The sequence below is a fragment of the Oryzihumus sp. JJN4-3R genome, from assembly GCF_057747915.1.
The window spans coordinates 283,983-739,649 of the sequence record NZ_CM173229.1; the positions used below are offsets into that span (position 1 = coordinate 283,983).

A 455,667-nucleotide genomic window follows, 5' to 3' on the forward strand; every position below is an offset into this window, starting at 1 on the left:
CCGTGTGCACGCTGCTCGGGCTGGCCGGCGGCACCCGGGTCTACGGGTTCGCCCCGCCCGGGCGGGTCGACCCGGACGTGCTCGTCGAGCGGTATGGCGGGCTGGTCCAGTCGCTGCTCGACACCCCCCTCTCCGGCGGCTGACCGCCCGCAGCGGGGCTCGTCAGCCGCCGGAGGTCTGCCCTGGCCGGACCTGCTGCCGGGCGACCTCCTCGACGAGCTGGTGGACCCGCTCGCGGGGGATCCCCAGCCCGAACGACGCCAGCTTGAGCAGCGGCATCGCACCGAGGATGGCCCGCTCGTGCTCGTCCACCTCGTCGACCGGGCGCCCTCCGCCCTCGGCGAGGGCCTGCCGCAGCAGCGGGCCGCCGACGGGGTGCGCGAACCACTCGTCCAGCGTCGAGGTCTGGTCCAGCACGGGCGGCACGCCGTCCCCGTCGATCCCGACCACCCCGCGGAGCGCGATGTCGTGGCAGGAGGTCCCGACACGGACCTCCACCTCGCCGGCGTCGACGCACCACCGTTGCCGGCCGGGCGACCAGTAGCGGAACGCCTCCTCGTCCAGGGCCACCCGCACCGCCTGCGTCTCCCCGGGGGCCAGGTGCACCTTGGCGAACCCCTTGAGCTCGTGCTCGGGACGGTCGACCGGCGCCTCGCAGTCGTGGACGTAGACCTGGACGACCTCGCTGCCGGCGACCCCGCCGGTGTTGGTGACCGACGCGCTCACCTGGACCGCGTTGGGCCCGGTGCGCTCGATCGCGAGGTCCGCGAGCGCGAACGTCGTGTAGGACAGGCCGAACCCGAACGGGTAGGCCACCGGCGTGCCCAGCGTCTCGTGGTGGCGGTAGCCGACGTAGACGCCCTCCCCGTAGCGGACGTGCTGCTCGCCGCCGGGGAAGTACAGGTGCGAGGGCGTGTCCTCCAGCCGCAGCGGGATGGTCTCGGTCAGCCGCCCGGAGGGGTTGGCCCGGCCCAGCAGCAGGTCGGCGGTCGCCCGGCCCCCGGCCTGGCCGCCCAGCCATCCCTCCAGGACCGCCCTGGCCTGGTCCTGCCAGCCGGTCACCGAGACCAGCCCTCCGTTGGCGAGCACGACGACCACCCGCTCGTTGACCTCGTGGACGGCTCGCAGAAGGGCCAGCTGGTCGGCGGGCAGGCCGATGTCGGACCGGTCGAACCCCTCGGACTCGGCCGACGGGGGCAGGCCCAGGAAGGCCACGACGACGTCGGCCTCGCGGGCCACCTCCAGGGCCTCGGTCACCAGCGCGGCGTCGGGGGTCCCGTCCAGCCGGTAGCCGGGGGCGAAGCCGACCCGCTCGTCGCCGACCACCTGCCGGAGGCCGTCAAGGGCGGTGTCGAGGTGGGTGGGCACCACCTGGGAGCTGCCGGCCCCCTGGTAGCGCGGGGTGCGGGCGAGCTCGCCGACGACGCCGAGCACCTCGGTGCCGTCGGCGGTCAGGGGCAGGATCCCGTCCTCGTTGCGCAGCAGCACCGCCCCCGCGGCGGCCACCTCCCGGGCCAGCGCGTGGTGGGCGTCGACGTCCACGGCCGGGCCCTGCGACGGCTGGGACCCGGCGCGGGCCACGAGGGTGAGCACGCGGCGTACGGCCCGGTCCAGGTCCTCCTCGGGGAGCCGGCCCGAGCGCACCGCGTCGACCACCTCCTGGTCGGTGCCCGACGGGGGCATCTCCAGGTCCAGGCCGGCCGCGAGCGCCGCGACCCGGTCGTTGACCGCGCCCCAGTCGGAGACGACCAGTCCCTCGAAGCCCCACTCCCGGCGCAGCACCTGCGTGAGCAGCCACGGGTCCTGGCTGGCGTGGGTGCCGTTGACCCGGTTGTAGGCGCACATCACCGTGGTCGGCCGGGCGGTGCGGACGACGTGCTCGAAGGCGGGCAGGTAGACCTCGCGCAGGGTGCGCTCGTCGACGTCGGCGCTGACGCGCATCCGGTCCGTCTCCTGGTTGTTGGCGGCGTAGTGCTTCAGCGAGGTGCCCACGCCGCGGGACTGGACCCCGGACACCCAGGCGGCACCCATCCGGCCGGAGAGGAACGGGTCCTCGGAGAAGTACTCGAAGTTGCGCCCGCACAGAGGCGAGCGCTTGATGTTGACCCCCGGGCCGAGCACGACTGCCACGTCGGTCGCGAGCGCCTCGGCGCCGATCGCCTCACCCACCCGGCGGGCCAGGGCCGTGTCCCAGGTGGACCCCAGCGTCACGGCCGGCGGGAAGCACGTGGCGGGGTCGCTGCCGCCCAGGGCCATCGCGTCGGAGTCGTCGGACTGCTTGCGCAGGCCGTGCGGGCCGTCGGTGACCATCACCGCCGGGACGCCGGCCTCCGGCACAGCCTGGGTGTGCCAGAAGTCGCCGCCGGAGGTCAGGGACGCCTTCTGCTCCAGGGTGAGGGCCGCGAGCGTGGTCTCGACCCAGCCGGCGTCCGTGGCGTCCATCTCGGCTCCTTGCGTCAGGCGGTCAGGCGGGGCTGGTGTCCCGAGTCTGCTCCCGGACGGTCGCCGGGTGAAGGTGGCGGCGCAGCTCGCCGGCGAGCTCTTCCCGGGCGGGCGCGCCGACCCTGGTCGCCCCTGGGAAGCTGGCGAACCCGTGCGGGGCGCCGAGGTAGTTCGTCAGCCGCACCTCCACCCCGGCCGCCCGGAGGGCCTCGGCGTAGCGCGCCCCCTCGTCGCGCAGCGGGTCCAGGTCGGCGGTCTGCACCAGGGCCGGGGGCAGGCCGGACAGGTCGGCCCCCCACAGCGGCGAGACCAGCGGGTGGTCGGGGGCCAGGCCGCCCTCGCCGAGGTAGTGGCCGCGGAAGACGACCATCTTCTCCCGGGTCAGCACCGGCGCGTGGGCGTGCTCGGTGACCGACGGCTGGCTCATCGTCGCGTCGGTGGCCGGGTAGACCAGCGCCTGGTGGGCGATCCCGGGGCCGCCCTCGTCGCGGACCAGCTGGCACACGACGGCGGCCAGGTTGCCGCCGGCGCTGTCGCCGCAGACGGCCAGCCGCGAGGCGTCCACCGCGGTCCCGACGCCGCCGGACCCCACCCAGCGCAGCGCGTCGAGGCAGTCGTGGACCGCCTGCGGCGCCCGGTGCTCGGGCGCCTTGCGGTAGTCCACGCTGACGACCACCGCCCCGACGGTCTCGGCCAGGAAGGTGCACAGCGGGTCGTACATGCGGGGGCTGCCCAGCACCCACCCACCGCCGTGGAGGAAGACGATGACCGGCGGCTTCGGCCCGGCGGAGGCGGGACGGTAGAGCCGCAGCGGCACCCGGTGCCCGTCCCGCGCGGCGAACGCCGCGTCATGGACGGCGACGGAGCGCGATACCGGGCCGGTCACCCAGGTGAACGGCGGCACGGTGGGCGCGACGCTCGCGCGGCTGCGGCGGATGGCCGCGAGGTCCATCCCGGTGATCGACTCCCGGCCGAACCGGTCCAGCAGCGTGGTGAAGACCTTGGTGCGCAGTGGCATCCGCGACATGGGGGCCACTATGCCCGACGGATCCGGGACCGGCTCGCCTAGGCTGGCCGCATGAGCGTCCGTCGCGTCATGGGCATCGAGACCGAGTACGGCATCTCCGTCCCCGGTGACCCCACCGCCAACCCGATGCTGCTCTCGGGCTACGTCGTCAACGCCTACGCCAGCGGCGGGGGGATGCGGGCGACCAAGGCCAGCTGGGACTACGAGGACGAGGCGCCGCTGCGCGACGCGCGCGGGTTCGAGATGAGCCGTCAGCTCGCCGACGCCAGCCAGCTCACCGACGAGGAGGACCCCACCCTCGCCAACGTGGTGCTCACCAACGGCGCCCGCCTGTATGTCGACCACGCCCACCCGGAGTACTCCTCCCCGGAGGTGACCAGCCCTCGCGACGCGCTGCGCTGGGACCGGGCGGGGGAGCGGATCATGCTCGAGGCGGTGCGCCGCCTGGCCCCGGTCCGCGGCACGGCCGGGGTCAACCTCTACAAGAACAACACCGACGGCAAGGGCGCCTCCTACGGCACGCACGAGAACTACCTCATGCGCCGGGAGACCCCCTTCGCCGAGATCGTCAAGCACCTCGTGCCGTTCTTCGTCGCCCGGCAGGTCATGTGCGGCGCCGGCCGGGTCGGCATCGGCCAGGACTCCTCCACCGCGGGCTTCCAGATCGCCCAGCGCGCCGACTTCTTCGAGGTCGAGGTGGGCCTGGAGACGACGCTGAAGCGCCCGATCATCAACACCCGCGACGAACCGCACGCCGTGGCCGACCTCTACCGCCGCCTCCACGTCATCATCGGCGACGCCAACCTGTGCGACGTGGCCAACCTGCTCAAGCTCGGCACCACGAGCCTGGTCCTGGCGATGATCGAGGACCACGCGATGACCCAGGACCTGGTGGTCAACAAGCCGGTGGCCACCTTGCACGCCGTCTCCCACGACCCCACGCTCAAGACCCTCGTCGAGCTGCGCGACGGCCGGCACGTCACCGCCGTCGAGCTGCTGTGGATGTACCACGAGCAGGCCAGCCGGTGGCTGGACTCCCGCTACGGCGCCGACGTCGACGAGGACACCACCGAGGTCATGCAGCGCTGGGAGTCGGTCCTGACCCGCCTGGGCCGGGACCCGATGGAGTGCGCCCGCGAGATCGACTGGGTGGCCAAGCTGGCCCTGATGCAGGGCTACCGCGACCGCGACGGCCTGGAGTGGTCCGACCACCGGCTGCGCGCGATCGACATCCAGTGGTCGGACGTGCGCCCCGAGAAGGGCCTCTACCACCGGCTGCGCCAGCGCGGCCTGATCGAGTCCCTCATCCCGGAGGAGGCCGTGACCCACGCCGTCGACAGCCCGCCGGAGGACACGCGGGCCTACTTCCGCGGCCGCTGCCTGGAGAAGTACGCCGGGCAGATCGCCGCCGCCTCGTGGGACTCCCTCATCTTCGACCTGCCCGGGCACGCCTCGCTGCAGCGCGTCCCGATGCTCGAGCCGCTGCGCGGCACCAAGGCAGCCGTCGGGGCGTTGATCGACCGCAGCCCCGACGCCACAACACTGTTGCGGGAGTTGGCAGCCGCCTCCGGATAGGTGTGACTAGGCTGACGAACGACCGGCAGGACCAGCGGTAGCGCAAGGAGGATCCATGCCCAGCCAGGAGCAGAGTCGGCCTCAACGCCGCGATGACGAGCCCGAGGTCCCGGAGCCCACTCCCGCGGCACCGGAGGCGAGCGCCCGCAAGGACGCCCTCGACGACGACATCGACAGCGTGCTCGACGAGATCGACGACGTGCTGGAGTCCAACGCGGAGGAGTTCGTGCGCGGCTTCGTCCAGAAGGGCGGCCAGTGAGCTTCCCGCACCGCCAGGACGCGGGCCGGTTGCCCGCAGCCTTCACCGCCGCGGGATCGAGCTCGTTCACCGAGTTCATCGGGGCCCACGCCCCCCACCTGCTGCCCTCGGGCCGGGTGCTGCCTGCCGGGTCCTCGATCGACGCGCCGCACGGCACGACGATCGTGTCGCTGACCTACGACGGCGGCGTGATCATGGCCGGTGACCGGCGAGCGACCATGGGCAACCTCATCGCCAACCGCGACATGCAGAAGGTCTTCGGTGCCGACGACTACTCCGCCGTCGGCATCGCCGGCACCGCGGGCGTCGCCATCGAGCTGGTCAAGCTGTTCCAGGTCGAGCTCGAGCACTACGAGAAGATCGAGGGCGCGCTGCTCTCCCTGGAGGGCAAGGCCAACCGCCTCGCCACGATGATCCGCGGCAACCTGGCGCTGGCCATGCAGGGCTTGGCCGTCGTGCCGCTCTTCGCCGGCTTCGACCTCGACGCCAACGGCGGCCGGATCTTCTCCTACGACGTGACCGGCGGCTGCTACGAGGAGCACGACCACCACTCGGTGGGCTCGGGCTCGCTCTTCGCCCGCGGGGCGATGAAGAAGCTCTGGCGCGAGGGCCTGTCCGTCGACGACGCGGTCCGGGTCGGCGTGGAGGCGCTCTACGACGCCGCCGACGACGACTCCGCCACCGGCGGCCCCGACCTCGGCCGTCGCATCTGGCCCAGCGTGGCCGTCATCGACCACGACGGGCTGCGCTTCCTCGACGACGACACGCTGGCGGGCGTGGTCGAGCAGATCGTCGCCGACCGCCGAGGCAACCCCGGAGGCGCCCGATGACCATGCCGTTCTACGTCTCGCCCGAGCAGCTGATGAAGGACCGGGCGGACTACGCCCGCAAGGGCATCGCCCGCGGCCGGTCCGTCATCGTCCTGGCCTACGACCGGGGCATCGCCTTCGTCGGGGAGAACCCCTCCCGCGCGCTGCACAAGATCTCCGAGATCTACGACCGCATCGCCTTCGCGGCGGTCGGCAAGTACAACGAGTTCGAGAACCTGCGCGTGGCGGGCGTGCGCTACGCCGACCTGCGCGGCTACTCCTACGACCGCGGTGACGTCACCGCCCGTGGCCTGGCCAACGCCTACGCCCAGACCCTGGGGACGGTCTTCACCCAGGAGTCCAAGCCCTACGAGGTCGAGATCGTCGTGGCCGAGGTCGGCACCGGCCCCGACCAGGACCAGATCTACCGGCTCACCTACGACGGTTCCGTCGCCGACGAGCACGGCTTCGTCGCCATGGGCGGCGCCGCCGAGCCGATCAGCGCCGGACTGCAGGAGCGCTGGCAGCCGGGCATGACCCTCTCGGCGGCCCTGCGCCTGGCCGTGGAGCTGCTCGCCCAGGACCCCTCCGGCGGCCCGGCCCGCACCCTGGGGCCCAACCAGCTCGAGGTCGCGGTCATCGACCGGGAGCGGCCCCGCCGGACCTTCCGCCGGATCACCGGCCCGCTGCTGGAGGCGCTGCTGTCCAGCACCGACCCCACCACCGGGGTGCCCGCCGAGGACGACCCCGCCCCCTCGGCCTGAGCCCGCGAGCCGCAGGCGGTGAGGCCCAGATGGTGAGGCCCAGATGGTGAGCCGCGACGTGACCATCGCCGTCTCCGGGGCCACCGGGGTCCTCGGGGCGCTGGTGGCCCGCGGGCTCGCCGAGGCGGGGAACCCGCCGCGCCTGGTCGTGCGCGACCCGGCGCGCGCCCCGCAGCTGCCCGGCGCCCAGGTCGCGCAGGCGACATACGAGGACGTCGAGGCCATGGCCCGCGCCCTGGACGGGGTGGAGACCTTCTTCCTCGTCTCCGGCCACGAGGACCCCGACCGCGTGGGGCTGCACCGCTCGGCCATCGAGGGTGCGCGCCGCGCGGGGGTGGGCCGCATCGTCTACACCTCCTTCATGGGCGCGGCGCCGCACGCGACGTTCACCTACGCCCGCGACCACAGCCTCACCGAGCAGGCGGTGCGCGAGGCAGGCATCACCCTCACCTCCCTGCGCGACAGCCTGTATGCCGACGTCGCGCCCTGGTTCGTCGGCGACGACGGGGTGATCCGGGCCCCCGCCGGGGACGGGCGCGTCGCGTGGGTGGCGCGCCGGGACGTCGCCCGGCTGGCGGTGGCGGTGCTGACCCAGGCCGGCCACGAGGACCAGGTCTACGACGTGTCCGGCCCGCGCTCGCTCGACCTGCACGAGACCGCCCGCGAGCTGGCCCGGGTGACCGGCCGGCCGATCCGCTACCACCCCGAGACGCTGGAGGAGGCCCGCGCCTCCCGCGCCGGCAACCCCGCCTGGATGGTCGAGGGCTGGATCGGCTCCTACGTCGCGCTGGCCACGGGGGAGGCGGCCGTCACCAGCCACACGATCGAGCACGTCACGGGCGTGCCGCCGCTGGAGTTCGGGGCGTTCCTGGATGCCGAGCCCAACGCCTGGGCGCATCTGGTCTAGCGTCTGCCCCATGGCTGCTCATTTTGATCTCGTTGTCCTCGGTGCCGGACCCGGTGGGTACGTCGCCGCGATCCGTGCCTCCCAGCTCGGCCTCAAGGTGGCCGTCGTGGAGGAGAAGTACTGGGGCGGTGTCTGCCTCAACGTCGGGTGCATCCCGAGCAAGGCCCTGCTGCGCAACGCCGAGCTGGCGCACATCCTGACCCACGAGAAGGACAAGTTCGGCATCACCGGTGACGCGTCGATGGACTTCAAGCCGACGCACGCCCGCAGCCGCCAGGTCTCGGACGGCATCGTCAAGGGCGTCCACTTCCTGATGAAGAAGAACAAGATCCAGGAGGTCCACGGCTGGGGCACGCTGACCAGCCCGACGTCCATGGACGTCAAGACCCCGGACGGCTCCACCGAGCAGCTCACGTTCGACAACCTGATCATCGCCACCGGCGCCACGACCCGGCTGATCCCGGGCACGTCCCTGTCCGAGCGCGTCGTGACCTACGAGGAGCAGATCCTCACCGACCAGCTGCCCGGCAGCATCGTCATCGCCGGCTCCGGCGCGATCGGCGTCGAGTTCGCCTACGTGATGAAGAACTTCGGCGTCGACGTGACGATCGTGGAGTTCCTCGACCGGATGGTCCCGACCGAGGACGTCGAGGTCTCCAAGGAGCTGCTGAAGCACTACAAGAAGCTCGGCATCACCGTCCTGCTCTCGACCAAGGTCGAGTCCATCGACGACTCCGGCGACAAGGTCAAGGTCACCGTCTCGCCGGCAGGCGGCGGCGAGCAGCAGGTCCTCGAGACCGACAAGGTGCTCCAGGCCATCGGCTTCGCCCCGCGGGTGGAGGGCTTCGGCCTCGACGCGATCGGCGTGCAGCTCACCGAGCGTGGCGCCATCGCCATCGACGAGGTCGGCCGCACCAACGTCCCGAACGTCTACGCCATCGGCGACTGCACCGGCAAGCTCATGCTGGCCCACACCGCCGAGGCGATGGGCGTCGTCGCCGCCGAGACCATGGCCGGCGCGGAGACCATGCCGGTGGAGTTCGACTTCATCCCGCGCGCGACGTACTGCCAGCCCCAGATCGCCTCCTTCGGCTACTCCGAGGCGCAGGCCAAGGAGAAGGGCTTCGACGTCAAGGTCGCCAAGTTCCCGTTCTCCGCCAACGGCAAGGCCCAGGGCCTCGGCGACGCGGTCGGCTTCGTCAAGATCGTCGCCGACGCCACGCACAACGAGATCCTCGGCGCGCACATGATCGGCCCGGACGTTACCGAGCTGCTGCCGGCGCTGACCCTCGCCCAGCGCTGGGACCTCACCGCTGACGAGGTCGCGCGCAACGTCTTCGCCCACCCGACGCTGTCCGAGGCCGTCAAGGAGGCCGTCGAGGGCATCGCCGGCCACATGATCAACCTCTGAGCACGCCGCGCGGGGCCCCGGTCAGCTGCTGGCCGGGGCCTCTCGCGTCTGCGCCCCCGTCGAGGAGGCGCCCATCTCCACCCGGATCGCCAGGATCGCCATGTCGTCGCGCTGCGGGGTGTCGCTGAAGTCGACCGCGAGCCGCCGGATCCGCTCGGCGACGGCCTGGGCCGGCAGGTCGACCATGGCGGCCAGCTCGGCGTCGAGCCCCTGCTCCCCGAGCATGGTGGCGCCGTCGCGGCGCTCGAGGACCCCGTCGGTCAGGGCGACCAGCAGGTCGCCCCGGTCGAGCTCGTAGCTCTCGGGCGCGTAGGCGGCGGTCTCGACCACCCCGAGCAGGGGCTGGGGGGTGCCGATCTCCCGGACCCGGCCGCGGGCGTCCACCAGGAACGGCTGGGGGTGACCGGCGTTGACCAGCGTCAGCTGCACCCGCCCGCGCTCCAGGCGCAGCGTGCCGCACACCAGGGTCAGGAAGCGGGCCCGCTCGCCCTCGTCGAGGATCGCGGTGTTGAGCCGCTCCAGGGTGCCCGCGACGCCGAAGCCGGCGCGGGCCAGCGCCTGGATGGTGTGCCGGGCCAGCCCGGTGACCGCCGCGGCCTCCGCGCCCGTGCCGCAGACGTCGCCAACCACGAACCACCAGGTCCCCTTCCCGGCGGGGAACACGTCGTAGAAGTCCCCGCCGGCGACCGTGTCCTCCCCGGCGGCCTCGTAGACCACCCCGATGTCGAGCCCGGGCGCCGAGGGCGTCGACGCCGGCAGCAGGCTCTCCTGCAGCGCCCGGCCGACCGCCTGGAGGTTGCCGTGGGTCCGGGCGTTGTCGATGGCCAGCGCGGCGCGGCGGGCGATGGACTCGGCCACGAGGTAGAACTCGCTGCGCACCATCTCGGCCCGGCTGCGGCCGACGACGAGGAAGCCGATCGTGCGCCCCCGGGCGACCAGGGGGATGGCGGTGCTGGGCTGGCCGAGAATGGTCACGTCGTCGCCCGCGCCCTTCCCGGCCGCGGCCTTCGTGAGCGCCCGGCGCACGGTCTCGACCTGCTCCTCGTCCTCGTGCCAGACCTGCTGCAGGACGGCCCTGCCACGCACGTCGAGGAGCTGGATCGCGCACCAGCGGGCGATGCGGGGCACGACGACCTGTCCGGTGATCGCCATGGTCATGTCCTGGTCCAGCGAGCCGGCGAGCAGGTCGCCGGCGTCGGCGATGAAGCTGAGCCAGTCACGGCGCTGCCGCTCGGAGGCCTGCAGCCGTGCCCGGTCGGCCGCGAGAGCGATGGAGTCGGCGAACCGCTGGAGCAGGACGGCCTGCTCGTCGGTGAAGGCATCCGGGCGGACCGAGGCGGCGCCCAGCCCGCCGACGACCCTGCCCTCGACGACCAGGGGCACGACGAGCAGCGAGCGCAGCTCGGTGCCGGCCAGGACGGGGACGTCCACCTCGGTGAGGTCGGGCACCAGCACGGGCAGGCGGGGCCGGTGGGCGTCGGGGGCACCGGGTGAGCCGGTGACCAGCCGGGTGCCCACAAGGGTCTCCGGCAGTCCGCTGACGGCCACGAGCTCCAGCTCCCCGGTCACGTCGTGGGACAGCAGCAGGTAGGTCGCGTCGGCGGAGACGGGGTCGCGCACGTGCTCGACGGCGAGCGCGAGGTAGTCGTCGGCGCCCAGCCGCAGGATGGCGTCGGGGCGCATCCCCAAGGGGGCCGGGTCGCCCCGGGTGCCGTTCGGCGGTGCCGGTGCGGCCCGCTCCAGCAGCGCCCGGTGGTCCGCCGGAACGAGCAGGACGGCCGTGCGCTCCCCGTTGCGCAGGTGGGAGGCGAAGACCTCGACGGTCGCGCCGTCCCGGTGCAGCACGGCATACCCGCCCTGCCACGGTGCCCCGACCGAGGGGTCGGCCGGGTCGCCGGGCAGTCCCTCGCCCAGGGGCGTCTCGACCAGGTCCGCCCACGGGCGCCCGACCACCTCGCCGGAGCGCCAGCCGAAGAGGACGGTGGCGTCCTCGTTCCAGCGGAGCACGCCTCCGTCGTGGCCCACCTCGACGACGGCCACCCGCACGGTGGCGTGGTCAGCGGGGTGCTCGGTCAGGTGCTCGGTCACGTGATCGGCGGCCTGCTCGGGTGTGGCGAGACCGTCCGCGGGAACGTGCGCCCCGGCTGCCGTGGGGTCGCCGGCACACAGGGCCCACACGCGCTTGCTCGTGGCGGTGTACTCCACGCCCCACGCGGTGGACAGCGAGGTCGTGATGAGCAGTCCACGCCCTCGCTCGGCCTCGTCGGAGGGGCGCTCGGTCACCAGGGGCACCGAGCGCCCCGGGTGGTGGTCCTCCACCTCCACGCGCAGGTCCCGGCCCTGCAGGCGCAGCCCGAGCCGTGCCGAGGTGCCCGCGTGGACCACGGCGTTGGTCACCAGCTCGCTGACGACCAGGGCCGCGCAGTCCATCAGCTCACCTGCCCCCCACTCCTCCAGCCGGGCGCGGGTGAAGCGTCGCGCGTCGGCGACGGAGCGGGCGTCCGCGGCGAAGGAACGGTGCGCGCGGAGGGGGGCTGGGGGCATCAGCTGAAGAGTCGGCTCACGGGAGACGTTGGCTGGGTCACCTCATGGTGACAGACTCGCCCGCGACGGAGTATGGCCGTGGCCGAGGAGGTCCGCATGCCTGGCGGCACGACGAAGGGGGCGCAGGAGAGGAGTCCGGAGGGACTCCTCAGCAACGACAGCGAGCTGGACCGAGCCCAGCTCAGGCGGCTCCTGGGCGCTCTCAACGCCATGCGGGACGGCAACTTCCGCAAGCGCCTGCCGGTGGCCGGGGACGGCCTGGCGGCCGAGGTCGCCATCGTCTACAACGAGATCGCCGACCGGCAGCAGCACATGCTTGCCGAGCTGACCCGCGTGCAGCGCCTGGCCGGCCGCGAGGGCCGGCACAGCGAGCGCCTGCAGCCCGGGCTCGGCGAGGGGGGCTGGGCGCGCTGCGTCGAGGCCGCCAACAGCCTGGTCACCGACCTGGTCCGCCCCACCGGGGAGTTCGCCCGGGTCGTCGCGGCGGTCTCCGAGGGTGACCTGACCCAGCGGATGGACCTGCGCCTGGACGGCCAGTCGCTGCGCGGGGACCCGCTGCGGGCGGCGCGCAGCGTCAACGGCCTGGTGGACCAGCTCTCCACGATCGCCGACGAGATCACGCGGGTCACCCGCGAGGTCGGCACCGAGGGCAAGCTCGGCGGCCAGGCGCGGGTGCGCGACGCCAACGGCAGCTGGCGCGACCTCATCGACGCGGTGAACACGATGTCCTCCCGGATCACCGACCAGGTCCGCGACATCGCCCTGGTGACCACGTCCGTGGCCGACGGGGACCTCTCCCGCACCGTCACCGTCGAGGTGAGCGGGGAGATGGCCCAGCTCAAGGACACCGTCGACCGCATGGTCGACCAGCTCTCCTCCTTCGCCTCCGAGGTCACCCGCGTGGCCCGCGAGGTCGGCACCGAGGGGCGCCTGGGCGGCCAGGCCGACGTCCGCGGCGTCTCCGGGACGTGGAAGGACCTCACCGACTCGGTGAACACGATGGCGTCCAACCTCACCAGCCAGGTGCGCGGCATCTCCTCGGTGGCCCAGGCGGTCGCGCGGGGCGACCTGAGCCAGCAGATCACGGTCACCGCGCGGGGCGAGATGGCCGAGCTGGCCGAGACGCTGAACTGGATGACGGCGACCCTGCAGACCTTCGCCGACGAGGTCACCAGGGTGGCCCGCGAGGTCGGCACCGAGGGCATCCTCGGCGGCCAGGCCGACGTGCCCGGGGTGGCCGGGCGGTGGAAGGACCTCACCGAGTCGGTCAACTACATGGCCGACAACCTCACCGCCCAGGTGCGTGACATCGCCCAGGTGACCACGGCGGTGGCCCGGGGCGACCTGAGCCAGAAGATCACCGTCGACGTCAAGGGCGAGCTGGCCCAGCTCAAGAGCACCGTGAACACCATGGTCGACCAGCTCTCCTCCTTCGCCGCCCAGGTGACCCGGGTGGCCCGCGAGGTGGGCAGCGAGGGCATCCTCGGCGGCCAGGCCGACGTGCCCGGGGTGGCCGGGACGTGGAAGGACCTCACCGACTCGGTGAACTCCATGGCCTCCAACCTGACCAACCAGGTCCGCAACATCGCCCAGGTCACGACCGCGGTGGCCCGGGGCGACCTGAGCCAGAAGATCACCGTCGACGTGCGCGGCGAGCTCGCCGAGCTGAAGAACACCGTGAACACCATGGTCGACCAGCTCTCCTCCTTCGCCGACGAGGTCACCCGCGTGGCCCGCGAGGTGGGTGGCGAGGGACGCCTGGGTGGCCAGGCGGCCGTCCCGGGTGTCTCGGGCACCTGGCGGGACCTGACCGACTCGGTGAACTTCATGGCCGGCACGCTCACGGCGCAGGTCCGCAACATCGCCGAGGTCACCACGGCCGTGGCCCGCGGCGACCTGACCCGCACCATCACGGTCGAGGCGCGCGGGGAGATCCTCGAGCTGAAGAACACCGTGAACACGATGGTCGACCAGCTCTCCTCGTTCGCCGACGAGGTCACCCGCGTGGCCCGTGAGGTCGGCACCGAGGGACGCCTGGGCGGCCAGGCCGACGTCCACGACGTCTCGGGCACCTGGAAGGACCTCACCGAGAACGTCAACATGATGGCGGCCAACCTCACCAGCCAGGTCCGCAACATCGCCGAGGTCACCACCGCCGTCGCCAGTGGCGACCTGACCCGCAAGATCACGGTCGACGCCCGGGGCGAGATCCTCGAGCTCAAGAGCACCGTCAACACGATGGTCGACCAGCTCTCCTCGTTCGCCGACGAGGTCACCCGTGTGGCCCGTGAGGTCGGCACCGAGGGGATGCTCGGTGGCCAGGCGCGGGTGCCCGGCGTCGCCGGCACGTGGCGTGACCTGACCGACTCGGTGAACTCGATGGCCTCCAACCTGACCAACCAGGTCCGCAACATCGCCGCCGTGTCCACCGCCGTCGCCCGCGGCGACCTCAGCCAGAAGATCTCGATCGAGGCCCGCGGCGAGGTCGCGGCCCTGGCCGGCACCATCAACGCGATGGTGGACACCCTGCGTGCGTTCGCCGACGAGGTCACCCGTGTGGCCCGTGAGGTCGGCACCGAGGGCATCCTCGGCGGCCAGGCCCACGTGCGCGGCGTCGCCGGCACGTGGAAGGACCTCACCGACTCGGTGAACTCGATGGCTGGCAACCTCACCAGCCAGGTGCGCAGTATCGCGCTGGTCACCACCGCAGTCGCCCACGGCGACCTGACCCAGAAGACCTACGTCGATGCCCGCGGGGAGATCCTCGAGCTGAAGACGACGGTCAACCGGATGGTCGACCAGCTCTCCTCCTTCGCCGACGAGGTCACCCGCGTGGCCCGTGAGGTCGGCACCGAGGGCAAGCTCGGCGGCCAGGCCGAGGTTGCGGACGTCTCCGGCACCTGGCGCAAGCTGACCGAGAACGTCAACCAGCTCGCCGGGACCCTGACCACCCAGCTGCGCGCGATCGCGGAGGTCTCCACCGCGGTCACCCAGGGTGACCTCAGCCAGGAGATCACGGTCGAGGCCGAGGGGGAGGTGGCCGAGCTCAAGGACAACCTCAACCAGATGATCGACAACCTGCGCGAGACCACCCGCGCCAACCAGGAGCAGGACTGGCTCAAGACCAACCTGGCCCGCTTCACCGGTCACATGCAGGGCGGCCGGGACCTGCTCGACGTCATCCAGCTGATCGTCACCGAGCTGACCCCGCTGGTCGGCGCCCGGCAGGGCTCGTTCTTCCTCAGCGAGGCGGCCCCGGACGGCGCCGAGCAGCTGCGCCGGATCGCCTCCTACGGCTACCGCCGGCGCGCCGACGTGCCGGACACGTTCGCCATCGGCGAGGGGCTGGTCGGCCAGGCCGCCGCGCAGCGCGCCCCGGTGCTGCTGACCGACCCGCCGCCGACCTACCTGCGCATCTCCTCCGGGCTGGGGGAGGCACCCCCGCCCACCATCGTGATCCTGCCGGTGGTCTTCGAGGAGCGGGTCCTCGGCGTCGTCGAGCTGGCCTCGTTCACCCCGTTCAGCGTCGTGCACATGCAGTTCCTCGGCCAGCTGATGGACATCATCGGCGTCTCCCTGAACGCGATCATCGCCAGCTCGCGCACCCAGGCCCTGCTGGTGGAGTCCCAGCGCCTGGCGGCCGAGCTGCAGAGCAAGTCCGGGGAGCTGCAGACCCAGCAGCGCGAGCTGCAGCAGTCCAATGCCGAGCTGGAGGAGAAGGCCAGCCTGCTGGCCAAGCAGAACCGCGCCATCGAGATCAAGAACCTCGAGATCGAGGAGGCCCGTCGGGCGCTGGAGGACCGGGCCGAGCAGCTGTCGCTGTCCTCGCGCTACAAGTCCGAGTTCCTCGCCAACATGTCGCACGAGCTGCGCACCCCGCTGAACTCGCTGCTCATCCTGGCCAAGCTGCTCGCCGACAACCCCGACGGCAACCTCGACCGGCGGCAGGTGGAGTTCGCGCAGACGATCCACAGCGCCGGCACCGACCTGCTCCAGCTGATCAACGACATCCTCGACCTGTCCAAGGTGGAGGCCGGCAAGATGGACGTCCACCCGGCCGACGTCGCCATCGCCGGGATCGTCGAGTACGTCGAGGCGACCTTCCGGCCCCTGACCGCGGAGAAGGACCTGCGGTTCACGGTCTGGGTGGCCGAGGACGTGCCCCGCACGATCGTCTCCGACCAGCACCGGCTCCAGCAGGTGCTGCGCAACCTGCTCTCCAACGCCGTGAAGTTCACCTCCTCCGGCGAGGTCCGTATGGCGATCCGCAGCAGCTCGGGGGAACGGTTCACCACCCCCCAGCTGGCCGAGGCGTCGACGGTGCTGGCGTTCGAGGTCACCGACACCGGCATCGGCATCGCCGCCGAGCAGCTGCGCACGATCTTCGAGGCGTTCCAGCAGGCGGACGGCACGATCAGCCGCAAGTTCGGCGGGACCGGCCTGGGCCTGTCGATCAGCCGGGAGATCGCCCGCCTGATCGGCGGGGAGATCCACGTGGAGAGCCAGCCGGGGCACGGCAGCCGCTTCACCCTCTACCTGCCCACCCGGATGGACGCCGGCCCGAAGCAGACGGCGCTGACGTCCCCCGACGGCGAGGCCGTGCCCGCGGCCGGCACGACCCCCGTGGCCCTGGAGCAGGTCGAGGACGACGACGGCGCGATCCTGCCCTCGGACCGGGTCCTGCTCGTGGCGATGCCCGACGCCGAGCTGTGCCGGGCGGCGGTGGAGGCCGGGCGCGCCCGCGGGTTCAAGGTCCTGGCCACGATGTACGCCGACCACGCGGTCACCACCGCCGTGGAGCGGCGGCCGGACGCGATGGTCGTGGGCATGGACATGGCGGCCCATGACGGGACCTCGCTGTTCCAGCGCCTCAAGCGGCTCCCGGACACGCGCCCGATCCCCATGGTGGCCACGCACCCGGCCGGCGCCGCCGCGACGGTGCAGCAGGCCCGGCTGGCCGGTGCCTTGGACGTCGTCGAGGCACCCTTCGTCCGGGTCCGCCTCGACGCCGCCCTGGAGCGGCTGGAGGCCTTCCTGGAGCGACCCAAGCGCTGTCTGCTCGTGGTCACCGACGACTCCGGTGGGGAGGCGGCCACCCTGGCCGAGCACCTGTCGACCTTCGACGAGCTGGAGGTCGAGGTGGTGGGGACACCCGGCGAGGCCGCGACGGCCCTCGGCGACCACCCCTGGGACTGCGTCGTGGTCGACCTCGCGACCGAGGGGCACGGGGGCTTCGAGGTCCTCAAGACGGTTCGCGCCCGCAAGGACCTGCGCCAGCTGCCGGTCGTGGTCACCGGCAGCGCCGGCCTTTCCCGCCGTGACGAGGCCCGGCTGGAGCGCTACGCCGCGGCCCTGACGCTCACCCGGCCCCCGTCCTGGGCGGGTCTGCTGGACCAGACGGCGGTGCACCTGCACCGCTCCGATGTCGACTCCGGGGAGGAGGGCACCAGCGCCGTCGAGCAGAGCCGTGACCTGCAGCAGGCGGTCGCCGGCCGCCGCGTCCTGATCGTCGACGACGACGTCCGCAACGTGTTCGCCCTGACCAGCGCCCTCGAGCAGCACGGCCTCGACGTCCTCTACGCCGAGAACGGCGAGGAGGGCCTGGCCACGCTGCGGCGCGAGGCCGAGGTCGACCTGGTCCTCATGGACGTGATGATGCCCGGGATGGACGGTTACACGGCCATGCGCGAGATCCGCCGGATGCCGCGGTTCAAGGACCTGCCGGTCATCGCCCTCACGGCCAAGGCGATGCCCGGGGACCGCGACAACAGCCTCACCGCGGGCGCCTCGGACTACGTCACCAAGCCGGTGGACGTGGAGCAGCTGATGTCCGTCATCCGCTCGTGGCTGTCGTGAGGCGGTCGTGCGACGACGATGGCCGTCGTCGTCAGGGTCGTCGTGAGGGTGGTCGTGGTGAGGATCGTCGCGAGGGTGGTCGCCGTCAGGTGGCCGTCGTGAGGTGGTGGGCATGACCGAACGGGCACGGATCCTGCTGGTCGACGACCGTCCGGAGAACCTCCTGGCGCTCGAGGCCATCCTGGGCTCGCTGGACCAGGAGCTGGTGCGGGCCGGGTCGGGGGAGGAGGCCCTGCGCGAGCTGCTCAAGGCCGACTACGCCCTGATCCTGCTCGATGCCCAGATGCCCGGGATGGACGGCTTCGAGACCGCCGCGCGGATCAAGCGCCGGGCGCGGACCCGGGACGTGCCGATCATCTTCCTGACCGCGGTCGACAAGGACAGCAACAGCTCCTACCGCGGCTACGCCGCCGGGGGCGCCGACTACATCGCCAAGCCGTTCGACCCGTGGATCCTGCGGGCCAAGGTCCAGGTGTTCGTCGACCTCTGGGTCGCCGGTCGCCGGCTGGCCACCCAGGCCGCGCTGCTGCGCGGGCGGGTCGGCGAGCGCGAGGGCGACCCCGACGTGCTCGGGGCGCTCGCGGCCCGGGTCTCCGGTGTCGAGGACGCCGTCGCCCAGCTCGCCACCGTGCTGCCGCCCACGCCGGAGAACGGCGGCGGCCCGGCCCGGGAGGCGCTGGAGGAGGTGGAGCGGTCCCTGGCCTCGCTGCGCGACGTCCTGGTGGTCCTGAGACTGCGGGACGGTGCCGCCGGGGTCACCCGGCGCGAGCGCGGCTGAACCCGCCTCCTGCCCGGGCCCTCGCCCGCTTCTGAGGCCGTCGCCCGCTGCCCAGGGACTCGCCGGCTGCTCAGGCCCTCGCCTCGGCGACCAGCGCCCGCTCGTCCTCCGGCGAGAGGCCGGCCTTGCGGGGGCGCCCCGGCCCGGCCTGCAGCTCCCACGCCAGCGTGTCCCGCAGGGTGTCGGCCAGGGGCCGCAGCACCAGCCCGGCCTCGCGGGCGGCGGCGTTGCTGCGGTGGCCGAACCCCTCCCATCCGGGAGTGGCCAGCCACAGCGGCAGCGAGCGCTCGCCGGCCCACTCCTGCACGCCGTGCTCGACCAGCCAGGGGGTCGAGACGGCCACCAGCGGCCCTTCGTGTCCGGCGACGCGCCGGGCCGTCGCGAGGTGCTCCCCGAGCGGGGTCACGTCGCCGGACAGGTTGAAGACCCCGGCTCGCTCCTGCTCCACCGACTCCACCAGCCAGCGCGCCAGGTCGCGCACGTCGATCACCTGGGTGCCCAGGTCCGGCTCGTCCGGCACGAGCACCGCGCCGTCCTCCGTCGCCGGGTGGGCGAAGCGCAACGGCCAGTAGCCGGTGCGGTCGCTGTGGTCGCCCGGCCCCCCGATCAGTCCCGCCCGGGCGACCACGGCGCGCTCGCCGGCCGCCTCCAGGACGAGGCCTTCGCACGCGACCTTCGCCTCGCCATACGTCTCCCGGTCGGCGACGTCCCCCTCCAGGGCGGGCAGCAACGGGGTGGACTCGTCGGCACCCGGGGTGCCGTGCGCGGCATACACGCTGCCGGAGGAGACGTAGACCCACGTGGCGGCCCGGTCCGCGAGCGCGGCAAGCGCGGAGCGGACGAAGCCGGGCTGCCAGGAGACGTCCACGACCCCGTCCCAGTCCTGGTCGGCCACCTGGTCGTAGGCGCGCGCGGAGCCGCGGTCGGCGGCGACCATGTGCACTCCCGGCGGCGCCTGGCCGGACTCCCCGCGCGCCAGGCAGGTGACGTCGTGCCCCCGTTCCAGCGCCGTTCGTGCGACCTCACCGCCGAGCCAGGCGGTGCCTCCCAGGACCAGAATCCGCATGCGGCAACCCAACACGCCGTCCCGGGTGTTGTCATCGCGCGTTCGCTGCGGGCTGATCGCGCCTAGAGTGAGTTCATGGAGCGCCGAATCTTCGGGATCGAGAACGAGTACGGCGTCACGTGCACGTTCGACGGCCAGCGGCGGCTCACCCCGGACGAGGTGGCCCGTTACCTGTTCCGCAAGGTCGTGTCGTGGGGCCGGTCCAGCAACGTCTTCCTCTCCAACGGCTCACGGCTGTACCTCGATGTGGGCAGCCACCCGGAGTACGCCACCCCCGAGTGCGACGACGTGCGCCAGCTGGTCACCCACGACAAGGCGGGGGAGCGGATCGTCGAGGGGCTGGTGGCCGACGCCCAGCAGCGGATCACCGACGAGGGCATCGCCGGGGAGATCTACGTCTTCAAGAACAACACCGACTCGGCCGGCAACTCCTACGGCTGCCACGAGAACTACCTCGTCGGCCGGCACGGGGAGTTCCAGAAGCTCTCGGACGTGCTCATCCCGTTCCTCGTGAGCCGGCAGATCACCTGCGGCGCCGGCAAGGTCACGACGACCTCGCGCGGCGCGACGTACTGCGTCAGCCAGCGCGCCGACCACATCTGGGAGGGCGTCTCCAGCGCCACGACCCGCTCGCGGCCGATCATCAACACCCGCGACGAGCCGCACGCCGACGCCGAGAAGTACCGCCGGCTGCACGTCATCGTCGGCGACTCCAACATGAGCGAGACCACGACGATGCTCAAGGTCGGCTCGGCGGACCTGGTGCTGCGGATGATCGAGGCGGGCGTGGTCATGCGCGACCTCACCCTGGAGAACCCCATCCGGGCGATCCGTGAGATCAGCCACGACATGACCGGTCGCCGCCAGGTGCGCCTGGCCAACGGCCGGGAGCTGTCGGCGCTGCAGATCCAGAGCGAGTACTACGAGCGGGCGCTGGCGTTCGCCGACCGGGAGGGCCTGGACGACCCCACCCACAAGAACGTGCTCGACCTGTGGGAGCGGACGCTCACCGCGGTCGGCACCGGGGACCTGTCCCAGGTCGAGACCGAGATCGACTGGGTGATCAAGTACCAGATGATCCAGCGCTACGCCGCCAAGCACGACCTGCCCATGTCCAGCCCCCGGGTGGCCCAGCTCGACCTCGCCTACCACGACATCAACCGCCAGCGCGGGCTGTTCTACCTGCTGCAGCGGCACGGCCGGGCGGCACGGGTGTGCTCCGACGTGGAGATCTTCGAGGCCAAGAACCGGCCACCGCAGACCACGCGGGCCAAGCTGCGCGGGGACTTCATCCGGGCCGCCCAGGAGCACCGTCGCGACTTCACCGTGGACTGGGTGCACCTCAAGCTCAACGACCAGGCCCAGCGCACGGTGCTGTGCAAGGACCCCTTCGCCGCGGTGGACACCCGGGTGGAGCGGCTCATCGAGAGCATGTGACCCCGACCACCCGAGGTGGGCCCGGAGGAAGGCCCCGCCGAGGGGTGCGACGAGGGGCGCGTCGAGGGCCCTGAGGGGGACACCCCGTCCGGGCCGGCTCACGGCGCGGTCGGCGCGTGCAGGGCAGGGCGTTATGGTGAGGGCGATCCCGCCATACGACCAAAGGTTTTCGCGTGCGTTTGAACCGTCACAAGCTCGTGGCCGCCGCCGCGGTCCCGCTGCTCCTGCTCGTCGGGGCCTGCGGCTCCGAGAAGGCTGCCGACCCCGAGGCCAAGGCCCTGGACGCGGTGACCGTCGCCGGCAGCTCGGCGTCCCCGACCGTCACCCTGAAGTCCAAGCCGGTCTCGGTGAAGAAGACCGTCACCAAGGTCGTCACCCCCGGCACGGGCCCGGCGGTGACCAAGACCGACGCCGTCACCGCCAACTACCTGCTGGTCAACGGCAAGGACGGCAAGCAGCTCGACACGAGCTTCGGCAAGTCCCCGGCCAAGATGGACCTGTCCTCGGGTCGGCTGCTGAACGGCCTGACCAAGGGCCTGCTCGGCCAGAAAGTCGGCTCCCGCGTGCTGGTCGCCATCCCGCCGGCCGACGGCTTCGCCGGCCAGGGCAACAGCCAGATCGGCGTCGGCCCGACCGACACCATGATCTTCCTGCTCGACATCACCAAGGCCTACAAGCCGCTGACGCAGGCCACCGGCACCGCCGTGGCCCCGAAGGCCGGCCTGCCCACCGTCAAGATGGGCAAGGACAACCACACCGCGGCGGAGATCTCGGTCCCCAAGACCAGCCCGCCGAAGAAGACGGTCGTCCAGCCGCTGGTCCAGGGCAAGGGTGACGTCATCAAGGCCGGCCAGATCCTGCGCTTCAGCTACACCGGCGTGGTCTGGCGCAACGGCAAGATGTTCGACACCTCCGCCAAGACCAAGGAGGGCTACATCGAGTTCCCGATCGGCAAGGGTCAGCTGATCCCGGCCTGGGACAAGAACCTCGTGGGCCAGCACGTCGGCAGCCGGGTGCTCATGGTGATCCCGCCGGCCGACGGCTACGGCGCCAAGGGCAACCCGAGCGCGGGCATCAAGGGCACCGACACGCTGGTCTTCGTCGTCGACCTGCTCGACGCCAGCTGACCTCCACCCCCGACGAAAGGCGGTCCACCATGGGCTTCGACCCCAACACCACCAAGCCGGAGATCGAGTTCCCCGGCGACACCCCGCCGGCCGAGCTGGTCATCGAGGACATCACCGTCGGTGACGGCACCGAGGCCAAGGCGGGCAACACGATCAGCGCCCACTACGTCGGCGTGGCCCACTCCAGCGGCGAGGAGTTCGACGCCTCGTGGAACCGCGGCGCGCCGCTGGACTTCCGCCTCGGCGTCGGTCAGGTCATCGCCGGCTGGGACGAGGGCATCGTGGGCATGAAGGAGGGTGGCCGCCGCAAGCTGGTCATCCCCGCGCACAAGGCCTACGGCGACCGTGGCGCCGGCGCCGTCATCAAGCCGGGCGAGACGCTGATCTTCGTCGTCGACCTGGTCGCCGTCCGCTAGGACCCCGACCGGACGCCGCAAACGGCCCGAACCGGCCCCGTCACGGGGCTGGTTCGGGCCGTTTCGTGCGTTCGGTGGAGGCTAGAGCAGGGTGGCGGCGAAGCGGCCAGCGGCGGCCGCCGCGACGAACGACGCCCGGTCGGCGTCCAGGCCACGGCCCATGGTCGACAGGCGCACCGGGCTGGCGGCGAGCGCCTCGTCCAGCCCGGCGACGTCGACCTCGTGCAGCCGCAGCCGCCCCTGCGAGCCTTGGGTGAGCTCCCGCACCTGACGCAGCACCTGCGCGCCGACCGCCCCCTCCAGCAGCGGCACGGGCACGTCCGCGGGAGCCATGGCCACCCGCCCGTATGCCGTGAGGCTGTGGTGGGAGACCCCGCGGTGCCGTTCGCGCTGGTCGGCCTCCGAGACGCGCAGCGAGGCCACCGCCCGGCCCCCGAGGGCGTGGGTGGCGTTGACGGCCTCCCCGGCGCTGGTGCCCGAGAAGCCCCACCGGGTGCCGGTGCCGAGGTTGCCCGGGCCCTGGGCGACGACGGCCACGTCGGCGTGCAGGACGTGCGCCGCCGCCAGCAGACCGGTGTGGACGTTGACCGCCTCGAGGTCGCCACCGAAGGCCTGCCCGACGGTGATGCCCGCCGCGAGCCACCCGGCCTCGCGCAGGCCGGCCACGGCGCGGGAGAAGGCGATCGGCAGGGCGCCGCCGTCGGTCATGACGTAGGCCACCCGGGCGTCGGGGCGCTCGGCCCGCAGCCCGGCCAGGACCGCCGGCAGCGCCGAGTGCAGATCGGCGACGACGACGGGCATCCCGTCCAGAGAGTCGGCCTCGCGCAACAGGTCGTGGTGGGGGCTCTCCTGCTCGTCGACCCCGAGCACCATGGCCTGGAGAGGGGTGTAGCGCGCCTTGACGACGTGGCCCGGCCCGGCCGGCGGGTCCGCCGGGAGCCGGTCGGGGACGGCCACGACCAGGGCCAGGCCGCCGGTGCCCAGGCCGCGCTGGAGCGCGCTGGTGTTGAGCAGCACCCGGTCGCCGACCTGCGCCTCCCCGACGAGGTCGGGGTAGGCCAGCGCCCGCACCAGTGCCTCGCTGCCACTGCCCCCGCCGGCGGTGCCGTCGAGGAGGGGTCCACCGTTGGTGGCGTCGGTGGGGTGCCCGCCGTGGTGCGGGTCCCGGGGAGCCAGCTCCACGGCATACTCCACCGCCCCCGACCACCGGGAGCGGACCTCGCGGACGGTTGCGGCGCGCCAGTGGATCACGATCGGCAAGACTATCCGCGCTGGCGGCGCCGGTCGGGTAGCGTCCCGTGGGGCGCCCGGTGGGGACGGACACGGCGACGACGAAGGAGGCCGGCACCCGTGGCAGCATCGACCGCAGCAGCGGCCAAGACCGAACGACTGCTCAACCTGGTGATCTGCCTGCTCTACACGCGGATGCCCCTGACCAAGGCACGCATCCGCAGTGCCGTGCCGCAGTACGGCGAGACCGCCTCGGTCGAGGCGTTCGACCGCATGTTCGAGCGCGACAAGGACGAGCTGCGCGACCTGGGCATCCCCCTGGTCACCGAGGCCGTCGACCCGCTCTTCGACGACGAGCCCGGCTACCGGATCGACCGGCGCGAGTACGCCCTGCCCGAGATCGCGTTCGCCGCCGACGAGCTGGCCGTCCTCGGCCTGGCCAGCCGCGCCTGGCAGCAGGCGAGCCTGGCCGGCCCCGCCGCGCAGGCGCTGCGCAAGCTCGAGGCCGCCGGGGTGGAGCGCGACGACGCCTCGCTGATCGGCATCGAGCCGCGGCTGCGCACCGCCGAGCCCGCGTTCGACGCGATCAAGGACGCGGTCGTGGCGCGACAGCCGGTGACCTTCACCTACCGCAAGGCGCGCGACGGCGAGGTGCTCACGCGTCACCTGCAGCCGTGGGCCATGGCCTCCTGGCACGGACGGTGGTACGTCACCGGCTTCGACACCGACCGCGGCGCGCCACGGGTGTTCCGGCTCAGCCGGATCGAGGGCAGCGTCGCCGCGGACGGCCGGCCCGGCTCCTACGAGGTCCCCGAGGACCACGAGCCGACGACGATGATCCGCACCATGGCGGTCGAGCGCGACCCGCAGCCGGCGGTGCTGCGGGTGCGGGTCGGCGCGGGCAACTCGCTGCGCCGGCGGGCCCGCACCATCGGCGACATCGACGACACCTGGTCGCTGGTCGACGTCGACTTCACCGACACCGAGACCTTCGCCGACGAGCTGGCCGGCTTCGGCCCCGACGTCCTGGTCGAGCAGCCACCGGACCTGGCCGACGCCGTCATCCGCCGGCTCAAGGCCGCCATGGCCGCGCACGAAGGGAACCAGCGCGAGGGGGAGCCCCGATGAGCACCCAGGAGTCCGCGACGACGCGGCTGTCCCGGCTGCTGACGATGGTGCCGTGGCTGCTCCGCCGTCAGGGCGTCGACATCGACGAGGCCGCCCGCGAGTTCGGGGTGTCCCGCGAGCAGGTCGAGGCCGACCTCATGCTGCTGTTCGTCTGCGGCACGCCCGGGCACATGCCCGACGACCTCATCGAGGCCGAGTGGGAGGGCGGCAAGGTCTACCTCGGCAACGCCGACACGATCGACCGCCCGCTGCGCCTCGGCGTGGACGAGGCCCTGGCCCTCATCGTCGGGCTGCGGGCGCTGGCCGCGGTGCCCGGCATCGGCGAGCGCGACGCCGTCGACCGTGCCCTGGCCAAGCTGGAGGCGGCCACCGGGGCCGTGGCCCAGAGCGCCGCGCACATCCGGGTCGCCATCGACGACGGCGTCGCCGCGCAGACCCTGGCCGAGGCCCAGCGCGCCCTCACCGCAAGGCGACGCGTGCACCTGCGCTACCTCGTGGCCGGCCGCGACGAGGCCACCGAGCGTGACGTGGACCCGATGCGCGTGGTCAACATCGACGGCACGTGGTACCTCGAGGGCTGGTGCCACCGCGCCGAGGACGTGCGGATGTTCCGCCTCGACCGGGTGGAGACCCTGGCCGTCCTCGACGTCGACGGCACCCCGCCGGCCGACGCACGCCCGCGCGACCTCGACGCCGGGGTGTTCACCCCGCACGCCACCGACCTGCTGGTGCGCCTGCACCTGGGTCCCGGCGCCGCCTGGGTGGCCGACTACTACCCGGTGGAGTCCGCCGAGCCCGACGGCGAGGACGGCCAGGTCATCGCCCTGCGCACGGCCGACACGGCCTGGCTGCGCCGGCTCATGTGGCGCCTCGGCGGCCACGCCACCGTGCTGGAGCCCGCCTCCCTGGCGGCCGAGGTCGCGGCCGGCGCACGCGCCGCGCTGGAGGCGTATGCCGGGCCCGTGCACCCGGGCGGGTAGGGTCGCCTCCCATGTGGTGGTGGGTCCTGATCTGGGCGCTGTTGCTCGTGTGCGCTGCCGTCTACCTCGGCTCCCGGCTCTGGGAGCTGTGGGGGCAGAGCAAGGACTTCGGCCGCGAGGTCATGATCGCCCAGGAGCGCCTGGAGCAGGTGCAGGGCCGGCTCGACGAGCTGGGGGAGCGGATGTCCGCGCCCGAGCAGCTCGCGGTCTTCGGTGACCCGCGGGCCCTGCGCCGCGAGCGCGAGCACGCCCTGGCCCGCCAGCGTCACGAGCGGGCGCGGCGACGGGCTGGGCGACGCCCGACATGGGCCCGCCACGTAGACTGACGACCTAGGCACGACACCCCGACCGGAGGACCAGACCGCCATGTTCCGCAACTTCTTCGACGGACCGCACCTGCTGGTGATCGCCGTCCTGGTCATCCTCCTCTTCGGCTGGAAGCGCCTGCCCGACGCCGCCCGCAGCGTGGGCCGCTCGATGCGCATCCTCAAGTCCGAGGTCAACGAGATGAAGCAGGAGGGCAAGTCGACACCCAGCGCGGCCAGCTCCGACACGGTCCGCGGCGAGACGGTGCCCCAGCCCGCGCATGATGCTCCGCGCCCCAGCGCCGACCCCACGCAGCAGCCTGGACCCGCTGCCCCGCAGCAGCCGGCCCAGCAGGCGCCAGTCCAGCAGCCCCACAACCAGCCGCCCGCCTGAGGCGCGGGGCGCGGCACACCTGACCCCTGAGCACTCCCATGGCAACGCTGCGCCGACGGCGCAACCCCGAGGGACGGATGTCCCTCGGCGACCACCTGCGTGAGCTGCGTCGTCGTGTCCTCATCGCGGCTGTCGCCATCGCGCTCGGCAGCGTCATCGGCTGGCTGCAGTACGACTGGCTGCTGACCCAGCTGACCGCTCCGTTGCGCGCCGTCAGCCACCAGCGGGCCGGCAGCCTCGTCGGGATCAACTTCGGCGGCATCACCTCGGCGTTCTCGATCAAGCTCAAGGTGTCGCTCTTCGTCGGCGTCCTCGTCGCCAGCCCGGTCTGGCTCTACGAGCTGTGGGCGTTCATCGTCCCCGGGCTGACCCGCCGGGAGAAGCGCACCGCGGCCGGCTTCATCGCCGCCGCCGTGCCGTTGTTCCTCGGCGGGTGCTACCTCGCCCACTGGGCGCTGCCCAAGGCGGTGGAGGTCCTGCTCGGCTTCACCCCCAGCGGCGCGGTCAACCTCACCAACGCCTCGGACTACCTCACCTTCGTCATCCGGTTCATCCTGGCCTTCGGGCTGGCGTTCCTCATGCCCGTCCTGCTCGTGGGGCTCAACGCCGCCCACGTCCTGCCGGCCCGCACCATGCTCAAGGGCTGGCGCCCTGCGGTGATGATCATCTTCGTCTTCGCGGCGATGATGACGCCCACGCCGGACGCGTGGACGATGATCGCGCTGGCCATGCCCATGGTCGGGCTGTACTTCGCCGCCTACGGCGTCGCGTTCGTGCTGGACCGCCGTCGCGCCCGCCACGAGCCGGCCTGGGCCCACGTCTCCGACGACGAGGCCAGCCCCCTGTAGCGTGCGCCCGTGCACAAGCGGATCGGGCTGGTCGTCAACCCCACCTCCGGCAAGGGGCGCGGTGCCCGCCTCGGCGCCGAGGTGGCCGCGAGGCTGCTCGCCGACGGTCACGAGGTCCTCGACTGCTCCGACGACTCCGCCGAGGCCGCCCGTGACCGCGGCCTGGCCGCCGTGGCCTCCGGGGACCTGGACGTCCTCGCGGTCGTGGGCGGTGACGGCATCGTCAACCTCGGCGTCAACCTCTGCGCGGCCAGCGACACCGCCCTGGCCATCGTGGCCGCCGGCACCGGCAACGACATCGCCCGCGGGCTGGGCCTGCCGGTGCACGACGCGCAGGCGGCCGCCGCCGTCATCAGCCACGGCGCGGTCCGCACCATCGACGCGGCCCGCTGCACCGACGGCTTCGCCGGGCCGCGCTGGTTCGCCGGGGTCCTCGGCGCCGGCTTCGACTCCATCGTCAACGAGCGCGCCAACCGGTGGAACTGGCCGCGCGGGCGAATGCGCTACAACCTGGCCATCGCCCGGGAGCTGCCGGTCTTCAAGCCGATTCCCTACGTCATCGAGGTCGACGGCAGCCGGCAGGAGACCGAGGCGATGCTCGTCGCGGTCGGCAACGGCCCGTCATACGGCGGGGGCATGATGGTCTGCCCGGACGCGCGCTTCGACGACGGCGAGCTGGACGTGCTCGTCCTGCACAAGCTGTCCATCCCCGAGTTCCTGCGGGTGTTCCCCACGGTGTTCAGCGGCGCCCACGTCAGGCACCCCGCGGTGGAGATCCTGCGCGGCCGCCGGGTCTCGCTGCAGGCCGCGGGCATCATGGGCTACGCCGACGGCGAGCGGTTCGCCCCCCTGCCGCTGACCGCCGAGGCCGTGCCCGGCGCGCTGCGCGTCATGGTGCCGGGCCCCTGACGTAGCCTGAGCCGCATGTCCACCCCCGCGCAGCGGTACGCCGCCGCCAGGAAGGCCCAGGCCGACCGGGTGGCGCACCCGCACCTCGAGGCGTTCACCGCCCTCCACGAGTTCCCCCTCGACGACTTCCAGGTCCGCTCCTGCGAGGCGGTCGAGGAGGGGCAGGGCGTCCTCGTCGCCGCCCCGACCGGCGCGGGCAAGACCATCGTCGGCGAGTTCGCCGTGCACCTGGCCCTGGCCACCGGCCGCAAGGCGTTCTACACGACGCCGATCAAGGCGCTGTCGAACCAGAAGTACACCGACCTCGTGCGCCGCCACGGCGCCGACAAGGTCGGCCTGCTCACCGGCGACTCCTCGATCAACGGCGAGGCACCCGTGGTCGTCATGACCACCGAGGTGCTGCGCAACATGATGTATGCGCGGTCGCACACCCTGCGCGGGCTCGGCTACGTGGTCATGGACGAGGTGCACTACCTCGCCGACCGGTTCCGCGGGGCGGTGTGGGAGGAGGTCATCATCCACCTGCCCGACGACGTGCAGGTGGTGTCGCTGTCCGCGACGGTGAGCAACGCCGAGGAGTTCGGCGCGTGGCTGGGGGAGGTCCGCGGGGACACCGCCGTCATCGTCGAGGAGCACCGCCCGGTGCCGCTGTGGCAGCACATGATGGTCGGGCCCTCGATGTACGACCTGTTCGTCGACGAGACCGCCACCCCCGGCGAGCGGGTCGAGACCGCTCACGTCAACACCGAGCTGCTCGACGCGATCCGCTCCTCGGAGCGCCGGGGCCGGCTCGACGACGACGGTGGCCCGCGGGGCCGGCGGGGCAAGGAACGCTACCGCGGCGGCTCCGGCGGCCGCGGCCCGGGAGGCGGCGGTGGCGGCCGCCCGGCCCGCCCTGGTGGCGGACCCAGCCGGGCCGAGGTCATCGACCGGCTCGACCGGGAGGGTCTGCTCCCGGCGATCACGTTCATCTTCAGCCGGGTCGGCTGCAACGCCGCCGTCAGCCAGCTGCTGGCCTGGGGCACCCGGCTCATCCCCGAGTCCGAGGGCGAGAAGATCCGGCGCACCGTCGAGGAGCGGATCCAGTCCCTGGCCGACGAGGACCTGACGGTGCTGGGCTACTGGGACTTCGTCGAGGGGCTGACCCGCGGCTTCGCCGCCCACCACGCCGGCATGCTGCCCACCTTCCGCGAGATCGTGGAGGAGCTGTTCACGGCCGGGCGGATCAAGGCTGTCTTTGCCACCGAGACCCTGGCGCTGGGCATCAACATGCCCGCGCGCACGGTGGTCCTGGAGCGGCTGGTCAAGTTCAACGGTGAGGTCCACGCCGACATCACCCCGGCGGAGTACACCCAGCTCACCGGCCGGGCCGGCCGCCGCGGCATCGACGTCGAGGGCCACGCGGTCGTGCTGTGGAACCGTGGCCTGGACCCGCTGGCCGTCGGCGGCCTGGCCTCGACGCGGACCTACCCGCTGCGCTCGAGCTTCCGCCCGACCTACAACATGGCGGTCAACCTCGTCGCCCAGGTCGGCCGGGAGACGGCGCGGGAGATCCTGGAGACCTCCTTCGCGCAGTTCCAGGCCGACCGCGCGGTCGTCGGCCTCGCCCGCACGCTGCGGCGCAACGAGGAGGCGCTCGACGGCTACGCCGAGTCGATGACCTGCCACCTCGGCGACTTCACCGAGTACGCCGCGATCCGCAACGAGATCCGCGACGTGGAGAAGGACGCCGCGCGGGCCCGCTCGGCCAGCCGCCGCGCCGAGGCCGTGCTCAGCCTGGAGAAGCTGCGTGCCGGCGACGTCATCCGCATCCCGGCGGGCCGGCGCGCAGGCTGGGCCGTGGTGATCCAGCCCAACCGCGGCGGCAAGAACGACCCGGCCTCGCCGACCGTGCTGACCGCCGACCGGCAGGTGCGCAAGCTCACCGACATCGACGTCCCTACCGCGGTCGAGCCGGTGACCCACATCCGCATCCCGGCGAGCTTCAACGCCAAGAACCCCAAGTCCCGCCGTGACCTGGCCGCCTCGTTGCGGGTGGCCGTGCCGCACGACCCGCCCCCGGGCCGGCATACCCGCAAGGGTGGCAGCGCGGCGGAGGAGGACGAGCGGATCGCGCACCTGCGCCGCCGGATGAAGGCCCACCCGTGCCACCAGTGCCCCGAGCGCGAGGACCACGCCCGCTGGGCCGAGCGCTGGTGGCGGCTGCGCCGCGAGACCGACGTGCTGCAGCGCAAGGTGGAAGGACGCACCAACTCCGTCGCGCGCACCTTCGACCGGATCTGCGACCTGCTCGACGAGATGGGCTACCTCACCGGCGGCGGCACCCAGGTCTCGCCGCAGGGGGAGAACCTGCGCCGGCTCTACACCGAGAAGGACCTGCTGGCCGCCGAGTGCCTGCGCCACGGGGTCTGGAAGCGCCTCGACGCCGCCGGGCTCGCCGCGATCGTCTCGACCCTGGTGCACGAGCCGCGCCGCGACGAGGGCGAGCTGTCACCGCGGATGCCCACCGAGGACGTGCACGAGGCGTTCGACGTCATGGTCCGGCTGTGGAGCGAGCTCGAGGACCGCGAGCGCCTGCACACCCTGCCCACGACCGGGGACCCGGACGCGGGCATGGCGTGGATGATGCACCGCTGGGCCAGCGGGCAACGGCTCGAGACCGTGCTGCGCGACAGCGACATGGCCGCCGGCGACTTCGTGCGCCGGTGCAAGCAGGTGGTCGACCTGCTCGGCCAGATCGCCGACGCCGCGCCGGAGCCGGCCCTGGCGACGACGGCCCGCAAGGCGGTCGACGCCGTGCTGCGCGGTGTGGTCGCGGCGGACCGGCTGGACTGACGGCGGCGGGCCGCGCGGGCCCGGGGGAGTGCGGGGAAGCGATGGCGCTACGGACCCAGGACATCACCCGGGTGCTGCACGGCACCTTCACCCGCCCGCGGGCGGAGACCGGCACCGCGCACCCCCGGGCCGAGGTCGTCCTGGGGTATGCCGTGCGGCACCCCGACGGGCTGGTCCTGTTCGACACCGGCATCGGCGAGGCCGACGCCGAGACCGATGCGTGGTACGAGCCGCGGCGGGTGCCGCTGCCGGCAGCGCTCGCCCGGGTCGGGCTCGGGACCGCCGACGTCGACCTCGTCGTCAACTGCCATCTGCACTTCGACCACTGCGGCGGCAACCCGCAGCTGGCCGGACGGCCGGTGTTCGTCCAGCGGGGCGAGCTGGAGACGGCTCGGGGCGGGGACTACACGCTGCCCGACCTCGTCGACTTCGCCGGCGCGCGCTACGAGGAGCTCGACGGCGAGGCCGAGATCGCTGCCGGGGTGCTCCTCATCCCCACGCCAGGGCATGTCGACGGGCACCAGGCGATGGCGGTGCGGTGCACCGACGGCACCGTGGTGCTGGCCGGGCAGTCGACCGAGACGACCTCCGAGCTGGCCACGGCGTTCCGCCAGGTCGGCGCCGCGCGACAGACCGGTCGGCACGACCTGGCGCCGGCCCCGTCGTGGGTGGCCCGCCTGCTCGACCTGGACCCGCGCCGGGTCGTCCTCGCCCACGACGAGGCCGTCTGGGAGCCGGCGCTCTGATCCCCGCCGCCCTCAACCATCCGTGGTCGCCGCGGTCAAGACGGCGTGGAGCGCGGTCGGCGTCAACTGACCCGTGGCGCCCGGATGGCCCGCCCCTCCTCGGGGGCGGGCAGTCCGCATGCCCGAGGGACCAGGGCGGCTGGCGTTATACAGGTGAAACTGTACAACTCAACCTGCGGGTCCTACGGTGGGCGGCATGAGTGACCGACCTCGCCTGTCGCCCTCAGCGGTCCGGGCCTCGCAGGAGGTCCGCAGCATCATCAGCCGCCTGCGGCGCCGCATCCTCAACGCCGCCGAGGCCGAGGACCTCACCCTCGGACAGGCGTCGGTGCTGGCGCGGCTCTCCGGCAGGGAGGGCGTCACGGCCAGCGAGCTCGCCTCGATCGAGGGGGTGCGCCACCAGTCGATGACGGCGACGGTGGCGGCGCTGGCCGCGCTGGGCCTGGTGCAGCGCCGGCCCGACCCCGCCGACGGGCGCCGTCTGCTGATCGCGCTGACCGGGGAGGGGCAGCGGCGGGTGGAGGCAGGCAGGGCGGCCCGCCAGGAGTGGCTCGCCGGCCAGCTGCAGGAGAGGTGCACGGAGGAGGAACGGCGCACCGTGATCGCCGCCATGGCGGTCCTGGACCGCCTCACCCATGACTGAGCAGGAGGCGCAGCGGCGGGGCGGGACGACGGAGGCGCGCTTCGACCGGCGGCTGCTGCCGCCGATGGTGCTGGGCTCGATCCTGAACCCGATCAACTCGACGATCATCGCCGTCACGCTCGTGCCCATCGGCACGGCGCTGGGAGCGCCACCCTCGCAGACCGCGTGGCTGGTCTCGGCCCTCTACCTGGCCACCGCCCTCGGGCAGCCCGTCGTGGGCCGGCTGATCGACGTCTTCGGTCCGCGCCGGCTCTTCCTCCTCAGCACCAGCCTGGTCGGGGTCGCCGGTGTCGTCGGCACCCTGGCGCCGAACCTGGGGGTGCTGGTGGCGGCGCGGGTCCTGCTCGGGTTCGGCACCTGCGCCGGGTACCCCGCCGCGATGGCCCTGGTGCGCAGCGAAGCGAGGCGGACCGGGCAGCACTGTCCCGGCGGGGTGCTGACCGTCCTGGCCGTCAGCAACCAGACCATCGCCGTGATCGGCCCCCTGCTGGGCGGACTGCTCATCGGCCTGGGCGGCTGGCGGGCCACCGTGGCGCTCAACGTGCCGCTGGCCGTCGTGGCCGTGGTGCTGGGCCTGCTCCGGCTGCCGCGGGGCGCCGGGACGGCCGCCGGCAGCAGGACCGGGCAGGCCGCAGAGCGGGGTCGCCTCGCCGCCCGGCTGGACCTGCCCGGCATGGCGCTGTTCGCCGTGATGCTCATCGCGTTGCTGCTGTTCCTCATGAACCTGCACCTGCGCGACGGGTACCTCCTGGTGGTCGCCGCGGTGGCGGGCGTCGCGTTCGCGGTGTGCGAGCTGCGGACCCCGGCCCCGTTCATCGACCTGCGGGTGCTGGGCGGCAACACGCCGCTGCTGGTCACCTACGGGCGCGCGCTGGTCGCCTACGTCGTCGCCTACTCCTTCCTCTACGGGTTCACGCAGTGGACGGAGGAGGGCTTCGGGTTCTCGCCCCTGCACGCCGGCCTGGTGCAGATCCCGATGTTCCTCGTGGCCATCGGCGTCTCGATCCTCTCCGGGCGGCACCGGGGCGTGCGCGGCAAGCTGCTCGTCGGCGCCCTCGGGCAGGTGGGCGCGTGCCTGGTGATGCTGACCCTCACCGCCGGCAGCCCCGTGTGGATGCTGGTGCTGGTCGCACTGGTCTTCGGCATCCCGCAGGGACTGAACAACCTGGCGCTGCAGAACTCCGTCTACGTCCAGGCCGATCCCGAGCGCATCGCCTCCTCGGCCGGGCTGCTGCGCACCTTCGCCTACGTCGGCTCGATGGTCGCCTCCGCGACGGCGGCCGCCGCCTTCGGGCAGCGCGCGGACACCGCCGGCATGCACGACCTCGCCTGGGTCATGCTCGGCGCAGCCGTCCTCTACCTCCTGCTGACCGTCTTCGACCGCACCCTCGGACGCGTGGCGGAGGGGATCAGCCCGGCGGTCGCGCCGCCCGCGCGGTAGGGCCGCCTGACCCGCGCCCACGACGAGGCGCTCGCCACCGCCCGGCGAGCTCCCACCACGGAGCCACCCTGAGCCACCCCGGAGTCACGCCGGAGTCACGCCGGAGTCACGCCGGAGCCACGCCCGAGCCGCGGCGGGCGCGACCCGGTCGGTCAGTCGATGCCGAGCGCGGACAGCACGCGGTTGAACGCGCCGGCGAGGCCGTAGTCCGCGGCCAGGCGCGAGAGGAGCACCGGGTCGGCGACCTCGCGCGGCAGGACCCCGTCCACGTCGCCGACGGGGGCGTCACGGGCCACCTGCACGACCCGGGGTGCCGCGTCGAGGTAGTCCCCGGCCGCCTCCAGCCGCGCCCGCTGGGCGCCCTTGAGCTGGGGGTCACCCTCGGCGAGGGCGCGCCGCAGACCCGCCAGGTCGCCATACCGGTTGATGAGGGTGGCGGCCGTCTTCTCCCCGATGCCGGCGACGCCGGGCAGGCCGTCGCTGGTGTCCCCGCGCAGGGTGGCCATGTCGGCGTACGCCTGACCGGTGGGCACGGCGTACTTACCCTGGAGGAAGTCCTGGGTGACAACGTCGGCGTCGCGCACCCCGCCGCGCGCGGTGTAGAGCACGCGCACCGGGGCGGCGTCGTCGACGAGCTGGAACAGGTCGCGGTCGCCGGTGACCACGTCGACCGGCATCCGCCCGGAGCTCAGGTGGGTCAGCGTGCCGATGACGTCGTCGGCCTCGTAGCCGTCGGCGCCCACGCGCGCGATGCCGAGGGCCGCCAGCGCGTCGACGATGACCGGCACCTGCGGGGTGAGGTCCTCGGGGCTCTCCTCGGCGACGTCGCTGCCGCTGGCCAGGCGGTGCGTCTTGTAGGTGGGGATCGCCTCGACCCGGAACGCCGGGCGCCAGTCGTTGTCCCAGCAGGCCACGAGGTGGGTGGGGCGATGGGTGCTGACCAGCGTCGCGATCATGTCCAGGAAGCCCCGCACGGCGTTGGTCGGCGGCTCCTGCGGCGTGCGCCGCCGGTCCGGCACGCCGTAGAACGCCCGGAAGTACAGCGAGGCGGAGTCCAGCAGCATGAGGCGCTCGGTCATGGCGCACATCGTCGCACCTGGGGGAAGCGGCGTTCCGGCACCCCGCGGGTGCGTACTCTGGCGGCGTGGAGGACCTCGACCGCCAGATCATCACCCTGCTCAGTGCCGACGGCCGGATGAGCTACACCGACCTGGGCAAGGCGACGGGGCTGTCCACCTCCGCCGTGCATCAGCGGGTGCGCCGGCTGGAGGAGCGCGGGGTGATCCGCGGCTACCGCGCCGTCGTCGACCACGACGCCCTCGGCCTGCCGCTCACGGCGTTCATCTCCATCTCGCCGCTGGACCCCGCCGCCCCCGACGACGTGCCCGAGCGGCTGAGCGGTCTCGGCGACCTGGAGGCGTGCCACTCGGTGGCCGGCGTGGAGAGCTACATCCTCAAGGTGCGGGTCGGCTCGCCCGGGGACCTCGAGGACCTGCTGGCCCGCGTCCGGGCGGCCGCCAACGTCTCGACGCGCACGACCGTGGTGCTCTCCACCCCCTGGGAGGGCCGGCCGGTGCCTCCGGAGAAGTCCGCGACCTGACGGGTCGCGTCAGGCCACGTCCGGGCAGCCGGGGGCCAGCAGCTCCTGCGGCCCGGGAGGAGTGGTCGCCTCGGCCGGTGCGCAGCGCCACCCGCACTCCAGGACGTCCCACCAGCAGCCCTGCGCGTGCTGGTGCGCCTGCCCGTCCACGCCGTATGCCGTGTGGTGCGGCAGCCGGTCCGGCACCGGTGCGAGCGGGGGAGTCGCGGGGAGGCTCATGGGCGGGCTCCATCCTGTGAGGCAGGTCACAGTGGACCTCTGTCGACGGTAGGGCCGGGGCGGGGGAGCGTCAACGCACCGCCGGCCGATGCCGGGGTCGGTCAGGCGGCCGATGGCGTGGACCGGCTCGGGGAGGCCGTGAGCTCACCGCCCGGCCAGCCGCAGCAGCATCGCCCCGGCCCGGCTGATCGGGATGGCGAAGCCGATGTTCTGCGCGGCGGTGCTCGAGGCGGTCGCGGTGTTGATGCCGATGACCGCACCGGAGGCGGTCAGCAGCGGGCCGCCGGAGTCGCCGGGGCTGATCGCGGCGTCGGTCTGGAGCAGGTGGGACAGGCTGCGGCCGTCGGTGAGCGTGATCGAGCGGTTGAGCGCCGAGATGATGCCGACGGTGACGGTGGGGCTGCCCTCCAGGGCCAGCGCGTTGCCCGTGGCGACGACGAACTCCCCGACTTTGACGTCGTGGTCCGCCGCCAGGGGCAGCGGCGTCAGCCCGGTGCGTGCGACCCGCAGCACCGCGAGGTCCTCGACCGTGTCGGCTCCAGCGACGGTCGCCGGGCTGCGCCGGCCGTCAGCGAAGGTGACGGTGATCCGGGCGGCGCCGTTGATGACGTGGGCCGTCGTGGCGATGAGCCCGTCCGCCTCCAGGACGAACCCGGTGCCGCTGGCCCGCTCCGGCGCCGAACCCGCCGTGCCGCTGGAGCCACCCACCATGTCGAGGGCCACGACCGACCCGGTCACCCGCGCGACGAGCGCCGGCAGCGCGGCCCCGGGGTCCTGGCTCCCCACACCTCCGGCCGGCTGCTGGATGACCGTCCGCACCGCGGCGGGGTGCGCCTCGCCGCCGACCAGCCACGTCGCGCCGAGGCCACCGGCGGTGCCGGCCAGCAGGGACGCGAGGACCACGAAGACCGGGGTCCGGTCCCGGCGCCGGCCCGGCCGGACGGGGCTCGTCATCCCCTCACGATCGGGCGCGGATCCCGTGCGCCACAGTGCCGGTGGTCCTAGGACAGCCGGGGGTTCCCACCGTGCGCCCGGCGTGCCTCCGGCCGACCGGCCGACCGGCCAACCGGCCGACCGACCGGCCGCCGGCTCAGGGCACCTCACCCAGGCCGACCGCGGCCATCGCGGCGCGCAGCCGCGGCTCGGCGTGCTCGCGGGCCCGCTCCGCCCCGAGCCGCAACGCCTCCCGGACGTGCCCCGGCTCCGCGACCAGCGCGGCATACCGCTGCTGGAGCGGTTCCAGCAGCGCTACGACCGCCTCGGCGACATCGCGCTTGAGCGTGCCGTAGGAGTCGTATCCCGGCGCGAGGGCCGCCGGGTCGGCCCCGGTGCAGGCGGCGAGCAGGTCCAGCAGGTTGCTCACCCCCGGCTGCGCGACCGGGTCGTGGCGCACGTCGGCGCCGGAGTCGGTGACCGCCCGCATCACCTTGCGCCGCACCAGCTCCGGCGGGTCGAGCAGGCGGATCACGCCCATCGCGTCATCGGGGTCGGACTTGCTCATCTTGCGGGTGGGGTGGGCCAGGTCCGCCACCCGGGCCGCGAGCGCCGCCCGGTGCAGCTCGGGCACGACGAACACCTCGCCGTACTCCCGGTTGAACCGCAGGGCCAGGTCGCGGGTCAGCTCGACGTGCTGGTCCTGGTCCCCGCCGACCGGCACCGTGCGCGCGCCGTGGAGCAGGATGTCCGCGGCCATCAGGCACGGGTAGGTGAACAGCGAGGCCCGCACCGACCGGTCCCCGCCACGGGCGCTCTTCTCCTTGAACTGGATCATCCGGGACAGCTCGCCGACGGTGGCCGTGCACTCCAGCAGGTAGGCCAGCTGGGCGTGCGCCGCGACCTCGGACTGGAGGAACACCTGCCCCGGACGCAGCCCCGCGGCCAGCATCAGCACGGCGGTCTCGCGGGTCAGCTCGCGCAGCCGGCGCCCGTCGTGGGGCATGGTCATGGCGTGCAGGTCGGCGACGAAGTAGAACCCCTCGGGGTCGTCGGCGAAGCGGCGCAGCGCCCCGAGGTGGTTGCCCAGGGTGAGCCGGCCCGAGGGGGTGATGCCGGAGACGGCGGTCATGGTGGTGGCCTTTCGACGGAGGTGGCGGCGTCGACGGGTGGCCGGGGACACGAGAAGGGCCGCCTCGTCGAGGCGGCCCGGTGGTGTGTGTGCGCGTGCGCTGGAAGGGTCCGCCCTCAGGCGGCCCACCAGGTCTGGCGCACGGATGTCATGGGGCGAGGCTAGCGGGCGATCGGCGCGGTTGTCGCGCGTGTCGCCGCCACGAGGTCGGCGGGGGCGAGCTCGAGGTCCAGGCCCCGGCGGCCACCGGAGACCAGCACCGTCGGGTGGGCCAGGGCGCTGTCGTCCAGGACGGTGGGCAGGGCGCGCTTCTGCCCGATCGGGCTGATCCCGCCCACGACGTAGCCGGTGCTGCGCTCCGCGGCCGCCGGGTCGGCCATGACGGCCTTCTTCGACCCCAGCGCGGCCGCGACCGCCTTGAGGTCGAGCTGCCGGTCGACCGGGACGATGCCGACGGCCAGGCCCGCGTCGGTCTGCACCAGCAGGGTCTTGAACACCCGGGCGGGCTCGACCGCGAGCGCCGTGGCGGCCTCCAGGCCGTAGGACGCCGCGGACGGGTCGTGCTCGTAGGCGCGCGCCTCGAACGTGATGCCGGCCCGCGTCAGCGCCACGGTCGCCGGCGTGCCGGTGCTGCCCTGCTTCGCCCTGCCCATGCGCCCGACCCTACCCACGCGCCCGTGCCCCCCTGCGGATGCAGGTATGCCGTGCCCCTCACCGTCGCAGGTGAGGGGCACGGCATACCGGGGTGGCCGCGCTTTCGCGGTTCGGCTGGTGCGGTTCGACTGGTGCGGCTCAGGCGTGGACCGAGTGGCTGGGCACCGGGTCCAGGGCCTGCGCCTCGGCGGCCTCACGGGAGGCGCGCGCCTGCTCGACGGCCGCGGCGTGGGCCTCCTCGTGGCCGCCGTGGTCGTGCCACCACTGCTGGCCGGCCTCGGGGAGGGTGTAGATCGGGTCGTAGTAGACGAACTCGCGCGAGAGCGCCTCGGTGTCGGCGCCCTCGATCGAGGTGCGGTAGTTCTTGCGCCAGTAGGACATGCCGCGCTCGGTGTCGTAGGAGTCGACCTGGTGCACCCAGCGCTTCCCGACGAACGGCACGTCGCAGACGATGCGCGGGGTGGCGAAGCCGGGCAGGTAGCCCATGATCGAGTGCTGCAGGTGCTGGGCCTCGGCCAGCGACATCCGCCAGTGCTCGCTGAACGGGATCATGTCGCACATGTAGAAGTAGTACGGCGTGATCGAGGCGCCGTCGAGCAGGGCGAAGCACAGGTCCAGCAGCTTCTCCGGGGAGTCGTTGACCCCGCGCATGAGCACACCCTGGTTGCGCACGTCGCGCACCCCGGCGTCGAGCATCGCCTTCGTCGCCGCCGCGACGGCCGGCGTCACGGACTGGGCGCTGTTGACGTGGGTGTGGATCGCCAGGGACACCCCGCGCTCGCGGGCCTTGCGGGCCACCCGGCCCACGCCCTCGACGACGTCGTCGGCCAGCCAGTGCTGCGGCAGACCCATGAGCGCCTTGGTGGCCAGGCGGATGTCGCGGATGTTGTCGATCTCGAGCAGCCGGTCCAGGAAGGACTCGAGGTTCTTCCACGGCATGTTGGCCACGTCGCCGCCGGAGACGACCACGTCGCGCACCGAGGGGGTGTTGCCGAGGTAGGCCAGCATCGCGGCGTAGCGGTCGACCGGCTTGAGGTCGAACTTCAGCTTGGCCACGGTGGGCGTGGAGTTGCCGACGAGGTCCATCCGGGTGCAGTGGCCGCAGTACTGCGGGCAGGTCGGCAGCAGCTCGGCGAGCACCTTGGTCGGGTAGCGGTGGGTCAGCCCCTCGGCCACCCACATGTCGTGCTCGTGCAGGGAGTCGCGCGAGGAGTAGGGGTGCGAGGGCCAGTCGGTGCGCCGGTCGCTGAAGACGGGGAGCATGTAGCGCCGGACCGGGTCGGCGTAGAACGCGGCGGTGAACTCGGCGCCCGCGGCCGGCATGGCCCCGTCGGTCGAGGGGACCATCGTGTTCATCATCTGCGGCGGCACGAGCATCGACATCGTGGCCCGCTCGGCCTGGTCGCGCTCGAGGTCGAGGTAGAACGCCTCGGTGAGCAGGTCACCCATGAGCTCGCGCAGCTGCTTGATGTTCTTGACGCAGTGGGCGCGCTGCCACTGGGCACTGGCCCAGTCGGCGGCCGTGACGTCCTTCCAGCCGGGCAGGCGGGTCCAGTCGGGCTCCACCAGCTCACGACGGCGGTAGGCGTAGGGCTGCTCGATCTTCGCGCTCATGACTGGCAGGATACGGGAGAACTTGCGGTAAACCGCAATGCTCACCGCAAGATCTGTTCCCTGACCCCGCCGATGGAGGACCCACCGTGAACGACGTGCACACCACCCCCGGCTCGCCGGTCGGCCTGCACCGGGTGCTCGAGCCGGCGGGGGAGCGGATCACCCTGCCGCAGGCGGCCCAGCGCCTGGACGCCTCGCCGCAGCTGTGGCCCGATGAGGTGCGCATCGCCGTGGAGACCCTCAACCTCGATGCCGCTTCCTACCGCCAGCTCGCCGGGGCACACCGCACCGCCGCCGGTGAGGTCGACGGCGAGGCGCTCAAGGCGGCCGTCCTGGAGATCGTCGCCAGCCGCGGCAAGATGCAGAACCCGGTGACCGGATCCGGCGGCATGCTCATCGGCACCGTGGAGGAGGTCGGCCCGGACAGCCCGCTCGGCCTCGTGCCCGGCGACCGCGTCGCCACGCTGGTCTCCCTGTCGCTGACCCCGCTGGCCCTCACCGACGGCCTCGCCCGCTGGGACGGCCGCTCCGAGCGGGTGCCCGCCGAGGGCCACGCGATCCTGTTCGGCCGCTCCATCGCCGCCAAGCTGCCCGAGGACCTCGACCCCGAGCTCGCGCTGATGGTCATGGACGTCTGCGGCGCCCCGGCGCTGGTCGCCCGCGTGGTGCGGGAGTACACCGACCGCGGCACGATCCCCTCCGTCCTCGTCCTCGGCGGCGCCGGCAAGTCCGGCTCGCTGTCCCTGGCCGCGGCCGCCGACGCCGGGGCAGGCCGGCGCCTCGCCGTGGTGCCGTTCGAGGCCGAGGCGGCGATGCTGCGCGGCACCGGACTGGCCGACGAGGTCGTCATCGCCGACGCTCGCTCGCCGCTGGGCCTCTCCGGCGCCGTCGAGGCCGCCGGAGGCCCGGCCGACATCACGGTCGTCTGCGTGGACGTGCCCGGCTGCGAGCAGCCGGCGATCCTGTCCACCGCCCAGGGCGGCACGGTCATCTTCTTCTCCATGGCCACGAGCTTCGCCGCCGCCGCGCTCGGCGCCGAGGGGCTGGCCGCCGACGTGCGGATGCTGGTCGGCAACGGCTACGTCCCGGGGCACGCCGACTACGCGCTCTCCCTGCTGCGCGGCAACGCCGCGGTGCGGGGGCTGTTCGAGTCCCGCCTGGCCCACGAGCAGACTGTGACCTCGTGAGCACTCTCTACCGTGGGGGCTTCGTCTACAGCCCCGTCGACCCGTTCGCCACAGCCATGGTCGTCACCGGCCACGAGATCGCGTGGATCGGCGGTGAGGAGGCGGCCGCCGGCCACGCCGACGGCGTCGACGAGGTCGTCGACCTCGACGGCGCCCTGGTGACGCCCACCTTCGTCGACGCCCACGTGCACACGTCGATGACCGGCCTCTCACTGGAGGGCGTCGACCTGTCCGACGCGCTCTCCCTGGCCGAGGCGCTCTCCCGCATCGAGACCGCAGCCCGCGCCCGCCGGGGTCGTCCGGTCTACGCCCACTCCTGGGACGAGCGCGCCTGGCCCGAGGGCCGCGCCGCCACCAGCGCCGAGCTGGACCGCGCCTCCTACGGCGGCGTGGTCTACATGCCGCGCATCGACGCCCACTCCGCCGTGGTCTCCTCGGCCCTGGCCGCGGCCGGCGACGCTCGCGGGCGCGACGGCTGGCAAGAGTCCGGCCTGGTCCTGCGCGAGGCGCACCACGTCGTCCGGGAGGCATTCCACGCCGCCCTCACCCCCGGCGACCGGCGTCGCCACATCGACCTGGCCCTGCGCGCCGCCGCGGAGGCCGGCATCGGGCTGCTCCACGAGCACGGTGCGCCCCACCTGAGCAGCGCGGAGGACCTGGCCGACGTCATGGCCGCCGGCGACCGCGGCGACGGCCCGCAGGTGATGGCCTACTGGGGCGAGCTGGTCAGCGACGAGCAGGCCGCGCGCGAGCTGCTCGCCCGCGTGGGCGCCCGCGGCCTGGCCGGCGACCTGTGCGCGGACGGCTCGGTCGGCTCCCGGACCTCCCGGGTCCGCCGTCCCTACGTCGACGAGGACACCCACGGCAGTGCCTACCTCACCGTCGAGGAGGTCCGCGACCACATCGCCGCGTGCAGCCTGGCCGGCATCCAGGGCGGCTTCCACGTCATCGGCGACGCGGCCGTCGACACGGTCGTCGCCGGACTGCGCGCCGCAGCCGAGCAGGTCGGCCCCGAGGTCGTCCGCCGCGCCCGGCACCGCCTGGAGCACCTGGAGATGCCCGACGTGGACGCCATCGCCGCCCTCGTCGACCTGGGGGTGCACGCCAGCGTCCAGCCCGCGTTCGACGCCGCCTGGGGCGGCACCAGCGGGATGTATGCCGCGCGGCTGGGTCCCGAGCGCGCGCTCGCGATGAACCCGGTCGCCTCGATGGCCGCCGCGGGGATGTCCCTGGCGCTCGGGTCGGACACCCCGGTCACGCCGTTCGCCCCGTGGGAGGCGATCCGCGCTTGCGTCAACCACCACAACCCCGAGCAGCGCATCTCCGCCCGCTCGGCGTTCCTGGCCCACACCCGTGGCGGGTGGCGTGCCGGCGGGATCGACGACCGGGGCTACCTCGACCTGGGGCAGCCGGCCAGCTTCGCGGTCTGGCAGGTGGGCGACCTGGTCGTCCAGGCGCCGGACGACCGCATCCAGACGTGGAGCACCGACCCGCGCTCCGGCACGCCGGGCCTGCCGGACCTCAGCCCCGGCGCCGAGCTGCCCGTCGCCCTGCGGACCGTGGTCCGCGGCCGCACCGCCTTCGACGCCGGGGCGCTCACCCCGGCCTGAGCCGGTGCCCGGGCGTGCCGCAGGGGCGACCTCGTGCCCGCGGCACGCCCGCGCCTTCCGCGCCTTCCGCGCCTCCCGGGCGTTCCTCGGGGCAGAATCCGATGCCGTGGGCGTGATCGGGGGACCGTGGCGGACATATCAGGGTGTGACCACACCACCTGACCCGCCACCCGTCCGACCACCGGAGAGCACCGAGCGCCTTACCGAGCTGTTCCACGAGCACTCGAGCCGGGTCTACGCCTACGCCCGACGTCACGTCGAGGAGTCCCACTGCGACGACGTGGTGTCCGAGACGTTCCTCGTCGCCTGGCGCCGCCCCGACCGCGTGCCGGACCCGCCGCTGCCTTGGCTGCTCGTCGTGGCGCGCAACGTCATCGCCAACCAGCGCCGCACCTCGCGGCGGGCCGACCAGCTCTGGTTCGCCGCGGTCCGGGAGGGGTGGACCGCGACGTCCCCGGATGCGGCCGAGGCCGTGCACGAGCGTGACGTGATGCTGCACGCGCTGGAGCAGTGCACCCGCGCCGAGCGCGAGGCGCTCCTGCTCACCGCCTGGGACGGCCTCACGCCCGCGGAGGCGGCCCTGGTCGCGGGCTGCTCGGTCCGGGCGTTCACCGTGCGCCTGCACCGCGGGCGGGCCCGCCTGAGGGCAGCCGCCACCACCGGAGACCACCAGCCCAGCACGCCGGCGGGGGAGCCGGCCGCCCGTGCCCGACTCGTCCAGGAGCTCTCATGAAGACCATCGACCAGACCCGTGACCCGCTCGACCTGCTCACCGCCGCCCGCCCGGGCACCGACGCCCTCGAGGCGACCTGGACCCCCGCCCGGGCCGGGGCCGCGCTCGCCGCCACGCTGCGTTCCCCGGACCAGGCGCTCGCGGGACGCGCGCCGTCCCTGGCCCCGCGCCGCCCGGGCCTCCCGCGCCGTCGCTGGGTGGCCCTCGGCGCCGCGGCCTCCGTCCTCGCCGTGGCGGGACTGGCAGCCACGACCACGCTGGCCCCCACCGCGGTGCTCACGCCTGCGAGTGCCCTGGAGCGCACCGTGCAGGTCGCGGCACAGGCCCCGGTGGGCGTCCCGGACCGCGGCTACTGGCACTCGGTCATGACGACCACGTCGACCGGCGCCGGCGCGCCCGAGGTCGCCTCGATCGAGACCTGGTCTGCCGCCGACGGCACGGAGGTGGGGCTGACGCGGACCGACGGCCACGCGCTGCCCTTCCGGGCCGGGGACGGCGTCCCCGGCTCCATGGGCAGCATCGCCTTCATCCGGGGCCTGCCGGCCGATCCCGCCGCCCTGGTCCACGCCCTCGACCACGCGGTCGGGGAGGACCAGCACACCGACCTGTCCAGGTTCGACGCGCTGACCTCGCTGCTCTACAGGGGCACGGCCCGGCCGGCGGTGCGCGCCGCGGCCATCCGCGCCCTGGCCACGCTGCACGGGATCAGGGTCCGCACCGACACCCTCCAGGGCCGCCAGCTCCTGCGCATCGACCTGCACGGGGTCCAGACGGCCAGTGGCAGCGAGGCCCCGGCCGACGCCACCTACTCCTACACCTCGACGACGTGGCTGGACCCGCGGACCTCCCTGGTCGTCGAGAGCCAGGTCCGCACCGACGCCGGCCGGACCTTCCGCACGGTGCTCAGCGATCAGGAGGTGCGCCGGTCGCTGCCCGACGGCCTGCTCGACCGGGCCACCGGGCGGTAGGAGCCCCACGCGCCGCCAGAGGATTTCCGGCACCAGACGACCGACACCGGAAATCTTCTGGCGGCCTTGCTACCCTCGCGGAGTGTCTTCCCGCGTGAACCCCGTCCTCGAGCTCGACCCGACCGTCGTCCGCAAGGCCCGGTCGCTGGCCCGCAAGGCCGGTGCGCCCGTGGTCAAGCTCGCCCGCACCCACACCACCGTCTCCGTCGAGCGGGCCGCGCTGCGCCTTGCCGGGCTGGCCGGCGCCGACCACGAGCGCGTGCCGTGGGTGAACCACCTCGTCTCCCGCGTGCGCGACGAGGTCGGCCTCGAGCACGGCGTCACCACGCCGGTCTTCGACGCGCTGCGCCGCGGCGAGGCCCCCGACCTGCTGACCCTGGCCCAGAAGGCCGCGGCCGGCTCGGTCTCCTTCCGGCTGCCGGAGGGACGCGACCTCACCGCCGCCCGGTCGCTGGCGATGCGCTCGGTCAAGCCGGGCATGACCCGCATCGACCGCAACCGCGCGACCCGTGACCGGCTCGTCAAGCGTCACGGCGACCCGCAGCAGCGGCCGTGGATCTACCTCATCGTGGCCACCGGCGACATCTACGAGGACATCCCGCAGGCCCAGGCCGCCGCGCGCGAGGGCGCCGACGTCATCGCCGTCATCCGCTCCACCGGGCAGTCGCTGCTGGACTACGTGCCCGAGGGCGCCACCCGCGAGGGGTATGCCGGCACGTACGCCACCCAGGAGAACTTCCGGCTCATGCGGGCGGCCCTGGACGAGACGAGCAAGGAGCTCGGCCGCTACATCCGGCTGACCAACTACGCCTCCGGGCTGTGCATGCCCGAGATCGCCACCCTGGCCGGGCTCGAGCGTCTCGACATGATGCTCAACGACTCGATGTACGGGATCCTCTTCCGCGACATCAACCCGATCCGCACCTTCGTCGACCAGCGCTTCTCGCGGCAGATCCACGCCCGCGCCGGGATCATCATCAACACCGGCGAGGACAACTACCTGACCACGGCCGACGCGGTCGAGGCCGCGCACACGGTCACCGTCAGCCAGCTGCTCAACGAGTACTTCGCCAAGGAGGCGGGGCTGGCCGACTGGCAGCTCGGCCTGGGCCACGCCTTCGAGATCAACCCCGACCTGCCGGACAGCTTCCGGATGGAGCTGGCGCACGCACTGCTCGCCCGCCAGCTGTTCCCCGAGGCGCCGCTGAAGTGGATGCCGCCGACCAAGCACATGACCGGCGACATCTTCCGGGGCTACCTGCTCGACGGGTTCTTCAACCTCGTCGGCGCGATGACCGGCCAGGGCATCCTCCTGGTCGGCATGATGACCGAGGCCGTGGTCACCCCGTTCCTGTCCGACCGCGACCTGGCCCTGCAGAACGTCCGCTACGTCATGAACGCCGCCGGCGGCCTCACCGAGGACTTCCACCCGCCGCGGGACGGGTTCATCCAGACCCGCGCCCGGCAGGTGCTCTCCGAGGCGATCGAGCTGCTCGAGCGGATCGTCCACGACTCCGACGCGGCCGGCGACCCGCCGCTGCTGTCCGCCATCGCCGACGGCACGTTCGGCCTGATGAAGCGCCCCGCCGACGCCGGCAAGGGCCTCGACGGTGTCGTCCAGCGCGCCGACGGCTACGACAACCCCGCGATCACCCTGCTGGAGCAGAAGGAGACAGCGAAGTGAGCACGGCAGTGAGTCCCGCAGCAGGCACCGCAGCAGGCACCGCGGTGAGCGGCGCCGCGGAGGCGACCACCCGCGATACCCAGGCCTCCGCGGGCACGGCCCCGGACCTGATCCGCCCCTATGGCGACACCACCGGCGACGGCATGGTGCAGGTGTCCTTCACCCTGCCGATCCCGCACGACAAGCGGGCCGAGGGGGCCGCGCTGCAGCTGGCGAAGAAGATGGGCATCGAGCCCGCGCTGCTGGTGCACGCCAAGGCGATGGGGCCGGACTTCACGTTCTTCGTGGTCTACGGCAGCGTCAACCACCTCGTCGACCTGCGCGAGGTCAAGGTCGTCGAGCGGGAGTACCCGCTGCTGTCGGCCAAGGAGGTCAACGCGGCGATCAAGTCCCGGCTGCGGCGCAAGCTCGTCGTCGTCGGCGCGTGCATCGGCACCGACGCCCACACCGTGGGCATCGACGCGATCCTCAACATCAAGGGGTTCGCGGGGGAGAAGGGCCTGGAGTACTACCGGGAGATCAAGGTCGTGAACCTCGGCGCCCAGGTGCTCGTGCCCGACCTCGTCGCCCGGGCGAAGGCGGAGAAGGCCGACGCCGTCCTCGTCAGCCAGGTGGTCACCCAGCGCGACGCCCACATCCACAACACCACGACGATGTCGGCGGCGTTCCGTGAGTCCTACCCGGCCGGCAAGGTGCCGCTGCTCGTCGCCGGCGGCCCGCGGTTCGAGGAGGGATCGGCCGGCAAGCTCGGCGTCGACCACATCTTCGGCAAGGGCACCACGCCCGGCGACGTCGCCTCCTACCTCGTGCACACCCTGGCCCGGAGGGCCGCCCCGAAGGCCCAGCACGCCGCCCAGTCGGCCCCCACGAAGGAGCACGCCCGATGAGCCCGCGCGCCACGCCCGAGCAGGTCGGCACGACCGTCACCCACCGGCGCTATGTGCCCTACAGCCACGCGCACTACGCCGGCAACCTCGTCGACGGGGCCTACTCCCTGGCCGCGTTCGGCGACGTGGCCACCGAGATGTGCATCCGAACCGACGGCGACGAGGGCCTGTTCGCCTCCTACAGCGACGTGCAGTTCCTCGCCCCCGTGCGCGCCGGTGACGTCATCGAGATCGAGGCCCGGCTGGAGCGGGTCGGCTCGCGCAGCCGGGAGATGAGCTTCGCCGTGCGGGTCATCGCGCGGGGCAACCCCGAGCGCGGCGAGTCCGCTGCCGACGTCTTCGCCGAGCCGGTCGTGGCGACGACCGCACGCGGCGTCGTCGTGGTCCCGCCCGCCGGCTGACCCGTTCCTCCACCCACCGGGTGGACCCACCATGACCCTGGGCCGTGCGGCCGTCCCGCACGGCCCACGGCGTGTCCCGCGCGACACGCCGCGAGTAGCACAAAGAGACTGTCAACACAGGGAATTGGACCAAATCCCTAACCTGCGACAACGCGCTTTCGTGCAGGTGAACAGGGGGTTGACAGCACCCCTGAACGGGGTATGTTCAGGGCCGTTGTCCGACGTGAATCTGCGTGACCAGGGGGACGGGGTAAGGGACAGCTTCCGGGGTCCAGGGCGGCTTGCGCGCGCAGCCGCCGTGGCATCCAGACCCACGGAGCTGTGCACGCCCGAGGCCCACCCGGTCGGGGTGGAGGCGGACGACGGATGGACCCGCGTGCTTAGTAGACAACAGCCCGTCCCGGCAGCCTGTCGGGCCGGCGCTGGTCCCAACGGCAACGCGGGTCCTTCCGTGTCCCCACCCGACGATCACGCGGGCCACCCACTCCGGGCCGCCCGCACGTCGCGATCCACCCTCGGCCACCGCCGCACCGACGCAGCCGTCCCCGCGCCCGGCCGGACAGGCAGGTGACCTACGGTTGCGGCGTGCACCGGTATGCTCTCGCCCTGCTGTCCGGCCTGGCGCTGTGGCTGGCCTTCCCCTCGCACGACCTGTGGCCGCTGGCCCCGGTCGGCGTGGCCCTGCTGGCGCTCGCCACCCGTGACGCCGGGCCCGGCCACGGCGCCCTGCTCGGGCTCGTCGCCGGCCTCGCCTGCTTCCTGCCGCTGCTGTCCTGGTCGGGCATCTACGTGGGCGCCCTCCCGTGGGTGGCCCTGTCCGTCCTGGAGTCCCTGTATGTCGCGGCGCTGGGTGCCGCCTCCGGCCTCCTCCAGCGAGCGCCCTCCCTGGCCGACCGCGAGCGCGTCCGGCCCGTCGTCGTGGCGCTGCTGTGGGTGGCGGCGGAGGCGCTGCGCTCGGCGACCCCGTTCGGCGGGTTCCCCTGGGGGCGCCTGGCGTTCAGCCAGGCCGACTCCCCGCTGCTGCACCTGGCGGCGCTCGGCGGCGCCCCGGCGGTGACCTTCGGCACCGCGCTCGCCGGCGGTGTCCTCGCCGCCGGCCTGGCCCGGCTGCGCTGGCGGGGGAGGGGAGACGGCATACCGGTGGGTGGCCTCCTGTGGGCGCTGCCGGCCCTGGTGACCTCCGCCCTGCTCGTGGTGCTCCCGGCGCTGGTGCCCACGCCCACGGACGGGCGCCGCGCGCATCTGATGGCAGTGCAGGGCAACGTCCCCCGGGCCGGGCTGGACTTCAACGCCGAGCGGCGCGCGGTCCTGGACGACCACGCCACCGTCACCCACGCGGCCGCCGCCGCGGTGCACGCCGGCACCAAGCCCCACCCGGACCTGGTGCTGTGGCCGGAGAACTCCTCCGACATCGACCCGCTGCGCAACGGCGACGCGGCGGCCGTCATCAACGCCGCCGTCACCGACATCGACGCCCCCGTCGTCGTCGGCGCGGTGCTGGAGGAGCCCAGCCCGCGGATCTCCAACGCCAGCCTGCTCTACAGGCCCGGGCAGGGCGTCACCCAGCGCTACGTCAAGCAGCACCCGGTGCCGTTCGCGGAGTACATCCCCTTCCGCTCCTTCTTCCGGCAGTTCAGCGACAAGGTCGACCTGGTCCGCAGCGACATGGCACCGGGGACCCGGCCCGAGGTGTTCCGGGTGCCCTCGGCGAGCGCCGGCACCGTTGCCGCCGGGCCGGTGATCTGCTTCGAGGTCGCCTACGACGCCCTGGTCCGCGAGACGGTCGACCGGGGGGCGAACCTGCTCGTGATCCAGACCAACAACGCGACCTTCGGCTACACCGACGAGTCCGAGCAGCAGCTGGCCATCTCCCGCGTCCGCGCCGTCGAGCACGGCCGGTCCGTGGTCCACGTGTCCACGGTCGGCGTGAGCGCGATGATCACCCCCGACGGAGTCGCCCACCAGCGCACGGCACTGTTCACCGCGGCGCTGCTGTCGGCCGACCTGCCGCTGCGCTCGGCCACCACCGTCGCCGACCGGGTGGGCTCCTGGCCGGAGCTGGCCGCGTGCGCGGTGGTGGTGCTGTTGCTGATGGTGCACGGACGGCCCAGACGGCGCCGGTACAGTCGGGGCGACTCGCACCACCAGTGAAGGACGGACATGACCCACCCTGCGCCCACCCCGGCGGACGCTGACGTCGACCGCGCCCCGATCGGCCGCGTCGTCGTGCTCATCCCGACGTACAACGAGCGCGAGAACCTGCCGCGCATCGTCACCCGGGTGCGCGCCGCGGTCCCGCAGGCCGACGTGCTGGTGCTGGACGACAACTCCCCGGACGGCACCGGCGAGGTCGCCGACGCGCTCGCGGCCGAGGACGCCCAGGTCCGCGTGCTGCACCGCCAGGGCAAGGAGGGCCTCGGCGCCGCCTACCTCGCCGGGTTCGCCTGGGCCCTCGAGCAGGGCTACGACGCGCTGGTGGAGATGGACGCCGACGGCTCGCACCAGCCCGAGCAGCTCCCGGCCCTGCTGGAGCAGCTGGTCACCGCCGACGTGGTCCTCGGCTCGCGCTGGGTCCCCGGCGGCCGCGTCGTCAACTGGCCGCTGACCCGCAAGGCGCTCAGTGTCGGCGGCAACCTCTACGTCAAGGCCCTGCTCGGCATGCCGGTCGGCGACGCCACGGGTGGCTACCGGGTCTACCGCGCCTCCGCGCTGCGCCTGATGGACCTGCACGACGTCGCCTCCCAGGGCTACTGCTTCCAGGTCGACCTCGTATGGCGCGCCGTGCGTCGCGGGCTCGTCGTGCGGGAGGTGCCGATCACCTTCGTCGAGCGCGAGATCGGCGACTCCAAGATGAGCGGCGACATCGTGCGCGAGTCCCTGCTGCGCATCACCTCGTGGGGGGCCAGCTACCGCGCCAACCAGCTGCGCACCCTCGGCCGCCGCGAGCCCCGGTGGCACCGGCTGCCGCAATGAGCACCCACCCGCCCCGGCGCCGGCGTCCTCGCTGGCTGACCCTGGTGTTCGTCCTGCTGCTCGTCGTGCCGATCGCGGAGATCGCCGTCATCGTGGCGCTGGGCAGGGCCATCGGCGGGTGGCAGACGTTCTTCCTGCTCCTGCTCGAGTCGGCGCTGGGCGCCTACCTGGTGCGGCGCGAGGGCGCCAAGGCGTGGCAGGCGCTGCGGGTGGCCCTGCAGACCGGCCGGATGCCCTCGCGTGAGCTGTCCGACGCCGCGCTCGTCCTGGTGGGCGGCACGCTGCTGCTGGCGCCGGGGTTCCTCACCGACGTGGTCGGCTTCTTCTTCGTCCTGCCGTTCACCCGGCCGCTGGCCCGCCGGCTGCTCGAGCGTGCGGTGGCCGCCCGCCTCCTGCGCGGCTGGGGCAACGGCCCGGGTGGCGGTCCCTGGGGTGGGCCGGGGAGCGGGCCTGGCGGACCCGGGAGTGGACCCGGCCAGGACGGTCCGGGCGGGGACACCATCCAGGGCGAGGTGCTCTGAACGACCTCCCTGCGGGGATGAGCTCGACCCGCGGTGTGCCCGATGGCCCGGCAAAGGGATCGTCGACCCGCTGCGCGCCCGCGGGGTTCGCGCACCATCTCCCGGGTCGCCGGGCGAAACAGGGGCCGGCGGGCGAACCGGGCGGCACGGCATACCGCCGCCCGCGGCTGGCTCGCGTGCCTGCCTGGGGTCGGCGGGCGGACCCGGCCTCACGGCATACCGCGGCCTGGCTCGCTCCCGGGCGCGCCGTCGCCCTCCGGGCATGACACGGGCCCCACACCGGAGGGGGAAGGTGTGGGGCCCGGGTCAGCGCCGCGGGTGCGGCTGGTGCGCTCAGGCGCTGCGCTTGCGTCGCGGCTTCTCGCCGCGGGACTCCCGCAGCAGGGCGAGCCGCTCCTGGAGCAGCTCCTCGAGCTCGGGGATGGAGCGGCGCTCGAGCAGCATGTCCCAGTGGGTGCGGGCCGGCTTGACAGCCTTGGCCTCGGGCTCGGGCCCGTCAACCAGCCGGGCGTCGAGCCCGCAGCGGCACTCCCACAGCGGAGGCACGTCGGCCTCGATGGAGAAGGGCAGCTCGCTGACGTGGCCCTGAGGGCAGACGTACTTCACGAGCTGACGCTCGCTCGGCACGACGTTCTCGTCGGTCTCCATGCTCAGGGCGCCCAGACGGGTGCCGCGCAGTGATCGTTCGGCCATGTCGGAGGTCTCCCAACGTGTTGCTCACCCGCACAGAGCGTGCGTGGGCATTCACAGGGGTGAACGCACGTCAGACCGGCAATGTTCCTGCTCACGGCCGACGATGTGCCCCTGAGCGAGGACTGTGACCGAGCACACCGCGAGAACGGCGGCGGATGTGGCTCAGACCACGCTCGGCACCTCGTTGCCGGCCGCCTGGATGCCCTCGCGCATGCGCACGCGGGAGAGCAGGACGCCGCCCACGGCGAAGAAGACGATCAGGGCGACCACGGCCCAGCGGTAGGAGCTGGTCAGCTGGTGCACCAGGCCGAACAGGAGGGTGCCGAACCAGCTCGTGCCACGCTCCATCGCCTGGTAGAGGCTGAAGAACTCGGCCTCGCGGCCGCGGGGGATGAGCTGGCTGAACAGCGAGCGGGACAGTGCCTGACTGCCGCCCAGGACGATCCCGATGAGGACCGCGAGCGCCACGAACACGCCCAGGGCACCCGCCGGGACGAAGAACGCGATGGTCACCACGAGGGTCCAGACCCCCAGGCTGGTCAGCACCACGCGCCACGCGCCGAAGGAGGCCGCGAGCCGGCCGAAGAGCAGCGCGCCGCCGAAGGCGACGAACTGCACGAGCAGGAAGATCCCGAGGACGGTGCTCTGGGAGAACCGCAGCTCCTCGATGCCGTAGAGGCTGGAGGTGCCGATGACCGTCTGGATGCCGTCGTTGAAGAACAGGTAGGCGAGCAGGAACAGCATGGTCTGCGGGTAGAGCCGCAGCTCGGCGAACGTGCGCCCCAGCTGGCGCAGGCTGCCGCCGACGACCCCCGCCTGCCGGGCCACCGGCGCGGCCGTGGTGCCGCGCACGTCCCGCAGCCCCAGCACGGGGATCAGGGTGAACGCGCCCCACCACAGGCCCGCCGACAGCAGGCTCACCCGGACGGCCATGCCCTGGCTGAGTCCGATGGCGTCATGCACGTTGAGCAGCACGAAGTTCAGGGCCAGCAGCACCCCGCCACCGGCGTAGCCCAGCGCCCACCCCCGGCTGGAGACCCGGTCGCGGTCCTCGGGAGGGGCGATCCGGCACAGCAGGGAGTCGTAGATCACCAGCGAGGAGCCGAGGCACAGGTTGGCCACGAGCAGCAGCACCACGCCCAGTGCCCAGTCGGTGCCGGCCACGAGGAACAGGGCGCTCGCGGCCAGGGCCCCGACCCACGCGAACGCCGCGAACAGACGGGTCGGTCGCGGGGACCGGTCGGCCACCGCGCCGACGAAGATGAGCAGCACCGCCGAGATGAGCGTGGAGGCGGTGATCGTGTAGAGCGCCAGCGAGCCGGGGGAGACCGGGACGCTCAGCACGTCCAGGTCGGTCGTGCAGGCCGCGCCGTCGGGCAGTCCCGGGCACGCGGCGGCCTTGGCCACCGACGTCAGGTAGGGCGTGATCAGCACGGTCGCCGTGGTGGTCACGTAGGCCGAGTTGGCCCAGTCGTACCAGTACCAGGACCGCTGGTGAGGGGTGTCCCGTCGGGCCCGCCGGCCGGGGCCGGCGTCGAGCGCGCTCGTCATGGGCGCAGGTTCTCACGCGACGGGGGCGTGTGCCCCGCATTGGGCCCGTGTCCGGCCCGGCAAGCCGCGCTCAGTCGGCGAACTCCCAGTGCCACGGCTCGGGCAGCACCCCGCCGGGCTCGGCCCACGCAGGGTGGAACCATCCGTACAACGGCGCGTGCTGGTCCATCCACAGGTGGGCCGCCGTGCCGAAGCTCTGCACCCCACCGCACAGGTCCAGAGCCATGCCCAGGCCGTGGTTGCTCGTCCCCGGTTCGGCGGCGAACCCCTTGCGGGTGATCGCGACGGCCACCTGCTGGGCGTAGGAGCGGTAGGAGTCGGTCACGCACAACGGGCTGCCGGTGTCGTGCTGGTAGGCCCGGCTCATCGCGTTGAATGCCCGGGCCGGGTCCGGGCGCAGGCGCTGCCCGGGCGCGGCGTAGAGCGGGCACAGCCCGGACGCGGGGATCGCGCCGTTGGGGTAGGTCCGGCTGTCCGCCCGGCACGGCGCACCGGTGTCGGTGAACACCCCCAGGTCCTGCCGTCGCAGCGCCTGGCTCAGCCGCTGGTCCGCGGCACGGGCCTCCGGGTCGTGCGAGCGCAGCAGCGCCCCGCGCAGGGAGCCGGCCGAGAGCAGCTGGTCGGCCTGGGCCTGCTTGAGCGCCGCCAGGGCTGCGCGCTGGTCGGCGAGCAACCGGTCGAGTCGCGCCTTCGCCGCGGCGATCCGGGCCGCAGCGGCGATGGCCTCGCGGCTGGCTCGTTCGGCCCGGTCGGCCGCGTCCTGCTGCTCGGCGGTGAGTCCCTGGAGGCGGTCCAGCGCCCGACCGCGCGCGGCCGCGACGTACTGCAGGATCGCCAGGGGGTCGGCCGCCTGGTCGGCGTCCCGCGTGGTCAGCACCTCGAACAGCGACATGTAGTCGGCCAGCGGGCCACCGTGGACGTAGGCGTCGTGCGCCCACCGGCCGACGCTGTCCTGGTCGGCCCGCATCGCCTCGTCCAGCGCGCGGAAGCGCTGCAGCTGGCGGACCGCCTCGGCGCGAGCACTCGACTCGGCCGTGCGCGCTGCCGAGAGCTGGGCGAGGACGGTGGCGGACTGCCGGGAGAGGCGGGTGATCCGGGCGGTCGCGGTGGCCACCTTGGCGCTGGAGTCGATCAGGCCGGCCCGCAACCGGTCAGCGGCGGCGACCTGGGCCGACAGCTGGGAAGGGGTGAGCGCGGGCTGCTCGCCAGCACCCCGGGGGAGCACGCCGTCCACCCCAACCGCCGGGGACTTCGTCGGGGTCGGGGCGGGCGAGGCTGAGGCGCTCGCGGTGGGGCCCGGCGTCGGCGCCCCGGAGGGGGGCGATGCCTGGGCGGTGGGGCCGACCACGAGCAGCAGGGGAGCCAGGGTGGCCAGGGCCGCGACACGGCATACCCACCGCATGGGACCACCACCTTCCTCCGCCGGCCCCTGCCACCTCGAGCCTAGGCAGACGGGGCGCGCGAACCCGGGTCCTCCACAGCCCTTCGGCCCGAACGGACGAGGGGGGTCGAGCCGTCCGGTGTCGCGCGGATCAGCCGAGCGTGCGAGGGTGGGCCGTGTCCCGTTCCTCCACGAGAAGGGGTGACTCGCATGGGTCTCCAGGACAAGGTCAACAACGCCGCCGAGCAGGCCAAGGGCAAGACCAAGCAGGCCGTTGGTGACGCCACCGACAACGAGCAGCTGCAGGCCGAGGGGCAGGTCGATGAGTCCAAGGCCGACCTGAAGCAGGCCGGCGAGAAGGTCAAGGACGCGTTCCGCGACTGACGGCACCGCAGCCACACACTGAGGGCGGCACCCCGATCGGGTGCCGCCCTCAGTGCTGTCCGGGCGGCCGAGGGCCGGCCCGGGGCAGCAGCGATCCGTCGGACCGTGTCGTGGATGGGGGAGGGGAGCGGCGGGAACAGGCTGGTGGCGCGGGCGACGCTCCCAAGGCGTACACCTGTTCGACCACTCGCATGACAGTCAGAGGGGACTGCGACGGCAGGGCGATGTCCGGGCCGGCGGGCCGTCGACGGCGCACGGACAGGAAGACCGACGCAGCATGGTGCAGACCGGACCGTCGCCTCGGTGGACGTGCGCGGAGCCGGTGGGGGCACGAGGTCGGCGGCAGTGGAGGGAACCACGGGCGCCGCGGGCGCGGAGCGGACCAGCCGGCCGCAGACACGGTTGCCAGGCAAGGCGGAGTCGTCGTCCGCCTCGTCACGCGGTGCGGCGGAGGAGTGCTTCCACCAGGCGTAATGACATAATGTCGATTATCGGCGTTCTGTGATGAGCGGGCCCGGTGGCCGGGAGGGGCCTGGCGGCGGGCACTGGAAACCATGCGTACATGCAGTCGCCGTGCACGACTGGTTGCGTGTGGGATCCGGTTACCACAGCGCCGCGCGCGGATGAGCGACCAGCCGGACAGTTCGAGCCGACCGGCCGAACCTGACGGACGGTTCACGACGCGCCCGGACGGGTACCCGGCGAACGCGCCGGACGAGCAGGTATGACGGGATGCTGCGGCCGAACGACCCGGGCGCCGACGACGGGTCGTCGAGGCAAGGCGTGGCGACGTGGCGACGTGGCGACGTGGCGGATGCTCGCGCACGACGACGAGGACGTCGACACAGCGGTGAGCGAGTGCGTTCGCGCACGGTGACCGGTTCACCCAGGCCCGAGTCGGCCGGCTGAGCCGTCAGCGCCACCGGGCTCCTCCGCGCGTCGGTCCATGCACCGTCGGTGCGTCATGTGATGATTCGGACACTTGTCCAACCCGGGGGTCCGGGCCTCCGGATCGGGGCCGCGACACGGGAGTGTCTGCACTTCTGCGTGTAATGTGTCATACACGAAGAAATGGTACATTCCGGGCATGGCCTCCCCTCCCGCCCCGACGCGCATCACGGTCCAGGACGCCGTCCTGCACTACCAGGAGTCCCTCGAGCGCCGGGTCATGCGCTCGGAGATGAGCCCCGTCTCCCTCGCGGCCTACACCCGTGACCTCGGCGAGTTCGTCACTCTCCTGGGCCCCGACACCGTGCTCGACGACGTTGAGGGCGACGACATCGAGATCGCCCTCACCCGCCTGGCCAAGGCCCCCGACCGCCGCTACACCAAGGGCGTGAAGATGAGCCGCGACGGCAGTCGCCCGGAGGGGCGCGGCCCCCACGCACGGGCCCGCTGGTTCACCGCGGTGCGGGGCCTGTTCCGCTGGGCGGCCGACCGCGGATACGTGCAGGTCGACCCCACGGTGAAGCTCACCCCGCCGCGGACTCCCAAGCGCGCCAAGGGGGCCCGGCTCGGGCTGCAGGTCAACGACGCGCGCACACTGCGCGCGGCGCCCTCGACCAAGGCCGTCGACCAGCCCCGGGCCAACCAGTCGCTGAGCCTGCGGGACGAGGCGATCCTGCGACTGCTCATCGAGTCCGGTCCGCGCGTCTCCGAGCTGTGCGGGGCCAACCGCACCGACATCCGGATGCACGAGGAGACCGACCGCCCGGTGCTGCGCGTGCACGGCAAGGGCGGCAAGGACCGCGACCTGCCGCTGACCGGTCACACGGTCAACGCGATCACCGCCTACCTGGCCAACGGGCGCCCCTCTCCCCCGGCGGTCGGCGAGCCCTCCGACACGGCGCGGGCCGCCAAGGTCGCCGATGCCGAGCGCGCCCTGTTCGTCACGGTCCGTGGCTGGCGGATGAGCCCGCGCGACGTGCAGTACCTCATCGAGCGCTACACCAAGGCCAAGCTCGATCGCCGGGCCACGCCGCACGCCCTGCGGCACACCGCCCTGACGATCCTGGCCCGCTCCGGGGTCGACATCGCCACGGTCGCCCAGATCGCCGGCCACGCGAACCTGTCCACGACCTCGGTCTACATGGACGAGTCGATGTCGGCGGCGGCCGACGCGGTCGACCACTCCCCCCTCGCCGGCGACTGACACCGCAGGGCGCGGGGCGAACCTGGCGGGCAGCGTCCCCCTTGTCCCGATTCGTCCGCCCTTTAACACCACGAAAGGCAGGCGTGGGTCGGGGAAGGGTCAAGTCTTGGTCAGGTCGGGCGCCCCCTGCCGCCGTTGCGACCTACCTTCGTTGAGCCCGGAGCACACGCCGCCGCCACGTGGTGGGTGACGCTCCAGGCCCGACGGTGGGCGGTCCAGCAGCGGCGCCGCCCGCGCCCCCGCAGGAACAGGAACCCCACCCATGATGTCCAGGCCCCTACTTCGTCGTGCCCTCAACCGGTCCCGGCTGCTCCGCATCACCGCCGCGACCGTCGCGACGGTGGGCCTGGCGGCGCCGGCCGTGGCACACGCCCAGCCGACCGGCCCCGACGTCGCGAGCTACCAGCACCCCAGCGGCTACAGCATCAACTGGGGAGCCGCCAAGGCCACCGGCGGGGCATCCTTCGCCTTCGTCAAGGCCACGGAGGGCACGGGATACACCAACCCCTACTTCCGGGGCGACTTCGCCGCGCTGCACTCCCAGGGCATGGCCCGGGGCGCCTACCACTACGCCCGGCCGAGCCTGGCGGCCGGCTCAGGCGTCGCGCAGGCCGACTACTTCGTGCGCGTCGCGGGAACGCTCGGCGCTCGCGGCGACCTGCCGCCCGTGCTCGACCTGGAGACCACCGGAGGCCTGAAGCCCGCCCAGCTCACCGCGTGGGTCTCGAGCTTCCTCAAGCGGGTGAAGGTCAGGACAGGCCGAACCCCGATGGTCTACGTCTCGCCGTACTTCTGGACCCACTCTATGGGCAACTCCACGGCGTTCCGGTCCTACTACCTGTGGTTGGCCAGCTGGTCCAGCAAGGCGCCGACCTCGCTGCCCGGTGGGTGGAGCCGCTACACGTTCTGGCAGTACACCGACGCCGGCAAGCTGGCCGGCATCAGCGGCCGCGTGGACATGAGCGTCTTCAACGGGACCACCGCGGCCCTGTGGGCCCTGGCCAAGGGCGCCCCCGCTCCGGCCCCCGCACCGAAGCCCGTGCCGGCACCGACGCCCAAGCCGGTCCCCAGCCCGGTCCCGACGCCGGCCCCGAGCCCGGTCCCGACGCCGGCCCCGAGCCCGGTCCCGAGCCCCGTGCCCACCCCGGTCCCCACCGCCGGCTACCCCCAGCTCACCCGTCACGACCTGGTCGGCACGCTGTTCCGGCAGTCGCGCTCCACGCTGCGCCCTGGCGCCACGGGCACGGCGGTGGCCGCGGCGCAGCAGGTCCTGCACCTGCCCCGCACCGGCCGGTTCACCAACGCCATGGCGGCCACGCTGCGCACCTGGCAGCAGGCCCACCACCTGCCCGTCACGGGGGTCCTCGACCAGCGGACGTGGTGGATGATGATCGCGGTCACGCACGGCCACCACCACAACCACCACCGTTACGACGACTAGGCGCGCGACCCCGTCTCAGCCGCCCCAGCGGCGCACGAGCTCGTCGACGACCTTGACGTCACGGGTGGTCGCCGACGCCTTGCCCAGCCGCTCGAGCCGGGCGTTGGTCAGCTTGGCCTCGTGGGCGGCGACGTTCAGCCAGAGGACCGCCTCGCGGCCGAGCACCGTGACGCGCTCGTGCTCCTGGTCCCACGCCTGCAGCGCCTCGACGACGCTGCGGTCGGGCTGGTCCTTGAGGAAGGCGACATAGCGGCGCGGCTCGCCGGGCAGCGGCTGGTCCAGGCCCGCGAGCGCGGTGCCGAGGGCAGTCAGCTCCGCGGGGGTGCGCACCATGGTGGCCACCTCGAGCTTCCACCCCTCGCGCAGGACGTCCTCGATGGCCTGCTCCACCTTGGCCCGCGAGCGCAGCGAGGTGCTGACCCGCACGTTGCCGCTCTGGATGTAGGTCTCGACGTCGCGGAACCCGTTGTCCTCCAACGCCTCCCGCAGCTCGGCCATCTTGACCCAGCGCCCACCGACGTTGACGGCCCGCAGGAACGCCGCATAGGTCGGCACCGTCCTCAGACCCCCGCCGGCGCGAGGAAGTCACCGACGGCCTGGCGGAACTGCTCCGGCCGCTCCACCCACGGGTAGTGGCCGGCACCCTCGATGACGACCGCCTCACCGCGCGGGAAGAGGTCGGCGACGGCGAGCACCGGCTTGAGCCCGGTCAGCGCGTCCCGCTCTCCCGCCACCACGAGCACCTGGGCACCGCACGCCGCGAGGTCGTGCACCAGGGTCGGCGGTGCGGGAGCGGAGAAGAAGGCGCCGCCCGCCTCGAGGTGGAACTCTCCCAGGCGCTCGTGCTCCTGCGCCCGCTCGTCCCACGTCCCCCAACCCAGCGGGGCGATGAGGTGGGCGAGGGCACGGTGCTCCTCGGGGGTGCTCGCCGCCTGCAGCGCCGGGACCGCCTCCTCGAACGCGGGGTACCACGCCTCGGCGTTGCGCTGGACCACCATGGCCACGCTGTCGTCCTCGGCGTCGACGAGGTCCTTCGCCGGAGGGGTCACCAGGCAGAGGCGACGCAGATGCTGGGGGTGCGTCGCGGCATACGCCAGGGCCACCCGGGTACCGGCGCTGTGGGCGAGCAGGTCGAGCTGTCCGCCGCCGAGGTGGGTGCGCAGGGCCTCCACGTCGTGGGCGAGGTCCGTCCAGGCCTGGAGCGGCCGCCCGGACTCGGCCGACTCCCCCACCCCGCGCTGGTGCAGCACGGCGAGGGGCCGCACCCGTGACAGGCCGGCAAGGTCGGAGAGGTACTCCGGGTGGCGGGCCGGTCCTCCGGCCAGGACGACGAGGGGCTCCCCGGTGGCCCCGTCGTCGAGCAGGTCGTAGTGCAGGACGGCCCCGTCGTGGGCGGAGAAGGTCGGCATGCGGCCGAACCTACCTCCGGCGAGCGCCTCAGAGGTGGAAGGAACCGGTGGCAACCTGGCGGACGGTGCCGGAGACCAGGATCTGCCCGTTCGGGTCCACCTCGAGGTCGAGCAGGGAGGGGCGGCCGATGGCGGCGCCCTGCCGGATCCGCCGGTGGGTCCCCCGCTCCCCGTGGTGGTGCAGCCAGCCCCCGAGGTTGGCGCAGGCCGATCCGGTGGCGGGGTCCTCGATCGCCGAGGCCCCCTGGGTGAAGAACAGGCGGGCCTCGATCTCCCCGTCGCCCGACTCGGCCCACACGTAGACGAGGGCCTCGTCGCCCAGGCTGGCGGCGTGCTCGCGCAGCAGTCGCGGGTCGGCGGCGGCCGCGCGGACGTCGGCCACCCCGCGCAGCGGCAGGATGAGCTGGGTGACTCCGGTGTTGACGAGCAGGGGCTCCGCCCCCAGGGACTCCGGCCCCAGGCCCACCATCGCGGCGAGGTCCTCGCGCGTCGCCTCGACCGGCTGGACGACCGGTGGCTTGGCGCGCAGCGTCCAGCGGTTGCCGGCCGCGTGGACGGGGATGTCGCCGGCGGGCATCCGCAGGACGACCCGGTCACCGGCGCCGGTCAGCTCCCGCACCACGTGGGCGGTGCCCAGGGTGGGGTGACCGGCGAAGGGCATCTCGTAGGTCGGGGTGAAGATCCGCACGCGAGCCGTCACCGTCGCGTCGGTCCCGTCCCCGACGGGCAGGACGAACGTGGTCTCGCTGAGGTTGAGCTGACGGGCCAGGGCCTGCATCTGCTCACCGGTCAGCGCGCGGGCGTCCTCGAAGACGCACAGCGGGTTGCCCGAGAACGGGTCCTCCCCGTCGGTGAAGACGTTGAGGATGCGGTAGTCCAGCACGAGCGGAGAGGTCACGCCGCGATCCTGCCACGACGCGACCTCCCCCGGCTCGCTGCTACCCGAGGGCGTCGAGCAAGGCCCCCGAGAACGCCTTGAGGTCGTCGGGGTTGCGGCTGGTGATGAGGTTGCCGTCGACGACGACCTCGCGGTCCACCCACGTGCCCCCGGCGTTGCTGATGTCGGTACGTAGGCTCGGCCACGAGGTCAGGGTGCGCCCCGTGAGCACGTCCGCCTCCACGAGGGTCCACGGCGCGTGGCAGATCGCCGCCACCGGCTTGCCGGAGTCCACGAAGTGCCGCACGAAGCCGACCGCGTCGGCGTCCATGCGCAGTGCGTCGGGGTTGGCCACCCCTCCGGGCAGCACCAGGGCGTCGAAGTCGGCGACCGAGGCGTCCGCGACCTCCTGGTCGACCGGGAAGGTGTCCGCCGCGTCGAGGTGGTTGAACGCCTGCACCGACCCGGACTCGGGACTGAGCAGCACCGGCGTGGCGCCGGCGTCCTTCACCGCCTCCCACGGGTGGGTCAGCTCGACCTGCTCGATGCCCTCCTTGGCGACCAGGAAGGCGACTCTCCTGCCGTTGAGATCAGTCATGCTCTCGAGCCTGCGCCGGCCCGGACCGTCCCGCAAGCGGGAGGCGGGCCACCGCCCATACCGCGGTCAGGTCACCACCGGGTGACCCCCGGTGGCTGCCCGGTGTCCGGGCATCGCGCACCAGAGCCGGTATCGCGCTCAGCTCACCAGGCGCCGTCCGGCGGCGCCTCGAAGACGCGTGAGAGCGACCCCATCGCCTCGGGACGGACGCGGTAGCAGACCCAGACGCCGCGTCGGCTGCGCTCCAGGACCCCTGCCTCGTGCAGCACCTTCAGGTGGTGGGACACCGTGGGCTGGGTCAGGTCGAACTCGGACGTGAGCTCGGCGACGGTGGCCTGACGGCCCTCACGCCGCAGCAGGATGCTCACCATCCGCAGCCGGATCGGGTCGGCGATGGCCTTGAGCACGAACGCGATGGCCCCGGCGTGGTCACGGTCGAGGGAGTCGTGGTGCAGGGGACGACAGGCGGCCAGCGGCGTCGTCGGTGCGGACAGGAGCGGTTCTGGCAGCGACACGCGCCACATCGTGACAGAACGGACAATCCGCCGCTCGGTCAGGCGGGGTCCGCCAGCTGCCACGACACCGCGGTCCCGCGCTCGACGGTCCGGGAGACGGTGCACAGCCGGTCGTGCGAGCGCGCGGCCGCGTCGGGCAGCCGGTGGCGCGCTGCGTCTCCGTCCGGGCCCTCAGGGAAGGCGACCGTGAAGGTGAGGGTGATGTCCTGCAGGTGGTTGCCCTCGTCGTCGCGGACCTTCTCCGCCCCGACGCGCACCTCGAAGCGCTCGGGCTCGGCCAGGCGCGAGGTCAGCGCGTCGACGTCCAGGGCCGTGCAGCCCCCGATGGCCGCCAGCAGCAGCTCGACCGGGGTGAACCGTGCGCCCTCCCCGGTGCCGAAGGTGAGCTCTCCCCCGCGCACGTTCGTCGCGACGTACTCGCCGGCGCCGGCGCGTCGCAGGGAGACGGACCGGTGCTGATCCTGGGAGGCCATGACCTCTAGCCTGCCAGAGTGACCCAGCCACCCGCCCCCTCCACGGGCCGTCTCCTCCTCGTCCGCCATGGTCAGACCGAGTGGGCACGCGCGGGTCGGCACACCGGACTGACCGACGTGCCGTTGACCGCCGAGGGTGAGGCCGGGGCACGCGCCCTGGGTGGGTTGCTCGGCGGGCGCCGGTTCGCCCTCGTGGTCACCTCCCCGCTGCAGCGGGCCCGGCGCACCGCCGCGCTCGCCGGCCTGGCCGACACCGTGGTCGACGACGACCTCGTCGAGTGGGACTACGGCGGCTACGAGGGCCTGACCACGCCCGAGATCCGCGAGCGCCTGGGCCATCGGTGGAGCGTCTTCGACGACGGGGTGCCCCCCGGCGCCACGCCCGGGGAGACGCTGGAGGCGGTGGCCGCCCGGACCCGGGCCGTCCTGGACCGCGTCCGGCCCGCGCTGGAGCACGGCGACGTCGCCCTGGTCCGGCACGGTCACTGCCTGCGCATCCTCACGACCGTGTGGCTGCGCCAGGAGCCGCGGCTGGGGGCCCAGCTGACGTTGGACGCCGGGTCCCTCAGCGTCCTGGGCTGGGAGCGGGAGACCCCGGCGATCGTCTCGTGGAACCGGACGCCGCAGTCCTGAGGCGCCCCTGACGCGGACGACTCCCCCAGGGCCTTCCAGGGACGGGCGGGGTGAGGGCGAACCGCCTGGGCCTCAACCCTTCTGACCCTTGGTGCGCGTGCCGGGCGGCCGCACGACGTTGAGGTCCGCCCGGTGCGGCACGGGCATCGGGCGTGGCGCACCGGGCACGTCGACCGCCGGGACCGGACCGGGGTCGCCCGGCCAGTCGCGGGCCCCCGCCTCGTCGAACAGCGCCACGGAGGACGCCGGCCCGGGCGTGAAGCGCGGGCCGTAGCGCACTCCCTCCAGGCCCGCGTCGGCGAGGGCGCGCGCCCAGGCCTGCGGCACGGCATACGGCACCATCACCTCCAGCTCACGGGTGACCCCGAAGTCGGCCGCGCGGGCGACCCGCAGGTTGGCCAGCCGGCGGGGTGTCGGCACGCCGAGGCGCGAGACGACGACCCCCTCCAGCAGCGACAGCGGCACGAACGGCGCGCCCCCGAGGACCGCTCCGAGGCGCTCGCGGACGGCGACGGCCGGGTCGGTGGCCAGGTAGCAGGTGCCGCGGGGCGCCAGAAGGTCGAAGCGGCCCCCGCCGTCGCTGCTGAACCACCACGGCCCGTTGGTCGCCAGGTGCGCGCGGCACAGCACGGTGCGGGTCTCCAGCCGGTATGCCGGGAAGCCCGCGAGCGCCGTCCGCGGACGCTGCTGGGCGACCACCTCGCGTGAGGACGGCCCGGGTGCCTCCGGCGTCATGCCGACCAGGACTGGGCGTCGGCGGTCGAGACCTCCACGACCCGCTGGACAGCCGCGGCCGAGGACCGGTGCAGCACCAGGTAGTCGACGGCACTGTGGCCCTCGAAGGCCGGCGAGGGCGTCGTCAGCCACAGCGCGACGGTCCAGCCGTCGACCCCGCGGCGGGTCAGCTCACCCACGACCTCGAACACCCCGGGACGCACCTGGCCGTCGCGCCCGAACTGCAGGGAGGGGTAGAGCAGGTGGCCGTCGGCGGTGCGGCAGGCCAGCAGGGTGCCACGACGCACCCGGTCGGCGACGGCCTGGCGGCTGATCCCCAGCCACGAGACCAGGCCACCCGTGTCGTAGAACGGCCCGAGGGTCTCGTCGTAGGCGTGACGCGTCGGCAGGGCCGCGACCATCCGCTCGGCGAACTCCTCGACGTCGCCGAGGTCGGCCAGCGAGCGCCCCTGGGCGGCCAGGACCGAGCCACGCTCGGCGATGAGCCGCTCGACCCGGTCCAGCAGCCTGCGCTCGAAGACGGGGTCGCGGCCGTGCTCGGGGGTGGCCGTGTGGTGGCGGCCGGTGTGGGTGTCCATGACTCCTCCTGTCCCTCACCACTCTCCTCCGTCGCGTCAAGGGCGTCAAGGGGAGGTGATGTCCGGAGGATACGACGCGCCCCCGACAGGCCACGAGCGGCGTTGTCCCCCATGGGATGACGCCGCTCGTGAGCGCTGTCTCGCCGCAGGGGCACGGCACTGACAGGTGCTGACTGATGGCGACTGGTGGCGAGCTGGTCCGGCTCAGTCGGGGAGCTTCCAGGTGTGGACCGGCTCGTTGCTGTGCATCCCGGCCACGTAGAGCTCGAGCATCCCCCGCAGGGCCGAGGCGCGGTCGGCGCCGCGGGCCTCGAGCCGCTGCACGCACGCCACCTGCCAGGACGCCCCGTTGATGCCGGAGGTGCACCGCCCCTCGATGACCCCGAGGAACCGGTCGCGGACCGCCTGCGAGACACCCCAGCGCTCCAGGCCGGCGTGGGCCATCGGCAGCAGGTGGCGCAGCACCAGCTCGTCGGCCTGGACCTCACCGAAGCCGGGCCAGTAGAGCCGGGCCTCCAGGCCGCGCTGGGCGCAGGAGCGGAAGTTCTCCTCGGCGGCGGCGAAGCTCATCTTGGTCCAGACCGGGCGGTCCTCCTCGGCGAGCATCTTGACCACGCCGTAGTAGAAGGCGGCGTTGGCGAGGACGTCGACCATGGACGGCCCGGCCGGCAGCACGCGGTTCTCGACCCTCAGGTGAGGCATCCCGTTGACCAGGTCGTAGACCGGACGGTTCCAGCGGTAGACGGTGCCGTTGTGCAGGCGCAGCTCCGAGAGCGCCGGTGCCTCGCCCGCCTCCAGCTTGGCGACCGGGTCCTCGTCGGAGCACTCCGGCAGCAGTGCCGGGTAGTAGCGCACGTTCTCCTCGAACAGGTCGAAGATCGAGGTGATCCAGCGCTCGCCGAAGAAGACACGAGGACGCACGCCCTGGTTCTTCAGCTCGATCGAGCGGGTGTCGGTCGCCTGGGCGAAGAGCTCGACGCGGGTCTCGGCCCACAGCTGCTTGCCGAAGAAGTACGGCGAGTTGGCGCCGACCGCCACCTGCGGGGCGACCAGGGCCTGCGCGGCGTTCCAGTGCGCGGCGAAGTCGTGGGGGGCGACCTGCAGGTGCAGCTGCACGGAGGTGCACGCCGACTCCGGGGCGATCGAGTCGGCGTAGGTCGCCAGGCGCTCGCCGCTCGGGCCCTCGATGTCGATGAACATGTCCTCGCCGCGGGCGTTGAAGATGGCCTCGTTGAGGGCGGTGTAGCGCGGGTTGATGCTCATCCACTCGGTGGTGAAGTGCTGCGGCGTCAACGTCGGCAGGATCCCGATCGCCACGGTGTGCGCGCCGACCTCGTTGGCCTTGGACTCCGCGCGGTTGAGGCTCTGGCGCAGGTGCTCCTCGAGCTCCAGCGCCGCGTCGCCGGGCAGCGGCCGGGGGCTGACGTTGAACTCGATGTTGTACTGCCCCAGCTCGGTCTGGTAGCCGGGGTCGGCGATCCGCTCCAGGACGTCGGCGTTGCCCATGCGGGGCAGGTAGTCGGAGTCGACCAGGTTCAGCTCGATCTCCATGCCGGTCATCGGCCGGTCGAACTCGAAGCTGCTGGTGGCGAGCATCCGCTCGAACACGTCGAGGTTCTGCCGGACCTTCTCGCGATAGCGCTGCCGCTGCTCGCGGCTGTACGACGTGCCGGTGACCTCAGCTCCCATGGTGTCCTCCCTGAGCCTTGTCCTCCCTGATCGTGACCCAACCACACCCGCGAGCGCCCTGCCAGATGGTGGAGGGGAGCCGCGCGGGCGAGGTGAGCCACGGCATACCGGGATGGAGGTAGCACAGGGTGATCCGGGGCGCGCCGGGGCGGGTGCGAGGTGGTGTCGGCGCCTCGCCCTAGCCTTCTCGTCGTGCGCCTGATCCACACCTCCGACTGGCACCTGGGGCGGTCCTTCCACCGGGTGGGGTTGCTCGATGCCCAGGCCGCGTTCCTGGACCACCTCGTCGAGGTGGTGCGCTCCGAGCGGGTCGACGCGGTGCTCGTCAGTGGCGACGTCTATGACCGGGCGCTGCCGGCCCCCGACACGGTGGGGCTGCTGTCCGAGACGGTGACGCGCCTCATCGACGCCGGGGCGCAGGTGGTGCTCTCCAGCGGCAACCACGACTCGGCGATCCGGCTCGGCTTCGCCAGCGAGCTGCTCGCTCGGGCCGGGCTGCACATCCGCACCAGCCTCGCCACGATCGGCCAGCCGGTGATGGTCGGTGACGTGGCGGTGCACCCCCTCCCCTACCTCGAGCCGTCGGTGGCTGCCGACCGGCTCGGCGCCCCCGAGCGCACCCACGCCGCCGTCCTCGGCTCCGCGATGGACCGGGTCCGCGCCGACCTGGCCGGTCGCGGCGGGCCCTCGGTGGTCATGGCCCACGCCTTCGTCACCGGCGGGGCCACGAGCGAGTCCGAGCGCGACATCAGCGTCGGCGGGGTCAGCGCCGTGCACCCCCGCACTTTCGAGGGGGTCGACTACGTCGCCCTCGGGCACCTGCACGGACGCCAGGAGGTCGCCGAGGGGCAGCGCTACTCCGGCTCCCCGGTCGCGCTGTCGTTCTCGGAGGTCAACCACACCAAGGGCTCCTGGCTGGTCGACCTCGACTCGGGCGGCGTGGACGTGACCGCCGTCGAGGCGCCGGTGCACAAGCCCCTGGCGGTGCTGCGCGGTGAGCTCGAGGACCTGCTGGCCGACCCGCGGCACGCCGGCGCCGAGGCCGCCTGGTGCCAGGTGACCCTGACCGACGCCGTGCGGCCGATGGCGGCGATGGAGCGGCTGCGCCAGCGCTTCCCCGACACCCTCGTGGTCCAGTTCGACCCCCAGGGCGTCCGGGAGCTGCCCATGTCCCGGGCGGCGGCGGTCCGGCAGCGGGGCGACCTCGACGTCTGCTGCGACTTCCTCAGCCACGTCCGCGGGGGCAACGCCGCCACCGACGAGGAGCGCGCCCTGCTGGCCACCGCCGTCGAGGGGGCCCGGCACGACCGGGCGGCCCACGACGACGAGGGGCAGGCCGGCGCGGGCGAGGGCCGCGAGAGCGGTGCCGCATGAGGCTGCACCAGCTGGGCATCACGGCGTTCGGGCCGTTCGCCGGTGAGTGCGAGGTCGACCTGGAGGAGCTGTCCCGCTCCGGCCTGTTCCTCATCCAGGGCCCGACCGGCGCCGGCAAGACGAGCATCCTGGACGCGATCTGCTTCGCCCTGTATGCCGCGCTGCCGGGTGCGCGCTCCGGTGCCCGTGCCAGCCTGCGCAGCGACCACGCCGCCGAGGGAGCCGTGCCCCAGGTGCGGCTGGAGTTCACGGCGTCGGGGCGCCGGTTCGAGGTCGTGCGCTCGCCGGAGTTCCAGCGCCCCAAGAAGCGCGGCACCGGCACCACCAAGGTGCAGGCCTCGGTCGTCCTCGAGGAGCTGGTCGAGGGCAGCTGGGTCAACCGCGGCACGCGCAACGACGAGGTGGCCCAGGTCATCCAGGACGTCGTGGGCATGGGCCTGGAGCAGTTCATCAAGGTGGTGCTGCTGCCGCAGGGCGACTTCGCGGCGTTCCTGCGGGCCAACCCCGAGGACCGGCGCGCGGTGCTCGCCAAGCTCTTCGACACCTCCCGGTTCACCGACATCGAGGCGTGGCTGACCGAGCGGCGTCGTGACCTGGCCGCCGGCCTGGCGGAGGCCAGGGCCGACCTGGCGCGTCACCTCGCCCAGGTCGACACGGCCGTGGAGCTGCTCGACCTCGGCGAGGCCCAGGACGACGCCGACGGTGACGCTGATGCTGATGCTGACGTCACGCCGGACGAAGCCGCAGCCTCGGCCGATGGAGCCGCGGCAGACGCCGACCCGCTGGTGCTGCCGGACTGGTCCGAGCTGCCGCGCACCGAGGTGGGCCCGGCCCTGACGGCGTTGCAGGCCGCGGTGAGCCAGCACGCGGGGGCCGCGCTCGCCGCCCGCTCCCTGGCCGAGGGCCGCCACGAGGCCGCCGACGCAGCCCTCCACGCCGGCCGGCGCACCGCCGAGCTCCAGGAGGCTGCCGCCAGGGCCGTCACCGAGCTCGAGGCGCTCGCGTCCGCCGGGCCCGCCTACGAGGCCGCGACCACGACGATCGCCGCGGCTCGGAGGGCGGCTGCGGTCACCGGGCACCTCAGCGCCGCGGATGACGCCGCGGCCAGCCGGGCCGCCGCCGAGGAAGAGGTCGTCGCCCGGGCCACCCCGCTGGCGGCCGACCTCGGGTGGGAGCCGGCGGGCGACGCTCTCCCTGCACTGGAGGCGGTCGAGGCCCTTGCCGGGCGACTCGAGGCCGCGTCGGCCCCCCTCGACCGCGCTGTCGCCCTGGCCGACTCGCTCTCCGACCTGGCCGCGGAGGTCGAGCGGCACACCCGTGACGCCGACACCCGTGAGCAGGGCGCCGCAGACGTGGCCGGCGAGCTGACGACCGCCACCCAGCGCGCCGAGGAGGCCGCGGCCCGGCTGGTGACCCTGCGCCAGCGAGCGGCGACGGCCGGCACGCTGGAGTCACGCGTCGAGCGCGTGACGCGGTGCCACCGCCTGCAGGCCGAGCAGGACCGCGCGCGGCCCCGTCTGGCCGAGCTCGAGAGCGCGCTGGCCCAGGCCCGGGCCGCGACCCTCGACGCCCGCGAGGTGGCCGTCTCCCTGCGGGAGCGTCGACTCACGGGCATGGCCGGCGAGCTGGCCGCGGGGCTGCACGAGGGTGACCCGTGCCCGGTGTGCGGGGCGTGCGAGCACCCCAGCCCGGCCCGGCACACCGACGTCGTCACCGCTGCGGAGGTCGACGCGGCCGAGGGTGTGGTCGCCGAGGCCGCCGCGGCGGAGACGGCACTGGCCGGCGAGGTCGCCGCCCTCAGCGCTGCCATCGCCGCGCGGGCCGAGGAGCTCACCGGCGTCGACCAGAGCACGGACGAGCTGGCCACCGAGCTGGAGGACGCCCGACGCGAGTGGGAGCAGGCTCGCACGGCCGGCGCGGCGCTCGCCGCGGCCGAGGTGCAGGCCGCAGAGCTCGCCGCCGGGGTGGAGGCGCTGCGTACCCACCAGGGCGAGCTCCTCTCCGGGCGGGACACGGCACGAGCGCTCGCCGCCGCGTCCCGGACACGGCTGGAGGACTCCACCGCCTTGTCGCGGACCCTCCTGGCCGAGCATGACGCCGACTGCCCCTGCGCGGTCGGCGTCGGCGGCCATGACGAGCCCGACCTCGACCGCGCCGACCGGGTCGACGCCAACCCCGATGGCGTCGGCACTGATGGTGACGGCCCCGATGGCACCGGTCGTGATAGCACCGGTCGTGACGGCACCGGTCGTGACGGCGACAGGCCCGATGACCACGGCGATCCCGGCTCCAGCCCGCTACTGCGTGCCGAGGCGCACGGGGCGTTCGCGGACGAGGTGCGCGAGCTGGCACAGGCCGTCCGCACCCTGGCCACCGCGGCCTCGACCGCCGAGGCCACCGCGGCCCGCCTCCGGGAGTCGTTGCAGCAGGGCGGATTCCCCGACGTCGATGCCGTCCGCGCGGCCGCGGTGCCCGAGGCCCAGGTCCGTGAGCTCGAGGCCCAGGTCCGCGAGGTGGATCGTCGTCGCGACCAGGCCACGGCGCGGCTCGCCGAGCCCGAGGTCGTGGCTGCCCGTCGGGCCCCGGCACCGGACCTGCAGCACCTCGCCGGGGAGCGGGACTCCACCGCCCGGTCGCTCGGCGCTGCCCGCGACCGCCACACCCTCGCAGAGCGAGCCAGCTCCCAGCTGCGCCAGCTGGGCGCCGCCGTCACCGCGGTCCTCGACCGGCTCGGTCCCGCCGAGGACGAGGCGGCCCTGGTCCAGGAGGTCGCTGACTGCGTTGCTGGCACGAGCGCCAACAACGCCCTGCGGATGCGGTTGTCCTCCTACGTCCTCGCGGCCCGCCTCGAGGAGGTGACCCTCCTGGCCAACGAGCGGCTGCGGACGATGAGCGACGGCCGCTATGCCCTGGAGTACACCGACGCCCTCGCAGCCCGCGGAGCCCGCAGCGGACTGGGGCTCCGGGTGCGGGACGCCTGGACCGGCCTGCCGCGTGACACTTCCACGCTCTCCGGCGGCGAGGCGTTCATGGCCTCGCTGGCCCTGGCCCTCGGGCTCGGCGACGCGGTCAAGGCGGAGGCCGGAGGACTCGACCTGCAGACCCTGTTCGTCGACGAAGGGTTCGGAACCCTTGACGAGGAGAGCCTGGAGCAGGTGATGGCCGTGCTCGACGGGCTCCGCGAGGGAGGTCGTGCCGTCGGCATCGTCAGCCACGTCGCCGAGCTGCGGCAACGGATCCCCGTCCAGCTGCGTGTGTCCAAGACCCAGCGCGGCTCCGAGGTCAGCGTCACACTTGAAGACGAGTCCGCCGCCTGACCCACCCCCAACCACCAGTGAGAGGCGTCCCCATGTCGCGCGTACGGGTCCACAACTTCGCCATCTCCCTCGACGGCTTCGGCACCGGTGAGGGGCAGAGCTTGGAGTCCCCGTTCGGCCACGCCGGCGGCCGGCTGCACGACTGGTTCTTCCAGACCAGCGCGTTCCGCGCCATGCAAGGCAAGGACGGCGGGAGCACCGGCGTCGACGACGCGATGGCACAGGCCTGGGACCCCGGCATCGGCGCCGAGATCATGGGGCGCAACAAGTTCGGGCCCCAACGAGGGCCGTGGGAGGACCACGACTGGACCGGCTGGTGGGGACCGAACCCGCCCTTCCACACGCCGGTCTTCGTCCTGACCCACCATCCCCGCCCGTCCGTGCAGATGGAAGGCGGGACGACCTTCCACTTCATCGACGCCACACCGCACGAGGCGCTGGCCCAGGCGCGCGAGGCCGCCGGCGGACGCGACGTGCGGATCGGTGGGGGCCCGGCCACGGTGCGCGCCTTCCTGGACGCCGACCTGGTCGACCACCTGCACGTCGTCGTCGTCCCGATCCTGCTGGGCCGGGGCGAGCGGTTGTGGGACGGTCTGGAGGGGATGGAGCAGCGCTTCGACGTCGAGACCGTCTCAACCCCCAGCGGGGTCACCCACCTGACCTTCACCAGGCCGTAACCCCGGGCATCAGGACACGCCGAGGGGCCGGGGTCGCCGCGTACGGCGTCCCCGGCCCCTCGGTCGCGGGCCTTCGATCGTGGGCCCTCGGTCAAGGGCCCCGGTCAAGGGCCTTCGATCGTGGGTGCCCTCGGCCCTCCGGGATCAGTCCTCGAAGGCCTCCGGCGGCGGGCAGGAGCAGACGAGGTTGCGGTCGCCGAACGCCCCGTCGATGCGGCGCACCGGCGGCCAGTACTTCGCGCCCGGGTCGACCCCGTGCGGGTAGGCGGCGGCGTGCCGGTCGTAGGGGTGCTCCCACTCCCCGACCAGGGACAGCGCGGTGTGCGGGGCGTGGCGCAGCACGCTGTCGGCCGCGGCCACCTCGCCCCGGGCCACCTGCTCGACCTCCGCGCGGATCGCGATCATCGCGTCACAGAAGCGGTCGAGCTCGGCGAGGTCCTCGCTCTCGGTCGGCTCCACCATCAACGTGCCGGCGACCGGGAACGACATGGTCGGCGCGTGGAAGCCGTAGTCGATCAGCCGCTTGGCGACGTCGTCCACGGTCACGCCGGTCGTCCGGGTGATCTCGCGCAGGTCGAGAATGCACTCGTGGGCGACGATCCCGCCGTGGCCGGAGTAGAGCACCGGGTAGTGCTCGCGCAACCGGGCCGCGACGTAGTTGGCCGACAGGATGGCCGTCTGCGTGGCCTTGGTCAGCCCCGCGCCCCCCATGAGCCGCACGTAGGCCCACGAGATCGGCAGGATGCTGGCCGACCCGAACGGTGCCGCCGAGATCGGGCCCACCCCGGTCTCCGGCCCGGCCTCGGCCGACAGCGGGTGGTTGGGCAGGTAGGGCGCCAGGTGGGCGCGCACGCCGACCGGGCCCACACCGGGGCCGCCACCACCGTGCGGGATGCAGAACGTCTTGTGCAGGTTCAGGTGGGAGACGTCCGCCCCGAACTTGCCCGGTCGGGCCACGCCCACGAGGGCGTTGAGGTTGGCCCCGTCGACGTAGACCTGCCCGCCGGCGTCGTGCACCAGGGCGCACAGCTCGCTGATCGTGTCCTCGAACACCCCGTGCGTGGAGGGGTAGGTGACCATGATCGCGGCGAGCTGGTCGCGGTGCTGCTCCACCTTGGCCCGCAGGTCGTCCATGTCGATGTCGCCGCCCTCGGCGGTCTTGACGACGACGACCTTCATGCCGGCCATCACGGCGCTGGCGGCGTTGGTGCCGTGGGCGCTCGCGGGGATGAGGCAGACTGTGCGGGCGGTGTCACCGCGGGCCTCGTGGTAGGCGTGGATCGCCAGCAGTCCGGCCAGCTCACCCTGGGAGCCGGCGTTGGGCTGCAGCGACACCGCGTCGTAGCCGGTGATCTCGCACAGCCACGAGCTGAGGTCGGTGATCAGCTCGCGGATGCCCGCTGTCTGGCTGGCCGGCGCGAACGGGTGCAGCCCGGCGAACTCCGGCCAGGTGACCGCCTCCATCTCGGTGGTGGCGTTGAGCTTCATCGTGCACGAGCCCAGCGGGATCATGCCGCGGTCCAGCGCGTAGTCCTTGTCGGCCAGGCGCCGCAGGTAGCGCAGCATGGCGGTCTCGCTGTGGTGGGTGTGGAAGACGGGGTGGGTCAGGTATGCCGAGTCCCGCACCAGCCCTGCCGGCCAGGACGGCTCCACGTCGGCGACCTCGGTCAGGCCGGTGACGCCGAACGCGGCCCACACCGCCTGCAGGTCCGCCAGGTGGGTCGTCTCGTCGGTGCTGACCGAGACGCGGTCGGCGTCGACCTGCCACAGGTTCACCCCGCGGGCCGCCGCCGCGGCCACGACCTCGCCGGCCCGGCCGGGGACGACCGCCGTGATGGTGTCGAAGAAGTCGGTCGTCTCGACGTTGACCCCACCGGCGCGCAGCCCCTCGACCAGGGCGGCGGCGTGGGCGTGGGCCCGGCGCGCGATCCGGGCCAGGCCCTGCGGGCCGTGCCACACGGCATACATGCTGGCCATCACGGCCAGCAGCACCTGTGCGGTGCAGATGTTGGAGGTGGCCTTCTCGCGGCGGATGTGCTGCTCGCGGGTCTGGAGGGCCAGGCGGTAGGCCCGGTGGCCGTCGGCGTCGACGCTGACCCCGACGAGGCGGCCTGGCAGGGACCGCTCGAGGCCGGCGCGCACGCTCATGTAGCCGGCGTGCGGGCCGCCGAAGCCCATCGGGACGCCGAAGCGCTGGCTATTGCCGACGGCGACGTCGGCGCCCCACTCCCCGGGCGGGGTGAGCAAGGTCAGGGCGAGCAGGTCGGCGGCCGCGGTGACGAGCGCCCCCGCCTCGTGGGCCGCGGAGGTCAGGGCCCGCCAGTCGCGGACCGCGCCGTCGGCGCCGGGGTACTGCACGAGGACGCCGAAGACCGGGCGGCCGCCGGCCGCGGCGGTGAGGGACTCGGGGTCGGTGACCGCGGTCAGGTCGGCCACGACCACGCCCAGGCCCAGCGGCTTGGCCCGGGTCTGGATGACCGCGACGGTCTGCGGCAGGGCGTGCTCGTCGATGAGGAGCACGGCGTCCTGGCTGACCTTGCTGGAGCGGCGCATCAGGGTCATCGCCTCGGCCGCGGCGGTGCCCTCGTCGAGCAGCGACGCCCCGGCGGTGGCCAGCCCGGTCAGGTCGGTGACCACGGTCTGGAAGTTGAGCAGCGCCTCGAGCCGGCCCTGGGAGATCTCGGGCTGGTAGGGGGTGTAGGCGGTGTACCAGGCGGGGTTCTCCAGCACGTTGCGGCGCACGACCGGCGGGGTGAGCGTGCCGTAGTAGCCGAGCCCGATCATCGAGGTCAGCACGGTGTTGCGGGAGGCGAGGTGGCGCAGCTCCTCGATCACCGCCTCCTCGCTGGGGGCGGCCTCCACCCGCAGCGGACGCTCGGCGCGGATGCCCCCGGGCACGGCGGCGTCGACGAGGGCGTCGAGGCTGGCCTGGCCCACGGCCTTGAGCATCTCGGTGACGTCGGCGTCGGTGGGGCCGATGTGCCGCGAGACGAAGTCCGGCTCGGCGTGCTGGGGGGTGCGGGCGGCGTGGGACATGAGGCTCCTGTCGCGGGACCAGCGGAGCTGGCCGTTGGTTGAGGTGTCGCCTCCCCCTCTGTCACCCCAGACCGGGTATGCCGGTCGGTGAGTTCCAGAGTTGCCTCACCCGTGCGGTCCTGGCGCCTGAGAGGTTCCGGGGAGTTTGCCCCTTCGGCGCCCCGCGCCCCGGACGAGCCGGCCACGGGGTCTCTCCCACACAGGGTTGTCAGCACCGGAAATCTACCACCGGGCGGACATGGCTCGACCCGGGCGCCGGGCCCGGGTCGAGTTGGTGCAGCGTGTGCGTCAGGTGTGGGTCAGCTGATGAGCCTGGCGCTGCGTCGGGCGTGGAGCTCGTCGCCGGGGTGCGCGGCCGGGGCCTCGTCCTCGGGTCGCTCGCTGGGCAGCTGCGCGAGCTCGCCCTCCACCTCGCGCCAGACCCGGCCGACCGCGATACCGAAGACGCCCTGGCCGCCCTGGACGAGGTCGATGACCTCGTCGGCGGACGTGCACTCGTAGACGCTGGCGCCGTCGCTCATGAGGGTGATCTGGGCGAGGTCCTCCACGCCCCGCTCGCGCAGGTGGGTCACCGCGACGCGGATCTGCTGGAGCGAGACGCCGGTGTCGAGAAGGCGCTTGACGACCTTCAGCACGAGGATGTCGCGGAAGCTGTAGAGCCGCTGGGTGCCCGAGCCGGTGGCGCCGCGCACCGACGGCTCGACGAGGCCGGTCCGGGCCCAGTAGTCGAGCTGGCGGTAGGTGATGCCGGCCGCCTTGCAGGCCGTGGGGCCGCGGTAGCCGGTGTCCTCGCTCAGCTGGGGGAGGTCGTCGGTGAAGAGCAACCCCTGGGCAGCCGGGGGCACCGGCGGGTTGCCGTGCTGCGCATCTCCGGTGGGGCTCACGCCTGCCTCCCGTGTAACTACATAGCCGTGGTTTGACTTTGACGGTACGGCCACCCCCGGGGCTCGTCAATCACCCCTCGAGGTCAGGGTCCCGGCGTGTCGCGGCGCCGAGCACAACACTCGACCTCAACTGGAGACTGAGGTGAGGTGGACGTCGCGCTCCCGGCGGGTTCGTGCAGGTCACGACGTCGAGCCCAGCTCGACGCCCTGGCACTCGTCGCCTGACTCGCGCGTCACTCGAGCGTCACTCCGCGCGGGGACCGTCCCCCTCGTCGGACTCCGGCTCCACCTCGCCGGGCTGGCCACCCTCGCCGCTCTGGAAGTCCTCGGCCGAGACGTGGTCGAGGAACTCCCGGAACCGCTCCACCTCGTCGTCCTCGTCCTGGGCGATCGCCACCCCGGCCTCGTCCAGCAGCGACTCCTCGGCCATGATCGCGGTGCCGGTGCGCAGCGCCAGGGCGATCGCGTCGGAGGAGCGTGCGCTCACCTCGAGGCTGCCGTCGAAGATGAGGCTGGCGTAGAAGACGCCCTCCTTGAGGGCGACGATCCGCACCTCGGAGAGCGTGTGGCCGAGGTCGCTGATGACGTTCTTGAGCAGGTCATGGGTCAGCGGCCGGGGCGGCACGACGCCCTGCTGGGCGTAGGCGATGGCCGTGGCCTCGGCTGCACCGATCCAGATCGGCAGGTAGCGCTCGCCGTCCCGTTCCCTCAGCAAGACGATCGGCTGGTTGGTGGGCATCTCGACACGGACGCCGAGGACGTCGAGCTCTCTCACACCCGCAACGGTACTCGCTCGATCTGGGCGCAGTGACGCGCTCAGGCGCGACGCAGCCCCGCGCGGACCAGAGCCGTGTGCAGGGCGATGCAGTGGGCAAGCAGCTCCCCGGCCGAATCGGTGCCGTTGGGGTCGGTGCCATTCGCGTCCCGGTCCCGGCCCCGGCCGCGCACCGGCCGGGTCACCTGCTGCACCAGGCCGATCTCGCGGTCGGCCGCGGTCCGGAAGGGGCGCAGGTGCCGCGCCTCGAGGCCGTAGGAGGCCAGGGCACCAGCGGCCTTGGCGACCTCCAGCTCGGGCTCGCCGAAGTAGCCCTCCTCGTCGGGACGCACCAGCCCGAAGGTCTGCAGCGCCTCGAGCGTGTCGGGCTCCAGCCCCGCGGAGGTGCACAGCTCGGAGGCCGTGAGGCGCAGCCGGCGCGAGCCGGTCAGGTCGGCCGGCTGCGGCAGGCGCCGGTCGCGGCGCAGCTCCGGCACCCGCGCCGCGGAGCCGCCGTTGGCCGTGGGCTCCGGCGGCTCCAGACCGCGGTCCATCGCGTCCAGGGCCTCGCGGATGACCTTCAACGGCCAGAACCGGTCGCGCTGGGCGGTCAGCACGTAGCGCAGCCGCTCGACATCGGCCTCGGCGTAGGTGCGGTAGCCGGAGCCGGTGCGCTGCGGGCTGACCAGACCCTCGGACTCGAGGAACCGGATCTTGGAGATGGTGACGTCGGGGAAGTCCTCGCGCAGCGCCGACAGGACCGCACCGATGGTCATCCGCCGAGGCGGTTGCTCGGGCGACACGGCACTCAGGTCAGGCGACGGGCGAGCCCGTGCCGGCGTAGAACACGAGCCGGAACTTGCCGATCTGCACCTCGTCACCGGTGTGCAGGACCGCCTCGTCGATGCGCTGCTTGTTGACGTAGGTGCCGTTGAGCGAGCCGACGTCGCGGACCACGAAGCTGTCGGCCTCACGGCGGAACGTCGCGTGCTTGCGCGAGACGGTCACGTCGTCGAGGAAGATGTCCGAGTCGGGATGACGGCCCGAGCTGACCTCGTCGGCGTCGAGCAGGAAGCGGGCCCCGGTGTTCGGGCCCCGCAGCACCACGAGGAGGGCGGTGCCCTCACGCAGCGCGTCGACGGTCGCCTGGTCGGCCGCGGAGAGCCCCTCCTCGAACTCGCCGGTCTCGACGTGCTCGATCTCCCCGATGCCCTGGAAGCGCATCGTGGTGGGTTCGCCGGAGCGGATCGGACGCTCCTGCTCGCTCTCGGTCATGGTGGGCAACCTCGCTTCTCGGGGCGGTTGGGCCTCAGGGAGCCTCAACCCTAGACCACTACTTGAGGATGAGGGAGGGGTTTGGACAATCGACCCAAACCCCTCCCCCGTGATCCTCCACTCAGCCGACCGCGCAGGGTCGACCGGGGCGCTCAGGAGAGCTGGGAGCGGTAGGACTCGACGTCGAGGAGCGCGTCCAGGGCGCCGGCGTCGGCGAGCCGCACGGCATACATCCAGCCCTGGCCGTAGGGGTCGGTGTTGACCAGCTCGGGCGAGGCGTCGAGCGCCTCGTTGACCTCGACGACCTCACCGGCGAGGGGGGCGTAGATGTCGCTGACGGACTTGGTCGACTCGACCTCGCCGCACGCCGAGCCGGCCTCGAGGGTGTCACCGACGGCCGGGAGGCTGACGTAGACGACGTCGCCGAGCGCGTCCTGGGCGTAGGAGGTGATGCCGATGCGGACCACGCCGTCGGCCTCCGGCCCGACCCACTCGTGCTCCGCCGTGTAGCGAAGATCGGTCGGGTAGTCCAGGTCGCTCATGGTGCTCCTTGAAGGCGTAGGCACAGCAGGGGAATCCGGCCGCGGATGGTCCAGGTGGTCCTCACGACGACGGGGTCGGCGTGGACACCGGGCGAGCGTAACGAGGCGTGCGCAGCGTCTGCAACGCATCGATCCGCAGGTTCTCCGACTGGGTCACGCGGGGCACGGCCCCGAGCCCGCGGACCGTCTCGGCGATGCCTCCGGGGATGTCCATGGCGGCCGCCATCGTCGGCGGGTCGCCGATGGCCGTGATGGTGAAGGGCGCCTGGAGCTTGGTGCCGTCGACCTGGATGCCGTCACCGGCGTCGGTGAACGAGGTGCTGGCGACCACGCGCACCGACCCGATCTGCACCGCCTCGGCGCCGGCGTCGCGCAGCTCCTCCAGGGTGTCCAGCAGGACCGGGGCGGTGACCTTGCGCTGCGGGTCGCCGATGGTCAGCGTGATACCCGGGCCGGAGGCGGGCAGGGTGCCGGCCAGGACCCCGAGGGCGTCCCGGCGCTCGCGGGCGGCGTCGAGGGCCGCGGCGCCGGAGCCGTTGACCAGCTGGTCGCGGGTCGTCTGCAGGGTCCGCGCCTCGGCGTCCAGCCGCGCCTGGCTCTGGCTGATGTTGTCGAGGATGCCGACCAGGTCGCTCTGCCGCAGCGACTCCAGGCCCTGCTCCTGGGTCTGGCGCACCTGCGTCGCGATGGCGAAGCCCAGCACCAGCGCGAGGAGGGCGGCGAAGGCCTGCGCCTTGGTGGCCGTGGGCCGGGCCACGTCGCGCAGCCGCCGCCACGCCGACTCGGTGGGGGCGGGCAGCTCGGTCGCCGGCGTGGCCTCGTGCCGGCCTGGCTGGTCGCTCATGCCCGGAACAGGTGACGCCGGATGGACGCCACGTTGGAGAAGATCCGCAGGCCGAGGACGACCACCACGCCGGTGGACAGCTGGGACCCCACGCCCAGCTGGTCGCCGAGGAAGACGATGAGGGCGGCCACGACCACGTTGGACAGGAACGACACAACGAACACCTTGTCGTTGAAGATGCCGTCCATCACCGCCCGGACGCCGCCGAAGACGGCGTCGAGGGCGGCGATCACCGCGATGGGCAGGTAGGGCTGGAGCCACAGCGGGACGGTCGGGTGCAGCAGCAGGCCGGCCAGGATGCCGGCGAGCAGGCCGAGTGCGGGGATCACGGTGCGGTCTCCGTTGTCGTCGGGGGCGAGGTCGCGGACGACCCGGCGCCCTCGGGCCGGGCCACGCGGGTGTTCAGGGACGAGTCTCCCGGCAGCCTCAGGCTGTCGCTGCTCTTGAGGTCGGCGCGGATGCCGTAGTTGTCCGTCAGGGACTGCAGGTAGGCCCCGCCATCGGTGGCGGCGAACTCCGCGGGCAGGGAGTTGGGGTCGCCGATCGCCGTGATGACGTAGGGCCGTGTCAGTGGGCGGTAGTCCACGAGGATCGCCTGACCGGCGAAGCGGATCGCGGCCCGGGAGGTGAGTCGCTCCCCGTTGATGGCGATGGCCTCCGCGCCGGCGGCCCACAGCCCGTTGACGACGATCTGCAGGTCGCGGGCGATGACCCGGCCCTGATCGGCCTGCTGGCTCGCCCGGGGGTCCACCGCGGTGCCGCCGGCACCCTTGTCGGTCTTGGCGTCGTCGATCGTCAGGGTCAGCCCCGGCCCGGTGACCGGGATGGCACCGGTGGCCAGCTCCTCGGCGCGCAGCTGGGTGAGCAGCTCCCCCTGGCTCTGCAGCTGGAGCTGCTGGGCCTGGGCGGAGTCGATGTCACCCCGCAGCCGGGCGACACGGGCGTTCTGGTTGTCGATCGCCTTGCGGCGGGAGTCGATCTCGGCGATCAGCTGCTGCTTGGCCTTGCTGGCGGCGGTGGCGGGGACCCGCAGCGACAACGCGCCGACGACCAGGAGCACCCCGATCAGCGCGGCACCGACGACGAGCAGGGGCGTGCGCAGGCCGGTGGAGGCAGGCAGGCCGGCCCGCGCCCGCGTGTCGGCGGCGGCCGCGTAGCCCGGGTCGAGCGGTTGTCGCATCAGCTCGTTGATCAGCGACATGGAGGCGTCGACGCGGCGAGCCGGAGGGGTGCCCGGGTCCGGACCAGCCCCTGACCGTGGTGCCGACGAAGCCCCGCCGCTCATGCCTGCTCCGCCCCCGCCTGCTCCGCCCCGGCCTGCTGGTGGCCGACCGGACCGGCCCCGGGCTGCGACCCCGGCAACGGCTGGTGCATCGGCCTCGGCGACGCCTGCTCCCGCGCCGCCTGAGCCGCGTGGACCTGCCCCGCCTGTCCCCCCTCCTGTGCCTGCTCCTGCTTGAGGGAACGCAACAGGTCGCGCACCTGCACGGCGTACATGACGGCGGCCACCCAGTAGAGGGCTACGCCCCACCACGCGAAGGCCCAGCCGACCGGCAGCGCCACCGCGGCGAAGGAGCTGCTGCCCTCGCCGAGCAGCATGAGCGGGAACGCATAGAGGAGGTTGAACGTGGCGGCCTTGCCGACGAAGTGCACCGGCAGTCCCACGACGCCCTTGCGGCGCACCATCAGCAGCAGGACGGTGCCGAACACCTCGCGCGCGAGGAGGATGGCCACGAGCCACCACGGGATGATCTCGCGCCACGCCAGGCCCAGCAGGGTCGAGAGGATGTAGAGGCGGTCGGCCAGCGGGTCCAGCAGCTGCCCCACCCGGGAGATGAGCCCGAAGTGCCGGGCGATCTTGCCGTCGAGGTAGTCGCTGATGCCGGACAGGGCCAGGACGGTCAGGGCCCAGCCGTCGTGGTGGGTGAGGATGAGCCAGAGGAAGAGCGGGACGCCCACCAGCCGGAGCATGGACAGGACGTTGGGGAGCGTGAAGACCCGGTCGCTGACCACGACCAGGGAGCGCTGCGAGTGCGCCAGATCCACCTTTTCCTCCACGTCACGAGCCTATGCGAGTCCTCGGGTACCGCGTCATGCGGCTCGCCACCAACGACGAAGGCCGCCACCGGGGTGATCCGGCGACGGCCTTCGTCGTTGTGCGTTCCGTCGGGACGACAGGATTTGAACCTGCGACCCCTTGACCCCCAGTCAAGTGCGCTACCAAGCTGCGCCACGTCCCGGAACCGCTCGGGTGAGCGAGACGAAACCTTAGCGCACGCGCGCCCCAGCCTCCGAATCGCCCTGCCCTCGGGGGTATCGCGGGTGGTCACCGGGGTGCCCACCCTCCCCAAGCGGCTACTTGCGGCGCTTCTCGCGCACCCGGACCGACACCTCGATCGGGGTGCCCTCGAAGCCGAACTCCTCGCGCAGGCGGCGCTCGAGGAAGCGGCGGTAGCCGGCCTCGATGAAGCCGCTGGCGAACAGCACGAACCGCGGCGGGCGCGTCGAGGCCTGCGTGGCGAACAGCACACGGGGCTGCTTGCCGCCGCGGACCGGGTGCGGGTGCGCGGCGACGACCTCACCGAGGAAGGCGTTCAGGCGGCCGGTGGGGACGCGGGTGTCCCACGACTCCAGGGCCGTCTCCAGGGCGGGGACGAGCTTGTCGAGGTGGCGCCCGGTGCGGGCCGAGACGTTGACGCGCGGGGCCCAGGGGACCTGCACGAGCTCCTTCTCGATCTCCCGCTCGAGGTAGTACCGGCGCTCCTCATCGAGGGTGTCCCACTTGTTGTAGGCGATGACGAGCGCCCGGCCGGCGTCGATGACCTGCTGCACCACGCGGATGTCCTGCTCGGCGATCGACTGCTCGGCGTCGATGAGGACGACGGCCACCTCGGCCTTCTCCAGGGCCGTCTGCGTGCGCAGCGAGGCGTAGAAGTCGGCGCCGCGGGTCTGGTGCACCCGGCGGCGGATGCCGGCGGTGTCGACGAAGCGCCACGTCTTGCCACCCAGCTCGATGAACTCGTCGACCGGGTCGCGGGTGGTGCCGGCGACGTTGTCGACGACGACGCGCTCCTCACCGGCGAGCTTGTTCAGCATGCTCGACTTGCCGACGTTGGGGCGGCCGATGAGGGCCACCCGGCGCGGGCCGCCGCGCTGGTAGGCGCCACCGGCGGCGGAGAACTCGGGCAGGACGTCGAGCACGGCGTCGAGCACGTCACCACTGCCGCGCCCGTGCAGGGCCGAGACCGGCCAGGGCTGGCCCAGGCCGAAGGACCACAGCATCGCCGCGTCGGCCTCGGCGCGGATGTCGTCGACCTTGTTGGCCACGAGGATGACCGGCTTGCCCGAGCGGCGCAGCAGCTTGACCACGGCCTCGTCGGTGTCGGTGGCGCCCACGGTGGCGTCGACGACGAACATCACGACGTCGGCGAGCTCGACGGCGACCTCGGCCTGCTCGGCCACGCGCAGGTGGATGCCGGTGGCGTCGACCTCCCAGCCGCCGGTGTCGACCAGGGTGAACCGGCGACCGGACCACTCGGCGTCGTAGGCGACGCGGTCACGGGTGACGCCGGGGACGTCCTCCACGACGGCCTCGCGCCGGCCGAGGATGCGGTTGACGAGGGTGGACTTGCCCACGTTGGGCCGGCCGATGATGGCCACGACCGGCAGCGGGCCGGTCTCGGCGTCACCGCCGACCTGGGAGCCGTCGCGCTCCAGGAGCGCACGGTCCTCCTCACTCAGGTCGAAGTCGTCCAGCCCGGCGCGCAGGGCACGTTCGACCGAGGCGTCATCGCTCTCGATGGCGTCGATGGTCTCGGGGTGCTCACTCACGGCAGGGTCCTCTTCGGGGTCGTTCGGTCGGGTGGGGATCATCCATTGTCCCGCATGGACAGGGGTGCTTCGTCCGGCAGCGCGATGCCGGTGCTGGCGCTGACCGTGGTGACGTGCTCGGCGAGCCGGGCCCGCAGCTGCTCGGTGGCCGCACGCAGGCGGTCCCGACCCGGCATACCGGCAGGGGTCTCGAGCCGGAACGGCTCACCGAAGACCACGGCGACCTGCGACCGCAGCTGCGGCAGGGCCCCGGTCCCGCGGCCGTGCGGTCGGGTCCCCAGGCAGGCGACGGGGATGACGCGTGCCCCGGACTGCAGCGCCAGCCAGGTGGCACCCTGCTGGACCGTGGCGACGTCGCCGCGCCCGCGGGTCCCCTCGGGGAAGACGCCCACCGCTCCCCCGCGCCGCAGCACGGCCAGGGCGCTGCCGAGGGCCTCGCGGTCGCCGGTCGTGCGGTCGACCGGGATCTGGGCGACGGTGCGCAGGGCCCAGCCGAGCGGCCCGGCGAACATCTCGCGCTTGACCATGAAGTGCGCCGGCCGGGGCGCGACGCCGAAGACCAGCGGACCGTCGAGGAAGCCGAGGTGGTTGGAGACCAGGACCACGGCCTCGTCGTGCGGGACCCGCTCGGCGCCGACCACCTGCACCCGCCACAGCGAGTGCATCAGGGCGCGACCGAACCGCCAGCCGGCCCGGGCGCCCCGCGCGGAGGGAGCCTCAGGCACGCGACCCGACGGTGGCCGCGACGACCTCGAGCACCGCCTCGATCGACTGCTCGAAGTCGAGGTCGGAGGTGTCGACGGTGGTCACGCCCTCGGCGGCCTCCATGAAGGAGGACACCGCAGAGTCCTTCTTGTCGCGCTGCACGACCTGGGCGTGCGTGGCGGCGACGGCCTCGGCCTCGGCGTGGCCGTGCAGCTCCTTGGCGCGGCGGCGCAGGCGGGCCTCCTCGCTGGCCCACAGCAGCACGCGCACGTCGGCGTCGGGGGCGACCACCGTGGTGATGTCTCGGCCCTCGGCCACGACACCGCCGAGGCGCTCGCGGCAGTCGGCGATGATCTCGCGCTGGCGGCGGCGCAGCTCGGCCCGCACCTCCAGGTTGGTGGCCACGGTGGAGACCTGCTCGGAGATGCGCGTCTCCCGGATGGCCTGGCCGACGTCGGTGCCCGCCACCTGCACGCCGGGGGCCTGCGGGTCGGTGACCATCGTCAGGGGCAGCTCGCGGGCGGCGCGGGCGACGGCGGCCTCGTCGTGCAGGTCGACGCCCTGGTCGAGGCACCACCAGGTGAGCGCCCGGAACATCGCGCCGGTGTCCAGGAAGGCCAGGCCGAGCCGGTCGGCCACCGAGCGGGACACGCTGGACTTGCCGGAGCCAGAGGGGCCGTCGATCGCGATGACGAGGGGGTGCGAGGTCGTGCTCATTGCCCGGAGCCTATCGGTCGTACCGTGGCAGTCATGGCCCTGGCTGTGTGCCTCCTGCTCGACCCGGCCGCCGAACGCGCGGTCCGGCGGCTGTGGGAGCGGGTCGAGGCCGCCGGGGTGCCGAGCATGGCCAGCCACACCCACGGGCACCACCTGCCGCACCTGTCCTATGCAGTGCTGCGCCGGGGCGACCCCGAGCAGGTGTGCCGGGTGGTCGCCTCCCTGCCCGCCGGCCCTGCCGTGACCTTGCGGTTCGACGCGCTGGGGACGTTCCGGCGGGGGCGGGTCTGGCTGGCGCCGGCGGTGACCAGCGACGTGCTGCGCCGCCAGGAGCAGGTGGCCACGGCGCTCGGGGGCTTCGACCTGCACCGCAGCTACGTGCCGGGGTCGTGGGTGCCGCACTGCACGCTGGCGCCGCGCGTCCGGCTGGACCAGGTCGGGGCGGTGGCGGCCGTGGTCTTCGAGGTGCTGCCCCTGGTGGCGCAGGCCTCGCGGGCGGCCCTGGTGGACAGCGGCACCGGCCAGGTCTGGCCCCTGCCCCACCTCCCCTGACGCCCACCGCGCCCGCGGGGTGGGTCAGTCGTGGACGCGCCAGCCGAGAGCGGACAGGGCGGTGACCAGGGGCTCCTGCGCGGCGGGCAGCACCGACAGCTCGGCGAGGCCGACCGGCTGGCCGAGGCCGTGCTCGAGGTGCAGGTCCTCGAGGTTGATGCTGGCCTCCCCCACGTCGTGCAGCAGCCGGGCCAGCGCGCCGGGCTCGTCCGGCACGACGACGACCACGGCTGCATACGTGGTCGGGGCCGCGCCGTGCTTGCCGGGGATGCGTGCGTGGCCGACGTTGCCCTCGGCCACCGCGCGGGCCAGGACCGCCCGGGCTCCCACGGCCCGGCCTGTGTCGGGAGCCACCGGCTCGGGAGCGATGTCCCCGGCCTCGGCCGCACTCCCGCCCGGGGTGAGCCGGCCGAGCGCGGCGAGCACGCCGTCCAGGTCGTCGCGCAGCGCCTCCAGCACCGCGCGCACCGCCGGGGCGTTGGCGGCCAGGATCTGGGTCCACATCGCCGGGTCGCTCGCGGCGATCCGGGTGACGTCCCGGATGCCCTGACCGGCCAGGGCCACGGCGCTCGCGGGCAGGTCACGCAGCCGGCCGGCGACCAGCGAGGCGGCCACCTGCGGCACGTGGGACACGGCGGCCACGGCCGCGTCGTGCTCCTCGGGGGACATCTGCGTCACCGCTGCCCCGACCGTCTCGCCGAGCCGGCGCACCAGGGCGACGGCGCCAGGGCTTGCCAGCGGCCCCGGTGCCACGACCCAGGCCCGCCCGTCGAAAAGGTCGGCCTGGGCCGCGATCGCCCCCGACCGCTCCCGCCCGGCCATGGGGTGGGCCCCGACGTAACGACTGAGGTCGACCCCCATCCCCTCCAGCTCCCGGAGCACCGAGCTCTTGACCGAGGCGACGTCGGTGACGACGGCCTCCGGCCAGCGGCCCAGCTCCTCGGCCACGACGCGGGCGACGACGTCCGGCGGCGCCGCCACGACGACGAGCTCCGGCGCGTCGGGGACCTCACCCTCCAGCACGCCGGCCCCGAGGTCGCGGGCCAGGGCCGCGGCCGTCGGGGAGGCGTCGGTGAGGGAGACCCGGAAGCCGCGGTTGGTCAGGGCCAGGCCGAGGCTGGCCCCGATGAGCCCGGTCCCGACCACCCGGACGTGCCGCCCGCCGCCCGGTTCCTCGCCCGGCGCGCCCCCCGCCCGGTCCGGCACCGACCCGGAGGTCACTGGGCCAGGTCCCGCCGCAGGGCCGCGGCCCCGCGCAGGTAGACGTGGGTGATCTCCGAGCGCTGCAGCCCGGTCGTGACGTGGGCCATCAGCCGGATCACCCGCGGCATCGAGCCCTCGATGTCGAGCTCCTGCGCGCACATCAACGGCACGTCGCCCATCCCGAGCTCGCGGGCGGCGACCGCCGGGAACTCGCTGCGCAGGTCCGGCGTGGCCGTGAACACGATCGAGATGACGTCGTCGGTGCTGAGGTCGTTGGCCTCCATCACCGCGCTGACCAGCTCGCGCGTCGAGGCCAGCACGTGCTCGCGCTCGTCGACGTCGAGCTGGGTCGCGCCGCGGACCGCGCGGACCGCGCGGACCGGGCCGGACGGCATACCGGTGGAAGTCACGCAGGAAACCGTATCGACCCCCGGCCCGGCGCCGTCGTCAGAGTCCAGCTGCTGAGTAGAGCTTGCCGACCTCGTCGCGCGAGAGCGCCCGCAGGCGCCCCGGCTTGAGGTCGCCGAGGTGGATCGGGCCCACGTCGGTGCGCACCAGCGTGATGACCGGGTAGCCGACGGCCTCCAGCAGGCGGCGCACCACGTGCTTGCGCCCCTCGTGCAGGATCACCTCGACCAGCGCCTTGCCCGGCGCGGAGTCGACCAGCTTGAACGAGTCGACCTTGACCGGCCCGTCCTCGAGCTCGATGCCCGCGCGCAGCCGCTTGCCCACGTCGCGCGCGACCGGTCCGGGGACCTGCGCGAGATAGGTCTTGGGCACGCCGTATGCCGGGTGCTGGAGTCGGTGGGCCAGGTCGCCGTCGTTGGTCAGCAGGAGCAGGCCCTCGGTGTCGGCGTCCAGGCGGCCGACGTGGAAGAGGCGCTCCTTGCGGTTCATCACGTAGTCGCCGACCGAGGGCCGGCCCAGGTCGTCGCTCATCGTGGAGACGACGCCCAGCGGCTTGTTGAACGCCAGGTAGAGCCGGGACTCGTCGAGGTTCACGCGCTCGCCGTCGACGTGCACGGTCTGCCGGATCGGGTCCACCCTGACACCGAGCTCGGTGACGACCTGGCCGTCGACCTCGACCCGGCCCGCGGCGATGAGGTTCTCGCAGGTGCGGCGGCTGCCGACCCCCGCCGCGGCGAGCAGCTTCTGCAGGCGCACGCCGTCGGGGTCGTGGACGTCGACCTGGACGACCGGCTCGCGCCGCTGCGGCAGGCGGGTCGGCTGGCTCGGCTTGGTCGTGCCCGAGCTGCCGCGACGCGGGGCGCCGCCCTTGCCGGCCGGCTTGCCGCGACCGCCGGCCTTGCCGGCGCCTGCCTTGGCCGCGCCGGGCTTGCCGCTGCCGGGACGACCCCGCCCCGCTCCCCCGCGGCTGCCGCCGCCTGAGGCCCCGCCTCCGCGGGGTGCCTGCGGGCTCATGCCCGGCCCTGCTCTGCCAGCTCGTCGAGCACATCAACCTCGGGTAGGTAGGGGGCCAGGGCCGGCAGCTCGTCGAGGGAGCGCAGCCCGAGCCGCTGAAGGAAGTAGTCGGTGGTGCCGTAGAGGGTCGCGCCGGACTCGCCCTCGGCGCCGACCTCCTGGATCAGGCCACGGGTGAGCAGGGTGCGGACCACACCGTCGACGTTGACGCCGCGCACGGCGCTGACCCGGGAGCGGGAGATCGGCTGGCGGTAGGCGATGACCGCCAACGTCTCCAGCGAGGCCTGGGTGAGCTTGGCCTGCTGGCCGTCGAGGAGGAACTTCTCGACGACCGGGGCGTACTCCGGCCGGCTGTAGACCCGCCATCCCCCGGCCACGTTGCGCACCGTGAACCCGCGGTTGTCCAGCTCGTAGTCGTCGGCGAGGGCCTGCAGGTGGCCGACGACGTCCTCGACCGGCAGCTCCAGCGCGGAGGCCAGAGCCACCTCGCTGACCGGCTCGTCGACGACCATCAGCACGGCTTCGATGGCGCCGCGGGCGCCGGCCGGGAAGTCGTTGATGTCGAACGCGATCTGCTCCTCGGCAGACTCCGCCTCAGACTCCTCGACGTCGGCGACGGCGACATCGGCGGCCTCCGCCGAGTCGGCCCTCGTCTCACTCACTGGTGCTCTCCTTGGTCATGCTGCGATCGTCCTGCCGCCACGGCTCGGCGGCCGCGGGTCCGTGCTCAGTCTGACGTGCCGGGGGTGGGGTCGTCACCGGCGGGGTCCTGCCCGGCCTCGTCACCCTCGTCGAACTCGTCGCTGACCCCGATGTCGCCCACGTCCGTGCCGGTCCACCGCACGGTCAGCTCGCCGAGCGCCTCGACCTGGTCGAAGGCGATCGCCGACTCCCGGAACAGCTCCAGCAGGGCCAGGAACCGGGCCACGATGACCAGGGTGGCGTCGGCGTCGGAGACCAGCGAGCGGAAGGAGACGGTGCGGTCGCGGCGGAGCCGCTCGACGACCAGGGCCGCCTGCTCGCGGACGCTGACGGCCGGGGCGTGCAGGTGCTCCAGGCCGACGGTCGGGACGACCTTGGGGGTCATCGCCCGGGCCGCGATCATGGCCAGCTGCTCGGGGGTGATGCCGATGACCAGCTCGGGCAGCAGCGCGGCGAACTCCGGCTCCAGCCCCGCCTGGCGTGGCGTCATCCGACCGGCGCGGGCCATCTCCTCGGCGAAGGCCGCCGCGATGTCCTTGAACGCGCGGTACTGCAGCAGCCGGGCGAAGAGCAGGTCCCGCGCCTCGATGAGGGCGAGGTCCTCCTCGTCCTGGGCGCTGAGCTGGGGCAGCAGCCGGGCCGCCTTGAGGTCGAGCAGGGTCGCGGCGATGAGCAGGAACTCCGAGGCCTGGGACAGGTCCCAGTCCTGGTCGGAGGCCTGGTGTGCGCGGATGTGGGCGATGAACTCGTCGGTGACCTTGGCCAGCGCGATCTCGGTGATGTCGAGCTTGTGCTTGCTGATCAGGCCGAGGAGCAGGTCGAACGGGCCTTGGAAGACGTCGAGGTTGACCTGGAACGGGGTGCTGGCCCCGCGCCGGGTGATCACGCCGCCGGGGGTCAGGTCCGGTGCCTGCCGCGAAGACTGCTGCTGCTGCGACGCCTCCTGAGGGGCCGCGTCGGCGGCACCGGGTGCTGCGTCGGCCGCCGGCGCGGGGTCGAGCGTGCCGGGGGCGGTCGTCATCGGGGTCAGGCCGCCCCGCCCCGGGCGATGAGCTCGCGGGCGAGCTGGCGGTAGGACTCGGCCCCGGAGTGCGCAGAGGCGTAGGAGGTGATCGGCTCGGCGGCCAGCGTCGCGTCGGGGAACTTCACCGTGCGGCTGATGACCGTGTGGAACACCTGGTCGCCGAAGTGGTCGACGACGCTGCGCACGACCTCGCGGCTGTGCAGGGTGCGCCCGTCGTACATCGTGGCCAGGATGCCGTCGACCTTCAGGCGCGGGTTGAGCCGGTCGCAGATCTTGTCGATGGTCTCCACGAGCAGGGCCACGCCACGCATCGCGAAGAACTCGCACTCCAGTGGGATGACCACGCCGTGCGCCGCGGTGAGGGCGTTGACCGTGAGCAGGCCCAGCGAGGGCTGGCAGTCGATGAGGATGACGTCGTACTCGTCGACGACCCCGCGCAGGACGCGGGCCAGGATCTGCTCGCGGGCGACCTCACCGACGAGCTGGACCTCGGCGGCGGACAGGTCGATGTTGGCCGGAAGGATGTCGAGGTTGTCGGTGCGCGTCTGCTGGATGACGTCGTGGACGTCGTGACCTCGGGAGATCAGCAGGTCGTAGACGGTGGTGTCGAGCTCGTGGGTGCGGATGCCCAGGCCGACCGACAGCGCGCCCTGCGGGTCGAAGTCGACCAGCAGCACCTTGCGGCCGTACTCCGCCAGCGCCGCACCCAGGTTGATCGTGGTCGTCGTCTTGCCGACGCCACCCTTCTGGTTGCACATCGCGATGATGCGGGCCGGGCCGTGGGCCGACAGTGGCCCCGGCTCGGGGAACTCCGGCATGGGGCGGCCCGTGGCGTCGATCTGGCCCGTGCCGACGCTCTCGGCGCCCGGCAGCGGACGTGGCGAACGGTCGGTCGCGGTGTCGGTGGCGTCCATCACCTCGGAAGTCACAGGTGCTCCACTCCCAGCGCCGTTGTCTCGTCGGTCAGCATCTCGCTGATCGCGACGACCCTAGTCGCGACGCCGCAGGCGCTTCAAGGCAGGTCCCCCGCGTGTCGCGCGTCATCGTGCGCGCGGGTGGGCCTGCGCGTAGACCTCGCGCAGCTTCTGCACCGTGACCAGCGTGTAGACCTGGGTGGTCGTCACCGAGGCGTGCCCGAGCAGCTCCTGGACCACCCGGACGTCGGCGCCGCCGTCGAGCAGGTGCGTCGCGAAGGAGTGCCGCAGGGTGTGCGGGCTGACGTGGGCGGTGAGGCCGGCCCGGCCCGCGGCGGCGCTGATGGCCGCCCATGCGCTCTGCCGGGAGAGCCGGCTGCCGCGCTGGTTGAGGAAGACGGCGGGCGTCCCCTTCCCGGAGGTCGCCAGCGCGGGCCGGGCCCGCACGAGGTATGCCGTGACGGCCTCGCGCGCGTAGGTGCCCAACGGGACGACGCGCTCCTTGCTGCCCTTGCCGAGCAGGCGCACCGCGCCCACCTCGAGGTCGAGGTCGTCCAGGTCGAGGCCGACCGCCTCGCTGATCCGGGCCCCGGCGCCATACAGGACCTCCAGCAGCGCCCGGTCACGCAGGGACACCGGGGTGTCACCGAGGCTGGCGGCCTGGAGCAGGGCCTCGACCTCGTCGACCCGGATGGCCTTGGGCAGCCGCTTGGGCGGGCGCGGGGGGCTGACCGCGCTGGCCGGGTCGGCGGCCACGACCCCCTCGAGGGCCAGGAAGCGGTGGAACCCGCGCACCGCGACGAGCGTGCGCGCGGCCGAGGAGGCGGACAGCGCCGACCGCTCCGGGGTGCCCTCGCGCAGGGCGGCGAGGAAGTCGGCGACGTCGGCCTCACGGACGGCCGCGGCGTCGCTGACCCCACGGCCGGCGAGGAACTCGCGGTAGCGCCCCAGGTCCCGCCGGTAGGAGGCCAGGGTGTTGTCGGCCACCCCCCGCTCGATCCGCAGGTGGTCCAGCCATCCGCGGATCGAGCGGTCCAGCGCCGTCAGGGGCGCCGCAGGGGTGGTCGGCTGCGTCGTCGCAGCGCTCAGCTGAGCACCTCGTCCAGCGACACGGACTCCATGCCGTGCGCCTCGGCGACCGGGCCGTAGGTGACCCCGCCGTCGTGGGTGTTCAGGCCCAGCGCCAGGGAGTGGTCGGCCTTGAGCGCGTCGCGCCAGCCACGGTTGGCCAGCTCGACGGCGTAGGGCATCGTCACGTTGGTCAGCGCGTAGGTCGAGGTGTGCGGCACCGCACCGGGCATGTTCGCCACGCAGTAGAACATCGAGTTGTGGACCTGGTAGGTCGGGTCCGCGTGCGTGGTGGGACGGGAGTCCTCGAAGCAGCCACCCTGGTCGATCGAGATGTCGACGAGGACCGAGCCCGGCTTCATGCGCGACACCTGCTCGTTGGTGATCAGCGTCGGGGCCTTGGCGCCGGGCACGAGGACCGCACCGATGACCATGTCGGCGTCCATGATCGCGCGCTCCACCTCGTAGGCGTTGGACGCGACGGTCTGGCAGTGGCCCTGGTAGATGGCGTCGGCCTGGCGCAGGCGGGCGACGTTGCGGTCCAGCAGCAGCACCTCGGCCTGCATGCCCAGGGCGATCGCGGCGGCGTTCATGCCGGAGACACCGGCGCCGATGACGACGACCTTCGCGGCGTAGACGCCGGAGACGCCCCCCATGAGGATGCCGCGGCCACCCTGGGCGCGCATCATCGTGTGGGCGCCGACCTGCGGGGCCAGGCGACCGGCGACCTCGGACATCGGGGCCAGCAGCGGCAGCGAACGGTCGGGCATCTCGACGGTCTCGTAGGCGATGCCGGTGACCTTGCGCTTGGCCAGCTCCTCGGTCAGCGGGCGGTCCGCCGCGAGGTGCAGGTAGGTGAAGAGCGTCTGCCCCTCACGCATGCGGTGGTACTCCGAGGAGATCGGCTCCTTGACCTTCAGGATCAGGTCACCGGTCCCCCACACGTCATCGGCGGTGTCGAGGATCGTGGCGCCCGCCGCGACGTAGTCCTCGTTGAGGATGGAGGAGCCGACACCGGCGTCGGTCTCGATGTAGACGTCGTGCCCGTGCTTCACCAGCTCGTGGACACCGGACGGCGTGATCGCCACGCGGTACTCGTTGTTCTTGACCTCGCGAGGGATTCCGACCTTCACCGGATATCAGTTCCTTTGCCTGTTGTTGCGTCGCGAACCGGCGAGGCCCCATTGCCACGCCGATCGGCCGCCCGAGGGCAGCGGCTGCGAGTCTAGACCCGCGCACCGTGCCATGAAGTCGTCCTGGAGGCTGACCCCGATGAAGCTGTATGCCGACCTGCCGGGCCGCCGGACCGCCCAGGTCCTCGCCGACGTGGCCGTCCTGACCTGGGTGGTCGTGTGGGTCTGGCTCGCCAGACAGGTCCACGACGCGGTGCAGGCGCTCGCCGCGCCGGCCGTGCGGCTGGAGTCCGCGGGCGGGAGCTTCGGCAGCTCGATGGGCGACGCGTCACGGACGCTGCGCCAGGTCCCGCTGGTGGGCGATCAGCTGCACGGCCCGTTCGACCGGGCGGCCGCCACCGGCCAGGGCATCGCCGGGGCGGGCCACGACCTCGCCGCAGGCATCACCAGGCTCGCCACTGTGCTGGGCCTGGCGACCGCCCTGATTCCGATCGGCGTGGTCGGCGGGGTGTGGCTCGTGCGCCGGGCGCGTTTCGCCCGGCGGGCCTCGGCCGCCCGGCGACTCGTCGACGCCGAGGCCGACCTCGAGCTCTTCGCCCTGCGGGCCATGAGCCGTCAGCCACTCCCCCGCGTGGCCCGGGCCAGCGCCGACCCGGTGGGGGCGCTGCGCAGCGGCGACCGCCGCGCGATACACGCCCTGGCGGCCCTGGAGCTGCAGGCGGCCGGGCTGCGGCCGCCTGCGCTCCCGGTCACTCCGCCGGTGTCGTGAGGACGCGCGGCGTGAGGTCCTCCGCCGGCGGCGCCCAGGTGGCGGCGTCGGCGTCGACCTGCTCGCCGCTGCGGATGTCCTTGACCTGGTCGCCGTGCTCACCGGTCGCGGCGAACCACACGAACGGGATGCCACGGCGCTCGGCGAAGCGGATCTGCTTGCCGAACTTCGCCGCGGCCGGGGCGACCTCGCAGGCGATGCCCCGGCTGCGCAGGGCGGCGGCGACCCGCATCGCCCCGGAGCGGCTGTCCTCGTCGGCCAGGGCCACGAGCACCGCGGAGGGGCTGGTGCGGCTGGCGCGCAACGTGCCCTGGGCGAGGAGCTTGCCCAGCAGGCGCGAGACGCCGATCGAGATGCCCACGCCCGGGTAGGTGGTCCTGCCGTCGGAGGCCAGCGCGTCATAGCGGCCCCCCGAGCAGATCGAGCCGAAGTGCTCCTGCCCGACCAGCTGGGTCTCGTAGACGGTGCCGGTGTAGTAGTCCAGGCCGCGGGCGATCTTCAGGTCGGCCACGAGCAGCCCCGGCGCGTGCTCGGCGGCGGCCCGCATGACGGCGGCCAGCTGCTCGAGGCCCTCGTCCAGCACCGGGTGCTCGACGCCGAGGGCGCGGACCCGCTCGACGAAGGAGTCGTCGGGCGTGGCGATCTCGGCCAGCTGCAGGCAGGCCTTGGCCTGCGCCTCGGTGGCGCCGAGGCCCACGAGCAGCTCGGCCACCTTGTCCGGGCCGATCTTGTCGAGCTTGTCGACCGCCCGCAGCACGCCGGTGACGTCCTCCAGGCCGAGGCCGCGGTAGAACCCCTCGGGGATCTTGCGGTTGTTGACCTGGATGCGGAACTCCGGCACCGGCAGGCGCGAGAACGCGTCGGCGATCACCAGCGGCAGCTCCACCTCGTAGTGGAAGGGCAGCTCGCCCACGTCGACGATGTCGATGTCGGCCTGGGTGAACTCCCGGTAGCGGCCCTCCTGGGGGCGCTCGCCGCGCCATACGCGCTGGATCTGGTAGCGGCGGAACGGGAAGGTGAGCTTGCCGGCGTTCTCCAGGACGTAGCGGGAGAACGGCACCGTCAGGTCGAAGTGCAGGCCCAGACCCGGGCCCTCCTCCTCGGCGTCGGCGCCGAGGCGGCGGATCCCGTAGATCTCCTTGTCGGCGTCCTCGCCCTGGCTGGAGAGGCGCTCGATCGGCTCGACCGCGCGGGTCTCGATCGAGGCGAAGCCGTGGCGCTCGAAGGTCTCGCGGATGACGTCGAGGAAGTGCTGCTCGACGATCCGGTCGCCGGGGAGGTACTCCGGGAAGCCGCTGATCGGCGTGACCTTGGTCTGGCTCACTGGGTCAGTCCTTGCAGGTAGGGGTTGGTCGCCCGCTCCCGGGCGATGGTCGTCGCCGGGCCGTGGCCGGGCAGGACGAGGGTCTCGTCGGCCAGCGGCAGCACGACGTCGCGCAGGGAGCGCGTCATCGCCTCGCCGCTGCCGCCGGGCAGGTCGGTGCGCCCGATCGAGCCGGCGAAGAGCACGTCGCCGGAGAGCATGGTGGTGCGCACGCCGGCCTCGGCGGGGGTGCCGTCGGGCACGTCGGGGACGCCGAACATCACGGAGCCCTCGGTGTGGCCGGGCGCGTGCAGCACGTCGACGTCGAGCCCGGCCAGCGTGAGCCGCTGCCCACCGGTGAGGTCGACGACGTCGGTCGGCTCCTGCCACGTCGCCGCCGGCCCGAACTGCTGCTGCAGCATGGCCAGCAGCTCGGGGGCGAGCAGGCCCAGCGGGTCCTTGAGCCGGTAGCGGTCCTCACCGTGGATGTATGCCGCGACGCCTGCGGCGCCGCAGACGGGGGTCACCGAGCTGACGTGGTCGATGTGGCCGTGGGTCAGCAGCACCGCGGCCGGGCGCAACCGGTGCTGGCGCAGCACCTCGGCGAGCTGGTCCTCGACGCCGATCCCGGGGTCGACGATGAGGCACTCCTCGCCCGCCGCGGGGGCCAGGACGTAGCAGTTGGTGGCGAAAGCCGCTGCGGGGAATCCGACGGTCAGCACGCACCCGAGCCTAACCGTCACGCAGTCGTGACCACGCACCGCGGCCCGCACAGGACACGGTGCCTAGACTGACCGACGCCTCGGCGCGCCCGGGGCCACACTGCTGGCTGCCCACCCGCCAGCCCACCCCGGCAGAAGGAGCCCACCCGTGTCGCCCAACGCCCGCGACCGCGCCCGCGCCAAGCGACGCGCCGAGAAGCGTCAGGCCACCTTCGAGCGGCGCGCGGCCGAGCGTCACCGCAACCGTCAGGTCGCCGCCGTCGTCGCCGCCGTCCTGGTCGTGGTCGGCGGGCTCGTCGGCGCGAGCTACGCCGTCAACGGGAACAAGACCACGCCCGCCGCGAGCCCCTCTGCGAGCCCGTCTGCCACCCCGAGCGTGACGCGCACCCTGCCGCCGAAGTCCCTCGCCGCGGGCAAGACCTTCACCGCAACGATCACCACCAACCGCGGGCCGATCACCGTCGAGCTCGACGGCAGGAAGGCCCCGCAGACGGTGGCCTCGTTCCTGCAGCTGGCCGGGGACGGCTACTGGGCCAACAGCGCCTGCCACCGCCTGACCACCGCGGGCATCTTCGTGCTCCAGTGCGGCGACCCGACCGGCACCGGCAACGGCACCCCCGGCTACGGCTACGGCATCGAGAACGCCCCCAAGGACGGCAAGTACCCCACGGGCACGCTGGCCATGGCGCGGACCTCCGATCCCAACAGCAACGGCGGCCAGTTCTTCATCGTCTACAAGGACACCGACCTGCCCACCGAGGGCGGCGGCTACACGATCTTCGGCCACGTGACCGCCGGACTCGATATCGTCGACAAGACCGCCGCTGCCGGCGTCGCGGGCGGCTCCTCCGACGGGGCCCCCGCGCAGCCGATCAGCATCCAGAAGGTTGTCGTCACCGAGAAGAAGGCCTGAGACCGTGTCGCAGCAGTCCGACCACTCCGAGCGCCCCACCGCCCCCGGCGGGGCGCCCAGTCCTGCCAGCCTCGCCGGGCACCGCCGTCCCGCCGCCGCGGCCACCTTCGGCCGGGTCGACGACTCCGGCACGGTGTTCGTGCGCACCGCCGACGGTGAGCGCGCCGTGGGCTCCTACCCCGGCGCCACGCCGGAGGAGGCGCTGGCCTACTTCACCCGCAAGTACGACGAGCTGGTCGCCTCCGCGGACCTGCTGCTGCAGCGCATCACGCACACCGACCTCGGCGCCAAGGAGGCCAGCGACGGCCTCGCCCGCCTGCGCGAGCAGGTCACCGAGGCCAACGTCGTCGGCGACCTGAGCGTGCTCGAGGCCAAGCTCGCGCAGGTCACCGAGGCCACCGAGGCCAAGAAGCAGGTCGAGGGCGCCCAGCGCAGCGCGGCCCGCGAGAAGAGCCGCGCCCGCCGCGAGGAGATCGTCGCCGAGGCTGAGCGGATCGCCGCGCAGCCGACCGCGTCGGTGCAGTGGAAGGCCAGCGGCGCGCGGATGCGTGAGCTGCTCGAGGAGTGGAAGACCGAGCAGCGCGGCGGCGCCCGCCTCGACCGCGAGACCGAGACGGCGCTGTGGCAGCGCTTCAGCGCCGCCCGCAACGGCTTCGACAAGGCCCGCCGGGTCCACTTCGCCCAGCTCGACGCCACCCAGGGCGAGGCCAAGGCGGCCAAGGAGGCGCTGGTCAAGGAGGCGGAGGCCCTCTCGACCAGCACCGACTGGGGCCCCACGGCCACGGCCTACAAGCGCCTCATGGACCGCTGGCGCCAGGCCGGTCGCGCCTCGCGTCAGGACGACGACGCCCTGTGGGCCCGCTTCAAGGCCGCCCAGGACACGTTCTTCCGCGCCAAGGACGAGGTCTCCGCCGCCGAGAACGAGGAGTTCAAGGCCAACCTCGTGGTCAAGGAGGGCCTGCTCGCCGAGGCCGAGACGATCCTGCCGATCACCGACATCGACGCCGCCAAGGCCGCCCTGCGCACCATCCAGGACAAGTGGGACCAGGCCGGCAAGGTGCCGCGCGGCGACATCGAGCGGATCGAGAAGGGGCTGCGCCGCATCGAGCAGGCTGTCCGCGAGGCCGACGAGAAGCGCTGGCGCGCCACGAACCCCGAGGTCGCTGCCCGCGCGCAGAGCCTCGTCGACCAGCTCGAGGCCGCCGTGCAGGGCCTGCGCGATGACCTGGCCAAGGCCCAGGCCTCCGGCAACGCCCGCAAGATCGCCGACGCCGAGGCGGCGCTCGCAGCGCGCGAGCAGTGGCTGGCCCAGGCCCGCGCCGGGGTCGAGGAGTTCAGCGGCTGAGCCGCTCCCCCCCGCCGCCGGTATGCCGTGCCCCTCACCTGAGGGGCACGGCATACCTGTCTCTGCCCGTCTGTCTCGGCCCGATTGTCTCGGGCCCGTCACCGACCCGACGCACCGAAATCCCGGGCGCCGCAGACGTTCGAGCCGTCAGGATGTGCCCCGTGGACGAGACGATGACCCAGCCCCTGACCCTTCCCGAGCGCGCGGCGGCGGCCCGGCCGGGGATCACCCGATGGCTGCCCCTGCGGATGCCGCTCACGCCGGCGCAGGAGCTGCGTGACCTGGCCGACCACGTGGAGGCGCTCGGGGAGGACGGCACCTGGGACCGCTATGGCACCCGCGGCCCGGTCGCGCTGCTCGAGGAACGGCTCGCCGCGCTCCTGGGCAAGCCTGCGGCGGCCGTCTTCCCCAGCGGGGTGATGGCCCAGCAGTCGATGCTGCGGGTCTGGTGCGACGCCAGGCGGTCGCGCCGGGTGGCGCTGCCCGAGCTGTCGCACCTGCTGCACCACGAGGACGACGGCCCGCGGCTGCTGCACGACTTCGCGCTCGAGCCGCTGAGCGTGGGCGCCACGGTGCCGACGGTCGACCACCTGGCGGCGGTCCCGGGACGCCTCGGTGCCGTGCTGCTGGAGCTGCCCCTGCGTGACGGCGGCTACCTGCTGCCGACCTGGGATGAGCTCGTGGCGTTCTCGGCGGCCTGCCGCGACCGCGGCGTGCCCCTGCACCTCGACGGCGCCCGGCTGTGGGAGTCCACGCCGCACCTCGGCCACTCCCTTGCCGAGGTCGCCGGGCTGGCCGACAGCGTCTACGTCTCGTTCTACAAGGGGCTGGGCGGCATGGCGGGGGCCGCGCTGGCCGGTCCGGAGGAGGAGATCGAGGAGGCGCGACGCTGGCGCACCCGGATGGGCGGCACGCTCTTCAGCCTGCTGCCGTACGCCGTCGCCGCCCTGCGCGGGCTCGAGCAGGAGCTGCCCCGGATGGCCGAGCTCCACGAACGGGCGCAGGAGATGGCCAAGCTGCTGCCGGAACGGGGCATCCGGGTCCTGCCGCAGGAGCCGCACACCAACGCCTTCCGGATCTTCGTCGAGGCAACGCCGGAATCCCTCAACGAGCGCCTGGTGACGGCGATGGAGCAGGACCACGTGATGGCGTCGGCGACGTGGGACGCCAGCGAGGTGCCGGGCTGGTCCTGGACCGAGTTCACCGTCGGCCCGTCGACGCTGGAGTGGACCGCCGCGGAGGCTGCCGACGAGCTGGCGCGAATCTTCGTGAACTGAGGAGGCTGGGACAGGGGCTCGCCGGGCCGTCAGGCTTGCTTGGCCGGTGCCTTGCCGCCGGTGATGCGGTAGACGTCGAAGACGCCGTCGATCTTGCGGACCGCCTTGATCACGTGGTCGAGGTGCCCGGGGTCGCCCATCTCGAAGGTGAACTTGCTCATCGCCACGCGGTCGCGGGTGGTCTGCACGCTGGCCGACAGGATGTTGACGTGGTGGTCGGAGAGCACCCGGGTCACGTCCGAGAGCAGGCGGTTGCGGTCGAGCGCCTCGACCTGCAGCTGCACGAGGAAGACGCTGCCGGCGGACGGGGCCCACTCGACGTCGATGAGCCGATCCGGTTGTGCCAGAAGGGACTCGGCGTTGGTGCAGTCGGCCCGGTGGACCGAGACACCGCTGCCGCGGGTGACGAAGCCGATGATCGGGTCGCCGGGCACCGGGGTGCAGCAGCGGGCCAGCTTGACCCACACGTCGGCGGTGCCGACGACCACGACGCCGGGGTCGCCGCTGCGGCGGCGCACCCCGCGGGTGGGCATGGTCGCCTCGGCGAGGTCCTCGCTGGCCCCCTCCTCGCCCCCCAGGGACGCCACGAGGCGACCCACCACGTGCTGGGCGCTGACATGGCCCTCGCCCACCGCGGCATACAGGGCGGAGATGTCGGGGTAGCGCAGCTCGCCGGCCAGGCCGGCCAGGGACTCGTGGGACATGAGGCGCTGCAGCGGCAGGCCCTGCTTGCGCATCGCCTTGGCGATGGCGTCCTTGCCCTGCTCGATGGCCTCCTCGCGGCGCTCCTTGGAGAACCACTGGCGGATCTTGTTGCGCGCCCGCGGGCTCTTGACGAAGGTCAGCCAGTCACGGGAGGGCCCGGCGCCGTCGGCCTTGGAGGTGAGCACCTCCACGACGTCGCCGTTCTCCAGCGGGCTCTCCAGCGGCACCAGCCGGCCGTTGACCCGCCCGCCGATGCAGTGGTGGCCCACCTCGGTGTGCACGGCGTAGGCGAAGTCGACCGGGGTCGACCCCGCGGGCAGGGCGATGACCTCACCCTTGGGCGTGAAGACGTAGACCTCGCGGGCGTTAATCTCGAAGCGCAGCGAGTCGAGGAACTCCCCGGGGTCGGAGGTCTCGCGCTGCCACTCCAGCAGCTGGCGCAGCCAGGCCATGTCGCTGATCGGCCCGGTCTCGCCGCCCTGGGGCTGGGCCTGGGCGCCGCCCGGGGCGTCCTCCTTGTACTTCCAGTGCGCCGCGACGCCGTACTCCGCGCGCCGGTGCATGGTGTGCGTGCGGATCTGGATCTCGACCGGCTTGCCCTCGGGCCCGATGACCGTCGTGTGCAACGACTGGTACATGTTGAACTTGGGCATCGCGATGTAGTCCTTGAACCGCCCCGGCACCGGGTTCCACCGGGCGTGCAGGGCGCCCAGCGCGGCGTAGCAGTCGCGGACCGAGTCCACCAGCACGCGCACCGCGACGAGGTCGTAGATCTCCTCGAAGTCGCGGCCGCGCACGATCATCTTCTGGTAGACGGAGTAGTAGTGCTTGGGCCGGCCGGTGACGGTGGCCTTGATCTTGGCGGCCCGCAGGTCGTTGGTCACCTGCTCGCGGACCCCGGCGAGGTACTCCTCGCGGGCCGGGGCGCGCTCGGCCACCAGGCGCACGATCTCGTCGTAGACCTTGGGGTAGAGGGTCGCGAAGGACAGGTCCTCCAGCTCCCACTTGATGGTGTTCATGCCCAGGCGGTGGGCCAGCGGCGCGTAGATCTCCAGCGTCTCGCGCGCCTTGCGCTGGGCCGACTCCTGGGAGACGTAGCGCCACGTGCGAGCGTTGTGCAGCCGGTCGGCCAGCTTGATGACCAGCACGCGGATGTCGCGGGCCATCGCCACGACCATCTTGCGCACCGTCTCGGCCTGCGCCGCGTCGCCGTAGGTGACCTTGTCGAGCTTGGTCACCCCATCGACGAGCATCGCGACCTCGCTGCCGAAGTCGCGGGTCAGGTCCTCCAGGCTGTATGCCGTGTCCTCCACCGTGTCGTGCAGCAGGGCTGCCGCAAGGGTCGGCGGCGTCATGCCCAGCTCGGCGAGGATGGTCGCCACGGCCAGCGGGTGCGTGATGTAGGGGTCGCCGCTCTTGCGCAGCTGGCCCCGGTGGGCCTGCTCGGCCACGGCGTAGGCCTGCTCGATGATCGACAGGTCGGCCTTGGGGTGCGTGGCCCGCACTGTGCGCAGCAGCGGCTCGAGGACGCGGTAGGTGCCCTGGCGGGGACCGCCGAAGCGGGCGAACCGGGCACGGACGCGCGGGATCGGCCCGGTCATGGGCTCGACCTGTGTGGGGGCGGAGGTTCCCGTGGAGCCGCCCGCGACGTCCTCGTTCATGACAGGAGTCTATGTGCCGTCACACGGTGAGGATGGTGTGGACCTCGCGACCCGCCAGCTTCGACCGGCCATCGAGGAAGCCGAGCTCGATGACCGCCTCGAAGGCGACCACATCGGCACCCGCGCGCTCCAGCAGCGCGCAGGTGGCCTCGGCGGTGCCGCCGGTGGCGAGCACGTCGTCGATCACCAGCACGTGGGCGCCGGCGACGAACGCGTCGGCGTGCACCTCGATGTGGGCGCTGCCGTACTCCAGGTCGTACTCCACCCCCAGGGTCTCCCCCGGCAGCTTGCCGGCCTTGCGCACCGGCACGAAGCCGATGCCGAGCTCGTAGGCCACCGCCGCGCCCAGGATGAAGCCGCGCGCCTCGATGCCGACCACGTGGTCGACCCGGCCGCGGTAGCGCTCCGCGATGTCGCGCACGACCGCAGCCAGGGCCGGCCCGGAGGACAGCAGCGGGGTGAAGTCCTTGAACGCCACCCCCGGCTCGGGGAAGTCGGGGATGTCGCGCAGGTGGTCGGAGACCACCTGCGCGATGGACTGCTCGTTGATGCTCATGCTCTCCTTCAGCGCTTGCTCTTGGGCGGGCGCTTGGGCTGGTTGCGCGGGCCACCGGTGACGTAGGGGTGCACCGGTCGCTGGGCGCGCCCGGCACCGGCCGCGGCCGGCTCCCGGCGCGAGACGCCGGACTCGTCCACGGTGTCACCGTCCTGCAGCGGCTCGCCGGCCTCCTCGGCCACGGCCGCGTCCTTGGCCCGGGCGGCCTGGAAGCGCCGGGCCCGCTTGGCGAGGTCCTTCATGGCCGGCTCACGCTCGCGCAGGTCGGCGAGCAGCGGGGTGGCGATGAAGATCGAGGAGTAGGTGCCGGCGGCGATGCCGACGAACAGCGCGAGGCTGAGGTCCACCAGGACGCCGGGGCCGAGCAGCACCGACCCGATCACCAGGATCGCCGCGACCGGCAGGAGGGCGACCACCGAGGTGTTGATCGAGCGGACCAGGGTCTGGTTCACCGCGCGGTTGGCGGCCTGGGAGTAGCTCATCCGGCCGTTGGCGATCGCCTGGCCGGTGTTCTCGCGCACCTTGTCGAAGACGACCACGGTGTCGTACAGGGAGTAGCCCAGGATCGTCAGGAAGCCGATCATCGACGCCGGCGTGATCTCGAAGCCGAACAGCGCGTAGATGCCGACGGTGATCACGAGGTCGTGGGCCAGGGCGATGAGGCCGGCCGCCGACATCTTCCACGTGCGGAAGTACAACGCCATGGTCAGCGCGACGAGCACGAGGAACCAGACGAGGGCGGTGATGGCCTTCTGGCTGACCGAGGCACCCCAGGAGGCGCCGATGAAGGACGCCGAGACGTTGTTCTCGCTGACGCCGAACGTCTTGGCGAGGTTGGCGCGCGCGTCCTCCGTCTGGGTGTCGCTGAGCTTCTCGGTCTGCACCCGCACCGAGTCGGTGCCGAGCTTGGTGACCACGACGTCCGCGCCCTGGTTCAGGCCGCCGAGGGCGTCCTTGGCCTTGGCCTCGTAGCCCTGCGTGGAGCTGACACCGGAGATGCGCAGCTCGGAGCCGCCGCGGAACTCCAGGCCGAGGTTGAGCCCGCGGGCGAAGATGCCGACGAGGGCGAGGACGAGGATGACGCCGGAGAGGGCGTACCAGGTCTTCTGCCGGCCGACGAAGTCGATCGACCGCTTGCCGGAGTAGAGGTCGTTGCCGAACTGGGCGAAGCTCGTCATGACTGCGCGCTCCCCTCTGCCGCGCGGCGCGCGGCGATCGTGACCCGGCCGCGACCGGCATACAGCGGTTGCTTGGCCCCCAGGCGCTCCGGGTCGAAGCCGGACCACTTGTGGCCCTCCCCGAAGAACCTCGTGTTCGCGAGGATCGCGACGATCGGGTGGGTGAACAGGAACACGACGGCCACGTCGATGAGCGTGGTCAGCATCAGCGTGAACGCGAAGCCGCGCACGTTGCTGGTCGCGAGGATGTAGAGCACCAGCGCCGCGAGCATGTTCACGCCGTCGGCCACCAGGATGGTGCGGCGGGCGCGGGACCAACCGGTCTCCACGGCCTGGCGCAGGTGGCGCCCCTCACGCACCTCGTCCCGGACGCGTTCGAAGAACACGATGAACGAGTCCGCGGTGATACCGATCGAGACGATCAGGCCGGTGACGCCGGCGAGGGTCAGCCGGAAGCCGTGCGACCACCCGAGCAGGACCACCGTCACGTAGGTCAGCAGCGAGGCGATGACCAGCGAGGCGATCGTGACGAAGCCGAGCGCGCGGTACTGGAACAGCGAGTAGATGACGACGAGCAGCAGGCCGATGAGGCCGGCGAGCAGGCCCTTCTGCAGCTGGTCGGTGCCCAGCGTGGGGCTGACCTGCTCCTCGGTCTGCGGCGTGAACGACATCGGCAGCGCACCGAACTTCAGCTGGTCGGCCAGGGTCTTGGCGCTGGCCTCGGTGAAGTTGCCGGTGATGCTGGCGGTGCCGGCGGTGATCGCGCTCTGCGTCACCGGCGCGGAGAGCACCTGGCTGTCGAGCACGATCGCGAACTGGTTGCGCGGCTGCGGCAGCGAGACCAGGCGCGAGGTGACGTCACCGAACTTCTTGGTGCCGTTGGCGTCGAACTTCAGCTGGATCTCGACCTGGTTGGTCTGGGCACCGGTCTGCGTCGTCTGGAAGCCGGAGGTGGCGTCCGCGATGTCGGTGCCGACCACCTCGGCCGGGCCGAGGATGTACTTGGCCTGACGGTCCTGGGAGCAGGTCACCAGCGGCTTGGCCGGGTCGTCGACCAGCGTGGCCAGCTTGGCCTCGGTGGCCTTGTCGGCGCAGTTGAGGGCCTGGAACTGCTGGGCGATGGCGGGGGTGATCCACGCCGGGTCGCTGGCGTTCTTGGGCGTGCCGCTCGCGCCGGTGGCCGGGGCGCTCGGCGTCGCCGTCGGCGTCGCGCCGGACAGCGGCGTGGCCGCGCCGGTGGGCTTGGGCGTCGGGGTCGTGGCCGAGCTCAGCGCCGGCGGGAAGCCGGACTTCGCCGAGGTGGTGGCGGTGCCGGCGGGGGCAGTGGCCTTCGAGGCCGGCGTCGTCGCCTTGCCCGTCGCGGTGCCCGACGGCTTCGGCGTGGCGGTGCCGGTGCCGGTGCTCGTGGGGGTGGGCTGCGGGGCGCCGGCGGCCTCGACCAGCACGGCGCGGAAGCGCAGCTGGGAGGAGCGCTTGAGCGAGTCGATCGTCGCCTTGTCCGGGGTGCCGGGCAGGGAGACCACGACGTTCGCGCCACCCTGGGTGGTCACCTCTGCCTCGGAGACGCCGGTGCTGTCGACGCGCTGGCGCATGATGTCGACGGCCTGGTTGATCTGCTCCTGGCTGATGTTGCCGCCGTTGGTGATCACCGGCTTGAGGATCAGCTGCGTGCCGCCCTCGAGGTCCAGGCCGAGCTTGGGCGTGGCCTGGGCGGTGCCCCAGGTCACGACCGCCGCCAGGAGGCCGTAGAGGCCGACGATCAGGACGACCAGCCCGGCCAGGGTGCGTAGCGGCTTGCGGTTGCGGGGGTTGATGGCCACGGTCAGTCCTGCTCCCCCGGGGTGACCGGACCACCGGTGGAGCCAGCAGCCGGGCCCTCGCCTGCGGTCGTGCTGCCCTGCGTCGTGCTGCCCTGCGTCGTGCTGCCGGGGGTCGTGCCGCCCGGGGTCGCCTCGGCCGGCGTGCTCGCGGCCGGGGCCTCCGGCTCCTCCGTGACAGCCGCAGCCGTCGGGGCGGGGCCGCCGATGGCGCGACGGTCGAAGCGGACCATGACGCCCGGGCTGACCTCCAGGGTGACCACCGTGTCGTCGATGGCGCTGACCCGGCCGAGCAGGCCTGAGGTGGTGGAGACCTCGTCGCCGACGGACAGCTTGCTCTGCAGGTCCTGCACGGCGCGCTGACGGCGACGCTGCGACATGAACATGAAGACGATCAGCAGGACCGGCAGGGCGAAGATGAGCAGGTTACCGATACCGGCCCCCGATGAGGAGGTCGCGGTGGCCAGAGACGACATGAGTCAGTCCTTCACGATGGTTTGGTTGACGCGCACCACAGGAGCACAACGTCCCCGGACGCGCGGAAGTCCCGGACGGAGCCGGTACGTCCGCGTGAGTCTAGGTGAGCGCCGCCACAGCGGCCAAGGAACCCCTCCGAGCGCGGCCATTTCGTGATGAACGGCCACGCATGCGTCATACCGGACGTATGCCGTGTGCCCGCCACCGCGGCCGGCCCACCACCCCTGCGCGCCGGGGTCGCCGCACGGGACACGTCCCGGGCGTGGTGCCGCTCTCGTCGACCTCGACGGTGTGGGGAGCAGTCTGGGGGCGGGTGCGAGCCGGTCAGCCGCCGAAGCGGCCGTCGGTGTCGCCGAAGGGCAGCGGCTGGGCGACCCCGAGGTCCGCGGCGGCCGGCGGGGTGAGCCCGAGGTGCTCCCACGCCAGCGGGGCGGCGGCCCTCCCCCGCGGGGTGCGGATCATGAACCCCTCGCGCACGAGGTAGGGCTCGGCGACGGTCTCGACCGTGTCGGACTCCTCCCCGACGGCGACCGCCAGGGTGCTCAGGCCGACCGGTCCCCCGCCGAAGCGGCGGCACAGGGCCTCCAGCACCGCGCGGTCGAGCCGGTCCAGGCCTCGGTCGTCCACGTCGAAGAGGGCCAGCGCGGCGTGCGCGGCCTTCTCGTCGACGACGCCCCGGCCGTGCACCTGGGCCCAGTCGCGGACCCGGCGCAGCAGCCGGTTGGCGATGCGGGGCGTGCCGCGGGAGCGCCCGGCGATCTCGGCGATGCCGCGCGGGTGGGCCTTGACGTCCAGCAACCGGGCGGAGCGCATGAGGATCTGCTCGAGGTCCTCGGCGGCGTAGTAGTCGAGGTGGCCGGTGAAGCCGAACCGGTCACGCAGCGGCGCCGGCAGCAGGCCGGCGCGGGTGGTGGCGCCGACCACGGTGAACGGGGGCAGCTCCAGCGGGATCGCGGTGGCGCCGGGGCCCTTGCCGACGATGACGTCGACCCGGAAGTCCTCCATCGCCAGGTAGAGCATCTCCTCGGCGGTGCGGGACATGCGGTGGATCTCGTCGAGGAAGAGCACCTCGCCCTCCGCCAGGGAGGACAGGATCGCGGCGAGGTCGCCGGCGTGCTGGATCGCCGGGCCGCTGGTGATCCGGATCGGCTGCTCGAGCTCGGCGGCGATGATCATGGCCAGCGTGGTCTTGCCCAGGCCGGGCGGGCCGGAGAGCAGCACGTGGTCCGGCGGGGCGGAGCGACGCTTGGCCGCCTCGAGCACGAGCGAGAGCTGGTCGCGCACGCGGGACTGGCCGGGGAAGTCCACCAGCCGCTTGGGCCGCAGGGCGGCCTCGACCCGGCGCTCGTCGTCATCGCCGCCGGCGTCGACGATGCGGGCCGTGGCCTCGAACGAGCCGTCGGAGTAGACCTCGTAGGTGCCGGCCGGCAGGTCGCGGCTCACCGGCCCAGCTCCCGCAGCGCGGCCCGCAGCAGGGTGGCGACGTCGGCACCCTCGGCGGCATCGGCAGCGACGGTGTCGACGGCGTCGTCGGCCTGCTTGGCCGACCAGCCCAGGCCGACGAGGGCCTCGTGCACCTGCCCGCGCCACGGCGCTCCGGCGCCGGTGCCGGCCAGCGAGGTCGGGGCGGCACCGGTGGGCAGGCCGATCTTGTCGCGCAGCTCGAGCACGATCCGCTCGGCGCCCTTCTTGCCGATGCCCGGCACCTTGGTCAGGGCGTGGATGTCACCGTCGGACACGGCGTGGCGCAGGGCGTCCGGGGCGTGCACCGCGAGCATCGCCAGGGCCAGCCGGGGCCCGACGCCGGAGACGGTCTGGACCAGCTCGAAGACCCGCCGCTCGTCCTCGTCGGGGAAGCCGTAGAGGGTCAGCGACTCCTCGCGCACCACGAGGGTCGTCGCCAGGCTGGCCGGGTTGCCCGGGCGCAGCCCCGCGGCGGTGGCCGGCGTGGTGTGCACCAGCAGGCCCACTCCCCCGACCTCCACGACGGCGGAGTCGAGGCCGACCGAGAGCACCGGGCCGCGGACGGAGGCGATCACCGGGCACCTGCCCGGGCCGCCGCGGCGGCGCGCTGCAGGCGGTCCTGGGCCGCGCCACGCCATACGTGGCAGATGGCCAGGGCGAGGGCGTCGGCGGCGTCCGCGGGCTCGGGCCGCGTCTCCAGTCGCAGGATGCGGGTCACCATGGTGGTCACCTGGGCCTTGTCCGCGCGGCCGCTACCGGTCACGGCAGCCTTGACCTCGCTCGGGGTGTGCATGGCAAGGGGCAGGCCGCGCTCGGCCGCGGCGAGCATCGCCACGGCGGACGCCTGGGCGGTGCCCATGACGCTGCGCAGGTTGGCCTGGGCGAACACGCGCTCGACGGCGATCGCGTCGGGCTCGTAGCGGTGGATCCACTGCTCCATCTCGGCGCGCAGCGCGTGCAGGCGCAGGTGGGTCTCCTCCTTGGCCGGCGTGCGGATGACGCCGACGGCGACCATGCGCAGCGGCTGGCCGAGGCCGCCGTCGACCACGCCGAGACCGCAGCGGGTCAGGCCGGGGTCGACACCAAGCACGCGCACAACCGGCTCCTCGCCACGACGATCAACGCAGACGTCCTGCCCGAACACCTGTTCGGAGGACAAACGTACCCTGCCGGCGGCGCGTCAGGACAGCGACGCGCCGCCCACCGCTCACTCCTCGTCGAGCTCGGCGAGGATGTCGTCGCTGACGTCGCCGTTGGCCCAGACGTTCTGCACGTCGTCGCTGTCCTCGAGGGCGTCGATGACGCGGAACATCTTGCGCGCGCCGTCGGCGTCGAGCTCGACCTGCAGGGTCGGCACGAACGAGGCCTCGGCCGAGTCGTAGTCGATGCCCGCGCCCTGGAGGGCGGTGCGCACGGCGACGAAGTCACCGGCCTCGCTGATGATCTCGAAGGACTCCCCGAGGTCGTTGACCTCCTCGGCGCCGGCGTCGAGGACCACCTCGAGCAGGTCGTCCTCGGTCAGGTCGCCCTTGGGCACGATCACGACGCCCTTGCGGGTGAAGACGTAGGAGACGCTGCCCGGGTCGGCGAGCTGGCCGCCGTTGCGGGTCAGCGCGGTGCGCACCTCGGCCGCCGCACGGTTGCGGTTGTCGGTGAGGCACTCGATCAGGACGGCCACGCCGTTCGGGGCGTAGCCCTCGTACATGATCGTCTGCCAGTCGGCGCCGCCCGCCTCGGCACCGGAGCCGCGCTTGACGGCGCGGTCGATGTTGTCGTTGGGGACCGAGGTCTTCTTCGCCTTCTGGATGGCGTCGTAGAGCGTCGGGTTGCCCGCGGGGTCACCGCCGCCGGTGCGGGCCGCGACCTCGATGTTCTTGATCAGCTTGGCGAAGAGCTTGCCCCGCTTGGCGTCGATCGCAGCCTTCTTGTGCTTGGTCGTCGCCCATTTGGAGTGGCCGCTCATCGAATCTCCCTATCCCTGCCGAGTGTCCGTGAAATCCGCACGATCCTACTGAGTGCGCGTGCGCCGGGTGCGTGACGGGGTCCGGCACGAAGGTCAGGCCCGAAGGTCAGGCGCGGTGGTCAGGGGCACCAATGGTCAGGCCCGGGCCGACCGCACCATCTGCACGAAGTAGTCGTGGACCCGGTGGTCGCCGGTCACCTCGGGGTGGAAGGACGTGGCGAGCAGGTTGCCCTGGCGCACCGCGACCACGTGACCCTGAGCCGGGCCGGACTCGACCTCGGCGAGCACCTGCACCCCGTCGCCGACCTGCTCCACCCAGGGCGCGCGGATGAACACCGCGCGCACCGGCTCTCCGTCGGCGCCGACGACCTGGGGCATGTGCAGGTCCTCCTCGAAGGAGTCCACCTGCCGGCCGAAGGCGTTGCGCCGCACGGTCATGTCGATCCCGCCGAGGGTCTGCTGGTCGGGGCGCGCGTCGGCGATCCGGTCGGCCAGCATGATCATGCCCGCGCAGGAGCCGTAGACGGGCATCCCGTCGGCGATCCGCTTGCGGATCGGGTCGAAGAGCTCGAAGGCCCGCACCAGCTTGTCCATCGTCGTCGACTCCCCGCCGGGGATGACAAGCGCGTCGACCTCGTCGAGCTCGCGCGGGCGGCGGACCCCCGACGCCTGCGCGCCGAGGGAGGACAGGACGTGGACGTGCTCGCGGACGTCACCCTGGACGGCCAGCACGCCGATGCGAAGGGGGGAGGAGCTCACGGCGCCAGCGTATGCCGTGCCCGTGGCACTACGTTGCGGGGTATGTCCCAGCACGCTGACCTGTCCGCCCGCGCCGCGGACCTCGACGCCTCCTCCCCCCTGGCCGGCACCCGCGACCGGTTCCTCATCCCCGAGGGGGTCATCTACCTCGATGGCAACTCCCTGGGGGCGCTGCCGGCCGCGGTGCCCGGCGTCGTCGAGGACGTCGTGCGGCAGCAGTGGGGTGAACGCTTGATCCGGTCGTGGAACGAGCACGACTGGTGGGGCGCCCCGGAGCGGGCCGGCGACCGGGTCGGCACCCTCGTCGGGGCCGGTCGCGGCCAGGTCGTGGTCACCGACTCCACCTCGGTCAACCTGTTCAAGGTGTTCGTCGCCGCGGCACGGATGCGTCCCGGGCGGCCGGTCGTCCTCACCGACGGGGGCTCCTTCCCCACCGACCTCTACATCGCGGCCGCGGCGGCACGCCTGGTGGACCTGCAGGTGGTCACCGTGACCCACGAGCAGGCGGCCGCGGCGATCGCCGAGCACGGTGACCGGCTGGCGTTCATCGCCTTCTCCCAGGTCGACTACCGCTCCGGCGAGCTGTGGGACCTGCCGGGGCTGACCCGCGCGGCCCACGACGTCGGGGCGCTCGCATGCTGGGACCTGTGCCACTCGGCCGGCATCCACCCCGTCGGGCTCGACGAGCACGAGGTCGACCTGGCCGTCGGGTGCAGCTACAAGTACCTCAACGGCGGTCCTGGTGCCCCCGCGTTCATCTACGTCGCCGCGCGCCACCAGGCCGCGTTCGACCACCCGCTGACCGGCTGGCAGGGCCACGCCGCCCCGTTCGAGATGCGCGGCGACTACGCCCCGGCCGCCGGGATCACGCGGGCCCGGGTGGGCACCGCCCCCCTGCTGTCCCTGCTGGCCATGGAGGCCGCGCTCACGGCATACGACGGGTTGTCCATGGCGGACGTGCGCGCCCACAGCCAGTCGCTGACCGGGTTCTTCCTGGACTGCCTGGACCGCCTCGGGGTGGACCTGCCGGTGGTCACCCCGCGCGACGCGGAGCGGCGCGGCTCCCAGGTCTCGCTACGCCACCCCGAGGCGTACGCCGTGGTGCAGGCGCTCATCGCGCGCGGGGTCATCGGGGACTTCCGCGAGCCCGACGTGATCCGGCTCGGCTTCGCCCCGCTCTACCTCTCCCACGCCGACGTGCTGGCCTCGGCGCAGCACCTGCTGGAGGTGCTGGAGGACAAGGAGTACGAGCGACCCGAGTTCGCCGCCCGCGCGGCGGTCACCTGAGGATCAGAGCAGCATCGGCGGCAGGGCGCCCTCGTGGGTCAGCAGCCACTGCTTGACCGGCAGCCCCCACAGGAAGCCGCCGAGGTTGCCGTCGGTGCGCAGCACCCGGTGGCACGGCACGAACAGCGCGACCCGGTTGTCGGCACAGGCGGCACCCGCCGCCCGCACCGCCTCGACGTTGCCCGCCTGCCCGGCCAGCCCGGTGTAGGTCAGGGTGCTCCCGGCGGGGATGGCCCGCATCGCCCGCCACGCGGCGGCGGTGAACGCGCCGCCGTCCTGGACCACGGGGATCGCGTCGATGGCGTCGAGCTCGCCGGTGAGGTAGCGCTGCACCGCCCGCGTGGCCTCCCCCGCCTCGGGCGCCTCACGCACCGCCCGCGCCTGCTCCAGCGCCGGCAGCCGGGCCAGCAGCAGCTCGACGTCGCCGGTGAAGCCCGCGGCGTGCACGCCGTCGTCGGAGGTCACCATGGTGAAGGGCCCGGCGCCGGTGTCGAGGGTCGTGACGGCCAGGGCGCGGTTCATGCCGGTGCCTGCCCGGGCTCGTCGGCCGGGGAGGACCACAGGTGCAGCGCGGCGTACGCCCGCCACGGGCGCCACGCCTCCGCCCGGGCGGTCAGTGCCCTGGCGTCCATGGGGTCACCCAGCCGTTCCAGGGCCTGTCGCAGGCCGAGGTCCGCGGCCGGGAAGGCGTCGGGGTCACCCAGCGCCCGCATGGCCACGTAGTCAGCGGTCCACGGCCCGATGCCGCGCAGGCGGAGCAGCCCGCGACGGGTCTCCTCGCGGTCGGCGCCCGGGTCGAGGACCACCCGCCCCTCGGCCACGGCGCTCGCGAGGGCACGAAGGGTGTCGCGCCGGCCGGTGGTCAGGCCGAGGCCGTCGAGGTCGCCCCCGGCCACCGCGTCCGCGGTCGGGAACAGGTGCGTCAGCGACCCGGCAGGGGTGTCCAGCGGCTTGCCGAGCCGGGCCACCAGCCGTCCGGCCAGGGTGCGCGCCCCCTTGACGGTGACCTGCTGCCCGAGGACGGCCCGCACGGCGAGCTCGAAGCCGTCGACGTGGCCGGGCACCCGCAGCCCGGGGCGCGCCGCCACGAGCGGGGCCAACAGCGGGTCACGCCCCAGCGCCTCGCGCACGGCCTCGGGGTCGGCATCGAGGTCGAACAGCCGCCGGGTGCGCTGCACGGCCGGGGTGAGGTCGCGCAGGTCCGCCAGCCGCAGCCGCGCGGTGAGGTGCCCCTCCCCGGCGTGCGGGGTGACCGTGACGACGCCGCTGGAGTGCGGCAGGCGCATCGCCCGCCGGTAGGAGACCCGGTCACCCTCCTCCACCCCGGCCACCGCCCGCGCGGCCAGGAAGTCCAGCAACGGTCCGTGGTCCAGCGGGGTGCGGTGGGTCAGGCGCAGGACGATCTCGCCGGTGCCGTCGGGCATGGTGCCCCGCTGCCCGCGCCGCAGCTCGCTGGGCGTGGCCCCGAACGCCTCCCGGATGCTGTCGTTGAACTGCCGCACGCTGGCGTAGCCCGCGGCGAACGCGACCTGGGTGACCGGCAGCCCGGTCGCATCCAGCAGCAGCCGCGCGGTCTGCGCCCGACGGGTGCGGGCCAGGGCCAGCGGGCCGACCCCGACCTCCTCGACCATCACCCGGTTCAGGTGGCGCTCGCTGACGGACAGGCGCCGCGCCAGGCCCGCGACACCCCCCTCGTCGACGGCGCCGTCGGTGACCAGTCGCAGCGCCCGCGCCACGAGGTCCGCGCGCACGTCCCACTCGGCCGAGCCCGGCGCCGCCTCGGGGCGGCACCGCTTGCAGGCCCGGAAGCCGGCCGCCTGCGCCGCCGCGGCGGTGGTGTAGAACGTGACGTTCTCCGGGTACGGGGTGCGGGCCGGGCAGCTGGGCCGGCAGTAGATGCCGGTCGTGCGCACCGCGGTGAAGAAGCGCCCGTCATGGCGCCGGTCGCGGCTGGCGATGGCCGCGTAACGGGCCTCGAAGCTGTCGTTCACCCGCCCATCATGGACCGCACCAGCCCCGCGCACTGGCGGGTTTCGGACGCGACCGTGGCACCCGGCATACCGGGTGGGCATAGAACGGCCCCGGCACCCTCAGGGGTGCCGGGGCCGTTCACCGACGAGGCGGTATGCCGTGCGGCCGGGTCACCAGCCCCGCTCGGACAGGCGGTGCGGCTGGGGCAGCTCGTCGACGTTGATGCCGACCATGGCCTCGCCCAGGCCGCGGGAGACCTTGGCGATGACGTCGGGGTCGTCGAAGAACGTCGTGGCCTTGACGATGGCCTCGGCGCGCTGGGCCGGGTTGCCGGACTTGAAGATGCCGGAGCCGACGAAGACACCCTCGGCGCCGAGCTGCATCATCATCGCGGCGTCGGCGGGCGTGGCGATGCCGCCGGCGGTGAACAGCACCACCGGGAGCTTGCCGGCCTGCGCGACCTCCTTGACGAGCTCGTAGGGGGCCTGGAGCTCCTTGGCGGCGACGTAGAGCTCGTCGGGGCTCATCGAGCGCAGGCGGTTGATCTCGGCGCGCAGGGTGCGCATGTGGGTGGTGGCGTTGGAGACGTCACCGGTGCCGGCCTCACCCTTGGAGCGGATCATGGCCGCGCCCTCGGTGATGCGGCGCAGGGCCTCGCCGAGGTTGGTCGCACCGCAGACGAAGGGGACCGTGAAGGCCCACTTGTCGATGTGGTTGGCGTAGTCGGCCGGGGTGAGGACCTCGGATTCGTCGATGTAGTCGACGCCGAGGGACTGCAGGACCTGGGCCTCCACGAAGTGGCCGATGCGGGCCTTGGCCATGACCGGGATGGAGACGGCCTCGATGATGCCGTCGATCATGTCGGGGTCGCTCATCCGGGAGACGCCACCCTGGGCGCGGATGTCGGCGGGGACCCGCTCGAGGGCCATGACGGCCACGGCGCCGGCGTCCTCGGCGATCTTGGCCTGCTCGGGCGTGACGACGTCCATGATGACGCCACCCTTGAGCATCTCGGCCATGCCGCGCTTGACGCGCGAGGTGCCGGTGGTGGGTGCGGTGGCGGTGGTGCTCTCTTGCGCAGACACGGCTGAGCCTCTTCTTCGCTGTCTCAGGGTGGTACGGACTACGCCCATCGTAGGGCGTGGGTACGGATGGGCGGTGCGGGGTCAGCCCTCGCGCAGTGCCGCCGGGAGGGCGTCGTCGAACTCGAACGTCTGCGGCAGCGGGGTGTGCCCGGCCAGGCGGAACCACGCGACGACCGGCTTGCGCCGCACGCGCCGGACGTCGATGACGGCGTCGTTGAGGAAGCGCCGGGCCAGCTGGACGCGCTGGGCGGCGGCGACCAGGCGCTTGACCGTCACGGCCCCGACCGCCTCGTCGGCCCGCAGCGTGGCCACCACCTCCGGGCCCATCGCCAGGTCCAGGGCCTCGCTCAGGCCGCTCTCGATGACCTCCCGCCCGAGCAGCGCCGCATCGGTGGCCTCCAGCGACTCCGAGGCCACGCCGGCCAGGAGCAGGGCGCTCGCGGGGTCGAGGAGGCCGGAGTTGGCCAGCTCCAGGGTGGTCTCGGCCCGCCGGACCAGCTGGGCGTCCAAGGCACTGAGCGCGCCCTCGACCCGCACGTGCAGCCGGTCGAGGCGGGCGGCGGTGTAGGAGAGGTACCACGCCACGAGGGCGCAGACGGCGAAGACGACGACCACCCAGAACAGCACCGTCGACATCACGACGCCTCACCCCCGCGTCCGCGCATCCACCGGCTCCACATCGAGGCCGGCTCGCTGGCCTGGCGCACCTGCGGCGCCCCGGCCGTGACCGTCTCGTAGACCGCCATGACGTCGGCGGCCACGATCGACCAGTCGAACAGGTCGGCCCGCTTGCGCCCCCGCGCCGCGAGGTCCGCGCGCGTGACGGGGTCGCGCAGCAGCGCCACCGCCTGCCGCGCCAGGTCCTCGGGGTCCTCGTTGCGGAAGGACGCACCGGCGACCCCGTTGTCCAGCACGCGCAGGAACGCCGGCAGGTCGCTGGCCAGGACGGCCGCCCCGGCGCTCATCGCCTCGATCAGGACGATGCCGAAGCTCTCGCCGCCGGTGTGCGGCGCCAGGTAGAGGTCGACCGAGGCCAGGAGGCTGGCCTTGTCCGCGTCGCTGACCCCGCCCAGGAACGTGCACGCCTTGGCCGCCTCGGGGCTGAGGCGCTCGCGGGCGGCGTCGACGTCGCCGTGGCCGGCCACCAGGACGCGCGCGCCCGGCACCTCCGCCAGGATCCCCGGCAGCGCCCGGCTGAGCACGGGCAGGCCCTTGCGTGACTCGTCGATACGACCAAGGAACGCGATGGTCGGCGCCTCGGGCGTGCCGAGCCACTCCGGGCGCACCGGGGCCTCGCTGAACCGGGAGACGTAGACCCCGTTGGGGATGACCACGGCGTCCCCGCCCAGGTGCGTGGTGACGGTGCGCCGGGCGTCCTCGGACACGGCGATCCGCCCCGAGATCTTCTCCAGGCTCGGCCGCAGCAGCGGGTATGCCGCCTGCATGGCTCTCGAGCGCAGGTTGGAGGTGTGGAAGGTGGCCACCACGGGACCCTCCACGGCCCAGAGCGCGAGGAGGGACGTGCTGGGGGTCACCGGCTCGTGGATGTGCACGACGTCGAACTTGCCCCGCTCGATCCAGCGGCCGACGCGGGCGGAAGTCAGCGGCCCGAAGGCCAGCCGGGCCACGGACCCGTTGTACCGGACCGGGATCGCCCCGCCGGTGCCGACCACGTAGTCCGGCAGCGGCGTGCCCTCGTCGGCGGGAGCCAGGACACTCACCTCGTGGCCCTCGCCGATGAAGTGCTCGGCCAGGTCGCGCACGTGGAACTGCACTCCCCCGGGGACGTCGAAGGAGTACGGGCAGACGATGCCGATCCTCACGAGGCCTCCTGCGCCGGGACGGTCGCGACCCGCGGGGCCAGGTCCTCGACGAACACCCGCTGCATCATGTGCCAGTCCTCGGTGTGCTCGCGCACCGCGCCGGTCAGGGCGTCGGCGCAGACCTGGGTCATCGCGGCGATCTTCTCCCGCGTGCTGCCGGTGGCGGGCACCTCGACCCGGTCGTGGAAGACGATGACCAGCTCGTGGCCCCGCCCGGTGGGGCGCGGCTCGTAGTGCACCGAGACCGGGTGCAGCGCGGCCCCGGTGGACAGCGCCAGCGCGGCGGGCCCGACCGCCATCCGCGCGCGGTGCCCGCAGAAGTCGACCTCCACTCCCCCCTCGGTCAGGTCACGGTCGGCCAGCAGCGCGACGAAGGCGTTGTGCCGCAACGCCCGGGTCAGCTCACGGAAGACGTCCGAGCCGCCGGTCAGCGGCAGGATGCGCATCCCCAAGCGCTCGCGGAAGGCGAGGAACTCGGCATACAGCTCCTCGGGCTTGAGCCGCTCGGCGACCGTGGTGACCGGCGCGAGCTGGGTGGTGGACCAGGCCCCGGCGAGGTCCCAGTTGCCCATGTGCCCCAGGAACATCACCGCGGGCTGCCCCGACCCGAGGTGAGCGCGCACCGGGGCGTCGCCGACCGTGCGGATCCGGGCGACGAGGTCGGCCTCGGTCAGGTCGGGCAGGCGGAAGGCCTCGCACCAGTAGCGGAAGTAGGAGCGCATGCCCGCCCGGACCAGGGCGTCGAGCTCGGCGGGGGCGAGCTCGGGCCGGACCCGGGCGTAGTTGCTGCGCATCCGCGCGACCCCGGAGCCGCCGCGACGGCAGACCAGGTCGGCGATGAGGTCGAAGGCGGCGTAGGCGACCCGCTCCGGCAGGCGGCGCACCAGCCCCCAACCCGCACGGTAGGCCAGCAGCGCGGCCCGGTCGGTCAGCCGGCTCACGCGGCTTCGAACGCCTGGCGGCGCACCGTGAGCATCCGCTGGAGCACCGTCACGAGGCTGGCGACGGCCAGCAGGCCCAGCACGACGGTCAGCACGACCTCCGGCAGGCCGAGCCCGACCAGGCCGGTGGCGAGCAGGACCGCGACGAGGCGGTCGGCCCGCTCGGCGATGCCGACGTTGGCGGTCATGCCCAGGCCCTCGGCGCGCGCCTTGGCGTAGCTGACGACGCTGCCGAGGATGAGGCAGGCCAGGGCAAGGGCGGCCATGACGGCGTTGTGCCCGGCGCCGGCGTAGTAGACGACCAGGCCACCGAAGATGGCGCTGTCACCCACCCGGTCCAGCGTCGAGTCGAGGTAGGCGCCCCAGCGGCTCGACCGGCCCGACAGGCGCGCCATGACGCCGTCGATCGTGTCGGAGAAGACGAAGACCGCGATGACGACGGTGCCCCAGAAGAACTCGTGGCGGGGGTAGAAGACCAGGGCCCCTACGCAGACGCCCAGGGTGCCGACGATGGTGACCACGTCGGGGCTGATGCCCCAGGACAGGAACAGCCTCGCCACCGGCGTGAAGATGCGGGTGAAGAGCGCGCGTGCGAATCGGTTCAGCATGGTGGCCTCAGCCTACTGATCGGCTCCTCAGGGGTTGTGCGGGCGCGACGCCTCCGGAATCGTGTCGCCATGAGCACGAAGCCCGCACAGACCGCACCCGGACCTTCGGCTCGCACGCCGGGGGAGCTGCGCAACGTCGTCCTCGTCGGCAACAGCGGGGGCGGCAAGACGGCGTTGTTCGAGCGACTCCTCGCCGCGACGACACCCGAGTACCGGCCCAAGGCCACCGACGAGCGCTCCATCCAGCTCGCCGTCGCCTCCCTCTCCTCCGACGCCGCCGGCTCCCCGGTCGTCGTCAACCTCATCGACACCCCCGGCTACCCCGACTTCGTCGGCGAGCTGCGCGCCGGGCTGCGCGCCGCCGACGCCGCGGTCTTCGTCGTCTCGGCCACCGACGGGGTGGACGGGGCCACGATGCTGCTGTGGGAGGAGTGCGCGGCCGTCGGCATGCCGAGAGCCATCGCCGTCTCCCGGCTCGACGCCAACCGGGCGGACTTCGAGGACACGCTGGCCGAGTGCCAGCGTGTCCTCGGTGAGGGGGTGATGCCGCTCTACCTGCCGCTGGTCGGTGACGGCGGCGCCGTCACCGGCAACATCGGCCTGCTCTCCCAGCAGGTGCACGACTACGGCTCCGGCGCTCGCGAGGTGCGAGAGGCCACCGACGCCGAGCGCACGGCCATCGACACGCGCCGCTCGGAGCTGATCGAGGCGATCATCCAAGAGTCCGAGGACGACACGCTGCTCGACCGGTACCTCGCCGGGGAGCAGGTTGAGCTCGAGACGGTGATCGCCGACCTGCTCACCGCGGTGTCTCGCGGCTCGTTCTACCCCGTGGTGCCCCTGTCGAGCCTCGCCGGCGTGGGGGTGCACGAGCTGCTCCACCTCGTCGCGGCCGCGTTCCCGCCGCCGACCCTGCACCCGCTGCCGACCGCCACCACGCCCGAGGGCGCGCTGCTGCCGCCGCTGAAGTGCGACCCCTCCGGTCCGCTGGTCGCCGAGGTCGTGCGCACCACCAGCGACCCGTATGTCGGCCGCGTCAGTGTCGTGCGCGTGTTCAGCGGGACGCTGCACCCGGATGCCACCCTGCACGTCTCGGGTCACCTGGAGCGGTTCGCCGGCCACGACATCGAGGGTCACCCCGACCACGACGCCGACGAGAAGGTCGGCCTGCTGTCCTCACCCCTGGGCGAGGCGCTGCGACCGAAGGGGCCGGCCATCGCCGGGGACATCTGCGTCGTCGCCAAGCTCACCCGCGCCGAGACCGCGGACACCCTGAGCGACAAGGACTCCCCCGCGCTCGTCGAGCCGTGGGTGCTGCCGGACCCGCTGCTGCCCGTGGCGATCCACCCCGTGAGCAAGTCCGACGAGGACAAGCTCGCCGCCGCGCTCCAGAGGCTGGTCGCCGAGGACCCCACGATGCGGATGGAGCACAACGCCGAGACCCACCAGGTGGTGCTGTGGACCATGGGGCAGGCCCACGTCGACGTCCTCCTCGAGCGGCTGCGGGAGCGCTATGGCGTCAACGTCGAGGCAGAGCCGCTGCGGGTGGCGCTGCGGGAGACGTTCGTGGCGCGCTCCAGCGGGCACGGCCGGCACGTCAAGCAGAGCGGCGGCCACGGGCAGTACGCCATCTGCGACATCACCGTCGAGCCGCTCGAGCGCGGTGCCGGCTTCGAGTTCGTCGACAAGGTCGTCGGTGGCGCGGTGCCGCGCCAGTTCATCCCCAGCGTGGAGAAGGGCGTGCGAGCCCAGCTCGAGAAGGGCTGCATCGCCGGCTACCCCCTCGTCGACGTGCGGATCACCCTCACCGACGGCAAGGCCCACTCGGTCGACTCCAGCGACATGGCCTTCCAGACCGCCGGGGCGCTCGCGCTCAAGGACGCGGCCACCCCGGACACGGTGGTGCTGCTCGAGCCGGTGGACGCCGTCGACGTGGTGGTGGCCGACGAGCACGTCGGGCCGGTCATGACCGACCTGCAGACCCGACGCGGCCGGGTGGTCGGCACCGAGCCCGGCACCAGCGGACGCACGACCATCCACGCCGAGGTCCCGCAGACCGAGATCACCCGCTACGCCATCGACCTGCGCTCGGTCTCCCACGGCACGGGGGTCTTCACCCGGGAGATGGTCCGCTACGAGCCGATGCCCCCGGCGCTCGCGAAGGCCCACCTCGAGGGCTGAGGCGCTCGCGGACGGCCTCACCCCTGCGCTCACACGCCTTCTCTGAGGTCAGTCAGACGGGCCAGGCCTCGACGAGGCGCTGGCGCACGTCCTCGAGCAGCATCGGCAGGGCCTTGGTCTGGCCGATGACCGGCAGGAAGTTGGAGTCCCCGCCCCATCGCGGGACGATGTGCTGGTGCAGGTGGGCGCGTACCCCGGCCCCGGCGACCGAGCCCTGGTTCATGCCGATGTTGTAGCCGGCCGGTCCCGACGAGGCGTCGAGGGCGGCGATGGCGGCCTTGGTCAAGGCGGTGAACTCCGCCGTCTCCTCGTCGGTGAGGTCGACGTAGAGGCTGACGTGGCGGTACGGGCAGACCAGGACGTGGCCGGGGTTGTACGGGAAGAGGTTCATCACGACGTAGCAGCTCTCGCCGCGGTGGACGATCAGCCCCTCGGCGTCGTCCTTGGTGGGCGCAGCGCAGAACGGGCAGCCGTCGCCGGCGTGGTCGGTCGGGCGCTCGCCCTTGATGTAGGCCATGCGGTGCGGCGTCCAGAGCCGCTCGAATCCGTCCGTGACGCCGGCGAACTCCCCCGCGGGCTCGGTCGCTCCACCCTCTGCGCGGGCCTGCTCGTCCACGTCCTGCGTCATGCGCCCGATCCTATGCAGGCCGCCCCGGCACCGGCGGCCCGGGGGAAGACCTCACCGGGCCGGCCGGCGGGGCCACCCCCGGTCTTGGCCTTTTGGCTGTTGCTGGTGTCATTGGAACGGCTCGGGCCCGTTATCTTGTAGGGTGGGTGACGCCAGCGTCTACTTGCCCGGCGATGCCCAGGGTTCTGCCACCCTGCTGCTGAGCTGCGTTGTCGCGGTCCGCTGTGGCCTGCCGCCCCGCCGTGCGCACGATCGACCGTGTGCGAGCCCGGCCGGCGGTGGCTGCGCTCCCGGTGCGCAGCCGTCAGCGGCTGCCGGCGGCCCCCGTGCCGTCGCGGGCCGCCGGCTCGACCCCGCTCCCCTGCTCCCGTTCCCCTGGCTCATTTGGGCCGTCAGGTCGACGCCTCCACGCGGCGTCCCCCCACGCGCCCCCACGCTCCCGCGACCTCAGCCTCTGGCTCTGGCTCTGGCTCAACGTGCCAGGCGCACCCGGCTTGGGCCCGTTATCTGAACCCCATGGTGCGTCTGCTCCGCCCCGGAACCCGCGCCCCCTTCCCCGGGCCGATCTCGTCCAAAAGGGTGAAGACGCGGGGACACCGGGCTGCGAGCCTGCCGGACGTGACGTCCATCGTGGGGCACCTGGGACGGCCTCGGCGGGGGCTCGGAGCCTTCCGGGTCGCCGCCCGCCCGCGACCGTCGACCCGACGTCTCCCGGGAACCCACGCGCGGCCCCTGACCGCGGCCGGGCTCGCCACCCCCGCCGCGGTCCTCCTCTGGATCGTGGCCCTGCTCCAGCTGGACCGCCACGCCACGCTGACCGCCCAGGGGCTGCTCGGCGCCACGACGTGGCTCGTCCTGGTCCTGCTGGTCCGCCGCGAACCGGTGCCGGTGCGGATCCAGGTCGCCGTCGTGGTCCTGTTCGCCACCGCCGTGGAGTACACGTTCTCCGGCTGGCTGGGGGTCTACACCTACCGGCTCGGCAACGTCCCCTCCTTCGTGCCACCCGGGCACGGGCTCGTCTACCTCAGCGCGCTGGCCCTGGGCCGCTCCGCCCTGTTCGCCCGGCACCCTCGACCGCTCGTGACGGCCACGGTCGTGGCCGGAGCCGGGTATGCCGTGTGGGGCCTGTTCCTCTCACCCCGCCACGACGTGCTCGGTGCCTTCTGGTTCCTGTGCCTGCTGGGGTTCCTGCGGTGGGGCCGCTCGGCGCTGCTGTTCGTCGGGGCGTTCGTCGTGGTGACCTTCCTGGAGCTCTACGGCACCTCGGTCGGCACGTGGACGTGGCAGCACTGGGACCCCACCGGCCACATCCCCATCGGCAACCCGCCCAGCGGGGCGGCGGGCGGCTACGGCTGGTTCGACCTGGCCGCCGTCGTGGTGACGCCGTCGATCCAGCGGTGGCTGCAGCAGCTGCGCCACGGCGCCGGGTCGCTCCCCCGGCTGACGCAGGAGGCCGGGCGGGCCGGCGTCGGGGCCGTGCGCCGGCCGGTCGCCGCGACGCGGCGGTGGCTGCACGGCATACAGGTGTGGCGGGAGCGGTGCGCTGCGGACATGCACGCCTGGGGCATCCGGGCCCACGACCACGCCCCCGAGCACACCTTGCGACCGCCCCCACCACCGCCCGGCGGTCCCCTCCCCTCCGGCACCGCCGGCGACTCCCCCCTGCCGGCGCGTATCGCTGGCTAGGGTGCAGGGATGGCGCTCGCACGATTCCGCAAGCTCTGCCTCGACGCCCGGGACCCGCAACGGGTCGGCACCTTCTGGGCCGCCGCACTGCACCGCCCGTGGGAGCCGGACGGGCACGGCGAGGGGGGCGTCACCGGGCCGACGCGCCAGCACACCCTGTGGGTCAACCGCGTCCCCCAAGGCAGGACGGTCAAGCACCGGGTCCACCTGGACATCTACTCCCAGGACCTGGCCGGCCTCGAGGCGATGGGCGCCCGGGTCCTCCTGCCCGAGGGCGAGGACCGGCGCTGGACCGTCATGGCCGACCCGGAGGGCGGGGAGTTCTGCGCGTTCCTGCGCGAGGAGGTCCCCACCGAGCGGCTGCACGGCCTGGTCGTCGACAGCGTCGACCCGGCCGCCCAGGCGCGGTGGTGGGCCGGCGTCTACGGGGGCGACGTCGTCGACGACGAGCGCGGGTTCTCCACCGTCGAGCACGTCCCCCACATGCCGATCCTGACCATGGACTTCGTGCCGGTCCCCGAGGCCAAGGTCGGGCCGAACCGGATCCACTGGGACGTATCCGCAGCCGCGGTCGAGCCGCTCGTGCAGGCCGGTGCCACCGTGCTGCGGCAGCCAGGCGGCGACATCGACTGGTACGTCCTGGCCGACCCTGAGGGCAACGAGTTCTGCGTGGTGCCCGACACCCGGTCCTGACGCATCGGAGGAAGTGGATGACCCCTCGACGCGCGACCTCCGACGAGGTCGGACGCGTCTTCCGCGAGGAGCACGGGCGCGCGGTGGCCGTCCTGACGCGCGTGTTCGGCAGCATCGACGTCGCCGAGGAGGCCGTCCAGGACGCCTTCACCGAGGCCCTGGCCCGTTGGCCGGACACCGGCCTGCCCCCGAGCCCGGCGGGGTGGATCATCACCACCGCGCGCCGCAAGGCGATCGACCGCCTCCGGCGCGAGGCGACCCGGGCGGACCGGCATGCCCAGGCCGCGCTGCTGCACGCCCGCGACGAGCCGGTCGAGGAGGGGGCCGTGCGCGACGACCGGCTGCGGCTGGTGTTCACCTGCTGCCACCCCGCCCTGTCGACCCCCGCGCAGGTCGCCCTGACGCTGCGCCTGCTCGGTGGCCTGACCACGGCCGAGATCGCGCGGGCGTTCCTCGTGTCCGAGGCGACCATGGCCCAGCGGCTCGTCCGCGCCAAGGGCAAGATCCGCGACGCCCGGATCCCCTACCGCGTCCCCCGCGAGGCCGACCTGCCCGACCGGCTCCGGTCGGTCCTGGCCGTGGTCTACCTCGTCTTCAACGAGGGCTGGTCGGCCACCTCGGGCGAGGAGCTGGTCCGGGAGGACCTGTGCGCCGAGGCGATCCGGCTGGGCCGGCTGCTCGCCGAGCTCCTGCCCGACGAGCCTGAGGTGACCGGGCTGCTGGCGCTGATGCTGCTGCTGGAGGCCCGGCGGCCCGCGCGCACCGCACCCGACGGCACCGTCGTGCCGTTGGGCGAGCAGGACCGCGCGCGCTGGGACCGTGCGCTCATCGACGAGGGGCAGGCCCTGGTCCGGGAGTGCCTCCGCCGCGGCCGGCCCGGCCCCTACCAGCTGCAGGCGGCGGTCAACGCCGTGCACAGCGACGCACCCGACGCGGACTCGACCGACTGGAAGCAGGTGCTGGCCCTCTACGACCAGCTGCTGGACCTCTCCCCCACCCCGGTCGTCGCCCTGAACCGCGCTGTCGCCCTCGCCGAGGTGGCCGGCCCGGAGGCCGGGCTGGCCGTCGTGGACCAGCTCGACCTGCCCGACTACCACGTGCTCCACGCGGTGCGGGCCGACCTGCTGCGCCGGCTGGGCCGGCCCGAGGCCGCCGTCGAGGCCTATGACCGGGCCATCGCCACCACCGGCAACGCCCGGGAGCGGGAGCTCCTCCGCGGCCGCAGGCAGGCCCTCAGCGGTTGACTCCGGGCCGCCGGCCCTAGGCCAGGATCCAGCGCCCACCCAGGATGAGGGCCCCGGCCGTGACGGCGAGGAAGAACCCCACCCACACCAGCCCGGGCAGGGGCGTGAGCCGGGCCAGCTGGTCCGCATCCGACCCGGCCCCCGCACCGCGCGAACGCTGCACCTGCAGCTCCAGCACCGCCTTGGGCGCGGCCAGCAGCAGGAACCACGTCACCAGGTAGGCGAACGCCGACTGTGTCTGGGCGGGGAGGAACCACGAGACCCCGAAGACCACCGCGGCGCTGACGAGGACCGACCACAGGCCGAAGAAGTTGCGGATCTGCAGCAAGAGCAAGGCCAGCAGCAGCAGGACCGCCCACAGCAGGCCCACCGCGTGCCCCGCCGCGAGGAGGGCGGCCGCGCCCAGCCCGAGCAGCCCCGGGCCGATGTAGCCCGCGGCCAGCGTCAGCACCATGCCCGGACCGCGCGGGCGCCCCCGCGAGACGGTCAGGCCGGAGGTGTCCGAGTGCAGGCGGATGCCGGTGAGCCGGCGGCCGGAGGCCAGCGCCACGACACCGTGCGCCCCCTCGTGGGCGATCGTGACGGCGTGCCGGGTCAGCGACCAGGCCGCCGGCCAGGCGACCAGCACGAGTGCCACCACGGCGGCGCCGAGGACCACCGTCCCCGACGGGGCGGGCTGCACGGCATACATCCGCTGCCACACCTCGCTGACGACGTCCACGATCGGTCCCTCTCTGCTGGGAAGCATGGCGGCCCCGGACACCACCGGTGTCCGGGGCCGACCCCTGTATGCCGTGTGGCCGGGTCTCAGACCTGGGCGCGGGTCTGCACGGCGGTGACGATCTCGGCGACCGCGTCCTCGATGGGCACGCCGTTCTTCTGCGAGCCGTCGCGGTAGCGGAACGACACCGCACCGGCGGCGCGGTCGTCCTCGCCGGCGATGAGCACGTAGGGCACCTTGGACTTGCTGGCGTTGCGGATCTTCTTCGGGAAGCGGTCGTCGGAGGCGTCGAGCTCGACGCGGATCCCCTTCTCCTTCAAGCGATCCAGGACCGACTGGACGTAGTCGTCATACTCGTCGGCCACGGGCACGCCCAGCACCTGCACCGGCGCCAGCCACGCCGGGAAGGACCCGGCGTAGTGCTCGGTGAGGACGCCGAAGAACCGCTCGATCGAGCCGAACAGTGCCCGGTGGATCATGATCGGCCGCTGGCGCGAGCCGTCAGCGGCCTGGTACTCCAGGCCGAACCGCTCGGGCAGCATGAAGTCGAGCTGGATCGTCGACATCTGCCAGGTGCGCCCGATCGCGTCGCGCGCCTGGACCGAGATCTTGGGGCCGTAGAACGCGGCGCCGCCGGGGTCGGCCACGAGCTCGAGGCCGGACTCGACCGCCACCTTGCGCAGCGTCTCGGTGGCCTGCTCCCAGACCTCGTCGGCGCCGATGTACTTCTCCGGGTCCTTGGTGGACAGCTCGAGGTAGAAGTCGTCGAGGCCGTAGTCCTTGAGCAGGTCCAGGACGAAGGTCAGCAGCTTCTTCAGCTCGTCCTCGACCTGGTCGGCGGTGACGTAGATGTGCGCGTCGTCCTGCGTCATGCCCCGGACCCGGGTCAGGCCGTGCACCACGCCGGACTTCTCGTAGCGGTAGACCGAGCCGAACTCGAACAGCCGCAGCGGCAGCTCGCGGTAGGACCGCCCGCGCGAGCGGAAGATCAGGCAGTGGAACGGGCAGTTCATGGGCTTGAGGTAGTAGTCCTGGCCCGGCTTGCGGACGTTGCCCTCGGCGTCCCGCTCCTCATCCAGGTGCATGGGCGGGTACATGCCCTCGGAGTACCAGTCCAGGTGCCCGGAGGTCTCGAACAGGTTGGCCTTGGTGATGTGGGGGCTGTAGACGAACTCGTAGCCGGCCTCCTCGTGACGCCGGCGCGAGTAGTCCTCCATGGCCATGCGGATGACCCCGCCCTTGGGGTGGAAGACGGGCAGGCCGGAGCCGATCTCCTCGGGGAAGGAGAACAGGTCGAGCTCGCTGCCCAGCTTGCGGTGGTCACGGCGCTCCGCCTCGGCGAGCCGCTCGAGGTAGGCCTTGAGGTCGTCCTTGGTCGGCCACGCGGTGCCGTAGACGCGCTGCAGCTGCGGGTTCTTCTCCGAGCCGCGCCAGTAGGCGGCCGAGGAGCGCATCAGCTTGAACGCGTTGCCCAGGATCTTGGTGTTGGGCAGGTGCGGGCCTCGGCACAGGTCGCGCCAGGCCAGCGCCCCGTCGCGGCGGTGGTTGTCGTAGATGGTCAGCTCGCCCGCGCCGACCTCGGCCGAGGCACCCTCGGCGGCCTCCGCCGCGCCGCCCTTGAGCCCGATCAGCTCGAGCTTGTAGGGCTCGTCGGCCAGCTCGGCGCGCGCGTCGTCGTCCGAGACCGGCCGGCGGGAGAAGGTCTGGCCCTCGTTGATGATCCGCTGCATGGCCTTCTCGAGGGCCTTGAGGTCCTCGGGGGTGAACGGCTCCTCGACGTCGAAGTCGTAGTAGAAGCCGTCGCGGATGGGCGGGCCGATCCCCAGCTTGGCCTTGGGGTTGACCTCCTGCACGGCCTGGGCCAGCACGTGGGCCGCGGAGTGGCGCAGGACGGCGAGGCCGTCCTCGGAGTCGATGGTCACCGGCTCGACGGCGTCGCCGTCGGCCAGGGCGTGGGCCAGGTCGCGCAGCTCGCCGTTGACGCGGGCGACGACCACCTGCTTGTCACCTTCGAACAGCTGCGCGGCCGTCGTGCCCGCCGCGACCGATCGCTCGCTTCCAGCGATGACCACGGTGATGTCGGCAGACACGATGAGCTCCTCAGGGTGTGCGGGGTATGCCGTCCGGTCGGGCGGCGGGGCACGTCACCGACGGTGACGTGTGGTCGATGCTATCGGCCCGTTCAGGCAGGCGGCGCAGCAGTTTCGGTGGCGGCGGTCTCGGTGGCGCCGACTTCCAGCAGGACGTCGCCGACGCGCAGCCCCCCGGGCTCCACGACGTCGGCGTAGACGCCCGGGCACCCCGACGGCTTGCCTGTGACGACGATCTCGGCAGCACCGATGCGCAGGCGACGCCCGACGGCGGCTTCGAGCAGCGCCGTGTCCGCGGCCACGACGAGGTTGGCGCGCGGGTGGGTGGCCACGTCCTCGGCGACGGACACCAGGTGCAGCGCGGCCTTCTTGCGCCGGTCGCCGGCCAGTCCCTCGGCTTCGACGTCGACGTGCTCCAGCGCCTGCCCCGGCTCCCCCTTGACCGGGTAGATCCGGATCTCGGTGACGTGCGGCGGCAGCTCGGCGCTCATGGGGCTCAGGCTAGTCCCGAACCGGGCCGCAGAGGGCCTGGGACGACGAAGGCCACGACCGGGGTGGTCGTGGCCTTGGGGGTGATGGTGATGGTGGTGGACGTGAAGGGACTCGAACCCCTGACCTCTCGCGTGTGAAGCGAGCGCTCTAACCAACTGAGCTACACGTCCGGGCGATCCGGCCGGGGCCGTCTCGACGGAGTGGAACAATAGCCGCTCCCGGTGCCGCGGCACCAATCGCCCCACCGGGAGCCGGATCTCGGCGTCGGAGCACGACCGCAGGCACCACCGTGAAGACCACGGTGAGCACCGGGACGAGCACCGGGCCGGCGGTCACAGCGAGAGGGTGCTGCTCAGCCACTGCTCCCAGCTGTCCGGCAGCAGGCCGGGCGGCCCCTGCCAGCGCAGGTAGCCGTAGGCCAGGCCGAGCAGCAGGGCCAGGGTCGCGAGGGAGACCAGCACCTTGACCCACCACGACTGGGCCTTGAGCCAGTCGGTCCAGGCGTCGAGCTGGCGGCGCGCGAAGTGCAGCAGGCGTTGGGCCCAGGCGAACTCCGAGGCCAGGACGGCCAGGCCGAGCAGCACGATGAGCCACCCCGGGCCGGGGGCCGGGACCAGGATGAGGCCGCCGACGGTGATGACCAGGCCGATGAGCGCGACGACGACGCGGTAGATGCGGTGCGTGTGCGGGTTGGACCGGATCCGCCGGCGCCACTCCCAGTCGCGTTCCTCGGTCTGTGCCGGCACGTCCTGGTCCTCACGGGTCGGGTCCTCCGTCACGGCACCAGCTTCTTCGTCATGGTGATCGCCGCCTCCTGGTAGCCGAGGGAGGTGTAGAGCCGGCGGGCCACGGAGTTGCCGCCGAAGACGTTGAGCCCCACCTCGGCGGCGCCGCGCTCGGCGGCCCACGCCCCGGCGAGAGTCATCAGCTCACGCCCGAGGCCGCGGCCGCGGTGCGTCTCTGCCACCTCAACGTCGAAGATCCACACGGCGGTTCCGGCGGCGTGCGGGCGCTCGTGCACCCAGAGGTGGCCGACGACCTCGTCGGTGCCCTCGTCGCGGGCCAGGAAGAGGTGGTGCCCCTCCCCCGGGTGCCCGCCCGGGAAGTAGGCGGCCATCTGCTCGGCCGCGACGCGCCGCGCGTCCCGCTCGTCCTCGCCGCCGAGGTCGACGCGCTGGCGCACGTAGCCCTCCTCGGAGCGGACGCGGTAGTCGTCGACCTCCGCGCCAGTCATCGGGTCCAGGCGCAGGCTCACGGGTCGACCCGCTCACGGGAGAGGCGGGTGAAGACCTCGGCCGCCGCCGTCGTGACCGGACCGACCGCCAGCTCGCGGTCGTCGACGGCGTGGACCGGCAGGACGTCCTTGGTCGAGGAGGTGATGAAGACCTCGTCGGCCTCGGCGAGCACCGACATCGGCAGGGTGGCCTCGCGCACCGGGATGCCCGCCTCCCGGCACCACTCGATGACCAGGCCCCGGGTGATCCCCGGCAGCAGGCCGGAGTCCACCGGCGGGGTGAGGACCTCGCCGCCGACCACGACGAAGATGTTGGACCCGGTGCCCTCGCACAGCTCGCCGCGGGTGTTGGCGAAGATCGCCTCCAGGCCGCCACGCTCCTTGGCGTAGGCCAAGGCCACGACGTTCTCCGCGTAGGAGGTCGTCTTCAGCCCCACCGTGGCGCTGCGCTCGTTGCGGGTCCACGGCACCGTGACGACCTTGCAGCTCGCCGGCGGCAGGGGCTGCGGCCCGGCGGTGACGATGTAGGTGAGCGCGGACTCGTCCCGGTCCGAGCCCAGCGGCCCCGCTCCCCCGGTGACGCTCCAGCGCAGCCGGCCGAAGGCGATCGGCTCACCGGTGAGCACGTCCTCGATGCCCTTGGCGATAAAGGCGTGGTCGGCCGGCGGCAGGCCCAGACCCGCCAGCGACCGGTCGAGCCGGGCGGAGTGGCGGGTCAGGGCGAAGACGGCGCCGTCGGCGACCTTGGCCGTCTCGAACACCCCGTCACCGACGGTCACGCCGTGGTCGAGGGCGGCGATGGAGGGCGCGTCGGGGGCCACCCGGCGCCCGTCCACCCACACGCGTACGTCGTTGCTCATGCTGTGACCCTTCCAGATGCCAGTCCGATGAGGCGAGCGGCTTTGAGCCGCGTCTCCTGCCACTCGTGCTCGGGGTCGGACCCCCAGGTGATCCCGGCCCCCGTGCCGAACCGTAGCCACCGCCGCCCGTCCGGATCGCGCTCGGCCCAGAAGGTGCGGATCCCCACGGCCAGCTCCGCCTCGCCGCGGTCGGCGTCGACCCAGCCGATGGCCCCGCAGTAGGGCCCGCGCGGCACCGGCTCGAGGGCGTCGATGGCCGCGAGCGCCGAGGACTTTGGGGCCCCCGAGACCGAGCCCGGCGGCAGGGTCGCCGCGGCGATGTCCACCCAGGTCGTGCCCGGACGCAGCTGCCCGGACACGGTGGTGACCAGGTGGGTCAGGCCGGGGTGCTCCTCGGGGGCGCACAGGGCGTCCACGCACACCGTCCCCTCGCGGCACACGTGGGAGAGGTCGTTGCGGACCAGGTCGGCGATCATGACGTTCTCGGCGTAGTCCTTGGCCAGCATCTGCCGCAGGGCCGGCGCCGTCCCCTTGATCGGCCGCGACTCCAGCCGGTCCCCGCGGCGGCGCAGGAACAGCTCGGGGCTGGCGCAGGCCACCTCCAGCCCCGCCGAGGGCACGCGCAGGAGCGCGGCGTGCGGGGCCGGGTTCCCGGCGGCGAGCAGGGCCGCCAGCGCCTCGAGGTCGGCCTCCTCCGGCAGCGGGTGGCTCATCACCCGGCAGAGGTTGACCTGGTAGACCTCGCCGGCGGCGACGTGCCGCCGGATCGAACGGACCCCGGCCCGGTATGCCGCGCCGTCCAGGGAGCTGTGCCACTCACCCTCCAGCGGCGCCCAGGGTGCCGGCGGACAGGGGGCAGGCGGACAGGGCGCAGGCAGGCAGGTCGCACCCGGGGTGCCCGGGTCTGTGGGGCGCGTCGGCGAGGGGGACGCGGGTGAGGGGCGCGTTGGTGAGCCGCCCACGGGCGGCGCGGCCCACGGCATACCGGTGGTGGGGCGGACCTCGGCGAAGCGCACGCAGGTGGCCTCCCCCTCGAAGGTCACGACCACGGCCCAGAAGCCGCCCTCGTCGAGGCAGGCGAGGTCGTGACGCACCTCGAGGACTCCCCTAGCCTCCCGGTCGGCGAAACGGGCGAGGTCCACGCGGCGAATCATAGGCACGGGCCGGGGTGGCGGATTTGTCGCCGGTGGTGCGGTGGCCGAGGATGAGGCCCTGTGAGCGAGAGCGTCCTGGTGCAGCAGCGCCCAGCCACCACCGCCGTCGAGCCGCGTCGGCGGCGGGTGGACCGGGCCGCGCTCCTGCTCGGCCTGCTCGTGCTCGTCGCGGGGAGCCTCTTCGCGGTCGCGGTCCCCAAGATGTGGGGTCCGGACGAGCCGCAGCACTTCTACCGGGCCTACCAGGTCGCGCACGGGCAGCTCGAGCCGCTGAAGGTGACCGACGTGAACGGTGCACCGGTCTACGGCGGGCAGATGCCCAGCAGCGTGGTCGCCATCCAGGCGCTGGGCCCCCACCGGCTGGCCCGTGACCCTCAGCGGGCTCCGCTGTTCACGCAGCCGGAGGCACACGCCCGGGCCGAGGCCCTGCCGCTGGACACGGGGCGCACGGTGACCAAGTGGTTCACCAACACGGCGGCCTACGCCCCGCCGACCTACCTGCCGGCCGCGGGTGCCCTGCTGGTGGTCGAGGCCGCCCACGGCACGATCGGGCAGGCGATCCTCGCGATGCGTCTCGCCGGCGTCCTGACGTACGCGGCCCTGGTGACGCTGGCCGCGCTCGTCCTGCGCCGTCACCGGCTCAAGTGGCTCGTGGTCGTCGTGGCGGCGCTGCCGTCGGCGATCTTCCAGGCCTCGGTCATCTCGGCCGACACGGTCACCAACGGCGTCTGCATCCTCTTCCTGGCGGTGGTCGCCAAGGGGGTCTTCCTGCGACGACCGCTGATGGCGTGGGAGACCTGGACGCTGCTGGCCGCGGCCGTGGTGCTGCCCCTGCTCAAGCCCACCTACGTGACCCTGCTGCCGCTGCTCTTCCTCGTGCCGCCGGCCGCGCTGGCCCTGACCCGTCGCCGCGACCCCGACCGCGACGGGACCGACACCGCGCGCGGGCTCGAAAGCCACCGCGGTGGGCCGAAGTCCGGCGACCCGGGTCCGGTGGACGCCGGCAGCGGGGATCCGGCCGCCACAACGGGCCACCCGGGCGCGACTGCTCAGGCCGGAGCCGGCACGGCGGAGGCTGCACCGGCCGCCGGAGCCCGCGGACGACGGGTCGTCGCAGTGGTGGCGGCCGTGGTGACCACCGTGGTTTCGCTGGCGCTCACGGCCCTGTGGGCGGGGCTGTCCTCGGGCACGGGCAACGGGATGGGACTGGTCCGCGGGCGGGGCCAGGAGAACTCCGTGCGTCCCGGCGACCAGGTGCAGTACCTCCTCGGGCACCCGGGGCAGCTTGCCAGGATCCTGGTGCGGACGGCGGCCGACTACGGCTGGCGCCTCATCGAGGAGCTGTTCTCGCAGACCGGCTACAACGTGCAGGGGTCCGCCCTGGCCGCCGTGCTCAGCGTGGTCGCACTCCTGCTCGCCACGGGCCTGGTGGGCCGGCTTCGGCCAGGGCGGCTGCGCCTGGCCGTCAGCACGGTCGTCCTCGTCGCCGCGGTCGGCGCCGTGTTCGGCGCCCTCTACGTGGCCTTCGACCCGGTGGGCCTGTTCGAGATCCAGGGCGTCCAGGGCCGCTACTTCGTCCCGCTGGCCCTCCTCGCGGCGCTCGTGGCGTTGGCCTACGTGCCTCTCCGCCTCGACGTCAGCGTGCCCGGGACGCGGCGCCGGGTGGTCGCCACCATCGCCGTGGCCGTGACGCTCGCGCCGGTGGTGGCCCTGGTCAAGTTCGTGCTGCTGACCTACGTCACGGTCTCCTGACGCCCTCACCGGCCCCCTGACGCACCGCCCGGCGCTGGGCGCTCGGATCGGGCGCTTCCAACGCACCATGACCACTGGGTGAGACAAGCCGGCCTCCTCGGGAATCCGCGGCCCGACCTGCGCCGAAGTGCCTCTGGACCGGTCGCCCCCGGACCGGTCACCGGACCAGAGAGGACTTTCCTGATGAAGCTCCGCCGAATCAGCAGCATCCTGGCGGCCACGGCCCTGGCCAGCGCCGCCGCCGTCCCCCTCGCCAACGCGGCCTCGGCCGACGGCAACCACGGCACCCCCACGGGCACCCGGAGCCTGGCCGCGGTGCTGACGTCCGACGGGAACACCTTCGACCACAACTGGCACGACTACGACATCGTCACCGAGGCGGTGCTCGCCGTCCTCAAGGCCAACCCGAAGAGCCCGGTCGGCGTCCTGACCGACGGCAACACGGCGCTGACGGCGTTCGTGCCCGACGACCAGGCCTTCCGCATCCTCGCCAAGGACCTCACCGGTCAATGGCAGGACAGCGAGCGGAAGGTCTTCCAAACGCTCGCTTCCACGGTGGGCGTCGGCACGATCGAGAAGGTGCTCCTGTACCACGTCGTCCCGGGCAAGACCATCGACTCCCGGGCCGCGAGCAAGGCCGACGGTGCCCGTCTGGCCACAGCCCTGCCCGGGGCCAGCATCGTCGTCGACGTCGATGGCAAGGTCATCCGGCTGCAGGACAACGACCCGAACGACCGCAACCCCCGGGTCGTGGCCCCCGACATCAACAAGGGCAACAAGCAGATCGCCCACGGCATCAGCCTGGTGCTTCGCCCGGCCGACCTCTGACGCCCGCCTGACACCTGCCTTTCGCCTGGTCGTCGGCCGGCTCGTGTCAACCGGCTGGTGTCCACCGGGCGGCCCGGTTCAGGGGTGACGGGCCGCCCACGCAAGGGACCCCCGGGCCGCTTCGCGGTCCGGGGGCGCCCGTGCGTGGCCAGGCCACGGCACACCCCCGGGCCTCGGTCGCCATGCGTGCTCACGGGCGTGGCCGCACTGCGTCATCGCTCGCCCCTTTGGCCGATTCGCCCGCCCCTGCCACGGGGACACGATCGGGCCGGATGACCCTCGCCGGCAGCCTCCGTCCCCGAGCGGCCGCTGACCCGGGACACGCCGCGAGTCCGCTGGCGGGAGCCTCCTCCCCCCGGCCCGTCCGCCGGACGGGCGAATCGTCGATCCTGGGAGGCACCACCATCATGAGCGACCACCGCTCCTTCAAGCGCCTGCGACTGTTGATCGCCGCAGCGTGCGCCGTCATCCTCGCCCTGGCGTTCACCGCGCCGGCGAGCGCCAGCTCGTCGTCCACGGCACGCACGTGGCGGGTCAACGTCGCGGCCGAGACCCCCGACGACGCCATCCAGACGATGGCGTTCATGCCCGGCACCGTCTGGATCAACGCGGGTGACAGCATCCTGTGGACCGTGCGGGCCGGCGAGATCCACACCGTCACGTTCCTCAAGTCGGGCACGAGCCTGCCTGAGTTCGACCCGTTCAACCCCATGCACCTGCTGCCCCAGGGCGGCACGAGCTACGACGGCCACTCGTACTACAACTCGGGGCTCCTGTCCGACGAGGGCGCAGCCGCCGGCTTCCCCGTGCACATGACCTACACGCTGAAGTTCCCCAAGACCGGCAACTTCACCTACTGGTGCCTCGTGCACGGAAAGATGATGAAGGGCACCGTCCACGTCCGCGCGGCGGGCACGAAGTACCCGTTCACCCAGGCCGACTACAACCGGCAGGCAGCCAAGAAGAAGGCTGCGGACATCAGTGACGGCATGCACCTGTGGCAGAAGACCGCGCAGAAGGCCAACAACCACAACGTCTACGCCGGGGCCGACGACGGCATCGCCATGGTGATGCGGTTCATCGACCAGCGCGTCACGGTCCACGTCGGGCAGCGAGTGACGTTCAGGAACACCGGCATGGCCGCACCGCACACGGTGACCTTCGGCACCGAGCCGGCGAACATCTTCGCCCCGCTGGGCGACCCGACGCACTTCGCCGGGGGCCAGCTCAGCTCCGGGATCCTGCTGCCGGGCCACACCTTCACGGTGACCTTCACCAAGGCAGGTCGCTACCCCTACATCTGCGCCCTGCACGACTTCCTGGGCATGGTCGGCACCGTCACGGTGACCAAGTAGGCACTCGATGACCCACGGCACCACGACCCGGAGGTGATGCAGGACAAGGCGTCCCCCTCGCCGCCGGCATGGAGCCGGCTGCATCCGCGGGGTCCCGGTCCATCAGGACCGGGACCCCGTCCTGCGTCCTCCGGCGATGGCGTGGGGACCCTCGCGGGGCCGCGGTAGGCCGTTCGCGCCGCGCGGTCGGTGACGCTCAGTGGGTGACGCTCAGTCGTCCGCGACAGCCATCTCGCCCAGCTCGGACCATTCCGTGCCGGGGGTGGTGACGTTGACGATCCGGGGCGTGCTCACCAGGTAGGCGGGCAGCTCCGCGGTCGCCCGGGTGAAGTGCTCGCTCTGCACGTGCGCCGCCCCGGCGGCGTCGTCCCGGAAGGCCTCGACGAGGACGTACTCGGTGGGGTCGTCCAGGCTGCGGGACCAGTCAAACCAGAGGCAGCCCTCCTCGCCGCGGGTCGCCTCCGTGAAGGCCCGGGAGATCTGCGGCCAGGCTTCGGCGTGCTCGGGCCTGACCTGGAACTTGGCCGTGATGAAGATCAACGCTCCTCCTGGGGCTCGGGGGGTCGGACCCGGCGACAGCCGGGCCGTCACGTCCGGATGGCCGAGACGGCCGGGAAGGCCGGGAAGGCCGCCGCCGAGGACCGCATCCTCCTGCGGATCCCGGCACCCAGCCACCCCAAGGACCGTGGGCATCCCTTCCCCGACGGAACACGCCACTCGACCTCGGGACCTCGGCCGAGGGCTGGCCCAGGACCAACCCGGTGGATCCCGGCGCGGCGCCACAGCGGGGACCCCGGTCCTTGGCGGACCGGGGTCCCGGGGTCCCCCTGTCGGTGCGCCGGATGGCGCGTGCCGTCACCGAAGGGCGTGCAGCAGGCCGAGCAGGCCGTGGGCCTCACCGCCCGGTCCCGCGCTGAACCACACGTCACCGGTGGGACCGGCGGTCCCGTTGGCGGGCAACAGCCCCCAGAGGCCGTCGATGCTCAGCGGAGCGCCCGACGCCGCGCGCAGCGTGGCCATCAGGTGCCCTGTGCCCGGGTCGACGGCGTGGATGCGCCCGTCGCCGAAGTTGCCGATGAGCAGGTCCCCGGCCAGCGAGCCGAAGCCGTGCGGTGCAAGGGTCATCCCCCACGGGGAGTCCAGCACCCCGCCGCGGACGAGCTGGCGCACGAACCGACCGGAGCGGTCGAAGACGTTGACGAAACCGTGACCGGCACCGGCGACGTCGTCGTGGCGGGCGCTGTCCTGCTTGGCGTAGCTGACGTAGACCCAGCCACCGATGACGGCGACGTTGAACGGTGCGTACCCGGCCGGCACGCGGGTGGACGTGAACCCCTGACCCGCGCCGAGGCGGTGGAAGGAGCTATTGAACACGTCGATGCGGTTGTCGTGGAAGTCCGCCAGGAGCAGCACCGGGCCGCTGCTGCGCTGCAGCAGGGCGATCCCCTTGTACACAGCGCCGCCGGTGTGGGCCACCCGGACCGCCTGGGCGGTGTTGCCGGTGAGGTTCCACGCACTCACGTCACCGTTCTCCCCGGCGAAGATGAACCGGGCCGCGCCGGTCTTCCCGCCGCTGGAGAGCACGAAGCCGGTGGTGGGGTTGAACAGGTTGCCGGTCGGCGCACCCCCGGGGATCGACACCACCAGCGGGACCTTGGCCAGCGGGTGTCCCGGCAGCGCGCCGGTGTAGACCGTGGCCTTGTCGGCGCCGTTGTCGGACACCCACAGGGGCGTGGTCGGCCCGGCCGACAGGCCCCACGCGTTGACCAGGTTCCGGTCGGTGATCCGGGCCATCCCGGGGATGTCGGAGACCAGGTTGACCTGGCGGACCCGCGGTGACGCGGACTGGCCCGTGGCGGCTCCGGCGGGCGCGGCTGCCACGGAGAGGGCCAGCGCGGACGAGCCGACAACAGCCAGCAGGCGGGTGATCGGGACGGGCCCTCGCCGGGTCCGGTGCTGCTCAGACATGAGGCCTCCCTCGAGACCGGGAGGTGCGCGCCACCCTTCTGGCGACGCGACGCCATACAAGGGTCCACGGGGCCGGCGCGCCTCAGGTTCACCGCTGGGCCAGCGTGGACCCGCTCGCTCCTCACACGGCTGCCGACCCGGCTGAGAGCCAGGCGTTACAGACCCTTCACGGCAGTCGCGCACTGCGGAAACACCGGCCCACGAGCCTTCTGGCACCACCAGCCCATGGCACGTGGGCCCAGTCCCGCGCCGAGTCATGACCTCTGAAGGAGCCCCCATGTCCGCTCCCGTCCGCGAGCCGGCCACCGCCCCCACGGCCACAACGCCAACGGCCACGACGACAACCGCCACGACGACAACGGCCACGGCGCCACCTCCCGACCCGCCGCGGCACCGCACCGGCCGGTGGATCGACCACTGGGACCCCGAGGACCGCACCTTCTGGCGCGGCGGCGGCCGCCGGGTCGCCCACCGCAACCTGGCGCTGTCGGTGTATGCCGAGCTGCTCGGCTTCTGCGTCTGGGCGCTGTGGAGCGTCGTCGTGCCCCAGCTGCCCGCGGCCGGGTTCGCCCTCACCCTCGACCAGCAGTTCTGGCTGATCGCGGTGCCCAGCCTCGTCGGGGCCACGCTGCGGATCCCGTACACCTTCGCGGTGCCCCGGTTCGGCGGCCGCAACTGGACGGTCTTCTCCGCGCTGCTGCTGGTCCTGCCCGCCGCCGCGCTGGCCGTGGCGGTCACCCGGCCGCAGACCTCCTTCGGGGTGCTCCTGCTGCTCGCCGCCCTGGCCGGCGTGGGCGGCGGCAACTTCGCCTCGTCGATGACCAACATCTCGTTCTTCTTCCCGGAGGCGGAGAAGGGCCGCGCGCTGGGCCTCAACGCCGCCGGTGGCAACCTCGGCACCGGCCTGGTCCAGCTGGCGGTCCCCGCGATCGTCACGGCCGGCGCCGGGGTCCACCTCGAGCGAGCGGGGCTGGTGTTCATCCCGCTGGCGCTGCTGGCCGCTGCCCTGGCGTGGCGCTTCATGGACAACCTCACCAGCGTGCGCGCCGACTACCGCAGCTTCGCCGTCGCGGCCCGCAGCCGGCACACCTGGGTCATCTCCCTCCTCTACATCGGCACCTTCGGCTCGTTCATCGGCTACTCGGGCGCGTTCCCGACGCTGCTCAGGAGCCAGTTCCCCGAGGTGACTACGTCCATCGCGTTCCTCGGGGCACTCGTCGGCGCGCTGACGCGGCCGCTCGGGGGCATCCTCGCCGATCGCTGGGGCGGCGCGCGGATCACCCTCGGGTCGCTGGCCGTCCTGGCCGGCGGCGCCGTGGCGGCCGTGGCCGGTCTCCACCAGCACAGCTTCGTGCTGTTCTTCACCGCGTTCATGGTGCTGTTCACCGGCTCCGGCCTGGGCAACGGCGCCACGTATCGCATGATCCCGGCGGTCTTCCGCGCCGGCGTCTCCGACCCGGACGGCCTGGCCGCGGCCCGCAAGGCCGCGGCGGGATGCCTCGGGATCGCCGGCGCGGTCGGGGCCTTCGGTGGCTTCCTCATCCCCCGGGGGTTCGCCACGGCCACCGCGTCCTTCGGCTCGCTCGTACCGGCCCTGTGGGTCTTCGTGGCCGCCTACGTGGTGCTGGCCGTGACGACGTATGCCGTGTACGCCCGCCGCGGCTCGCGGCTCGCCGAGCAGGGCGTCTGAGCATCATGGCCGCAGCGACGCACTGCCCGTACTGCGCCCTGCAGTGCGCCATGGCACTGGACCCCACCCCCTCTGGCATGGGTGGGGTCGAGGTGCAGGGCCGGGACTTCCCGACGAACCGGGGTGGCCTGTGCCAGAAGGGCTGGACGTCGGCCTCCCTGCTCACCACCCCGGACCGGCTGACGGAACCGCTGGTGCGGGACGCTCGCGGCGACCTGGTGCCGACCTCCTGGGACGCGGCCCTCGACCTCGTGGCCGACCGGCTGCGCAGCATCCGCCGGTGCGACGGGGCGGACGCCGTCGCGGTCTTCGGCGGCGGTGGGCTGACCAACGAGAAGGCCTACCAGCTGGGGAAGTTCGCGCGGGTGGCACTGGGCACCGCCAACATCGACTACAACGGCCGGTTCTGCATGTCGAGCGCGGCAGCCGCGGCCAACCGCTCCCTCGGGGTGGACCGGGGGCTGCCGTTCCCCCTCACCGACCTCCGCGGCGCGCAGGCCGTGCTGCTGCTCGGCAGCAACCTCGCCGAGACGATGCCGCCCGCGGTCGTCCACCTCGCTGGGGTCCGCTCACGCGGAGGCCTCCTCGTGGTCGACCCCCGGCGCAGCGCCACGGTCGAGCTCGCCGGCGACGGCGAGGGGATGCACCTGCAACCCGTCCCCGGCACCGACCTCGTCGTCCTCCTGGCCCTGCTCCACGTCCTGCTGGCCGAGCGCCTCACGGACACGGCATACCTGACGGCGCGGACCACCGGGCTCGAGCAGGTGCGCCGGGCGGTGGCCGCATGGTGGCCGGAGCGGGCAGAGCAGGTGTGCGGCATCCCCGCAGAGCTCCTCCGGCGCGCCGCACGGGTCCTGGCCGCTGCGAGCCCGTCCCAGGGCGGCGCGGGAGCGTTCGTCCTCACCGGTCGCGGGGTCGAGCAGTCCCGGCAGGGCACCGCCACGGTGAGCGCGGCGATCAACCTCGCCCTGGCCCTCGGGCTGCCCGGGCGCAGGGGAAACGGCTACGGCGCCCTGACCGGCCAGGGCAACGGGCAGGGTGGCCGGGAGCACGGCCAGAAGGCCGACCAGCTGCCCGGCTACCGCATGATCGACGACCCGGCCGGGCGGGCCCATGTCGCCGGCGTCTGGGGTGTGGCCCCGGAGTCGCTGCCCGGCAAGGGCAAGCCGGCCGTCGAGCTGCTGGGCACCCTCGGCATGCCCGGCGGGCCCAGGGCGCTGCTGGTGCACGGTGCCAACCCGGTCGTCAGTGCACCGAACGCGACGGCCGTCCGCGAGCGCCTGGCCGCGCTGGACCTGCTGGTCGTGTGCGACCTCGTCCCCTCCGAGACGGCCCGGCTCGCCGACGTCGTGCTGCCCGTGACCCAGTGGGCCGAGGAGGAGGGCACGATGACCTCGCTGGAAGGGCGGGTCATCCGGCGTCGCCGAGCGGTCCAGCCACCGGCGGGCGTCCGTTCCGAGCTGTGGGTCTGGGCCGAGCTCGCCGCGCGCCTGGGCTCCCCCGGCACCTGGAGCACTGACCCCGCGGAGGTCTTCGACGAGCTCGCGGCGGCGAGCGCCGGCGGCCGGGCCGACTACAGCGGCTTGAGCCATGCCCGTCTCGACCGTGAGGACGACCTGTTCTGGCCGTGTCCTGCCATCCCGGGGCCTGACCAGGCGCACCCCGGCACGCCGAGGCTCTTCCTCGACGGCTTCCCCACCCAGGACGGCCGGGCTCGTCTCGTGCCGGTGGACCACCTCGGCCCCGCGGACGACGTCCGCGCGGATGCGCCCACCTACCTCGTCACGGGCCGGGTGCTGCAGCAGTACCAGTCCGGGGCCCAGACCCGGCGGGTGCCCGAGCTGGCCTCCGCCGCCCCCGGGCCCCACGTGCAGGTGCACCCGCTCCTGGCCGAGCGCCTCGGGGTCTGCGACGGCGACGCCCTGCGCCTGGTGAGCCGTCGTGGCGCCGTCACGGCCCCGGCGCGTGTCACCGACCGGGTCCGGCCCGACACGGTCTTCATGCCCTTCCACTGGGGCGGTGAAGGCAGCGTGAACCGGGTCACCAGCGACGCCACCGACCCCGTCTCGGGGATGCCCGAGTTCAAGGTCTGCGCGGTGCAGGTGATCCCGCTGCGTGCCCCCCAAGAGGTGGGCGTCCCCGGACGGATCGAGCAGAGCGCATGACCCGGCTGGTCGTCGTCGGCAACGGGATGGTCGGCGCCCGTTTCGTGGAGGACCTGCTGGCCGCTGACTCGGGCGGCCGCTTCCGGGTCACGGTGCTCGGAGCCGAGGGCTGCGAGCCCTACAACCGTGTGCTGCTCAGCGAGGTGGTCTCGGGCGGCTACGACCTCGCGTCACTGACCTTGCCGACCCCGGTGGACCCTCGGCTGTCGGTGCGCCGCGGTGCCGCGGCAGTGCGGCTGGACCGGGCGGACCGCGTCGTGGAGTGCTCCGACGGCACACGGCACCGCTACGACTTCGTGGTGCTGGCGACGGGAGCCTCGGCCCGTCTGCCGGCGCTGCCGGGGCTGGGCACGGACCCCGGCGCCCTGCCCGGTGGCGTCCACACCCTGCGCAGCATCGACGATGCCCGGGAGATCGTCGCGGCCACGCTGAACGCCCGGCGGGCGGTGGTGCTCGGCGCCGGGGTGCTCGGGCTGGAGGCCGCCTGTGGTCTGGCCCGGCGCGGCGTGGCGGTCACGGTCGTGCACCCGGGGGCGGCCCTCATGGACCGCCAGCTCGACGGGGCCGCCAGCCGCGTGGTCGAGCAGGCGATGGCCCGGATGGGCATCGCGCACCGGGTGGGCGTCGGCGCCGCGGCCGTGCTGGTGCGCGACGGCCGGATCACCGGCCTGCGCCTTGCCGACGGCGAGGTGCTCGACACCGATCTCCTGGTGCTGACGACGGGCACCGTCCCCGAGACCGCCCTCGCCGTGGGCGCCGGCCTCCGCACGGACCGGGGCGTCGTGGTGGACGAGCGGCTCGCGAGCCCCGACGACCGGAGGGTGTTCGCGCTCGGTGACTGCGCCCAGCCGCCGGAGGGCGGCACCGGCCTCGTGGCACAGGGCTGGGACCAGTCCCGTCGGCTGGCTGCGACCCTGACCGGCAGCGAGACCCCGCCGGAGCAGAACCCGCCCGCCGTCACTGCCGACCGAGTCACGCGGCGGGGCAAGGCCGGCGTGCCGGGCACCGCTCAGGACAGCGCTCCGGGCAACTCTCGGAGCCATGACGTCGTCCGGCTGAAGGCCCGGGGCATCGACGTCGTGACCATGGGCGTCTGCGGCACCGTGCGGGCCGACGACCCCGCCCAGCGCGTGGTGCGGCTCAGCGATGCGGATCGCGGCCGCCACGTGGAGGTCGTCGTCGCCGGCGGCCTCCTGGTCGGCGCAACCTGCGTCGGCGCCCCCGACGTGGGCGCCGACCTCGTCTCGGCGTACACCCGACGCATCCCCGTCCCCGCCGACCCGGCATACCTGCTGCTGCCGGCCCTGGCCGGCGCGACCCCGACTGCTCCCACCGACCCGGCGGCGCTGCCGGATGACGCCACCGTGTGCCGGTGCAACGGCGTGAGCAAGGCTGACCTCGTCGCCCACCACGCCCGGGGTGCCACCACCGTCGAGGCGCTCGCCCGCGCCACGCGGGCGACCACGGGTTGCGGTGGCTGTGCCGACGACCTCTGCCGCCTGCTCGACCGTCTGGGCCACGAGCCCGGCGAGGCCACCCCCGACACCGACCCGACAGTCGGCGGACAGGGGGACGTGACGGCCTCACACGGAGGGGACGAGAGTGGTGAATCCCGTTTTACGAGCGGGAAACACGACCCGCACACCCAGGAAATCCGGGCTTCCTAGGTTCAGCGCCATGGCCCAGACGTCCCAGAATCCACGCCACCTCCTCGTCGTCGGCGGCGGCATGGTGGCCCACCGCCTCGTCGAGGCCCTGCGCCAGCGCGACACCTCCGGGACGTGGCGGGTGACCGTCCTCTGCGACGAGGCGCACCCGCCCTACGACCGGGTCGCCCTGACCAGCTTCTTCTCCGGGCGCGACGCCCGGGGCCTCGCCCTCGGCGACCCGGCGCTGTGGGAGGACCCGCTGGTCGAGCTCGCCCTCGGCGAGGCCGCCGTGGCCGTCGACCGGGCGGCCCGGACGGTGCGCACCAGCACCGGGCGCCTGCTCGACTACGACGAGCTCGTGCTCGCCACCGGGTCGTCGGCCTTCGTGCCGCCCGTCCCCGGGGCCGACCTGCCGGGCGTGTTCGTCTACCGGACCCTCGAGGACGTCGACACCCTCCGCGCGTGGGTCCGCGGGTGCGCGGCCCGCTCGGGCCGGCAGGTCCGCGGCGCGGTCGTCGGCGGGGGCCTGCTCGGGCTCGAGGCCGCGGGGGCCTTGCAGTCCATGGGCGCCCACAGCACGGTCGTCGAGTTCGCGCCACGGCTCATGGCCGTCCAGGTGGACGACGGGGGTGGCCAGGCGCTGCGCCGCATCATCGAGAGCCTGGGCATCGACGTGCGAACGGCCACGGCCACGGAGGCGATCACCGCCGGCGCGGATGGCCGGGTGGCGCGGATGACGTTTGCCGAGGGTGAGCCGATCGAGGTCGACGTCGTGGTCCTCGCGGCCGGGGTGCGCCCGCGGGACGAGCTCGCCCGCGAAGCGGGCCTGGCGGTCGGCGAGCGCGGTGGCGTCGTCGTGGACACGGGCTGCCGGACCGCCGACCCGGCCGTCTCCGCCGTGGGCGAGGTCGCCTGCATCGAGGGCCGCACCCTGGGGCTGGTCGCCCCCGGCTACGCGATGGCCGAGGTGGTGGCCGACCGGCTGCTCGGCGGCTGGGCGACGTTCCCCGGGGCGGACACCTCCACCAAGCTCAAGCTGCTCGGCGTCGACGTCGCGTCCTTCGGCGACGCGTTCGCCACCACGCCAGGGGCGCTCGAGGTCGTCTACGCCGGCCCGTTGGCCTCGGTCTACAAGAAGCTGGTCGTCAGCGACGACGCCCGCGTCCTGCTCGGCGGGGTCCTCGTCGGGGACGCGAGCGCCTACGCCGCGTTGCGCCCGATGCTGGGCCGGCCCCTGGGAGCCGACCCCGCGGCATACCTGCTGCCCGAGGGAGCAGCCCCGGAGTCGGGCGGCGACCTGCCCGACGAGGCGACGGTGTGCTCGTGCAACAACGTCAGCGCTGGCCAGGTCCGTGGTGCCGTCACCGACTCCGGCTGCACGGACGTCGCGGCCGTCAAGGCCTGCACGCGGGCCGGGTCCAGCTGCGGCTCGTGCCTGCCCCTGGTCAAGCGGCTCGTCACCGCCGAGCTGGAGAGCGCCGGCGTGACCGTCAGCAACGCCCTGTGCGAGCACTTCGACCTCTCCCGCGCGCAGCTGTTCGACGCCGTGCGGGTCACGGGCCTGCGCACGTTCAGCGAGATCATCGCGCGGCACGGCCGCGGCCGGGGCTGCGACATCTGCAAGCCCGTCATCGGCTCGATCCTCGCCTCACTCGGCACCGGGCACATCCTCGAGGGCGAGCGCGCCGCGCTGCAGGACACCAACGACCACGTGATGGCCAACCTGCAGAAGGACGGCTCCTACTCGGTCGTGCCACGCATCCCCGGGGGCGAGATCACCCCCGAGGGGCTCATCACCATCGGGCAGGTCGCCCAGGAGTTCGGCCTCTACACCAAGATCACCGGCGGCCAGCGGATCGACCTGTTCGGCGTGCGGATCGAGCAGCTGCCCTTGGTGTGGAAACGGCTGGTCGACGCCGGGTTCGAGTCCGGCCACGCCTACGGCAAGTCGTTGCGCACCGTGAAGTCCTGCGTCGGCTCGACGTGGTGCCGCTACGGCGTGCAGGACTCGGTCGGCCTGGCCATCGCCCTGGAGCTGCGCTACCGCGGGCTCCGGTCACCGCACAAGCTCAAGCTCGGCGTCTCCGGCTGCGCGCGGGAGTGCGCCGAGGCCCGGGGCAAGGACGTCGGCGTGATCGCCACGGACAACGGGTGGAACCTGTATGTCGGGGGCAACGGCGGCTTCACGCCCCGGCACGCCGTGCTGCTCGCCGAGGACCTGGACACGCAGACCCTGGTGCGCACCATCGACCGGTTCCTCATGTACTACATCCGCACCGCCGACAGGCTGCAGCGCACGGCCGCGTGGCTGGAGGAGGTCGACGGTGGTCTGGCTGCGGTGCGGTCTGTGGTGCTGGAGGACAGCCTCGGCATCGCCGCGGACCTCGACGCCGCCATGGCCACCCACGTCGACTCCTACGAGGACGAGTGGGCCGGGGTGCTGGCCGACCCCGAGAAGCTGCGCCGCTTCGGTTCGTTCGTCAACGCCCCGGGGCAGCCCGACACCTCGCTCGCCTACGTGAGCGAGCGCGGCCAGGCCCGGCCCGCCACCGCCGAGGAGCGGCGCAGCGGGACCCTCATCGCCGGCACGACACTGGAGGTTCGCCGATGACCACCGAGATGCCCACCGAGCTCGCCGCCGGGCTCACCACCGGGATCGAGGCGGAGCTGCGCGCCGAGCTCGCCCGCGCGGTGCACGACCGCGCCGGAGCCGGCCTCCGGTGGGAGCGGGTGTGCCACCTGCACGACCTGCCGGTGGAGCGCGGCGCCGCGGCCCTGGTCGGCGGGGAGCAGGTGGCGCTGTTCCGCACCCACGACGACCGGGTCCACGCCGTGCAGCAGTGCGACCCCTACTGCGGGGCCCACGTGATGTCGCGCGGCATCGTCGGCTCCCGTGGCGAGACGCCGACGGTGGCTTCGCCGATGTACAAGCAGGTGTTCGACCTGCGCACCGGCCGCTGCCTGGACCCGGTGGGCCGCGAGCCGGTCGCGCTGCGGACCTGGCCGGTGATGGTGTGGTCCGGTGTGGTTCTCGTCGGCCTCACGCAGGCCGACCCGACGAGGGCGGCATGACGACGTCGCCCCGCGCGACGGCATGAGCACCCACCTGGGGCAGGTGATGGCCGGCTGCGTCGTCCTCGTCACCGCGGACCGGCGCAGCAGCGAGCTCGCCTCCGCCCTGTCCCGTCGGGGTGCGAGCGTGCGCCACGCGCCGGCGCTGAGCATCGTGCCGCACCAGCACGACGAGGAGCTGCTGCGCGACACCCGGCTCCTGCTGCGCCACCCCCCGGACACGGTGGTGGTCACCACGGGTATCGGTCTGCGCGGCTGGGTCGAGGCGGCCGACGCGGCCGGCCTTGCCGACGAGCTGCTGGCCGTGCTCGCGGGCTGTCGAGTCGTCGCCCGCGGCCCCAAGGCCTGCGGCGCGATCCAGGCGGCCGGCCTGCAGGCTGACTGGGTCGCGGAGTCGGAGACCTCCGCCGAGATCCTGCAGACCCTGCTCACCGACGGGGTCGCCGGTCAGCGCATCGCCGTCCAGCACCACGGCGCGGGGGCGGACGGGCTGGACGCCGAGCTCGCCGCCGCCGGGGCCGACGTGGTGAGCCTGGTGGTCTATCGCTGGGGACCTCCACCGGACCCGGCCGCGCTGGCGGCCTCGGTGACCGCAGCCGCCGCCGGCGAGATCGACGCGGTGGTCTTCACCTCGGCGCCCGGCGCCCGGGCCTGGCTCGAGGCCGCCGAGGCCGCCGGCGTGGCCGGGGCGCTCGTGCGCCGGTTCGGCGCCGGCACGATGGTCGCCGCCGCCGTCGGCCCCATCACCGCGCGGCCGCTGGTGGCGCACGGCATACAGCCTCTCGTGCCCGAGCGGGGGCGGCTCGGGGCGTTGGTGCGCACCCTCGTCGGGCACTTCGAGGCGGCCCAGAGCCAGGCGATGTGCACCACCTCGGGGATGCTGCAGGTGCGCAGCACCGTGGCCCTGCTCGACGGTCACGTGCTGCCGGTCTCGCCCAGCGGGCTGGCCGTGCTGCGACTGCTGGCGACCGCGCACGGCGGGGTGGTGACCCGCGACCAGGTGCTCGACGTGCTGCCCGGCGACTCCCGCGACCCGCACACGGCGGAGGTCGCGATCGCCCGGCTGCGCGAGGCCTGCGGTGACCGCTCCCTGGTGCAGACGGTGGTCAAACGCGGCTACCGGCTCGCGGTGGCGCACCCGGGCGGCGACTGAGCTGCGGCGAGCCGCGCCGGCGGGTGCAGCGCCCGTCCCGCAAGGCTCCCGGCGGGCCGAGAGACCACCGATGACCACCCGGGGGAGCCGCGCCGACGTAGCCGGCCCTGCGTCCCCTCCCCCAGCGTGCCTAGCCAGATCGCATGATCCCTCAGCGCGCCCACAGGCGTACCACAGGCTTCAGGGGTGATCCGGCTTCGCGCCAGGGAGGGTGTCATGTCGACTCAGACCCACGAACCACAGGCCGGGGACCCGGCGGAGATCCTCTCCGCCGAGGGGATCCGTAAGACCTACGGCACCCGGGCGGCGCTGAAGGACCTCTCCTTCTCCTTGAAGGCGGGTCGGGTCCTGGGGTTCCTGGGCCCGAACGGTGCCGGCAAGACGACATCGATCCGCATCCTGACCACGATCCTCGCGCCGACCTCGGGGCGTTTCGTCGTCGACGGCATCACCTCCGACCACCCCGAGCTGATCCGGCGCAGGATCGGTGTGCTGCCCGAGGGGCTGGGCTTCCCCCGCCAGCTGACCGGGGCGCGCTACCTGACGTACTACGGCCAGCTCTTCGGACGATCCGCCCACGACGCCCGGTCTGTCGCGGACCAGCTGCTCGACGAGGTGGGCCTGAAGCACCGCGGGCAGTCGGTGATCGGGTCGTACAGCCACGGGATGCGGCAGCGGCTGGGCATCGCGCGGGCCCTCGTCAACGACCCCGCCGTGGTCTTCTTCGACGAGCCCACCCTCGGCCTCGACCCGCGCGGGCAGCGCGAGCTGCTCAGCCTGGTCCAGGCGATCGCCCGCGGCCGGAACAAGGGGGTCGTGCTGTCCAGCCACCTGCTCGCCGAGATCGAGGGTGTCTGCGACGACGTGGTCATCATGAACGCCGGCGAGGTCGTGGCCAAGGGCTCGGTGGCCGAGGTCATCGGCCGGGCCGCCCACGACGGGGACCACGCCATCCGGGTCCGCGTCCCCCTCGCCGACATCGGCACGGCGCAGGGGCTCATCGCCTCCCTGCCCGGGGTCCAGTCGGCGACACCCGCCCCTGACGCCTCCGGGTGGCTGGGGGTCCGGTTCCGGCCGAACGGGTCCCCGGAGCCGGAGCCGGCGGTCGTCAACCACGTGCTCGAGGCGCTGATCAGGGCGGACGTCCCCATCGCCGGCATGGACGCGGGCGGTGGGCGGCTGGAGGACGTGTTCCTGCAGCTCACCGCGGAGTCGATCCAGTGACCGCGCCCGTGTTCGAGGCTCCCGCCCGGGTGGAGGCGGCGCGCGCCGGGTCACCCGTGTGGTGGCTGGTCCTCAAGCAGGAGCTGGTCGAGCTGTGGCTCGGCGGACGTGCCCTCGTCTTCCTGGTCCTGTTCAGCCTGCTGATGTCGCTGACGGCGTTCCTGCTGGCCACCAACACCGACCTGCACCTCCTGCCGCTGGAGCAGACCATCGTCATCGCCCTGACCTCGGCGCTGACGTTCGGGCTGTTCATCGGGCTGGCCATCGGGGCCGAGAGCATCAGCGGCGAGCGCGAACGCGCCACGCTCGAGCCGCTCCTGCTCACCCCCGCCGGTCACCGCCAGATCGTGCTGGGCAAGTTCCTCGCCGCCCTCTCCCCCTGGCCGGCGGCCCTCCTCCTGACCCTGCCGTATCTCGCGACCCTCGCGCGCGGGAACGCCCTCCTGGGCTCCGGGCTGGCCTGGGGGGCGGTCGCGGGCACGCTGCTCGCGGGGGCTTTCGTCGCCCTCGCCATGGTCATCAGCATCTGGTCCGACTCCAGCCGGGTCAGCCTCTTCATCAGCCTGCTGGTCTACGCCGCGTCGCTGATCCCGGCCCAGCTCCCCACGGAGTTCCTCGTCTCCCCGGCCGGCGTGGTCCTCACGCTCCTGGACCCGGTGGAGTCGGCAGCCCAGCTGCTCACGAAGGTCATCGGCTCCGGTGAGCCGCTGTCCCAGGCGTGGCCCTTCCTCGCCTCACCGGTGGTGGCCCTGGTCGTCGCGCTCGTCGCGCTCTTCGGCTTCGCCGCCCCCCGGCTGCGCCTGACGGCCCGCGCATGACCACCCCGCAGAACCCACGTCGCAAGGAGGCCATCCGATGAGTGCTACCCGCGAGCTCTCCGTCGACTACGGGACCAGTCGGCGCTCGGCCACCCCGGTGTGGTGGCTCGTCTGCAAGCGCGAGTTCGTGGACCTGTGGACCGGGGGGCGCGTCCTCGTGCTGCTGATCCTGTTCGCGCTGGTCATGTCCGTCACCTCGGTGCTGCGCCAGCTCGAGAGCCAGCTGAGCCTCATCCCGCCGGTGGAGATGGTGTTCCTGACGATCCTCAGCAGCATCACGTTCGGGCTCTTCGTGGGTCTGGTGATCGCCGCCGACAGCTTCAGCGGCGAACGCGAGCGCGCGACGCTAGAGCCGCTGCTGCTCACCCCGGCACGGCCCCGCCAGATCGTCCTCGGCAAGTTCCTGGCCGCGCTCTCCCCCTGGCCGGTCACCCTGCTGCTGTCGATCCCCTACGTCTGGGTCCTCGGCCAGGGGGACGACAGCATCGTGGAGGGTCTGCTGCTCGGCACGCTGCTGGGCGGCCTGCTCTCCATCGCCTTCACGGGGATGGCCATGGTGGTGAGCATCTGGTCCAGGTCCAACCGGGTGAGCCTGTTCGCCAGCCTGCTGGTCTACCTCATCTTCCTGATCCCGACGCAGTTCCCCGGCAGCGCCCAGAAGGGCGACCTGGGGTACCTGGTCCAGCAGCTCAACCCGCTGCAGGCCTCCAGCGAGTTCCTGGAGAAGGTGCTGGTCAACAACCGCACGGTGGCCGAGAAGATGCCCTACCTGATGGCGGCCATCTACGCGGCCGGCGGCGTGCTGGTCGTGCTCTTCCTCATCTCCGCGCCCCGGTTGCGCCTGGACGTCGAGGCCTCTCGGGGGGCACGCGCCGGCTGGGGGCGGCCCCGGGAGGTTGGGGTGCTGGCCGGGCCGGCGCTGGCGCTGGCGTTCCTCGCCCCCACGGCGATGCTGGCGACCCCGGCTGCGCTGGCAGCCCCGGCGGCCGCGACGAGTGGCAACACCGTGCAGATCACGACCGACCTCGCCTACAAGACCGTCAACGCCGGCGACACGGTGAAGTTCTCGACGGTGGTCAAGAACACCGGGACGAGTGCCTCGGCCCCCGCGAACGTGGCCATGAACATCATCAAGACCGGCGAGGGCGAGCCCGTGGATCCCGAGGACTGGTCGCCCGAGCGGACCCAGGGCGTCGACCCCCTCGACCCCGGGGAGTCCGACAAGCAGCCGTGGACGGTCAACGCCATCCTCGAGGGCGACTACATGATCTACCTGACCGTCATCCCCGACCCGACCGGACCGGACGCGACCTCCAACCCGGTTTCCAGCCCCGGCATCCACCTGACGGTCAAGGCCTTCGCCGAGAGCAACCCCGGCAACGTGCTGCCCGTCGCGATCGTCACGCCGCTGGCCATGGGTGTCATCGCGCTGATCCCGACCTGGCGTCGCCGGTCACGCACCCGCGCCGGCTCGGCCACGAACGGGGACTGAGTCTCACCGTCGCGTGATCGTCCGTCCGGCGGCGGCCATGAGTCGCTCGGTGTCGGTGGCGTCGACGGGCGGCACCGTCGGCGGCTTCACCAGGCCGAGCTCGATGGCCTGGTCGTTGCAGGTGAGCGTGACGACGTCCGTCATCGCCGGAATCGTCTCCGGGGGGAACTCGATCGCGCGCCGCAGGCTCTCGGACAGGTCCCACGCATGCGCAGCGGCATCGATGACCGCGAAGTCCAGGACGACGGCACCGGGCAGGACACCGAAGGGCGTGCCGTGGTGCGCGGTCATCACCCCGTCGCTGCTCCACAGCCGCAGGGCCAGCGCCGTGACCTCGGCGGCGATGGGAGCCAGGTCGCCCTCGTAGGGCACGGCGGCCATCGCCTCGTCCAGAGCCATGAGGGGCTGGCCGGTGACGCTGCCGGCCCAGAACAGCTGGTTCTTGATGGCGTGGCTCGCCAGGCGGCGGACCGTCCACGGCGGACAGTTCGTGGCGACGTCCATCTCGGCCTCGTCGAGCCCGGCAACGACCCGGTTCAGCTCGTCCTCGGCGTATGCCAACAGCGTCAGGTGGTCCATCGCGGCCTCCGGGATCGGCGTGGCCACGCTACCGGGACACCGAACCCCGGCGAACCCCCCGGAACAGGGGATCCGCGCACGCGCAGGCGCAGCACGCCCGACGGCGCCGGTGTCAGACTGGCCGGGTGAGCCCGGAGGCGCGGCGCGGCAACCTGCCGAACACCACGACCACCCTCGTCGGGCGTGCCGCGATCCTCCCCGAGCTGGCCGCGTTGGTCCGCTCCCGCCAGCTGGTCACCCTCAGCGGCATGGCCGGCGTCGGCAAGACCCGGCTCGCCCTCGCGGTCGGCGCCGAGCTCGCCGAGGACTTCCCTGACGGCACATGGCTGGTCGAGCTGGCTCCCGTGGCCAGCCCCGACGCTGTCCCCGACGCCATCGCCAGCGCCTTGGGCATCACTCCGCAGGGTGATGCCCGGGTCATCGACACGGTCGCCGAGGCGGTTGCCGGACGCCGGCTGCTGATTCTGCTCGACAACTGCGAGCACGTCCTGGCGGCGGCCGCGGCGGCGACCATGGAGATCCTCGGCCGCTCCGACGTCCCCCGGATCCTGGCGACGTCGCGCGAGCACCTGCTGGTGCCGGCTGAAGCGCTCGTACCCGTGTCCCCGCTGACCGTGGAGGGCGGCGTCACCTCCGAGGCGGTGACGCTGTTCGTGGAGCGGGCCCGTGCCGCACGGCCGGGGTTCGGGATCTTCGACGAGCAGACCGCGGACGCGGTGATCGAGATCTGCGAGACGCTCGACGGGCTGCCACTGGGCATCGAGCTGGCCGCGGCGCGAATGGCGGCGATGAGCGCCGTCGAGGTGCAGGAACGGCTCGGGAACCGGTTCCGGCTGCTGACCGGACACGAGCTCGCCCCCGATCGCCAGGCCACCCTGCGGCACGCCATGGCTTGGTCCTACGACCTGTTGACCGACGGCGAGCGCGCGGCCCTGCGGACCGCGTCGGTGTTCGCCGGGGGGTTCGACCTGGGCGCACTGTGCGCTGTCGCGGGGACGAGCGACGACATCGAGGTGCTGCGGCTCCTGGACTCGTTGGTGCGCAAGTCCTTGGTGACCACCCACCACGCCTCCGCCCGGACCCGGTACAGCCTGTACGAGACGATCCGCGCCTTCGCCGGCGACCGACTGGCGGAGGCGGGCGGAGCCGAAGTGGCGCGGGACCGGCATGCCGAGTTCTTCGCCGGCGAGGCGGCTCGTCGGTGGGAGCAGTGGAACGGACCCGCATGGCGCACGGAGGTCGACTGGGTGCGCACGGAGCTGGCGAACCTCAGAACGGCGCTCCAGTGGAGCATCGACCGGGCCCACGCCGAGGTGGCCACCGACATCGCGGCACACGCCGCCCTCATGGGGTTCTCGGTGGAGCTGTTCGAAACCATCGGGTGGGCCGAGTCCCTGCTCGAGATGGCGACACGGGCCGACGTCCGGCGGCTCCCCCGGCTCTATGCCGCCGCGGGGTACGCCTGCTTCGTGGGACGCGCCGCCGTCGCGACCGCGAACGCCCATCGTGCGGTCGAGCTGGAGGGCCGACCGGGCTACGACTCCTGCGAGGCCGGCTACGCGACGTTCATCGAGGCGCTCGGTCGGGTCTACGCCGGGGACCTGGACCGCTACCTCGAGCTGACCCGGGACGTCGCCGCACTGCCCGGAGCCGGGCGGGCGTACGGGATCGCGGCGTATGTCGACGGCCTGCAGTCGGCCGGACGGTTCGAGGAGGCGCTCGAGCTCACCGAGTCCGCGGTGTCGGCGGCTCGCCAGGTGGGCAACCCCTTCTGGCTTGTCTACACGCTGTGGATCGTCGGGCTGGCCTGGTCGTCGTCCGACCCCCAGCGCGCGCTCGAGACCTGGGACGAGGGCGTGGCCCAGCTCGATGAGCACGAGGTCCGGTTCTTCGAGGGCTTCCTGGCTCGTGACGCCGCCCTCCTGCACACCTCGGACGGTCAGCTGGAGACGGCTCTGACCCTGTTCGAGACATCCGTCGGGGCGTTCGTGCGTTCCGGCGCCGTGGCGCAGCTGGTCATCACGCTGGCCAGCCTGCCGGCCCTGTTCGAGCGGCTCGACCTTCCCGGCGTCGCCCGCACCCTGATCGGCGCGATGGCCAACGAGCCGGCCAGCCTCCACCACGTGCCCACCCTCGCCGTCCTCGGCGGGCGACTCGACGCCCGGCTGGGCGAGGAGACCTCGGCACGCCTCGCCTCCGTCGGCGGCGCGATGGACCTGCGCGACGCCGCCGCGTACGCCCTTCACCAGATCGACCTCGCCCGGCGGGCGCTCACCGCGACCGCCCGGCACCCCGAAGCAGTCGGCGGCCTGACGACCCGCGAGACACAGGTGCTGCGCCTCATCGCCGACGGGGCGAGCACCCGGGAGATCTCCGAGCAGCTGTTCATCTCGGCGAAGACCGCCGACAACCACATCCAGCACATCTACACCAAGCTCGGCGTCACCAACCGTGCTGCGGCCACCCGCTGGGCCCTCGACCGTGAGGTGGTCGCTCGGGCCACGGAGACCGGCCCGGGTTGAGACGGAAGGAGACCGGTCCCGGCGAAGACTGCGGGATGGGGACCTGAAATGAGGAGATCTCCTCACGCGCCGAACGCCCAAGCGGCAGAGGCTTTCCTTCAGGCCAGCCGAAAAGCGCTGGAAGAGCTGGGGATCCGAGGGACCCCCACCGACGAAGGAGAACGACATGATCTTGGCGACGACGAAGGTGAAGGACCTGGACCACTTCCTGGAGGTCTACGGCACCAAGGGCGCCGAGAAGCGCGGATCGCACGGCTCGAAGGGCTCGACCGTCTACCGCGACCCGATCGAGGAGGACCGGGTCTGGGCCATCTTCGACTGGGACGAGGAGGGTTGGACGGCGTTCGCCACGGACCCGGAGACCCCGGGCATCATGCAGGAGGCCGGGCACCTGGGCCGGCCCTCCCTCGGCCACTACCTCGGCAGCTTCAACGCCTGAGCTCCCACCGGTGCCGGTCCGCGCCGGGCCGGCACCGGCCTCAGGGGCCTCGGGCCACGCTTCGGCGCTGTTAGCCTCCGCGCATGACTGGGCAGGCTCCCGCCGATTGGCATCCAGACCCCTTCGGCCGCCACGAACGGCGCTACTGGGACGGCAGCAAGTGGACCCACCACGTCGCCTCGCGTGGCATTCAGGCAATCGATGCCCCCGTCGACCGGGCGCCGGTCCAGACCGTCAGTCCTGAGCAGGCTCCGGCGTCGTGGTACCCCGACCCTTTCGGCCGCCACGAACGCCGTTACTGGGACGGCAGCCAGTGGACCCACCACGTCGCCTCGCGTGGCGGTCAGGGGATCGATCCCCCTGTCGCTGGTGCGCCGGTGCCGACCGATGAGCGGGCACGCAACAACGTGCAGCGTCAGGTGCGCAGATCCGGTGTCCCCGTCGCCGCCCAGGTCGGCGATACAGCGCTCTTCACCGAGCCGGTGCTGGTCGTCAACCAGAAGGCCAGGCTCTTCGGGTCCAACGCCGAGTACGCCGTCCATGACCAGCAGGGCCAGCAGATCGGCGTGGTCCGGGAAGTCGACCAGCGCCTCCTGAGGAAGGCCATGGGAGGAGGCGGCCAGCACGGGACGCATCGGTTCCAGGTCGTCGACATGAACGACCGCGTGCTCATCGCGCTGACCCGGCCGGCCAACTTCGCCAGGTCCAGGATGATCGTCTCGGGTGCCAACGGCACCCACGGTGAGATCCTCCAGAAGAACATCGGCTTCTTCGGCAACGTCCGCTTCAGCCTCGAGTCCGGCGGTCAACGGTTGGGCTCCATCAACGCCGAGAGCTGGAACGCGTGGGACTTCAACATCCAGGACGCCACCGGGACCGAGATCGCTCGGATCACCAAGACGTGGGCGGGGTGGGCCAAGGAGAGGTTCACGAAGGCCGACAACTACGTCGTGCAGATCCACCGGCCGCTGGCGGAGCCCTTGCGCACCCTCGTGACCGCAGCCGCGCTGGCCGTCGACACCGCGCTCAAGCAGGGCAACCCGACGAGCGGCTCAGGGCGCACGCGTCGGTACAGGTAGGCCCCACGCCCCAGGGCTCGGATGGCGAGGACCCCCGCATCCCGCAGCCGCGATCCGGGGCGGCTCGGCCGGATCTGCCTGCGCCGGCGTCATCGGGACGTCACATGGGGCCTTGGGGCGTCCAGCTCGGCCCACCGCTGAGCTTGAACGTGTCCGGCTCGACGTCACTGTGCTCGTCGGCCCTTCGCTCCTCGCGGGTGCGGGGGTGATGGTGCCGGTAGATCGCCCCCCGCACCGCGAGCGTCACGACCAATGCGGTCGCCAGGATGAAGACCGCGATCAAGAACGTGGCAATCACGACATCTGCCATGAGCCCTCCCCGACTCCCGCCGGCCAGTACCGTTGTCGTTGGGACGTATCCACGGCCTCGCCAGTTCCCGGGCACGCCGATGGTGCGTGCTCCCCCACCCGGGCAACGGGCAGTGACGCCACGGCGGAAAGCAGGCAACGGCCCCGTCCGCCTCACGACGGGTCGGGGCCGTTCAGGCTGCGCCGGTTGGGGCCGCCGCCGGCCGCTGGTTCACTGGTGCCGTCTCGGTCGGCAGCGGCTGGTTCGGGTACCTGTTGGCGTTGCCCCGGAAGCCGTCGACGCAGCCGTTCATGAAGAACGGACGCTCGTTCTGCCAGTTGCCCGCAGGGATGCTGCTGTCGTTGCCGATCCTGTCGGCGACGTCCGTGCAGTGCGTCTGCGCGTCCTGGTCGCGATACTGGGCGACGAGCCGCAGACCGATCTTGTACCCCACCGCATAGAACGGGGCCTCAGGCGGATCGCCGTTGGCCGAGGGTGAAACGGCAGTGGCGATCAGGCCCAGCAGGGCGAGGACCGCCCAACCTCCCATGGCCAGACCGAAGATGAGTCGTCGGGCCTTGCCGCTGGTCTTCCGGAGCAGCTTGATCGCCAGGACGATGCAGACGACGGGGATCAACGCGGAAGCGAAGAGCAGCAGCGCGGCACCGATGGGGTCCCGCTGCGCCCAGTAGGGCGGTGGTGCCGGCGGAGCGTGGAAGACGGGGGCAGGTTCGGCGGTCAGCAGCGGCCCGGGCGTTGCCGACTGAGGAGGTGCGCCAGCGTCTGGCCCGGGCTCAGGGATCTCGTCGTCGCCATGCGTGTGGGTGCTCAACGCCCCTCCTGCCTTCGTGTCAAGGGAAGCGACCTGGCCCGCGTACGTCATCGAGCATCGGCAGGGGAATGGGCTACAGCGATGGTGCGACCGGCTGACTGACGCGATGTGCCTCCTCCCCCACCAATCCCGCCCCGGCGGGCTCGCCGCGGAGTAGCGTCCGCTGATGTGTCCGATGCGCAGCGACAGCGGTGGGAAGGCTGGACCGATGAGCCGCTGATCGTCGCGGCAGTGCTCTTCCTCGGCGCGTACGCCTGGCCGATCCTGCAGCCCGGCCTCCCCACCTGGGCCGCCCGCCTGTGCACGGTCGTCAGCTGGGCCGTGTGGGTCCTCTTCGCCGTCGACTTCCTGGTCAGGCTCGGGCTCGCCCAGCGCCGGTGGCTCTTCATCCGCCGCAACTGGATGGACGTCCTCACGCTGGCTGTGCCCATGCTGCGTCCACTCCGTGCCCTTCGCGTGGTGGTGGCCCTCAACATCATCGGGCGCAGAGGCGGCGCGTTCGCCCGCGGCAAGGTGGTGGCCTACGTCGCTGCTGCTGTAGCTCTCGTGGGGTTCGTCGCGGCACTCGCGGTGCTCGAGGCCGAGCGCCACAACCCAGACGCCAACATCAAGACGTTCGGCGACGCGGCCTGGTGGGCCGCCACCACGGTCACCACCGTCGGCTACGGGGACCGGTACCCCACCACCACCGAGGGCCGGTTGGTTGCGGCTGGCCTCATGGTCACGGGCATCGCGCTGCTCGGCGTGATCACCGCAGCACTGGCCTCGTGGTTCGTGGAGAAGCTGGCAGAAGTCCAGGCAGCCGAGGAACGCACCGAGGAGGAGGTCTCGGACCTCGCCTCCGAGGTCCATGCCCTCCGTCGCGAGATCGCAGCCCTGCGGCGCGCCGAAGACCGGGAAAGGGTCCGGTAGACCGGTTCGTGCTCGCCGCGTGGGCGCCCGGCTGGGTCGCGAGGTGCCGCACGCAGACCGTAGGCCACCGAACATGCGAACGGCCCCTGGCTGCGTTTCCGCAGATCAGGGGCCGTTTCGTGCTGGTGGGCGATACTGGGTTTGAACCAGTGACCTCTTCCGTGTCAAGGAAGCGCGCTACCACTGCGCCAATCGCCCGAGGTGGAGACGGGATTTGAACCCGTGTACACGGCTTTGCAGGCCGTTGCCTCGCCTCTCGGCCACTCCACCGTGAAAGGCCTGCCGGCCCTCCTTGGAAGGCGCTGGGCCTCCGAGCGGACGACGGGACTCGAACCCGCGACCCTCACCTTGGCAAGGTGATGCTCTACCAACTGAGCCACGTCCGCGTGAACGCCAGCGGTGTAACTACCCGCCGTGCGTGCGGTCAGACAGTAGCCGATTCGAGCGATCAGAGTCCAACTGGCGGTCGGGGTCGGGCGCGGCCCCCTCCTGGGGCATCGGGGTGAGGGGTCGCTCGTGCGCCGGACCCCGGCGCGGCGGTCCGACCTGGCGGGCAGTGGCGCTGAGCAGCGCGACCTCGGCGGCGTCGGCGGCCTGCTCGCGCTCCGCGCGCCGACGACTCCCCTCGTCGCGGGCCCACGCGATCAGCCGGGCCCGCGAGCTGAGCCGCTCCTGCACCGGCCACAGCTGGCGCGCGGCGGCGTTGAGCGCGGCGCCGATGAGGACGGCGATCGCGAGGAAGTAGAGCCAGATGAGCACGACGATCGGCGCGGCCAGCGGCCCGTAGATGGAGGTGCCCCCGACGGAGGCCCCCAGCCAGATCCGCAGGACGAAGGAGCTGAGCAGCCAGATCGCCAGGGTCAGGACCGCCCCGGGGACATCACGCTTCCACGGCGCGCGCCGTGGCGTGCTGACGTGGAACAACGTGGTCAGGCTGGCCACGGTGAGGAAGACGACCGTGGGCCAGTAGAGCCCCATGAGGAACTCCACCCGCGCCGGCAGCAGCCGGGCCATCACGCTGGGGCCGACCAGCACCAGCGGCATCACGACGACCCCCACGACGAGGGCGACGATGTAGAGGGTGAAGCTCAGCGCTCGGGTCCGGACGATGCCGCGCACGCCGCTCTGGCCGTACATGATCGAGATGGTGTCGACGAAGACGTTGAGCGCGCGCGACCCCGACCACAGCGAGAGCAGGAAGCCGATCGAGATGACGTCGATGCGCCCGTTGCGCAGGACGTCGTCGACGGTGGGGACGATCACCTTCCGGACGCTGTCGTCGGTGAGGAAGCGCGCGGCATACGTCTGGATCGCGACGCTGGCCTGGTGAGTGGTGTCCGGCCCGAGCCACCGCCCGACGTAGCCGACCCCGCCGAAGAGCCCCAGCACCAGCGGCGGCAGCGACAGCAGCGCGAAAAAGCCGGCCTCCGAGGCGAGCCCCGTCACGCGGTAGCGCAGGCAGACCCGCCAGGTGGCGGCGACGAGGCGCCCGAGCGCCACACCCCCCGGCACGCGGGCCAGCCGGTGGCGGACGTGGTCCTTCGGGCTCATCGCCCGGGCCGCCGGTCCACGGGTCCGGCCTGCGCCCCTCGGAAGCTCCTCACCGCTCCACGGTAACCGCCCGGGGCACGCGTGACCGACGTGACACCCTCCGGTCGTGCTCAGGTGTACCCACGGGTAACAATCCGCCCTAGCCTGCCCGGGGTGAGCACACACGAGGTCACCAACCAGGTCCCCCCGCTGCTCGGCCACAACGTGGTCGACGCCGACACTGCCCTCACCGAGGCACTGGAGCGCTGGGGTGACCCGGCCGACCGGGCCGAGCTCAGCCGCCTCGGCGCCCTCGCCGGGACCGAGCGCGCGCAGGCCTGGGGCGACCAGGCCGACCGGTGCACCCCCGTCCTGCGCACCCACTCCCCCCGCGGCGAGCGCGTGGACGAGGTGGAGTTCCACCCGGCCTGGCACGAGCTGCTCGGCACCGCGGTCTCCTTCGGGCTGACCGCCGAGCCGTGGACCAAGCCGGCCGGAAGCGGCGCCCACGTGCGCCGCGCGGCCGGGTTCGTCGCCTGGTCGCAGGTCGAGGCAGGCCACGGCTGCCCGGTGTCCATGACGTATGCCGCGGTGCCGGCTCTCGCGGCCAACCCCGAGCTGGGTGCCCTGTGGGCACCCAGGCTGGCCTCCCGCGCATACGACGTCGGCCTGCGGCCCGTGGCCGACAAGGCCGGCTGCATCGCCGGCATGGGGATGACCGAGAAGCAGGGTGGCTCCGACGTGCGGGCCAACACCACGGTGGCGATGCCTGTCGCCGGAGGGCCCCTGGCGGGCGGGGAGACGTACCGGCTCACCGGGCACAAGTGGTTCTGCTCCGCGCCGATGAGCGACGTGTTCCTCGTCCTGGCCCAGGCGCCCGGTGGCCTGACCTGCTTCGTCGTGCCGCGGGTGCTCCAGGACGGCACGCGCAACGCCTTCGCGATCCAGCGGCTGAAGGACAAGCTGGGCAACCGCTCGAACGCCTCCTCCGAGATCGAGCTCGACGGCACGTGGGCGGTGCGTCTCGGCGAGGAAGGCCGCGGCGTGCGGACCATCCTGGACATGGTGGCCGCCACCCGCCTGGACTGCGTCCTGGGCTCCGCCTCGACGATGCGGGCCGCCCTGGTCCGCGCGGTGCACCACACCCGTCACCGCCACGCGTTCGGGGCCGCGCTCGTGGACCAGCCGCTGATGCGCAATGTGCTCACGGACCTGGCCCTGGAGTCCGAGGCGGCCACCACGCTCGGGATGCGCCTGGCGGCGGCCGTCGACGCCGGCGACACCGCGTTCTCGCGCCTGGCCGTCGCCGTCGGGAAGTACTGGGTGTGCAAGCGGACCTCCCCGATGGTGGCCGAGGCCCTGGAGTGCCTGGGCGGCAACGGCTACGTCGAGGAGAACGGGCTGGCGCGGCTCTACCGCGAGGCCCCGCTGAACTCGATCTGGGAGGGCTCGGGCAACGTCAACGCCCTCGACGTGATCCGGGCGGTCAGCCGCGAGCCCAGGGCCGTCGAGGCCCTGCACCAGGAGCTGAGCCTGGCCCGTGGCGCCGACCAGCGGCTCGACGCCGCCATCGACCGCGCCGTCGTGGCGGCGCACGACCTCTCCGCCACGGAGCCCGCGCAGGCGCAGGCCTCCGCGCGCGGGGTCGTGGAGCTGCTCGCCACGACCCTCCAGGCGAGCCTGCTCGTCCGCTTCGCACCGGCATACGTCGCCGAGCCGTTCGTCGCGAGCCGCCTCGGCGGCGAGCACGGGCACACCTTCGGCACCCTCTCCCCCGAGGCCGTCCGGGCCGCCGGGACGCAGGTCATCGACCGGGCGTTCGCCGGCTGAGCCATCCGCCGCGACACCCCCCGCCCCACCGTCGGAGGTCCCGCGGGCAGGGGGGTGTCATCGGGGCCCTCCGGGATGGGCTAATGTCTGACATCGCAACGACAGCGGGGCACGAACCCGGTGGAGTTGAATGCGGACGTGGCTCAGTTGGTAGAGCATCACCTTGCCAAGGTGAGGGTCGCGGGTTCGAGTCCCGTCGTCCGCTCGGGAACAGCCCTCTCGGGGGCTGCCGGGGCGATTGGCGCAGCGGTAGCGCGCTTCCTTGACACGGAAGAGGTCACTGGTTCAAACCCAGTATCGCCCACCACCTGGAACGGCCCCTGAGCTGCGCAAGCGCAGCGCAGGGGCCGTTCTGCTGCCCGGTCGGCGTCAAGGGTCCATCATCGGGGTGAGGACCGTCCCTGGGTCGTGGGCCGAGGCGAGGAGCGCGTATGCCGGCCAGACGGGCGAGCACCCACCTCTCCCTGAAGTCGGCGGCGGCGTTCCGGCCACTTCTGGAAGCCACCCCGGGCGCACGGCGACGTCATCGAGGGCCGGGAGGTGAGCTTCCTCGAGCTCTTCTACGACCTCGTCTACGTCGTCGTCATCTCCCAGGCAGCCCACCACCTCGCCGGTGACGTGACGTGGGCAGGGGCGGGCCGGTTCGCCGTGGTCTTCGGGCTGATCTGGCTGGCCTGGGTCAACGGAGCCGTCTACCACGACCTCCACGGCCGGGCCGAGGGACGCACCCGCACCTACGTCTTCCTCCAGATGGGCCTGCTGGCCCTCCTCGCCGTGTTCACCGGCGAGGCGACCGCGGGCGACGGGCCGCCCTTCGCCGTCGTCTACAGCGCGTTCCTGTTCCTGCTGGGCTGGCTGTGGTTTTCCGTGCGCCTGAGGGACGACCCGGCGTTCCGCCCGGCGACGACGCCCTACATCGCCGGCGTCCTCGTCTCGGCCACGGTCGTCGGGGCCAGCGCGCTCCTGCCCGGCAGCGCACGCCTGGCCGTCTGGGCGCTGGTCGTCCTCGGGTGGCTGGCCGGCATCATCGTCCTGGACTGGCGCAGCGGCGCGACACGGGACACCAGCCTCAACGCCAGCGAGTCCATGGTGGAACGGTTCGACCTGTTCACCATCATCGTGCTGGGCGAGGTCGTCGTCGGGGTCGTGAACGGCATCGCCGAGGACGGTCGCACGCCGATGGCCGTCGTCACCGGCATCCTGGGGCTGGGCATCGGGTTCGCGTACTGGTGGAGCTACTTCGACCTGGTGGGTGGCCGCCGGGTGCGTTCGGCCCGCGGAGCGCTGTCTCGCTGGCTCGTCGGCCACCTGCCGGTGACCCTGACGATCGCCGCGACGGGCGCGGTCATGGTCAGCATGGTCGAGCACGCGTCGCAGGGCCACGCCCCGGCACCCGCCCCCATGGTGCTGTCGCTGTCGGTGGCGGTCGGTGTCCTGGCCCTGGTCCTCATCGCGACGTCGCTGGCCGACTGGCGCGACCTCGCACCGGTCTACCGCTCGGTGTCGTTGGCGCTGGCGGCCGCCGCCGTGGTCGCCCTCCTGGTCGGCTGGCTCGCGCCTCCGCCGTGGCTGCACATCCTGGTGCTGATCCTCCTGCTCGGCGCCGTCTGGCTCTTCGGCATCCTCACGTGGTTCGCGTTCACCCACCCCGATGACACAGGCCCGGACGCAGGCTGACCCGGCACCTCACCTGGCCAGCGGCCCGCCGCGACGGACCGCCGAGACGACGTCGAGGATCGCGTGGGTGGTGACGGCGGCATACCTCTCCTCCGCGACCAGGTCCTCGTGGGTGGCGCCGTCGACGACGCGATGGACGCTGTTGGTCGACAAGGAGGCCAGGCGGTTCTGCACCTCGGCCCAGCCGGCGGCGCTTCCGCTGCCGGCCGTCAGCACCGCCAGAGGCTTGTCACCGAAGTCACGCAGGGAGGCGGCCTGCCGCACCGAGGCGCCCGCCGCGACGTACTCATCGACGGTGCTGCGGACGGTGCCTGCGGTCGCGACGCTGGCGGCGACCTCGCCCCGGGACTGCGGCGGCAGGCTGTCGAACGCGAGCTGCGCGTACAGGCGTGCCAGCCCGAGGCGAGCCGTGGTCGAGACCAGTGCGGCGACCCGGCCCATGAGGTCGTAGGAACCAGCGCCGGCCGGCTCCGGTGCCGCCGATGTCGCCGACGACGCCGGAGCGGTGGAGTCCACCAGCACCATCCCGGCGACCTCCCCCGGATAGCGGGCGGCGAACGTGAGCGTGTAGAGGCCGCCGAAGGAGTGGCCCGCCAGCACGTAGGGCCCGGGGACGTTGCCCCGATGCAGCAGGGTGTGGAGGTCGGTCGCGATCCGGGTGCCGTCCTGGACGGTGTCGGCGGGCTCGCTCCACCCCCGACCTGCCCGGTCGTAGACGCACACGCGGGTGCCACGAGCCACGGCCGGGGCGATCCACCCCAGGCTCGAGCCCATCTCGCCCGCGCCCGGCTGGAGCACGACCGTCGGCCTGCCTGAGCCGGTGCAGTGCAGGTGCAGGCGGTGTCCGCCGACGTCGACCAGCTGCCCAGGCATCGGGTAGGCGTTGGCGTCCGTAGCCTCCCCCAGGACCTGGTAGGCGCCGCCGATCGAGGCAAGTGCCATCACAGCGAGCACCGGGTAGAGGACCCACCGCCGGCTCCGGCTCCGCAGCTGAGGACGGGCGCGAACGACCATCCAGACCACCAAGGCCAGGAGCGCCGGCGGCCACACCCAGTTGAGCACCCCGTGCACCGAGGGGCCGGCGAGGACCAGGAGAAGGCCACCGAGCCCGAGGAACACTGCCGGCGCCGCGGCCCATCGCTGTGGTTGATCGGTGAACCGCACCGAGAGCACGGCCAGCATCGCCCAGCCGAGTGCGAACCCGCACAGCACCGCGCCCGTGATGCTGTCCTCCTCCGCCGGGATGAACGGAGCCGCGGCGAGGAGCAGGGCGGCGACGAGTCCGGTGACCAACGAACCGACCACGACCCAGCCGATGCGTCCGCTCCGAGCACCATCCGGGGCACCAGCCGGGGCGCCGGCCGGGGCACCCTCCGGACCGGACGGGCGATCCGGGCGCTGGTCCCCGGGGACGGAGCTCGTGGGGTGGTCGGTCACGGTGGACTCGCTTCCATGCACGGTGGGCGTCGCGCGAGTGCAGCCCTCTGCACTGGGAGCACGTGCCGTCATCACGACGCTAGGCCGCGGTCGTCGATCCCGAACCGCCCGGAGGGAGGGATGTGCTCCGCCCGGAGCGAGGGATGTGCTCTGCCCGGAACCGGGACCAGGGCCCCTTGTCCGGCCCGGTTCCGGCGACGGAGGCTGGTGGGCCGGGTGGGGCCCGCGGCTCTCGGCGGCCTCCAACCCGAGGACGAAGGAGCCGACATGAGCGCGACCGCGGGACCGCACGGGACGGCCGGCCGGCTGTACCCGCTCAGGCGGTGGCTCTACCGGGGCGGACGCCCCAGCGCGTTCGCACGGCCGATGAACCGGGTCTCGGCGTGGCTGTTCTCGGCCGGGATCCTCTCCCCGCCCCAGGCCGTCACCATGGAGGTCCCCGGCCGCCGCACCGGCAAGGTGGTCTCGTTCCCCGTGGCGGTCGCCGACCTCGACGGCGAGCGCTACGTCGTGTCCATGCTCGGCGAGGACGTGAACTGGGTGCGCAACGTCCGGGCCGCCGAGGGACGCGTCGTCCTGCGGCGGCGGGGTCGCTGGGCCGTCCGTCTGGTGGAGGTCGAGCCCGCCGACCGGGCGCCCGTCCTCAAGCGCTACCTCGAGGTCGCCCCGGGGGCCCGACCGCACATCCCGGTCGACCGGAGCGCCCCGCTGGAGGAGTTCGCGAGGATCGCCGACCGGTACCCCGTCTTCCGGATCACCTCCGCCACCGGACGGTCAGGCCCAGCGCGGTGATGCTTCCCACACGGATTCCGGGAAGACGGCGGCCGCCTCGCACGGCGTCGCGATCCGCGGCGTGATTGCGGCATTTGAGGCGTTTCGGGTGACTTGGGGGGGCACCCCCGCTGCGTGCCATACTCACGCGGTTGTCCCCTAGCGTCACGGAGGAACCCATGACCCCCAACGCCGCCGAGCTGAACGGCGAGTGGGAGTTCGATCCCAGCCACACCCGGGTCGGCTTCTCGGCCCGGCACGCCATGGTGGCCACCGTCCGCGGGGCCTTCAACGAGGTCGAGGGCAGCTTCCATGCCGACCTCGACGACATGACCAAGTCCTCGGTGCTCGTGACCCTGAAGGTCGCCAGCATCGACACCCGCAACGGCCAGCGTGACGACCACCTGCGCAGCGGCGACTTCTTCGACGTGGAGAAGTGGCCGGACATCACCTTCGTCAGCACGAACGTCGAGGAGGTGGAGGACAACGCCTACATGATCAGCGGCGACCTCACCATCCGCGACATCACCCGGCAGGTCGTCATCCCGCTCGAGCTCATCGGCATCGACACCGACCCCACGGGCCTGGTCCGCGCCGGGTTCGAGGGCAGCCGCCGGATCAACCGGCGCGACTTCGGCCTGGAGTGGAACGTCCCGCTCGACTCCGGCGGCATGCTGATCTCCGAGCGCATCTCCCTGGAGTTCGAGATCGGCGCGATCAAGAAGACGGGCGACCAGGCGTCCTGACGCCCGTCAGCTGACACCGGACCACAGGATCGGGGCTCCCCACGCGGGGAGCCCCGTCCTGTCTCCCGGCGGTGTCCCCGGCCCTGGTGCGCCACCACCCGGCATACCGGTCGGCCTGGGCCGTCCACGAAACGGCACCGTCACCCACGAACCGGGCGGACAGGACACAATGGGCCCGACCACATCACCGTGGCGCCGCCTGACGCGAAGGACCCCATGGACATCTGGCCGGGCAAGCCCTACCCCCTCGGGGCCACCTTCGACGGCAGCGGGGTCAACTTCGCCGTCTTCTCCGAGGTGGCCGACCGTGTCGAGCTGTGCCTCGTCGACGAGGCCGACGTCGAGACCCGGGTCGACCTGAAGGAGGTCGACGGCTACGTCTGGCACGGCTACGTGCCGGCGCTCCAGCCGGGCCACCGCTACGGGTTCCGCGTCCACGGGCCCTACGAGCCGGAGAACGGGCACCGGTGCAACCCGGCCAAGCTGCTGCTCGACCCCTACGCCAAGGCGATCGACGGGCAGATCGACGGCGACGAGTCGCTGTTCTCCTACCGCTTCGGCAAGCCCGAGGTCTTCAACGAGGACGACTCCCTGGGCCACACGATGCTCTCGGTCGTCACGAACCCGTGGTTCGACTGGGGCCACGACCGGCCGCCGGCGCACGAGTACCACGACAGCGTCATCTACGAGGCCCACGTCAAGGGCCTGACGATGACCCACCCGGACGTGCCGGAGGCGCTGCGCGGGACCTACGCCGGCATCGGCCACCCTGCGGTGATCGAGCACCTCAAGGGCCTCGGCGTCACGGCCATCGAGCTGATGCCGGTGCACCAGTTCGTCCAGGACACGACGCTGGCCGACAAGGGCCTGTCCAACTACTGGGGCTACAACACGATCGGCTTCCTCGCCCCGCACAACGGGTATGCCGGCACCGGCACCCGCGGGCAGCAGGTCACCGAGTTCAAGTCCATGGTCAAGGCGCTGCACGAGGCGGACATCGAGGTCATCCTCGACGTGGTCTACAACCACACCGCCGAGGGCAACGAGCAGGGCCCGACGATCGCCTTCCGCGGCCTGGACAACGCGTCGTACTACCGGCTGGTCGACGACGCCAAGGAGCACTACTACGACACCACGGGCACCGGCAACAGCCTGCTCATGCGCAACCCCCACGTCCTGCAGCTGATCATGGACTCGCTGCGCTACTGGGTGCTCGAGATGCACGTCGACGGCTTCCGCTTCGACCTCGCGGCGACGCTGGCCCGCCAGTTCCACGAGGTGGACCGCCTGTCGGCCTTCTTCGACCTCGTCCAGCAGGACCCGGTGGTCAGCCAGGTCAAGCTCATCGCCGAGCCGTGGGACGTCGGCGACGGCGGATACCAGGTCGGCAACTTCCCGCCGCTGTGGACCGAGTGGAACGGCAAGTACCGCGACACGGTCCGCGACTTCTGGCGCGGCGAGCCGGCCACCCTGGGCGAGTTCGCCTCCCGCATCACGGGATCCAGCGACCTCTACGAGCAGTCGGCGCGCAAGCCGATCGCCTCGATCAACTTCGTCACCGCCCACGACGGGTTCACCCTGCGCGACCTGGTCTCCTACAACGAGAAGCACAACGAGGCCAACGGCGAGGGCAACAACGACGGCGAGAGCCACAACCGCTCGTGGAACTGCGGCGCCGAGGGCGAGACCGGCGACGCCGGCATCAACGCCCTGCGGGCCCAGCAGCAGCGCAACTTCCTGGCCACCTTGCTGCTCAGCCAGGGCGTGCCGATGATCGCCCACGGCGACGAGGTCGGACGCACCCAGCACGGCAACAACAACGCCTACTGCCAGGACAGCGAGCTGGCCTGGATCGACTGGGACCTCGACGCCGAGCGCAACGACCTGCTGGCGTTCACCTCGCGCCTGGTGCAGCTGCGCAAGGACCACCCGGTCTTCCGCCGGCGCCGCTTCTTCGCCGGTGACGCCGCCCACGGCGGCCGCAGCGAGCTCGGCGACATCGAGTGGTTCGCCCCGCAGGGCACCGAGATGGACGAGCTGGACTGGCGCAACGGCTACGCCCGCAGCCTGATGGTCTTCCTCAACGGCGAGGCGATCCCCGAGCCCGACCGGCTGGGCCGCACGATCATCGACCAGCACTTCCTGCTGCTGTTCAACGCCCACAGCGAGCCGGTCGAGTTCACCCTGCCGCCGGCGGACTACGGCTCGACCTGGGAGGTCGTCCTCGACACGACGGCCGCCGTGGAGCCGGAGGTGCAGACCTGGGAGGCCAAGTCGGTCCACCCCGTCGCCGGCCGGGCCATCGTGGTGCTGCGCACGCCGCAGGAGGACCTCAAGGCCTGACCCGCCGCACGCCCCAGCCCCTGACGCAGGTATGCCGTGCCCCTCACCGTGAGGGGCACGGCACTGCCATGCTGCGGGGATGGCCACCACGCACTCCTCCCCTGACCGGCCCCCACCGCCGCTCCCGCCCACGATGCGCGCCGCGGTCATCACGCACCACGGCGACCTCGAGGCCATCGAGCTGCGCCAGGTGCCCGTGCCACAGCCGCGCCCCGGCGAGGTGGCGGTGCGCGTCGCCGCGGCCGGGTGCAACAACACCGACCTGTGGACCCGGGAGGGCTCCTACGGCACGGCCGAGGACCCCGAAGCCCGCGCCGGATGGCTCGGGCCACTGGACTTCCCGCGCATCCAGGGCGCGGACGTGGCCGGCACGGTCGTGGCCGCGGGCGACCGGTCGGGAGCCGACCTGGTGGGGTCGCGGGTGCTGGTCGACCCTGCCCTGTATGCCGGGCCGGGACGTGACGAAGCCGTGGTCGACGTGCTGGGCAGCGAGCGCGACGGCGGGTTCGCCGAGTACGTCGTCGTCCCGCACGAGCGCGCGCACCGCGTCGACGGCACGCCCCTCACCGACGTCGAGCTGGCCGCCCTGCCCATCGCCTACGGCACGGCCCTGGGCATGCTCGAGCGCGGTGCGGTCGCGGACGGCCAGACGGTCCTGGTCACCGGCGCCTCCGGCGGGGTGGGACTGGCCGCGGTGCAGCTGGCGCGCTCCCGGGGCGCCCGGGTTGTCGCCGTGAGCAGCGCCGCCAAGGCGGAACCGGTCCGCGACGCCGGCGCCGACGCCGTCGTGGACCGGCAGCGCGGGCACCTGCTGGCCGATGCGGCCGCCGCCGCGCCCGCCGGGTACGACGCCGTCATCGACGTCGTCGCGGGGGCCGCCCTGGGACCGGGCCTGGGGCTCCTGCGGCCGGGCGGTCGCTGGGTGGTGGCCGGCGCGCTGGACGGATGGGCGGTGGAGCTGGACGTGCGCCGCCTCTACCTGGCCAACCTCTCCCTCGTGGGCTCGACCATGCACACCCCCCGGATCTTCGAGCAGCTGGTCGAGGTCGCCCGCCGCGGCGAGGTCCGGCCGGTCATCGCCGCGACGTTCGGCCTGGAGGAGGTGGCGGAGGCGCAGCGGCAGCTGGCAACGCGCCGCCACGTCGGCAAGCTGGTGATCCGGCCGTGACCGGGCTCTCCCCCGGTGCCGGGCGCGACGGTCCGCACGGCGCACGCCCGACCCTCGCCCCGGGCCGAGCCGTGGCACCCGAGGTCTTGCGCGTCAGTCGATCCGCTCGGCCAGGGAGACGATGATTCCCTCCGGTCCGCGCACATAGGCCATGCGCCAGGTGTTCTCGTGCTGCCCGATGCCGCCGACCAGCGCGTAGCCGTCCGCAGCCAGGCCGTCCACCGTCGCCTGAAGGTCGTCGACCTCGAAGCAGACGCTGCGCAGGCCCAGCTCATGGGCCATGGCCCCGGACGATCCGGGCTCGTGGTCAGGCCGCACGAAGCTCGAGAGCTCGATCCCGCACCCTCCGCCGGGCGGTCGCAGCACGACGATCTCCGTGCGCGACCCCGGGATGCCGATGACCGTGTCCAGGAACTCGCCCTCCAGGAAGGCGCGCCCCTCGACCTCGAGACCCAGCGCGACGAAGAACGCCGTGGCGGAGTCGAGGTCGGCGACGGTGATGCCGACGTGGTCGAAGCGCGGTATCTGTGACATGGCGTCCATCCTGCACCGCCGGCCGGCCGGCTGCCGACAGATCAGGTGGCGGCGAGGCGCTCCTTCTGGGCCTCGACGTCGAAGGTCGCCTTCGGCCACTCCGGGCCCATCGCCCGCAGGTGCTCGAGCAGGAGCTGCTGCACGGCGAGGCGGGCGTACCACTTGCGGTCGGCCGGGACGACGTACCACGGCGCCACGTCGGTGGAGCAGCGCTCGAGGGCGACCTGGTAGGCATCCATGTAGGCATCCCAGTGCTGGCGCTCGTCGACGTCGCCGGGGTTGAACTTCCAGTGCTTGTCCGGCCGGTCCAGCCGCGACATCAGCCGGGTCCGCTGCTCCTCCGGGGAGATGGCGAGCATGACCTTGACGATCCTGGTCCCCCCGGCGTCGACCTGCGCCTCGAAGGCGTTGATCTGGTCGTAGCGGGCCGACCACACGGGCTCGGGCACGAGGTTGTGCACCCGCACGATGAGCACGTCCTCGTAGTGCGAGCGGTCGAAGACCCCGATCTGCCCGGCGTGTGGCAGCGCCTTGTGGATCCGCCACAGGAAGTCGTGGGCCCGCTCCTCCTCGGTCGGGGCCTTGAACGCCGTGTGCTGCACGCCCTGCGGGTCGACCGACCCGACGACGTGCCGCATGATGCCGCCCTTGCCCGCGGTGTCCATGCCCTGCACCACGAGCAGCAGCGCGCGGGTCCCGCCGGCGGTGCCGTCGGCGTAGAGCCGCTCCTGCAGGTCGTCGAGCTCGTCGTCGGTCTCGGTCATCAGCTCCGCGGCATTGCGGCGCTTGCCGTCGAAGCCGGGCGTCGACCCGGGGTCCACGTCCGCCAGGCGGAAGCCCTCCCCGACCCGCAGCACCTCACGGAACGCGGCGCCGCCATTGCGGCTGCCGTTGCGGCCAGGGCCGCCGTCGCCGTCCCCGCCCTTGTGTGCCATGGGCTGATGGTCGCACTAGCCCTCGCCGTGCGCGACCTGCCCGGAGGCCTCCCGGGCGAGGGCGGTCAACCGGGACACGGCGCGGAAGTACTTCTTGCGGTAGCCGCCCTTGAGCAGCGCCGGCGTGAAGACCTCGCCCAACGGGGCGCCGCTGGCGAACACCGGCACGTCCCGGTCGTAGAGCCGGTCGGCCAGGACGACGAGGCGCAGCGCCACCATCTGGTCGTCGATGCTGTGCACGCCCTGCCAGCCCACGGATCCCACGCCGTCGAGCAGAGCTCCGTAGCGGCTCGGGTGCACCTGGGCGAGGTGGGCCAGCAGGTCGTCGAAGCCGTCGAGCGCACCCCCGGTCGCGGCCACCTTGTCGGCCACCTCGGCGTCGGTCAGCGGCGCGGGGCTGTCGGCGAGGCCACGGTGGCGGAAGTCCGGGCCGTCGACGGTGAGCACCTCGAAGCGGCGCGAGAGCGCCGCGATCTCGCGCAGGAAGTCGTCCGCGGCGAAGCGCCCCTCCCCCAGCGCCTCCGGCAGGGTGTTGGACGTCGCGGCCAGCGACACCCCGGCCTCGGCCAGCCGGGCCAGCAGGGTGGACATGAGCACCGTGTCGCCGGGGTCGTCGAGCTCGAACTCGTCGATGCAGACGAGGCGGTGACCGCTCAGGGCCTCCACCGTCCGGGCGAAGCCGAGGGCACCGACGAGGTTGGTCAGCTCGACGAAGGTCCCGAACGCCTTCGGCCCCGGCGCCGCGTGCCACAGGCTGGCCAGCAGGTGCGTCTTGCCGACGCCGAACCCGCCGTCGAGGTAGACCCCGCGACCGTCCTGCGGCTTGCGGCGACCGAACGACCACCGGGAGCCGCCCGCGGGAGCCAGCGACGCGGCATACGCCTCGAGCCGCTCGACCGCGGCGACCTGGCTGGGCTGCGCCGGATCCGGGCGGTAGGTGGCGAAGCGGACCCCGTCGAAGCGCGGCGGCGGCACGAGCTCGCCGACGAGCCGCTCGGGGTCCACGGTGGGGCGTCTGGTGCTCAGGGGGGCCTGCGTTGCGGTGTCCGACACGAGCCCCAGCCTAGGCAGCCACCACACGCCACCACTGGCAGGATGGCTCTGATGCGACTGCTGCTGCCCCACCCCGGCGCCCCTTCGGACGATGCGACCGACGGCCGGCTCGATGCTGCCGCCCTGGCCGAGCTCTACGAGTACCCCCGTCGCGCGACGCGGGGCGAGCCATGGGTGCGGGCCAACTTCGTCACGACGCTCGACGGCGCAGCCACCGGCTCCGACGGCCGCTCCGGGTCGATCAACACCGGTGCCGACCGCGAGGTGTTCGGGCTGCTGCGCGCGCTGTCCGACGTCGTCCTCGTCGGGGCCGGCACCGCCCGCATCGAGGGCTACCGGCCGATCGCGGCCCGAGCCCAGTGGCACGACATGCGCGCCGCCACCGGCCGGCGGGACAACCCGGTGCTCGCCGTCGTCAGCCGCTCGGCCCAGCTGCCGCCGCTGCTGCGCGAGCCGGTGGAGGGCGCGGGCGAGGTCCTGCTGCTGACCTGCGAACGGGCACCCGAGCAGGCGCTGGAGCAGGCCCGGCGGGCGCTCGGCGACGACAACGTCATCGTGCGTGGCGGCGACGGGGTCGACCTGGACGCGGTCGTCAAGGAGCTCGCCGCGCGGGGCCTGACGCGGATCCTGTGCGAGGGCGGCCCGCACCTCATGCACGACCTGGTCTCCGCCGGGCACCTCGACGAGCTGTGCCTGACGATCGCCCCGACCATCGTGGCCGGCGACCACACCCGCATCACCGCCGGACCCTCGATCGTGGAGCACCTCGTGCCGCGCGTCCTCATCGAGTCCGAGGGCACCGTGCTCGGGCGCTGGGTCCGCGCCGACGCCGCCATCGACTGAGCCACACCGGCCCGCGCCAGAAGCGGGCCCACCCCACGGATCGGACCACGCCAGGGACCGGCCCACGCCACGGGCCGGTCCCCACGGGACTCACGAGCGCAGGAAGCCGGTCACCACCTCGTCCCAGCGCGCCGGGTCGACGTTCCACTCTTTGGTATGCCGTGCCCCCTGCCACCGCTCGAACCGCACCAGGTCCGGCCGCTTCGCGGCCAGCGCCGCGGAGGGGCCGACCGGCACGAACTCGTCGTCCTCGGAGTGGATGACCAGGAGGGGGTGGCGCAGCTCCGCGGCCCGGGTGACCCAGTCGGTCTCGGCGACGTCCAGCGGCGTGTGGACACCGACCAGCCGCCGCGCCCGCCGGTGGCCGATCAGGCCCCGGCTCAGCGCCTCCACCGGCACCGGGACGCGGTTGAGGGCAGCCTGGTGGCGCAGGACGTCGGCCCAGTCGATGACGGGCGCGTCCAGGACCACCTTGCTGACCCGGTCGGCCAGGAAGGAACGGGCCAGCGTCTGGAGGATGATCGCGCCGCCCATGGACCAGCCCACGAGCACGATCTCCTCGGCCCCGGCGTCGGCGGCGTGGACCATCGCGGCCTCGACGTCGCGCCACTCCGAGAGCCCGAGGTTGTAGCGACCGTCGGGACTCGGCGGCGCCCCGATGTCGTTGCGGTACATGGGAACCAGACAGTCGTAGCCGGCCCGGTGCAGGGCGGGGACGCCCCGCAGGCACTCCTCGCGCCGGGCGCCGCGACCGTGCACCAGCACCGCCCAGCGCCGGGACGGGGGCGCCCCCTCGGAGGTGTCGACCGGCACGTGCCATGCCGGGAGGTCCCCGACGTCGGAGCGCAGGTGCACGTCGCGCGTGGGCAGGCCGAGGGAGTCCTGCGGGGGCAGGCCGTAGTAGTACTGGTTCCAGCGGGCGAAGCCGACCTCGAGCCGGCCACGGTCGACGGCCTCGAGGTGGCGGCGGACCACCCCGGCGCCATGGTCGACGTCCAGGACGTCACCGAGCCGGGCATGCCCCTCCCCACCGTCGAGCCAGAGGCCGTAGCGCCCCGGGGCGAGCGTGTTGTCGGTCAGCCCGAGGCTCACGACCGCGTCGGAGACCGCGAGCACCTCGGTGTCGTCGGGGCGTCGCGGGTCGGGGGTGAGCACCCGGCGGGCGAAGTAGGTGGCGGCGCCGAGGGTCCCGGCGGCCGACACACCGGCCACCACCGCCCCGGCGGCTCCGGCCACGGCGGCGCCGCGGCGCAGGATGGGGTGTCTGGTCGGCACGCCCGCATCGTCTCAGGCGGGGCCGACCGATGCCGCCCGGACCCGCGGGTGGGGGTGAGGGCCCGGTCTCAGCGCGCTCCCAGGACGTCGGCGAGGTCGATGCTCACCGGCTCCTCGAGCTGGGCGTAGGTGCACGAGCGCGGGTCCCGGTCCGGGCGCCAGCGCACGAACTGCGCGGTGTGCCGGAAGCGCACCCCCTCCATGTGGTCGTAGCGCACCTCGACCACCCGCTCGGGGCGCAGCGGGGTGAAGGACAGGTCCTTGCCGGCGGCCCAGCGGCTGCCCTCGGCGTTGCGTGGCGTGCGGGTGCCCTCCTCCTGCCGCCCCCAGGCCCACGGGTGGCCCTCGAAGTCCGTCACGAGGGGCTGCAGCTCCGCGAACAGCTCCCTCCGGCGGGCCATCGGGAAGGCGCCGATGACGCCCACGCTGGCCAGGACGCCCTCGTCGTCGTACAGGCCGAGCAGGAGCGAGCCGATCGCGTCCGGCCCGCTCTTGTGCAGCCGGTAGCCGGCCACGACGCAGTCCGCCGTGCGCTCGTGCTTGACCTTGAACATCACCCGCTTGTCCGGCTCGTAGACACCGTCGAGCGGCTTGGCCACCACCCCGTCGAGCCCGGCGCCCTCGAACTGGTGGAACCACCCCCGGGCGGTATCGCGGTCGGTCGTCGCCGGGGTCAGGTGCACCGGCTCACGGGCGTCCGCGAGCGCCGCCACGAGGGCGGCCCGCCGCTCGCGGAACGGCCGGCCGGTCAGGTCCTCGTCGCCGAGGGCGAGCAGGTCGAAGGCCACGAACCGTGCAGGGGTCTTCTCGGCGAGCATGGCCACGCGGCTCGCCGCCGGGTGGATCCGCTGCTGCAGCTGCTCGAAGTCGAGCCGGTCCCCGGTCGCGCCGACGAGGACGATCTCGCCGTCCACGACGCATCGCGGCGGGAGGGACTCCAGGACCGCCTGCACCACCTCCGGGAAGTAGCGCGTCATCGGCTTCTCGTTGCGGCTGCCGATCTCCACCTCGTCGCCGTCGCGGAAGATGACCGAGCGGAAGCCATCCCACTTGGGCTCGAAGGACATCTCCCCCTCGGGCAGGTCCTTGACCGCCTTGGCCAGCATCGGCGCGACGGGGGGCATGACGGGCAGGTCCATGGGCCCATTCTGGCCAGTGTGGGCTCCCCGCGCCCGGCGACCGGCCGCATGTGCGGTGGCGTGCCGGGCCCGTGCCGGTGGCGTGCCGGGCCCGTGCCGGTGGCGTGCCGGGCCCGTGCCGGTGGCGTGCCGGGCCCGTGCCAGGTCCGTGCCGGGCCGCGTCTCCACGCCGTCGGCACCCGTCTCCACCCCGTCTCCACCCCGTCTCCCTCACCTGACGTGCCCGGGCTACTCGCGGGTACGCCATGACCCCCGTTCGTGCTAGTGCACCTGTGGGATTGCTGTGCACGGGCCGGCGACCAGCATGAATCAGGGGTCGCGCCTGGAGAGCGGGTGGTCACATGAGCTGGGTGCTGGCATCGGGACTGAAGATGGGACGGCTGGTCATCGCCGCCGCCGTCGCACTGCTCGTCCTCGCCCTGGTCCAGCTGCCCTCGGCGGCGGTCGACGTCTACCCCGAGTTCACCCCGCCCTCGGTGCAGGTGCAGACCGAGGCCCTCGGCCTGTCCGCCCAGGAGGTCGAGAACCTCATCACCGTGCCCCTGGAGCAGGACCTGCTCAACGGCGTGCCCTTCCTGGCCGACCTGCACTCCGAGTCGATGCCCGGTGCGTCGGTGATCGACCTGACCTTCGAGCCCGGGACCGACCTCTACACCGCGCGCCAGATGGTGCAGGAGCGGATGACCCAGGCGCACGCCCTGCCCAACGTCGGCAGCCCGCCGCTGATGATCCAGCCGCTCGCGGCGACCAGCCGGGTCGCCATGATCGCGCTGTCGTCGAAGTCGGTCTCGCTGATCGACCAGTCGATCCTCGCGCGGTGGAAGATCCGCCCGCGCCTCATGGGCGTGCCCGGCGTCGCGAACGTGTCCATCTGGGGTCAGCGCGACCGTCAGCTGCAGGTCCAGGTGGACCCCAGGACGCTCAACGCCAAGGGCCTGACCCTCACCCGGCTCCTCGAGACCGCCGGCAACGCGCTCTGGGTCTCCCCCCTGACCTTCGTCGAGGCCTCGACCCCCGGGACGGGCGGGTTCATCGAGAGCCCGACCCAGCGGCTCGCGGTCCAGCACATGCTCCCGATCACCACGCCCGGCGACCTGGCCAACGTGGCCGTCGAGGGCACGGGCGTGCGCCTGGGCGACGTAGCCAAGGTGGAGGAGGACCACCAGCCGCTCATCGGTGACGCGATCGTCGACGGCGGTGCCGGACTCGTGATGGTGCTGGAGAAGTTCCCCGAGGCCAACACCGAGCAGGTCACCCGCGCGGTCGAGAAGGCCATGGCCGACATGGCTCCGGGGCTGAAGGGGATCACGGTGGACACCCACCTGTACCGCCCGGCGACCTTCATCGAGTCGGCCACCCACAACCTCGGCGTCAGCGCCCTGGCCTCGCTGGCGCTGATGGTGCTCGTGCTCGCGCTGGTGCTCTGGTCCTGGCGCGCCCTGCTGATCACCGTGCTGAGCGTCTCCCTCTCACTGGTGCTCGCGGCATACGTGCTGTTCCTGCTGCACACCACGATGACGTCGATGACGCTGCTCGGACTGGCGGTCGCCGTCGGGGCCGTGGTGGAGGAGGCCATCAGCAGCGTGACCGGCCTGCGCCAGCGCCTCCGCGCCCGACGCGGACCCACCGACCGCGTGGGGGCGACGGAGACCGTCGCCGCGGCCATGGCGACGACACGGGCTCCCCTGGTGACGGCCACGCTGATCAGCCTGCTGGTGATCGTGCCGACGCTCTTCCTGAGCGAGTCGGTGGTGCCCTTCACCCGGACGGCCGCCGCGGCATACGCGCTGGCGCTGGTGGTCTCCCTCGTGGTGACCCTGACGGTCACGCCGGCGCTGACGGTCATCCTGCTCGGGGAGCACGAGCGGGACCGCGCCGCGAGCCCGGTCACGCGGTGGGTCCAGGACCGCGCCGACCGCGCGCTTCGCCGGGCCCCCACCTCCCGCGCCGTGCCGCTGGCCGCGCTCGGCCTGCTGGCCGTGCTCGCCCTCGCGCTGATGCCGCGGGTCGACCTGTCGCCCACGCTCCCCGTGCTGCACGAGCGCAACCTGCTGGTCCAGCTGCGCACGACCTCCGGCACGTCCCTGGGCGAGATGCAGCGTGTCGCCGGGCTGGAGACCACGGCCCTGCGGACCCTGCCCGGCGTCACGGACGTCGGCGTGCACATCGGGCGCGCGATCACCTCCGACCAGGAGGTCAACGTCAACTCCGCCGAGATCTGGCTCACCCTGGACGGCACGACCGACGAGCAAGCCACCATCGCCAGCGTGCGCCGCGAGCTGGCGGCCTACCCCGGTGTCCGGGGGGACGTGGTCAGCTACGCGCAGCAGGTCGTGGACACGGCCTCCCGGACCCCGAGCGACATCACGGTGCGGCTGTTCGGCATCGACCTCAACACCATGCGCGCCAAGGCGCAGCAGCTGCAGGAGATGATGCGCCAGGTCCCCGGCGTGGTCGGCCCCAAGGTGGAGCAGCAGCTGACCCAGCCCACGGTGAACATCGAGGTCAAGCTCGACGCGGCGCGACGCCTGGGGCTCGCCCCCGGTGACGTGCGCCGTGACGCCACGACCCTCGTGTCCGGCCTGACGGTCGGCAGCATCTACGAGGAGCAGAAGATCTTCGACGTCGTCGTCCTCGGGCAGGCGCCGACGCGGGCCAGCCTGCCCGGCCTCGAGGCCCTGCGGCTCGACACCCCCTCGGGCAAGCAGGTGCCGCTCGGCCAGATCGCCAACGTCCGGCTCGTCAGCGAGCCCGCCGCCATCGAGCACAACGGCGTCTCGCGCACGGTCGACGTCACGGCCCAGGTGAACGGCCGCGACCCCGGCGCCGTCGTCGCCGACCTGCGGGCCAGGGTCGCCGGGATGCCGATGCCGCTGGAGTACCACGCCGAGGTGATCGGCACCGCCGCGGACGACCAGGCGCTCAACCGTCGCACGCTGGCCTACGTGCTCGCGGTGGTCATCGGGGCATTCCTCCTCCTGCAAGCCGCCACGTCGAGCTGGCGCCGTGCGGCGCTGCTGGCGGTGACCACCGTCGTGGCGTGCGCCGGAGCCCTCGTCACCGGCCTCGCCTTCGGTTACAACGGGTCGGTCGGGATGGTGGCCGGGCTGCTGGCCGTGCTCGGTATCGCGGTCCGCGGGCTGCTGGTCCAGGTGCGCCTCTTCCAGCAGGCCGAGCTCGAGCGCGGCGGCCCCCTCGGGGCCGAGGACGTGCGCCGCGCCACCAGCGCGCGCGTCGTGCCGGTGCTGCTCACCAGCGCCGCCGTGGCCGCGGCCTTCCTGCCCCCGCTCGTGCTCGACGGGGCCGGGCTCGAGCTGCTGCGGCCGATGGCCGCGACCCTGCTCGGCGGCCTGGTCAGCTACGTCATCACGGCCCTGGTCGTGCTCCCAGCCCTCTACCTGATGTCGATGGCCGGCCGCGGCCCGGCCCGCCCGGACGAGCCGGGTGCCACCGGCCCGGCGAGCGCCGCCCCGGCACCAACCGACGCTCGATGAAGTGGAGATGGTCATCATGAGGCGCAGCATGGCGATGGTGGCCGCCGCCCTGGTGGTCACGGCGACGGCGGCCTGCTCCGGAGCGGGCGCGGTCGAGCCCGCCGCGGCTCCCCCGGCGTCCGTGGCAGCCGTGGTCGGCTCACCGGTCCCGGCCGTCCACCTGACCTCCGAGGCCGCGACCCGCATCGGGATCGCCACGGCCCCGGCACGCCTGGCGGACGCCACCTCCCCCGACGGTGTCAGGTCGGCCCACCGGTTGACCATCCCCTACTCCGCGGTGGTCTACGACCGGGACGGCAGCTCGTGGACCTACACGGAGACGGCCCCGCTGACCTACCTGCGCAAACCGATCACCGTCGACTTCATCACCGGGGACGTGGCCGTCCTGACCAAGGGCCCGGCTGTGGGCACCAAGGTGGTCACGGTGGGGTCACCCGAGCTGCTGGGCGTCGAGTACGACATCAGCGGTGAGGAATGAGCGCCGGGGGGCGCGGCGGTCTGATGCGCCGCATCGTCGGCGGGAGCCTGCGCTTCCGCTACATCGTGGTGGCCGCCGCGGTGGCGATGATGACGGTGGGTATCTCCTCCCTGTCCTCGATGCGGGTGGACGTCTTCCCCGAGTTCGCCCCACCCCGGGTGGTCATCCAGACGGCCTGCCTGGGCCTGTCGACCTCGGACGTCGAGCAGCTGGTCGCCGTCCCCCTGGAGCAGGCCCTCTACGGCCTGCAGGGGCTGGACGACCTGCGCTCGAAGTCGGTGCCGCAGCTGAACTCGATCGAGCTGGTCTTCAAGCCTGACACGGACCTGTTCCGTGACCGGGAGCTGGTGCAGGAACGGCTGAGCACCGTCATCCCCAACCTGCCCACCTGGGCCGCTCCCCCGGTGATGCTCGCCCCCGTCTCGGCCACCGGACGGGCCATGCAGATCGGCATGACGTCCAAGACCCACTCCCTCATCGAGATGTCGATGATGTCGTACTGGACCATCCGGGCACGGCTGCTGCAGGTCCCCGGCGTCGCCAACGTCGCCATCTGGAACGAGCGGCTGCAGCTGATGACCGTCCAGGTCGACCCGCCGAAGCTGCAGAACCACGACGTCACCCTCGACCAGGTCATGCAGGTGACCTCCGACGCCGTCGACTCGGGCCTGCTGAAGTTCTCCAGCGGCGCGGTCATCGGCACCGGGGGGAACATCGAGACCCCCAACCAGCGGCTCAACGTCCACAACGTCCTGCCCATCACGACAGCCGCCGACATGGCCCAGGTGCCGGTGCGCTCCGGCGGCAAGGACCCCGTCAAGCTCGGCGACGTCGCCGCCGTCGCGGAGACGAACCAGCCGCTGTTCGGCGACGCGATCATCAACGACAACCCGGGCATCCTGCTCGTGGTGGAGAAGCTCCCCTGGGCCAACACGCTGAAGATGACCCAGGGGGTCGAGGACGCGATCAAGCAGCTGCAGCCGGGCCTGCCCGACGTCCAGTTCCAGACGACGATCTTCCAGCAGGCCAACTTCATCAAGCTGGCCATCTCCAACCTCACGCAGGCGCTGGTCCTGGGCTTCCTGCTCGTCGTGGTGATCCTCGGGCTCTTCCTGTTCGAGTGGCGGGTCGCCCTGATCAGCCTCATCACCATCCCGTTGTCCCTCGTCGCCACGATGCTGGTGCTCTACCTGAGAGGGGACACGGTCAACACGATGACGCTCGCCGGCATCGTGATAGCCCTCGGGGCCGTGGTCGACGACGCCATCATCGACGTCGAGAACATCGTCAGACGGTTGAGACAGCATCGTCGGGCGGGAAGCGACCGGTCGACGGCCTCCATCATCCTCGAGGCATCCCTCGAGGTCCGGAGCCCGATCGTCTACGCCACCTTGATCATCGTGGCGGCGAGCATCCCGGTGTTCCTGCTCCAGGGGCTGACCGGCGCGTTCTTCCGGCCGCTGGCCTGGTCCTACACCCTGGCCATCATGGCCTCGATGGTCGTCGCGCTGACCGTCACGCCGGCACTGACCTTGATCCTGCTGCGCAAGGCCCCCATCGAGCGGCACGAGTCGCCGGTCGTGAAGTGGCTGCAGCGTGGCTACACCTGGGTCCTGGCCCGCGTGATCCGCCGGCCCCGACGCGTCTACGCCGCCTTCGGCGTGCTCACCATCGCCGCGGTGGTCGCGGTGCCCCACCTGGGCCAGTCGCTGTTCCCCGCCTTCAAGGAACGCGACCTGCTGATGCACTGGGTCACCGCGCCGGGCACGTCCGACGCGGAGATGGCACGGAGCACGGCGACCGTCAGCAAGGAGCTGCGCACGATTCCGGGGGTGCGGTCCTTCGGCGCCCACATCGGGCAGGCGCTGCTGGGCGAGGAGGTGGCCGGGGTCAACCTCGGCGAGAACTGGATCAGCCTGGACCCCTCGGTGGACTACGAGGCGACCCTCGCCAAGGTCAACGCCGTGGCCGACCAGCACCCCGGCCTGTTCCGGGAGGTGCAGACCTACCTCGACGAACGCATCCAGGAGGTCCTGACCGGCGGCAAGGAACCGATCATCGTCCGGGTGTTCGGGGAGAACCTCGACGTCCTGCGCGAGAAGGCCGCCGAGATCCAGAAGCTCGTCGCCAAGGTGCCGGGGACCGTCGACGCCCACGTCGACATCTCGACCGACGTCCCCCAGATCCAGGTCACCGTCAACCTGGCCAAGGCCCAGCAGTACGGGATCAAGCCCGGCGACGTGCGCCGGGCGGCCTCGACCCTCGTCGCCGGGGAGGAGGTCGGTGACATCTTCCGCGGCGGCAAGGCCTACGACACGGTGGTGTGGAGCACGCCGACGACGCGCAACAGCGTCACCGCGATCCAGAACATCGTCCTCGACACCTCCTCGGGCAAGCGCGTCCACCTCAAGGACGTCGCCGCGGTGGAGCTCCGCCCGAACCCCAACAGCATCGAGCGCGAGGGCGGCTCGCGCCGGCTGGACGTCGGGGCCAGCTTCACCGGAGGCGACCTGGGCTCGATCGTGCAGCAGATCCAGGCCAAGGTGAAGACGGTCAGCTTCCCCGAGGGCTACCACGCCGAGGTGATCGGCGAGTACGAGGAGCGGCAGTCGGCGCAGAACACCCTGTTCGGGTCCGCAGCCCTGGCAGGCTTCGCCATCCTGATGCTGCTGCAGGCCTCGTTCGGCCGGTGGCGGCTGGCGTTGCTCATCTTCGCCACGCTGCCCATGGCCCTCGTCGGCGGCGTGCTGTCGGCCTACTTCACCGGCGGCGTCCTCTCCCTGGGTTCGCTGGTCGGCTTCTTCACCGTCTTCGGCATCGCCGCCCGCAACGGAATCCTGCTCATCAACCACTTCCAGACCCTGGAGCGGGACGAGGGCGAGCCGGTCGGCCCCGGGCTGGTGCTGCGCGGCGCGAAGGAGCGGCTGTCACCGATCCTGATGACCACGTTGGCCACCGGACTGGCCCTGGTGCCGCTGGTGATCTTCGGCGACCGTCCCGGCCACGAGATCGAGCACCCGCTGGCCATCGTCGTCCTCGGCGGCCTGGTCACCTCGACCCTGCTCAACCTCCTGGTCGTGCCCTCGCTCTACCTGCGGTCGCGCATGCGCGAGCAGCGTCGGTCCGAGCGGGCCGGGCAGTCCCGCCCGTCCGGACAGGACGGGCAGGCCGGTCAGGTCGCGAACGCCTGAGTCCCCCTTCCCCGTGAGGAGATCGCCATGACCCACCAGGAGATCGCCGTGAGCATGCGCCGACGCCGCCGCCTCGGTACGGCCCTGGCCGCCCTCACCTCCCCGCTGCTGGCACTGCCCCTGCTGGCGGCGCCGGCCCACGCGGGGACCGCGGCCTCGCCCGTGCCTCCCCCACCGATGGGCACCTTCAGCCACCCCACCCGGGTCGACAACCGGCTGTTCCCGCTGGTGCCGGGCACCGAGTGGACCTGGACCGGAACGGTCACCGATGCGGATGGCAGCGTCCCGCACGAGATCGTGTTCACGGTGAGCAACCTGACCAAGGTGGTCAACGGGGTGCGCACCCGCGTCGTCTGGGACCGTGACCTGTCCCTCGGGGAGCTGCAGGAGGCCGAGCTGGCGCTCTTCGCCCAGGACGACTCCGGCACCGTCTGGAACATGGCCGAGTACCCCGAGGAGTACGAGAACGGCAAGCTCACCGGAGCCCCGGACACGTGGGTGACCGGCCTGGACGGGGCGAAGGGCGGCATCCACATGCTGGCCCACCCCAAGGACGGCCGCACCTACACCGAGGGACTGATCCCGAAGATCGACTTCTACGACGTGTCCACGGTCGCCGACACGGACGCGACCGCCTGCTCCGACCTGCGGTGCTACGACCACGTCCTGCTGGTCGACGAGACCAGCCCCCTGGACCCCACCAGCGGGACGCAGACGAAGTACTACGCCCCCGGCGTCGGACTGGTGCGCATCGGTGCCATCGGCGGGGACTCCCGCGAGCGCGAGCGGCTGTCGCGCCTGCGCCACCTCGGGCCGGCAGAGCTGCAGGCCGTCGACAAGGCCGTCATGGAGATGGACCGCCGCGGGCACCACGTGAGCCCGGTCTGGTCGCGCACCGCCCCCGTCCAGTGACGCCAACGCCGGGTCAGATCGCGGCGTCGTCGACCTCTCCGGTGCGCACCCGCAGGACGGACTCCACCGGCACGACCCAGACCTTGCCGTCACCGATCCGGCCGGTGCGGCCCGCCTCGGCGATCGCCCGGACGACGTCGGCGGCCTCGCGGTCGTCGGCCAGTACCTCCAGCCGCAGTTTGGGCACCAGGTCGACCTCGTACTCGGCGCCACGGTAGACCTCGGTGTGGCCGCGCTGACGGCCGTGGCCACTCACCTCGGCCACCGTCATCCCGCTGATGCCCAACGACTCGAGCGCGTCGCGCACCTCCTGGAACATGTGCGGCTTGATGACCGCGGTGACGAGCTTCATCGGTTCTCCCCTGGGTGAGTGAGCGCGCGCACGGCCCCGTGGCCGACGGTGCGGCCGGTGACGAGGGCGTGCAGGTCGTAGGCGGTCTCGGCGTGGACCGCGAGGTCGATGCCACCGACCTCGTCGTCGCGATGCACCCGGAAGTCCATCAGCTTGTCGACGACCAGCCCAAGGATGCCTGACACGACGAACGCGTAGACCATCACGGTGACCACCCCGACCGCCTGCTTGCCCAGCTGACCCGGCCCACCGCCATACAGGAGGCCGTCGACCCCCGTGGGGGCCTTGGCCGTTGCCAGGAGGCCGATGCCGAGGGTGCCGACGATGCCGCCCACCATGTGCACGCCCACGACGTCGAGCGAATCGTCATAGCCGAGCCGGTGCTTCAGCCCCACGGCGTAGGCGCAGACCACGCCGGCGGCGGCCCCGAGCACGATCGCGCCGAGCGGCGACACCGACGCGCACGACGGCGTGATCGCCACGAGGCCGGCGACCATGCCCGATGCGGCGCCGAGCGACGTGGCGTGGCCGTCGCGGAACCGTTCGACGGCAAGCCAGCCGAGGGTGCCCGCCGCGCCGGCGAGCAGCGTCGTCGTGAAGACGATGACCGCGCTCTGGTTGGCGGCCAGTGCCGAGCCGGCGTTGAACCCGAACCAGCCGAACCACAGCAGTCCGGCGCCCAGCATGACGAGGGTGAGGTTGTGCGGACGCATCGGCTCCTTGCCGAAGCCGATGCGCCGGCCGAGCACCAGGGCCAGGGCAAGGGCCGAGGCGCCGGAGCCGACCTCGACCACGGTGCCGCCCGCGAAGTCGATGACGCCCACCTGGTGGACCAGCCAGCCGCCGACGTGCCCGGGCGAGCCCGCGTCGAAGACCCAGTGCGCCACGGGCGCGTAGACGACCACGGTCCACACCGACACGAACACCATCCAGGCCCCGAACCTCGCGCGGTCGGCGATCGCCCCCGACACCAGCGCCCCGGTGATCACGGCGAACAGGCCCTGGAACACGGCGTACAGGAGGACGGGGACGTGCCCGGACCCGGCGGCCGACGCCGCCATCAGGTCACCGAGCCCGAGGTGCTGCAGCGGGTTCCCGAGCAGGCCACCGCCGATGTCGTCACCGAAGGCGATCGAGTAGCCCACCACCGTCCACAGCACCAGGACGGCCGCGAGGGCCCCGAAGGTCATCATCATCATGTTCAGCACGCTCTTGGCGCGGACCATGCCGCCGTAGAACAGCGCAAGGCCGGGAGCCATCAGCAGCACCAGGGCCGCGGACGTCAACAGCCACGCGGTGTCACCGGAGTCGAGGGCCTGGGGGGCGGTGGTGAGGACGGTCATGGCGCAGACACCTTCGGCGCGGCGCTCCGGGCGCAGCCGCGACTGGTCGGGGGACGGTCAGCTCGGCGGTCGGGGCAGCCGCCGCGGGGACGATCCCACATCCGGCCCGCTCCGCGCCGTGATGACCGTTACGTGGCCGGCTGACGGCCGACACGACCGGGTTGACGTGGCCGCCATAGGACGGGGTGTCCGAGGACCGGCTCCCTGCAGACGAGCTGCCTGGTCGGGCGAGGCAGAGCTCGACGTACTCGGCGGCGTCCTCATCGAGGGTGTGCCGGTCTAACTCGGTGAACTCTCGCCGCCGGGCGAGCAGGAGTCCGTCCTCGTTGGCCGCCACGACGACGGTCTCGATGCGCTCGGGGGCCAGTTCCGCTGCCTGCCCGATGATCCAGTCCGCGCCGCCGGGTTCGGACGGCTACCCCGTCTCCGCCGTCAGCGTCGCCAGACCCCACAAAGTCGCAGGTCAGCCGGTGGAGGGGGGACCACTGCCCTTGTCGGGACGCGGCGTCCGGGTCTACCATCCGGAACTTCTCGCGAGCCGCCCTCACAGGCGGCTCCCGGGGCAGGGGACTGGCTGACCCCTACCGGTTGGACGACGCGTGACACGAAGGCTGATTGGCCCCACGGCGGCGATCCTCTACCTCGCCTTGGTGTTCGTCCCCCTCGGTCTGGCACTGCACGGGGACCCGCCCAGGACGGCCAACCCGGCATACGAGGTATCCGTGGCCTCCGGCCTGGTCGCCCTGTCACTGCTCGCGGTCACGTTCATCCTGCCCAAACGGATCCGGAGCCTGTCCTCCGGGCTGGGCATCGACGTCGTCATGGGCGTGCACCGGCTGCTGGGCGCCTCGGCCGTGGGGTTCGTCCTGGTGCACGTCACCGGCGCCGTCCTCGGCGACCCGGCCCACCGGGCTGTGGTCGACCCGTTCCTCGGCCGTCCCGCCACGCGCGCCGGGGCGATCGGGACGGCGGCGCTGCTCGTGCTCGTCCTCACCTCCCGATGGCGGCGGCGTGCCCCGGGGCGCGCCCACGAGGTATGGCGAGCCATGCACGTCCTGGTCTCCATGGTCGTGGTCGTGCTCTGCGGGCTGCACGTCTACCTCCTGCGGCACCTGATCGCACAGTCCGCGTTCGCGCGGTGGTTCACGTTCCTGCTCGCCCTGATGCTCTTCGTCTGGCTCCGGCGGTGGGTGTGGCGACCCCTCCGGGCGCTCGTCCACCCCTACCTCGTGCGGGAGGTGCGCGCCGAGAGCCCCAGGGTGACCACTCTGGTGGTCGAGCCGTGGGGCCACCGCGGGCTGACGCGGTTCCGGCCGGGGCAGTTCGCCTGGGTGCGCATCGGGCGCACGCCGCTGGGCTTCGAGGAGCACCCGCTCACCATCTCCTCCCCGCCGCGCCGCAATGGAGAGCTCGAGTTCACCGTCGAGGACACCGATGCCTACGGCCCCGCCGCGCGCCGGGTGGCGCCCGGGGACCGGGTCTGGGTGGACGGTCCGCACGGCGCCTTCACTCCCGAGGCCCGCCGGGCGCGCGGGCTCGTGCTGATCGCCGGCGGTGTCGGTATCACGCCGATGATAAGCACCCTTCGTGCCCTCGCGGCCGACGGGGACGAGCGCGAGCACGTGCTGTTCAACTGCGCCAGCCGTGTCGACGAGCTGCTGTTCCGCCGCGAGATCGCCCACATCGCCTCCCGACTGCGACTGCGAGTCGTCGAGCTGCTCGAGAACCCGCCGCCCGGCTGGCCCGGGGCCACTGGCCGGCTCACCGCGAACATGCTGGCGGCACACCTGCCCCGTCGCCGGACCGACCTCGACTACTTCGTGAGCGGGCCGCCGGCGATGGTCGCGACGGCGCACGCAGCCCTACAAGGCCTGGGCATCCCTCAGGCGCAGGTCCACACCGAACGTCTCGACCTCGTCTGAGGGCGACACCCCAACCAGGAACCACCGCGAGAGGAATCGCCCGTGCGTCTCACCCACAGGTCCTTCACCAGGACCTCTGTCATCGTCTTCGGCGCTGCAGTGGTGGCGTACGCGATCATCCGGATCGGCATGGTTGTCGTGCCTCACCTCCACCTGCCGGGCCTGTCCGAGCCGACACCACCCAGTGCGCTCAAGGCCTCAGAGCGGACGAGCCACGAGCGGCCTTCGGTCTCGCGTCAGCTCGAGCGGCAGCCGGTCGGCGGGTCCGGCGCGACGTCACTCCCGGGCACCGTCGGCGTGCCGAGCCTTCCGGCGCCCGGGCCTACGCCTACGCCTACGGGCGGCGCGACTGGTGCGCTTGGGTCGGTCGGCCCGGGCGGGTCGGGCAGCCGGGCGGGATCGCCTGCGGCCGGAGGTGCCTCGCCAGTCGGGAGCACCAGCTCGGGCAGTACCGGTTCGGGCAGTACCGGTTCGGGCAGTACCGGCGCCCCGGGGCTGTCCTCCATACCGTCCGCTCCCCCGGCACCCACACCCACACCCACACTCCCCAGCGTGACCATCGCCCCGGCACCCACTCTCCCCAGCCTGACCATCGCCCCGGCACCGACACTCCCCAGCGTGACCGTCGCCCCGGCACCCACACTCCCCAGCGTGACCATCGCCCCGGCACCCACATCCTCACTCCCCAGCCTGACTGTCGCGCCGGCACCGACACTCCCCAGCCTGACTGTCGCGCCGGCACCCACACTCCCCAGCGTGACCATCGCCCCGGCACCCGCACCCACACTCCCCAGCGAGACCGTCCCCCCGGCACCCGCACCCACACTCCCCAGCGTGACCGTCCCCCCGGCACCGACCCACACGCTGCCCACGCTGACCCTGCCGACAGCGCAGGCAACCCCGACAGTCCCGATCGTCCTGCCCTGACGGAGCTCAGGGGACACGAGTCCGTCGCACGTGGACGGGCACCCGGTCCTCGGCGGGTGACGGGACCCGTGCGGCCCCACTCCCAAGCCGATACCCGGTCACCTGACGTCGCGCGGTGCGGAGCCGGCCGCGTGAAGTCTCACCTGGCCAATGTCAGGTGAGGCGCATGGAAGAAGCGCTCCGTTGGCGCATCAGTCGGTGTCTCCACTGGCCACGCGGTTCGCACGGGAGGGCTGGACCCTCATCGGCTCGCCCGGCATCTTCGGGGTGCCTACCTGATATGCGCTGTGCGTCGGTGCTCAGCGAGCGTGCTCAGACTGAGCGCTGTGGCCGAAGTCATCGGGCGAGATTGTTGGTCCCACAACGGGTAAGACTGTGACCGAATGCTGCCACGGGTCGGCCGCCGGGGTGGGCGCGACGAGACCATCGACGGCTTGGTCGATGGGGGCGACGCGCTTCCATCGACCGGCAGATGTCAGGGCGTCAGCCCCCGTGCGTCACTCCGCCCAGAGTGACGCAGGCGCCACGTCAGCCCATTGACGACTGAGCGATAGTCGAAGTCACCTGCCGCGATCGCCGCGCGCGCAGCGTCCGCCCATGCCGCGACGAGGATGAGGCCGTCCACTCTTCCGGCGGCTGGCGAAAGCTCGGGGCGGCACGCCGCCAACCTAGGCCGGTCATTCCTCGATCGCACCGCCGACGGTCCGCAGGTGCTCACGGAAGGTCAGGTTGGCGTTCCGCTTTCTGTTATCGAGGAACGACGCGAACTCGACCTGCTGCCGAAGGATGTTCCCGCTCCGGATTCGCTCCGCTTGCCGCCGCTCGGCGTCGCGGATGCCCTCGGCAACGTCGAGGATCCCGGCAACACGGTCATCGGGGAGGAAGACGGCTCCATCGTCGTCTGCGAGGACAACGTCGCCGGTGCTGACCGTGTGCTCGCCGACGCGGGCAGACGTCAGCGCCTGCGAGTCCCGCGGCGCCAGCTCCAGCGGTCCGGTCGGGATCGCGCCCAAGCTGAACACTGGCAGGCCGATCGCAAGGATGTCCGCGGTGTCCCGGTGTAAGCCCCACACGAGGAGCCCTGCGACACCCGCAGCTTTCGCTTCGGCGACGACAAGATCACCGATGCACGCTTGGTCGGTGCGTCCACCGTCGTCGACGACGAGCACGTCTCCTTCGCGAGCGTGCTCGAACGCTTCGAGGAACACGTCGACGCTGCCGGCGTGTCGAGCGGGCAGCACGCGGCCTGCGACGCGAGCCCCTGCAGCAAGCGGACGCGTCCCGGCCGGTGCGCATCGCACCGGTATGTCGACGCGGATGCAAGCGTCCGCGATATGCGCGGTCGTCAACGACACAAGCCGTGCGGCGTAGTCGGCGTTCATGCGCTGACCGTCACCTCACATCCAGCTTCGTGAGCGAATCTGCGCAGTGAGCCACCGTCATCCGGCAATCCTCGCATCGGCTGCCCTCGGCTTTCCCATTCCCTGTCACCTGTGTAGACACCCACGTCCTCGAGAACTGGGCGGTTCGGGAGCGCCCAGTTCCGCGTGCTCGTGGTGTCAGTCTTTTCGAGACGGACTTTCCACGAAGGGGATGCGCACATGAACACCGAGGCGACGAAGGAGAAGACGGGTTGGGGCCTGTGAGCCGCCGCGTCTCCCGCCTCATCGGGGGTTGGCGTACCGGGCTCTCTCGACCCGTGCTCATCCTTCAGGCGGCCAACGCGGTCAACGCTTTCGGCTACGGGCTCGTGCTTCCGTTTGAGATCATCTATCTGCACCAGGCACGTGGCTTCTCGACGTCGACCGCCGGACTGGTTCTCGCGGCGACCATGGGGATCTCCGCCATCGCGACCCCGCCGACGGGATCGCTCCTCGACCGGTACTCCGCCAAAGCGTTGGTGGTCGCAGGAAGCCTGGCGAGCGCGCTCGGTTACGCCGGGTTTGCCTTCGTAGAACATCCCTGGCAGGGCTTTGCTTGCTCCATTGTCAGCGGAGCCGGGCTCGGCGTCGCAGGGACGGCCAATCGGACACTGGTTGTCAGGTTGATCAGGCCGGAGCAGCGAGCGGCCGCCTTTGCGCTGAACCGCGTCGCCGGCAACTTCGGTATCGGTGCCGGCGCGACCGTCGGCGGCTTCATCGTCGCAGCCACCCCGCAGCTCGGCACATTCCAGCGTCTCTATTTCTTCGACGCTGTCACCTACGCCGGGTTCGCGCTGATCGTGCTGGCTGCCGTGCCGAGCCCGCGAGCCGACATCGCCGCGGCGCCGACACACGGCAACGGGACCGGCTATCGTGCGGTCGCTCGAGATCGGCCTTTCCTCATCGTGATCGCAGCCAACGTCGTGCTCGTCGTCGTCGGTCACACGTTCTTCTCCAACATCCTGCCGCCGTTCGCCAAGGCACACACGCCAGTCGGGCCAGCTGAGATCGGGATCATCATTCTCGTCAACACCGCCTTCGTCGTCATCGCGCAGATCCCGGCGGTGCGCCTGGTGGCACGGATGCGTCGCACACACGCGTTCGCGGCGACGAGCGCCCTGTTTGCTGTCGCCCTGCTTGCCGTCGTGCCGGCGACAGTCACCCACTCGGAGCTCGCTGCGACCAGCGTCCTCGCCGGGGTTGCGATCGTGTTGGCAATCGGCGAGATCGCGCACATTCTCGTTCTCGGGCCGCTGGTCGCGGACATGGCCCCAGAACATCTGCTCGGCCGCTACCTCTCTCTCTACACCCTCACCTTCACCGGCTCCCTGGCGCTCGGCCCGGCGACCGGCGGCGTTCTCCTCCAGACCTCGCCGGACGCCATCTGGTGGGGCGGCGCGCTCGCCGCGCTGCTGGCCGGAGCCGTCCTGCTGAAGCTCGGCGACCGCATCCCCGACCCGCTCCGCCAAGCCCCAGCACCGTCGACTGTTGGGACAGCGCCGGAGGCCGCGTGAAATGCCCGCCCAGTTCGCGCGGCGCGCGGTGTATATATCGGCGGAGGCACGAGCCGGTGCGGAAGGAAGGAGCGCACGATGGTGACAGCCGATCTGCTCTCCCGGGCGCGGGCAGGGGATGGCGAGGCGTTCCGGGAGCTGGCTGAGTCCCACCGGCGGGAACTGCAGGTGCACTGCTACCGGATGCTCGGGTCCCTGGCCGACGCCGAGGACGCCGTCCAGGAGACGATGCTGGCTGCTTGGCGGGGCTTGAGCGGGTTCGCTGAGGAACGCGCGTCGCTGCGCACCTGGCTGTACACGATCGCCACCAACCGGTGCCTCAACGCGCGCCGCGCGGCGAGCCGTCGCCCGGTCAGGGAGTGGGACATGTCCAGGTTTGAATCGCCCCTGCCGACACCGCGTGACGAGCCCGTCTGGCTGCAGCCGTTTCCTGACGCGCTGCTCGAAGGTGCCGCCGACCAGCCGCTCGGCCCGGAAGCCCGCTACGAGCAGACCGAAGCGATCTCGCTGGCCTTCGTGACCGCCCTGCAGCTGCTGCCGCGGCGCCAGGTGGCCGTCCTCATCTTGCGTGACGTCCTTGGATTCCACGCCAGCGACGTAGCCGGCATGCTGGAAGTGACCGTCGAATCGGTCAACAGCGCCCTCAAACGAGCTCGCGCGAGCCTGAAGCGCCGGGAGCGGTCGGTCGCCGGCCACGAGTCTCCGCCCGCTGCTGGCTCGCCCGCTGAGGACGCGATCGTTGCCACGTTTGCGAGGGCGTGGGAATCCGCCGATGTCGACGCGCTGGTGGCCTTGCTGACCGATGACGTCTTCATCGCCATGCCTCCGGAGCCGTTCGGATACGAGGGCCGTGAACTCGTAGCCCGCTACTGCGCTCGCCAGTTGGGGGCGGGCCGCAGATTCGACCTCGTGCCGGCCCGAGCCAACGGGCAGCCCGCATTCGGGGCATACCTGCGCGGCCCGGACGGCGTCCGGCACGCGACCGGCTTCTATGTGCTCACCCTTGCCGGCGGCCGGATCTGCGGCATCACCCGCTTCGAGGCCAGCGTGCTGCCGTGGTTCGGGCTACCGCGATCGCTCCCGAGCCGATAGCCAGAACCCAGCACCGGGCCACGGGTGTTGGCTGGGCTCAGCCCACTTCCACGTGCATCTCCACTGCCGCGCCTAGCGGCAGCGCGGCCACGGCGATCGCGGTGCGCGCCGGGTAGGGCTCGGCGAAGTGGCTGTACGCCTGGTCAATGGGCCCTTTCACTTACGAGATGTCTGCGTCGAGGGCGACCCCGGTGATGTCGAGAATCGGTTCGAGTTCGTTCGCTGGCTCGTGCGGGTGGTCGGTGGTGCATTAACACCGCGAGACCGGGGAACTGGGCGCCGGAGAGCCGCCCACTTCGCGTCGTCGGCGGTGTACATACCGCGTGGAAGGGTCACGTGATCTGACTTCATCACCAGCAACGGAGTCCGTGATGAAGCAGATCCACATAATCCGTCGGGCGCCGGTCCGTTTAGCTACGCCTGGGCGCACGCCAACGCCCCCGCATCTCCTCCTCCGCTACATGTCGGTCCTCAGCCTGACGGTGACCGGCGGCTTCGCGATCGGCCCCGCCATCGGCGGCGCAGTGCTCGCGTACTCACCGGACGCGGTCTGGTGGGGCGGCGCCCTCGTCACGGGCGCGATAGGCGCGGGCTTTCTCCTCGCCAGCGGTCGCATCCCGGACAAGCCGCAAACCGCGACCGGCAGGTCATCAGGCGAATGAGCGTTGTGCCCACACCGGTGACGACGTCTCAGTCGGCATCTTCATTGGCCACGCGCTTCGCACGGGAGGGCTGGACCCTCATCGGCTCGCCCGGCATCTTCGGGTAGTCCGGAGGGAACGGCATCTCGCCCAGCCCTCGCTCCTGGATGTCCTTGTCCCACAACGCGATCGCGGTAGTCACGTCGCCCACCGCGTCGCCGATACCCGCCCAGGCGTCGCCATCCGAGGCGACGATCTCCGGCACCGTGCGGACGGTGAAGTCGCCCGGCTTGACCGTGCCCAGCGCCTCCCATGTCACCGGCATGGACACCGGCGCGCCGGCCAGCGGCCGCGGGCTCCAGGCCGAAGCGATGGTGCGGTCGCGGCAGGCCTGGTTGAAGTCGACGAAGACCTTCTCGCCGCGTTCCTCCTTCCACCATGCGGTGGTGACCAGGTCCGGCATCCGTCGCTCCAGCTCGCGGGCGATGCCGATGACGCCGTGGCGCACGTCGAGGAACTCGTGGGTAGGGCGGACGCGGGCGAACACGTGCACGCCCCGGTTGCCCGAGGTCTTCACCCAGGGCGTCAGCCCGAGCTCCTGCATCAGCTCGCGCAGCCCCATCGCCGCCTCGACCGCGTCGGCGAAGTCGCGCCCGGGCTGGGGGTCGAGGTCGATCCGCAGCTCGTCCGGGTTGTCGTTGTCGCCGGTGCGCACCGGCCAGGGGTGGAAGGTGACCGTGTTCATCTGCACCGCCCACACCGCGGTGGCGGCCTCGTCCACGACCAGCTGCGGGTGGCGCCTCCCCGACGGGTAGGTGCACATCGTCGTCCGGGCCCAGTCGGGCACGCCCCGGGGTGGGTTCTTGGAGTAGAACGCCTCATCCTCGATCCCTCCGGGGTAGCGCTGCAGCGTCACCGGCCGGTCGCCGAGCGCCCCCAGGAGCCCCTCCCGGACAGCCACGACGTAGCGGGCCAGCTCGACCTTGGTGACCCCGCAGTCCGGCCACATCACGCGGTCCGGGCTGGACACCCGCACGTCCCGGACCGAGCCGTCGGGGGCGGGGACCTCCAGAACCGTCGCGTCAGCCATGGCCCAACCCTAGGTCCGCGTCCCGAACTTTGCGTGAAATATGCCATCCCGCAACGGAATACGGACATTTCGGGCCCTAGTCTCGCCCATGGCCCCCGACCGCACCCCTCCCCTTCTGGAGCTCCCCCATGCCCATCACCACCGCCACACCCGGCTCCCCGTGGCGTGTCCTGGCCACGTCTGCCTGCCTCGCGCTGGCCGGGCTGATGCTCATCGACCTGCCGGCGGACTCCTCCGCCCGCGCCGACGACGTCAAGGCGATCTTCGCCGACGTCGCCACGCATCAGCCCGCCCACCGGGCCATGCCGCAGCACCCCTGAGTGCGGGGAGCCCGAGGCGGGCACCCGGCACACGGACCCGGTATGCCGGGTGCTCACCCGGGCGGGAACGTTCCGTCCGCGGCTGGGGTTGACCTGACCGTGAGCTGGTTCCGACGACTCGCCAGGAGGACCCCCATGACCGACGGCCGCACCTACCCGATGACCAGGACCGAGGAGCAGTGGCGGGCCGAGCTCAGCCCAGCGGAGTACGAGGTGCTGCGCCAGGCCGGCACCGAACGGCCGTGGACCGGGGAGTACACCGACACCAAGACCCAGGGCGTGTACTCCTGCCGCGCCTGCGGCACCGAGCTGTTCCGCAGTGACACCAAGTTCGACAGCCACTGCGGGTGGCCCTCGTTCTACTCGCCGCTGGCCGAGGACCGGGTCGAGTACATCGAGGACCGAAGCCTGGGCATGAAGCGGGTCGAGGTGCGCTGCGCGAACTGCGGCTCGCACCTGGGCCACGTCTTCGAGGGCGAGGGCTATGACGTGCCGACCGACCAGCGCTACTGCATCAACTCGATCAGCCTGCGACTGGAGCCCAGCGAGGGCTGAGGCGCTCCGGGGAGGTCGCGGGGTTCACGCCGGTCGCGCCGTTCACGACTCCGGGGCGACCGGACCCTCTCGGGGCAGGCGCAGGTCGGCCACTCTGCGTCGCCGGCGGAGCAGACCGCTGCCCTTGTCCGCATCCACGGCCCGGCCGATCGCGGTCATGCTGACCACCGCCCATCCCGGCGGGACCCGAAGGTCGTGGGTCAGACCCTCCAGGTCGAACGCCCGGAACTGACGACAGGACAGTCCCATCGCGGTCGCCTGGACGGTCATGTGGGCGACGGCCTGGCCGAGGTCGTAGTCGGCGAACTCGGAGAACTGCCAGTCCGTGCCCTCCACGGTGCGGTGCGCGAGGTTGACCACGAGCGCACTGGCGGCAGGAGCCCAGCGCGCCGAGCTCGGAGCGAGTCTCGCCACGAGGCCCTCGTGCCCGGGCTCGCCGCGACGCCGGACGTGGAACATCCATGGCTGGGAGTTGCCGGCCGACGGAGCCCATCGCGCGGCCTGCAACAGCACGTCCTCCTCAGCCTCGGTCAGCTGGTGCGTGGGGTCGAAGACCAGCGCACTGAACCGCGTTGCGAGCAGCGGGTGCAGCTGCGGGGGCCGCCCACGGTGATCGTCCTCGCCGGCGCCGCTCATCGTGGCCCGGTCACACCGGTCGACGACCTTGCCGGCCGTGAGCCGCACTGCCGGCAGCGCAACGGGGACACCCCGGTCAGAGGGCGTTGATGAGGGCCGGGGCTCGCTCGGCGCGGGCCAGGGCACGCAGCACCGCCGTCTGGCCGTGACGACGAATGGCCAGGCGGGCCAGCAGGTCCAGCACCGGCCCGAAGACCGCCTCGGGCAGGTCATCGACCTCGACGCCGACGCTCACGGAAAGGTCGTCGCGGTGCACCGCGATCTCCATCATCCGGGTCGTGAGGTAGTCGTCGAGGGTCAGCGACCAGCCCACCCACGGCAGCATCACGACGCGGTCGGCTGCCTCCGCGGACAGCAATGTCGACAGCTTCGCGGTCACGTCCGCGACCTGCCCTGCGAGGATCTGGGCGCCGTCGCCTGCGAGGGCCTCTCCGGTGTCCCGGATCCCGACGTTGACGTCGGACTCGAGGTCGGCGCCGATCCAGGCGACGCTCGAGTAGTGCCCGAGCAGCGTCTTCGGCGCATCCTCGCCGGACGCTCCGGCCAGGACTTCGGGAACCTTGAGCACCTGGGTCGCCAGGTGGGCAGCGAGGCCCCCGACGGTGAACCCCTCGCAGGCGCTCGGCTCGGACCAGCGCGCCGCGACGGCAGGGTGCGCCAGCAGGGAGTGAGCGGCCCGGGCTGCACCGACGAACGCATCACGATGTGTCATGGCGCCAGATCCTAGGCGGCACAGGGGACATCGACCGGCCGGCGCATGCCTCTCACCCGGTCGTCTCCGGCCGGGTGCGGGGCGGGGTCGTCATAGGTGCCAGGTGACGCCGGCGTCGGTGACCGTGGCGGTCAGCCCTCGCTGGTGCACGATCGTGTGGTGCCGCCCGCAGAGCAGGGCGGCGTTGAGCCGGTCGGTGGGGCCGCCGTCGGCCCAGTGGGTGACGTGGTGCCCGTCGCACCACCACGGCGGCGCCGTGCAGCCGGGGATGGTGCAGCCGCCGTCGCGCAGCCACAGGTACTTCAGCTGCGCGGGGGTGAAGAGCCGCCTGGTGCGGCCCATGTCCAGGATCTCCCCGTCGGTGCCGAGCACCACCGGGATGACGCCGGCGTCGCAGGCGATCCGGCGGACCGTCTCCGGGGCCAGCAGCGCCCCGTTCCCGAGCACAGTCCCGGCCCCGCACGCGTCCCTGAGGTCGTCGAAGCTCATCGTCAGGTACAGCAACGACTTGGGCTGGGCCGGCAGATCCTGGCCCGCGGCCGCCGAACGCCGGCACACCTCCACCAGCGCATCACCCCGCCGCTGGTCCGAGCTCCTGAGGTCGCTGACCCCGTCCGCCGGCTGCGGGGCGGACAGCGGCCCGATCGCCGCCTCCAGCACACTCGCCCCCTCGGGGTCCAGGCGCAGCAGCTACTCCACCATCCCGTCATCGGCCCGCCCCGGCGACAGGGACACCCCGTGCTTCAAGCGGTCCTGCCGCACCTGGAACTCACCGTCCCGGCCGTAGGTCGCGATGATCCGCTCCCGCAGCCCCCGCACCCCCGACGGGCCTTCGGTCGCCGCCAAGTGGAGGAACCCCTCCCACACCGTCGGCACCGCCTCACGCGTCAACCGGGGCGCGAGCTTGTGCATCTCGGCCAGCGCCACCGCCGCCCCACGCACCCCGACCCGCCCGGACAGCACGCACGAGCGCAGCCGCCGCACGCTGCCGTGGTCGAGCACCTGCCCAGCAGCCACCGGGCGACCAGTGGCGGCCTGCGCCACGGTCACCAGGTCCTTCGCACCACCGCACCGGTACGACGGCGCCCACTCCAGCACCCACGCCGTGGCCGACGCGCACGACGAGGTCACCTCGCCCCGCTCCAGCGCCTCACCCAGCACCGCGACCTTGGCGGCCTCAACGCGGCGAGCCAGAGCGTCCAGCCGGGCCATTGCAGGCCCCAGGTTGGAGCCCTGGCACTGGTGCAGCACTTCCTCCAAGTCGACCAGCGACCCCTCCGCCACATCCACCACAGCCAACCGGTCCATGAAGGAGCCGGTTGGCGCACCGACCGGCGCCGCCGCGCGCACGCCACCGGAACCGCTGGCCGCGGGCCCCTGGCGACGATCCCCCTGATGCATGATTCGAACATAAATTCGAGCACTGACAGGCCCCCCGAAGCCCGGCCGCCCAAACACGAGCGGACAGTTCGCCGCGGGCAGCGACCGGCCAATCCGGCGTACCCCGCAGACAGCGGCGCCCACCGTCCCGAGGGAACGGTGGGCGCAGCGAGCGGCGCGGCCTTAGGGCAGCCACGCGGGGCTCAGGGCGGCCCCGCGGGGCTCAGGGCAGACGGATCACACGTCAGGGCAGTCGCTCGAGCAGGTCCGCGACCTCGACGCGCGGGCCGGTGTAGAACGGCACCTCCTCGCGCACGTGCAGCCGCGCCTTGGCGGCCCGCAGCTCACGCATGAGGTCCACGATCCGGTGCAGCTCGTCGGCCTCGAACGCCAGCACCCACTCGTAGTCGTTCAGCGCGAACGAGGCGATGGTGTTGGCCCGCACGTCGGGGTACTCCCGGGCCATCATCCCGTGCTCGACGAGCATGTCGCGGCGCTCCTTGTCGTCGATGAGGTACCAGTCGTAGGAGCGCACGAACGGGTAGACGCAGACGTAGCGCTTCGGGTCCTCGCCAGCCATGAACGCCGGGATGTGGCCCTTGTTGAACTCCGCCGGGCGGTGCAGCGCCGCCACCGACCACACGGAGTCGAGGTGCCGGCCGAGCTCGGTGCGCCGGAGCCGGTGGTAGGCCGACTGCACAGCCTCGATGGTCTCGGCGTGCCACCACACCATGAAGTCGGCGTCGGCCCGCAGGCCGGCCACGTCGTAGACGCCGCGGACCGCCACCCCCTGGGCCTCGACGTCCGCGAACAGCGCCTCGACCTCGGCGGCGAGCTTGGCCCGGTCCTCCGGCAGCGGGCTGGTCACCTTGAAGACCGACCACATCGCGTACCGGATGCTGTCGTTGATCTCGCGGATCTGGCTGGCGCTGGGCTTCGGGCTCATGGCCTCATTCTCCCCCGGCCGGCGCACGCTCGCGCAGGTGGGTGACCACGGCCGCCGCCGCGCGGCGACCGGACGCGATACAGGCAGGGATGCCCACCCCCTCGTATGCCGCTCCCGCGACTTCCAGCCCGGGCAGCCCGGCGACGCCGGCCCGGATGCGGGCGACCCGGTCCAGGTGCCCCACGGCGTACTGCGGCAGCGCCCCACCCCACCGCTGCACGTGGGCGTCCACCGGCGTCGGGAGCGGTCCGCCGAGCACCTGCCCGACCTCGCGCGCGGCCACCGCGACGAGCTCGCGGTCGGAGCGCTGGAGGTCTGCCTCATCGCCCTGCCGCCCGATCGAGGCCCGCAGGACGACCAGGTCCCCCGCCGCCTCGGCGGTCCACCCCCACTTGGCGCTGCTGAACGTCGAGGCCTTGATCGTCAGCCCCTCCACCGGTGGCACGAGGAAGCCCGAGCCGGGCAGGGCGGGCATCCCGGCGCGGGGCAGGACCAGGCTGACGATCGCCATCGAGGCGTAGTCGATGCCGGCCAGCTCCGCGGCCGCGCCGGCGCTGTGCGGGGACAGCAGCCGGGCCGCCGCCGCAGCCGGCACGGCCAGGACCACGGCGTCGACCTCGGTCGCCACCGGCGCGGGCACCGGGCCCGAGACCAGCCGCCAGCCTCCGAGGGTGCGCTCCAGGGAGCGCACGATCGTGTCGCTGACGACCCTGACGCCGCCGGCCACGAGGGCCCGGTGCAGCGCGTCGGCCAGGGTGGACATGCCGCCGGTCAGCCCGGCGAACACCGGGGAAGGGTTGCCGACCGCGGCGGACGCGGCACGCTCGGCGGCCACCGTCAGGGACTCCCCCCGCGCGGCCGCCGCCCAGAGCGCGGGCACGGTCGCCTGCAACGAGAGCCGGCGCGCGTGGCCGGCGTAGACCCCGCCGAGCAGCGGCTCGACGATCCGGTCGACGACGGCCGCACCGGCCCGGCGCTCGACGTGCTCGCCGACCGAAACGTCCTCGGTCAGCGGCTCGGCGGGCAGGTCGCGCTCCTGCTCGTCGCGGGCGATCTCCTCGGCGTCGAGCAGCCCCAGCGCGGCGGCGGGGTTGGCCGGCACCCCCATCAGCGTGCCGCTGGGCATCGGGTGCAGCAGCCCGCGCGACCAGACCGACGCCCGGGTCGTCAACGGATGCTCCAGCCGCTCGTCGAGGCCGAGCTCGGACACGAGCTCGAGGCCCTCGGGGCGGCGGGCGAGCATCGACTCCGCCCCGACGTCGATCCGCACCCCCGCGACGACCTCCGCGCGCAGCTTGCCCCCCGGCCGGTCCGAGGCATCCAGCAGCAGGACCTCGGCGTCGGGCACGGCGCACATGACCGCGTACGCCGCGCTCAGCCCGCTGATGCCTCCACCGACCACAGCCACCCGGGTGCTCGCCATGGCGGCAGCCTCTCAAAGGCCGTGACCGGATCGAAACCGCAGGGTGGGAACCACGCTTCCTCGCCGCGGCCTCCAACCCCCGAGCAGGGCGGACCGCCCGCCCGATGACCGGGAGGAACCACCATGAGCCGACAACCCGTCATGGCCAGCCCTGACCGCCCCTCCAGTCACCACCCCACGAGCCCCCGAGCGCACGGCCGGCCCACGGCCAGTCCCCGCAGGGCGGTTCGCCTTCTCGGCGCCCTCGCGGCAGGGCTCCTCCTCGCCGGTCTGGCCGCGGGGTGCTCCAGCTCCGGCACGACCTCCTCCTCCGCCAGTGACTCCGGCGCCCGGGCCGCCGGCGGCTCCGCTGCCCAGCCGGAGACGGGCAAGGTCGCCCCATCCGGTGCCTCCGGTGGTAGCGACGCGGTCAACCAGGTCGTCGCCGCCGAGCGCAAGATCACCCGCAACGCCAGCCTGTCGGTCCAGGTCAAGGACGTCGCGAGCGCGGCCGCCACGGTCCGGGGCATCGCCGCCGGCGCCGACGGCTTCGTGCTCAACGAGCAGCTGGGCAACGCAGGTGGGTCCCAGCCGGCGCCCGACACCCCTTCCAGCACCCCCTCCGGCGCCGCCTTCGGCGGCTTCGGCACGATCAGCCTGTCGGTGCCGAGCGACCGGCTCGACGCCGTCATGGACCAGCTCTCCCGGGTGGGCCGGGTGCTCTCGCGCACGACCAGCAGCCAGGACGTCACCGACCAGTACGTCGACACGGCGAGCCGGGTCAAGACGATGACCGCCAGTCTGGACCGGGTGCGGGCGCTGCTGGCCCGGGCCACGACCATCGGCCAGGTCGTCTCACTGGAGTCCGAGCTCACCCGCCGCGAGGCCGACCTGGAGTCCCTGCAGGCCCAGCTCGCTGCCCTCAAGGGCAGCGTCGAGCGGTCCACGGTGACGGTCACCCTCAGCACCCCGGCCGTCGTCGCGGCCCAGGTGTCGGACACCGGCTTCCTCGCCGGGCTCAGGCACGGCTGGAACGCCTTCCAGGCCTCGGTGACCGCCGTGCTCACCGTCCTGGGCGCCGTCCTGCCGTTCGCCGTCCTCCTGGCCCTCGTGGGTTGGCCGACGTGGCGGTGGCTGCGCCGTCGTCAGGCGGGGCTCGCCACACCCGGGGCTACTGCGTCGCCTGCGCCAAGCGCTCCCGCAGCTCCGTGACGACCGCCTCGTCGCCGTCGACCGTCGGACCTGGGCCGCGGCCCCACAGCCACAGGAGCACCTCCGACGGTTCGCCGGCGACGGTGGCCGACGCCTGACCCGAGGACGCGCGCGCGACGTCGACCCGATCCGGGCGCAGGGTTACCTCCCAGTCATGACCACCGCTGGACACCACGACCCGGGCCCCGCTGGCGCTCTCGACGGGGTAGTTGCCCCAGTCGCCCTCGAGGAAGAGCGTCAGCACCTCGTCGATGCCGTCGACGGCAAGGTCAGCGGCCACCGGCGTCGGCTGACCCGCGGCACGCTCGACGTCGTGGCGGTGCACCGACGTCTCGTGCGCCATGCGCCGCACCCAGAACCCGACGGTCTGGTCCTCCGGCCACCAGGTCCGCGCCGGGCCCTCCGGGTCCCGGGCGTCGAAGGCCTCGACCAGCTGGCGCCACGCGTCGTCGTACAGCGCCAGCGGCTCGGCGGCCTCGATGCCCTCCGGCGGCCAGGGGTCGGGCCAGTCGCCCTGGCGCATCGTCTCGACCTTGTGCAGGTAGACCTGCGCGGTGTGCCGCACCGCGTCGGCACCGGTCCAGCCGGGGCAGTCCGGCACCGGCCGGTCCAGGGCGACAGGAGCCATGGCCCGCAGGCGCGCGGCGTCCAGGGCGAGCAGCTCGCGATAGCGGTCGGCACCCGGCGCGTAGGGGTAGAGGTCGCTCATGGTCGCGACCCTAGGACCGCCCGCCGACAGCGGCCACCACCGCAGCCGGTCGCGCCGCCCGGGCCTGTCGTGCGACCCCCGCTCGCGGGGTCACCCGCGCGTCCGCCCCGCCGCCCTCAGGGCGCGGCGACCCCACCGGTATGCCGGGTGCCCGCCTCAGCGGGCCGAGACCTCGTGGACCAGCCCGACGACCCGCGTGAGCACGTCCGGGTCGGTCGAGGGCAGCACGCCGTGGCCGAGGTTGAAGATGTGGCCCGGCGCCGCCCGGCCCTCTTCGACGATCGAGCGCACCTTGGCCTCCAGCGCCTCCCACGGGGCGAACAGGAGCGCCGGGTCGAGGTTGCCCTGCACGGCATACCGGTCGCCGAGGCGGGCCACCGCGTCGGTGAGCGAGGTGCGGAAGTCGACCCCGACGACGTCGGCCCCGGCGGCGCCCATCGAGGCCAGCAGCTCGCCGGTGCCGACGCCGAAGTGGATCCGGGGCACGTCCAGGTCCGCCACGGCCGCGAGCGCCGCGGCCGAGTGCGGCTGGACGAAGCGCTCGTAGTCGGCCCGCGGCAGCGCGCCCACCCAGGAGTCGAACAGCTGGATGGCCGACGCACCGGCCTGCGCCTGCACCCGCAGGAACGCCCCGGAGATCTGCGCCAGCCGGGCACACAGGTCGTGCCACAGCTGCGGGTCGCCGTACATCAGGGCCTTGGTGTGCTCGTGGTTCTTCGACGGGCCGCCCTCGACGAGGTAGGACGCCAGCGTGAACGGCGCCCCGGCGAAGCCGATCAGCGGCGTCGGGCCCAGCTCGGCGACGAGCAGCCGCACCGACTCGGTGATGTCGGGGACGTGCTCGGGGGTGAGCTCGGGCAGCCGATCCAGGTCGGCGCGGGTGCGGATCGGCTTGTCGACGACCGGGCCGACGCCGGCCACGATGTCCAGGTCGACGCCCACGGCGGCCAGCGGCACGACGATGTCGCTGAAGAAGATGGCCGCGTCGACCTTGTGCCGGCGCACGGGCTGCAGGGTGATCTCGGTGACCAGCTCCGGCCGGCGGCACGACTCCAGCATCGGCACGCCCTCGCGGACCTTGCGGTACTCCGGCAGCGACCGGCCGGCCTGGCGCATGAACCACACCGGCGTGTGCGGCACGTCCTGCCGGCGGGCGGCGCGGACCAGGGGGCTGTCGTGCAGGGGCGTGGGGGCGTCAGTCACGCACGAATCCTCGCACGCAGGCTCGCCCCCTCCGAAACCACGAGCGCCCGCCGCGACCATCCGCACCGACGGCACCGCGCGCGCCTCGGCAGCGCGGGCGTGCCCGGCGGGCTGTGCGAGCATCACCGCCATGTCGGAGGAGCGACGCATCAGGACCCGCACGCCCGAGTGGCGGGCGATCCACGCGCGGATCCAGGTCGCGATGGAGCTGACCTCCCGCCTCAACGTCCTGCCGTTCGGCGACGTCGACGGGCGCAAGGCCCTGCTCGGCGAGCTCCTGGGTGAGCCGCTGCCCGACACCGTGACCGTCCACCCGCCGTTCTACAGCACCCACGGGCTCGGGACCGTGCTCGGCGACCGGGTCTTCGTGGGACAGGCGTGCTCGTTCCTCGACCTCGGTGGCATCACCGTCGGCGACCGGACGATGATCGGCCCGAAGGTCACCCTCGTCACGGAAGGACACCCGGTCGAGCTGGCCGAGCGGTACGACTTCATCACCGTGGCACCGATCGTCATCGAGGCGGACGTCTGGGTCGGCGCGGCGGCCACCGTCCTCCCGGGGGTCCGGATCGGCCATGGCTCGGTCGTGGGAGCCGGTGCTGTCGTCACCAGGGACGTGCCCCCGCTGACCGTCGTCACCGGTTCGGGGCACCTGGAGCGGCGACTCCTCGAGCCCCCGCCCCGCGCAGAGGCCTGAGCCCGGCGCGCCGCCGCGGCCCCGGGACACCCCGGTCACCACCGGTGAACCTGGGAGCGCGCGTCAGACCGGGACGGTCATCCCGACGACACCGAGGACGGTCAGGGCGACCCCGAGCTGCTGCACCCGTCGCAGCCGCTCTCCGAGCAGGAAGCGGGCCCACACCACCGTCACGACCGGGTAGAGCGAGCCCAGCACGCTGGCGATGCTGACCAGCCCGCGGGAGGAGGCGAAGGCGAACAGACCGTTGGCCGAGACGTCGCCCAGGCCGATGGCTGCGAGCGCCGGCACGTCCCTGCCACGGGTCCCCCCGACGGTGCGCCGGGCCAGTGCCGCGGCGCCGAACAGCACCACGCTGACCAGCCGCATCCCCCACAGGGTGTCCAGCATCGAGACCCGGGCGCCGCGGTCCAGGCAGTAGAGCGCGAGCCCGAAGCCGACCGCGGCCACGCACGCCAGCGCCACCGGGCGCGGCGGGACGGCACCGGAGAGCTCGGGCCCGGAGGCCAGGGCCGCCCCGAGGACGGCCACCGCCATCCCGACCCACGCCAGCGCCGGCGGCTGCTCCCCACCGAGCAGGCCGAGCACGACGGGCACCACGGCGCCGAGCGAGGAGATCGGGGCGACGACGCCCATCGTCCCGCCGGCGAGCGCGGCGTAGAAGGAGACCAGCCCGAGGGTGCCGGACAGCCCCGCGGCGAGCGCCCACCCGGGCCAGCCCCGGGCGGAGAAGTCACCCAGGCGGGTCAGGAGGATCAGGCTCAACGCCACGAACGCGCACGCCTGGGACACCGCCACCACGGTCGGGGCCGGCAGCGAGCGCGCCCTCAGGCCCGCGAAGAAGTCGGACGTGCCCCACACCGCACTCGAGGCCAGGGCCACCAACGCCAGCATCGCCGCACCGTACCCCGGCGTGCCGGGGGTCCCAATGGTCGCCACCCGGCATACCCTCGTGCTGTGGGTGGTCGAGGTCTTCCGGGTGACAGCCCGGCCGAGTTCGCGTCAGCGCTGCGCGAGCTGCGGGAGGCGCGGCTGCGCCCTGAGGTGCACCTCACGGAGGTGCCCGCTCCCCAGCGCATCGCCCCGTATGCCGTGGCCCTCACCGCCGAGGTGCTCTCGCCGCACAGCGGCGAGGAGCTGGCGTCCGGCCGGTTCGTCCTGCTGCACGACCCGGCGGCGCCGGAGCCGTGGGGTGGGGTCTGGCGCGCGGTGACGTTCGCCCGGGCCGAGCTCGAGGCCGAGCTGGCCAACGATCCGATGCTCGGGGCCGTCGGCTGGTCCTGGCTCGTCGACGCCCTCGCCGGTCGTGGCGCCCACGTCACGGCCGAGGCGGGCACGGTCACCCGGGTCGTCTCGGAGAGCTTCGCCGGCCTGGCCGACCGCCCGGCGAGCGTGGAGATGGAGGTGCGGGCGTCCTGGACCCCCCTCGAGGAACGGCTCGGCACGCACCTGCAGGCGTGGGCCGACCTGCTGTGCACGGTGGCCGGGCTGCCACCGCTGCCCGAGGGTGTCGTGTCGCTGCCTGCGCAGCGCCGGTGAGGCCATCACCTAGGTTGGGCGCGTGAACACCGGACCCACCCAGCCCGATGAGGACGTCGTCGCCCTCGAGGAAGCCGCCCCGCTGACCCCGCTCGAGGAGCCCGCCGACGGCATCCCCGACGTGGTCGTCGAGGAGCGGCAGCTGATGGAGGCTGCACGCGCCCTCGCCGCCGGGACCGGCCCCCTGGCGATCGACGCCGAGCGCGCCAGCGGCTACCGCTACGGCCAGCGGGCCTACCTGGTCCAGCTGCGGCGCGAGGGGTCGGGCACCTGGCTGATCGACCCCATCGCGTGCCCCGACCTGTCCCCCGTCGCCGAGGCCGTCGCGGACGCGGAGTGGGTGCTGCACGCCGCCACCCAGGACCTGCCCTGCCTGGCCGAGGTCGGCCTGCGACCCACGAGGCTCTTCGACACCGAGCTCGGCGCCCGCCTGGTCGGGCTGCCGCGCGTCGGCCTGGCCGCCGTCGTCGAGCACTACCTCGGGCTGAGCCTGGCCAAGGAGCACTCCGCGGTCGACTGGTCCACCCGACCGCTGCCGGAGCCGTGGCTGCGCTACGCCGCCCTCGACGTGGAGGTGCTGGTGCAGGTCCGCGACCACGTCGCCGCCGACCTCGAGGCCCAGGGCAAGACCGAGTGGGCACGCCAGGAGTTCGACGCCCTGACCCGGTTCACCGGGCCGCCGCCGCGGGTGGACCCCTGGCGGCGCACCTCCGGGATGCACCGCGTCCGCAACCGGCGAACCGCGGCCATCGTGCGAGAGCTCTGGCAGGAGCGCGACGCCCTGGCCGTGGAGCGCGACGTCTCCCCCGGCCGGGTGCTGCCCGACGCCGCCCTCATCGAGCTGGCGGTCACCGCGCCGCGGACCGCCGACGAGCTGCCGAACGGGCACCCGGGCCGGATGGCCCGCCGCAACTCGCGCACCTGGCTGACGGCCATCGCACGGGCCAAGCGGATCGAGGAGCACGACCTTCCGGTGCTGACCCTCAAGGCCGACGGCCCGCCGCCCGCGCGCTCGTGGGGCGACCGTGACCCCGTCGCCGCGGCCCGGCTCGCCGACGCCCGCGCCGCACTGGCGACCTTCGCGCACGAGCGCACCATCCCGGTGGAGAACGTCCTCTCCCCCGACCACCTGCGGCGGGTGCTGTGGTCCCCGCCCGAGCCGGCCACGACGGAGTCGCTGGCCGCGGCGTTCACCGCGCTCGGGGCCCGGCCGTGGCAGGTCGACATCGCCGTGCCGGTCGTCGAGGCCGTGATCGCCGCCCACCCGGGCGAGGACGCCCCCGGCCGGCCCGACTGAGGCCACGGGAGCCCCTCGGCGCGTGACGGCTCTCACGCGCCGGGGGCGGTGTGGGCCGTTGTTACCCGCGAGTAGCATCCTCGGTGACCGGGGAGCTTCCCCGGAGGACCTGACCCCGCTCCCAGGGAGGCACCCGTGCCCCGCACTCTGCGTGAGGTCGTCTTCGTCGATGGCGTCCGTACGCCGTTCGGCAAGGCCGGCGAGAAGGGCATCTACGCCCAGACGCGCGCCGACGACCTCGTCATCCACTGCATCCGCGAGCTCCTGCGCCGCAACCCCGACCTCCCGCCGGAGCGCGTGGAGGAGGTGGCCATCGCCGCCACCACGCAGATCGGTGACCAGGGCCTGACCATCGGGCGCGTCGCCGCCCTGCTGTCCGGCCTGCCCAAGACCACCCCCGGCTACTCCGTCGACCGCATGTGCGCCGGCGCCATGACGGCGGTGACCAACACGGCCTCGAGCATCGCGTTCGGCTCCTACGAGGTCGCCATCGCCGGCGGTGTCGAGCACATGGGCCGCCACCCGATGGGCGAGGGCGTCGACCCCAACCCGCGCATCGTCGCCGAGAAGATCGTCGACCCCTCGGCGCTGGTCATGGGCTCCACCGCGGAGAACCTGCACGACCGGTTCCCCACGCTGACCAAGGAGCGCTCGGACGCGTTCGCCGTGGGCAGCCAGAACAAGCTGGAGAAGGCCTACGCCAACAACCAGATCCAGCCCGACCTGGTCCCCGTCGCCACGCGCCACGAGGAGCTGGGCTGGGGCCTGGCCACCCAGGACGAGCCGCTGCGCCCCGGCACGACGATCGACAACCTCACCGGCCTGAAGACGCCGTTCCGCCCGCACGGGCGGGTCACCGCCGGCAACAGCGCCGGCCTCAACGACGGCGCGACCGCGTGCATCCTGGCCTCCGAGCAGGCGGCCCAGGAGCTCGGCCTGCCGGTGCGGATGCGTCTGGTCGGCTACTCCTTCGTCGGCGTCGACCCCGAGGTCATGGGCATCGGCCCGGTCCCGGCCACCGAGAAGGCCCTCAAGCAGGCCGGCCTGACCATCGAGGACATCGGCCTGTTCGAGCTCAACGAGGCGTTCGCCGTGCAGGTGCTCGCCTTCCTCGAGCACTTCGGCATCGCCGACGACGACCCGCGCGTCAACCAGTACGGCGGCGCCATCGCCACCGGCCACCCGCTCGCCAGCTCCGGCGTGCGCCTGATGACCCAGCTGGCCCGCCAGTTCGAGCAGCACCCCGAGGTCCGCTACGGCCTGACCGCCATGTGCATCGGCATCGGCATGGGCGGCTCCGTCATCTGGGAGAACCCGCACCACGCCGACTACGGCAAGGAGGACGCAGCCTGATGACTGCCACCGAGACCGACTTCTCCGCGATCTTCCCCGACGAGGTCATCACCCACACGCGGGTCCGGGACGTCGAACTGCCCGGCGGCGCCGGCACGTTCGCCCTGATCACCCTCGACAACGGCTTCGACCACACCAAGCCCAGCACCCTCGGCCCGGCCACCCTGGTCGGCCTGTCGAAGGCCCTGGACACGCTGAAGGTGCGCGCCGAGGCCGGCGAGATCGTCGGCGTGGGCGTCACCGGCAAGCCGTTCATCTTCGCCGTCGGCGCCGACCTCAAGGGCGTCAGCCACCTCACCGACCGCGAGCAGGCGCTGCTCATCGGCCGCCTCGGCCACGAGACCCTCGCCAAGCTCGAGGACCTGCCGGTGCCCTCGTTCGCGTTCACCAACGGCGCGGCGCTCGGCGGCGGCGTGGAGATCGGCCTGGCCTGCACCTACCGGACGATCTCCTCCGGCGTGCCGATCTTCGCCCTGCCCGAGTGCTTCCTGGGCCTCGTGCCCGGCTGGGGCGGCTGCTTCAAGCTGCCCAACCTCATCGGCGTGCAGAAGGCCCTCAAGGTCATCGTCGAGAACTCCCTGAACATGAACCGCATGCTCAAGGGCCCGCAGGCCTTCGAGCTCGGGGTCGCCGACGCGATGTTCGAGCCGGTCACCTTCCTCGAGGACTCCCTCGCATGGGCCGCCGACGTCATCACCGGCAAGCTCACGGTGCAGCGGGCCGAGATCGACCGCGACGAGCAGGCGTGGGCCGCGGCCGTCGCCGGCGCCAAGGGCTTTGCCGACCTCAAGACCGGCGGCGCCGCCCCGGCGCCGTACCGCGCCCTCGAGCTGGTCTCGCAGGCCCGCACCGCCACCCGTGACCAGGCCTTCGCCGCCGAGGACGAGGCACTGGCCGACCTGATCATGGGGGAGGAGCTGCGCGCCGGGCTGTACTCCTTCGACCTGACCCAGCGCCGCGCCAAGCGTCCGGCCGGAGCCCCCGACAAGTCCCTGGCCCGCAAGGTCACCAAGGTCGGCATCGTCGGCGCCGGCCTGATGGCCAGCCAGCTGGCGCTGCTGTTCATCCAGCGCCTCGAGGTGCCGGTCGTCATGACCGACCTGGACCAGGAGCGGGTCGACAAGGGCGTGGGCTACGTGCACGCCGAGGTCGACAAGCTGCTCGCCAAGGGCCGCATCGGCCAGGACAAGGCCAACCGGCTCAAGGCGCTCATCACCGGCGCGACGAGCAAGGAGGGCTTCGCCGACGCCGAGTTCGTCATCGAGGCCGTCTTCGAGGAGATCTCGGTCAAGAAGCAGGTGTTCGCCGAGGTGGAGGCCGTCGTCTCCCCCGAGGCCGTCCTCGCGACCAACACCTCCTCGCTGTCGATCACCGAGATGGCCGCGGACCTCAAGCACCCCGAGCGCGTCGTCGGCTTCCACTTCTTCAACCCGGTGGCGGTCATGCCGCTGCTGGAGATCGTCAAGGGCGAGGCCACCGACGAGGCGACCCTGGCCACGGCGTTCGCGACCGGCAAGGCGCTGAAGAAGACGACGATCCTGGTCAAGGACTCCCCGTCCTTCATCGTCAACCGTCTCCTGGGCCGCTTCATGGGCGAGGTCGCCAAGGTCGTCGACGAGGGCACCCCGATCGAGGTCGCCGACCGCGCCTTCGCCGGCCTGGCCCCGATGCCGCCGTTCATCCTGCTGGGCCTGGTCGGCCCGGCGATCGCGTTGCACAACAACGAGACGCTGGCCCGGGCGTTCCCCGACCGCTTCTACGTCTCAGAGAACCTGCGCCGCGTCGTCGCGGCGAAGAAGCCGGCGATCTACATCTGGCCCGAGGGCAAGCCGGTCGTCGACCCCGAGGTCGAGGCGCTCTTCGAGAAGCCGGCCGACCCGGTCGTGCTCACCACCGAGGAGGTCCGCGAGCGCGTCCTGGGCGTCCTCGCCGACGAGGCCCGCCGGATGCTCGACGAGGGCGTGGCCTCCGCGCCGCAGGACATCGACCTGGCCATGATCACCGGCGCCGGGTTCTCGTTCTGGAACGGCGGGCTGACCCCGCTGCTGGACCGCAGCGGCGTCGCCGAGTCGGTCACCGGGCAGCGGTTCCTGCCCGCGGGAGTGGCCAGCGTCCCGGCCTGACCCCCGCACCACCCGCGTGGCCGGCATACCGAGCAGGTATGCCGGCCACGCGGCTGTCCGGACGGCCTCCGCACCCCGGGGGGCCGGCATCAGCCGAACGGCTGGACCTGCCGCGAGTGCCCACCGGACCTGGCCCCCGCGTGGCAGCGTGCCCGCATGCCCGCCCATCGCGCCCGCCGCGCCGCGCCGCTCGCCCTCGCGCTGCTGACGGCCGCCTGCGGCCACGTGGCGCTGACCGGGCCGGGGGCGCCCACCGCGCCGGGCGGCCCCGTGACGTCGAGCGGCACCCCCACACCGGGCACCCGCACGATCACCGTGACGGGCACGTCGACGGGCACGGCGACGGTGACACCGGCCCCCGCAACCGACCGCCCGGCTCACGGCGCGGCGGCCGACCCGTGGGCACCGGTCAGCGCCCCGGCGCAGGCGTGGTCGGCGTGGCACCCCGTGCTCACCGGCATCCGCCGGGCGAGCACAGGCGTCGTGGCCACGATGAGCCGGCGGACCCGGACCGTGCTGGGCCGTGACTGGACGATGGAGCTCGGGACGGGGGTCACCCTGGCCCACCACCGCGGACAGACACGGCTGCGGGTGGGTCAACGGGGTGCGTGGGACCTGGAGGTGCATCTGCCGCCCGTTCCCGTGGCCCAGCAGGGTTTGGGCGTGGTCGACCGCCGACCCGCCACCATCTGCTCCCGCAGGGCCGGCTCCTGCCTGCGGCTCCCCCTCGCCAACGGGCCCGACTCACCCGGCCTCGAGATCACGACCCAGCTGGCCTGGATGGAGGCGGTCACCCGCATGGCGCTGCAGGAATCCGGGCCGGAGGCGATGCCGCCCGCGAGGGCCGGCGCCCCGCTGGGGGTGGCACAAACCGACTCCCCGGTCGGCCGGCTCGACTGCCTCGTGGTGGCCCGCGACGAGCGGCACCTGATGTCCCTCGAGGGCAGGACGGCTCGGCTCTGGGGGGCCGACCTGGACGCCGCGGCGCTGTGCATCGACGTCCGGGGCATGGTCGTCGTCGCCCCGCCGGGCTTGGCACCGCTCACGTCCTTCTACACCGCCCTCCGCTCCGGGGCGGACCCCACCGCGGGCACCCTGCCCCTCCCCGCGCGAGGCTGAGGGCGGCCCCCACCACACGGCCGGCACAGCGCCGCCGAGGCGGGGCGCCACCTGCCCCCGGCGTTGACGTGGGCGCACTCGGGTGGTTTGCTCGCCGGAGTCACGAGAGCACTGGCCACTCGTCCGTATCTCACATGTGATCTACACTCGGTTCATGACCGAGGACTACCTGGCCCGGATCGGCACTCTCATTCGAGACGCCCGTCGCCACAAGAGCATGACGCAGAACGAGCTTGCTCTCGCGCTCGGCACCAGCCAGAGCGCCGTGGCCCGGATCGAACAGGGCAAGCAGAATCTCAGTCTTGAGATGCTTGCCCGCATCGGCGAGTGTCTGGACTCCGAGTTCGTGTCCCTGGGGCACTCCGGGGCACAGCACCTGCGCATCGTCGGCGGCACCAAGCTGTCCGGCGCCATCGACGTCAAGACCAGCAAGAACGCCGCCGTCGCGCTGCTGTGCGCGTCGCTGCTCAACCGCGGCCGCACGACCCTGCGCAACCTCGCCCGCATCGAGGAGGTCAACCGCATCCTCGAGGTGCTCACCAGCATCGGCGTCAAGGCGCGATGGCTGCCCGAGAGCAACGACCTCGAGCTCGTGCCGCCGGCCCAGCTCGACCTGGCCGGCATCGACGTGGACGCCGCCCGCCGCACCCGCACCGTGATCATGTTCCTCGGGCCGCTGCTGCACGAGCACCCCGAGTTCCAGCTGCCGTATGCCGGCGGCTGCGACCTCGGCACGCGCACGGTCGAGCCGCACATGAGCGCGCTGCGCCCGTTCGGCCTGAACGTCACCGCCCACAGCGGCTACTACGACGCCAGGGTCGACACCGACGTCGCGCCGACCAAGCCCATCGTGCTCACCGAGCGCGGCGACACGGTCACCGAGAACGCCCTGCTGGCGGCCGCGCGCCACGAGGGCGTGACGGTCATCCGCAACGCGTCCCCCAACTACATGGTCCAGGACCTGTGCTTCTTCCTCGAGAAGCTCGGCGTGCGGATCGAGGGCATCGGCAGCACCACGCTGACCGTCCACGGCCGCCGCGAGATCGACGTCGACGTCGAGTACTCCCCCTCGGAGGACCCGATCGAGGCGATGAGCCTGCTGGCCGCCGCCGTGGTGACCGAGTCCGAGATCACCATCAAGCGGGTGCCGATCGAGTTCCTCGAGATCGAGCTCGCCCAGCTCGAGCTGATGGGGATGAAGTACGACATCAGCGAGGAGTACCGCTCGGCCAACGGGCACACCCGCCTGGTCGACCTCACCACGATCCCCGGCCCGCTGGTCGCGCCGACGGACAAGATCCACCCGATGCCGTTCCCGGGCCTGAACATCGACAACCTGCCGTTCTTCGCGATCATCGCGGCGTGCGCGCAGGGCACGACGATGATCCACGACTGGGTCTACGAGAACCGCGCCATCTACCTCACCGAGCTGACCAAGGTCGGCGCGAAGGTGCAGCTGCTCGACCCGCACCGCGTGATGATCGAGGGCCCGACCCGCTGGCGCGCCACCGAGGTCATCTGCCCGCCGGCTCTGCGCCCGGCCGTGGTCATCCTGCTGGCCATGCTGGCCGCCCCGGGCACCTCGGTGCTGCGCAACGTCTACGTCATCAACCGCGGCTACGAGGAGCTCGCCGAGCGCCTCAACGCCCTCGGCGCGACGATCGAGACCTTCCGCGACATCTGAGGCGGCCCTGGCCGCCGAGCCGTGATGTGCCGGCCACACAGCCCCCGGGAGAACTGTGTGGCCGGCACACACCACATGCCCGGGGTGCGTGGTCCTAGCCTCGGGCCTCATGTCGCACGACCTCCCGTCCTCCACCCCCGCTGACCGCCCGCTGACCGGGCGCAAGGCCCTCGTGACCGGCGCCGCCAGCGGCATCGGCGCGGCCTGCGTCGAGCGTCTCGCCGCCGCCGGGGCCTCCGTCGTCGCCGTCGACCTCGACGAAGCCGGCCTGAAGCGCTTCGCCGGGCTGTCCGCGGTCGAGCCGGTGGCCTGCGACCTGTCCGACCTCGACGGCCTCACCGCGGCCCTGCCGGCCGACGTGGACATCCTCGTCAACAACGCCGGGGTGCAGCACGTCGCGCCGATCGAGGACTTCCCCACCGATCGCTTCGACCTCATCCTGCGGCTGATGCTGCAGTCCCCCTTCCGCCTCATCCGGCACGTGCTCCCCCACATGTATGCCGGCGGCTGGGGTCGCGTCGTCAACGTCTCCAGCGCGCACGGCCTGCGCGCCAGCGCATACAAGTCGGCCTACGTCAGCGCCAAGCACGGCCTCGAGGGCCTGTCCAAGGTCGTCGCCCTCGAGGGCGCCGAGCACGGCGTCACCAGCAACTGCGTCAACCCTGCCTACGTCCGGACCCCCTTGGTGGAGAAGCAGATCGCCGACCAGGCGGCCGCCCACGGGATCCCGGAGTCGGAGGTCGTGAACGAGGTCATGCTCGCCCCCGTCGCGGTGAAGCGGCTGATCGAGCCCGAGGAGGTCGCCGACCTCGTGGCCTTCCTCTGCGGTCCCTCGTCCGCCTCGATCACCGGCGCCGCCTACACGATGGACGGCGGCTGGACCGCGCACTGACAGACCCCGTGTGGCCGGCATCCCCCGCGGACCCGGCCACACGGCATACCCGCACCACCGCACCAACAGCACCACCCTGCATCACTGCACCAACCACCCCACCCCACACCAGGAGCCAGCATGGCGAGCACCCTCGCACCGGAGCAGTCGACGGGGCGCAGATCCCCGATCGCGCGCATCGTCGGAGCCAGCCTCATTGGGACCACCGTCGAGTGGTACGACTTCTTCCTCTACGGCGTCGCCGCGGCCGCGGTCTTCCCGCACGTGTTCTTCCCCGACACCAAGGACCCGCTGCAGGCCACGCTGCTGAGCTTCGCGACCTACTGGATCGGCTTCGTCTTCCGGCCCCTCGGTGGCCTCGTCTTCGGCCACTTCGGTGACAAGCTCGGGCGCAAGAAGCTGCTCGTCTTCTCCCTGCTGATGATGGGCGTCGCGACCTTCGCGATCGGCCTGCTGCCCAGCCACGCCCAGGTCGGCGCCCTCGCGCCGGTGCTGCTGACCGTGCTGCGCTGCATCCAGGGCTTCGCCCTCGGCGGCGAGTGGGGTGGCGCGGTGCTCATCGTCTCCGAGCACGGCGAGCCCCGCAGCCGCGGCTTCTGGGCCTCGTGGCCGCAGGCCGGCGCCCCCGCCGGTCAGCTGATCGCCAATGGCGTCCTGGCCTTCCTGGCCGTCTTCCAGAGCGACGCCGACTTCCTCTCGTGGGGCTGGCGCATCCCGTTCCTGCTCTCGGCCGTCCTGGTCGTCGTCGGCCTGTGGGTCCGGCTGCAGGTCGAGGAGTCCCCGCTGTTCAAGGCTGCTCGCGACCGGGCCGAGGCCCGCGCGACCGAGGGTGTCGCCGACAAGCTGCCGCTTCTGGACGTCGTGCGCCGCTACCCCCGCGAGATCCTCACCGCGATGGGCGCCCGCATGGCCGAGAACGTCGCGTACTACATCTTCACCATCGTCATCACGACCTACGTCGTGGAGCAGCTCAAGCTGCCGAAGACGTTCGCGCTCAACGCCGTCCTCATCGCGGCGGCGATCCACTTCGTCACCATCCCGATGTGGGGCGCGCTCTCGGACCGGATCGGGCGCCGCCCGGTCTACCTCATCGGCGCCGTCGGCGTCGGCGTGTGGGCCTTCGCGTTCTTCGCCCTGCTCAACACGAAGAACTTCGCCCTGGCCCTGGTCGCGGTCGTCGTCGGCCTGCTCTTCCACGGCGCGATGTACGGCCCGCAGTCGGCGTTCTTCGCCGAGCTGTTCGGCACCAAGGTCCGCTACTCCGGCGTGTCCATCGGCTACCAGCTGGCCTCGATCATCGCCGGTGGCCTGGCCCCGATCATCGCCGTGAACCTGCTGCAGCGCTACCACTCCGGCAGCGCGATCGCGGTCTACGTCGCGATCTGCGCCGCCATCTCGGTCATCGCGGTGCTCAGCTACCGCGAGACCCGGGAGCGCGACCTCGCCACCATCACCAAGGGCGAGATCGCCTGACCGGCACCTGACCCGGAGCCTCCCCTGTGGCTCCTCCCCCTGCGGACCGAGCAGCGGCGCCTGGCGTCGCTGCTCGGTGCGTGTCAGGGGCCTGCCTAGGATCGTGACGATGTCCCCTGCCCCCGACCCCGCCCTCACCCTGCTGCGGCTGCTCGCCGCGGGGGCGAGCTCCGCCGAGCTCTCGGCCGTCGAGGCCCCCGAGGCCCGGGCCCTGGCGCTGCGCATCCGGGCCGCGTTCGACGACCGGCGCCGTCGCGAGGCCGAGCTGTCCGCCCTCGTCGACACCGCGCGGGACCTGGCCTCGCTGCGCGACCCGGCCCTCGTGCTCGAGGCCATCGTGCGCCGGGCCCGCGCGCTCCTGCAGACCGACGTCGCCTACCTGACCCTGTATGACGCGGAGCTCGGCGACACCTACATGCGGGCGACCGACGGCTCGGTCTCGGCCGAGTTCCAGACCGTCCGGCTCAGCCTGGGCGCCGGCCTCGGCGGGCTCGTGGCCTCCACCCACATGCCCTACTGGACCGCGGACTACCCCGCCGACCAGCGCTTCCACCACACCCGCACGATCGACAGCGCCGTCGGCGACGAGGGCCTGGTCGCGATCTGCGGCACCCCGCTGCTGGTGGAGGACGAGTTCGTGGGCGTGCTGTTCGCCGCCAACCGCTCGCCCCGGCCGTTCAGCCACGACGAGGTCGCGCTGCTCGGCTCGCTGGCGGCGCTGGCGGCCGTGTCCATCGTCAAGACCCGTGCCGCGGCGGAGACCGCCGAGGCGCTGGCCGCGCTCTCCGAGGCGCACCGCACCGCCGGGCGCCACGTCGCCGGCGTCGAGCGGGCCGCGGCGGCGCACGACCGGTTCGCCGAGCTGGTGCTCCAGGGCGGCGGAGTCGACGACATCACCGCCTCGCTGGTGGAGCTGCTCGGCGGGTGGGCGGTCCTGCTCGACGCCGAGGGCACCCGCATCGGCGCGGCGGGCGCGGGCGTCCCCGCCGGGGCGGACCCAGGCTGCCCCGACCCGCTGACCCTTCGCCCGGCTGTCCGCGCGACGCACGCCTCCGGCCGGCTCGCCGAGCAGGACGGCACGTGGGCGGTCAGCGTGGCCGCGGCCCACGAACGGCTCGGGACGCTCGTGGTCGGCGGGGTGGGCGACGTCCTCGACGACGCCGACCAGCGCACCCTCGAGCGCGCCGGGGTGGTGACCGCGCTCGTCCAGCTGTTCGCCCGCGCCGCGGTCGACGCCGAGCTGCGCGTGGTCACCGACCTGGTCTCGGACCTCGTGAGCGGGCGCGGCGAGGCCGCCACGCGGCACACCCGGGCCCGGGCGCACGGCCTGGACCTGACCCGGCCGCACTGCGTCCTGGTGCTCAAGGGGCGGGAGGGCGAGTCCCGCCGTGCCCTGGTCCTGTCGGCCCAGGGCGCCGCAGGGTCGGGCAGCATCGTCGGCGAGCACGACGGCGACGTCGTCGCGGTGGTGCCGGGCCGCGACCCCGACCAGGCCGCCGAGCAGCTGGCCTCCCGGCTCTCGCGGGGCGCACCCGTCACGGTCGGCGCGGCCGGGCCGGCGCACGCGGCCACGGACCTGCCCGTCGCGCACGCGGAGGCGCAGCGCACCGCCGGCGCCCTGCTCGCCCTCGGGCGGCGCGGCACCGGTGCGTCCGCCGCCGCCCTCGGGTTCGCCGGGCTCGTGGTCGGGTCGGAGCCCGACGTGGCGTCCTACGTCCAGCGGGTGCTGGGACCGGTCACCGACTACGACGAGCAGCGGGGCACCGAGCTGGTCCGGACCCTGGAGTCCTACTTCGCCGCCGGCGCGAGCCCGCGGCACGCCGCGGGCTCGCTGCACGTCCACGTCAACACGGTGGCGCAGCGCCTGGAGCGGGTGGCCTCGCTGCTCGGGCCCGACTGGCAGCAGCCCGAGAACGTGCTCGAGCTGCAGCTGGCGCTGCGCCTGCGCCGGCTCATGCGGGCTGGCTGACCACCTGCCGCTGCACGGCATCCACGACGGCCGTGACACCGCGGTCGCCGAGGATGACCGAGTAGTGGTTGACGTCCGCCACCTTGCTGACCCGCACCGCGTCCGGCACCTGCATGGCCGCGAGGCGCGCCTCGTCATACAGGCCCTGAGGCTCGTCCATGAGGCCCCGCTCGGCCCAGAGCAGCTCGGTGCTGACGCCGGCGCCGACGGCGGAGCGCACCGCGTCCTGGACCTCCGGGTCGCTGAGCAGGTCGCGCCCGTCCGCACGGATCGCGTCGACCATGCAGGAGCTGATGACCTCGCCACCGTCGGCGACCAGGTCGTGGCGCAGGTAGGCCCGCAGCGTCGCGGCCGCCGCCGGGTCCGCCAGGACCGAGGCCATGGCCGGGTGCGGCGCCCAGAAGTCGAGGTAGGCCTGCTCGTCGGCGAAGCGCATCGAGAGCCGCTGCATCGCCGGGCCGATGACGGCGGTCAGCGCCGCGTCGATGTCGGTCTCGGCGGGCACCGGCAGGGACAGGCCTCCGTCGACCAGGACCATGGCCGAGACGCGGTCGGGGTGGCGGGCCGCGGTGAGCGCGGAGACGAACGCCCCCATCGAGTGGCCCAGCAGCACCACCCGGCGAGCCCCGAAGGCATCGGCGACGGCCACGACGTCCGCGACGTGCGCCGACATCCCCCAGGGCCCGGACACCTCACGGCTGCAGGCACGGCCGCGCAGGTCCGGCGCCACGACGCGCACGCCGCCGGGGCCGAGCCGGGCGTCGAGGGCGTCGGCGACCAGGCGCCAGGAGAGCGCGTTGGCGGTGATGCCGTGCAGCGCCACCACCAGTGGCGCATCCGGCCCCAGCTCGCCCGGGGACAGGGTCAGGTCGTGGACCCCGAGCGAGCCTCCCGGCCGGTCGATGCGGAACTGCGGTGTGTCCTCAGGCATGTTGCTCCCTTCCTCGCCGGAGGCCGGTCAGGCCACCCGGTGCGTAGTAGACCACCAGGACGAACAGCACACCGAGGATGAACAGCGGCTGGGAGAGCGGGGTGCGCAGCACCGACGGCAGCTGCTGCACCATCGGCAGGCCGGACACGTCGACCAGGCGTGCGTCGGCCCAGGTGTAGAGGAACCCGCCGAGCACGGCACCCCACCGGCTGCCGGCGCCCCCGAGGACGACCATGACCAGCAGCGACAGGGTGAACTCGGTCGTGGTCAGGTGCGCCGTCGCCCCGCCGAGCACCACCAGGTGCACGATGCCGCCGAGGGTGCCGAGCACCGAGCCGGCGACCAGCGCCTGCAGCCGCACGCGGTAGGTCGACACCCCCAGGACGCCGGTGCGCAGCTCGTTCTCGCGCACGGCCGCCCACAGGTGGCCGGCCCGGGTGTGGGACAGCCACGTCACCGCGCCCCACGCCACGGCCAGGAACGCCAGCGCGAGCCAGTAGCGGTAGGGCGCGTTGGCCACGCCGGTGAACAGCGCGGGGGTGCCGGCGCGGTCCAGCGGCAGCCCCTCCTCTCCCCCGGTGACCGAGCCCGGGTCGCGCAGGATGAGGATCGAGGCCGCCTGGGCGAAGGCGAGGGTGACCATGGCGAACGCGATGCCGTTGACCCGCAACGCGATCGAGCCGGTGAGCAGGGCCAGCACGAGCCCGGTCAGCAGCGCGAGTGCGGCCGCGGGCAGGAGGGCAAGCCCCCACGCTTGCATGCCGATCGCGGTGACGTAGCTGCCCGTCGCCACGAACAGCGCGTGCCCGAAGGAGAGCAGCCCGGCGCGGCCGAAGAGCACGTCGTAGCTGAGCGCGATCCCGGCCATGACAAGGCACAGGGCCAGCAGCTGCATCGACCCCGGACCGTTGACCCGGCCCGGCAGCAGCCCGGGCAGGTCGGCGGGCACGTAGGGCAGCCAGGCCAGGACGAGCAGGACCAGCAGCGGTATGCCGTGTCGCAGGCGCCTCATGCCGGCGCTCCTTCCAGCGTGCGGGGGCGGGCGAGCAGCACGACCGCGAGGACGAGCACGACCGACAGGTCACCGACTCCTGAGGCCGCGTAGTAGTTGGCCAGCTGCTGCACCAGCCCGACCGCCACTGCCGCGACCGCGGTGCCGGTCAGCGAGCCCATGCCGCCGATGAACGCGAAGATCAGCAGCGAGGCGCCCTGGCCCGGCGCGACGCTGCCGGCGTAGAGCCCGTTGACCACGCCTGCCAGAGCGGCTGCGGCCCCGCCGATGGCGAAGACGACGGTGAAGGTGCGGCGCACCTCGATGCCGAGGGCCTCGACCATGGACCGGTTCTCCACCCCGGCGCGGATGACCAGGCCCAGCCGGGTCAAGCGCAGCAGGGCCTTCAGGGCGAGGAAGAGCGCCAGCGCCAGGCCGGTCACGAGGAACCGGTCGTGCGGCACGCGGGCGCCGAGCAGGCTGGTGGTGCCGGACAGCCACGACGTGCGGGCCAGCGGCCGGGCGTCGGCCCCCCAGACCCCCTCGACCAGGGCGATGGCGGCCAGGCTGAGCCCGACGGTGACGAGCACCTGCTGGATGTGCCGGCGATAGAGGGGGCGGATCAGCACCGTCTCGACCAGCACCCCGATGAGGGCCCCGGCCAGCGACGCGACGACCGTGGCGAGCACCAGCCGCCAGCCGAGAGGTATCCCGGAGGGCAGGTGGCTGCCCACCCACCACGCGGTGTAGGCCCCGGCCACCATGAAGGCGCCGTGGGCGAAGTTGAGCACTCCCATGAGACCGTAGATCAGGCTCAGCCCCGAGGCGGCGAGGAAGTACAGCGCCCCCAGCCCCAGACCGGTGGCGAGCAGCAGGATCGCCGTGCTCATGCTCGGTCCCCTCCGGTCGTGGCCGGCTGCCGCAGCGCGACGCCGAGCAGCTCGGTGGTCCTGGCGGTGTCGGCGACGAGCCCGGCCGCCGTCCCGCGGTGCACGACCGTGCCGGCATCGAGGACCACGACCGTGTCGGCGATGCGCCGCACCAGCGGCAGGTTCTGCTCGACGAGCAGGATCGGCACGGTCCGCGCGATGCGTGCCAGCACGTCGGCGACCTCGGTCACCAGCTTGGGCGCCAGGCCCTTGGTCGGCTCGTCGATGAGCAGCAACCTGTTGTCGCGCAACAGGACCCGCGCCAGGGCGACCATCTGCTGCTGCCCGCCGGAGAGCGTGCCGGCGCGCTGGGCGCGGCGCGTGACGAGGTCGGGGAAGAGCTCCTGGACGATCGGCGCGTCGGTGCCCGTGTCGCCGCCGACGAGGCGCAGGTTCTCCTCGACGGTCAGGCCGGCGAACACCTCGCGGTTCTCCGGCACGTAGCCCACCCCGGAGCGGACCGTGCGCGCCGTGGACCAGCCCGTGACGTCGGCACCCTCGAGCTCGATGGCGCCCTGCCGCGGGACGAGCCCGATGAGCGCCTTGAGCGTCGTGGTCTTGCCGACCCCGTTGCGGCCCAGGACGGCCGTGACGCCGGTGGGCGGCACGTCGAACGTCACCCCCTGCAGGATGTGCGACCCGCCCAGGCGCACGTGCAGGTCCTGGACCCGCAGCACCGGCGCCGCGCTCACAGCGCCTCCCCGAGGTAGGCCTCCTGGACGCGGGGGTCGGCGGTGACCTCCGCGGGGCCGCCGGTGGCCAGCACCTGGCCGTGGTGCACGACGGCCACCCGGTCGGCGAGGCCGAGCACCACGTGCATGTGGTGCTCGACCATCACCACGGCCACGCCGCTGTCGCGGACGGCGCCGATGATCTCGCTGAGGCCGTCGACGTCCTCGGCGGAGACCCCGGCCATCGGCTCGTCGAGCAGGAGCGCCGCGGGGCGGCCGGCCAGGGCGACGGCGAGCTCGAGCTTGCGCCGGTCGCCGTGGGAGAGGTCTCGGGCCCGCGTGTCGTGACGGCCCGTCATACCGACGCGGTCCAGGGCCTCCGTCGCCGCGGAGGCGGCGTCGGCCGAGCGCGCGCGGCGCCACGGGCTGAGCGGTGCGGACCCGCGGGCCTGCACCGCCAGCCGCACGTTCTCGACGGCGCTCAGCCCGTCGAAGAGCGCCGAGGTCTGGAACGTGCGCGCCAGGCCCTTGCGGGCGCGGGCCGCCGGGCGGCTGCGCGTCACGTCGTCGCCGTCCAGCAGGACCCGCCCCGCGGTGGGCCGCCGCACCCCGGAGAGGACGTTGACCAGGCTGGACTTCCCGGCGCCGTTGGGGCCGATGACCCCGAGCAGCTCACCGGGGGCGACCTCCAGGCTGACGTCGTCGAGGATGCGCGCGCCGCCGACCTGCCACGAGACGCCCTGCGCCGCGATGGCCGTCACTTGGCCGCGACCGGCGGCGCCACCTTGTCGGCGGCCACGGTGCTGACCAGCTGGGGCTTCCACCCGGTGCCGTCCTTGACCAGCTTGGCCGTGAACATCGGCTGGAGCACCGCATGGTCCGCGGCGCGGATGGTCAGGTCGCCCTTGGGCCCCTGGAAGGACCAGCCCTCGAGCGCGCCGACCATCTTGTCGACGTCGCCGCCGCCCTGGCCGAGCGCACGCACCACCATCTGGGCGGCCACGAAGCCGTCGTTGGTGAACAGGTCCACCGTCTGCCCCTGCTTCTTCAGCCCCGCGTCCAGCGCCTGGTAGGCCGGGGTGGACGTGGCGCCGTCGAAGAAGTGCGACAGGAAGCTGATCTTGTCGGCGACGGGCCCGAAGGTCGCGAAGCTCGGCTTGACGTCCAGGCCGGTGACGACCTTCGTGCTGTCGAACACGCCCTGCTGGGCGAGGGTCTGCCACATCTGGGTGGCGTTGGCGCCGGCCCAGGCGACGAAGAGCAGGTCGGGCTTGTGCGCCTTGACGCTCGTGGCGAAGGGCGTGAAGTCGGTCGCCGCGGCCGGCACCGCCACGGAGGTCACGGTGGCCCCCTCCTTGCCGAGGATGGCCGTGACACCGGCGATGTTGGCCTTGCCGAAGGCGCTGTCCTGGGCGAGCACCGTGACCTTCTTGCCCTTGACGTCGCCGATCATCGTCCCCGCGGTCATCACGTCCTGGTAGGTCTCGCGCCCGGAGCGGAAGGTGTACTTGTTGACCCCGGTGATGGCGTCGGTCGCGGCCGGCCCGGAGATGAACAGCACCTTGTTGTCCGCCGCCAGCGGCGCCACCTGCAGGGCCACTCCGGAGGAGGTCGACCCGGCAATCACCTTGGTGCCCTTGCCGATCAGGTCGGTCGCGGCCGAGACGGCCTTGGCCGGGTCGCCGGCGTCGTCGCTCTGGCTGACCTCGATGGTGTGCCCGTTGACCTTGTCGGTCCCCTTGGTCGCGTAGTCCAGCCCCGCGTTGAACCCCGCGAGGTACTGCGCGCCGTAGGTCGCCAGGGGCCCGGTCTTGGAGTAGACCAGCCCGACCTTGTATGCCGCGCCGGCGCCACCGCTGCTCGCGTCACCACCGGCGGCGCCGGGCGCTCCGGGCGCCCCGCAGGCCCCGACGCTCACGCCCACGAGGGCACCAGCCAGGGCGAGAGCCCATCGCTTCGACATGCGTTCCTCCCCACCGCGGGCCGGTGCTCCGCGGCACCCTTGCCGCGGCCGTCAGCCGGCCACCTGAGCGGCGAAACTACGGGAGGGGCGGCGGGCCCGTGATGGTGTGGCGGGCCACACCTGGGGCGGTGTGAGTGTGGTCACACACCAGACGCAGGCAGCACGCCTGGTGTGTGACCGGAGGCCGTCAGGCCGGCTGCGGGACCGTCGAGCGCTCCAACGCATCGGACAGCGCCCGGACGCCGGGGGCGGTCAGGGTGAGCGACACGTGGGTCGCTCCCGGAACGGCTGTGAGCCGGACCCCCTCGGGAAGGCCCTGCGCCGAAAGGCGTTCTGCGTCATACAGATCCGACACGCCGGCCAGGCCCTGGGAGTCCGCCCAGACCAGCTCCACGGGCACGCCCGCCCCGGCGGCGGCGCCCACCGCACCACGGACCTCCAGGCTGGTGACGATGTCCCGGCCGTCGGCGAGCACGGCGTCGTGCACGCAGGAGGTGACCCACGCGTCCTCGTGCACGACCAGGTCGTGGCGCATGTAGCGCTCGAGCACCGCACGGCCGGCCTGGTCCACCGCGGCCGGGCGCACCTCGGCCTGGGCGTACCAGTGGGACAGGTAGGACTCCACGTCGGGGAAGCGCAGCGACAGGCGCTCCAGGGACGGCCCGACGAAGGTGCGCAGCACCGCCTCCGGGTCGAGCTGCTCGGGCACCGGCACCGCGACGCCGCCGTCGGCAAGCACCAGGCGGTCGACGCGCCCGGGGTGCCGGCTCGCCACGAGGGCCGCGACGAACGCGCCCATCGACCAGCCGAGCAGGGTGAACGAGGTGGCGCCGACGCTGTCGGCCAGCGCCAGGACGTCGGTGACGTGCGCGTCCAGGCCCCAGGGGCCGGCGAGCGCACGGCTGCCCGCGCGGCCGCGCAGGTCGGGGGCGAGCACGCGAGGGGCGTCGGGGCCCAGTCGCCGGGTCAGCGACTCGGCAACGCCGGACCAGCACATGCCGTTGCCCGTGAGTCCGTGCAGCGCGATCACCACCGGCCGCTGGTCGTCGGGGTGTCCCCCGCCGGTCAGGTCGTGCACCTCGAGCTCGCCGCCTGGGCGCTCGAGGTGGAACACCCGTTGGTTGAACCGCACTGTTCACCCCTCACTGGTCGCCCGGGTGGCGACACGCACCAGCGTGTTCTACACCACACGCACGGGGGCGGCCATCGGAAACGGCAGGTCCAGGGAGGCCAGGCCCGAGGTCGACGAGACGCACACCGCCCGCGTCGGGAGGTGTGCGTCTCGTCGACGTCGGTGGGTGGGCCGGGGTCAGCCGGTGGCCCCCAGGCGGGCGGCCAGGTCCGCGGCGATGGCGTCGGTGGTCAGCCCGACCTCCTCGAGCAGCTGCGAGCGCGAGGCGTGGTCGAGGAACCGCTTGGGGATGCCGTGGCAGTGCACCGGCTGCTCGAGCCCGGCCACCCGCAGCGCGCGCGTGACCGCCGAGCCGATCCCTCCCTCGACCAGGTTGTCCTCGAGGACGGCGACGGCGCCGCTGACGCGAGCCGCCTCGACCAGGTGGGCACTGACCGGGAGCACCCACCGCGGGTCGACGACGCGGACCGTGCGCCCGAGCGCCTCGAGCTTGCCGGCGACCGCCAGGGCGGTGGTGGCCAGCGAGCCCACCGAGACCAGGAGCAGGTCCACCGGCTCGTGACCGGCGGGGCCGTGCAGCACGTCGACGTCGCCCCACTGCTCCAGGGCGGGGACTGGGTCGGCCACGTCGCCCTTGGGGAAGCGGATCACCGACGGGGCGTCGGCGATGTCGACGGCCTCGCGCAGCTGGCGGCGCACCTGGTCGCCGTCGCGCGGCGCGGCGAGATGCAGCCCGGGCACGATGTTGCCCAGCGTCATGTCCCACATGCCGTTGTGCGAGGCGCCGTCGCTGCCGGTGATCCCGGCCCGGTCGAGCACGAAGGTCACGCCGGCCCTGTGCAGCGCGCAGTCCATGAGCAGCTGGTCGAAGGCCCGGTTGAGGAAGGTGGCGTAGACCGCCACGACGGGGTGCATCCCGCCGAAGGCCAGGCCCGCGGCCATCGTCACGGCGTGCTGCTCGGCGATGCCGACGTCGAAGACCCGGTCGGGGAACCTCGCGGCGAACCCGTCGAGCCCGACCGGGATGAGCATCGCCGCCGTGATGGCCACGACGTCGGGTCGCCGGGCGCCGATCACGCACATCTCGTCGTTGAACTCATCGGTCCAGATCCGGCCGCCGGCCTCGAACGGGAGGCCGGTCTCGGGGTTGATCACGCCGACCGCGTGGAACTGGTCGGCCTCGTCGTCGATCGCCGGCTGGTAGCCGCGACCCTTCTGCGTGATGACGTGCACCAGCACGGGGCCGCCGTAGGCGCGGGCGCGCCGCAGCGCGTGCTCCACGGCCTGCTCGTCGTGGCCGTCGACCGGCCCGAGGTACTTCAGCCCGAGGTCCTCGAACATGCCCTGCGGCGCGACGATGTCCTTCAGGCCCTTCTTGACCCCGTGCAGCGTCTCGTACATCGCCGAGCCGACCACGGGCGTGCGCGAGAGGGTGCTCTTGCCCCAGTCGAGGAAGCGCTCGTAGCCCTTGGTCGTGCGCAGCGTGGCCAGGTGGTCGGCCAGGCCGCCGGTCGTCGGGGCGTAGGAGCGCTCGTTGTCGTTGACGACGATGACCAGCGGCAGGTCCTTGTCGGCGGCGATGTTGTTGATCGCCTCCCACGCCATGCCGCCGGTGAGCGCCCCGTCGCCGATCACGGCCACGGTGTGCCGGTCGCGCTGGCCCTTGAGCCGGCGGGCCTTGGCGATGCCGTCGGCCCACGACAGGGCGGTCGAGGCGTGGGAGTTCTCCACGACGTCGTGCTCGGACTCCGCGCGCGAGGGGTAGCCGGACAGGCCGCCCTTCTTCTTCAGCTTGCTGAAGTCCTGCCGCCCGGTGAGCAGCTTGTGCACGTAGGACTGGTGCCCGGTGTCGAACACGATGGCGTCGCGGGGGGAGCTGAACACCCGGTGCAGGGCGATCGTCAGCTCGACGACGCCGAGGTTGGGGCCGAGGTGGCCACCGGTCTTGGAGACCTCCGTGACGAGGAAGTCACGGATCTCCTGGGCCAGCTGCGGCATCTGGTCCGCGGGCAACGCCCGCAGGTCCGCCGGGCTGGAGATCGTCTGCAGCACACCCACGATGGAAAACAGTCCTTCCGCACACACGGCTCGAGTCGATCGAGTCTAGTTGCTCCCCTCAGGCGACGGTGATCGCCACCTCCGAGGGTGCGTCCAGCACCTCGGTCGTGCCATCGGCCAGACAGCGCACCCCGAACGTGTGCCCGGCGAAGCGCAGGCCGCGCACCGTCATCGCCCCGTATGCCGCGGGCCGCACGGGGTTCAGCACCAGCCGGCCCGCGGGCGCGTCCGGCTCGAAGCCCAGCGCGAGGGAGAGCAGGACCGCCGCCGACGCGGCCGACCACGCCTGCGGGCGGCAGGACGCCGGGTAGGGGGCGGGCTGGTCGAGGACCCCGGACCCGGCATACAGCTCAGGCCAGCGGTGGTCGAACGCGACCGAGGAGGCGAGCAGGCTGCGGCCCACGGCCGCGGCGGCGTCACGGTGCCCCTCGCGGGCCAGGCCCATCGCGCAGATGGCCGTGTCGTGCGTCCAGATCGAGCCGGTGTGATAGCCGATCGGGTTGAACCCGCCGTTGTCGGCGGCGAGGGTGCCGATGCCGTAGCGGCCCAGCATCGAGGGCCCGGTGAGCGTGGCGGCGATCCGCGCGGCCTCCTCGGGCGTGACCGTGCCGGTGCCGAGCACATGGCCCATGTTGGAGCCGACGCCGTCGACGGTGGCGCCGTGCCCGTCGACGGCGATGCCGACGTAGGGCCCCTCGGCGCCCTCGACCCAGAAGCGGTCGCGGAAGCGCACGCGCATCGCCCCGGCCCAGTCGCGCAGGTCCCCGGCGCCGTCCTCCCCGAGCGCCTCGAGGAGGGTGGCGGCCGCGGCGGCCGCCTCCACGGCATACGCCTGCGCCTCGGCGAGCGCGATCGGGGCGTCGGCCACCCGGCCGTCGCGCCAGCGGATGGAGTCCCCGGAGTCCTTCCAGCCCTGGTTGGCCAGACCGGTGCCGGTGGTGTCGATGTACTTCAGCAGGCCGTCCGCGTCGGGCGCCGCGTGGTCGGTGAGCCAGCGCGTCGCGGCCCGCAGGTGCGGCAGCAGGGCGACGACCTCCTGCTCGGGCAGGCCCCAGCGCCAGGCGTCGTGCAGCAGGGTGATCCACAGCGGGGTGGCGTCGATGGTGCCGAAGTAGACCGGCGGCAGCGCCAGCCCCTTGACCTTGTCCAGGTATGCCGTGCGGCGCAGCTCGTGGGGGATCTTGCCGGGAGCCTCGGCCCGGGACTCGTCGACGACGGCACCCTGCCGGCGGGCCAGGGCGCGCAGGGTGCCACCGGCGAGCTCGGTGCCGAACGGCAGCGCCATGCGTGCCGCCCAGATTGAGTCGCGGCCGAACAGCGTGAGGTACCAAGGGGTTCCGGCCCCCGCGAAGACGTCCTCCGGGGCGAGCGGGTCGGTCAGGGCGAGGTTGCGCAGGTCGGCCAGTCCCATCGCGAGCGTCGGCGCGAGGCGGGGGTCGTCGGCCTCCACCGTGATCCCGTCCCAGGGCAGGCGGTGGGCGCCGCTGTCGGCGTCGAGGTTGGAGGCCTGCAACCGCTCGACCTCGACCGTCACGGTCACCTCCGCCGACCCGCCGGGGGCGACGGTGACCGGCACGGTGGCCACCGCACCGGAGTCCCCCGCCTCCAGGGCCGCGGGTGCCGGGTCGACCCGGACGGTGACGCGGTGTGCCTCGTCACCCCAGACGACCGCGCCGTCGGCGACGTGCGCGGGCAGCGGCCGCCCGTCGGCCAGGCCGGACTTGACCGTGCTGATCAGGGCCGCGTCGCCGGCGACCTGCACGACCAGGTCGGCGGTCACCGGGTCGTCGGCGCGCGAGCGCACCTGGACGGTCTCGCGGATGCCCTGGGCGATCACCTCGCGCCGGCGGGCGACCTCGACGGTCGGGTCGGCGCCGGGGTTGCCCAGGTGGCGCGCCGAGGCGAGGAACTCCGAGACGGCCCCGGCGCTGGCAGCGGCGACGGGGGCCGACTCCTCCGCACCCAGGCGCACCTCGAGCCGGCTCAGCACCCGGCGGTCGTCGACGAAGACGCCCTGCGCGCCACTGCCGTCCACCTGCCCGCTGCCGGCGGACAGGGCGGTGACGTTGCCGCGGACGCAGATGCTCAGGTCGTGCAGCCACGGCTGCCGGGGCGTGGGGCGCGGGTGGTCGTCGGCGGGTCCGGTCTGGGTCATCGCGGCGGTCTCCGATCGCGGGAGGGACCCGCGGCGGCTGCGGGTCGTCGGTCTCATCTTCGCGTGCGGGTCTTGACACGCGTCGTTCACCGGGACAACCATCCTCTCCACGATATGAACGTTCAAATCGGGATCCACCAGCCGGACGCGCGACCCCCTGCCGGGGCGCCGCGGTCCGGGACCGGACCCGGCTGACACAGGTCACGGGCAGGGGCAGGGGCAGATGACGACGCGCAGCCAGGACGCACGACGCTCCACCGTCGTCGACGTCGCACGCGCCGCCGGGGTCTCCCGCCAGACCGTCAGCAACGTCATCAACGCCCCGGACAAGGTCGCCCCCGGGACCCGCGAGCGGGTGCACGCCGCCATCGAGGCGCTGGACTTCCGGGTGAACCTCACGGCGCGCTCGCTGCGCAGGCAACGGGCCGGCGCGCTCGGCATCGAGGTCACCCCCGTGGCCCATCGCAGCCTCGGCAACGTCCTCGACCCGTTCCTCGCCGGGCTGACGAGCGCAGCAGGCGACCGGGACACCCACCTGGTGACCTTCCTCGTCGGGGAGGACCGGGTCACGGCATACCGGCAGCTGCTCGCGACCACCCTCGTGGACGGGTTCGTCCTCACCAACACCGGGCACGACGACCCCCGGCCGCAGTGGCTGCGCGCGCACGGCGTGCCGTTCGCCTCCTTCGGGCGGGTCTGGGACGACCCCTCCTTCACGACGTGGGTCGACGTCGACGGGGCCGCCGGCCTGGCCGAGGCGGTGACCCACGTGCGCGAGCAGGGCTACGGGGCCGTGGGCTTCCTCGGCTGGCCCGAGGGCTCCCCCGTCGGTGACGACCGGCGCGCCGGCTGGGAGCGCGGGTGCCGGGCCACCGGCGCGTTCGACGCCGACCTCCACGCCGAGACCGAGCAGGAGGTGCACGCCGCCGCCGCGGCCGCGGGCCCCCTGCTGGACCGCATCGGCGTCGGCGGGGCCCTCGTGTGCGCGTCCGACACCCTGGCCCTCGGGGCGTCACTGGCCCTGCGCGACCGCGGCCTGCGCCCCGGTTCCGACGTCGGGCTGGTCGGCTTCGACGACAGCGACCTCGCCGGCGCGTTCGACTTCACCACCTTGCACCAGCCGCTGGACGCGATCGCGGCCGCGCTGGTGGAGATGGTGCTCGCCCTCGAGGCCGGGGAGGCACCGCCAGCCGACGGGCTGGTCCTGGCCCCCGAGCTCGTGCGGCGGGCCAGCACCGACCGATCCCCCTCTGCCACAACGCAACCAGAAGAACCACCCCCCGCGGGCAACCGCAACGACGATGGAGGCACAGCATGAGGTCCCTTACCCGTCACCGCCGCACGGCGGTGTGCGCCCTCGGCGTCGCCGGCACCCTGGCCCTCGCGGCCTGCGGTGGTGGCGGCTTCGACAAGGGCGCGGCCCAGCAGAGCAGCGGCAAGGCCAAGCTGACCGTGATGATCGGCAGCTCCGGCGACGCCGAGACGGCCGCGGTCCGCTCCGCCCTCGACGGCTGGGCGAAGAAGTCCGGCAACACCGTCGAGCTCGTGCCGGCCTCGGACCTCGGCCAGCAGCTCGGCCAGGCGTTCGCCGGCTCGAACCCGCCCGACCTGTTCTACGCCGACGCCTCCCGCATCGGCGACTTCGCCAAGGCCGGCAACCTCTACGCCTACGGCGACCAGCTCAAGAGCTCCGACTTCCTGGAGCCGCTGGTCAAGACGTTCACCTACGACGGCAAGCTGCAGTGCGCGCCGAAGGACTACTCCACCCTCGCCCTGGTCATCAACACCGACCTGTGGGCCAAGGCCGGGCTGACCGACGCCGACATCCCCAAGGACTGGGCCGGCCTGGAGGCGGCAGCGAAGAAGCTGACCAAGGGCAAGGTGACCGGCCTGGTCATGGGCCGTGACATCAACCGGGTCGGGGCCTTCATGAAGCAGGCCGGCGGCTGGGTCGTCAACGCCGACGGCAGCCAGGTCACCGCGGACACCCCGCAGAACCTCGCCGGCCTGAACGAGGTCAAGAAGATGATGACCGCCGGCACGCTGAAGTACGACAAGGCCGTCGACGCGGGCTGGGGCGGCGAGGCCCTGGGCACCGGCAAGGCCGCGATGACCATCGAGGGCAACTGGATCCGCGGCGCGCTGTCCAAGGACTACCCGACCCTGAAGACCAAGGTCGTCGAGCTGCCCGCCGGCCCCGCCGGCAAGGGCACGCTGGTCTTCAGCAACTGCTGGGGCATCTCCGCCAAGAGCGGCCACCACACGCAGGCCGTCGACCTGGTCAAGTACCTCACCGCCGTCGACCAGCAGATGACCTTCGCCAAGGCGTTCGGCGTCATGCCCTCCACCACGGAGGGCGCCAAGCAGTTCGCCGCCGCCTACCCGCAGGACGCCGCGTTCGCAGCCGGCGGCGCCTACGCGCAGGGGCCGGTCAACGTGCCGGGCTTCGACCCGGTGATGGCGGCCTTCAACGCCAAGCTGGAGCAGCTCGGCTCCGCCGACCCCAAGGCCATGCTGGCCGACCTGCAGAAGAACGGGCAGGCCGCCCTCAAGGGCAACTGACCCCGACCGACCCGCAATGGTGGGCGGACGGCATACCGACTGCCCGGTGTGCCGTCCGCCGCGCAGGAGGTGCGCATGGCACGAAGGAGCGGCGGCCCGCGGGGCCGCGAGGAGCTGGCCGGCTGGGCCTTCACCGCGCCGATGGTGGTGGTGCTCGGGGTGTTCCTGTTCATCCCGATCGCCATGGCGCTGTGGGTGAGCCTGACCGACTGGAACGGCAACGGCTCGCCGTTCACCGGCGGCCACGCGCAGTTCGTCGGGCTGCACAACTACACCTCGCTGTTCACCCAGGACGGGCTGACGCGTGACACGTTCATGCAGTCGATCAACAACACGTTCTTCTACGTGCTGCTGGTCGTCCCGATCCAGACGGCCGTGGCGCTCGGCCTGGCGCTGGTGGTCAACAACGCCCGGCTGCGCGGGAAGGGCTTCTTCCGCACCGCGTTCTACTTCCCGTCCGTGACCAGCTCGATCGCCATCACGACGGTCTTCCTCTTCCTCTTCTCCAACTCCGGTGCCGTCAACCGGCTGCTCGCCGTCATCGGCCTCAGCGGTCCGGCGTGGTTCAACGACCCGCGGGGGCTGATCCACCTGGCGCTCGGCGGCCTCGGCGTGCCGGACAACCCGGCCTGGGCGCAGGGCGAGGTGTTCGGCCGCTCCCTGTGGGACTGGATCTCAGGCCCCTCGGTCGCCCTGTGCGTCCTCATCATCCTGGCCGTGTGGACCACGACCGGCACCTTCATGCTGATGTTCCTCGCGGCGCTGCAGGACCTGCCGGTCGACGTCGACGAGGCCGCCCTGCTCGACGGGGCCTCCGCCTGGCAGAAGCTGCGCCTGGTCACCCTCCCCCAGCTCAGGCCGGCCATCTTCCTCGTCACGACCCTGGGACTGATCGGCACCTGGCAGGTCTTCGACCAGATCTACGTCACCGGCAAGGGCGCGCCCGAGGGCACGACCATGACCCCGGCGTTCCTGTCCTTCAAGCAGAGCTTCACCAACCTCAAGTACGGCTCGGGCGCCGCCATGGCCTTCCTCGTCTTCCTCATCATCGTGGTGCTCACCTGGTGGCAGCGCCGCCTCATGGCCGAGGACCGGGTCGGCTGGCGCGAACGGCGACGCCGGCGCGCGCTGGCCGGCGCGACGGGTCACGCCGCCGACCGGACCTCCGACCGCGCCTCAGAGGAGGTGTCCGCATGAGCACCCAGACGTCCGAACGGGTTTCGCCGGTCCAGACCCCGCAGGGATCCCCGGTCCGACGCGGACCGGGTCGCCGACCCGGTCACCGCTCGCGGGTCAGGGTCGTCCTCGCGTATGCCGTGCTGGTCGCCTTCGCGGTCGTGTTCATCTACCCCTTCCTGATCCAGGTCGCGACCTCGTTCAAGTCCGACCCGCAGGCCAGCGCGAACCCGCTCTCGCTCATCCCCCACCCGGTCGACCTGTCGGCCTGGCGCCGCATCCTCGGCCTGGACGGGAGCGCCTCCGTCCCGATCACGCGCTGGCTCACCAACTCCGTGGTCGTCACGGTGACGGTGACCGCGGGCCGGGTCTTCCTCGACAGCCTCGCCGGATATGCGTTGTCCCGCGTGCGTTTCCGCGGCCGCGGTTTCCTGTTCGCCACCGTCCTCGCGGTCATGAGCGTGCCGGGCGTGGCGCTGCTGGTGCCGAAGTTCCTCATCGTCAACTACCTCGGCATCTACGACACCTACACGGCGATGATCCTGCCGCTGGTCGTGGACGCCGCCGGCGTGTTCATCATGAAGCAGTTCTTCGACACCCTCCCGGTGGAGGTCGAGGAGGCCGCCCGCATCGACGGCGCCGGGGTCTTCCGGACCTTCTGGTCCGTCGTCCTGCCGATGGCCCGACCGGCGCTGATCACGCTGACGATCCTGTCCTTCCAGGGCTCGTGGAACGAGTTCAGCCACTTCCTCGTGACCACCCAGAGCCCGGAGCACAAGACCCTGGTCAGCGGCCTGGCGAGCCTGGCCAGTGGCGAGCTGAGCTCGGGCTCGCAGTACCCGCTCAAGCTGGGTGTGGCGCTGGTGACCACGATCCCCGTGGCCGTGCTGTTCTTCGTCTTCCAGCGCTACTTCGTGCGCGGGAGCAGTGACGGGGCGGTCAAGGGCTGAAGGGCCCCACGCCGCATCCCACCGGGCCGGGAGATGCGGCGCTGCGGCAGGGTCAGCGCTGCGCGTCGCGCCGGGCCCGGCGCTCGCGCAGCGCCCGACGGCCCAGGACGACCAGCACCACGCCGGCGACGATGAGCACCGCCCCGACGACCGCCCAGAACGCGACGCCGGACATGGCGCTACCGCCCAGCCAGCCAGTGCCCTGGAGCACCCACAGGACGCCGACCAGGATGAGCAGCACGCCGATCGGCGTCAGCAGGGTCCGGTTCACCCCTGCATCATGGCCCACCTGCGCCACCCGCGGGTCCGCCATCAGGGGGACCGTCCCCGGGTCCCGCGTCGCGGCTCACAGCCGGGGGATGAACCGCTTGCCCTGCATCGCCTCGTGCAGCAACCGGGCGCTGCGCTCGGCCGCCCGCAGCCGCACGCCCTCGGCCTCGAGGTCGGCCAGCACCTGCTCCAGCGCCTCAGGGGTCAGCTGCTCCCCCAGCTCGACCCGCGCCTCCCGGTATGCCTGCCGCATGGCCTCGAGCTGCGCGCCGATGTGGCGCACCGTCACCCAGGCGAGGGCGACCGGGTGACGGCGCCACCCGGCATATCGGCGGTAGTCGGCCGGGCAGTGGTCGAGCAGCCAGGACACCGCCGGCACCTGCCAGTCCGGGCTGTCCGGTGGCGGCACCTCGGAAGGCCAGCCGGGAGGGGTCGCACGCACGGCACCAGTCTGCCGCCGGGCGGTGACAGGGCGGGGTCGACCCGGGACGCGGACGGGCCCGGCCGCCGAGGCGACCGGGCCCGTCGGGCACTGCCTGACGTCAGGCGCGACCGTGGGCGGCGCGGCTGCGCCGGCTCAGCGAGTCGATCGTGACGGCGAGGAGCAGGACCGCTCCGGTGACCATGAACCGGATCGAGGAGTCCAGGTTGAGCAGGCTCAGACCACTGGAGATCGACTGGATCACGATGATGCCGAGCAGGGCGGAGTAGGCCGAGCCCCGGCCGCCGAACAGGCTCGTGCCGCCGATGACGGCCGCGGCGATGGCGTTGAGGTTGGTGTCGCCACCACCGCTGCTCTGGTTGACCGCCGCGAGCCGGCCCGCGGCGAGGATGCCACCGAGGGCGGCGAAGGTGGAGCAGAGCGCGAAGACCGACAGGTAGATCCCGCGCACGTTGATGCCCGAGCGGCGCGCCGCTTCGACGTTGCCACCGACGGCGAAGACCGATCGACCCCAGCTGGTCTTGCGCAGCGCCAGGTCCATGACCACGACCAGCGCGATGAAGAAGATGAACATGTAGGAGACGCCGCGGTCCTGGTTGAGCACGAGGACCGGGACGGCCAGCACGACCGCCAGCCCGACCGCCCGCACCACGAGCATCACCATGGGTGTTGTGGACAGGCCCGCGGCCGCCCGGCGGTTGTTGGACCTGACGCGGGTGCCGAGGTAGGCCGCGACGGTCACCAGCACGAGCAGGTAGGCCACGACCGGGGCCAGGAACTGCAGCTGGGCGAACTCCACGATCGAGGAGGTGAAGGGCAGGTTGAGCGAGCCCTCCTTGCCCAGCACGTAGAGCTGCAGGCCGAGGAAGCCGAGCAGTCCGGCCAGGGTGATGACGAAGCTCGGCACGCCGAACCGGGTGTAGAGGCCGCCGTAGAGCAGGCCGACCACCGTGCCGGTGAGGATCGCCGCGAGGATCGCCAGCGGGAGGGGCCAGCCGTGCTGGGTGAGGCCGACGCCGAGGACCGCGGCGGCCAGGCCGCTCACCGAGCCCACCGACAGGTCGATCTCGCCGAGCAGCAGGACCAGCACGATGCCGATGGAGATCGTGCCGATCGCCGCGCTCTGCAGCGTCAGGTTGACCAGGTTGCGCGGGGACAGGAAGTCACTGTTGAGCGCCTGGAAGACGCCCCAGATGACGATCAGCCCGATGATGACCGGCAGGGAGCCGAGGTCGCCGCTGCGCAGCCGGCTGGTGAAGACCGAGACGGCGCCCGAGAAGCCCCGGGAGGCGATGAGTCGCTCGTCCTGAAGGTCGGCCGGCAGCGCGCTCTGCAGCTCCTCGGCCGTCTCCGGGCTGGCCTGCTGGGGGGAGGATGAGGTGGTCACGACGTGCTCTCCTGCGGGGTGCGACGGGCGGCTCGCTCGGAGACGGCGTTGGTCGTCGCCCCGGTGATCGCGGCGATGATCTCCTGCGAGCTGGTCTGGCTGACCTGGTAGACGCCGTTGTTGCGGCCCAGGCGCAGCACCGCGACCCGGTCCGCGACCGCCATGACGTCGGCCATGTTGTGGCTGATGAGGATGACGCCCAGGCCCCGCTCACGCAGCCGCTCGACGAGGTTGAGCACCTCCGCAGTCTGCGCGACGCCCAGGGCCGCCGTCGGCTCGTCGAGCATCACGACCTTGGGCTCGCCCAGGAGCGAGCGGGCGATCGCGACCGTCTGGCGCTGGCCGCCGGACAGGCTCGCGACCGGGATGCGCACCGAGGGGATCTTGGCCGACAGCTGGCGCAGCAGCTGCCAGGACTGCCGCTCCATCTCGACCTCGTCCAGGGCCCGGCGGTGCTTGAGCTCCCGGCCGAGGAAGAGGTTGCCGACGACGTCGAGGTTGTCGCACAGGGCGAGGTCCTGGAAGACCGTCGCGATGCCCAGGTGCTGCGCCTCGGCGGGGCTGCCGATGTGGACCTGCTTGCCGTCGAAGCTCACGTGGCCCTCGTCGGGGCTGTAGACCCCGGCGATGGTCTTGACCAGCGTCGACTTGCCGGCGCCGTTGTCACCAACCAGCGCCACCACCTCACCGGCACGCACGTCCAGCTCGATGTCCTTCAACGCCTGCACGGCGCCGAACCTCTTGGAAACGCCTGTCATGGACAGGACCGTGTCGGTCGCTGCCGGTGAGGTGGTGGTCGTCATGGTTCCTTCCTCAGCTCAGGCCGGCGGCGGTGCACGCCTTGGCGAAGTCGCCGGTGCAGATGTCGCTGACCTTGTAGACGCCGTCCTTGACCACGGTGTCCTTGATGTTGGCCTTGGTGACCGCGACCGGGATGAGCAGGTCCGAGGGGACGCCCTGGTAGGTGGTCCCGGCCGGGGCCTTCTTGCCGTTGGCGAGGGCGACGGCCGCGGCGGCGGCCTTCTCGGCCTCGGGCTTGATGGCCTTGTAGACCGTCATCGACTGGTCGCCGGCGAGGATCCGCTGGATGGCGGCGAGCTCGGCGTCCTGACCGGTGATCGGCGGGAGCGGGTTGATGCCGCCGCCCTTCATGGCCGCGATGGCGCCACCGGCGGTGCCGTCGTTGGCGGCGTAGACGCCCACGAGGTTGGACTTGACGTTGGTGAGCTGGCTCTCCATCCACGACTGGGCCTTGTCCGGGCTCCAGTCGGGGGTGTCGTACTCGGCCGCGATCTTGTAGCCGCTGGAGTCCAGGACGCTGTGGGCGCCCTTCTTGAACTGGGCCGCGTTGGCGTCGGTCGGCGCGCCGTTGATCTCGACGATGTTGCCCGAGGTCTTGCCGGCCTTCTTCATCAGGTCAACGAGGCTCGTCGCCTGGAGCTGGCCGACCTTCTCGTTGTCGAAGGAGACGTAGTAGTCGATCGGGGCACCGGAGATGAAGCGGTCGTAGGCCACGACCGGGACCTTGGAGCCCTTGGCGCTGTTGGCGATCGAGGCGGCGGCCTTGGAGTCGACCGGGTCGAGGACGAGGACGTTGGCGCCCTGGGTCAGCGCGGACTCGGCCTGCTGCTGCTGCTTGGCGGCGTCCTGGTCGGCGTTGGAGTAGATCACGGTGCAGTCGGGGCACTGGGCCTTGAGGGCCGCCTCGAACAGCGGACGGTCGAGCTGCTCGTAGCGGGCGGTCTTGGACTCCGGCAGGAGCAGGGCGATCTTCTTGCCGCCGCCGCTGGTGCCCGAGCTGCTGCTGCTGGAGCCGGAGCTGCTGCAGGCCGCGATGGAAGTCATGGCGAGCCCGGCCGCGAGACCGAGGCCGGCGAGCCGTGCGATGGATGAGTTCATGGGGTCTCCTCGACGTGGACGCCCGCGACGTGTCGGGCTAGGGCCTGATTCAAGACCCCCCAGACCTTGGCGTCAAGAGTTGAAGTCAATAATCCGAAATATGCCGGACTCAGCCGGCCGCGCGCTGCGACTCACTGTGCAGTTGTCCTGCGACGGCAAGGGCGCCGATGAGCTCGGCTTCCTCACCGAGCTCGGCCCCCGTCACCTCCACGCTAGCCGCCGCCGAGGGGATTGCACAGCGGTCGACGGCCTCCCGCAACGGGGTGAGGACCACCTCCCCCACCCGCGCCAGCTGACCCCCCAGGACGATGACCTCGGGGTTGAGCAGGTTGACCAGCCCGGCGGCGGCGACACCGATGTGCCGCCCGGCGTCCGCGACGACCCGTCGGCAGCCGGGGTCGCCCGCCTCCGTGCGCGCCAGCACGTCCCGCAGGGTCAGCTCCCCGTGCGAGACCGCCAGCGCGTCCAGCAGCGCCCGCGAGCCGACGAAGGTGTCGAGGCAGCCCCGGTTGCCACACCGGCACACCGGCCCGTTCTCGTCGATGGTCAGGTGGCCGATCTCCCCCGCCGTCCCGGCACTGCCGCGGAACACCTCGCCGTTGATGATCAGGCCGGCGCCCACCCCGTAGGAGGCCCTGATGTAGCAGGCGTGCCGGCGTCCCCGCAGCGCACCGGACCGCAGCTCCCCCAGTGCCGCGAGGTTGGCCGTGTTGTCCAGGTGCACCGGCGCCTTGAGCCGCCCCTGCATCTCGGTTGCGACGGGCACCCCGCGCCACCCCGGCAGGATCCCCTCGGAGCCGACCTCGCCGGTGACGGTGTCGACCGGCGCCGGCAGGCCGAAGCCCACCGCGAGCAGGTCCGGCATCCGCGCACCGACGTGCTCGACGAGGTCCCCCACCAGCCGGGAGGCGCGCTCCATCCCCTCGTCGGCGTGGTGGTCGGCCGGTAGGGGCATCCGCTGCCGGCCGAGGACGGTGCCCGCCTCGTCGGCGACGGCGACCTGGAGGTCGCGGTCGCCGAACGCGATGCCGGCCAGCAGGCCCTTGCCTGAGGCGAGGGAGACCAGCACCGCGCGGCGCCCGCTGCGGATGCTCGGCGCCAGCGCCAGCACGTGGGCGGCGGCGAGCTCGCGCACCAGGTTGGACACCGTCGCGGCGGACAGGCCCGTGACCCCGGCCAGCTCGACCTGGGTGAGCGCACCGTGATCCCGCACAGCATCGACCACGCGCGCCTTGTTGGCTTCACGCAGTGAAGATTGAGAGCCGGGTGCCCCCGGTGCTGGATTCACGACGTCAAGATAACGGCAGGGCGCCGTCGAGGGACAGTCCTGTCACAGGACTCGTCCGCGCCGGCACCCTCTTGATCACCCGCCGCGCAGCGCGCGCGGTGTCTGCCCCCGCACCGGGTATGCCGGGTGGCGCGGTTCCCGGCCCCGCACGGACATTCCGGGTGGCGCGGTCCCAGCCACCCGGTATACCGGCGGTCAACCCTGGCCCGCCCGCACCCTATGCCGGCCCTCACCACCCAGCCCGGCTCCCCCGCCCAGCCCGGCCCGTCCCCTCCCCCGGACCGCCGACGCGCCGCGGGCGGGGACGACAGCGGGCCCGGCCGCCGAGGCAGCCGGGCCCGCGTGGAGCAGGGTCGTCAGGCGGTCACGAGGGAGCGCAGGACGTACTGCAGGATGCCGCCGTTGCGGAAGTAGTCCGCCTCGCCGGGCGTGTCGATGCGCACGACCGCGTCGAGCTCGACGCTCTCGCCGCCGTCCTTGGTCGCGACGACCTTGACCGTCTTCGGCGTCGTGCCCTCGTTCAGGGCGGTGACGCCGCTGATCGCGAAGGTCTCGGTGCCGTCGAGGCCGAGGCTGTCGGCGCTCTGGCCGGCCGGGAACTGCAGCGGCAGGACGCCCATGCCGATCAGGTTGGAGCGGTGGATGCGCTCGTAGGACTCGGCGATGACCGCCTTGACGCCCAGCAGGCGCGTGCCCTTGGCGGCCCAGTCACGCGAGGAACCCGAGCCGTACTCCTTGCCCGCGAGGATGACCAGCGGGACACCCGCCTCCTGGTAGGCCGCGCTGGCGTCGAAGATCGTGCTCTGCGCGCCGCCGTCGAGGAAGTTGCGGGTGAAGCCACCCTCGACGCCGTCCAGCAGCAGGTTCTTCAGCCGGATGTTGGCGAAGGTGCCGCGGATCATGACCTCGTGGTTGCCGCGGCGGGAGCCGTAGGAGTTGAAGTCCTTGCGCTCCACGCCGTGCTCGGCGAGGTACTTGCCCGCGGGGCTGTCGGCCTTGATCGCGCCGGCCGGGCTGATGTGGTCGGTCGTGACCGAGTCACCGAGCTTGGCCAGGACACGGGCGCCGGCGATGTCCTCGACCGGGGTGATGTCCATGGACATGCCCTCGAAGTACGGGGGCTTGCGCACGTAGGTCGACTCGCCCTCCCAGTCGAAGGTCTCGCCCTCCGGCGTGGGCAGGGACTGCCAGCGCTGGTCGCCGGCGAAGACGTCGGCGTAGTCCTTGGAGAACATCTCCTGGTTGATCGAGGTGGCGATGGTGCGCTCCACCTCGTCCGGCGTCGGCCAGATGTCGCGCAGGAAGACGTCGTTGCCCTCGGTGTCCTTGCCCAGCGGGTCGGACTCGAAGTCGAAGTCCATCGTGCCGGCGAGGGCGTAGGCGATGACCAGCGGCGGCGAGGCCAGGTAGTTCATCTTCACGTCCGGGTTGATCCGGCCCTCGAAGTTGCGGTTGCCCGAGAGCACCGAGGTCACCGCGAGGTCGTTCTCCTGCACCGCGGCGGAGACCTCCTCCGGCAGCGGGCCGGAGTTGCCGATGCAGGTGGTGCAGCCGTAGCCGACCAGGTGGAAGCCCAGCTTCTCCAGGTAGGGGATCAGGCCGGCCTTCTCGTAGTAGTCCATGACGACCTTGGACCCGGGGGCCAGGGAGGTCTTGACCCACGGCGCCGACGCCAGGCCCTTGTCGACGGCCTTCTTGGCCAGGAGCGCGGCCGCCAGCATCACCGACGGGTTGGAGGTGTTGGTGCAGCTGGTGATCGAGGCGATCGCCACGATGCCGTGGTCGAGCTCGACCTCCTGGCCGCCGGCGAGGGCGACCGTCACCGGGCGCGAGGAGCGGGCCGAGCCGTCGCCGGTGAACGCCGGGGCCGAGCCGCCGTTGGCCGGGCTGTCCGGGGTGGGCGGGTCGCTGGCGGGGAAGCTGTCGCCGAGGACGTCGTCGCCCTCGCGGTGCTCGACGTACTCCGGCAGCACCTTGCGGAAGGAGGTCTTGGCGTCGGTGAGCGCGATGCGGTCCTGCGGACGCTTGGGGCCGGCGATCGAGGGCACGACCGTGGACAGGTCGAGCTCGAGGTACTCGGAGAAGCGGGGCTCGACCGACGGGTCGTGCCAGAGGCCCTGCTCCTTGGCGTAGGCCTCGACGAGCGCGACGGACTCCTCGGAGCGGCCGGTGAGGCGGAGGTACTCCGTGGTCACGTCGTCGATCGGGAAGATCGCGCAGGTGGAGCCGAACTCCGGGCTCATGTTGCCGATGGTGGCGCGGTTGGCCAGCGGCACGGCGCCGACGCCCTCGCCGTAGAACTCGACGAACTTGCCGACCACACCGTGCTTGCGCAGCATCTCGGTGATCGTCAGGACGACGTCCGTGGCCGTGGCGCCGGAGGGGATCTGGCCGCTCAGCTTGAAGCCCACGACGCGCGGGATGAGCATCGAGACGGGCTGGCCGAGCATGGCCGCCTCGGCCTCGATGCCGCCGACGCCCCAGCCGAGGACGCCGAGGCCGTTGACCATCGTCGTGTGGGAGTCGGTGCCGACGCAGGTGTCGGGGTAGGCCACGCCGTCACGGACCATGACGGTGCGGGCCAGGTGCTCGATGTTGACCTGGTGCACGATGCCGGTGCCGGGCGGGACGACCTTGAAGTCGTTGAACGCCGTCTGGCCCCAGCGCAGGAACTGGTAGCGCTCGCGGTTGCGCTCGTACTCCAGCTCGACGTTGCGCTCGAAGGCGTCGGCGCGGCCGAACACGTCGGTGATGACGGAGTGGTCGATGACCATCTCGGCCGGCGCGAGCGGGTTGATCCGGGTCGCGTCGCCGCCGAGGGCCACGACGGCCTCGCGCATGGTGGCCAGGTCGACCACGCACGGCACACCGGTGAAGTCCTGCATGATCACGCGCGCCGGCGTGAACTGGATCTCGGTGTCGGGCTCGGCCGAGGGGTCCCAGCCGGCGAGGGCGCGGATGTGGTCGGCGGTGATGTTGGCGCCGTCCTCGGTGCGCAGGAGGTTCTCCAGCAGCACCTTCAGGCTGTACGGCAGCGTCGCGCTGCCCTCCACCGCACCCAGGCGGTAGATGTCATAGGAGGCATCGCCCACCTGCAGGGCGCCCTGTGCTCCGAAGCTGTTCACGCTCGTGCCGCTCACGGCCGGCTCCTTCCACGATTTATCTTGACGTCAAGATATCTAACCACACGCCGGTCAGGGCAGGACAGCGGGGTCCACGCCCACACCCGACCGATCCTGCTCCAGTGCCGCACGCAGGCCAAGGGGGATCGCCACCTTGCCGCGGTCGGCGACCGCCACGCACACGTAGGTGATCGACACGTGGGCGCACGGCTGCCCGGTCCGCTCCCCCGCGCCGGTGCGCACGACGTCGTAGCCCAGGCGGAACGAGGTCGTGCCGAGGTGCTCGACCCGCACCCGGATCTCGGCGGACTCGAACGCCTGGAGGCTGTCCACCCAGTCCAGCTCGGCCCGGCGCAGCACGGCGTCGTGGCCGGACTCGCGCAGCACCTGGTAGCCGTGGCCGAGGTGCTCCAGGTAGGCGCTCATCGCCTCGTCGCACCACCCGAGGTACCACATGTTGAAGACGACCCCGAGGGAGTCGACCTCGAAGAAGCGCACGTCCACCGGGTAGCGGAAACCGTTGTCAGCGCTCACGATCGCGCTCCTCCTCCACCCGCTCGAGGATGGCGATGCACTCCATGTGGTGCGTGAACGGGAACGCGTCGAACGCCCGCACCGACCGTATGCCGTAGCCGGCCTCCCGCGCGTAGCCCAGGTCGCGCGCCAGCGCGGCCGGGTCGCACGCGACGTAGGCGACGAGCCGGGGCCGCATCGCGGCGACGTCGCGCACGACGGCGCGCCCGGCGCCGGTGCGCGGCGGGTCGAGGACGACGAGGTCGGCGCGCACCTGCTGCCGCACCAGGTTGCGCAGCTCGCGGTCGACCCGGTCGCGGCGCACCTCGGCGTGGGGGCGCGAGGCCAGGTTGCGCTGCGCGTCGCGCACCGCGCCCGCACCGGACTCGACCGCCAGCACGGTGCCCTCCGGACCCACCGCATCGGCGAGGGCCGCGGCGAACAGGCCCACCCCGGCATACAGGTCCAGGGCCCGCTCCCCCGGCTGCGGGGACAGCGAGGTCAGGACGTGGTCGACGAAGGTGGCGGCCGCGCCCGGGTGCACCTGCCAGAAGCCGCGCGCCCCGACCCGGAACTGCCCGCTCCAGCCGCTCTCGGTGCTCACCCGTTCCTGCACGTGCGGTGCCTGCCGCTCGCCCGCCGGCAGCGGCACGGTCACGACCTCGGGCCCGCCACTGGGGGCGATCACGTCGACGGCGGTCGAGCCCGGCCAGCGCCGGGACAGGACGCCGCTGCCGATGACCGCCTCGCTCGCGATCAGGCAGTCGTCCACCGCGACGATGTCGTGGGAGCGGTGCTGCCGCAGGCCGGGCCGGCCGTCGCCGTCGACGGCGAACTCCACGCGGGTGCGCCAGCGCAGCCCGTCGGCGTCACCGGGCACCGCCTCGACCGGCACCTGCAGGTCGAGGCCGGCGAGCCGGTGCAGCTGCTCGGCGAGCACCGCGGCCTTGAGCTCGCGGGTGTAGGCGGGGTCGGCGTGCTGGAAGTCACAGCCGCCGCACATCCCCGGGCCGGCGAACCGGCAGGGCGGGGTTACGCGGTGCGCGGAGGCCTCGAGCACCTCGACCGCGTCGCCGCGCAGGAAGCGGTCGCCCTCGTGGCCGGAGGTCACCCGCACCCGGACCCGCTCCCCCGGCAGGGCGTGCCGGACGAAGACGACCTGCCCCTCGTGCCGGGCGACGCAGTGGCCCCCGTGCGCGACCGGGCCCACCTCGACCTCGACCTCGATGCCGACGAGCGAGGGGCGCTCCGGTCCGTCCACGGCCGCGGTCACGACCCGCGCCGGACGGAGCCCACGCGGGAGCGGTCGAGCCGCTCCTCCACGCCCTCGGACGAGCGCAGCTGCCAGGGCACGCTGGCGACCATGACGCCGGGGGTGAACAGCAGCCGGCCCTTGAGCCGCAGCGCACTCTGGTTGTGCAGCAGCTGCTCCCACCACCGGCCGAGGACGTACTCGGGGATGTAGACCATGACGACGTCGCGCGGGCTGGAGCGACGGACCGACTTGACGTAGTCGACGACCGGCCGCGTGATCTCGCGGTAGGGCGAGTCGAGCACCTTCAGCGGCACCGGGATGTCGCGCTTGTCCCAGTCCTGCTGCAGGCTCCGGGTCTCGTCGCCCTCGACGTTGACGGTGATCGCCTCGAGGACCGACGGGCGGGTGGCCCGGGCGTAGGCCAGGGCCCGCAGGGTCGGCTTGTGGATCTTGGAGACCAGGACGATCGCGTGCACCCGGGAGGGCAGCAGCTGGGCGTCGGCGTCGGCCTCGGCGACGTGGAGCTCGTCGCGCACCCGCTGGTAGTGGCGCTGGATCGCCAGCATCAGCACGAACAGGACCGCCATGGCCGCGATGGCGTAGCCGGCGCCCTTGATGAACTTGGTCGCCAGGACGACCAGCAGGACCGTGCCGGACATGAAGGCGCCGACCGTGTTGATCACCCGGCTGCGCATCATCCTGCTGCGCTCCTTGGGGTCCCGCTCGACCCGCAGGTGGCGGTTCCAGTGCCGGATCATGCCCGTCTGGCTCAGCGTGAACGAGACGAAGACGCCCACGATGTAGAGCTGGATGAGCTTGGTGACCTCGGCGTTGTAGATGAAGATCAGGAACGCGGCCGCGCCGGCGAGGATGAGGATGCCGTTGCTGAAGGCGAGCCGGTCGCCGCGGGTGTGCAGCTGGCGCGGCAGGTAGCCGTCCTTGGCCAGGATCGAGGCCAGCACCGGGAAGCCGTTGAAGGCGGTGTTCGCGGCGAGCACGAGGATGATGCCGGTGACGATCGAGACGAACACGACGCCGGCGGGGAAGCCGTCGAACACCGTCTTGGCGAGCTGGCCGATGATCGTGTCCTGCTGGTAGCCCGGGCCGACGGGGTGGCCGTGCAGCCAGAGCTGCGTGGCGGGGTTCTCGGCGTACTTGATGCCGGTCATCCGGGTGAGCGTGATGATCGACATCAGCATGGTGACGGCGATCGTGCCCATGAGCAGCAGGGTGGTCGCGGCGTTCTGGCTCTTGGGCTTCTTGAAGGCCGGGACGCCGTTGGAGATCGCCTCGACACCGGTGAGTGCGGCACAGCCGGAGGAGAAGGCGCGCAGCAGCAGGAACATCGCCGCGAAGCCCATGATCCCGCCGGACCCTGGCTCGGGCACGAGGGTGAACTTCGCGCTCTCGGCGTGGGGCAGGCCGCCGAGCGCGGCGCGGGCGAAGCCGAACAGGCCCATGCCGATGATGCCGAGCATGAAGGCGTAGACGGGGACCGCGAAGGCCGAGCCGGACTCGCGCACGCCCCGCAGGTTCATCGCCGTCAGGAGCACCACCAGCACGATCGCGATCGGCATCTCGTGCCCGCGCAGGAACGGCATCGCGGCGGCGGCGTTCTGCACGCCCGAGGAGATCGACACTGCCACGGTGAGGACGTAGTCGACCAGCAGCGCGCTGGCGACGGTCAGTCCGGCGCGGGCCCCGAGGTTGACCGTGGCCACCTCGTAGTCGCCGCCACCGGAGGGGTAGGCGTGGACGTTCTGCCGGTAGGACGCCACCACCACAAGCATGACGAAGACCACGCCGAGGCCGATCTGCCACGAGTGGGTGGTCGCGAAGGCTCCGCCGGCGACCGCCAGGGTCAGGAAGATCTCGTCCGGGGCGTACGCGACCGACGACAGGGCGTCACTGGCGAAGACCGGTAGCGCGATCCGCTTTGGCAGCAACGTCTCCCCGAGGCGGTCGCTGCGCATGGCGCGCCCGACGAGGAGGCGTTTGATGATCCGACCGGTGGTTGGCACGACGCAACTCTAGGGCGCCTCGGCGGGCCGACGCGGCCCACACCCCCCGCGGTGTAGCGTCGGCGCCGTGCATTTCGTCATCATGGGCTGCGGCCGTGTCGGGTCCACCCTGGCGCTGAGCCTGGAGAGCCAGGGCCACGACGTGGCCGTCATCGACCAGAACAGCACGGCCTTCCGCCGGCTGGGCAGCACCTTCGAGGGCAAGCGGGTCACCGGGGTCGGCTTCGACCGGGACACGCTCAAGGAGGCCGGCGTCGAGGACGCCTACGCCTTCGCCGCGGTCAGCAACGGTGACAACTCCAACATCCTCGCCGCCCGGGTGGCGCGCGAGACCTTCGGCGTCGAGCACGTCGTCGCCCGCATCTACGACCCGGGCCGGGCCGAGGTCTACCAGCGCCTCGGCATCCCCACCGTGGCCACCGTGCGCTGGACGGCCGACCAGATGCTGCGCCGCCTGCTCCCCCAGGGCTCCGTGCCCGAGCACACCGACCCCAGCGGCCAGGTGCTCATCGCCGACGTCCCGGTGAACCCGGGCTGGGTCGGCCGGCGGATCACCGAGCTGGAGTCGGTGTCCGGCACCCGCGTGGCCTACCTGACCCGCCTGGGCGAGGGGCTGCTCCCGGCGGGCGACACCGTCTACCAGGACGGCGACATCGTCCACCTGGTCATGACCACCAGCTCGCTGACCGCCGTCGAGCAGATGCTCGACCAGCCGCCGCCGGCCCACTGAGCGCCCGTCCCAGAAAGGACCCACGCCCACCATGCGCGTAGTCATCGCCGGCGCCGGCAGCGTCGGCCGCTCCATCGCCCGGGAGCTGCTGCACAACGGCCACCAGGTGCTGCTCATCGACAAGGACGCCGACGACGTCCAGGCCGGCCGGGTCCCCGAGGCGTCCTGGCTGCTGGCCGACGCGTGCGAGATCGCGGCGCTGCACGAGGCCGGCCTGGCCGACTGCGACGTCGTGGTGGCCGCGACCGGTGACGACAAGGCCAACCTCGTCGTCTCGCTGCTGGCCAAGACCGAGTTCGGCGTCCCCCGCACGGTCGCCCGGGTCAACAACCCCAAGAACGAGTGGATGTTCGACGAGGCCTGGGGCGTCGACGTGGCCGTGTCCACGCCGCGCCTCATGACCGCTCTCGTCGAGGAGGCCGTCAGCGTCGGCGACCTGGTCCGCATCTTCCAGTTCCAGCAGGGCACCGCGACCATGGTCGAGCTCACGCTGCCCCCGGACAGCCCGTTCGCCGGCAAGCGGGTCGGGGACATCCCCTGGCCGGGCGACAGCGTCCTCGTCGGCATCATCCGCGAGGACCACCCGATCGCCCCCAGCCGCGACGACTCGGTCGAGGCGCACGACGAGCTGCTCTTCCTCACCACGCCCGAGGTCGAGGACGCCCTCGAGGCGATGCTCAGCCCCGGCAACCGCGTCCCCCGCGGCATGGAGGGCTGAGCGCGCCGTCGACCGGGGGTCTCGATGCGAGGAGGGGGCGGCCGCGCCATGCGGCCGCCCCCTCCTGGCCTCCGGGCCCCCACCCGGTATGCCGTGTGCCTCAGTCGGTGGGGCGCGCGCCGGCGGCGAGGTCCTCGGCCGCCGCGGCCGTGCGGCCGCGCATGAGGATCGCCGCCATCACGGCGACCGCGGCGAGGTAGGCCGGCCAGCCGAGCACCAGCTTGGCGACGCCGAGCAGCGTGACCTGGGACGCGGCATACAGCGGTCCCATGATGACCAGGCGGAGGGCGTAGAGCCCGACGAGGACCAGGGTGAGGCGCTGGCAGACGCGCACCAGCCCCGGGTCGCGCCGCCAGGCGGTGGGGTCCTCGGCCATGCGGGGGTCGCCGGCCGCGACGACGAACCCGACGAGCGGCCACCGCGTGACGACCGAGACCAGAGCCATCAGGCAGAGCCCGGCGTTGGTGAGGATGCCCGGCAGGAAGGCCGCCTCGGCGCGGCCGCTGCGCAGCGCGAACGCCGCCGCGACCGCCGTGGCGAGGACCGACCCCATGACGTAGCGGGGGGTCTGGCGCGCCAGGAGGCGGACCAGCAGCAGGGCCACGGCGACGACCGCGGAGGCCACCACCGCCGTCATGACGTCGTGCCGCCACGACCAGGCCGCCACGAACGCCACGGTCGGCAGGGCCGCCTCGACCGAGCCGCGCAGGCCGCCGACCGCGGCCGAGAGCCGCGCCCGGATGAGGGCCTCGACCGTGGGGGCATCGGCGGTGCGGGCCTCGGCGGAGGGGTCACCCACGGGCGCCCTCCCCCGGGCCTGCGCCCGGGTGGCCGGCGCGGGCACCGACTCCGGCTCCGGGTGCTCAGTGGCCACGGGCGGGCTTGATGTCGTAGGCCGGGTTGAACATGGTGGGCACCCCTCGCTGGTAGGTGACCCGACCCCGCACCGTGAGGTAGGTGCCGGGCTCGATCCCCTTGATCTCCCGGCGGCCGAGCCACACGAGGTTGAGTCGCTGGCTGCCGTCGTAGAGCTCGGCGACCAGGGCCGGCACGTTGACCCGGGGCCGCAGCGTGATGCTGCGCACCGAGCCACAGACGCTCGCGGTCTGGCGGTCGACCAGGTCGGCGATGGGCGTGCCCCCCAGGCGGTCGCTGTCGGCCTGGAGCTCACCGGCCTCGATCTCGGCCTCCGACTTCGTCAGGCGCGAGGCCAGCCGGTGCAGCAGCCCCGCCTCCTCCCGGCCTCGGGTGCGCTCTGCCTCGGGCATCGGGTCAGCCACCTCGGTTCTCAGCGGATCTCGGTGATCTCGGGGCCACGCTCGAAGGGGCTGAAGTCCTCCGTCGCCTGCGGCTCCGGGGCGTCACCACCAGTCTGCTGCGCGTCCGCCGGCAGCTGCAACGGCAGCAGGTCCCGCGGGGCCATCGCCTCGGTCCCCCGGACCACGACCGTGGCCCGCACCATGTCCAGCAGCGGCGCCGCGGCGACCTCGTCCACCGCGGCGCGGCCGCTGAGGACCGCGCGCAGGAACCAGCGCGGGCCGTCGACACCGAGGAAGCGCGCCGGGGAGTAGACGGTGCGACCCTCCGGGGTCTGCCCCGGCATGCGGGTCTGGAGCTCGACGCCCAGCGGACCCTGCACCTCGTCGGCGGTGCCGCCCTGGCGGGTGATGCTGCCCGCGATCTCGTGCCGGATCTGGTCCCACAGGCTCTCCGAGCGCGGCGCGGCGAACGCCTGCAGCTGGACTGCCGACTCGCCCAGGACCGCCGTGACACCCACGATGCTCTGGGACTCGTCGTCGATCTCGAGGCGCAGCTCCATGCCCGGCACGCCGGCGACCCAGAGCGAGCCGAGGTCGAGGCGTCCCTCGGGGCCGGGCACCTGCTCCCGGTCGTAGGGACCGGACGTGCCCACCGGCGCGCTGGCAGCCGCCTGCACGTCCTCCCCCGCTGCCGCCTCGCGCCCGGCAGCGGTGTCGGTCTCGACCGGGGTGTCGGTCTCGTCGTGGTCGGGTGCGGCGTTCTTGCCGCGGCGGAACAGGCTCACTGGTTGTCCTCGTCCTTCATGTCGTGGTGCGGGGGCGTGCCGAAGCCGCCACTGGCGCCATGGCCAGTCTCCCCCCGTGCGGTGCCCGGTAGCGAGTCCACCTCGATGAACCGGGCCTGGCTCACCTGCTGGATGACCAGCTGGGCGATGCGGTCCCCGCGGTGCACCGTGAACGGCTGCTCCGCGTCAGTGTTGAGCAGGTTGACCAGCACCTCTCCGCGGTAGCCCGCGTCGACGGTGCCCGGTGCGTTGACGATCGTGATGCCGTGCCGCGCGGCCAGCCCCGAGCGGGGGTGCACGAAGCCGGCGTAACCCTCGGGCAGGGCGAGGGCGATGCCGGTCGGGACGAGCTCGCGCCCGCCCGGCGGCAGCGTCACGTCCCGGCGCGCATGCAGGTCCACCCCGGCGTCACCGGGGTGGGCACGGACCGGCAGCGGGAGCTGCGGGTCGAGTCGCTGCAGGAGCACCGGGACGCGATCGGGGTCAGTCACGGGGACCGACCCTATCGGGCCGTCATGGCGCCGGGGTCAGCTCACGCGGCGCACTCGCTGCAGACCGGCAGTCCGCCGACCTCCTTGGCGAGCTGGCTGCGGTGGTGCACGAGGAAGCACCGCGAACAGGTGAACTCGTCCGCCTGGCGCGGGAGCACCCGGACCGACAGCTCCTCACCTGAGAGGTCGGCGCCGGGCAGCTCGAAGCCCTCGGCCTGCTCGGTCTCGTCCACGTCGACGCTCGAGGAGCTCTTGTCCACGCGGCGGGACTTCAGCTCCTCGATCGAGTCGGCGGACTCCTCGTCGTCGTTCTTGCGTGGCGCGTCGTAGTCAGTCGCCATGAGTGGTGTCGCTCTCCTTGGAGGTCTGTCCGGTGGTGCAGAAAGTCTGGATGGTGGATGGCAGCCGGGTTAACGCAGAAGGTCCCGGATTTGTGCCCACCTGCGCGGCGGATTGTGCCTCATCGGGGGCCGGCGCACATCAACCGGGGTCCGGGGTGTCGTCCCTGAGCCCTGTGCACCCCCCTCCCCGTTCACGCCCACCCTCCCGACATCGGTGTGAGCAGGCCCACATCCGCGTCCAACGATGCAGGTCACGGGGCCGGGTTGGCCAGATCTTTACCGTCCGTTAGGCCAATCATCAGTCGTGCGATTGGCAACACCGACCGGGGCACCTCGTAGAGTCGGCGCGCCGAACAACCACGGGAGGTGGACATGACTGAGTTCCACGCGGAGATCCGCGAGCGGGTTCAGCAGGCCCTCGAGTCGCTCGAGGCCGCCCGTCGCGCAGGCGATGACTATCTGGTGGGTGTGCGGGAAGGCGAGCTCGAGTCCTTGGCCCACCTGGCCGCGGAGCACGGTCTCCACGTCCCGGAGCTGGCCGGGTACGCCCCTGAGGAGCGCGCCGCCAGCTGATCACAGCACCTGCACCACCCGATGCGTCACGGGATGCATCACGAGAAGGCCGGTGGCCGGGCACGACGCCCGGCCACCGGCCTTCTCCATGTCTTCTTGTATGCGGTCCGCCCGTCGGCCGGGTCCGCCGCGTCCCCGGGCGTGCCGTCCCAGTCGGCCCGGAGCCGCCTCACCCCGCCCGGGAGTGCAGCTCGCGCAGTCGGGACCCCAGTACCGGCGCCAGCGCCGGTGACGTGGCCACGACGAGCTCCTCGCTCGGCGGCTGCCCGGGCAGCCCGCTGACCGCGGCGCCGGCCTCGGTGGCCACGAGCCAGCCGGCGGCCAGGTCCCACGGGTTGAGCCCCCGCTCGTAGTAGGCGTCGACCCGACCGGCCGCGACGGAGCACAGGTCGAGCGCGGCGCTGCCGGCGCGCCGGATGTCCCGGATCTGCGGGACCAGCTCGGCCAGCACCGCGGCCTGCTCGCGCCGGACCTCGGAGCGGTAGCCGAACCCGGTGGCCACGAGGGCCTGGCCCAGGACGTCGGTGCCGCTGACGTGCAGCCGCCGGCGCCCGGATGCGGTCAGCAGGTGGGCGCCCCCGCCGAGCCGGGCGTGGAACATCTCGCCGCTGACCGGGTTGTAGACGGCACCGGCGACGGGCCGCCACTGCCCGGGCCGGGTCGGGTCGCCGAGGACGGCCCCGATGGAGACGCAGTAGGACGGGATCTCGTAGAGGTAGTTGACCGTGCCGTCGATGGGGTCGACGACCCAGGTGAGCCCGGTCGTGCCGTCCGTGGCACCGTCCTCCTCCCCCAGGATCGCGTCGTCGGGGCGCGCAGCGCCCAGCAGAGCGCGCAGCAGCTTCTCGCAGCCCTGGTCCATCACGGTGACGACGTCGGTGGCGCTGCTCTTGGTCTGGGCCACCCCCAGCCCCCGGGGGCGCTCGTCGACGATGAACCGGCCGGCCTCCTGGGCAATGTCGACCGCCAGTCGCTCCACCGCCGCCAGGTCGAGCCCCGCGGGCAGGTCGGCAGGCAGGTCGGTGGGCACGTCGGGGCGCGCGGCGCCGCCCTGGCCGCTGGCCATCAGTCGCTCCCGCACAGCGCCGGCTTGGCCACGCGCAGGTTGGGGCAGCAGCCCGGTCGGCACACGACCGGCCGGGTGTCGGTGCCCGGCCACGTCGGCTGGGCCGGGGTCTCCTCGCGGGCCAGGGCGGCCCGCTCGAGGACCAGGTCCACCAGCCCCATGACGAACTCCTCGTCGGTGCCCACGGTCGGCACGCGCACCATCTGCAGGCCCAGCTCGTCCGCGGTCCCGGCGGCCTCGGTGTCGAGGTCGAAGACGACCTCCATGTGGTCGGAGACGAAGCCGATCGGGGCGACCACGACGGCCCGCACGCCCTCGGCGTGCAGCGCCTTGAGGTGGTCGTTGATGTCGGGCTCGAGCCACGGCTGGCTCGGCGGGCCCGACCGCGAGCAGTAGACGAGGTCCCACTCCAGCGAGCGGCCCAACGTCGCGTTGACCTCGGCCGTGACCGCGGCCGAGAGGTCGAGGTGCTGGCGGCGGTAGAGGTTGCCCTCGCCGTCGCCGGGGCCGGAGGTGTCGTCCATGGCCTCGGGCACCGAGTGGGTGACGAACACCAGCCGGACCTGCTCGTCCGGCAGCGCCAGCCCGCGCGCGGCCTCGGTGACCAGCCGGGTGTTGGCCCGGCTGAACCCGGGGTGGTTCCAGTAGGGCCGGACCTTGTCCACGGCGACCTCCACCCCCTCCTCGGCGAGGGTCCCGACGGCGGCGGCGAGGTCCTCGCGGTACTGCCGGCAGGAGGAGTAGGAGGAGTAGGCGCTCGTCACCACGGTGACCACCCGTCGCATACCGGCCTCATGGGCCTGCCGGAGGGTGTCGGTGACGAACGGCTCGGAGTTGCGGTTGCCCCACAGCAGCGGCGTGGTGACCTCCCGCCGGTCGAGCTCGGCGCGCAGCGCGGCGAGCAGCGCACGGTTCTGGTCGTTGATCGGGCTGCGGCCGCCGAAGTGCAGGTAGTGCTCGGCCACCTCGGCCAGGCGCTCGTCGGGGATCCCCCGGCCCGCGGTCACCCGGCGCAGGAACGGCATGACCTCCTCGGGCTGCTCGGGCCCCCCGAAGGACAGCAGCAGGATGGCGTCGTAGGGCGCGAGGGCCTCGGTCCCAGGGGCGGCGTCGGACGTGCTCATGTGGGGTCTCCGGTTCGCAGGGGGGTGGGGGCGTTGAGGTCGAGGACGACGGCCGTCATCCGGACGGCGAACACGACCGCCACGACCGACCACACCACCGTCTCGGTCAGGTGGTGGGCGCGGTAGGCGATCACGACCAGCGTCGAGCCGAGCAGCGCGGGCACGGCGTAGAGCTCGCGGCGCAGCACCTCGGGGACCTGGCCGGCGAGGACGTCACGCAGCATGCCGCCGCCGATGGCCGTGATGACGCCGACGAGGACGGCGGTCATCGGGGCGGTGCCGACGCCGAGCGCCTTGAGCGAGCCGGCGACGGCGAAGGCCGCCAGACCCGCGGCGTCGAGGATGCGGACCAGCTTGCTGATCCGGGCGACGCCGGGGTGGAACAGGAACGTCACGAGGCCGGCGAGGCACGCGGCGGTGACCAGCCGCCAGTCGCTGAGGCCGACCGGGGGGAGCTGGCCAATGAGGACGTCGCGCATCACGCCGCCGCCGAGGGCGGCCGCGCCGGCGAGGACGAGCACCCCGAAGAGGTCGAGGCGCTTGCGGACGGCGACCAGCCCACCGGAGAGGGCAAAGACGAACACCCCGACGAGGTCGAGGATCAGCTGGAGGTGGGCGTCCCTGGTGAGCATGGTCGTAGGCAAAAGTACCGGTGCGGCGTGGCCGCTTCCTCCGGGGCCGACGAAGGTGGCAGAGTCGGAGTCCTGCCGGGCGTGGACGTGGATCCGGCGGAGGTGACCGGGAGAAGGCGAATGCAGGACCTGCGACTGATCGGCGTGCACGAGGACGGGGAGCACCTGCTGCTCGCGGCGGCGGACGGCACCCGCTTCCGCGTGCGCATCGACGAGCCCATCCGGGCTGCCGTGCGCCGGGACCGACCCCGCCTGGGCCAGCTCCAGATCGAGGTCGACGGGGGTCTGCGCCCGCGCGACGTCCAGGCCCTCATCCGGGCCGGGGCCTCGGCCGAGGAGGTCGCCGGGCGCGCCGGCTGGCCGGTGGAGAAGGTGCGCCGCTACGAGGGGCCGATCATCGCCGAGCGCGAGCACGTCGCGGGCCTGGCCCGTGAGGTGCGCGTGCGCGGCCGCGGGTCCTCCGGCGCCTCCGCACCGACCCTCGCGACCCGGGTCAACCAGCGCCTCGCCGGCCGGGGCGTCGAGCCCACCGACGCGAGCTGGGACTCCTGGCGCGCCGACGACGGCCCGTGGACGGTCGTCCTGACCTTCCCCGCCGGCGGTCGCCAGCGCCAGGCGTCCTGGCACTACCACCTGACCGACCGCACGGTCGTCGCCATCGACGACGAGGCCCGCTGGCTCAGCGAGGACGAGCAGCCGGTGGCGCCGGGGCCGATCCCCGCGCCCCACCTCGCTTCCGTGCCGGTGCGCTCCAGCACGGTCTACGACGTCGAGGCCGAGGGCGGCGTCCACGCCGCCGCGACGCGTCCGGTGGAGCGCCCCGCCGAGCCGCTGGACCTGATGACCGCGATGCGGGAGCGCAGCACCGCGCGGTCGCGTCGCCGCCCGGGCGGGCGCCGCGACGCTTCCCCGGTCCCGGGCCCGACGACCCCCACGCACGTGCCGGGCGCCGAGGACGCGCCCGAGGAGGCCGTCCCGCTGGAGCACATCGCCTACGACCCCGCGACGATGCCCCCTCCCCCGCCGGCCCACGGCCACGAGGAGGCCCACGCCCACTGGGACGTGGCTCCGGCCGCGGACGACCTGCCCGAGGAGGCGCTCGACGCCCCGGGGCCGGTCGCGGACCCGAAGGGCCGTGGTCAGGGCACCCGCGAGGAGACCTTCGCCGACGACGCCGACGAGCTGCTCGAGGACCTGCCGGAGGGTGCGGACGAGGACGAGGAGGACCGGGACGAGCCGCCGGTCGCCAAGCCCGCGGCCAAGGCGGAGGAGCCGGCCCGGCCCACGCGCCGCAACGGCCGCCCGAGCGTGCCGAGCTGGGACGACATCATGTTCGGTGCGCGCCCGGGGTCCGACCGGGGCTGATCCCCGGCCCCGGCCCCGCGACGCCGCGCCCGGAGCGCTGGACCTGCCAGCCGAGCAGTGCCACGACCAGCCCCCAGAGGGCGCAGACCGGGTGCAGCCAGGACACCGACCGGATGAACGCCAGCTCGACGGCGATCCAGCCGACGAGCAGCACCCCCGCCGCGACCAGGAGTGTCGGGGCCCGGGAGTCGCCACGCCAGGCGGCGACCGCGGCCACGGCCATGGGCAGGCCCACGACCAGGAGCAGCGCCGCGCCGGCGAAGACCATGCTGCCCCACGGGAGCCGGCCGTTGATCTCCTCGCCGAAGTCGATGCTGCCGGTCCACAGGCCGACCGCACCGGCGGCACCCCCCACGGCCATGACCCCGGCCAGGACCGCGTCCACCCGAAGCACGGCGCGCTCGTCCATCGCCCACCTCCGTATCCGGCGGCGCACCTGCGAGCGCCCGCTGGACCCAGCATCGGCGCGACGGGACCGGCAGGGTCCGGGCGAAGGTCCCGGGGCCTCCTCACCCGCCGGAGCTCAGGCCGCCCGGCTCAGGCTGGAGGGGCAGCTGCCGGCTGCAGGCCGGGCAGCGGGCACAGGTCGAGGTCGAACGGCAGCACCTGGGCGGAGGGCGCCGCGGCCCGGGCCGCCGCCGAGGTCATCCGGCGCATGTAGTGGCGCCGGCAGAGCACCTCGTACTCCACCACGCCGACGGTGCTGCTGGCGGTGTCCCCGACGACGACCTGCTCCCCCTCGATGACCATCACCCCGTCGATGACCCGGGCGTTGTGGGTGGCCCGGCGCCCGCACCAGCACAGGGCCTCGACCTGGAGCACCTGGACCTTGTCCGCCAGCTCGATCATCCGGCGGGAGCCGGGGAACAGCGCGGTGCGGAAGTCGGCCGTGATGCCGAACGCGTAGACGTCCACGCCCATCTCGTCGACGAGCCGCGCGAGCTGCTCGACCTGCTCGGGGGTGTAGAACTGCGCCTCGTCGCAGATGAGGTAGTCCACCGCGCGCCCGGCGGTGGCCTGGTCGACGATCGCGTCCCAGAAGTCGAGGTCGTCGCTGACCTCCAGCGCCGGCGTCGCGAGGCCCAGCCGCGAGGACAGGACGGACTCCCCGGCCCGGTCGTGCTTGGTGAAGATGAGGCCACGGCGCCCGCGGGCCGCGTGGTTGTGGTCCATCTGCAGCGCGAGGGTGGACTTGCCGCAGTCCATGGTGCCGGAGAAGAAGACGAGTTCAGCCACGGACCGCAACCCTATGCGTTGTCGCGCGCCGGCACCCGCAGGAGGGGCACCGACACCTCCTCGGGGGTGAGCGACCCGTGCAGGCCGAGCAGCGCGAGCAGCTGCGGACGGGCCGTGCGGGAGTCCACGATCGCGAAGTTGTCGCGCATGGGGACGATGATGTCGCCGATCCGCGGCCGGACGTGCTCGGCGACCGGGCCGAACCAGCCCTGGGCGATCGCCTCGTCGCGCTCGAGGACCCAGGCCCGCTCCGAGAGCCGCGAGCGCCAGGTCTGCACGACGTCGGCGGTGGCGCCTGGCTCGCAGTACAGCTGCAGCGAGCGCGCCTCCCCGCCGACATGGCGTATGCCGGCGGCCAGCTCGGGGTCGTGGCCGAGGTCGATCCGCAGGGCGTGCGGGGCGTCGACCATGCCGTGGTCGGCGGTGATGTGGATGGCTGTGTCGGGCGGGACCTCGGCGGCCAGCCGGGCCATGGCCCGGTCGATGGACTCCAGCTCGTCGCCCCACTCCCAGGACTGGCAGCCGTGCACGTGACCGACCTTGTCCAGATCGCCCCAGTAGAGGTAGACCAGCGCGCGGGGGCTGGCCCGGACGGCGGCGACGGAGGCAGCGACGCGGTCGTCGAGGGAGGTCGCGGCGCGGAAGGACCCGCCCCGCACCGCGGCGTTGGTCAGCCCGGAGCCGTCGAAGAAGGCCGGGCCGACCCGGGTCACCTCCACCCCCGCCGCCTGGGCCCGCTGGAACACGGTCTCGGCCGGCTGCCAGCGCAGCGGGTCCGGCCCGTCCTCCCAGGACAGCTCGTTGAGCAGCCGGTCCTCCCCCGGCACCAGCACCTCGTAGCCGACGAGGCCGTGGGCGCCCGGCGGCAGGCCCGTGCCGAAAGTCGCCATGCTCGTGGCGGTCGTGGACGGGAAGCCGGCGGTCAGCCGGTAGGCCGCGGGCAGGAGGCTGCGCAGGAAGGGCGCGTGGCCGCTGCGCTGGCGCAGCAGGTCGTAGCCGAGGCCGTCGACGAGGACGACCACGGCGCGCCGGGCCTCGGGCAGGTCGATCCCGTGGGCCACGCCGTCGTCACCTGGCAGCGGCACGCCCAGCGAGCGGGCGACGGCGGGCAGCACCCCCGCGAGGCCGGCGTCGTCATAGCTCGGTGCGAGGACCTGCCCGGACACCTGCGCCCCCTCCTCAGCGGCCGATGGTCGCCGACATGGCCCTCGCGAACGCCATGGCCTGTTGCAGTGCAGGCTGGCCGTCGGCGGCGGCGCTGACCCGCAGGCTGATGTCGTCGGCGGTGATGGTGCCCTCGTAGCCGTGGTCGGCCTCGCAGCTGGGGTCACCGCACACCGCCGGCACCATGTCGATCCGGCTGACGGTGCCCCACCCGAGGGTCACCGTGACCTCGCGACCCAGCGAGCCGGGCTGGTAGCTGTCCGGTGAGGCCACGACGTGGGTGAGCATGACGCCGCGGACGGCGCTGAGCGGCACGCTCTCGGTGGTCGCGGTCGCGACCGCCTCCGCGTCGCCGTGGTCGCCGTGCTCGCCCTGGTGGTCGTCGGCGTGGGCGATGACCAGCCGCAGCGGCGTGAGCACCAGGACGGTGATGTGCCGGCGCACGGTGTCGTGGTCGAAGGTCGTCTCCTGGTGCACCAGGTGGGAGAGCACCTCGTCACCGGCGAGGGCGGACTCCACGACGTCGGCGACCAGGGCCGGGTAGTACCCCGCGCGCTCGATGTCCCGGGTCAGCGCGGTCGGGAGGGGCGTGGAGGTCTGCTCGGTCGGTGGTGCCATGGGGTCATCCTTGCGCACGCACGCCGGACCCGCCGACCCGAGCCCACAGGCCGACGGCCCCGGAACGGCCGGCAGCGCACCTCCAGGCACTCGCCCGACGGTGCGCACGCAGCGGCGACCGCCGGGGACCTAGGGCAGGGCGCGACGGTCGGTGTCCTTGCGCACCGGCGGCGGTGCCACGACGGCGTCGGCCCCGAGGACGTCGACGCCGCCGGGGTGGGCGATGACCGGGTTCAGCACCAGCGAGGCCACCTCGGGCAGCTCGTCGGCCAGGACCGACATCCGGGCGATGAGGTCGGCGAGCGCGGCCCGGTTGACCGGGGTGGCGCCGCGGTGGCCGTGCAGCAGGGGCGCTGCACGGACCGAGGAGATCAGGTCGGAGACGTCCACGTCGGTGAGCGGCGGGATCCGGTGGCCGACGTCGCCGAGCAGCTCGGTCGGGGGGCCGGCGACGGAGAAGCTGACCACCGGGCCGAACAGGGGGTCCTCGGCGGTGCTGACGACGCAGGACACCCCGGGGGTGGCCATCTTCTGCACCACGAGGGAGTTCGCCGACATCGCAGCGAGCCGGTCCTGCAGGGCGGCGAAGGCCTCGCGGACCGTCGTAGCGGTGTGCAGGTCGGGGCGGACCCCGCCGAGCCCGGGCTGGTGCCGCACCGCCGGTGCCACCGACTTGACCACCACCGGGTAGCCCATCGCGTCCGCCGCCGCGACCGCCTCGTCGGCCGTGCGCACCGCCACCCGCGGCCAGAGCTCGACGCCGTAGGCCGCCAGCAGCCGCGTGACCTCCTCCGGGGTCAGCGCCCGCCCCTCGGGAGCCTCGGCGAGCACACCGTCGACGAGCTCCTCCGCCGCCGCGCGGTCGATCCCCACGGGAGCCACCCGCTGGCCGCGGTCCCGGGCGCGCCACTCGCCGTACCGGGTCGCCGCCGCGAGCGCGCGCACCGCGTCCTCGGGCATGGAGTATGCCGGGACGGCTCGCCTGCGCCCGTGCTCGTCGAACTCCCGTGCCGACAGGGCCTCGGTGACGCCACGCATGCCCAGGAACGTGGCCAGGCACGGCTTGTCGGAGGTCGCCGAGGCGTCGGCCACGGCGCTGGCCACGGTGGCGTCCGTGGTCACCAGCGGCGGGATGAAGGCGGTGAGCACGCTGTCGACCGCCTCGTCGGCGAACGCGGCCTCCAGGGTCTCGGCGAACATCTCGGCGGTGGCCTCCGACGGCAGCGACACCGGGCCGTGGGTCACCTCCAGCCCCCAGCTGACGCAGGCCTCGGCCGTGAGGGCTCCGAGCGCGTCGGAGTTGCCGACCACGGCCACCCGCCGCCCCCGCGGCAGCGGCTGGTGCACCACGAGCTGGGCGACGTCGAAGAGCTGGTGGATGTTCTCCACCCGGATCACCCCGGCCTGCCGCAGCATGGCGTCGAACGCCTGGGGTGGCACCCGGGTGGGCCGGGCCCGGTGACCCGGCGGCACGCCATACGAGCTGATGCCGGACTTGACCACGATCACGGGCTTGGTGAGGGCGAGGGCGCGCGCGATCCGGCTGAACTTGCGCGGGTTGCCCATGGACTCCAGGTAGAGCCCGACGGCGTGGGTGTCGGCGTCGTCGATCCAGTACTGCATGAAGTCGTTGCCGGAGACGTCGACGCGGTTGCCGGCCGAGGCGAAGACCGAGACGCCGAGGTTGCGCCGGGCGGCGGAGGCGAGCACCGCGATGCCGAGCGCACCGCTCTGGGCGAACAGGCCGAAGTCCCCCGGCGGCGGCAGGGCCGGCGCCAGGGAGGCGTTGAGCCGGACCGCGGGGTGGGAGTTGATGACGCCGAAGGAGTTGGGCCCGATGACGCGCATCCCGGCATCGCGGGCGGTGCGCAGCAGCTCACGCTGACGCTGCTCGCCCTCCGGCCCCACCTCGGCGAACCCGGCGGAGGCCACGAGCAGGGCCTTGACGCCGGCCTCGGCGCAGTCGCGCACGACGTCCATGACCGCCTCGGCCGGCACCGCCACCACGGCCAGGTCGACCTCGTCGGGGATGTCGCTGACCTTGGCGTGCGACTCCAGGCCGAGGACCTCCAGGGCCTCGGTGTTGACGGCGTGGACCCGGCCGGTGAACCCCGCCGAGAGGATGTTGTGGAGCAGCTGGTGGCCGATCGAGTCCGACCGGCGGCTGGCCCCCACGACCGCGATGGAGTCGGGGAAGAGCACCGAGTGCATGCTCACCGACTCGGCCCGGTGCTCGCGCTCGAGGCGCACCTTCTGGGACCGCTCGGTCGGCGCGATGCGGAACGAGACGGAGATGACACCGTCGTCGTAGTGGTGGGCCACCTCGTAGCCGGCCTCGGTGAACACCCCGATCATCTTGCGGTTCTGCGGGAGGACGTCGGCGACGAACCGCCCGACGCCGAGCTCCTGGGCGATCGCGGCGAGGTGCTCGAGCAGCACCGAGCCCACGCCCCGGCCCTGGAAGGCGTCGGAGATGTTGAAGGCCACCTCGGCGGTCGTCGCGTCCACCTTGTCGAAGCGGGCGATGCCGATGATGTCGCCGCGCACCGTGGCCACCAGCGCCACCCGGTCGACGTAGTCGACGTGGGTGAAGCGCTGCACGTCGCGCTCGGAGAGCTGCTTGATCGGCGCGAAGAAGCGCATGTAGATCGACTCCGGCGACTGCCGGGCGTGGAAGCGCCGGATGCCGTCGGCGTCCTCGGGGCGGATGGGGCGCACGTGGGCCACCGAGCCGTCCCGGAGCACGACGTCGGCCTCCCACTGGGCCAGGTTGGCGCCGGGGCGGGAGGCCGTGTCCGTCATGCGTAGAGGATGTCACGGGCGACGTGACAGGGGGATGACGACGGGCTGACGATCAGCGGATCGCCACGGTCCGCCAGTGGTCGCCGAGGTCGTCGCTGACCCAGTACCGGGCGCCGTCGGCGGCGACCGCGCAGAAGGTCGGGCCGCCGGGCGCACCGACCCAGCGCCAGCCCCACTCGGGCAGCGGCGGGGCGCCCCGGGGCGTGGCCCAGGTCCGGCCGCCGTCGTGGCTCACCCGCATCGACCCGTGGACGTCCGGGCTCCCGCCGGAGACCGCCAGGAAGTCGCGGTGGTCCGCGGCCGCCAGGCTGAGGTGACCGGCGTTGACCAGGGTGAGGGCGTCGACGCTGACCGGTGACCAGCTCGCGCCGTCGGGGCTGGTGCTGACCGCGTAGCCGAGCGTGCCGGCCGCGCCCTGGGTGACGCACAGCCCGACGAAGCCGGGCTGCGCCGAGGCGTCGGCGGTGAGGGTGTCCAGGCCACCTCCCTGGCAGACGGGGCCGAAGGAGGTCGGGGCGAGGCCCTCGTGGCCCCACTCCCCCAGCAGGACCCCGCCGGAGGTGGTGTGGGCGCTGATCACCGGCCGGCCGGCCACGATGGCCACGACGGGGTCGGACCAGTCCTGGCCGAGGTCGGTCGACGCGCCCCCACCGGCCACCCCGTGCGGCTGCGACACCGAGTCAACGCCCAGCGTGATGGTGCCGGAGCACGTGACAGGCTGACACCGGTGCCCGCTCACCACGGCGACGCGCTCGCCGTCGGTCTCCAGCGCGACCACGGCGTCGCCCGCGTGGGGGTACGCCTCCCACGTGCGGCCACCGTCCCGGGTTGCGAACGCCGCACCGCCGAACACCCAGCCCACCCGGGCGTTGGCGAAGCGGGCCTGGCTCAGGACCGAGCCGGGCTGCACCGTCGCCACCCGGTGGCTGACCGAGGGGACCACCTGGTCGGGGAAGGCGTGGACGGTCGACCAGGTCCGCCCGTCGTCGGTGGAGCGCACCAGCACGGGGCACGCACCACCGCCGGCACCGCAGCTGCCCGAGCCCATCGCGAACAGCGTGCCGTGGCCGACGTTGCTCAGGGACAGCACGGTGAAGTCGCGCGGCACGGGCGAGCCGTAGCCGGGCAGCCCCGCGGCCGGGCCGGTGCGCGGCGGGGTGGTCGGGGTCACGGTCCCCGGCGCCGGGGTGGTCGGCCCCGCGCTCACCGTCCCGCCGGCCGGCCGGGTCGCCGCCGGGGACGTCCGCCCACCCGGGCCGCCCGTGGCGGCCCAGGCCACCCCGCCGGCGAGCAGGGCCACCGCAGCCGCGGCCCCGGCATACCGGAGGCGGTGCGTGCGTCGCTGCCCCCGCGTGGCGTGGACGATGCGCTGCCAGTGCAGCTCGTCGCCGGGCAGCTCGGTCAGCAGCGCCCGTTCCCGGGCGAACAGCTCATCGACCGCGTCGTACTGAGCGTCGTGGCCGTCCCCGGACGAGCCGGGGCGGGGGTCGTGGTTGCTCATCGCGCACCCTCCAGCAGCCCGGCCATGCGGGCCCGGGCATCGAACAGGTCCCTCTTGACCGCCCCCTCGGAGCGGCCGAGGTGGGTTGCCACCTGGCTGACGCTCAGGTCGGCGAAGTAGTAGAGCAGCACCGGGGCGCGCAGCCGGTCCGGCAGCGCCAGCACGGCGTCGCGCACCGTGAGCCGCTCGGCCGGGTCCGCGGCCGCGGCCCCGTCGCTGCCGCGGCCGGACACGAACCGGTCGTATGCCGTGGCCTCCCGCCCGCGACGCCGCCAGTGGTCGCGCACGAGGTTGGCCGTGGTCGCGTAGAGCCACGCACGTGGCTCCTCGACCCGGGTCCAGTCCCGGATCAGCCGCACGAACGCCTCGGTCGCCAGGTCGTGGGCGAGGTCCGGGTCGCCCACCAGGCGGGAGGTCCAGCCGGCGAGCATGCCGTAGTGCGCGGTGTAGACCTGCCGCACCGCCGCCTCGATGGCTGACGACTCCACCTGCGTGCCTCTCCGACCGCGGACGCGCCTGCGGGGTTCGCCCAGCGTCATCGCTTCCATGCCCTTGAGACGATTCTGCGACCCGTCCGGTTGGTTGCGCGTCAGGCGCTGCCGATCGGCGTGGTTCGTGGCTAGGGTCGGGCCATGTCCGAGGCACACACCAGCTTCCGCGCCGCCCGTGACCTGCTGCTCGCCCAGCGCACCGACTACGAGGCCGCGGTGGCCGGCTTCGTCCCGCCCCGGCCGCACGAGTTCAACTGGGCGCTCGACTGGTTCGACGCCGTGGCCGCCACCCCGGAGACCGGTGCGCGGACGGCGCTGTGGGTGATCGAGGAGGACGGCAGCCAGGCCCGCGTCAGCTACGCCGAGATGGCGCAGCGGTCCGGCCAGGTCGCGGCGTGGCTGCGCTCGCTGGGCGTGCGCCGCGGCGACCGGGTCCTCCTCATGCTCGGCAACCAGGTCGAGCTGTGGGAGACCATGCTCGCCGCCATCAAGCTCGGCGCCGTGGTCATCCCGGCGACCACCCTGCTGACCGCCGAGGACCTCACCGACCGCATCGAGCGCGGCTCGGTGCGCCACGTCGTGGTCGGCGCGGCCCACGCCGACCGGTTCGCCCAGGTGCCGGGCGACTACACCAGGATCGCGGTGGGCGAGGCTGGGACCGGGTGGACGTCATACGGCGAGTCCCGTTCTTTCGCAGGGAGTTTCGAGCCCGACGGACCCACCCGCGGCGACGACACGCTGCTGCTCTACTTCACCTCCGGGACGACCGCCAAGCCCAAGCTGGTCGAGCACACGCACCTGTCCTACCCGGTCGGGCACCTGTCCACGATGTACTGGGTGGGCCTCCAGCCCGGCGACGTGCACCTGAACATCTCCTCCCCCGGCTGGGCCAAGCACGCCTGGAGCTCGTTCTTCGCGCCGTGGAACGCCGAGGCGACGATCCTCGTGGTCAACCAGGCGCGGTTCGACGCCCCCGCGTTGCTGGCGGCGATGGCCGAGGCCCGGGTGAGCACCTTCTGCGCGCCGCCGACGGTCTACCGCATGCTCATCCAGCACGACCTCGCCGCCTGGCGCGACCGGCTGTCGCTGCGCGAGATGGTCGGCGCCGGCGAGCCGCTCAACCCCGAGGTCATCGAGCAGGTGCGGGCGGCGCTCGGCATCACGATCCGCGACGGCTTCGGCCAGACCGAGACGACGGCGCAGGTCGGCAACACCCCCGGCCAGCAGGTCGTCCCGGGGTCGATGGGCCGCCCGCTGCCCGGCTACGACGTGGTGCTCCTCGACCCGGCGACCGAGCAGGAGCGCACCGGTCCGGGCGAGGAGGGCGAGCTGTGCCTGCGCCTGTCCGGCCCCGGCGGTCGCCCGGTCGGGCTCATGGTCGGCTACCACGGTGACCGCGAGCGCACCGAGGAGGCGATGCGCGACGGCGCCTACCACACCGGCGACGTGGCGAGCCGGGACGAGCGCGGCTGGATCACCTACGTGGGCCGCGCCGACGACGTCTTCAAGGCCTCGGACTACCGGATCAGCCCGTTCGAGCTGGAGTCGGTGCTCATCGAGCACCCGGCGGTGGCCGAGGCGGCCGTCGTGCCCTCCCCGGACGCGACCCGCCTGGCCGTGCCGAAGGCCTACGTCGTGCTGGCCCCCGGTCACGAGCCCACGGCCGACACCGCGCGCGACATCCTCACCTTCTGCCGCGAGCACCTCGCGCCCTACAAGCGGATCCGGCGGATCGAGTTCGCCGAGCTGCCCAAGACGATCTCGGGCAAGATCCGCCGCGTCGAGCTGCGCGGGCGCGAGCACGAGGCGCACGGCATGGGCGACGACCCGACGACGCGGGCCAGTGACCGGGAGTTCTGGGAGAGCGACTTCGCCTGAGGCCTCCCCCGGACCCCGACCGCCTGCCCCAGGTCCGCCGGTTCTCGGCGCGTGGCTTCTCGGCGCGTGGGGACGGATGCGTTGGGGGCGCAGGTCAGCCGGCGCGGGTGAGGAAGCGGACGCAGGAGGCCATCGAGGTCAGCTCGGCATAGTCCTCCTCGTCGATCCGGCTGCCCCGCCCGTTGCTGAGCGTCTCGGCGAAGCTGAGGAAGTCCAGGGAGTCCAGCTCGAAGGTGTCGCGCAGGTCCTCCTCCGCGCCCAGGGCGGCCACGTCGGCGTCGGGGACGACCTTGTGCAGGGCCCTGGCCACCAGGTCGCGGGCGTCGTGCTCGGTCATCGTGGTCATGGCTCCTCCGTCAGGGCTCGTCCGGGGCATGCAGCAGGCGGTCGACGTCGACCAGGAAGCGCGATCCGACGAACCCGTCGGTGGCGCGGTGGTCGGCGGCCAGGGTGATGCGGACGGTCGGGCGTACGCCGAGCATCCCGTCCACCGCCCAGGGCCGCTCGAGGACGCGGCCGACCCCGACGAGCGCGACCTGCGGCGGGTAGATCACCCCGTGGACCACCTCCACGCCCTGCTCGCCGAGGTTGGTCACCGTCAACGTGGGGTCGGCCAGCTCGGCCCGGCGCAGCCGCCGCGCCCGGGCGCGCCCGACCAGGTCGCGCAGCGCCGCCATGAGCTCGACCACGCCGAGCCGGTCCGCGTCGTGGATCGCCGGGGCGACCAGGCCGCCGCCACGTAGCGAGATGGCAATGCCGAGGTGCACGCCGTTGCCGGGCTGGAAGGCGTCGTCGACCCAGAACCCGTTGAGCTCAGGGTGTTTCGCCGCCGCCCGCGCGACCGCGCGCAGGACGAGCGCCGCCGGGACGAGGCGCTGCGCGACCTCCAGCTCGCGGTTGCGGGCGTGCATCCACGCCAGAGCGTCGGCCAGGTCGACCGTGGTCTCGAGGTGGTAGTGCGGGATCTCGGCGTTGGACCGGGCCATGAGCCGGGCGATGGCCAGCCGCATGGGGTCCGTCGCGGCCGCCGTCTGCCGGTCAGGGGAGGGAGCCGGTGCAGGAGCCGGTTCAGCGGTCCAGGTCGTCGCCGGTGCCGGGATCGGTTGTGCCGCAACAGGTCCAGGCGTGACCGCCGCTGTTGATGCCGAACGGACGGCGGCGGCGCTGATCCGGCCGTCGGGTCCGGGCGCCAGGCGCGCCAGGTCCACGCCGAGCTCGGTGGCCAGCCGGCGCGCATAGGGACTGACCCGCGGCCGGGCCAGCTCCGCCGGTATGCCGGGTGCCGCCTCCCGCGCCCGGCTCGCCGGGGCGGGCGCGGGGGACACCTCGGCGGCGGTCGTCTGCGCGGCGCCCTCGACGTCGGCCCGGGTCACCCGGCCGTGCGGTCCGCTGCCGTGGACGGTCGCGAGGTCGACGCCGAGCTCGGCCGCCCGGTGTCGCACCAGCGGGGTCACCGGCGCCGCGACCTCGACGGGCACGGTCACCGGCACCCCGTCGGGCGCGGGCGGCCCAGCGACGCTCGGTGCCGCGACGGGCGGTGCAGGCACGGGCGGTGGCGCGGCAGGCACGGCCGCCCGCTCCGCCGCGGGCACGGCGCCCACCGGCGCCCCGGCCGCCACGATCCGGGCCAGGGGGGTGCCCACGGGCACCTTCGTCCCCGGGGCGACCAGCTGCTCCCCCATCACGCCGGACTCGAACGCCTCCACCTCGACGGCCGACTTGGCCGTGTCGACGACCGCGACCACCTCGCCGGCACTGACCGGGTCACCGGGACGCACCAGCCACTCCAGCAGGGTGCCCTCGTCCATGTCGGCGCCGAGCGAGGGCATCCGGAAGTCACCCACGGCTCCCCACCGCCCGCAGTGCCGCCGCGACGATGGACTCCACCTGCGGCAGTGCCGCATCCTCCAGGTGCTTGGCGTAGGGCACGGGGACCTCGGCGCTGCAGACCCGCTCGACGGGCGCGTCGAGGTCGTAGAAGGCCTCCTCGGCGATCCGGGCGGCCACCTCGGCGGCCAGGCTGCCGCTGCGCCACCCCTCGTCGACGACGACCGCGCGGTGCGTCCGGCGCACCGACCCCAGCACTGTGCCCGAGTCGATCGGGCGCAGCACCCGCAGGTCGACCACCTCGGCCGCGATCCCTTGGGCCGCAAGGACTTCCGCCGCGGCCAGCGCCTTGCCCAGGCAGCCGCCCCAGGCGATGACGGTGACGTCGTCGCCTGGGCGCCGCACCGCCGCGGAGGTGATGTCCACGGCACCGGCTCCCTCGGGGAGGAGCCCCGACACGGCATACAGGGAGCCGTGCTCGAAGAGGATGACCGGGTCGGGGTCCTGCAGCGCGGTCCACAGCATCCCGCGGGCGTCCTCCAGTGTCGCCGGCGCGAGCACCCGCAGCCCGGGGATGTGCGCGTAGAACGCCTCCAGGCTGTGCGAGTGCTGCGCGGCGAGCTGCCGTCCGGCGCCGGTCGTCATCCGGATCACGAGGGGCACGGCCACCTGGCCGCCGGACATGTGCAGCAGCGTCGCGGCGTTGTTGAGGATCTGGTCCAGCGCCAGCAGGCTGAAGTTGACCGTCATGACCTCCACGATCGGGCGCATCCCGCCGATCGCGGCGCCGATCCCCGCCCCGACGAAGGCCGACTCCGACAGCGGGGTGTCCCGGATCCGCTCGGGGCCGAACTCCTCGAGCAGGCCCATGCTCACGGCGAAGCAGCCGCCGTAGCGCCCGACGTCCTCGCCCATGAGGAAGACCCGCTCGTCGCGGTGCAGCGCCTCGCGGATCGCCGCCCGCATGGCCTCGCGGTAGGTGGTCTCGACGGCGACCGGCGCGGCGGCCACGTCTCCGGTCACGACGTCGGTCATGACCCGGCCGCCTCGGAGTGCACGAAGCGGGTGAGGTCCTCGACCGGCTCCAGCGGGCCGTCCCCGGCGAGCACGACGGCCTCCTCGATCTCCCGCGCGACCGCCGCCTCGACCCGGGCCAGCTCGGCGTCGACCGCGACGCCCTCCCCGCGGAGCCGGCCCACCAGCAGGTCGATCGGGTCCCGCTCGCGCCAGTGCTCGACCTCGGTCTTGTCCCGGTAGCGCTCGGGGTCGTACATGCTGTGCGCGCGGAAGCGGTAGGTCCGCAGCTCGAGGAACACCGGCCCCTCGCCGTCGCGGATGTCGTCCAGGGCGCGCCGGGTGGCCAGGTCCACGGCCTCGACGTCCATCCCGTCCACCGGCCAGGCCGGTATGCCGTACGCGGCGGCGTGCAGGGCCAGGTCGGTCATCGCGAGCTCGCGCTCGATGGCGGTGCCCATGGCGTAGAGGTTGTTCTCGCAGACGAAGAGCACGGGCAGGCGCCACAGGGCGGCGAGGTTGAGCGACTCGTGGAACTCCCCCTCGGCCGCGGCGCCGTCGCCGAAGAAGCACACCGCCACGCCGTCGCGGTGCTGCATCCGCTCGGCCAGCCCCAGCCCGACGGCCACCGGCAGGCCGCCGGCCACGATGGCGTTTCCCCCGTAGAAGCGGCGGTCGGTGTCGAACAGGTGCATCGAGCCGCCGCGACCGCGGCTGGACCCCGTGACCCGGCCGAACATCTCGGCCAGGACCTCCGGCATGGGCAGGCCGCGGGCGAGGGCGTGCCCGTGCTCGCGGTAGGTCGACACGACCGCGTCACGCTCGGCGAGCGCTCCCATGACCCCGACGGCCACGGCCTCCTCACCGATGCACAGGTGCATGAACCCGCGGATGCGGGACTCGCTGTAGAGCCGGACGCAGGCCTCCTCGAACCGCCGGATGCGCACCATCCCGGCGAGCATCGCGCCGCGCCCTGGCGCCAGCGGTGAGGCGCCATCGGTCGTGGCCGTCGCCGCGGCCGTCGCCGCGGCCAACGGCTCGGCCACCGGCTCGGCGGTGAGGGCGGTCCGCGAGGGCCGGCGCCGGGTCATGCCGGTGGCTCCAGCGTCGAGGTGTCGCCCTCGTCGAGGCCGAGCTCGCGCGCCCGCAGGAGGCGCCGCATCACCTTGCCGCTGCGGGTGTGCGGCAGGTGCTGGTCGAAGTCGATCTCCTTGGGCGCCACCGCTCCCAGGCGCCGGCGGGCGAAGGCGAGCAGCTCCTCGCGCAGGGCGTCGTCGGCGGTGAACTCGTCGCGGATGGTGACGAAGGCCTTGACCACCTCCCCGGCCACCGGGTCCGGCTTGCCGATGACCCCCGCCTCGGCCACCGCGGGGTGCTCCATCAGCGCGGTCTCCACCTCGAACGGCCCGACGAGGTGCCCGGCCGACTTGATGACGTCGTCCGCGCGCCCGACGAACCAGTACCAGCCGTGGCCGTCGACGCGGGCCAGGTCGCCGCTGAGGTACCACCCGTCGGCGAAGGCTGCGGCGTAGCGGGCCTCGTCGTGCAGGTACCCACGGAACATCGAGGGCCAGCCGCGGCGCAGCGCCAGCTCGCCGACCACGCCGGGCTCGGTGACCACGGTGACGTGCCCGTCGGGCCCCACCCTGGCCCGGCCGTCCTCGCCGCGCTCGAGGACCGCGGCCTCGATCCCGGGCACCGGCCGGCCCATCGAGCCCGGGCGGATCTCGGCGCAGGGGAAGTTGGCGATCATGATCGCGCCGGTCTCGGTCTGCCACCAGTTGTCGTGGACCGGACGCCCGAGCACGTCCTGGCCCCACACGACGACCTCGGGGTTGAGCGGCTCGCCGACGCTGGCGACGTGCCGCAGCGCCGACAGGTCGAAGCGCCCGGGCAGCTCGTCCCCGGCGCGCATGAGCATCCGCAGGGCGGTGGGCGCGGTGTACCAGACGCTGACCCGCTGGTCCTGCAGCAGGCCGTACCAGCGCAGCGCGTCGAAGTCCCGGGCGTCGGTGACGACCGTCGCCCCGAGGGTGAGCGGCGCGATGACGCCGTAGGACATGCCGGTCACCCAGCCCGGGTCGGCGGTGCACCAGAACACGTCGTCGGGCCCGAGGTCGAGCACCCAACGGGCGGTGGCGCGGTGGACGACGACGGCCTCGTGCGCGTGCACCGCCCCCTTGGGCCGGCCGGTCGTCCCGCTGGTGAAGTGCAGCAGCGCCGGGGTGTCCGGGTCGGTCGGCGGGGTCGTGAACTCCGGGTCGGCACCGTCCAGGGCCTTGGCCAGGTCCACGGCGCCGGCGATCCCGGCGGCCGCAGCGGCCGTGTCCCCGCCGACGAGCAGGACGTGCTCGAGCTCGGGCAGCTGCTCCCGCACCGGGGCGACCTTGCGGGCGTAGAGAGCCGGGGTGGTGACCAGCACCCTGGCGTTGCCCAGGACCATCCGGTCACGCACCGGCTCCGGCCCGAACGCCGAGAACAGCGGGCAGAACACGCTGGTCGCCTTCAGCGTCCCCAGCGCGGCGACGAACAGGGACGGCTGGCGGCCCATCAGGCTGAACACGCGCTCCCCCGGGCCGACGCCCAGCCCCCGCAGCACGTTCGCGAAGCGGTTGGTCAGCTCGGCCAGCCGCGCATACGTCACCTCGCTGACCTCGCCGTGCCGGCCCACGGCCAGGATCGCCCGGCGCCCGCCGCGGCCCTCGCGCACGTGCCGGTCCAGCGCCTCGTCGGCGATGTTGAGGCCGCGGCCGCCGGGCAGCCCGGCGAGCTCCGCCCGGGCCTGCTGCCACGTGAAGCCCGCGCGGGCCTCCTCGTAGTCGGCCAGCTGGGGCGGCCGTCCCGGCCGTGCCGCCGGGGCGATCGGGGGCCAGACGTGCGTGCTCACCGCGGACATGCGCACCTCCACACCGCTGCCGTATGCCGTGTCCAGCGTCGGGTGCGCCACGTGCGCCGACCACGGCACAACGTCCCGGCGGGCAGGGCCCTACGGCCCCCGTCCGACGTCTGGTGGACGCGCCGGGACACCGCGGGTGCTCCGATGGGGCTGTCAGCGCAGGGGGACCCGTATCCCCGGAGGTGTCGTGCGATGAACAGGTACCTGTCCCTGCTGAGCTGGACCGACAAGGGCGTGCGCGCCTTCGACGAGAGCGTCGACCGGGCCGAGGCCGCGGCCCGTTCGTGGGAGGCCTTCGGTGGCCGGATGGTCGACGTCTGGTGGCTGCTGGGCCCGTGGGACCTCGCCGTGCTCAGCGAGTTCCCCGACGACGAGAGCGCCACCGCGGCGCTGCTTCGGGTCGGGGCCGCCGGCAACATCCGCACGACCACGATGCGCGCCTTCGACGGCGACGCGATGCGCTCGATCATCGCCAAGGCCACCGGCTGAGCCGGCCCTGCGGCCGGCGGCGGCCGCTGGCAGCATGACCGGCATGGAGTTCCAGGACGTCGTCCGCCGCCGCCGCATGGTCCGCCGCTACGACCCGGACCGGCCGGTGCCGACCGAGGTCCTCGACCTGGTGCTGCGCACCGCGATCCGCGCCCCCAGCGCCGGCTTCAGCCAGGGCTGGGACTTCGTCGTCCTCGCGAGCCCGCATGAACGACAGGCGTTCTGGGCCGCGACGACCGACCCGGACGGCGAGCCGGACAGCTGGCTGACGGGGCTGATGAGCGCCCCGGTCCTCATCCTGTGCCTGTCCGACAAGCAGACCTACCTGCGTCGCTACGCCGAGCCCGACAAGGGCTGGGAGGACCAGGACGAGGCCCGCTGGCCGGTGCCCTACTGGGACATCGACACCGGCATGGCGGCCCTGCTCATGCTGCTGACCGCGGTCGACGAGGGGCTCGGCGGGCTGTTCTTCGGCGTGCCGCCGGAGTACCACGAGGACGTCATGGAGGCCTTCGCCGTGCCCCACGACCGCTCGATCGTCGGCGTGGTCGCCCTCGGCTACGCCGCCCCCGACCGGCGCAGCCCGAGCCTGCGCCGGGGTCGGCGGGAGGTCGCCGAGGTGGCCCACCGCGGTCGCTTCGGCGTGCCCTGGGGTCCGACGACGGACTAGGCCGCCCGGGCACCACCCCGCAACCGGCCCGCCGACCCGCGGTCTGCCCCGAGCACCCCGTGGGCGCCCGCGGGGTCGATGGCGCATGCCCCGGGTCGGTGGCCGAACCTGGGGTCGGCGAGCAGACCCGGGGGCCGCGAGCACATCCGGAGCCGCCGGACACGCCGACCCCAAACAGGCAGAACCAGACTTTGTTTTTGTGGTTTCTTGTGAGAACTCCTTTACATCGGTGTGACCGTGGGCACACACTGGGGGGACTGATCCACGACGCCACAGGAGGCCCCGGTGTACGCCGAAGAGCGCCAGCAGCACATCCTCGAGATCGCCCGCAGCCGCGGCCGGGTCGAGGTCGCGGCCCTGGCCGAGGAGCTCGACGTCACCCCCGAGACGGTCCGCCGCGACCTCACCGCCCTGGAGCGCCGCGGGCTGCTGCGCCGGGTGCACGGCGGTGCCATCCCGGTCGAGCGGCTCGGCTTCGAGCCCGCGGTCGCCGCCCGCGAGGAGCGCCTCGTCACCGAGAAGGAGCGGATCGCCAAGGCCGCGCTGGCCGAGCTGCCCGACGAGGGCACGATCCTCATCGACGCCGGCACGACCACCGGGCGCCTGGCCGAGCTGCTCCCCCGCGACCGCGAGCTGACCGTGGTGACCAACTCGCTCACCGTCGCCGCCCAGGTGGCCACCCAGCCCAACCTCTCCCTCTACCTGCTCGGCGGCCGGGTCCGCGGGCGCACGCTGGCCTGCGTCGGTGAGTGGGCCGAGCGGGCCCTCGCCGACGTCTTCGTCGACGTCGCCTTCATCGGCACCAACGGCATCTCCCGCGAGCGTGGGCTGACCACGCCGGACCAGTCCGAGGCCGCGGTCAAGCGCGCCATGGTCTCCTCCGCCCGCCGCGCGGTCGTGCTCACCGACCACTCCAAGGTCGGCATCGACCACTTCGCCCTCGTGGCCCCCCTGGCCGACATCGACACGATCATCACCGACAGCGGCCTGGACGCCGAGACCGCCGCCGAGCTCGAGGGCGAGGGTCCCGAGGTGGTGCGCGCATGATCGTGACGTTGACCCCCAACCCGAGCATCGACCGGACCGTGTCGATCGCCCGGCTCGAGCGTGGAGAGGTGCACCGGGCCACCGGGTCGCGGGTCGACCCGGGCGGCAAGGGCGTCAACGTCTCCCGGGCCCTGGCGGCCCACGGCCTGGCCACCGTGGCCGTCCTGCCCGCCGGCGGCGCCGAGGGCCACCTGCTGGAGGAGCTGCTCACCAGCACCGGGGTGGAGGTGCTGCCGGTCCCGATCGGCGGCTCGGTCCGCGCCAACGTCGCCCTCGTCGAGCCCGACGGCACGACGACCAAGATCAACGAGCCCGGCCCCACCCTCAGCACCGCCGAGCTCTCCTCGCTCGTGGCCGGCGCCGCGACCACCCTGATGCGCTCCCCCAGCTGGGTGGTCGGGTGCGGCAGCCTGCCGCCGGGCGTCGACGACACCCTGTATGCCGGGCTGGTGCCGCGCGCCCGCGCCGCCGGGGTGCGGGTGGCGGTGGACACCTCCGGGGCGCCGCTGGCCCGGGCGGTGGACGCGCGCCCCGACCTGATCAAGCCCAACCACGAGGAGCTCGAGGAGCTGGTCGGCGCCGCGCTGCCCACCCTCGCCGACGTGCACACGGCCGCCAAGGACCTGGTCAGCCGGGGCGTCGGCACCGTCGTCGTCAGCCTCGGCGGGCACGGCGCGCTCCTGGTCACCGACGGCCTGACCGCCCACGCGGCCGCCGTGGTCGAGCAGCCGCTGAGCACCGTCGGCGCCGGGGACGCCCTGCTGGCCGGCTACCTGCACGCCACCGCGACAGGGTCGGCACCCGACACGGCCCTGGCCGCCGGGGTCGCCTGGGGCGCGGCGGCGGTCGGCCTGCCCGGCAGCCGGATGCCCACCCCGGGTGACGTGGCCGGCATACCGGTCTCGCTGACCCACCACCCCGACCTGACCCTGCACCTGTCCCCCTGACCCAGCCACCCGCCGACCCACCCACCGAAGAGGACGCGACATGACCCTGATCACCGAGAAGCTCGTGGTGCTCGACCTGGAGGCGCCCGACCGCCACGAGGCGACGCGCATCCTGGCCGAGGCACTGGCTGCCGAGGGCCGGGTCACCGACCTGCCGGGCTTCCTCGCCGACGTGCGCAAGCGGGAGGAGCAGATGCCCACCGGCCTGCCGGGCGGCATCGGCATCCCCCACGCCCGCAGCGCCCACGTCACCGAGCCCTCGCTGGTGTTCGGTCGCACCAGCGGCATCGACTTCGGCGCCGAGGACGGCCCCGCCACCTTGATCTTCCTCATCGCGGCCCCCGAGGGCGGCGGCGAGGAGCACCTGACGATCCTGGCCAAGCTCGCGCGCCGCCTCGTTCGTCCGGACTTCCGTCAGTCCCTCCTCGACGCGCCCGACAACGCCGCGGTCGTCGACATCGTCACCCGAGAGGTGGTCAACCAATGAAGTTCGTCGCCGTGACGTCGTGCCCCACGGGCATCGCGCACACCTACATGGCGGCCGAGTCCCTCGAGCAGAGCGCGAAGGACGCCGGCCACGAGATCGAGGTCGAGACCCAGGGCAGCGCCGGGTCCACGCCGCTCGACCCGGCGGTCATCGCCGCCGCCGACGCGGTGATCTTCGCCGCCGACCTCGAGGTCCGCGACCGGCAGCGCTTCGCCGGCAAGCCGCTGGTGCAGGTCGGGGTCAAGAAGGCCATCTCCGACGGCCCCGGCCTGATCGCCCAGGCGGTCGCCGCCGCCGAGGAGGCCGCCGCGCATCCCGAGGTGCTCGCCTCGGCCGCTGCCGCCCCCGCCGCCGGTGGTGGCGGGCTCGCCACCAAGGTCGACCGCGAGGCCGGCACCGGCACCCGCATCCGCCAGTGGCTGATGACCGGCGTGAGCTACATGATCCCGTTCGTGGCCGCCGGCGGCATCCTGATCGCCCTGTCGTTCATGCTCGCCCAGGTCGCCGGCGGCAAGCGCGGCGCCATCGAGGTCGTCAACTACAACCTCACCGGCACCGGGGCCGACGCCCACTGGAACCTCGCCACGAACTTCAGCCCCGGCAGCGGGATGGAGTGGGCGGGCCTGCTGTTCGTCATCGGCGCCGCCTCCTTCGGCTTCCTCGTGCCGATCCTGTCCGGCTTCATCGCCTTCGCCATCGCCGACCGTCCCGGCATCGCCCCCGGCATCGTCGGTGGCGCGATCGCCGCGACGATGGGCGCCGGCTTCCTCGGCGGCATCGCCACCGGCTTCGTCGGCGGGTTCTCGGCGCTGTGGATCAGCCGCCGCAAGGTCCCCAAGGGCGTGCGCGGCATCATGCCGGTGGTCGTCATCCCGCTGGTGTCCACCGTGTTCACCGGCGCGGTCCTGATCCTCATCCTCGGCCGGCCGATCAAGGCGATCACGGACGGGCTGACCTCCTGGCTGAACGGCCTCACCGGCGCCAACCTCATCATCCTGGGCATCATCCTCGGCCTGATGATGGGCTTCGACCTCGGCGGCCCGGTCAACAAGGTGGCCTACACCTTCGCCACCACCGGACTGGCGAGCGCCGCGGCGACCGCGGTCGCGGGCGGCGCCCCGCTGAAGGTCATGGCCGCCGTCATGGCTGCCGGCATGACCCCGCCGCTGGGCATGGCCCTGGCGACCACCATCCGCCCCGGGCTCTTCTCCGAGCCCGAGCGGGAGAACGGACGCGCGGCCTGGCTGCTCGGGGCGTCGTTCATCTCCGAGGGCGCCATCCCGTTCGCGGCGGCCGACCCCTGGCGGGTCATCGTCTCGAGCATGTCCGGCTCGGCCGTCGCCGGCGCCCTGGTGATGGCCTTCGGCAGCACCCTGCGCGCACCGCACGGGGGCATCTGGGTCCTGCCGCTCATCGGCGCCCCGCTGCTCTACCTGCTGGCCATCGCCGCCGGCACCTGCGTCACGACGGCGGTCGTGGTGGCCCTGAAGTCCACCGCCAAGACCACCGACGCCGACCTCGTGGCCGAGCCCGCCGCCACCACGGCCGCCACCGCGGTCTGACCGGCACCCAGACACCCCCTCCACCGTTGACCCGGTGGAGCTGAAAGGAGCGACACACATGGCCCAGCGCACCGTCACCATCGCCTCGTCCGTGGGGCTGCACGCCCGGCCCGCCGCCTTGTTCGTCCAGGCCGCCACCGCCACCGGCCTGCCGGTGCAGATCGCCCGGGACGGCGAGGACGCGGTCGACGCACGCAGCATCCTCGGCGTCATGGCCCTCGGCGCCAAGCACGGCGAGGCCGTCGTCCTGACGGCCGACGGGGACGGCGCGGACGCGGCCCTCGACGGGCTCGTCGAGCTGCTCTCGCGCGACCTCGACGCGGAGTGAGTGCCGTGGCCGAGGTGCAGCGCAAGCACGGCATCGGCGTCAGCGCCGGCACCGCGGTCGGACCTGTCGTCCAGGTCCGGCCGCCGGTGCGGCCGCCGGCCGACGAGTCGGCCGCCGCCGACGTCACCGAGGCCGGAGCCCGGGTGCGCGAGGTGCTCGAGTCCGTGGCCTCCACCCTGGAGGAGCGGGCCGCGCGGGCCGACGCCACGGCCCAGCAGATCCTCACCGCGACGGCGATGATGGCCCGCGACCCGGGCCTGGCCGGCGCGGTGGACAAGCAGCTCGCCGCCGGGCGCGGGCCCGCCACCGCGGTCGACAACGCGGTCGAGGAGTACTGCGCGATGTTCACCGCCGCCGGCGGCTACCTCGCCGAGCGGGTCACCGACCTGCGCGACGTGCGGGACCGAGCGGTGGCCCGGGTGCTGGGCCGGCCGGAGCCGGGGGTGCCCGAGCTCGCGGAGCCCAGCGTCCTTGTCGCCCACGACCTGGCCCCGGCCGAGACCTCGGTCCTGCGCCCCGACCAGGTGCTGGCCATCGTCACCGAGTCCGGCGGCCCGACCAGCCACACCGCGATCCTCGCCGCCCAGATGGGCATCCCGGCCGTCGTGCAGGTCGCGGGTGCGCTGGAGATCCCGGCCGGCACCCGCGTGGCCGTCGACGGCGGCACCGGTGAGGTCGTCCTGGAACCCGACGAGGCCCTGCAGCACGACCTCGCGGCCAAGGCCGAGCGCCGGGCGGCCGCCCTCGCCGGCAGCAAGGGTCCGGGCATGACGGCCGACCAGCACCCCGTCGCGCTGCTGGCCAACATCGGCCGCCTCGAGGACGCCGTCCGGGCGGCCGCCGAGGACGTCGAGGGCGTGGGGCTCTTCCGCACCGAGTTCCTCTTCCTGGAGCGCGACACCGCGCCCACGCTGGAGGAGCAGACCCAGACCTACACCGCGGTGCTGGAGGCGTTCGGCTCCCGCCGGGTCGTCGTGCGCACCCTGGACGCCGGCGCCGACAAGCCGCTCGCCTTCGCCGACCTCGGGCCCGAGGAGAACCCCGCCCTCGGCCGCCGCGGGCTGCGGATGTCCGCCCTGCGACCGGACCTGCTCGACACCCAGATCAAGGCGCTGGCCGCCGCCGCCCGGGCCACCGGGGCCGACGTGCGGGTGATGGCGCCGATGGTCGCCACCGCCGACGAGGCGGCGTGGTTCGCCCGCCGCGTGCGCGAGCACGGGCTGCCCTCGGTCGGCGTGATGATCGAGGTGCCCGCGGCGGCGTTGCGCTCCCGGCACGTCCTGGCCGAGGTCGACTTCGCCAGCCTGGGCACCAACGACCTGGCGCAGTACGCCCTGGCCGCCGACCGGCTCCAGGGCGAGCTGGCCGACCTGCTCGACCCCTGGCAGCCCGGGCTGCTCGACCTCGTCGCCGCCGCCTGCGAGGGCGGCCGGGCCCACGGGAAGCCGGTCGGCGTCTGCGGCGAGGCCGCCGGCGACCCCCTGCTGGCCCTGGTGCTGGTCGGTCTCGGCGTCAGCAGCCTGTCGATGGCCCCGGGCCGCGTCGCGGCCGTGCGGCTGGCCCTGTCCCTGCACGAGCTCGCCACCTGCGCCTCCCTGGCCGAGCGGGCCCGCAGCGCCCGGTCCGCGGAGGAGGCCCGCACCGTGGTCGCCGAGCTCGCCCACGCCGAGCTGCTCGCGATCCTCTGAACCACTCCCGGTATGCCGGGTGGCCGGCCCGGCCACCCGGCATACCGGGTGCCTGCTCGCCGGTCACGGCGAGTCGGTGACGGGCCCCCCTGCCGCGTGGGCGAAGATGGCGTCCGGGAGAATCCGCCCCACCGACTGCCCGCACCCCCCGAGGAGCACCCCCGCGCATGGCCCGCCGTTCGTCGACCCCGCCCGGTGAAGAGCAGGACTACCAGGAGCGCATCCTCGACATCGACGTCGAGGAGGAGATGCAAGGGGCGTTCCTGGAGTACGCCTACTCGGTCATCTACTCCCGGGCCCTGCCCGACGCCCGTGACGGCCTCAAGCCGGTGCAGCGGCGCATCCTCTTCGGCATGAGCGAGCTCGGGCTGCGCCCGGACCGCGGCCATGTGAAGTCCTCCCGCGTCGTCGGCGAGGTCATGGGCAAGTACCACCCGCACGGTGACGGCGCGATCTACGACGCCCTCGTGCGCATGGCCCAGCCGTTCACGATGCGCCTGCCGCTGGTCGACGGGCACGGCAACTTCGGCTCCCTCGACGACGGCCCGGCCGCCTCCCGCTACACCGAGGCCCGGCTCGCGCCCGCGGCGCTCCTGATGACCGGCAGCCTCGACGAGGAGACGGTCGACTTCGTCCCCAACTACGACGACCAGCTGCTCCAGCCGGGGGTCCTGCCCGCGGCCTACCCCAACCTGCTCGTCAACGGCGCCAGCGGCATCGCCGTCGGCATGGCCACGAGCATGCCGCCGCACAACCTCGTCGAGGTCATCGGCGCGGCCCGCCACCTCATCGCCAACCCGCAGTGCTCGCTGGACGACCTGATGAAGTTCGTCCCCGGCCCGGACCTGCCCGGCGGCGGCAAGATCGTCGGGCTGGAGGGCATCCGCGACGCCTACCTGAACGGCCGCGGCACCTTCCGGACCCGCGCCACCACGCGCATCGAGAACGTCACGCCCCGCAAGAAGGGCATCGTCGTCACCGAGCTGCCCTACCTCGTCGGCCCCGAGAAGGTCATCGAGAAGATCAAGGACAACGTCCAGTCCAAGAAGCTGCAGGGCATCAGCGACGTCAAGGACCTGACCGACCGCAAGCACGGCCTGCGCCTGGTCATCGAGGTCAAGAACGGCTTCAACCCCGAGGCCGTGCTGGAGCAGCTCTACAAGCTGACGCCGATGGAGGACTCCTTCGGCATCAACAACGTCGCCCTCGTCGACGGCCAGCCGCGCACCCTGGGCCTGAAGGACCTGCTGCGCGTCTACGTCGACTTCCGCACCGACGTCGTCCGCCGCCGCAGCTCCTACCGGCTGCGCAAGCGCGAGGAGCGCCTGCACCTCGTCGAGGGCCTGCTCGTCGCAATCATGGACATCGACGAGGTCATCCAGGTCATCCGCAGCTCCGACGACGCCGGCGTCGCCAAGGACCGGCTGATGGACGTCTTCGACCTGTCCGACCCCCAGGCGACCTACATCCTGGACCTCCAGCTGCGCCGCCTGACGAAGTTCTCCCGCATCGAGCTGGAGACCGAGAAGGCCGAGCTCGAGCGCCAGATCGAGGCGCTGCGCGCGATCCTCGACGACGAGAAGCTGCTCCTGAAGACCGTGTCCTCCGAGCTGGCCGAGGTCGCCAAGACCCACGGCACGCCGCGCCGCACGGTCCTGCTTGAGTCGGCCGGCACCCCGCTGACCGCCAGCTCGCCGCTGGAGATCAGCGACGACCCGTGCTGGGTGCTGCTCTCCTCCACCGGCCTCATGGCGCGCACCACCACCGCCGACCCGCTGTCCAACGAGGGCGGCCGGCACAAGCACGACGCGGTGGTCGCCGCGGTCCGCACGACCGCCCGCGGGTATGTCGGGCTGGTCACCTCGCGCGGCCGGATGATCCGCCTGTCGGCCCTGGAGCTGCCCACGCTGCCGCCGACCAACGGCGCCCCGTCGCTGTCCGGCGGCGCACCCCTGGCGGCGTTCGTCGACCTGCCCCGCGGCGAGGAGCCCCTCACCCTGGTCTCGCTGCGCGAGGACTCCCCCGGCATCGCGCTGGGCACCGCGCTCGGCGTCGTCAAGCGGGTCACCACCGACTACCCGGGCAACAGGGACGACTGGGAGGTCATCTCCCTCAAGGACGGCGACGCGGTCGTCGGCGCCGTCGAGCTGACCACCGGGAAGGAGGACCTCGTCTTCCTGACCACCGTCGCCCAGCTGCTCCACTTCCCGGCCTCCTCGGTGCGCCCGCAGGGTCGCCCGGCCGGTGGCATGGCCGGCATCAAGCTGGCCGGCGACGAGCGCGTCGTGTTCTTCGGCGCCGTCGACCCGGCCGCGGACAACGTCGTGGTCACCTCCGCCGGCTCCTCCGGCGCCCTCCCGGGCACCGAGGGCGGCTCGCTCAAGGTCACCCCGTATGCCGAGTACCCCGCCAAGGGGCGCGCCACCGGCGGGGTCCGGGCGCACCGCTTCCTGCGCGGCGAGGACACCCTCGTCCTGGCGTGGGTGGGCGCCGCCCCGGCCCGGGCCGCGGCGGCCAACGGCGTGGCGGTCGAGCTGCCCCCGGCCATCGGCAGGCGCGACGGCTCGGGCGTCCCGGCGCACACGCCCATCGCGGCGATCGCGCCGGCCTTCCCCGCCGGACCGCTCGTGCCGGGCGGGCCGGCGGACGACGCGGCCCCCGACGGCGCCCCGGGCGCGGGAGGCGAGTGACCGGCATACGGCCCCCGCGGAGCGCACCCGATGCCTGCTCCGTCCTCTGGGACGCGGCGCAGGCGCCCGCGCTCGGCACGGCGGCGCAGGCCCGGTTCTGGGTCGCCCTGGAGCAGCCGGGGCCGTGGGGTCGCGAGGCGGCGGTGCAGTCCCACCTCGACCCCGAGGTGGGGGCGGCGCTGGACCGGCTGTGCGCCGAGCACGGCGGGCGGCTCCAGCTGATCCGGCGTCCCGGCGACCACGCCGACCGCCACGGCGGCCCGTCGCTGCGGGCCTACGTCGCCGGCGGCCTGGAGGCCCGCCCGTGGCTGCTGCGGGCCGACCTGGACCTGCCGGCCCAGCTCGGCCGGCTGCCGTGGGCGGCCCTGGCCGCGGGTGACCTCGACATGGTGCTGGACGCCGTGCCCGAGCTCGAGGAGAGCGACGAGCCCGTGCTGCTGGTGTGCACCAACTCCCGACGCGACGTCTGCTGCGCCGTCCGCGGGCGCCCGGTCGCCCTCGCGGCGGCCGCGGACCGGCCCGGCCAGGTGTGGGAGTGCTCCCACACCGGTGGCCACCGGTTCGCCCCCACCGGCGTGCTGCTGCCCCACGGCCAGGTGCTGGCCCGGCTCGACCCGGCGCTGGCCGTGGAGACCCTGGACGCCGCGGAACGCGACGAGCTGCCCGGGCGGGCGCTGGACGCGGCCCATGACCGCGGCCGCAGCGTCCTGGAGCCTGCCGCCCAGGCAGCCGAGTCCGTCGTGCGCCACCGCATCGGCGAGCCGGGCCTGGTCGCCCTGACCACGGTGTCCGGGGACGACCCGGAGCAGCCCGGGGATCCCGCCGCGCGGGTGTGCACCGTCACGCACGTCGACGGCCGGCGGTGGACGGTCCGGGTGCGGCGGGTCACCGGCTCGGCGATGCGGCCCGAGTCCTGCGGCAAGGCGCCGGTGGCGACCTGGGAGTGGCACGTCGGCGAGCCCTCACCCTCCTGACGCAGATCCCGGCGGAGAGGGGTGAGCCGGACTGCGCTGTCTGCCGGACGGCGGTGCGTGCGCCCACCCCTACCTTGGGGCGGACGGCCAGGAGGTCACCCCATGAGCGCCACCGACGCGCAGCCCGCCAGCCCGGGCCAGGTCACCACCTCCCCCGGCGCGGGGGGTGAGCCGCAGGAGGTCGGGCCGAGCCCCGCCGAGGCGCTCTCTGCGCGTCTGGTCGAGGCGGCGGCGGGCACGATGGACCTGTTCTCGATCTACGTCGGGGAGCAGCTCGGCCTCTACCGCAGCCTGGTCGAGGACGGTCCGGCCACCGCCCCCGAGCTCGCCGGGCGCACCGGCATGCAGGAGCGCTACGCGCGGGAGTGGCTCGAGCAGCAGGCCACCACCGGCCTGCTCACCGTCGACGACCCGTCGCGGGAGGCCTCGGCGCGCCGCTTCGACCTGCCCCAGGACCTCTGGCCGGTGCTGGTCGACCAGCTCAGCCCGATGTACCTGCGACCGCTCGGCCGCGTCGCCGTCTCGGCCCTGCGACAGGCCCCGGCGCTGCTGGATGCCTACCGCCGCGGCGGCGGGGTCCCCTGGTCGGCCTACGGGGAGGACATGCGCACCGGCCAGGCCGAGTTCAACCGGCCGTTCTTCCTCGGGGACTTCGTGCCCGGCTACCTCGCCCAGGTCCCGGGCGTGGACGAGGCGCTGCGCCGGCCCGGCGCCCGCGTCGCCGAGATCGGCCCCGGCGGCGGCTGGGCCGCGGTCGGGATCACCCAGGCCTACCCGGAGGTGTCCTACGACGGCTTCGAGATCGACCTGCCGAGCGTCGAGCTCGCCCGTGCGGCCATCGCGGACGCGGGCCTGGCGTCACGGGCGCGCATCCACCACCAGGACGCCGCCGACACCGCGCTCGACGCCCGCTTCGACCTCGTGTGCGCCCTCGAGTGCATCCACGACATGCCCGACCCCGTCGGGGTGCTGACGACGATGCGCCGGCTCGCCGGCCCCTCGGGCACGGTCCTGGTGATGGACGAGCGCGTCGCTCAGGAGTTCGGGGCGGTCGGCGACCAGATGGAGCGCCTCTTCTACGGATTCAGCCTGACGGTGTGCCTGCCGGACGGGCTGTCCACCTCGCCCTCGGTCGGCACGGGGACGGTCATGCGACCGTCCGTCCTGGAGGGGTATGCGCGGGCGGCCGGCTTCAGCGCGCTGGAGATCCTCCCGCTCGAGCACCCCGCGTTCCGGTTCTACCGGCTCCTGCCGTGACCGTCGGCCGCCCCCCTCCCGGGCCGAGGCCAACGGTCTGACCGGTGGCCTGGTCGGCGGTCTGGGCGACGGTCTGGCCGGCGTGGGCGCCGACAACGGGGCCCACACCGGTGCCGGCATCGGCATCGGCATCGGCCACGCGCCGGGCTCAGTGAGGGTCGACAGCCTCCGATGAAGGTCCTTTGACGACTGAGTTACCCGATCGTTACGGCGATCCGAGCCCCCACCGGTTGCGGGTCTTTGTGCAAACGTTTTTACTCGGTGACGGAAATCCCTCAGTGTCGAGGCGATCTGCCCCCGACACTGCTACGAACGGAGGCGGGCGGATGGCCCAGGACAAGAGAAGGCGCCGCAACCAAGCGGTGTTCGCAGCTGCTGTCACCGTGGCCCTCGCCACTGCCAGCTGCAGCTCCGGAGGCTCCTCCAGCGGCAGCAACAGTGCGGCGGCCGGTGCGACCTCGCGGGGACCCATCACCTTCGTGACGGGCAAGGACAACAGCAACGTCTGGGCTCCCACCATCGCCAAGTGGAACTCGGCGCACCCCAACGAGAAGGTGACGCTGAAGGAGCAGACCGACAAGGCCGACCAGCAGCACGACGACATCGTGCAGCACATGCAGGCCAAGGACCCCAGCTACGACATCGTCACGGTCGACGTCGTCTGGACCGCGGAGTTCGCCGCCAAGGGCTGGCTGACCCCGCTGAAGGACAAGTTCGCCCTCGACACGACCAAGCTGCTCAAGCCGACCGTGGACGCCGCGACCTACAACGGCACGCTCTACGCCGCCCCGTTCGCCAGTGACGGCGGGATGCTCTACTACCGCAAGGACCTCGTCCCCACGCCGCCCAAGACCCTGGACGAGATGTGGAAGGACTGCAGCATCGCCAAGAAGAACAACATGAGCTGCTACGCCGGTCAGTTCGCCCAGTACGAGGGCCTGACGGTCAACGCGGCCGAGGCGATCAACACCGCCGGCGGCAAGATCGTCGACTCGGCCGGCAAGCCCACGGTCGACTCGGCTCAGGCGCGCACGGGCCTGCAGATGCTCGCCGACCACTACAAGAACGGTGACATCCCCAAGGAAGCCATCACCTACCAGGAGGAGCAGGGCCGCCAGGCCTTCGAGGCCGGCAAGCTGCTGTTCCTGCGCAACTGGCCCTACGTCTACAACCTGGCCAAGACCGACGGCTCGTCCAAGGTCAAGAACACCTTCGGTGTCGCGCCGCTGCCCGGTATGACCGGCCCCGGCGCCTCGAGCCTCGGTGGTCACAGCGAGGGCATCAGCGTCTACTCGAAGCACAAGGCGACCGCGTTCGACTTCCTCAAGTTCATCGAGGAGGACGCGCAGCAGAAGTTCTTCATGCAGCAGGGTTCGCTGGCTCCGGTCGTCTCCTCCATCTACGACGACCCGGCTCTCGTGGCCAAGGCCCCGTACCTGCCCACCCTGAAGACCTCCATCGAGAACGCCGTCCCGCGCCCGGTGACGCCGTTCTACCCGGCGGTCACCAAGGCCATCCAGGACAACTCCTACGCCGCGATCAAGGGCGACAAGTCCGTGGACCAGGCCATCAAGGACATGCAGTCGGCCATCGCGTCCGCGTCCGGCAGCTGATCCACCCCAGTGGTGTGGGGCCGGGGGTCGCTCCCCCGGCCCCACACCGGCACCAGCTCGGCAGGCCCCTGCCGGGTTGTTGAGCACACCGGCTGGGCAAGGAGGCCCGCATGAGCACCACCGTTGAGACCGCCGCTCCTCCGAGGGCGCCGCAGAAGAAGAAGCGCGGGGGGCTGAACGCGGGCGAGGGCCGTCGCTCGCTCCTGCTCGTCGCCCCGACGGTGATCCTCCTCGGGGTCGTCATCGTCTACCCCCTCATCGACGCCGTGATCCTCTCGTTCCAGAAGGACGCCGGCCTGGACAAGGCGACCGGCCTGTTCGTCGAGGGCGGTCCTGCCGGCTTCTCGAACTACACCCACTGGCTCCTGGCCGACTGTGGCGGCGGCAAGGGCAGCTGCCCTCCCGGCAACATCGGGTCGCTCTTCTGGCCCGCGCTGAGCGTCACCGTGTTCTTCACCGTCGTCTCGGTGTCCATCGAGGTCATCCTCGGCCTGTGGTTCGCCACGATCATGAACCGCGAGTTCCGCGGCCGTGGCCTGGTCCGTGCCGCGATCCTGATCCCGTGGGCGATCCCCACCGCGGTCACGGCCAAGCTCTGGTTCTTCATCTTCGCCTACGACGGCATCGCCAACCACCTGCTCGGGTTCATCGGCATCAGTCCCCTGCTGTGGACCGGTGACACGTGGCCGTCCCGGTTCGCCGTGGTCATCGCCGACGTGTGGAAGACGACCCCGTTCATGGCCCTGCTGATCCTCGCGGGCCTGCAGCTGATCGGGGCCGACGTCTACGAGGCGGCCCAGATCGACGGCGCAAGCCGCTGGCAGACGTTCACCCGGATCACGCTGCCGATGATCAAGGTGCCGCTCATGGTCGCGGTGCTCTTCCGCACCCTCGACGTGCTGCGCATCTTCGACCTGCCCTACATCCTCACCGGCGGTGGCGGTGGCGACGGACACGCGACCACGACGTTGTCCATCCTCGTCATCCAGCAGATCCGCGAGGGCTTCCACAGCGCGTCCGCCCTGTCGACCATCGTCTTCCTGCTGATCGCACTCGTGGCGTTCCTGTTCATCAAGTTCGGCGGCGCCGACGTCGTCCAGCGGCCCCCGAAGGGTGCCCGCGGCGACAAGGTGAAGCTGACCGAGAACCCGGCTGTCGAAGCCGTCGCGGAAGGGAACTGAGGTCATGACCACGACAACCGGCCCGACCGCCACGACCGAACGCACCACCACGGCCCACGAGCACCACCTGAAGAACGAGCGGTGGAAGAACGCCCGCAGCTACGGCGGGCTCCTGCTCATCGTGATCTGGGGCCTGGCCCCGTTCTACTGGATGATCGTCACGGCGTTCCGCGACGTGGGCTACACCTTCGACACCACCCCGTGGCCCACCCACGTGACGCTGGACAACTTCAAGACGGCGTTCTCGACCGACCGCGGCAACCACTTCGCCAACGCCCTGGTCAACAGCGTCATCATCGGCGTCGTCACCACTGCGCTGGCGATGCTCGTGGGCGTCTTCGCGGCCTACGCACTGTCCCGCCTGCACTTCGCCGGCAAGTACCTCGTGCTCGGGTTCATCCTCGGCGCCTCGATGTTCCCCGGCGTGGCGCTGGTCTCGCCGCTGTTCCAGCTGTTCTCCTCCTGGGGCTGGCTCACCGGGGCCAACTACCAGGCGCTGATCATCCCCGACATCTCCTTCGCCCTACCCCTCACGGTCTACACCCTGACGGCGTTCTTCTCGGAGATGCCCTGGGAGCTGGAGGAGTCGGCCCGCATGGACGGCTGCACGCAGGGACAGGCCTTCCGCAAGATCATGCTGCCGCTGGCGGCGCCGGGCTTGTTCACCACCGCGATCCTGGCGTTCATCAGCGCCTGGAACGAGTTCCTGCTGGCCTCCCAGTTCGCCACGGCCACGACCCAGCCGGTCACGGTCGCCATCGCGAACTTCTCCGGAGCCCAGCCGCACCAGGAGCCCTACACCACCGTCATGGCGGCGGGCACCATCGTCACGGTCCCGCTGATCATCATGGTGCTCATCTTCCAGCGCGCCATCGTCTCCGGCCTCACCGCCGGCGGCGTCAAGGGCTGACGGCCGGAGCGGGGACACCATGGGGATCTTCAACCCCGGGGGTGGCACCAGCAGCCACCCCCGGGCCCGGGCCCAGCGCCTCGACATGCTGCTCGGCTTCCTGGGCTTCTTCGGCGTGATGGCGCTGATCCAGACCGTTGTGCTCGAGCTCCGCGGTCAGGACGCGGTCGGGTCGGCCCTCGTTCTCGCCGTCCTCGTGGTGGCCTCGGTCCTGACCCTTCGAGCGCGACGCAAGATCCGGCTCTAGGACCGCGGCCATGACCACGATCACGGACGTGGCGAAGGCGGCGGGTGTGTCGGTGTCCACGGTCTCGCGTGCCCTGCGCGGCCTCGATCGGGTCAGCCCCCAGACACGGGCACGGGTGGCGCGTGCCGCGACCGAGCTGCACTACGTCGCCTCGCCGACCGCGGCGTCCCTGGCCTCGGGACGCACCAAGGTCGTGGCCGTCGTCGCCCCGTTCCTCACCCGCTGGTTCTTCGCGACGCTGATCAGCGGGGTCGAGAAGGCCCTGCGGCACCACGGCCACCACGTCCTGCTCATCGACCTCGAGTCCGAGGACTTCGACACGCGGCTCCAGCTGAGCCAGAGCATGCTCTGGAAGCGCGTGGACGGCATCATCGTCCTCAGCGTGCCGCTCGACGACCAGGAGCAGGCGCTGATCGAGGGCCTGGGGCTGCCGGCGGTGACGATCGGCAACCGCATCCGCCAGTGGTCCTGCGTGCGCATCGACGACCGTGCGGCCATGGACAGCGCCGTCGGACACGTCCTGGACCTCGGCCACACCCGCGTGGCCTACATCGGGGCCGTCGCTCCCTCCAACGCCATGCACCAGACCCCGCAGGACCGCTACGACGCCTTCGCGGACGCCATGACCGCCCACGGCCTGGACTGCCCGAAGCGGTGGGTGGTCGAGTCCGACTGGACCGCAGCGGGGGCGATGCTGGACATCCAGCGGGTGCTGGCCGACCACCCGAGGCCCACTGCGGTGGTCGCCGCCTCCGACGAGATGGCGTTCGGAGTGATGGCGGCGGCACGCCGGGCCGGCCTCTCGGTGCCTCAGGACCTGTCGGTCGTCGGCATCGACGACCACGTCCTGTCGGAGGTGCTCGGGCTGACCACCGTCCGACAGGACGTGATGCTGCAGGGTCAACGCGCCGGCGAGGCGCTGATGCGCCGGCTCACCGGCGACGGGGCGACCTCCCCGGTCGACGAGGTGATCCCGGTCGAGCTGGTCGTGCGAGGGTCCACCGCTCCCCCCGCCGACGGCGGCCCCGGCCGGCCGGGTCGGCCCCGGGTCAGCGGTGCGCGTCGATGAACGCCAGGATCTGCTCCCACGCGTCGCTGCAGGCGTCGGCCCAGTCCGTGTAGGACCGGTCGAAGAAGGAGTGCGGCGCGCCGTCGTACACCTTGGTGACGTGCTCCTTGCCGGCGCGGGTCAACGCGTCGTCGAAGGCCATCGTCTCCTCCAGCGGGATGCCCTTGTCGGCCCCGGCGACGAGCAGCAGCAGCGGTGAGTCGATGGCGTGCAGCACCTCCATCGCCGTCGACGGCCGGCCGTAGAAGCCGATCGACCCCGCGGGGTGCAACGCCGTCCCGGCCAGCCGCCAGGAGTGCCCGCCGAACATGCAGAAGCCGAGGGTGAAGATCGGGTCGTCACTGCGGTGCCTCAGGCGCGACGCCGCCGCGGAGGCGTCGGCCAGCACGTGCTCCGGGTGCAGCGCCTTGGCGTGCGGCATGTACTCGAAGTCGTCGTCCCGCGGGGTCAGCCCGGCCGTCCGTGCATACGGGTCGATGGCCACGGTGTCCAGACCGGCTTCGGCGCACCGCAGCGCCAGGTCGGTGTAGTACGGGTGCAGCCCGCGGATGTCGGGCAGGAGCACCAGACTCGCGCCGCGCCGGGTGGCGGGAGTCGCGTCGAACGCCGCGAAGCGGGTGCCGTCGGCGGCCACCAGTTCGGTCGGGCCGTGCGCGCCGATCTCGCTGGTCTTGGGGGGTGCGGGGGGACGCTGGTCGCTGGAGAAGCACATGGGCCCAGTCTGCGGGCTGGACCGTGGCCCGGCCAGCGCTGGTGAGGTATGCCGCCCCGCCGGCCCCACGGCATACCTGGCCGGTCGCGGGCGGCCGGAGAGCCGGCCGCCCGCGACGGGTCAGACGTCGATCCGCTCGCGGTCCAGGGCCGCCGCGGAGTCGATGATGAAGTCCTTGCGCGGCGCCACGTCGTTGCCCATGAGCAGGTCGAAGACCCGCTCGGCCATCTCCGCGTCCTTGAGGGTGACCCGGCGCAGGGTGCGGTGGCGCGGGTCCATCGTGGTCTCGGCGAGCTGGTCGGCGTCCATCTCCCCCAGGCCCTTGTAGCGCTGCAGCGGCTGCTTGACCTTCTTGCCGCGCTTCTCCAGCTGGGTCATGGTCTTGCGCATCTCACCCTCGTTGTAGGTGTAGATGAGCTCGTTCTTCTTCGCCCCGGGGTTGACCACCTCGATGCGGTGCAGCGGCGGGACCGCGGCGTAGACCCGGCCGGCCTCGACCAGCGGGCGCATGTAGCGGAAGAACAGGGTCAGCAGCAGGGTGCGGATGTGGGCGCCGTCGACGTCGGCGTCGGTCATGATGATGACCTTGCCGTAGCGCGCGGCCTCGAGGTCGAACGAGCGGCCCGACCCGGCGCCGATGACCTGGATGATCGCGGCGCACTCGGCGTTCTTGAGCATGTCGGCCACGGAGGCCTTCTGGACGTTGAGGATCTTGCCGCGGATCGGCAGCAGCGCCTGGTAGTCCGAGGAACGGGCCAGCTTGGCCGTGCCGAGCGCGCTGTCACCCTCGACGATGAACAGCTCGGAGCGCTCCACGTCGGTGCTGCGGCAGTCGGCGAGCTTGGCCGGGAGGGAGGAGGTCTCCAGGGCGTTCTTGCGGCGCTGGGTCTCCTTGTGCAGCCGCGCGCTGATGCGCGACTTCATCTCGGCGACGACCTTCTCCAGCAGCAGGGACGCTTGGGCCTTCTCGCCGCGCTTGGTGGAGGTCAGCAGCGCGGTCAGCTCCTTCTCGACCACCTTGCTGACGATCGCCCGCACCGCCGAGGTGCCCAGCACCTCCTTGGTCTGGCCCTCGAACTGCGGCTCGGCGAGGCGCACCGTCACCACCGCGGTCAGCCCGGCCAGGATGTCGTCCTTCTCCGGCTTGTCCGAGCCCACCTTGAGCCGGCGGGCGTTGACCTCGAGCTGCTTGCGGAAGACCTTCATCAGGGCCTGCTCGAAGCCGGCGATGTGGGTGCCGCCCTTGGGCGTCTTGATGATGTTGACGAAGGAGACGACCTTCGTGTCGTAGCCGGTGCCCCAGCGCAGCGCGATGTCGACGCCGCACTCGCGCTCGACCTCGGTCGGGGTCATGTGGCCCTTGTCGTCCAGGACCGGGACGGTCTCGGTGAAGTGCCCCGAGCCCTGCAGCCGCCACACGTCGGTCACCGCGGGGTCGGCGGCCAGGAAGTCGGTGAACTCGCTGATGCCGCCGTCGTGCTGGAAGCGCTCCTCGTGCGGGCCGTGCTCGCCCGGCGTGCCCGGCACGCCCCGCTCGTCGCGGATCACCAGGGACAGCCCCGGGATCAGGTAGGAGGTCTGCCGCGCCCGGGCGATGAGCTCGTCGTAGACGAAGGCGGCGTCCTTGAGGAAGATCTGCCGGTCGGCCCAGTAGCGGATGCGGCTGCCGGTGCGCCCCCGCGGCGCCTTGCCCACGATGCGCAGCTCGCTGTTGGAGATGTATGCCGTGAAGTCCACCGACGGGCTCTTGTCGCCGTTGACGTCGGCGAACTCACCGGGCTCACCCCGGTGGAAGCTCATCGCGTAGGTCTTGCCGGCGCGGTCGACCTCGACGTCGAGGCGCTCGGACAGCGCGTTGACCACGGAGGCGCCCACGCCGTGCAGTCCACCGGAGGCGGTGTAGGACCCGCCGCCGAACTTGCCGCCCGCGTGCAGCTTGGTGAAGACCACCTCGACACCGGTCAGGCCGGTGCGCGGCTCGACGTCGACGGGGATGCCGCGGCCGTTGTCGCGCACCTCGACCGAGCCGTCGGCCATCAGCACGACCTCGATGTGGTCACACACCCCGGCCAGCGCCTCGTCGACGGCGTTGTCGATGATCTCCCACAGGCAGTGCATGAGGCCGCGGGAGTCGGTCGAGCCGATGTACATGCCGGGGCGCTTGCGCACCGCCTCGAGGCCCTCGAGGACCTGCAGGTGGCGGGCGGTGTAGTCGCTGGCGGCGCTCTTGACGGCGGTCTTGGTGGCGGTGGCCACGGGACAGGGTTTCCCTTCGGTGGTGCCTGTTTCCCCCGGCCCCCGGCCGGGTTCTGCTTGGGTGCAGGCTAGCCTCCTCCCCCGACACACCCGAGGCAGGCACGCGGCATCCGCCTCCCGAGGGTCTGTCAGACCCTCGCCGGACACTGTGCATGAGATGACCCACACCGGCGCGCCCCTGCGCGGTGGGAACGAATGCGCGTGCTTCACTGTTGGAACCGGCGCAGACGGGATCGCCCCGGGGCAAGCCGGCAGGCTGACCGGCTCCGAAGCACCAGCAGGTGCCGACGAGACGGACAGGACGCCGACACCGCACCGAGGCGCCCACTACGACGAAGGAAGGCAGACGTGACCACTGCACTGGCACCGACTCTGACCGCGGCCGATCGCTGCGACCGCTGTGGCGCCCAGGCCTACATTCGCGCCCGCCTCACCACTGGCGGCGAGCTGCTCTTCTGCGCCCACCACGGGCGTGAGCACCTGGCCAAGCTGAAGGACCTGGCGGTCGAGATCCACGACGAGAGCGACCGACTGGTCGACACCCCCGCGCCTGCGGCGCCCGACGAGCACTGATCCCGGCCCGGCCGGCCTGACCACGTGGACGCCGTGACGCTGCTCGCGGGCGTCCTCGTGGTGGTGGGCCTGCTCGGCATCGTCATCCCGCTCCTGCCCGGACTGATCCTGGTCTGGGCAGGAGCGTTGGTGTGGGCGGCCTCGGTCCACACGACCGGCGCCTGGGTGGTCCTGGGCCTGGTCAGCGTGATGGCGGCCCTCGGGATGGTGCTGAAGTACCTGTTGCCGGGGCGACGCCTGCAGACCGGCGGGGTGGGCACCCTGACCATGGCCGCCGGGGTGGTCCTGGCGGTCGTGGGGTTCTTCGCGATCCCGGTCGTCGGGGCGGTGCTGGGGTTCGTCCTCGGGGTCTACCTGGCCGAGCTGGCCCGACTGCGCTCCCTGGGCGCGGCGTGGCCGGCCACGGTCTCCGCCCTCAAGGCGGTGGGCCTGGGCCTGGTCGTGGAGCTGACCACGGGACTGCTCATGGCGGGGACGTGGGTCATCGGCGTGCTCACCACGGGCTGAGCCCGGTCACGCAGGGGCGCACGGCCCCCGTCCGCGACTCAGTTCCAGTCGTTGCGCCGGCGCTCCCAGCGCTCCTCGAGGCGCTGCATGAACCCCTGGCCCGAGGCCTTGCGCGACTTGGTGCGCGGTGAGGGGGTCGCCGGACGGATGGAGCCGTCGGCAGCCACCGAGCCCAAGGTGGCGCGGGTGCGCGGTGGGGTGCTGGCGTAGACCGCCCCACCGATCATGAGGGCGAAGCCGATCGCCCCGATCCAGACGGCCGCGTGCATGACGCCGAGCACGACCAGCGCCAGACCGCCGAGGACGGCCACGACGCCGATGACGATGCGCCGACGCATGCGGGCGCGGGCGATGGAGCCCTGCATCTGCGAGGCGAACTTGGGGTCCTCGGCATACAGCGCTTGCTCCATCTGCTGCAGCAGATGCTGCTCGTGCTCTGAGAGCGGCACCTTCGACCTCCCGTGCGCTCGCTTCGTTGAGGAAGACGCTTGGCGATCCGAAAACGTTTCCTCCGGCGGGATCCGGACGGGCTTGTTCTTCTCGCTCGGGTTCAGGATATGTCCCCGCGCACCGTTGTGGTACCCGGCCTTCAGTCCCGGACCGTGTGGTCTTCGGTCCCGGTTGTCCGTCCCGGCCGATCGGTGCCGAATGTCCGCCCCGGCAGCCGCTCCCGGCCGGCCGGTGTCGCCCGATCGGTCATGCCAGGTCGGTCAGGGTCCTCACTCGCCGCGGTCGGCTCGGTCACTCCCTGCGGTCGGTGGGGACCAGCGTCGCCGGCCGGACCGCTCCGGCCCCGAAGCGCGCACTGGCCCGGTCGACCGCCCGGTCGGCGTCGCGCCAGCCGTGCTCGGGGTCGTCGAGCCGGGCCTGCACCGGCGCGGTCCCGGCCTCCAGCAGGCCCTCCATCTTGACCCCCACCAGGCGCAGCCGGGCACGTTGCAGGCCCAGACCGTCGAACAGCGCCCGCGCCGTGGCGTAGATGTCACGGCTGACGTCGGTGGGGTCACGCAGCGTCCGCGACCGGGTGATCGTCGTGAAGTCGGCGAAGCGCACCTTGACGGTCACCGTCCGGCCGACCAGCCCGGCCGACCGCATCCGGGCCGCGGTGCGGTCACTGAGCTTGAGCAGCTGGCGGTGGATGACCGCCGGGTCGTCGACGTCGAAGGCGAAGGTCTCATCGGAGCTGACGCTGCGCTCCCGGCGGGCCGGCACGACCGGCCGTGGGTCGCGGCCCCAGGCAAGGTCGTGCAGGTGCGCCCCGGTGGTGTCCCCGAGGCCGCGGCGCAGCGTCTGCACCGGGGTGTGGGCGATGTCGGCGACGGTGCGCAGGCCGAGCCGGTGCAGCGCCTCCTCGGTGCGCTCCCCCACCCCCCACAGCGCCCCGACGGGCAGCTGGTGCAGGAACGGCACGACCTCGGCGCGGGGCACGACCAGCAGGCCGTCGGGCTTGGCCAGGCCGGAGGCGAGCTTGGCCACGAACTTGCTGGGCGCCACTCCCACCGAGCAGGTGATGCCCTGCTCGTCTGCCACGAGGTCGCGGATCATCCGCGCGATGCGGACCGGGGAGCCCAGCCGGCGCCCGGCCCCGGAGACGTCGAGGAAGGCCTCGTCCATGGACAGCGGCTCGACGATCGGGGTGATGGTGCCGAACGCGGCCATCACCGCCTGTGACACCTGCCCGTAGCGGGTGTGGTCCGGCGCCACCACCGTCGCCTGCGGGCACAACCGTCGCGCCCGGGCCATCGGCATGGCCGCGGCGACCCCGAAGGCGCGGGCCTCGTAGGTGGCCGAGAGCACCACGCCCCGGTTGCCCCCACCGCCGATGATCACCGGGGTGCCGCGCAGCTCGGGCCGGGCCAGCAGCGACACCGACGCGTAGAAGGCGTCCATGTCGACGTGCAGGATCGAGCACCCGGTGTCGTCGGGCTCGGCGTCACCGCTGCGGGAGGGCGCGGCGTACTGGCGCCGGCTCATCGCCGGCTCCCCGCGACGCGCCCTTGGCGGGTGCGACCGCCCCCGGGCCCAGGACCAGGACCAGGACCAGGGCCGGGGAACCCCACCGCCCCGGTATGCCGTGCCGGCAACTCCACGGGGCCGGACCGGGCGGGTGCCGTCCCCGTGACAGGGAAGGCACGGACCTGTGGCAGCGCCCCCAGGTGGGTCAGGCGCGGTGCCGTCGGCCGAGGGGTGGCCCCCCGCTCAGCTCTTGCCGGCGAGCACGTGCAGGGTCGCGCCGAGCTGGTTGAGGAAGGCGAAGTCGGGGTGGCGGGCAGCTGCCTGCTCGAGCTCGAGCAGGGCGGCGCGGTCCGCGTCGGAGTCGGTGAAGGCCGCCGGCACGAGGTCGCTGAAGATCCGCACCCCATGGGTGTCCTCGACCGTGAGGCCCGCCCCGGCGAGCAGGGCGGTGATCCCGTCGGCGTCGAAACGGCGCGGCAGCGGGTCGGTGGCACCCCAGCGCCCGTCGTCGCTGGTGAGTGCCCGTCGGGCCTGGGCGAACTGGCCGGCCAGCGCCCTGGCCAGCACGACGGCGAGGCGCTGGGCGACGAGCAGGCTGAGGTGCCCCCCGTCCGCGAGGACGGCGGCGACGGACTGCAGGCTGGCCTGCGGGTCGTCGACGAACTCGAGGACCCCGTGGCAGCAGACGAGGTCGGCCTCGCCGGCGGGGTGGACGTCGAGCAGCGTGCCGGCGTCCCCCTGCACGGCCACCACGCGGTCGGCGACGCCGGCGTCACCGGCGCGACGGTTGAGCGCGGCCAGGGCGTCGGGGCTGGGGTCGACGACGGTGACGTGGTGGCCCAGCGCGGCGATCGGCACGGCCAGACCGCCGGTGCCACCGCCGAGGTCGACCACCCGCAGCGGACGGCCGAGCTCCTGCGTGCGCCGGTCGGCGAGGGCCCGCACGGACTCCCAGACGGCGAAGGTGCGCACCGAGGTCTCGACCCCGCCGCGGCGGGAACGTCGCAGGTCTTCGGGCACGGCAGCACTCCTTCGGTGGCAGGCGCCGTCGTGGGCGGCTGCGGCGACACGGGGACGCGACTCACCCTAGTGCCCTGAGCTTCCGGGGCTGGCGTGCCACAGCTTGCGTGGCGGGGCGCCCGGCGGGGCGTCGCTGTCGGGGACCACCTGCTCCCCCGACAGCTTGCGCGCGTCTCGGACGTCGCCCCCGGCGGGCTTGATGTCGGCGTAGGGGGACTGCTTGAACCCCGAGGCGTGCACCAGCACCCGTCGGCGCCCGCCGCCCATGCCACCGGCCCGTTCGCGCGACCCGTCGGCCCCGTCGTCGGAGCCGGGGTGGCCGCCGGCATCGCCCGGACCGCCCGGGACGGACCACCCGCCGGGGCCCTCTCCCCCGGCCCGGCCTCCGGTGGGCGCCATGACCGGACGGCTGGACCGGGACTGGGCCGCACCCAGGGCCGCCGCCTCGCTGTAGGCCGCGCCCGCCTCGGCCAGCAGGTGCGCCCGCTCGTCGGCCTCGGCGAGCGCGGCGTGGACCGCCTCGAGGCCACCGGCGGCCCAGGCCTCCCACAACGCGGACAGCTCCCAGGCGCCGGTGGCCCGCAGCGAGACGCCCTTGGGACCGGTCCGGCGCAGCACCCCGCGCACCAGCAGCATCCAGGAGTGGAAGACCGTGGCGGCGTAGGGCCCTTGGACGTCCTCGAAGAAGGTCGCGTCGACCGGGCCGGTGCTGTCATCGAGGGTGAGGAACACCACCCGCCGGCCCGAGCGGATCGGCGGGGTCTGGGTGGCGACCTTGACCCCGGCCACGAGCAGCTCGGCCCGGCTGCGCTGCCCCAGCAGGTCCCGCGCACGGGTCACCCCGAGGGCGTCGAGCATCGGGGCGTAGAAGTCGACCACGTGGGCGCTGGCGTCCAGGCCGAGGATGTCGAGCTCGGCGCGCACCCGCTCCGGTCCGGTCATCTCCGGCAGCCCGGTCGCCGTGGTCAGCTCGGGGGCGTCACCGAGCTCGAGGGTGAGCTGGGTGGGCTGGCCCGCCGCCGGGACGACGGCACGGGCGGCCTGGGACTGCGTGGCCGCGAGCGCCCTGACGTCCCGCTGCCCCGTCGCCGCCCCCGCGGCGAGGACGGCGTCGCGGCTCGCCGCGGCGGTGGCGGCCCGGCTCCGCCGTGGCCCCACCCGGCGTCCGGACCGCCCGACCGCCCGGGACCAGCGGTCGAGCTCGGCGACGTGCAGCAGCAGGTCGCGCCGGGTCACCCGGCCGCGGCGGCCGAGCCCCGTGGACCCACCCGCGACGCCGCGACCCTCCCCGGCCGCGCGGCCGCCGGACAGGTCTCCCCCGGCCCCGGCGCCGGCCAGCCCGTGCAGGGCGTCGAGGGCCCCGGCGAGGACCAGCCGCTCGGCGATGGGCCGGCTGACCCGGGAGCGGTGCCAGAAGTCGGACAGGCTGGCGTAGGGCTGCCCGGCCACGACGCGCTCGACCTCGGCGTCGCTGATCCCCTTGACGTCGGCCAGCGACAGCCGGATCCCGTAGGCCCGGCCGTCGGGCAGGTCGGGGCCGGGCGGTTGCCCCCACACGGGCACCCGCTCGACCCGGTAGGTGCTGCCGGAGGCGTTGACGTCGAGGCCGAGGACCGCGATGCCCAGGCTGCGGGCGTCGTCGAGGATGAGCCGCTTGGGGTACATGCCGGGGTCGTGGGTGAGCACCCCGGCGAGGAACGCCGCCGGGTGGTGGGCCTTGAGCCAGGCCGACTGGTAGGTGGGCAGGGCGAACGCGGCGGCGTGGGCCTTGCAGAACCCGAACGACGCGAAGGCCTTGAGCACCTCCCAGATGCGGTGGACGTCCTCCGCCGCGTAGCCCCGGGCGGTCGCCGCCGGCCGCCACCACGCCTCGACCTCGAGCTGCCCCTTCGGTGACCCGAGGGCCCGGCGGACCTCGTCGGCCTGGGCGAGGGTCACCCCGGTGGTCTCGGCGACGATGCGCAGCACCTGCTCGTGGAACACCACGACCCCGTGGGTCTCCTGCAGCGCGGGCACGAGGGTGGGGTGGAGGTACTGCGGCTCGCGCCACCCCTGCCGGGACTGCAGGAAGGGGGTGATCATGTCGGACTTGACCGGGCCCGGGCGGAACAGCGAGATGTCGGTGATGAGGTCCTCGAACGTCTCGGGCCCGAACTTGCCGACCAGCTCCCGTTGCCCCGGGGACTCGATCTGGAAGCAGCCGAGGGTGTGGGTGGAGCGGATCAGCCGGAACGTCGCGTCGTCGTCGAGGGGCACGGCAGCCCGGTCGTCGAGGTCGACGGTGACGCCGTCGACCCGCTGGACCTCCTGCACCGCGTGGGCCATGGCGGACTGCATCCGGATGCCGAGGACGTCGAGCTTGAGCAGGCCGAGCGTCTCGACGTCGTCCTTGTCGAACTGGGTCATCGGGAAGCCCAGCCAGCTGGCCTCCACCGGGGTGCGGTCGAGCAGGGTGGAGTTGGACAGGACCACCCCGCACGGGTGCAGGGCGACGTGGCGTGGCAGGCCGTCGAGGCTCTCGACGAGGTCGAACAGCACCCCCATGCGCGGGGAGTCCAGGCCGCTGGCCCGCAGCTCGGGCAGCTCACGGATGGCGTTGCGGGCGTCGCGGGCCCGGATGTGCGGGAACGCCTTGGCGATGGCGTCGACCTCGACCGGCGGCAGGCCCAGGGCGGCGCCGACGTCGCGGACCGCATGGCGCACCCGGTAGGTGTCCATCATCGAGACGCAGGTCACCCGGTCACCGCCGAAGCGCTCGAGCACGCGCTCGTAGATCTCGGTGCGCCGCGCCGACTCCACGTCGATGTCGATGTCGGGCAGCTGGGCGCGCAGCGGGGAGCAGAACCGCTCCATCAGCAGGCCGTGCCGCATCGGCTCGACCCCACTGATGCCGAGCAGGTAGTTGACCAGGCTGCCGGCGCCGGACCCCCGGGCCGCCACACGGACACCCATGTCGCGGATGAGGTCGCACACCGTGGCCACGGTGAGGAAGTAGGTGGGGTAGCCCAGCCCGGCGATGACGGCGAGCTCGTCCTCGAGGCGGGAGGACACCGCGGCGAGCTCGCGGTCGCCCGCCCCGGCGTAGCGGGTCGCGATGGCCCCGTGGCAGCGCTGTGCCAGCACCTGCTGCGGCACGTCCTGCGGCCCCAGCCCCAGCACGGCCGGCTCGGGCAGGTGCACGGCACCGATGCCGAGGTCGCTGCGCGCGTCCAGGCCGCAGGCGTCGGCCAAGGCCAGCGTGTCGGCAAGGAGCCGCTCGGCCCGCTCGCGCTCGCTGCTGCTGCCACCGGTCGGGCCGGCCCCGAGGGCGCGGGCGACCTCGAACGCGATCGAGCGCATCCGCTCCGTGGAGGACAGGTGCGCCGCGGCGGTGACCCGGTCGAGGTGGCGGGTGTGCAGCGGCACGAGGCGGCGGGTGGCGTCGAGCACGTCGACCGTGCGAGCCCCCTCGGGGTCGACGTGCCGGACGGCGGCGGTCAGCACCGCGGGCAGCCCGGCCTCGTCGGCGAGGCCGAGGAGACGGGCGGCGTGCCCGACGCTGGCCACGGTGCCTTCGGGGCCGCCGTGGCAGACCACCTCGATGACCACGGCACCGCGGGGCAGGCGGGTGGTCCAGCGGCGCAGCAACGCCCGGGCCCGGTCGGGCCGCCGCTCGAGCAGCGCGCGGCCCACGTCGGACTGCGGCCCGAGGAGCACCGTGAGCGCCGGGCTCCCCGCGTCGTGGTCCGCCACCCGCCAGGCGGCCCCCAGGCCCGCAGACTCCACACCCCCGGACCCCACCCCCGTGGAGCCGAGGCCCGTGACCGCCGTCGTGGACCCAGGGACGGCGAGCCCGGACGTCGCGTGCTCGGCGATCAGGTCGAGCGAGCTGACCGGTGCCCCCCGCTCACCGGACAGGTGGGTCTGGGTGACCAGTCGGCACAGCCGCGCCCACCCCACGCCCGCGGGGACGCCGGCCGCCTGGCCGCGGGCGAGGACGGTCACCCGGGGGTGGCGGGGGTCGACCTCGGCACCACCGCGGACCGGGGTGCGCGCCGTGGCCGGCGCCGCACCCCGGGAGAGGCCGGTCTCCCTGTCGGCGAGGGCGCCCCTGACGGCTCCCCTGCTGGTGGCTCCCCCCATGAGGTCGCCCGCCCAGCCGCCTCCCGTGCCGACGCCCCGGACCAGGTCGGCCGGGTCCTGCGGGCGCACCGCCAGGTCGACACCGAGCACGGGGGTGATGCCCGCCCCGGCGCAGGCCTGGACGAAGCGCACCGCGCCGTAGAGGCCGTCGCGGTCGGTGAGCGCGAGCGCGGGCTGCCCCCACGCGGCGGCACGCTCGACCAGCGCCGCCGGGGTCGAGGCGCCGTGGCGCAGCGAGAACCCGGAGGCGACGTGCAGGTGGACGAACGCATCGGTCACGGTCGCCCTGCCGGCGTGACGAGCGCGGGGAGGGTGACGGCGACGGGGAGGCCGAGCGCAGCCTGCACCAGCCCCAGGAAGACCTCGGCCTGGCGCAGCAGGTCATCGGCCTCCCGGGTGGACAGGACCACGCTGCCGCGCTCGACGGCGGCCCGGCGCCGGGCCGAGGCCTCGAAGAAGACCGCCCACTCGGTCAGCTCGGGGGCGATGTCGGGGAGCACCTCCCAGACGCTGCGGGGCCGCGAGCGCCGGGTGGGCCGGCTCCGTGCGGCCAGCAGGGCGGCCGCCGCCCGCAGCGCGGCGAGGTGGGCCTCGACGTAGCGCTCGTCGACGCTGCCGGTGCGGCAGGCGTCGAGCAGGCTGGCCCGGGAGCGGTCGAGCAGGTCGAGCGCGGTCGTGGCCATCGGCGCCCGGACGGCCGACGCCCCCCCGCGCACGGCGCCGCCCTTGGCGGCCCCCGTGGCCGTGCGCCGGGGCGCGCCCGGGGTGGTGGACCTGGTCGAGGTGGTCATCTCTGGTGTCCTCTCTGGCGCGGGGGGGGTCAGTCGGCGACGCGGACGAGGCGCCACACCGGCGCCCGGCCGTCGCGGGCCAGGTCGTAGACACCGGTGCCGAGCATCCGGCCCGGACTGGCCGCCACCCGCCACACGTCCTGCTCGAGGTCCACGGAGCCCAGCGGCTCGCCCTCGCGCGGGTCGAGCGCGTCGCGCCACCAGGCGCGGCGCTCCTGCCAGTGGCCGATGACGTCCCGGACGACGTAGAGGCGGCCCCGCCAGACGAACGCCGTCGGCCGCAGTGCCGACCCGGCATCCCCGACCGCGCCGCCGGCACCGTCCGGGCCGGCCGAACCAGCCGCACCGAGGCCGGCCATGGCGACGGCACCGGCCTCGCGGACCTCCACGGGCTCCTCGTAGCGTCGGACCATGGCCCACTCCTTGCCGTGACACCCCGGACCTCGTGCTGCGCGCCGGCCCGCGGACGGCGGGGTCGAGGCGCCCCCGCGGGCCGGTGTGCAGTGACCGAACAGCCGGCGCACGGCGGGTGTTTCGTACGCCTGTTCGATAGAACAAATGTACACCCGGGCTCCGACAGGACGTCAACCAGCGGACACCCCCTTCCCCACCGCTGCCGGCGTGGCTAGCGTTCGGCCATGACGAACGCGCCGGTCGCGGCGACGGGGTCCGTGCTGGACCACCCCGCGGTCAAGCGCGTGGCCACCGCCCTGAGCGCCTTCGGCGTCCGCGGCCAGATCACCGTCCTCGACGACGCCGCGCGCACCGCCCGGCAGGCTGCCGTCGCCCTCGGCGTCGACCCGGCCCAGATCGCCAACTCCCTGGTCTTCCGCGGGCACCAGCCCGGCGGGGCGGTGGAGTCGCTGCTCGTGCTCACCTCCGGCGCCCACCGCGTCGACACGGTCAAGGTGGCCGACCTCATCGGCCTGGAGGCGGTCAGCCGCGCCGACCCCGAGTTCGTCCTTGAGCGCACCGGCTTCGCCATCGGCGGCGTCCCGCCCCTGGCCCACCTGCACCCGCCGGCCACCCTGGTCGACGTCTCGCTCGCCCGCTACGACCGCGTCTGGGCGGCGGCCGGCCACCCCCACGCCGTCTTCCCCACCTCCTACGACGAGCTGCTCAGGATCACCGGCGGCCAGCCCGCCGAGGTCGCCTGACCGCGCCGGCACCAGCCGGCGCGCACGTGGCGGCCGAGTCACCGACACCCCGGGCCCACCCCGTCAGGTACTCACCCACCCCCGGTCGCATCTGAGTACCTGTACGGATAGGCGCCCCTCGCGGACCCCCGACAGGATGGGGCCCGCGCACAAGGGGGAGCGCACGATGGGCACGAGGACCGGCTGCGGGTCTGGGGAGGGGCACACCTGCGGCCGGGCTCGTGCCCTTGTGCATGCCATGGCAGGCTCGCCCCGACACCGGCCCGCGCCGCCCCGCGGCACGCCCGAGCCACCTGAACCCCCCTGACGCCCCATCGCGACAACCCAACGCAACCACCCCACCGCGGCACAGCGCGCGTCACCCCGCCGAGGAGAGCACCATCGGAGCCGAGATCGTCCCGTGGGTCCTGACCTCGGGCTGGGCCAGCGGGATCAACGCCTACGCCGTCGTCCTGGTCATGGGCCTGCTCGGCCGCTACGGCCACGTCGGTGCCGTGCCCGGGGCCCTGACCCGCACCGACGTCCTCGTCGTCGCCGCCGTCCTGTTCGTCATCGAGGTGGTCGCCGACAAGGTGCCCTACGTCGACTCGGCCTGGGACGCGGCGCACACCGTCGTCCGTCCCGCCGTCGGGGCCACCCTGGGCTACCTGATCGCCCACGACGGCACGAGCCTCCAGGTGGCGTTCGCCGCGGCGACCGGGGGCCTGACGGCCCTGGCCAGCCACGGGGTCAAGGCCGGGCTGCGGCTCGCCGTCAACACCTCGCCGGAGCCGGCGAGCAACATCGCGGTCAGCAGCGCCGAGGACCTCGCCGTCGCGCTGGTCATCTGCCTGGCCGCGCTGCACCCGTGGGCCGCCGCCGGGGTCGCCCTCACCCTGCTCGTGGCCGGGGCCGCGCTCGCGGTCGCCGCGCTGCGCCGGGCGCGTCGCCTCCGGCGCCGGTATGCCGGGTGGCGGCGGGGCCGCCGCCCCTCCCCGGACGTCCCGCCGGAGGGTCAGACCCCCAGGTTGGAGTAGACCTCCAGCGTCGCCGTGGAGCGGTTCATCGTGTAGAAGTGCAGCCCCGGCGCGCCCTCGGCGAGCAGCTTCTGCGCCAGCTCGGTCGCGATCTGCACCCCGACCGCCCGCACCGCAGCCCGGTCGTGGGCCACGGCCTCGAGCCGCTCCACGACGGCCGACGGCAGCGGCGTGCCGGACAGCTGGGCCATCCGCTCGACCTGCGCCACGTTGGTCACCGGCATCAGCCCCGGGATGATCGGCAGGTCACGCCCCCGCTCCACGACCCGGTCCCTCAGCCGCAGGTAGCTGTCGGCGTCGAAGACGAACTGCGTCACGGCGAACTCCGCCCCCGCATCGGCCTTGCGCACCAGCACGTCGGCGTCGTGCTCCAGGCTCGGGGACTCGGGGTGCCGGTCCGGGAAGGCCGCCACCCCGACGGTGAACGTCCCCAGGCTGCGCACCAGCGCGACCAGCTCGTCGGCGTGGTCCAGGCCCTCCGGGTGGGGCGTCCAGGCCGAGCCCGGACCGCCGGGCGGGTCGCCGCGCAGGGCCAGCACGTTGCGGACGCCGGCGTCGGCGTACTCCCCCACGACCTGGCGCAGCTGGGCCACCGAGCGCCCCACGCAGGTGAGGTGGGCCATCGGGGTCAGCGTGGTCTCCCGCGAGATCCGGCCGGTGACCCGCACCGTCCGGTCCTGGGTGGAGCCGCCTGCACCGTAGGTCACCGACACGAACGTCGGCCGCACCCGCTCCAGCTGCCGGATCGCCTCCCAGAGCGCCTGCTCGGCGGCGTCGTCCTTGGGCGGGAAGAACTCGAAGCTGTATGACGCACCCTCCGCCGCGAGCACCTCGGGGATCGAGCGGGTGACGTGCTCGGCCCGGGGCAGGATGGACGCGGTTCCGTGTGCCATACCGGCCAGCGTAGGTGAACCGCGGGCACGTAGGCTCGGACCATTCAGCATCCGGGAGGAACCGTTGTCCAGTCCGCTCGACGCCCACGACCTGCGAGCGCGGGTCCAGGCCGTCGTCGACGCCGAGATCCGCACGCAGACCGCCGTGCTCGCCGAGATCGGTGACGACCTGACGCCCCTCGTGTCGGCCGTCGCCGCCCTCCTCAGCGGCGGCAAGCGGCTGCGGGCGGCGTTCCTGTACTGGGGCTACCGCGCGGGCGGTGGCGCCGACAGCGACGCCCTGGTCCGTGCCGCGACGTCGATGGAGCTGTTCCAGGCCGCGGCCCTGCTGCACGACGACGTCATGGACGACAGCGACACGCGCCGGGGCCTGCCCGCCGCCCACCGCCGCCTGGCCAGCGAGCACAACGAGCAGGGCTGGACCGGTGACGGCGACCGGTTCGGCGTCGCCGGGGCGATCCTGGCCGGCGACCTGTGCCTGACGTGGACCGACGAGATGTTCGCCACGAGCGGCCTGCCGACCCAGGAGCTGCTGCGGGCGCGGCCGGTGTTCGACCGGATGCGCACCCAGCTCATGGGCGGGCAGTTCCTCGACGTGCTCGAGTCGGCCCGCGGCTGGGAGGACCTGACCACCCACGAGCGGGTCGAGCGGGCCCGGCGGGTCATCCGCTACAAGAGCGCGAAGTACTCCATCGAGCACCCGCTGCTCATCGGCGCCACCGCGGCCGGGGTCGGCGAGCCGGACCTGGCCGCCCTGTCGGCCTACGGTCTGGCCCTCGGCGAGGCCTTCCAGCTGCGCGACGACGTGCTCGGGGTGTTCGGCGACCCGGCCGAGACCGGCAAGCCCGCCGGGGACGACCTGCGCGAGGGCAAGCGCACCGTCCTCGTCGCCGAGACCCTCGACACCGCGGGGCCGGCCGGGGTCACGCTGATGGACAAGCTGCTCGGGCTGGCCGACCTCGACACCGCCGGCGTCGAGGAGCTGCGCGCCGTGATCGTGGCCAGCGGCGCCCTCGAGCGCGTGGAGCAGCGGATCAGCGCCCTCGCCGACGCGGCCCGGGCCGACCTGGCCCGCACCACCGGGCTGACCGGCGAGGGCCTGGACGTGCTCGAGGCGCTCGTCGACTTCACCACCGCCCGCTCCGCGTGAGCCGACCCGGGTCCGCCACCACCCGCGGCGACCACGTCCTCGTCGTCGGCGCCGGGCTCTCCGGGCTGTCCGCGGCGATGCACCTGGCCGGCGCCGGGCGCCGCGTCACCGTCCTGGAGCGGGGCGACCGTCCCGGTGGCCGCGCCGCCGGGGTCGTCCTGCCCGCCGAGGGCGGCGGCAGCTACCACCTGGACACCGGCCCCACCGTCCTGACGATGCCCGACCTCGTCGCCGGCTGCTTCGCCGCGCTCGGTGAGCCGATGGAACGGTGGCTGACCCTGCGACGGCTCGACCCGGCATACCGGGCGGAGTTCGCCGACGGCAGCGGGCTGGCGATGACCTCCGACCCCGCGGCCATGGCGCAGCGGATCCGTGACTTCGCCGGCCCGGCCGACGCCGCCGGCTACGAGCGCTACGTCGACTTCGTCACCCGCCTGTACCGGCTGCAGGTCGACGAGTTCATCGACCGCAACTTCGACTCGCCGCTGGACCTGCTCGGCCCCTCCCTCGCCCGGCTGGTCGCCATGGGCGGCTTCTCCCGGCTCGCCCCGACGGTGGCCCGCTACTTCCGCGACGAGCGGCTGCAGCGCATCTTCAGCTTCCAGGCGCTGTACGCCGGGGTGTCCCCGCAGCGGGCGCTCGCCATCTACGCCGTCATCTCCTACATGGACATGGTCGAGGGCGTGTTCTACCCGGTGGGCGGGATGAGCGCCCTGCCCTCGGCGATGGAGCGCGCGGCCCGCGCCGCCGGGGTCGAGTTCGTGTATGACGCGACGGTCACCTCCGTGCGCTGGTCCGGCGACCGGGTCACCCGCGTGCAGACCGGCGACGGCCAGACGTGGGAGCCGGACGCCGTCGTCGTCACAGCCGACCTGCCCGCCGCCCGCGAGCTGCTCGGCCGGCCCGAGCGCCGGCTGGTCCGGCCGCGCTGGTCCCCCTCGTGCGTCGTGCTCGCGGCCGGGACGCGCCGGCAGTGGCCGGCGCAGGCGCACCACACCATGCACTTCGGGCAGGCCTGGTCGGAGGTCTTCGACGACCTCGACGCTGGCCGGTTGATGCGGGACCCCTCGTTCCTCGTCTCGCTGCCCTCGGCCACCGACCCGGACCTCGCGCCGCCGGGGCGCAGCGCGGCATACGTGCTCTTCCCCACCCCCAACCTCGCCACGGGCGGCACCGGGCTGGACTGGGACCGGCTGCGCGGTCCCTACCGCGAGCAGGTCCTGGAGCGGGTGGAGGCGGCCGGCTACGACGGGTTCGCCGACGCGGTCGACGCCGAGGTCCTGCTCACCCCCGCCGACTGGGCGGCGCAAGGCATGGTCGCCGGGACGCCGTTCGCCGCGGCGCACACGTTCGCCCAGACCGGGCCGTTCCGCTCCCCCAACCACGTCGGCACCAACGTGGTGCTCGCCGGCTCCGGCACCGTGCCGGGGGTCGGGGTGCCGATGGTCCTGATCAGCGGGCGGCTGGCGGCCGAGCGCCTCGTCGGCCGGGACGGGGCCCGCCGGTGACCGCCGCGACGGCCGGGAAGGCCGGGAAGGCCGGGACGGCCACCACCCTGACCGGAGCGCGGCGCGCCGACCTGGCCGCGGCCTACGTCGCCTGCCGGCGCATCCACGCCCACCACGGGCGCACCTACTACCTGGCCACCCGGCTGCTGCCGCGCGAGCGCCGCCCGCACGTGTGGGCGCTCTACGCCTTCGCCCGGGTGGCCGACGAGATCGTGGACAACGCAGCCGGCGGCGACCCGCGACGGCTGCTCGGCTGGAGCGATCACGCCCTGACCACGCTGCGTTCCCCCACCGCGCCGGACCCCCGGCTGGAGCCCGTGCTCGCGGCGACGTGGCACTCGATGCGCGCCTACGACCTCGACCCGTCGCTGGTCGAGGAGTTCCTGGCCTCGATGGCGATGGACCTGACGGTCACGCGCTACGAGACGTGGGAGGACCTGCGGGGCTACATGCGCGGCAGCGCCGCCGTCATCGGCGAGCTGATGGCGCCCGTGCTCGGCGCCGCGGGGGCGGACGCCCTGCACCGGGCCGGCACGCTCGGCGAGGCCTTCCAGCTGACCAACTTCATCCGCGACGTGGCCGAGGACCTCGACCGCGGGCGGGTCTACCTGCCGCAGGAGGACCTGCGCCGCCACGGGGTGGGCGAGGCGGCCTTGGCCGACGCCGTGCAGACCGGCTGGCCCGACCAGCGGGTGCGCTCGCTCGTGGCCTTCGAGGTCCGGCGCGCGCTGGCGCTCTACGAGGAGGCGCGCCCCGGTCTGTCCATGGTCGACCGGGCGGCGCGCCCGTGCCTGGAGGCCGCGTTCACGCTCTACCGGGCGATCCTGTGGCAGGTCGTCGACCACGACTTCCACGTCTTCTCCGGGCGGGTGCGGGTGCCGCGCCGGGACCGGGCGCTGACCGCCGGACGGGTGCTCGCCTCGGCGGGGCTCAGTGCCCTCGCGGGCCCCGGCGACCCGCGGCGACCCAGGCGCTCGTGGTCATGAGCACCAGCGCGAAGCCGAAGCCGAGGTCCTCGACCGGGGCGAAGACCAGCCGCCCGTCGCCGAACGCGACGATCCGGCCCGAGCCGAGGATCGCCGCGTCGGAGTAGCGCACGATGCCGCGGCCGGTGAGCCAGCCGTTGGTGAGCAGCTGGAAGAACAGCACGATCCCGTAGGCCGTCCACCAGGTGCGGGTGCGCACCAGCCGGGTCCGCAGCACCACGGTGTCGACCAGGACGGCCACGACGACCGCGACGAGCGCGGCGGCGGTGTAGGTCATGACAGCCTCACCGGATGGTCCCGCGTCGGCGGACCTCGGCGACCGCCTCGTAGGTGAGGATGCCGGCCAGCGGGATGACCACGAAGAAGGCCAGCTCCTCCAGCGGCAGGCCGAGCACCCGCGGCGGCAGCGTCTGGCGCGGGTCGAAGTGCCAGTGCCCCGCGGCGGTGGCCGCGACGTCCCAGGCGGTGAAGAGCGCCGCCACCGGCAGCACCGCCACAGCCAGGCGGCGGACCTGGCGCAGCACGCCGAGCCGGTAGTACCAGGACAGCGGCAGCGTGCCGGCGAGGCAGAACGCGAGCATGGCGGCGTAGGCGCCGTGGCGCAGGCCCACCGCTAGAAGGCGAGCTCCATGGCCCGGCGCCGCACCTCGGTCTTGTGGCCGGCCAGCAGGGCGTCGATCGGGGCGCCCTCGACCGGCAGCGTCGGGTCGGGCGTGTGCAGCCAGCGCAGCGCCTCGTCGTCGGACAGGCCCCCGTCGGACAGGACGGTGAAGGTGCCCCGCAGCTCCGGCAGCGGGCCCTCGTCGTTCACGAACCGGGCCGGCACCTTCAGGGCCTTGTTCGGGCCGACCCTCGCGCCGAGCAGCTCGCGGTCGGCCAGCATGCCGCGCACCCGGGACAGCGGCACGTGCAGGCGCTCGGCGATGTCCGGGACGGTCAGCCAGTCCCCGACCAGCTGCTCGAGGTCGGGCTCGGGGGCGGTGTCGTCAGTCACGGACCAAGGGTGCCATTCCCTGCGTTCATCTCAAATTACATCGAGGTAAGTCGATATGGATCGCGGTGTTCGGGTTACCGCCACTCGATTCACAGTTGTACCGTCAGTCACAAGAGTCACGTCAGCACCCGTCATCCCCCGCATCAGCCGCCCCCGCCGCACCGCCCGGCACCGGCCGAAAGGACGACCGAGCCCATGAGCCCCGCTGGCCTCGCCCCCTCGCTCTCGACCCCCTCCGGCCTGCCCGCCGCACCGGCCGTGGTCAGCCGTGCCAACCCCGCGCCCTACGGGTGGCAGTCCTACGTCATCCGCCCGGCGGACACGCTCAGCGAGATCGCCCTGCGCACCCGCACCACGACCGGCGCGCTCATCGCCCGCAACCACCTGCGCGGCGGGGGGCACTTCCTGCGCATCGGCGAGCGCCTCTGGGTCCCGCGCGCGCGCCCGGCTCACCGGGCACACCCCCGCCCCGCCGCGCCGCGGGTGCGCTCCTACCGGGTGCGGGCCGGGGACACCATCGGCGCACTGGCGCTGCGCTACCGCGTCAGCGAGGCCACCCTGCTGCGGCTGAACAGGCTCGACCGCCGCGGGCTCATCTACGCCGGCACGGTCATCAAGGTGCCGGGGTCCGCCGTCAGCCGGGCACGGGCCGCGGCCAAGCGCCCGGCGACCCGGACCGTGCACGTCAGGCTGCGCAGCGGGGACACGGTCGGCGCGATCGCGCTGCGCTACCACGTCAGCCAGGCCGCCATCGTCAAGGCGAACCGGCTGCGCAACCCCGGGATGGTCCGGATCGGGCAGGTCCTGGCCATCCCCGTGAAGGTGACGTCACCGGCTTACAGCTCGAACACGTTCGCCGGCCGCACGTACTCCTCGGCGGTGGTGGGCGCGGCCGCCCGCAACCGCCGCTACCTCGCCACGCACTCCGTGCCCAGCCGGATGCAGACGCGGGCGATGATCGTCAGCACCGCCCGCCGCCACGGGGTGGACCCGCGCCTCGCGCTCGCCGTGGCCTGGCAGGAGTCCGGCTGGAACCAGCGCCAGGTCTCGGTCGCCAACGCCATCGGCACCATGCAGGTCGTCCCAAGCTCGGGGCAGTGGGCCTCGCAGATGGTCGGCCGCCACCTGAACCTGCTCAACACCCAGGACAACATCACCGCCGGCGTGGTCATCCTGCGCGCGCTGATGCGCGGCGCGCACTCCCAGAAGGAGGCCATCGCGGGCTACTACCAGGGGCTGGCCTCGGTGCAGAAGAGCGGCATGTATGCCGACACCAAGGGCTACGTCGCGGCGGTCCTGGCCCACAAGGCGCGGATGTAGTGCAGCCACCCGGCCGTGGCCGAGGCAGGCGGTCCGCTCCCCACGGCCGAGCCTGCGTGGCCCGGCTGCCGGCTCCACCTAGACTCTCCGCGTGACAACGTCTGTGCCCGAGTCCATCGTCGGTCGCGTCCTCGACGGCCGCTACCGCGTGCTCTCGCACATCGCCGACGGCGGCATGGCCTCGGTCTACGTGGCCATCGACCAGCGCCTGGACCGCGAGGTCGCCCTGAAGGTGATGCGGCCGGGGCTCGCCACCGACGAGTCCTTCGTCAGCCGGTTCCGCCGCGAGGCGCGCTCGGCCGCCCGCCTGTCGCACCCCCACGTCGTGGCCGTCTACGACCAGGGCGAGGACGGCGGCGACGTCTTCCTCGCCATGGAGCTGGTCAACGGCCACACCCTGCGCGAGGTGATGAAGCACGAGGGGCCGCTCACCCCGCGCGCCGCGCTCGACATCCTCGACCCCGTGCTGCAGGCCCTGGCCGCCGCGCACGCCGCCGGCCTGATCCACCGCGACGTCAAGCCCGAGAACGTCATCCTGCGCGAGGACGGCACCGTCAAGGTCGCCGACTTCGGCCTGGCCCGCGCCGTCAGCGCCCACACGTCCACGTCCCAGACCGGCATGCTGCTCGGCACCGTCGCCTACCTCTCCCCCGAGCAGGTCGAGCGCGGCATCGCCGACGCCCGCAGCGACGTCTACGCCGCCGGGCTGCTTCTGTTCGAGATGCTCACCGGCACCAAGGCCTACACCGGCGACTCCCCGATCCACATCGCCTACCAGCACGTCCACAGCCGGGTGCCGACCCCCTCCAGCCGGATGGCCTCGGTCCCGGCAGAGCTGGACGCCCTCGTGGCGACGGCCACCGCGCGTGACCCGGACGAGCGGCCTCGCGACGCCGGTGCCTTCCTCACCGAGGTGCGCAAGGCCCGCGCTGCGCTCTCGCTCGACGAGCTCGACCGCCGCCCCGCGGGCGACGGTGTCGTCGCCGACGACACCACCCAGTCCACGGCGGCGCTCTCGCACACGCAGGTGGTGCCCGTGGCCGCCGCGGGGTCCACGGCGCGGGCGGGGTCCCGCGAGGACGCCACGCCTCGCCGGCGGGTGCCGCTGCCGTGGCTGCTCGGCGGGCTGGCCGTCGTGCTCGCCGGCGTGCTGGCGTGGCTGTTCCTCGCCGGACCGCTGGCCAGCACCTCCGTCCCGCGCGTCGTCGGCACCACGCAGCAGTCGGCGCTCGCCCAGCTGACCCGGGCCCACCTCAAGCCCCGCATCCGGACCAGCTTCGACGAGACCGTCAAGGCCGGCTACGTCATGGCCACCGACCCGCGCGCCGGGGCCGACGTGCGCCGCGACAGCCTGGTCACCCTGACCGTCTCCCAGGGGCCCGAGCGCTACGCCGTGCCCCAGCTGGTCGGGCACAGCCAGGCGGAGGCGACCTCGACGCTCGCCCAGCACCACCTGCGCGTCGGCTCGGTCACCCAGGCCTTCGACGAGCGGGTCCCTGCGGGGCAGGTGCTCAGCACCGACCCGGCGCCGGGCACCCGGCTCAAGCGCAACCAGGCCGTCAACCTCGTCGTGAGCAAGGGCCGGCAGCCGATCACGGTGCAGGACTTCACCGGCAAGCCCGCCGACCAGGCCGTGCAGGCGCTGTCCGGCGCCGGGCTGCAGGTCGACGCGAGCCGGCACCAGTTCAGCGACTCCGTGCCCAAGGGCTCGGTCATCTCGCAGAGCCCGCCGGGTGGGATCCTCTACAAGGGCGCCACGGTCACCCTCGTGGTGTCCAAGGGCCCGCAGCTGGTCCCGGTGCCGAACGTCGTGGGCAAGCAGCAGGACCAGGCGGCGCAGATCCTCAGGGCGGCCGGCTTCCAGGTGAGCGTCCAGCAGGTCATGGGCGGCTTCTTCGGCATCGTGCGGCAGCAGTCCCCCGGGGGCGACGCCAAGGCGCCCAAGGGCAGCACCGTCACCCTCGTCGTGGTCTGACTGGAGGTGCCCTGGATGCCGAGGTGGCCACGAGTCTTCTCCTCGGCCTTGACCGCTCGATCACGCCCCTGCCGGACCATGTGACCGCCGGGATCGGGCGCCGATGAGAAATGGCGCGGACCGTGGTCTGGGTACGGTCCTGTGAAGGCGCGCTGCGTGCATCAAGGGAGGCCAACGAGATGAGACCACTTCGATACGCGATCAACGTCACACTCGACGGCTGCTGCCATCACGAGGCAGGCCTCCCCCCGGACGAGGAGTCGATGCGCTACTGGACCACTGAGATGCAACGAGCCGATGCCCTGCTGTTCGGCCGGGTGACCTACGAGATGATGGAGTCGGCGTGGCGGCAGCCGGCCATGGGCACGTGGCCTGACTGGATGGATAAGTGGGAGATCCCGTTCGCCGAGACCATCGACCGGACGAAGAAGTACGTCGTGTCGAGCACGCTGAGCGGGGTCGACTGGAACGCCGAGCTGCTGCAAGGCGACTTGGGGCAAGCGGTTCAGCGGCTCAAGCAGGAGCCAGGCGAGGGCCTCTTCGTGGGTGGCGTGACGCTCCCCCTGGCGTTGGCAGATCTGGGACTGATCGACGAGTACGTGTTCCTTGTGCAGCCGGTCCTTGCCGGACACGGGCCGACGTTGCTCGCCGGTCTGCGCGAGCGCATCCAGCTCGAGCTCGTGGATCGGCATGAGTTCCGGTCGGGGGCAGTCGCCCTGCGATACCGGCCCACGCGAGCAACGGCTTGACGTGAAGTGACCTGGCACGGTGGCCGCTGCCTCGCGAGCAAACGACAGTTCTCGCGCCTGATGCCAGGGATCCACTGCGCGATGGAGCGCTGGAGTTCGCCGGCGGCCTGTTCCAGTCGTCGCCGATCCAGGTCGGAAAGCGAAGGGCCCGGAGGCCCTGAGGTATCTCGCAGCGTCGCTGACCCCTGAACCGGCGCCGTTGAGCATGAGTGTCGCGCGCCGATTGAGCGGCCTGAACTCGTCGGGAGGTGGCGGTTCAGCCCGGCCCGTCGGGGTGCACGAGATCGTAGGCACGGGAGAGCTTCTTGGGCACGACCATGCGCCAAGCGTCGACGACCAGCTCTCGGGCCTCGGTCGGCTCCAGTGCGGCAAGGTCGGCGTGGACCCAGTTGAAGCGGAGGTCCGATGGTGACGGCAGGTGGAACTTGTGCGGTTCGCTCGCGACGAGCGCCGTGCGCTCCTCCTTGGGGAACGCGAAGCCCATGACAGCTTCGTCGAGGGAGAACGCCACGTAGACGATCTGCTTGACTCGGAACTTCAGCCTGCCACGTACGTAGACCGGGTTGGAGCGCTCCAACTCGGCGCCCAACGGCAGAAGGTCGTCCAGCGCCGCCATGCTCAGCACCTTTATGCCTCGACGAGGATCACCAGGGTTTCGGGCAACACGCCGTCGTACGCCATCGCCTCGGCCGCGCCCTCGGACTGCATCGCGGCCTCGAAAGCGTCGACGTCCGCAACGTCCATGAGCACCGCAACGTGTTTCGGGTTCTGAGGGTCGACGAAGGTGCGGATGTTGGTGACCCCGAGCGGCCCGAAGAACTCCTCGCGCTTCGGCGACGCCAGCCAATGATCGCGGTCCTTCACATCGTGGTGACCAATCAAAGTCGGCATAACTCCTCCTCGGCGTCCAAGGCCGACGGGCGTCAAGCCCTGTTGCTCGACGCTATACCGGGCCACTCACGTGCGCATCGGCCAAACCGCTCAGGTGATCGCGACAGGATCTGGGCGTCGCCCCGGGCTCGCAGGTTCGCGCCCCGCGGCGGTATGACGCACAACGCCGAACGCGGCCACAGATCCGAGCTGGCACCCGAGCCCCGATCCGGCCTCGCAGGCGGCGGGTCAGGGGCTGCCCGAGGGCCCCCGCGCTGCGGCCAGGCGTTCCACCGTGTCGGGATGGGTGGCGAACAGCAGGTACTCGATCCGGGGTGGGTGGACATCGGTGATGTTGACCTCGGCCAGGCGCAGCTGCATCGCGGCGAACTCGGCGGAGTCACCGGTCAGCCGCAAGGCATGCCGGTCGGCACGGGCCTCAACCCGACGGGAGACAAGGTTCTGTACCGGGCCGCCGACCAGGCCTGCTACCGCCACCGCGGCGAGCACCAACCCCATCGCGGTCGGCGAGCCGATGGAGCTCACCCCGGCTCGGCGGAGCAGGGCACCCCACTGCCCCAACAGGTAGAGCGCCACGACCGCCGCCGCGGCCCCGATCGACCCCAGCAGCGCGGCCAGTTCGGCGTCCCGGTCCTTGGCGTGGCCCAGCTCGTGCGCCACGACACTGCGCACCTCACCTGGAGGCGCCTCGCGCAGCAGCGTGTCGTAGACCACGATCCGCCGGGAGCGTCCCAAGCCGGACACGTACGCATTGAGCCCGGTCGTGCGCCGCGACGCGTCCGCGACCAGCACGTCCCGCACCGGCATGCCGTCCCGCGCCGCCATCGTGCGCAACTCATCACGCAGCGGGCCCGCCGGCATCGGGGTGAACGTGTTGAACAGCGGCTCGACCAGGACCGGGAAGACGAACGACAGCAGGACGACCACGGCGGCGGCACCCACGGCACCGAACGCCCACCACCAGTCGGGCGCGAGCCGGGTCAGCGAGTAGAACCCGCCGAGCACCACCGCGCCGATCACCGCCCCGACCGCGCATCCCTTGAACAGGTCCGCCGCCCAGCCGCCCCAGTCCTGGGTGGACAGCCCGTAGTCGCGCAACACGACGTGGCGCCACGCCCTGAAGGGCAGTGCCACCAACCACAGCATGATCAGGATGACCAGGCCGCCCAGCAGAGCCTCCGCCAGCCAGTGCCCACCGAACGGCTGGCCCACCCAGACGACGATCCGGGCACCGGCCGGGGTCAACCCGAGCAGCAGGGGCACCACCAGTCCCACCAGCAGGGAACCGTACGAGCTGGGACGCAGCGCGGCGTGCAGCGCCCGACCTCTGGTGACCACGCCAGCCGGCACGTCGCCCAGCACCGCCGCTCGCTCGGCGCGGGTCGGGCTGGGCACCCGCCGGGGCACCAGCGTGATCGCCGCGACAGTCAGCACGAGGCCGAGCGCGACCAGCGCCACCAGAGCCCACCACGTCGGGGTCACGGCCATCCCTTCCTGTCACCGGCAATGCTGGTTCAGCCGTCGGGACAGTCGCCACCACCACCAAGGGCCACGCCCAGCATGACCAACAGTGAAGCCAGGCCGCCCGTCCAGGGACACCACAAGGCCAGGTGCACGACTCTGTCTGGCCGATTCACCCGGATCAGCGGGCGGCCGCCAACAGGGACACACCCAAAGAGACCCTTGGGCGTGCCCGACGCCCGCTCCCGCCAGCTCGCGACCCTGCTGCTCGTCAGCGTCACGGCCGTGTGGGGGTCGACGTTCTTCCTCATCCGTGAGGTCGTGCGCCAGCTGTCCCCGGCCGACTTCCTCGCGGTGCGCTTCACCATCGCCGCGGTGGTCATCACGGCGGTGTTCTGGCGCCAGGTGCGCCGGCTGACCCGCCGGGAGCTGGCGGTCGGCGCGGGCCTGGGGGTGCTCTACGGCGTGGCCCAGGTGCTGCAGACGGTCGGCCTCGCCCACACCGACGCCTCGCGCTCGGGCTTCATCACCGGCACCTACGTGGTCCTCACGCCGGTGTTCGGCGCGCTGCTGCTGCGCGAGCGGGTGCCGCGGTCGACGTGGCTGGCGGTCGGGATGGCCACCGCCGGGCTGGCCGCTCTCTCGCTGCGGGGCGTGGGCTTCGGCTACGGCGAGCTGCTCACGCTGGCCTCGGCCGCCGTCTACGCGCTGCACATCATCGGCCTGGGCCGCTGGTCCTCGGCCGGCAGCGCCAGCGGCCTCGCCGCGGTGCAGATGGTCGTCATCGCCCTCGTGTGCCTGGCCTGCGCCGCCCCGGGCGGAGTGGAGCTGCCCTCGGGCACCGGCCCGTGGCTGTCGGTGCTGTACATGGCCCTGGTCGCCGGCGCCGTCGCCATGTGGGCCCAGACCTGGGCGCAGAGCCACCTGCCGGCCACCCGGGCGGCCATCGTCATGACGCTGGAGCCGGTGTTCGCCGCCGTCTTCGCGGTGACCCTGGGCAGCGAGGGCCTCACGGTGCCGATGCTGCTCGGCGGGGCGCTGGTCGTCGGCGCGATGTACGTCGTCGAGCTCGTGGGGCGCAAGGACACCGGCGCCACCGCGGCCGAGCAGCCACCGGCCGAGGCGCTGCACCACGAGGTCAGCTGAGAGGGCTACTCCTGGTAGGCGTAGCGCTCCTCGCGCCACACGTCGCCGGTGAAGTGGTAGCCGCGCTGCTCCCAGAACCCGCGCTCGGGATGGCGCTGGTAGTCCAGCGCGCGGACCCACTTGGGGCCCTTCCATCCGTAGAGGTGAGGCAGCACCAGCCGGCAGGGCCACCCGTGCTCCGGCGTCAGCGGCTCGCCGTCGAGGTGCGTGGCCAGCACCGCCCGCGGGGAGGACAGGTCCTCCATCCGGACGTTGGTGCTGTAGCCGTAGGTCGCCGACAGCAGCACGTGCTCGACGTCGTCGTCGGGCGGCACGAGGTCGAGGATCGTGCGCGCGGCGACGCCGGACCAGAGCAGGTCCTGCGTCGTGTAGCGCGAGACGCAGTGGTGGTCGGCGCGCACGTCGACCCGGGGCAGCGCGCTGAAGTCCGCCCACGTCAGCGTGACCGGCTCGCCGCCCTTGACGTCACCCCCGACACGCAGCGTCCACGTGTCGAGGTCGACCTTGGGCACGCGCCCGTAGTGCACCGGCCGCAGGCTCTCCGTCCGGCGCTGGCCGGGCGGGAGCGGCCGCGGCTCGGCCAGCCCCCAGGACGACGTCACGGTCGATGCGCCGCCTCGGCGATCAGGGAGGTCACCACGTCGGCAGCGTAGGCCGTGTCGGCGTCGTCCACGTCCAGGTGCCACACCATGCGGACCGAGGAGGCGTCGGTGGCGTACATCCGCACCCCCCGATCTCCAGCCGCCGCAACGAAATCGGCCGACGCCAGGCCGACCGCGCCGACCCGCAGGATGAGGATGTTGGTCTCGACGAGGTCCGGGTCGACGACGTCGGGCGCGACCTCGGCGACCGCCCGGGCCACCTTCTGGGTCCGCTCGTGGTCCTGCGCGAGACGCTCGACGTGGTGGTCGAGCGCCCACAGGCCCGCGGCGGCGAGGATGCCCGCCTGACGCATGCCCCCGCCATACCGCTTGCGCCACACGCGCGCCTCGGCGACGTGCGCGTGCGAGCCGACCAGGACCGAGCCCACGGGCGCCCCGAGGCCCTTGCTCAGGCACACCGAGACGGTGTCGGCCTGCTCCCCGTATGCCGTGAGGCTGGTGCCCGTGGCGACGTGCGCGTTCCAGAGCCGCGCACCGTCGACGTGCAGGGCGACCCCGCGCGGGCGGGTGGCCTCGCGGAGGGCGGCGATGCGCTCCAGCGGCTGGACGGTGCCACCGCCGAAGTTGTGGGTGTTCTCCACGACGACCAGGCGCGTGGAGACCTGGTAGGCCCCGGCGTCGGGCTGCATCAGCGCCAGCGGCTGGGCCGGGTCGAGCAGGCCCCGCTCGGCCACCCACGACCGGGAGCTGATGCCGGAGAACACCGCCGCGGCCCCCATCTCGGCGCGCAGCACGTGGGCCAGGCTGTCGGCGATGACCTCCTCGCCGGCGTGGACGTGCAGGCGCAGGCCGAGCTGGTTGGCCAGCGAGCCCGAGGCGGTGAACAGCCCCGCCTCGTGGCCGAGCAGGCCGGCGACGCGCTCCTCGAGGGCGGTGACGGTCGGGTCCTCGCCGTAGACGTCGTCGCCGACCTCGGCCGAGGCCATCGCCTGGCGCATGGCCGCGGTCGGCCGGGTGATGGTGTCCGAGCGCAGGTCGACGACGCGCGTCGGCCCGCTCACCGCTGGCTCAGCATCTCGGCGACGAGGAACGCGAGCTCCAGGCTCTGCTGGTGGTTCAGGCGCGGGTCACAGACCGTCTCGTAGCGCTTCTCGAGGTCGGCGTCGAGGATGTCCTCCGCGCCGCCGAGGCACTCGGTGACGTCGTTGCCGGTGAGCTCGATGTGGATGCCGCCGGGCACGGTGCCCAGGCCCTGGTGCACCTCGAAGAACCCGCGGACCTCCTCCACGACGTCGTCGAAGCGACGTGTCTTGTAGCCGGAGGAGGACTCGAAGGTGTTGCCGTGCATGGGATCGCAGATCCACGTGGGCACGGCACCGGAGGCGGTGACCTTCTCCACGATCGCCGGCAGGGCCTCGCGCACCGTGCCGGCGCCCATGCGGGTGATGAAGGTGAGCCGGCCCGGCTCGCGCTCGGGGTCGACCTTGTCGATGAGCCGCAGCACGTAGTCCGGGTCGGCCTTGGGGCTGAGCTTGATGCCGATCGGGTTGCGCACGCGCGAGATGAAGTCGATGTGCGCGCCGTCGAGGTCGCGGGTGCGCTCCCCCACCCACAGGAAGTGCCCGGAGACGTCGTAGGGCAGCCCCGTGCGCGAGTCGATGCGGGTCAGCGGGCGCTCGTAGTCCAGCAGCAACGCCTCATGCGCGGCGAAGAACTCGACCCGGTGCATCGCCTCGAAGTCGGCGCCGCAGGCCTCCATGAACTTCATGGCCTTGTCGATGTCCTTGGCCAGCTTCTCGTAGCGGGCGTTGGCCGAGTTGGCGACGAAGCCGCGGTTCCAGTCGTGGACGCGACGCAGGTCGGCGAAGCCACCCTGGGTGAACGCCCGCACGAGGTTCAGCGTCGCCGAGCTGGCGTTGTAGGCCCGGACCAGGCGGTCGGGGTCGGGGGTGCGCGCGTCCTGCGTGAACGCGAAGTCGTTGACCATGTCGCCGCGGTAGGCAGGCAGGGTGACGCCCTCGCGGGTCTCGTTGCCGCTGCTGCGGGGCTTGGCGTACTGCCCGGCCATCCGGCCGACCTTGACGACCGGCAGGCTGGCGCCGTAGGTCAGGACGGCCGACATCTGCAGGATGGTCTTGATCCGGTCGCGGATGTTGTCGGCCGTCGCGTGGGCGAACGTCTCGGCGCAGTCCCCGCCCTGGAGGACAAAGGCCTGGCCACGGGCCGCCGCCGCGAGCCGGGTCCGCAGGATGTCGCACTCCCCGGCGAAGACCAGCGGCGGATAGGTCGACAGCGTCCGCACGGCCTTGTCCAGCGCGTCGGCGTCGGGCCACTCGGGCTGCTGCGCGGCGGGCAGGTCACGCCAGGCGTCCAGCCCGGCCAGGACTTCGGGGGTCGCGTCGATGGTCACGGGGTCAAGGGTAGGTGCGTCCACGGAGCGGACACGCATGGGTCCGTATGACGAACGCCGGCTTGCGAGGGCACCCTCACCGGAGTGCCCTCGCACGACCGGGCCCGGCCGGGTTGGCAGGTCCGACGAGGGCCGTCTCAGCCGAAGAAGACCTCGGCCTCGGCGTAGCGCTCGTCCGGGACGGTCTTGAGCTCGGCCGTCGCCTCGGCCAGCGGCACCCGCACGATGTCGGTACCGCGCAGGGCGACCATCACCCCGAAGTCGCCCTCGTGGACCGCGTCGATGGCGTGCAGCCCGAAGCGGGTGGCCAGCACCCGGTCGTAGGCCGTGGGCGTGCCGCCGCGCTGGATGTGGCCCAGGACCACGCACCGGCTCTCGTGCCCGGTGCGCTCCTCGAGCTCGGCGGCCAGCCAGATGCCGATCCCGCCGAGGCGCACGTGCCCGAACGCGTCGATCTCGTTGCTCTGCAGGGCTTCCCCGCCGTCGCTGGGCTGGGCGCCCTCGGCGACGACGATGATCGGGGCGTACTCCTGGTCGAAGCGGTGCTTGACCCACGCCGCGACCTGGTCGATGTCGAAGCGCCGCTCCGGCACGAGGATGACGTTGGCGCCACCGGCCAGGCCGGAGTGCAACGCGATCCAGCCGGCGTGCCGGCCCATGACCTCGACCACGAGCGCGCGGTGGTGGGACTCGGCCGTGGTGCGCAGCCGGTCGATCGCCTCGGTGGCGATGGACACCGCGGTGTCGAAGCCGAAGGTGTAGTCGGTGCCGGACAGGTCGTTGTCGATCGTCTTGGGCACCCCCACCACGCCGAGGCCGTCGTCGGTCAGGCGTTTGGCCACGCCGAGGGTGTCCTCACCCCCGATGGCGACCAGCGCGTCGATACCGGCAGCCTTGACGTTCTCGCGGATCCGGTCGACACCGCCCTCGACCTTGTACGGGTTGGTCCGGGAGGAGCCCAGGATGGTGCCGCCCCGGGCGAGGACGTCCTCGACATCCGCGAGGGCGAGCGGTCTGGTCAGGCCTTCGAGGGGGCCCTTCCAGCCGTCGCGGAAGCCCACGAACTCGTGGTCATAGGTCTCGATCCCCTTGCGGACGACGGCCCGGATCACGGCGTTGAGGCCGGGACAGTCGCCTCCACCTGTCAACACACCGATGCGCATGCCCGGCAACCTATCGCCCGCATAGGGGTCCGCGGCTAGGGTCGAAGGTATGACCTTCTCCATCGTGGCCTCCATGGGTGATGCCCTCGGCGTCGCCGTCGCCAGCAAGTTCCTCGCCGTCGGGTCGGTCGTGCCGGCCGCCCGCAACGGCGTCGGCGCCGTGGCGACCCAGGCCCTGGCCAAGGTCTCCTACAAGGACGACGCCCTCTCGCTGCTGGCCGAGGGGCTCGAGCCCGACGCCGTCGTGCAGCGGCTGACCGCGGCCGACGACGGCCACCAGCAGCGCCAGCTCGGCGTGGTCACCGGAACCGGCCAGGCCAGCTTCACCGGAAGCGACTGCATGGACTGGGCCGGCGGCCTCACCGGGCGCGACGACAGCGGCGGCTACGCCATCCAGGGCAACATCCTGGCCGGCCCGCAGGTGGTGCAGGAGATGGAGCGCGCCTGGCTGGAGGGCGGTCACCTGCCGTTCCCGACCCGACTGGTCCACGCCCTGCTCGCCGGTGACCGGGCCGGCGGCGACCGCCGCGGTCGGCAGTCCGCCGCCGTGTATGCCGTGCGGCCGGGAGCGGGCTACGACGGCTCCGGGGTGCTGGCGGACCTGCGCGTCGACGACCACGCGGAGGCACCTCAGGAGCTCGCGCGCCTGCTCGACCTGAACGAGCTCTACTTCGGCGGGCCCACCAACGTGCTCCCGCTCGAGGACGGCCTGCTGACCGAGGTCACCGAGCGCCTGGCGCTCCTGGGCCGCACCGACGCCGACGTCCACACCGCGCTGGCCGACTGGGCCGGGGCCGAGAACTACGAGACGCGGCTGACCCCCGAGGGCATCGACTCCCGGGTGCTCCAGGCGCTGCGCGAGGCCACCACCGCGGCCTGACCGGGCCCGGTCGGCCCGGCGGTCAGCCGGCCGACGCCGGGTCGGTCGGGTCCGTCGGGTGCTCCAGCCCTCGGGCGATCGCGAACCGCACCAGCTCGATCCGGTTGTGCAGCTGGAGCTTGGTCAGGGTGTTCTGCACGTGGTTCTGCACCGTGCGGTGCGAGATGAACAGGCGTGCGGCGATCTGCTTGTAGGACAAGCCCGTCGCAACCAGCTTGAGGACCTCGGTCTCGCGCTCGGTGAGCCCGGGGACGGTGTCCTTGCCGGTCGGCTGCGCGCTGGCCATCCGGCGGAACTCCCCGAGCACGAGGCCGGCCAGCCCGGCGGTGAACACCGCGGTGCCGGACGCGGTCTCGCGGACCGCGTCGAGGAACTCCTCACGCGAGGCCGACTTGAGCAGGTAGCCGGTCGCCCCGACCTTGACCGCCTCGAGGACGTCGCGCTGCTCGGCGCTGGCGGACAGGATGAGCACCCGCGTGGGCACCTGCGCCTCCCGGATCGCTGCGCACACCTCGTCGCCGCGCATGCCCGGCAGGTTGAGGTCCAGGACCAGCACGTCCGGGCGGGTGGCCAGCGTCCGCCGGACCGCCGAGGGGCCGTCGTCGGCGGTGGCGACCACCGTGAAGCCGGCGTCGGCCAGGTCCCGCGCGACCGCGTCGCGCCACATCGGGTGGTCGTCGGCCACGACCACCCGCAGGACGGCACCCCGCGCGTCCCCCGCCCCGCTCGCTCGCCCCAGGTCGTCCGCGCCGGCCCCGGTCATGGTGTCCCCCCTCGTCGGGGCACCCGCAGCTCGACCGCGGTGCCCTCACCCCTGTGGCTGTCATAGCGTGCCGTCCCGCCGAGGTCGGCGAGCCGGCCGCGGATGCTGCTGCTCACGCCGAGCCGGCCGTGGGCCGCGGCCTCGACCAGCCGCTCGTCGGCGATGCCGACGCCGTCGTCGCGGACCGTCACGGTGACGGCGTCACCCTCGTCCTCGATGAGCACCCACGCCCGCGCCTGCTCCCCCGCGTGCTGGCGCACGTTGTCCAGGGCGGCGCTCACCGCGGCCGTCAGCTCCTCGGCCACCCTGCGCGGCAACGCGACCGGGTCCGCGGGTGGCACGACCTGGACGCTGCCGCCGGCGTAGCGCCCGAGCATCGTGCGCAGGTCGACCTCGCCCTCCACCACGGCGTCCAGGCCGGGGGCCGGGACGCCGCTGACCAGCGCGCGCAGCAGCCGCTCCTGGTCCGCCGCCATCGCCCCGAGCTCGCGGCCCTCGCGGCCCAGGTCCTGGCTGCGCCGGTGGATGAACGCCAGCGTCTGCAGCACCCCGTCGTGCACCGTGCGCGCGAGCCGGTCCCGCTCGCGCACCTCGGCCTGGACCCGCAGCGCCTCGCGCAGGGCGTGGTGGCCCTCACGGGAGAGGTCGGCGCAGTAGCCGATGCACCCGCCGACGAGGAACAGCAGCACGATGTTGTTGACCGTGTTGTCGGTGGGCCGGACCACCTCGACCAGGTCGGCCGCCGCGACCACCGCCGCGCCGAAGACGCCGCCGCGCCAGCCTTTCAGGACCGCCCACGACACGACGGCGGCCGACGGCCAGATCCCCGGCACGGTCGGCGCGCCGCCCAGGATCACCTCGTCGGAGTCGACCACGCGCGTGGCAAGGATCGCCATGACGGCCAGCGCGAGCTCGACGCCCACCACGGCGGCGGTGCGCTCACGGTGGAACCACATGGCGACGGTCCAGGCCCCGAGGGCGACCAGCACCAGGACCGCCAGCCATGGGCGCTCCATGGCGGGGTGGCGCTCGTGAAGGGAGTACACGGCATACAGGAGGGCGACGGGGCGCAGCACGTTGAGCCCGCGCCACAGCGCCGCGACCACCGTCGGGTCACCGGCCGCGCTCCCCCCGCGCGCCACCGTCAGCTGGCCGCGAGCCGGCCGTCGCCGCCCGGCGTCTGCGCCGGGGCGTTCTGCACCGCCTCGTGCGGGCCCTCCTCCGCTGCCTCGCCGGGACCCTCGACCTCGCCGGTGTCACCGGTGTCGCCGGCGGCGTCGAGCGGCTCGAGGTCACCCTGGCCACCCGGCGTGTCGGTCGTCGCACCCGCGTCGGGCACGACGTCCGTGGTCCCGGTGGCCACGACGGCGCCGGCGTCCTTGTCGGCGGCCTTGTCGGCGGCCTTGTCCTTGTCCTCGGAGGCGGAGTAGAGCGGCTTGGCCTTGGCCTTGGCGGCCGCGAGCAGGCGCTCCTTCATCGACGTGGCGTACATGTCGACGTACTCCTGGCCGGAGAGCAGCATCAGCTCGTACATGATCTCGTCGGTGATCGAGCGCAGGACGAAGCGGTCCTCCTCCATGCCCTCGTAGCGCGAGAAGTCCAGCGGCTTGCCGATGCGCACACCGATCCGCATGATCTTCGGGACCTTCTTGCCGGCCGGCTGCGCCTTGTCGGTGCCGACCATCGCGATCGGCAGCACCGGCACACCGGCCTCGAGGGCCATCCGCGCCACGCCGGTGCGGCCGCGGTAGAGCCGGCCATCGGGCGAGCGCGTGCCCTCGGGGTAGATGCCGAGCAGCTCGCCGCGGCGCAGGACCTTCAGGCCGCTGCGCAGGGCGGCCTCGCCGGCACGGCCTCCGGACCGGTCGACGGGCAGCTGCCCGACGCCCTTGAAGAAGGCCGCCGTCAGGCGACCCTTGATGCCCCGACCCGTGAAGTAGTCGGACTTGGCCAGGAACGTCATCCGGCGCGGGACCACCAGCGGCAGGAAGATCGAGTCGGAGAACGACAGGTGGTTGCTGGCAAAGATCGCCGCACCCTCCGGCGGGATGTTCTCCTCCCCTTCGACCCAGGGGCGGAACAGCAGCTTGAGGATGGGTCCGAGCACGATCGTCTTGAGCACCCAGTAGAACAATGACCCCACCTCCTATGACGCGCCGAACTCTACCCGGCACACTAGGTGCGCAAGGTGCAGCATGCGAGGATGCGCTCGCACACGATGTAGTCCCGGACCATTCCCCCGAGGAGCACAGGTGTCGATCCTGCCCGGAGCCGAGCCCTTCGCGCACGACGGGTCCGATGTCGGAGTCCTGCTCATCCATGGCTTCACCGGCACCCCGCAGAGCCTGCGCCCGTGGGCCGAGCACCTCGCCGAGGCGGGCTACACGGTGCGCCTGCCGCGCCTGCCAGGGCACGGCACCACGTGGCAGGAGATGAACCGCACGCGGTGGGAGGACTGGTATGCCGCCGCTGACGCCGCCTTCCGCGAGCTGCTCCAGACCTGCTCCACGGTCGTGGTCGGCGGCCTGTCGATGGGCGGGGCCCTGGCCCTGCAGCTGGCGCAGAACCACGGGCCGCGGGTCGCCGGCCTCATCCTGGTCAACCCGGCGCTGAAGTTCGAGGACCCCCGCGTGGTGCTGCTGCCGGTGCTCAAGCACCTCGTCGGCGCCCTGCCGGGGGTGGGCAACGACATCAAGAAGGCCGGCGTCACCGAGCTGGCCTACACGAAGTCACCGCTCAAGGCCGGCCACTCCCAGCTCGTGGCCTGGCGCACCGTCACCCGGGACCTGCCCGAGGTGACCCAGCCGGTGCTGCTGCTGCACTCCCCGCAGGACCACGTCGTGCCGGCGTCGAGCTCGGCGCTGGTGCTGTCCAAGATCTCCAGCGAGGACGTGCGCGAGGTCCTGCTCGAGAACTCCTACCACGTCGCCACCCTGGACAACGACGCTCCGCTGATCTTCGCGGAGTCGGTCACGTTCATCGAGCGCCTCACGAGCTGAGCCATGGGCGACCCCGACCGCTCCGACGTCGACGCGCAGTTCGCCGAGATCATCGCGCACTGGTCGGACGACGCCCTCAGCCGTCCCGGTGCCGCCCCGTGGCCCGAGGCCGAGGGGGTGGACGACCCGGTGGAGGGGGGCGACCCGCCTCCCGCGCCCCCCGGCGCCGGCGCCACCCCCGGTGGCGGCGCCAACCTCACCCTGCCACCCCCGGCCTCACCACCGGTGCCCTCCCCCGGGCCACCCCCCGGTCCGCCGGCCACCCCGACGCCAGCGGCCGGGAGCGGTCCGCGACCGGCGGAGCCCGGTGCGTCGGCACACCGCGACGAGCCGCAGGAGGACCCCGAGGAGCACTTCCACCCCGGCCCCACCCAGCCCCTGCCCGCGGGTGACCTGCAGTTCTGGGGCATCGTCATCGGCCTGACCGGTGGACCGCTGCTCCTGCTCTACCTGGTGCTGTTCAACCGTGACGCCAGCAGCCTGTGGCTGCTGCTGTCGATCGCGATGACGGTCGGCGGCTTCGCGATGCTCGTCTCACGCCTGCCCGGGCACCGCGACGAGGACGATGACGACGACGGGGCACGCCTCTGAGGCGGTGACCGCGCGCGGCCGGCTCGGCAGTGGCCCCCTGCGCCGGAACCCGGTCCGGTCAGCGACGCCCGGCGGTGACGAAGTCGCGGAAGCGCTCCGCCGGCCCCGACAGGACCCGGTCCGAGCGCCAGGTCAGGCCGATGGTGCGGCGCGCGGCCTCCGCGGTGATCGGGATGCCCACGGTGCCGGTCAGCCCCGCGAAGGGCTCGGGCACGACGGCCACGCCGAGGCCGGCCGCGACCAGGCCCTCGATGGTGGCGAGGTCCTGGCTCTCGAAGGACACCACCGGTGACACCCCGGCATCGCGCAGCAGCGAGTCGACCAGCGCGCGGTAGCCGAAGCCGACCGGCGTGGTCACCAGCTCCTCGCTCGCCAGCTCCGCCAGGTCGATCCTGCGCCGGGTCCGCAGGCGGTGCTTGGGCGGCACCACGAGCACCAGGCGCTCCTCCTGCAGGGCGCACCACCCGAAGTCCCCGGCCGGCTGGACCGAGGTGATCGCGAGGTCCGCGGCGCCGCTGGCCAGGTCCTCGAGGATCTCGTGCGCCGGCTCCTGGCTGAGCAGCACCCGCACGTGCGGGGCGTGCTCGTGGAACGCGCGCAGCACCCCCGGGACGAGGGACGTCGCGATGGAGTCGAGGAAGGCCAGGCGCACCACGCCGGTGTCGGGGTCCAGCACGCCGCGCAGGTCGGCCAGCAGCTGCTCGTAGCGGGCGGTGAGGTCCCGCGCGGCCGCGGTCACCAGCGCCCCCGTCGGGGTGAGGTGCACCCCGTCCGGGGCCCGCTCGAACACCCGGGTGCCGAGCTCGGCCTCCATCCGGGCCAGGGCTCGCGAGAGGGTCGGCTGGCTGGTCCCCAGGGCGGCCGCGGTGTCGGTGACGTGCTGGTGGTCGGCCAGGGCCACCAGCCAGGCGAGGTCGCGCAGCTGCACGGGAGCATCATACGGATCCCGCATGGACATCGACCTCAACCGACATTGGACGCATGACATGGGGCGGAGGCAGAGTCGTCGCCGTGAGCACCGACGCCCCGAGCACCGACGTCCTGGGCACCGACGCGCGGACGACCGGCACCCGGGCCGACGCCGCGGAGGGCTACCGCCCCGGGACGCCCGGCTACCACCGCGTGGTCGTGGCCCTGTTCGCCGCCGGCCTGGCCACCTTCGCCCTGCTGTACAGCACGCAGGCGATCCTGCCCGACCTCGCGGGGCGGTTCAGGGTGTCCAGCACCGGCGCCACGCTGACGGTGTCGCTGACCACGCTCGGCCTCGGCCTGGCCCTGCTGGTCGCCGGCCCCGCCTCCGACGTCATCGGCCGCACGCGGCTGATCCGCCTGTCGCTCACCGCCTCGGCCGTGGTCGCCGGCGCCTGCGCCCTCGCCCCGAGCTGGCCGGCGCTGCTCGCCCTGCGCCTGCTGGAAGGCGTGGTGCTCGCCGGGCTGCCCGCCGTGGCCACCGCCTACCTGCGTGAGGAGCTCCATCCCTCGACGCACGCGCGCGCCGCCGGCCTCTACGTCGGGGGCACCGCCCTGGGCGGCATGACCGGGCGCCTGGTCACCGGGGGTGTCGCGGAGGTCGCCGGGTGGCGGTCGGCCCTGGCCGCGACCGCCCTGCTCGGCCTCGGCTGCGCCCTGGCCGTGCGGCTGCTGCTGCCGACCTCCCGCCGCTTCACCCCGGCGCCCGCGAGCGCCCGCGCCCTGCTGCGCATGGGCCGGCGCGCGGTCTCCGACCCCGCCCTGCTGGCCCTCTACGCGGTGGGGGGCCTCTCGATGGGCGCCCTCGTCGCCGTGTTCAACACGCTGGGCTTCCGCCTCGCCGGCCCGCCGTACGGCCTCGGTCTCGGCGCCGCCAGCCTGGTGTTCCTCGTCTACCCGATGGGCAGCATCAGCTCCACCGTGTTCGGCCGCCTCGCCGACAGCCTCGGCCGGCGCACCGTGCTCCCGCTGGGCTGCCTGCTCGCCGTGGCCGGTGCCCTGGTGACCCTGGCGCCCTCACTGCCCGTCATCATCCTCGGACTGGCCCTCCTGACCGCCGGGTTCTTCGCCGTCCACGGCCTCGCCAGCGGCTGGGTCCCGGCCAGGGCGCACGCCGGTGGCGTCTCCACCGGCCAGGCCGCGTCGCTGTACCTGTTCACCTACTACCTCGGGTCCTCGACGCTCGGCAGCCTCGGCGGTGGTGCCTGGACCGCAGCGGGGTGGCCCGGCGTCGTCGCCTTCGTGACCGTCCTGCTGACCGCCACCGGCGGCCTGGCCCTGGTGCTGCGTCGCACGCCCACCCTGCTCGAGGGAGCGGCGAGGTGAGGACCGCGACCGTGCCCGCGCCCGACGGGTTCCCCCTCGCGGTGCAGGTCACCGGCCGGGAGAGCGGCCCCGCCCTGCTCCTGCTGCAGGGCCAGGCGAACTCCCATGGCTGGTGGACCGGCCTGCGCGAGGCGTTCGAGGAGAGCCACCGGGTCGTCACGATGGACTACCGCGGCACCGGCGGCAGCCGCGGCCGGGTGGGGGCCTGGTCGACGGCCTCGTTCGCCGACGACGCGGCCCACGTTCTCGGCGCGCTCGGCATCCCCTCGGCCGCGGTCTACGGCACCTCGATGGGTGGGCGGGTCGCCCAGGTGCTCGCCGGCACCCGCCCGCACCTCGTCGACCGGCTCGTCCTGGCCTGCACCTCCCCCGGCGGCCCCCACGCCCGCGAGCGCAGCGCCGACGTGCGCCGGCAGCTCGACGTGCCCGATGGCGAGAGGCGCCCGGTCCTGCACCGGCTCTTCTACACCGACGGCTGGCCGCACGGCCCCGCCGCCAGCCACCTGCTCGGTGACCCCACGATGACGCCCGAGGAGGCCCGCGCCCACCTTCGTGCGAGCAGCCGCCACGACGCGTGGGAGATCCTGCCCCGGATCGCGGCGCCCACCCTCGTGCTGCATGGCACCGACGACCGGATGGTCCCGGCCGACAACGCCACCCTTCTCGCGGAACGCATCCCCGATGCGACGGTGCACCTGCTCGACGGCGGGCGGCACGGCTTCTTCGAGGAGCTCGCCCCCGAGGTCACCCCGTTGGTCCGGGCGTTCCTGCACTGACCTGTCTGCCCTGACGTCCCAGCACTGAGGTCAGGACACCACGGCGGTGGCGCCCCACCCACGCGTTGCCCCAACCACGTCTGCGATCCGATCAGCCGGCGTCGGCCGGTGCGCCCTCCCGCGCCAGGAGGCCCACGTCGAGGTCGACCCACACCGGCAGGTGGTCGCTCGCCGCGACCAGGTCGGCTGGGGACAGCGCCACCGCGGGCCGCCCGCCGTCCTGGCCCGAGGCCCTGCCGGACCCGACCGTCGACCTGGCCGCCGGGCCGGCCACCGGGAGGCTGGCGAAGACGGCGTCGATGCACAGACGGGGATGCCGTGCCGAGAACGTCGGCTCCTCCCCCGACACCCGCGGCAGCCGGCCGGCCAGAGCGGACCAGGCGCGCCCGTCGGCCAGCTCGTTGAGGTCACCCGCCACCACCAGCGCCGCCGCGCCGCCGAGGTCGGCGAGCAGCTGCGCCACGTGCCGCTCCCGCTGGGGCGCGTCGAGCCCGAGGTGGATGCTGGCGACCGTCACCGGTGGGTGGCCGGGTCGCGCGACGCGCGCCACGGCATACCCGCGCCGGCGTTGCAGCCTCGGCACCGGCAGCCGCACGTGTCGGGTCTGGTCCACGACCAGCGCGGGGCGGGTCAGCACGGTGGTGCCGCCGCTGCCACGGTGGTCGCCGGGGAAGGAGAGCCCGCACCGCTGCGCGAAGGCGGCGACGCGACGCCCGGAGAAGGGGTGGCGCGGCACCTCCTGCAGGCACAGGACGTCGGGGTCGATGGCCCGGAGGACCCGGGCGGCCGCGGCGACGTCGTCGCGCAGGTCGTGCACGTTCCAGGTGGCGACGCGCAGGACGTCGCTCATCCGGTGGTCCTCATGCCGCTGCGCTCACGCCGTCCCGGTGACCTCGGCCCGGGCCAGGTCGGCCGCACCGATCAGGCCGGCCTCGTTGCCCAGCTGGGCGGCAACGATGCGCGCCTCGGGCCGGTATCCGCGGCCGGTCAGGGTCCGCCGGTAGGACTCCCGCGCCGGCTCGAGCAGCAGCTCGCCGGCCGCGCTGACCCCGCCGCCGATGACGAAGGTGCCGGGGTCGAACGCCGCGGCCAGGTTGGCGATGCCGACCCCGAGCCACGTGCCGATGTCGGCGAGCAGCTCGCGCGAGGTCGGGTCGCCCTCGCGGGCCGCCTCCGTGATGACCGGGCCGGTGAGGTCGGCGGGCAGGCCGCCGACGCGGGCCAGCAGGTCCGTGGCGAGCGGCGACTGTGCGGTGGCCAGCGAGCGCGCCTCCCGGACGAGGGCGTTGCCGCTGGCGTACTGCTCCCAGCAGCCGCGGTTGCCGCACTCGCAGCGGTGCCCGCCGGGGACGACCTGCATGTGGCCGAACTCTCCCGCGATGCCGAAGCGGCCGCGCTGGACGTGCCCGTCGGTGAGGATGGCGCCGCCGATGCCGGTGCCGAGCGTGACCATCATCAGGTGGGTCTCGCCGGCCCCGGCCCCGAAGCGCCACTCCGCCCAGGCGGCCGCGTTGGCGTCGTTGTCGACGAACACCGGCACCCCCACCCGGGAGCGCAGGGCGTCACGCAGCGGCTCGTTGCGCCAGGACAGGTGCGGGGCGAACACGACGGTGGCCCGGTCGGCCGAGACGAACCCCGCCGCCCCGATGCCCACGGCCACCACCTCGGCCGCAGCGGCGCGGGACGCGCCGGGAGTGTCGGTGCCGTCCGCGAGCGCGGCCGCGAGCTCGCGCAGCTCCTGGACCACTTCGACGATGGTGTCCTCGACGACGGCCGGGCTGGTGGAGCGGTGGGGTGTCACGCGCCGGGCGCGGTGCAGGACCGCGCCCGTGGCGTCGACCACCCCGCCGGCGACCTTGGTGCCGCCGATGTCGACACCGATCGCGAGCGGGCCGGTGACGCCTCCAGGGCTCACCCCACGGCCTCCGCGGCCAGCGCGGCGGCGCCGATGATGCCGGCGTCGTTGCCCAGGCTGGCGAGGGCGAAGCGGGCCTCCGGCCGGTGGCCGCGCCCGGTCAGCTGCCGGCGGAACGCCGCCTGGGCCGGGTCGAGCAGCAGCGCCCCGGCGTCGGCCACGCCGCCGCCGAGGACGATCAGCTCGGGGTCGAGGATCGCCGTCACCGACGCCGCGCCCTCGCCGACCCACCGGCCGAGGTCAGCCAGCACCTCGATCGCGGCAGGGTCGCCCTCGGCGGCCGCGGCGGTCACGTCCGCGCCGGCCAGCTTGTCGGGGTCCCCGGCACAGAGCTCGGCGAGCCGGGCCGCGTGCGGGGTGCCGGAGCGGACCAGCTCGCGGGCCTCGCGCACCAGGGCGGTGCCGCTGGCGTACATCTCCCAGCAGCCGCGGTTGCCGCAGCCGCACCGGATGCCGTCGGGCACGACCCGCATGTGGCCGAGCTCGGCGGCGATCCCGTAGGCGCCGCGCAGGAGCCTGTTGCCGATGACGACGCCGCCACCGATGCCGGTGCCGACGGTGATGAGCACCATGTCCTCGACGTCACGGGCGGCGCCGAAGCGGAACTCGCCCCACGCCGCCGCGTTGGCGTCGTTGTCGATGACGACCGGCAGGTCCATCGCGGACTGCAGCCGCTGCTTGAGCGGCTCGTCGCGCCAGGCGAGGTTGGGGGCGAAGAGCACGGTCGAGCCGGTCTTGTCGATGAACCCCGCGCACGCCACGCCGACCCCGACGACGTCGGCGCCCAGGGCCAGCTCGCGGACCAGGTCGGCCGCCTCGACCGCGATGCGGTCCGGGTCGTGCGCCGGGGTCACCCGGCGCGCCCGGGCCAGGATCGTGCCGGTGGGTGACACCAGCCCGCCAGCGATCTTGGTGCCGCCGATGTCCAGCCCGATGGTGGCGCTCACTGCCTCGTCCTCTTCCCGGTGTCGTGCATGTCGTCGTCGGTCTCCTCGTCGTCCTCGACGAGGATGCGCTGGACGCTAGCGCCACGGCGGGGCGCCGTGTCCGCTGTCTCGTCCTCCGGTCCGCCCGTGCCCGGCCGGGCCTCGCGGGCGACCTCGCGCAGGGTCTCGGCCAGCATCCCGGCGACGTCGGCCAGCCGGTCGATCGTCTCCGGGTGCACGGTGCGCAGCCAGCTGATGCCCCGGCAGACCGGGCACACGCCACACGACTCGGCCCGGCCGACACCGGTCTGCGCCCCGCAGGACTCACAGCGCGGGCCGTCCTCGGGTGCGTCCCCGGAGCGGTCCGCCCCGTCCGCCCGCGGGCCGGCGCCCGCGGGGCGGCCGCGGGAGCCCGCCCCAGCGGCACCGGACCCGTCTGCGGCACCCGGCCGGCCGGCATACGCGCGCGTCCCGTCCCGGTGGTGACCGTCCCGGTCGCCATGGCCCTCGGCGGCCGCGGCGGAGCCGCCGCGCTGGCTCGTCGACCACGCCGCGAACGCCTCCACCAGGCGCGCGGTCTCCTCGGCCACCGTGCCGATGCGGGCGCCCTCGGGGGCGGGGGTCTGCTCGCTCATGGTTGCGGCCACACCTTCTGGTCGGGGACGAACCGCACGCGCAGGGCGCCGTCCCGCACCCGCGCGCCGGTGACGTCGCAGCGGCGCAGCACGCTGGGCAGCGACAGCACCCGGCGGTGGTCCCCGACCGTCACCAGCAGCTCGTCCCCGCGGCGGCCGAGGTCGACCTCCGCGGCGGTCGCGAGCGGCAGCGGCAGGGTCAGCAGGTATGCCGTGCCCTCCCGTTCCAGGGTCGTGCCGCGGGGGGCGGTGGGGGCGAGCAGCGCCTCGGCCGAGGCGGCCGCGGGGTCGCCGGTGCGGGCCAGGGCGAGGTCGGCGAGCGCGTCGGCCCCGATCGGCTCCTGCGCGAGGTAGGGCGAGACGACCACGGGCAGCGGCTCGAAGGACTCGCGCACCTCGGCCAGCCCACGCTGCTGGGCGGCGTTCCACGACGCGCGCCACGGGTCGGGGTGGTCCCCGTCGGCCTCGGGCAGCACCCGGTTGACGACGACCTGGTCGACGGTGAAGCCGTAGAGGCCCAGGGAGGTGAGGGTCCGGCGCGACTCGGCGATGACCACGCTCTCGGGGGTCATCACCAGCCGGACGCTGGTGGTATCAGCCCGCAGGATGTCCTGCACCTCGCGCAGGTGCTGCTGCCAGCGCCCCAGGGCCCCGACGACGTCGGCGCCAGGCACCGGCAGTCCCGCCGCGGCGGCCGCGGCCGGGCGCAGCGAGCGCAGCAGGCCGCGCTGGGCCGGCAGCAGCCGCTCGAGGTGCCAGGCGAGGGCCTCGGGCAGGGCGAGCAGGCGCAGGGTCTCGGTCGTGGGCGCGCAGTCGACGACGACCAGGTCGAACAGGCCAGACCCCACCTGCTCGCGCAGCTCGAGCAGGGCGACGACCTCCTCCGCGCCGGGCAGGGAGGTCAGCTCCTCGGCGACGACGTGGTCGATGCCGAGGGTGTCCAGGACCCCGAGCAGGTAGTCCTGCACCGAGCGCCACGACCGGCGCAGCGCATGCGGGGCGCTGACCTGCAGGGCGGCCAGGCCGGGCTCGACCTCCACGAGGGGCTCGTGGGCACCCTCCGGCGGGGTGAGGTCCACCCCGAGCGCGTCCCCGAGGGAGTGCGCGGCGTCGGTCGACAGCACCAGGGTCTTGATGCCCTGCCGGGCGGCGTGGACCGCGGTCGCCGCGGCCGTCGTGGTCTTGCCGACCCCACCCTTGCCGGTGAACAGGAGGACGCGCATCGGATGTCCTACGACTCGACGCGCTTCTTGAGCTCCTTGAGCGCGGTGTCGATGATGACCTTCTCGGCCTTGCGCTTGAGCATGCCCAGCATGGGGATCTTGACGTCGACGGCCAGCCGGTAGGTCACGGTCGTGACGACCTCGTCGCCCTGGAGCGTGTAGGAGCCGTTCATCGCCTTGAGCACCTCGGCGGTGACCAGCGACCAGGAGATGACGCCGGTGCCGTCCTCGACGACGTCCCAGTCGTAGTCCAGGACGTAGGTGTCCTTGATGGCGCCGGCATCGAGGGTGAACTGCACCTGGTCGGCCCAGCCGTCACCGTCCTCGGACAGCACGGAGACCTTCTTGACCTCGCCGGCCCACTGGGGGTAGCTGTCGAAGTCCGCGATGACGTCGAGGACAGCGCCCGGCGACGCGGCGATGTCGATGCTGGACTCAGTGCGCTCGGCCATGGGCGAAGGCTACAGGCCGCTATCGGGCGCGTCCCTCCAGCACGTCCTTGAGCCGCGTGACGTCACGCTTCCAGCGCAGGGTGTGCCGGGTGCCGGCCGTGCGCCGGCGCCGGCCGAGCCCCTGACCACGCACGTAGTGGTGCACGATCACCCCGTCCCGGAACGGTTCGAGCCAGATCTCCATCGTGCCGGCGATCGCTCCCTCGATCTCCCAGCGCTGCCCCTTGACCCCCCGGTCCCGGACGGTGCGCAGGCGCAGGTCCGGCCACCACCGGGCGTGGTTGTGGGGGTCGGCGACGAGGGCACAGACCTCTTCCGGGGCGACGTGGATGTAGGTGTCGTCGACGATGTCGACGGGGACCGCACGCTGCAGGGGGTGGGTCAGGGGCAATGATGGGACGAGCATGGCTGCACAAGTGTGACATTCGCGATGAGCCGCCGGATGTGACCCGTGGGTAAGGTTCGGGTGCGTGCTCGAGACTTTGGCTGAGGAGGCCGTGTGAAGGACATCGCCGTACCCGCGCTGGTTCCGACGAGGACGGAGGGCAACCTCTCGGACCTGCCGGCGCGCAACGGGACGGAGCGACCCGACGCCGTGGCCTTCTCCCGCCGTGAGGGTGAGCAGTGGGTCGACATCACCAATGAGCGCTTCCTGCGCGAGGTCCGTGCCCTGGCCAAGGGCCTGATGGCCGCCGGGATCGGCGTCGGCGACCGCGTCGCCATCATGAGCAAGACCCGCTACGAGTGGACCCTGGCGGACTTCGCCGTGTGGACCGCCGGCGCAGTGGCCGTCCCGATCTACGAGACCTCCTCCCCCGAGCAGGTGCACTGGATCCTGTCCGACTCCGGGGCGGTCGCGGTCATCCTCGAGACGCCGGCCCACGCGACCGCGCTGGAGGAGGTCCGCGACCAGCTGCCCGCCCTCAAGCACGTGTGGCAGATCGACGCCGCAGACCTCGACCGCCTCGCCGTCGAGGGCGAACGGGTCACCAACGCCGACCTCGACACGCGACGCGCCAAGGTCAACCGCGCCGACACCGCCACCATCATCTACACCTCAGGCACCACCGGCCGGCCCAAGGGCTGCCAGCTCACCCACGACAACTTCATGGCCCTGGCCGAGAACTGCGTGGAGCGGCTCGGCTCGGTCGTCGCCGTCGAGGGCGCGTCCACGCTGCTCTTCCTGCCGCTGGCCCACGTCTTCGCCCGCTTCATCGAGGTGCTCTGCGTCGCCGCCGGCGCCCGCATGGGCCACTCGGCCGACATCAAGAACCTGCTGGCCGACTTCGGCACCTTCCAGCCCACCTTCATCCTCTCGGTGCCCCGCGTGTTCGAGAAGATCTACAACTCCTCGGAGCAGAAGGCCACCGCCGAGGGCAAGGGCAAGATCTTCCACACGGCCGCCGAGGCCGCCATCGCCTGGAGCAAGGCCCAGGACGAGGGTGGCCCGGGACTCGGCCTGAAGGTCAAGCACGCCGTCTTCGACCGGCTCGTCTACGGCAAGCTGCGGGCCGCCATGGGCGGCAGGGTCCTGTATGCCGTCTCCGGCGGCGCGCCGCTCGGCACCCGCCTCGGGCACTTCTTCCGCGGCATCGGCCTGACCGTCCTCGAGGGCTACGGCCTCACCGAGACCACCGCCCCGGCGACGGTCAACACCCCCGAGCTGATCAAGATCGGCACGGTGGGCGCTCCCCTGCCGGGCATCTCGATCCGGATCGCCGACGACGGCGAGGTGCTCGTCAAGGGCATCGACGTCTTCTCCGGCTACCACAACAACCCCCAGGCCACCGCCGAGGCGATCAAGGACGGCTGGTTCCACACCGGCGACATCGGCGAGCTCGACGACGACGGCTTCCTGAAGATCACGGGCCGCAAGAAGGAGCTCCTCGTCACCGCCGGCGGCAAGAACGTCGCCCCCGCGGTGCTGGAGGACCGCCTGCGCGCCCACCCGCTGGTCTCGCAGTGCATCGTCGTCGGCGACCAGAAGCCGTTCATCGCGGCCCTGGTCACGCTCGACGCCGAGATGCTGCCGCAGTGGGCCAAGAACAACGGCCTCGAGGGCCTGTCGATGGAGGACGCCCCGGACAACGAGGCGATCCGCGCCGAGATCCAGCGGGCGGTGGACAGCGCCAACAAGGCCGTGTCCAAGGCGGAGTCGATCCGCAAGTTCACGATCCTGCCGGGCGACTTCACCGAGGAGAACGGCTACCTCACGCCGTCGCTGAAGCTCAAGCGCAACATCGTCATGAAGGACTTCGGCACCCAGGTCGAGGCCCTCTACTCCGGCGCCCGGGAGTGACCTCTACGGTCTAGGGCATGCTCTCCCGCACCGGGGTCGCCCGGACCCTGCCGTATGCCGTGGCGCTGGCCTGGGTGGCGACGTTCGCCGCCCTCCAGTGGAGCGTCGTGCGCTTCGAGGTGCTCATCGTGGCGACCCTCACGGCCGCCACGGTGGCCCTGGCGTGCTGGCAGTGGCGTGCCCCGGCCGCCCCGGCAGCGACCCAGCGCTCGATCTCGTTGGCGTTGCTGGGGTCTGCGGCCGTGACGGCCTACGTGCCGCTGTTCTGCTACCTCTCCCCCGGCGGCAAGCGGTGGGCGCTCGGCGCGTTCATCGTGGGTGCCGTCGTGTGCGCCGTCCTGGTGCAGCGGCCCGGCCCCACGACGGGGCTGCTGGTGCTGGGAGCCGCGGTCACGGCATACCTGGTGGGGTCGGTCATCGCCATCGTCGACGACCCGGCGCCGAAGATCGACGTGTGGGTCACGCTGCAGCAGGCCAGCGACGGGATGCTGCACGGGCAGAACATGTACGCGATGACGTGGACGGGGTCGCCGGGCATCAAGGACGCGTTCACCTACCTTCCGTGGACCGCGGTGCTGCTGGCGCCCGGCCGCTGGCTGGCCGGCGACGTCCGGTGGGCACTGGTGGTGTGGACGATGGTGGCGGCCGCCGGGATGCTCGTCCTGGGCCGCGGCCAGGTCGCCGACCGCCGGGCCCTGTGGGTCGCCGGCCCGCTCATGGCCCTCCTGCTGCTGGCGCCCGGCACGCTCACCCAGGTCGACCAGGCCTGGACCGAGCCGCTGCTGCTGGCCGGGATCGTCTGGTGGGCGGTGCTGGTGCGCCGCGGCCATCCGTGGTGGGCGGTGCTCCCGCTGGCGCTGGCCTGCGCCAGCAAGCAGCACCTGGCCTTGCTGCTGCCGATCCTGCTGGTGTGGCGGCCCTTCGGCTGGCGCCGCTCGGTGGCGACCGGTGCCGTGACTGGCGTGCTCATCGCGCCGTGGTTCCTCGCGAGCCCCGCCGACTTCGTCCACGACACGGTGTCGCTGCTGGTGACCTTCCACCCGATCAAGTTCGCCAACACGCTCTACCTGCTGGCGCTCAACGAGTTCGGCGTGATGCTGCCGTTCGCCCTGACCGGGCTCGTGGTGTTCGGCACCCTCGGCGCGGTGATCGTCACGGTGTGGCGCCGGCAGCCGGGGTTGCCCGAGCTGCTGCGCTGGCTGGCGCTGATGCTGCTGGTGGCCAACCTGGTCAACAAGCAGGCGTTCTACAACCAGTTCTGGCTGGTCGGGGCGCTGGTGGCCGTCTCCCTCGCCACGAGGTCCTCGACCAGCTCGGCGAGGAACTCGGGGAAGACCGTCTCGGCGACCTGATCCAGGGCCCGGGCCGGCAGCCAGTCGATGGCGATCGTGGAGCGCACCTCGGCCTCCTCGAACGCCGCCGGACTGGCGGTGAAGCGCGTCGTGCGGGCACCGAAGAAGACCTGCTCCTGGTGGATCTGCCTGCCGTCGAAGGGGAAGACGACGACGTCCTCGCGCAGCGGGCCGACCAGGTCGGCGGGGTCGAGCCGCAGTCCCGTCTCCTCCCACACCTCCCGGACCGCCGCCGCGCGCGGGTCCTCCCCCTCGTCGACGCCGCCGCCGAGGGAGTACCAGTAGGAGTCGCGCGGGTTGGCCGGGTCGGTGCCGTGGATCATCAGCACGTGGTCGTCCTCGTCGAGCAGGATGACGCGGGCCGCCCGGCGCCGCAGGATCTCGGTGCCGTCGGCGGTGCGCTCCATGGCGCAGGACCCTAGCGGTGGAGCGCCTGCCACGCCCGGGCCTGGGCGATGCGCCACGCCGGGTCGGGGTGGGTCGCGAACAGCGCGGTCTGCCACCAGGTCGGGTCCAGCCGGCTGAGGTTGCTCACGGCGAGGTCGTGCTGCATCCGCTCGAAGGCCGGCACGTCCCGCGTGACGTCGAGGGCGTGGACGTCGGCGGCGGCCTCGATGTGGCGGCTGACGAGGTTGGTGACCGGCGCGGCGACCCAGGGCGCCGTCGTCGCGACGGCGACCAGGAGGACGGTGCCGCGCACGACGTCGCGTCGCCTCGGCTCGTCGGTCACGAACCACCGTGAGCCGCGGGGGGAGGTGAGCAGCCACGCGAGCGCCAGCACCCCGGTGGCCGCGCCGACGGCCCCGAGCGCGGTGCCGCGCAGGACGTCCTGGTGGCGCACGTGGCCGAACTCGTGCGCGACCACCGCCAGCACGGCGGCAGGGTCCTGGCGGGCCCGGGCCAGCGTCGTGTCGTCGAGCACGACCCACCGGGTCGAGCCCAGCCCGGAGACGTGGGCGTTCTCCCCGGTGGTGCGCGAGCTGGCGTCGGAGACCACGACCCGCACGTGCGGGATGCCGTCACGGGCGGCCAACGCGGTGATCGAGCGGGTCAGCGTGCTCTCCGGCAACGCGGTGAACCGGTTGTAGGCGGGCTCGATGACCAGCGGGTAGAGGACCGAGCCCAGGACGGTGAGCACGGCGGCTCCCCCGGCCAGCAGCCACGGCCAGCGGCGGGGGGCGCGGCGCACCACCCACCACACGGCGAGGACGCCGAGGGCGGTGATGCCTGCGCCGAGACCGAGGCCGACCAGCTCGTCGCGCAGCCAGCCGGGCCAGGCCTGGGTGGACAGGCCGAACCGGCGCAGGACGACCTCGGAGTGCACGGCGAACGGCAGGGTGACCAGCCACTGCAGCGCCACCACGGCCAGCACCGTGCCCAGGACGACGGGCCAGCGCCGGCGGGGAGCCGGCGAGGGCTCCTGCCCGGTTCGGCCACCCTGCCGGTCCTGACCACCCTGCCGGTCCTGACCACCCTGCCCGTCGCGACCACCCGGCCGGTCACGGCGGCGCAGGAGGAGCAGGAGAGCCCAGGGCACGGCCACCCCCAGGGCGAGGGCGACGAACGGCCAGGGGCCCAGGTCGGCCCGGAAGGCCGCCGCGCGGTGCACTTCCGCCGCGGTGAAGTCGGCGGCCACGTGCGGCCGGACTGCCGCGGGGGCGCCCAGCGGCTGCCACGGGGTCAGCAGCGCCACCCCGGCGGCCACGAGGGCGGCGCCGACCGCGGCCCCGACCGCGAGTGCCCGGCGGCTCATGGCGTCATCCCCTCACGCGCCGGCGAGCTGGCGCAGGTAGGCCAGCCAGGACGTGGTGAAGTGCTTCTGGGTGACCCCGAGCACCGACGTGAAGGCCTGCGCCGTCGCCTGGTCGGGGTCGCCGAGCGGCGCGCTGCCGGAGGTCCCCTCCCCCGCCGCCGCGCGGTAGAACGCCACCAGCTTGCGCTCGCCGTAGAGGTCGGCGATCCGCTCCACCGCCAGCCACGCCGCCGAGTAGGCGGGGGCGATGGTGCTGCGCGTGGGGTCGAAGTCGGTGGCGGTCGGCAGCCGGGTCGGGCCCTTGCCCTGACGGACGCGGGTGAGCAGCTCGGCGGCCACCCGCTGGCGGGGCAGGCCGAGCCCGGAGTAGCCGACGTGGTCGGCCATCCCCTCCGACAGCCAGATCGGCACCTGGCGCGTCGTGGTCGAGCGGATCGCCACGTGGGTGAGCTCGTGGGTGATGACCACGCGCCGGCCGAGTGCCGCGAGCCGGGAGTAGGCACCCGGGTTGACCACGATCCGGTCGGCCTGGGCCCTCTCCCCGGCGGTGATCGGCCCCTCGGTGACGGCGGCGACCTGGTCCAGGCCGGTCTTCTCGCGCGAGAGCAGGGCCGCGAACTCGGCGGTCGTGGCCGGCGTGACGAGGACGACCCGGCGGCTCCAGCCCCGGCCCCAGACCGCCGTCACCCGGGCGACCCCCGCGTCGGCCTGGCTGCGGTAGGCCTGCATCCGGGCCAGCGGGGCGTTGCCGAGCACCAGCGAGCTCTGCCCGCTCAGCACCCGCATGCCGGGCAGGTCCCACACCTGAAGCTGGGTGCCGCCGTCCCGGTCGTCGGCCAGCCGCCAGCCGCCGGCGCCGTGCGTGACGGTGAGGTAGAGGTCGTAGGTGCGCGGGCCGCGGTCGTAGCCCGCGAGCGACCACTGCCCCTCCACCTTCGCGACCCACGCCTGCGCCCCGGCGCCGACGTCGGTGGGCGTGAGCTGCGGCTGGTTCAACGGGTCGGCGAAGGTGAACCGCGACAAGGGCAGCCGCATGAGGTGGTCGAACACGGCCGACTGCCGCTTGCCGAACGCGGACCGCGGGTCGGCGACGGTGGCCATCCAGTCGGCCTTGCGGCGCTTCCTCACGGCCTCCGTGCGCCGCTCCAGCAGCGACTGCAGCGCCTGTGTGCGCATCTGGTCGGGGTCGGGACCGGGGGTGCCCGCCGGAGCGCTCGCGGACGTGGGGCCACGGGTCCCGGAGACCACCGGGATGCCGTGGGACAGCACCCCGGTGAGGACGAGCGTGACGACGGCCCCGAGGATCACCGCGAGCGCCAGGAAGGTGGCTTGCCGCCAGCGCGATGCCCGTGTCACGGGCGTCACTCTAGAAGGCGGGGTTGTGGGTCAGACCGCAGCCCGGGCACCGGACCACGGCTCGCGCCGGGCGCGCAGCCCCGCCACGCGCTCCCGGGCCAGCAGGCCGGCGCCCACGAGGGCGTCGACGGCGCGCCGCTCCCCCGGGTCCAGCGGCAGCTCCGCGGGCTGCGGCGCCGTCAGGGCGGTGACCACGCACCCCTCGCAGCGGGTCCCCCGCACCGGGCACGTGTCGCAGTCCATGATCATCGGTCGCGTGGGTGGCATCGGCGTCCCTCCTCCTGCGCTGGTCGGCGAGCCCCCGTGCGGACCAGCCCGTGACCAGCACGCTAGGCACCGGGTCCGACAGTCCCCCGCCACGGGCGAGCCGGCCGCGTCCGGCGGCCCACCCGGCAAAGCCGCGCCGGCCCCCCGACGCCTCCCCGCCGCCCTGACCTGCTGCGACGAGCCACGCGGGGGTGTCGGCGACCGGCCTGTCGGCGGCACGGCATACGGTCCGGGGCATGCAGGGCGTCCAAGGAACACTCGACGATCTGGGCACACCCCTGTCCGGGGTGACGTTCGTGGTCGTCGACCTCGAGACCACCGGCGGCAGCCCCGCCGGGGCGCACATCACCGAGATCGGCGCCGTGAAGGTCCGCGGCGGCGAGGTCGTCGGCGAGTTCCAGACCCTGGTCAACCCGGGCGAGGCGATCCCGGCGTTCATCTCCCTGCTGACGGGCATCACCGACCGCATGGTCGCCGACGCCCCCCGCGTGGACGCGGCGCTGCCGGCGTTCCTCGAGTTCGCCCGGGGCAGCGTCCTGGTCGCCCACAACGCCCCCTTCGACGTCTCCTTCCTCAAGGCGGCCGCCGCGCTGACCGGGCACGAGTGGCCCCGGTTCCGGGTCGTCGACACCGCCCACCTGGCGCGGCAGCTCGTGACCAAGGACGAGGCGCGCGACCGCAAGCTGGGCACCCTCGCCCGGCTCTTCGGCGCCGCGACGACCCCCGACCACCGGGCCCTGCACGACGCCCGCGCCACGGTCGACGTGCTCCACGGCCTGCTCGCCCGGGTGGGCAACCTCGGGGTGCACACGCTGGAGGAGCTGGGCAGCTTCTCCTCGCGGGTGTCGGCGGCCCAGCGCCGCAAGCGGCACCTCGCCGAGGGACTGCCGAGCGCGCCGGGGGTCTACCTCTTCAAGGACGCGCAGGGCCGCGTCCTCTACGTCGGCACCTCGCGCGACATCCGCACCCGCGTCCGCACCTACTTCACCGCCTCGGAGCAGCGCACGCGCATGGCCGAGATGGTCGGCATCGCCGAGACCGTCACCCCCGTCGTGTGCCAGACCACGCTGGAGGCCGAGGTCCGCGAGCTGCGGCTCATCGCCGAGCACAAGCCGCGCTACAACCGCCGCTCACGCCACCCCGAGCGCTCCCCCTGGGTCAAGCTGACCGTCGAGCCGTTCCCCCGGCTGAGCATCGTGCGGGAGGTCCGCGACGACGGCGCCCGCTACGTCGGGCCGTTCTCCTCACGCAGGGCGGCCGAGTCGGCGATCGCCGCCGTGCACGAGGTGGTGCCGCTGCGGCAGTGCACCACCCGGATCACCGTCAAGGGGCGCTCCGCGAGCTGCGTCCTCGCCGAGATGGGTCGGTGCGGGGCGCCGTGCACCGGGGCCCAGGACGTCGAGGCCTACGCGCAGGTCGTCGAGCGCGTGGCCCGGGCCATCTGCGGCGACGCCCGAGAGGTCGTCGCCGCCCTGCACCACCGGATGGACCTGCTGTCCACCCAGGAGCGTTACGAGGACGCCGGCGAGGTGCGCGACCGCATGCTGCACCTGGTCCGCGCCGCCGCCCGCACCCAGCGCCTCGCCCCGCTCGCGGCGAGCCCGGAGGTCGTCGCGGCCCGGCGTGCCGAGGCCGGGGGCTGGGAGGTGGTCTGCGTGCGCCACGGCCGGCTCGCCGGCACCACGGTCAGCCCGCGAGGCGCCGACCCGATGCCCTACATCGAGGCGCTGCGCGCCAGTGCCGAGGTCGTCCCGGCGGCCGTCGGCCCCGCGCCCTCGGCGTTCCCCGAGGAGACCGAGAAGGTCCTGCGCTGGCTGGAGAGCCCCGGCGTGCGGATCGTGAGCATCGAGGGCGAGTGGACCTGCCCGGTCCACGGTGCCGGGGCCGCCCGGGCCCGGCTCGAGCCGCTCGCAGCGGCCTACCGCGACGCGGTGGGCTTCGACGAGCCCGGGGGCGCGGGGCTGCGGCACCAGCCGCCGGCCGCCGTGCCGTCCGCGGCGCCGGGCCCGTCCGCACCTGCCGCACCTGCCGCACCTGCCGCCGAGCCTTCTGCTGCAGCGCCGGGCACGGCGTCGGCCACGGCACCCGTCGCCGCCGCGGGCTAGGGTTGGCCCGTGATTACCGCCATCGTGCTGATCAACGCCGAAGTCGACCGCATCCCCGAGGTGGCCGCCGCCATCGCCGAGATCGACGGGGTCAGCGAGGTCTACTCCGTCACCGGCGACGTGGACCTGATCGCCGTGGTCCGGGTGCAGCAGCACGAGCAGTTCGCCGACGTCATCGCCGACCGGCTCAACAAGGTGCAGGGCGTGCTCGGCACGCAGACGCACATCGCGTTCCGCACCTACTCCAAGCACGACCTCGAGGCGGCCTTCAGCCTCGGCCTCGACGACGCCTGACACCGACGCCAGCCACCGGTCGCGGTCAGCTGCGGGTCGCGGCGACCCAGCGCTCGATGACCGCCGTCGCACCGCCCTCGTCGATGGCACGGGCGGCGCGGGCCATCCCGGCACCCACCTGGGCGGTGAACGCCGCCGCGCCGTGCCCGCGGTCGGCCTCGGTGAGGGCGAGCGCGATACCGGCATTGAGCAGGACGGCGTCGCGCACCGGACCGGCCTGACCGGCGAAGACGTCGCGCACGACCTGGGCGTTGTGGACCGCGTCCCCACCCCGCAGCGACTCCAGCGGGTGCAGCTCGAGGCCGAGCTCGCGCGGGTCGAGGGTGTGCTCGCGCACGACGCCGCCGCGGACCCACCACACCGACGACGTCGTGGAGATCGTCAGCTCGTCCAGGCCGTCGTCGCCCCGGAACACCGCGGCGTCCTTGCCCCGGCCGGCGAAGACCCCCGCCATGAGGGGAGCCATCCGCTGGTCGGCGACGCCGACCGCGGCATACGTCGGCTGGGCGGGGTTGGTGAGGGGCCCGAGGACGTTGAACGCCGTCCCGATGCCGAGGTCGCGCCGGGGCGCCGCCGTGTGCCGGAACGAGGGGTGGAAGGTCTGGGCGAAGCAGAACGTGATGCCGGCCTGCCCGGCGACCTCGGCCACCCGCGCGGGCGGGATCGTCAGGTTGACCCCGAGCGCCTCGAGCACGTCGGCTGAGCCGGAGCTGGAGGACGCCGCCCGGTTGCCGTGCTTGACGATCGTGACGCCGGCGGCGGCGCACACGATCGAGGCCATCGTGGAGATGTTGACCGTGTGGGACCGGTCCCCGCCGGTGCCGACGATGTCGAGGCTGGTGCCCGGGACCTCGATGCGGTTGGCGTGGCTGAGCATCATGTCGGCCAGGCCGCGCATCTCCTCGACGCTCTCTCCCTTGGCCCGCAGCGCCACGAGGAAGCCGGCGATCTGCGCCGGGGACGCCTCGCCGCTCATGACGCGGTCCATCGCCCAGGCGGCCTCGGCCGTCGTCAGGTCGTGTCCGGCCAGCAGCGAGGTGAACACCGCCGGCCAGGTCGTCACGTCATGGGCCGGCGTGTCCGCGGCCACGTCAGCCCGCAGACGAGGGGTTCCCCGCCACCCGCGCCAGCTCCGCGACGGCGTGGGCCACCGCCATCGGGTCGAGCGGGTGCGGGACGGCCAGGTCGGCCTGCGACCAGGCGGCCAGCCAGCCGTCCTGCGGGCGGCCCGTCAGGACCAGGATCGGCGGGCAGTTGTAGATCTCGTTCTTGAGCTGGCGGCACAGGCCGAGGCCACCGGTGGGCGCCGCCTCCCCGTCGAGCACGAGCAGGTCGAAGCCGCCCTGCTCGACCGCCTCGATGACCGCCGGCGCCGTCGCGCACTCGCGCCACGCACTCACCTCGACGTCCCGCGCGGGGCGGCGGCCGACCGCGAGCCGCACGGCGTCACGGGTGGCGATGTCGTCGCTGTAGAGGAGCACCTGGACGCGATGCGTCACCGTCGAGCCGGCCACGGTGGGCGTGGCCTCGATCGCAGCGGACGGGCCCGACGGTGCGTGCGAAACGGTCATGCCGCGCATGCTACCGAAGCCGTTGGCACGTAACGATGTGACATCCCGCGGCGCCCCTCGTGCGGGGGCACGGGGCCCGACGGGCCTTTGGCGGGGGGTCGCCGACCCATGCCGGATGGAATGGGGCAATAATGGCCGCCGTGGCGACCGCATCAGCAGTGACATCCAGTACCCAGGCAGGCACGATCCCCGGCCACGGCCCGGTGACCCGACCGAACATGACCTCGGTGGGCACCATCGTGTGGCTGGCGAGCGAGCTCATGTTCTTCGCAGGCCTGTTCGCGATGTACTTCACCATCCGCTCTGTCTCCCCCGAGCTGTGGAAGACGCAGACCGAGCACCTCAACGTGCCCTACGCGACGGTCAACACCCTGGTGCTGGTCATCTCGTCGGTGTGGTGCCAGCTCGGCGTCTTCAAGGCCGAGCACGGCCAGCCGGCCCGCACGGGCTCGCTGCTGCAGTTCGGCAAGTGGGGCATGCGCGAGTGGTACGTCCTGACCTACATCTTCGGCGCGATCTTCGTGTCCGGCCAGGTCCTGGAGTACGCCACGCTCGTGCACGAGGGCCTGAGCATCTCGGCCAACGCCTACGGCTCGGTGTTCTACCTGACGACCGGCTTCCACGCCCTGCACGTCACCGGCGGCCTCCTGGCGTTCCTGCTGATCATCGGCCGCACCTTCACCACGCGTCGCTACACGCACGCGCAGGCGACGGGCGCGATCGTCACCTCGTACTACTGGCACTTCGTCGACGTGGTCTGGATCGCACTGTTCGCGACCATCTACCTGCTCAAGTGACGTTGACTCCCCCTACCGACCTCCGAACCGACGCCGACAGGACCGCACTGTGAACGCACTGGCCGCCCGCCGCCGACACCCGGCGGCGATCGTCATCCTCCTGCTCCTCGGGCTCGCAGTCACCGGTGGCCTCTACGCCGCCCTGGCGCCCAAGCCCGCGCAGGCTGCGACCGCCACCGCCGATGACGTCTCTGCGGGCAAGAAGCTCTTCCTGGCCAACTGCGCCACCTGCCACGGCCTCCACGCCGAGGGCAGCAAGGCCGGTCCGACGCTGGTCGGCGTGGGTGCCGCCGCCGTCGACTTCCAGGTGGGCACGGGCCGTATGCCGCTCGCCGGGCCTGCGGTGCAGGCCAAGCGCACGATGCCGGTCAAGTTCTCCGACCAGCAGATCGCGCAGATGGCGGCCTACGTCGCCTCCCTCGGCCCCGGCCCGGCGGTCCCCGACGCCGCCGACACCGCCGGCAACGGCAACATCGCCAAGGGCGCCGAGCTGTTCCGCGTGAACTGCGCCATGTGCCACAACTTCGCCGGCTCCGGCGGTGCGCTGACCCGCGGCAAGTTCGCCCCCAGCCTGCGCAACATCGAAGGCAAGCACATCTACGAGGCGATGCTGACCGGCCCCCAGTCGATGCCGGTCTTCAACAACACCAACCTCTCCCCGCAGGACAAGAACGACATCATCAGCTACCTGCATGACGTCGACAAGGCCGACAACCCCGGTGGCCTCAGCCTCGGCAACCTCGGCCCGGTGTCCGAGGGCATGTTCGTCTGGATCTTCGGCCTCGGCCTCCTGATCGCCTGCGCCGTCTGGCTGGGCTCGAAGGCGGCCTGATGAGCAATCCGTCCCGCTCTCCGCTGCGAATGAACCGCGAATCGACAGGATCGACCACACGATGAACGAACACGGCACCGACGCCCCGGACGGCCAGTCCACCGCGGCCGTCCGCCTCGACCAGGGGCACATCGAAGGCACCGGGGGCATCCCGGAGCGCTTCACCAACCCCGGTCTCCCCGCGCACGTCCACCGCTCCGCGGACCTGGACGACAAGGCCGCGCGCAAGGCCGAGAAGCAGGTGGCGACGCTCTTCACGCTGTCGATGATCGGCACGCTGGTCTTCGTGGTCGCCTACTTCGCGATCGACCACGGGACCACGGTCTTCATGCCCGGCATCGGCCTGGCCAACCTGCAGAACGTCGTCCTCGGCGTCAGCCTCGCGGTCAGCCTCTTCATGATCGGCGCCGGCGCCGTGCACTGGGCCAAGACCCTGATGCCCGACGAGGAGGTCATCGAGGAGCGTCACCTGCTGCGCTCCGGCGACGAGGACCGCACGGGTGCGGTCGACACCATCCTCGGTGGCGGCGACCAGGCCCAGCTCGGCCGGCGTCCGCTGATCAAGTACACCCTCGGCGGTGCGCTGGGCCTCTTCGGCATCCCGCTGGTCCTGCAGGTCGCTGGTGGCCTGGGGCCGCTTCCGGGCAACGCCCTCTCCACGACCTTCTGGAAGAAGGGCATGAAGCTCATGCGTGACCCGGAGATGACGCCGATCAAGGCCTCCGACGTCACCATCGGCTCGGTGTTCCACGTCATGCCCGAGGGCATCGACAAGAGCGAGCACGTGCTCGAGGAGAAGGGCAAGGCCGCGGTCCTGCTCATGCGCCTCGACCCCGCGGACATCAAGGTGCCCAAGGAGGTCGAATGGGGTCACGATGGGATCGTGGCCTACTCCAAGATCTGCACCCACGTGGGCTGCCCCGTGGGGCTGTACGAGCAGCAGACCCACCACCTGCTGTGTCCTTGCCACCAGTCCACGTTCGACGTGACGCAGGACTGCAAGGTGATCTTCGGACCGGCTGGTCACCCGCTTCCGCAGCTGAAGATCACCGTTGACGACCAGGGCTACCTGGTTGCCGATGCACCCTTCCGCGAGGCGGTTGGCCCGAGCTTCTGGGAGCGCGGATGAGCACTGCAACTTCCCCCAAGGGCGCAGCAAGCCTGCGCGCCGACGACCCGAAGCCGGCTGAGGCCACCTCGGGCCCGATGAAGGTCGCGGGCGGCCTCGGTGGCTGGGTCGATGACCGCACGGGGCTGGCCAAGCCGGTCCGCTACCTGCTGAAGAAGGTCTTCCCCGACCACTGGTCGTTCATGCTCGGCGAGATCGCGATGTACTCCCTCGTGATCCTGCTGCTCTCGGGCACGTTCCTGACCTTCTGGTTCGTCCCCAGCGCCGGGCACGTGATCTACAACGGGTCGCACGTCCCGCTCAAGGGCATCGCGATGAGCGAGGCCTACAAGTCGACGCTGGACATCTCCTTCGACGTCCGCGGTGGCCTGATCATCCGGCAGATCCACCACTGGTCGGCGCTGCTGTTCATCGTCTCGATCATGGTCCACATGTTCCGGGTGTTCTTCACCGGCGCGTTCCGCAAGCCGCGTGAGATCAACTGGGTGATCGGCACGTTGCTGTCGATGCTGGCCATCGTCGAGGGCTTCGCCGGCTACTCCCTGCCGGACGACCTGCTCTCGGGCACGGGTCTGCGGGCGGCTGAGGGCTTCATGCAGTCCATCCCGGTCCTCGGCTCCTACATCGCCTACTTCGTCTTCGGTGGCGCGTTCCCGGGTGAGGCGATCATCCCCCGCCTCTACACGGTCCACGTGCTGCTGATCCCGGCGATCATCGTGGCGCTGTTCACCGCGCACATCGTCCTGGTCATGGTGCACAAGCACACCCAGTACCCCGGGCCGGGCCGCACCAACGAGAACGTCGTGGGCTACCCGCTCATGCCGGTCTACATCGCCAAGGCCGGTGGCTTCTTCTTCATCGTCTTCGGCGTCACCGCCCTGATGGCCGCCCTGGTCTCGATCAACCCGATCTGGATGTACGGACCCTACGACCCCTCCCCGGTGACCGCCGGGTCCCAGCCGGACTGGTACATGGGCTTCGCCGACGGCGCGCTGCGCCTGATGCCGGGCTGGACCGAGCTGCACTTCTGGGGCATCACGCTCGGGCTCAACGTCTTCGTGCCGTCGATCCTGCTGATCCCGGTGCTCTACGGCCTGGCCGGCGCCTACCCGTTCCTCGAGGCGTGGGTCACCGGTGACAAGCGCGAGCACCACCTGCTGGACCGTCCGCGCAACGCCCCGACCCGCACGGGCATCGGCGTCATGGCGCTGGTCTTCTACGGCATCCTGTTCTTCGCCGCCGGCAACGACCTCATCGCCATCAAGCTGGGGCTGTCGATCAACGACATCACCAACACGTTCCGCGTGATGCTGCTGGTCGCTCCCCCGCTGTCCTTCTGGGTCACCAAGCGGATCTGCCTCAGCCTGCAGCGCCGTGACCGCGACCTGGTCCTCCACGGTCGCGAGACGGGCCGGATCGTCCGCACCGCCGAGGGTCGCTTCTTCGAGGTGCACGAGCCCCTGGCCGAGGGCGACCGCTGGACCCTGGTCCAGCACGAGGCCCACCGCCCGCTCGAGCTCGGCTCGGCGGTCGACGCCAACGGCGTGCGCCGTCCGGGTGCCCGCAAGGACCGGATCCGCGCCAAGCTCTCGAAGTTCTACTTCGAGGACCGCGTCGACCCGGTGACCCCCGCCGAGCTCGCCGCCGCTCACCACGACGGCCACGAGGAGGAGGCCCTGGAGTCCATCGAGGGTCGCCCCCAGTGGGTCGGCCAGCTGCACGGTGGGGCCGACGAGCGCGACGACGTCGACGCCTACGCGCCGCACGAGACCGAGGGTGAGGCCACGGAGCGCAGCTCCCACTGACCGCGCCCCCATGACGAAGGCCCCCGACCGCCACGGTCGGGGGCCTTCGTCGTCCCGGTATGCCGGGTCGCCCGGACCGTCGGCCGCCTCCCACACTCCGCCAAGGGGGTGGGTCAGCCCTCGTCGAGGCAGAGGCAGAACGGGTGGCCGGCCGGGTCGATGAGGACCCGGACGGTGTCCTGCGGCTGGGCCGTCGCGAGCGAGGCGCCCAGGGCGAGGGCCTCGGCGACCGCCGACTCGAGGTGACCCACCTGGAAGTCGAAGTGCATCATCGGGCGCTGCTCACCATCGGCCGGCGGCCACACGGGCGGCCGATAGTCACGCGCCTGCTGGAACACCAGGAAGACCGAGCCCTGGGGAGGCGCGAGGATCGCCGTCCCGGGCTCCTCGTGCCCGATCTGCCACCCCAGCAGCCGGGAGTAGAACCTCGCGAGGGCCCCCGGGTCCGGCGCCTCGATCGCGGTGCCCCACCACATCCCGGCCCTGCGCGACCGCACTCCGGCTGCCTCCCGCTTCGGCTCCCCCACCTGCTGCGCCGCGGGTTGCTCCGCAGCGGGCTGGCTCGGTGCCGAGTGGTCCGTGGCCGGCCGATCCGCCGGCGGCCGGGTCGTGAGGGCGTCGAGGTCACGCTCGGCGAACTGCCGGTGCCACCACTCCTCGTTGAGGATCGTGGCCAGGACCTCGCGCACCGGGAAGCGCGCCCCCTCCGGTGGCCACCCCGGTCCTTCCGCGGGCTCGGTCGAGCCCGCGAGCTGCTCGTCGGTGAGGTCGTCGACGACGCGACGCACCGTGGCCATGCGGTCGGCCCGCAGGGCCAGCACCTCGTCCAGGGACGGGCGGGCGTCGCGGTCGCGCGGGATCCCCGGGGTGTCCGGCATCTCGTCCCAGGGCAGGTCGAGCGGGTCCCACGGCGACGGGTCGCCGAGCAGGGCCCGGCGGACCCAGGCGTCCGTGGCGAAGGCGAGGTGCCGCAGCGTCTGGGTGAACGACCACTCGCCGTCCACGCTCTCGTGCAGCAGGGCCGGGTCGAGCTGCCGGGCCCGGTCGACGGTCTCGGCCCACAGCGCCTCGATCACCGTCCACGCCTCGCGGAAGCCGGCGGCATCGACCGGTCGCAGCTTCGTGCGCTCGGGGTGCCGGCGGTCGAGCTCTGCCTCGATCAGCGGCCCGACGTCGACGCCGTTGACCCGCAGGCTCTCCACCTCGCCGTTGATGTCGACGTCCTTGAGGGCGGCGCCGCGGATCCTCACGCCGACCAGGTCGACGTCGCGGAGCTGGGCGCCGGAGAGGTGGACCTGGTCGAAGGTGGCCCCGGTGACGTCGACCCGGTGAAAGCGCGCACCGGCCAGGTTGCGCTCGTGGAAGTCTTCACCCATGGGTGGGACCGTACGCCGCATTGCGGACGTCCTGCGTCCGGTTCCCGGATCCTGCCCGCCGGCGCGTCCATCCGGTGCGCTCCCCTCCCGCGTGCACGACCACCCGGTCTGCCGGACGGGATGAGAGGGTGCGACGCATGGGAGTCCACCTGTCCCGCCAGGAGTTCGAGGAGGCCGTCGGCGACGCCCTCGACGCGGTCCCGGCCGAGCTGCTCGACCTGATGGACAACGTCGTCTTCCTCATCGAGGACGAGTCGCCGGAGCACGACCCGGACCTGCTCGGCGTCTACGACGGGACTCCCCTCACCGAGCGAGGCGACGCCTGGGCGATGGGCTCCCTCCCCGACCGGATCACGCTCTTCCAGGGCCCGCTCCAGCGGATGTGTGAGGACCGCGAGGAGCTGCTCGACGAGATCGCCGTGACCGTGGTCCACGAGATCGCCCACCACTTCGGCATCGACGACGAGCGGCTCCACGACCTCGGCTGGGACTGAGCGGCCCGGCCGCGACAACGCCATTCAGCCGCGGGGGCCATGTCCGGCCGGCCACACGGCATACCGGCGCTGCCGTGCTCGGCCGCCACCCGGCATACCGGGCCGGAAAAGGCGGCGGGGGCGGGTCCGACACCGGACCCGCCCCCGTCCGGTCCCCCAGGACCCCCTCAGGGGCTCAGGAGAGCGCGCTCTGGGCCTTCCAGCCCGAGAAGGAGTACATCCACACGCCGTAGCCCTCCGTGGGCTGGAACGGCCGGTTGGAGCCGGTGAACGTCACGACGTCACCGACCTTGGAGTGCTCGAACATCCACTGCGCGTCGGCCGGGGCCATGTTGGTGCAGCCGTGGGAGACGTTGGCGTTGCCCTGGGCGCCGACCGACCACGGCGCGGAGTGGATGAACTCTCCCGTCCAGGTCAGGCGCATGGCCCACTTGGTGTCGATCTTGTAGTAGCCCGGCTTGCCCTTGGGGATGCCGACCGTGGCCGAGTCCATCGTGACGTCGCCGTCGCGGGAGATGATGACCTTGGTGCCGTAGCGCGTCTCGGTCTTGGGCCCGGGCCGGCCGGTGCTCACCTTGAAGGTGCGCAGCACGGCGCCGTTCTGGCGCACCGTCATCGTGTGGGCCTTCATGTCCACGGTGCTCACCATCGAGGAGCCGACGGTGAAGCTGGTGCTGTGGTCGGCGGCGACCCACTTGCCGTCGCCGGTCTGGACGCCGTGCAGCGGGGCGTTCACGGTGACGTGGGTGCCGGGGACCCAGTAGCTCTTCGGCCGCCACATCAGCTGGCGGTTGTCCAGCCAGCCCCAGGCGCCCTCCTGCTTGGGGCTGACCGAGATCTTCATCAGCTTCTCGACCTGCGCCCGCTCGGCCTTGGTCTGCACCGGGGAGTCGAACTGCACGCTGACCGGCATCCCCACCCCGACGGTGCCGCCGCCGGGGATCAGCCCGTAGGTCGCGGTGACTGTGGGCGTCAGGGTGCGGAAGGAGGAGGTCGTGGTCCGCTTCAGCCCGTCCGGTCCGGTCGCGGTTGCGGTCAAGGTGTATGCCGTGCCAGGAGTGAGCCTGCCGCTCGCCTTCCAGGCGCCGTCGGCGCCGACCGTACCCGGCACGGCGTCGCCGGTGGCGTCGGTGAGGACGACCTTGCCGAGCGTGCCGCTCTGGGCGCTGACGCTGACCGGCGCGTTGGGCGAGACACCCGTGGCATTGTCGGCCGGGTTGATGTCGAGCACCGCGGGCCGGGGCTCGGGCGTCGTGGTGGTCGTCGCCGACGGGACCCCGCCGCCGCCGGCCCGCCCTGCGGCGGCGTGCCTGCCCGAGGCGGCGCCGGGCTGGCAGGCCGTCACGAGGACGGCTCCGGCCAGGACCACGGCCGCGACGGACGCGCGCCGGCGAGCTGCTGTTGTCACCACGTTGATCGACTCCCACCCTGACGACTGGTCCTGCGGCGCCCACCCCCCGATGGGCGCACACCCATTACGACGCACGGGCCACGTTGGTGGTTGGCCGCATCGCCGCCGTCGCCGGTCACGGTCCGGCAACGAATGCCCAGGGAGGTGCCGATGTCGCGGGCACCTCTGAGCCCGCCGAAGCCGTGGCCGCCCGGTGAGGGCGGCCACGGCTGTCGGTTTGTGTGACCCAGACTACCTGCTCCCGACGAGGTGGTCGTCGCGAGCTGCGGGTCGTGCGCGAGGGTGCGGCTCAGACCGCGTGCTCCCCGCGGAAGTACTCGAACACCCAGCCGATCGTGGCCATGGCACCGAAGACCACGCCGATGACCACGAGCCACCAGCCGACGGCCAGGCCCAGGAAGACCATGGCGGCGGAGGCGGCCAGCGGCAGCGGCCACCAGCTGTGCGGGCTGAAGAAGCCGTAGTCGCCCTCGGCGGCCTCGATCGGCGCGTAGGGGTCGTCCTCGGGACGGTCATCGAGCTTGCGACCGGTCCACCAGAGGTAGAACCCGATCAGGGCGGACAGGCCGGCGGTCAGCATCAGGGCCACCGGCCCGACCGGCTCGTTCCAATGGGTGAAGAAGCCGTAGATCAGCCCGAGGGGGGCGAAGATGAACGTCCCCGCGCCGAACAGCCAGGTCTCGACCTTCATCAGTGCTTGTCCTCCGTGTGGTGCAGGTCCGGCTCGCCGAGCAGGGAGTCCAGGATGTTCTTGTCAGCCTGCGGCGAGTCGTAGGCCGCGACCTCCGGGTGGTGCAGGTCGAAGGCCGGACGCTCCGAGCGGATCCGCGGGATCGTCTCGAAGTTGTGCCGCGGCGGCGGGCAGGAGGTCGCCCACTCCAGCGAGGCGCCGTAGCCCCACGGGTCGTCGGTCTCCACCAGCGGAGCCGTGCGCCACGTCTTCCACACGTTGTAGAGGAAGGGCAGCGTCGAGGCACCCAGCAGCAGCGCGCCGGCGCTGGAGACGTCGTTCATCCACTGGAAGCCGTCCTCGGGCAGGTAGTCCGCGTAGCGACGCGGCATGCCGATGACGCCCAGCCAGTGCTGGATGAGGAACGTGGTGTGGAAGCCGATGAACAGCATCCAGAAGTGGATCTTGCCCCAGCGCTCGTCGAGCATCCGACCGGTGAGCTTGGGCCACCAGAAGTAGAAGCCACCGAACATCGCGAACACGACCGTGCCGAACACGACGTAGTGGAAGTGCGCCACCACGAAGTAGGAGTCGGACAGGTGGAAGTCGAGGGCCGGGCTGGACAGGATGATGCCGGTCAGGCCACCGAAGAGGAACGTGATCAGGAAGCCGATCGCCCACAGCATCGGCGTCTCGAAGGTGAGCGAGCCACCCCACATGGTGCCGATCCAGTTGAAGAACTTCACACCGGTGGGCACCGCGATGAGCATCGTCATGACCGCGAAGAACGGCAGGAGGACCTGGCCGGTGGCGTACATGTGGTGCGCCCAGACCGAGACCGACAGCGCCGCGATGGCGATCGTCGCGAAGACCAGCGTCTTGTAGCCGAAGATCGGCTTGCGGGAGAAGACCGGCAGGATCTCGCTGATGATGCCGAAGAACGGCAGGGCGATGATGTAGACCTCGGGGTGCCCGAAGAACCAGAACAGGTGCTGCCAGAGCATCGCGCCGCTGTTCTGCGGGTCGAAGACGTGGGCCCCGAGCTGGCGGTCGGCTCCGAGCGCGAGCAGCGCGGCGGCGAGGACCGGGAAGGCCATCAGCACCAGGATCGAGGTGATCAGGATGGTCCAGGTGAACACCGGCATCCGGAACATCGTCATGCCCGGAGCGCGCATGCAGATGATCGTGGTGATGAAGTTGACCGCACCGAGGATGGTGCCGAAACCACCGAGGGCCAGACCGAACACCCACAGGTCGCCACCGATGCCGGGGCTGTAGGAGGTGTCGGACAGCGGGGAGTAGGCGAACCACCCGAAGGAGGCCGCACCCTGCGGGGTGAGGAAGCCGGCGGAGGCGATCAGGCCACCGAACAGGTAGAGCCAGTAGGCGAACATGTTCAGGCGGGGGAAGGCCACGTCCGGCGCGCCGATCTGGATCGGCATCAGCGCGTTGGCGAAGCCGGCGAACAGCGGCGTCGCGAACAGCAGCAGCATGATCGTGCCGTGCATGGTGAACAGCTGGTTGAACTGCTCGGGGTTGTCCACGACCTGCAGGCCGGGCTCGACCAGCTCCGCACGGATCAGCAGCGCCAGCAGGCCGCCGATCATGAAGAAGATGAACGAGGTGATGAAGTAGAGGTTGCCGATGACCTTGTGGTCAGTCGTCGTCACCCACTTCACGACCGTCTGCCCCGGCGAGCGACGACGCTGGGTCGGCTCCACCAGAATGGTGCGGGGGGACGTCACGGTGGCCATCAGTTGCTCCCGCTGTTCGGAACGTACTGCTGCTCGTTCGGCTGGAGGTGCTCACGGCTGAGGCCGTTGTCCAGCTGACCGGTGTTGCCGCGGGCCTTGAGCTCCGCGATGTGCTTGTCGTAGTCCGCCTGGGAGACGACCTTCACCTGGAACAGCATCTGTGAGTGGTAGGCGCCGCAGAGCTCGGCGCACTTGCCCTGGAAGGTGCCGATCTCGGTCGGCACCACCTGGAACTTGTTGACCCGGCCCGGGATCATGTCGAGCTTCTGCAGGAACTGCGGCACCCAGAAGGAGTGGATGACGTCGCGGGCGGTCAGGACGAACTCGACCCGCTTGTTGACCGGGAGGTACATCGTCGGGAGCTGGGCCTCGACGCCGGGCTTGCCGGTGAGCTCGGCCTGCGTGCCCGACTCGTAGGTCTGGGCGTCGACGTAGTTGAAGTCCCAGCTCCACTGCTTGCCGACCACGTTGACCGTGACGTCCGGCTTCTTGCTGGTGTCCAGCAGGGCGGACTCGTCACGGGCGGTGTAGTAGAAGAGCACCGCGATCATGAACAGCGGGACGACCGTGTAGAGGATCTCGATCGGCACGTTGTAGCGCAGCTGCTCGGGCAGGCCGGTGTCGTCCTTCTTGCGGCGGTAGGCCACGACGCACCAGATGGTCAGGCCCCAGACGATGACGCCCACGATGAGGGCGGCGATCCAGGAGCCGTTCCAGAGGTTGATCACGCGAGCGCTGTTGGCGGTCACGCCGTGCGGCAGGTAGCCGCGCTTCACCTGCTCACCGCAGCCGGAGAGGGCCACGGCCGCCAGCACCGCGATTCCGGTGAGAGTCAGGCCCCGCCGCTTCGCGCGTGCGGAAGTGTCATCGTGCGGACGCAACGGGTGCACCTTCCGGGATTCGAGTCCGAGTAACGGCCAAACCCTACTCCCCCGCCTGTCGGCCACGACCTCAGGGTCGGACTAACGTCTGAGCCGTGGCGCACGACGATCCCCGCCCCCCGGCGGACCCCTCCCCCGGCCCTCCCGCCGCCCCCTCGAGCGGCCCCTCCACCGGTCCTTCGGCCGGTGCCCCCGGGCGCGGGTTCCTCGACGCCGCAAGGGCCCCCATGCTTCCTGCCGCGCGCGAGACGCTGCTCGCGGCGCTCGACGTCGGCTGGGCCGACCCGCGCCGACTGCACGCCGAGGGCCGCCGCGCCCGCGCCCTGCTCGACCAGGCCCGCGAGGTCCTCGCCGATGGCCTCGGCGTCCGCCCGCCGGAGGTCTCCTTCCTGCCCGACGGCCCGTCCGCGCTGCGGACGGCGGTCGACGGGGTCCGGTATGCCGCGCGGCGCCGGGGGCAGCGCGTCGTGGCCTCCGCGGTGGAGCACTCCGCGGTCCTGCTCGAGGGCCGGTATGCCGCGGCCCAGGCGGGAGAGGCGGACCGGTTCACGGAGGTGCCCGTGGACCGGCTCGGCCGGGTGGACCCGCAGGCCCTGGCCAGCGCGGTCGCGGCACCGGGCACCGTCGCCGTGGTCGTCCAGCACGCCAACGGAGAGGTGGGCACCCGCCAGCCGCTGGCGGAGGTCCACGAGCTCACCCGGGCCGGGGGCGTGCCCCTGGTCGTGGACGCGATGGGCGCCCTCGGCCGGGACCCGGTGCCCGCGCACTACGACGTCCTGGCCGGCGAGGCGCTGTCGTGGGGCGGGCCGCCCGGCGTGGGCGTCCTCGTCGTGCCCGAGCGGGTGCGCTGGCGCCGCCCCGGCCCGGTCTCGGAGCTGGAGGCCGGGCGCACCGACGTGCTGCCGGTGGTCCCGCTGGCCCTGGCCGCCGCCGAGGCGTGGCGCCAGACCGCGGCGGTGCGCGAGGCCGACGCCGCCGGCGCCCGGGAGCTCGTGGACCGGATCCGCGCCGCTGCCGCCGCAGTGCCCGACGTCGAGGTCGTCGGCGACCCGGACGAGCGGCTCCCCCACGTGGTGACGTTCTCCTGCCTCTACGTCGACGGTGAGGCGCTGGTGACCGAGCTGGACCGGCGGGGCTTCGCCGTGGCGTCCGGGTCGGCTTGCACGGCCAGCACGCTGGAGCCCAGCCACGTCCTGGCCGCGATGGGGGTGCTCACCCACGGCAACGTGCGGGTCACCCTGCCGCTCGAGGCGGTCAGCCCCGACCGTGCCGCGGTCGTGGACCGGTTCTGCGCCGAGCTGCCGGACGCGGTGGCCTCCGTGCGCGCCCAGCTGGGGGTGCACGGCCTGTGAGCAACCGGCAGCCCGAGGACGTGGTCGAGGTCGACGCACGCGGCCTGCGCTGCCCGCTGCCGGTCATCCGGCTGGCGACCGCCGCCCGGGACGCCGCACCCGGGACCGAGGTCCTCGTCCTGGCCACCGACCCCGCTGCCCGCCACGACATCCCGGCGTGGTGCCGGATGCGCGGGCACACCCTCGCCCAGGTGAGCGAGGACCCCGGCGGTGGGCACACGGCATACCGGGTGGTGCTGGGTGAAGGGGTGCCGCGGACCGCGGCGGGCCAGGCGACCGCGCCGGGCTAGGCGAACGCGCCGGGCTAGGCGAACGCGCCGGGCAGCGGCAGCGGCAGCGCGCGTTCGAGCAGCGCCAGGTAGTCCTCGCGGGAGACCTCGCTGACGCCCAGGGACTGCAGGTGCGGGGTGGCCCACTGCACGTCGATGACGCGGCACGGGTCGCCGTCGGCGAAGACCCGCTCGGCGAGGCCGACGAGGGCCACCTTGGAGGCGTCGGTGGCCCGGTGGAACATCGACTCCCCGGCGAAGAGGCCGCCGATGGCCAGGCCGTAGAGGCCGCCGACGAGCTCGCCGTCCAGCCACGTCTCGACCGAGTGCGCCCAGCCGAGCTCGTGCAGCCGCGTGTAGGCGCGGGTGATCGTCGGGGTGATCCAGCGGCCGTCGCGCGAGGGGTCGGCGCACGCGGCCATCACGTCGGCGAACGCCGTGTCGACGCGGACCTCGAAGCGACGGCAGGACTTGCCCAGGGACCGGCTGACCTTCAGGTGCCCCGGCAGCAGCACCCCCCGCGGGTCGGGCGACCACCAGCCGATCGGGCCCCGGCCGTGGTGGCCCAGGCCCATCGGGAACAGGCCGCCCCGGTAGGCCTTGAGCAGCGTCCCCGGCGCGAGGTCGGCGCCGACCCCGACGAGGTCCTCCTCGGGCTGGGCCTGCTGGAGGTCGAGCTGCCAGCGGGAGGGGTCGGGCTCGACCGGCATGGCGTCAGCCTAGGACGGGGCGGGGTGTGGTGAGGGCCTGGCGCGCGGGCGGCGGGTCAGGGACGCGGGCAGACCAGGTGCGGCTCGACCTCGGCGGCGGCGTCGGCGCCGTAGGCCTCGGTGAACCGCTCGAGGAAGCGGGCCCGGCCCAGCTCGTACTCCTGGGTGCCGACCGTCTCGATGACGTAGGTCGCCAGCATCGAGCCGAGCTCGGCGCAGCGGCGGTGGCCCAGACCCCAGCCCAGGCCGGTGAGGAAGCCGGCGCGGAAGGCGTCGCCGACGCCGGTCGGGTCGGCCTTGCGGACCTCGCGCGCCACGTGGACCTCGATCGGCTCCTCGCCGGCGGTCTCGACGATGACGCCGTCCTTGCCCTTGGTCGTCACCCGCGTCGTGACGCGCTCGGCGATCTCGCCTGCGCTCCAGCCGGTCTTCTTCTCGGTGAGCGCGGCCTCGTACTCGTTGGTGAACAGGTAGGCGGCGCCGTCGATCAGCGAGCGGATCGAGTCGCCCTCCATCCAGGCCAGCTGCTGGGAGGGGTCCGCGGCGAAGGCCAGGCCGCGGGTACGGCACTCGGCGGTGTGCCGCAGCATCGCCTCGGGGTCGTTCGGGCCGATGAGGACCAGGTCCAGGCCGCCCATGCGGTGGTGGATCGGGCCGAGCTCGATCTCGCGGGCCTCGCTCATCGCGCCGGCGTAGAAGGTCGCGATCTGGGCCATGTCGGAGTCGGTGGTGCACACGAAGCGGGCCGTGTGGTGCACCTCGGAGACGTGGACCGAGTCGCAGTCGACGCCGTGGCGCTCCAGCCAGGACCGGTAGTCGACGAAGTCCTCGCCGACGGCCCCGACGAGCACCGGCTGCTGGCCGAGGTTGGCCATGCCGAAGGCGATGTTGGCCGCCACGCCCCCACGCCGGACCTGCAGGTCCTCGGCGAGGAACGACACGGAGATCTTGTCGAGCTGCTCGACCACGAGGGAGTCGGCGAAGCGCCCCTCGAAGGTCATGAGGTGGTCGGTGGCGATGGACCCGGTGACAGCGATACGCACCCCGGCAACCTACCTGCTGGCGGGGCCGGCGTCGTCCGCCGCCCACCCGCCGGGGACCTCGTGCCCGGGCCGGAAGCCGCCCCACACCGCCCCGCAACCTCCCGGAACCGCCCCGGAACCGCCCCGGGCGCGGGAAATCCGGTTACCCGTGGGTGTTACCGCTTGGTACCGGTGTGTCCGTCCCCCGGCGCGTCCTAGCGTGGAGGCATGACGGTTCCTGCGCACCACCCCGGCCCCCGCGAGGGCTTCGACGAGGGCAACGTCGCCGAGATGGCGGAGGAGTCCCGCGAGGTCCCGCTCGACGTCGTCGAGCGCCGCCCCTGGGGCCTGCCGGCCCACCCCGACATCACCGTCCCCGACGACGCATCCGCCCTGGTCGAGGGCTACGAGGGCTACGGCTCCTGAGAGCCCGCCCCGGCCGCCGCTCCCCCTCCTTCACCCACCGAACGCACCAACTCCGTCGCTCCGGGCCCGTTATCGGGACGGAACGACGGAGTTCGTGCGTTCGGTCGCGTCCCCCACGCGGCTCGCGACGGTGAGGCGGGCCCGGGACGCCCGTGGCCGGCATACCTGCGCAGTGCAGGTATGCCGGCCACGGTCACTTCTGAGGGCGGTGCGCCCCCGCGGCTCAGCTGAAGGAGTCGCCGCAGGCGCAGGAGCTGCCCGCGTTGGGGTTGTCGATGGTGAAGCCCTGCTTCTCGATGGTGTCGGCGAAGTCGATCGTCGCGCCCTCGAGGTAGGGGGCGCTCATCCGGTCGACGACGACCTCGACACCGTCGAAGTCGCGCAGCAGGTCACCGTCGAGGGTGCGCTCGTCGAAGTAGAGCTGGTAGATCAGGCCCGAGCAGCCGCCGGGCTGCACGCCCACGCGCAGCCGCAGGTCGTCACGACCCTCCTGCTCGAGCAGGCTCTTGACCTTGGCGGCGGCGACATCGGTCAGCAGCACACCGTGCGTGGCCTCGGCCTCGGTCGCGGTGGTCTGGGCCTGCGTGTCGTCCTGAACACTCATGAGACGCGTCCTTCATGTCGTCGGTCGTGGGTCGGTCCAGCAGTGCCAACCCCCGAGGAGCGGGAAGTGTTCCCGGCCGTCCAAGCGTACGTCGTCTACCCCCGGCGCGGGGACCAGGTGCCCGCCACGCGAGCCGCCCGGGCGGCGAGGGTGCCGGCGGGGTCGGCCAGCGCGGCCGTGACCTGGTCGGGCCGCTCCGCCACGGCGTAGGTGCCGCTGATGCCCAGCGCCATGGACTCCCGGCGCCCGACGAGGGCCTGCCCCGCAACGACGACGGTGGGGACGGCGGCGGCCAGGGCCTGCTCGGCCACGCCGGCCACGACCTTGCCGCGCAGGCTCTGCCAGTCGAAGGTCCCCTCTCCCGTGACGACCAGGTCGGCGCCACGCAGGCGGTCGGCGAAGCCCACCGCCGCCAGCACCGCCGCCACCCCGCTCACGCGCCGGCCGCCGAGCAGCATCAGCCCGTAGCCCAGCCCCCCGGCGGCACCCGCGCCGGGCTCGCGGTCCAGCCTCAGGGCGGTGCCGGAGATCAGGTCGCGTCGTGGCGGCAGCGCCCGTGCGACGACCTCGGTGAACCGGCCCAGCGCGGCCTCGAGCTGCTGGGCCATCTCGGGGGTGGCGCCCTTCTGCGGGGCGAACACCGCACTCGCGCCGTGGAACCCCAGCAGCGGCACGTCGACGTCGGTGGCGAGGACCAGGTCGACGCCCTCGAAGCGGCGCCGGGTCCCGGCGAGGTCGTCCAGGACGGTGTCGTCGGCGTCGGCGAGGGCCAGACCACCGGCGGCGAGCCGGTCGGCCGTCCCGGCGCCGAGCGCGGCGAGCATCCCCGCCCCGGCGTCGTTGGTGCCGCTGCCGCCGAGCCCGACCACCACCCGGGTGGCCCCCTCGGCGAGGGCGGCCTCGAGGAGCTGCCCCACGCCATACGTGCTGGTGACCGACGGGTCTCGCTCGCCCTCGGCGAGCAGGTGCAGGCCACAGGCCTGCGCCGACTCCAGGTATGCCGTGCGGCCGGCCTCCTCGTCCACCACCAGGATCGCGGCGGGCACGTCGCGGCCGAGCGGGTCCTGCACGGTCACGGCGACGGTGGTCCCGCCCAGCGCCCTTTGCAGCACGTCGAGGAAGCCCGGGCCGCCGTCGGACAGCGGCAGCAAGGACAGCTCGTCGTCGGGGGCGCTGCGGCGCCAGCCCTCGGCGATGGCCTCGGCGGCCTGGCCGGCGCTCAGCGTGCCGGTGAAGCAGTCGGGGGCGATGAGGACGCGCACGCGGTCATCGTGTCAGGGCGGCGGCGCTGCGACGGGAGCGGGCCACCGCGAGGACGACCACCACGGCGACGAGCGCCACGAGCTGGGCCATGCCGCTGACCAGGATGCCGGCGAGGGCGGTCAGCAGGGCGGCGCCGGCGGCGACGACGGCGTCGGTCCCGGGCCCCAGGCCCAGCGGGCGCAGGTAGACCAGGAGGCCGAGACAGGCCAGCGCGGACCCGACCGCGAAGGTGACTGCCCGGACCACGGCGAGCGTGTGGGACGGGGCGTGGACGACCTCGTGGAGGCCGGCCGCCACCAGGACGAGTCCGGCGATGAGGACGAGGACGCTGATCGAGTACGACCACAGGGCCAGCCGGGTCATCCGCTCCGGCGGGGCCTGCTCCAGGGCGCGGACGCCCCGCTCGTCGTCCCCCACGGCGAAGTAGACCCACCACAGGCTGGAGATCAGGGCCATCGCGGCGAGGACGGCCAGCAGCACGGCGGGGTGGACGAGCTCACCCTGGGCGGAGACCCCGGTGGCGATGATCGTCTCGCCGAGGGCGATGATCACCAGCAGCCGGTGGCGCTCGGCGAAGTGCTCGGCCCGGAGGGTGAACCCGGTCTCGCGCTGGGTGGCGACCGAGGCGAGCAGCACGACCGCCGCGAGCACCCAGCAGACCCAGCGCAGCTGCTCCGGGACCAGCGCGGCCACCACCAGCAACAGGGCGGCGCCGAGGTTGACCGGCAGGATGCGCACGATGGCCCGCGCCGATCCGCCCAGGCTGGAGCGCGCGAAGGACGCGCCGTGGACGAGGACGACCACGAGGTAGGCCAGCGCGAACAGCAGCGCCCCGTCGCCGAAGGCGTCCGGCACCTGGATCGCCATCACGAGAAAGCCGGTCATCGCCAGCAGCATCGGCAGCCTGGTCGAGGTCGTTGTCGGGGAGACGTTGTTGGCCAGCCAGGCGTAGCCGTCGTACATCCACCAGGTCACGAGCAGCACCCCGGCCGCGTGCAGGTAGCCGGTCGCCCCGTGGCTGGTCAGCACCAGAGTCGTCAGCTGGGTGACCGAGAAGACGAACACGAGGTCGAAGTAGAGCTCGAGCATGGTGACCGGCTCGTCGTCGCCGGGTGCCGTGACGGCCTTGAAGCCCATGTCGGCACTGTATTTCGGACGCCCCTCCCGCGGCGGATGTGGCGCGCCCCCGGTGCAAGTGGTGCTGCTCCCCTGCGCAGGTGGTGCAGCTTCCCCCGCGCAGGTGGTGCTGCTCCCCCGCGATCCGGGCTCTTCCCCGACAGGTCCACGCGCCCCCGCGGGCCGGGGGCTTCGCTGCTTGGGCCCGTTATCCGGCGCAGGTGCCGCCGGCGAGTGCACACTCGACCGAGGTCGCGGCCCTTTCAGCGCGTCTTCCTGCCACAACCGCCGCGATGTCGGTCGAGCGATCCCGCGGCCCGGGCGAGTCGCTCAGGGGGTGAGCTCGGCGGCGAGCAGCCGGGACGCCGCCTGCTCGTCCCCCGCCACCTCGAACCGGTCGCGCGGCGCGCGGTTCCACAGCGCCAGACAGGTGTATGCCGCCGGGCCGGTGATGGTGGCCACCGCACCTTCACTGCCGGGCCGGGTCACGAGCTGACCGTCGACGAGCTGCACCGTCCACGCCCGACCGGCGTCCGGGCAGACGAACGCCACCGGCTCGGGCACCGGCAGGACCTGCTCGGCGGGACGCCTGCGGTGGCGCACCAGCGTGCGGGGCATCAGCACCGTCAGCACCTCGTCCACCCCGTCGGCGGCCAGAGCCGTGGACACGCCGTCGATCCCGCCGTCGTGGAGGCGGCCTGCTGCCTGCTCGACGTCGACCCGGTGGATGGTCGTCTCGTGGACCTGGCGGCGATGCCAGAACGCCGCGGTCTGGTTGCCCTCCTCGAACGTCCACGCCGGATGGGACGGGTCCACCTGCTCGAGGGCAGCGAGCAGCGTCGCCGCGCACCCGGCATACCACTCGGGCAGGGACTGGCCGCGGCGCGGGCGGCTCGGGTGCTCCCACCCCGGGAACCGGGTCGACTCCAGGCAGCGCGCCGCCCACAGGTGGACGCCGCCGAGGTGGTCGGCGACGTCCTCGACGGTCCAGCCGCCGCAGGCGGGCGCGATGGCGCCGGGGTCCGCTGTCTCCAGGGCTCGCCGCATGCGGAGGGTGGCGTCGCGAAGGGCTTCCAGCATGCCCGGAACCTAGTGGAGACAAGTTTTTCGGGCGACGCGGCGCTCGGCCGCTGCTAGCGTCCGGCTCATGGAGCACCCCATGTTGTCCGAGGCGCTGGCCCAGCAGGATGCGGTGCTGCGGGCCTTCGTGGACGCCGACGGCAGGGTCGCGCAGATGCCGGCGAAACGGATCAAGCGGCTCGCGCTGCTCGACCACGTGGCCGGGTCGTTCGAGGTGGGCCGCAAGTACACCGAGAAGGAGGTCACGGGGATCCTCAAGCGGATCCACCACGACCACGCGGCGCTGCGCCGCTATCTCGTCGACGAGGGCTTCCTGACCCGTGACCACGGCGTCTACTGGCGCAGCGGCGGCACCGTCGACATCTGAGGTGGGTGCCGACCCCGCCTCGACGCACTAGCATCGCGACCATCCGCACCGGAGGCCGCGATGCCTGAGCTGCGCTTCTGCCTCTACCAGTACCAGCACCTCCCCCTCGACGAGCTGCGCACGCGGTGGGTCCGCGCCGAGTCCATGGGCTTCGACGTGCTGTGGAACGTCGACACCGTGGTCGAGCCCGACACCCCCGGGCGACCGATCCACGACGGCCCGGCGACGCTGACGCTGATGGCCCTGTCGACCTCCTCGATCCGCGTGGGGACGCTGGTGTCGAGCCTGTACTTCCGCAGCCCGGCGACCCTGGCCAAGGCCACGGTGACCCTCGACCACCTCTCGGGCGGCCGCGTCGAGCTGGCGCTGGGCGTGGGTGACCCCTCGGCCGGTGGCGCGGCCGCGGGCATCGACTGGAGCGTGGGGGAACGCGTCTCCCGGTTCGCGGAGCTCGTCGAGCTGACCGACCTGCTCCTGCGACAGGACCGCACCACCTACGACGGTCGGTACTACCGGTGCACGGACCTCGAGGCCGTCCCCACGCCCGTGCAGAAGCCACGACCACCGCTCACCATCGCGGCACACGGGCCGCGGATGCTCGCCATCACGGCGCAGTACGCCGACACGTGGAGCTCATGGGGTGGCTACGGCGTCCGGACCGAGGCGGACTTCCACCGGCTCACGCGCGAACGAGCCGCCCTCCTCGACGACCTGTGCGCCGAGCGGGGCCGCGACCCGCGGAGCATCCGCCGCTCCCTCGTGTGCTTCCCACCGCTTGCCCCGTGGACCTCGGTGGCGGCCTTCAGGGAGATGGTCGAGCGCTACCGGGAGATCGGCATCGACGAGTTCGTCCTCTACTGGCCCCGCACCTGGAACCCGGACGCCCGGCACGAGGACGACGTCTTCGAGCAGGTGATGGCCGAGGTCGTGCCCGGGCTGCGGACCGCCGCCGGGGCTTGAGGGCCGGCCGCCGCCCGGGCCTGTGGTCCGGCGTCAGCGCAGGACGGACTCGTAGACGGCCAGGGTCTGGTCGCCGATCGAGGCCCACGAGAAGTGCTCGACGGCACGCCGGCGCCCGGCCCGGCCGAACGCCCGTGCCCGCTCCGGGTCCGAGACGGCCTCGGTGAGCGCCGCTCCGAGGTCGGCGACGAAGCGGTCCGGGTCCACCGGCGTGCCGCTGCCGTCGGAGACCTGCTCGATCGGCACGAGCCAGCCGGTCTCGCCGTCGACGACGACCTCGGGGATGCCGCCGGTCGCCGTGGCGACCACCGCCGCCTCGCAGGCCATCGCCTCGAGGTTGACGATGCCCAGCGGCTCGTAGACCGACGGGCAGGCGAAGACCGTCGCCACGCTGAGCAGGGCGATGACCTCGGCGCGCGGGAGCATCTCGGCGATCATCACCACGCCCTGGCGGGTGCGGCGCAGCTCCTCGAGCAGGTCCTCGACCTCGCGCTGGATCTCGGGGGTGTCCGGCGCCCCGGCGCAGAGCACCAGCTGGACCTCCGACGGCAGCGCCGCGGCGGCGCGCAGCAGGTAGGGCAGGCCCTTCTGCCGGGTGATCCGGCCGACGAAGACCACGGACGGCTTGTCCGGGTCGACCCCGTGCTTGCGCACGACGTCGCGGGCGAGGTCGGTGTCGTCGCGCTTCCACAGCTGTGCGTCGATGCCGTTGTGCACGACGTGGACCTGGGCCGGGTCGATCGAGGGGTAGCTCTTGAGGATGTCGGCGCGCATCCCGGCGCTGACCGCGACCACGGCCGCAGCCCCCTCGAAGGCGGTCTTCTCCGCCCAGGAGGACACGGCATACCCTCCCCCGAGCTGCTCGGCCTTCCACGGCCGTAACGGCTCCAGGCTGTGCGCGGTCACGACGTGCGGCGCCCCGACGAGCAGCGAGGCCAGGTGGCCGGCCATGTTGGCGTACCACGTGTGCGAGTGGACCAGGTCGGCGCCGACGCAGTCGCTGGCCATCGTCAGGTCGACCCCGAGGGTGCGCATCGCGGCGTTGGCGCCACCGAGCTCGGAGAGGTCGGCGTAGCCGAACGTGCCGGCCTCGTCACGCGGCGGGCCGAAGCAGCGCACCTGGACGTCGAGGTCGCCGCGGGAGCGCAGCGCCCGGACCAGCTCGGCCACGTGGACCCCCGCGCCCCCGTAGATCTGCGGCGGGTACTCCTTGCTGAGGATGTCGACTCGCACGGCCTCAACGTAGTCCCGGGACGGGGTCGCCGCGAGGGCCCGCTCGCCGTATGGTCGGCCCATGGCGAAGCGGTCGGGTCACCCCAAGGTCCTTGTGATCGTCCTGGCTGGCGGGGAGGGCAAGCGGCTGATGCCGTTGACGGCCGACCGTGCCAAGCCCGCCGTGCCGTTCGGCGGCATCTACCGGCTGATCGACTTCGCGCTGTCCAACGTCGTGAACAGCGGCTACCTCAAGATCGTCGTGCTGACGCAGTACAAGTCGCACAGCCTCGACCGGCACATCACCAAGACGTGGCGCATGTCCAACCTGCTGGGCAACTACGTCACCCCCGTGCCGGCGCAGCAGCGCCTCGGCAAGCAGTGGTTCCTCGGCAGCGCCGACGCCATCTACCAGTCCCTGAACCTCGTCCACGACGAGCAGCCGGACATCGTGGTGGTGGTCGGCGCCGACCACGTCTACCGCATGGACTTCAGCCACATGGTCGAGCAGCACATCGAGACCGGCGCGGGCGTCACCGTGGCCGCGATCCGCCAGCCGCTGGCCCTGGCCGACCAGTTCGGCGTCATCGAGGTCGACGCCGCCGACCCGCGCCGGATCCAGGCCTTCCGGGAGAAGCCGACCGACGCCCGCGGCCTGCCCGACTCCCCCGACGAGGTCCTCGCCTCGATGGGTAACTACGTCTTCAACGCCGACGTCCTCATCGACGCCGTCACCCGCGACGCCGAGCGCGAGGGCAGCAAGCGCGACATGGGCGGCGACATCGTGCCGGACTTCGTCAACAAGGGCACCGGCTTCGTCTACGACTTCAAGGACAACCCGATCCCGGGCTCCACCCCGCGTGACCACGGCTACTGGCGCGACGTCGGGACGATCGACTCCTACTACGAGGCGCACATGGACCTCGTCTCGATCCACCCGGTGTTCAACCTCTACAACTACGAGTGGCCGATCTTCACCGACTACGGCCCGTTCCCCCCGGCGAAGTTCGTCCACGGCTCCAAGGGCCGCGTCGGCGAGGCCGTGCAGTCGGCCGTCTCCCCCGGCGTCGTCGTCTCCGGCGCCAAGGTCGTCAACTCGGTCCTGTCCCCCCAGGTCCACGTCCACAGCTACGCCACGATCACCGACAGCGTCCTGCTCGACGGGGTCGAGGTCCACCGAAACGCCACCATCCGCAGAGCCATCATCGACAAGTTCGTCGTCGTCCCCGAGGGCGTCAGCATCGGCGTCGACCACGACGAGGACCGCCGACGCGGCTTCGTCGTGACCGAGTCCGGCATCGTCGTCGTCGGCAAGTACCAGGAGATCAAGCCTTGAGCGAGCCCGTCACCACCACGTCCGTCTCCGCCAACGACCCGCGCCCGGCCCGGGTCGGGGTGCAGCTGCAGCCACAGCACGCCGACTACGCCGAGATCCGCCGCGCGGTCGCCGAGGCCGAGGAGATCGGCGCCGACGTGGTCTTCAACTGGGACCACTTCTACCCCTTGTACGGCGACTCCGAAGGCAAGCACTTCGAGTGCTGGACGATGCTCGCCGCGTGGGCCGAGGCCACCGAGCGCGTCGAGATCGGCGCGCTGGTCACCTGCAACTCCTACCGCAACCCCCAGCTGCTGGCCGACATGGCCCGCACCGTCGACCACGTCAGCGACGGCCGGCTCATCCTGGGCATCGGCTCGGGGTGGTTCGAGAAGGACTACGACGAGTACGGCTACGAGTTCGGCACCGCCGGGGGCCGCCTCGACGCCCTCGACCGCGACCTGCCGCTGATCAAGGGGCGCTGGGCCAGGCTGAACCCGGCCCCCACCCGCGACATCCCGGTGCTCATCGGCGGCGGCGGCGAGCGCAAGACGCTGCGCATCGTGGCCGAGCAGGCCGACATCTGGCACGGGTTCGGCAACGCCGCGGCCATCGCGCACAAGCACGAGGTCCTCGACCAGTGGTGCGACAAGGCCGGCCGCGACCCGCTCGCCATCGAGCGGTCCGCCGGCGTCTCACCCAAGCCGGGTCGCCACCCCGAGGACGTCGATGACTACGCGGCGGGAGCCGAGGCCCTGTATGCCGTGGGCACGCGCCTGTTCACGGTCGGGATCGGGGGTCCGCGCTACGACCTGGCGCCGTTGCGCGACCTGGTCGCATGGCGAGACCAGAAGAATGCAGGCTGAGACGCGTCGATAGCCTTGGCCGGTGTCCGACACCCCGCCCGCGAGCGCGCCCAGCACCCTGCTCGTCACCGTCTCCGGTGACGACCGCCCGGGTGTCACCAGTGCCCTGTTCGACGCCATCGCCGACGTGGGCGCCGAGGTGCTCGACCTCGAGCAGGTGGTCGTCCGCGGGCACCTGACCCTGGCGCTGCTGCTCTCGGCCGGGCAGCGCGACGAGCGGCTGCGCTCGGTCGTCACCGCCGTCGCCGCCGAGCTCGGCATGCACGTCACGGTCGAGGGCGGCGTCGGCGACAACGCCCCGCGCAAGGGCGGCCGGGCCGCCGTCGTCGTGCTCGGGGCCCCGCTGCTGGCCAGTGCCGTGGCCGCCGTGACGGCCCGCATCGCCGCGCACGGGGCGAACATCGACCGGATCCGCCGCCTCTCGCGCTACCCCGTCACGACCGTGGAGTTCGACATCTCCGGGGCAGACGTCGCCGCCCTGCGCCGCGAGCTGGCCATCGAGGCCGCCGTGCGCGGGGTCGACATCGCCGTCTCCCCGAGCGGGCTGGCCCGCCGGGGCCGGCGCCTGGTCGTCATGGACGTCGACTCCACCCTCATCCAGGACGAGGTCATCGAGCTCCTCGCCGCCCACGCCGGGCGCGAGCAGGAGGTCGCCGAGGTCACGGCCGCGGCCATGCGCGGCGAGCTCGACTTCGCCGAGAGTCTGCGCGCCCGCGTCGAGGCCCTGGCCGGGCTGCCCGAGAGCGTCCTGGGCGAGGTGCGCGCTGCCGTCCGGCTCACCGCCGGGGCCCGCACCCTGGTCCGCACCCTGAAGCGGCTCGGCTTCACCGTCGCGGTCGTCTCCGGCGGCTTCATCGAGGTGGTCGGCCCCCTCGCCGAGGAGCTCGGCATCGACCACGCCGAGGCCAACCGGCTCGAGGTCGAGGACGGTGTCCTCACCGGCAAGGTCGTCGGCGAGATCGTCGACCGCGAGGGCAAGGCACGGGCGCTGCGGCGCTTCGCCGAGCAGGCCGGGCTGCCGCTCTCGCGCACCGTGGCCATCGGCGACGGCGCCAACGACCTGGACATGCTCGCCACCGCCGGGCTCGGGATCGCCTTCAACGCCAAGCCGATCGTGCGCGAGCAGGCCGACACCGCGGTCAACGTGCCCTACCTCGACGCCGTGCTCTACCTGCTCGGGATCACCCGCGAGGAGATCGAGGACGCCGACGAGGCCGACGGCTTCGCCACCCCCGCCCCGGCCCTGCCGGGTCGCTAGGCCAGCAGCTCGACGACCGGGGCCGGGTCGGGCGTCACCCGCGCGGAGTCGATGACCGCCCGGGCCATCCCCACGACCCCGGCGGCATCGCCGGCGGCGAAGGACACGTCCTCCCCGGCCCGCGCGCGCAGGCACCGGGTGATCAGGTCGGACCAGTCGGGGAACTGCTCCAGCGCGTACTGCCCTGCGGCGGTCTTGGACACGACGTGTCCCGTGGTCAGCAGCACGTGCAGCCGCGCCACGCCCAGCACCGTCCAGACCGCGGTGGCCTGCACCGCCCCCGGTGCCGCCAGATCCGATGGCGTGGCCGCCTCGACCTCGTCCACCAGCGGGGTCCAGTAGTCCTCGAGGTTGCGCCGGGTGAAGGCCACGAGCCGGTCGTGGTCGTCGTCGACGACGAGCCCGGGGCACTCCCGCACCGGCACGGCATACCGCGCCATCTCCGACCAGGTGACCGGCGAGAGGTGGGCACGCACCGGCCCCTCACGCCACTGCCCGTCGAGCGTGCCCGGGGCGGTGGTCACCGCCCCCGGGTCGGCCGCCAGGTCCGCGGCCGTCAGATAGACGACGTCGTATGCCGGTGGGCCGGCGATGCGGTCGTGGATCGCCTTGAGCGACAACGGGTCTGCGGGCTGGGCAGCCAGGACGACCACCGCGTCGACGTCGCTGGTGTGCGGGTGGAAGTCGCCGGCGGCGACCGAGCCGGTGAGGTAGAGCCCGACACAGGCGTCGGGCAGCGCCTCGTCCAGGGCTCGCAGGTGCTCGGAGGTCAGGGCCGCGACGACGGGGTGCATCCCGCCAGCCAAGCGCATGGTGGGCCGGGACGCCTGCCGGGCACCCGGCATACCGGAGGAGGCAGGCCCGCGACGACGGCCGTGACAACGGCCGCGCGCGTGACGCGCCGGGCCCGTTGTCACGCGTGGTCTCCGCTGACTTCTACACTCTGGCAATGGAACCCACCCCCCGCACCTCGCTGCTCATCATCGGCGGCGCCGAGGACAAGCACGGCCGCGTCACCATCCTGCGCCGCTTCGTCCGGCTCGCCGGGGGCCGCAAGGCCAGCCTGGTGATCATCCCGACCGCCTCCTCGATCCAGGAGGAGGCCGTCGAGGTCTACTCCGGTCTCTTCGCGCGCCTCGGGGTCACCGACGTCGCGACGGTCAACCCCTCCTCGCGGCTCGAGGCCGAGGACCCCGCCCTCGTCGAGGCGGTGGACCGCGCGACCGGCATCTTCATGACCGGGGGCAACCAGCTCAAGCTCAGCCAGTACGTCGTGGGGACCCCGCTGGGCGACGCGATCTCGCGGGCGCACCAGCGCGGCGCCGTGGTCGCCGGGACGTCGGCCGGTGCGTCGATCATGAGCCAGTTCATGATCTCCCTCGGCGAGGAGGGCGTCACGCCGCGCCAGCGCACCAGCCAGCTGACCGCGGGCCTGGGCCTGCTGGCCAACGTCATCGTCGACCAGCACTTCGACCAGCGCTCCCGCTACGGGCGCCTGCTGTCCCTGGTCGCGAGCTCGCCGAACCTGCTCGGGATGGGCATCGACGAGGACACCGCCGCCGAGGTCACCGACGGCCGTCACCTCACCGTCCTGGGCTCCGGAGCGGTCCTCGTGGTCGACGCACGGCACGCCGTGAGCGACGCCCACGAGGCCCGGCGCGACGCCCCGCTGCTCGTGTCCGGGGCGGTGGTGCACGCCCTGCCGGCCGGCGCTACGTTCGACCTGCACACGGCGACCCTCACGGAGTTCTCCGAGCAGCACCCGGACAGCCCGGCCCCCGCGAGCCAGGGGGCGCGCAAGCAGGCGGCCGAAGCGGCCGGCGGGCGCACGAACCAGGTGACGGCTACCGTGCGCGACTGAGCCCCGCACCACTGCAAGGAGCACCCTGTGGCCACCGACCGACCGTCCCCCGCTGGCCCCGCCAAGCCCGACCTGACCATCGTGGAGTCGCGCGTCTACCGCGGCCCCAACGTGTGGTCCTACGAACCAGCCATCCACCTGACGGTCGACCTCGGGGTGCTCGAGGACTACCCCACCCACACCCTCGACGGCTTCACCGACCAGCTGCTCGAGCTGCTGCCCGGGCTGGAGCACCACACCTGCTCCCGCGGGGTCAAGGGCGGCTTCATCGAGCGGCTGCGTGAGGGCACGTGGCTCGGCCACGTCACCGAGCACATCGCGCTGCAGCTCCAGCAGGAGGCCGGGCACGACCTGCGCCGGGGCAAGACCCGTCAGGTCAAGGGCCGCCGGGGCGTCTACAACGTCATCTACGCCTACATGGACGAGCGGGTCGGGCTCGACGCCGGGCGCCTTGCGGTGCGGCTGGTCAACCACCTCGTCGAGCCCGAGGACGGCTTCGACTTCCCCGAGGAGATGGACGCCTTCCTGCGCCGGGTCCAGCGCCTGGCCTTCGGCCCGTCCACCTCGGCGATCCTGGAGGAGGCGGTCAGCCGCGACATCCCGTGGATCCGGCTCAACGAGCACTCCCTCGTGCAGCTCGGCCAAGGCGTCCACGCCCAGCGGATCCGGGCCACCATGACCTCGATGACCGGCGCCCTGGCCGTCGACATCGCCGGGGACAAGGAGCTCACGACCCGCCTGCTGGCCTCGGCCGGCCTGCCGGTGCCGCGGTCGGAGGCGGTGCGCTCCGTCGAGCGGGCCGTCGCCGTGGCCGAGCGGATCGGCTACCCCGTCGTGGTCAAGCCGCTGGACGGCAACCACGGCCGCGGGGTCTGCCTGGACCTCAAGGACGCCGACGACGTGCGCGAGGCCTTCCCGGTCGCCCGGGGCGAGTCCCGGCGCGGGTCGGTCATCGTCGAGACGTTCGTGACCGGCCGCGACTACCGGTGCCTGATCATCGGCGGCAAGATGCAGGCCATCGCCGAGCGGGTTCCCGCGCACGTGGTCGGCGACGGCACGCACACCGTCGCCGAGCTGGTCGAGACCACCAACGCCGACCCGCGCCGCGGCGTCGGCCACGAGAAGGTCCTCACCAAGCTCAAGGTCGACGACGCCGCGGTCGAGCTGGTCCGCGCGCAGGGCTTCGGCATGGACGACGTGCCCCCGGCCGGGGAGATGGTCAAGCTCGCCCTGACCGGGAACATGTCCACCGGCGGCATCTCGGTGGACCGCACCTTCGAGGCCCACCCGGACAACGTCGAGATCGCCGAGGAGGCGGCCCGCATGATCGGGCTCGACGTCGCCGGCATCGACTTCATCTGCCCCGACATCGCCGCACCGGTGCGCGAGACCGGTGGCGCGATCTGCGAGGTCAACGCGGCGCCGGGGTTCCGGATGCACACCCACCCCACGGTCGGCGAGCCGCAGTTCATCGCCAAGCCCGTGGTGGACCTGCTCTTCCCGCCGGGCGCCCCGTCGCGGGTGCCGATCGTCGCGGTCACTGGCACCAACGGCAAGACCACGACGGCGCGGATGATCTCCCACATCTTCAAGGGCCTGGGCCGCAAGGTCGGCATGACCTCCACGGACGGCGTCGTCATCGACGAGCGCCTGGTGATCAAGGCCGACGCCTCCGGCCCCAAGTCCGCGCGGATGGTCCTGCAGAACCCCCGCGTCGACTTCGCGGTCATGGAGGTCGCCCGCGGCGGCATCCTGCGCGAGGGCCTGGGCTACGACCGCAACGACGTCGCGGTCGTCACCAACATCGCCCCCGACCACCTCGGGATGCGCGGCGTGGACACCCTCGAGCAGCTCGCCGACGTCAAGGCCGTCGTGGTCGAGGCGGTGCCGCGCGACGGCTTCGCGGTGCTCAACGCCGACGACGAGCTGGTCCGGGCCATGCGCCGGCGCTGCTCCGGGTCGGTCGTGTGGTTCTCGATGGAGCCGCCCGGCAGCAAGGTGCGCGAGTTCATCGACGACCAGTGCCGCCGCGGCGGCCGGGCCGTGGTGCTCGAGCCCACCGACAAGGGCGACATGATCGTCATCCGCCACGGCCGGCGCACCATGCAGCTGGCCTGGACGCACCTGCTCCCGGCGACCTTCGGCGGCGCGGCGAAGATGAACGTCGCCAACGCCCTCGCCGCGGCCGGCGCCGCCTTCGCCGCCGGCGCTCCGCTGCACGACATCCGCCAGGGCCTGCGGACGTTCACCACGTCCTACTACCTGTCCCCCGGACGGATGAACCTGCTCGACGTGCGCGGCGTCGACGTCGTGGTCGACTACTGCCACAACGCCCCCGGCATGCGGATGCTCGGCGACTTCGTCGAGTCCTACGCCGAGCAGAAGGCCGCCCAGGCCGACCTGGGCAAGTCCTCGCGCATCGGCATGATCGGCGCCGCCGGCGACCGCCGCGACTCCGACATGCGCGAGCTCGGCGCCATCGCGGCCGACCACTTCGACGTCATCGTCGTGCGGGAGGACGCGCACCTGCGCGGCCGTGAGAAGGGCGTCGCCGCCGAGCTCGTCGCCGAGGGCATCCGCGCCCGGATGGCCGACGGCGCCCGGTGCAGGCAGGTCGAGATCGTCACCGACGAGCTCGACGCCGTGCGCCACTGCATGGGCCGGGCCAACCCCGGGGACCTCGTGGTGCTCTGCGCCGACAAGCACCCCGTCGTGCTCGCCGAGCTCGAGCAGCTCACCCAGCACGCCCAGGCGGGCGCCCACAGCACCGAGGTGGCCGGGGACCCCGACCTCGACCCCGCCGAGCTGCACGAGGCCGCCCAGGCCGCCGGTGACGAGGCCGCGGCCAACGCCGAGGCCTGACCAGCCCCATCACGCGCTGACCGGGCAGGTCCGTCCCGGACGGACCTGCCCGGTTGCGCGTCTCCTCGTCGGGTGTGACCACCCGGTGGGCGTCAGGAGGTCAGGGGGTCCAGCGGAGGCGGACGTCGGGCTCGCGCTCCTCGTTGCCGGAGCCGTCCGTCTCGTAGAGCTCCTCGCACCCTCGCGCGGCGTAGAACGCCCGCGCCGGGGCGTTGCGCTGGAACGTCCACAGCTCGAAGCCGCCAGGCTCCAGCTCGGTCGCGCAGGCGAACAGCGCCGAACCCACACCGGAGCCCTGAGCCGCCGGCGTGACATAGAGGTGGTTCAGCTCGCCCGGCAGCACCTCGGCGAACCCGAGGACGACCCCGTCGCGCTCTCCCACCAGCACCCGCCCCTCGGTGCGCTCCGGCAGCCCGCCGAACCACCACCGCACCTCCTCCTCGGTGCGCGGCGTCCACAGCCACGGCATGGCCGTATGCCGTGCCGCCAGGAAGAGGTCGGCAACCGCCTCCCCATCGGCGTGGACGGCGTCGCGGACGAGGACCTGCGGGGGCTCACGGTCGGGCACGGCCCCGACCCTAGGGCCGCCACGCCCCGGCCGGCACCGGAATATCCGGGCGGGCCTTGGGCCGAGGCGGGAGGCGCCGGCCCGGCGTCCCCGGCCCGGCGTCCCCCGGCCCGGTGGTCCCGCTCAGTGTCCGCGGCTCAGCGGAGCCCGGCGGCGTACCGGTGCAGGGCGACGCGGTAGGCCTCGCCGTCGGGGTCGCCGGAGTGAGCCAGCAGGGCGTCGATGAGGTCGGCCACGGCCGCTCCGGCGTCGCCGGCGTCATAGGCCGCCAGCGCGCGGAACGCTGTGACCGCAGTGCTTCCCGGGCGCTGCTCGGCCAGCCGGTCGAGGATCTCCCGGGCCCGGGCGACCTCGCCCAGCACCCGGTGGCTGGAGGCCAGCTGGATCTCGGCACGGTGCCGGTGGGGCTCACGCAGCCCCGCGGCGAGGGCCTGCTCGTAGTAGCCGACCGCGTCCGCCTCGCGCCCCGCGGCGTCGAACGCCCCGCCGAGCTCGAAGAGCAGCCGGGCGTCACCGGGGTGGGCCGAGAGCAGCGCCGTCGCGGCCGCGATACGGCCCTGGTCGTCGTCCATCTCCCAGAGGGCGGCGATGGCCGGCTCCTCCTCGTGCTCGCCGCGGGCGGCGATGACCTTGCGGCGGATGGCCGAGGCGTTGTCGGCCGTGGCCCCCTCCTCGGTCAGCCACGCATCGAGCAGCACCCGGTCGGAGTGGCACATGACCGCGACGACGTCGCCATCGGAGGCGCGGGCCACCAGGGCCTTGAGGCCGTCCAGCTCGGTGGAGTGGGAGTCGATCTCGGCGACGCCGACCCGTGCCAGTCCGACCCGCAGCTGGGTCTCGAGGTCCTCCATGGTGCGGCCGCGCAGGTAGCTCTCCTTGTGGACCGCGGCGATCGTGTCCGCCCGCCGGCCGGCCAGCTCGCCCAGGGACTGCAGCAGGTCGTCGGTGCGGTCCCCCGCCGTGCCCAGGCCGAGGTGGACCAGCGCACCGGGAACCCGCAGGCCGTCGCAGACCCGCAGCAGCGCCTCGAGGCCGGCCTCGTTGTGGGCCAGGTCGACGATCACGGTGGCCGAGCCGCCGGTGGCGAGGGGGTAGGTGTAGACGTTCATCCGGCCCGGGTTGTGCGCCGGGTCGGGGGCGAACGTGCGCAGCCCCTCCACGACCGCGGCCCGCGGCAGGCCGAGGCCCAGCGCCGCAGCCGTCGCGGCCAGGGCGTTGGCGATGTTGTGCTCGCTCAGCCCGGACAGGGTCACCGGGACGTCGAGAATGGCCGCGAGGTGGTCGGGGTCGGCGTTGGGGTGCAGCACGACGATGTCGCCGTCCAGGACGGTCACGCCGCGCCCGCCGGCGGCCAGCGACTCACGCAGGGCCGGGGAGTCGGGGTCGAGGCTGAACGCCCAGGGCCTTGCCTTGATCCGGGTGCGCATGGCCCACACCCGCGGGTCGTCGCCGTTGAGCACGACCCACCCCTCGGGCTTGGTGGCCTTGGTGACGATCGCCTTGACCTCGGCGAGCTGGTCGATCGTGTCGATGCCCTGCAGGCCGAGATGGTCGGCCGAGACGTTGGTGACGACGCTGACGTCGTTGCTCGAGACACCCATGCCCTTGAGCAGCATGCCGCCGCGGGCCGTCTCGAGGATGCCGAGCTGGACGCCCGGCGTGGACAGCACGGTCCGCGCGCCGGCCGGGCCGGAGTAGTCGCCGGGCTCGACCATCTCGCCCTGCGCGACGACGCCGTCGGTGGAGCTCCACGCGGTGCGCAGCCCGGCGGTCATGCCGATGTGGGCCAGCAGCCGGGTGGTCGTCGTCTTGCCGTTGGTGCCGGTGATCGAGGCGACCGGGACCTTGGGGGTGATGACGTTCGGTCGCGGGCCGGGGTCGGCTGAGGTGACCGCGGCGATGACCTCGGCCACCGCGGCGTCGCCGACGGCCTCGTCGGGGTCGAGCAGTGCCGCCAGGGCCGGGGCCAGCGCCTCGCCGAGGGCCAGCCCGCGCCCCCGCCGCCGCCACGGGAAGGCCATGACGACCTCCTGCCGGCTGCCACCGGTGCGCGCCCGCACGCTCAGGCGCGCAGTGCCGGACTCGGCGGCGATCCGGCGCACCACGGCGGCGGTGAACCGCATGACGAACCGTTGTCGCTGCTCGGAGTCCGGGGCCCCCGGGCGGGCCCCCTTGAGGCCGACGCGAAGGGCCAGGGCGCGCAGCTCGCGCTCGCCCGCCGACAGGTAGCCGGGCACCTGCAGGATGACCTTCACGGCCGGCTGGGCGAAGTAGAGGTTGGGGCCCTCGAGGACACGCACTTCGGTGGCCGTCACCGCGGCGGCGGAAGTCATGCCGCGGACTCTAGCCGCCCGCGCGCGTGGCGCCACCGGCGGTCACGCCGCGGGCTCCGGCCACCCCGCGCCGCGCGCCACCGGCGGTCAGGCCACGGACTCCAGCCGCCCCTGCACGACCTCCCACCGGCGGTGCAGCCCGACCCGGTCGGCGAACTCCTCGTCGTGGCTGACCACCAGCAGCGCCCCGCGGTACTCGGTCAGGGCGGCCTCCACGACGTCCAGGGAGTCGAAGTCGAGGTGGTTGGTCGGCTCGTCCAGGACGAGCACCCGGCTGGGCCGGTTGACCAGCGTCGCGATGAGCAGCCTGCGCACCTGCCCCACCGACAGGTCGCCGACCCGCCGCTCCCGGTCGTGCGCGTCGAACAGGAACGCCTCGAGCACCTCCTCGGCCTCCTCGAGGTACATCGGCACCCGGCTGCGGAACAGCTCGAGCGCCGTGAGGCCCAGCGGCAGGTCCTCGTGGGTCTGCGGCAGCACCGCGGCACCCTCCAGCAGCGGCGCCACCACCCGCAGCAGGCTGGTCTTGCCGGCCCCGTTGGCACCGGTGAGCAGGATCCGGTCCTCCCGACCGACCCGCAGGCTGGCCGCCGACACAAGCCGCCGCTCCCCCACGATCACATCGAGGTCGCGCATGTCGGCCAGCGTCTCGGGCACGTCCTGCGCCACCGCGAAGCGCATCGCCAGCGGCGGCCGGGTCTGCGGCTCGGCGATCCACGACGCCGCCTGCATCTGGCGGGCCAGGCGGCGCTCCCGCGAGAGCGCCTTGCGGGCGACCTTGCGGGCCAGCCGCCGCGCGGAGGGGTTGCGCGGGTTCGCCACCTCCACGCCCCGCGCGTACTCCTTGGTCCGCTCGATGTCCTCGGCCAGCGCGCGGCGGTACTTCTCCTGGGCCTCGAAGTCCAGCAGCAGCCGCTCCCAGCGACGCTGCTTCTCCACCCGGTATGCCGTGTAGCCGCACCCCGGGTAGTCCTGCAGGCCCGGGGCGATGCCGTCGAGCTCCACCACGCGGGTGACGGCCCGGTCGAGGAAGCGCCGGTCGTGGGAGATGACCAGCACCGCGCCCCGGAAGGTCGCCAGGTGCTCGCCGAGCCAGCGCCGGCCCTCGGCGTCGAGGTGGTTGGTCGGCTCGTCCAGGAGCAGCACGTCGGGGTCGGTGACGAGCAGGCGCGCCAGCATGACGCGGGACTGCTCGCCGCCGGAGAGGGACCCCATCGGCCGGTCGCCGGCGATACCCGTCTCGGTCGCCACCCCGAGCCGGGAGCGGACCTGGTCCAGGCGGGCGTCGGTGGCCCACCCGCCCAGGGACTCGAAGACCTCGACCGCGGTGGCGTACGCGGCCAGGACGGCCGGGTTGCCGTCGCCGTCGCCGCCGCCGAGGCACGCCTCGAGTGCGTGCATCCGCGCGCGGGCCGCCGCCCACTGCGGCGCACCCGAGAGGATGAAGTCCGCGACCGGCATACCGGGGTCGGGGGCCTCCTGGGCCTGCCAGCCCACGGTGAGGCCGGGTGAGCGGACCACGGCGCCGGTGGTGGGCTCCTCGACCCCGGCCAGCAGGCGCATCAGGGTGGACTTGCCGGTGCCGTTGGGGCCCACCAGGGCCACCCGGTCACCGGGGCGCAGGGTCAGGTCGAGGTCCTCGAAGAGCGGGTCGAGGTCGTAGTGCTTGGACAGCGAAACAGCGCGCAACATGGGCGGGCTCCCTCACGCAGGATCGGACTCGGGATCGGCGTGGGCGCGGACGGACGGGTCAGCGGGCCGGGCACGAGGGCCGGGCCGCAGTGACGCGTCGGGTCAGCGCAGGGGAGAAATGATCACGGCCGCAGCATGGAGGACCATGCTGCGGCCGTGCAAGCGGTTTACCGCGGAGGGCCGGACCGGCGGCGAGGTGGGCGGCTACTGCCCCATGGCGTGGACGCCACCGTCGACGTGGACGATCTCGGCGGTCGTGGCGGGGAACCAGTCCGACAGCAGCGCAACGCAGGCCTTGGCGGCCGGGGCGGGGTCGCTGATGTCCCAGCCCAGCGGCGCCCGCTCGGACCAGGTCTGCTCGAACTGCTCGAAGCCGGGGATCGACTTGGCCGCGGTGGTGCGGATCGGGCCGGCGGAGACCAGGTTGACCCGCACGCCCTTGGGGCCGAGGTCGCGGGCGCAGTAGCGGCTGGTCGCCTCGAACGCGGCCTTGGCCACGCCCATCCAGTCATAGACCGGCCAGGCGAACTTGGCGTCGAAGGTGAGCCCGACGACGCTGCCACCGTCGGCCATCAGCGGCAGGGTCGCGACGGCGAGCGCCTTGAGCGAGTAGGCCGAGGCGTGCATCGCGGTGGCGACGTCGTCCCACGTGCCCTCGAGGAAGTTGAACGCCCCCTGCGGCGCGAAGCCGATGGAGTGCAGCACCCCGTCGAGGCGCCCCCCGAGCACCGCACCGGCGCGCTCGGCGAGGGTGTCGAGGTGCTCCTGGTTGGTGACGTCGAGCTCGATGACCTCGGGGGTCGTCGGCAGCCGCCTGGCGATGGTCTGGGTGATCTTCATGGTGCGGCCGAAGGAGGTCAGCACCACCTCGGCGCCCTGCTCCTGGGCCAGCTTGGCCACGTGGAAGGCGATCGAGGAGTCCATGAGGACTCCGGTGACGAGCAGCTTCTTGCCCTCGAGGATGCCCATTGCGTCGTTGCTCTCTCTCGTTGCGTGGGGGGTCAGTGGCCCATGCCCAGGCCGCCGTCGACCGGGAGGACCGCGCCGGTGATGTATGCCGCGTCCTCCGAGGCGACGAAGCGCACCGCCGCCGCCACCTCGGCCGGGGTCGCGAAGCGCCCCGCCGGGATCGTGGCGAGGTAGGCCTTCTTGCGGTCCTCGGGCAGCTCGGCGGTCATGTCGGTCTCGATGAAGCCGGGGGCGACCACGTTGGCGGTGATGCCGCGCCCGCCGAGCTCGCGCGAGATCGAGCGGGCCAGGCCGACCAGGCCGGCCTTGCTGGCCGCGTAGTTGGTCTGACCGGGTGAGCCGTAGAGACCGACGACGCTGGAGATGAACACGATCCGGCCCTTGCGCAGGCGGATCATGCCCTTGCTCGCGCGACGGGCGCAGCGGAACGCGCCGGCCAGGTTGGTGTCGATGACCTGGTCGAACTCCTCGTCGCTCATCCGCATGAGCAAGGTGTCCCGGGTGACGCCCGCGTTGGCCACGAGCACCTCGACCGGCCCGCCGAGCAGCCCCTCGGCCTCGGTGAACGCGGCGTCGACCGAGGCGCTGTCCGTGACCTCGCACTTGACGGCGCGCAGCCCCTCGGGCGCCTCGCCGGAGCGGTGGGTGATGACGACGTTGTCGCCGGCATCGGCGAACGCCCGGGCGATGGCCAGTCCGATGCCCCGGTTTCCTCCGGTGACGAGCACGTTGCGCGGGTCGGACATCGGTCTGGTTCCTCCAGCAAGGTCGGCGGGTCCGGTCGTTCGGAACCTAGCCCACTACCGGTGGGTACGCCGCATCGGTGGCGACGTATCGTGAGGGGGTGAGACGGCGAAGCGGTCACCCCCAGGACCCGGTCTACTCCGTCACCAGCGCCCCGGAGTCGCTGCGCGACGACCAGAGCGAGCGGATGCGGCGCTACCTGGTCTCGATGGGCATCCGCACCGTCTGCTTCCTGCTGTCCGTCCTCGCGATCGTCGTCCTGCACTGGACGCTGGTGGGGTGGGTCCTCGTCGCGGGGGCCGTCGTCCTGCCCTACGTCGCGGTCGTGATGGCCAACGCCACACGCGCCCGGGCGGTCGGCACGGTCGCCCCGGTCACCCCTCCCGAGCAGCGCCAGATCCGGGAGCGTCCCGAGGACCCGTCGTGAGCCTGCCCGGCTTCCCGGGCTCCCCCGGACCCCGCGACGGGTATGCCGGGCGCCTGGTCTGCAGCGCCAAGGGCTGCCGCGCGGACGCGGCCTACGGGCTGCTGTGGAACAACCCGTCGCTGCACACCCCGGACCGGCGCAAGACCTGGCTGGCCTGCGAGGAGCACCGGAGCACCCTCGGGGAGTTCCTCTCGGTGCGGGGGTTCCTGCGCGACACCGTGCCGGTCGGCGAGCTGACCGACGAGACCGCCTGACCCGGCGCCCCTAGCGCCGCTGTTCCTCGATCAGTCTCAGCTGCGTGATGACCGCGTGCGCAGCATGGAACACCGGTGACAGCACGCTGCGCCCCTCGCCGAGGTCGTCCTCAGCGGCCTCGAGGAGCCGCTGGCCGTCAGCGGTGAGCGCCCGGATGACGGTTCGTCCCGGGCCGGGCAGCGACCGGTCAGCGCTGGGGGCCATCTGGTCGAGGTGCTCCTCGAGCACGGCCAGCAGGCGGGCGTTGGCCCGTACGACCTCCTCGTGCGCACCTCCACCGATGATCCCGAAGCCCGAGCTGGTGTACAGGCTCGTCGTCCCGTCGCACAGGCAGACGAGGGTCGCGGTCCCGTTGGGGTATCCGGTCTCCATCACGACGCCCCATGACCCGGCAGAGGTCGCCAGCCCGACGTCGGCGGGGTCGAGAGTCAGGACCTGGCTCCGCAGGCCGGTGTAGACATCGGCCGGCCCGGGGGCGTGGTCCTGCACGGCGGCGTGGTCCTGCACGGGGCGGGCCTTCCCGCGGCGTCCGAACATGTCCGGGAGGCTACGCGCCCGGGGGGCGGCTCAACCGCCGATCGCCGACATCGGCCGGTCCGGCTGGTGGAAGTCGGGGGCGCCGATGCCGTGGCCGCGGGCCTTGCGCCACATCTCGCCGCGGATCAGCTCGGCGACCTCCTCATCGCTCGCGCCCTCGCGCAGCGGGCCCCGCAGGTCGACCTCGCCCTGGGCGAACAGGCAGTTGCGCACCTGCCCGTCCGCGGTGAGCCGGACCCGGTCGCAAGCGGCGCAGAACGGCGCGGTGACGCTGGCGATGACGCCGACCGTCTCCGGTCCCCCGTCGACGAGGAAGAGCTCGGCCGGGGCGCTGCCCCGGTCCGCGGCCGGCAGCAGCGTCAGCGTGAACCGCTCCGCGAGCCGCTCGCGCAGCTCGTCGGCGGTCACCATCTCGGTGCGCTCCCACGAGTGCTGGGCGTCCAGCGGCATCTGCTCGATGAAGCGCAGGCTGTAGCCGCGGTCGAGGCACCACTGGAGCACGTCGGCCACCGAGTGGTCGTTGACGCCGCGCATGGCGACCGCGTTGACCTTGACCGGGGTCAGGCCGGCGTTCGCGGCGGCCTTGAGGCCCTTCTCCACGTCGCCGAACCGGTCGCGCCGGGTCAGGGTCATGAACTCGCCGGGGTCGATCGTGTCGAGGCTGACGTTGACGCGGTCCAGGCCGGCGGCGGCCAGCGGCCCGGCGAGCCGGTCGAGCCCGACGCCGTTGGTGGTCATGGCGATCTGCGGCCTCGGTGAGAGCTGCGCGATACCGGCCACCACGTCGACCAGCGAGCGGCGCAGCAGCGGCTCACCCCCGGTGAGGCGCACCTGACGCACGCCCAGCGCGACGAAGACGCCGATGACACGCAGCAGCTCGGCGTCGGTGAGCATCTCCGGCTTGGGCAGCCACGGCAGCCCCTCGGCCGGCATGCAGTAGGTGCAGCGCAAGTTGCACCGGTCGGTCACCGACACGCGCAGGTCCGTGGCCACCCGGCCGAAGGTGTCGGGCAGCCCGGTGGGGCGCACCTGCGGCATCGGGAGGCTCGTCATGGCTCCAAGGGTATGCCGGGTAACGTCAAGGGGTGCTGAAGGTGCTGATGTCGAAGCGGTGGCTGGGCGCGCTGGCTGCGGCCATCGTGTTCGCCATCGCCTGTTTCTACCTCGGGCGCTGGCAGTGGGGTCGACACGTCACCAAGCACGAGCGCGCCCAGCGGATCACCAGCCACTACAACGCCACACCGGAGCCGCTGCGCACCGCGCTGCCGGACCCGGGCACGCCGCTGCCGCTGGCCAAGGAGTGGACCCCCGTCACGGTCACGGGCAGCTACGCGGCCGACAGCCTCCAGCTGGTCCGCAACCGGCCGAACGACGGCGACTACGGCTACGAGGTGGTGGTGCCGCTGCAGATGCCCGGCGGTGCGTCGCTGCTCGTCGACCGCGGGTGGATCCCCAACGCCAACACGGCTGCGCAGCGGCCCGACATCCCGGCGACACCGACCGGCACCGTGACCGTCACCGGCTGGCTGCGCCCCGGTGAGATCAGCCTGCACCGGGACATGCCGCCCGGGCAGCTGGCCTCGATCAACCTGCCCGAGGCGTCCCGCGCGACCGGCGCCCCGCTCTACGGCGCCTACCTCATCGTGAAGTCGGAGCACTCCGCCTCGGGGGAGCACGTCGCCCGGGCGACACCGCTCGCTGCGCCGGACACCGACGAGGGGCCGCACCTGGCGTACGCGTTCCAGTGGTGGCTGTTCGGGGTGACCGGCTTCGTCCTGGTCGGCGTGGGAGCCCGCCGCGAGGCGCTCGAGGGCCGGGCCGTCGCGGCGGGGCAGCCCCGCCAGCCCAAGCCCAAGAAGGTCCGCATCTGGGACGAGGAGGACGCCTGAGCCCAGGCGCGTCCCCCGGCGGGGTGCTCGCCCGTCGGGCACGATGACCGCATGGACCTGGGGCTGAGGGATCGCGTGTTCGTCGTCAGCGGCGGGTCGCGCGGGTTGGGCTACGCCAGCGCCGAGGCGCTTGTGGGTGAGGGGGCTCGCGTGGTGCTCTGCGCCCGCGACGCCGCCCGGGTGACCGAGGCGGCGACGGCGCTCGGCGGGGGTGAGCACGCGATCGGCGTCTCCGGCGACCTCGCGGCGCCCGCGACCGCCGACGCGCTGGTGGCCACCGCGATGGCGCGCTGGGGGCGCCTCGACGGCGCGGTCCTCAGCGTCGGCGGCCCCCCGCACGGCGCGGTCGAGGACATCGGCGACGAGGTGTGGCGCACGACCTTCGAGGCGGTCTTCCTCGGGCCGCTGCGCCTGGCCCGGGCCACCCTGGCCACGAGCACCCAGGAAGGGGTCAGCATCACCTTCGTGCTGTCCACGTCGGTGCGCAGCCCGCTGCCGGGCCTGGCGCTGTCCAACGGGCTCCGCCCGGGCGTGGCCATGGCCGCCAAGACCCTGGCCGACGAGGTCGGCCCTCGCGGCGCCCGGGTCAACGCCGTCCTGCCCGGGCGGATCGACACCGACCGGGTGCGTGAGCTGGACGAGGCGACCGGCCGGCCGCAGGGCACCCGGCGCGAGCGGGAGCAGGCCATCCCGCTGCGCCGCTACGGCCGGCCCGAGGAGGTCGGCCGGGTGGTGGCCTTCGTCGCCTCCCCCGCCGCCTCCTACATGACCGGCTCGATGGTCACCGTGGACGGCGGGTCCACCCGGGCGATCTGACCGGCTCGGGGCTGCGGCGAGGTCGACGGAGCCGACCCGTCAGCACCCGGGGGACGTCCCCTACGTCGACCTCAGCGGGCCGGAGCGGCCGAGCCGGCCAGGTTGAGCACGCCGAGGTCGACGGGCACCGCCTTGGCGAAGTCGAGGACCTCGTCGCCGAGCACCGAGCCGTCGACCACGAGGGCGATGTTGATGGCCAGGTCACGCATGTCCGGAGCGAGCTGCTCCCCCACGAAGCGTGAGCAGATGACGAGGGCGTGGCAGACCAGCCGCGGCCCGTCGGGGCCGCCCGCCCGGGCCTCCGCGGGGACACGCGCCGGGTCCAGGCCCGCGGGCAGGGGGACGGCCACCGGCTCGTCCAGCAGCATCAGGGCGTAGTCGGGCCGGTCCGGTCCCGGGATGACGCGCAGCAGCTCACCGCGCAGCGGCAGGTGGTCGGACAGACCGGCGCACAGCCCGTCGAGCGCAGTGACCGCGACCAGGGGACCGCGGCGCCGCCCTCCGGCAGGGTCGGGGGTCGGGCCCTGGCCGCTCGCCGGGGACTGCTCGGACGGGGTACGGGCGCTGCGTCGGAACCATGCCATGCCCGCAGACCCTAGTCGGCGCGCGACGGTGAACCCGCTCACGGGCAGAGGCCCCGACGGCCGGATCAGCCGACGGCCGGGCCGGGCAGGCGCCGGCCTCAGGCGACGCTGCCCTGCTCGGCGAACTGGGTGGTGTAGAGGTCGCTGTAGAGCCCGCCCTTGGCCAGCAGCTCCAGGTGGGTGCCACGCTCGACGATGCGCCCGGCCTCGACCACGAGGATCTGGTCGGCGCCTCGCACCGTGGACAGGCGGTGGGCGATGACCAGGGCGGTGCGCCCGTGCAGGGCCGTGTCGAGGGCGCGCTGCACGGCCACCTCGGACTCGCTGTCGAGGTGGGCGGTGGCCTCGTCGAGGACGACCAGCCCGGGGCTCTTCAGCAGCAGCCGCGCGATGGCCAGGCGCTGCTTCTCGCCGCCGGAGAGCCGGTGGCCGCGGTCGCCGACGACGGTCTCGAGGCCCTCGGGCAGCTGGGAGACCAGCTCCCACACCTGGGCGGCCCGCAGCGCCTCCACCATCTCGGCCTCGGTGGCCGAGGGCCGGGCGTAGGCGAGGTTGGCGCGGATGGTGTCGTGGAACAGGTGCGCCTCCTGGGTCACCACGCCGACGACGTCGTGCACCGACTCCAGGCTGGCGTCGCGCAGGTCGACGCCGTCGATCCGCACGGTGCCACTGGTCGGGTCGTAGAGCCGGGCGACCAGCGAGGTGATCGTGGTCTTGCCGGCGCCACTGGGGCCGACCAGCGCCACGAGCTCACCGGGGGCCGCGTGGAAGCTCACGTCCTTGAGCACCGTCTCCCCGCCGCGGCGGTCGCCGGAGGCCACCTGCTCCAGCGAGGCCAGGGAGATCTGGTCGGCCGAGGGGTAGCCGAACGCCACGTGGTCGAAGTCCACCGCGACCGGGCGGCGCTCCAGCGCGACCGGCTCCGGCTTCTCCTTGACCAGCGGCTCGAGGTCGAGCACCTCGAAGACCCGCTCGAAGGAGACCAGCGCGGTCATCACGTCGACGCGCACGTTGGACAGCGCGGTCAGCGGGCCGTAGAGCCGTCCCAGCAGCGCGGCCAGCGCCAGCAGGGTGCCGACGGTGAGCCCGCCGTTGACGGCCATCACGCCGCCGACGCCGTAGACCATCGCCGTCGCGAGGGACGCGACCAGGGTCAGCCCGACGAAGAACACGGCGCGGTTGAGCGAGATCCGCACGCCGATGTCGCGCACCTGCCCGGCCCGCTCGGCGAACTGCTCGTCCTCGGTGTGCGGCCGGCCGAACAGCTTGACCAGCAGCGCCCCGGCGACGTTGAACCGCTCGGTCATGCGGGTGCCGAGCTCGGCGTTGAGGCCCATCTGCTCGTGGGCCAGGCCGGCCAGCTTCTTGCCCATCATCCGGGCCGGGACGAGGAAGAACGGCAGCAGCGCGAGCGAGAGCAGCGTGAGCAGCCAGGAGCGGGTGGCCATGGCGATGACGATGAAGACCAGCGAGACGGCGTTGCTCACGACACCGGACAGGGTGGAGGTGAACGCCTGCTGGGCCCCGATGACGTCGTTGTTGAGCCGGCTGACCAGCGCGCCGGTCTGGGCCCGGGTGAAGAAGGCGATCGGCTGGCGCAGCACGTGGCTGAAGACCTCGGTGCGCAGGTCGTAGATGAGACCCTCACCGATCCGGGAGGAGTACCACCGCTCGACCAGGCCCAGCAGGGCGTCGACCACCGCCAGCGCCGCCACCACCAGCGCCAGGCCGACGACCACCGCCGAGTTCTTGGGGATGACGCCCTTGTCGACGATCTGCCCCATCAGCAGCGGCGTGGCCACGACGAGCGCGGCGTCGATGACGACGAGGACCAGGAACACGGCGATCGCCCGCTTGTAGGGCCGGGCGTAGCCGAGCACCCGCTTGCCCGTGCCCGGGGCCAGCTTGCGCTGGGCCACCGAGGAGTCGCGGGTCAGCGACCGCATCATCATCCAGCCCGACATCGACATGTGCTCTCCGCTCTGCAGGCGCCCTCCCGCAACCCGCGGGACCACGTGCGTCCATCATCCTCGTCGGGTCCGACAACGCTGGCGGGTCAGCCCTGCTTCCCGCTCCCCCGCACCATCGCCGTGAGCAGGCGCGCCTGCGCCTCCCGCTCGGTGCGCTGCTGCACCGCCGGTATGCCGTCCACGGCGGCTCCCAGGAGCGGCTTCAGCTCGCGGACGGCCGCGTCGGGCGCCGCGAGGACCGCCTCGGCCAGGTCGCGCGCCGCGGCGTCGAGCTCGGAGCCGGGGACGGCAACCTGGGCGAGGCCGACTCGGACGGCCTCCTCGGCATGCACGAACCGGCCGGTGGCACAGATCTCGAGGGCCCTCGCGTAGCCGACCAGGCGCACGAGGGGCGAGGTGCCGGCGAGGTCCGGCACCAGGCCCAGGCTGGTCTCGCGCATGGCGAGCTGCACGTCCTCGGTGACGACCCGCAGGTCGCAGGCGAGCGCGAGCTGGAAGCCGGCCCCGATCGCGTGCCCCTGCACCGCGGCGATGGTCAGGGCGGGGACCTCCGACCAGATGGCGAAGCCGCGCTGGAACCCGGCGATCGCCTCGGCGAGCGGCTCCTCACCCTGCGCGGCGAGGGCGAGCACGTTGACCTCGCCGGGGGCGCCCTGGGGGGTGAGCATCGCGCGGTCGAGCCCGGCGGAGAACGAGGCGCCCTCCGCCCGGATGATGACGACGCGCACCGCCGGGTCGAGGGTCTGCCCGACCTCCGCGAGCGCGGCCCAGAGGCTGGGCGTCTGGGCGTTGCGGCGCTCGGGGTTGTCGAGGGTGAGGGTCAGCAGCGCGCCCTCGCGCTCGACGCGGAGGTGCGGGTGGGGCCGGGAGGTCGCGGTGGTGGTCACCCCCGCGACCCTAGGGGACTCAGGCGAGGGCGATCAGGTCGCGGTAGTCGGCGTTCCAGTGGTCTTCGACACCATCGGGCAGCAGCAGCACGCGCTCGGGCTCCAGCGCCTCGACGGCCCCCTCGTCGTGGCTGACGAGGACGACCGCGCCCTTGTAGGTCTTGAGGGCGCCGAGGATCTCCTCGCGGGAGGCCGGATCGAGGTTGTTGGTGGGCTCGTCGAGCAGCAGCACGTTGGCCGAGGAGACCACGAGCATCGCCAGGGAGAGGCGGGTCTTCTCGCCACCGGAGAGCACCCCGGCCGGTTTGTTGACGTCGTCGCCGCTGAACAGGAACGAGCCCAGCACCTTGCGGGTCTCGGTCTCGTTGAGGTCCGGCGCGGAGGACTTCATGTTCTCCAGGACGGTCCGGTCGACGTCGAGGTTCTCGTGCTCCTGGGCGTAGTAGCCGAGCTTGAGCCCGTGGCCGGGCTCGACGTCGCCGGTGTCGGGGGTGTCGATGCCGGACAGGATCCGCAGCAGGGTCGTCTTGCCGGCGCCGTTGAGGCCGAGGACGACGACGCGCGAGCCGCGGTCGATGGCCAGGTCGACGTCGGTGAAGATCTCCAGCGAGCCGTAGGACCGGGACAGCCCGGACGCCCGCAGCGGGGTCTTGCCGCAGGGCGAGGGGTCGGGGAAGCGCAGCTTGGCCACCTTGTCGGCGACCCGCTCGCCCTCGATGCCGGCGAGCAGCCGCTCGGCCCGCTTGGCCATGTTCTGCGCCGCGGTCGCCTTGGTGGCCTTGGCCCGCATCTTGTCGGCCTGGGCGAGCAGCGTGCTGGCCTTCTTCTCGGCGTTGAGCCGCTCCCGCTTGCGCCGGCGCTCGTCGGTCTCGCGCTGCTGCAGGTAGGCCTTCCAGCCCACGTTGTAGAGGTCGAGCTCGGCCCGGTTGGCGTCGAGGTGGAACACCCTGTTGACCACGGTGTCGAGCATCTCCACGTCGTGGCTGATGATGATCAGCCCGCCCTTGTAGGCCTTGAGGTAGTCGCGCAGCCAGATGATCGAGTCGGCGTCGAGGTGGTTGGTCGGCTCGTCCAGGAGCAGCGTCTGCGCCCCGGAGAACAGGATCCGCGACAGCTCCACGCGGCGGCGCTGGCCACCGGAGAGCGTCTGCAGCGGCTGGCCGAGGATCCGCTCGTCGAGCCCGAGCGCCGAGGCGATCGCCGCGGCCTCGGACTCCGCGGCGTAGCCACCACGGGTCGTGAACTCCTCCTCGAGCCGGGCGTAGCGGGCCATCGCCTTGTCGCGGGTCTCGTCGTCGGCGCTGGCCATCGAGCCCTCGGTCGCGCGCAGGTCGCGGATGATCCGGTCGAGGCCGCGCGCGGAGAGGATCCGGTCGCGGGCGATGACGTGCAGGTCGCCGGTGCGCGGGTCCTGGGGCAGGTAGCCGACCTCGCCGGAGGTGGTCACCGAGCCGGCGGCCGGCGCTCCCGCCCCGGCGAGGACCTTGGTCAGCGTCGTCTTGCCGGCGCCGTTGCGGCCCACGAGCCCGACCCGGTCTCCCGCGGCGATGCGGAAGGTCCCGTCGGCGAGCAGGAGCCGTGAGCCGGCGCGCAGCTCGATCCCGGTGGCGGCGATCACGGCAGGCTCCTGGAGGTCGTGCGGATGAGGGGGGTGGCGGCCGCGGTATGCCGTGTGCCCGCCCATGGCAGGCGGCGGAGGGTCCGGGCCGGCTGGTTAGTCTACGTGGACGCGACCCCGGGCTTCGACGCCCTTTCCGGCCGGAGGCGATCCCCATGAGCTTCAACGACGACGCCGGCCTGGACACCAGCCAGGTCGAGAGCGGTGGCGGCGGAGGCTTCCCCGGCGGCGGCATGGTGATCGGCGGTGGCGCGGGCGGCCTGATCCTGCTGGTCCTCGCGCTGGTCTTCGGCGGCAACGTCCTCGGCGGCGGTCAGGGCGGCACCGGCGTCGGCGGACAGGACGCCGGCACCTCCGGGGGCACCAGCCAGAGCGAGATCGCCCAGCGCTGCCGGACCGGGGCAGACGCCAACCGTGACGTCCAGTGCCGGGTCGTCGGCACCGTCAACAGCGTCCAGGCCTACTGGGCCACCGCGCTGCCGAGGTTCTTCGGCACCACCTACACCCCGGCGACCACCCGGCTCTACTCCGGCGCCGTGCCGTCGGCCTGTGGCACCGCGTCCAACCAGGTCGGGCCGTTCTACTGCCCGCGCGACGGCAAGGCCTACGTCGACGCCAGCTTCTTCGCCGAGCTCACCTCGCGGTTCGGGGCCGACAGCGGCGCCCTGGCCCAGGAGTACGTCGTCGCCCACGAGTACGGCCACCACGTCCAGGACCTGCTCGGCGTCCTCGACGCCGCACAGCAGGACCCGCAGGGCGCCGAGAGCGGCTCGGTGCGCATCGAGCTGATGGCCGACTGCTTCGCCGGTGCGTGGGCGCACGACGCCAGCACCACCCGCGACGCCAACGGCCGGACCCTGCTGAAGCCGTTGACGCAGAACGACATCCGGTCCGCCCTCTCCGCGGCCTCGGCCGTCGGCGACGACCGGATCCAGCAGAAGGCCCAGGGCCGCGTGACCCCCGAGTCGTGGACCCACGGCTCCAGCGCCGAGCGCCAGCAGTGGTTCCTCACGGGGTACCGGTCGGGCGATCCACGCCAATGCGACACCTTGCACGCAACCAGCCTCAACCAGGCAGGTTGACGAAGAATTTACTGCGCTCGACGGTTGTCAGAACCGCCTGCACGCGCTCCACTGACTGACGTCCTGTTCCGAGCCGGACACCCACGGGTGAACCCGACTCCAGCCAAGGGGAGTTCACGTGCAGCGGATGAACCGTTCCTGCCTTGCCCTGGTGGCCGCGACCGCACTGGTCGCGGCCTCTTCCGTCTCAGCCTTCGCCGCACCCGGCGGGTCGGGGCGGACCACCCTGAACGACAGCGTCGCGCCCTGGGCCACCTCCGCCCACCGGGTCGGCGCCTCCAGCACCACCACCACCGTCGACTTCCGGGTCTACCTCGGCCTGCGGGGTGACGCGGCGACGTTCGCCCAGTCGGTGTCCACCCCGGGCAGCCCCGACTACGGCCACTTCCTCAGCAGCGCCGAGTTCCGCAGCCGGTACTCCCCCACCCAGAGCGACGTCAACGCGGTCAGCACCTGGCTCAAGGGGCAGGGCTTCAAGGTCGGGCACGTGCCGGCCAACCGCCACTACGTGGAGGCCGTCGGCACGGTCGGCCAGGCCGCCTCGGCGTTCGGGACGACATTCGACAACTACTCCTTCGACGGGGCGACGCTGCGGGCCAACGCGACCGCGCTGAGCCTGCCCTCGAGCCTGCCGGCCGTGCAGGCCGTCGTGGGCCTGGACGAGTCCTCCGCGCTGACCGCCCCGCAGACGTCCCCGTCGGCGCCGCCACCGGACGTGTTCGTCAACGGCCGGCCCTGCTCGGACTGGTGGGGCCAGAAGACGGTGCAGAACACCCCGACCCCGGACGGCACGACGCTGCCCTCCACCCCGTCCGCCTTCGCCCCGTGCGGGTATGCCGGTGCGCAGCTCCAGGGCGCCTACGGCATGTCCTCGGCGATCGGCTCGGGCAACGACGGCAGCGGCGTGACGGTGGCGGTGATCGACGCCTACGCGTCGCCGACCATCGTGCAGGACGTCCAGGAGTACTCCTCCCGGCACGGCCTGCCCTCGATCTCGGGTCACTTCACCCAGGTCGTGGCCCCCGGCACGTTCACCCGGCCGCAGAACCCCCGGCAGGACCCGCAGGGCTGGAGCGGTGAGGAGACCCTCGACATCGAGGCCGTGCACACCATGGCCCCGGGCGCGGACATCGTCTACGTCGGCTCGCCGAACAACTACCAGGACATGGACGCGGCGCTGAACCACGTCGTCGACAGCCACCTGGCCGACATCGTGACGAACTCCTACGGCTTCTCCTCCGAGGCCCTCCCGCGCGGCTACATCAAGCCGATGAACGACACGCTCATCCAGGCCGCAGCCACCGGCATCAGCATGTTCTTCTCCTCCGGTGACAACGGCGACGAGACCGACGGTGTCGCCGGTGCCACCCCGACGCCGGACTGGCCCGCCTCCAGCCCGTGGGTGACCGCGGTCGGTGGCACCTCGCTCGGGGTCTCGCAGTCCAACGGCCGGGTCTTCGAGCTCGGCTGGGAGACCGGCAAGAGCACGCTCTCCGGTGGCGCCTGGACCACGCCGAAGTACCTGTACGGCAGCGGTGGTGGGACGAGCCGCCTGTTCAGCCAGCCGGCATACCAGGCTGGTGTCGTGCCCTCGGCGCTCTCGCAGCGCTACGGCGGCGCGGCGATGCGCGTCGTGCCCGACGTGTCCGCGGTCGGCGACCCCACGACGGGCATGCTCGTCGGGCAGACCCAGCGGTTCCCCGACGGCCACGACGCGTACTCGGAGTACCGCATCGGCGGCACGAGCCTGTCCTCGCCGCTCTACGCGGGCATGTTCGCCCTCGTGGTGCAGAAGGCCGGCCACGCCTTCGGCCTGGCCAACCCCGCCCTGTATGCCGCGCGGTCGGCCTCGCTGGACATCACCAAGGCCGACCTGGGCAGCTACCCGGGCGCGGTGCGGGTGGACTACGTCAACGGCGTGGACGCGTCGAACGGCTACGTCTACTCGGCCCGCTGGTTCGACCGTGACGACAACCTCACGATCCACGTGCGGCCCGGCTACGACGACGTGACCGGAATCGGCTCGCCGACCGGCGACGCCTGGCTCACCTCGGTGGCAGCCCACGGCTGACCCACCTCCGGGGTGGCGGCCCTGACCGGGTCGCCACCTCGGGATCAGTGACCGGAGGGGCCGGGGTGTCTTCACCCCGGCCCCTGCGCCTGTCCACCCCTGCTGTCAGCCGCCGTCACCGCGGCGTGTGGTCGCCCGGGGTGGGCCGGCGGCGTTCAGTCCTGGCGGGTCGCGAGGTGGCCGCCGAGCCACCCCGGGAACGCGTGCAGGTCGGGCAGGGTGACGTCGGCCCCGACGGCACTGAGGGCATGGGCGTCGTGGGAACCGGTGGCGACCCCGACCGCGAGGGCCCGGGCGCCGGCGGCGGCAGCCATGTCGCCGGGGTGGTCCCCGACGTAGACACGAGCCCCCTGCTCGAGCAGCGCGGAGGACTTGTCCTCGGCGAACAGCTCGCCGTAGGTCGCGTCGACGAGGTCGGTCAGCCCGGCCTCGGCCAGGGCGGTGTGCACGGCGGGGACGTACTTCGCCGAGACGACGACGGTGCGGCCGCCGAGCCGGCGAACCGCCTGCAGCGCGGCCGCGGCCCCGGGCATCGGCTCGGTGGGCGGGGACGCGGGGTCGTCGTAGTACCGCCGGTAGCGGGTGACCAGCGCGTCGGCGTCCACGGCGGGGGCAACAGCGGCGACGGTGTGCGTCAACGGGATGCCCATGTGCGGCTCGAGGTCCTCGCGGGTCACGTCGACGCCGACGTCGCGCAGCGCGTGGATGTAGGCGCGCAGGATCCGCTCCCGGGAGTCGACCAGGGTCAGGTCCAGGTCGAAGCCGACGACGAGAGGCGATGCAGCGGTGGAAGGCACGCCCGCCATTGCACCATCCCGCCCGTCAGGTCCACGACGGTGACACCTCCACACCCAGGGCGTGTGCTGTTCGTCGACCTCGGCGGGGGTCGTGCCGCGAGCTCGACGGGTCGCCGGAGTCGCCCGACCCCGACACTCAATCGGGCTCGCATCGTGGGACGCGAGTCTCGTGTGGCGGACCGCCGGGCTAGCGTCGCGAGCGTGGACCGTCCTGCTGCCTCCAGCCGGCGATGGCTCATGCTGGGCCTGGGCACGGCGGCCCAGACGGTCGCCTCGACCCTGCTGTTCGGCCTGCCGTTCCTGCTGCCCGCCCTGCTGCGCGAGGGGCAGCTGAGCCTGCCCCAGGCCGGGGCGCTGGTCGCCGCCCCCAGCCTCGGCCTCGTCCTCACCCTGATCCTGTGGGGCGCCTTCGCCGATCGGCATGGCGAGCGGCTGGCCCTGTGGACCGGCCTGGGCCTGACCGGGCTGCTCGGCCTGGCCGCAGCCCCGCTGGACGCGGCCTGGGCACGCGGGCTCGTCCTCGTCCTCGTGGGCGCCGCGGGCGCCTCGGTCAACGCCGCCAGTGGCCGGCTCGTCATGGGCTGGTTCGGCGCCCACCAGCGCGGCCTGGCGATGGGCATCCGGCAGATGGGCCAGCCGCTCGGGGTCGCCGTGGCCGCCCTGGCCCTGCCGCCCCTGGCCCGCGCCGGCGGGATCGCGCTGGCCCTCGCGGTGCCGGCGGGCCTGTGCGTGGTGGTGGCCGGTCTGCTCCTCGCCCTCGCCGCCGACCCACCCCGGTCGTCGCAGGCTGCGGGCGCCGACCCCGTCCGGCCGCGCTCGCCCTACCGCGGGTCGACCGCCCTGGCACGGGTGCACCTGGCCAGCTCCCTGCTCGTCGTACCCCAGTTCGCGACCGCCACGTTCTCCGCCGAGTTCCTTGTCTCCCAACGGAACTGGGACACCGCCGAGGCAGGGCGGGTGCTCGCGGTCGTCGCGCTCGGCGGCGCCCTGGGACGCCTGGCCGTCGGCCGCTGGTCCGACCGCGTGGGCAGCCGCCTGCGGCCGATGCGCCAGGTGGCCCTGCTCTCCGCGCTGGCCATGGCGCTGGTCGCCGTCGCCGTCGCTGCCGGCTCGCCCTTGGTGCTCGCCGCCCTGGCCGCCGCCTCGGTGGTCTCGGTCACCGACAACGGGTTGGGCTTCACCGCGACCGCCGAGCTCGCGGGCACGGCGTGGTCCGGCCGGGCCCTCGGCACCCAGAACACCGCCCAGAACGTGGCCGCCTTCCTCACCGGCCCGCTGGTCGGGGCCCTGGCGGCCGGCCGCGGCTACGGCCTGGCCTTCGCGGCGTGCGTGGCGTTCCCGCTCCTCGGCGCCGTTGTCACGCCGGTGCGGGCCGAACGTCGGCCGGCGTGATTACCCGCTTGCGCTCGTGGGTACTGTTCGGGGGTTAGCCCCGGCCTGTCGGCAACCCCGCCCCCAGGTCTCTCCCTGAAGGTCCGGTGCCACATGTTCAGCTCCCCCCAGACGCCTGCCGCCGCAGCATTGCCTGCGGTCGACGTGACGATGGTCCCGCTCTCCGCCCGGGCCAAGGTCCTGGGGATGTCTCCCGGCGCCCTCGCCCGACAGGCCCGTCGCGGCCAGATCGAGGGAGCCCAGCTGATCGGCTCGCGCTGGTACGTCCCCGACCCCTCCCCGGCCGCGCTCTCCGTGGCCGACGAGCTGCCGACCGACCCCGACATCGCCATGCCCCCTCCGGGAGAGCTCTCGCTCTGACGCGCCTGGCCGCCCCGCGCTGCCGCGACGGCAGCGCTCCGGTCGACGTCAGTAGGTCACGAGCACCCGGCGCTCCACGCCGTCGACCACCGTCTCCCCGCCGTACGGCAGCACCAGCTGGGGGTCGGTGTGACCGAACTCGAGGCCGAACACGCTCGGCACGCCGGGGTTGTACTCCTCCAGCGCCCGCAGGACCGCCTCGCGCTGGGCGGCGGTGTAAGCCGCCCGCGCCGCGAGGTCGAGCGGCTGCTCGAACGACCAGGCCTTGGGCGCGGCGACGAGCACGCCGACGAACTCCTGCAGCATCCCCCGCTCCCCCATGCCCATGAGCACGCGGTAGACGTAGTCCGCCGAGGGCATCTCCTCGGAGGTCTCCAGCAGCAGCACGCACCCCCGGTATGCCGCAGGGTCCAGCAGGTGCCGGCCCGAGCGCAGGTGCATGTCCAGGATCTCCAGGCAGCCACCCCAGGAGGGACCGACGACCCGCCGCGCGTCACCGTGCCAGGACCAGCCGGGGGCCGGGCGCATGGCCGGTGCCGGCGTCGTCTCGTCCTGCTCCTCCCACCGGCCGGTCTCGTCCTGGAACTCCTGCGCCGGGAGCAGCTCGACCGGCTGGCGCTCGAACAGCGCGGTGCGCAGGGACTCCAGCGTCACCGGGTGCATGGCCCCGGGCCGGCCGAGGTGCACCAGCGTGGAGCCGCCGTGGTAGCCCACGATCCCCAGGTTCCACAGGTAGATCAGCAGGTTCGTGTTGTCGCTGTAGCCGAAGAACGGCTTGGGGTCGGCCCGGATGACGTCCGGGTCGAGGTGGGCCAGGACCTTGATCTGGTCCGAGCCCCCGATGGTGGCCATGACGGCGCGGATCTGCGGGTCGGCGAACGCGGCGTTGAGGTCGGCCGCCCGCTGCGCCGGCGTCGCGCCGAGCATGCGGGTGGTGGGGTACTCCACCGGCTCGACCCCGAGCTCGCGCAGCCGCCGCAGGCCGAGCTCGTGCACGTGCGGCGCGACCGCCGGACCGGCCCACGACGGGGACACGATGGCGACCTTCTCCCCCGGGTGCACGTGGTGGGTGTGGGACAGCACGGAACGCAGGGCCATGCCCGGGATCCTTGCACGACACCGTGTTCCGGGGCTCCGCCTTCCGCGGACCCCGGGGACGTCCGACCCGGTGGCCGTCAGCTCGGTGGCAGTCGGCTCGGTGGCAGTCGGCTCGGTGGCAGTCGGCTCAGCGGCAGTCGGCTCAGTGGCAGTCGGTCGACCCGCTGTCGGTGAACGTCTTGCCGGCCTCGGGCACGAACTGCCAGTCGTAGCTGGTGCTGTGCAGCGTCAGCTGCAGCACGCCATACGTGGTGTTGTTCGAGACCTGGACGTTGGGCAGCGGCGTCTTGAGCGCGCTGTGGCTGCGCCCGCCGGTCCCGACGATGAACTCCCGCACCCCGCGGGTCGGCTCGCTGGCGTTGGTCATGCCCTGCGGGGCGTAGCGCTCGTAGATGTGGGCGTGCCCGACCAGCAGCACGTCGACGTGGGCGTCGTAGAGCGCCTGCACCATCGGCTTGAAGGCCTTGGCGACCTTGCCGTTGCCCCAGTACGGCTCGTGCCAGTACGCGAGCGTGCAGGCCGCCGGGTGGGCGGCCAGGTCGGCCTTGAGCCAGGTCACCATCGGGGAGGTGGCCGTGCACCCGCCCACCCCGGGCTCGCTGCACTCGGAGTTGAGCGCGACCAGGTGCCAGGCGCCGAGGTCGTAGCTGTACCAGCCCTTGCAGGCCGAGGTGCACGAGGGGTCGTCGGGGCTGGCCAGCGCGCCGAAGTAGGTGAAGTAGCCCGAGGCCCCGGGCACCGTGCAGCTGGAACCCTCGTACTCGTGGTTGCCGACCGCGGGGTGGGTCCTGGCCAGGTAGGCCCCCCAGCTCTTGTCGTACACCTGCTGGTAGTTGCTCAGCGTCCCGCACTCGTACTGGTTGTCCCCCAGCGGCAGCACCGCGTCGGCGCCGCCGAGCAGGTCGGCGGTGGCCTGCTGGTGACACGTGCTGGACTTCGGGGTCCCCGGCGGCGGGCAGGCGATGTCGCCGGCCGCGGCGATGACCGGGTCGCCGGCGGCCTGGGTGCTGGCGGCGGGCAGGGCCAGCGTGAGGGGCAGGGCGGCGGCCAGTACGGCCAGGACCGCGAGCAGTCTGCGACGAGTGGACATGGGCGGACACTCCCTGGCGCGACCCCGGTCACCGCGAAGCCCGGGGTGGGGACTACGTCGGAGTACTCATGGTCGGCACCGTCGTCCTACGTCGGACCATCCGAAGGGACGGCCGGACCGGTCCCCGAGGTGGTCCCAACGGCGTATGCCGTCCCGCTGGGTGACCGGAGTTCCACGTGCGGGGTCGCACCCAGGGTCACCCCGCGACCCCACCCCGCCACGCAGCCATGCAGCTGCGGGGGCGTCAGGACGGGTCGCGGCCGGAGAGCGCGAGCAGCCGGTCCTGGGCGTCGGCCGAGACAGTGTCGACCGGGGCGCCGAAGAAGCCGCTGGCGGCGAGCTCGCCGCGCTGCGGTTCCAGGAAGGACAGGACCGTCGCCACGGCCTCCTCGTCGAGCCGCTCGTCCAGGCCGGCGCCGCGGGCGAGGTCCCAGCAGTGCACGGTCAGGTCGACCATCATCTGCGAGGCGTAGAGCCCGGCCGGCACCAGGCCGAAGGACAGGTGCACGGGGACGTCGTCGGAGGCCAGGGCGGTCCAGGCCCGCACCGACGCCTGCGCGGCCGCCTCCCACGCGGCGAGCGGGTCGGCGCCGAGGTTGTCGCCGTCGTAGCGGTCCCCGACCTGCTCCAGGGTCTCCCCCCGCAGCAGGTGCGGCACCCACCGGTGCTCGCCGGTCATGTGGTTGACGACGTCCCGCACGCTCCACTCCGAGCACGGCGTCGGGTCGTTCCACCGGTCCGCGGCGATCGCGCGCACCGTGCGGGTGAAGCGCTCGACGGCGGCGGGGATCTGCTCGCGGGCGGTGCGGTTGGTGGCCATGCCCATGGCTACCACGGCGACGGCTCAGGCGCGCGCGTTCAACGCGACCCGCACCGCCCGCCCCCGGCGCAGGGCCTGCTCCAGCACCGCGTGCCGCGGGTCGGGCAGGTCCCACAGCTCACGCCCGGGCAGCGCGCCCAGCGTCGCCAGGCGGGGGTCGGCCAGCACGTCGCGGACCAGCGAGCGGTCGCCGCCGACGACGAGGGCGGCGGGTGCCCCGGGCAGCACCAGCCGGACGACGTGGTCGGCCACGGCTGCGGCCAGCGCGTCGGCCTGGTTGCCCCGGCGACGGGCGTAGCGCTGCTGGGACCACCCTCCGGCGGCCGTGCGCGACTGCACGTAGCGGGTGCCCGCCTTGTGCGCGACCAGCCGCTCCCCCTCGGCCAGCCCCACGGCATACCCGCCCCGGCGCACCAGGACGAGGGCGAGCGGCTGAGGCGGCTCGGCCCACGCGGTGAGCGCGTCCGGGTCACCGACGCGGCCGGGGCCGGGGGCCGGCCACGGCTCCAGCACCGCCTGCGCGCCGTCGGGGGCGTCCAGGGTCAGCGACCCCGCGCCCACGGTCCAGGTCGGGTCGCCGTGGCGCTGCCCGAAACCGGCCACCCAACGCGCGATGCGCGCCGGATCGACCTCGATCCGGCGCGCATCGGGCGACGACTGGCTGCTCACACGTTGAAGCCGAGTGCCCGCAGCTGCTCGCGGCCGTCGTCGGTGATCTTGTCCGGGCCCCACGGCGGCATCCAGACCCAGTTGATCCGGTGCGAGGCGACCAGGCCCTCGAGGGCCTGCGCGGTCTGGTCCTCGATGACGTCGGTCAGCGGGCACGCCGCGCTGGTGAGCGTCATGTCGATCACGGCGTGGCTCTGGCCGTCGACGGTGATGCCGTAGATGAGGCCGAGGTCGACGACGTTGATGCCGAGCTCGGGGTCCACGACGTCGCGCAGCGCCTCCTCGACGTCGGCGACGTTGGCCGGTGTGCTGGTGGTCGTGTCGGTCATGACGGCTCCCTTGCTGAGCTCGTGGTGTGCTCCGGCGCCGTGGACGCCGCAGCCGAGATGTCGATGCCTGCCTGTGCCAACGCATCGGTGAACGCGGTCCATCCCAGCAGCGCACACTTCACACGGGCAGGGTATTTCGCTACGCCGGCGAAGGCCACGCCGTCGCCGATCCGCTCCTCGTCACCGGGGTCGCTGCCCTTGCTGGTCAGCATCGCCCGCATGGACGCGAACGTCGCCAGGGCCTCCCCGACCGGGCGGCCGATGACCTCGTCGGTGAGCACCGAGGTGGAGGCGGTGGAGATGGAGCAGCCGAGCGCGTCGTAGGACACGTCGCGCACGACGGCGTCCTCGCCCGCGCCCTCGACGTGGACCCGCAGGGTCACCTCGTCGCCGCAGGTGGGGTTGATGTGGTGGACCTGGGCCCCGAACGGCTCGCGCAGGCCCGCGTGGTGCGGGCGCTTGGAGTGCTCGAGGATGATCTCCTGGTAGAGGTCCATCAGGCCTCCAGCCCGAAGACGGCCGGCACGCGGTCGAGCGCTGCGAGCAGCGCGTCGACCTCCTCCGGGGTGTTGTATGCCGCGAAGCTCGCCCGGGCGGATGCGGTCACGCGGAACCGGCGGTGCAGCGGCCACGCGCAGTGGTGCCCGACCCGCACGGCCACCCCGGCGTCGTCGAGCACCTGCCCGACGTCGTGGGCGTGGACGCCGTCGACCTCGAAGGCGACCGCCCCGGAGCGGTCGGTGCCGTCGGCCGGGCCGAGGACCCGCACCCACGGGCGCTGCGCCAGACCGGCCAGCAGCGCCTCGGTGAGGGCGTGCTCGTGGGCGGCGACACGCTGCATCCCGAGCTTGGTCAGGTAGTCACAGGCGGCGGCGAGCCCGACGGCCTGGGCGGCCATCGGGACCCCGGCCTCGAACCGCTGCGGCGGGGCCGCGTAGGTCGAGCCCTCCATCCGGACCAGCTCGATCATCGAGCCGCCGGTGAGGAACGGGGGCATCGCCGCGAGCAGGTCGTAGCGCCCCCAGAGCACGCCGATGCCCATCGGGCCGAGCATCTTGTGGCCGCTGAACGCGACGAAGTCGACGCCGAGGTCGGCCACGTCCACGGCCAGGTGGGGCACCGACTGGCAGGCGTCGAGCACGGTGAGCGCCCCGACCGCCCGGGCCCGCTCGACCAGCGTGGCCACCGGGTTGACCGTGCCGAGGACGTTGGAGACGTGCGTGAACGCCAGCACCTTGGTGCGCTCGGTGACCACCGTGTCGAGGTCGGCCAGGTCGAGCCGGCCCTCGTCGGTGACGCCGAGCCAGCGCAGCGTGGCGCCGGTGCGGCGAGCCAGCTCCTGCCACGGCACGAGGTTGGCGTGGTGCTCCATCTCGGTGACGACGATCTCGTCGCCGGGGCCGAGGGCGAAGCGGGCCGCCACCGCCGGGTCGGCGCCGTCCATGGCACCGGGCGCGGCGGCGTTGCTGAACGCGTAGGCGACCAGGTTGATCGCCTCGGTGGCGTTCTTGGTGAACACCACCTCGCGCGAAGGCGCGCCGATGAACGCGGCGACGGTCTCGCGCGCGGACTCGAAGGCGTCGGTGGCCTCCTCGGCGAGCTGGTGCGCGCCACGGTGCACCGCGGAGTTGTGCTGCTCGTAGAACGAGCGCTCGGCGTCCAGGACGGCCGACGGCTTGTGCGACGTCGCCCCGGAGTCGAGGTAGACCAGCGGCCGGTCGTCACGCACGTGGCGCGACAGGATCGGGAAGTCGGCGCGGATCGCGGCGAGCTCCTCGCTGGTGAACCCCTCCGGGGCGACGTCGGTCATCGTGGGCAGCCTCAGGCCCTGGCCGCCACGAAGCGGTCGTAGCCCTCGTCCTCGAGGCGGTCGGCCAGCTCGGGGCCGCCCTGCTCGACGATCTTGCCGTCGACGAAGACGTGGACGAAGTCGGGCTTGATGTAGCGCAGGATCCGCGTGTAGTGCGTGATCAGCAGGACGCCCACGTCACCGGTCGAGCGGACGCGGTTGACGCCCTCGGAGACGATCTTCAGCGCGTCGACGTCGAGGCCGGAGTCGGTCTCGTCGAGGATCGCGAACTTGGGCTTGAGCAGCTCCATCTGGAGGATCTCGTGGCGCTTCTTCTCGCCGCCGGAGAAGCCCTCGTTGACGTTGCGCTCGGCGAACGCCGGGTCCATGCGCAGGTCGGACATGGCGTTCTTGACGTCCTTGACCCAGTGCCGCAGCGCCGGCGCCTGGCCGTCGATGGCGGTCTTGGCGGTGCGCAGGAAGTTGGACACGGTGACGCCGGGGACCTCGACGGGGTACTGCATCGCCAGGAACATCCCGGCGCGGGCGCGCTCGTCGACGCTCATCGCGAGGACGTCCTCGCCGTCGAGGGTCACCGTGCCGCCGGTGATCGTGTACTTCGGGTGGCCGGCGATGCTGTAGGCCAGCGTCGACTTGCCCGAGCCGTTGGGACCCATGATCGCGTGCGTCTCGCCCGACTTCACGGTCAGCGTGACGCCGCGCAGGATCTCCTTGACGCCGTTCTCGGTGTCGACCGTGACCTGCAGGTCCTTGATCTCCAGGGTTGCCATGGGTTCTCAGTTCTCCTTCGTCACGGAGACGAACACGTCGCCGCCGTCGATCTTCACGGGGTAGACAGCAATGGGGGTGATGGCCGGCAGCCCGGTCGGCTTGCCGGTGCGCAGGTCGAACCGCGAGCCGTGCAGCCAGCACTCGATGGTGCAGTCCTCGACCTCGCCCTCCGAGAGCGAGACGTTGGCGTGGCTGCAGGTGTCGTCGATGGCATGGATGTCGCCGGCGCTGTCGCGCACGATCGACACCAGCGTGCCGTCGATGTCCGCGGCGACCGCGCCCACCTCGGGCAGGTCGTCCACCGAGCAGACCCGCACGAACTCACCGGTCATCTCGTCGGTCACCTCGCTCACGCGGGGACCTCCAGCGTGGCCTGCCCCATCGACGTCGACAGCTCGGCGTCGATCGCGGCCATCAGGTGCTCCTGCACCTCCGGGACGCCGATGCGCTGCACGATGTCGGCGAAGAAGCCACGCACGACGAGGCGGCGGGCCTGGTCCTCGGGGATGCCCCGGGCCTGGAGGTAGAACAGCTGCTCGTCGTCGAAGCGGCCGGTCGCCGAGGCGTGGCCGGCGCCGACGATCTCGCCGGTCTCGATCTCGAGGTTGGGCACGGAGTCCGCCCGCGCGCCGTCGGTGAGGACGAGGTTGCGGTTGAGCTCGTAGGTGTCGGTGCCCTCGGCCGCCGCGCGGATGAGCACGTCACCGATCCAGACGGTGTGGGCGCTCTCGCCCTGGAGGGCGCCCTTGTACTCGACGTTGCTCTTGCAGTGCGGCGCCTCGTGGTCGACGAAGAGGCGGTGCTCCTGGTGCTGGTGGGCGTCGGCGAAGTAGACGCCGAGGCACTCGGCGGAGCCGCCCGGGCCGGCGTAGCGCACGTTGGTCGACACGCGCACGACCTCGCCGCCGAGGGTCACGGCGATGTGCTTGAGCGTGGCGTCCCGCCCGACGAGGGCGTCGTTCTGCGCGATGTGGATCGCGTCGTCGTCCCACTCCTGCACGGTGACGAACGTCAGCTCGGCGCCGTCGCCCACGCGGATCTCGACGTTGCCGAGGTGCTGCGCGGAGCCGGTGTGGCTGAGCACGACGGTGGCGCGGCTGTGCCGGCCGGCGTCGATGACGGTGTGGCCGTTGCCGCGCTTGCGGGCGTCGCCCTTGAGACGCACGACCACGGGCTCGGCGAGCTCGGCCTCCTTGGGGATGCCGACGTACATCGCCGAGGCGGTACCGGCCCAGGCGGACGCGGCGGCGCGGTCGGCGGGCACGAACGCCGTGCCGACGCGCTCGTCGGTCAGCGGCAGGTCGAGCAGCTCGACGCCCTCGGGCGCCTGCGTCTCGACCAGCACCGCGCCGTCCTCGCTCGGCTCGACCAGCATCAGGTCGGCCAGCCGGTCGACGGGGGTGAAGCGCCACTCCTCCTCACGGCCGTTGGGCACCGCGAAGGCGTTGACGTCGAACGACGTGAGCCGCTCGGCGCGCGACTGGTCCGGCACGAACGCCGCGGCCGAGTCGGTGTGGGGCTGGGGGGTCACGACCGTCATCAGCCGACGGCTCCTTCCATCTGCAGCTCGATCAGGCGGTTCAGCTCGAGGGCGTACTCCATGGGCAGCTCGCGCGCGATGGGCTCGATGAACCCGCGCACGATCATGGCCATGGCCTCCTCCTCGGTGAGGCCGCGCGACATCAGGTAGAACAGCTGGTCGTCGCCGATCTTGGACACGGTCGCCTCGTGGCCCATCTGCACGTCGTCCTCGCGGACGTCGACGTACGGGTAGGTGTCGGAGCGGCTGATCGTGTCCACGAGCAGCGCGTCGCAGCGGACGGTGGACTTGCTGTGGTGCGCGCCCTCCATGACCTGGACCAGGCCGCGGTACGACGTGCGGCCGCCCCCGCGTGCCACGGACTTGGACACGATCGAGGAGCTGGTGTGCGGCGCGGCGTGGACCATCTTGGCGCCGGCGTCCTGGTGCTGACCCTCGCCGGCGAAGGCGATGGACAGGGTCTCGCCCTTGGCGTGCTCGCCGAGCAGGAAGACGGCGGGGTACTTCATCGTCACCTTGGAGCCGATGTTGCCGTCGACCCACTCCATCGTGGCGCCCTCGGCGCAGGTCGCGCGCTTGGTGACGAGGTTGTAGACGTTGTTCGACCAGTTCTGGATGGTCGTGTAGCGCACGCGGGCGTTCTTCTTCACGACGATCTCGACGACGGCCGAGTGCAGCGAGTCCGACTTGTAGATCGGCGCGGTGCAGCCCTCGACGTAGTGCACGTAGGAGCCCTCGTCGGCGATGATCAGCGTCCGCTCGAACTGGCCCATGTTCTCGGTGTTGATCCGGAAGTAGGCCTGCAGCGGGATGTCCACGTGGACGCCCGGCGGGACGTAGATGAAGGAGCCACCAGACCACACGGCGGTGTTGAGCGCGGCGAACTTGTTGTCACCGGCGGGGATCACCGACGCGAAGTACTCGCGGAAGAGGTCCTCGTGCTCGCGCAGGCCGGTGTCGGTGTCGACGAAGATGACGCCCTTCTCCTCCAGGTCCTCGCGGATCTGGTGGTAGACGACCTCCGACTCGTACTGCGCGGCGACGCCGGCGATGAGGCGCTGCTTCTCCGCCTCGGGGATGCCGAGCTTGTCGTAGGTGTTCTTGATGTCCTCGGGCAGCTCGTCCCAGGAGGTGGCCTGCTTCTCGGTCGACTTCACGAAGTACTTGATGTTCTGGAAGTCGATGCCGGTCAGGTCCGAGCCCCAGTTGGGCATGGGCTTCTTGTCGAAGAGCCGCAGCGACTTCTCGCGCAGCTTGAGCATCCACTCGGGCTCGTTCTTGCGCCCGGAGATGTCGCGCACGACCTCCTCGTTCAGTCCGCGGCGCGCGCTCGCCCCCGCGGTGTCCGAGTCGGCCCAGCCGTACTCGTAGCGGCCGAGGTCCTTCAGACCCGGGTTGAGCTCTTCAATGTGGGTGCTCATCGAGAGGCCCTTTCATCAGAGGTGGGCGGTGTCCGGCCCGCAGGCCCGGACGTGGCGGCTAGCGGGATGAACGTGGTGCAGACGTGCTCGCCGTGGGCCAGGGTGGCCAGGCGCTGCACGTGGACGCCGAGCAGGCGCGAGAACGCGTCGGTCTCGGCGTCGCAGAAGGCGGGGAACTCGGCCGCGACGTGCTGGACCGGGCAGTGTCCCTGGCAGAGCTGGACGCCGGCCAGGGGGCTGCCCTGTCCGACCGGCCGGGCCGACGCAGCGTAGCCGTCGGCGGTCAGGGCGCTCGCCAGGGCCTCGGCGCGGGCGGTGCGGTCCTCGCCGGCCGCGGCGAGCTGCGCGGCATACCGCTGCTCGACGGCGGCGATGCGCTCGCGCGCGAAGTCGGCCACCGCCTCCTCCCCCGCACGACCGGCGAGGAAGCGCAGGGCCGAGGTGGCGACGTCGTCGTAGCCGGCCTCGAGCGCGTGGTGACCGGCCTCGGAGAGCACGTATGCGCGGGCCGGACGGCCGCGCCCCCGCGTGCGTCCGGAGGTAGCCGGCTCCCGCTCCTCGACCATCCCCTGCTCGGCGAGGGCGTCGAGGTGTCGACGGACCGCGGCGGGGGTGAGGCCGAGCTGCTCGGCGAGCGCGGCGGCGGTGACAGGGCCGTGCTCGGAGATCGCCGTGCGGACCCGGTCGCGCGTGCGCGCCTCGAGGCCGTGGGGCGGGGTCGTCCCACAGGCCTGGTCGTCACGGGCGATAAACACAACATGATTGTGACGTAATTCGGCCCCAGATTCCTAGTCAGGCTCCCCTAACCTGCCCCCGTCACGGGGGTGACTCCGCTCACGTGGGCCCGCGACCTACACTCGCCACCGTGACCGAAGCCGTGACCGTCCGCGACCTGGTCCGGCAGTTCGGACCCACCCGCGCCGTCGACGGCATGACCTGGAGCGCCGCCGCCGGGCAGGTGACCGCGGTCCTCGGGCCCAACGGCGCCGGCAAGACGACGACCATCGAGTGCGCCGAGGGCCTGCAGCGTCCGGACGCCGGCGAGGTCCGCGTGCTGGGCGCTGACCCCTGGGCGGCCGACGCCGGCCACCGCTCGCGCGTGGGGGTCATGCTGCAGGACGGCGGCCTGCCCAACGGCAGCCGGCCGGTGCGCCTGCTGCGCCATCTCGCGGCCCTCTACGCCGACCCGGCCGACCTCGACGCGCTGGTGCAGCGCCTCGGCATCGACGCGTTCAGCGGCACCACGGTGCGCCGGCTCTCCGGCGGCCAGCGCCAGCGGGTTGCCCTGGCCGCCGCGCTCGTCGGCCGCCCCGAGGTCGTCTTCCTCGACGAGCCCACGGCCGGCCTGGACCCCCACGCCCGCCTGGACGTCTGGGACCTCATCCGCGAGACGTGCGACAGCGGCTGCGCCGTCGTCGTCACCACCCACTCCTTCGAGGAGGCCGAGCGCCTTGCCGACCACGTCGTCATCGTCGACCGCGGCCGCGCCGTCGCCGAGGGCTCGGTCGCCGCGGTGACCGGGGAGCGCAGCCTCGAGGACGTCTACTTCGAGCTGACCCGGGAGCGGTCCCGATGAGCGCCCCCGCCCTGCCCCGCGCCCGCGTGCTGGCCCAGGCCCGGTTCGAGGCCGGCACCCTGCTGCGCAACGGGGAGCAGCTCCTCGTCGCCGTGATCCTGCCCGCCCTCGCCCTCGTCGGCCTCGCGATGGCCCACACGCCCTCGCTCGGCGCCGGCCGGCGCATCGACGTGGCGGTGCCGGGGGTCCTCGCCCTGGCCGTGATCTCCACCGCCTTCACCGGGCAGGCGATCCAGACCGGGTTCGACCGGCGCTACGGCGTGCTGCGCCTGCTGGGCGTCACCCCGCTCGGCCGGGGCGGGCTGCTGGTCGCCAAGGCGCTGGCGGTGCTCGTCCTCGAGCTGCTGCAGTTCGTGGTCATCGGCGGCCTCGGCCTGGCCCTGGGCTGGCACCCGAGCTGGGTGGGGCTGCTGCCGGCCCTGCTGGTGTCGCTGCTCGGCACGTGGGCCTTCGTGGCCCTGGCGCTGCTGCTGGCCGGCACGGTGCGCGCGGAGGGCGTGCTCGCCGTGGCCAACCTCGTCTGGGTCGTCCTGCTCGCCCTCGGCGGCGTCATCATCCCCCGCACCGAGCAGCCGGCCGGGTTCTCCCACGTCGCCGCCGCCCTGCCCTCCAGCGCCCTGGCCGACGGCCTGAGGGACGCGTTCCTGCACGGGCAGCTGGCCGGCATACCGGTGCTGGTGCTGGTGCTCTGGGGGGCCGGAGCGACCGTCCTGGCCGCGCGCACCTTCCGCTGGGGCGACTAGCCCGCACCGCACGGCCCCGTCGACGCGATGGACCCCCGGGTCCCGCAGGTCTCTCCTCCTGCGGGACCCGGGGGTCCTCGGACTTCGCGGGCCGTCCGGTCCGGCGCGCCCCCCTGGGCACGCGCCGGACCAGTCAGGCCCCTGTCTGGTCGCCGGGCCGCGTGGCCGCGCGGCCCGGCGCGCTCATCGGGTCAGCCGCACTCGGCGGCGGTGGGGGTGCCGGTGCCGCTGATGCAGTTCTTGACCATGGACGCCATGCCGGCGGTGTCCCACGCGTTGAAGAAGTCGGCGTGCAGGGACTGGCCGTCACTGGTGCCGTGCTCGGCGTCGGAGGACAGCTCGAGGTCGTTGCCCTTGCCCGTGTAGGGGTAGGAGATGGTCTCGCGCAGCGCGACGACCTTGATCGGGAAGCCCGAGGGGCACCCGCTGCTGGTGCGGTAGGCGAAGTTCTTGTTGTCGGTGGTGTCGCCGACCTGGTTCGCCGGGTGGTTGGGCTTGACGCCGTTCCAGCAGGACGGGAAGTCGATGTGGGCGGTCAGCGTCGAGCCGGGCTTGCCCGTGGCGCCGGTGCAGTCCGGGATGCCGGCCGACGGCGGGACCTTCATGTACTGCCCGCAGGTCCAGTCGTGCTTCTCGGCGACGAGGCGGGTGTCGGGCGGCAGCGGCTGGCCGTCACCGAACTCCTTGAAGTCCCAGCTGCGGTAGTAGGCGGTGAACGCCTGCGGCGTCAGCGCCTTCTTGGTGGCGGTGTACTGCAGGACGGGCACCCAGTAGCCGGCCGTGTCCTTGGGGTTCTCGCAGTTCGTGGCCTTGCCCTGGAGGTCGGACAGGTTCGCCGCGTTGGGGTTGGGCAGCGACAACCACGCGTTGTTGCCGAAGAACTGGTGGTTGTGGCCGACCGGGGACTGCTCGTCGTGGTGGACGATCGGGTCGAACCGGCCGGTGCCAGTGGTCTGCTTGCACTTGATCTTGGCCATCGCCTGGGCGGGAGCGGAGTGCATCGCCAGGGAGGTGACCACCAGCGCGAGCGTGCTGGCGAGGATCATCGCGACGATCTTCAGCCGCCGGGCGGGTAGCGCCACGGCGGCGTGACGGGGCGATGTTGGCATGTCAGGGGACTCCTCACAGGGGGGACAGGAGAGCGGCGGTGAACCGCGGTCCCCGAGAGTGCCCAAATCGTGACCATAGGTCCAGACCTGCGCAGGTCATCCCTGCTTTTCCGTTTCGGGACGTAGGTCCCGGGAGGCGACCCGACGCCGCCGGTCACCCCACGCAGACGGACAGCGCCCCAGACCACCCGTCGCCCACCCGGAACCACAGCCGTCACAGCCGATGCCACCGCTTCACCCGGATGGCCCCGAACGGACCCGATCGGGCAGGACCACGCATGTCCGCCCGGGTCGGCCGGGGGTCGTTCGGGAGCCCTTCCACGCCGCTCGAGGTTGCGCATCCACCATCCCGCATCGTGACACCGGACCGACTCACGATGTGAGACGTGCGGCATCCGGAGCGGTGAGACTCCCCACGGTCACCCAGGGCAGCGGTGGTCAGCCTCGACGACCGCCCTGCCGGCCGCCGCCGCGACCCCTCACCCGCGGCTCGCCACTCGACGTCAGCCGCACTGGGCCTTCGTCCGGGTCCCGGTCCCGGAGACGCAGTTGAGGACCATGGACTGCAGGCCGGCCTGGTTCCAGGTGTTCCAGAAGTCGGCGTGCATCGACATCCCGTCGGTCATGCCCATCGAGGGGTCGCTGGAGAGCCCCACGTCGTTGCCGTAGCCGTGGTAGGCGTACTGGATCGTCTCCCGCAGCTGGACCACCTTGTAGGGGAAGCCAGCCGGGCAGGTCTTGCCGACCGGGTAGGCGTAGTTGCGGTTGTCCCGGGTGTCCCCCACCTGGGTCGAGGGGTGGTAGGGCCGCACGCCGTTCCAGCAGGACGGGAAGTCGATGTGTGCCGTGAGCGTGTGCCCGGGAGTGCCGTTGGCCCGGTGGCAGTCCGGGATGTACGGCACGGGCGCCTGCCGCTCGAACTGCCCGCACGTCCAGTCGTGGACCGTGGCCACGAGGCGCGTGTCCGCCGGGAACGCCGCGCCCGGGCCCCAGTTGCTGCCGTCGTAGGCGCGGTAGTACGCCGTGAACGCCTGGACCGGGATGAGCGCACCCGTGGCCGTGAAGCGCAGGGCCGGCGACCAGTAGCCCGCCGTGTCGCTGAGGTTGGCGCAGTTGGTCGTCTTCCCCACGAGGTTGGCGTAGTTCGCCGAGTTGGGGTTGGCCAGCGAGAGCCACTCGTTGTTGCCGAAGAACTGGTGCACGTGCGCCACCCCGACCGGCTGGTCGTGGTGGACGATCGGGTCGATCGCCCCGGTGCCGGTGGTCTGCTTGCAGGAGATCTTGGCCATCGCCTCGGCCGGGCCTGCCGCCAGCACCACCAGGGCGGCCGCCAGCGGCAGGATCAGCGCCGCCAGGGCCGCGAGGACGCGACGGCGGGCCGGGGTCCGGTGAGGTGCTCGCATGACAGGTGCCCTTCGCAGCGGTGTCCGGTGACGCAGCCCCACCGTCCCCGACTCCCGCCCGCGACGGGTCGTGCACGACGCCGAGCACCCCTCACCCTTGCAGCGCACCCGCGTCCCGGCCGCCTGCGCCATGGGCATGAGGAGGCGCTGTGAGAGGGTTCGTGGCGTTCCTCACCCGTAACCCGAACAGGCAGCTCGAAGCCCGTAACCCCCACAGGAGGGTCCGACGATGAACGACGTGTGGGTGGCCGACGCGGTCCGCACCCCGATCGGTCGGTATGCCGGGGCCCTCGCCGGGGTGCGCCCGGACGACCTCGCGGCGACCGTCGTGCGCGCGCTGGTGGCACGGCATACCGCGGCCGGCTTCGACCCCGCAGGGGTCGACGACGTCCTGCTCGGCGACGCGAACGGCGCGGGCGAGGACAACCGCGACGTCGCACGCATGGCCGCCCTGCTAGCGGGGCTGCCGACCTCCGTGCCGGGCGCGACCGTGAACCGGCTGTGCGGCTCGGGCATGGAGGCCGTCATCCAGGGCTCGCGGGCCATCGCCGCCGGCGACGCCGAGCTGGTCCTCGCCGGCGGGGTCGAGTCGATGAGCCGCGCCCCGTGGGTGCTGCAGAAGCCCGAGCGGGGCTACCCCCGCGGCCACGAGCAGCTGCACTCCACCACCCTGGGCTGGCGCATGGTCAACCCCGCGATGCCGGAGCAGTGGACCGTGGCGCTCGGTGAGGGCGCCGAGATCCTCGCCGACCGGTTCGGCATCAGCCGCGAGGAGCAGGACGAGTTCGCGGTCGCCTCGCACCACAACGCCGCCACCGCCTGGGACAAGGGCGTGTATGACGCCGAGGTGGTCCCGGTGGAGGGAACCGACCTCACCCGCGACGAGGGCATCCGCGCGGACGCCTCGCGGGAGGGCCTGGCCCGCCTGAAGCCGGTGTTCCGCCCCGACGGCACCGTGACCGCCGGCAACGCCTCGCCGCTCAACGACGGCGCCGCCGCCCTGTTCCTCGCCGACGACGCCGGGCTCGAGCGCCTGGGCTCGCCGGACCCGCTGGCGCGGGTGGTCTCGCGGGCGGCCAGCGGGGTGGACCCGCACGTCTTCGGCATCGGCCCGGTCGAGGCCGCCGAGCGGGCCCTGGCCCGGGCCGGGATCGGCTGGGGTGACCTCGCCGCGGTCGAGCTCAACGAGGCCTTCGCGGCGCAGTCGCTGGCCTGCCTGCGCTCCTGGCCGGACCTGGACCCCTCGATCGTCAACGTCAACGGCGGGGCCATCGCGATCGGACACCCGCTCGGCTGCAGCGGGGCGCGCATCATCGGCTCGCTCGCCCACGAGCTGCACCGGCGCGGTGGCGGCTGGGGCCTGGCGGCGATCTGCATCGGCGTCGGCCAGGGCCTCGCGGTCGTGCTGCGCGCCTGAGCACCCCCGGGCGCGGAGGCGCCGTCAGTGCACCTGAGGTGGCCATCTACCCTTCTGAGGTGACGATCCACTCCCCCACCGATCAGGCACCGAACCCGGTCAGCGCACCGCCCAACCCCTGGCTGCGTCGGGTGATGCTGGCCAACCTCGTGCTCGAGGTGGGGATCGTCGTCACCGGTGGGCTCGTCCGCCTCACCGGCTCCGGCCTGGGCTGCCCCACCTGGCCCGAGTGCGTGCCCGGCTCGTTCACCCCGGTCCCCCACCAGGCGCAGGGCATCCACAAGGTCATCGAGTTCGGCAACCGCACGCTGACCTCGGTCGTCGGCATCGCCGCGATCCTCGTCATCATCGCGGTCTGGAAGCTCGCCCGCGAGCGTCGCGCGCTGCTGCCCCTGTCGTTCCTGCCGCTGCTGGGCGTCGTCGCCCAGGCCGTCCTCGGCGGCATCACCGTCCTGACCGGCCTCAACCCCGCCACCGTGGCCGCCCACTTCCTGCTCTCGATGGTCATCGTCGCGATCAGCACCCTGCTGCTGCACCGCGTCTCCGAGGGCGACGCCCCGCCCACTCCCGTGGTGCGCCAGGAGGTCGGTCTGCTGGCCCGGGTGACCGTCGCCCTGGGCGCGGTCGTCCTCGCCCTCGGCACCGTCGTCACCGGGTCGGGTCCGCACTCCGGCGACGCCGTCCACCCCACCCGCTTCGGCTTCGACCCGCGCTCGGTCTCCTGGCTGCACGCCGACGCCGTGATGCTGTTCACCGGCCTGGTCATCGCGATGCTCGTCGCGGTGCGGATGGTGGACGGCCCCGAGCGCGCCCGCCGGGCCTGGCTCTGGGTGCTGCTGGTGACGCTGGCCCAGGGCGTGATCGGCTACGTGCAGTACTTCACCGGCCTGCCCGAGGCCGTCGTCGCGCTGCACATGCTCGGCGCCAGCCTCCTCGTGGTCACCCTCACCCGCGGGCTGCTCACCCTGCGCACCCGCTGAGCCGACCGGGCCGCGCGGCCGACACGCCCCCCGCCGCCCGGCCCTGCTCACCTCAGGCCTGTTTGCTCACTTCAGGCCTGTTTGCTCACCTCAGGCCGCTTTCGAGCGCCGTCCCGGCCCTCGAAAGCGGCCTGGGCTGAGCAAAGCCGCGCGGGGTGAGCACGGACGTGGGCTCAGAGACCGGAGGGGCGGTGCGAGCCGGGCGGCCCGATCGGCCACTCCTCGAAGTGCACCGCGCGGCCGTCGGCGTCGAAGCGCACGATCCACAGGTCGCGCCACTCCCGCCACGGCGAGCCGTAGACGACGTGCACCCGCGCGACGCCGGTGTCGCCCTCGACCGCGACGACCTCGGCGTTCATCGTGAACACCTCGTCGGGCCCGTCGCGCTCCTCCTCCCACAGCTGCCCGATCGCCTCGAGCCCGACGACCGGGGCGGCATACGGGCTCATGAGGTAGGCCGCGTCGTCGGCGAAGAGGGTGGCGAGCAGGTCCGTGCCGGGCGCGCGCCAGGCGCGTTCGTAGCCGGCCACCCACGAGGCGAAGCCGGCCCGGTCCATCAGAGCGCCAGGTGGAGCAGCGGGTCGACCGCCACGGCCAGGAAGAGGATCGTCAGGTAGCTGATCGAGAAGTGGAACAGCCGCATCGGCTTGAGCACCGAGGCCGCCGCGCCCTCCTTGGCGCGGGCCAGGAGCCGGTGCGCCTCGGCGATGAACAGCACGCCCGAGGCGACCGCGCCGACGAGGTAGATCCAGCCCATGTCGGCCACCGGCACCAGGGCCAGGGAGACCGCCACCATCGCCCAGCTGTAGGCGACGACCTGCTTGGCCACCGCGGTGTCGCGCGCGACGACGGGCAGCATCGGCACGCCGGCGTTGGCGTAGTCGTCCTTGAACCGCATCGACAGCGGCCAGTAGTGCGGCGGCGTCCAGAAGAAGATGACGAGGAAGAGGATGACCGCGGGCCACTGCACCGTGTCGGTCACCGCCGACCAGCCGATGAGCACCGGCATGCACCCGGCGGCGCCGCCCCAGACGATGTTCTGTGCGGTGCGGCGCTTGAGCAGCATCGTGTAGACGCCGACGTAGAACGCCATGGCGGCGAAGGCCAGGGCGGCCGAGAGCCAGTTGACCAGCAGCCCCAGCCACAGCGTCGAGAGCACCGACAGCGCGATGCCGAAGCGCAGGGCCGCCGCGGGGGTGATCGCCCCCGTCGCGAGGGGCCGGCCCTCGGTGCGGTGCATCAGCTTGTCGATGTCGCGGTCGATGTAGCAGTTGAGCGTGTTGGCCGATCCGGCCGAGAGCGCCCCGCCGACGAGGGTGGCCACGACCAGCCACAGCGAGGGCAGGCCCCGCTGGGCGAGGAACATGGTGGGCACCGTCGTGACCAGGAGCAGCTCGATGATGCGAGGCTTGGTCAGCGCGACGTAGTTGCGGATCGTGACAGCCAGCCCCGGAGAGGGTGCCGCCGCAGCGTCGGTGCGCGGCTGGAGAGCGGTCACAGTGTCCTTCGGGTGCTCGCGGATCTGGGCGCTCTACGGTCCGGGCCGGCGCGTGGTCGGCCTCGTCCGGGGCGCCCCATGGGCTCGGCCAGTCTATCCCGGCCCGGATCGGGTCCGGACGGCGGACTGGCTGCGACGCCCGTCACCAGCGGGGATAGGCTCGGCACCGTCGTGCCCAAGATGGCGCCGTTGCCGGGGCGGTGGCCCGACCGGCCACCTGTAGGTCCTGCTCCCGGCGCCGTGTAAAGGAGTCGTGAAATCCGTGACCGACCACAGCCCTGCGACCACCGCCGCACCCCGCACGCGTGACACCTCGCTGCCCGCGCCGGTCGTGACGCAGACCGGGTGGACCGACCTCGACGTGCGCGCCGTGGACACCGTCCGGCTGCTCGCCGCCGACGCCGTCCAGAAGGTCGGCAACGGCCACCCCGGCACCGCCATGAGTCTGGCGCCGGCGGCCTACCTGCTCTACCAGAACGTCATGCGGCACGACCCGACCGACCCGAAGTGGCTCGGACGCGACCGCTTCGTCCTCTCCTGCGGGCACTCCAGCCTGACGCAGTACATCCAGCTGTACCTGTCCGGCTACGGGCTGGGCCTGGACGACCTGAAGTCGCTGCGCACCTGGGGCTCGCTGACCCCGGGACACCCCGAGGTGCACCACACCGACGGCGTCGAGATCACCACCGGCCCGCTCGGGTCCGGCCTGGCCTCCGCCGTGGGCATGGCCATCGCCCAGCGCCGCCAGCGCGGCCTGCTCGACCCCGACGCCGCGCCCGGCGAGAGCCCGTTCGACCACCACGTCTTCGTGATGGCCTCCGACGGCGACATCATGGAGGGTGTCTCCCACGAGGCCAGCGCCCTCGCCGGTCACCAGGAGCTGGGCAACCTCACCCTGATCTACGACCAGAACCACATCTCCATCGAGGACGACACCAACATCTCGTTCTCCGAGGACGTCGCGGCGCGCTACGCGGCCTACGGCTGGCACGTCGAGCAGGTGGACTGGCGCAAGGGCGGTGACGGCGCGACCTACGTCGAGGACGTCGACGCGCTGCTGGCCGCGATCGAGCGCGGCAAGGCCATCGCCGACAAGCCGACCATCGTCGTCCTCAAGACGATCATCGCCTGGCCGGCCCCGACGAAGCAGAACACCGGCAAGAGCCACGGCTCGGCCCTCGGCGACGAGGAGATCAAGGCCACCAAGACGCTGCTCGGCTTCGACCCGGAGGCCACCTTCGCGGTCGACGAGGACGTCCTGGCGCGCGCCCGCGAGGTGCAGGAGCGCGGCAAGCAGGCGCACGCCGAGTGGGACGAGCAGTATGCCGCGTGGCGGGCTGCGCAGCCCGAGCGCGCCGCCCTGCTCGACCGCCTGGTCGAGCGCGAGCTGCCCGAGGGCCTGGACGAGGCGCTGCCCGTCTTCGAGGCCGACGCCAAGGGCGTCGCCACACGCGCCGCGTCCGGCAAGGTGCTGGGCGCGCTGGCCGACGTCATGCCCGAGCTGTGGGGCGGCTCGGCCGACCTGGCCGAGTCCAACAACACGACGATGGCCGGCGCCGAGAGCTTCATCCCCGCCGGCAAGCAGACGCACGAGTGGAGCGGCGGCCCCTACGGGCGCACCCTGCACTTCGGCATCCGCGAGTTCGGCATGGGCGCGATCCTCAACGGCATCGCCCTGGAGGGCCTGACCCGCCCCTACGGCGGCACCTTCCTCGTGTTCTCCGACTACATGCGCCCGGCGGTCCGCCTGGCCGCCATCCAGCAGCTGCCCGTGACGTTCGTATGGACCCACGACTCGATCGGCCTCGGCGAGGACGGCCCCACCCACCAGCCGGTGGAGCACCTGGCCGCGCTGCGTGCCATCCCGGGCCTGGACGTCGTGCGCCCGGCCGACGCCAACGAGACCGCGGTCGCGTGGCGCACCATCCTGCGCAACACCGACCGGCCCGCCGGCCTGGCCCTGACCCGTCAGGCGCTGCCGGTCCTCGACCGGGGAACATTCGCCTCGGCCGACGGTGTTGCCAAGGGTGCGTACGTGCTCGCCGACGGCTCCAAGGACTCCCCGGGGGTGATCCTCATCGCCACGGGCTCCGAGGTCCAGCTCGCCGTCCAGGCGCGCGAGACCCTCGAGTCCGAGGGCATCTCGACCCGCGTGGTGTCGATGCCCTCCCGCGAGTGGTTCGAGGAGCAGGACCAGGCCTACCGCGACGAGGTGCTTCCCCCGTCGGTGCGGGCCCGGGTCAGCGTCGAGGCCGGGGTCGCCCTCGGCTGGCGCGACTACGTCGGTGACGCCGGACGCATCATCAGCCTCGACCACTTCGGTGCGTCGGCTGACTACCAGACGCTCTACCGCGAGTTCGGCATCACGGCCGAGGCCGTCGTCGCCGCCGCTCGCGACTCCATCCAGGCCGCAGGAGGCAACTGATGACTGACGCACTCAAGGCCCTGTCCGCACAGGGTGTCTCGATCTGGCTCGACGACCTCAACCGACCGCTGATCACCAGCGGTGGCCTGCAGGACCTCATCGACACCAAGCACGTCGTCGGCGTCACGACCAACCCGACGATCTTCGCCGCCGCACTGTCCCAGGGCGACGCCTACAACGACCAGGTCAAGACCCTGGCCGAGGACGGCAAGAACGTCGACGAGGCCGTCTTCGCCCTCACCACCGAGGACGTCCGCCGGGCCTGCGACATCATGCGCCCGGTCTACGACGCCACCGGCGGCCAGGACGGGCGGGTCTCCATCGAGGTCGACCCGCGCCTGGCGCACGAGACGGCACCGACGGTGGAGCAGGCCAAGGCCCTCTGGGCCGCGGTCGACCGCCCCAACCTGCTCATCAAGATCCCGGCGACGGTCGAGGGCCTGCCCGCGATCTCCCAGGTGATCGCCGAGGGCATCAGCGTCAACGTGACCCTGATCTTCTCCCTCGACCGCTACCGCGGCGTGATGAACGCCTTCCTCACCGGACTGGAGCAGGCCCGCGAGGCCGGCAAGGACCTGTCGACGATCCACTCGGTCGCTTCGTTCTTCGTCTCCCGCGTGGACACCGAGATCGACAAGCGCCTCGACGCGCTCGACGGCAGCGCCGACGCGCAGGCCCTCAAGGGCAAGGCCGGCATCGCCAACGCGCGCCTGGCCTACCACGCCTACGACGAGGTCTTCTCGACCCCGCGCTGGCACGTGCTCGAGGCCGAGGGCGCGCACAAGCAGCGCCCGCTGTGGGCCTCCACCGGCGTCAAGGACCCGGCCTACCCCGACACGATGTACGTCACCGAGCTCGTCGCGGCCAACACGGTCAACACCATGCCCGGCAAGACCCTCGAGGCCGTCGCCGACCACGGCGAGATCACCGGCGACCAGGTCACCGGCAACTTCGAGAACGCCAAGGCCGTCCTCGACGCGCTCGAGCGCCTCGGCATCTCCTACGCCGACGTGGTCGCCGTCCTCGAGCGCGAGGGCGTCGAGAAGTTCGAGAAGTCGTGGGACGAGCTGCTCACCGACGTCGAGCAGGAGCTCACCAAGGCCGCCGCCTCCACCGCCGGGGCCGCCAAGTGACCTCCTCCGCCCTGGGGGTGCTGGCCTCCGGGCCGGCAGGCGAGGCGGTATCGCGCCACGTGCCGCGGCTGGTCGGCTTCCAGTTCGCGAGCAAGCTCTTCGCCCAGGACCCCACGCTCTGGGGTCCTGGGGCGGAGGCCGAGTCCGCGATCCGGCTGTCGTGGACCGGCCTGGGCCGCACGTCGCGCCCGCTCGTCGGCGAGGTCTCGGCCCTGCGCGAGCACCTGCGCGAGCAGGGCGTCGACCACGTCGTGCTGTGCGGCATGGGCGGCTCCTCGCTGGCCCCGGAGGTCATCTGCGCCACCGCCGGCGTCCCGCTGACGGTCCTGGACTCCTCCGACCCCGACTACGTCCGCGCGGCGCTGGCCGACAAGCTCGAGCGCACCGTCGTGGTGGTGTCGAGCAAGTCCGGCTCCACGGTCGAGACCGACTCCCAGCGCCGCGCCTACGAGGGCGCCTTCGAGGCCGCCGGCATCGACCCGGCCGGGCGCATCGTCATCGTCACCGACCCGGGCAGCCCGCTGGACAAGGACGCCCGCGAGCGGGGCTACCGCGTCATCAACGCCGACCCGCACGTCGGCGGCCGCTACTCGGCCCTGACCGCCTTCGGGCTGGTGCCCAGCGGCCTGGCCGGCGTCGACATCGAGGAGCTGCTCGACGACGCCGAGTCCGTCGCCGACCTGCTCGCCGACGACGAGGCCGCCAACCCGGGCCTGGTCCTCGGCGCCGCGATCGCCGGCACCGACCCGCTGCGCGACAAGCTGGTCCTCGTCGACGACGGCTCCGGCATCACCGGGTTCGCCGACTGGGCCGAGCAGCTGATCGCCGAGAGCACGGGCAAGGACGGCACCGGCCTGCTTCCGGTCGTCGTCACCGACGAGACCGACCCGGAGGTCGCCTGGCCGGCCGCCGACGTCACGGTGGCCCGCCTCGTCGCCGACGTGGCCGACCTGGACACCCCCGCCGAGGACGACGCCACCGGCGCCGCCCGCTCCGAGGTCCGCGTCAGCGGCTCGCTCGGCGCGCAGCTGCTCCTGTGGGAGGTCGCCACCGCGGCTGCCGGGGTGCTGCTGGGGATCAACCCGTTCGACCAGCCCGACGTCGAGAGCGCCAAGAAGGCCGCCCGCGGCCTGCTCGAGGGCGGCGACAAGGCCGCCGACGAGCCGGCGTTCACCGACGGTGCCATCGAGGTGCGCACCCTGGGCGGCGACTGGCTCGGCTCGGCCGGCACGCTCGGCACCGCTCTGGACGCGCTGTTCGACCAGCTCGACCCGCAGCACGGCTACGTCGCCGTCATGGCCTACCTCGACCGGCTCGCCGACGCCCCGCTGGCCGGGGCGCGCCGCGCGATCGCCGGGCGCACGAAGCGACCGACGACCTTCGGGTGGGGCCCGCGCTTCCTGCACTCCACCGGGCAGTACCACAAGGGCGGCCCGGCCACCGGTGTCTACCTGCAGGTGACCTCCGCCCCCCACGAGGACCTGCCGGTCCCGGGGCGCGACTTCACCTTCGGCACCCTCATCGCCGCCCAGGCGGGCGGCGATGCGCAGGTCCTGGCCGACCACGGCCGCCCGGTCCTGCGCCTCCACCTGACCGACCACGACGCCGGCCTGGCCCAGCTGACCCAGGCACTCGGCATACCGTCCTCCTCCCCGGAAGGCCAAGGATGAGCCCAGCTCGCGTCGCGCAGGGGCAGAACCCGCTGCGCGACCCCCGTGACAAGCGCCTGCCCCGGATCGCCGGCCCCTGCGGCATGGTCCTGTTCGGTGTCACCGGCGACCTGGCCCGCAAGAAGCTCCTGCCGGCCATCTACGACCTGTCCAACCGCGGCCTGCTGCCGCCGGGCTTCAGCCTCGTCGGTTTCGCCCGGCGCGACTGGGCCGACCAGGACTTCGGCAAGATCGTCTACGACGCCGTGCGCCAGCACGCCCGGACCCCGTTCCGCGAGGAGGTCTGGCGCAACCTGGCCGAGGGCTTCCGGTTCGTGCCCGGCACGTTCGACGACCCCAACGCCTTCGACCTGCTGGCCACGACGGTCAAGGAGCTCGACGCCGAGCGCGGCACCGGTGGCAACCACGCCTTCTACCTGTCGATCCCGCCCGGCGCGTTCTCGACCGTGTGCGAGCAGCTCGACCGCAGCGGCCTGTCCAAGCCCGACGCGGGCACCTGGCGGCGCGTGGTCATCGAGAAGCCGTTCGGCCACGACCTGAAGAGCGCGCGCGAGCTCAACGACATCGTCGAGCGCGTCTTCCCGGCCGACTCGGTGTTCCGCATCGACCACTACCTGGGCAAGGAGACGGTGCAGAACCTGCTGGCGCTGCGCTTCGCCAACCAGATGTTCGAGCCGATCTGGAACGCCAACTACGTCGACCACGTGCAGATCACGATGGCCGAGGACATCGGCATCGCCGGTCGCGCGGGCTACTACGACGGCATCGGCGCCGCCCGCGACGTCATCCAGAACCACCTGCTGCAGCTGCTGGCGCTGACCGCGATGGAGGAGCCGGTCTCCTTCTCCGCCAGCGACCTGCGCTCCGAGAAGGAGAAGGTCCTCTCGGCGGTGCGCCTGCCCAAGGACCTCGCCACCTCCACGGCCCGCGGCCAGTACGCCGCTGGCTGGCAGGGCGGCGAGCAGGTCCTCGGCTACCTCGAGGAGGAGGGCATCAACAAGGCCTCCACCACCGAGACGTATGCCGCGGTCAAGCTCGAGATCGACACTCGCCGCTGGGCGGGCGTGCCGTTCTACCTGCGCACCGGCAAGCGCCTCGGCAAGCGGGTCACCGAGATCGCCGTGGTGTTCAAGCGGGCCCCGCACCTGCCGTTCAACGACACGGCGACCGAGGAGCTCGGCCAGAACGCCATCGTCATCCGCGTGCAGCCCGACGAGGGCGTCACGATGCGCTTCGGCTCCAAGGTGCCCGGCACCGCGATGGAGGTGCGCGACGTGACGATGGACTTCGGCTACGGCAACGCCTTCACCGAGTCCAGCCCCGAGGCCTACGAGCGGCTCATCCTCGACGTGCTGCTCGGCGACCCGCCGCTGTTCCCCCGCCACGAGGAGGTCGAGCTGTCCTGGAACATCCTCGACCCGGTGGAGGAGTTCTGGGCCAGGCTCGGCCGCCCGGAGGCCTACTCCTCCGGCGGCTGGGGACCCAGCAGCGCGGACGAGATGATGCACCGCGACGGACGTCACTGGAGGATGCCTTGACCACCCCGCTCAGTTCTCCGCTCGTGCCTCGCTCCGATACTGAACGGGGGCCCCGGTGATCGTCGACCTGCCCAGCACCACCACGCAGGCCGTCAGCAAGAAGCTCGTCCGGCTGCGCAACGACGTCGGTGCGATGGCCCTGGGCCGCGTGCTGACGCTCATCATCGTGGTGGACGAGACCGACGCCGACGAGGCCATCGAGGCAGCCAACGACGCCTCGCGCCAGCACCCCTGCCGGATCATCGCCCTGGTCAGCGGCAACAAGCGCGGCTCCAGCCGGCTCGACGCCCAGATCCGTGTCGGCGGTGACGCCGGCGCCTCCGAGGTCGTCGTGCTGCGCCTGTTCGGCCCGCTGGTGGACCACGGCGACAGCGTGGTGACGCCGCTGCTGCTGCCGGACTCCCCCGTCGTCGCGTGGTGGCCCAAGGCCGCCCCGCACCCGGTGTCCACCGACCCGATCGGCCGGATGGCCCAGCGGCGGATCACCGACGCGGCCGAGGCGAAGAACCCGCACAAGGAGATGGACTACCGGGCGCAGACCTACAAGCCCGGTGACACCGACCTGGCGTGGACGCGGGTCACCCTGTGGCGTGGCCTGCTCGCCGCGGCGCTGGACCAGCCGCCCTACGAGCCGGTGGTCGCCGCCACGGTCACCGGGGGCACGGACTCCCCCTCGACCGACCTGCTGGCCGGCTGGCTGGCCCAGCAGCTCAAGTGCCCGGTCACCCGGGCGCGCACGCGGGCCGGCTCGGGCATGATCAGCGTCCGGCTGGAGCGCAAGAGCGGCGACGTCGACCTGGTCCGTCCCGACGGCAACGTCGCGACCCTCGCCCAGGTCGGCCAGCCGGTGCGCCGGATCGGCCTGGCCCGGCGCGGGCTGGCCGAGTGCCTCGCCGACGAGCTGCGCCGCCTCGACCCCGACGAGATCTACGCCCAGTCCCTGACCAAGGGCCTGGCCAAGGTCGGGGCGAAGCGCTCCAAGACCGCCAGCGAGGCGGTCGCGGACGGCGAGGCGCCGTCGGTGGCCGAGGCCGAGCGGGAGTCCCGGCGACTGGCCCGGGAGGCGCGCAAGCACGCCAGCGCGGCCATGGTCGAGGCCGAGGTGCCGGAGACCGGCTCCACGACCGCGGTCAAGGAGGCGGCGGCGAAGAAGCTGGCCGACAAGACCGGGGACGCCTCGTGAGCCGCGGCCCCAGCGTCGTCGTCCACCGCGACAAGCAGGTGCTCGCCGACGCTGCGGCCGCCCGTCTCGTCACGGCCATCGTCGACGCCCAGGCCTCGCGCGGTGAGGCCGACATCGTCCTGACCGGCGGCTCCATGGGCTCGGCCATCCTGGCCTCCCTCGGGGCCTCAGCGGCCCGCGACGCCGTCGACTGGCGCCGCCTGAACCTCTGGTGGGGCGACGAGCGGTTCCTGCCCACGGGGGACCCCGACCGCAACGAGACCCAGGCCAGGGAGGCGCTGCTCGACGCGGTGCCGCTGGACCCGGCCCGGGTGCACGCCATGCCCGGCCCGGACGGCCCGGAGGGCGCGGACGTCGACCAGGCCGCCTCCCGGTATGCCGCGCAGCTGGCTGCCGTCGCCGCCTCCGGCCGCGACGTGCCCGCCTTCGACGTGGTGATGCTGGGCGTGGGCCCCGACGCCCACGTGGCGTCGCTCTTCCCCGAGCACGCCGCGCTGCACGAGCGGGACCGCTCGGTCATCGGGGTGCGGGGGGCGCCCAAGCCGCCGCCGACGCGCATCTCGCTGACCTTCCCGGCGTTGTGCGCGGCCCGCGACGTGTGGTTCCTGGTCTCCGGGGCCGACAAGGCCGGCGCCGTCGGCCTGGCCCTGTCCGGCGCCGGCGAGATGCAGGCACCGGCCGCCGGGGTACGCGGCACGCGGTCGACGACGTGGCTGCTCGACCGCGAGGCGGCCACGCACGTGCCCAAGCAGCTGATCCGCCCGGCCAGCCCCTGAGGCCCGGCGCGACCTGGCACGACCACGACGACGCCCCCGGACCGCGCGGTCCGGGGGCGTCGTCGTCGGTCCTGGGGCGGCTACTGGATCAGGCCGCGGTCACGCAGGGTCTGCAGCGCCTCGTCGAGGATCGCCTTGCCGTCGGCGTCGCTGCGACGCTCCTTCACGTAGGCCAGGTGCGTCTTGTAGGGCTCGACCCGCGGCGGGGCCGGCGGGTTGTCCTTGTCCTGGCCGGCCGGGAACCCGCAGCGCGGGCAGTCCCAGGTCTCCGGGACGCTCAGGCCGGGCTCCTCGGCGAAGCTGGGGCGGGTCTCGTGACCGTTGGAGCACCAGTAGGAGATGAAGACGCGCGGTGCGGCGTCACCCCGCTCGGCCTCTCCCATGGGTCCGGCTCCGACCCGGCTCCCCCGAATCGCGTTGCCACCTGCCACTGTTGTGCTCCTCGACGTGTGTCGTTCTTGTGCGGCCCGCGGCGCGGTCGGCGCCGACGGGGTGCGGGGTCAGCTCGCCGGCGCGAAGCGCTCGATCAGGCCGAGGCCGACCACGCAGGTGAACCAGACGAGGCCCACCGCGACGGTGAAGCGGTCGAGGTTGCGCTCGGCCACCGAGGACCCACCCATGGCGCTGGACATGCCGCCGCCGAACATGTCGGAGAGGCCACCGCCCTTGCCCTTGTGCATCAGGATCAGCAGGGTCAGGAACAGGCCCGTCAGGACGAGCAGGACCTGCAGCCCGATCTTCACCGCAGTCACGGTCACACCTATCTCATCGAGTTCACCATCGGGCACACGCCTCTCGCGCGTGCCAAGGGCTCAGCCTACCTGCTGGCCCGGAGGCCACCAACCGACCCGCCGCGCGGGTCAGCCGGCGGTGACGTGCTCGCGGTAGCGGCAGATCGAGGCGAACTCCTCCACCACGATCGAGGCCCCGCCCACGAGTGCGCCGTCGACGTCGGCCTCGGCCATGATCGCCGCGACGTTGTTGGCCTTGACCGAGCCGCCGTAGAGGATCCGGATGCCGTCCGCGGTGTCGCCGGAGTACAGCTCGGCCAGCTTCGTGCGGATCGCCGCGCACACCTCCTGCGCGTCGGCCGGGGTGGCGACCTCGCCGGTGCCGATCGCCCAGACCGGCTCGTAGGCCACGACGATCGAGCGCACCTGCTCGGCGGTGATGCCGGCCAGGCCGGCCTCGACCTGGGCCAGGACGTGCGCGACGTGGCCGCCGGCCTTGCGCACCTCCAGGCCCTCACCGACGCAGAAGATCGGGGTGATCTCGTGCCGGTAGGCGGCCTTGAGCTTGGCGTTCACGACGGCGTCGTCCTCGCCGTGGTACTCCCGGCGCTCGCTGTGCCCGACGACCACGTAGCGGCAGCCGAGCTTGGCCAGGAACGCCCCGGAGACCTCACCGGTGTAGGCGCCGGACTCGTGCACCGACAGGTCCTGCGCGCCGTGCACGAGGCGCAGCCGGTCCCCCTCGATGAGGGTCTGCACGCTGCGCAGGTCGGTGAACGGCGGCAGCACCGCCACCTCCACCGCCTCGTAGTCGTGCTTGGCGTCGCGCAGGGTCCAGTCGAGCTTCTGGACCAGGTGCGTGGCCTGCAGGTGGTCGAGGTTCATCTTCCAGTTGCCCGCCATCAGGGGCGTGCGACCGGCCGGCTTGGCTGCCATGGGGCTCCTAGGGTGCGTATGCCGGTGGGCCGGGTCGGGTGCCCCCGCCCGGCCCACCAGGTGGAACAGGTGTCGCGGGTGTCAGCTCTCGTCGAGCACGGTCAGGCCCGGCAGCGCCTTGCCCTCGAGGTACTCCAGGCTGGCGCCGCCACCGGTGGAGATGTGGCCGAACTGCGCGTCCTCGAAGCCGAGCTGGCGCACCGCGGCTGCGGAGTCGCCACCGCCGACGACGGTGAGCGCACCCTGGCGCGTGGACTCGACGAGCGCCTCGGCGACGGCCTGCGTGCCGGCGGCGTAGGGGGCCATCTCGAACGCCCCCATGGGGCCGTTCCAGAAGACCGTGCGGGCGTCGGCGAGCTTGGCGGCGAAGGCCTTGGCCGACTCCGGGCCGATGTCCAGGCCCATCCGGTCGGCCGGGATCGCGTCGGCGGCGACCACGTCGTGCGCGGCGTCGGCCGAGAAGGCGTCGGCCGCGACGATGTCGGTCGGCAGCACGATCTCGACACCCCGCTCCTGCGCCTGCTGGAGGTAGCCCTTGACCCTCTCGACCTGGTCGGCCTCGAGCAGGCTCTTGCCGACCTCGTGGCCCTGGGCCTTGAGGAAGGTGAAGACCATGCCGCCGCCGATGAGCAGGCGGTCGGCCGTCTGCAGCAGGTTGGCGATGACGCCGAGCTTGTCGCTGACCTTCGCACCGCCGAGCACCACGGCATACGGCCGCTGCGGGTCCTGGGTGAGGCGCTGGAGCACCTCGACCTCGGCCCGCACGAGGCCACCGGCGAAGTGCGGCAGCCGCTGCGCCACGTCGTAGACGCTGGCCTGCTTGCGGTGCACGACGCCGAAGCCGTCGCTGACGAACACGTCGGCGAGGGAGGCGAGCTGGTCGGCGAACGCGCCACGCTCGGCCTCGTCCTTGCTGGTCTCCCCCGCGTTGAAGCGCAGGTTCTCCAGCATGGCGACCTGGCCGTCGGCGAGGCCGTCGACCAGCGCGCGGGCCGACTCGCCGACGGTGTCCTCCGCCAGCGGGGCGTCGGAGCCGAGCAGCTCACCGAGCCGGGCGGCCGCCGGCGCCAGGGAGTACTTCGCCTCCGGGGTTCCCTTGGGCCGGCCGAGGTGGGCGCACACGACGACGCGCGCACCCGCCCCGGCGAGGGCCTGGATGGTCGGCACCGAGGCGCGCACGCGACCGTCGTCGGTGATCGCGCCGTCGGCGTCGAGCGGGACGTTGAGGTCGCTGCGGACGAGGACGCGCTTGCCGCGCACGCCCTCCGCCAGCAGGTCGTCGAGGGTCCGCATCCGGGTCAGAGGCGCTTGCCGACGTAGGTGACGAGGTCGACGAGGCGGTTGGAGTAGCCCCACTCGTTGTCGTACCAGCCGACGACCTTGACCTGGTTGCCGATGACCTTGGTCAGCGGCGCGTCGAAGATGCACGACGCCGGGTCGGTGACGATGTCGGTGGAGACGATCGGGTCCTCGTTGTAGGTGAGGAAGCCCTTGAGCGCGCCCTCGGCAGCGGCCTTGACCGCGGCGTTGACCTCCTCGACCGTCGTCTCGCGGGAGACCTCGACGGTGAGGTCGGTCGCGGAGCCGGTGGGCAGCGGCACGCGCATGGCGTAGCCGTCGAGCTTGCCCTTGAGCTCGGGCAGCACCAGGCCGATGGCCTTCGCGGCACCGGTGGAGGTCGGCACCATGTTGAGGGCGGCGGCGCGGGCGCGACGCAGGTCCTTGTGCGGGGCGTCCTGGAGGTTCTGGTCCTGGGTGTAGGCGTGGATCGTCGTCATCAGGCCCTTGACGATGCCGAACTCGTCGTGGATGGCCTTGGCCATCGGCGCCAGGCAGTTGGTGGTGCAGGAGGCGTTGGAGATGACCGTGTGCGCCTCGGGGTCGTAGTCGGCGTGGTTGACGCCCATGACGACGGTGAAGTCCTCGTTGGAGGCCGGCGCCGAGATGATGACCTTCTTGGCCCCGCCCGCATCGACGTGGGCGCGCGCCTTGGTCGCGTCGGTGAAGAAGCCGGTGGACTCGATGACGACGTCGACGCCGAGGTCCTTCCAGGGCAGGGCGCCCGGGTCGCGCTCGGCCAGGATCTTGATGGTCTTGTCGCCGACCTTGATCCCGTCGCCCTCGACCGAGACCTCGTCGGGGAAGCGACCCAGGATCGAGTCGTACTTCAGCAGGTGCGCCATGGTCTTGAGGTCGCCGAGGTCGTTGGCGGCGACCACCTCGATGTCGGCGCCGGACGCCTCGACGGCGCGGAAGAAGTTACGGCCGATGCGGCCAAAGCCATTGATACCAACGCGAACAGTCACTGGGGATCCAGCCTCTCCTCGATCACATGGTGCACGGGCCCTCGCCACCACGACGAGAGCCTGCCGTTGAACGTCAGTACGACCCTAGGGGATACCCATGGGTAGGCAGTACGGAGGTCTGCCCCGTCTCAGGCGTCGAGCATGTCGGCGGTGAGGTTGGCGTCGGTGCCGGGGACGCCGAGGTCGGACGCGCGCTTGTCGGCCATGGCCAGCAGGCGGCGGATCCGGCCCGCCACGGCGTCCTTGGTCATCGGCGGCTGGGCCAGCTGGCCCAGCTCCTCGAGGCTGGCCTGCTTGTGCTCCAGACGCAGCCGGCCGGCATCGAGCAGGTGGTCGGGGACGTCGGCGCCAAGGATCTCCAGCGCGCGCTCGACCCGGGCCCCGGCGGCGACGGCCGCGCGCGCCGAGCGGCGCAGGTTGGCGTCGTCGAAGTTGGCCAGACGGTTGGCCGTGGCACGCACCTCGCGACGCATCCGACGCTCCTCCCAGGCGAGCACCGCGTCGTGGGCGCCCATCCGGGTCAGCATCGCGCCGATCGCGTCGCCGTCACGGATCACGACGCGGTCGACGCCACGGACCTCGCGGGCCTTGCTCTGGATGCCCAGGCGACGGGCGGCACCGACGAGGGCGAGCGCCGCCTCCGGCCCGGGGCAGGTGACCTCGAGGGCCGAGGAGCGGCCCGGCTCGGTCAGGGAGCCGTGGGCCAGGAAGGCACCGCGCCACGCCGCCTCGGCGTCGCAGACGGCCCCGCTGACGACACGGGGCGGCAGGCCCCGCACCGGTCGCCCGCGGGTGTCGATGAGGCCCGTCTGACGGGCCAGGGACTCGCCGTCCTGGACGACCCGCACGACGTAGCGGCTGGTCTTGCGCAGGCCGCCGGCGGCCATGACGAGGACGTCGCTGGTGTGGCCGTAGACCTCGCTGACGTCCTTGCGCAGGCGGCGGGCCGCCTGCGCCGTGTCGAGCTCGGCCTCGACGACGATGCGGCCGCCGACGATGTGCAGTCCCCCGGCGAAGCGGAGCATCGCCGACACCTCCGCCTTGCGGCAGCAGGGCTTGGTCACCTGAAGACGGCTGAGCTCGTCCTTCACCTTCGCCGTCATCGCCATGGGGGTCATCCTGCCATCCGCAACCGACCCCTCGTGGCGGAAGGGCCCAACAACCGCAACGGGTTCAGCCCAGGACGTCCCGGTATGCCGCGGCGAGACGCAGCTCGTCATGCTGGCCAGGGTGGTCGGTCGCCGCCACCGGCATGACGACGAGCTCGGCCCCCATCCCCTCGGTCACCTGCCGCAGCACCACCTCGTCGACGACCACCCGCGGGTCGGCCAGCACCACGTCGAGGTGCAGGTCGGGCGCATGCGCGGCGAGGACCTCGAGGTGGTTCTCGGCCGAGAACCCCTCGGTCTCGCCGGTGTGCATCTGCAGGTTGAGGGTCAGCGCCCGGCGGGCGGACGTGCCCAGCAGGGCGTCGCGCAGGCCGGGCACCAGCAGGTGCGGCATCACCGAGGTGAACCACGAGCCCGGGCCGAGCACGACCCAGTCGGCGTCCTCGACCGCGGTCACCGCCTCGGCACAGGCCGGCGGCTCCTCGGGGTCCAGGCCGATGCCGAGCACCCGGCCGCGGGTGGTCGCCACCTCGACCTGGCCGCAGACCTGCGTGACCTCCAGCGGGCGTCGGGGGTCCTCCCCCAGGACGTCGGCGCGGATGGTCAGCGGCACGGCGGCCATCGGCAGCACCCGGCCCCGCGCGTTGAGCAGCCGGCCGACCATGTCGAGCCCGGCGACGGTGTCACCGAGCTGCTCCCACAGGGAGACGATGAGCAGGTTGCCCAGGGCGTGGCCGCCGAGCTCGCCGTCGCCGTGGAAGCGGTGCTGCAGCACGTCACGCCACAGGTGGCCCCACTCGGTGTCCTCGGTCAGCGCGGACAGCGCCATGCGCAGGTCGCCCGGTGGCAGGACGTCGAACTCGCGCCTCAGCCGGCCGCTGGAGCCGCCGTCGTCGGCGACCGTGACGATCGCAGTGATGTGGTCGGTGACGTGGCGCAGGGCCGCCAGGGAGGCGGCCAGGCCGTGCCCTCCGCCGAGCGCGACGACGGACGGGCCGCTCACTCGCGACCCAGGTCCCGGTGGACCAGGATCGTGGCCACCTCGTCGGAGGACAGGCGGTCGGCCAGCGCCTCGGCCACGGCAACCGATCGGTGCTTGCCGCCGGTGCAGCCCACCGCGAGGGTGACGTAGCGGCGACCCTCACGCAGGTAGCCGCCGACGACGGGCTGCATGAGGTCGACGACGCGGTCGACGAACTCCTTCGCCCCGGGCTGGTTCATGACGTAGTCCGCCACCGGGGCGTCCTTGCCGGTCTGCGAGCGCAGCTCGGGCACCCAGAACGGGTTGGGCAGGAAGCGCATGTCGAAGACGAGGTCGGCGTCGAGCGGGATGCCGTACTTGAAGCCGAAGGACATCACCGCCAGGCGCAGCCGCGGCCCGCCCTCGGTGGCGAACACCTGCGAGACCTTGGCGGAGAGCTGGTGGACGTTCAGGCCCGAGGTGTCGATGAGGATGTCGGCCTCGGAACGCAGGTCGCCCAGCAGCGTCCGCTCGCGGGTGATGCCGTCGAGCAGCCGGCCGTGGCCCTGCAACGGGTGCGGGCGGCGGACGCTCTCGAACCGGCGCACCAGGGCCTCGTCGGTGGCGTCGACGAACACGACGTTGGGCTTCCACCCCCGCTGGCGCAGCGTCTGCAGGGCCTCGCGCAGGGCGGTGAAGAAGGTGCGGCTGCGCACGTCGACGACGACGGCGAGCTGGGACACGCCACCGCGGGAGTGCTCGGCCAGCTCGGCCATCGGCAGGATCATCTGCGGCGGCAGGTTGTCGACGACGTACCAGCCGAGGTCCTCCAGGACGTTGGCCGCGGTCGAGCGACCGGCACCGCTCATCCCGGTCAGCACCACCACGTCGGTCGGTGCGCTCCTGGTGCCGCCTGTGTCACTCACCGATGCTCCCCTTTGCATGTCAGTCGAGTACTTCGCCCGTCGTGACGTTGACCGCCGGCGTGGCGCCCTGCCCCTCGGCAGCCAACGTCGCATGAATCGTTGCAGCAAGTGCCGGTCCGATGCCGGGGACCTCCCGAATCTCCTCCTCGGAGGCGGCCCGCACCCGCTTGACGGAGCCGAAGTGCTTCAGCAGCGCCTTGCGCCGCGTGGCGCCGAGCCCGGCGATGTCGTCGAGCACGCTGGCCGTCATCGCCTTGGACCGGCGCTGGCGGTGGAAGGTGATCGCGAACCGGTGCGCCTCGTCGCGCAGCCGCTGCAGCAGGTAGAGCCCCTCGCTGGTGCGGGGCAGGATGACCGGGAAGTCCTGCCCCGGCACCCACACCTCCTCCAGCCGCTTCGCCAGGCCGACGAGCGCGACGTCGTCGATGCCGAGCTCGTCGAGCACCGCCTGGGCGGCGTTGACCTGCGGCAGGCCACCGTCGACCACGACGAGGTTGGGCGGGTAGGCGAACCGCTTCGGGCGACCCGTGTCGGGGTCGATCCGGCTCGGCACGCCGCCATTGCCGTGAACCCCGTCCGCGCCAACGGTTTCGCCGCCGCTTCGCCCGCTGCCGTCCGCGGTCTCGTCGTCACCGGCCGCGTGGTCGAAGGAGTCGTCCACCTCGATGTCGCTGGCCTCGGACCGGTCGTCGACGTAGCGCCGGAAGCGGCGCCCGAGCACCTCGCGCATCGCCGCGGTGTCGTCGACGCGGACCTCACCGTCCTCGGCACCCGGCTCGGCGACGCCGCGGACGATGAACCGGCGGTACTCCGACTTGCGCGGCAGGCCGTCCTCGAAGACCACCATCGAGGCCACCACCTGGGTGCCCTGGATGTGGCTGACGTCGAAGCACTCGATGCGCAGCGGCGCGTCAGGCAGCTCCAGGGTCTGCTGGAGCTCCTCGAGGGCCAGGCTGCGCGCCGTCAGGTCGCCGGCCCGGGCGACCTTGTGCCGGGCCAGGGACTGCTCGGCGTTGCGCCGCACCGTGTCCATGAGCGAGCGCTTGTCGCCCCGCTGCGGCACCCGCAGGTCGACCTGCGCGCCGCGCAGGCCGGACAGCCACTCCGACAGGTGGGTGGGGTCCTCCGGCAGGACGGGGACGAGGACCTCGCGCGGGACCCCCTCCGGCGACTCCCCGCCATACACCTGCTGGAGGAGGTGCTCGACGATCCCGGGCACGTCCTCGTCGTCCTTCTCGACCACCCAGCCGCGCTGGCCGCGCACGCGGCCGCCGCGGACGTGGAAGACCTGCACGGCGGCCTCGAGCTCGTCGTCGGCGAGGGCGAAGACGTCGGCGTCGGTGGCGTCGCCGAGCACCACGGCGGACTTCTCCAGGGCGCGCTGCAGGGCCCCGATGTCGTCCCGCAGCCGCGCCGCCTGCTCGTAGTCCATCTCGGCGGCGGCGTCCTTCATCCGCTTCTCGAGGCGCTTGACGAACTTGGTCGTGTTGCCGGCCATGAAGTCGCAGAAGTCCTCGGCGATGGCGCGGTGCTCGTCGGCGTCCACCCGGCCGACGCACGGCGCCGAGCACTTGTCGATGTAGCCCAGCAGGCACGGCCGGCCGACCTGCCCGGCGCGCTTGAACACCCCGCCGCTGCAGGTGCGCATCGGGAAGACGCGCAGCAGCAGGTCGAGCGTCTCGCGGATCGCCCAGGCGTGGGCGTAGGGGCCGAAGTAGCGGGTGCCCTTGCGCTTGGCGCCGCGCAGCACCTGGGCCCGCGGGAACTCCTCGCCCATCGTCACCGCGAGGTAGGGGTAGGACTTGTCGTCGCGGTACTTGACGTTGAAGCGCGGGTCGAACTCCTTGATCCAGGAGTACTCCAGCTGCAGCGCCTCGACCTCGGTGCTGACGACCGTCCACTCGACGCTGGCGCCGGTGGTGACCATGCTGCGCGTGCGCGGGTGCAGCGCCGCGATGTCCTGGAAGTAGGAGGACAGCCGCGAGCGCAGCGACTTGGCCTTGCCCACGTAGATGACGCGGCCGTCCTTGTCGCGGAAGCGGTAGACGCCCGGGTCGACCGGGATCTCCCCCGGCCTGGGGCGGTAGGTCGACGGGTCAGCCACGGCTCCACCTTATGAGGCCGGTCCGACCGTCCCCGCGCCCGTCTCGGGTGGCGCCCCTCTCACGTGACCTCGCTCTCAGGTGACGCTCCCTCGGGTGGCGCTCCCTCGTGTGACGCTCCCTCAGGTGACGGTGATCCCGTCGGAGCCGACCTTGACGCTCTTGGCCGCCAGCGGGGCCGGGGCCGGGCCGCGCTTCACCGCGCCGGTGGCGATGTCGTACTGGCTGCCGTGGCAGCCGCAGTTGATCGTGCCGCCGGAGACGTCGGCGACGATGCAGCCCGCGTGGGTGCACACCGCGGTGAACGCCTTGAAGTCCCCCGCCTTCGGCTGGGTGACGACCACCTTGGCGTCGGGGAAGACCTTGCCCCCGCCGACCGGGATCTGCGCCGCCTTGATGGCGCCCTTGGCGGCGTCGGTGGCCGACCCGACGGCGTCCGAGGCGCTCTGGCCGCCACCGCCACAGGCGGCCAGGGCCCCGACACCCACGATGCCCGCGCCGACCACCCCCGCCCCGCGCAGCACGGTCCGGCGGTCGAGGCAGCTCTCGCAGGCCTCGACGGGGGTCTCGCGGTCGAGCTCGGTCACTGCAGCCTCCCGGGGTGGGGCCGGCGGGACACCGGCGCTGTCGGGGACAACGTAGACGCGACGACTGTGGTTCACCTCCGCCGCGGCGATTTCCCGGCGGAAGACCTGTGCCAACGGGCCCGCATCGGGGAGAGTGTCCCCATGGAGCTCGCGGAGTACCAGGGGTTCACCGACTCCCTCACGGAGTCGCTCGGGGGCCGGCCCGAGGTCCTGGGCCTGGTGGCGCTCGGCTCGATGGCGCTGCGGGACTACGCGCCGGACCGGCACAGCGACCACGACTTCTTCGTCGTCACCCGGCTCGGCGCCGCCGAGGCGCTGCGCGCGGACCTGTCCTGGCTGCCCGACCCGGACCGGATCTCGTTCACCTTCCGCGAGACCGCCCACGGCCTGAAGGTGCTCTACGACAGCGGCCACCTGCTCGAGCTGGCCGTGTTCGAGCCGGACGAGCTCGCGCTCGCCCGGGTTAACCGGTATCGCGTGCTGCTCGACCGCGCGGACGTCGCCGAGCGCCTCGCGGTGGTGGCGGCCGCCACCAGCGCGATCGTGGACAAGGAGGCCGAGACCGACGAGTACCTCATCGGGCAGTTCCTCACCAACGTCCTCGTCGGCGTCGGCCGGTGGCGCCGCGGCGAGAAGCTGAGCGGCCGGTCTCTGGTGCAGAGCAACGCGGTGCGCCACCTGCTCGTGCTGCTCAACCGCCACGTGGTCAGTGCGAACGCCGGGCTGCTGGACTCCCTGGAGCCGACCCGCAGGTTCGAGCGCGTGCACCCGCTGCTCGGGGCCGAGCTCGACGACGCCCTGTCGCTGGACCTGCCCGAGTCGGCGGTGCGCCTGGTCGACCTGGCCGAGTGGGAGCTGCGCAAGCGCGCCCCCGGGATCGACGTCCCGGCCGAGGCGTTCGCGCTCGTGCGCCAGGTGATCTCGCCGCCACCGCGCGAGCGGCGCCGGCACCCCGAGTCCTGACGCAGTCCCGGCCCTGACGCGGTACCGGTCCTGACGCGGTCCCGGTCCTGACGCGACGCAGCCGGCCGTGACGGGGCAGCTCGTCCCGGGCGCCCTGTCCCCGGGCGCCGGGTCGCAGCGAGCGCAGGGCCCGGGCACACGTGGTGCCCGGGCCCGAGCGCGTTGTCAGGCCTTCTTGCGGGTGCTCGCCTTCGTGGCGGCGGCCTTCTTCGCGGCCGTCGACGTCGTCGTCGCCGTGGTCTTCTTCGCGGCCGTCTTGCGGGCCGGCTTGGCCGCCGACGTGGTGGTCGCCCGGCTGGACGTCGCGGCGGCGGCCACCGTCTTGGGCGCCTTGCCCTTCGTGACGGCCGAGCCGGTCGCCCGCTGCGGGCTGCGCGCGCTGCGGGCCAGCACCGGCGCGAGGAACCGGCCGGTGTGGCTGCCCTCCACCTCGGCGACCTTCTCGGGGGTGCCCTCGGCGATGACCCGGCCACCGCCGGAGCCACCCTCGGGGCCCATGTCGACGATCCAGTCGGCGTTCTTGATCACGTCGAGGTTGTGCTCGATGACGATCACGGTGTTGCCCTTGTCGACCAGACCCTGGAGCACCCCGAGCAGCTTGCGGATGTCCTCGAAGTGCAGGCCGGTCGTCGGCTCGTCGAGGACGTAGATGGTGCGTCCGGTGGAGCGCTTCTGCAGCTCGGAGGCGAGCTTGACCCGCTGGGCCTCGCCGCCGGAGAGGGTCGGTGCGGGCTGGCCGAGCCGCACGTAGCCCAGGCCCACGTCGACGAGGGTCGTCAGGTGGCGCGCAATGGCCGGCACCGCGGCGAAGAACTCCGCGGCCTCCTCGATCGGCATGTCGAGGACGTCGGCGATCGTCTTGCCCTTGAAGTGGACCTCGAGCGTCTCGCGGTTGTAGCGCGCGCCGTGGCAGACCTCGCACGGCACGTAGACGTCGGGCAGGAAGTTCATCTCGATCTTGATCGTGCCGTCGCCGGAGCACGCGTCGCAGCGGCCGCCCTTGACGTTGAACGAGAACCGGCCCGGCATGTAGCCGCGGATCTTGGCCTCCGTGGTCTCGGCGAACAGCTTGCGCATGTTGTCGAAGACACCGGTGTAGGTGGCCGGGTTGGACCGCGGCGTGCGCCCGATGGGGCTCTGGTCGACGTGGACGACCTTGTCGAGGTGCTCCAGGCCCTTGACCGTCTTGTGCCGGCCCGGCACGTGGCGCGCGCCGTTGAGCTTGTTGGCCAGGACGTTGTAGAGGATGTCGTTGACCAGCGTGGACTTGCCCGAGCCGGACACGCCCGTGACGGCGACGAGGTTGCCGAGCGGGAAGCTGACGTCGACCCCGTCGAGGTTGTGCTCCCGCGCCCCGACCACGGTGACCTGGCGGCCCTTCTCCTGCGGGCGGCGCAGCTCGGGCGTGGGGATCTCGCGGCGGCCGGAGAGGTACTCCCCGGTGATGGAGTCGGGGTGGGTCAGCAGGTCGGCCACGGTGCCGGAGTGCACCACCTGGCCGCCGTGCTCGCCGGCGCCCGGGCCGATGTCGACGACCCAGTCTGCAGTCGCGATGGTGTCCTCGTCGTGCTCGACGACGATGAGGGTGTTGCCCAGGTCGCGCAGCCGGGTCAGCGTCTCGATCAGGCGGTGGTTGTCGCGCTGGTGCAGGCCGATCGAGGGCTCGTCGAGGACGTAGAGGACGCCGACGAGGCCGGAGCCGATCTGCGTGGCGAGCCGGATGCGCTGGGCCTCGCCACCGGAGAGCGTGCCGGCCGGCCGGTCGAGGGAGAGGTAGTCCAGCCCGACGTCGAGCAGGAAGCCCAGCCGGGCCTCGATCTCCTTGATCACCCGCTCGGCGATCTGCCGCTCGCGCGCGGTGAACTCGACGTCCTGGAGGAACGTGGCGCACTCGGCGATGGCCAGCGCGCAGACGTCGCTGATGCTGCGGCCGCCGATGAGCACGGCGAGCGACTCGGGCTTGAGGCGGGCGCCCTTGCACTCGGGGCACGGCACCTCGCGCATGTAGCCCTCGTAGCGCTCCCGGCTCCAGTCGGAGTCGGTCTCGGCGTGCCGGCGCTTGACGAACGGCACGACGCCCTCGAAGCCGGTCGTATAGGAGCGGTCGCGCCCGTAACGGTTGCGGTACTTGACGTGGACCTTGTAGTCCTGCCCGTGCAGCAGGGCCTCACGGGCCCGCTCCGGCAGGGAGTGCCACGGCTTGTCGAGGCTGAACTTCAGGTCGTCGGCGAGCGCGTCGATGACCCGCAGGAAGTAGTCGGCCGAGCCGGACCCCTGCGCCCACGGGGCGATCGCGCCCTCGCGGATGGACAGGTCCTCGTCGGGGACGAGCAGCTCGGGGTCGACCTCCAGCTCGGTGCCCAGGCCGGTGCACTTGGGGCAGGCGCCGAAGGGGCTGTTGAACGAGAACGAGCGCGGCTCGACCTCGTCGATGGCCAGCGGGTGGTTGTTGGGGCAGGCCATCTTCTCGGAGAAGCGGCGCTCCCGCTCGGGGTCCTTGGCGTCGAGGTCGACGAAGTCGACGATGAGCACGCCCCCGGTCAGCGACAGCGCCGTCTCGACCGAGTCGGTCAGCCGCCGCTTGGCGCCGGAGTCGTCACCCTTGGCGACGAGCCGGTCGATGACCACCTCGATGGTGTGCTTCTTCTGCTTCTCCAGCTTGGGCGGCTCGGTCAGGGTGATGACCTCGCCGTCGACGCGCGCCCGGGAGAAGCCCTTGGTCTGGAGCTCGGCGAACAGGTCGACGAACTCGCCCTTGCGGGCCTGGACGACCGGCGCGAGCACCTGGAAGCGGGTGCGCTCGGGCAGCTCGAGCAGCCGGTCGACGATCTGCTGCGGGGTCTGGCGGGTCACCGGCTCGCCGCACACCGGGCAGTGCGGGCGGCCGGCGCGCGCGAAGAGCAGGCGCAGGTAGTCGTAGACCTCGGTGATCGTGCCCACAGTGGAGCGGGGGTTGCGGTTGGTCGACTTCTGGTCGATCGAGACCGCCGGGCTCAGGCCCTCGATGAAGTCGACGTCGGGCTTGTCCATCTGCCCGAGGAACTGCCGGGCATAGGCCGACAGGGACTCGACGTAGCGCCGCTGCCCCTCCGCGAAGATCGTGTCGAAGGCCAGCGAGGACTTGCCGGACCCGGACAGGCCGGTGAAGACCACCAGGCTGTCGCGCGGCAGGTCGATCGAGACGTCCTTGAGGTTGTGCTCGCGCGCACCGCGCACGACGAGGCGGTCATGGGTATGGCGAGTGGTCACTTCGGGCACGTCCGCCATGCTAGGTGCCCCGACCGACAGACCCACCCTCGCGCCCTCCCGGCGCCCCGCCACCAGCGACGACGCGCCCGCCCGGGACCCCGTCACGGACGCCCACGCGGCGGCCCGGCACCCCGCCGGAAGGGCGGCGCCACACCCGACGGCCCGCCGCCGGCGGCGCGCCGGGCCGCGACCCAGCGGCACGGCATACAGTCCCGGCATGGCACTCCCGATCGAGGACTATGCCCTGCTCGGCGACACCGGCACCGCAGCGCTCGTGGGGCGCGACGGCTCCGTGGACTGGCTGTGCCTGCCGCGCTTCGACTCCCCCGCCTGCTTCGCGGCGCTGCTCGGCACCCCCGAGCACGGCCGCTGGCTGCTGGGCACGGTCGGGCCGGCGCGCACCACGCGGCGCTACCTGGGGTCCAGCTTCGTCCTGGAGACCACCCACGAGACCGACACCGGTGTCGTGAAGGTCACCGATGTGATGCCGCTCGGGGACGGCCGGGCCGACATCGTGCGCCGCGTGGAGGGCGTCTCCGGCACGGTGCGGCTGCGGCACGAGTGGGTGGTGCGCTTCTCCTACGGCAAGGTCCGGCCCTGGGTGACCCGTCACAAGGACGACCACGGCCACGAGTGGATCTCGGCGATCGCCGGACCCGACATGCTCGTCCTGCGCGGGGACCGGCTGCCCCAGCCCGAGGACGGCCACCACGTCGACGAGTTCGAGGTGACCGCCGGCGAGGAGCTCACCTTCTCCACGACGTGGTTCAAGTCCCACCACCCCGTGCCCGAGCCGCTGGACGTCGACGAGCGGATCGCCGAGACGCTGGCGCGCTCGGAGCACTGGGCGGGGCACTGCGACCACACCGGGCCGTGGCGGGAGGCGGTGGTGCGCTCCCTGCTCGTGCTGCGCCTGCTCACCCACGCCGGCACCGGCGGCATCGTCGCCGCGCCCACGACCTCCCTGCCCGAGGACTTCGGCGGCCACCGCAACTGGGACTACCGCTTCTGCTGGCTGCGCGACGCGTCCCTGACGCTGCAGGCGCTGCTCGGGTCGGGCTACCTGGAGGAGACCGTCCTGTGGCGCAGCTGGCTGCTGCGCGCCATCGCGGGCGACCCCGCCGACATGCAGATCATGTATGCCGTGGACGGCGGCCGCGAGCTGCCCGAGCGGGAGCTGGACCACCTGCCCGGCTACGCCGGGTCCCGGCCGGTGCGGGTCGGCAACGGGGCCGTGGAGCAGCGGCAGACCGACGTGCTCGGCGAGGTCATGGCGGCGCTGGAGCAGGCCCGCCGGATGGGGCTGAAGGAGACCGAGGACTCGTGGGCGCTGCAGCTGGCGCTGGTCGAGGAGCTGGCCGAGCACTGGGACGAGCCGGACAACGGGCTGTGGGAGATCCGCGGACCGCAGCGGCACTTCACCCACTCGCGGGTAATGGTGTGGGCGGCGTTCGACGCCGCCGTGGCCGCCGTCGAGCGGCACGGCCTGCCCGGCCCGGTGGACCGCTGGCGCGCGATCCGGGACGAGGTGCACCGGGAGGTGCTGGAGCAGGGCTTCGACGCCGAGCGGGGCACGTTCGTGCAGCACTACGACACCCGCGAGGTCGACGCCTCGCTGCTGCTCATCCCGGCGGTGGGCTTCCTGCCCGGGGACGACCCGCGGGTCCTCGGCACGATCCGGGCCGTCGAGGAGGACCTCCTGCACGGCGGTCTGGTGCTGCGCTACCGCACCCAGAGCGGGGTGGACGGCCTGACCGGGGACGAGCACCCCTTCCTCGCCTGCTCGTTCTGGCTGGTGTCCGCCTACGCCCTCGCCGGCCGGCACGAGGAGGCCGACCGGTTCATGGGCCGCCTCGTGGGGCTCACCAACGACCTCGGGCTGCTCTCGGAGGAGTACGACCCCGTCCGCGAGCGCATGGTCGGCAACTTCCCGCAGGCGTTCTCGCACCTGGCGCTGATCGGCGCCGCGATGACGCTGCGGGACGCCTCGCCGCGGGGGGCGCACCCGTTCGGCGGCAGCTAGGTTGGCGCCATGAGCCCCGCCTCCCACCTGGCCGACAACCTCGAGCTGCTGCGCGTCGAGACCGCCCGCCTCCTGCGGACGGCGGCCGGGCTGGACGAGGTGACGGTGCGTGAGCCCAGCCTGTGCGCCGGGTGGTCGCGTGCCCACGTGCTCTCCCACATCGCCCGCAACGCCGACGGCCTGGGCCACCTCGTCCACTGGGCCGTGACCGGCGAGCCGACGCCGATGTACGCCTCGCCGCAGGCCCGCGACGCGGACATCGAGGACGGCTCCCGGCGGTCGCTGAGCGCGATCCTGGCCGACCTCGAGGTGTCCGCGGGCCGGTTCGCCGGGGCTGCACCCGCCCTGGCGGGGGCACCCGAGGAGGCCGAGGTCGAGATGCGCGGCGGCGTCCGGGTGCGCGGGGGTGCCCTGCCGACCCTGCGGCTGCGGGAGGTGGTCTTCCACCACGTCGACCTCGACGCCGGCTACGGCTTCGCCGACGCCGACCCCGGGTTCGTGCACCGCTCGCTCGACAATGCCGTGGAGCGGCTGCGGGCCTCGGGCAGCGGCCTCGGCCTCGAGCTGGGCTCCGAGGAGGGCGAGACGTGGACCGTCGGCGACGGCGGTCAGCGCATCCGCGGCACCCGGGCCGCGCTGCTGACGTGGCTGGCGCGGGGCGTGGACCTCGGGCTGGTCAGTGACCGCCCGGTTCCCGCCCCGCCGTCCTGGGGGTAGCGCCCGGCCCTCCTGCGTCCCCGGGCGCTACCCGTTCGTGAGGTTGCCCGGCGTCCGCTCGGGCCGTCAGCCGCTGCGACGGGCCATCGGCGGTGTCCCGGAGCCTGCCCCCGGGCCGGCGCCGGCACCGGGGCCGGCCGTGGGCCCGTTGGCCTCCTCGTCCAGGCCGCCCCGACGGGCGAGGGCCACAGCGGTGAGCGCCGAGTGGACCTCGAGCTTGTGCAGGATGCTCTGCACGTGCGTGCGCACGGTGTTCGGCGACACCTGGAGCAGCTCGCCGATCTGCTTGCGGGCCATCCCCTGCATCAGGCAGCGCAGCACCTCGCGCTCGCGGGGGGTGAGCCGTTCGACCGCCTCGCCCTCGGCCGACAGCTCTCGACCGCCCCCGGCGAGGCCGTTGAGCATCCGCTGGAGCATGGCGGCCGGCACGTGCGTCTCCCCCCGGGCGGCCCCCCGCAGGGCCGAGACCAGCCCCTCGATCTCACCGTCCTTGGTGACCCACCCGCGGGCCCCCACCTGGACCGCCTCGAGCATCCGGCTGGTGTCCCGGGCCCCGGTGACGACCACGAGGGCCACCTCGGGCCACTGCGCGGCGATGTCCCGGCCCAGCTGGATCCCGTCCTCACCGGCGAGGTCGAGGTCGAGGGTGACGACGTCCACGGGGTGCTCCCGCAGGATCCGCATGGCCTGTTCAGGCGAGGCGGCGGTGCCCACGGGCTCGAAGTCCGGCTGGGACCCGAGGTACTGGGCCAGCGCCTCTGCGAAGACGGGGTGGTCGTCCACGACGAGCACCCTGATCGTTTGTGCGGCCATGGTCCCAAGCGTCCTGTGTCGCCGCTGTGCGCAGATCGAGCGAAGGAGGGACTACGTCCTACAGCAGATGCAGGGGTTCCGGCTCATCGCATGCGCGGAGGCCACATCTCCGGCGTCCCGTGCGCGGTCATCAGAGCGGCGACCTGCAGGCGCGAGTGCACGCCGAGCTTGGCCAGCAGATTCTGCACGTGGGTGCGGGCGGTGCTGCGGCGTACGCCCAGGCTCTGGGCCATCTCGTCGGTGGACTGCCCGTCCATGATGCAGCGCATGACCTCCCACTCGCGGTCGGTCAGGAACTTCAGGACCCAGAGCGGGTCGTCGACCGCCGGGCGCGGTCGCAGGGCCTGCTGCAGCAGCACGGGGTCGACGGCGGTCTGCCCGCGGCGGGCCTGCTCCAGCGCACCGACGATGTCCGAGACCGGCCGGTCCTTGCCGATGAAGCCGTGCGCGCCCTGGGCGATCGCCTCGGCCACGACGCTGTGGTCCGCCGACGCCGACAGGATGACGATCTTGGCCGTGGGGCACGCCTCGCGCAGGTCGGCGATCGCCGTCAGCGCGGTGCCCTCCGGGAAGTTGAGGTCCAGCAGGACGGCGTCCGGCTGGTGCTCGCGGACCGCGTCCACGGCCTCTGTCGTGCTGACTGCCATGGCCAGCACCTCCTGACCGCTCTCCCCCAGCGCGAGGCTGAGGGCCTCGAGCAGCAGCCGGTGGTCGTCACAGACAACAAGGCGCACGTCGAATCACCGAACCGATCTCATGAGGCGGCGGCCTCGGGGGCTGCTGCGGGGAGGCTGATCCTGGCCACGGCGCCCCCGATCTCACCGGAGGACAGCTCGAAGCGGCCGCCGCACGAGGCGACGAGGGCACGGGTGATGGTGAGACCGAGCGAGGTCCGGGCGGCCACGTGGCCGAGCCCGGGGCCGTCGTCCGCGACGACCACCTCGACGCAGCCGGCGGAGCGGCTGACGAGGACGTGGACGTGCCCCCCGTCCCCGGCGGCCCGGACGGCGTTGTCGATGAGGCAGCCGATGGCCCGGCTCAGCGCGACCGGCTGGGCCAGGACGATGGTCGTCCCACTCGTCTCGCAGCCCACCTCGCACGCGGCGGTCGGCCGGGCCCGGTGGACGCAGGTCTCGGCGAGCTCGGCGGCGTCGACGTACTCCGCGCCGTCGGCCTTGGCCCCGACGAGCACCTCGTCGACCATCTCGGCCAGCCACTGCGCCTGCTCGAGGATGCCGTCCAGGCGCCGGCGCACGTCGCCGCCGTCCGCCGCGGCGAGCAGCCGGATGGCGGCCAGCGGCTGGCGCAGGTCGTGGCACAGCGCGCGGATGGTGTCGACGTCACGGCCAGGGAGAACCAGGCCTGGGGAGCGTTCCTGCACCACAGCTGTTGTCATCTCAGCACCTCAACCACGCTTCGGGGGGAGGGACCGACCACGGCCAAGAGGGCGTGTCCGGGAGCCCTTACCTACGCCAAGTTAGGTGCGCGCCGAGAGGACGGGCCATAGTCAATCGTGACTATTGGCGGGCGAGACTTTTGCCGGAGACAGACCGGGCATTTGCCATGATGGGCCCGTGGCATACACCGGATCCGTGACCCCGGGCGGCCCCTCGCAGGTGCGCGAGCTGGCCGACCTGACCATCCGCAAGGCGAGTGTCTCGAGCATGGACAACAACGTCTACCTGCTCACCTGCCGGGCCACCGGGGCCCAGCTCCTGGTCGACGCCGCCGACGACGCGCCGCGCCTGCTGGCCCTGGTGCGCGAGGGGACGGGCCGGCTGGACCTCGTGGTCACCACGCACCAGCACTGGGACCACCACCGGGCACTCGCCGAGCTCGTCACCGAGACCGGCGCGCGGACCGCAGCCGGTGAGGAGGACGCGCCGCACCTCCCGGTCAAGCCCGATGTCGTTCTGCACCAAGGGGATTCGGTCACCTTTGGTGACATCACCCTCCAGGTCGTCCACCTGCGCGGGCACACGCCGGGCTCGGTGGCCCTCGCGTATGCCGACCCTGCGGGCCACACCCACCTGTTCACGGGTGACTCGCTGTTCCCCGGCGGCGTCGGCAACACCGGCCAGGACGCGCAGCGGTTCCAGTCCCTCCTCGACGACGTGGAGCAGCGGGTGTTCGGCGTCTACGACGACGCGACCTGGGTCTACCCGGGGCACGGCGGCGACACGACGCTGGGCGCCGAACGACCCGCCCTGCCGCAGTGGCGCGAGCGCGGCTGGTGACGTCGTCCTGACGGACTAATCACCCTGCGCGCCGGCCCGGGCGCGGTGTGCCCGCGCCTTGGCCCGGTTGCCGCAGACCTCCATCGAGCACCACTGCCGGGACCGGTTGCGTGAGGTGTCGTAGAACGCCCAGCGGCAGTCGTCGGCCGGGCAGATCTTGACCCGGTCGAGCCGGCGCTCGATCGCCACCGTGGCCGCGGCCGCCGCCAGGAAGCCGGCGGCGTCGGTGGCACTGAGCTCGACCTGCCCCTCCTCCGTCACGGCCACCGTGATGCCCACCTGGCGGACCTCCCCGCAGGTGTCACCGCTGGCCCGGGCCCGCAGGTCGTCCCGCAGCCGCCGGGCGAGCCCGAGGTCGTCCTCGGAGGGCGCCCCGAAGCAGCCGAGCTCGTGGTCCTCGAGCCAGCGGCCCCACTCCTGCGCCGAGGTCAGCACGTCGGTGCCCTCGTCCACGTCGAGGGTGTTGAGGAACGCGACGAGCAGCTCCGCCGGGTCACCGCAGACGTCGAGCAGCACCAGGGGTCGGCTTCCTGCCACGTCACCGCTCTTTCCAGCCATGTAACCACTGTAACCGAATTAGTGGTTGCGCGACAGCGGGAGTAACTGCCATGCTCGCTTCACCGGTTACCACCGAGGTGACCGGCGATCTGGAGGAGATCGAGATGTTGCTGAACCCCGAGCTGACCCAGGCCCTGGCCGAGGACCACATCCGGGAGCTGCACCGCCAGGCGGCGCGCCACCTCCCCGTGAGCCCCGCCACGGCGCGCTTCCAGGGCCTCACCGCCCTCGCCGGCGCGTTCTCCCGCGCCCACCGGCACGCCCGCACCGCCGCCACGACCGCCACCGCTGCCGTGACGACCGCCGGCGCCACCACCGGCGCGGCGGGCACCGCCCCCACCCAGGACGCCCGGTCCGCCGGGTCGCCCGTCGGCTGCGCAGCATGACGGCGAACCCCGTCGCCGGCGTGGGCGTCGGACAGCTGGACACGATCGTGCTCGACTGCCCGGACCCGCGCCGGCTCGCCGCCTTCTACGCGGCGCTGATCGGCACGCCGGTCGACGCCGCCGACTGCACCGACGACTGGGTCGGCCTCACCCCCACCGCCGGAGGCGTCTCGCTCGCCTTCCAGCGGGCCGGGCGCTACACCCCTCCGGCGTGGCCGGACGGACCGCCCCAGCAGCTGCACCTGGACATCCGGGTCACCGACCTCGTCGGCGCGCACCGCGAGGCGGTCGCGCTGGGGGCGCGGCCGCTGGACCCGGTCGGTGACCCGCAGCCCGACGACGAGCGGGGCTTCAGGGTCTACGCGGACCCGGCAGGACACCCGTTCTGCCTGTGCCGCTGCTGAGCCAGCCCGCCACCGCGGCCCCGACCGCGGCGACCGTCGGCCACACCGCGGCCCCCCGGTCCACGGGTCCGTCCCCCAGCTCGGTCGCCGTCACCGCCACCGCCGCCCAGCGGCCGTCGCGCTCGAGCAGGCCCACGTCGTGACGGATCCCCGGCAGCTCCCCGGTCTTGTTGCCGCACCACGTCCCGGGCGGCAACAGGGCCGGCAGGCCGTCGCGCAGCTGCTGCCGGCCCAGGACCGCGAGCGCCGCCCTGGCCTGCTCGGCGGGCAGGGCGCCGCCCTGCCGCAGTCGCGCCATCAGCGCGGCGAGGTCCCGCGCGGTCGTGAGGTTCTCCCGCCCCGCCTCGCGCGCGGCGAAGTCCATCAGGCGGCGCTGCAGGCTGGTGTCGGGCAGCCCCAGCTCGGCGGCCAGCGCCTCGACCTCAGGGAGCCCGACCAGGTCGACCACCACGTTGGTCGCGTCGTTGTCGCTCAGCGTCACCATCAGCTCCAGCAGCTCCCCGAGGGGCAGCTCGGCCACCGAGGCCAGTGCCTGGAGCGGGCCACTGCCGCCGACCCGGTCGGCCGGCGCGGGCAGGGTCAGCACGTCCCCCAGCCGGCTGCGCCCCTGCGCGACCCGGCGCAGCGCGGCGACCAGGAGCAGCACCTTGATGGTCGAGGCCGCCGGCACGATGCGGCCACCGTCGAGGTCGACCACCACCCCGGAGTCGTCCTGCACGACCACGGAGAGCACCCCGGGGGCACGCCGGATGAGCGACCTGATCTCCTCGACGAGCACGACATGTGAGTATGGCCTGCGTGGACGACCGCATGTACGTCACCGTGCCGGTGACCGCCCTCTGGACCAGCGCCCGGGCCCCCCGGGAGATCGACGGCCCGGCCGTGGCCGAGCTGCCCGACGTCGAGGGGTGGCTCAGGCTGCTCGACGACGCCGTCCCCGACGGCCGCCTCGGCCTGCACGGCCGGGTGCTGACCCAGCTCTTGCTCGGCGAGCCGGTGACGGTGCTGGAGCGCACCGGGGACGGCTGGGCCGAGGTGGTCTGCCCGTGGCAGCCGAGCTCGCTGGACGGCCGCGGCTACCCCGGCTGGGTGCCGCTGGCCCACCTGGGCGCCGACCGTCCGCAGGACGCCCCCGCCGCGCCGCGTCACCTGCCCGGCGGCGCGTCCTCAGCCACGCCCACGCCCACGTCCGTGGCCGCACCCGCTGCCGCTGCTGACACACCGGGCCGGGCAGAGGACGCACCACGAGCCGCGGCCCGCGCCGACGGGTCGTTCCTGGACCGGGCCGCCTCCCACGTGGGGCTGCGCTACCTCTGGGGCGGCATGTCCGCCGAGGGCCTGGACTGCTCCGGTCTCGTCCACCACGCCATGCGTGAGCTCGGCGTGGTCGTCCCCCGCGACGCCGATGACCAGCACGACGCCTGCGACCCCGTGCCGCTGGAGGACGTGCGACCCGGCGACCTGTACTTCTTCGCCCGCGAGGGCCGCCGCGCCCACCACGTCGGCATCGTGACCGCCCCCGGCCGGATGCTGCACGCGCCGGAGAGCGACGGCCTCGGCGTCATCCTCGAGGAGGACCTCGACGCGGACCGGCTGGCCACGCTGGCCGGCGCCGGACGCTTCCCGGGCGCGCCGCACGGCAGGTGATGACCGGCCGGCTGCCCGCGCCGCTGCTGGTCGTGGCGGCGGTCGTCTCGGTGCAGTTCGGGGGTGCCCTCGCCGCCACGCTGGTGCCCCGTGTCGGTCCGGCCGGGTCGGTTGCCCTGCGGCTGGTCATCGCGGCGGCCGTGCTGCTCGCGGCTGCCCGGCCACGGATCTCCGGCCACGACCGGGCTGCGTGGGCCACCGTCACCGGCTTCGCCCTGAGCCTGGGCCTGATGAACCTGTGCTTCTACGCCTCCCTGGCCCGTCTGCCCATCGGCGTCGCGGTCACCATCGAGTTCCTCGGGCCGCTGCTGCTGGCCACCAGCCTCTCGCGGCGGCGGCTGGACCTGCTCGCCGTGACGGCGGCAGCCCTGGGGGTGCTGCTCATCTCGGGAGCGCTGGACACCGACTGGGCCGCACTGGACCTCACCGGGCTGGGACTGGCGGCGGCCGCGGGCGCCTGCTGGGCGGCATACATCGTGCTGTCCGGGCGCACCGGGGCCCGCTTCGCCCAGCTCGACGGGCTGGCGATCGCGATGGCCCTGGCGGCCCTCCTGGTCGCGCCGCTGGGGCTGGCCACCGCCGGTCGGGCCCTGCTGGCGCCCGACGTGCTGTGGCGCGGTGCCGGCGTCGCCATCCTGTCGTCGGTGCTGCCCTACTCCCTGGAGCTGATGGCCCTGCGCCGGCTGTCCGCCCAGGTCTTCGGGATCCTGCTGAGCCTGGAGCCGGCGGTGGCCGCCCTCGCCGGCCGTCTCGTGCTCGGCCAGCAGCTGCGCGGCCTCCAGCTCGCCGGCATGGCGCTCGTGGTCGGCGCCAGCGCCGTGGTGATGGGCGGCCGGCCGGCTGCGGTGCAACCGGCCGACCCGATCAACGAGCGGTCCGCCGGCCCCTCAGGAGGCTGACCCGGCGCGGGCGCGGGCCTCGCGGCCGGACTTGACCAGGCTCGCCACCGTCGTCACCGCCAGCACACCGACGATGACGCCGAGCGAGACCGAGATCGGGATGTCCGGGGCCCAGTGGACCGGCTGCCCGCCGTTGATGAACGGCACGGTGTTCTCGTGCAGGGCGTGCAGCACGAGCTTCACGCCGATGAAGGCGAGCAGCACGGCGAGGCCGATGCTGAGGTAGACCAGCCGCTGGAGCAGGCCGCCGATGAGGAAGTAGAGCTGGCGCAGGCCCATCAGTGCGAACAGGTTCGCCGTGAGGACCAGGTAGGGCTCCTTGGTCAGGCCGTAGATCGCGGGGATCGAGTCCAGCGCGAAGAGCAGGTCGGTGGTGCCCAGGGCCAGGATGACGATGAGCATCGGGGTGATGAGGCGCTTGCCCGACTCCACCACCGTCAGGTGCGTCCCGTTCCACTCCTGGGTCGCCGGGAAGCGGCTCTCGACCCAGCGCAGCAGGCGGTTCTCCTCGAACTCCTCGTCGTCGCTCTCGCCCTCCCGGGCCAGCTTGACCGCGGTGTAGATGAGGAACGCCCCGAAGAGGTAGAAGACCCAGGCGAACTGGTTGATGACCGCCGCGCCCACGCCGATGAAGATGCCGCGCAGGACCAGCGCGATGACGATGCCCACCAGCAGTGCCGTCTGCTGCAGCTTCTCGGGCACGCCGAACTTGGCCATGATGATGAGGAAGACGAAGAGGTTGTCGACGCTGAGGGAGTACTCCGTCAGCCAGCCCGCGTAGTACTGCGCGGCGAAGTCGGCCCCGCTGAACCACCACACGCCGAGGCCGAACAGGACGGCGACCGCGACGTAGAACGCGAGGTGCCGCCCGGCCTCCGCCATCGACGGGACGTGCGGGCGCCGGCCGATGACGAAGATGTCGACGAGCAGGAACACGGTGGTGGCGCCGATCGTGGCGAACCAGACCCAGGCGGGGACGTTCATGGGCAAACCTCCGGACACGATGACGTGGCCGGAGGTCTCTCCCGCCCGTCAGGCGGACCGGCTCCCCGGGACGGCGGCTGCAGGACAGCCGGGTCCGTGATGACGAGGACACCGCGTGGGGATACTCCCCTCCGAATGGTCCGCCCAGTCTCCCACCCCGCGGGGCGGGTCCCCAAATCTGCGGGCCCGACACGCCGGGCGGCACGACGCTGGCGGCCAGACGCAGGCGGCGAGACGCGGGTGGCAGAACCCGGCTGGCAGGGCTCAGGTGCCAGACCCGCGTGGCCGGACCAGCTTGACAGGACTCAGGCGGTATGCCGGGTGCCTGCCGGGGCGGGCACGCCGAGGAGGGCGCGGTGGTCGGCCCACCGCTCGAAGACGAGGGTGGCAAAGGGCGGGAAGGCTGCGACGACCGCGAGCAGGCTGGTCCGGGCGTCCCAGGCGAAGCGGCGACCGGCCACCAGCACGGCCACGAGGTAGAGCAGGAAGATCGTGCCGTGGATGGGCCCGAAGACGTGCACGCCCTCGGCGCCCGCGCGCAGGACCCACTTGAAGAACATCCCGACGAGGAGGCCGAGCCAGGACACCGCCTCGGCGGTGGCGACGACGCGGAAGAGGGTGCGGGGGTTGGGGGTCATGCGGGTGTCCATCCAGGGGCGGGTCGTGGGCAACAGCGACCCAGCCTAGGTGGCTCAGCCCGCCGCTCCGCCGCCGGGGCGCTTGCGGCGGGGCAGGCGGGAGACGACGTCGTCGTAGGAGGCGTCGACCGCCTCGAGCACCTCCTCGTCGGGCACCGCCCCGCCGACGGCGAAGGAGTTCCAGCCGTAGCGGCCGATGTAGGCCGAGACGGTCACCTCCCCGGGATAGCGCTCCCGCCACTCGCGGGCAGCCTCCGCGTCGCGCCCGCACTTCACGCCGACTCCCCCGGCCGAGCCGTCCGGTCCGGGCGAGCCCAGGAAGGCGAAGATCTTGTCGGCCACCTTGGCGACGAGGTCGCCCTCCCACGGCTCGTCGACCCAGGCGCCGGGCTTGGCCAGGCAGTGTGCGACCAGGTCGGCGTGACGCATCACTGCAGGCAGAACTCGTTGCCGTCGGGGTCCTGCATCACGATCCAGGTCTCGCCCCGCTCCTGGGCGACCCGCACGACGCTCGCCCCGAGTGCCTTGGCGCGCTCGGCCTCCTCGTGCACTCGCGCCGTCCGGGCGTCGTCGCCGAGCCCCGCCCCGACGTTGACGTCGAGATGGACGCGGTTCTTGGCGACCTTGGCCTCGGGCACCTTCTGGAAGAAGAACCGCGGCCCGACCCCCTCGGGGTCGACGATCGCGTAGGCCGCGTCACGCTCGTCCTCCGGCCACCCCAGGGCGTCGAGGGCGTCGGGCCAGTTGTCGAAGCCCGGCGGTGGCGGCTGCTCGATGTAGTGGAGCAGCTCGGCCCAGAACGCCCCCAGCCTTGCCGGGTCGCTCGCGTCGAACGTCACCTGCACCCCGGTTGCCATCACCGGTCCCCTTCCGCTCGTCGTGCCCGCTCCCGGTGCGCCGGGAGTCCTGTGCCCTACTTCGTCGCCGCCGACATCTGCCGCAGCTCCTTCTTCAGGTCCCCGATCTCGTCGCGCAGCCGTGCCGCGAGCTCGAAGTGCAGGTCGCTGGCGGCCTGGTGCATCTGGGCGGTCAGCTCCTGGATGAGGTTGGCCAGGTCACCGGCGGGCAGGTCGGCCCGGCGGCCGCCGGAGACACCCACGTCGGCGGCGAGCGCCCCCCGCCCGCCGGCCCCGCCCCGGGCCTTGCCGCGGGACTGCGACCGGCCGCTGCCGAGCAGCGACTCGGTGTCGGCGTCCTCGCGCTCGAGCATGTCGGTGATGTCGGCGATCTTCTTGCGCAGCGGCTGCGGGTCGACGCCGTTCGCGCGGTTGTAGGCGATCTGCTTCTCGCGCCGGCGGTTGGTCTCGTCGATGGCCTCCTCCATGGAGGGGGTCATCTTGTCGGCGTACATGTGCACCTGGCCGGAGACGTTGCGAGCGGCGCGGCCGATCGTCTGGATCAGGCTGCGGGCCGAACGCAGGAAGCCCTCCTTGTCGGCGTCGAGGATGCTCACCAGCGACACCTCGGGCAGGTCGAGACCCTCCCGCAGCAGGTTGATGCCGACGAGCACGTCGAACTCGCCCAGGCGCAGCTCGCGCAGCAGCTCCACCCGGCGCAGCGTGTCGACCTCGGAGTGCAGGTAGCGCACCCGCACCCCCTTCTCCAGGAGGTAGTCGGTGAGGTCCTCGGCCATCTTCTTGGTCAGCGTCGTGACCAGGACGCGCTCGTCCTTGGCCGTGCGCTCGTGGATCTCGTGGAGCAGGTCGTCGATCTGCCCCTTCGTCGGCTTGAGGACGACCTCGGGGTCGACCAGGCCGGTGGGCCGGATGATCTGCTCGACCACCCCGTCGCTCTTGGCCAGCTCGTACTGCCCCGGCGTCGCGGAGAGGTAGACGGTCTGCCCGATCCGCTCCAGGAACTCCTCCCAGCGCAGCGGCCGGTTGTCCATGGCGCTGGGCAGGCGGAACCCGTGGTCGACCAGCGTCCGCTTGCGCGACATGTCGCCTTCGTACATCGCCCCGATCTGCGGCACCGTGACGTGGGACTCGTCGATGACCAGCAGGAAGTCCTCGGGGAAGTAGTCCAGGAGGCAGTTGGGCGCCGAACCCCGCGGCCGGCCGTCGATGTGCAGGCTGTAGTTCTCGATGCCCGAGCAGGACCCGACCTGGCGCATCATCTCGATGTCGTAGGTCGTGCGCATGCGCAGCCGCTGGGCCTCCAGGAGCTTGCCCTGCTTCTCGAACGTCGCGAGCTGGTCCTCGAGCTCGAGCTCGATGCCGCGGATGGCCCGCTCCATGCGCTCGGGCCCGGCCACGTAGTGCGTGGCCGGGAAGACGTACATCTCCTGCTCCTCGCGCACGATCTCGCCGGTGAGCGGGTGCAACGTGTAGATCCGCTCGATCTCGTCGCCGAAGAACTCGATGCGGACCGCGAGCTCCTCGTAGACCGGGATGATCTCGACGGTGTCGCCGCGCACGCGGAACGTGCCGCGGGTGAAGGCCAGGTCGTTGCGGGTGTACTGCATCTCGACGAACTTGCGCAGCAGGTCGTCGCGCTCGACCTCCTGGCCGACCTTGAGCCGCGCCATCCGGTCGACGTACTCCTGCGGGGTGCCCAGGCCGTAGATGCACGACACGGACGCGACCACGATGACGTCGCGCCGGGTGAGCAGCGAGTTGGTCGCGCTGTGGCGCAGCCGCTCGACCTCGTCGTTGATCGAGGAGTCCTTCTCGATGTAGGTGTCCGTCTGCGGGACGTAGGCCTCGGGCTGGTAGTAGTCGTAGTAGGAGACGAAGTACTCCACCGCGTTGTGCGGCAGCAGCTCGCGGAACTCGTTGGCCAGCTGCGCCGCCAGCGTCTTGTTGGGCGCCATGACCAGCGTGGGTCGCTGCACCTGCTCGATCAGCCAGGCCGTCGTGGCCGACTTGCCCGTGCCGGTGGCGCCGAGCAGCACGACGTCCTGCTCGCCGGCGTTGATCCGCCGGGCCAGGTCCGCGATCGCCGCCGGCTGGTCACCGGCGGGCTGGAACTCGGACTCGACGCGGAAGGGCGCCACGGTGCGCTGGAGGTCGGTGGTGGGCCGCATGAGGACACCGTAGACGTCACCCCCGACAGGCCGGTATGCCGCGCGGCCGGGTCCCGTCCGCCGGCCAGGGGCCGGGAGCGCCCACGCTCCCTCGCGCGTTGGAGCGGCATGACAGTGCCGTCGCGGCCGGGACGCCGCCCCCGGGTGCGCTACGCCCTCGCCGCGGTGGTGCCGCTCCTGTCGCTGACGCTCGCTGCCTGCACCCCGCTCGGGGCCGGCGACCCGCCCGCGGCGCCCGGTGCGCCCGCACCGACCCGCAGCCGTGCCGTCGGCGCCTCGGCCGGGACCGTCAGCGCCGAGGCACAGCCCATCTCCACGACGCTGCCCTCCCCCGCGGCGACCTGCACCAACGCCCCGCCGGGGTGGGCCGCGGCCGAGGAACGCCGTGCCGGCGCCGGCGACGTCCCGCCACGCCAGGTGCGGTCGGCCTCCGGCCCGGTCGTGGGTTACCTCGACACCACCAGCGCCGTCTGCGGCCAGCGGGTCGCTGTGCACCTGTCCGCGACGCGCGGCGCGCTCGACGTGCGGCTGCGCGCGCTGCGCGTGGGCGACTACGGCGGCCGCGGTGCCCGCCTGGTCTGGCAGTCCCGCGTCCTGACCGCCCAGCCGCGCCCGGAGGCGACGCCGACCGGCCCGGACCGGGTCATCGCCGAGGACTGGCCGGTCAGCACGGCGCTCCCGGTGGACGCTACGTGGCCCCCCGGGCTCTACCTGGTCGAGATCCGGCCCGTGGACCCTGCGGTCCGGCCGTCCCTCATGCCCTTGGTGGTGCAGACCTCCGGCGACCACGCGGCATACCTCGTGGTCGCCGGGGACCTGACCTGGCACGCCTACAACGAGTACGGCGGGACCAGCCTCTACGCCGGCCCGGGGGCCACCCACGAGCAGCGCAACGCCGCCCGGTCCTTCGTGGCGTCGACCGCACGGCCGGTCTCCGGCGACGGCCTGACGCAGGTGCTGGCCATGGACGTCCCGCTCGTGCGCTTCCTCGGCCGGCACCACCTCGCCGCCGACGTCACGACGGTCAGCGCCCTCGACGCGACCCCGGGCCAGGTCGACGGGCGCTCCGCGATCCTGCTCGGCGGGCACACGGAGTACTGGACGGCCCGGTCCTACGACGCGCTCGTGCGCGCCCGCGACGCCGGCACCAACCTCGCCTCGCTCGGCGCGAACGAGATCTACTGGCAGGCCCGCGTCGAGCGCGACGCTGCCGGGCGCCCGACCGGCGTCACCGTGTACCGCCTCGCCACCCTCGACACCCTGGCGCAGGCGGCGCCGGCGACCACCACCGTGCAGTGGCGCTCGAAGCTGCTCGGGCGCGACCCGGCCGCCCTGGTCGGGGTCGGCATGTCCGCGGTCGGCGTGCACGGCAGCTACACGGTGCGGACGGCGCCGGGGTGGCTCTTTGCCGGGACGGCGCTGCGGCCGGGGTCGGTGCTGAGCGGCGTCGTCGGCTACGAGGTCGACGCCGTGGAGCCGCCCGGCGGCAGCACCCCGGCCGCCACGCAGGTGCTGCTCCAGACCGTCGTGGCGGTGCCCGGCCAGGCCCGACCGTCGCTGGCCACCGCGGCCTACCACTCGGCCCCCGGGGGCGCCGGCGTCTTCGCGGCCGGCACGACGTACTGGGCCTGCAACCTCGACGCGACCTGCCCGAACGGCCCGGTCCCGGCGCGCACCGTCACCGCCCTTGGGCGCATCACCCTCAACCTGCTGAGCGCCTTCGCCACCCCCGGCGCGGGCTCACGCCACCCGAGCGTGGCCACCACGTACCCGCAGCTCGGCCAGGCCCGCGACGGGACCGACGCCTCCTGACCGCCGGCCGCCGCTCCCGGTGAGGGCGCTTCCCGCCACCGCCCGCGGGCCGGGGCGGGCGGGCACCACACCCTCCCCTGCCATGGGAGCGGGAGGTATGCCGCGTGGCTGGGAACAGCCTGTGAAGACCCGCACAAGACGCCCTGAATGTCCCTTGGGCCGGAATCGGGCTGGGATCCTTGGTCGTTGTGGGACGTGTGAGGCAGGGCATGACAAGGCGAGGCTGGACGGGACGCCGGACGGGCGGGGCGGCCGGCCTGGTCGTGCTGGCCCTCGCCGCGGCCGTCGTCCTCGCCTCCTGCGGCCCGGTGACGGCCGGCGTGCACCGTGCCCCGGCCGCGGCGGGCGCCGACTCGGTGCTGCGCGAGGCGCTCCCGACCTCGGTCCCCCTTCCCACCCCCGTCGCCACCTGCACCAACGCCAGGCCGGGGTGGTCCGCCGCCGAGCTGCGGCGTCCCGGGGTCGACGACATCCGGCCGCGGCGGGTGCGGGCGTGGACCGGCCCGGTCACCGGCTACCTCGACACCACGACCGCTGTTTGCGGCCAGCGGCTCGCCGTCCACCTCTCGAGCCGCCCCCCGGAGGAGGCCGTACGGCTACGGGCCCTGCGGATCGGCGACTACCAGGGCCACGGGGCACGCCTCGTCTGGCAGTCCGGGGTCCTGACCACCCGGCACCAGCCGCAGGCCGAGCCGGCCGGTCCGGACCGGGTCATCGTCGAGCACTGGCCGACCACGACCACGCTCGACATCACCGCGCACTGGCCGCCGGGCTTCTACCTGGTCGAGGTCGTCCCGGTCGCCCACCCGCGCTCGGCGTCGTACATCCCGCTCGTGGTCCGGACCTCTGGCGTCCACTCCCCCTACCTCATGGTGGCCAGCGACCTGACCTGGGAGGCCTACAACGCCTACGGGGGCCGCAGCCTTTACTTCGGGCCCGGCCACGACCACACCGAGCGGGTCGCCAACCGGTCATACGTCTCCTCGACCCGCCGTCCCGTCTCCGGGGCTGGGCTGGAGCAGGTCCTCGCGATGGACGTGCCCCTCGTGCGCTTCCTCGCCCGCCACCACTTCGCGACGGACGTCACGACCGTGAGCTCGCTGGACGCCTCGCCCGCGCAGCTGGAGGGGCAGCGGACGGTGGTCCTCGGCGGCCACAGCGAGTACTGGACCGGGCGCGCCTACGACGCCCTCGTGGCCGCACGCGACCGCGGCACCAACCTGGCGTTCCTCGGCGCCAACGAGGTCTACTGGCAGGGCCGGATCGAGCGCGACGCCACCGGCCTGCCGACGGCACTCACCGTCTACCGCACCGCTGCCCTGGACCGCCTGGCCCGCGGGGCACCACAGACCACGACCGTCCAGTGGCGCGACCCGCTGCTCCACCGCGACCCGGCCATGGTCGTGGGTGAGGGCATGTCGGCGGTCGACGTCCGGGGCACCTACGTCGTGCGCACCACCCCGCCGTGGCTGTTCTCCGGAACCACGCTGCGCCCAGGAGACGTCCTGCTGGGGGCGGTGGGCAACGAGGCCGACGCCGTGGAGCCCCCCGGGATGTCCTCCCCCGGCAACGAGCAGGTCGTCCTCGAGTCCGTCGTGCACCCGGTCCTGCACTCCCAGCCGGCGCTGGCCACCGCGGGCTACTACGCGGCGCCGAGCGGCGCCGGGGTCTTCGCGGCGGGCACGACCTACTGGGTGTGCGACCTCGACGGCACCTGCCCCCTCGGCCGGGTGCCGTCGGCCACGACCGCGGAGGTCGACCGCCTCACCCTCAACCTGCTGAACGCCTTCGGGGAGGCGCGCTTCGGGCTGCGCCACCCCAGCCGCGCCGTCCCCTACCTGCCCTCCACCGTGCTCGCCCTGACGCTGGGCGCGCTGTCCCTGCCCCCGGTGGTGGTGCCGCCGGGCCGTGACGTCCACTCCCCCGGCGCCACCGCGCCCCGCGCTCATGGCGCCTCGGGTCAGGCCTCCGGGGCCCCGCGCCGCCCGGCGACGACGGCCCCGAGCACGGCCACCGCGCCCAGCACGAGCAGCGTCACGCGGTAGCCGGAGGTCGCGGCCGCCGCCGTCAGGTCCGCGCCCCGGCCGGCGGTCATCGCGTAGACCGCCGCCGCCACGGCCACGCCCAGCGAGGTGCCCACGCCCCGGGTCATGTTGAGCAGCCCGCTGACCAGGCCGGCCTGCTCGGGGCGGCCGGCGCCGGCAACCCCGGCGTTGTTGGAGGGCGTGAACAGCCCCATGCCGACCCCGACCACGCCGAGCAGGGCCACCACGGCAGACCGGTGGTGGGCGGCGGGCACGACCGCCAGCAGGGCCACGCCGGCCACGAGCAGGCCGCCGGCGGTGACGCTGGCGGCCCCCCACCGCCGCGTGGCGCGCGCGGACACCGGCGCCACGACCGCCAGCAGGGCGGGCAGGGCCATCATCACCAGTCCCGCGCGCGCCGCGGACATCCGGTAGGCGGCCTCGAGGAACAGCGGCGTCACGAACAGCACGCCGAACAGGACGAGGTAGCCCAGGCCGCCGCTGACCAGACCGGAGCGGAACGCCCGCTCCTCGAACAGCTCGAGGTGCACCAGCGGGCTGGGGTGCCGGCGCTCGACCCGGACGAGCAGGGCCAGCCCCGCCAGCCCGACCGCCACCAGTCCCGCCACCACGACGGGGTCGCCGCCCCGGGCCAGGGTCGAGAACGCCAGCATCAGCGCGGCGGAGGACGGCAGGAGCAGCGCGAACCCGGTCCGGTCGAAGGCCTCCCGGGGCGCCCGGGTGCGCGTGCGGGGCAGCAGCAGCACCGCCGAGACCACGCCGAGCACGCCGGCGGGGAGGTTGACCAGGAAGACCCAGCGCCACCCGGCGAGGTCGACGAGCAGCCCACCCACGGCCGGCCCGAGCGCCAGGCCCAGCGCCTGCGCGGCGCCCTGGACGCCGATCGCCCGGTGCAGCGAGTGGCGCGACACGCTCGTGCGGATGAGCGCGACGCTGTTGGCCTGGAGCATGGCCGCCCCCACCGCCTGGAGGGCCCGCATGGCGATGAGGACCCCCAGGGACGGCGCGAGGCCGCAGCCCAGCGAGGCGAGGGTGAACACGACGAAGCCGTAGGTGTAGAGCAGCTTGCGCCCGCGCATGTCCGACAGCCGCCCGACGGCCGCGACGAGGCCGATCAGCACCAGCAGGTAGGCCAGCGACACCCACTCGAGCTCGCCGACCCCGGCCCCCAGCTCCCGCTGCATCTGCGGCAGCGCCACCGTGACGATGCTGGCGTCGAGCTGGCCCATGAAGGCCCCGACGCACACCGTCGCCACGGCCCACCATTGGGCACGCGGGGAGAGCCGGACCCGGTCGGGCCGCGCGGGCTCGACGAGGAGCTGTCGCCAGCCGGGCTGTGTCACGGGGTCCTGCCTGTCCTGTCGGCGTGGCCGTGCAGCCGGTCGGGCCACATGCCGGATTTTGGTTCTGTTACCGATCTATTCTAGGACAGAACCACTCGTGGCTAGGATCCCGCCATGCCCCCGGCTCCCCCGCACAGTGACGCCTGGCAGCTCGCCGACGTGATCGCCCGGCTGCGCCGCACGCTGCGCACCAGCATCCGCAGCGACTACCCGTGGGAGAAGCTGCCCATGGCCCAGGTCGAGATCCTTCAGCGCCTCGAGGACGAGCCGGGCCTGCGGGTCAACGAGATCGCCGAGCGGCACCGGCTCGCCAAGAACACCGTGAGCCAGCTCGTGCAGCAGCTCGTCACGGCGGGCCTCGTCGACCGGGTCACGGACGCCCGCGACCGGCGCGCCGTCGTCCTGGCGCTCACCGACGACGGACACCGGCACCTCGGCCAGTGGCAGGCCGCCCACGAGGAGCGCTTCGCCCGGGCGCTGGACCACCTCTCCGAGGCCGACCGCCGGGCGGTGCTCTCGGCCCTGCCGGCCCTCACCCGGCTCGTCGACGAGCTCGGCGCCTCCCCCGCCGCCACCGAGGGCGCCGCCCCCACCCAGGGCGCCGCCCCCTGACCCGTCAGCGGCCCAGCTGGATCAGCGCGGTGAGCAGGCCGCCGACGGCGACGAAGCTGCAGGCGACGGCCACGCGCACGATGTGCCAGAACGGCCGGTACTGCGCCTCGTCGTCGGCGAGCTGGTCGAACCGGCGGCGCAACCGGTAGACCAGCGCGCCCGCCGAGAGGGTCGCCACCGACCCCAGCGCCGCCAACGGCCACGCCTTCAGCCGCAGGTCGACGATGACCAGCGGGACCATGATCACGGTCGCGGTGATCGCCGTGCGCTGCCAGGACAACGCGGTCCGCTCCGGCTGGAGGGCGGCGCGGTCCGGGATCGGGCTCATGACCGGAACAGCTGCACCAGGCTGAGCACGAGGGTCAGCCCGGCCAGCACGATGACGCCTCCGGCGAGGGACACCAGGGCCCGCGGTGGCGGCAACGGCTCGTGCGTTCGCAGCGCGCGCTCGATGCGGACCCACGCCACCACAGCACGCCAGGCCAGGGCCCCGCCGCCGACGCAGGCCGCCGCGGCGACCAGCGCCGACCACCTGGGCAGCGTGGCCAGGCTGGACACCGAGATCAGCGCGACGCCGCCGGCGAGCAGCGCCATGGCCGTGCGCATCCACGCGAGGGCGGTGCGCTCGTTGGACATCGAGAACCGCGGGTCCGGCTCGTCGCCCACCCCGTAGACGCTGCGAGGCCAGCGGCGGTCCATCACCCGCCCCAGCCGGTATGCCGCGCCCACGCCTCGGCGCGGGGCCACACCTGCGTGAACCAGGGCTCCTTGGCCTCGGCGTACTCCCCTGTCGTGGCACAGGATCCGGCGAGGTCGTGCTTCACGCGCGCGTAGTCCTCACGGGCCTGCGCGTCGGCGCGCAGCCAGTCACGGAAGAGCAGCGCGTAGCGCCAGCCGGCCGAGCCGACCTCCCGGACGTGGACGTGGGCGATGCGGCCGGGGTCGGCACTGCCATGGAACCGCTTGCGCCACAACGCGATGTCCGGCTGGCCCGGCTTCGGCTCGTCGTGGTCGTTGCCCTCGACCCGGGGGAAACCCATGCGCTGCAAGGCTTCCACGAACGCCGGGTCGTCGGCGTCCTCGAGCCGGCGCACCGACACCTGGAGGTCGATGACGTCCTTGGCCGCCAGGCCCGGCACGCTCGTGGACCCGATGTGGTCGACCGCGACCGCACGCTCCCCCAGCGCCAGCCCGACCCGGGCCTTCAGGCGCTCGGCCTGGGCCGGCCAGGCCGGGTCGGGCCCGACGAGGGTCGGCAGCTCGGGGCGCGAACTGCGCCGACCGTGGACCAGGTTGTCGTTGAAGGGGACCAGCCGCTCACGCCACAACGCGTCGACAGCCGAGCGCACCTCCTCGAGGCTGCCCTCGTTGGCCAGCCACACGTCGGCCGCCGCACGGCGGTCGACGTCGTCGGCCTGCGCCGCGATGCGGGCCTTGGCGTCCTCCTCGGTGAGGCCGCGCGCCCCGGTGAGGCGCGCGATACGGGTCTGCTCGTCGGCGGCGACGATGACCACGAGGTGGTAGGCGGCGCCCATGCGCTTCTCCACGAGGAGGGGCACGTCGTGGACCACGATCGCCCCGGGGGGCGCCGCGGCCACCAGCTCGGCAGCCCGCGCGGCGATGCGCGGGTGCGTGATCGCCTCCAGGTCACGGCGCCCGTCGACGTCGGCGAAGACGTGCGCGCCGAGGGCCGCCCGGTCCAGCGACCCGTCGGGCTGGAGCACGTCCGGCCCGAACCGCGCCGCCACGGCCGCCAGGCCCTCCGAGCCGGGGGCCACGACCTCGCGGGCGAGCAGGTCACTGTCGACCACGACCGCGCCGAGCTCGCGCAGGCGGTCCGCGACCGTCGACTTGCCCGACCCGATCCCGCCGGAGAGACCCACGCGCAGCATGGCGCCGACCCTACCGCCGGCCCCTGGCCCGGCCATCGGCCAGAGGGGCGAGCGGTCGGAGGTGGGGGCGACTCAGTCGTCGGCCAGCCGCGCGGGGAAGCCGCCGGTCGCGATCGGCCCCCAGCGCGTCGGGGTGATCCGCAGCAGGCTCTTGCCCTGCCGGTGCATGGCGGCACGGTAGTCGTCCCAGTCGGGGTGCTCGCCGGAGATGGAGCGGAAGTAGTCGACCAGCGGCTCGAGCGACTCGGGCATGTCGAGCACCTCGCACTCGCCGTCGACCTGCACCCAGGCCCCGCCGAAGTCATCCGAGAGCACCATCACGCTGACCCGCGGGTCGCGCCGCGCGTTGGTGGTCTTGGCCCGCTCGGGGTAGGTGGAGATGACGATCCGGCCCTCCTCGTCGACGCCACCGGTCACGGGCGAGGCCTGCGGGCTGCCGTCGTGGCGTCGGGTCATCACCACCATGTGGTGCCGGGGCCGGATGAACTCCAGCAGCTCGTCGAGGTCGACCGCGGTGTTCGTCGCGATGGTGCGTGCCATGGTCAGGAGTCTCCCTGCTGTGGGTGGGGTGGCGCGGTGCTGGCCCGCACCACGAGCTCGGTGGGCAGGACGTGGTGGCGGGCCCGGGTCGCCGGGGCACCGGAGCGCTGGGCCTCCAGGGCGCGAGTGAGCTCGGCCGCGGCCGCGCGGCCCTTCGTCGCGAAGTCCTGGCGGACCGTCGTCAGGGCGGGGCGCACCCGGGAGGCGAGCGGGCTGTCGTCGAAGCCGACGACGGACAGGTCCTCGGGCACCCGCAGGCCGGCGTCCTCGGCCGCGTGGAGGACCGCCAGCGCGACGACGTCGGAGAAGCACAGGATGGCGGTGGGCGGTTCGGGCAGCGCCAGGAGCAACCGTGCTCCCGCGAGGTAGTCCTCGTGGCCCGACCCGGGCACCGTGACCACCGGCGCCTCGATGCCGGCCGGGCGCAGGGCGTCCAGCCAGCCCAGCAGCCGCTGCCGCACCGGGTGGGCCAGCGGCGAGGCGAGCGGGTCGGGGTCGAGGCCGAAGGACCCGCCGACGGCGGCGCTGACGATGCCGATGCGGCGGTGGCCGAGGTCGACCAGGTGCTGCGCGGCGGCGCGGGCGCCCCCGCGGTCGTCGACGTTGACGCTGGGGACCCCGGCGGCCTGGACCTGGTCGACGTAGACCAGGGGCAGGCCGCGCTTGCGCAGCCACTCGACGGCCGGCGTGGTCGGGTCGCAGGAGTAGACCAGCGCCCCGTCCATGGCGACGTCGCGGGCGGGGACCCGCCCGTCGGTCTCGGAGGCGGTCAGCAGGGTCAGCGCCAGGCCGGTGGGCGCCAGCTCGGAGGCGATCGCCCCGAGGAAGGCCATCGCGACCTCGTCGGCGAAGGCGTAGCGCAGCGAGTCGGTCAGCAGGACGCCGACCGCGCCGGTGCTCCCACGGGCAAGCGCCCGGGCACTGGGGTCGGGGCCGACGTAACCCAGCTCCTGCGCCGCGGCCAGGATCCGCTCCCGCAGCGAGGCCGACAGCTGGTCGGGCCGGGAGAACGCGTTGGACACGGTCATCCGGCTCACGCCCACCTGGTCGGCGATCGTCTGCAGGGTCACCTTGGCCACGCCGTCACCCTCTCACGGGTATGGCGGCCGCCACCGGGGCCGGGGCCCGGCGGTGCTGGTGGCGGGGTCGCCCCTGCGCCCGGCAGGCCGGGCGCAGGGGCGACACGGGGGCTGCGGGACGTCAGCAGGAGGCGCCGTAGGCCGGGGCCACCCGGTCGGCGGCACGGTGCAGGACGGTGGCCAGCCCGGAGCGGGACCGCTCGAGGCGGGGGCGCCGGGCGGCAGTGGGCCGCTCGGCGACGACGGGGGCGTCGGGGCGGGCGCTGAGGACCTCGCGCTCGGCGGCGGCGGAGACGGCGATGAGGGGCGAGACGTTCATGGGTGGTGCCAATCCAGGGTGATGGGATGTTCTGTACCGATACAGTAACCCCACCTTTCTGTACCGGTCAAGCCGTTTTGCATCCCACCCGCATAACACCCGCACAGCACCCCGGACGCACCACGGCCCGGACCGCAGTGCGGTCCGGGCCGTGGTGGCAGTGAGGCTCAGGTGAGCGTCACGGCATACGTGCTCAGTTGCCCGTGAGCTTCTCGCGCAGGGCGGCGAGGGCCTCGTCGGAGGCGAGGGTGCCCTCACCGGTCGGCGCAGCGGACTCCGTGGAGGAGCTGCTCGAGGACGAGCCACCCGAGGAGTACGTGGTGGGCACGTCGGCGTTGGCAGCAGCCTCGGCGTCGGCCTTGGCAGCAGCCTCGACCTGGGCCTTGTGCGACTCCCAGCGGGCGTGGGCCTCGGCGTACTGCTTCTCCCAGCGCTCGCGAGCCTCCTCGTGGCCCTCGAGCCACTCGTTGGTCTCGGGGTCGAAGCCCTCGGGGTACTTGTAGTTGCCCTGCTCGTCGTACTCGGCGGCCATGCCGTACAGCGTCGGGTCGAACTCCTCGATCTGAC

General features: G+C 73.0%; 425 protein-coding genes, 7 tRNA genes, 1 pseudogene and 1 riboswitch (2 of these 434 running past the window's edge). Of the genes and pseudogenes, 186 read left to right on the forward strand and 247 right to left on the reverse strand.

The annotated features are described in order from the left end of the window. A protein-coding gene (locus tag AC3ANM_RS01200; RefSeq protein WP_488286319.1) for a TetR/AcrR family transcriptional regulator crosses the window boundary here: on the forward strand, positions 1-143 show its final stretch. 412 nt of this gene lie to the left of the window's left edge; only the last 143 of its 555 coding nucleotides appear in the window; the start codon falls outside the window, past its left edge; it ends in the stop codon at positions 141-143. A gap of 19 nt (positions 144-162) precedes the next feature. Here AC3ANM_RS01200 and AC3ANM_RS01205 read toward each other — a convergent pair whose 3' ends face one another. Together AC3ANM_RS01205 and AC3ANM_RS01210 are read right to left on the reverse strand one after the other, a co-directional pair. Further along, positions 163-2,442, reverse strand: coding sequence for a glycoside hydrolase family 3 C-terminal domain-containing protein (locus tag AC3ANM_RS01205; RefSeq protein WP_488286320.1), 2,280 nt, complete (start codon positions 2,440-2,442; stop codon positions 163-165). Positions 2,443-2,464: 22 nt separating this feature from the next. After that, positions 2,465-3,469, reverse strand: coding sequence for an alpha/beta hydrolase (locus AC3ANM_RS01210; protein ID WP_488286321.1), 1,005 nt, complete (start codon positions 3,467-3,469; stop codon positions 2,465-2,467). A gap of 51 nt (positions 3,470-3,520) precedes the next feature. Between AC3ANM_RS01210 and dop the strand changes: the two genes are divergently transcribed. The 6 genes from dop to lpdA are packed head-to-tail and all read left to right on the forward strand — an operon-like array spanning position 3,521 to position 9,194. Continuing rightward, positions 3,521-5,044, forward strand: coding sequence for a depupylase/deamidase Dop (gene dop, locus AC3ANM_RS01215; protein WP_488286322.1), 1,524 nt, complete (start codon positions 3,521-3,523; stop codon positions 5,042-5,044). 55 nt (positions 5,045-5,099) lie between these two features. Then, complete coding sequence (locus tag AC3ANM_RS01220) at positions 5,100-5,303, forward strand: ubiquitin-like protein Pup (protein ID WP_488286323.1); 204 nt, start codon at positions 5,100-5,102, stop codon at positions 5,301-5,303. Continuing rightward, complete coding sequence (gene prcB / locus AC3ANM_RS01225; RefSeq protein ID WP_488286324.1) at positions 5,300-6,133, forward strand: proteasome subunit beta; 834 nt, start codon at positions 5,300-5,302, stop codon at positions 6,131-6,133. Before AC3ANM_RS01220 ends, prcB begins: the two co-directional genes overlap by 4 nt. After that, a complete protein-coding gene (gene prcA / locus AC3ANM_RS01230; protein WP_488286325.1) occupies positions 6,130-6,876 on the forward strand; it encodes a proteasome subunit alpha in 747 nt (248 codons plus the stop codon). The genes prcB and prcA overlap by 4 nt, the downstream gene beginning before the upstream one ends. Before the next feature lie 43 nt (positions 6,877-6,919). Continuing rightward, positions 6,920-7,783: an SDR family oxidoreductase gene (locus AC3ANM_RS01235; protein ID WP_488286326.1), complete on the forward strand. Its 864-nt coding sequence runs from the start codon at positions 6,920-6,922 to the stop codon at positions 7,781-7,783. A 10-nt stretch (positions 7,784-7,793) separates the two neighbouring features. Further along, the gene (gene lpdA / locus AC3ANM_RS01240; protein ID WP_488286327.1) at positions 7,794-9,194 is read left to right on the forward strand and encodes a dihydrolipoyl dehydrogenase; all 1,401 of its coding nucleotides are present in this window, start codon (positions 7,794-7,796) and stop codon (positions 9,192-9,194) included. Between the two features lie 21 nt (positions 9,195-9,215). Here the strand turns inward: lpdA and AC3ANM_RS01245 are convergent, their stop codons facing one another. Then, on the reverse strand, positions 9,216-11,738 hold the full coding sequence (locus AC3ANM_RS01245; RefSeq protein WP_488286328.1) for a SpoIIE family protein phosphatase: 2,523 nt from the start codon (positions 11,736-11,738) through the stop codon (positions 9,216-9,218). Between the two features lie 96 nt (positions 11,739-11,834). On the opposite strand from AC3ANM_RS01245, the gene AC3ANM_RS01250 reads away from it, so the two are divergent. After that, a complete protein-coding gene (locus AC3ANM_RS01250; RefSeq protein WP_488286329.1) occupies positions 11,835-17,594 on the forward strand; it encodes a HAMP domain-containing protein in 5,760 nt (1,919 codons plus the stop codon). A 112-nt stretch (positions 17,595-17,706) separates the two neighbouring features. Next, positions 17,707-18,372: a response regulator gene (locus AC3ANM_RS01255; RefSeq protein WP_488286330.1), complete on the forward strand. Its 666-nt coding sequence runs from the start codon at positions 17,707-17,709 to the stop codon at positions 18,370-18,372. A 70-nt stretch (positions 18,373-18,442) separates the two neighbouring features. Here AC3ANM_RS01255 and AC3ANM_RS01260 read toward each other — a convergent pair whose 3' ends face one another. Then, a complete protein-coding gene (locus AC3ANM_RS01260; RefSeq protein WP_488286331.1) occupies positions 18,443-19,438 on the reverse strand; it encodes an NAD-dependent epimerase/dehydratase family protein in 996 nt (331 codons plus the stop codon). Between the two features lie 75 nt (positions 19,439-19,513). On the opposite strand from AC3ANM_RS01260, the gene pafA reads away from it, so the two are divergent. The 3 genes from pafA (at position 19,514) to AC3ANM_RS01275 (ending at position 22,418) form a co-directional block, all read left to right on the forward strand. After that, positions 19,514-20,875 (forward strand): Pup--protein ligase, encoded by a 1,362-nt coding sequence (pafA, locus tag AC3ANM_RS01265; RefSeq protein WP_488286332.1) that lies wholly within the window; start codon positions 19,514-19,516, stop codon positions 20,873-20,875. Between the two features lie 173 nt (positions 20,876-21,048). Continuing rightward, a complete protein-coding gene (locus AC3ANM_RS01270) occupies positions 21,049-22,002 on the forward strand; it encodes an FKBP-type peptidyl-prolyl cis-trans isomerase (RefSeq protein ID WP_488286333.1) in 954 nt (317 codons plus the stop codon). A gap of 29 nt (positions 22,003-22,031) precedes the next feature. After that, positions 22,032-22,418 (forward strand): FKBP-type peptidyl-prolyl cis-trans isomerase, encoded by a 387-nt coding sequence (locus AC3ANM_RS01275; protein ID WP_488286334.1) that lies wholly within the window; start codon positions 22,032-22,034, stop codon positions 22,416-22,418. An 81-nt stretch (positions 22,419-22,499) separates the two neighbouring features. Here the strand turns inward: AC3ANM_RS01275 and AC3ANM_RS01280 are convergent, their stop codons facing one another. After that, positions 22,500-23,669, reverse strand: a complete 1,170-nt coding sequence (locus tag AC3ANM_RS01280) for a DUF3866 family protein (protein WP_488286335.1) — start codon at positions 23,667-23,669, stop codon at positions 22,500-22,502. Positions 23,670-23,768: 99 nt separating this feature from the next. On the opposite strand from AC3ANM_RS01280, the gene AC3ANM_RS01285 reads away from it, so the two are divergent. The 10 genes from AC3ANM_RS01285 to AC3ANM_RS01330 all read left to right on the forward strand — a co-directional run bounded on the left by AC3ANM_RS01285 (position 23,769) and on the right by AC3ANM_RS01330 (position 33,877). Further along, positions 23,769-24,776: a helix-turn-helix transcriptional regulator gene (locus tag AC3ANM_RS01285; protein WP_488286336.1), complete on the forward strand. Its 1,008-nt coding sequence runs from the start codon at positions 23,769-23,771 to the stop codon at positions 24,774-24,776. Next, a complete protein-coding gene (locus AC3ANM_RS01290; RefSeq protein WP_488286337.1) occupies positions 24,773-25,756 on the forward strand; it encodes a helix-turn-helix transcriptional regulator in 984 nt (327 codons plus the stop codon). Before AC3ANM_RS01285 ends, AC3ANM_RS01290 begins: the two co-directional genes overlap by 4 nt. An 11-nt stretch (positions 25,757-25,767) precedes the next feature. Further along, positions 25,768-26,082 (forward strand): hypothetical protein, encoded by a 315-nt coding sequence (locus AC3ANM_RS01295; RefSeq protein WP_488286338.1) that lies wholly within the window; start codon positions 25,768-25,770, stop codon positions 26,080-26,082. Positions 26,083-26,122: 40 nt separating this feature from the next. Continuing rightward, a complete protein-coding gene (tatA, locus tag AC3ANM_RS01300; RefSeq protein ID WP_488286339.1) occupies positions 26,123-26,455 on the forward strand; it encodes a Sec-independent protein translocase subunit TatA in 333 nt (110 codons plus the stop codon). 38 nt (positions 26,456-26,493) lie between these two features. Further along, the gene (tatC, locus tag AC3ANM_RS01305; protein ID WP_488286340.1) at positions 26,494-27,303 is read left to right on the forward strand and encodes a twin-arginine translocase subunit TatC; all 810 of its coding nucleotides are present in this window, start codon (positions 26,494-26,496) and stop codon (positions 27,301-27,303) included. 9 nt (positions 27,304-27,312) lie between these two features. Beyond that, positions 27,313-28,212 (forward strand): YegS/Rv2252/BmrU family lipid kinase, encoded by a 900-nt coding sequence (locus AC3ANM_RS01310; RefSeq protein ID WP_488286341.1) that lies wholly within the window; start codon positions 27,313-27,315, stop codon positions 28,210-28,212. A 15-nt stretch (positions 28,213-28,227) separates the two neighbouring features. Beyond that, complete coding sequence (locus AC3ANM_RS01315) at positions 28,228-31,047, forward strand: DEAD/DEAH box helicase (RefSeq protein ID WP_488286342.1); 2,820 nt, start codon at positions 28,228-28,230, stop codon at positions 31,045-31,047. 41 nt (positions 31,048-31,088) lie between these two features. Further along, entirely contained in the window at positions 31,089-31,793 is a 705-nt protein-coding gene (locus AC3ANM_RS01320; RefSeq protein WP_488286343.1) for an N-acyl homoserine lactonase family protein, read from the forward strand. A 196-nt stretch (positions 31,794-31,989) separates the two neighbouring features. Further along, complete coding sequence (locus AC3ANM_RS01325; RefSeq protein ID WP_488286344.1) at positions 31,990-32,436, forward strand: MarR family winged helix-turn-helix transcriptional regulator; 447 nt, start codon at positions 31,990-31,992, stop codon at positions 32,434-32,436. Next, positions 32,429-33,877 carry an MFS transporter gene (locus AC3ANM_RS01330; protein WP_488286345.1) on the forward strand — a complete coding sequence of 483 codons (1,449 nt, stop codon included), beginning with the start codon at positions 32,429-32,431 and terminating at the stop codon, positions 33,875-33,877. The genes AC3ANM_RS01325 and AC3ANM_RS01330 overlap by 8 nt, the downstream gene beginning before the upstream one ends. Positions 33,878-34,029: 152 nt before the next feature. Here AC3ANM_RS01330 and AC3ANM_RS01335 read toward each other — a convergent pair whose 3' ends face one another. After that, complete coding sequence (locus AC3ANM_RS01335) at positions 34,030-34,956, reverse strand: 5'-3' exonuclease (RefSeq protein WP_488286346.1); 927 nt, start codon at positions 34,954-34,956, stop codon at positions 34,030-34,032. 65 nt (positions 34,957-35,021) lie between these two features. Between AC3ANM_RS01335 and AC3ANM_RS01340 the strand changes: the two genes are divergently transcribed. After that, positions 35,022-35,477 carry an Lrp/AsnC family transcriptional regulator gene (locus AC3ANM_RS01340; protein WP_488286347.1) on the forward strand — a complete coding sequence of 152 codons (456 nt, stop codon included), beginning with the start codon at positions 35,022-35,024 and terminating at the stop codon, positions 35,475-35,477. A 9-nt stretch (positions 35,478-35,486) separates the two neighbouring features. Here the strand turns inward: AC3ANM_RS01340 and AC3ANM_RS01345 are convergent, their stop codons facing one another. The 5 genes from AC3ANM_RS01345 to AC3ANM_RS01365 form a co-directional block, all read right to left on the reverse strand. Beyond that, positions 35,487-35,696, reverse strand: a complete 210-nt coding sequence (locus AC3ANM_RS01345) for a hypothetical protein (RefSeq protein WP_488286348.1) — start codon at positions 35,694-35,696, stop codon at positions 35,487-35,489. A 144-nt stretch (positions 35,697-35,840) separates the two neighbouring features. Next, a complete protein-coding gene (locus tag AC3ANM_RS01350; RefSeq protein ID WP_488286349.1) occupies positions 35,841-36,650 on the reverse strand; it encodes a S1C family serine protease in 810 nt (269 codons plus the stop codon). A 136-nt stretch (positions 36,651-36,786) separates the two neighbouring features. Further along, positions 36,787-37,761, reverse strand: a complete 975-nt coding sequence (gene trpS, locus AC3ANM_RS01355; protein ID WP_488286350.1) for a tryptophan--tRNA ligase — start codon at positions 37,759-37,761, stop codon at positions 36,787-36,789. Positions 37,762-37,922: 161 nt separating this feature from the next. Continuing rightward, positions 37,923-38,414 carry a Cys-tRNA(Pro) deacylase gene (gene ybaK / locus AC3ANM_RS01360; RefSeq protein ID WP_488286351.1) on the reverse strand — a complete coding sequence of 164 codons (492 nt, stop codon included), beginning with the start codon at positions 38,412-38,414 and terminating at the stop codon, positions 37,923-37,925. A 139-nt stretch (positions 38,415-38,553) separates the two neighbouring features. Beyond that, positions 38,554-40,029: a KamA family radical SAM protein gene (locus tag AC3ANM_RS01365; protein ID WP_488286352.1), complete on the reverse strand. Its 1,476-nt coding sequence runs from the start codon at positions 40,027-40,029 to the stop codon at positions 38,554-38,556. An 86-nt stretch (positions 40,030-40,115) separates the two neighbouring features. On the opposite strand from AC3ANM_RS01365, the gene kdd reads away from it, so the two are divergent. The 10 genes from kdd to AC3ANM_RS01415 all read left to right on the forward strand — a co-directional run bounded on the left by kdd (position 40,116) and on the right by AC3ANM_RS01415 (position 50,993). Beyond that, positions 40,116-41,216, forward strand: coding sequence for an L-erythro-3,5-diaminohexanoate dehydrogenase (kdd, locus tag AC3ANM_RS01370; protein ID WP_488286353.1), 1,101 nt, complete (start codon positions 40,116-40,118; stop codon positions 41,214-41,216). Further along, on the forward strand, positions 41,213-42,826 hold the full coding sequence (locus tag AC3ANM_RS01375; RefSeq protein ID WP_488286354.1) for an amidohydrolase: 1,614 nt from the start codon (positions 41,213-41,215) through the stop codon (positions 42,824-42,826). The genes kdd and AC3ANM_RS01375 overlap by 4 nt, the downstream gene beginning before the upstream one ends. A 145-nt stretch (positions 42,827-42,971) precedes the next feature. Then, the gene (locus AC3ANM_RS01380; protein ID WP_488286355.1) at positions 42,972-43,559 is read left to right on the forward strand and encodes an RNA polymerase sigma factor; all 588 of its coding nucleotides are present in this window, start codon (positions 42,972-42,974) and stop codon (positions 43,557-43,559) included. Further along, the gene (locus tag AC3ANM_RS01385; RefSeq protein WP_488286356.1) at positions 43,556-44,527 is read left to right on the forward strand and encodes a hypothetical protein; all 972 of its coding nucleotides are present in this window, start codon (positions 43,556-43,558) and stop codon (positions 44,525-44,527) included. The genes AC3ANM_RS01380 and AC3ANM_RS01385 overlap by 4 nt, the downstream gene beginning before the upstream one ends. An 82-nt stretch (positions 44,528-44,609) precedes the next feature. Further along, positions 44,610-46,211 (forward strand): lysine 5,6-aminomutase subunit alpha, encoded by a 1,602-nt coding sequence (gene kamD / locus AC3ANM_RS01390; RefSeq protein WP_488286357.1) that lies wholly within the window; start codon positions 44,610-44,612, stop codon positions 46,209-46,211. Further along, positions 46,208-47,098, forward strand: coding sequence for a lysine 5,6-aminomutase subunit beta (gene kamE, locus AC3ANM_RS01395; protein WP_488286358.1), 891 nt, complete (start codon positions 46,208-46,210; stop codon positions 47,096-47,098). Before kamD ends, kamE begins: the two co-directional genes overlap by 4 nt. Beyond that, entirely contained in the window at positions 47,095-47,499 is a 405-nt protein-coding gene (gene kal / locus AC3ANM_RS01400) for a 3-aminobutyryl-CoA ammonia lyase (RefSeq protein WP_488286359.1), read from the forward strand. The genes kamE and kal overlap by 4 nt, the downstream gene beginning before the upstream one ends. A 585-nt stretch (positions 47,500-48,084) precedes the next feature. Continuing rightward, a complete protein-coding gene (lnt, locus tag AC3ANM_RS01405; RefSeq protein ID WP_488286360.1) occupies positions 48,085-49,650 on the forward strand; it encodes an apolipoprotein N-acyltransferase in 1,566 nt (521 codons plus the stop codon). Between the two features lie 9 nt (positions 49,651-49,659). Beyond that, a complete protein-coding gene (locus AC3ANM_RS01410) occupies positions 49,660-50,472 on the forward strand; it encodes a polyprenol monophosphomannose synthase (RefSeq protein WP_488286361.1) in 813 nt (270 codons plus the stop codon). Then, positions 50,469-50,993, forward strand: coding sequence for an FxsA family protein (locus AC3ANM_RS01415; RefSeq protein ID WP_488286362.1), 525 nt, complete (start codon positions 50,469-50,471; stop codon positions 50,991-50,993). The genes AC3ANM_RS01410 and AC3ANM_RS01415 overlap by 4 nt, the downstream gene beginning before the upstream one ends. 333 nt (positions 50,994-51,326) lie before the next feature. Here the strand turns inward: AC3ANM_RS01415 and AC3ANM_RS01420 are convergent, their stop codons facing one another. The 3 genes from AC3ANM_RS01420 to AC3ANM_RS01430 form a co-directional block, all read right to left on the reverse strand. Further along, positions 51,327-51,686, reverse strand: a complete 360-nt coding sequence (locus tag AC3ANM_RS01420) for an RNA polymerase-binding protein RbpA (RefSeq protein ID WP_488286363.1) — start codon at positions 51,684-51,686, stop codon at positions 51,327-51,329. Positions 51,687-51,848: 162 nt separating this feature from the next. Further along, positions 51,849-53,237 carry an MFS transporter gene (locus AC3ANM_RS01425; RefSeq protein WP_488286364.1) on the reverse strand — a complete coding sequence of 463 codons (1,389 nt, stop codon included), beginning with the start codon at positions 53,235-53,237 and terminating at the stop codon, positions 51,849-51,851. 70 nt (positions 53,238-53,307) lie between these two features. Next, positions 53,308-54,639 (reverse strand): D-alanyl-D-alanine carboxypeptidase family protein, encoded by a 1,332-nt coding sequence (locus AC3ANM_RS01430; protein WP_488286365.1) that lies wholly within the window; start codon positions 54,637-54,639, stop codon positions 53,308-53,310. 189 nt (positions 54,640-54,828) lie between these two features. Here AC3ANM_RS01430 and AC3ANM_RS01435 point away from each other — a divergent pair, with 189 nt between their 5' ends. The 3 genes from AC3ANM_RS01435 (at position 54,829) to AC3ANM_RS01445 (ending at position 58,595) form a co-directional block, all read left to right on the forward strand. Continuing rightward, the gene (locus AC3ANM_RS01435; protein WP_488286366.1) at positions 54,829-55,002 is read left to right on the forward strand and encodes a CsbD family protein; all 174 of its coding nucleotides are present in this window, start codon (positions 54,829-54,831) and stop codon (positions 55,000-55,002) included. Between the two features lie 1,087 nt (positions 55,003-56,089). Beyond that, entirely contained in the window at positions 56,090-57,154 is a 1,065-nt protein-coding gene (locus AC3ANM_RS01440) for a tyrosine-type recombinase/integrase (protein ID WP_488286367.1), read from the forward strand. 262 nt (positions 57,155-57,416) lie between these two features. Beyond that, positions 57,417-58,595 (forward strand): GH25 family lysozyme, encoded by a 1,179-nt coding sequence (locus AC3ANM_RS01445; RefSeq protein WP_488286368.1) that lies wholly within the window; start codon positions 57,417-57,419, stop codon positions 58,593-58,595. Positions 58,596-58,610: 15 nt separating this feature from the next. On the opposite strand, the gene AC3ANM_RS01450 is transcribed toward AC3ANM_RS01445, so the two are convergent. The 6 genes from AC3ANM_RS01450 to AC3ANM_RS01475 form a co-directional block, all read right to left on the reverse strand. Continuing rightward, complete coding sequence (locus AC3ANM_RS01450) at positions 58,611-59,150, reverse strand: DUF1697 domain-containing protein (RefSeq protein ID WP_488286369.1); 540 nt, start codon at positions 59,148-59,150, stop codon at positions 58,611-58,613. Positions 59,151-59,155: 5 nt separating this feature from the next. Next, positions 59,156-60,004, reverse strand: a complete 849-nt coding sequence (locus AC3ANM_RS01455; protein WP_488286370.1) for an alpha/beta fold hydrolase — start codon at positions 60,002-60,004, stop codon at positions 59,156-59,158. A 28-nt stretch (positions 60,005-60,032) separates the two neighbouring features. Then, positions 60,033-60,902: a PhzF family phenazine biosynthesis protein gene (locus AC3ANM_RS01460; protein WP_488286371.1), complete on the reverse strand. Its 870-nt coding sequence runs from the start codon at positions 60,900-60,902 to the stop codon at positions 60,033-60,035. Positions 60,903-60,942: 40 nt separating this feature from the next. After that, positions 60,943-61,479 carry a type 1 glutamine amidotransferase domain-containing protein gene (locus AC3ANM_RS01465; RefSeq protein WP_488286372.1) on the reverse strand — a complete coding sequence of 179 codons (537 nt, stop codon included), beginning with the start codon at positions 61,477-61,479 and terminating at the stop codon, positions 60,943-60,945. Positions 61,480-61,622: 143 nt separating this feature from the next. Next, positions 61,623-61,994, reverse strand: coding sequence for an ArsR/SmtB family transcription factor (locus AC3ANM_RS01470; protein WP_488286373.1), 372 nt, complete (start codon positions 61,992-61,994; stop codon positions 61,623-61,625). Between the two features lie 38 nt (positions 61,995-62,032). After that, positions 62,033-62,467 carry an OsmC family protein gene (locus AC3ANM_RS01475; RefSeq protein ID WP_488286374.1) on the reverse strand — a complete coding sequence of 145 codons (435 nt, stop codon included), beginning with the start codon at positions 62,465-62,467 and terminating at the stop codon, positions 62,033-62,035. Between the two features lie 18 nt (positions 62,468-62,485). On the opposite strand from AC3ANM_RS01475, the gene AC3ANM_RS01480 reads away from it, so the two are divergent. Beyond that, the gene (locus tag AC3ANM_RS01480) at positions 62,486-63,100 is read left to right on the forward strand and encodes a histidine phosphatase family protein (protein ID WP_488286375.1); all 615 of its coding nucleotides are present in this window, start codon (positions 62,486-62,488) and stop codon (positions 63,098-63,100) included. 72 nt (positions 63,101-63,172) lie between these two features. Here AC3ANM_RS01480 and AC3ANM_RS01485 read toward each other — a convergent pair whose 3' ends face one another. From AC3ANM_RS01485 to AC3ANM_RS01495, 3 genes are all read right to left on the reverse strand, one after another. Continuing rightward, on the reverse strand, positions 63,173-63,835 hold the full coding sequence (locus AC3ANM_RS01485; protein WP_488286376.1) for an RES family NAD+ phosphorylase: 663 nt from the start codon (positions 63,833-63,835) through the stop codon (positions 63,173-63,175). Beyond that, positions 63,832-64,413, reverse strand: coding sequence for a hypothetical protein (locus tag AC3ANM_RS01490; RefSeq protein WP_488286377.1), 582 nt, complete (start codon positions 64,411-64,413; stop codon positions 63,832-63,834). The genes AC3ANM_RS01485 and AC3ANM_RS01490 overlap by 4 nt, the downstream gene beginning before the upstream one ends. Positions 64,414-64,617: 204 nt before the next feature. Beyond that, positions 64,618-66,102 (reverse strand): glutamate-cysteine ligase family protein, encoded by a 1,485-nt coding sequence (locus AC3ANM_RS01495; RefSeq protein WP_488286378.1) that lies wholly within the window; start codon positions 66,100-66,102, stop codon positions 64,618-64,620. Between the two features lie 192 nt (positions 66,103-66,294). Here AC3ANM_RS01495 and AC3ANM_RS01500 point away from each other — a divergent pair, with 192 nt between their 5' ends. The 3 genes from AC3ANM_RS01500 to AC3ANM_RS01510 are packed head-to-tail and all read left to right on the forward strand — an operon-like array spanning position 66,295 to position 71,470. Next, positions 66,295-67,476: an exonuclease SbcCD subunit D gene (locus tag AC3ANM_RS01500; protein ID WP_488286379.1), complete on the forward strand. Its 1,182-nt coding sequence runs from the start codon at positions 66,295-66,297 to the stop codon at positions 67,474-67,476. After that, the gene (locus tag AC3ANM_RS01505) at positions 67,473-70,793 is read left to right on the forward strand and encodes an AAA family ATPase (RefSeq protein ID WP_488286380.1); all 3,321 of its coding nucleotides are present in this window, start codon (positions 67,473-67,475) and stop codon (positions 70,791-70,793) included. The genes AC3ANM_RS01500 and AC3ANM_RS01505 overlap by 4 nt, the downstream gene beginning before the upstream one ends. A gap of 32 nt (positions 70,794-70,825) precedes the next feature. Further along, a complete protein-coding gene (locus AC3ANM_RS01510) occupies positions 70,826-71,470 on the forward strand; it encodes a dihydrofolate reductase family protein (protein WP_488286381.1) in 645 nt (214 codons plus the stop codon). A 144-nt stretch (positions 71,471-71,614) separates the two neighbouring features. Here the strand turns inward: AC3ANM_RS01510 and gcvP are convergent, their stop codons facing one another. The 14 genes from gcvP to cmk all read right to left on the reverse strand — a co-directional run bounded on the left by gcvP (position 71,615) and on the right by cmk (position 84,058). Next, the gene (gcvP, locus tag AC3ANM_RS01515; RefSeq protein WP_488286382.1) at positions 71,615-74,506 is read right to left on the reverse strand and encodes an aminomethyl-transferring glycine dehydrogenase; all 2,892 of its coding nucleotides are present in this window, start codon (positions 74,504-74,506) and stop codon (positions 71,615-71,617) included. A 104-nt stretch (positions 74,507-74,610) separates the two neighbouring features. Continuing rightward, a riboswitch (glycine riboswitch) is annotated at positions 74,611-74,714 on the reverse strand. 91 nt (positions 74,715-74,805) lie between these two features. Next, positions 74,806-75,390 carry a MerR family transcriptional regulator gene (locus AC3ANM_RS01520; protein ID WP_488286383.1) on the reverse strand — a complete coding sequence of 195 codons (585 nt, stop codon included), beginning with the start codon at positions 75,388-75,390 and terminating at the stop codon, positions 74,806-74,808. A gap of 244 nt (positions 75,391-75,634) precedes the next feature. Further along, positions 75,635-76,165, reverse strand: a complete 531-nt coding sequence (locus AC3ANM_RS01525; protein ID WP_488286384.1) for a bifunctional nuclease family protein — start codon at positions 76,163-76,165, stop codon at positions 75,635-75,637. Between the two features lie 41 nt (positions 76,166-76,206). Further along, positions 76,207-76,920, reverse strand: a complete 714-nt coding sequence (ftsR, locus tag AC3ANM_RS01530) for a transcriptional regulator FtsR (RefSeq protein ID WP_488286385.1) — start codon at positions 76,918-76,920, stop codon at positions 76,207-76,209. 37 nt (positions 76,921-76,957) lie between these two features. Further along, positions 76,958-77,419, reverse strand: a complete 462-nt coding sequence (locus AC3ANM_RS01535; protein WP_488286386.1) for an FHA domain-containing protein — start codon at positions 77,417-77,419, stop codon at positions 76,958-76,960. A gap of 152 nt (positions 77,420-77,571) precedes the next feature. Then, the gene (gene gcvH / locus AC3ANM_RS01540; RefSeq protein ID WP_488286387.1) at positions 77,572-77,961 is read right to left on the reverse strand and encodes a glycine cleavage system protein GcvH; all 390 of its coding nucleotides are present in this window, start codon (positions 77,959-77,961) and stop codon (positions 77,572-77,574) included. Positions 77,962-78,022: 61 nt separating this feature from the next. Beyond that, the gene (locus tag AC3ANM_RS01545) at positions 78,023-78,805 is read right to left on the reverse strand and encodes a DUF881 domain-containing protein (RefSeq protein ID WP_488286388.1); all 783 of its coding nucleotides are present in this window, start codon (positions 78,803-78,805) and stop codon (positions 78,023-78,025) included. Then, positions 78,802-79,134 (reverse strand): small basic family protein, encoded by a 333-nt coding sequence (locus tag AC3ANM_RS01550; protein WP_488286389.1) that lies wholly within the window; start codon positions 79,132-79,134, stop codon positions 78,802-78,804. The genes AC3ANM_RS01545 and AC3ANM_RS01550 overlap by 4 nt, the downstream gene beginning before the upstream one ends. Beyond that, on the reverse strand, positions 79,131-80,006 hold the full coding sequence (locus AC3ANM_RS01555; protein ID WP_488286390.1) for a DUF881 domain-containing protein: 876 nt from the start codon (positions 80,004-80,006) through the stop codon (positions 79,131-79,133). Before AC3ANM_RS01555 ends, AC3ANM_RS01550 begins: the two co-directional genes overlap by 4 nt. An 80-nt stretch (positions 80,007-80,086) precedes the next feature. After that, a complete protein-coding gene (clsA, locus tag AC3ANM_RS01560) occupies positions 80,087-80,851 on the reverse strand; it encodes a cardiolipin synthase ClsA (protein ID WP_488286391.1) in 765 nt (254 codons plus the stop codon). A gap of 120 nt (positions 80,852-80,971) precedes the next feature. Beyond that, positions 80,972-81,045 (reverse strand) — tRNA-Pro (locus AC3ANM_RS01565). Positions 81,046-81,160: 115 nt separating this feature from the next. Next, positions 81,161-82,678 carry a ribosome biogenesis GTPase Der gene (gene der, locus AC3ANM_RS01570; RefSeq protein ID WP_488286392.1) on the reverse strand — a complete coding sequence of 506 codons (1,518 nt, stop codon included), beginning with the start codon at positions 82,676-82,678 and terminating at the stop codon, positions 81,161-81,163. After that, the gene (locus AC3ANM_RS01575) at positions 82,675-83,361 is read right to left on the reverse strand and encodes a lysophospholipid acyltransferase family protein (protein WP_488286393.1); all 687 of its coding nucleotides are present in this window, start codon (positions 83,359-83,361) and stop codon (positions 82,675-82,677) included. Before AC3ANM_RS01575 ends, der begins: the two co-directional genes overlap by 4 nt. Further along, a complete protein-coding gene (gene cmk / locus AC3ANM_RS01580; RefSeq protein ID WP_488286394.1) occupies positions 83,354-84,058 on the reverse strand; it encodes a (d)CMP kinase in 705 nt (234 codons plus the stop codon). Before cmk ends, AC3ANM_RS01575 begins: the two co-directional genes overlap by 8 nt. Positions 84,059-84,091: 33 nt before the next feature. On the opposite strand from cmk, the gene AC3ANM_RS01585 reads away from it, so the two are divergent. Continuing rightward, positions 84,092-84,610 (forward strand): 2'-5' RNA ligase family protein, encoded by a 519-nt coding sequence (locus AC3ANM_RS01585; RefSeq protein WP_488286395.1) that lies wholly within the window; start codon positions 84,092-84,094, stop codon positions 84,608-84,610. 24 nt (positions 84,611-84,634) lie between these two features. Here the strand turns inward: AC3ANM_RS01585 and AC3ANM_RS01590 are convergent, their stop codons facing one another. The 8 genes from AC3ANM_RS01590 to ald all read right to left on the reverse strand — a co-directional run bounded on the left by AC3ANM_RS01590 (position 84,635) and on the right by ald (position 92,076). Then, positions 84,635-85,816 carry a prephenate dehydrogenase gene (locus tag AC3ANM_RS01590; RefSeq protein WP_488287893.1) on the reverse strand — a complete coding sequence of 394 codons (1,182 nt, stop codon included), beginning with the start codon at positions 85,814-85,816 and terminating at the stop codon, positions 84,635-84,637. A gap of 11 nt (positions 85,817-85,827) precedes the next feature. After that, positions 85,828-86,223, reverse strand: coding sequence for a chorismate mutase (gene aroH / locus AC3ANM_RS01595; RefSeq protein WP_488286396.1), 396 nt, complete (start codon positions 86,221-86,223; stop codon positions 85,828-85,830). Positions 86,224-86,260: 37 nt separating this feature from the next. Further along, on the reverse strand, positions 86,261-87,235 hold the full coding sequence (locus AC3ANM_RS01600) for a pseudouridine synthase (RefSeq protein ID WP_488286397.1): 975 nt from the start codon (positions 87,233-87,235) through the stop codon (positions 86,261-86,263). Continuing rightward, positions 87,232-87,897 carry an SMC-Scp complex subunit ScpB gene (gene scpB / locus AC3ANM_RS01605; RefSeq protein ID WP_488286398.1) on the reverse strand — a complete coding sequence of 222 codons (666 nt, stop codon included), beginning with the start codon at positions 87,895-87,897 and terminating at the stop codon, positions 87,232-87,234. The genes AC3ANM_RS01600 and scpB overlap by 4 nt, the downstream gene beginning before the upstream one ends. Before the next feature lie 65 nt (positions 87,898-87,962). Continuing rightward, complete coding sequence (locus tag AC3ANM_RS01610) at positions 87,963-88,958, reverse strand: segregation and condensation protein A (protein WP_488286399.1); 996 nt, start codon at positions 88,956-88,958, stop codon at positions 87,963-87,965. Positions 88,959-88,963: 5 nt separating this feature from the next. Continuing rightward, the gene (locus AC3ANM_RS01615) at positions 88,964-89,875 is read right to left on the reverse strand and encodes a ParA family protein (RefSeq protein ID WP_488287894.1); all 912 of its coding nucleotides are present in this window, start codon (positions 89,873-89,875) and stop codon (positions 88,964-88,966) included. A gap of 126 nt (positions 89,876-90,001) precedes the next feature. Next, positions 90,002-90,922, reverse strand: a complete 921-nt coding sequence (xerD, locus tag AC3ANM_RS01620) for a site-specific tyrosine recombinase XerD (protein ID WP_488287895.1) — start codon at positions 90,920-90,922, stop codon at positions 90,002-90,004. 38 nt (positions 90,923-90,960) lie between these two features. Beyond that, a complete protein-coding gene (ald, locus tag AC3ANM_RS01625; protein WP_488286400.1) occupies positions 90,961-92,076 on the reverse strand; it encodes an alanine dehydrogenase in 1,116 nt (371 codons plus the stop codon). A 139-nt stretch (positions 92,077-92,215) separates the two neighbouring features. Here ald and AC3ANM_RS01630 point away from each other — a divergent pair, with 139 nt between their 5' ends. Then, complete coding sequence (locus AC3ANM_RS01630; protein WP_488286401.1) at positions 92,216-92,845, forward strand: hypothetical protein; 630 nt, start codon at positions 92,216-92,218, stop codon at positions 92,843-92,845. Here the strand turns inward: AC3ANM_RS01630 and hisS are convergent. Then, on the reverse strand, positions 92,826-94,169 hold the full coding sequence (hisS, locus tag AC3ANM_RS01635; RefSeq protein ID WP_488286402.1) for a histidine--tRNA ligase: 1,344 nt from the start codon (positions 94,167-94,169) through the stop codon (positions 92,826-92,828). The two genes, AC3ANM_RS01630 and hisS, sit on opposite strands and share 20 nt — an antisense overlap. Beyond that, positions 94,166-94,870 carry an MBL fold metallo-hydrolase gene (locus AC3ANM_RS01640; protein WP_488286403.1) on the reverse strand — a complete coding sequence of 235 codons (705 nt, stop codon included), beginning with the start codon at positions 94,868-94,870 and terminating at the stop codon, positions 94,166-94,168. The genes hisS and AC3ANM_RS01640 overlap by 4 nt, the downstream gene beginning before the upstream one ends. Positions 94,871-95,018: 148 nt before the next feature. Here AC3ANM_RS01640 and AC3ANM_RS01645 point away from each other — a divergent pair, with 148 nt between their 5' ends. The 3 genes from AC3ANM_RS01645 (at position 95,019) to AC3ANM_RS01655 (ending at position 98,405) form a co-directional block, all read left to right on the forward strand. Further along, positions 95,019-95,783 (forward strand): peptidylprolyl isomerase, encoded by a 765-nt coding sequence (locus tag AC3ANM_RS01645; RefSeq protein ID WP_488286404.1) that lies wholly within the window; start codon positions 95,019-95,021, stop codon positions 95,781-95,783. A 4-nt stretch (positions 95,784-95,787) separates the two neighbouring features. Next, complete coding sequence (locus AC3ANM_RS01650) at positions 95,788-97,128, forward strand: DUF349 domain-containing protein (RefSeq protein ID WP_488286405.1); 1,341 nt, start codon at positions 95,788-95,790, stop codon at positions 97,126-97,128. Positions 97,129-97,289: 161 nt separating this feature from the next. Next, positions 97,290-98,405 (forward strand): threonine aldolase family protein, encoded by a 1,116-nt coding sequence (locus AC3ANM_RS01655; protein WP_488286406.1) that lies wholly within the window; start codon positions 97,290-97,292, stop codon positions 98,403-98,405. 29 nt (positions 98,406-98,434) lie between these two features. Here AC3ANM_RS01655 and AC3ANM_RS01660 read toward each other — a convergent pair whose 3' ends face one another. From AC3ANM_RS01660 to pdxT, 10 genes are all read right to left on the reverse strand, one after another. Continuing rightward, positions 98,435-100,711, reverse strand: a complete 2,277-nt coding sequence (locus AC3ANM_RS01660; RefSeq protein WP_488287896.1) for a RelA/SpoT family protein — start codon at positions 100,709-100,711, stop codon at positions 98,435-98,437. 79 nt (positions 100,712-100,790) lie between these two features. Next, on the reverse strand, positions 100,791-101,327 hold the full coding sequence (locus tag AC3ANM_RS01665) for an adenine phosphoribosyltransferase (protein WP_488286407.1): 537 nt from the start codon (positions 101,325-101,327) through the stop codon (positions 100,791-100,793). An 8-nt stretch (positions 101,328-101,335) separates the two neighbouring features. Further along, entirely contained in the window at positions 101,336-102,505 is a 1,170-nt protein-coding gene (gene secF / locus AC3ANM_RS01670) for a protein translocase subunit SecF (protein WP_488286408.1), read from the reverse strand. After that, positions 102,502-104,325 carry a protein translocase subunit SecD gene (secD, locus tag AC3ANM_RS01675; protein ID WP_488286409.1) on the reverse strand — a complete coding sequence of 608 codons (1,824 nt, stop codon included), beginning with the start codon at positions 104,323-104,325 and terminating at the stop codon, positions 102,502-102,504. The genes secF and secD overlap by 4 nt, the downstream gene beginning before the upstream one ends. Before the next feature lie 2 nt (positions 104,326-104,327). Next, positions 104,328-104,798: a preprotein translocase subunit YajC gene (gene yajC, locus AC3ANM_RS01680; protein WP_488286410.1), complete on the reverse strand. Its 471-nt coding sequence runs from the start codon at positions 104,796-104,798 to the stop codon at positions 104,328-104,330. Positions 104,799-105,123: 325 nt separating this feature from the next. After that, the gene (gene ruvB, locus AC3ANM_RS01685) at positions 105,124-106,242 is read right to left on the reverse strand and encodes a Holliday junction branch migration DNA helicase RuvB (RefSeq protein WP_488286411.1); all 1,119 of its coding nucleotides are present in this window, start codon (positions 106,240-106,242) and stop codon (positions 105,124-105,126) included. Next, positions 106,239-106,838, reverse strand: a complete 600-nt coding sequence (gene ruvA, locus AC3ANM_RS01690; RefSeq protein WP_488286412.1) for a Holliday junction branch migration protein RuvA — start codon at positions 106,836-106,838, stop codon at positions 106,239-106,241. Before ruvA ends, ruvB begins: the two co-directional genes overlap by 4 nt. Then, on the reverse strand, positions 106,835-107,359 hold the full coding sequence (gene ruvC, locus AC3ANM_RS01695; RefSeq protein WP_488286413.1) for a crossover junction endodeoxyribonuclease RuvC: 525 nt from the start codon (positions 107,357-107,359) through the stop codon (positions 106,835-106,837). The genes ruvA and ruvC overlap by 4 nt, the downstream gene beginning before the upstream one ends. A 111-nt stretch (positions 107,360-107,470) precedes the next feature. Beyond that, positions 107,471-108,226, reverse strand: coding sequence for a YebC/PmpR family DNA-binding transcriptional regulator (locus tag AC3ANM_RS01700; protein ID WP_141788294.1), 756 nt, complete (start codon positions 108,224-108,226; stop codon positions 107,471-107,473). 135 nt (positions 108,227-108,361) lie between these two features. After that, the gene (gene pdxT / locus AC3ANM_RS01705; protein WP_488286414.1) at positions 108,362-108,985 is read right to left on the reverse strand and encodes a pyridoxal 5'-phosphate synthase glutaminase subunit PdxT; all 624 of its coding nucleotides are present in this window, start codon (positions 108,983-108,985) and stop codon (positions 108,362-108,364) included. A 42-nt stretch (positions 108,986-109,027) separates the two neighbouring features. Between pdxT and kynU the strand changes: the two genes are divergently transcribed. Continuing rightward, a complete protein-coding gene (gene kynU, locus AC3ANM_RS01710) occupies positions 109,028-110,272 on the forward strand; it encodes a kynureninase (protein WP_488286415.1) in 1,245 nt (414 codons plus the stop codon). Positions 110,273-110,275: 3 nt separating this feature from the next. Here the strand turns inward: kynU and AC3ANM_RS01715 are convergent, their stop codons facing one another. The 7 genes from AC3ANM_RS01715 to pgsA form a co-directional block, all read right to left on the reverse strand. Further along, positions 110,276-110,794, reverse strand: coding sequence for a methylated-DNA--[protein]-cysteine S-methyltransferase (locus tag AC3ANM_RS01715; RefSeq protein WP_488286416.1), 519 nt, complete (start codon positions 110,792-110,794; stop codon positions 110,276-110,278). Next, on the reverse strand, positions 110,791-112,263 hold the full coding sequence (locus tag AC3ANM_RS01720; protein ID WP_488286417.1) for an AlkA N-terminal domain-containing protein: 1,473 nt from the start codon (positions 112,261-112,263) through the stop codon (positions 110,791-110,793). Before AC3ANM_RS01720 ends, AC3ANM_RS01715 begins: the two co-directional genes overlap by 4 nt. Before the next feature lie 150 nt (positions 112,264-112,413). Then, positions 112,414-113,328, reverse strand: a complete 915-nt coding sequence (pdxS, locus tag AC3ANM_RS01725) for a pyridoxal 5'-phosphate synthase lyase subunit PdxS (RefSeq protein ID WP_458529596.1) — start codon at positions 113,326-113,328, stop codon at positions 112,414-112,416. A gap of 81 nt (positions 113,329-113,409) precedes the next feature. Next, positions 113,410-113,964, reverse strand: coding sequence for a hypothetical protein (locus tag AC3ANM_RS01730; protein ID WP_488286418.1), 555 nt, complete (start codon positions 113,962-113,964; stop codon positions 113,410-113,412). After that, a complete protein-coding gene (locus AC3ANM_RS01735) occupies positions 113,964-115,151 on the reverse strand; it encodes a glycosyltransferase family 4 protein (protein ID WP_488286419.1) in 1,188 nt (395 codons plus the stop codon). Before AC3ANM_RS01735 ends, AC3ANM_RS01730 begins: the two co-directional genes overlap by 1 nt. Then, positions 115,148-116,092, reverse strand: a complete 945-nt coding sequence (locus AC3ANM_RS01740; protein ID WP_488286420.1) for a phosphatidylinositol mannoside acyltransferase — start codon at positions 116,090-116,092, stop codon at positions 115,148-115,150. The genes AC3ANM_RS01735 and AC3ANM_RS01740 overlap by 4 nt, the downstream gene beginning before the upstream one ends. Then, complete coding sequence (gene pgsA, locus AC3ANM_RS01745) at positions 116,089-116,700, reverse strand: phosphatidylinositol phosphate synthase (RefSeq protein WP_488286421.1); 612 nt, start codon at positions 116,698-116,700, stop codon at positions 116,089-116,091. The genes AC3ANM_RS01740 and pgsA overlap by 4 nt, the downstream gene beginning before the upstream one ends. A gap of 69 nt (positions 116,701-116,769) precedes the next feature. Here pgsA and AC3ANM_RS01750 point away from each other — a divergent pair, with 69 nt between their 5' ends. After that, complete coding sequence (locus AC3ANM_RS01750) at positions 116,770-118,881, forward strand: elongation factor G-like protein EF-G2 (protein WP_488286422.1); 2,112 nt, start codon at positions 116,770-116,772, stop codon at positions 118,879-118,881. Between the two features lie 52 nt (positions 118,882-118,933). Here AC3ANM_RS01750 and AC3ANM_RS01755 read toward each other — a convergent pair whose 3' ends face one another. Further along, on the reverse strand, positions 118,934-119,509 hold the full coding sequence (locus AC3ANM_RS01755) for an HIT family protein (RefSeq protein ID WP_488286423.1): 576 nt from the start codon (positions 119,507-119,509) through the stop codon (positions 118,934-118,936). A gap of 618 nt (positions 119,510-120,127) precedes the next feature. Between AC3ANM_RS01755 and AC3ANM_RS01760 the strand changes: the two genes are divergently transcribed. Genes AC3ANM_RS01760 through AC3ANM_RS01770 form a run of 3 tightly spaced genes read left to right on the forward strand, consistent with a single transcriptional unit; the run spans position 120,128 to position 123,132 of the window. Continuing rightward, complete coding sequence (locus tag AC3ANM_RS01760; protein ID WP_488286424.1) at positions 120,128-121,195, forward strand: hypothetical protein; 1,068 nt, start codon at positions 120,128-120,130, stop codon at positions 121,193-121,195. Positions 121,196-121,204: 9 nt separating this feature from the next. Next, a complete protein-coding gene (locus tag AC3ANM_RS01765; protein WP_488286425.1) occupies positions 121,205-121,888 on the forward strand; it encodes a VOC family protein in 684 nt (227 codons plus the stop codon). Positions 121,889-121,905: 17 nt separating this feature from the next. Continuing rightward, on the forward strand, positions 121,906-123,132 hold the full coding sequence (locus tag AC3ANM_RS01770) for an RNA polymerase sigma factor (protein WP_488286426.1): 1,227 nt from the start codon (positions 121,906-121,908) through the stop codon (positions 123,130-123,132). Between the two features lie 16 nt (positions 123,133-123,148). On the opposite strand, the gene AC3ANM_RS01775 is transcribed toward AC3ANM_RS01770, so the two are convergent. The 8 genes from AC3ANM_RS01775 to AC3ANM_RS01810 form a co-directional block, all read right to left on the reverse strand. Next, positions 123,149-123,853, reverse strand: a complete 705-nt coding sequence (locus AC3ANM_RS01775) for a M50 family metallopeptidase (protein ID WP_488286427.1) — start codon at positions 123,851-123,853, stop codon at positions 123,149-123,151. Positions 123,854-123,939: 86 nt separating this feature from the next. Continuing rightward, positions 123,940-125,943, reverse strand: a complete 2,004-nt coding sequence (gene thrS / locus AC3ANM_RS01780) for a threonine--tRNA ligase (RefSeq protein ID WP_488286428.1) — start codon at positions 125,941-125,943, stop codon at positions 123,940-123,942. Positions 125,944-126,035: 92 nt separating this feature from the next. Then, the gene (locus tag AC3ANM_RS01785) at positions 126,036-126,434 is read right to left on the reverse strand and encodes a hypothetical protein (protein ID WP_488286429.1); all 399 of its coding nucleotides are present in this window, start codon (positions 126,432-126,434) and stop codon (positions 126,036-126,038) included. A 94-nt stretch (positions 126,435-126,528) separates the two neighbouring features. Beyond that, positions 126,529-126,605 (reverse strand) — tRNA-Val (locus AC3ANM_RS01790). 162 nt (positions 126,606-126,767) lie between these two features. Beyond that, a complete protein-coding gene (locus AC3ANM_RS01795; RefSeq protein WP_488286430.1) occupies positions 126,768-127,214 on the reverse strand; it encodes a TIGR02611 family protein in 447 nt (148 codons plus the stop codon). Beyond that, entirely contained in the window at positions 127,211-127,690 is a 480-nt protein-coding gene (locus AC3ANM_RS01800) for a GNAT family N-acetyltransferase (protein WP_488286431.1), read from the reverse strand. Before AC3ANM_RS01800 ends, AC3ANM_RS01795 begins: the two co-directional genes overlap by 4 nt. Then, positions 127,687-128,529: an aminotransferase class IV gene (locus AC3ANM_RS01805; protein ID WP_488286432.1), complete on the reverse strand. Its 843-nt coding sequence runs from the start codon at positions 128,527-128,529 to the stop codon at positions 127,687-127,689. The genes AC3ANM_RS01800 and AC3ANM_RS01805 overlap by 4 nt, the downstream gene beginning before the upstream one ends. Next, positions 128,526-129,671, reverse strand: a complete 1,146-nt coding sequence (locus AC3ANM_RS01810; RefSeq protein WP_488286433.1) for a chorismate-binding protein — start codon at positions 129,669-129,671, stop codon at positions 128,526-128,528. Before AC3ANM_RS01810 ends, AC3ANM_RS01805 begins: the two co-directional genes overlap by 4 nt. 72 nt (positions 129,672-129,743) lie before the next feature. Here AC3ANM_RS01810 and AC3ANM_RS01815 point away from each other — a divergent pair, with 72 nt between their 5' ends. The 3 genes from AC3ANM_RS01815 to AC3ANM_RS01825 all read left to right on the forward strand — a co-directional run bounded on the left by AC3ANM_RS01815 (position 129,744) and on the right by AC3ANM_RS01825 (position 133,618). Next, positions 129,744-131,435, forward strand: a complete 1,692-nt coding sequence (locus AC3ANM_RS01815) for a DUF2142 domain-containing protein (RefSeq protein WP_488286434.1) — start codon at positions 129,744-129,746, stop codon at positions 131,433-131,435. A 183-nt stretch (positions 131,436-131,618) separates the two neighbouring features. Next, positions 131,619-132,263 (forward strand): fasciclin domain-containing protein, encoded by a 645-nt coding sequence (locus AC3ANM_RS01820; RefSeq protein ID WP_488286435.1) that lies wholly within the window; start codon positions 131,619-131,621, stop codon positions 132,261-132,263. Positions 132,264-132,670: 407 nt separating this feature from the next. Then, positions 132,671-133,618, forward strand: a complete 948-nt coding sequence (locus AC3ANM_RS01825; RefSeq protein WP_488286436.1) for a cupredoxin domain-containing protein — start codon at positions 132,671-132,673, stop codon at positions 133,616-133,618. Between the two features lie 210 nt (positions 133,619-133,828). Here the strand turns inward: AC3ANM_RS01825 and AC3ANM_RS01830 are convergent, their stop codons facing one another. Together AC3ANM_RS01830 and AC3ANM_RS01835 are read right to left on the reverse strand one after the other, a co-directional pair. Next, entirely contained in the window at positions 133,829-134,158 is a 330-nt protein-coding gene (locus tag AC3ANM_RS01830; RefSeq protein WP_488286437.1) for a putative quinol monooxygenase, read from the reverse strand. Positions 134,159-134,473: 315 nt separating this feature from the next. Beyond that, entirely contained in the window at positions 134,474-135,586 is a 1,113-nt protein-coding gene (locus tag AC3ANM_RS01835) for a TIGR03118 family protein (RefSeq protein WP_488286438.1), read from the reverse strand. A gap of 277 nt (positions 135,587-135,863) precedes the next feature. Between AC3ANM_RS01835 and AC3ANM_RS01840 the strand changes: the two genes are divergently transcribed. From AC3ANM_RS01840 to AC3ANM_RS01880, 9 genes are all read left to right on the forward strand, one after another. Continuing rightward, entirely contained in the window at positions 135,864-137,276 is a 1,413-nt protein-coding gene (locus AC3ANM_RS01840; protein WP_488286439.1) for an MFS transporter, read from the forward strand. 5 nt (positions 137,277-137,281) lie between these two features. Next, the gene (locus tag AC3ANM_RS01845; protein WP_488286440.1) at positions 137,282-139,441 is read left to right on the forward strand and encodes a molybdopterin oxidoreductase family protein; all 2,160 of its coding nucleotides are present in this window, start codon (positions 137,282-137,284) and stop codon (positions 139,439-139,441) included. After that, positions 139,438-141,108, forward strand: coding sequence for an FAD-dependent oxidoreductase (locus AC3ANM_RS01850; RefSeq protein WP_488286441.1), 1,671 nt, complete (start codon positions 139,438-139,440; stop codon positions 141,106-141,108). Before AC3ANM_RS01845 ends, AC3ANM_RS01850 begins: the two co-directional genes overlap by 4 nt. A gap of 10 nt (positions 141,109-141,118) precedes the next feature. Continuing rightward, entirely contained in the window at positions 141,119-143,701 is a 2,583-nt protein-coding gene (gene nirB, locus AC3ANM_RS01855) for a nitrite reductase large subunit NirB (RefSeq protein WP_488286442.1), read from the forward strand. Continuing rightward, positions 143,698-144,162 carry a nitrite reductase small subunit NirD gene (nirD, locus tag AC3ANM_RS01860; RefSeq protein WP_488286443.1) on the forward strand — a complete coding sequence of 155 codons (465 nt, stop codon included), beginning with the start codon at positions 143,698-143,700 and terminating at the stop codon, positions 144,160-144,162. Before nirB ends, nirD begins: the two co-directional genes overlap by 4 nt. A 22-nt stretch (positions 144,163-144,184) precedes the next feature. Next, entirely contained in the window at positions 144,185-145,315 is a 1,131-nt protein-coding gene (locus tag AC3ANM_RS01865) for a uroporphyrinogen-III synthase (protein ID WP_488286444.1), read from the forward strand. 216 nt (positions 145,316-145,531) lie between these two features. Further along, positions 145,532-146,539, forward strand: coding sequence for an ABC transporter ATP-binding protein (locus AC3ANM_RS01870; protein ID WP_488286445.1), 1,008 nt, complete (start codon positions 145,532-145,534; stop codon positions 146,537-146,539). Beyond that, entirely contained in the window at positions 146,536-147,357 is an 822-nt protein-coding gene (locus tag AC3ANM_RS01875) for an ABC transporter permease (protein ID WP_488286446.1), read from the forward strand. Before AC3ANM_RS01870 ends, AC3ANM_RS01875 begins: the two co-directional genes overlap by 4 nt. 37 nt (positions 147,358-147,394) lie before the next feature. After that, positions 147,395-148,849 carry an ABC transporter permease gene (locus AC3ANM_RS01880; protein WP_488286447.1) on the forward strand — a complete coding sequence of 485 codons (1,455 nt, stop codon included), beginning with the start codon at positions 147,395-147,397 and terminating at the stop codon, positions 148,847-148,849. A gap of 3 nt (positions 148,850-148,852) precedes the next feature. Here the strand turns inward: AC3ANM_RS01880 and AC3ANM_RS01885 are convergent, their stop codons facing one another. Further along, positions 148,853-149,455 carry a TIGR03086 family metal-binding protein gene (locus tag AC3ANM_RS01885; RefSeq protein WP_488286448.1) on the reverse strand — a complete coding sequence of 201 codons (603 nt, stop codon included), beginning with the start codon at positions 149,453-149,455 and terminating at the stop codon, positions 148,853-148,855. Positions 149,456-149,553: 98 nt separating this feature from the next. On the opposite strand from AC3ANM_RS01885, the gene AC3ANM_RS01890 reads away from it, so the two are divergent. The 4 genes and pseudogenes from AC3ANM_RS01890 (at position 149,554) to AC3ANM_RS01905 (ending at position 153,468) form a co-directional block, all read left to right on the forward strand. Further along, positions 149,554-151,950: a LuxR C-terminal-related transcriptional regulator gene (locus AC3ANM_RS01890; RefSeq protein ID WP_488286449.1), complete on the forward strand. Its 2,397-nt coding sequence runs from the start codon at positions 149,554-149,556 to the stop codon at positions 151,948-151,950. A gap of 166 nt (positions 151,951-152,116) precedes the next feature. Next, positions 152,117-152,389, forward strand: coding sequence for a hypothetical protein (locus AC3ANM_RS01895; RefSeq protein WP_488286450.1), 273 nt, complete (start codon positions 152,117-152,119; stop codon positions 152,387-152,389). Between the two features lie 83 nt (positions 152,390-152,472). Then, positions 152,473-152,715: pseudogene (locus AC3ANM_RS01900) on the forward strand (DUF2510 domain-containing protein); the annotation flags it as partial. A gap of 51 nt (positions 152,716-152,766) precedes the next feature. After that, positions 152,767-153,468 (forward strand): LURP-one-related/scramblase family protein, encoded by a 702-nt coding sequence (locus tag AC3ANM_RS01905; protein ID WP_488287897.1) that lies wholly within the window; start codon positions 152,767-152,769, stop codon positions 153,466-153,468. 100 nt (positions 153,469-153,568) lie between these two features. Here AC3ANM_RS01905 and AC3ANM_RS01910 read toward each other — a convergent pair whose 3' ends face one another. Both AC3ANM_RS01910 and AC3ANM_RS01915 read right to left on the reverse strand, forming a co-directional pair. Further along, positions 153,569-153,778 (reverse strand): hypothetical protein, encoded by a 210-nt coding sequence (locus tag AC3ANM_RS01910; protein WP_488286451.1) that lies wholly within the window; start codon positions 153,776-153,778, stop codon positions 153,569-153,571. A 172-nt stretch (positions 153,779-153,950) separates the two neighbouring features. Beyond that, positions 153,951-154,589, reverse strand: a complete 639-nt coding sequence (locus AC3ANM_RS01915; protein ID WP_488286452.1) for a hypothetical protein — start codon at positions 154,587-154,589, stop codon at positions 153,951-153,953. A 168-nt stretch (positions 154,590-154,757) separates the two neighbouring features. Between AC3ANM_RS01915 and AC3ANM_RS01920 the strand changes: the two genes are divergently transcribed. Further along, positions 154,758-155,501, forward strand: coding sequence for a potassium channel family protein (locus tag AC3ANM_RS01920; protein WP_488286453.1), 744 nt, complete (start codon positions 154,758-154,760; stop codon positions 155,499-155,501). Between the two features lie 123 nt (positions 155,502-155,624). Here AC3ANM_RS01920 and AC3ANM_RS01925 read toward each other — a convergent pair. The 4 genes from AC3ANM_RS01925 to AC3ANM_RS01940 form a co-directional block, all read right to left on the reverse strand. Beyond that, positions 155,625-155,699: transfer RNA gene (locus tag AC3ANM_RS01925), tRNA-Val, on the reverse strand. A 1-nt stretch (position 155,700) separates the two neighbouring features. Then, positions 155,701-155,771: transfer RNA gene (locus tag AC3ANM_RS01930), tRNA-Cys, on the reverse strand. Positions 155,772-155,814: 43 nt separating this feature from the next. Beyond that, a tRNA-Gly gene (locus AC3ANM_RS01935) sits at positions 155,815-155,887 on the reverse strand. A gap of 19 nt (positions 155,888-155,906) precedes the next feature. After that, positions 155,907-157,052 carry a YihY/virulence factor BrkB family protein gene (locus tag AC3ANM_RS01940; RefSeq protein WP_488286454.1) on the reverse strand — a complete coding sequence of 382 codons (1,146 nt, stop codon included), beginning with the start codon at positions 157,050-157,052 and terminating at the stop codon, positions 155,907-155,909. 153 nt (positions 157,053-157,205) lie between these two features. Between AC3ANM_RS01940 and AC3ANM_RS01945 the strand changes: the two genes are divergently transcribed. The 4 genes from AC3ANM_RS01945 (at position 157,206) to AC3ANM_RS01960 (ending at position 160,538) form a co-directional block, all read left to right on the forward strand. Next, positions 157,206-158,861, forward strand: a complete 1,656-nt coding sequence (locus AC3ANM_RS01945; protein ID WP_488286455.1) for an acyl-CoA dehydrogenase family protein — start codon at positions 157,206-157,208, stop codon at positions 158,859-158,861. Positions 158,862-158,993: 132 nt separating this feature from the next. Beyond that, positions 158,994-159,066: transfer RNA gene (locus AC3ANM_RS01950), tRNA-Gly, on the forward strand. Positions 159,067-159,093: 27 nt separating this feature from the next. Further along, positions 159,094-159,168: transfer RNA gene (locus AC3ANM_RS01955), tRNA-Val, on the forward strand. 233 nt (positions 159,169-159,401) lie between these two features. Continuing rightward, on the forward strand, positions 159,402-160,538 hold the full coding sequence (locus AC3ANM_RS01960) for a low temperature requirement protein A (RefSeq protein ID WP_488286456.1): 1,137 nt from the start codon (positions 159,402-159,404) through the stop codon (positions 160,536-160,538). A 9-nt stretch (positions 160,539-160,547) separates the two neighbouring features. Here AC3ANM_RS01960 and AC3ANM_RS01965 read toward each other — a convergent pair whose 3' ends face one another. After that, the gene (locus AC3ANM_RS01965; RefSeq protein ID WP_488286457.1) at positions 160,548-161,831 is read right to left on the reverse strand and encodes an alpha/beta fold hydrolase; all 1,284 of its coding nucleotides are present in this window, start codon (positions 161,829-161,831) and stop codon (positions 160,548-160,550) included. A 411-nt stretch (positions 161,832-162,242) separates the two neighbouring features. Between AC3ANM_RS01965 and AC3ANM_RS01970 the strand changes: the two genes are divergently transcribed. The 4 genes from AC3ANM_RS01970 (at position 162,243) to AC3ANM_RS01985 (ending at position 167,003) form a co-directional block, all read left to right on the forward strand. Then, positions 162,243-162,767: a nitroreductase/quinone reductase family protein gene (locus tag AC3ANM_RS01970; protein WP_488286458.1), complete on the forward strand. Its 525-nt coding sequence runs from the start codon at positions 162,243-162,245 to the stop codon at positions 162,765-162,767. Between the two features lie 158 nt (positions 162,768-162,925). Continuing rightward, positions 162,926-163,492 (forward strand): YceI family protein, encoded by a 567-nt coding sequence (locus tag AC3ANM_RS01975; protein ID WP_488286459.1) that lies wholly within the window; start codon positions 162,926-162,928, stop codon positions 163,490-163,492. A 216-nt stretch (positions 163,493-163,708) separates the two neighbouring features. Further along, positions 163,709-165,835 carry a glycogen debranching protein GlgX gene (gene glgX, locus AC3ANM_RS01980; protein WP_488286460.1) on the forward strand — a complete coding sequence of 709 codons (2,127 nt, stop codon included), beginning with the start codon at positions 163,709-163,711 and terminating at the stop codon, positions 165,833-165,835. Positions 165,836-165,914: 79 nt separating this feature from the next. Further along, on the forward strand, positions 165,915-167,003 hold the full coding sequence (locus AC3ANM_RS01985) for a zinc-binding dehydrogenase (RefSeq protein WP_488286461.1): 1,089 nt from the start codon (positions 165,915-165,917) through the stop codon (positions 167,001-167,003). Between the two features lie 93 nt (positions 167,004-167,096). On the opposite strand, the gene AC3ANM_RS01990 is transcribed toward AC3ANM_RS01985, so the two are convergent. Genes AC3ANM_RS01990 through zapE form a run of 3 tightly spaced genes read right to left on the reverse strand, consistent with a single transcriptional unit; the run spans position 167,097 to position 169,525 of the window. Then, complete coding sequence (locus AC3ANM_RS01990) at positions 167,097-167,537, reverse strand: VOC family protein (protein WP_488286462.1); 441 nt, start codon at positions 167,535-167,537, stop codon at positions 167,097-167,099. A gap of 41 nt (positions 167,538-167,578) precedes the next feature. Then, positions 167,579-168,472 (reverse strand): polyphosphate kinase 2 family protein, encoded by an 894-nt coding sequence (locus tag AC3ANM_RS01995; RefSeq protein ID WP_488286463.1) that lies wholly within the window; start codon positions 168,470-168,472, stop codon positions 167,579-167,581. A 15-nt stretch (positions 168,473-168,487) separates the two neighbouring features. Then, positions 168,488-169,525: a cell division protein ZapE gene (gene zapE / locus AC3ANM_RS02000; protein ID WP_488286464.1), complete on the reverse strand. Its 1,038-nt coding sequence runs from the start codon at positions 169,523-169,525 to the stop codon at positions 168,488-168,490. Between the two features lie 51 nt (positions 169,526-169,576). Here zapE and AC3ANM_RS02005 point away from each other — a divergent pair, with 51 nt between their 5' ends. Further along, the gene (locus AC3ANM_RS02005; RefSeq protein ID WP_488286465.1) at positions 169,577-170,368 is read left to right on the forward strand and encodes a pyrimidine reductase family protein; all 792 of its coding nucleotides are present in this window, start codon (positions 169,577-169,579) and stop codon (positions 170,366-170,368) included. A 90-nt stretch (positions 170,369-170,458) separates the two neighbouring features. Here AC3ANM_RS02005 and AC3ANM_RS02010 read toward each other — a convergent pair whose 3' ends face one another. Together AC3ANM_RS02010 and AC3ANM_RS02015 are read right to left on the reverse strand one after the other, a co-directional pair. Then, positions 170,459-171,643, reverse strand: a complete 1,185-nt coding sequence (locus tag AC3ANM_RS02010; protein WP_488286466.1) for an alpha/beta hydrolase — start codon at positions 171,641-171,643, stop codon at positions 170,459-170,461. Between the two features lie 68 nt (positions 171,644-171,711). Beyond that, positions 171,712-172,782 carry an ATP-dependent DNA ligase gene (locus tag AC3ANM_RS02015; protein WP_488286467.1) on the reverse strand — a complete coding sequence of 357 codons (1,071 nt, stop codon included), beginning with the start codon at positions 172,780-172,782 and terminating at the stop codon, positions 171,712-171,714. A gap of 341 nt (positions 172,783-173,123) precedes the next feature. Between AC3ANM_RS02015 and AC3ANM_RS02020 the strand changes: the two genes are divergently transcribed. From AC3ANM_RS02020 to AC3ANM_RS02035, 4 genes are read left to right on the forward strand one after another with little or no spacing between them, the layout of a single operon-like run. After that, positions 173,124-176,276 (forward strand): efflux RND transporter permease subunit, encoded by a 3,153-nt coding sequence (locus AC3ANM_RS02020; protein ID WP_488286468.1) that lies wholly within the window; start codon positions 173,124-173,126, stop codon positions 176,274-176,276. A gap of 16 nt (positions 176,277-176,292) precedes the next feature. Then, positions 176,293-176,754: a hypothetical protein gene (locus AC3ANM_RS02025; RefSeq protein WP_488286469.1), complete on the forward strand. Its 462-nt coding sequence runs from the start codon at positions 176,293-176,295 to the stop codon at positions 176,752-176,754. After that, entirely contained in the window at positions 176,751-179,945 is a 3,195-nt protein-coding gene (locus AC3ANM_RS02030; RefSeq protein ID WP_488286470.1) for an efflux RND transporter permease subunit, read from the forward strand. The genes AC3ANM_RS02025 and AC3ANM_RS02030 overlap by 4 nt, the downstream gene beginning before the upstream one ends. A 27-nt stretch (positions 179,946-179,972) precedes the next feature. Next, a complete protein-coding gene (locus AC3ANM_RS02035) occupies positions 179,973-180,857 on the forward strand; it encodes a hypothetical protein (RefSeq protein WP_488286471.1) in 885 nt (294 codons plus the stop codon). 13 nt (positions 180,858-180,870) lie between these two features. Here AC3ANM_RS02035 and AC3ANM_RS02040 read toward each other — a convergent pair whose 3' ends face one another. Continuing rightward, on the reverse strand, positions 180,871-181,209 hold the full coding sequence (locus AC3ANM_RS02040; protein WP_488286472.1) for a P-II family nitrogen regulator: 339 nt from the start codon (positions 181,207-181,209) through the stop codon (positions 180,871-180,873). Next, positions 181,206-182,552: an ammonium transporter gene (locus AC3ANM_RS02045; RefSeq protein ID WP_488286473.1), complete on the reverse strand. Its 1,347-nt coding sequence runs from the start codon at positions 182,550-182,552 to the stop codon at positions 181,206-181,208. Before AC3ANM_RS02045 ends, AC3ANM_RS02040 begins: the two co-directional genes overlap by 4 nt. A gap of 599 nt (positions 182,553-183,151) precedes the next feature. Between AC3ANM_RS02045 and AC3ANM_RS02050 the strand changes: the two genes are divergently transcribed. After that, positions 183,152-184,474, forward strand: a complete 1,323-nt coding sequence (locus AC3ANM_RS02050; RefSeq protein ID WP_488286474.1) for a ferredoxin reductase family protein — start codon at positions 183,152-183,154, stop codon at positions 184,472-184,474. 1,604 nt (positions 184,475-186,078) lie between these two features. Here the strand turns inward: AC3ANM_RS02050 and AC3ANM_RS02055 are convergent. Beyond that, on the reverse strand, positions 186,079-186,783 hold the full coding sequence (locus AC3ANM_RS02055) for an RraA family protein (RefSeq protein ID WP_488286475.1): 705 nt from the start codon (positions 186,781-186,783) through the stop codon (positions 186,079-186,081). 317 nt (positions 186,784-187,100) lie between these two features. Between AC3ANM_RS02055 and AC3ANM_RS02060 the strand changes: the two genes are divergently transcribed. Continuing rightward, the gene (locus tag AC3ANM_RS02060; protein WP_488286476.1) at positions 187,101-188,336 is read left to right on the forward strand and encodes an MFS transporter; all 1,236 of its coding nucleotides are present in this window, start codon (positions 187,101-187,103) and stop codon (positions 188,334-188,336) included. Between the two features lie 78 nt (positions 188,337-188,414). After that, positions 188,415-189,428 carry an RNA polymerase subunit sigma-70 gene (locus tag AC3ANM_RS02065; protein WP_488286477.1) on the forward strand — a complete coding sequence of 338 codons (1,014 nt, stop codon included), beginning with the start codon at positions 188,415-188,417 and terminating at the stop codon, positions 189,426-189,428. Between the two features lie 37 nt (positions 189,429-189,465). Here the strand turns inward: AC3ANM_RS02065 and AC3ANM_RS02070 are convergent, their stop codons facing one another. After that, the gene (locus AC3ANM_RS02070) at positions 189,466-189,588 is read right to left on the reverse strand and encodes a hypothetical protein (protein WP_488286478.1); all 123 of its coding nucleotides are present in this window, start codon (positions 189,586-189,588) and stop codon (positions 189,466-189,468) included. Between the two features lie 301 nt (positions 189,589-189,889). On the opposite strand from AC3ANM_RS02070, the gene AC3ANM_RS02075 reads away from it, so the two are divergent. Further along, entirely contained in the window at positions 189,890-190,090 is a 201-nt protein-coding gene (locus AC3ANM_RS02075; RefSeq protein ID WP_488286479.1) for a hypothetical protein, read from the forward strand. 28 nt (positions 190,091-190,118) lie between these two features. Here AC3ANM_RS02075 and ligD read toward each other — a convergent pair whose 3' ends face one another. Further along, positions 190,119-191,159, reverse strand: coding sequence for a non-homologous end-joining DNA ligase (gene ligD / locus AC3ANM_RS02080; protein WP_488286480.1), 1,041 nt, complete (start codon positions 191,157-191,159; stop codon positions 190,119-190,121). A gap of 128 nt (positions 191,160-191,287) precedes the next feature. Between ligD and AC3ANM_RS02085 the strand changes: the two genes are divergently transcribed. After that, entirely contained in the window at positions 191,288-191,479 is a 192-nt protein-coding gene (locus AC3ANM_RS02085) for a hypothetical protein (RefSeq protein WP_488286481.1), read from the forward strand. A gap of 135 nt (positions 191,480-191,614) precedes the next feature. After that, positions 191,615-192,034, forward strand: coding sequence for a peptide-methionine (R)-S-oxide reductase MsrB (gene msrB / locus AC3ANM_RS02090; RefSeq protein ID WP_488286482.1), 420 nt, complete (start codon positions 191,615-191,617; stop codon positions 192,032-192,034). Between the two features lie 42 nt (positions 192,035-192,076). Here the strand turns inward: msrB and AC3ANM_RS02095 are convergent, their stop codons facing one another. The 6 genes from AC3ANM_RS02095 to hemG form a co-directional block, all read right to left on the reverse strand. Then, a complete protein-coding gene (locus AC3ANM_RS02095; RefSeq protein WP_488286483.1) occupies positions 192,077-192,718 on the reverse strand; it encodes a nitroreductase family protein in 642 nt (213 codons plus the stop codon). Between the two features lie 28 nt (positions 192,719-192,746). Then, positions 192,747-193,382: a maleylpyruvate isomerase N-terminal domain-containing protein gene (locus AC3ANM_RS02100; RefSeq protein WP_488286484.1), complete on the reverse strand. Its 636-nt coding sequence runs from the start codon at positions 193,380-193,382 to the stop codon at positions 192,747-192,749. Between the two features lie 90 nt (positions 193,383-193,472). Next, positions 193,473-194,072, reverse strand: coding sequence for an HNH endonuclease signature motif containing protein (locus tag AC3ANM_RS02105; RefSeq protein WP_488287898.1), 600 nt, complete (start codon positions 194,070-194,072; stop codon positions 193,473-193,475). After that, a complete protein-coding gene (locus tag AC3ANM_RS02110) occupies positions 194,073-194,906 on the reverse strand; it encodes a hypothetical protein (RefSeq protein WP_488286485.1) in 834 nt (277 codons plus the stop codon). A gap of 100 nt (positions 194,907-195,006) precedes the next feature. Further along, on the reverse strand, positions 195,007-195,708 hold the full coding sequence (gene hemQ, locus AC3ANM_RS02115; RefSeq protein ID WP_488286486.1) for a hydrogen peroxide-dependent heme synthase: 702 nt from the start codon (positions 195,706-195,708) through the stop codon (positions 195,007-195,009). Between the two features lie 4 nt (positions 195,709-195,712). After that, positions 195,713-197,131 (reverse strand): protoporphyrinogen oxidase, encoded by a 1,419-nt coding sequence (hemG, locus tag AC3ANM_RS02120; RefSeq protein WP_488286487.1) that lies wholly within the window; start codon positions 197,129-197,131, stop codon positions 195,713-195,715. A gap of 123 nt (positions 197,132-197,254) precedes the next feature. On the opposite strand from hemG, the gene AC3ANM_RS02125 reads away from it, so the two are divergent. Next, positions 197,255-198,322, forward strand: coding sequence for a DUF4349 domain-containing protein (locus AC3ANM_RS02125; protein WP_488286488.1), 1,068 nt, complete (start codon positions 197,255-197,257; stop codon positions 198,320-198,322). On the opposite strand, the gene AC3ANM_RS02130 is transcribed toward AC3ANM_RS02125, so the two are convergent. Continuing rightward, the gene (locus AC3ANM_RS02130; RefSeq protein ID WP_488286489.1) at positions 198,282-199,031 is read right to left on the reverse strand and encodes a maleylpyruvate isomerase family mycothiol-dependent enzyme; all 750 of its coding nucleotides are present in this window, start codon (positions 199,029-199,031) and stop codon (positions 198,282-198,284) included. The genes AC3ANM_RS02125 and AC3ANM_RS02130 overlap by 41 nt on opposite strands. 156 nt (positions 199,032-199,187) lie before the next feature. After that, positions 199,188-200,294, reverse strand: coding sequence for a uroporphyrinogen decarboxylase (gene hemE / locus AC3ANM_RS02135; RefSeq protein ID WP_488287899.1), 1,107 nt, complete (start codon positions 200,292-200,294; stop codon positions 199,188-199,190). A 70-nt stretch (positions 200,295-200,364) separates the two neighbouring features. Between hemE and AC3ANM_RS02140 the strand changes: the two genes are divergently transcribed. Then, a complete protein-coding gene (locus tag AC3ANM_RS02140) occupies positions 200,365-200,931 on the forward strand; it encodes a DapH/DapD/GlmU-related protein (RefSeq protein ID WP_488286490.1) in 567 nt (188 codons plus the stop codon). 63 nt (positions 200,932-200,994) lie between these two features. Here AC3ANM_RS02140 and AC3ANM_RS02145 read toward each other — a convergent pair whose 3' ends face one another. Beyond that, positions 200,995-201,825, reverse strand: a complete 831-nt coding sequence (locus tag AC3ANM_RS02145) for a DMT family transporter (protein WP_488286491.1) — start codon at positions 201,823-201,825, stop codon at positions 200,995-200,997. A gap of 63 nt (positions 201,826-201,888) precedes the next feature. On the opposite strand from AC3ANM_RS02145, the gene AC3ANM_RS02150 reads away from it, so the two are divergent. From AC3ANM_RS02150 to AC3ANM_RS02190, 9 genes are all read left to right on the forward strand, one after another. Continuing rightward, positions 201,889-202,470 carry a DUF3000 domain-containing protein gene (locus AC3ANM_RS02150; RefSeq protein WP_488286492.1) on the forward strand — a complete coding sequence of 194 codons (582 nt, stop codon included), beginning with the start codon at positions 201,889-201,891 and terminating at the stop codon, positions 202,468-202,470. A gap of 22 nt (positions 202,471-202,492) precedes the next feature. Further along, positions 202,493-203,767 (forward strand): HRDC domain-containing protein, encoded by a 1,275-nt coding sequence (locus tag AC3ANM_RS02155; RefSeq protein ID WP_488286493.1) that lies wholly within the window; start codon positions 202,493-202,495, stop codon positions 203,765-203,767. Positions 203,768-203,902: 135 nt separating this feature from the next. Then, the gene (locus AC3ANM_RS02160) at positions 203,903-205,120 is read left to right on the forward strand and encodes a thiolase family protein (RefSeq protein ID WP_488286494.1); all 1,218 of its coding nucleotides are present in this window, start codon (positions 203,903-203,905) and stop codon (positions 205,118-205,120) included. Next, positions 205,120-207,243 carry a 3-hydroxyacyl-CoA dehydrogenase NAD-binding domain-containing protein gene (locus tag AC3ANM_RS02165; protein ID WP_488286495.1) on the forward strand — a complete coding sequence of 708 codons (2,124 nt, stop codon included), beginning with the start codon at positions 205,120-205,122 and terminating at the stop codon, positions 207,241-207,243. Before AC3ANM_RS02160 ends, AC3ANM_RS02165 begins: the two co-directional genes overlap by 1 nt. A 156-nt stretch (positions 207,244-207,399) precedes the next feature. After that, entirely contained in the window at positions 207,400-208,362 is a 963-nt protein-coding gene (locus AC3ANM_RS02170; RefSeq protein WP_488286496.1) for a hypothetical protein, read from the forward strand. Positions 208,363-208,516: 154 nt separating this feature from the next. Next, on the forward strand, positions 208,517-210,046 hold the full coding sequence (locus AC3ANM_RS02175; protein WP_488286497.1) for a helix-turn-helix domain-containing protein: 1,530 nt from the start codon (positions 208,517-208,519) through the stop codon (positions 210,044-210,046). A gap of 109 nt (positions 210,047-210,155) precedes the next feature. Next, on the forward strand, positions 210,156-210,938 hold the full coding sequence (locus tag AC3ANM_RS02180; RefSeq protein ID WP_488286498.1) for a 3-hydroxybutyrate dehydrogenase: 783 nt from the start codon (positions 210,156-210,158) through the stop codon (positions 210,936-210,938). 120 nt (positions 210,939-211,058) lie between these two features. Next, the gene (locus AC3ANM_RS02185; protein WP_488286499.1) at positions 211,059-212,411 is read left to right on the forward strand and encodes an MFS transporter; all 1,353 of its coding nucleotides are present in this window, start codon (positions 211,059-211,061) and stop codon (positions 212,409-212,411) included. Positions 212,412-212,520: 109 nt separating this feature from the next. Then, complete coding sequence (locus AC3ANM_RS02190; protein WP_488286500.1) at positions 212,521-214,380, forward strand: helix-turn-helix domain-containing protein; 1,860 nt, start codon at positions 212,521-212,523, stop codon at positions 214,378-214,380. Here AC3ANM_RS02190 and AC3ANM_RS02195 read toward each other — a convergent pair. From AC3ANM_RS02195 to AC3ANM_RS02235, 9 genes are all read right to left on the reverse strand, one after another. Next, on the reverse strand, positions 214,364-215,311 hold the full coding sequence (locus AC3ANM_RS02195) for an alpha/beta fold hydrolase (protein WP_488286501.1): 948 nt from the start codon (positions 215,309-215,311) through the stop codon (positions 214,364-214,366). The two genes, AC3ANM_RS02190 and AC3ANM_RS02195, sit on opposite strands and share 17 nt — an antisense overlap. Further along, positions 215,304-216,323, reverse strand: coding sequence for a branched-chain amino acid ABC transporter permease (locus AC3ANM_RS02200; protein WP_488286502.1), 1,020 nt, complete (start codon positions 216,321-216,323; stop codon positions 215,304-215,306). Before AC3ANM_RS02200 ends, AC3ANM_RS02195 begins: the two co-directional genes overlap by 8 nt. Then, a complete protein-coding gene (locus AC3ANM_RS02205; protein ID WP_488286503.1) occupies positions 216,320-217,192 on the reverse strand; it encodes a branched-chain amino acid ABC transporter permease in 873 nt (290 codons plus the stop codon). The genes AC3ANM_RS02200 and AC3ANM_RS02205 overlap by 4 nt, the downstream gene beginning before the upstream one ends. Then, complete coding sequence (locus AC3ANM_RS02210; protein WP_488286504.1) at positions 217,189-217,923, reverse strand: ABC transporter ATP-binding protein; 735 nt, start codon at positions 217,921-217,923, stop codon at positions 217,189-217,191. Before AC3ANM_RS02210 ends, AC3ANM_RS02205 begins: the two co-directional genes overlap by 4 nt. Continuing rightward, the gene (locus tag AC3ANM_RS02215; protein ID WP_488286505.1) at positions 217,920-218,663 is read right to left on the reverse strand and encodes an ABC transporter ATP-binding protein; all 744 of its coding nucleotides are present in this window, start codon (positions 218,661-218,663) and stop codon (positions 217,920-217,922) included. Before AC3ANM_RS02215 ends, AC3ANM_RS02210 begins: the two co-directional genes overlap by 4 nt. Continuing rightward, on the reverse strand, positions 218,660-219,865 hold the full coding sequence (locus AC3ANM_RS02220) for a substrate-binding domain-containing protein (protein WP_488286506.1): 1,206 nt from the start codon (positions 219,863-219,865) through the stop codon (positions 218,660-218,662). Before AC3ANM_RS02220 ends, AC3ANM_RS02215 begins: the two co-directional genes overlap by 4 nt. A 187-nt stretch (positions 219,866-220,052) precedes the next feature. Continuing rightward, positions 220,053-220,997: an alpha/beta hydrolase gene (locus AC3ANM_RS02225; RefSeq protein ID WP_488286507.1), complete on the reverse strand. Its 945-nt coding sequence runs from the start codon at positions 220,995-220,997 to the stop codon at positions 220,053-220,055. A gap of 177 nt (positions 220,998-221,174) precedes the next feature. Beyond that, on the reverse strand, positions 221,175-223,055 hold the full coding sequence (dxs, locus tag AC3ANM_RS02230; RefSeq protein ID WP_488286508.1) for a 1-deoxy-D-xylulose-5-phosphate synthase: 1,881 nt from the start codon (positions 223,053-223,055) through the stop codon (positions 221,175-221,177). A gap of 58 nt (positions 223,056-223,113) precedes the next feature. After that, a complete protein-coding gene (locus tag AC3ANM_RS02235) occupies positions 223,114-225,210 on the reverse strand; it encodes a glycogen debranching N-terminal domain-containing protein (RefSeq protein ID WP_488286509.1) in 2,097 nt (698 codons plus the stop codon). A gap of 223 nt (positions 225,211-225,433) precedes the next feature. Between AC3ANM_RS02235 and AC3ANM_RS02240 the strand changes: the two genes are divergently transcribed. From AC3ANM_RS02240 to AC3ANM_RS02255, 4 genes are all read left to right on the forward strand, one after another. Beyond that, positions 225,434-226,528 (forward strand): LacI family DNA-binding transcriptional regulator, encoded by a 1,095-nt coding sequence (locus tag AC3ANM_RS02240; protein ID WP_488286510.1) that lies wholly within the window; start codon positions 225,434-225,436, stop codon positions 226,526-226,528. Further along, positions 226,525-227,772: a sugar ABC transporter substrate-binding protein gene (locus AC3ANM_RS02245; RefSeq protein ID WP_488286511.1), complete on the forward strand. Its 1,248-nt coding sequence runs from the start codon at positions 226,525-226,527 to the stop codon at positions 227,770-227,772. Before AC3ANM_RS02240 ends, AC3ANM_RS02245 begins: the two co-directional genes overlap by 4 nt. 75 nt (positions 227,773-227,847) lie before the next feature. Further along, positions 227,848-228,969, forward strand: a complete 1,122-nt coding sequence (locus AC3ANM_RS02250; RefSeq protein ID WP_488286512.1) for a carbohydrate ABC transporter permease — start codon at positions 227,848-227,850, stop codon at positions 228,967-228,969. Next, positions 228,966-229,898: a carbohydrate ABC transporter permease gene (locus AC3ANM_RS02255; protein ID WP_488286513.1), complete on the forward strand. Its 933-nt coding sequence runs from the start codon at positions 228,966-228,968 to the stop codon at positions 229,896-229,898. Before AC3ANM_RS02250 ends, AC3ANM_RS02255 begins: the two co-directional genes overlap by 4 nt. 52 nt (positions 229,899-229,950) lie before the next feature. On the opposite strand, the gene AC3ANM_RS02260 is transcribed toward AC3ANM_RS02255, so the two are convergent. The 10 genes from AC3ANM_RS02260 to AC3ANM_RS02305 all read right to left on the reverse strand — a co-directional run bounded on the left by AC3ANM_RS02260 (position 229,951) and on the right by AC3ANM_RS02305 (position 242,095). Then, positions 229,951-230,169: a hypothetical protein gene (locus tag AC3ANM_RS02260; protein WP_488286514.1), complete on the reverse strand. Its 219-nt coding sequence runs from the start codon at positions 230,167-230,169 to the stop codon at positions 229,951-229,953. 75 nt (positions 230,170-230,244) lie between these two features. Next, positions 230,245-230,610, reverse strand: coding sequence for a hypothetical protein (locus tag AC3ANM_RS02265; protein WP_488286515.1), 366 nt, complete (start codon positions 230,608-230,610; stop codon positions 230,245-230,247). Positions 230,611-230,710: 100 nt separating this feature from the next. Further along, entirely contained in the window at positions 230,711-231,904 is a 1,194-nt protein-coding gene (locus AC3ANM_RS02270; protein ID WP_488287900.1) for a sugar ABC transporter permease, read from the reverse strand. An 89-nt stretch (positions 231,905-231,993) separates the two neighbouring features. Further along, entirely contained in the window at positions 231,994-232,800 is an 807-nt protein-coding gene (locus AC3ANM_RS02275) for an ATP-binding cassette domain-containing protein (RefSeq protein WP_488286516.1), read from the reverse strand. Between the two features lie 10 nt (positions 232,801-232,810). Continuing rightward, the gene (locus AC3ANM_RS02280; RefSeq protein ID WP_488286517.1) at positions 232,811-233,896 is read right to left on the reverse strand and encodes an ABC transporter substrate-binding protein; all 1,086 of its coding nucleotides are present in this window, start codon (positions 233,894-233,896) and stop codon (positions 232,811-232,813) included. A 109-nt stretch (positions 233,897-234,005) separates the two neighbouring features. After that, positions 234,006-235,121, reverse strand: coding sequence for an ROK family protein (locus AC3ANM_RS02285; RefSeq protein WP_488286518.1), 1,116 nt, complete (start codon positions 235,119-235,121; stop codon positions 234,006-234,008). A 419-nt stretch (positions 235,122-235,540) separates the two neighbouring features. Beyond that, a complete protein-coding gene (gene acnA / locus AC3ANM_RS02290) occupies positions 235,541-238,324 on the reverse strand; it encodes an aconitate hydratase AcnA (RefSeq protein WP_488286519.1) in 2,784 nt (927 codons plus the stop codon). 54 nt (positions 238,325-238,378) lie between these two features. Continuing rightward, positions 238,379-238,840, reverse strand: coding sequence for an acyl-CoA thioesterase (locus AC3ANM_RS02295; RefSeq protein WP_488286520.1), 462 nt, complete (start codon positions 238,838-238,840; stop codon positions 238,379-238,381). Further along, positions 238,830-240,092, reverse strand: a complete 1,263-nt coding sequence (locus AC3ANM_RS02300) for a class I SAM-dependent RNA methyltransferase (RefSeq protein ID WP_488286521.1) — start codon at positions 240,090-240,092, stop codon at positions 238,830-238,832. The genes AC3ANM_RS02295 and AC3ANM_RS02300 overlap by 11 nt, the downstream gene beginning before the upstream one ends. Continuing rightward, entirely contained in the window at positions 240,089-242,095 is a 2,007-nt protein-coding gene (locus AC3ANM_RS02305) for an APC family permease (protein ID WP_488286522.1), read from the reverse strand. Before AC3ANM_RS02305 ends, AC3ANM_RS02300 begins: the two co-directional genes overlap by 4 nt. A 67-nt stretch (positions 242,096-242,162) precedes the next feature. Between AC3ANM_RS02305 and AC3ANM_RS02310 the strand changes: the two genes are divergently transcribed. Together AC3ANM_RS02310 and AC3ANM_RS02315 are read left to right on the forward strand one after the other, a co-directional pair. Then, on the forward strand, positions 242,163-242,825 hold the full coding sequence (locus AC3ANM_RS02310) for a potassium channel family protein (protein WP_488286523.1): 663 nt from the start codon (positions 242,163-242,165) through the stop codon (positions 242,823-242,825). Positions 242,826-242,856: 31 nt separating this feature from the next. After that, positions 242,857-243,543, forward strand: coding sequence for a potassium channel family protein (locus AC3ANM_RS02315; protein ID WP_488286524.1), 687 nt, complete (start codon positions 242,857-242,859; stop codon positions 243,541-243,543). A gap of 100 nt (positions 243,544-243,643) precedes the next feature. On the opposite strand, the gene AC3ANM_RS02320 is transcribed toward AC3ANM_RS02315, so the two are convergent. From AC3ANM_RS02320 to AC3ANM_RS02340, 5 genes are all read right to left on the reverse strand, one after another. Continuing rightward, positions 243,644-244,342: a DUF3159 domain-containing protein gene (locus tag AC3ANM_RS02320; protein ID WP_488286525.1), complete on the reverse strand. Its 699-nt coding sequence runs from the start codon at positions 244,340-244,342 to the stop codon at positions 243,644-243,646. 64 nt (positions 244,343-244,406) lie between these two features. After that, complete coding sequence (locus tag AC3ANM_RS02325; protein ID WP_488286526.1) at positions 244,407-244,811, reverse strand: OB-fold nucleic acid binding domain-containing protein; 405 nt, start codon at positions 244,809-244,811, stop codon at positions 244,407-244,409. A gap of 20 nt (positions 244,812-244,831) precedes the next feature. Then, positions 244,832-245,587 carry a DUF3710 domain-containing protein gene (locus tag AC3ANM_RS02330; RefSeq protein WP_488286527.1) on the reverse strand — a complete coding sequence of 252 codons (756 nt, stop codon included), beginning with the start codon at positions 245,585-245,587 and terminating at the stop codon, positions 244,832-244,834. Then, positions 245,584-246,078, reverse strand: coding sequence for a dUTP diphosphatase (gene dut, locus AC3ANM_RS02335; RefSeq protein WP_488286528.1), 495 nt, complete (start codon positions 246,076-246,078; stop codon positions 245,584-245,586). The genes AC3ANM_RS02330 and dut overlap by 4 nt, the downstream gene beginning before the upstream one ends. Before the next feature lie 41 nt (positions 246,079-246,119). Beyond that, a complete protein-coding gene (locus AC3ANM_RS02340; RefSeq protein WP_141788378.1) occupies positions 246,120-246,419 on the reverse strand; it encodes a DUF4193 domain-containing protein in 300 nt (99 codons plus the stop codon). A gap of 372 nt (positions 246,420-246,791) precedes the next feature. On the opposite strand from AC3ANM_RS02340, the gene AC3ANM_RS02345 reads away from it, so the two are divergent. Beyond that, positions 246,792-246,992, forward strand: a complete 201-nt coding sequence (locus AC3ANM_RS02345) for a hypothetical protein (protein ID WP_488286529.1) — start codon at positions 246,792-246,794, stop codon at positions 246,990-246,992. 169 nt (positions 246,993-247,161) lie between these two features. Here the strand turns inward: AC3ANM_RS02345 and AC3ANM_RS02350 are convergent, their stop codons facing one another. Genes AC3ANM_RS02350 through AC3ANM_RS02360 form a run of 3 tightly spaced genes read right to left on the reverse strand, consistent with a single transcriptional unit; the run spans position 247,162 to position 249,814 of the window. Continuing rightward, complete coding sequence (locus tag AC3ANM_RS02350) at positions 247,162-248,058, reverse strand: inositol monophosphatase family protein (protein WP_488286530.1); 897 nt, start codon at positions 248,056-248,058, stop codon at positions 247,162-247,164. Continuing rightward, the gene (locus tag AC3ANM_RS02355; RefSeq protein WP_488286531.1) at positions 248,058-249,182 is read right to left on the reverse strand and encodes a ferrochelatase; all 1,125 of its coding nucleotides are present in this window, start codon (positions 249,180-249,182) and stop codon (positions 248,058-248,060) included. The genes AC3ANM_RS02350 and AC3ANM_RS02355 overlap by 1 nt, the downstream gene beginning before the upstream one ends. Continuing rightward, positions 249,179-249,814: a trimeric intracellular cation channel family protein gene (locus tag AC3ANM_RS02360; RefSeq protein WP_488286532.1), complete on the reverse strand. Its 636-nt coding sequence runs from the start codon at positions 249,812-249,814 to the stop codon at positions 249,179-249,181. Before AC3ANM_RS02360 ends, AC3ANM_RS02355 begins: the two co-directional genes overlap by 4 nt. 120 nt (positions 249,815-249,934) lie before the next feature. Here AC3ANM_RS02360 and sepH point away from each other — a divergent pair, with 120 nt between their 5' ends. Then, positions 249,935-251,179, forward strand: coding sequence for a septation protein SepH (gene sepH / locus AC3ANM_RS02365; protein WP_488286533.1), 1,245 nt, complete (start codon positions 249,935-249,937; stop codon positions 251,177-251,179). On the opposite strand, the gene AC3ANM_RS02370 is transcribed toward sepH, so the two are convergent. The 7 genes from AC3ANM_RS02370 to AC3ANM_RS02400 all read right to left on the reverse strand — a co-directional run bounded on the left by AC3ANM_RS02370 (position 251,142) and on the right by AC3ANM_RS02400 (position 258,988). Further along, positions 251,142-251,588, reverse strand: a complete 447-nt coding sequence (locus AC3ANM_RS02370; RefSeq protein WP_488286534.1) for a hypothetical protein — start codon at positions 251,586-251,588, stop codon at positions 251,142-251,144. The two genes, sepH and AC3ANM_RS02370, sit on opposite strands and share 38 nt — an antisense overlap. A gap of 128 nt (positions 251,589-251,716) precedes the next feature. After that, the gene (locus tag AC3ANM_RS02375; protein ID WP_488286535.1) at positions 251,717-252,415 is read right to left on the reverse strand and encodes a thymidine kinase; all 699 of its coding nucleotides are present in this window, start codon (positions 252,413-252,415) and stop codon (positions 251,717-251,719) included. 11 nt (positions 252,416-252,426) lie between these two features. Continuing rightward, positions 252,427-253,581, reverse strand: coding sequence for an alkaline phosphatase family protein (locus AC3ANM_RS02380; RefSeq protein WP_488286536.1), 1,155 nt, complete (start codon positions 253,579-253,581; stop codon positions 252,427-252,429). Positions 253,582-253,594: 13 nt separating this feature from the next. After that, positions 253,595-254,197: a DUF5998 family protein gene (locus tag AC3ANM_RS02385; RefSeq protein WP_488286537.1), complete on the reverse strand. Its 603-nt coding sequence runs from the start codon at positions 254,195-254,197 to the stop codon at positions 253,595-253,597. Positions 254,198-254,326: 129 nt separating this feature from the next. Continuing rightward, positions 254,327-256,999 (reverse strand): bifunctional acetate--CoA ligase family protein/GNAT family N-acetyltransferase, encoded by a 2,673-nt coding sequence (locus tag AC3ANM_RS02390; protein WP_488286538.1) that lies wholly within the window; start codon positions 256,997-256,999, stop codon positions 254,327-254,329. A 52-nt stretch (positions 257,000-257,051) separates the two neighbouring features. Further along, positions 257,052-258,500, reverse strand: a complete 1,449-nt coding sequence (locus AC3ANM_RS02395; RefSeq protein ID WP_488286539.1) for a beta propeller repeat protein — start codon at positions 258,498-258,500, stop codon at positions 257,052-257,054. Next, positions 258,497-258,988 carry an RNA polymerase sigma factor gene (locus AC3ANM_RS02400; protein ID WP_488286540.1) on the reverse strand — a complete coding sequence of 164 codons (492 nt, stop codon included), beginning with the start codon at positions 258,986-258,988 and terminating at the stop codon, positions 258,497-258,499. Before AC3ANM_RS02400 ends, AC3ANM_RS02395 begins: the two co-directional genes overlap by 4 nt. Positions 258,989-259,132: 144 nt before the next feature. Here AC3ANM_RS02400 and AC3ANM_RS02405 point away from each other — a divergent pair, with 144 nt between their 5' ends. Further along, positions 259,133-260,869, forward strand: coding sequence for an AMP-binding protein (locus AC3ANM_RS02405; RefSeq protein ID WP_488286541.1), 1,737 nt, complete (start codon positions 259,133-259,135; stop codon positions 260,867-260,869). A gap of 94 nt (positions 260,870-260,963) precedes the next feature. Here the strand turns inward: AC3ANM_RS02405 and AC3ANM_RS02410 are convergent, their stop codons facing one another. Genes AC3ANM_RS02410 through acsA form a run of 5 tightly spaced genes read right to left on the reverse strand, consistent with a single transcriptional unit; the run spans position 260,964 to position 266,657 of the window. Next, the gene (locus tag AC3ANM_RS02410) at positions 260,964-261,215 is read right to left on the reverse strand and encodes a phosphopantetheine-binding protein (protein ID WP_488286542.1); all 252 of its coding nucleotides are present in this window, start codon (positions 261,213-261,215) and stop codon (positions 260,964-260,966) included. A 10-nt stretch (positions 261,216-261,225) separates the two neighbouring features. Continuing rightward, complete coding sequence (locus tag AC3ANM_RS02415; RefSeq protein WP_488286543.1) at positions 261,226-262,713, reverse strand: dihydrolipoamide acetyltransferase family protein; 1,488 nt, start codon at positions 262,711-262,713, stop codon at positions 261,226-261,228. Continuing rightward, positions 262,706-263,731, reverse strand: a complete 1,026-nt coding sequence (locus AC3ANM_RS02420) for an alpha-ketoacid dehydrogenase subunit beta (RefSeq protein ID WP_488286544.1) — start codon at positions 263,729-263,731, stop codon at positions 262,706-262,708. Before AC3ANM_RS02420 ends, AC3ANM_RS02415 begins: the two co-directional genes overlap by 8 nt. Beyond that, positions 263,728-264,801: a pyruvate dehydrogenase (acetyl-transferring) E1 component subunit alpha gene (gene pdhA, locus AC3ANM_RS02425; protein WP_488286545.1), complete on the reverse strand. Its 1,074-nt coding sequence runs from the start codon at positions 264,799-264,801 to the stop codon at positions 263,728-263,730. The genes AC3ANM_RS02420 and pdhA overlap by 4 nt, the downstream gene beginning before the upstream one ends. Next, a complete protein-coding gene (gene acsA / locus AC3ANM_RS02430; protein ID WP_488286546.1) occupies positions 264,798-266,657 on the reverse strand; it encodes an acetate--CoA ligase in 1,860 nt (619 codons plus the stop codon). The genes pdhA and acsA overlap by 4 nt, the downstream gene beginning before the upstream one ends. A 141-nt stretch (positions 266,658-266,798) precedes the next feature. Between acsA and AC3ANM_RS02435 the strand changes: the two genes are divergently transcribed. From AC3ANM_RS02435 to AC3ANM_RS02510, 16 genes are all read left to right on the forward strand, one after another. Then, a complete protein-coding gene (locus AC3ANM_RS02435) occupies positions 266,799-267,095 on the forward strand; it encodes a GYD domain-containing protein (protein ID WP_488286547.1) in 297 nt (98 codons plus the stop codon). 43 nt (positions 267,096-267,138) lie between these two features. Next, the gene (locus AC3ANM_RS02440) at positions 267,139-267,765 is read left to right on the forward strand and encodes a nitroreductase family protein (RefSeq protein WP_488286548.1); all 627 of its coding nucleotides are present in this window, start codon (positions 267,139-267,141) and stop codon (positions 267,763-267,765) included. Between the two features lie 285 nt (positions 267,766-268,050). Continuing rightward, positions 268,051-268,812, forward strand: a complete 762-nt coding sequence (locus AC3ANM_RS02445; RefSeq protein ID WP_488286549.1) for a DeoR/GlpR family DNA-binding transcription regulator — start codon at positions 268,051-268,053, stop codon at positions 268,810-268,812. After that, positions 268,809-269,759, forward strand: coding sequence for a 1-phosphofructokinase (gene pfkB / locus AC3ANM_RS02450; protein WP_488286550.1), 951 nt, complete (start codon positions 268,809-268,811; stop codon positions 269,757-269,759). Before AC3ANM_RS02445 ends, pfkB begins: the two co-directional genes overlap by 4 nt. A 40-nt stretch (positions 269,760-269,799) precedes the next feature. Continuing rightward, positions 269,800-270,246, forward strand: a complete 447-nt coding sequence (locus AC3ANM_RS02455; protein WP_488286551.1) for a PTS sugar transporter subunit IIA — start codon at positions 269,800-269,802, stop codon at positions 270,244-270,246. Beyond that, positions 270,243-271,808: a PTS fructose transporter subunit IIC gene (locus AC3ANM_RS02460; RefSeq protein WP_488286552.1), complete on the forward strand. Its 1,566-nt coding sequence runs from the start codon at positions 270,243-270,245 to the stop codon at positions 271,806-271,808. Before AC3ANM_RS02455 ends, AC3ANM_RS02460 begins: the two co-directional genes overlap by 4 nt. A gap of 58 nt (positions 271,809-271,866) precedes the next feature. After that, a complete protein-coding gene (locus AC3ANM_RS02465) occupies positions 271,867-272,136 on the forward strand; it encodes an HPr family phosphocarrier protein (protein WP_488286553.1) in 270 nt (89 codons plus the stop codon). A 5-nt stretch (positions 272,137-272,141) separates the two neighbouring features. Then, positions 272,142-273,824, forward strand: coding sequence for a phosphoenolpyruvate--protein phosphotransferase (gene ptsP / locus AC3ANM_RS02470; protein ID WP_488286554.1), 1,683 nt, complete (start codon positions 272,142-272,144; stop codon positions 273,822-273,824). A gap of 167 nt (positions 273,825-273,991) precedes the next feature. After that, a complete protein-coding gene (locus AC3ANM_RS02475) occupies positions 273,992-276,514 on the forward strand; it encodes a DNA gyrase/topoisomerase IV subunit A (RefSeq protein WP_488286555.1) in 2,523 nt (840 codons plus the stop codon). Continuing rightward, the gene (locus AC3ANM_RS02480; RefSeq protein WP_488286556.1) at positions 276,511-277,488 is read left to right on the forward strand and encodes a ferredoxin family protein; all 978 of its coding nucleotides are present in this window, start codon (positions 276,511-276,513) and stop codon (positions 277,486-277,488) included. The genes AC3ANM_RS02475 and AC3ANM_RS02480 overlap by 4 nt, the downstream gene beginning before the upstream one ends. 102 nt (positions 277,489-277,590) lie before the next feature. After that, a complete protein-coding gene (locus tag AC3ANM_RS02485; RefSeq protein WP_488286557.1) occupies positions 277,591-278,745 on the forward strand; it encodes a class I SAM-dependent methyltransferase in 1,155 nt (384 codons plus the stop codon). A 326-nt stretch (positions 278,746-279,071) separates the two neighbouring features. Next, the gene (locus tag AC3ANM_RS02490; RefSeq protein ID WP_488286558.1) at positions 279,072-280,358 is read left to right on the forward strand and encodes an ABC transporter substrate-binding protein; all 1,287 of its coding nucleotides are present in this window, start codon (positions 279,072-279,074) and stop codon (positions 280,356-280,358) included. A 110-nt stretch (positions 280,359-280,468) separates the two neighbouring features. Beyond that, positions 280,469-281,539, forward strand: coding sequence for a carbohydrate ABC transporter permease (locus AC3ANM_RS02495; protein WP_488286559.1), 1,071 nt, complete (start codon positions 280,469-280,471; stop codon positions 281,537-281,539). Between the two features lie 4 nt (positions 281,540-281,543). Beyond that, positions 281,544-282,449, forward strand: coding sequence for a carbohydrate ABC transporter permease (locus tag AC3ANM_RS02500; protein ID WP_488286560.1), 906 nt, complete (start codon positions 281,544-281,546; stop codon positions 282,447-282,449). A gap of 19 nt (positions 282,450-282,468) precedes the next feature. Further along, on the forward strand, positions 282,469-282,696 hold the full coding sequence (locus AC3ANM_RS02505; RefSeq protein WP_488286561.1) for a hypothetical protein: 228 nt from the start codon (positions 282,469-282,471) through the stop codon (positions 282,694-282,696). A 10-nt stretch (positions 282,697-282,706) separates the two neighbouring features. After that, a complete protein-coding gene (locus tag AC3ANM_RS02510; RefSeq protein ID WP_488286562.1) occupies positions 282,707-283,765 on the forward strand; it encodes a LacI family DNA-binding transcriptional regulator in 1,059 nt (352 codons plus the stop codon). Here AC3ANM_RS02510 and AC3ANM_RS02515 read toward each other — a convergent pair. Next, positions 283,746-284,477 carry a dienelactone hydrolase family protein gene (locus AC3ANM_RS02515; protein ID WP_488286563.1) on the reverse strand — a complete coding sequence of 244 codons (732 nt, stop codon included), beginning with the start codon at positions 284,475-284,477 and terminating at the stop codon, positions 283,746-283,748. The genes AC3ANM_RS02510 and AC3ANM_RS02515 overlap by 20 nt on opposite strands. A gap of 120 nt (positions 284,478-284,597) precedes the next feature. Continuing rightward, positions 284,598-286,733 carry a DNA gyrase/topoisomerase IV subunit B gene (locus AC3ANM_RS02520; protein ID WP_488286564.1) on the reverse strand — a complete coding sequence of 712 codons (2,136 nt, stop codon included), beginning with the start codon at positions 286,731-286,733 and terminating at the stop codon, positions 284,598-284,600. A 348-nt stretch (positions 286,734-287,081) separates the two neighbouring features. Here AC3ANM_RS02520 and AC3ANM_RS02525 point away from each other — a divergent pair, with 348 nt between their 5' ends. Further along, positions 287,082-287,306, forward strand: coding sequence for a DUF7455 domain-containing protein (locus tag AC3ANM_RS02525; RefSeq protein ID WP_488286565.1), 225 nt, complete (start codon positions 287,082-287,084; stop codon positions 287,304-287,306). A gap of 24 nt (positions 287,307-287,330) precedes the next feature. Next, entirely contained in the window at positions 287,331-287,813 is a 483-nt protein-coding gene (locus AC3ANM_RS02530; RefSeq protein ID WP_488286566.1) for a DUF456 domain-containing protein, read from the forward strand. Positions 287,814-287,851: 38 nt separating this feature from the next. Here the strand turns inward: AC3ANM_RS02530 and AC3ANM_RS02535 are convergent, their stop codons facing one another. The 6 genes from AC3ANM_RS02535 to AC3ANM_RS02560 all read right to left on the reverse strand — a co-directional run bounded on the left by AC3ANM_RS02535 (position 287,852) and on the right by AC3ANM_RS02560 (position 296,115). Continuing rightward, on the reverse strand, positions 287,852-288,262 hold the full coding sequence (locus AC3ANM_RS02535) for a DUF3040 domain-containing protein (RefSeq protein WP_488286567.1): 411 nt from the start codon (positions 288,260-288,262) through the stop codon (positions 287,852-287,854). A gap of 292 nt (positions 288,263-288,554) precedes the next feature. Beyond that, entirely contained in the window at positions 288,555-289,787 is a 1,233-nt protein-coding gene (gene dinB, locus AC3ANM_RS02540) for a DNA polymerase IV (protein WP_488286568.1), read from the reverse strand. Positions 289,788-290,012: 225 nt separating this feature from the next. Further along, the gene (locus tag AC3ANM_RS02545; protein ID WP_488286569.1) at positions 290,013-290,789 is read right to left on the reverse strand and encodes a methyltransferase domain-containing protein; all 777 of its coding nucleotides are present in this window, start codon (positions 290,787-290,789) and stop codon (positions 290,013-290,015) included. Between the two features lie 66 nt (positions 290,790-290,855). After that, entirely contained in the window at positions 290,856-295,190 is a 4,335-nt protein-coding gene (locus AC3ANM_RS02550) for a DNA polymerase III subunit alpha (protein ID WP_488286570.1), read from the reverse strand. Further along, positions 295,187-295,702, reverse strand: a complete 516-nt coding sequence (locus tag AC3ANM_RS02555) for an SAV_6107 family HEPN domain-containing protein (RefSeq protein WP_488286571.1) — start codon at positions 295,700-295,702, stop codon at positions 295,187-295,189. The genes AC3ANM_RS02550 and AC3ANM_RS02555 overlap by 4 nt, the downstream gene beginning before the upstream one ends. A 29-nt stretch (positions 295,703-295,731) precedes the next feature. Next, entirely contained in the window at positions 295,732-296,115 is a 384-nt protein-coding gene (locus AC3ANM_RS02560) for a DUF6504 family protein (RefSeq protein ID WP_488286572.1), read from the reverse strand. Between the two features lie 225 nt (positions 296,116-296,340). On the opposite strand from AC3ANM_RS02560, the gene AC3ANM_RS02565 reads away from it, so the two are divergent. Together AC3ANM_RS02565 and AC3ANM_RS02570 are read left to right on the forward strand one after the other, a co-directional pair. Continuing rightward, a complete protein-coding gene (locus AC3ANM_RS02565) occupies positions 296,341-296,859 on the forward strand; it encodes a YbaK/EbsC family protein (protein WP_488286573.1) in 519 nt (172 codons plus the stop codon). A 233-nt stretch (positions 296,860-297,092) separates the two neighbouring features. Then, positions 297,093-297,875, forward strand: a complete 783-nt coding sequence (locus AC3ANM_RS02570) for a DUF4126 domain-containing protein (RefSeq protein ID WP_488286574.1) — start codon at positions 297,093-297,095, stop codon at positions 297,873-297,875. On the opposite strand, the gene metF is transcribed toward AC3ANM_RS02570, so the two are convergent. Continuing rightward, positions 297,854-298,768, reverse strand: coding sequence for a methylenetetrahydrofolate reductase [NAD(P)H] (gene metF, locus AC3ANM_RS02575; RefSeq protein WP_488286575.1), 915 nt, complete (start codon positions 298,766-298,768; stop codon positions 297,854-297,856). The two genes, AC3ANM_RS02570 and metF, sit on opposite strands and share 22 nt — an antisense overlap. Positions 298,769-298,832: 64 nt before the next feature. On the opposite strand from metF, the gene AC3ANM_RS02580 reads away from it, so the two are divergent. The 3 genes from AC3ANM_RS02580 to AC3ANM_RS02590 are packed head-to-tail and all read left to right on the forward strand — an operon-like array spanning position 298,833 to position 302,412. Then, complete coding sequence (locus AC3ANM_RS02580; RefSeq protein ID WP_488286576.1) at positions 298,833-299,918, forward strand: polyprenyl synthetase family protein; 1,086 nt, start codon at positions 298,833-298,835, stop codon at positions 299,916-299,918. Then, the gene (crtI, locus tag AC3ANM_RS02585) at positions 299,915-301,426 is read left to right on the forward strand and encodes a phytoene desaturase family protein (RefSeq protein WP_488286577.1); all 1,512 of its coding nucleotides are present in this window, start codon (positions 299,915-299,917) and stop codon (positions 301,424-301,426) included. The genes AC3ANM_RS02580 and crtI overlap by 4 nt, the downstream gene beginning before the upstream one ends. Next, entirely contained in the window at positions 301,423-302,412 is a 990-nt protein-coding gene (locus tag AC3ANM_RS02590) for a phytoene/squalene synthase family protein (RefSeq protein ID WP_488286578.1), read from the forward strand. The genes crtI and AC3ANM_RS02590 overlap by 4 nt, the downstream gene beginning before the upstream one ends. Here AC3ANM_RS02590 and AC3ANM_RS02595 read toward each other — a convergent pair. From AC3ANM_RS02595 to AC3ANM_RS02605, 3 genes are read right to left on the reverse strand one after another with little or no spacing between them, the layout of a single operon-like run. Further along, complete coding sequence (locus AC3ANM_RS02595; RefSeq protein WP_488286579.1) at positions 302,357-302,689, reverse strand: lycopene cyclase domain-containing protein; 333 nt, start codon at positions 302,687-302,689, stop codon at positions 302,357-302,359. The two genes, AC3ANM_RS02590 and AC3ANM_RS02595, sit on opposite strands and share 56 nt — an antisense overlap. 7 nt (positions 302,690-302,696) lie before the next feature. After that, positions 302,697-303,023: a lycopene cyclase domain-containing protein gene (locus AC3ANM_RS02600; RefSeq protein WP_488286580.1), complete on the reverse strand. Its 327-nt coding sequence runs from the start codon at positions 303,021-303,023 to the stop codon at positions 302,697-302,699. A 2-nt stretch (positions 303,024-303,025) separates the two neighbouring features. Continuing rightward, the gene (locus AC3ANM_RS02605; RefSeq protein ID WP_488286581.1) at positions 303,026-303,406 is read right to left on the reverse strand and encodes an Rv2175c family DNA-binding protein; all 381 of its coding nucleotides are present in this window, start codon (positions 303,404-303,406) and stop codon (positions 303,026-303,028) included. A gap of 195 nt (positions 303,407-303,601) precedes the next feature. On the opposite strand from AC3ANM_RS02605, the gene AC3ANM_RS02610 reads away from it, so the two are divergent. The 3 genes from AC3ANM_RS02610 (at position 303,602) to AC3ANM_RS02620 (ending at position 307,450) form a co-directional block, all read left to right on the forward strand. After that, positions 303,602-304,726: a LysM peptidoglycan-binding domain-containing protein gene (locus AC3ANM_RS02610; RefSeq protein ID WP_488286582.1), complete on the forward strand. Its 1,125-nt coding sequence runs from the start codon at positions 303,602-303,604 to the stop codon at positions 304,724-304,726. Positions 304,727-304,817: 91 nt separating this feature from the next. Next, positions 304,818-306,701 carry a Stk1 family PASTA domain-containing Ser/Thr kinase gene (pknB, locus tag AC3ANM_RS02615; protein ID WP_488286583.1) on the forward strand — a complete coding sequence of 628 codons (1,884 nt, stop codon included), beginning with the start codon at positions 304,818-304,820 and terminating at the stop codon, positions 306,699-306,701. A 179-nt stretch (positions 306,702-306,880) separates the two neighbouring features. Then, on the forward strand, positions 306,881-307,450 hold the full coding sequence (locus AC3ANM_RS02620) for a dihydrofolate reductase family protein (protein WP_488286584.1): 570 nt from the start codon (positions 306,881-306,883) through the stop codon (positions 307,448-307,450). 256 nt (positions 307,451-307,706) lie between these two features. Here the strand turns inward: AC3ANM_RS02620 and AC3ANM_RS02625 are convergent, their stop codons facing one another. The 3 genes from AC3ANM_RS02625 to AC3ANM_RS02635 all read right to left on the reverse strand — a co-directional run bounded on the left by AC3ANM_RS02625 (position 307,707) and on the right by AC3ANM_RS02635 (position 309,823). Beyond that, positions 307,707-308,066, reverse strand: coding sequence for an MmcQ/YjbR family DNA-binding protein (locus AC3ANM_RS02625; protein WP_488286585.1), 360 nt, complete (start codon positions 308,064-308,066; stop codon positions 307,707-307,709). Between the two features lie 11 nt (positions 308,067-308,077). After that, positions 308,078-308,341, reverse strand: a complete 264-nt coding sequence (locus AC3ANM_RS02630; protein ID WP_488286586.1) for a hypothetical protein — start codon at positions 308,339-308,341, stop codon at positions 308,078-308,080. A gap of 228 nt (positions 308,342-308,569) precedes the next feature. Further along, complete coding sequence (locus tag AC3ANM_RS02635) at positions 308,570-309,823, reverse strand: M48 family metallopeptidase (RefSeq protein ID WP_488286587.1); 1,254 nt, start codon at positions 309,821-309,823, stop codon at positions 308,570-308,572. Positions 309,824-310,030: 207 nt separating this feature from the next. Here AC3ANM_RS02635 and AC3ANM_RS02640 point away from each other — a divergent pair, with 207 nt between their 5' ends. Next, complete coding sequence (locus AC3ANM_RS02640) at positions 310,031-310,948, forward strand: DMT family transporter (RefSeq protein ID WP_488286588.1); 918 nt, start codon at positions 310,031-310,033, stop codon at positions 310,946-310,948. A gap of 5 nt (positions 310,949-310,953) precedes the next feature. On the opposite strand, the gene AC3ANM_RS02645 is transcribed toward AC3ANM_RS02640, so the two are convergent. From AC3ANM_RS02645 to AC3ANM_RS02660, 4 genes are all read right to left on the reverse strand, one after another. Next, positions 310,954-311,475, reverse strand: a complete 522-nt coding sequence (locus AC3ANM_RS02645) for a molybdopterin-dependent oxidoreductase (protein ID WP_488286589.1) — start codon at positions 311,473-311,475, stop codon at positions 310,954-310,956. A gap of 71 nt (positions 311,476-311,546) precedes the next feature. After that, entirely contained in the window at positions 311,547-312,611 is a 1,065-nt protein-coding gene (locus AC3ANM_RS02650; protein ID WP_488286590.1) for a threonine aldolase family protein, read from the reverse strand. Continuing rightward, positions 312,608-313,999, reverse strand: a complete 1,392-nt coding sequence (locus tag AC3ANM_RS02655) for a class II 3-deoxy-7-phosphoheptulonate synthase (protein ID WP_488286591.1) — start codon at positions 313,997-313,999, stop codon at positions 312,608-312,610. The genes AC3ANM_RS02650 and AC3ANM_RS02655 overlap by 4 nt, the downstream gene beginning before the upstream one ends. Before the next feature lie 98 nt (positions 314,000-314,097). Continuing rightward, on the reverse strand, positions 314,098-315,123 hold the full coding sequence (locus tag AC3ANM_RS02660) for a 6-phosphofructokinase (protein ID WP_488286592.1): 1,026 nt from the start codon (positions 315,121-315,123) through the stop codon (positions 314,098-314,100). Positions 315,124-315,172: 49 nt separating this feature from the next. On the opposite strand from AC3ANM_RS02660, the gene AC3ANM_RS02665 reads away from it, so the two are divergent. After that, positions 315,173-316,003 carry a DUF1028 domain-containing protein gene (locus AC3ANM_RS02665; protein WP_488286593.1) on the forward strand — a complete coding sequence of 277 codons (831 nt, stop codon included), beginning with the start codon at positions 315,173-315,175 and terminating at the stop codon, positions 316,001-316,003. 22 nt (positions 316,004-316,025) lie between these two features. Here AC3ANM_RS02665 and AC3ANM_RS02670 read toward each other — a convergent pair whose 3' ends face one another. From AC3ANM_RS02670 to AC3ANM_RS02680, 3 genes are read right to left on the reverse strand one after another with little or no spacing between them, the layout of a single operon-like run. Continuing rightward, positions 316,026-316,766: a response regulator gene (locus AC3ANM_RS02670; protein WP_488286594.1), complete on the reverse strand. Its 741-nt coding sequence runs from the start codon at positions 316,764-316,766 to the stop codon at positions 316,026-316,028. Further along, complete coding sequence (gene macS / locus AC3ANM_RS02675) at positions 316,763-317,908, reverse strand: MacS family sensor histidine kinase (protein WP_488286595.1); 1,146 nt, start codon at positions 317,906-317,908, stop codon at positions 316,763-316,765. The genes AC3ANM_RS02670 and macS overlap by 4 nt, the downstream gene beginning before the upstream one ends. A 2-nt stretch (positions 317,909-317,910) precedes the next feature. Next, on the reverse strand, positions 317,911-318,900 hold the full coding sequence (locus AC3ANM_RS02680) for a lysophospholipid acyltransferase family protein (protein WP_488286596.1): 990 nt from the start codon (positions 318,898-318,900) through the stop codon (positions 317,911-317,913). Between the two features lie 118 nt (positions 318,901-319,018). Between AC3ANM_RS02680 and AC3ANM_RS02685 the strand changes: the two genes are divergently transcribed. After that, complete coding sequence (locus tag AC3ANM_RS02685) at positions 319,019-319,765, forward strand: alpha/beta hydrolase (RefSeq protein WP_488286597.1); 747 nt, start codon at positions 319,019-319,021, stop codon at positions 319,763-319,765. Positions 319,766-319,768: 3 nt separating this feature from the next. Continuing rightward, positions 319,769-320,356, forward strand: a complete 588-nt coding sequence (locus AC3ANM_RS02690; RefSeq protein WP_488286598.1) for a hypothetical protein — start codon at positions 319,769-319,771, stop codon at positions 320,354-320,356. A gap of 58 nt (positions 320,357-320,414) precedes the next feature. Here AC3ANM_RS02690 and AC3ANM_RS02695 read toward each other — a convergent pair whose 3' ends face one another. Beyond that, a complete protein-coding gene (locus tag AC3ANM_RS02695; protein ID WP_488286599.1) occupies positions 320,415-321,284 on the reverse strand; it encodes a LysR family transcriptional regulator in 870 nt (289 codons plus the stop codon). Positions 321,285-321,367: 83 nt separating this feature from the next. On the opposite strand from AC3ANM_RS02695, the gene AC3ANM_RS02700 reads away from it, so the two are divergent. Together AC3ANM_RS02700 and AC3ANM_RS02705 are read left to right on the forward strand one after the other, a co-directional pair. Further along, positions 321,368-322,651 (forward strand): MFS transporter, encoded by a 1,284-nt coding sequence (locus tag AC3ANM_RS02700; protein WP_488286600.1) that lies wholly within the window; start codon positions 321,368-321,370, stop codon positions 322,649-322,651. Next, positions 322,648-323,427, forward strand: a complete 780-nt coding sequence (locus AC3ANM_RS02705; protein ID WP_488286601.1) for an alpha/beta fold hydrolase — start codon at positions 322,648-322,650, stop codon at positions 323,425-323,427. Before AC3ANM_RS02700 ends, AC3ANM_RS02705 begins: the two co-directional genes overlap by 4 nt. A 91-nt stretch (positions 323,428-323,518) precedes the next feature. Here AC3ANM_RS02705 and AC3ANM_RS02710 read toward each other — a convergent pair whose 3' ends face one another. From AC3ANM_RS02710 to AC3ANM_RS02740, 7 genes are read right to left on the reverse strand one after another with little or no spacing between them, the layout of a single operon-like run. Next, positions 323,519-324,277 carry an endonuclease/exonuclease/phosphatase family protein gene (locus AC3ANM_RS02710; protein ID WP_488286602.1) on the reverse strand — a complete coding sequence of 253 codons (759 nt, stop codon included), beginning with the start codon at positions 324,275-324,277 and terminating at the stop codon, positions 323,519-323,521. Between the two features lie 24 nt (positions 324,278-324,301). Beyond that, positions 324,302-325,342, reverse strand: coding sequence for an ROK family glucokinase (locus AC3ANM_RS02715; protein ID WP_488286603.1), 1,041 nt, complete (start codon positions 325,340-325,342; stop codon positions 324,302-324,304). Then, positions 325,339-326,289, reverse strand: a complete 951-nt coding sequence (locus tag AC3ANM_RS02720; RefSeq protein ID WP_488286604.1) for an ROK family glucokinase — start codon at positions 326,287-326,289, stop codon at positions 325,339-325,341. Before AC3ANM_RS02720 ends, AC3ANM_RS02715 begins: the two co-directional genes overlap by 4 nt. Beyond that, positions 326,286-326,903 (reverse strand): hypothetical protein, encoded by a 618-nt coding sequence (locus AC3ANM_RS02725; protein WP_488286605.1) that lies wholly within the window; start codon positions 326,901-326,903, stop codon positions 326,286-326,288. The genes AC3ANM_RS02720 and AC3ANM_RS02725 overlap by 4 nt, the downstream gene beginning before the upstream one ends. Beyond that, entirely contained in the window at positions 326,900-328,126 is a 1,227-nt protein-coding gene (locus AC3ANM_RS02730) for an ArsA family ATPase (protein WP_488286606.1), read from the reverse strand. Before AC3ANM_RS02730 ends, AC3ANM_RS02725 begins: the two co-directional genes overlap by 4 nt. Positions 328,127-328,134: 8 nt before the next feature. After that, the gene (locus AC3ANM_RS02735) at positions 328,135-328,578 is read right to left on the reverse strand and encodes an SRPBCC family protein (RefSeq protein WP_488286607.1); all 444 of its coding nucleotides are present in this window, start codon (positions 328,576-328,578) and stop codon (positions 328,135-328,137) included. 19 nt (positions 328,579-328,597) lie between these two features. Further along, positions 328,598-328,984: a hypothetical protein gene (locus AC3ANM_RS02740; protein ID WP_488286608.1), complete on the reverse strand. Its 387-nt coding sequence runs from the start codon at positions 328,982-328,984 to the stop codon at positions 328,598-328,600. 93 nt (positions 328,985-329,077) lie between these two features. Here AC3ANM_RS02740 and AC3ANM_RS02745 point away from each other — a divergent pair, with 93 nt between their 5' ends. Further along, positions 329,078-330,877: an AMP-dependent synthetase/ligase gene (locus AC3ANM_RS02745; protein ID WP_488286609.1), complete on the forward strand. Its 1,800-nt coding sequence runs from the start codon at positions 329,078-329,080 to the stop codon at positions 330,875-330,877. A gap of 17 nt (positions 330,878-330,894) precedes the next feature. Next, positions 330,895-332,229, forward strand: a complete 1,335-nt coding sequence (locus AC3ANM_RS02750; protein ID WP_488286610.1) for a hypothetical protein — start codon at positions 330,895-330,897, stop codon at positions 332,227-332,229. Here the strand turns inward: AC3ANM_RS02750 and AC3ANM_RS02755 are convergent. Genes AC3ANM_RS02755 through AC3ANM_RS02770 form a run of 4 tightly spaced genes read right to left on the reverse strand, consistent with a single transcriptional unit; the run spans position 332,124 to position 335,605 of the window. Next, entirely contained in the window at positions 332,124-332,636 is a 513-nt protein-coding gene (locus AC3ANM_RS02755) for an NUDIX hydrolase (RefSeq protein WP_488286611.1), read from the reverse strand. The genes AC3ANM_RS02750 and AC3ANM_RS02755 overlap by 106 nt on opposite strands. 11 nt (positions 332,637-332,647) lie before the next feature. After that, positions 332,648-333,982, reverse strand: a complete 1,335-nt coding sequence (locus AC3ANM_RS02760; RefSeq protein WP_488286612.1) for a M48 family metalloprotease — start codon at positions 333,980-333,982, stop codon at positions 332,648-332,650. Between the two features lie 12 nt (positions 333,983-333,994). Further along, positions 333,995-335,338 (reverse strand): hypothetical protein, encoded by a 1,344-nt coding sequence (locus AC3ANM_RS02765; protein WP_488286613.1) that lies wholly within the window; start codon positions 335,336-335,338, stop codon positions 333,995-333,997. A 30-nt stretch (positions 335,339-335,368) separates the two neighbouring features. Further along, positions 335,369-335,605, reverse strand: a complete 237-nt coding sequence (locus AC3ANM_RS02770) for a hypothetical protein (protein ID WP_488286614.1) — start codon at positions 335,603-335,605, stop codon at positions 335,369-335,371. Positions 335,606-335,841: 236 nt separating this feature from the next. On the opposite strand from AC3ANM_RS02770, the gene AC3ANM_RS02775 reads away from it, so the two are divergent. Further along, positions 335,842-337,710 carry a DEDD exonuclease domain-containing protein gene (locus tag AC3ANM_RS02775; protein ID WP_488286615.1) on the forward strand — a complete coding sequence of 623 codons (1,869 nt, stop codon included), beginning with the start codon at positions 335,842-335,844 and terminating at the stop codon, positions 337,708-337,710. Between the two features lie 9 nt (positions 337,711-337,719). Then, positions 337,720-338,004: an Lrp/AsnC family transcriptional regulator gene (locus tag AC3ANM_RS02780; protein ID WP_488286616.1), complete on the forward strand. Its 285-nt coding sequence runs from the start codon at positions 337,720-337,722 to the stop codon at positions 338,002-338,004. Positions 338,005-338,029: 25 nt separating this feature from the next. On the opposite strand, the gene trpD is transcribed toward AC3ANM_RS02780, so the two are convergent. Beyond that, positions 338,030-339,094 (reverse strand): anthranilate phosphoribosyltransferase, encoded by a 1,065-nt coding sequence (trpD, locus tag AC3ANM_RS02785; protein WP_488286617.1) that lies wholly within the window; start codon positions 339,092-339,094, stop codon positions 338,030-338,032. Position 339,095: 1 nt separating this feature from the next. Further along, positions 339,096-339,575 carry a response regulator gene (locus tag AC3ANM_RS02790; protein WP_488286618.1) on the reverse strand — a complete coding sequence of 160 codons (480 nt, stop codon included), beginning with the start codon at positions 339,573-339,575 and terminating at the stop codon, positions 339,096-339,098. A gap of 131 nt (positions 339,576-339,706) precedes the next feature. On the opposite strand from AC3ANM_RS02790, the gene ctaE reads away from it, so the two are divergent. The 4 genes from ctaE (at position 339,707) to qcrB (ending at position 344,138) form a co-directional block, all read left to right on the forward strand. Further along, positions 339,707-340,372, forward strand: a complete 666-nt coding sequence (gene ctaE, locus AC3ANM_RS02795) for an aa3-type cytochrome oxidase subunit III (protein WP_488286619.1) — start codon at positions 339,707-339,709, stop codon at positions 340,370-340,372. A 49-nt stretch (positions 340,373-340,421) separates the two neighbouring features. Further along, positions 340,422-341,204: a cytochrome bc1 complex diheme cytochrome c subunit gene (qcrC, locus tag AC3ANM_RS02800; RefSeq protein ID WP_488286620.1), complete on the forward strand. Its 783-nt coding sequence runs from the start codon at positions 340,422-340,424 to the stop codon at positions 341,202-341,204. A gap of 61 nt (positions 341,205-341,265) precedes the next feature. Next, positions 341,266-342,333 (forward strand): cytochrome bc1 complex Rieske iron-sulfur subunit, encoded by a 1,068-nt coding sequence (gene qcrA, locus AC3ANM_RS02805; RefSeq protein WP_488286621.1) that lies wholly within the window; start codon positions 341,266-341,268, stop codon positions 342,331-342,333. Next, the gene (gene qcrB, locus AC3ANM_RS02810; protein WP_488286622.1) at positions 342,330-344,138 is read left to right on the forward strand and encodes a cytochrome bc1 complex cytochrome b subunit; all 1,809 of its coding nucleotides are present in this window, start codon (positions 342,330-342,332) and stop codon (positions 344,136-344,138) included. Before qcrA ends, qcrB begins: the two co-directional genes overlap by 4 nt. 113 nt (positions 344,139-344,251) lie before the next feature. On the opposite strand, the gene AC3ANM_RS02815 is transcribed toward qcrB, so the two are convergent. Continuing rightward, positions 344,252-345,514 (reverse strand): VOC family protein, encoded by a 1,263-nt coding sequence (locus AC3ANM_RS02815; RefSeq protein ID WP_488286623.1) that lies wholly within the window; start codon positions 345,512-345,514, stop codon positions 344,252-344,254. 137 nt (positions 345,515-345,651) lie between these two features. Between AC3ANM_RS02815 and AC3ANM_RS02820 the strand changes: the two genes are divergently transcribed. After that, complete coding sequence (locus AC3ANM_RS02820; protein ID WP_488286624.1) at positions 345,652-346,008, forward strand: metallopeptidase family protein; 357 nt, start codon at positions 345,652-345,654, stop codon at positions 346,006-346,008. Between the two features lie 175 nt (positions 346,009-346,183). Here AC3ANM_RS02820 and AC3ANM_RS02825 read toward each other — a convergent pair whose 3' ends face one another. The 4 genes from AC3ANM_RS02825 to ctaC all read right to left on the reverse strand — a co-directional run bounded on the left by AC3ANM_RS02825 (position 346,184) and on the right by ctaC (position 350,724). Continuing rightward, positions 346,184-347,416 (reverse strand): L,D-transpeptidase, encoded by a 1,233-nt coding sequence (locus tag AC3ANM_RS02825; protein ID WP_488286625.1) that lies wholly within the window; start codon positions 347,414-347,416, stop codon positions 346,184-346,186. Positions 347,417-347,708: 292 nt separating this feature from the next. Further along, positions 347,709-348,110, reverse strand: coding sequence for a cytochrome c oxidase subunit 4 (locus AC3ANM_RS02830; RefSeq protein ID WP_488286626.1), 402 nt, complete (start codon positions 348,108-348,110; stop codon positions 347,709-347,711). Further along, positions 348,110-349,843 (reverse strand): aa3-type cytochrome oxidase subunit I, encoded by a 1,734-nt coding sequence (gene ctaD / locus AC3ANM_RS02835; RefSeq protein ID WP_488286627.1) that lies wholly within the window; start codon positions 349,841-349,843, stop codon positions 348,110-348,112. Before ctaD ends, AC3ANM_RS02830 begins: the two co-directional genes overlap by 1 nt. Further along, positions 349,843-350,724 carry an aa3-type cytochrome oxidase subunit II gene (gene ctaC / locus AC3ANM_RS02840; protein ID WP_488286628.1) on the reverse strand — a complete coding sequence of 294 codons (882 nt, stop codon included), beginning with the start codon at positions 350,722-350,724 and terminating at the stop codon, positions 349,843-349,845. Before ctaC ends, ctaD begins: the two co-directional genes overlap by 1 nt. 227 nt (positions 350,725-350,951) lie before the next feature. Between ctaC and AC3ANM_RS02845 the strand changes: the two genes are divergently transcribed. Together AC3ANM_RS02845 and AC3ANM_RS02850 are read left to right on the forward strand one after the other, a co-directional pair. Further along, entirely contained in the window at positions 350,952-352,076 is a 1,125-nt protein-coding gene (locus AC3ANM_RS02845; protein WP_488286629.1) for a cysteine desulfurase family protein, read from the forward strand. After that, complete coding sequence (locus AC3ANM_RS02850; RefSeq protein WP_488286630.1) at positions 352,073-352,366, forward strand: sulfurtransferase TusA family protein; 294 nt, start codon at positions 352,073-352,075, stop codon at positions 352,364-352,366. The genes AC3ANM_RS02845 and AC3ANM_RS02850 overlap by 4 nt, the downstream gene beginning before the upstream one ends. A gap of 14 nt (positions 352,367-352,380) precedes the next feature. Here AC3ANM_RS02850 and aat read toward each other — a convergent pair whose 3' ends face one another. Continuing rightward, positions 352,381-353,055, reverse strand: coding sequence for a leucyl/phenylalanyl-tRNA--protein transferase (gene aat, locus AC3ANM_RS02855; RefSeq protein WP_488286631.1), 675 nt, complete (start codon positions 353,053-353,055; stop codon positions 352,381-352,383). 56 nt (positions 353,056-353,111) lie between these two features. Continuing rightward, on the reverse strand, positions 353,112-354,098 hold the full coding sequence (locus AC3ANM_RS02860; protein WP_488286632.1) for a carbohydrate kinase family protein: 987 nt from the start codon (positions 354,096-354,098) through the stop codon (positions 353,112-353,114). 207 nt (positions 354,099-354,305) lie between these two features. Between AC3ANM_RS02860 and AC3ANM_RS02865 the strand changes: the two genes are divergently transcribed. Continuing rightward, positions 354,306-354,503 (forward strand): hypothetical protein, encoded by a 198-nt coding sequence (locus tag AC3ANM_RS02865; RefSeq protein ID WP_488286633.1) that lies wholly within the window; start codon positions 354,306-354,308, stop codon positions 354,501-354,503. 223 nt (positions 354,504-354,726) lie between these two features. Here AC3ANM_RS02865 and AC3ANM_RS02870 read toward each other — a convergent pair whose 3' ends face one another. The 4 genes from AC3ANM_RS02870 to AC3ANM_RS02885 all read right to left on the reverse strand — a co-directional run bounded on the left by AC3ANM_RS02870 (position 354,727) and on the right by AC3ANM_RS02885 (position 358,566). Next, entirely contained in the window at positions 354,727-355,107 is a 381-nt protein-coding gene (locus tag AC3ANM_RS02870; RefSeq protein ID WP_488286634.1) for a HesB/IscA family protein, read from the reverse strand. A gap of 95 nt (positions 355,108-355,202) precedes the next feature. After that, entirely contained in the window at positions 355,203-356,369 is a 1,167-nt protein-coding gene (locus AC3ANM_RS02875; RefSeq protein ID WP_488286635.1) for a glycerate kinase family protein, read from the reverse strand. Between the two features lie 4 nt (positions 356,370-356,373). Next, positions 356,374-357,507, reverse strand: coding sequence for a low temperature requirement protein A (locus AC3ANM_RS02880; protein ID WP_488286636.1), 1,134 nt, complete (start codon positions 357,505-357,507; stop codon positions 356,374-356,376). A gap of 309 nt (positions 357,508-357,816) precedes the next feature. Then, entirely contained in the window at positions 357,817-358,566 is a 750-nt protein-coding gene (locus AC3ANM_RS02885) for a maleylpyruvate isomerase family mycothiol-dependent enzyme (RefSeq protein WP_488286637.1), read from the reverse strand. 67 nt (positions 358,567-358,633) lie between these two features. Here AC3ANM_RS02885 and AC3ANM_RS02890 point away from each other — a divergent pair, with 67 nt between their 5' ends. Both AC3ANM_RS02890 and AC3ANM_RS02895 read left to right on the forward strand, forming a co-directional pair. Next, entirely contained in the window at positions 358,634-358,933 is a 300-nt protein-coding gene (locus tag AC3ANM_RS02890) for a DUF2087 domain-containing protein (RefSeq protein WP_488286638.1), read from the forward strand. 60 nt (positions 358,934-358,993) lie between these two features. After that, the gene (locus tag AC3ANM_RS02895) at positions 358,994-359,893 is read left to right on the forward strand and encodes an LLM class flavin-dependent oxidoreductase (protein WP_488286639.1); all 900 of its coding nucleotides are present in this window, start codon (positions 358,994-358,996) and stop codon (positions 359,891-359,893) included. Positions 359,894-359,926: 33 nt separating this feature from the next. On the opposite strand, the gene glgA is transcribed toward AC3ANM_RS02895, so the two are convergent. Then, on the reverse strand, positions 359,927-361,126 hold the full coding sequence (gene glgA / locus AC3ANM_RS02900) for a glycogen synthase (protein WP_488286640.1): 1,200 nt from the start codon (positions 361,124-361,126) through the stop codon (positions 359,927-359,929). A gap of 61 nt (positions 361,127-361,187) precedes the next feature. On the opposite strand from glgA, the gene glgC reads away from it, so the two are divergent. The 3 genes from glgC to serB are packed head-to-tail and all read left to right on the forward strand — an operon-like array spanning position 361,188 to position 364,544. Then, positions 361,188-362,441, forward strand: a complete 1,254-nt coding sequence (glgC, locus tag AC3ANM_RS02905; protein ID WP_488286641.1) for a glucose-1-phosphate adenylyltransferase — start codon at positions 361,188-361,190, stop codon at positions 362,439-362,441. Further along, positions 362,438-363,286: an LLM class F420-dependent oxidoreductase gene (locus tag AC3ANM_RS02910; RefSeq protein ID WP_488286642.1), complete on the forward strand. Its 849-nt coding sequence runs from the start codon at positions 362,438-362,440 to the stop codon at positions 363,284-363,286. Before glgC ends, AC3ANM_RS02910 begins: the two co-directional genes overlap by 4 nt. Before the next feature lie 22 nt (positions 363,287-363,308). Further along, positions 363,309-364,544, forward strand: a complete 1,236-nt coding sequence (serB, locus tag AC3ANM_RS02915) for a phosphoserine phosphatase SerB (RefSeq protein ID WP_488286643.1) — start codon at positions 363,309-363,311, stop codon at positions 364,542-364,544. Here the strand turns inward: serB and AC3ANM_RS02920 are convergent. Beyond that, the gene (locus tag AC3ANM_RS02920) at positions 364,541-365,338 is read right to left on the reverse strand and encodes a nucleotidyltransferase domain-containing protein (RefSeq protein WP_488286644.1); all 798 of its coding nucleotides are present in this window, start codon (positions 365,336-365,338) and stop codon (positions 364,541-364,543) included. The genes serB and AC3ANM_RS02920 overlap by 4 nt on opposite strands. Positions 365,339-365,493: 155 nt before the next feature. Here AC3ANM_RS02920 and AC3ANM_RS02925 point away from each other — a divergent pair, with 155 nt between their 5' ends. Together AC3ANM_RS02925 and cphA are read left to right on the forward strand one after the other, a co-directional pair. Beyond that, a complete protein-coding gene (locus AC3ANM_RS02925; RefSeq protein ID WP_488286645.1) occupies positions 365,494-366,405 on the forward strand; it encodes a cyanophycinase in 912 nt (303 codons plus the stop codon). Positions 366,406-366,432: 27 nt separating this feature from the next. Beyond that, complete coding sequence (gene cphA, locus AC3ANM_RS02930) at positions 366,433-369,267, forward strand: cyanophycin synthetase (protein WP_488286646.1); 2,835 nt, start codon at positions 366,433-366,435, stop codon at positions 369,265-369,267. A 100-nt stretch (positions 369,268-369,367) separates the two neighbouring features. Here the strand turns inward: cphA and AC3ANM_RS02935 are convergent, their stop codons facing one another. From AC3ANM_RS02935 to fabG, 5 genes are all read right to left on the reverse strand, one after another. Continuing rightward, positions 369,368-369,835, reverse strand: coding sequence for a GNAT family N-acetyltransferase (locus tag AC3ANM_RS02935; RefSeq protein WP_488286647.1), 468 nt, complete (start codon positions 369,833-369,835; stop codon positions 369,368-369,370). A 137-nt stretch (positions 369,836-369,972) separates the two neighbouring features. Then, entirely contained in the window at positions 369,973-372,168 is a 2,196-nt protein-coding gene (locus tag AC3ANM_RS02940; protein ID WP_488286648.1) for a tetratricopeptide repeat protein, read from the reverse strand. An 87-nt stretch (positions 372,169-372,255) separates the two neighbouring features. Continuing rightward, entirely contained in the window at positions 372,256-373,860 is a 1,605-nt protein-coding gene (locus AC3ANM_RS02945; RefSeq protein WP_488286649.1) for an ABC-F family ATP-binding cassette domain-containing protein, read from the reverse strand. 204 nt (positions 373,861-374,064) lie between these two features. After that, a complete protein-coding gene (gene fabI, locus AC3ANM_RS02950) occupies positions 374,065-374,829 on the reverse strand; it encodes an enoyl-ACP reductase FabI (RefSeq protein WP_488286650.1) in 765 nt (254 codons plus the stop codon). A gap of 32 nt (positions 374,830-374,861) precedes the next feature. Then, a complete protein-coding gene (gene fabG, locus AC3ANM_RS02955; protein WP_488286651.1) occupies positions 374,862-375,575 on the reverse strand; it encodes a 3-oxoacyl-ACP reductase FabG in 714 nt (237 codons plus the stop codon). A 98-nt stretch (positions 375,576-375,673) separates the two neighbouring features. Here fabG and AC3ANM_RS02960 point away from each other — a divergent pair, with 98 nt between their 5' ends. Both AC3ANM_RS02960 and AC3ANM_RS02965 read left to right on the forward strand, forming a co-directional pair. After that, entirely contained in the window at positions 375,674-376,000 is a 327-nt protein-coding gene (locus AC3ANM_RS02960; protein ID WP_488286652.1) for a DUF3099 domain-containing protein, read from the forward strand. After that, a complete protein-coding gene (locus tag AC3ANM_RS02965; RefSeq protein WP_488286653.1) occupies positions 375,997-376,254 on the forward strand; it encodes a hypothetical protein in 258 nt (85 codons plus the stop codon). The genes AC3ANM_RS02960 and AC3ANM_RS02965 overlap by 4 nt, the downstream gene beginning before the upstream one ends. Positions 376,255-376,264: 10 nt before the next feature. On the opposite strand, the gene AC3ANM_RS02970 is transcribed toward AC3ANM_RS02965, so the two are convergent. After that, on the reverse strand, positions 376,265-376,792 hold the full coding sequence (locus AC3ANM_RS02970; RefSeq protein ID WP_488286654.1) for a hypothetical protein: 528 nt from the start codon (positions 376,790-376,792) through the stop codon (positions 376,265-376,267). A 30-nt stretch (positions 376,793-376,822) separates the two neighbouring features. Continuing rightward, the gene (gene moaA / locus AC3ANM_RS02975) at positions 376,823-377,845 is read right to left on the reverse strand and encodes a GTP 3',8-cyclase MoaA (RefSeq protein ID WP_488286655.1); all 1,023 of its coding nucleotides are present in this window, start codon (positions 377,843-377,845) and stop codon (positions 376,823-376,825) included. Positions 377,846-377,877: 32 nt separating this feature from the next. Here moaA and AC3ANM_RS02980 point away from each other — a divergent pair, with 32 nt between their 5' ends. Together AC3ANM_RS02980 and AC3ANM_RS02985 are read left to right on the forward strand one after the other, a co-directional pair. Then, entirely contained in the window at positions 377,878-378,681 is an 804-nt protein-coding gene (locus AC3ANM_RS02980) for an SURF1 family cytochrome oxidase biogenesis protein (protein ID WP_488286656.1), read from the forward strand. 51 nt (positions 378,682-378,732) lie between these two features. Beyond that, a complete protein-coding gene (locus tag AC3ANM_RS02985; RefSeq protein WP_488286657.1) occupies positions 378,733-379,497 on the forward strand; it encodes an SDR family oxidoreductase in 765 nt (254 codons plus the stop codon). 71 nt (positions 379,498-379,568) lie between these two features. Here AC3ANM_RS02985 and AC3ANM_RS02990 read toward each other — a convergent pair whose 3' ends face one another. The 4 genes from AC3ANM_RS02990 to AC3ANM_RS03005 form a co-directional block, all read right to left on the reverse strand. Further along, positions 379,569-380,081 (reverse strand): hypothetical protein, encoded by a 513-nt coding sequence (locus AC3ANM_RS02990; protein ID WP_488286658.1) that lies wholly within the window; start codon positions 380,079-380,081, stop codon positions 379,569-379,571. 98 nt (positions 380,082-380,179) lie between these two features. Continuing rightward, the gene (locus AC3ANM_RS02995) at positions 380,180-382,051 is read right to left on the reverse strand and encodes an ABC transporter ATP-binding protein (protein ID WP_488286659.1); all 1,872 of its coding nucleotides are present in this window, start codon (positions 382,049-382,051) and stop codon (positions 380,180-380,182) included. An 86-nt stretch (positions 382,052-382,137) separates the two neighbouring features. Then, positions 382,138-382,938 (reverse strand): enoyl-CoA hydratase/isomerase family protein, encoded by an 801-nt coding sequence (locus AC3ANM_RS03000; RefSeq protein WP_488286660.1) that lies wholly within the window; start codon positions 382,936-382,938, stop codon positions 382,138-382,140. 19 nt (positions 382,939-382,957) lie between these two features. Further along, complete coding sequence (locus AC3ANM_RS03005; protein ID WP_488286661.1) at positions 382,958-384,556, reverse strand: ABC-F family ATP-binding cassette domain-containing protein; 1,599 nt, start codon at positions 384,554-384,556, stop codon at positions 382,958-382,960. Positions 384,557-384,711: 155 nt separating this feature from the next. On the opposite strand from AC3ANM_RS03005, the gene ypfJ reads away from it, so the two are divergent. Together ypfJ and AC3ANM_RS03015 are read left to right on the forward strand one after the other, a co-directional pair. Next, positions 384,712-385,638, forward strand: coding sequence for a KPN_02809 family neutral zinc metallopeptidase (ypfJ, locus tag AC3ANM_RS03010; RefSeq protein WP_488286662.1), 927 nt, complete (start codon positions 384,712-384,714; stop codon positions 385,636-385,638). 151 nt (positions 385,639-385,789) lie between these two features. Continuing rightward, entirely contained in the window at positions 385,790-387,709 is a 1,920-nt protein-coding gene (locus AC3ANM_RS03015) for a S53 family peptidase (protein WP_488286663.1), read from the forward strand. A 155-nt stretch (positions 387,710-387,864) separates the two neighbouring features. On the opposite strand, the gene AC3ANM_RS03020 is transcribed toward AC3ANM_RS03015, so the two are convergent. After that, entirely contained in the window at positions 387,865-388,506 is a 642-nt protein-coding gene (locus tag AC3ANM_RS03020; RefSeq protein WP_488286664.1) for an HAD family hydrolase, read from the reverse strand. A gap of 201 nt (positions 388,507-388,707) precedes the next feature. Here AC3ANM_RS03020 and AC3ANM_RS03025 point away from each other — a divergent pair, with 201 nt between their 5' ends. Continuing rightward, the gene (locus AC3ANM_RS03025) at positions 388,708-389,898 is read left to right on the forward strand and encodes an MFS transporter (protein ID WP_488286665.1); all 1,191 of its coding nucleotides are present in this window, start codon (positions 388,708-388,710) and stop codon (positions 389,896-389,898) included. A 93-nt stretch (positions 389,899-389,991) separates the two neighbouring features. Continuing rightward, entirely contained in the window at positions 389,992-390,258 is a 267-nt protein-coding gene (locus AC3ANM_RS03030; protein WP_488286666.1) for a hypothetical protein, read from the forward strand. A gap of 48 nt (positions 390,259-390,306) precedes the next feature. Here AC3ANM_RS03030 and AC3ANM_RS03035 read toward each other — a convergent pair whose 3' ends face one another. The 12 genes from AC3ANM_RS03035 to AC3ANM_RS03090 form a co-directional block, all read right to left on the reverse strand. Beyond that, complete coding sequence (locus tag AC3ANM_RS03035; protein WP_488286667.1) at positions 390,307-391,356, reverse strand: S66 family peptidase; 1,050 nt, start codon at positions 391,354-391,356, stop codon at positions 390,307-390,309. A 142-nt stretch (positions 391,357-391,498) separates the two neighbouring features. Continuing rightward, on the reverse strand, positions 391,499-392,446 hold the full coding sequence (locus AC3ANM_RS03040) for a metallophosphoesterase family protein (RefSeq protein WP_488286668.1): 948 nt from the start codon (positions 392,444-392,446) through the stop codon (positions 391,499-391,501). Positions 392,447-392,690: 244 nt separating this feature from the next. After that, on the reverse strand, positions 392,691-393,266 hold the full coding sequence (locus tag AC3ANM_RS03045) for a TIGR03086 family metal-binding protein (RefSeq protein ID WP_488286669.1): 576 nt from the start codon (positions 393,264-393,266) through the stop codon (positions 392,691-392,693). A gap of 24 nt (positions 393,267-393,290) precedes the next feature. After that, on the reverse strand, positions 393,291-393,935 hold the full coding sequence (locus AC3ANM_RS03050; protein ID WP_488286670.1) for an acVLRF1 family peptidyl-tRNA hydrolase: 645 nt from the start codon (positions 393,933-393,935) through the stop codon (positions 393,291-393,293). Further along, positions 393,932-394,264 carry a metal-sulfur cluster assembly factor gene (locus tag AC3ANM_RS03055; protein ID WP_331110486.1) on the reverse strand — a complete coding sequence of 111 codons (333 nt, stop codon included), beginning with the start codon at positions 394,262-394,264 and terminating at the stop codon, positions 393,932-393,934. Before AC3ANM_RS03055 ends, AC3ANM_RS03050 begins: the two co-directional genes overlap by 4 nt. After that, on the reverse strand, positions 394,261-394,761 hold the full coding sequence (gene sufU, locus AC3ANM_RS03060) for a Fe-S cluster assembly sulfur transfer protein SufU (protein ID WP_488286671.1): 501 nt from the start codon (positions 394,759-394,761) through the stop codon (positions 394,261-394,263). The genes AC3ANM_RS03055 and sufU overlap by 4 nt, the downstream gene beginning before the upstream one ends. Continuing rightward, a complete protein-coding gene (locus AC3ANM_RS03065; protein ID WP_488286672.1) occupies positions 394,761-396,074 on the reverse strand; it encodes a cysteine desulfurase in 1,314 nt (437 codons plus the stop codon). The genes sufU and AC3ANM_RS03065 overlap by 1 nt, the downstream gene beginning before the upstream one ends. 11 nt (positions 396,075-396,085) lie before the next feature. Then, entirely contained in the window at positions 396,086-396,844 is a 759-nt protein-coding gene (sufC, locus tag AC3ANM_RS03070) for a Fe-S cluster assembly ATPase SufC (RefSeq protein WP_488286673.1), read from the reverse strand. A 6-nt stretch (positions 396,845-396,850) separates the two neighbouring features. Further along, positions 396,851-397,177 carry a non-heme iron oxygenase ferredoxin subunit gene (locus tag AC3ANM_RS03075; RefSeq protein WP_488287901.1) on the reverse strand — a complete coding sequence of 109 codons (327 nt, stop codon included), beginning with the start codon at positions 397,175-397,177 and terminating at the stop codon, positions 396,851-396,853. A gap of 17 nt (positions 397,178-397,194) precedes the next feature. Continuing rightward, entirely contained in the window at positions 397,195-398,385 is a 1,191-nt protein-coding gene (gene sufD / locus AC3ANM_RS03080; RefSeq protein ID WP_488286674.1) for a Fe-S cluster assembly protein SufD, read from the reverse strand. Beyond that, on the reverse strand, positions 398,385-399,806 hold the full coding sequence (sufB, locus tag AC3ANM_RS03085) for a Fe-S cluster assembly protein SufB (protein ID WP_488286675.1): 1,422 nt from the start codon (positions 399,804-399,806) through the stop codon (positions 398,385-398,387). The genes sufD and sufB overlap by 1 nt, the downstream gene beginning before the upstream one ends. After that, positions 399,803-400,555, reverse strand: coding sequence for a helix-turn-helix transcriptional regulator (locus tag AC3ANM_RS03090; protein ID WP_488287902.1), 753 nt, complete (start codon positions 400,553-400,555; stop codon positions 399,803-399,805). The genes sufB and AC3ANM_RS03090 overlap by 4 nt, the downstream gene beginning before the upstream one ends. A 116-nt stretch (positions 400,556-400,671) precedes the next feature. Between AC3ANM_RS03090 and AC3ANM_RS03095 the strand changes: the two genes are divergently transcribed. Continuing rightward, positions 400,672-401,382 carry an ABC transporter ATP-binding protein gene (locus AC3ANM_RS03095; protein ID WP_488286676.1) on the forward strand — a complete coding sequence of 237 codons (711 nt, stop codon included), beginning with the start codon at positions 400,672-400,674 and terminating at the stop codon, positions 401,380-401,382. Continuing rightward, positions 401,379-402,125: an ABC transporter permease gene (locus tag AC3ANM_RS03100; protein WP_488286677.1), complete on the forward strand. Its 747-nt coding sequence runs from the start codon at positions 401,379-401,381 to the stop codon at positions 402,123-402,125. Before AC3ANM_RS03095 ends, AC3ANM_RS03100 begins: the two co-directional genes overlap by 4 nt. A 191-nt stretch (positions 402,126-402,316) precedes the next feature. Here AC3ANM_RS03100 and AC3ANM_RS03105 read toward each other — a convergent pair whose 3' ends face one another. Together AC3ANM_RS03105 and AC3ANM_RS03110 are read right to left on the reverse strand one after the other, a co-directional pair. Continuing rightward, positions 402,317-403,234 carry a DUF1996 domain-containing protein gene (locus AC3ANM_RS03105; RefSeq protein ID WP_488286678.1) on the reverse strand — a complete coding sequence of 306 codons (918 nt, stop codon included), beginning with the start codon at positions 403,232-403,234 and terminating at the stop codon, positions 402,317-402,319. Between the two features lie 503 nt (positions 403,235-403,737). Continuing rightward, positions 403,738-404,637 carry a DUF1996 domain-containing protein gene (locus tag AC3ANM_RS03110; RefSeq protein WP_488286679.1) on the reverse strand — a complete coding sequence of 300 codons (900 nt, stop codon included), beginning with the start codon at positions 404,635-404,637 and terminating at the stop codon, positions 403,738-403,740. 229 nt (positions 404,638-404,866) lie between these two features. Here AC3ANM_RS03110 and AC3ANM_RS03115 point away from each other — a divergent pair, with 229 nt between their 5' ends. Together AC3ANM_RS03115 and AC3ANM_RS03120 are read left to right on the forward strand one after the other, a co-directional pair. Then, a complete protein-coding gene (locus AC3ANM_RS03115; RefSeq protein ID WP_488286680.1) occupies positions 404,867-406,054 on the forward strand; it encodes a thiolase family protein in 1,188 nt (395 codons plus the stop codon). Between the two features lie 59 nt (positions 406,055-406,113). Continuing rightward, a complete protein-coding gene (locus AC3ANM_RS03120; protein ID WP_488286681.1) occupies positions 406,114-407,034 on the forward strand; it encodes a COX15/CtaA family protein in 921 nt (306 codons plus the stop codon). A 173-nt stretch (positions 407,035-407,207) separates the two neighbouring features. On the opposite strand, the gene AC3ANM_RS03125 is transcribed toward AC3ANM_RS03120, so the two are convergent. Both AC3ANM_RS03125 and AC3ANM_RS03130 read right to left on the reverse strand, forming a co-directional pair. Then, the gene (locus AC3ANM_RS03125) at positions 407,208-407,591 is read right to left on the reverse strand and encodes a nuclear transport factor 2 family protein (RefSeq protein WP_488286682.1); all 384 of its coding nucleotides are present in this window, start codon (positions 407,589-407,591) and stop codon (positions 407,208-407,210) included. After that, positions 407,591-408,481, reverse strand: coding sequence for a heme o synthase (locus AC3ANM_RS03130; RefSeq protein ID WP_488287903.1), 891 nt, complete (start codon positions 408,479-408,481; stop codon positions 407,591-407,593). The genes AC3ANM_RS03125 and AC3ANM_RS03130 overlap by 1 nt, the downstream gene beginning before the upstream one ends. A 313-nt stretch (positions 408,482-408,794) precedes the next feature. On the opposite strand from AC3ANM_RS03130, the gene tkt reads away from it, so the two are divergent. Genes tkt through pgl form a run of 6 tightly spaced genes read left to right on the forward strand, consistent with a single transcriptional unit; the run spans position 408,795 to position 417,257 of the window. Further along, positions 408,795-410,957: a transketolase gene (gene tkt / locus AC3ANM_RS03135; protein WP_488286683.1), complete on the forward strand. Its 2,163-nt coding sequence runs from the start codon at positions 408,795-408,797 to the stop codon at positions 410,955-410,957. Then, positions 410,957-412,090: a transaldolase gene (gene tal / locus AC3ANM_RS03140; RefSeq protein WP_488286684.1), complete on the forward strand. Its 1,134-nt coding sequence runs from the start codon at positions 410,957-410,959 to the stop codon at positions 412,088-412,090. Before tkt ends, tal begins: the two co-directional genes overlap by 1 nt. Continuing rightward, complete coding sequence (locus AC3ANM_RS03145) at positions 412,087-413,760, forward strand: glucose-6-phosphate isomerase (RefSeq protein ID WP_488286685.1); 1,674 nt, start codon at positions 412,087-412,089, stop codon at positions 413,758-413,760. Before tal ends, AC3ANM_RS03145 begins: the two co-directional genes overlap by 4 nt. After that, positions 413,757-415,298 carry a glucose-6-phosphate dehydrogenase gene (gene zwf / locus AC3ANM_RS03150; protein ID WP_488286686.1) on the forward strand — a complete coding sequence of 514 codons (1,542 nt, stop codon included), beginning with the start codon at positions 413,757-413,759 and terminating at the stop codon, positions 415,296-415,298. The genes AC3ANM_RS03145 and zwf overlap by 4 nt, the downstream gene beginning before the upstream one ends. A 55-nt stretch (positions 415,299-415,353) precedes the next feature. Continuing rightward, positions 415,354-416,481, forward strand: a complete 1,128-nt coding sequence (locus tag AC3ANM_RS03155; protein WP_488286687.1) for a glucose-6-phosphate dehydrogenase assembly protein OpcA — start codon at positions 415,354-415,356, stop codon at positions 416,479-416,481. Then, positions 416,478-417,257, forward strand: a complete 780-nt coding sequence (pgl, locus tag AC3ANM_RS03160) for a 6-phosphogluconolactonase (RefSeq protein WP_488286688.1) — start codon at positions 416,478-416,480, stop codon at positions 417,255-417,257. Before AC3ANM_RS03155 ends, pgl begins: the two co-directional genes overlap by 4 nt. Before the next feature lie 80 nt (positions 417,258-417,337). Here pgl and AC3ANM_RS03165 read toward each other — a convergent pair whose 3' ends face one another. From AC3ANM_RS03165 to AC3ANM_RS03210, 10 genes are all read right to left on the reverse strand, one after another. Further along, positions 417,338-417,688 carry an RNA polymerase-binding protein RbpA gene (locus AC3ANM_RS03165; RefSeq protein ID WP_488286689.1) on the reverse strand — a complete coding sequence of 117 codons (351 nt, stop codon included), beginning with the start codon at positions 417,686-417,688 and terminating at the stop codon, positions 417,338-417,340. A 69-nt stretch (positions 417,689-417,757) separates the two neighbouring features. Next, complete coding sequence (secG, locus tag AC3ANM_RS03170) at positions 417,758-418,009, reverse strand: preprotein translocase subunit SecG (protein ID WP_488286690.1); 252 nt, start codon at positions 418,007-418,009, stop codon at positions 417,758-417,760. Between the two features lie 108 nt (positions 418,010-418,117). Further along, the gene (gene tpiA, locus AC3ANM_RS03175) at positions 418,118-418,924 is read right to left on the reverse strand and encodes a triose-phosphate isomerase (RefSeq protein WP_488286691.1); all 807 of its coding nucleotides are present in this window, start codon (positions 418,922-418,924) and stop codon (positions 418,118-418,120) included. 81 nt (positions 418,925-419,005) lie between these two features. After that, on the reverse strand, positions 419,006-420,217 hold the full coding sequence (locus AC3ANM_RS03180; RefSeq protein ID WP_488286692.1) for a phosphoglycerate kinase: 1,212 nt from the start codon (positions 420,215-420,217) through the stop codon (positions 419,006-419,008). 5 nt (positions 420,218-420,222) lie between these two features. Next, positions 420,223-421,230, reverse strand: a complete 1,008-nt coding sequence (gap, locus tag AC3ANM_RS03185) for a type I glyceraldehyde-3-phosphate dehydrogenase (protein WP_488286693.1) — start codon at positions 421,228-421,230, stop codon at positions 420,223-420,225. Positions 421,231-421,358: 128 nt separating this feature from the next. Next, positions 421,359-422,339 (reverse strand): DNA-binding protein WhiA, encoded by a 981-nt coding sequence (gene whiA / locus AC3ANM_RS03190; protein WP_488286694.1) that lies wholly within the window; start codon positions 422,337-422,339, stop codon positions 421,359-421,361. 64 nt (positions 422,340-422,403) lie between these two features. Beyond that, positions 422,404-423,342, reverse strand: a complete 939-nt coding sequence (locus tag AC3ANM_RS03195) for a gluconeogenesis factor YvcK family protein (protein WP_488286695.1) — start codon at positions 423,340-423,342, stop codon at positions 422,404-422,406. Beyond that, complete coding sequence (gene rapZ / locus AC3ANM_RS03200; RefSeq protein ID WP_488286696.1) at positions 423,339-424,244, reverse strand: RNase adapter RapZ; 906 nt, start codon at positions 424,242-424,244, stop codon at positions 423,339-423,341. Before rapZ ends, AC3ANM_RS03195 begins: the two co-directional genes overlap by 4 nt. 1 nt (position 424,245) lies before the next feature. Beyond that, positions 424,246-426,330: an excinuclease ABC subunit UvrC gene (uvrC, locus tag AC3ANM_RS03205; protein ID WP_488286697.1), complete on the reverse strand. Its 2,085-nt coding sequence runs from the start codon at positions 426,328-426,330 to the stop codon at positions 424,246-424,248. Positions 426,331-426,450: 120 nt separating this feature from the next. Further along, on the reverse strand, positions 426,451-426,915 hold the full coding sequence (locus tag AC3ANM_RS03210; protein ID WP_488286698.1) for a Rieske (2Fe-2S) protein: 465 nt from the start codon (positions 426,913-426,915) through the stop codon (positions 426,451-426,453). A gap of 141 nt (positions 426,916-427,056) precedes the next feature. Between AC3ANM_RS03210 and AC3ANM_RS03215 the strand changes: the two genes are divergently transcribed. Then, positions 427,057-427,878, forward strand: a complete 822-nt coding sequence (locus AC3ANM_RS03215; protein ID WP_488286699.1) for a hypothetical protein — start codon at positions 427,057-427,059, stop codon at positions 427,876-427,878. Between the two features lie 165 nt (positions 427,879-428,043). Here AC3ANM_RS03215 and uvrA read toward each other — a convergent pair whose 3' ends face one another. Then, positions 428,044-431,136 carry an excinuclease ABC subunit UvrA gene (uvrA, locus tag AC3ANM_RS03220; RefSeq protein ID WP_488286700.1) on the reverse strand — a complete coding sequence of 1,031 codons (3,093 nt, stop codon included), beginning with the start codon at positions 431,134-431,136 and terminating at the stop codon, positions 428,044-428,046. Between the two features lie 208 nt (positions 431,137-431,344). On the opposite strand from uvrA, the gene AC3ANM_RS03225 reads away from it, so the two are divergent. Together AC3ANM_RS03225 and AC3ANM_RS03230 are read left to right on the forward strand one after the other, a co-directional pair. Further along, positions 431,345-433,150 carry a glycoside hydrolase family 15 protein gene (locus AC3ANM_RS03225; protein WP_488286701.1) on the forward strand — a complete coding sequence of 602 codons (1,806 nt, stop codon included), beginning with the start codon at positions 431,345-431,347 and terminating at the stop codon, positions 433,148-433,150. 9 nt (positions 433,151-433,159) lie between these two features. Next, complete coding sequence (locus tag AC3ANM_RS03230; protein ID WP_488286702.1) at positions 433,160-433,867, forward strand: maleylpyruvate isomerase family mycothiol-dependent enzyme; 708 nt, start codon at positions 433,160-433,162, stop codon at positions 433,865-433,867. Positions 433,868-433,933: 66 nt separating this feature from the next. On the opposite strand, the gene AC3ANM_RS03235 is transcribed toward AC3ANM_RS03230, so the two are convergent. The 3 genes from AC3ANM_RS03235 to AC3ANM_RS03245 all read right to left on the reverse strand — a co-directional run bounded on the left by AC3ANM_RS03235 (position 433,934) and on the right by AC3ANM_RS03245 (position 436,076). Further along, positions 433,934-434,680 (reverse strand): response regulator, encoded by a 747-nt coding sequence (locus tag AC3ANM_RS03235; protein ID WP_488286703.1) that lies wholly within the window; start codon positions 434,678-434,680, stop codon positions 433,934-433,936. An 83-nt stretch (positions 434,681-434,763) separates the two neighbouring features. After that, positions 434,764-435,414 carry a response regulator gene (locus AC3ANM_RS03240; RefSeq protein ID WP_488286704.1) on the reverse strand — a complete coding sequence of 217 codons (651 nt, stop codon included), beginning with the start codon at positions 435,412-435,414 and terminating at the stop codon, positions 434,764-434,766. A gap of 20 nt (positions 435,415-435,434) precedes the next feature. Then, positions 435,435-436,076, reverse strand: coding sequence for a sensor histidine kinase (locus tag AC3ANM_RS03245; RefSeq protein WP_488286705.1), 642 nt, complete (start codon positions 436,074-436,076; stop codon positions 435,435-435,437). Positions 436,077-436,254: 178 nt separating this feature from the next. Here AC3ANM_RS03245 and AC3ANM_RS03250 point away from each other — a divergent pair, with 178 nt between their 5' ends. Beyond that, the gene (locus tag AC3ANM_RS03250) at positions 436,255-436,917 is read left to right on the forward strand and encodes an MBL fold metallo-hydrolase (protein WP_488286706.1); all 663 of its coding nucleotides are present in this window, start codon (positions 436,255-436,257) and stop codon (positions 436,915-436,917) included. Between the two features lie 15 nt (positions 436,918-436,932). Here AC3ANM_RS03250 and AC3ANM_RS03255 read toward each other — a convergent pair whose 3' ends face one another. Further along, positions 436,933-437,475, reverse strand: a complete 543-nt coding sequence (locus AC3ANM_RS03255; RefSeq protein ID WP_488286707.1) for a CGNR zinc finger domain-containing protein — start codon at positions 437,473-437,475, stop codon at positions 436,933-436,935. Positions 437,476-437,525: 50 nt separating this feature from the next. Between AC3ANM_RS03255 and AC3ANM_RS03260 the strand changes: the two genes are divergently transcribed. Beyond that, entirely contained in the window at positions 437,526-437,861 is a 336-nt protein-coding gene (locus AC3ANM_RS03260; protein ID WP_488286708.1) for a hypothetical protein, read from the forward strand. Beyond that, entirely contained in the window at positions 437,858-438,265 is a 408-nt protein-coding gene (locus AC3ANM_RS03265; protein WP_488286709.1) for a VOC family protein, read from the forward strand. The genes AC3ANM_RS03260 and AC3ANM_RS03265 overlap by 4 nt, the downstream gene beginning before the upstream one ends. On the opposite strand, the gene AC3ANM_RS03270 is transcribed toward AC3ANM_RS03265, so the two are convergent. Continuing rightward, positions 438,213-439,043, reverse strand: a complete 831-nt coding sequence (locus tag AC3ANM_RS03270) for a serine hydrolase (protein ID WP_488286710.1) — start codon at positions 439,041-439,043, stop codon at positions 438,213-438,215. The two genes, AC3ANM_RS03265 and AC3ANM_RS03270, sit on opposite strands and share 53 nt — an antisense overlap. Positions 439,044-439,063: 20 nt before the next feature. Here AC3ANM_RS03270 and AC3ANM_RS03275 point away from each other — a divergent pair, with 20 nt between their 5' ends. Together AC3ANM_RS03275 and AC3ANM_RS03280 are read left to right on the forward strand one after the other, a co-directional pair. After that, entirely contained in the window at positions 439,064-439,912 is an 849-nt protein-coding gene (locus AC3ANM_RS03275) for a C40 family peptidase (RefSeq protein WP_488286711.1), read from the forward strand. Continuing rightward, positions 439,912-440,811 (forward strand): EamA family transporter, encoded by a 900-nt coding sequence (locus AC3ANM_RS03280; RefSeq protein WP_488286712.1) that lies wholly within the window; start codon positions 439,912-439,914, stop codon positions 440,809-440,811. Before AC3ANM_RS03275 ends, AC3ANM_RS03280 begins: the two co-directional genes overlap by 1 nt. Here the strand turns inward: AC3ANM_RS03280 and AC3ANM_RS03285 are convergent. From AC3ANM_RS03285 to uvrB, 5 genes are all read right to left on the reverse strand, one after another. Beyond that, a complete protein-coding gene (locus AC3ANM_RS03285; RefSeq protein ID WP_488286713.1) occupies positions 440,800-441,795 on the reverse strand; it encodes a TerC family protein in 996 nt (331 codons plus the stop codon). The genes AC3ANM_RS03280 and AC3ANM_RS03285 overlap by 12 nt on opposite strands. Positions 441,796-442,100: 305 nt before the next feature. Next, positions 442,101-442,433 (reverse strand): DUF3817 domain-containing protein, encoded by a 333-nt coding sequence (locus tag AC3ANM_RS03290; protein WP_488286714.1) that lies wholly within the window; start codon positions 442,431-442,433, stop codon positions 442,101-442,103. A 54-nt stretch (positions 442,434-442,487) separates the two neighbouring features. Further along, positions 442,488-442,862 carry an MmcQ/YjbR family DNA-binding protein gene (locus AC3ANM_RS03295; protein WP_488286715.1) on the reverse strand — a complete coding sequence of 125 codons (375 nt, stop codon included), beginning with the start codon at positions 442,860-442,862 and terminating at the stop codon, positions 442,488-442,490. Continuing rightward, positions 442,862-443,290 carry a VOC family protein gene (locus tag AC3ANM_RS03300; protein ID WP_488286716.1) on the reverse strand — a complete coding sequence of 143 codons (429 nt, stop codon included), beginning with the start codon at positions 443,288-443,290 and terminating at the stop codon, positions 442,862-442,864. The genes AC3ANM_RS03295 and AC3ANM_RS03300 overlap by 1 nt, the downstream gene beginning before the upstream one ends. A 56-nt stretch (positions 443,291-443,346) precedes the next feature. Then, entirely contained in the window at positions 443,347-445,458 is a 2,112-nt protein-coding gene (uvrB, locus tag AC3ANM_RS03305) for an excinuclease ABC subunit UvrB (RefSeq protein ID WP_488286717.1), read from the reverse strand. 108 nt (positions 445,459-445,566) lie between these two features. Here uvrB and AC3ANM_RS03310 point away from each other — a divergent pair, with 108 nt between their 5' ends. Both AC3ANM_RS03310 and AC3ANM_RS03315 read left to right on the forward strand, forming a co-directional pair. Beyond that, the gene (locus tag AC3ANM_RS03310; RefSeq protein WP_488286718.1) at positions 445,567-447,270 is read left to right on the forward strand and encodes a N,N-dimethylformamidase beta subunit family domain-containing protein; all 1,704 of its coding nucleotides are present in this window, start codon (positions 445,567-445,569) and stop codon (positions 447,268-447,270) included. A 209-nt stretch (positions 447,271-447,479) separates the two neighbouring features. Then, entirely contained in the window at positions 447,480-449,315 is a 1,836-nt protein-coding gene (locus AC3ANM_RS03315) for a N,N-dimethylformamidase beta subunit family domain-containing protein (protein ID WP_488286719.1), read from the forward strand. Here the strand turns inward: AC3ANM_RS03315 and AC3ANM_RS03320 are convergent. Next, a complete protein-coding gene (locus AC3ANM_RS03320; protein ID WP_488286720.1) occupies positions 449,231-450,658 on the reverse strand; it encodes an MFS transporter in 1,428 nt (475 codons plus the stop codon). The genes AC3ANM_RS03315 and AC3ANM_RS03320 overlap by 85 nt on opposite strands. A 114-nt stretch (positions 450,659-450,772) precedes the next feature. On the opposite strand from AC3ANM_RS03320, the gene AC3ANM_RS03325 reads away from it, so the two are divergent. Next, positions 450,773-451,270: a MarR family winged helix-turn-helix transcriptional regulator gene (locus tag AC3ANM_RS03325; protein WP_488286721.1), complete on the forward strand. Its 498-nt coding sequence runs from the start codon at positions 450,773-450,775 to the stop codon at positions 451,268-451,270. Between the two features lie 4 nt (positions 451,271-451,274). On the opposite strand, the gene AC3ANM_RS03330 is transcribed toward AC3ANM_RS03325, so the two are convergent. The 7 genes from AC3ANM_RS03330 to rpsA all read right to left on the reverse strand — a co-directional run. Continuing rightward, positions 451,275-451,598, reverse strand: a complete 324-nt coding sequence (locus AC3ANM_RS03330) for a DUF202 domain-containing protein (RefSeq protein ID WP_488286722.1) — start codon at positions 451,596-451,598, stop codon at positions 451,275-451,277. After that, positions 451,595-452,017, reverse strand: a complete 423-nt coding sequence (locus tag AC3ANM_RS03335; protein ID WP_488286723.1) for a YidH family protein — start codon at positions 452,015-452,017, stop codon at positions 451,595-451,597. The genes AC3ANM_RS03330 and AC3ANM_RS03335 overlap by 4 nt, the downstream gene beginning before the upstream one ends. Continuing rightward, positions 451,969-453,162 carry a dephospho-CoA kinase gene (gene coaE, locus AC3ANM_RS03340; protein ID WP_488286724.1) on the reverse strand — a complete coding sequence of 398 codons (1,194 nt, stop codon included), beginning with the start codon at positions 453,160-453,162 and terminating at the stop codon, positions 451,969-451,971. The genes AC3ANM_RS03335 and coaE overlap by 49 nt, the downstream gene beginning before the upstream one ends. Before the next feature lie 72 nt (positions 453,163-453,234). Further along, positions 453,235-453,702: a PPOX class F420-dependent oxidoreductase gene (locus AC3ANM_RS03345; protein WP_488286725.1), complete on the reverse strand. Its 468-nt coding sequence runs from the start codon at positions 453,700-453,702 to the stop codon at positions 453,235-453,237. Positions 453,703-453,704: 2 nt separating this feature from the next. After that, positions 453,705-454,781 (reverse strand): LacI family DNA-binding transcriptional regulator, encoded by a 1,077-nt coding sequence (locus AC3ANM_RS03350; protein WP_488286726.1) that lies wholly within the window; start codon positions 454,779-454,781, stop codon positions 453,705-453,707. 121 nt (positions 454,782-454,902) lie between these two features. Next, on the reverse strand, positions 454,903-455,100 hold the full coding sequence (locus AC3ANM_RS03355; RefSeq protein WP_488286727.1) for a hypothetical protein: 198 nt from the start codon (positions 455,098-455,100) through the stop codon (positions 454,903-454,905). Positions 455,101-455,293: 193 nt separating this feature from the next. Beyond that, positions 455,294-455,667: the final stretch of a 30S ribosomal protein S1 gene (gene rpsA, locus AC3ANM_RS03360; RefSeq protein ID WP_488286728.1), read on the reverse strand. 1,114 nt of this gene lie beyond the right edge of the window; 374 of the gene's 1,488 nt are visible here — the last part of the coding sequence; the start codon falls outside the window, past its right edge; the stop codon is at positions 455,294-455,296.

Coding starts and splice junctions, on each gene's coding strand:
- AC3ANM_RS01205 (WP_488286320.1), bottom strand. CDS start 2,442: ATGGACGCCACGGACGCCGGCTGGGTCGAGACCACGCTCGCGGCCCTC.
- AC3ANM_RS01210 (WP_488286321.1), bottom strand. CDS start 3,469: ATGTCGCGGATGCCACTGCGCACCAAGGTCTTCACCACGCTGCTGGAC.
- dop (WP_488286322.1), top strand. CDS start 3,521: ATGAGCGTCCGTCGCGTCATGGGCATCGAGACCGAGTACGGCATCTCC.
- AC3ANM_RS01220 (WP_488286323.1), top strand. CDS start 5,100: ATGCCCAGCCAGGAGCAGAGTCGGCCTCAACGCCGCGATGACGAGCCC.
- prcA (WP_488286325.1), top strand. CDS start 6,130: ATGACCATGCCGTTCTACGTCTCGCCCGAGCAGCTGATGAAGGACCGG.
- AC3ANM_RS01235 (WP_488286326.1), top strand. CDS start 6,920: ATGGTGAGCCGCGACGTGACCATCGCCGTCTCCGGGGCCACCGGGGTC.
- lpdA (WP_488286327.1), top strand. CDS start 7,794: ATGGCTGCTCATTTTGATCTCGTTGTCCTCGGTGCCGGACCCGGTGGG.
- AC3ANM_RS01245 (WP_488286328.1), bottom strand. CDS start 11,738: ATGCCCCCAGCCCCCCTCCGCGCGCACCGTTCCTTCGCCGCGGACGCC.
- AC3ANM_RS01250 (WP_488286329.1), top strand. CDS start 11,835: ATGCCTGGCGGCACGACGAAGGGGGCGCAGGAGAGGAGTCCGGAGGGA.
- AC3ANM_RS01255 (WP_488286330.1), top strand. CDS start 17,707: ATGACCGAACGGGCACGGATCCTGCTGGTCGACGACCGTCCGGAGAAC.
- AC3ANM_RS01260 (WP_488286331.1), bottom strand. CDS start 19,438: ATGCGGATTCTGGTCCTGGGAGGCACCGCCTGGCTCGGCGGTGAGGTC.
- pafA (WP_488286332.1), top strand. CDS start 19,514: ATGGAGCGCCGAATCTTCGGGATCGAGAACGAGTACGGCGTCACGTGC.
- AC3ANM_RS01275 (WP_488286334.1), top strand. CDS start 22,032: ATGGGCTTCGACCCCAACACCACCAAGCCGGAGATCGAGTTCCCCGGC.
- AC3ANM_RS01290 (WP_488286337.1), top strand. CDS start 24,773: ATGAGCACCCAGGAGTCCGCGACGACGCGGCTGTCCCGGCTGCTGACG.
- AC3ANM_RS01295 (WP_488286338.1), top strand. CDS start 25,768: ATGTGGTGGTGGGTCCTGATCTGGGCGCTGTTGCTCGTGTGCGCTGCC.
- tatA (WP_488286339.1), top strand. CDS start 26,123: ATGTTCCGCAACTTCTTCGACGGACCGCACCTGCTGGTGATCGCCGTC.
- tatC (WP_488286340.1), top strand. CDS start 26,494: ATGGCAACGCTGCGCCGACGGCGCAACCCCGAGGGACGGATGTCCCTC.
- AC3ANM_RS01315 (WP_488286342.1), top strand. CDS start 28,228: ATGTCCACCCCCGCGCAGCGGTACGCCGCCGCCAGGAAGGCCCAGGCC.
- AC3ANM_RS01320 (WP_488286343.1), top strand. CDS start 31,089: ATGGCGCTACGGACCCAGGACATCACCCGGGTGCTGCACGGCACCTTC.
- AC3ANM_RS01325 (WP_488286344.1), top strand. CDS start 31,990: ATGAGTGACCGACCTCGCCTGTCGCCCTCAGCGGTCCGGGCCTCGCAG.
- AC3ANM_RS01330 (WP_488286345.1), top strand. CDS start 32,429: ATGACTGAGCAGGAGGCGCAGCGGCGGGGCGGGACGACGGAGGCGCGC.
- AC3ANM_RS01335 (WP_488286346.1), bottom strand. CDS start 34,956: ATGACCGAGCGCCTCATGCTGCTGGACTCCGCCTCGCTGTACTTCCGG.
- AC3ANM_RS01345 (WP_488286348.1), bottom strand. CDS start 35,696: ATGAGCCTCCCCGCGACTCCCCCGCTCGCACCGGTGCCGGACCGGCTG.
- AC3ANM_RS01350 (WP_488286349.1), bottom strand. CDS start 36,650: ATGACGAGCCCCGTCCGGCCGGGCCGGCGCCGGGACCGGACCCCGGTC.
- trpS (WP_488286350.1), bottom strand. CDS start 37,761: ATGACCGCCGTCTCCGGCATCACCCCCTCGGGCCGGCTCACCCTGGGC.
- ybaK (WP_488286351.1), bottom strand. CDS start 38,414: ATGGGCAGGGCGAAGCAGGGCAGCACCGGCACGCCGGCGACCGTGGCG.
- AC3ANM_RS01365 (WP_488286352.1), bottom strand. CDS start 40,029: ATGAGCGCGAAGATCGAGCAGCCCTACGCCTACCGCCGTCGTGAGCTG.
- AC3ANM_RS01385 (WP_488286356.1), top strand. CDS start 43,556: ATGAAGACCATCGACCAGACCCGTGACCCGCTCGACCTGCTCACCGCC.
- kal (WP_488286359.1), top strand. CDS start 47,095: ATGAGCCCGCGCGCCACGCCCGAGCAGGTCGGCACGACCGTCACCCAC.
- AC3ANM_RS01410 (WP_488286361.1), top strand. CDS start 49,660: ATGACCCACCCTGCGCCCACCCCGGCGGACGCTGACGTCGACCGCGCC.
- AC3ANM_RS01415 (WP_488286362.1), top strand. CDS start 50,469: ATGAGCACCCACCCGCCCCGGCGCCGGCGTCCTCGCTGGCTGACCCTG.
- AC3ANM_RS01420 (WP_488286363.1), bottom strand. CDS start 51,686: ATGGCCGAACGATCACTGCGCGGCACCCGTCTGGGCGCCCTGAGCATG.
- AC3ANM_RS01425 (WP_488286364.1), bottom strand. CDS start 53,237: ATGACGAGCGCGCTCGACGCCGGCCCCGGCCGGCGGGCCCGACGGGAC.
- AC3ANM_RS01430 (WP_488286365.1), bottom strand. CDS start 54,639: ATGCGGTGGGTATGCCGTGTCGCGGCCCTGGCCACCCTGGCTCCCCTG.
- AC3ANM_RS01435 (WP_488286366.1), top strand. CDS start 54,829: ATGGGTCTCCAGGACAAGGTCAACAACGCCGCCGAGCAGGCCAAGGGC.
- AC3ANM_RS01440 (WP_488286367.1), top strand. CDS start 56,090: ATGGCCTCCCCTCCCGCCCCGACGCGCATCACGGTCCAGGACGCCGTC.
- AC3ANM_RS01445 (WP_488286368.1), top strand. CDS start 57,417: ATGATGTCCAGGCCCCTACTTCGTCGTGCCCTCAACCGGTCCCGGCTG.
- AC3ANM_RS01455 (WP_488286370.1), bottom strand. CDS start 60,004: ATGCCGACCTTCTCCGCCCACGACGGGGCCGTCCTGCACTACGACCTG.
- AC3ANM_RS01465 (WP_488286372.1), bottom strand. CDS start 61,479: ATGACTGATCTCAACGGCAGGAGAGTCGCCTTCCTGGTCGCCAAGGAG.
- AC3ANM_RS01475 (WP_488286374.1), bottom strand. CDS start 62,467: ATGGCCTCCCAGGATCAGCACCGGTCCGTCTCCCTGCGACGCGCCGGC.
- AC3ANM_RS01485 (WP_488286376.1), bottom strand. CDS start 63,835: ATGACGCCGGAGGCACCCGGGCCGTCCTCACGCGAGGTGGTCGCCCAG.
- AC3ANM_RS01490 (WP_488286377.1), bottom strand. CDS start 64,413: ATGGACACCCACACCGGCCGCCACCACACGGCCACCCCCGAGCACGGC.
- AC3ANM_RS01495 (WP_488286378.1), bottom strand. CDS start 66,102: ATGGGAGCTGAGGTCACCGGCACGTCGTACAGCCGCGAGCAGCGGCAG.
- AC3ANM_RS01505 (WP_488286380.1), top strand. CDS start 67,473: ATGAGGCTGCACCAGCTGGGCATCACGGCGTTCGGGCCGTTCGCCGGT.
- AC3ANM_RS01510 (WP_488286381.1), top strand. CDS start 70,826: ATGTCGCGCGTACGGGTCCACAACTTCGCCATCTCCCTCGACGGCTTC.
- gcvP (WP_488286382.1), bottom strand. CDS start 74,506: ATGTCCCACGCCGCCCGCACCCCCCAGCACGCCGAGCCGGACTTCGTC.
- ftsR (WP_488286385.1), bottom strand. CDS start 76,920: ATGACCATCGGTGCGGTCCTGTCGGCGCTGCGCGAGGACTTCCCCGAC.
- AC3ANM_RS01535 (WP_488286386.1), bottom strand. CDS start 77,419: ATGACCGAGAGCGAGCAGGAGCGTCCGATCCGCTCCGGCGAACCCACC.
- gcvH (WP_488286387.1), bottom strand. CDS start 77,961: ATGAGCGACCTGGACTACCCGACCGATCTTCGCTACACGGCGGAGCAC.
- AC3ANM_RS01545 (WP_488286388.1), bottom strand. CDS start 78,805: ATGAGCGACCAGCCAGGCCGGCACGAGGCCACGCCGGCGACCGAGCTG.
- AC3ANM_RS01555 (WP_488286390.1), bottom strand. CDS start 80,006: ATGTCGCTGATCAACGAGCTGATGCGACAACCGCTCGACCCGGGCTAC.
- der (WP_488286392.1), bottom strand. CDS start 82,678: ATGATCCCCACCCGACCGAACGACCCCGAAGAGGACCCTGCCGTGAGT.
- cmk (WP_488286394.1), bottom strand. CDS start 84,058: ATGAGCACGACCTCGCACCCCCTCGTCATCGCGATCGACGGCCCCTCT.
- AC3ANM_RS01585 (WP_488286395.1), top strand. CDS start 84,092: ATGGCCCTGGCTGTGTGCCTCCTGCTCGACCCGGCCGCCGAACGCGCG.
- AC3ANM_RS01600 (WP_488286397.1), bottom strand. CDS start 87,235: ATGAGCCCGCAGGCACCCCGCGGAGGCGGGGCCTCAGGCGGCGGCAGC.
- AC3ANM_RS01610 (WP_488286399.1), bottom strand. CDS start 88,958: ATGACGACCGCCCCCGGCACGCTCGACCCCGCGCCGGCGGCCGACGCA.
- AC3ANM_RS01615 (WP_488287894.1), bottom strand. CDS start 89,875: ATGGACGCCACCGACACCGCGACCGACCGTTCGCCACGTCCGCTGCCG.
- AC3ANM_RS01630 (WP_488286401.1), top strand. CDS start 92,216: ATGAAGCTGTATGCCGACCTGCCGGGCCGCCGGACCGCCCAGGTCCTC.
- AC3ANM_RS01660 (WP_488287896.1), bottom strand. CDS start 100,711: ATGACCGGGCCGATCCCGCGCGTCCGTGCCCGGTTCGCCCGCTTCGGC.
- AC3ANM_RS01665 (WP_488286407.1), bottom strand. CDS start 101,327: ATGAGCATCAACGAGCAGTCCATCGCGCAGGTGGTCTCCGACCACCTG.
- secF (WP_488286408.1), bottom strand. CDS start 102,505: ATGACGAGCTTCGCCCAGTTCGGCAACGACCTCTACTCCGGCAAGCGG.
- yajC (WP_488286410.1), bottom strand. CDS start 104,798: ATGTCGTCTCTGGCCACCGCGACCTCCTCATCGGGGGCCGGTATCGGT.
- AC3ANM_RS01700 (WP_141788294.1), bottom strand. CDS start 108,226: ATGAGCGGCCACTCCAAATGGGCGACGACCAAGCACAAGAAGGCTGCG.
- kynU (WP_488286415.1), top strand. CDS start 109,028: ATGTCCCAGCACGCTGACCTGTCCGCCCGCGCCGCGGACCTCGACGCC.
- AC3ANM_RS01715 (WP_488286416.1), bottom strand. CDS start 110,794: ATGAACCGCGCCCTGGCCGTCACGACCCTCGACACCGGCGCCGGGCCC.
- AC3ANM_RS01730 (WP_488286418.1), bottom strand. CDS start 113,964: ATGTCGACGGTGCTGTTCTGGGTGGTCGTCGTCTTCGCCGTCTGCGCC.
- pgsA (WP_488286421.1), bottom strand. CDS start 116,700: ATGCTGAACCGATTCGCACGCGCGCTCTTCACCCGCATCTTCACGCCG.
- AC3ANM_RS01750 (WP_488286422.1), top strand. CDS start 116,770: ATGAGCACGAAGCCCGCACAGACCGCACCCGGACCTTCGGCTCGCACG.
- AC3ANM_RS01755 (WP_488286423.1), bottom strand. CDS start 119,509: ATGACGCAGGACGTGGACGAGCAGGCCCGCGCAGAGGGTGGAGCGACC.
- AC3ANM_RS01765 (WP_488286425.1), top strand. CDS start 121,205: ATGGCGCTCGCACGATTCCGCAAGCTCTGCCTCGACGCCCGGGACCCG.
- AC3ANM_RS01770 (WP_488286426.1), top strand. CDS start 121,906: ATGACCCCTCGACGCGCGACCTCCGACGAGGTCGGACGCGTCTTCCGC.
- AC3ANM_RS01785 (WP_488286429.1), bottom strand. CDS start 126,434: ATGAGCGCCGAGCTGCCGCCGCACGTCACCGAGATCCGGATCTACCCG.
- AC3ANM_RS01805 (WP_488286432.1), bottom strand. CDS start 128,529: ATGAGCAACGACGTACGCGTGTGGGTGGACGGGCGCCGGGTGGCCCCC.
- AC3ANM_RS01820 (WP_488286435.1), top strand. CDS start 131,619: ATGAAGCTCCGCCGAATCAGCAGCATCCTGGCGGCCACGGCCCTGGCC.
- AC3ANM_RS01825 (WP_488286436.1), top strand. CDS start 132,671: ATGAGCGACCACCGCTCCTTCAAGCGCCTGCGACTGTTGATCGCCGCA.
- AC3ANM_RS01835 (WP_488286438.1), bottom strand. CDS start 135,586: ATGTCTGAGCAGCACCGGACCCGGCGAGGGCCCGTCCCGATCACCCGC.
- AC3ANM_RS01840 (WP_488286439.1), top strand. CDS start 135,864: ATGTCCGCTCCCGTCCGCGAGCCGGCCACCGCCCCCACGGCCACAACG.
- AC3ANM_RS01845 (WP_488286440.1), top strand. CDS start 137,282: ATGGCCGCAGCGACGCACTGCCCGTACTGCGCCCTGCAGTGCGCCATG.
- AC3ANM_RS01850 (WP_488286441.1), top strand. CDS start 139,438: ATGACCCGGCTGGTCGTCGTCGGCAACGGGATGGTCGGCGCCCGTTTC.
- nirB (WP_488286442.1), top strand. CDS start 141,119: ATGGCCCAGACGTCCCAGAATCCACGCCACCTCCTCGTCGTCGGCGGC.
- nirD (WP_488286443.1), top strand. CDS start 143,698: ATGACCACCGAGATGCCCACCGAGCTCGCCGCCGGGCTCACCACCGGG.
- AC3ANM_RS01865 (WP_488286444.1), top strand. CDS start 144,185: ATGAGCACCCACCTGGGGCAGGTGATGGCCGGCTGCGTCGTCCTCGTC.
- AC3ANM_RS01870 (WP_488286445.1), top strand. CDS start 145,532: ATGTCGACTCAGACCCACGAACCACAGGCCGGGGACCCGGCGGAGATC.
- AC3ANM_RS01880 (WP_488286447.1), top strand. CDS start 147,395: ATGAGTGCTACCCGCGAGCTCTCCGTCGACTACGGGACCAGTCGGCGC.
- AC3ANM_RS01895 (WP_488286450.1), top strand. CDS start 152,117: ATGATCTTGGCGACGACGAAGGTGAAGGACCTGGACCACTTCCTGGAG.
- AC3ANM_RS01910 (WP_488286451.1), bottom strand. CDS start 153,778: ATGGCAGATGTCGTGATTGCCACGTTCTTGATCGCGGTCTTCATCCTG.
- AC3ANM_RS01940 (WP_488286454.1), bottom strand. CDS start 157,052: ATGAGCCCGAAGGACCACGTCCGCCACCGGCTGGCCCGCGTGCCGGGG.
- AC3ANM_RS01970 (WP_488286458.1), top strand. CDS start 162,243: ATGAGCGCGACCGCGGGACCGCACGGGACGGCCGGCCGGCTGTACCCG.
- AC3ANM_RS01975 (WP_488286459.1), top strand. CDS start 162,926: ATGACCCCCAACGCCGCCGAGCTGAACGGCGAGTGGGAGTTCGATCCC.
- glgX (WP_488286460.1), top strand. CDS start 163,709: ATGGACATCTGGCCGGGCAAGCCCTACCCCCTCGGGGCCACCTTCGAC.
- AC3ANM_RS01985 (WP_488286461.1), top strand. CDS start 165,915: ATGGCCACCACGCACTCCTCCCCTGACCGGCCCCCACCGCCGCTCCCG.
- AC3ANM_RS01990 (WP_488286462.1), bottom strand. CDS start 167,537: ATGTCACAGATACCGCGCTTCGACCACGTCGGCATCACCGTCGCCGAC.
- AC3ANM_RS01995 (WP_488286463.1), bottom strand. CDS start 168,472: ATGGCACACAAGGGCGGGGACGGCGACGGCGGCCCTGGCCGCAACGGC.
- AC3ANM_RS02005 (WP_488286465.1), top strand. CDS start 169,577: ATGCGACTGCTGCTGCCCCACCCCGGCGCCCCTTCGGACGATGCGACC.
- AC3ANM_RS02015 (WP_488286467.1), bottom strand. CDS start 172,782: ATGGACCTGCCCGTCATGCCCCCCGTCGCGCCGATGCTGGCCAAGGCG.
- AC3ANM_RS02020 (WP_488286468.1), top strand. CDS start 173,124: ATGAGCTGGGTGCTGGCATCGGGACTGAAGATGGGACGGCTGGTCATC.
- AC3ANM_RS02025 (WP_488286469.1), top strand. CDS start 176,293: ATGAGGCGCAGCATGGCGATGGTGGCCGCCGCCCTGGTGGTCACGGCG.
- AC3ANM_RS02030 (WP_488286470.1), top strand. CDS start 176,751: ATGAGCGCCGGGGGGCGCGGCGGTCTGATGCGCCGCATCGTCGGCGGG.
- AC3ANM_RS02035 (WP_488286471.1), top strand. CDS start 179,973: ATGACCCACCAGGAGATCGCCGTGAGCATGCGCCGACGCCGCCGCCTC.
- AC3ANM_RS02040 (WP_488286472.1), bottom strand. CDS start 181,209: ATGAAGCTCGTCACCGCGGTCATCAAGCCGCACATGTTCCAGGAGGTG.
- AC3ANM_RS02045 (WP_488286473.1), bottom strand. CDS start 182,552: ATGACCGTCCTCACCACCGCCCCCCAGGCCCTCGACTCCGGTGACACC.
- AC3ANM_RS02055 (WP_488286475.1), bottom strand. CDS start 186,783: ATGAACGCCGACTACGCCGCACGGCTTGTGTCGTTGACGACCGCGCAT.
- AC3ANM_RS02065 (WP_488286477.1), top strand. CDS start 188,415: ATGGTGACAGCCGATCTGCTCTCCCGGGCGCGGGCAGGGGATGGCGAG.
- AC3ANM_RS02075 (WP_488286479.1), top strand. CDS start 189,890: ATGTCGGTCCTCAGCCTGACGGTGACCGGCGGCTTCGCGATCGGCCCC.
- ligD (WP_488286480.1), bottom strand. CDS start 191,159: ATGGCTGACGCGACGGTTCTGGAGGTCCCCGCCCCCGACGGCTCGGTC.
- AC3ANM_RS02085 (WP_488286481.1), top strand. CDS start 191,288: ATGCCCATCACCACCGCCACACCCGGCTCCCCGTGGCGTGTCCTGGCC.
- msrB (WP_488286482.1), top strand. CDS start 191,615: ATGACCGACGGCCGCACCTACCCGATGACCAGGACCGAGGAGCAGTGG.
- AC3ANM_RS02100 (WP_488286484.1), bottom strand. CDS start 193,382: ATGACACATCGTGATGCGTTCGTCGGTGCAGCCCGGGCCGCTCACTCC.
- hemQ (WP_488286486.1), bottom strand. CDS start 195,708: ATGAGCCCGAAGCCCAGCGCCAGCCAGATCCGCGAGATCAACGACAGC.
- hemG (WP_488286487.1), bottom strand. CDS start 197,131: ATGGCGAGCACCCGGGTGGCTGTGGTCGGTGGAGGCATCAGCGGGCTG.
- AC3ANM_RS02125 (WP_488286488.1), top strand. CDS start 197,255: ATGAGCCGACAACCCGTCATGGCCAGCCCTGACCGCCCCTCCAGTCAC.
- AC3ANM_RS02130 (WP_488286489.1), bottom strand. CDS start 199,031: ATGAGCGACCTCTACCCCTACGCGCCGGGTGCCGACCGCTATCGCGAG.
- hemE (WP_488287899.1), bottom strand. CDS start 200,294: ATGGTCGCGGCGGGCGCTCGTGGTTTCGGAGGGGGCGAGCCTGCGTGC.
- AC3ANM_RS02140 (WP_488286490.1), top strand. CDS start 200,365: ATGTCGGAGGAGCGACGCATCAGGACCCGCACGCCCGAGTGGCGGGCG.
- AC3ANM_RS02145 (WP_488286491.1), bottom strand. CDS start 201,825: ATGCTGGCGTTGGTGGCCCTGGCCTCGAGTGCGGTGTGGGGCACGTCC.
- AC3ANM_RS02165 (WP_488286495.1), top strand. CDS start 205,120: ATGACTGCCACCGAGACCGACTTCTCCGCGATCTTCCCCGACGAGGTC.
- AC3ANM_RS02170 (WP_488286496.1), top strand. CDS start 207,400: ATGCCCGCCCATCGCGCCCGCCGCGCCGCGCCGCTCGCCCTCGCGCTG.
- AC3ANM_RS02175 (WP_488286497.1), top strand. CDS start 208,517: ATGACCGAGGACTACCTGGCCCGGATCGGCACTCTCATTCGAGACGCC.
- AC3ANM_RS02180 (WP_488286498.1), top strand. CDS start 210,156: ATGTCGCACGACCTCCCGTCCTCCACCCCCGCTGACCGCCCGCTGACC.
- AC3ANM_RS02185 (WP_488286499.1), top strand. CDS start 211,059: ATGGCGAGCACCCTCGCACCGGAGCAGTCGACGGGGCGCAGATCCCCG.
- AC3ANM_RS02190 (WP_488286500.1), top strand. CDS start 212,521: ATGTCCCCTGCCCCCGACCCCGCCCTCACCCTGCTGCGGCTGCTCGCC.
- AC3ANM_RS02195 (WP_488286501.1), bottom strand. CDS start 215,311: ATGCCTGAGGACACACCGCAGTTCCGCATCGACCGGCCGGGAGGCTCG.
- AC3ANM_RS02200 (WP_488286502.1), bottom strand. CDS start 216,323: ATGAGGCGCCTGCGACACGGCATACCGCTGCTGGTCCTGCTCGTCCTG.
- AC3ANM_RS02205 (WP_488286503.1), bottom strand. CDS start 217,192: ATGAGCACGGCGATCCTGCTGCTCGCCACCGGTCTGGGGCTGGGGGCG.
- AC3ANM_RS02220 (WP_488286506.1), bottom strand. CDS start 219,865: ATGTCGAAGCGATGGGCTCTCGCCCTGGCTGGTGCCCTCGTGGGCGTG.
- AC3ANM_RS02235 (WP_488286509.1), bottom strand. CDS start 225,210: ATGACCCAGACCGGACCCGCCGACGACCACCCGCGCCCCACGCCCCGG.
- AC3ANM_RS02240 (WP_488286510.1), top strand. CDS start 225,434: ATGACGACGCGCAGCCAGGACGCACGACGCTCCACCGTCGTCGACGTC.
- AC3ANM_RS02245 (WP_488286511.1), top strand. CDS start 226,525: ATGAGGTCCCTTACCCGTCACCGCCGCACGGCGGTGTGCGCCCTCGGC.
- AC3ANM_RS02250 (WP_488286512.1), top strand. CDS start 227,848: ATGGCACGAAGGAGCGGCGGCCCGCGGGGCCGCGAGGAGCTGGCCGGC.
- AC3ANM_RS02255 (WP_488286513.1), top strand. CDS start 228,966: ATGAGCACCCAGACGTCCGAACGGGTTTCGCCGGTCCAGACCCCGCAG.
- AC3ANM_RS02275 (WP_488286516.1), bottom strand. CDS start 232,800: ATGACGACCACCACCTCACCGGCAGCGACCGACACGGTCCTGTCCATG.
- AC3ANM_RS02280 (WP_488286517.1), bottom strand. CDS start 233,896: ATGAACTCATCCATCGCACGGCTCGCCGGCCTCGGTCTCGCGGCCGGG.
- AC3ANM_RS02315 (WP_488286524.1), top strand. CDS start 242,857: ATGCGCGTAGTCATCGCCGGCGCCGGCAGCGTCGGCCGCTCCATCGCC.
- AC3ANM_RS02325 (WP_488286526.1), bottom strand. CDS start 244,811: ATGCCCGAGGCAGAGCGCACCCGAGGCCGGGAGGAGGCGGGGCTGCTG.
- AC3ANM_RS02340 (WP_141788378.1), bottom strand. CDS start 246,419: ATGGCGACTGACTACGACGCGCCACGCAAGAACGACGACGAGGAGTCC.
- AC3ANM_RS02345 (WP_488286529.1), top strand. CDS start 246,792: ATGACTGAGTTCCACGCGGAGATCCGCGAGCGGGTTCAGCAGGCCCTC.
- AC3ANM_RS02350 (WP_488286530.1), bottom strand. CDS start 248,058: ATGGCCAGCGGCCAGGGCGGCGCCGCGCGCCCCGACGTGCCCACCGAC.
- AC3ANM_RS02355 (WP_488286531.1), bottom strand. CDS start 249,182: ATGAGCACGTCCGACGCCGCCCCTGGGACCGAGGCCCTCGCGCCCTAC.
- AC3ANM_RS02360 (WP_488286532.1), bottom strand. CDS start 249,814: ATGCTCACCAGGGACGCCCACCTCCAGCTGATCCTCGACCTCGTCGGG.
- sepH (WP_488286533.1), top strand. CDS start 249,935: ATGCAGGACCTGCGACTGATCGGCGTGCACGAGGACGGGGAGCACCTG.
- AC3ANM_RS02370 (WP_488286534.1), bottom strand. CDS start 251,588: ATGGACGAGCGCGCCGTGCTTCGGGTGGACGCGGTCCTGGCCGGGGTC.
- AC3ANM_RS02385 (WP_488286537.1), bottom strand. CDS start 254,197: ATGGCACCACCGACCGAGCAGACCTCCACGCCCCTCCCGACCGCGCTG.
- AC3ANM_RS02390 (WP_488286538.1), bottom strand. CDS start 256,999: ATGACGGACACGGCCTCCCGCCCCGGCGCCAACCTGGCCCAGTGGGAG.
- AC3ANM_RS02395 (WP_488286539.1), bottom strand. CDS start 258,500: ATGAGCAACCACGACCCCCGCCCCGGCTCGTCCGGGGACGGCCACGAC.
- AC3ANM_RS02405 (WP_488286541.1), top strand. CDS start 259,133: ATGTCCGAGGCACACACCAGCTTCCGCGCCGCCCGTGACCTGCTGCTC.
- AC3ANM_RS02410 (WP_488286542.1), bottom strand. CDS start 261,215: ATGACCACGATGACCGAGCACGACGCCCGCGACCTGGTGGCCAGGGCC.
- AC3ANM_RS02420 (WP_488286544.1), bottom strand. CDS start 263,731: ATGACCGACGTCGTGACCGGAGACGTGGCCGCCGCGCCGGTCGCCGTC.
- pdhA (WP_488286545.1), bottom strand. CDS start 264,801: ATGACCCGGCGCCGGCCCTCGCGGACCGCCCTCACCGCCGAGCCGGTG.
- AC3ANM_RS02435 (WP_488286547.1), top strand. CDS start 266,799: ATGAACAGGTACCTGTCCCTGCTGAGCTGGACCGACAAGGGCGTGCGC.
- AC3ANM_RS02440 (WP_488286548.1), top strand. CDS start 267,139: ATGGAGTTCCAGGACGTCGTCCGCCGCCGCCGCATGGTCCGCCGCTAC.
- pfkB (WP_488286550.1), top strand. CDS start 268,809: ATGATCGTGACGTTGACCCCCAACCCGAGCATCGACCGGACCGTGTCG.
- AC3ANM_RS02455 (WP_488286551.1), top strand. CDS start 269,800: ATGACCCTGATCACCGAGAAGCTCGTGGTGCTCGACCTGGAGGCGCCC.
- AC3ANM_RS02460 (WP_488286552.1), top strand. CDS start 270,243: ATGAAGTTCGTCGCCGTGACGTCGTGCCCCACGGGCATCGCGCACACC.
- AC3ANM_RS02465 (WP_488286553.1), top strand. CDS start 271,867: ATGGCCCAGCGCACCGTCACCATCGCCTCGTCCGTGGGGCTGCACGCC.
- AC3ANM_RS02475 (WP_488286555.1), top strand. CDS start 273,992: ATGGCCCGCCGTTCGTCGACCCCGCCCGGTGAAGAGCAGGACTACCAG.
- AC3ANM_RS02485 (WP_488286557.1), top strand. CDS start 277,591: ATGAGCGCCACCGACGCGCAGCCCGCCAGCCCGGGCCAGGTCACCACC.
- AC3ANM_RS02490 (WP_488286558.1), top strand. CDS start 279,072: ATGGCCCAGGACAAGAGAAGGCGCCGCAACCAAGCGGTGTTCGCAGCT.
- AC3ANM_RS02495 (WP_488286559.1), top strand. CDS start 280,469: ATGAGCACCACCGTTGAGACCGCCGCTCCTCCGAGGGCGCCGCAGAAG.
- AC3ANM_RS02500 (WP_488286560.1), top strand. CDS start 281,544: ATGACCACGACAACCGGCCCGACCGCCACGACCGAACGCACCACCACG.
- AC3ANM_RS02505 (WP_488286561.1), top strand. CDS start 282,469: ATGGGGATCTTCAACCCCGGGGGTGGCACCAGCAGCCACCCCCGGGCC.
- AC3ANM_RS02510 (WP_488286562.1), top strand. CDS start 282,707: ATGACCACGATCACGGACGTGGCGAAGGCGGCGGGTGTGTCGGTGTCC.
- AC3ANM_RS02515 (WP_488286563.1), bottom strand. CDS start 284,477: ATGTGCTTCTCCAGCGACCAGCGTCCCCCCGCACCCCCCAAGACCAGC.
- dinB (WP_488286568.1), bottom strand. CDS start 289,787: ATGAGCCGGCGCCAGTACGCCGCGCCCTCCCGCAGCGGTGACGCCGAG.
- AC3ANM_RS02555 (WP_488286571.1), bottom strand. CDS start 295,702: ATGACCACCTCGACCAGGTCCACCACCCCGGGCGCGCCCCGGCGCACG.
- AC3ANM_RS02560 (WP_488286572.1), bottom strand. CDS start 296,115: ATGGTCCGACGCTACGAGGAGCCCGTGGAGGTCCGCGAGGCCGGTGCC.
- AC3ANM_RS02565 (WP_488286573.1), top strand. CDS start 296,341: ATGACGAACGCGCCGGTCGCGGCGACGGGGTCCGTGCTGGACCACCCC.
- AC3ANM_RS02570 (WP_488286574.1), top strand. CDS start 297,093: ATGCCATGGCAGGCTCGCCCCGACACCGGCCCGCGCCGCCCCGCGGCA.
- metF (WP_488286575.1), bottom strand. CDS start 298,768: ATGGCACACGGAACCGCGTCCATCCTGCCCCGGGCCGAGCACGTCACC.
- AC3ANM_RS02595 (WP_488286579.1), bottom strand. CDS start 302,689: ATGACCTACACCGCCGCCGCGCTCGTCGCGGTCGTCGTGGCCGTCCTG.
- AC3ANM_RS02610 (WP_488286582.1), top strand. CDS start 303,602: ATGAGCCCCGCTGGCCTCGCCCCCTCGCTCTCGACCCCCTCCGGCCTG.
- AC3ANM_RS02620 (WP_488286584.1), top strand. CDS start 306,881: ATGAGACCACTTCGATACGCGATCAACGTCACACTCGACGGCTGCTGC.
- AC3ANM_RS02625 (WP_488286585.1), bottom strand. CDS start 308,066: ATGGCGGCGCTGGACGACCTTCTGCCGTTGGGCGCCGAGTTGGAGCGC.
- AC3ANM_RS02630 (WP_488286586.1), bottom strand. CDS start 308,341: ATGCCGACTTTGATTGGTCACCACGATGTGAAGGACCGCGATCATTGG.
- AC3ANM_RS02655 (WP_488286591.1), bottom strand. CDS start 313,999: ATGCGTGTCCGCTCCGTGGACGCACCTACCCTTGACCCCGTGACCATC.
- AC3ANM_RS02660 (WP_488286592.1), bottom strand. CDS start 315,123: ATGCGCATCGGTGTGTTGACAGGTGGAGGCGACTGTCCCGGCCTCAAC.
- AC3ANM_RS02665 (WP_488286593.1), top strand. CDS start 315,173: ATGACCTTCTCCATCGTGGCCTCCATGGGTGATGCCCTCGGCGTCGCC.
- AC3ANM_RS02670 (WP_488286594.1), bottom strand. CDS start 316,766: ATGACCGGGGCCGGCGCGGACGACCTGGGGCGAGCGAGCGGGGCGGGG.
- AC3ANM_RS02690 (WP_488286598.1), top strand. CDS start 319,769: ATGGGCGACCCCGACCGCTCCGACGTCGACGCGCAGTTCGCCGAGATC.
- AC3ANM_RS02710 (WP_488286602.1), bottom strand. CDS start 324,277: ATGAGCGACGTCCTGCGCGTCGCCACCTGGAACGTGCACGACCTGCGC.
- AC3ANM_RS02725 (WP_488286605.1), bottom strand. CDS start 326,903: ATGAGCGAGCAGACCCCCGCCCCCGAGGGCGCCCGCATCGGCACGGTG.
- AC3ANM_RS02730 (WP_488286606.1), bottom strand. CDS start 328,126: ATGCGCGTCCTCCTGTTCACCGGCAAGGGTGGGGTCGGCAAGACCACG.
- AC3ANM_RS02735 (WP_488286607.1), bottom strand. CDS start 328,578: ATGGCCGAGCGCACTGAGTCCAGCATCGACATCGCCGCGTCGCCGGGC.
- AC3ANM_RS02740 (WP_488286608.1), bottom strand. CDS start 328,984: ATGCTCGTCCCATCATTGCCCCTGACCCACCCCCTGCAGCGTGCGGTC.
- AC3ANM_RS02750 (WP_488286610.1), top strand. CDS start 330,895: ATGCTCTCCCGCACCGGGGTCGCCCGGACCCTGCCGTATGCCGTGGCG.
- AC3ANM_RS02755 (WP_488286611.1), bottom strand. CDS start 332,636: ATGGAGCGCACCGCCGACGGCACCGAGATCCTGCGGCGCCGGGCGGCC.
- AC3ANM_RS02760 (WP_488286612.1), bottom strand. CDS start 333,982: ATGAGCCGCCGGGCACTCGCGGTCGGGGCCGCGGTCGGCGCCGCCCTC.
- AC3ANM_RS02770 (WP_488286614.1), bottom strand. CDS start 335,605: ATGCCACCCACGCGACCGATGATCATGGACTGCGACACGTGCCCGGTG.
- AC3ANM_RS02775 (WP_488286615.1), top strand. CDS start 335,842: ATGCAGGGCGTCCAAGGAACACTCGACGATCTGGGCACACCCCTGTCC.
- AC3ANM_RS02790 (WP_488286618.1), bottom strand. CDS start 339,575: ATGACCGTTTCGCACGCACCGTCGGGCCCGTCCGCTGCGATCGAGGCC.
- ctaE (WP_488286619.1), top strand. CDS start 339,707: ATGGCCGCCGTGGCGACCGCATCAGCAGTGACATCCAGTACCCAGGCA.
- qcrA (WP_488286621.1), top strand. CDS start 341,266: ATGAACGAACACGGCACCGACGCCCCGGACGGCCAGTCCACCGCGGCC.
- qcrB (WP_488286622.1), top strand. CDS start 342,330: ATGAGCACTGCAACTTCCCCCAAGGGCGCAGCAAGCCTGCGCGCCGAC.
- AC3ANM_RS02815 (WP_488286623.1), bottom strand. CDS start 345,514: ATGGGTGAAGACTTCCACGAGCGCAACCTGGCCGGTGCGCGCTTTCAC.
- AC3ANM_RS02820 (WP_488286624.1), top strand. CDS start 345,652: ATGGGAGTCCACCTGTCCCGCCAGGAGTTCGAGGAGGCCGTCGGCGAC.
- AC3ANM_RS02830 (WP_488286626.1), bottom strand. CDS start 348,110: ATGAAGGTCGAGACCTGGCTGTTCGGCGCGGGGACGTTCATCTTCGCC.
- ctaD (WP_488286627.1), bottom strand. CDS start 349,843: ATGGCCACCGTGACGTCCCCCCGCACCATTCTGGTGGAGCCGACCCAG.
- AC3ANM_RS02845 (WP_488286629.1), top strand. CDS start 350,952: ATGCTTCCTGCCGCGCGCGAGACGCTGCTCGCGGCGCTCGACGTCGGC.
- aat (WP_488286631.1), bottom strand. CDS start 353,055: ATGCCGGTCGAGCCCGACCCCTCCCGCTGGCAGCTCGACCTCCAGCAG.
- AC3ANM_RS02865 (WP_488286633.1), top strand. CDS start 354,306: ATGACGGTTCCTGCGCACCACCCCGGCCCCCGCGAGGGCTTCGACGAG.
- AC3ANM_RS02870 (WP_488286634.1), bottom strand. CDS start 355,107: ATGAGTGTTCAGGACGACACGCAGGCCCAGACCACCGCGACCGAGGCC.
- AC3ANM_RS02880 (WP_488286636.1), bottom strand. CDS start 357,507: ATGGGCTTCAAGGCCGTCACGGCACCCGGCGACGACGAGCCGGTCACC.
- AC3ANM_RS02885 (WP_488286637.1), bottom strand. CDS start 358,566: ATGCTGGAAGCCCTTCGCGACGCCACCCTCCGCATGCGGCGAGCCCTG.
- AC3ANM_RS02890 (WP_488286638.1), top strand. CDS start 358,634: ATGGAGCACCCCATGTTGTCCGAGGCGCTGGCCCAGCAGGATGCGGTG.
- AC3ANM_RS02895 (WP_488286639.1), top strand. CDS start 358,994: ATGCCTGAGCTGCGCTTCTGCCTCTACCAGTACCAGCACCTCCCCCTC.
- glgC (WP_488286641.1), top strand. CDS start 361,188: ATGGCGAAGCGGTCGGGTCACCCCAAGGTCCTTGTGATCGTCCTGGCT.
- AC3ANM_RS02920 (WP_488286644.1), bottom strand. CDS start 365,338: ATGCACCCCGTCGTCGCGGCCCTGACCTCCGAGCACCTGCGAGCCCTG.
- AC3ANM_RS02925 (WP_488286645.1), top strand. CDS start 365,494: ATGGAACCCACCCCCCGCACCTCGCTGCTCATCATCGGCGGCGCCGAG.
- AC3ANM_RS02940 (WP_488286648.1), bottom strand. CDS start 372,168: ATGACTTCCGCCGCCGCGGTGACGGCCACCGAAGTGCGTGTCCTCGAG.
- AC3ANM_RS02945 (WP_488286649.1), bottom strand. CDS start 373,860: ATGTTGCGCGCTGTTTCGCTGTCCAAGCACTACGACCTCGACCCGCTC.
- fabI (WP_488286650.1), bottom strand. CDS start 374,829: ATGGGCATCCTCGAGGGCAAGAAGCTGCTCGTCACCGGAGTCCTCATG.
- fabG (WP_488286651.1), bottom strand. CDS start 375,575: ATGTCCGACCCGCGCAACGTGCTCGTCACCGGAGGAAACCGGGGCATC.
- AC3ANM_RS02970 (WP_488286654.1), bottom strand. CDS start 376,792: ATGTTCGGACGCCGCGGGAAGGCCCGCCCCGTGCAGGACCACGCCGCC.
- moaA (WP_488286655.1), bottom strand. CDS start 377,845: ATGACGAGCCTCCCGATGCCGCAGGTGCGCCCCACCGGGCTGCCCGAC.
- AC3ANM_RS02985 (WP_488286657.1), top strand. CDS start 378,733: ATGGACCTGGGGCTGAGGGATCGCGTGTTCGTCGTCAGCGGCGGGTCG.
- AC3ANM_RS02990 (WP_488286658.1), bottom strand. CDS start 380,081: ATGGCATGGTTCCGACGCAGCGCCCGTACCCCGTCCGAGCAGTCCCCG.
- AC3ANM_RS02995 (WP_488286659.1), bottom strand. CDS start 382,051: ATGTCGATGTCGGGCTGGATGATGATGCGGTCGCTGACCCGCGACTCC.
- ypfJ (WP_488286662.1), top strand. CDS start 384,712: ATGAGCTTCAACGACGACGCCGGCCTGGACACCAGCCAGGTCGAGAGC.
- AC3ANM_RS03030 (WP_488286666.1), top strand. CDS start 389,992: ATGTTCAGCTCCCCCCAGACGCCTGCCGCCGCAGCATTGCCTGCGGTC.
- AC3ANM_RS03035 (WP_488286667.1), bottom strand. CDS start 391,356: ATGGCCCTGCGTTCCGTGCTGTCCCACACCCACCACGTGCACCCGGGG.
- AC3ANM_RS03040 (WP_488286668.1), bottom strand. CDS start 392,446: ATGTCCACTCGTCGCAGACTGCTCGCGGTCCTGGCCGTACTGGCCGCC.
- AC3ANM_RS03045 (WP_488286669.1), bottom strand. CDS start 393,266: ATGGCCACCAACCGCACCGCCCGCGAGCAGATCCCCGCCGCCGTCGAG.
- AC3ANM_RS03055 (WP_331110486.1), bottom strand. CDS start 394,264: ATGACCGACACGACCACCAGCACACCGGCCAACGTCGCCGACGTCGAG.
- sufU (WP_488286671.1), bottom strand. CDS start 394,761: ATGGACCTCTACCAGGAGATCATCCTCGAGCACTCCAAGCGCCCGCAC.
- AC3ANM_RS03065 (WP_488286672.1), bottom strand. CDS start 396,074: ATGACCGACGTCGCCCCGGAGGGGTTCACCAGCGAGGAGCTCGCCGCG.
- sufC (WP_488286673.1), bottom strand. CDS start 396,844: ATGGCAACCCTGGAGATCAAGGACCTGCAGGTCACGGTCGACACCGAG.
- AC3ANM_RS03075 (WP_488287901.1), bottom strand. CDS start 397,177: ATGACCGGTGAGTTCGTGCGGGTCTGCTCGGTGGACGACCTGCCCGAG.
- sufD (WP_488286674.1), bottom strand. CDS start 398,385: ATGACGGTCGTGACCCCCCAGCCCCACACCGACTCGGCCGCGGCGTTC.
- sufB (WP_488286675.1), bottom strand. CDS start 399,806: ATGAGCACCCACATTGAAGAGCTCAACCCGGGTCTGAAGGACCTCGGC.
- AC3ANM_RS03100 (WP_488286677.1), top strand. CDS start 401,379: ATGAGCGCCCCCGCCCTGCCCCGCGCCCGCGTGCTGGCCCAGGCCCGG.
- AC3ANM_RS03105 (WP_488286678.1), bottom strand. CDS start 403,234: ATGCCAACATCGCCCCGTCACGCCGCCGTGGCGCTACCCGCCCGGCGG.
- AC3ANM_RS03110 (WP_488286679.1), bottom strand. CDS start 404,637: ATGCGAGCACCTCACCGGACCCCGGCCCGCCGTCGCGTCCTCGCGGCC.
- AC3ANM_RS03115 (WP_488286680.1), top strand. CDS start 404,867: ATGAACGACGTGTGGGTGGCCGACGCGGTCCGCACCCCGATCGGTCGG.
- AC3ANM_RS03125 (WP_488286682.1), bottom strand. CDS start 407,591: ATGGACCGGGCCGGCTTCGCCTCGTGGGTGGCCGGCTACGAACGCGCC.
- tal (WP_488286684.1), top strand. CDS start 410,957: ATGACTGACGCACTCAAGGCCCTGTCCGCACAGGGTGTCTCGATCTGG.
- zwf (WP_488286686.1), top strand. CDS start 413,757: ATGAGCCCAGCTCGCGTCGCGCAGGGGCAGAACCCGCTGCGCGACCCC.
- tpiA (WP_488286691.1), bottom strand. CDS start 418,924: ATGGCAGCCAAGCCGGCCGGTCGCACGCCCCTGATGGCGGGCAACTGG.
- AC3ANM_RS03180 (WP_488286692.1), bottom strand. CDS start 420,217: ATGCGGACCCTCGACGACCTGCTGGCGGAGGGCGTGCGCGGCAAGCGC.
- whiA (WP_488286694.1), bottom strand. CDS start 422,339: ATGGCGATGACGGCGAAGGTGAAGGACGAGCTCAGCCGTCTTCAGGTG.
- rapZ (WP_488286696.1), bottom strand. CDS start 424,244: ATGCAAAGGGGAGCATCGGTGAGTGACACAGGCGGCACCAGGAGCGCA.
- AC3ANM_RS03215 (WP_488286699.1), top strand. CDS start 427,057: ATGGAGCTCGCGGAGTACCAGGGGTTCACCGACTCCCTCACGGAGTCG.
- AC3ANM_RS03225 (WP_488286701.1), top strand. CDS start 431,345: ATGGCACTCCCGATCGAGGACTATGCCCTGCTCGGCGACACCGGCACC.
- AC3ANM_RS03230 (WP_488286702.1), top strand. CDS start 433,160: ATGAGCCCCGCCTCCCACCTGGCCGACAACCTCGAGCTGCTGCGCGTC.
- AC3ANM_RS03235 (WP_488286703.1), bottom strand. CDS start 434,680: ATGGCCGCACAAACGATCAGGGTGCTCGTCGTGGACGACCACCCCGTC.
- AC3ANM_RS03245 (WP_488286705.1), bottom strand. CDS start 436,076: ATGACAACAGCTGTGGTGCAGGAACGCTCCCCAGGCCTGGTTCTCCCT.
- AC3ANM_RS03255 (WP_488286707.1), bottom strand. CDS start 437,475: ATGGCTGGAAAGAGCGGTGACGTGGCAGGAAGCCGACCCCTGGTGCTG.
- AC3ANM_RS03260 (WP_488286708.1), top strand. CDS start 437,526: ATGCTCGCTTCACCGGTTACCACCGAGGTGACCGGCGATCTGGAGGAG.
- AC3ANM_RS03265 (WP_488286709.1), top strand. CDS start 437,858: ATGACGGCGAACCCCGTCGCCGGCGTGGGCGTCGGACAGCTGGACACG.
- AC3ANM_RS03280 (WP_488286712.1), top strand. CDS start 439,912: ATGACCGGCCGGCTGCCCGCGCCGCTGCTGGTCGTGGCGGCGGTCGTC.
- AC3ANM_RS03285 (WP_488286713.1), bottom strand. CDS start 441,795: ATGAACGTCCCCGCCTGGGTCTGGTTCGCCACGATCGGCGCCACCACC.
- AC3ANM_RS03290 (WP_488286714.1), bottom strand. CDS start 442,433: ATGACCCCCAACCCCCGCACCCTCTTCCGCGTCGTCGCCACCGCCGAG.
- AC3ANM_RS03295 (WP_488286715.1), bottom strand. CDS start 442,862: ATGCGTCACGCCGACCTGGTCGCACACTGCCTGGCCAAGCCCGGCGCC.
- AC3ANM_RS03300 (WP_488286716.1), bottom strand. CDS start 443,290: ATGGCAACCGGGGTGCAGGTGACGTTCGACGCGAGCGACCCGGCAAGG.
- uvrB (WP_488286717.1), bottom strand. CDS start 445,458: ATGCGGCCCACCACCGACCTCCAGCGCACCGTGGCGCCCTTCCGCGTC.
- AC3ANM_RS03310 (WP_488286718.1), top strand. CDS start 445,567: ATGACAGTGCCGTCGCGGCCGGGACGCCGCCCCCGGGTGCGCTACGCC.
- AC3ANM_RS03315 (WP_488286719.1), top strand. CDS start 447,480: ATGACAAGGCGAGGCTGGACGGGACGCCGGACGGGCGGGGCGGCCGGC.
- AC3ANM_RS03325 (WP_488286721.1), top strand. CDS start 450,773: ATGCCCCCGGCTCCCCCGCACAGTGACGCCTGGCAGCTCGCCGACGTG.
- AC3ANM_RS03330 (WP_488286722.1), bottom strand. CDS start 451,598: ATGAGCCCGATCCCGGACCGCGCCGCCCTCCAGCCGGAGCGGACCGCG.
- coaE (WP_488286724.1), bottom strand. CDS start 453,162: ATGCTGCGCGTGGGTCTCTCCGGCGGGATCGGGTCGGGCAAGTCGACG.
- AC3ANM_RS03345 (WP_488286725.1), bottom strand. CDS start 453,702: ATGGCACGCACCATCGCGACGAACACCGCGGTCGACCTCGACGAGCTG.
- AC3ANM_RS03355 (WP_488286727.1), bottom strand. CDS start 455,100: ATGAACGTCTCGCCCCTCATCGCCGTCTCCGCCGCCGCCGAGCGCGAG.